Annotated in this window: 418 protein-coding genes, 4 tRNA genes, 2 pseudogenes and 1 riboswitch (1 of these 425 cut by a window edge); of the genes and pseudogenes, 231 read left to right on the top strand and 193 right to left on the bottom strand. The window is 65.2% G+C overall.

The genetic code is table 11. The features are described from left to right. The 9 genes from HZS63_RS02105 to HZS63_RS02065 all read right to left on the bottom strand — a co-directional run. Positions 1-395: the start of a ribonucleoside-diphosphate reductase subunit alpha gene (locus HZS63_RS02105; protein ID WP_246316108.1), read on the bottom strand. The gene continues 2,488 nt to the left of window position 1, outside the view; the window shows 395 of its 2,883 coding nt (coding positions 1-395); the start codon lies at positions 393-395; the stop codon falls past the left edge of the window. 484 nt (positions 396-879) lie between these two features. Next, positions 880-1,179 (bottom strand): nucleotidyltransferase family protein, encoded by a 300-nt coding sequence (locus tag HZS63_RS02100; RefSeq protein WP_219339050.1) that lies wholly within the window; start codon positions 1,177-1,179, stop codon positions 880-882. 43 nt (positions 1,180-1,222) lie between these two features. Next, positions 1,223-1,816, bottom strand: a complete 594-nt coding sequence (gene ampD, locus HZS63_RS02095; RefSeq protein WP_180682358.1) for a 1,6-anhydro-N-acetylmuramyl-L-alanine amidase AmpD — start codon at positions 1,814-1,816, stop codon at positions 1,223-1,225. Beyond that, positions 1,755-3,839 (bottom strand): type IV pilus modification PilV family protein, encoded by a 2,085-nt coding sequence (locus HZS63_RS02090; RefSeq protein WP_180682357.1) that lies wholly within the window; start codon positions 3,837-3,839, stop codon positions 1,755-1,757. The genes ampD and HZS63_RS02090 overlap by 62 nt, the downstream gene beginning before the upstream one ends. Before the next feature lie 33 nt (positions 3,840-3,872). Next, positions 3,873-5,087: a pilus assembly PilX N-terminal domain-containing protein gene (locus HZS63_RS02085; protein WP_180682356.1), complete on the bottom strand. Its 1,215-nt coding sequence runs from the start codon at positions 5,085-5,087 to the stop codon at positions 3,873-3,875. A gap of 10 nt (positions 5,088-5,097) precedes the next feature. Next, the gene (locus tag HZS63_RS02080; protein ID WP_180682355.1) at positions 5,098-5,859 is read right to left on the bottom strand and encodes a prepilin-type N-terminal cleavage/methylation domain-containing protein; all 762 of its coding nucleotides are present in this window, start codon (positions 5,857-5,859) and stop codon (positions 5,098-5,100) included. Then, on the bottom strand, positions 5,853-6,356 hold the full coding sequence (locus tag HZS63_RS02075) for a GspH/FimT family pseudopilin (protein WP_180682354.1): 504 nt from the start codon (positions 6,354-6,356) through the stop codon (positions 5,853-5,855). The genes HZS63_RS02080 and HZS63_RS02075 overlap by 7 nt, the downstream gene beginning before the upstream one ends. A 35-nt stretch (positions 6,357-6,391) precedes the next feature. Continuing rightward, positions 6,392-6,787, bottom strand: coding sequence for a type IV pilin protein (locus HZS63_RS14110; protein WP_219339049.1), 396 nt, complete (start codon positions 6,785-6,787; stop codon positions 6,392-6,394). After that, complete coding sequence (locus HZS63_RS02065) at positions 6,739-7,227, bottom strand: prepilin-type N-terminal cleavage/methylation domain-containing protein (RefSeq protein WP_246316081.1); 489 nt, start codon at positions 7,225-7,227, stop codon at positions 6,739-6,741. Before HZS63_RS02065 ends, HZS63_RS14110 begins: the two co-directional genes overlap by 49 nt. Before the next feature lie 231 nt (positions 7,228-7,458). Between HZS63_RS02065 and HZS63_RS14210 the strand changes: the two genes are divergently transcribed. Continuing rightward, on the top strand, positions 7,459-7,845 hold the full coding sequence (locus HZS63_RS14210) for a prepilin-type N-terminal cleavage/methylation domain-containing protein (protein WP_180682352.1): 387 nt from the start codon (positions 7,459-7,461) through the stop codon (positions 7,843-7,845). 373 nt (positions 7,846-8,218) lie between these two features. Here the strand turns inward: HZS63_RS14210 and HZS63_RS13950 are convergent, their stop codons facing one another. From HZS63_RS13950 to HZS63_RS02045, 3 genes are read right to left on the bottom strand one after another with little or no spacing between them, the layout of a single operon-like run. Next, positions 8,219-8,584 (bottom strand): nucleotidyltransferase family protein, encoded by a 366-nt coding sequence (locus HZS63_RS13950; RefSeq protein ID WP_180682351.1) that lies wholly within the window; start codon positions 8,582-8,584, stop codon positions 8,219-8,221. Further along, positions 8,581-8,997 carry a nucleotidyltransferase substrate binding protein gene (locus tag HZS63_RS02050; protein ID WP_180682350.1) on the bottom strand — a complete coding sequence of 139 codons (417 nt, stop codon included), beginning with the start codon at positions 8,995-8,997 and terminating at the stop codon, positions 8,581-8,583. The genes HZS63_RS13950 and HZS63_RS02050 overlap by 4 nt, the downstream gene beginning before the upstream one ends. Before the next feature lie 54 nt (positions 8,998-9,051). Next, on the bottom strand, positions 9,052-11,103 hold the full coding sequence (locus tag HZS63_RS02045; protein ID WP_180682349.1) for a PhoX family protein: 2,052 nt from the start codon (positions 11,101-11,103) through the stop codon (positions 9,052-9,054). Between the two features lie 143 nt (positions 11,104-11,246). On the opposite strand from HZS63_RS02045, the gene HZS63_RS02040 reads away from it, so the two are divergent. Both HZS63_RS02040 and HZS63_RS02035 read left to right on the top strand, forming a co-directional pair. After that, positions 11,247-11,438, top strand: a complete 192-nt coding sequence (locus tag HZS63_RS02040; protein WP_180682348.1) for a YgaP family membrane protein — start codon at positions 11,247-11,249, stop codon at positions 11,436-11,438. A gap of 31 nt (positions 11,439-11,469) precedes the next feature. Next, positions 11,470-12,639, top strand: coding sequence for a patatin-like phospholipase family protein (locus HZS63_RS02035; RefSeq protein ID WP_180682347.1), 1,170 nt, complete (start codon positions 11,470-11,472; stop codon positions 12,637-12,639). Here the strand turns inward: HZS63_RS02035 and HZS63_RS02030 are convergent. Then, the gene (locus HZS63_RS02030) at positions 12,572-13,546 is read right to left on the bottom strand and encodes a LysR family transcriptional regulator (protein ID WP_180682346.1); all 975 of its coding nucleotides are present in this window, start codon (positions 13,544-13,546) and stop codon (positions 12,572-12,574) included. The two genes, HZS63_RS02035 and HZS63_RS02030, sit on opposite strands and share 68 nt — an antisense overlap. Before the next feature lie 64 nt (positions 13,547-13,610). Here HZS63_RS02030 and HZS63_RS02025 point away from each other — a divergent pair, with 64 nt between their 5' ends. The 7 genes from HZS63_RS02025 to HZS63_RS14100 all read left to right on the top strand — a co-directional run bounded on the left by HZS63_RS02025 (position 13,611) and on the right by HZS63_RS14100 (position 18,765). Further along, positions 13,611-14,975, top strand: coding sequence for an acyclic terpene utilization AtuA family protein (locus HZS63_RS02025; RefSeq protein WP_180682345.1), 1,365 nt, complete (start codon positions 13,611-13,613; stop codon positions 14,973-14,975). Continuing rightward, positions 14,962-15,327 (top strand): AtuA-related protein, encoded by a 366-nt coding sequence (locus HZS63_RS02020; protein ID WP_180682344.1) that lies wholly within the window; start codon positions 14,962-14,964, stop codon positions 15,325-15,327. Before HZS63_RS02025 ends, HZS63_RS02020 begins: the two co-directional genes overlap by 14 nt. Positions 15,328-15,361: 34 nt before the next feature. After that, positions 15,362-16,351: a Bug family tripartite tricarboxylate transporter substrate binding protein gene (locus HZS63_RS02015; RefSeq protein ID WP_180682343.1), complete on the top strand. Its 990-nt coding sequence runs from the start codon at positions 15,362-15,364 to the stop codon at positions 16,349-16,351. A 178-nt stretch (positions 16,352-16,529) separates the two neighbouring features. Further along, positions 16,530-16,871, top strand: a complete 342-nt coding sequence (locus tag HZS63_RS02010) for a site-specific integrase (protein ID WP_180682342.1) — start codon at positions 16,530-16,532, stop codon at positions 16,869-16,871. A gap of 51 nt (positions 16,872-16,922) precedes the next feature. Then, on the top strand, positions 16,923-17,534 hold the full coding sequence (locus tag HZS63_RS02005) for a DUF6088 family protein (RefSeq protein ID WP_180682341.1): 612 nt from the start codon (positions 16,923-16,925) through the stop codon (positions 17,532-17,534). Beyond that, positions 17,527-18,552, top strand: a complete 1,026-nt coding sequence (locus HZS63_RS02000; RefSeq protein WP_180682340.1) for a nucleotidyl transferase AbiEii/AbiGii toxin family protein — start codon at positions 17,527-17,529, stop codon at positions 18,550-18,552. Before HZS63_RS02005 ends, HZS63_RS02000 begins: the two co-directional genes overlap by 8 nt. A 90-nt stretch (positions 18,553-18,642) precedes the next feature. Next, the gene (locus tag HZS63_RS14100) at positions 18,643-18,765 is read left to right on the top strand and encodes a hypothetical protein (protein ID WP_281364020.1); all 123 of its coding nucleotides are present in this window, start codon (positions 18,643-18,645) and stop codon (positions 18,763-18,765) included. Between the two features lie 305 nt (positions 18,766-19,070). Here HZS63_RS14100 and HZS63_RS01995 read toward each other — a convergent pair. Beyond that, positions 19,071-19,146, bottom strand: a tRNA-Asn gene (locus HZS63_RS01995). A 25-nt stretch (positions 19,147-19,171) separates the two neighbouring features. Here HZS63_RS01995 and HZS63_RS01990 point away from each other — a divergent pair. Continuing rightward, complete coding sequence (locus tag HZS63_RS01990) at positions 19,172-20,746, top strand: bifunctional aminoglycoside phosphotransferase/ATP-binding protein (RefSeq protein ID WP_180682339.1); 1,575 nt, start codon at positions 19,172-19,174, stop codon at positions 20,744-20,746. Positions 20,747-20,774: 28 nt separating this feature from the next. Here HZS63_RS01990 and phhA read toward each other — a convergent pair whose 3' ends face one another. The 3 genes from phhA to hppD are packed head-to-tail and all read right to left on the bottom strand — an operon-like array spanning position 20,775 to position 23,107. Then, complete coding sequence (phhA, locus tag HZS63_RS01985) at positions 20,775-21,659, bottom strand: phenylalanine 4-monooxygenase (RefSeq protein WP_180682338.1); 885 nt, start codon at positions 21,657-21,659, stop codon at positions 20,775-20,777. Position 21,660: 1 nt separating this feature from the next. Next, positions 21,661-21,960, bottom strand: a complete 300-nt coding sequence (locus HZS63_RS01980) for a 4a-hydroxytetrahydrobiopterin dehydratase (protein ID WP_133595405.1) — start codon at positions 21,958-21,960, stop codon at positions 21,661-21,663. A 46-nt stretch (positions 21,961-22,006) separates the two neighbouring features. Beyond that, complete coding sequence (gene hppD / locus HZS63_RS01975) at positions 22,007-23,107, bottom strand: 4-hydroxyphenylpyruvate dioxygenase (RefSeq protein WP_180682337.1); 1,101 nt, start codon at positions 23,105-23,107, stop codon at positions 22,007-22,009. A gap of 130 nt (positions 23,108-23,237) precedes the next feature. Between hppD and HZS63_RS01970 the strand changes: the two genes are divergently transcribed. Next, positions 23,238-23,714, top strand: a complete 477-nt coding sequence (locus HZS63_RS01970; RefSeq protein WP_425505904.1) for an Lrp/AsnC family transcriptional regulator — start codon at positions 23,238-23,240, stop codon at positions 23,712-23,714. Here the strand turns inward: HZS63_RS01970 and HZS63_RS01965 are convergent. Then, positions 23,711-24,619 carry a DMT family transporter gene (locus HZS63_RS01965; protein WP_180682335.1) on the bottom strand — a complete coding sequence of 303 codons (909 nt, stop codon included), beginning with the start codon at positions 24,617-24,619 and terminating at the stop codon, positions 23,711-23,713. The two genes, HZS63_RS01970 and HZS63_RS01965, sit on opposite strands and share 4 nt — an antisense overlap. A 134-nt stretch (positions 24,620-24,753) precedes the next feature. Here HZS63_RS01965 and aptA point away from each other — a divergent pair, with 134 nt between their 5' ends. Beyond that, a complete protein-coding gene (gene aptA, locus HZS63_RS01960) occupies positions 24,754-26,151 on the top strand; it encodes an omega-aminotransferase AptA (protein ID WP_425505903.1) in 1,398 nt (465 codons plus the stop codon). 18 nt (positions 26,152-26,169) lie between these two features. Here aptA and HZS63_RS01955 read toward each other — a convergent pair whose 3' ends face one another. The 3 genes from HZS63_RS01955 to putA are packed head-to-tail and all read right to left on the bottom strand — an operon-like array spanning position 26,170 to position 31,134. Next, positions 26,170-26,919: an SDR family oxidoreductase gene (locus HZS63_RS01955; RefSeq protein ID WP_180682334.1), complete on the bottom strand. Its 750-nt coding sequence runs from the start codon at positions 26,917-26,919 to the stop codon at positions 26,170-26,172. Beyond that, positions 26,916-27,560, bottom strand: coding sequence for a PAS domain-containing protein (locus HZS63_RS14095; protein ID WP_219339048.1), 645 nt, complete (start codon positions 27,558-27,560; stop codon positions 26,916-26,918). The genes HZS63_RS01955 and HZS63_RS14095 overlap by 4 nt, the downstream gene beginning before the upstream one ends. A 40-nt stretch (positions 27,561-27,600) precedes the next feature. Beyond that, entirely contained in the window at positions 27,601-31,134 is a 3,534-nt protein-coding gene (gene putA / locus HZS63_RS01945) for a trifunctional transcriptional regulator/proline dehydrogenase/L-glutamate gamma-semialdehyde dehydrogenase (protein ID WP_180682332.1), read from the bottom strand. 100 nt (positions 31,135-31,234) lie between these two features. Between putA and HZS63_RS01940 the strand changes: the two genes are divergently transcribed. Beyond that, the gene (locus tag HZS63_RS01940) at positions 31,235-31,699 is read left to right on the top strand and encodes an Lrp/AsnC ligand binding domain-containing protein (RefSeq protein ID WP_180682331.1); all 465 of its coding nucleotides are present in this window, start codon (positions 31,235-31,237) and stop codon (positions 31,697-31,699) included. Between the two features lie 12 nt (positions 31,700-31,711). Here the strand turns inward: HZS63_RS01940 and HZS63_RS01935 are convergent, their stop codons facing one another. Continuing rightward, positions 31,712-32,638: a delta(1)-pyrroline-2-carboxylate reductase family protein gene (locus HZS63_RS01935; protein ID WP_180682330.1), complete on the bottom strand. Its 927-nt coding sequence runs from the start codon at positions 32,636-32,638 to the stop codon at positions 31,712-31,714. An 84-nt stretch (positions 32,639-32,722) separates the two neighbouring features. On the opposite strand from HZS63_RS01935, the gene HZS63_RS01930 reads away from it, so the two are divergent. The 3 genes from HZS63_RS01930 to HZS63_RS01920 are packed head-to-tail and all read left to right on the top strand — an operon-like array spanning position 32,723 to position 33,882. Then, positions 32,723-33,025 carry a hypothetical protein gene (locus HZS63_RS01930; protein ID WP_180682329.1) on the top strand — a complete coding sequence of 101 codons (303 nt, stop codon included), beginning with the start codon at positions 32,723-32,725 and terminating at the stop codon, positions 33,023-33,025. After that, positions 33,022-33,222 (top strand): ATPase, T2SS/T4P/T4SS family, encoded by a 201-nt coding sequence (locus HZS63_RS13935; RefSeq protein WP_180682328.1) that lies wholly within the window; start codon positions 33,022-33,024, stop codon positions 33,220-33,222. Before HZS63_RS01930 ends, HZS63_RS13935 begins: the two co-directional genes overlap by 4 nt. Positions 33,223-33,240: 18 nt before the next feature. Then, complete coding sequence (locus HZS63_RS01920; RefSeq protein WP_180682327.1) at positions 33,241-33,882, top strand: MBL fold metallo-hydrolase; 642 nt, start codon at positions 33,241-33,243, stop codon at positions 33,880-33,882. A gap of 12 nt (positions 33,883-33,894) precedes the next feature. Here the strand turns inward: HZS63_RS01920 and HZS63_RS01915 are convergent, their stop codons facing one another. Then, complete coding sequence (locus tag HZS63_RS01915; protein WP_180682326.1) at positions 33,895-34,776, bottom strand: M48 family metallopeptidase; 882 nt, start codon at positions 34,774-34,776, stop codon at positions 33,895-33,897. Positions 34,777-34,802: 26 nt separating this feature from the next. On the opposite strand from HZS63_RS01915, the gene HZS63_RS01910 reads away from it, so the two are divergent. The 3 genes from HZS63_RS01910 to HZS63_RS01900 all read left to right on the top strand — a co-directional run bounded on the left by HZS63_RS01910 (position 34,803) and on the right by HZS63_RS01900 (position 38,447). Continuing rightward, positions 34,803-36,392 carry an AmpG family muropeptide MFS transporter gene (locus HZS63_RS01910; protein ID WP_180682325.1) on the top strand — a complete coding sequence of 530 codons (1,590 nt, stop codon included), beginning with the start codon at positions 34,803-34,805 and terminating at the stop codon, positions 36,390-36,392. Between the two features lie 87 nt (positions 36,393-36,479). Further along, entirely contained in the window at positions 36,480-37,199 is a 720-nt protein-coding gene (locus HZS63_RS01905; protein ID WP_180682324.1) for a response regulator, read from the top strand. Between the two features lie 12 nt (positions 37,200-37,211). Continuing rightward, positions 37,212-38,447 carry an ATP-binding protein gene (locus HZS63_RS01900; RefSeq protein ID WP_180682323.1) on the top strand — a complete coding sequence of 412 codons (1,236 nt, stop codon included), beginning with the start codon at positions 37,212-37,214 and terminating at the stop codon, positions 38,445-38,447. A 248-nt stretch (positions 38,448-38,695) separates the two neighbouring features. Here the strand turns inward: HZS63_RS01900 and HZS63_RS01895 are convergent, their stop codons facing one another. Together HZS63_RS01895 and HZS63_RS01890 are read right to left on the bottom strand one after the other, a co-directional pair. Beyond that, on the bottom strand, positions 38,696-41,404 hold the full coding sequence (locus HZS63_RS01895) for a cation-translocating P-type ATPase (protein ID WP_180682322.1): 2,709 nt from the start codon (positions 41,402-41,404) through the stop codon (positions 38,696-38,698). 257 nt (positions 41,405-41,661) lie between these two features. After that, complete coding sequence (locus HZS63_RS01890) at positions 41,662-42,279, bottom strand: glutathione S-transferase (RefSeq protein WP_180682321.1); 618 nt, start codon at positions 42,277-42,279, stop codon at positions 41,662-41,664. Positions 42,280-42,393: 114 nt separating this feature from the next. On the opposite strand from HZS63_RS01890, the gene purB reads away from it, so the two are divergent. Further along, positions 42,394-43,842 carry an adenylosuccinate lyase gene (gene purB, locus HZS63_RS01885; RefSeq protein ID WP_180682320.1) on the top strand — a complete coding sequence of 483 codons (1,449 nt, stop codon included), beginning with the start codon at positions 42,394-42,396 and terminating at the stop codon, positions 43,840-43,842. Between the two features lie 34 nt (positions 43,843-43,876). On the opposite strand, the gene HZS63_RS01880 is transcribed toward purB, so the two are convergent. After that, on the bottom strand, positions 43,877-44,329 hold the full coding sequence (locus HZS63_RS01880; RefSeq protein WP_180682319.1) for a DUF3717 domain-containing protein: 453 nt from the start codon (positions 44,327-44,329) through the stop codon (positions 43,877-43,879). 40 nt (positions 44,330-44,369) lie between these two features. After that, positions 44,370-45,947 (bottom strand): M48 family metalloprotease, encoded by a 1,578-nt coding sequence (locus HZS63_RS01875; protein WP_246316080.1) that lies wholly within the window; start codon positions 45,945-45,947, stop codon positions 44,370-44,372. Between the two features lie 59 nt (positions 45,948-46,006). Here HZS63_RS01875 and moaC point away from each other — a divergent pair, with 59 nt between their 5' ends. Beyond that, positions 46,007-46,486 carry a cyclic pyranopterin monophosphate synthase MoaC gene (gene moaC / locus HZS63_RS01870; RefSeq protein WP_180682318.1) on the top strand — a complete coding sequence of 160 codons (480 nt, stop codon included), beginning with the start codon at positions 46,007-46,009 and terminating at the stop codon, positions 46,484-46,486. Between the two features lie 20 nt (positions 46,487-46,506). Here the strand turns inward: moaC and HZS63_RS01865 are convergent, their stop codons facing one another. Both HZS63_RS01865 and HZS63_RS01860 read right to left on the bottom strand, forming a co-directional pair. Then, positions 46,507-47,358 carry a 3-hydroxybutyryl-CoA dehydrogenase gene (locus HZS63_RS01865; protein ID WP_180682317.1) on the bottom strand — a complete coding sequence of 284 codons (852 nt, stop codon included), beginning with the start codon at positions 47,356-47,358 and terminating at the stop codon, positions 46,507-46,509. Positions 47,359-47,505: 147 nt separating this feature from the next. Further along, a complete protein-coding gene (locus tag HZS63_RS01860) occupies positions 47,506-48,057 on the bottom strand; it encodes a phasin family protein (RefSeq protein WP_180682316.1) in 552 nt (183 codons plus the stop codon). A 233-nt stretch (positions 48,058-48,290) separates the two neighbouring features. On the opposite strand from HZS63_RS01860, the gene HZS63_RS01855 reads away from it, so the two are divergent. After that, positions 48,291-48,758, top strand: coding sequence for a CopD family protein (locus HZS63_RS01855; protein WP_180682315.1), 468 nt, complete (start codon positions 48,291-48,293; stop codon positions 48,756-48,758). Positions 48,759-48,776: 18 nt separating this feature from the next. On the opposite strand, the gene HZS63_RS01850 is transcribed toward HZS63_RS01855, so the two are convergent. Together HZS63_RS01850 and HZS63_RS01845 are read right to left on the bottom strand one after the other, a co-directional pair. Further along, on the bottom strand, positions 48,777-51,428 hold the full coding sequence (locus HZS63_RS01850) for a bifunctional acetate--CoA ligase family protein/GNAT family N-acetyltransferase (protein ID WP_425505908.1): 2,652 nt from the start codon (positions 51,426-51,428) through the stop codon (positions 48,777-48,779). Beyond that, positions 51,341-52,024 (bottom strand): annotated as a pseudogene (locus HZS63_RS01845) (DUF502 domain-containing protein); the annotation flags it as partial. The pseudogene HZS63_RS01845 and the gene HZS63_RS01850, both read right to left, overlap by 88 nt. Before the next feature lie 122 nt (positions 52,025-52,146). Here HZS63_RS01845 and HZS63_RS01840 point away from each other — a divergent pair. Beyond that, positions 52,147-52,524, top strand: a complete 378-nt coding sequence (locus HZS63_RS01840) for a hypothetical protein (protein WP_180682312.1) — start codon at positions 52,147-52,149, stop codon at positions 52,522-52,524. Positions 52,525-52,548: 24 nt separating this feature from the next. On the opposite strand, the gene rsmI is transcribed toward HZS63_RS01840, so the two are convergent. Continuing rightward, positions 52,549-53,478 carry a 16S rRNA (cytidine(1402)-2'-O)-methyltransferase gene (rsmI, locus tag HZS63_RS01835; protein ID WP_180682311.1) on the bottom strand — a complete coding sequence of 310 codons (930 nt, stop codon included), beginning with the start codon at positions 53,476-53,478 and terminating at the stop codon, positions 52,549-52,551. Here rsmI and HZS63_RS01830 point away from each other — a divergent pair. The 3 genes from HZS63_RS01830 (at position 53,477) to HZS63_RS01820 (ending at position 55,243) form a co-directional block, all read left to right on the top strand. Continuing rightward, positions 53,477-53,902 (top strand): YraN family protein, encoded by a 426-nt coding sequence (locus HZS63_RS01830; RefSeq protein ID WP_180682310.1) that lies wholly within the window; start codon positions 53,477-53,479, stop codon positions 53,900-53,902. The two genes, rsmI and HZS63_RS01830, sit on opposite strands and share 2 nt — an antisense overlap. A gap of 79 nt (positions 53,903-53,981) precedes the next feature. Next, positions 53,982-54,590, top strand: a complete 609-nt coding sequence (locus HZS63_RS01825) for an SIS domain-containing protein (protein ID WP_180682309.1) — start codon at positions 53,982-53,984, stop codon at positions 54,588-54,590. 5 nt (positions 54,591-54,595) lie between these two features. Beyond that, positions 54,596-55,243, top strand: coding sequence for a BON domain-containing protein (locus HZS63_RS01820; protein WP_180682308.1), 648 nt, complete (start codon positions 54,596-54,598; stop codon positions 55,241-55,243). A 1-nt stretch (position 55,244) separates the two neighbouring features. Here the strand turns inward: HZS63_RS01820 and HZS63_RS01815 are convergent, their stop codons facing one another. The 3 genes from HZS63_RS01815 to HZS63_RS01805 are packed head-to-tail and all read right to left on the bottom strand — an operon-like array spanning position 55,245 to position 58,358. Beyond that, positions 55,245-56,156: an NAD(P)-dependent oxidoreductase gene (locus tag HZS63_RS01815; RefSeq protein ID WP_180682307.1), complete on the bottom strand. Its 912-nt coding sequence runs from the start codon at positions 56,154-56,156 to the stop codon at positions 55,245-55,247. A gap of 3 nt (positions 56,157-56,159) precedes the next feature. Further along, positions 56,160-57,296, bottom strand: a complete 1,137-nt coding sequence (locus HZS63_RS01810; RefSeq protein WP_180682306.1) for a PilT/PilU family type 4a pilus ATPase — start codon at positions 57,294-57,296, stop codon at positions 56,160-56,162. Between the two features lie 18 nt (positions 57,297-57,314). After that, positions 57,315-58,358, bottom strand: a complete 1,044-nt coding sequence (locus HZS63_RS01805) for a type IV pilus twitching motility protein PilT (RefSeq protein WP_180682305.1) — start codon at positions 58,356-58,358, stop codon at positions 57,315-57,317. Positions 58,359-58,390: 32 nt separating this feature from the next. On the opposite strand from HZS63_RS01805, the gene HZS63_RS01800 reads away from it, so the two are divergent. Continuing rightward, complete coding sequence (locus tag HZS63_RS01800; RefSeq protein WP_180682304.1) at positions 58,391-59,098, top strand: YggS family pyridoxal phosphate-dependent enzyme; 708 nt, start codon at positions 58,391-58,393, stop codon at positions 59,096-59,098. Here the strand turns inward: HZS63_RS01800 and hpaR are convergent. Continuing rightward, entirely contained in the window at positions 59,080-59,547 is a 468-nt protein-coding gene (hpaR, locus tag HZS63_RS01795) for a homoprotocatechuate degradation operon regulator HpaR (protein ID WP_180682303.1), read from the bottom strand. The two genes, HZS63_RS01800 and hpaR, sit on opposite strands and share 19 nt — an antisense overlap. Positions 59,548-59,637: 90 nt before the next feature. On the opposite strand from hpaR, the gene HZS63_RS01790 reads away from it, so the two are divergent. The 9 genes from HZS63_RS01790 to HZS63_RS01750 are packed head-to-tail and all read left to right on the top strand — an operon-like array spanning position 59,638 to position 67,515. Then, positions 59,638-60,336 (top strand): fumarylacetoacetate hydrolase family protein, encoded by a 699-nt coding sequence (locus tag HZS63_RS01790; protein WP_180682302.1) that lies wholly within the window; start codon positions 59,638-59,640, stop codon positions 60,334-60,336. After that, on the top strand, positions 60,333-61,100 hold the full coding sequence (locus tag HZS63_RS01785) for a fumarylacetoacetate hydrolase family protein (protein WP_180682301.1): 768 nt from the start codon (positions 60,333-60,335) through the stop codon (positions 61,098-61,100). The genes HZS63_RS01790 and HZS63_RS01785 overlap by 4 nt, the downstream gene beginning before the upstream one ends. Before the next feature lie 21 nt (positions 61,101-61,121). Next, the gene (gene hpaE / locus HZS63_RS01780; RefSeq protein ID WP_180682300.1) at positions 61,122-62,591 is read left to right on the top strand and encodes a 5-carboxymethyl-2-hydroxymuconate semialdehyde dehydrogenase; all 1,470 of its coding nucleotides are present in this window, start codon (positions 61,122-61,124) and stop codon (positions 62,589-62,591) included. Between the two features lie 35 nt (positions 62,592-62,626). After that, complete coding sequence (gene hpaD / locus HZS63_RS01775) at positions 62,627-63,553, top strand: 3,4-dihydroxyphenylacetate 2,3-dioxygenase (RefSeq protein ID WP_180682299.1); 927 nt, start codon at positions 62,627-62,629, stop codon at positions 63,551-63,553. Positions 63,554-63,567: 14 nt separating this feature from the next. Then, the gene (locus HZS63_RS01770) at positions 63,568-64,002 is read left to right on the top strand and encodes a 5-carboxymethyl-2-hydroxymuconate isomerase (protein ID WP_180682298.1); all 435 of its coding nucleotides are present in this window, start codon (positions 63,568-63,570) and stop codon (positions 64,000-64,002) included. A gap of 5 nt (positions 64,003-64,007) precedes the next feature. Continuing rightward, positions 64,008-64,823, top strand: a complete 816-nt coding sequence (gene hpaH / locus HZS63_RS01765) for a 2-oxo-hept-4-ene-1,7-dioate hydratase (RefSeq protein ID WP_180682297.1) — start codon at positions 64,008-64,010, stop codon at positions 64,821-64,823. Positions 64,824-64,855: 32 nt separating this feature from the next. Further along, on the top strand, positions 64,856-65,617 hold the full coding sequence (locus HZS63_RS01760) for a class II aldolase/adducin family protein (protein ID WP_180682296.1): 762 nt from the start codon (positions 64,856-64,858) through the stop codon (positions 65,615-65,617). Continuing rightward, complete coding sequence (locus HZS63_RS01755) at positions 65,614-66,621, top strand: 2-dehydropantoate 2-reductase (RefSeq protein ID WP_180682295.1); 1,008 nt, start codon at positions 65,614-65,616, stop codon at positions 66,619-66,621. Before HZS63_RS01760 ends, HZS63_RS01755 begins: the two co-directional genes overlap by 4 nt. A 45-nt stretch (positions 66,622-66,666) precedes the next feature. Further along, on the top strand, positions 66,667-67,515 hold the full coding sequence (locus tag HZS63_RS01750) for an aldolase/citrate lyase family protein (RefSeq protein WP_180682294.1): 849 nt from the start codon (positions 66,667-66,669) through the stop codon (positions 67,513-67,515). On the opposite strand, the gene HZS63_RS01745 is transcribed toward HZS63_RS01750, so the two are convergent. The 3 genes from HZS63_RS01745 to HZS63_RS01735 form a co-directional block, all read right to left on the bottom strand. Next, positions 67,506-69,179: a SulP family inorganic anion transporter gene (locus tag HZS63_RS01745; protein WP_180682293.1), complete on the bottom strand. Its 1,674-nt coding sequence runs from the start codon at positions 69,177-69,179 to the stop codon at positions 67,506-67,508. The genes HZS63_RS01750 and HZS63_RS01745 overlap by 10 nt on opposite strands. 114 nt (positions 69,180-69,293) lie before the next feature. Further along, positions 69,294-70,967, bottom strand: coding sequence for a sensor histidine kinase (locus HZS63_RS01740; protein ID WP_180682292.1), 1,674 nt, complete (start codon positions 70,965-70,967; stop codon positions 69,294-69,296). A 57-nt stretch (positions 70,968-71,024) separates the two neighbouring features. Then, on the bottom strand, positions 71,025-72,527 hold the full coding sequence (locus HZS63_RS01735; RefSeq protein WP_180682291.1) for an FAD-linked oxidase C-terminal domain-containing protein: 1,503 nt from the start codon (positions 72,525-72,527) through the stop codon (positions 71,025-71,027). Positions 72,528-72,705: 178 nt separating this feature from the next. Here HZS63_RS01735 and HZS63_RS01730 point away from each other — a divergent pair, with 178 nt between their 5' ends. Then, positions 72,706-73,128 carry an Hsp20/alpha crystallin family protein gene (locus tag HZS63_RS01730; protein WP_180682290.1) on the top strand — a complete coding sequence of 141 codons (423 nt, stop codon included), beginning with the start codon at positions 72,706-72,708 and terminating at the stop codon, positions 73,126-73,128. Between the two features lie 6 nt (positions 73,129-73,134). Here the strand turns inward: HZS63_RS01730 and HZS63_RS01725 are convergent, their stop codons facing one another. The 3 genes from HZS63_RS01725 to HZS63_RS01715 are packed head-to-tail and all read right to left on the bottom strand — an operon-like array spanning position 73,135 to position 75,796. Next, positions 73,135-74,019, bottom strand: a complete 885-nt coding sequence (locus tag HZS63_RS01725; protein ID WP_180682289.1) for a LysR substrate-binding domain-containing protein — start codon at positions 74,017-74,019, stop codon at positions 73,135-73,137. A gap of 14 nt (positions 74,020-74,033) precedes the next feature. Further along, positions 74,034-74,882, bottom strand: a complete 849-nt coding sequence (purU, locus tag HZS63_RS01720; RefSeq protein WP_180682287.1) for a formyltetrahydrofolate deformylase — start codon at positions 74,880-74,882, stop codon at positions 74,034-74,036. Beyond that, positions 74,879-75,796, bottom strand: a complete 918-nt coding sequence (locus tag HZS63_RS01715; protein WP_180682286.1) for a ketopantoate reductase family protein — start codon at positions 75,794-75,796, stop codon at positions 74,879-74,881. Before HZS63_RS01715 ends, purU begins: the two co-directional genes overlap by 4 nt. A 134-nt stretch (positions 75,797-75,930) precedes the next feature. On the opposite strand from HZS63_RS01715, the gene glmU reads away from it, so the two are divergent. After that, positions 75,931-77,331 carry a bifunctional UDP-N-acetylglucosamine diphosphorylase/glucosamine-1-phosphate N-acetyltransferase GlmU gene (gene glmU, locus HZS63_RS01710; RefSeq protein ID WP_246316079.1) on the top strand — a complete coding sequence of 467 codons (1,401 nt, stop codon included), beginning with the start codon at positions 75,931-75,933 and terminating at the stop codon, positions 77,329-77,331. A 9-nt stretch (positions 77,332-77,340) separates the two neighbouring features. Here glmU and HZS63_RS01705 read toward each other — a convergent pair whose 3' ends face one another. Further along, on the bottom strand, positions 77,341-77,799 hold the full coding sequence (locus HZS63_RS01705; RefSeq protein WP_180682285.1) for an SH3 domain-containing protein: 459 nt from the start codon (positions 77,797-77,799) through the stop codon (positions 77,341-77,343). An 87-nt stretch (positions 77,800-77,886) separates the two neighbouring features. Continuing rightward, complete coding sequence (locus HZS63_RS01700) at positions 77,887-78,387, bottom strand: Lrp/AsnC family transcriptional regulator (RefSeq protein ID WP_180682283.1); 501 nt, start codon at positions 78,385-78,387, stop codon at positions 77,887-77,889. 136 nt (positions 78,388-78,523) lie between these two features. On the opposite strand from HZS63_RS01700, the gene glmS reads away from it, so the two are divergent. From glmS to HZS63_RS01680, 4 genes are all read left to right on the top strand, one after another. After that, positions 78,524-80,428, top strand: coding sequence for a glutamine--fructose-6-phosphate transaminase (isomerizing) (glmS, locus tag HZS63_RS01695; RefSeq protein ID WP_180682281.1), 1,905 nt, complete (start codon positions 78,524-78,526; stop codon positions 80,426-80,428). A 188-nt stretch (positions 80,429-80,616) separates the two neighbouring features. Further along, positions 80,617-83,595, top strand: coding sequence for a transglycosylase domain-containing protein (locus HZS63_RS01690; protein ID WP_219339046.1), 2,979 nt, complete (start codon positions 80,617-80,619; stop codon positions 83,593-83,595). Positions 83,596-83,609: 14 nt separating this feature from the next. Continuing rightward, positions 83,610-84,674, top strand: coding sequence for a patatin-like phospholipase family protein (locus HZS63_RS01685; RefSeq protein WP_180682278.1), 1,065 nt, complete (start codon positions 83,610-83,612; stop codon positions 84,672-84,674). Further along, entirely contained in the window at positions 84,671-86,083 is a 1,413-nt protein-coding gene (locus tag HZS63_RS01680) for a GntP family permease (protein WP_180682277.1), read from the top strand. Before HZS63_RS01685 ends, HZS63_RS01680 begins: the two co-directional genes overlap by 4 nt. Before the next feature lie 28 nt (positions 86,084-86,111). Here HZS63_RS01680 and metW read toward each other — a convergent pair whose 3' ends face one another. Next, positions 86,112-86,696, bottom strand: coding sequence for a methionine biosynthesis protein MetW (gene metW, locus HZS63_RS01675; RefSeq protein WP_180682276.1), 585 nt, complete (start codon positions 86,694-86,696; stop codon positions 86,112-86,114). Beyond that, positions 86,693-87,889 (bottom strand): homoserine O-succinyltransferase MetX, encoded by a 1,197-nt coding sequence (gene metX, locus HZS63_RS01670; RefSeq protein ID WP_180682274.1) that lies wholly within the window; start codon positions 87,887-87,889, stop codon positions 86,693-86,695. The genes metW and metX overlap by 4 nt, the downstream gene beginning before the upstream one ends. A gap of 426 nt (positions 87,890-88,315) precedes the next feature. On the opposite strand from metX, the gene HZS63_RS01665 reads away from it, so the two are divergent. Further along, on the top strand, positions 88,316-88,696 hold the full coding sequence (locus HZS63_RS01665) for an RNA recognition motif domain-containing protein (RefSeq protein WP_180682273.1): 381 nt from the start codon (positions 88,316-88,318) through the stop codon (positions 88,694-88,696). Positions 88,697-88,777: 81 nt separating this feature from the next. On the opposite strand, the gene lptC is transcribed toward HZS63_RS01665, so the two are convergent. From lptC to HZS63_RS01650, 3 genes are read right to left on the bottom strand one after another with little or no spacing between them, the layout of a single operon-like run. After that, positions 88,778-89,443, bottom strand: a complete 666-nt coding sequence (lptC, locus tag HZS63_RS01660) for an LPS export ABC transporter periplasmic protein LptC (RefSeq protein WP_246316078.1) — start codon at positions 89,441-89,443, stop codon at positions 88,778-88,780. Beyond that, positions 89,440-90,006: a KdsC family phosphatase gene (locus tag HZS63_RS01655; protein ID WP_180682271.1), complete on the bottom strand. Its 567-nt coding sequence runs from the start codon at positions 90,004-90,006 to the stop codon at positions 89,440-89,442. The genes lptC and HZS63_RS01655 overlap by 4 nt, the downstream gene beginning before the upstream one ends. 3 nt (positions 90,007-90,009) lie before the next feature. Continuing rightward, positions 90,010-91,002: a KpsF/GutQ family sugar-phosphate isomerase gene (locus HZS63_RS01650; RefSeq protein WP_180682270.1), complete on the bottom strand. Its 993-nt coding sequence runs from the start codon at positions 91,000-91,002 to the stop codon at positions 90,010-90,012. 51 nt (positions 91,003-91,053) lie between these two features. Between HZS63_RS01650 and HZS63_RS01645 the strand changes: the two genes are divergently transcribed. From HZS63_RS01645 to HZS63_RS01620, 6 genes are all read left to right on the top strand, one after another. Next, positions 91,054-91,599 (top strand): adenine phosphoribosyltransferase, encoded by a 546-nt coding sequence (locus tag HZS63_RS01645; protein WP_180682269.1) that lies wholly within the window; start codon positions 91,054-91,056, stop codon positions 91,597-91,599. Positions 91,600-91,827: 228 nt separating this feature from the next. Next, positions 91,828-92,343, top strand: a complete 516-nt coding sequence (locus tag HZS63_RS01640; protein WP_180682526.1) for a chemotaxis protein CheW — start codon at positions 91,828-91,830, stop codon at positions 92,341-92,343. Between the two features lie 51 nt (positions 92,344-92,394). Next, positions 92,395-94,056: a methyl-accepting chemotaxis protein gene (locus HZS63_RS14090; protein ID WP_180682267.1), complete on the top strand. Its 1,662-nt coding sequence runs from the start codon at positions 92,395-92,397 to the stop codon at positions 94,054-94,056. Between the two features lie 41 nt (positions 94,057-94,097). Beyond that, positions 94,098-96,008 (top strand): methyl-accepting chemotaxis protein, encoded by a 1,911-nt coding sequence (locus HZS63_RS14085; protein WP_219339045.1) that lies wholly within the window; start codon positions 94,098-94,100, stop codon positions 96,006-96,008. 17 nt (positions 96,009-96,025) lie between these two features. Then, on the top strand, positions 96,026-97,522 hold the full coding sequence (locus HZS63_RS01625) for a M20 family metallopeptidase (RefSeq protein WP_180682265.1): 1,497 nt from the start codon (positions 96,026-96,028) through the stop codon (positions 97,520-97,522). A 147-nt stretch (positions 97,523-97,669) separates the two neighbouring features. Continuing rightward, a complete protein-coding gene (locus HZS63_RS01620) occupies positions 97,670-99,787 on the top strand; it encodes a putative bifunctional diguanylate cyclase/phosphodiesterase (RefSeq protein WP_180682264.1) in 2,118 nt (705 codons plus the stop codon). 6 nt (positions 99,788-99,793) lie between these two features. Here the strand turns inward: HZS63_RS01620 and HZS63_RS01615 are convergent, their stop codons facing one another. Beyond that, a complete protein-coding gene (locus HZS63_RS01615; protein ID WP_180682263.1) occupies positions 99,794-100,978 on the bottom strand; it encodes an MFS transporter in 1,185 nt (394 codons plus the stop codon). A gap of 135 nt (positions 100,979-101,113) precedes the next feature. Between HZS63_RS01615 and gshA the strand changes: the two genes are divergently transcribed. From gshA to HZS63_RS01600, 3 genes are read left to right on the top strand one after another with little or no spacing between them, the layout of a single operon-like run. Next, on the top strand, positions 101,114-102,409 hold the full coding sequence (gene gshA, locus HZS63_RS01610) for a glutamate--cysteine ligase (RefSeq protein WP_180682262.1): 1,296 nt from the start codon (positions 101,114-101,116) through the stop codon (positions 102,407-102,409). Next, positions 102,406-103,368 (top strand): glutathione synthase, encoded by a 963-nt coding sequence (gshB, locus tag HZS63_RS01605; protein ID WP_180682261.1) that lies wholly within the window; start codon positions 102,406-102,408, stop codon positions 103,366-103,368. Before gshA ends, gshB begins: the two co-directional genes overlap by 4 nt. A gap of 2 nt (positions 103,369-103,370) precedes the next feature. Continuing rightward, positions 103,371-103,748, top strand: a complete 378-nt coding sequence (locus HZS63_RS01600; protein ID WP_246316077.1) for a VanZ family protein — start codon at positions 103,371-103,373, stop codon at positions 103,746-103,748. Positions 103,749-103,814: 66 nt separating this feature from the next. Here HZS63_RS01600 and HZS63_RS01595 read toward each other — a convergent pair whose 3' ends face one another. Together HZS63_RS01595 and HZS63_RS01590 are read right to left on the bottom strand one after the other, a co-directional pair. Next, positions 103,815-105,185 carry an SLC13 family permease gene (locus HZS63_RS01595; RefSeq protein WP_219339044.1) on the bottom strand — a complete coding sequence of 457 codons (1,371 nt, stop codon included), beginning with the start codon at positions 105,183-105,185 and terminating at the stop codon, positions 103,815-103,817. Continuing rightward, positions 105,182-105,958: a class II glutamine amidotransferase gene (locus HZS63_RS01590; protein ID WP_180682260.1), complete on the bottom strand. Its 777-nt coding sequence runs from the start codon at positions 105,956-105,958 to the stop codon at positions 105,182-105,184. The genes HZS63_RS01595 and HZS63_RS01590 overlap by 4 nt, the downstream gene beginning before the upstream one ends. A 41-nt stretch (positions 105,959-105,999) precedes the next feature. On the opposite strand from HZS63_RS01590, the gene pyrF reads away from it, so the two are divergent. Further along, positions 106,000-106,875, top strand: coding sequence for an orotidine-5'-phosphate decarboxylase (pyrF, locus tag HZS63_RS01585; RefSeq protein WP_180682259.1), 876 nt, complete (start codon positions 106,000-106,002; stop codon positions 106,873-106,875). Here the strand turns inward: pyrF and HZS63_RS01580 are convergent. The 4 genes from HZS63_RS01580 to sucC all read right to left on the bottom strand — a co-directional run bounded on the left by HZS63_RS01580 (position 106,835) and on the right by sucC (position 110,446). Continuing rightward, positions 106,835-107,410: an FHA domain-containing protein gene (locus HZS63_RS01580; RefSeq protein ID WP_180682258.1), complete on the bottom strand. Its 576-nt coding sequence runs from the start codon at positions 107,408-107,410 to the stop codon at positions 106,835-106,837. The genes pyrF and HZS63_RS01580 overlap by 41 nt on opposite strands. A 34-nt stretch (positions 107,411-107,444) precedes the next feature. Then, positions 107,445-108,224, bottom strand: coding sequence for a Stp1/IreP family PP2C-type Ser/Thr phosphatase (locus HZS63_RS01575; RefSeq protein WP_180682257.1), 780 nt, complete (start codon positions 108,222-108,224; stop codon positions 107,445-107,447). Between the two features lie 141 nt (positions 108,225-108,365). Next, positions 108,366-109,259 carry a succinate--CoA ligase subunit alpha gene (gene sucD, locus HZS63_RS01570; protein ID WP_180682256.1) on the bottom strand — a complete coding sequence of 298 codons (894 nt, stop codon included), beginning with the start codon at positions 109,257-109,259 and terminating at the stop codon, positions 108,366-108,368. Between the two features lie 23 nt (positions 109,260-109,282). Continuing rightward, the gene (gene sucC / locus HZS63_RS01565; RefSeq protein WP_180682255.1) at positions 109,283-110,446 is read right to left on the bottom strand and encodes an ADP-forming succinate--CoA ligase subunit beta; all 1,164 of its coding nucleotides are present in this window, start codon (positions 110,444-110,446) and stop codon (positions 109,283-109,285) included. A gap of 216 nt (positions 110,447-110,662) precedes the next feature. On the opposite strand from sucC, the gene argC reads away from it, so the two are divergent. Continuing rightward, positions 110,663-111,583 (top strand): N-acetyl-gamma-glutamyl-phosphate reductase, encoded by a 921-nt coding sequence (gene argC / locus HZS63_RS01560; RefSeq protein WP_180682254.1) that lies wholly within the window; start codon positions 110,663-110,665, stop codon positions 111,581-111,583. Between the two features lie 4 nt (positions 111,584-111,587). Here the strand turns inward: argC and HZS63_RS01555 are convergent, their stop codons facing one another. From HZS63_RS01555 to HZS63_RS01545, 3 genes are all read right to left on the bottom strand, one after another. Then, the gene (locus HZS63_RS01555; protein WP_180682253.1) at positions 111,588-112,526 is read right to left on the bottom strand and encodes an MBL fold metallo-hydrolase; all 939 of its coding nucleotides are present in this window, start codon (positions 112,524-112,526) and stop codon (positions 111,588-111,590) included. Continuing rightward, positions 112,523-113,227 (bottom strand): diguanylate cyclase domain-containing protein, encoded by a 705-nt coding sequence (locus HZS63_RS01550; protein WP_180682252.1) that lies wholly within the window; start codon positions 113,225-113,227, stop codon positions 112,523-112,525. Before HZS63_RS01550 ends, HZS63_RS01555 begins: the two co-directional genes overlap by 4 nt. Before the next feature lie 122 nt (positions 113,228-113,349). Further along, on the bottom strand, positions 113,350-115,029 hold the full coding sequence (locus HZS63_RS01545) for an AMP-binding protein (RefSeq protein ID WP_180682251.1): 1,680 nt from the start codon (positions 115,027-115,029) through the stop codon (positions 113,350-113,352). A gap of 122 nt (positions 115,030-115,151) precedes the next feature. On the opposite strand from HZS63_RS01545, the gene HZS63_RS01540 reads away from it, so the two are divergent. From HZS63_RS01540 to HZS63_RS01435, 22 genes are all read left to right on the top strand, one after another. Beyond that, positions 115,152-116,150, top strand: coding sequence for an esterase/lipase family protein (locus tag HZS63_RS01540; RefSeq protein ID WP_180682250.1), 999 nt, complete (start codon positions 115,152-115,154; stop codon positions 116,148-116,150). Between the two features lie 39 nt (positions 116,151-116,189). Next, positions 116,190-116,837 carry a GNAT family N-acetyltransferase gene (locus HZS63_RS01535; protein WP_180682249.1) on the top strand — a complete coding sequence of 216 codons (648 nt, stop codon included), beginning with the start codon at positions 116,190-116,192 and terminating at the stop codon, positions 116,835-116,837. A gap of 94 nt (positions 116,838-116,931) precedes the next feature. Further along, positions 116,932-117,798 carry a transporter associated domain-containing protein gene (locus HZS63_RS01530; RefSeq protein WP_180682248.1) on the top strand — a complete coding sequence of 289 codons (867 nt, stop codon included), beginning with the start codon at positions 116,932-116,934 and terminating at the stop codon, positions 117,796-117,798. Further along, positions 117,762-119,390, top strand: coding sequence for an apolipoprotein N-acyltransferase (lnt, locus tag HZS63_RS01525; protein ID WP_343039936.1), 1,629 nt, complete (start codon positions 117,762-117,764; stop codon positions 119,388-119,390). Before HZS63_RS01530 ends, lnt begins: the two co-directional genes overlap by 37 nt. Before the next feature lie 66 nt (positions 119,391-119,456). Further along, positions 119,457-120,374, top strand: coding sequence for a glycine--tRNA ligase subunit alpha (glyQ, locus tag HZS63_RS01520; protein ID WP_180682247.1), 918 nt, complete (start codon positions 119,457-119,459; stop codon positions 120,372-120,374). 11 nt (positions 120,375-120,385) lie between these two features. Continuing rightward, a complete protein-coding gene (glyS, locus tag HZS63_RS01515; protein WP_180682246.1) occupies positions 120,386-122,608 on the top strand; it encodes a glycine--tRNA ligase subunit beta in 2,223 nt (740 codons plus the stop codon). A gap of 4 nt (positions 122,609-122,612) precedes the next feature. Next, positions 122,613-123,203 carry a D-glycero-beta-D-manno-heptose 1,7-bisphosphate 7-phosphatase gene (gene gmhB, locus HZS63_RS01510; protein ID WP_180682245.1) on the top strand — a complete coding sequence of 197 codons (591 nt, stop codon included), beginning with the start codon at positions 122,613-122,615 and terminating at the stop codon, positions 123,201-123,203. Beyond that, positions 123,200-123,952: a lysophospholipid acyltransferase family protein gene (locus tag HZS63_RS01505; protein ID WP_180682244.1), complete on the top strand. Its 753-nt coding sequence runs from the start codon at positions 123,200-123,202 to the stop codon at positions 123,950-123,952. The genes gmhB and HZS63_RS01505 overlap by 4 nt, the downstream gene beginning before the upstream one ends. Before the next feature lie 4 nt (positions 123,953-123,956). Then, positions 123,957-124,751: a M48 family metallopeptidase gene (locus tag HZS63_RS01500; RefSeq protein WP_180682243.1), complete on the top strand. Its 795-nt coding sequence runs from the start codon at positions 123,957-123,959 to the stop codon at positions 124,749-124,751. Between the two features lie 45 nt (positions 124,752-124,796). Beyond that, complete coding sequence (locus HZS63_RS01495) at positions 124,797-125,204, top strand: MerR family transcriptional regulator (RefSeq protein ID WP_180682242.1); 408 nt, start codon at positions 124,797-124,799, stop codon at positions 125,202-125,204. Between the two features lie 88 nt (positions 125,205-125,292). Further along, positions 125,293-125,745 (top strand): PaaI family thioesterase, encoded by a 453-nt coding sequence (locus HZS63_RS01490; protein ID WP_246316076.1) that lies wholly within the window; start codon positions 125,293-125,295, stop codon positions 125,743-125,745. A gap of 52 nt (positions 125,746-125,797) precedes the next feature. Further along, positions 125,798-126,988 (top strand): isovaleryl-CoA dehydrogenase, encoded by a 1,191-nt coding sequence (locus HZS63_RS01485; RefSeq protein ID WP_180682241.1) that lies wholly within the window; start codon positions 125,798-125,800, stop codon positions 126,986-126,988. Positions 126,989-127,004: 16 nt separating this feature from the next. Then, positions 127,005-128,831 (top strand): bifunctional isocitrate dehydrogenase kinase/phosphatase, encoded by a 1,827-nt coding sequence (gene aceK, locus HZS63_RS01480; protein ID WP_180682240.1) that lies wholly within the window; start codon positions 127,005-127,007, stop codon positions 128,829-128,831. Continuing rightward, positions 128,828-130,018: an acetyl-CoA C-acyltransferase gene (locus tag HZS63_RS01475; RefSeq protein ID WP_180682239.1), complete on the top strand. Its 1,191-nt coding sequence runs from the start codon at positions 128,828-128,830 to the stop codon at positions 130,016-130,018. Before aceK ends, HZS63_RS01475 begins: the two co-directional genes overlap by 4 nt. A 47-nt stretch (positions 130,019-130,065) precedes the next feature. Further along, entirely contained in the window at positions 130,066-131,586 is a 1,521-nt protein-coding gene (locus HZS63_RS14080) for a methyl-accepting chemotaxis protein (protein ID WP_180682520.1), read from the top strand. Between the two features lie 14 nt (positions 131,587-131,600). Continuing rightward, positions 131,601-132,728 (top strand): acyl-CoA dehydrogenase family protein, encoded by a 1,128-nt coding sequence (locus HZS63_RS01465; RefSeq protein ID WP_180682238.1) that lies wholly within the window; start codon positions 131,601-131,603, stop codon positions 132,726-132,728. Positions 132,729-132,920: 192 nt separating this feature from the next. Then, complete coding sequence (gene trkA, locus HZS63_RS01460) at positions 132,921-134,312, top strand: Trk system potassium transporter TrkA (protein ID WP_180682237.1); 1,392 nt, start codon at positions 132,921-132,923, stop codon at positions 134,310-134,312. Positions 134,313-134,314: 2 nt separating this feature from the next. Further along, positions 134,315-135,775: a TrkH family potassium uptake protein gene (locus HZS63_RS01455; RefSeq protein ID WP_180682236.1), complete on the top strand. Its 1,461-nt coding sequence runs from the start codon at positions 134,315-134,317 to the stop codon at positions 135,773-135,775. A gap of 3 nt (positions 135,776-135,778) precedes the next feature. After that, the gene (locus HZS63_RS01450; protein WP_246316075.1) at positions 135,779-137,356 is read left to right on the top strand and encodes a sigma-54 interaction domain-containing protein; all 1,578 of its coding nucleotides are present in this window, start codon (positions 135,779-135,781) and stop codon (positions 137,354-137,356) included. A 210-nt stretch (positions 137,357-137,566) separates the two neighbouring features. Next, on the top strand, positions 137,567-138,130 hold the full coding sequence (locus HZS63_RS01445; RefSeq protein ID WP_180682235.1) for an OsmC family protein: 564 nt from the start codon (positions 137,567-137,569) through the stop codon (positions 138,128-138,130). 40 nt (positions 138,131-138,170) lie between these two features. Further along, positions 138,171-139,313 carry an acyl-CoA dehydrogenase family protein gene (locus HZS63_RS01440; protein ID WP_180682234.1) on the top strand — a complete coding sequence of 381 codons (1,143 nt, stop codon included), beginning with the start codon at positions 138,171-138,173 and terminating at the stop codon, positions 139,311-139,313. Continuing rightward, a complete protein-coding gene (locus HZS63_RS01435; RefSeq protein WP_180682233.1) occupies positions 139,310-140,533 on the top strand; it encodes an FAD-dependent oxidoreductase in 1,224 nt (407 codons plus the stop codon). The genes HZS63_RS01440 and HZS63_RS01435 overlap by 4 nt, the downstream gene beginning before the upstream one ends. Before the next feature lie 76 nt (positions 140,534-140,609). On the opposite strand, the gene HZS63_RS01430 is transcribed toward HZS63_RS01435, so the two are convergent. The 7 genes from HZS63_RS01430 to HZS63_RS01400 form a co-directional block, all read right to left on the bottom strand. Next, positions 140,610-142,163 (bottom strand): class I adenylate-forming enzyme family protein, encoded by a 1,554-nt coding sequence (locus tag HZS63_RS01430; RefSeq protein ID WP_180682232.1) that lies wholly within the window; start codon positions 142,161-142,163, stop codon positions 140,610-140,612. A gap of 162 nt (positions 142,164-142,325) precedes the next feature. Further along, on the bottom strand, positions 142,326-142,769 hold the full coding sequence (cynS, locus tag HZS63_RS01425) for a cyanase (RefSeq protein ID WP_180682231.1): 444 nt from the start codon (positions 142,767-142,769) through the stop codon (positions 142,326-142,328). 22 nt (positions 142,770-142,791) lie between these two features. Then, a complete protein-coding gene (locus HZS63_RS01420) occupies positions 142,792-143,673 on the bottom strand; it encodes an ABC transporter ATP-binding protein (RefSeq protein WP_180682230.1) in 882 nt (293 codons plus the stop codon). Further along, the gene (gene ntrB, locus HZS63_RS01415; protein WP_180682229.1) at positions 143,663-144,523 is read right to left on the bottom strand and encodes a nitrate ABC transporter permease; all 861 of its coding nucleotides are present in this window, start codon (positions 144,521-144,523) and stop codon (positions 143,663-143,665) included. Before ntrB ends, HZS63_RS01420 begins: the two co-directional genes overlap by 11 nt. A 4-nt stretch (positions 144,524-144,527) precedes the next feature. After that, positions 144,528-145,931: a CmpA/NrtA family ABC transporter substrate-binding protein gene (locus HZS63_RS01410; protein WP_180682228.1), complete on the bottom strand. Its 1,404-nt coding sequence runs from the start codon at positions 145,929-145,931 to the stop codon at positions 144,528-144,530. A gap of 119 nt (positions 145,932-146,050) precedes the next feature. Continuing rightward, complete coding sequence (locus HZS63_RS01405) at positions 146,051-146,725, bottom strand: response regulator (RefSeq protein WP_180682227.1); 675 nt, start codon at positions 146,723-146,725, stop codon at positions 146,051-146,053. Further along, the gene (locus tag HZS63_RS01400) at positions 146,722-147,942 is read right to left on the bottom strand and encodes a sensor histidine kinase (RefSeq protein ID WP_180682226.1); all 1,221 of its coding nucleotides are present in this window, start codon (positions 147,940-147,942) and stop codon (positions 146,722-146,724) included. The genes HZS63_RS01405 and HZS63_RS01400 overlap by 4 nt, the downstream gene beginning before the upstream one ends. A gap of 82 nt (positions 147,943-148,024) precedes the next feature. On the opposite strand from HZS63_RS01400, the gene HZS63_RS01395 reads away from it, so the two are divergent. From HZS63_RS01395 to HZS63_RS01385, 3 genes are all read left to right on the top strand, one after another. Continuing rightward, on the top strand, positions 148,025-150,076 hold the full coding sequence (locus HZS63_RS01395; protein WP_180682225.1) for a cation:proton antiporter: 2,052 nt from the start codon (positions 148,025-148,027) through the stop codon (positions 150,074-150,076). 211 nt (positions 150,077-150,287) lie between these two features. Beyond that, positions 150,288-150,602 (top strand): hypothetical protein, encoded by a 315-nt coding sequence (locus HZS63_RS01390; RefSeq protein ID WP_180682224.1) that lies wholly within the window; start codon positions 150,288-150,290, stop codon positions 150,600-150,602. A 476-nt stretch (positions 150,603-151,078) separates the two neighbouring features. Further along, a complete protein-coding gene (locus HZS63_RS01385; RefSeq protein ID WP_180682223.1) occupies positions 151,079-152,311 on the top strand; it encodes an HD-GYP domain-containing protein in 1,233 nt (410 codons plus the stop codon). Positions 152,312-152,328: 17 nt separating this feature from the next. Here HZS63_RS01385 and HZS63_RS01380 read toward each other — a convergent pair whose 3' ends face one another. Both HZS63_RS01380 and HZS63_RS01375 read right to left on the bottom strand, forming a co-directional pair. Next, positions 152,329-153,714 carry an HD-GYP domain-containing protein gene (locus tag HZS63_RS01380; RefSeq protein WP_180682222.1) on the bottom strand — a complete coding sequence of 462 codons (1,386 nt, stop codon included), beginning with the start codon at positions 153,712-153,714 and terminating at the stop codon, positions 152,329-152,331. Next, on the bottom strand, positions 153,711-154,826 hold the full coding sequence (locus tag HZS63_RS01375; protein ID WP_425505902.1) for an AraC family transcriptional regulator: 1,116 nt from the start codon (positions 154,824-154,826) through the stop codon (positions 153,711-153,713). Before HZS63_RS01375 ends, HZS63_RS01380 begins: the two co-directional genes overlap by 4 nt. A gap of 131 nt (positions 154,827-154,957) precedes the next feature. On the opposite strand from HZS63_RS01375, the gene HZS63_RS01370 reads away from it, so the two are divergent. The 8 genes from HZS63_RS01370 to HZS63_RS01335 are packed head-to-tail and all read left to right on the top strand — an operon-like array spanning position 154,958 to position 162,874. Next, positions 154,958-156,565, top strand: a complete 1,608-nt coding sequence (locus HZS63_RS01370; RefSeq protein ID WP_180682221.1) for a carboxyl transferase domain-containing protein — start codon at positions 154,958-154,960, stop codon at positions 156,563-156,565. 10 nt (positions 156,566-156,575) lie between these two features. Further along, positions 156,576-157,355, top strand: a complete 780-nt coding sequence (locus HZS63_RS01365) for an enoyl-CoA hydratase/isomerase family protein (RefSeq protein ID WP_180682220.1) — start codon at positions 156,576-156,578, stop codon at positions 157,353-157,355. An 11-nt stretch (positions 157,356-157,366) separates the two neighbouring features. Beyond that, the gene (locus HZS63_RS14205) at positions 157,367-159,442 is read left to right on the top strand and encodes an acetyl/propionyl/methylcrotonyl-CoA carboxylase subunit alpha (protein WP_180682219.1); all 2,076 of its coding nucleotides are present in this window, start codon (positions 157,367-157,369) and stop codon (positions 159,440-159,442) included. A 51-nt stretch (positions 159,443-159,493) separates the two neighbouring features. Further along, a complete protein-coding gene (locus HZS63_RS01355) occupies positions 159,494-160,423 on the top strand; it encodes a 2-hydroxyacid dehydrogenase (protein ID WP_180682218.1) in 930 nt (309 codons plus the stop codon). A gap of 18 nt (positions 160,424-160,441) precedes the next feature. After that, positions 160,442-161,359, top strand: a complete 918-nt coding sequence (locus HZS63_RS01350) for a hydroxymethylglutaryl-CoA lyase (protein ID WP_180682217.1) — start codon at positions 160,442-160,444, stop codon at positions 161,357-161,359. Positions 161,360-161,365: 6 nt separating this feature from the next. Next, the gene (locus HZS63_RS01345; protein ID WP_180682216.1) at positions 161,366-162,031 is read left to right on the top strand and encodes a LysE family transporter; all 666 of its coding nucleotides are present in this window, start codon (positions 161,366-161,368) and stop codon (positions 162,029-162,031) included. A gap of 30 nt (positions 162,032-162,061) precedes the next feature. Continuing rightward, entirely contained in the window at positions 162,062-162,568 is a 507-nt protein-coding gene (locus HZS63_RS01340) for a YbaK/EbsC family protein (protein ID WP_180682215.1), read from the top strand. A gap of 9 nt (positions 162,569-162,577) precedes the next feature. Then, positions 162,578-162,874 (top strand): DUF1289 domain-containing protein, encoded by a 297-nt coding sequence (locus tag HZS63_RS01335; protein WP_180682214.1) that lies wholly within the window; start codon positions 162,578-162,580, stop codon positions 162,872-162,874. Here the strand turns inward: HZS63_RS01335 and HZS63_RS01330 are convergent. Together HZS63_RS01330 and HZS63_RS01325 are read right to left on the bottom strand one after the other, a co-directional pair. After that, positions 162,841-163,881, bottom strand: coding sequence for an IS630 family transposase (locus HZS63_RS01330; protein ID WP_180682213.1), 1,041 nt, complete (start codon positions 163,879-163,881; stop codon positions 162,841-162,843). The genes HZS63_RS01335 and HZS63_RS01330 overlap by 34 nt on opposite strands. A 51-nt stretch (positions 163,882-163,932) precedes the next feature. Continuing rightward, positions 163,933-165,684, bottom strand: a complete 1,752-nt coding sequence (locus HZS63_RS01325; RefSeq protein ID WP_180682212.1) for a diguanylate cyclase — start codon at positions 165,682-165,684, stop codon at positions 163,933-163,935. Between the two features lie 151 nt (positions 165,685-165,835). Here HZS63_RS01325 and HZS63_RS01320 point away from each other — a divergent pair, with 151 nt between their 5' ends. The 5 genes from HZS63_RS01320 (at position 165,836) to HZS63_RS01300 (ending at position 178,411) form a co-directional block, all read left to right on the top strand. Further along, a complete protein-coding gene (locus HZS63_RS01320; RefSeq protein ID WP_180682211.1) occupies positions 165,836-167,557 on the top strand; it encodes an NAD(P)H-dependent oxidoreductase subunit E in 1,722 nt (573 codons plus the stop codon). After that, the gene (locus HZS63_RS01315) at positions 167,554-170,421 is read left to right on the top strand and encodes a molybdopterin-dependent oxidoreductase (protein WP_180682210.1); all 2,868 of its coding nucleotides are present in this window, start codon (positions 167,554-167,556) and stop codon (positions 170,419-170,421) included. Before HZS63_RS01320 ends, HZS63_RS01315 begins: the two co-directional genes overlap by 4 nt. 97 nt (positions 170,422-170,518) lie before the next feature. Then, positions 170,519-170,956 carry a universal stress protein gene (locus HZS63_RS01310; RefSeq protein WP_180682209.1) on the top strand — a complete coding sequence of 146 codons (438 nt, stop codon included), beginning with the start codon at positions 170,519-170,521 and terminating at the stop codon, positions 170,954-170,956. A gap of 110 nt (positions 170,957-171,066) precedes the next feature. Then, complete coding sequence (locus HZS63_RS01305) at positions 171,067-178,092, top strand: hypothetical protein (protein ID WP_180682208.1); 7,026 nt, start codon at positions 171,067-171,069, stop codon at positions 178,090-178,092. A 112-nt stretch (positions 178,093-178,204) separates the two neighbouring features. Beyond that, positions 178,205-178,411 carry a hypothetical protein gene (locus HZS63_RS01300; RefSeq protein WP_343039935.1) on the top strand — a complete coding sequence of 69 codons (207 nt, stop codon included), beginning with the start codon at positions 178,205-178,207 and terminating at the stop codon, positions 178,409-178,411. Here HZS63_RS01300 and HZS63_RS01295 read toward each other — a convergent pair. Continuing rightward, complete coding sequence (locus HZS63_RS01295) at positions 178,401-178,766, bottom strand: hypothetical protein (RefSeq protein ID WP_180682206.1); 366 nt, start codon at positions 178,764-178,766, stop codon at positions 178,401-178,403. The genes HZS63_RS01300 and HZS63_RS01295 overlap by 11 nt on opposite strands. Before the next feature lie 84 nt (positions 178,767-178,850). Between HZS63_RS01295 and HZS63_RS01290 the strand changes: the two genes are divergently transcribed. Continuing rightward, positions 178,851-179,273 carry a PaaI family thioesterase gene (locus HZS63_RS01290; RefSeq protein WP_180682205.1) on the top strand — a complete coding sequence of 141 codons (423 nt, stop codon included), beginning with the start codon at positions 178,851-178,853 and terminating at the stop codon, positions 179,271-179,273. Positions 179,274-179,300: 27 nt separating this feature from the next. Here HZS63_RS01290 and HZS63_RS01285 read toward each other — a convergent pair whose 3' ends face one another. Further along, on the bottom strand, positions 179,301-182,738 hold the full coding sequence (locus HZS63_RS01285; protein WP_180682204.1) for a UvrD-helicase domain-containing protein: 3,438 nt from the start codon (positions 182,736-182,738) through the stop codon (positions 179,301-179,303). Then, a complete protein-coding gene (locus tag HZS63_RS01280; protein WP_180682203.1) occupies positions 182,735-185,521 on the bottom strand; it encodes a PD-(D/E)XK nuclease family protein in 2,787 nt (928 codons plus the stop codon). The genes HZS63_RS01285 and HZS63_RS01280 overlap by 4 nt, the downstream gene beginning before the upstream one ends. A gap of 178 nt (positions 185,522-185,699) precedes the next feature. On the opposite strand from HZS63_RS01280, the gene HZS63_RS01275 reads away from it, so the two are divergent. From HZS63_RS01275 to HZS63_RS01265, 3 genes are read left to right on the top strand one after another with little or no spacing between them, the layout of a single operon-like run. Further along, positions 185,700-186,743 carry an ArsJ-associated glyceraldehyde-3-phosphate dehydrogenase gene (locus HZS63_RS01275; RefSeq protein WP_180682202.1) on the top strand — a complete coding sequence of 348 codons (1,044 nt, stop codon included), beginning with the start codon at positions 185,700-185,702 and terminating at the stop codon, positions 186,741-186,743. Positions 186,744-186,745: 2 nt separating this feature from the next. Continuing rightward, positions 186,746-188,008 carry an organoarsenical effux MFS transporter ArsJ gene (gene arsJ / locus HZS63_RS01270; protein ID WP_180682201.1) on the top strand — a complete coding sequence of 421 codons (1,263 nt, stop codon included), beginning with the start codon at positions 186,746-186,748 and terminating at the stop codon, positions 188,006-188,008. After that, positions 188,005-188,346 (top strand): ArsR/SmtB family transcription factor, encoded by a 342-nt coding sequence (locus HZS63_RS01265; protein WP_180682200.1) that lies wholly within the window; start codon positions 188,005-188,007, stop codon positions 188,344-188,346. Before arsJ ends, HZS63_RS01265 begins: the two co-directional genes overlap by 4 nt. Before the next feature lie 242 nt (positions 188,347-188,588). On the opposite strand, the gene HZS63_RS01260 is transcribed toward HZS63_RS01265, so the two are convergent. Together HZS63_RS01260 and HZS63_RS01255 are read right to left on the bottom strand one after the other, a co-directional pair. Further along, positions 188,589-188,665 (bottom strand) — tRNA-Pro (locus tag HZS63_RS01260). A gap of 13 nt (positions 188,666-188,678) precedes the next feature. After that, positions 188,679-189,608: a polyprenyl synthetase family protein gene (locus tag HZS63_RS01255; protein ID WP_180682517.1), complete on the bottom strand. Its 930-nt coding sequence runs from the start codon at positions 189,606-189,608 to the stop codon at positions 188,679-188,681. Positions 189,609-189,740: 132 nt separating this feature from the next. Further along, positions 189,741-189,846, top strand: a riboswitch (S-adenosyl-L-homocysteine riboswitch). A gap of 61 nt (positions 189,847-189,907) precedes the next feature. Here HZS63_RS01255 and ahcY point away from each other — a divergent pair. The 3 genes from ahcY to metF are packed head-to-tail and all read left to right on the top strand — an operon-like array spanning position 189,908 to position 192,933. Next, positions 189,908-191,344: an adenosylhomocysteinase gene (gene ahcY, locus HZS63_RS01250; RefSeq protein WP_180682199.1), complete on the top strand. Its 1,437-nt coding sequence runs from the start codon at positions 189,908-189,910 to the stop codon at positions 191,342-191,344. 6 nt (positions 191,345-191,350) lie between these two features. Continuing rightward, positions 191,351-192,121 (top strand): TlyA family RNA methyltransferase, encoded by a 771-nt coding sequence (locus HZS63_RS01245; protein ID WP_180682198.1) that lies wholly within the window; start codon positions 191,351-191,353, stop codon positions 192,119-192,121. Continuing rightward, positions 192,106-192,933 (top strand): methylenetetrahydrofolate reductase [NAD(P)H], encoded by an 828-nt coding sequence (gene metF, locus HZS63_RS01240; protein WP_180682197.1) that lies wholly within the window; start codon positions 192,106-192,108, stop codon positions 192,931-192,933. The genes HZS63_RS01245 and metF overlap by 16 nt, the downstream gene beginning before the upstream one ends. 19 nt (positions 192,934-192,952) lie before the next feature. Here the strand turns inward: metF and HZS63_RS01235 are convergent, their stop codons facing one another. Genes HZS63_RS01235 through HZS63_RS14200 form a run of 4 tightly spaced genes read right to left on the bottom strand, consistent with a single transcriptional unit; the run spans position 192,953 to position 196,692 of the window. Beyond that, positions 192,953-193,519: a YiiX/YebB-like N1pC/P60 family cysteine hydrolase gene (locus tag HZS63_RS01235; RefSeq protein ID WP_180682196.1), complete on the bottom strand. Its 567-nt coding sequence runs from the start codon at positions 193,517-193,519 to the stop codon at positions 192,953-192,955. A gap of 35 nt (positions 193,520-193,554) precedes the next feature. After that, a complete protein-coding gene (locus tag HZS63_RS01230) occupies positions 193,555-194,748 on the bottom strand; it encodes a DUF4878 domain-containing protein (RefSeq protein WP_180682195.1) in 1,194 nt (397 codons plus the stop codon). A gap of 9 nt (positions 194,749-194,757) precedes the next feature. Next, a complete protein-coding gene (locus HZS63_RS01225) occupies positions 194,758-195,849 on the bottom strand; it encodes a zinc ribbon domain-containing protein (protein ID WP_180682194.1) in 1,092 nt (363 codons plus the stop codon). An 18-nt stretch (positions 195,850-195,867) separates the two neighbouring features. Further along, positions 195,868-196,692, bottom strand: a complete 825-nt coding sequence (locus HZS63_RS14200; protein WP_425505907.1) for a zinc ribbon domain-containing protein — start codon at positions 196,690-196,692, stop codon at positions 195,868-195,870. Here HZS63_RS14200 and HZS63_RS13895 point away from each other — a divergent pair. Next, entirely contained in the window at positions 196,585-196,839 is a 255-nt protein-coding gene (locus HZS63_RS13895; RefSeq protein WP_246316068.1) for a hypothetical protein, read from the top strand. The genes HZS63_RS14200 and HZS63_RS13895 overlap by 108 nt on opposite strands. 602 nt (positions 196,840-197,441) lie before the next feature. Here HZS63_RS13895 and HZS63_RS01215 read toward each other — a convergent pair. The 5 genes from HZS63_RS01215 to HZS63_RS01195 form a co-directional block, all read right to left on the bottom strand. Next, positions 197,442-198,845, bottom strand: a complete 1,404-nt coding sequence (locus tag HZS63_RS01215; RefSeq protein WP_219339042.1) for an efflux transporter outer membrane subunit — start codon at positions 198,843-198,845, stop codon at positions 197,442-197,444. Positions 198,846-198,861: 16 nt separating this feature from the next. Then, complete coding sequence (locus HZS63_RS01210) at positions 198,862-202,008, bottom strand: efflux RND transporter permease subunit (protein ID WP_180682191.1); 3,147 nt, start codon at positions 202,006-202,008, stop codon at positions 198,862-198,864. Beyond that, entirely contained in the window at positions 202,008-203,189 is a 1,182-nt protein-coding gene (locus HZS63_RS01205; RefSeq protein ID WP_219339041.1) for an efflux RND transporter periplasmic adaptor subunit, read from the bottom strand. Before HZS63_RS01205 ends, HZS63_RS01210 begins: the two co-directional genes overlap by 1 nt. Before the next feature lie 109 nt (positions 203,190-203,298). Further along, positions 203,299-203,916 carry a TetR/AcrR family transcriptional regulator gene (locus tag HZS63_RS01200; protein ID WP_180682190.1) on the bottom strand — a complete coding sequence of 206 codons (618 nt, stop codon included), beginning with the start codon at positions 203,914-203,916 and terminating at the stop codon, positions 203,299-203,301. A 185-nt stretch (positions 203,917-204,101) separates the two neighbouring features. Then, on the bottom strand, positions 204,102-205,019 hold the full coding sequence (locus HZS63_RS01195; RefSeq protein WP_180682189.1) for a 23S rRNA (adenine(2030)-N(6))-methyltransferase RlmJ: 918 nt from the start codon (positions 205,017-205,019) through the stop codon (positions 204,102-204,104). A 186-nt stretch (positions 205,020-205,205) separates the two neighbouring features. Between HZS63_RS01195 and rplM the strand changes: the two genes are divergently transcribed. From rplM to erpA, 3 genes are all read left to right on the top strand, one after another. Next, positions 205,206-205,637, top strand: coding sequence for a 50S ribosomal protein L13 (rplM, locus tag HZS63_RS01190; RefSeq protein ID WP_180682188.1), 432 nt, complete (start codon positions 205,206-205,208; stop codon positions 205,635-205,637). Between the two features lie 9 nt (positions 205,638-205,646). Continuing rightward, complete coding sequence (rpsI, locus tag HZS63_RS01185) at positions 205,647-206,039, top strand: 30S ribosomal protein S9 (protein ID WP_180682187.1); 393 nt, start codon at positions 205,647-205,649, stop codon at positions 206,037-206,039. 172 nt (positions 206,040-206,211) lie between these two features. After that, a complete protein-coding gene (gene erpA / locus HZS63_RS01180) occupies positions 206,212-206,577 on the top strand; it encodes an iron-sulfur cluster insertion protein ErpA (RefSeq protein ID WP_180682186.1) in 366 nt (121 codons plus the stop codon). Positions 206,578-206,628: 51 nt separating this feature from the next. Here erpA and HZS63_RS01175 read toward each other — a convergent pair whose 3' ends face one another. Together HZS63_RS01175 and HZS63_RS01170 are read right to left on the bottom strand one after the other, a co-directional pair. Beyond that, positions 206,629-207,759, bottom strand: coding sequence for an anhydro-N-acetylmuramic acid kinase (locus HZS63_RS01175; protein WP_180682185.1), 1,131 nt, complete (start codon positions 207,757-207,759; stop codon positions 206,629-206,631). 38 nt (positions 207,760-207,797) lie between these two features. Then, complete coding sequence (locus HZS63_RS01170) at positions 207,798-209,132, bottom strand: M23 family metallopeptidase (RefSeq protein ID WP_180682184.1); 1,335 nt, start codon at positions 209,130-209,132, stop codon at positions 207,798-207,800. Positions 209,133-209,339: 207 nt separating this feature from the next. Here HZS63_RS01170 and tyrS point away from each other — a divergent pair, with 207 nt between their 5' ends. Genes tyrS through HZS63_RS01150 form a run of 4 tightly spaced genes read left to right on the top strand, consistent with a single transcriptional unit; the run spans position 209,340 to position 212,684 of the window. Further along, entirely contained in the window at positions 209,340-210,581 is a 1,242-nt protein-coding gene (tyrS, locus tag HZS63_RS01165; protein ID WP_180682183.1) for a tyrosine--tRNA ligase, read from the top strand. A gap of 23 nt (positions 210,582-210,604) precedes the next feature. Next, positions 210,605-211,534 carry a cation diffusion facilitator family transporter gene (locus HZS63_RS01160; RefSeq protein ID WP_180682182.1) on the top strand — a complete coding sequence of 310 codons (930 nt, stop codon included), beginning with the start codon at positions 210,605-210,607 and terminating at the stop codon, positions 211,532-211,534. Continuing rightward, positions 211,531-211,977: a D-aminoacyl-tRNA deacylase gene (gene dtd / locus HZS63_RS01155; RefSeq protein WP_180682181.1), complete on the top strand. Its 447-nt coding sequence runs from the start codon at positions 211,531-211,533 to the stop codon at positions 211,975-211,977. Before HZS63_RS01160 ends, dtd begins: the two co-directional genes overlap by 4 nt. Then, a complete protein-coding gene (locus HZS63_RS01150) occupies positions 211,974-212,684 on the top strand; it encodes a hypothetical protein (RefSeq protein WP_180682180.1) in 711 nt (236 codons plus the stop codon). Before dtd ends, HZS63_RS01150 begins: the two co-directional genes overlap by 4 nt. Here HZS63_RS01150 and ybeY read toward each other — a convergent pair. From ybeY to HZS63_RS01135, 3 genes are read right to left on the bottom strand one after another with little or no spacing between them, the layout of a single operon-like run. Continuing rightward, complete coding sequence (ybeY, locus tag HZS63_RS01145) at positions 212,669-213,130, bottom strand: rRNA maturation RNase YbeY (RefSeq protein WP_180682179.1); 462 nt, start codon at positions 213,128-213,130, stop codon at positions 212,669-212,671. The genes HZS63_RS01150 and ybeY overlap by 16 nt on opposite strands. Beyond that, positions 213,127-214,002 carry a metallophosphoesterase family protein gene (locus tag HZS63_RS01140; RefSeq protein ID WP_180682178.1) on the bottom strand — a complete coding sequence of 292 codons (876 nt, stop codon included), beginning with the start codon at positions 214,000-214,002 and terminating at the stop codon, positions 213,127-213,129. Before HZS63_RS01140 ends, ybeY begins: the two co-directional genes overlap by 4 nt. A 21-nt stretch (positions 214,003-214,023) precedes the next feature. Further along, complete coding sequence (locus HZS63_RS01135) at positions 214,024-214,977, bottom strand: PhoH family protein (protein ID WP_180682177.1); 954 nt, start codon at positions 214,975-214,977, stop codon at positions 214,024-214,026. Positions 214,978-215,007: 30 nt separating this feature from the next. Here HZS63_RS01135 and ruvA point away from each other — a divergent pair, with 30 nt between their 5' ends. Then, positions 215,008-215,583, top strand: coding sequence for a Holliday junction branch migration protein RuvA (ruvA, locus tag HZS63_RS01130; protein WP_180682176.1), 576 nt, complete (start codon positions 215,008-215,010; stop codon positions 215,581-215,583). 22 nt (positions 215,584-215,605) lie between these two features. Next, entirely contained in the window at positions 215,606-216,661 is a 1,056-nt protein-coding gene (ruvB, locus tag HZS63_RS01125) for a Holliday junction branch migration DNA helicase RuvB (RefSeq protein WP_180682175.1), read from the top strand. A 62-nt stretch (positions 216,662-216,723) separates the two neighbouring features. Here the strand turns inward: ruvB and HZS63_RS01120 are convergent, their stop codons facing one another. Next, a complete protein-coding gene (locus tag HZS63_RS01120; RefSeq protein ID WP_180682174.1) occupies positions 216,724-217,371 on the bottom strand; it encodes a histidine phosphatase family protein in 648 nt (215 codons plus the stop codon). Between the two features lie 92 nt (positions 217,372-217,463). Between HZS63_RS01120 and HZS63_RS01115 the strand changes: the two genes are divergently transcribed. Next, on the top strand, positions 217,464-218,444 hold the full coding sequence (locus HZS63_RS01115) for a chemotaxis protein (RefSeq protein ID WP_180682173.1): 981 nt from the start codon (positions 217,464-217,466) through the stop codon (positions 218,442-218,444). Between the two features lie 9 nt (positions 218,445-218,453). Here HZS63_RS01115 and HZS63_RS01110 read toward each other — a convergent pair whose 3' ends face one another. Genes HZS63_RS01110 through HZS63_RS01095 form a run of 4 tightly spaced genes read right to left on the bottom strand, consistent with a single transcriptional unit; the run spans position 218,454 to position 221,316 of the window. Beyond that, on the bottom strand, positions 218,454-219,104 hold the full coding sequence (locus tag HZS63_RS01110; RefSeq protein ID WP_180682172.1) for a DUF4136 domain-containing protein: 651 nt from the start codon (positions 219,102-219,104) through the stop codon (positions 218,454-218,456). A 7-nt stretch (positions 219,105-219,111) separates the two neighbouring features. Next, positions 219,112-220,080 (bottom strand): tRNA 2-thiocytidine(32) synthetase TtcA, encoded by a 969-nt coding sequence (gene ttcA / locus HZS63_RS01105; protein ID WP_180682171.1) that lies wholly within the window; start codon positions 220,078-220,080, stop codon positions 219,112-219,114. An 18-nt stretch (positions 220,081-220,098) separates the two neighbouring features. Continuing rightward, positions 220,099-220,509 carry a dihydroneopterin aldolase gene (locus tag HZS63_RS01100; RefSeq protein WP_180682170.1) on the bottom strand — a complete coding sequence of 137 codons (411 nt, stop codon included), beginning with the start codon at positions 220,507-220,509 and terminating at the stop codon, positions 220,099-220,101. A gap of 27 nt (positions 220,510-220,536) precedes the next feature. Then, positions 220,537-221,316 (bottom strand): SDR family oxidoreductase, encoded by a 780-nt coding sequence (locus tag HZS63_RS01095; RefSeq protein ID WP_180682169.1) that lies wholly within the window; start codon positions 221,314-221,316, stop codon positions 220,537-220,539. Between HZS63_RS01095 and HZS63_RS01090 the strand changes: the two genes are divergently transcribed. From HZS63_RS01090 to trxC, 3 genes are all read left to right on the top strand, one after another. Further along, positions 221,315-222,484, top strand: a complete 1,170-nt coding sequence (locus HZS63_RS01090; RefSeq protein WP_180682168.1) for a class I SAM-dependent methyltransferase — start codon at positions 221,315-221,317, stop codon at positions 222,482-222,484. The two genes, HZS63_RS01095 and HZS63_RS01090, sit on opposite strands and share 2 nt — an antisense overlap. Before the next feature lie 12 nt (positions 222,485-222,496). Further along, positions 222,497-222,691, top strand: coding sequence for a DUF2905 domain-containing protein (locus HZS63_RS01085; RefSeq protein ID WP_180682167.1), 195 nt, complete (start codon positions 222,497-222,499; stop codon positions 222,689-222,691). 66 nt (positions 222,692-222,757) lie between these two features. Continuing rightward, complete coding sequence (trxC, locus tag HZS63_RS01080; protein WP_425505901.1) at positions 222,758-223,210, top strand: thioredoxin TrxC; 453 nt, start codon at positions 222,758-222,760, stop codon at positions 223,208-223,210. 31 nt (positions 223,211-223,241) lie between these two features. Here the strand turns inward: trxC and HZS63_RS01075 are convergent, their stop codons facing one another. The 4 genes from HZS63_RS01075 to HZS63_RS01060 form a co-directional block, all read right to left on the bottom strand. Continuing rightward, positions 223,242-224,558: a multifunctional CCA addition/repair protein gene (locus tag HZS63_RS01075; RefSeq protein ID WP_180682165.1), complete on the bottom strand. Its 1,317-nt coding sequence runs from the start codon at positions 224,556-224,558 to the stop codon at positions 223,242-223,244. A gap of 25 nt (positions 224,559-224,583) precedes the next feature. Next, positions 224,584-224,889 (bottom strand): metal-sensitive transcriptional regulator, encoded by a 306-nt coding sequence (locus HZS63_RS01070; RefSeq protein ID WP_180682164.1) that lies wholly within the window; start codon positions 224,887-224,889, stop codon positions 224,584-224,586. 76 nt (positions 224,890-224,965) lie between these two features. Beyond that, complete coding sequence (locus HZS63_RS01065) at positions 224,966-225,910, bottom strand: complex I NDUFA9 subunit family protein (RefSeq protein ID WP_180682163.1); 945 nt, start codon at positions 225,908-225,910, stop codon at positions 224,966-224,968. 21 nt (positions 225,911-225,931) lie between these two features. Next, positions 225,932-227,845: a lytic transglycosylase domain-containing protein gene (locus HZS63_RS01060; protein ID WP_246316067.1), complete on the bottom strand. Its 1,914-nt coding sequence runs from the start codon at positions 227,843-227,845 to the stop codon at positions 225,932-225,934. Positions 227,846-227,941: 96 nt separating this feature from the next. Here HZS63_RS01060 and HZS63_RS01055 point away from each other — a divergent pair, with 96 nt between their 5' ends. After that, positions 227,942-228,556: a 5-formyltetrahydrofolate cyclo-ligase gene (locus tag HZS63_RS01055; protein WP_180682162.1), complete on the top strand. Its 615-nt coding sequence runs from the start codon at positions 227,942-227,944 to the stop codon at positions 228,554-228,556. Positions 228,557-228,616: 60 nt separating this feature from the next. On the opposite strand, the gene HZS63_RS01050 is transcribed toward HZS63_RS01055, so the two are convergent. Then, entirely contained in the window at positions 228,617-229,510 is an 894-nt protein-coding gene (locus tag HZS63_RS01050; RefSeq protein WP_343039934.1) for a DMT family transporter, read from the bottom strand. Continuing rightward, positions 229,507-232,800 carry a fused isobutyryl-CoA mutase/GTPase IcmF gene (icmF, locus tag HZS63_RS01045; RefSeq protein WP_180682161.1) on the bottom strand — a complete coding sequence of 1,098 codons (3,294 nt, stop codon included), beginning with the start codon at positions 232,798-232,800 and terminating at the stop codon, positions 229,507-229,509. Before icmF ends, HZS63_RS01050 begins: the two co-directional genes overlap by 4 nt. 162 nt (positions 232,801-232,962) lie before the next feature. Here icmF and HZS63_RS01040 point away from each other — a divergent pair, with 162 nt between their 5' ends. The 3 genes from HZS63_RS01040 to HZS63_RS01030 are packed head-to-tail and all read left to right on the top strand — an operon-like array spanning position 232,963 to position 235,205. Further along, a complete protein-coding gene (locus HZS63_RS01040; protein WP_180682160.1) occupies positions 232,963-233,208 on the top strand; it encodes a metal-sensitive transcriptional regulator in 246 nt (81 codons plus the stop codon). Between the two features lie 26 nt (positions 233,209-233,234). Continuing rightward, positions 233,235-234,359 (top strand): MBL fold metallo-hydrolase, encoded by a 1,125-nt coding sequence (locus HZS63_RS01035; RefSeq protein ID WP_180682159.1) that lies wholly within the window; start codon positions 233,235-233,237, stop codon positions 234,357-234,359. A gap of 48 nt (positions 234,360-234,407) precedes the next feature. Beyond that, complete coding sequence (locus tag HZS63_RS01030) at positions 234,408-235,205, top strand: type III pantothenate kinase (protein ID WP_180682158.1); 798 nt, start codon at positions 234,408-234,410, stop codon at positions 235,203-235,205. Here HZS63_RS01030 and HZS63_RS01025 read toward each other — a convergent pair. Beyond that, positions 235,157-236,374, bottom strand: a complete 1,218-nt coding sequence (locus HZS63_RS01025; protein WP_180682157.1) for a M20 aminoacylase family protein — start codon at positions 236,372-236,374, stop codon at positions 235,157-235,159. The two genes, HZS63_RS01030 and HZS63_RS01025, sit on opposite strands and share 49 nt — an antisense overlap. A gap of 88 nt (positions 236,375-236,462) precedes the next feature. Here HZS63_RS01025 and HZS63_RS01020 point away from each other — a divergent pair, with 88 nt between their 5' ends. Both HZS63_RS01020 and HZS63_RS01015 read left to right on the top strand, forming a co-directional pair. Further along, the gene (locus HZS63_RS01020; RefSeq protein WP_246316066.1) at positions 236,463-238,523 is read left to right on the top strand and encodes a molybdopterin-containing oxidoreductase family protein; all 2,061 of its coding nucleotides are present in this window, start codon (positions 236,463-236,465) and stop codon (positions 238,521-238,523) included. After that, a complete protein-coding gene (locus tag HZS63_RS01015; protein ID WP_180682155.1) occupies positions 238,520-239,689 on the top strand; it encodes an aminopeptidase in 1,170 nt (389 codons plus the stop codon). The genes HZS63_RS01020 and HZS63_RS01015 overlap by 4 nt, the downstream gene beginning before the upstream one ends. Here the strand turns inward: HZS63_RS01015 and HZS63_RS13890 are convergent. Then, on the bottom strand, positions 239,659-239,919 hold the full coding sequence (locus tag HZS63_RS13890; protein WP_343039933.1) for an acyl-CoA-binding protein: 261 nt from the start codon (positions 239,917-239,919) through the stop codon (positions 239,659-239,661). The genes HZS63_RS01015 and HZS63_RS13890 overlap by 31 nt on opposite strands. 155 nt (positions 239,920-240,074) lie before the next feature. On the opposite strand from HZS63_RS13890, the gene rfbB reads away from it, so the two are divergent. Continuing rightward, positions 240,075-241,142, top strand: coding sequence for a dTDP-glucose 4,6-dehydratase (gene rfbB, locus HZS63_RS01005; RefSeq protein WP_180682154.1), 1,068 nt, complete (start codon positions 240,075-240,077; stop codon positions 241,140-241,142). Continuing rightward, a complete protein-coding gene (gene rfbD / locus HZS63_RS01000) occupies positions 241,139-242,119 on the top strand; it encodes a dTDP-4-dehydrorhamnose reductase (protein ID WP_180682153.1) in 981 nt (326 codons plus the stop codon). Before rfbB ends, rfbD begins: the two co-directional genes overlap by 4 nt. 7 nt (positions 242,120-242,126) lie before the next feature. Here rfbD and metK read toward each other — a convergent pair whose 3' ends face one another. Next, positions 242,127-243,308 carry a methionine adenosyltransferase gene (gene metK / locus HZS63_RS00995; RefSeq protein WP_180682152.1) on the bottom strand — a complete coding sequence of 394 codons (1,182 nt, stop codon included), beginning with the start codon at positions 243,306-243,308 and terminating at the stop codon, positions 242,127-242,129. A gap of 136 nt (positions 243,309-243,444) precedes the next feature. Between metK and HZS63_RS00990 the strand changes: the two genes are divergently transcribed. Continuing rightward, positions 243,445-244,296: a lysophospholipid acyltransferase family protein gene (locus HZS63_RS00990; protein ID WP_180682151.1), complete on the top strand. Its 852-nt coding sequence runs from the start codon at positions 243,445-243,447 to the stop codon at positions 244,294-244,296. Positions 244,297-244,307: 11 nt separating this feature from the next. Here HZS63_RS00990 and HZS63_RS00985 read toward each other — a convergent pair whose 3' ends face one another. Continuing rightward, positions 244,308-245,225, bottom strand: coding sequence for an alpha/beta fold hydrolase (locus HZS63_RS00985; protein WP_180682150.1), 918 nt, complete (start codon positions 245,223-245,225; stop codon positions 244,308-244,310). A 5-nt stretch (positions 245,226-245,230) separates the two neighbouring features. Next, a complete protein-coding gene (yihA, locus tag HZS63_RS00980) occupies positions 245,231-245,926 on the bottom strand; it encodes a ribosome biogenesis GTP-binding protein YihA/YsxC (RefSeq protein WP_180682149.1) in 696 nt (231 codons plus the stop codon). Between the two features lie 105 nt (positions 245,927-246,031). On the opposite strand from yihA, the gene HZS63_RS00975 reads away from it, so the two are divergent. The 5 genes from HZS63_RS00975 (at position 246,032) to HZS63_RS00955 (ending at position 252,034) form a co-directional block, all read left to right on the top strand. Beyond that, on the top strand, positions 246,032-246,646 hold the full coding sequence (locus tag HZS63_RS00975) for a c-type cytochrome (protein WP_180682148.1): 615 nt from the start codon (positions 246,032-246,034) through the stop codon (positions 246,644-246,646). 164 nt (positions 246,647-246,810) lie between these two features. Next, positions 246,811-248,958 (top strand): cytochrome c biogenesis protein ResB, encoded by a 2,148-nt coding sequence (locus tag HZS63_RS00970; protein WP_180682147.1) that lies wholly within the window; start codon positions 246,811-246,813, stop codon positions 248,956-248,958. Then, positions 248,955-250,316 carry a c-type cytochrome biogenesis protein CcsB gene (ccsB, locus tag HZS63_RS00965; protein WP_180682146.1) on the top strand — a complete coding sequence of 454 codons (1,362 nt, stop codon included), beginning with the start codon at positions 248,955-248,957 and terminating at the stop codon, positions 250,314-250,316. Before HZS63_RS00970 ends, ccsB begins: the two co-directional genes overlap by 4 nt. 108 nt (positions 250,317-250,424) lie before the next feature. Beyond that, complete coding sequence (msrP, locus tag HZS63_RS00960; protein ID WP_180682145.1) at positions 250,425-251,432, top strand: protein-methionine-sulfoxide reductase catalytic subunit MsrP; 1,008 nt, start codon at positions 250,425-250,427, stop codon at positions 251,430-251,432. Further along, positions 251,432-252,034: a protein-methionine-sulfoxide reductase heme-binding subunit MsrQ gene (locus HZS63_RS00955; protein ID WP_180682144.1), complete on the top strand. Its 603-nt coding sequence runs from the start codon at positions 251,432-251,434 to the stop codon at positions 252,032-252,034. The genes msrP and HZS63_RS00955 overlap by 1 nt, the downstream gene beginning before the upstream one ends. A 31-nt stretch (positions 252,035-252,065) precedes the next feature. Here HZS63_RS00955 and lysA read toward each other — a convergent pair whose 3' ends face one another. Continuing rightward, entirely contained in the window at positions 252,066-253,379 is a 1,314-nt protein-coding gene (gene lysA, locus HZS63_RS00950) for a diaminopimelate decarboxylase (protein WP_180682143.1), read from the bottom strand. A 13-nt stretch (positions 253,380-253,392) separates the two neighbouring features. After that, positions 253,393-253,584 (bottom strand): LPS translocon maturation chaperone LptM, encoded by a 192-nt coding sequence (lptM, locus tag HZS63_RS14195; protein ID WP_180682142.1) that lies wholly within the window; start codon positions 253,582-253,584, stop codon positions 253,393-253,395. Positions 253,585-253,596: 12 nt separating this feature from the next. On the opposite strand from lptM, the gene cyaY reads away from it, so the two are divergent. After that, complete coding sequence (gene cyaY / locus HZS63_RS00940; RefSeq protein ID WP_180682141.1) at positions 253,597-253,926, top strand: iron donor protein CyaY; 330 nt, start codon at positions 253,597-253,599, stop codon at positions 253,924-253,926. On the opposite strand, the gene HZS63_RS00935 is transcribed toward cyaY, so the two are convergent. Then, positions 253,916-256,294, bottom strand: coding sequence for a penicillin-binding protein 1A (locus tag HZS63_RS00935; RefSeq protein WP_219339040.1), 2,379 nt, complete (start codon positions 256,292-256,294; stop codon positions 253,916-253,918). The genes cyaY and HZS63_RS00935 overlap by 11 nt on opposite strands. A 291-nt stretch (positions 256,295-256,585) precedes the next feature. Between HZS63_RS00935 and HZS63_RS00930 the strand changes: the two genes are divergently transcribed. From HZS63_RS00930 to tatC, 36 genes are all read left to right on the top strand, one after another. Continuing rightward, positions 256,586-257,665 (top strand): pilus assembly protein PilM, encoded by a 1,080-nt coding sequence (locus HZS63_RS00930; RefSeq protein WP_180682511.1) that lies wholly within the window; start codon positions 256,586-256,588, stop codon positions 257,663-257,665. Beyond that, entirely contained in the window at positions 257,662-258,252 is a 591-nt protein-coding gene (locus HZS63_RS00925) for a PilN domain-containing protein (RefSeq protein ID WP_180682140.1), read from the top strand. Before HZS63_RS00930 ends, HZS63_RS00925 begins: the two co-directional genes overlap by 4 nt. 22 nt (positions 258,253-258,274) lie before the next feature. Beyond that, complete coding sequence (locus HZS63_RS00920) at positions 258,275-258,967, top strand: type IV pilus inner membrane component PilO (protein WP_180682139.1); 693 nt, start codon at positions 258,275-258,277, stop codon at positions 258,965-258,967. After that, positions 258,964-259,515: a pilus assembly protein PilP gene (locus tag HZS63_RS00915; RefSeq protein ID WP_180682138.1), complete on the top strand. Its 552-nt coding sequence runs from the start codon at positions 258,964-258,966 to the stop codon at positions 259,513-259,515. Before HZS63_RS00920 ends, HZS63_RS00915 begins: the two co-directional genes overlap by 4 nt. Next, complete coding sequence (locus HZS63_RS00910; protein WP_425505900.1) at positions 259,512-261,632, top strand: type IV pilus secretin PilQ; 2,121 nt, start codon at positions 259,512-259,514, stop codon at positions 261,630-261,632. The genes HZS63_RS00915 and HZS63_RS00910 overlap by 4 nt, the downstream gene beginning before the upstream one ends. Positions 261,633-261,636: 4 nt before the next feature. Continuing rightward, entirely contained in the window at positions 261,637-262,167 is a 531-nt protein-coding gene (locus tag HZS63_RS00905) for a shikimate kinase (RefSeq protein WP_180682137.1), read from the top strand. A 41-nt stretch (positions 262,168-262,208) separates the two neighbouring features. Then, entirely contained in the window at positions 262,209-263,327 is a 1,119-nt protein-coding gene (gene aroB, locus HZS63_RS00900) for a 3-dehydroquinate synthase (protein ID WP_180682136.1), read from the top strand. A gap of 12 nt (positions 263,328-263,339) precedes the next feature. Beyond that, positions 263,340-264,515: a deoxyguanosinetriphosphate triphosphohydrolase gene (locus HZS63_RS00895; protein WP_180682135.1), complete on the top strand. Its 1,176-nt coding sequence runs from the start codon at positions 263,340-263,342 to the stop codon at positions 264,513-264,515. A 32-nt stretch (positions 264,516-264,547) separates the two neighbouring features. Further along, positions 264,548-265,768 (top strand): MFS transporter, encoded by a 1,221-nt coding sequence (locus HZS63_RS00890; protein WP_180682134.1) that lies wholly within the window; start codon positions 264,548-264,550, stop codon positions 265,766-265,768. 9 nt (positions 265,769-265,777) lie between these two features. Continuing rightward, on the top strand, positions 265,778-266,470 hold the full coding sequence (locus tag HZS63_RS00885) for a transposase (protein WP_180682133.1): 693 nt from the start codon (positions 265,778-265,780) through the stop codon (positions 266,468-266,470). 135 nt (positions 266,471-266,605) lie between these two features. Beyond that, positions 266,606-271,345, top strand: a complete 4,740-nt coding sequence (locus HZS63_RS00880) for a glutamate synthase-related protein (protein ID WP_180682132.1) — start codon at positions 266,606-266,608, stop codon at positions 271,343-271,345. Positions 271,346-271,375: 30 nt separating this feature from the next. After that, positions 271,376-272,851, top strand: a complete 1,476-nt coding sequence (locus HZS63_RS00875; RefSeq protein WP_180682131.1) for a glutamate synthase subunit beta — start codon at positions 271,376-271,378, stop codon at positions 272,849-272,851. A gap of 63 nt (positions 272,852-272,914) precedes the next feature. Next, positions 272,915-273,736, top strand: coding sequence for an ABC transporter ATP-binding protein (locus HZS63_RS00870; protein WP_180682130.1), 822 nt, complete (start codon positions 272,915-272,917; stop codon positions 273,734-273,736). Beyond that, positions 273,733-274,515, top strand: a complete 783-nt coding sequence (mlaE, locus tag HZS63_RS00865; protein ID WP_180682129.1) for a lipid asymmetry maintenance ABC transporter permease subunit MlaE — start codon at positions 273,733-273,735, stop codon at positions 274,513-274,515. Before HZS63_RS00870 ends, mlaE begins: the two co-directional genes overlap by 4 nt. 19 nt (positions 274,516-274,534) lie before the next feature. Further along, entirely contained in the window at positions 274,535-275,032 is a 498-nt protein-coding gene (mlaD, locus tag HZS63_RS00860) for an outer membrane lipid asymmetry maintenance protein MlaD (RefSeq protein ID WP_180682128.1), read from the top strand. A 7-nt stretch (positions 275,033-275,039) separates the two neighbouring features. Further along, on the top strand, positions 275,040-275,756 hold the full coding sequence (locus tag HZS63_RS00855) for an MlaA family lipoprotein (protein ID WP_180682127.1): 717 nt from the start codon (positions 275,040-275,042) through the stop codon (positions 275,754-275,756). 93 nt (positions 275,757-275,849) lie between these two features. Next, positions 275,850-276,494 carry an MlaC/ttg2D family ABC transporter substrate-binding protein gene (locus HZS63_RS00850; protein ID WP_180682126.1) on the top strand — a complete coding sequence of 215 codons (645 nt, stop codon included), beginning with the start codon at positions 275,850-275,852 and terminating at the stop codon, positions 276,492-276,494. Between the two features lie 9 nt (positions 276,495-276,503). Further along, the gene (locus tag HZS63_RS00845; protein WP_180682125.1) at positions 276,504-276,797 is read left to right on the top strand and encodes an STAS domain-containing protein; all 294 of its coding nucleotides are present in this window, start codon (positions 276,504-276,506) and stop codon (positions 276,795-276,797) included. Between the two features lie 12 nt (positions 276,798-276,809). Beyond that, entirely contained in the window at positions 276,810-277,751 is a 942-nt protein-coding gene (locus HZS63_RS00840; RefSeq protein ID WP_180682124.1) for an ABC transporter ATP-binding protein, read from the top strand. Further along, positions 277,748-278,503 (top strand): ABC transporter permease, encoded by a 756-nt coding sequence (locus HZS63_RS00835; RefSeq protein WP_180682123.1) that lies wholly within the window; start codon positions 277,748-277,750, stop codon positions 278,501-278,503. The genes HZS63_RS00840 and HZS63_RS00835 overlap by 4 nt, the downstream gene beginning before the upstream one ends. Positions 278,504-278,515: 12 nt before the next feature. Next, positions 278,516-278,755 (top strand): BolA family protein, encoded by a 240-nt coding sequence (locus HZS63_RS00830; protein WP_180682122.1) that lies wholly within the window; start codon positions 278,516-278,518, stop codon positions 278,753-278,755. Positions 278,756-278,762: 7 nt separating this feature from the next. After that, the gene (murA, locus tag HZS63_RS00825) at positions 278,763-280,037 is read left to right on the top strand and encodes a UDP-N-acetylglucosamine 1-carboxyvinyltransferase (protein ID WP_180682121.1); all 1,275 of its coding nucleotides are present in this window, start codon (positions 278,763-278,765) and stop codon (positions 280,035-280,037) included. Then, the gene (hisG, locus tag HZS63_RS00820; protein ID WP_180682120.1) at positions 280,034-280,720 is read left to right on the top strand and encodes an ATP phosphoribosyltransferase; all 687 of its coding nucleotides are present in this window, start codon (positions 280,034-280,036) and stop codon (positions 280,718-280,720) included. Before murA ends, hisG begins: the two co-directional genes overlap by 4 nt. Beyond that, positions 280,717-282,045, top strand: coding sequence for a histidinol dehydrogenase (gene hisD / locus HZS63_RS00815; RefSeq protein ID WP_246316065.1), 1,329 nt, complete (start codon positions 280,717-280,719; stop codon positions 282,043-282,045). Before hisG ends, hisD begins: the two co-directional genes overlap by 4 nt. Continuing rightward, the gene (hisC, locus tag HZS63_RS00810) at positions 282,042-283,157 is read left to right on the top strand and encodes a histidinol-phosphate transaminase (protein ID WP_180682119.1); all 1,116 of its coding nucleotides are present in this window, start codon (positions 282,042-282,044) and stop codon (positions 283,155-283,157) included. The genes hisD and hisC overlap by 4 nt, the downstream gene beginning before the upstream one ends. Before the next feature lie 4 nt (positions 283,158-283,161). Beyond that, positions 283,162-283,788, top strand: a complete 627-nt coding sequence (hisB, locus tag HZS63_RS00805) for an imidazoleglycerol-phosphate dehydratase HisB (protein ID WP_180682118.1) — start codon at positions 283,162-283,164, stop codon at positions 283,786-283,788. A 40-nt stretch (positions 283,789-283,828) separates the two neighbouring features. Then, on the top strand, positions 283,829-284,494 hold the full coding sequence (gene hisH / locus HZS63_RS00800; RefSeq protein ID WP_180682117.1) for an imidazole glycerol phosphate synthase subunit HisH: 666 nt from the start codon (positions 283,829-283,831) through the stop codon (positions 284,492-284,494). A 5-nt stretch (positions 284,495-284,499) separates the two neighbouring features. Continuing rightward, positions 284,500-285,240, top strand: a complete 741-nt coding sequence (gene hisA / locus HZS63_RS00795; protein ID WP_180682116.1) for a 1-(5-phosphoribosyl)-5-[(5-phosphoribosylamino)methylideneamino]imidazole-4-carboxamide isomerase — start codon at positions 284,500-284,502, stop codon at positions 285,238-285,240. A gap of 6 nt (positions 285,241-285,246) precedes the next feature. Then, the gene (hisF, locus tag HZS63_RS00790; RefSeq protein WP_180682115.1) at positions 285,247-286,047 is read left to right on the top strand and encodes an imidazole glycerol phosphate synthase subunit HisF; all 801 of its coding nucleotides are present in this window, start codon (positions 285,247-285,249) and stop codon (positions 286,045-286,047) included. 11 nt (positions 286,048-286,058) lie between these two features. Continuing rightward, the gene (gene hisI, locus HZS63_RS00785; protein WP_180682114.1) at positions 286,059-286,460 is read left to right on the top strand and encodes a phosphoribosyl-AMP cyclohydrolase; all 402 of its coding nucleotides are present in this window, start codon (positions 286,059-286,061) and stop codon (positions 286,458-286,460) included. Positions 286,461-286,465: 5 nt separating this feature from the next. Next, complete coding sequence (locus HZS63_RS00780) at positions 286,466-286,897, top strand: phosphoribosyl-ATP diphosphatase (RefSeq protein ID WP_180682113.1); 432 nt, start codon at positions 286,466-286,468, stop codon at positions 286,895-286,897. After that, on the top strand, positions 286,887-287,249 hold the full coding sequence (locus HZS63_RS00775) for a DUF4870 family protein (protein WP_180682112.1): 363 nt from the start codon (positions 286,887-286,889) through the stop codon (positions 287,247-287,249). Before HZS63_RS00780 ends, HZS63_RS00775 begins: the two co-directional genes overlap by 11 nt. Positions 287,250-287,284: 35 nt before the next feature. After that, a complete protein-coding gene (locus tag HZS63_RS00770) occupies positions 287,285-287,644 on the top strand; it encodes a histidine triad nucleotide-binding protein (protein WP_180682111.1) in 360 nt (119 codons plus the stop codon). Between the two features lie 148 nt (positions 287,645-287,792). Next, on the top strand, positions 287,793-288,035 hold the full coding sequence (gene tatA, locus HZS63_RS00765; RefSeq protein WP_180682110.1) for a Sec-independent protein translocase subunit TatA: 243 nt from the start codon (positions 287,793-287,795) through the stop codon (positions 288,033-288,035). A 65-nt stretch (positions 288,036-288,100) separates the two neighbouring features. Further along, on the top strand, positions 288,101-288,595 hold the full coding sequence (tatB, locus tag HZS63_RS00760; RefSeq protein WP_180682109.1) for a Sec-independent protein translocase protein TatB: 495 nt from the start codon (positions 288,101-288,103) through the stop codon (positions 288,593-288,595). 21 nt (positions 288,596-288,616) lie between these two features. Continuing rightward, positions 288,617-289,402, top strand: a complete 786-nt coding sequence (gene tatC / locus HZS63_RS00755; protein WP_180682108.1) for a twin-arginine translocase subunit TatC — start codon at positions 288,617-288,619, stop codon at positions 289,400-289,402. On the opposite strand, the gene HZS63_RS00750 is transcribed toward tatC, so the two are convergent. Next, on the bottom strand, positions 289,403-290,548 hold the full coding sequence (locus HZS63_RS00750) for a Do family serine endopeptidase (protein ID WP_180682508.1): 1,146 nt from the start codon (positions 290,546-290,548) through the stop codon (positions 289,403-289,405). Positions 290,549-290,653: 105 nt separating this feature from the next. Here HZS63_RS00750 and HZS63_RS00745 point away from each other — a divergent pair, with 105 nt between their 5' ends. The 9 genes from HZS63_RS00745 to HZS63_RS00705 all read left to right on the top strand — a co-directional run bounded on the left by HZS63_RS00745 (position 290,654) and on the right by HZS63_RS00705 (position 296,928). Further along, positions 290,654-290,806, top strand: a complete 153-nt coding sequence (locus HZS63_RS00745) for a DUF3149 domain-containing protein (RefSeq protein ID WP_180682107.1) — start codon at positions 290,654-290,656, stop codon at positions 290,804-290,806. A 73-nt stretch (positions 290,807-290,879) separates the two neighbouring features. Then, positions 290,880-291,662 carry a Nif3-like dinuclear metal center hexameric protein gene (locus HZS63_RS00740; RefSeq protein WP_180682106.1) on the top strand — a complete coding sequence of 261 codons (783 nt, stop codon included), beginning with the start codon at positions 290,880-290,882 and terminating at the stop codon, positions 291,660-291,662. Further along, positions 291,659-292,711 carry a 4-hydroxythreonine-4-phosphate dehydrogenase PdxA gene (gene pdxA / locus HZS63_RS00735; protein WP_180682105.1) on the top strand — a complete coding sequence of 351 codons (1,053 nt, stop codon included), beginning with the start codon at positions 291,659-291,661 and terminating at the stop codon, positions 292,709-292,711. The genes HZS63_RS00740 and pdxA overlap by 4 nt, the downstream gene beginning before the upstream one ends. A gap of 107 nt (positions 292,712-292,818) precedes the next feature. Beyond that, positions 292,819-293,415 (top strand): ubiquinol-cytochrome c reductase iron-sulfur subunit, encoded by a 597-nt coding sequence (petA, locus tag HZS63_RS00730; protein WP_180682104.1) that lies wholly within the window; start codon positions 292,819-292,821, stop codon positions 293,413-293,415. 20 nt (positions 293,416-293,435) lie between these two features. Next, positions 293,436-294,857: a cytochrome b gene (locus tag HZS63_RS00725; protein WP_180682103.1), complete on the top strand. Its 1,422-nt coding sequence runs from the start codon at positions 293,436-293,438 to the stop codon at positions 294,855-294,857. A gap of 28 nt (positions 294,858-294,885) precedes the next feature. After that, positions 294,886-295,641 carry a cytochrome c1 gene (locus HZS63_RS00720; RefSeq protein ID WP_180682102.1) on the top strand — a complete coding sequence of 252 codons (756 nt, stop codon included), beginning with the start codon at positions 294,886-294,888 and terminating at the stop codon, positions 295,639-295,641. Positions 295,642-295,747: 106 nt separating this feature from the next. After that, complete coding sequence (locus tag HZS63_RS00715; RefSeq protein WP_180682101.1) at positions 295,748-296,359, top strand: glutathione S-transferase N-terminal domain-containing protein; 612 nt, start codon at positions 295,748-295,750, stop codon at positions 296,357-296,359. Positions 296,360-296,371: 12 nt separating this feature from the next. Then, the gene (locus tag HZS63_RS00710; RefSeq protein ID WP_180682100.1) at positions 296,372-296,839 is read left to right on the top strand and encodes a ClpXP protease specificity-enhancing factor; all 468 of its coding nucleotides are present in this window, start codon (positions 296,372-296,374) and stop codon (positions 296,837-296,839) included. Between the two features lie 13 nt (positions 296,840-296,852). After that, positions 296,853-296,928 (top strand) — tRNA-Thr (locus tag HZS63_RS00705). Between the two features lie 194 nt (positions 296,929-297,122). Here HZS63_RS00705 and HZS63_RS00700 read toward each other — a convergent pair. Then, the gene (locus tag HZS63_RS00700) at positions 297,123-297,404 is read right to left on the bottom strand and encodes a hypothetical protein (RefSeq protein WP_180682099.1); all 282 of its coding nucleotides are present in this window, start codon (positions 297,402-297,404) and stop codon (positions 297,123-297,125) included. Positions 297,405-297,563: 159 nt separating this feature from the next. On the opposite strand from HZS63_RS00700, the gene secA reads away from it, so the two are divergent. From secA to HZS63_RS00680, 4 genes are read left to right on the top strand one after another with little or no spacing between them, the layout of a single operon-like run. After that, the gene (gene secA / locus HZS63_RS00695) at positions 297,564-300,320 is read left to right on the top strand and encodes a preprotein translocase subunit SecA (RefSeq protein ID WP_180682098.1); all 2,757 of its coding nucleotides are present in this window, start codon (positions 297,564-297,566) and stop codon (positions 300,318-300,320) included. 11 nt (positions 300,321-300,331) lie between these two features. Further along, positions 300,332-301,561 carry a bifunctional glutamate N-acetyltransferase/amino-acid acetyltransferase ArgJ gene (gene argJ / locus HZS63_RS00690; protein WP_180682097.1) on the top strand — a complete coding sequence of 410 codons (1,230 nt, stop codon included), beginning with the start codon at positions 300,332-300,334 and terminating at the stop codon, positions 301,559-301,561. After that, positions 301,558-302,421, top strand: a complete 864-nt coding sequence (locus HZS63_RS00685; protein ID WP_180682096.1) for an ATP-binding protein — start codon at positions 301,558-301,560, stop codon at positions 302,419-302,421. The genes argJ and HZS63_RS00685 overlap by 4 nt, the downstream gene beginning before the upstream one ends. Positions 302,422-302,429: 8 nt before the next feature. Then, a complete protein-coding gene (locus HZS63_RS00680; protein ID WP_180682095.1) occupies positions 302,430-302,888 on the top strand; it encodes an NUDIX domain-containing protein in 459 nt (152 codons plus the stop codon). A gap of 6 nt (positions 302,889-302,894) precedes the next feature. On the opposite strand, the gene HZS63_RS00675 is transcribed toward HZS63_RS00680, so the two are convergent. From HZS63_RS00675 to HZS63_RS00660, 4 genes are read right to left on the bottom strand one after another with little or no spacing between them, the layout of a single operon-like run. Then, positions 302,895-303,104: a DNA gyrase inhibitor YacG gene (locus tag HZS63_RS00675; RefSeq protein ID WP_180682094.1), complete on the bottom strand. Its 210-nt coding sequence runs from the start codon at positions 303,102-303,104 to the stop codon at positions 302,895-302,897. Further along, positions 303,101-303,859, bottom strand: a complete 759-nt coding sequence (gene zapD / locus HZS63_RS00670; protein WP_180682507.1) for a cell division protein ZapD — start codon at positions 303,857-303,859, stop codon at positions 303,101-303,103. The genes HZS63_RS00675 and zapD overlap by 4 nt, the downstream gene beginning before the upstream one ends. 7 nt (positions 303,860-303,866) lie before the next feature. Further along, complete coding sequence (gene coaE, locus HZS63_RS00665; protein WP_180682093.1) at positions 303,867-304,517, bottom strand: dephospho-CoA kinase; 651 nt, start codon at positions 304,515-304,517, stop codon at positions 303,867-303,869. After that, positions 304,502-305,347, bottom strand: coding sequence for a prepilin peptidase (locus HZS63_RS00660; protein WP_180682092.1), 846 nt, complete (start codon positions 305,345-305,347; stop codon positions 304,502-304,504). Before HZS63_RS00660 ends, coaE begins: the two co-directional genes overlap by 16 nt. A gap of 140 nt (positions 305,348-305,487) precedes the next feature. On the opposite strand from HZS63_RS00660, the gene HZS63_RS00655 reads away from it, so the two are divergent. Beyond that, positions 305,488-306,777: a glycerate kinase type-2 family protein gene (locus HZS63_RS00655; RefSeq protein WP_180682091.1), complete on the top strand. Its 1,290-nt coding sequence runs from the start codon at positions 305,488-305,490 to the stop codon at positions 306,775-306,777. Between the two features lie 21 nt (positions 306,778-306,798). Here HZS63_RS00655 and ureG read toward each other — a convergent pair whose 3' ends face one another. The 7 genes and pseudogenes from ureG to ureA all read right to left on the bottom strand — a co-directional run bounded on the left by ureG (position 306,799) and on the right by ureA (position 311,238). Beyond that, positions 306,799-307,461 carry an urease accessory protein UreG gene (gene ureG / locus HZS63_RS00650; protein WP_180682090.1) on the bottom strand — a complete coding sequence of 221 codons (663 nt, stop codon included), beginning with the start codon at positions 307,459-307,461 and terminating at the stop codon, positions 306,799-306,801. Next, a complete protein-coding gene (locus tag HZS63_RS00645) occupies positions 307,458-308,150 on the bottom strand; it encodes an urease accessory protein UreF (RefSeq protein ID WP_180682089.1) in 693 nt (230 codons plus the stop codon). The genes ureG and HZS63_RS00645 overlap by 4 nt, the downstream gene beginning before the upstream one ends. Beyond that, positions 308,143-308,631 (bottom strand): annotated as a pseudogene (ureE, locus tag HZS63_RS00640) (urease accessory protein UreE); the annotation flags it as partial. The pseudogene ureE and the gene HZS63_RS00645, both read right to left, overlap by 8 nt. Positions 308,632-308,643: 12 nt before the next feature. Continuing rightward, positions 308,644-310,389, bottom strand: coding sequence for an urease subunit alpha (gene ureC / locus HZS63_RS00635; protein WP_180682088.1), 1,746 nt, complete (start codon positions 310,387-310,389; stop codon positions 308,644-308,646). Positions 310,390-310,407: 18 nt separating this feature from the next. After that, complete coding sequence (locus HZS63_RS00630; protein ID WP_180682087.1) at positions 310,408-310,713, bottom strand: urease subunit beta; 306 nt, start codon at positions 310,711-310,713, stop codon at positions 310,408-310,410. A gap of 10 nt (positions 310,714-310,723) precedes the next feature. After that, a complete protein-coding gene (locus HZS63_RS00625) occupies positions 310,724-310,903 on the bottom strand; it encodes a hypothetical protein (protein ID WP_180682086.1) in 180 nt (59 codons plus the stop codon). A 32-nt stretch (positions 310,904-310,935) separates the two neighbouring features. Beyond that, positions 310,936-311,238 (bottom strand): urease subunit gamma, encoded by a 303-nt coding sequence (gene ureA, locus HZS63_RS00620; RefSeq protein ID WP_180682085.1) that lies wholly within the window; start codon positions 311,236-311,238, stop codon positions 310,936-310,938. 86 nt (positions 311,239-311,324) lie between these two features. On the opposite strand from ureA, the gene HZS63_RS00615 reads away from it, so the two are divergent. From HZS63_RS00615 to urtE, 7 genes are all read left to right on the top strand, one after another. Further along, complete coding sequence (locus HZS63_RS00615) at positions 311,325-314,894, top strand: hybrid sensor histidine kinase/response regulator (RefSeq protein ID WP_180682084.1); 3,570 nt, start codon at positions 311,325-311,327, stop codon at positions 314,892-314,894. Continuing rightward, positions 314,869-315,882 (top strand): response regulator transcription factor, encoded by a 1,014-nt coding sequence (locus HZS63_RS00610; protein ID WP_180682083.1) that lies wholly within the window; start codon positions 314,869-314,871, stop codon positions 315,880-315,882. Before HZS63_RS00615 ends, HZS63_RS00610 begins: the two co-directional genes overlap by 26 nt. Positions 315,883-316,016: 134 nt before the next feature. Further along, positions 316,017-317,300 carry an urea ABC transporter substrate-binding protein gene (gene urtA, locus HZS63_RS00605; RefSeq protein ID WP_180682505.1) on the top strand — a complete coding sequence of 428 codons (1,284 nt, stop codon included), beginning with the start codon at positions 316,017-316,019 and terminating at the stop codon, positions 317,298-317,300. An 86-nt stretch (positions 317,301-317,386) separates the two neighbouring features. Continuing rightward, entirely contained in the window at positions 317,387-318,946 is a 1,560-nt protein-coding gene (gene urtB / locus HZS63_RS00600) for an urea ABC transporter permease subunit UrtB (RefSeq protein ID WP_180682504.1), read from the top strand. 23 nt (positions 318,947-318,969) lie between these two features. Continuing rightward, positions 318,970-320,112: an urea ABC transporter permease subunit UrtC gene (urtC, locus tag HZS63_RS00595; protein WP_180682082.1), complete on the top strand. Its 1,143-nt coding sequence runs from the start codon at positions 318,970-318,972 to the stop codon at positions 320,110-320,112. Beyond that, complete coding sequence (gene urtD, locus HZS63_RS00590) at positions 320,109-320,984, top strand: urea ABC transporter ATP-binding protein UrtD (RefSeq protein WP_180682081.1); 876 nt, start codon at positions 320,109-320,111, stop codon at positions 320,982-320,984. Before urtC ends, urtD begins: the two co-directional genes overlap by 4 nt. Before the next feature lie 9 nt (positions 320,985-320,993). Continuing rightward, complete coding sequence (urtE, locus tag HZS63_RS00585) at positions 320,994-321,698, top strand: urea ABC transporter ATP-binding subunit UrtE (RefSeq protein WP_180682080.1); 705 nt, start codon at positions 320,994-320,996, stop codon at positions 321,696-321,698. Between the two features lie 31 nt (positions 321,699-321,729). Here urtE and HZS63_RS00580 read toward each other — a convergent pair whose 3' ends face one another. The 8 genes from HZS63_RS00580 to HZS63_RS00545 all read right to left on the bottom strand — a co-directional run bounded on the left by HZS63_RS00580 (position 321,730) and on the right by HZS63_RS00545 (position 332,800). Continuing rightward, positions 321,730-322,563: an urease accessory protein UreD gene (locus HZS63_RS00580; protein WP_180682079.1), complete on the bottom strand. Its 834-nt coding sequence runs from the start codon at positions 322,561-322,563 to the stop codon at positions 321,730-321,732. Positions 322,564-322,616: 53 nt separating this feature from the next. Next, complete coding sequence (locus HZS63_RS14075) at positions 322,617-324,611, bottom strand: methyl-accepting chemotaxis protein (RefSeq protein WP_281364016.1); 1,995 nt, start codon at positions 324,609-324,611, stop codon at positions 322,617-322,619. A gap of 228 nt (positions 324,612-324,839) precedes the next feature. Continuing rightward, positions 324,840-325,607, bottom strand: coding sequence for an ABC transporter permease (locus HZS63_RS00570; RefSeq protein WP_180682078.1), 768 nt, complete (start codon positions 325,605-325,607; stop codon positions 324,840-324,842). Between the two features lie 11 nt (positions 325,608-325,618). Continuing rightward, on the bottom strand, positions 325,619-326,461 hold the full coding sequence (locus HZS63_RS00565) for an ABC transporter ATP-binding protein (RefSeq protein WP_180682077.1): 843 nt from the start codon (positions 326,459-326,461) through the stop codon (positions 325,619-325,621). Between the two features lie 66 nt (positions 326,462-326,527). Further along, the gene (locus HZS63_RS00560) at positions 326,528-327,559 is read right to left on the bottom strand and encodes an ABC transporter substrate-binding protein (protein ID WP_180682076.1); all 1,032 of its coding nucleotides are present in this window, start codon (positions 327,557-327,559) and stop codon (positions 326,528-326,530) included. Positions 327,560-327,972: 413 nt separating this feature from the next. After that, entirely contained in the window at positions 327,973-328,962 is a 990-nt protein-coding gene (locus HZS63_RS00555; RefSeq protein WP_180682075.1) for a Bug family tripartite tricarboxylate transporter substrate binding protein, read from the bottom strand. Between the two features lie 28 nt (positions 328,963-328,990). Further along, positions 328,991-330,628 (bottom strand): indolepyruvate oxidoreductase subunit beta family protein, encoded by a 1,638-nt coding sequence (locus HZS63_RS00550; protein ID WP_180682074.1) that lies wholly within the window; start codon positions 330,626-330,628, stop codon positions 328,991-328,993. A 12-nt stretch (positions 330,629-330,640) separates the two neighbouring features. Then, the gene (locus HZS63_RS00545; RefSeq protein ID WP_180682073.1) at positions 330,641-332,800 is read right to left on the bottom strand and encodes a thiamine pyrophosphate-dependent enzyme; all 2,160 of its coding nucleotides are present in this window, start codon (positions 332,798-332,800) and stop codon (positions 330,641-330,643) included. An 87-nt stretch (positions 332,801-332,887) separates the two neighbouring features. Between HZS63_RS00545 and HZS63_RS00540 the strand changes: the two genes are divergently transcribed. Then, a complete protein-coding gene (locus HZS63_RS00540) occupies positions 332,888-333,808 on the top strand; it encodes a LysR family transcriptional regulator (protein WP_180682072.1) in 921 nt (306 codons plus the stop codon). Here HZS63_RS00540 and HZS63_RS00535 read toward each other — a convergent pair. Then, positions 333,798-336,098, bottom strand: a complete 2,301-nt coding sequence (locus tag HZS63_RS00535; RefSeq protein ID WP_180682071.1) for an NADP-dependent malic enzyme — start codon at positions 336,096-336,098, stop codon at positions 333,798-333,800. The two genes, HZS63_RS00540 and HZS63_RS00535, sit on opposite strands and share 11 nt — an antisense overlap. A gap of 128 nt (positions 336,099-336,226) precedes the next feature. Beyond that, a complete protein-coding gene (locus tag HZS63_RS00530) occupies positions 336,227-337,336 on the bottom strand; it encodes an ABC transporter ATP-binding protein (protein WP_180682070.1) in 1,110 nt (369 codons plus the stop codon). Between the two features lie 101 nt (positions 337,337-337,437). Between HZS63_RS00530 and HZS63_RS00525 the strand changes: the two genes are divergently transcribed. Then, positions 337,438-339,024 (top strand): ABC transporter permease, encoded by a 1,587-nt coding sequence (locus HZS63_RS00525; RefSeq protein WP_425505906.1) that lies wholly within the window; start codon positions 337,438-337,440, stop codon positions 339,022-339,024. A 3-nt stretch (positions 339,025-339,027) separates the two neighbouring features. On the opposite strand, the gene HZS63_RS00520 is transcribed toward HZS63_RS00525, so the two are convergent. The 9 genes from HZS63_RS00520 to HZS63_RS00480 all read right to left on the bottom strand — a co-directional run bounded on the left by HZS63_RS00520 (position 339,028) and on the right by HZS63_RS00480 (position 350,017). Then, positions 339,028-339,726, bottom strand: a complete 699-nt coding sequence (locus tag HZS63_RS00520; RefSeq protein ID WP_246316064.1) for a potassium channel family protein — start codon at positions 339,724-339,726, stop codon at positions 339,028-339,030. Continuing rightward, positions 339,716-341,044, bottom strand: a complete 1,329-nt coding sequence (locus HZS63_RS00515; RefSeq protein WP_180682068.1) for a TrkH family potassium uptake protein — start codon at positions 341,042-341,044, stop codon at positions 339,716-339,718. The genes HZS63_RS00520 and HZS63_RS00515 overlap by 11 nt, the downstream gene beginning before the upstream one ends. 8 nt (positions 341,045-341,052) lie before the next feature. After that, a tRNA-Arg gene (locus tag HZS63_RS00510) sits at positions 341,053-341,127 on the bottom strand. Further along, positions 341,118-345,200 (bottom strand): translocation/assembly module TamB domain-containing protein, encoded by a 4,083-nt coding sequence (locus tag HZS63_RS00505; protein WP_180682067.1) that lies wholly within the window; start codon positions 345,198-345,200, stop codon positions 341,118-341,120. The genes HZS63_RS00510 and HZS63_RS00505 overlap by 10 nt, the downstream gene beginning before the upstream one ends. Before the next feature lie 2 nt (positions 345,201-345,202). Then, the gene (locus HZS63_RS14165; RefSeq protein WP_180682066.1) at positions 345,203-347,026 is read right to left on the bottom strand and encodes a BamA/TamA family outer membrane protein; all 1,824 of its coding nucleotides are present in this window, start codon (positions 347,024-347,026) and stop codon (positions 345,203-345,205) included. Continuing rightward, the gene (locus HZS63_RS00495) at positions 347,023-348,210 is read right to left on the bottom strand and encodes a vWA domain-containing protein (protein ID WP_180682065.1); all 1,188 of its coding nucleotides are present in this window, start codon (positions 348,208-348,210) and stop codon (positions 347,023-347,025) included. Before HZS63_RS00495 ends, HZS63_RS14165 begins: the two co-directional genes overlap by 4 nt. A gap of 33 nt (positions 348,211-348,243) precedes the next feature. Next, positions 348,244-348,648: a PIN domain-containing protein gene (locus HZS63_RS00490; protein ID WP_180682064.1), complete on the bottom strand. Its 405-nt coding sequence runs from the start codon at positions 348,646-348,648 to the stop codon at positions 348,244-348,246. Then, positions 348,645-348,971: an antitoxin gene (locus HZS63_RS00485; RefSeq protein WP_180682063.1), complete on the bottom strand. Its 327-nt coding sequence runs from the start codon at positions 348,969-348,971 to the stop codon at positions 348,645-348,647. Before HZS63_RS00485 ends, HZS63_RS00490 begins: the two co-directional genes overlap by 4 nt. Before the next feature lie 203 nt (positions 348,972-349,174). Then, positions 349,175-350,017: an AAA family ATPase gene (locus HZS63_RS00480; RefSeq protein ID WP_180682062.1), complete on the bottom strand. Its 843-nt coding sequence runs from the start codon at positions 350,015-350,017 to the stop codon at positions 349,175-349,177. Between the two features lie 131 nt (positions 350,018-350,148). Here HZS63_RS00480 and HZS63_RS00475 point away from each other — a divergent pair, with 131 nt between their 5' ends. From HZS63_RS00475 to HZS63_RS00460, 4 genes are read left to right on the top strand one after another with little or no spacing between them, the layout of a single operon-like run. Beyond that, positions 350,149-350,814 carry a c-type cytochrome gene (locus tag HZS63_RS00475; protein WP_180682061.1) on the top strand — a complete coding sequence of 222 codons (666 nt, stop codon included), beginning with the start codon at positions 350,149-350,151 and terminating at the stop codon, positions 350,812-350,814. A 44-nt stretch (positions 350,815-350,858) separates the two neighbouring features. Continuing rightward, positions 350,859-352,838 carry a TonB-dependent receptor plug domain-containing protein gene (locus HZS63_RS00470; RefSeq protein WP_180682060.1) on the top strand — a complete coding sequence of 660 codons (1,980 nt, stop codon included), beginning with the start codon at positions 350,859-350,861 and terminating at the stop codon, positions 352,836-352,838. Then, entirely contained in the window at positions 352,825-353,778 is a 954-nt protein-coding gene (locus tag HZS63_RS00465) for an ABC transporter substrate-binding protein (RefSeq protein WP_180682059.1), read from the top strand. Before HZS63_RS00470 ends, HZS63_RS00465 begins: the two co-directional genes overlap by 14 nt. Next, positions 353,775-355,130, top strand: a complete 1,356-nt coding sequence (locus HZS63_RS00460) for a GGDEF domain-containing protein (RefSeq protein WP_180682058.1) — start codon at positions 353,775-353,777, stop codon at positions 355,128-355,130. The genes HZS63_RS00465 and HZS63_RS00460 overlap by 4 nt, the downstream gene beginning before the upstream one ends. A 27-nt stretch (positions 355,131-355,157) precedes the next feature. Here the strand turns inward: HZS63_RS00460 and argH are convergent, their stop codons facing one another. Further along, entirely contained in the window at positions 355,158-356,609 is a 1,452-nt protein-coding gene (argH, locus tag HZS63_RS00455) for an argininosuccinate lyase (protein ID WP_180682057.1), read from the bottom strand. Between the two features lie 93 nt (positions 356,610-356,702). Between argH and HZS63_RS00450 the strand changes: the two genes are divergently transcribed. Genes HZS63_RS00450 through HZS63_RS00430 form a run of 5 tightly spaced genes read left to right on the top strand, consistent with a single transcriptional unit; the run spans position 356,703 to position 361,738 of the window. Then, entirely contained in the window at positions 356,703-357,461 is a 759-nt protein-coding gene (locus tag HZS63_RS00450; RefSeq protein ID WP_343039931.1) for a LytR/AlgR family response regulator transcription factor, read from the top strand. A gap of 55 nt (positions 357,462-357,516) precedes the next feature. After that, positions 357,517-358,485, top strand: a complete 969-nt coding sequence (gene hemC, locus HZS63_RS00445) for a hydroxymethylbilane synthase (RefSeq protein WP_180682055.1) — start codon at positions 357,517-357,519, stop codon at positions 358,483-358,485. Beyond that, positions 358,482-359,237, top strand: coding sequence for a uroporphyrinogen-III synthase (locus tag HZS63_RS00440; RefSeq protein WP_180682054.1), 756 nt, complete (start codon positions 358,482-358,484; stop codon positions 359,235-359,237). Before hemC ends, HZS63_RS00440 begins: the two co-directional genes overlap by 4 nt. Positions 359,238-359,239: 2 nt before the next feature. Next, the gene (locus HZS63_RS00435; RefSeq protein WP_180682053.1) at positions 359,240-360,418 is read left to right on the top strand and encodes a uroporphyrinogen-III C-methyltransferase; all 1,179 of its coding nucleotides are present in this window, start codon (positions 359,240-359,242) and stop codon (positions 360,416-360,418) included. Between the two features lie 18 nt (positions 360,419-360,436). Further along, complete coding sequence (locus HZS63_RS00430) at positions 360,437-361,738, top strand: heme biosynthesis protein HemY (RefSeq protein ID WP_180682052.1); 1,302 nt, start codon at positions 360,437-360,439, stop codon at positions 361,736-361,738. 12 nt (positions 361,739-361,750) lie between these two features. Here HZS63_RS00430 and HZS63_RS00425 read toward each other — a convergent pair whose 3' ends face one another. Beyond that, on the bottom strand, positions 361,751-362,359 hold the full coding sequence (locus HZS63_RS00425; RefSeq protein WP_343039930.1) for a DUF2062 domain-containing protein: 609 nt from the start codon (positions 362,357-362,359) through the stop codon (positions 361,751-361,753). Between the two features lie 86 nt (positions 362,360-362,445). On the opposite strand from HZS63_RS00425, the gene HZS63_RS00420 reads away from it, so the two are divergent. After that, positions 362,446-363,177 (top strand): 16S rRNA pseudouridine(516) synthase, encoded by a 732-nt coding sequence (locus HZS63_RS00420; RefSeq protein ID WP_180682500.1) that lies wholly within the window; start codon positions 362,446-362,448, stop codon positions 363,175-363,177. Here the strand turns inward: HZS63_RS00420 and HZS63_RS00415 are convergent. After that, positions 363,161-363,961: an alpha/beta fold hydrolase gene (locus tag HZS63_RS00415; RefSeq protein ID WP_180682051.1), complete on the bottom strand. Its 801-nt coding sequence runs from the start codon at positions 363,959-363,961 to the stop codon at positions 363,161-363,163. The genes HZS63_RS00420 and HZS63_RS00415 overlap by 17 nt on opposite strands. 48 nt (positions 363,962-364,009) lie before the next feature. Here HZS63_RS00415 and HZS63_RS00410 point away from each other — a divergent pair, with 48 nt between their 5' ends. The 6 genes from HZS63_RS00410 to ntrC all read left to right on the top strand — a co-directional run bounded on the left by HZS63_RS00410 (position 364,010) and on the right by ntrC (position 370,649). Further along, positions 364,010-364,897: an EI24 domain-containing protein gene (locus HZS63_RS00410; protein ID WP_180682050.1), complete on the top strand. Its 888-nt coding sequence runs from the start codon at positions 364,010-364,012 to the stop codon at positions 364,895-364,897. Further along, a complete protein-coding gene (locus HZS63_RS00405) occupies positions 364,894-365,724 on the top strand; it encodes a competence/damage-inducible protein A (RefSeq protein WP_180682049.1) in 831 nt (276 codons plus the stop codon). Before HZS63_RS00410 ends, HZS63_RS00405 begins: the two co-directional genes overlap by 4 nt. 157 nt (positions 365,725-365,881) lie before the next feature. Then, positions 365,882-367,297 carry a type I glutamate--ammonia ligase gene (gene glnA / locus HZS63_RS00400; protein WP_180682048.1) on the top strand — a complete coding sequence of 472 codons (1,416 nt, stop codon included), beginning with the start codon at positions 365,882-365,884 and terminating at the stop codon, positions 367,295-367,297. A gap of 154 nt (positions 367,298-367,451) precedes the next feature. Then, complete coding sequence (locus tag HZS63_RS00395) at positions 367,452-368,006, top strand: hypothetical protein (RefSeq protein ID WP_246316063.1); 555 nt, start codon at positions 367,452-367,454, stop codon at positions 368,004-368,006. A gap of 14 nt (positions 368,007-368,020) precedes the next feature. Then, positions 368,021-369,097 carry a nitrogen regulation protein NR(II) gene (gene glnL, locus HZS63_RS00390; protein WP_246316060.1) on the top strand — a complete coding sequence of 359 codons (1,077 nt, stop codon included), beginning with the start codon at positions 368,021-368,023 and terminating at the stop codon, positions 369,095-369,097. Positions 369,098-369,143: 46 nt separating this feature from the next. Further along, a complete protein-coding gene (gene ntrC, locus HZS63_RS00385) occupies positions 369,144-370,649 on the top strand; it encodes a nitrogen regulation protein NR(I) (protein ID WP_180682046.1) in 1,506 nt (501 codons plus the stop codon). Positions 370,650-370,658: 9 nt separating this feature from the next. On the opposite strand, the gene xth is transcribed toward ntrC, so the two are convergent. Then, entirely contained in the window at positions 370,659-371,447 is a 789-nt protein-coding gene (gene xth, locus HZS63_RS00380; RefSeq protein WP_180682045.1) for an exodeoxyribonuclease III, read from the bottom strand. 18 nt (positions 371,448-371,465) lie between these two features. Between xth and HZS63_RS00375 the strand changes: the two genes are divergently transcribed. Beyond that, a complete protein-coding gene (locus HZS63_RS00375) occupies positions 371,466-372,467 on the top strand; it encodes a sensor histidine kinase (protein WP_180682044.1) in 1,002 nt (333 codons plus the stop codon). Between the two features lie 16 nt (positions 372,468-372,483). Here the strand turns inward: HZS63_RS00375 and miaB are convergent, their stop codons facing one another. From miaB to HZS63_RS00345, 6 genes are all read right to left on the bottom strand, one after another. Beyond that, a complete protein-coding gene (gene miaB, locus HZS63_RS00370) occupies positions 372,484-373,833 on the bottom strand; it encodes a tRNA (N6-isopentenyl adenosine(37)-C2)-methylthiotransferase MiaB (protein WP_180682043.1) in 1,350 nt (449 codons plus the stop codon). A gap of 110 nt (positions 373,834-373,943) precedes the next feature. Beyond that, complete coding sequence (hutG, locus tag HZS63_RS00365) at positions 373,944-374,879, bottom strand: formimidoylglutamase (RefSeq protein ID WP_343039929.1); 936 nt, start codon at positions 374,877-374,879, stop codon at positions 373,944-373,946. Continuing rightward, positions 374,876-376,090 carry an imidazolonepropionase gene (gene hutI / locus HZS63_RS00360; RefSeq protein ID WP_180682041.1) on the bottom strand — a complete coding sequence of 405 codons (1,215 nt, stop codon included), beginning with the start codon at positions 376,088-376,090 and terminating at the stop codon, positions 374,876-374,878. The genes hutG and hutI overlap by 4 nt, the downstream gene beginning before the upstream one ends. A 2-nt stretch (positions 376,091-376,092) precedes the next feature. Continuing rightward, positions 376,093-377,643, bottom strand: a complete 1,551-nt coding sequence (gene hutH / locus HZS63_RS00355) for a histidine ammonia-lyase (RefSeq protein WP_180682498.1) — start codon at positions 377,641-377,643, stop codon at positions 376,093-376,095. After that, entirely contained in the window at positions 377,643-379,343 is a 1,701-nt protein-coding gene (hutU, locus tag HZS63_RS00350) for a urocanate hydratase (RefSeq protein ID WP_180682040.1), read from the bottom strand. The genes hutH and hutU overlap by 1 nt, the downstream gene beginning before the upstream one ends. Positions 379,344-379,377: 34 nt before the next feature. Further along, on the bottom strand, positions 379,378-380,727 hold the full coding sequence (locus tag HZS63_RS00345) for a YjiH family protein (protein ID WP_180682039.1): 1,350 nt from the start codon (positions 380,725-380,727) through the stop codon (positions 379,378-379,380). Between the two features lie 126 nt (positions 380,728-380,853). Between HZS63_RS00345 and hutC the strand changes: the two genes are divergently transcribed. Continuing rightward, complete coding sequence (gene hutC, locus HZS63_RS00340; protein ID WP_180682038.1) at positions 380,854-381,555, top strand: histidine utilization transcriptional repressor HutC; 702 nt, start codon at positions 380,854-380,856, stop codon at positions 381,553-381,555. A 10-nt stretch (positions 381,556-381,565) separates the two neighbouring features. Here hutC and selD read toward each other — a convergent pair whose 3' ends face one another. Together selD and senB are read right to left on the bottom strand one after the other, a co-directional pair. Next, the gene (selD, locus tag HZS63_RS00335; protein ID WP_180682037.1) at positions 381,566-382,642 is read right to left on the bottom strand and encodes a selenide, water dikinase SelD; all 1,077 of its coding nucleotides are present in this window, start codon (positions 382,640-382,642) and stop codon (positions 381,566-381,568) included. 43 nt (positions 382,643-382,685) lie between these two features. Next, entirely contained in the window at positions 382,686-383,711 is a 1,026-nt protein-coding gene (gene senB / locus HZS63_RS00330; protein WP_180682036.1) for a selenoneine biosynthesis selenosugar synthase SenB, read from the bottom strand. 275 nt (positions 383,712-383,986) lie between these two features. On the opposite strand from senB, the gene HZS63_RS00325 reads away from it, so the two are divergent. From HZS63_RS00325 to phnE, 4 genes are read left to right on the top strand one after another with little or no spacing between them, the layout of a single operon-like run. After that, on the top strand, positions 383,987-384,865 hold the full coding sequence (locus HZS63_RS00325) for a putative selenate ABC transporter substrate-binding protein (protein WP_180682035.1): 879 nt from the start codon (positions 383,987-383,989) through the stop codon (positions 384,863-384,865). 18 nt (positions 384,866-384,883) lie between these two features. Continuing rightward, on the top strand, positions 384,884-385,714 hold the full coding sequence (locus HZS63_RS00320; RefSeq protein WP_180682034.1) for a phosphonate ABC transporter ATP-binding protein: 831 nt from the start codon (positions 384,884-384,886) through the stop codon (positions 385,712-385,714). Then, positions 385,711-386,562 carry a PhnE/PtxC family ABC transporter permease gene (locus HZS63_RS00315; protein ID WP_180682033.1) on the top strand — a complete coding sequence of 284 codons (852 nt, stop codon included), beginning with the start codon at positions 385,711-385,713 and terminating at the stop codon, positions 386,560-386,562. The genes HZS63_RS00320 and HZS63_RS00315 overlap by 4 nt, the downstream gene beginning before the upstream one ends. A gap of 3 nt (positions 386,563-386,565) precedes the next feature. Beyond that, on the top strand, positions 386,566-387,417 hold the full coding sequence (gene phnE / locus HZS63_RS00310; RefSeq protein ID WP_180682032.1) for a phosphonate ABC transporter, permease protein PhnE: 852 nt from the start codon (positions 386,566-386,568) through the stop codon (positions 387,415-387,417). Between the two features lie 15 nt (positions 387,418-387,432). Here phnE and HZS63_RS00305 read toward each other — a convergent pair whose 3' ends face one another. Beyond that, positions 387,433-388,971 carry a CYTH and CHAD domain-containing protein gene (locus tag HZS63_RS00305; protein WP_180682031.1) on the bottom strand — a complete coding sequence of 513 codons (1,539 nt, stop codon included), beginning with the start codon at positions 388,969-388,971 and terminating at the stop codon, positions 387,433-387,435. 106 nt (positions 388,972-389,077) lie between these two features. On the opposite strand from HZS63_RS00305, the gene argB reads away from it, so the two are divergent. The 9 genes from argB (at position 389,078) to HZS63_RS00260 (ending at position 398,673) form a co-directional block, all read left to right on the top strand. Then, a complete protein-coding gene (gene argB, locus HZS63_RS00300; protein ID WP_180682030.1) occupies positions 389,078-389,980 on the top strand; it encodes an acetylglutamate kinase in 903 nt (300 codons plus the stop codon). A gap of 7 nt (positions 389,981-389,987) precedes the next feature. Then, positions 389,988-390,560 (top strand): nucleoid occlusion factor SlmA, encoded by a 573-nt coding sequence (slmA, locus tag HZS63_RS00295; RefSeq protein ID WP_180682029.1) that lies wholly within the window; start codon positions 389,988-389,990, stop codon positions 390,558-390,560. Positions 390,561-390,646: 86 nt separating this feature from the next. Next, complete coding sequence (locus tag HZS63_RS00290) at positions 390,647-391,291, top strand: TetR/AcrR family transcriptional regulator (protein ID WP_180682028.1); 645 nt, start codon at positions 390,647-390,649, stop codon at positions 391,289-391,291. Between the two features lie 35 nt (positions 391,292-391,326). After that, positions 391,327-393,123 (top strand): acyl-CoA dehydrogenase C-terminal domain-containing protein, encoded by a 1,797-nt coding sequence (locus HZS63_RS00285; protein WP_180682027.1) that lies wholly within the window; start codon positions 391,327-391,329, stop codon positions 393,121-393,123. Positions 393,124-393,145: 22 nt separating this feature from the next. Then, complete coding sequence (locus tag HZS63_RS00280) at positions 393,146-393,595, top strand: DUF2147 domain-containing protein (RefSeq protein WP_180682026.1); 450 nt, start codon at positions 393,146-393,148, stop codon at positions 393,593-393,595. Between the two features lie 33 nt (positions 393,596-393,628). Further along, positions 393,629-396,031 carry a 3-hydroxyacyl-CoA dehydrogenase/enoyl-CoA hydratase family protein gene (locus HZS63_RS00275; RefSeq protein WP_180682025.1) on the top strand — a complete coding sequence of 801 codons (2,403 nt, stop codon included), beginning with the start codon at positions 393,629-393,631 and terminating at the stop codon, positions 396,029-396,031. 14 nt (positions 396,032-396,045) lie between these two features. Continuing rightward, entirely contained in the window at positions 396,046-397,281 is a 1,236-nt protein-coding gene (locus tag HZS63_RS00270; RefSeq protein ID WP_180682024.1) for an acetyl-CoA C-acyltransferase, read from the top strand. 88 nt (positions 397,282-397,369) lie between these two features. Further along, positions 397,370-398,128, top strand: a complete 759-nt coding sequence (locus HZS63_RS00265; RefSeq protein ID WP_180682023.1) for an enoyl-CoA hydratase — start codon at positions 397,370-397,372, stop codon at positions 398,126-398,128. 50 nt (positions 398,129-398,178) lie between these two features. Next, the gene (locus HZS63_RS00260; RefSeq protein ID WP_180682022.1) at positions 398,179-398,673 is read left to right on the top strand and encodes a thioesterase family protein; all 495 of its coding nucleotides are present in this window, start codon (positions 398,179-398,181) and stop codon (positions 398,671-398,673) included. Positions 398,674-398,689: 16 nt separating this feature from the next. Here HZS63_RS00260 and HZS63_RS00255 read toward each other — a convergent pair whose 3' ends face one another. The 7 genes from HZS63_RS00255 to HZS63_RS00230 all read right to left on the bottom strand — a co-directional run bounded on the left by HZS63_RS00255 (position 398,690) and on the right by HZS63_RS00230 (position 405,768). Next, positions 398,690-399,970 carry a TolC family outer membrane protein gene (locus HZS63_RS00255; RefSeq protein ID WP_180682021.1) on the bottom strand — a complete coding sequence of 427 codons (1,281 nt, stop codon included), beginning with the start codon at positions 399,968-399,970 and terminating at the stop codon, positions 398,690-398,692. Positions 399,971-400,106: 136 nt separating this feature from the next. Beyond that, positions 400,107-400,454: a rhodanese-like domain-containing protein gene (locus tag HZS63_RS00250; protein WP_180682020.1), complete on the bottom strand. Its 348-nt coding sequence runs from the start codon at positions 400,452-400,454 to the stop codon at positions 400,107-400,109. 11 nt (positions 400,455-400,465) lie between these two features. Beyond that, positions 400,466-401,164 (bottom strand): protein-L-isoaspartate O-methyltransferase family protein, encoded by a 699-nt coding sequence (locus tag HZS63_RS00245; RefSeq protein ID WP_180682019.1) that lies wholly within the window; start codon positions 401,162-401,164, stop codon positions 400,466-400,468. 88 nt (positions 401,165-401,252) lie between these two features. After that, the gene (gene mutS, locus HZS63_RS00240; RefSeq protein WP_180682497.1) at positions 401,253-403,883 is read right to left on the bottom strand and encodes a DNA mismatch repair protein MutS; all 2,631 of its coding nucleotides are present in this window, start codon (positions 403,881-403,883) and stop codon (positions 401,253-401,255) included. An 81-nt stretch (positions 403,884-403,964) separates the two neighbouring features. Then, positions 403,965-404,099 carry a hypothetical protein gene (locus HZS63_RS14070; protein ID WP_281364015.1) on the bottom strand — a complete coding sequence of 45 codons (135 nt, stop codon included), beginning with the start codon at positions 404,097-404,099 and terminating at the stop codon, positions 403,965-403,967. Positions 404,100-404,117: 18 nt separating this feature from the next. Beyond that, entirely contained in the window at positions 404,118-404,888 is a 771-nt protein-coding gene (locus HZS63_RS00235) for a flagellar brake protein (RefSeq protein ID WP_180682018.1), read from the bottom strand. Next, positions 404,872-405,768, bottom strand: a complete 897-nt coding sequence (locus tag HZS63_RS00230; RefSeq protein ID WP_180682017.1) for an inositol monophosphatase family protein — start codon at positions 405,766-405,768, stop codon at positions 404,872-404,874. Before HZS63_RS00230 ends, HZS63_RS00235 begins: the two co-directional genes overlap by 17 nt. Positions 405,769-405,876: 108 nt before the next feature. Here HZS63_RS00230 and HZS63_RS00225 point away from each other — a divergent pair, with 108 nt between their 5' ends. Together HZS63_RS00225 and cysE are read left to right on the top strand one after the other, a co-directional pair. Then, positions 405,877-406,626, top strand: coding sequence for an RNA methyltransferase (locus HZS63_RS00225; RefSeq protein ID WP_180682016.1), 750 nt, complete (start codon positions 405,877-405,879; stop codon positions 406,624-406,626). A 9-nt stretch (positions 406,627-406,635) separates the two neighbouring features. After that, a complete protein-coding gene (gene cysE / locus HZS63_RS00220) occupies positions 406,636-407,403 on the top strand; it encodes a serine O-acetyltransferase (RefSeq protein WP_180682015.1) in 768 nt (255 codons plus the stop codon). Positions 407,404-407,417: 14 nt separating this feature from the next. On the opposite strand, the gene mog is transcribed toward cysE, so the two are convergent. Beyond that, the gene (mog, locus tag HZS63_RS00215; protein ID WP_180682014.1) at positions 407,418-408,011 is read right to left on the bottom strand and encodes a molybdopterin adenylyltransferase; all 594 of its coding nucleotides are present in this window, start codon (positions 408,009-408,011) and stop codon (positions 407,418-407,420) included. Then, a complete protein-coding gene (gene yjgA, locus HZS63_RS00210) occupies positions 408,008-408,637 on the bottom strand; it encodes a ribosome biogenesis factor YjgA (RefSeq protein ID WP_180682013.1) in 630 nt (209 codons plus the stop codon). Before yjgA ends, mog begins: the two co-directional genes overlap by 4 nt. Positions 408,638-408,658: 21 nt before the next feature. On the opposite strand from yjgA, the gene pmbA reads away from it, so the two are divergent. Further along, complete coding sequence (gene pmbA, locus HZS63_RS00205; protein ID WP_180682012.1) at positions 408,659-410,077, top strand: metalloprotease PmbA; 1,419 nt, start codon at positions 408,659-408,661, stop codon at positions 410,075-410,077. A 39-nt stretch (positions 410,078-410,116) separates the two neighbouring features. Here pmbA and murI read toward each other — a convergent pair whose 3' ends face one another. From murI to rpsU, 3 genes are all read right to left on the bottom strand, one after another. After that, a complete protein-coding gene (gene murI, locus HZS63_RS00200; RefSeq protein ID WP_180682011.1) occupies positions 410,117-410,926 on the bottom strand; it encodes a glutamate racemase in 810 nt (269 codons plus the stop codon). Positions 410,927-410,936: 10 nt separating this feature from the next. After that, positions 410,937-411,398: a GatB/YqeY domain-containing protein gene (locus HZS63_RS00195; RefSeq protein WP_180682010.1), complete on the bottom strand. Its 462-nt coding sequence runs from the start codon at positions 411,396-411,398 to the stop codon at positions 410,937-410,939. Positions 411,399-411,491: 93 nt separating this feature from the next. Next, positions 411,492-411,704 carry a 30S ribosomal protein S21 gene (gene rpsU / locus HZS63_RS00190; protein ID WP_133598031.1) on the bottom strand — a complete coding sequence of 71 codons (213 nt, stop codon included), beginning with the start codon at positions 411,702-411,704 and terminating at the stop codon, positions 411,492-411,494. 212 nt (positions 411,705-411,916) lie between these two features. Here rpsU and pap point away from each other — a divergent pair, with 212 nt between their 5' ends. Beyond that, on the top strand, positions 411,917-413,425 hold the full coding sequence (gene pap / locus HZS63_RS00185; protein ID WP_180682009.1) for a polyphosphate:AMP phosphotransferase: 1,509 nt from the start codon (positions 411,917-411,919) through the stop codon (positions 413,423-413,425). On the opposite strand, the gene HZS63_RS00180 is transcribed toward pap, so the two are convergent. Together HZS63_RS00180 and HZS63_RS00175 are read right to left on the bottom strand one after the other, a co-directional pair. Next, positions 413,415-414,635, bottom strand: a complete 1,221-nt coding sequence (locus tag HZS63_RS00180; RefSeq protein WP_180682008.1) for a BaiN/RdsA family NAD(P)/FAD-dependent oxidoreductase — start codon at positions 414,633-414,635, stop codon at positions 413,415-413,417. The genes pap and HZS63_RS00180 overlap by 11 nt on opposite strands. Further along, positions 414,625-415,098 (bottom strand): Cd(II)/Pb(II)-responsive transcriptional regulator, encoded by a 474-nt coding sequence (locus HZS63_RS00175; protein ID WP_180682007.1) that lies wholly within the window; start codon positions 415,096-415,098, stop codon positions 414,625-414,627. The genes HZS63_RS00180 and HZS63_RS00175 overlap by 11 nt, the downstream gene beginning before the upstream one ends. A gap of 88 nt (positions 415,099-415,186) precedes the next feature. Here HZS63_RS00175 and HZS63_RS00170 point away from each other — a divergent pair, with 88 nt between their 5' ends. Then, positions 415,187-415,849, top strand: a complete 663-nt coding sequence (locus tag HZS63_RS00170) for a cation efflux transmembrane domain-containing protein (protein ID WP_180682006.1) — start codon at positions 415,187-415,189, stop codon at positions 415,847-415,849. An 11-nt stretch (positions 415,850-415,860) separates the two neighbouring features. On the opposite strand, the gene HZS63_RS00165 is transcribed toward HZS63_RS00170, so the two are convergent. Genes HZS63_RS00165 through HZS63_RS00155 form a run of 3 tightly spaced genes read right to left on the bottom strand, consistent with a single transcriptional unit; the run spans position 415,861 to position 418,401 of the window. Next, entirely contained in the window at positions 415,861-416,163 is a 303-nt protein-coding gene (locus HZS63_RS00165) for a YkgJ family cysteine cluster protein (RefSeq protein WP_180682005.1), read from the bottom strand. A gap of 39 nt (positions 416,164-416,202) precedes the next feature. Then, complete coding sequence (argF, locus tag HZS63_RS00160; RefSeq protein WP_180682004.1) at positions 416,203-417,171, bottom strand: ornithine carbamoyltransferase; 969 nt, start codon at positions 417,169-417,171, stop codon at positions 416,203-416,205. Between the two features lie 24 nt (positions 417,172-417,195). Continuing rightward, positions 417,196-418,401: an aspartate aminotransferase family protein gene (locus HZS63_RS00155; protein WP_180682003.1), complete on the bottom strand. Its 1,206-nt coding sequence runs from the start codon at positions 418,399-418,401 to the stop codon at positions 417,196-417,198. A gap of 256 nt (positions 418,402-418,657) precedes the next feature. Between HZS63_RS00155 and HZS63_RS00150 the strand changes: the two genes are divergently transcribed. Next, positions 418,658-418,978 carry a DUF3579 domain-containing protein gene (locus HZS63_RS00150; RefSeq protein ID WP_180682002.1) on the top strand — a complete coding sequence of 107 codons (321 nt, stop codon included), beginning with the start codon at positions 418,658-418,660 and terminating at the stop codon, positions 418,976-418,978. 99 nt (positions 418,979-419,077) lie between these two features. Here HZS63_RS00150 and rpsT read toward each other — a convergent pair whose 3' ends face one another. Further along, a complete protein-coding gene (gene rpsT / locus HZS63_RS00145) occupies positions 419,078-419,377 on the bottom strand; it encodes a 30S ribosomal protein S20 (RefSeq protein ID WP_180682496.1) in 300 nt (99 codons plus the stop codon). Between the two features lie 219 nt (positions 419,378-419,596). On the opposite strand from rpsT, the gene HZS63_RS00140 reads away from it, so the two are divergent. Both HZS63_RS00140 and HZS63_RS00135 read left to right on the top strand, forming a co-directional pair. Continuing rightward, positions 419,597-420,721 carry a fatty acid desaturase gene (locus HZS63_RS00140; protein WP_180682495.1) on the top strand — a complete coding sequence of 375 codons (1,125 nt, stop codon included), beginning with the start codon at positions 419,597-419,599 and terminating at the stop codon, positions 420,719-420,721. Positions 420,722-420,842: 121 nt separating this feature from the next. Continuing rightward, entirely contained in the window at positions 420,843-422,288 is a 1,446-nt protein-coding gene (locus HZS63_RS00135; RefSeq protein WP_180682001.1) for a DEAD/DEAH box helicase, read from the top strand. Between the two features lie 35 nt (positions 422,289-422,323). On the opposite strand, the gene HZS63_RS00130 is transcribed toward HZS63_RS00135, so the two are convergent. Further along, positions 422,324-423,157: a symmetrical bis(5'-nucleosyl)-tetraphosphatase gene (locus tag HZS63_RS00130; protein WP_180682000.1), complete on the bottom strand. Its 834-nt coding sequence runs from the start codon at positions 423,155-423,157 to the stop codon at positions 422,324-422,326. Positions 423,158-423,166: 9 nt separating this feature from the next. On the opposite strand from HZS63_RS00130, the gene HZS63_RS00125 reads away from it, so the two are divergent. Beyond that, positions 423,167-424,507, top strand: a complete 1,341-nt coding sequence (locus HZS63_RS00125) for a hemolysin family protein (protein WP_180681999.1) — start codon at positions 423,167-423,169, stop codon at positions 424,505-424,507. A 51-nt stretch (positions 424,508-424,558) separates the two neighbouring features. On the opposite strand, the gene HZS63_RS00120 is transcribed toward HZS63_RS00125, so the two are convergent. Genes HZS63_RS00120 through HZS63_RS00075 form a run of 10 tightly spaced genes read right to left on the bottom strand, consistent with a single transcriptional unit; the run spans position 424,559 to position 433,285 of the window. Next, entirely contained in the window at positions 424,559-424,702 is a 144-nt protein-coding gene (locus HZS63_RS00120; protein WP_343039939.1) for a DUF2256 domain-containing protein, read from the bottom strand. Between the two features lie 9 nt (positions 424,703-424,711). Further along, the gene (locus HZS63_RS00115) at positions 424,712-426,265 is read right to left on the bottom strand and encodes an FAD-binding domain-containing protein (protein WP_180681997.1); all 1,554 of its coding nucleotides are present in this window, start codon (positions 426,263-426,265) and stop codon (positions 424,712-424,714) included. Positions 426,266-426,271: 6 nt separating this feature from the next. After that, positions 426,272-426,712 carry a nuclear transport factor 2 family protein gene (locus HZS63_RS00110; RefSeq protein ID WP_180681996.1) on the bottom strand — a complete coding sequence of 147 codons (441 nt, stop codon included), beginning with the start codon at positions 426,710-426,712 and terminating at the stop codon, positions 426,272-426,274. A gap of 5 nt (positions 426,713-426,717) precedes the next feature. Further along, complete coding sequence (locus HZS63_RS00105; RefSeq protein WP_180681995.1) at positions 426,718-427,488, bottom strand: SDR family NAD(P)-dependent oxidoreductase; 771 nt, start codon at positions 427,486-427,488, stop codon at positions 426,718-426,720. Continuing rightward, a complete protein-coding gene (locus HZS63_RS00100) occupies positions 427,485-428,039 on the bottom strand; it encodes a DUF3833 domain-containing protein (protein WP_180681994.1) in 555 nt (184 codons plus the stop codon). The genes HZS63_RS00105 and HZS63_RS00100 overlap by 4 nt, the downstream gene beginning before the upstream one ends. Before the next feature lie 13 nt (positions 428,040-428,052). Continuing rightward, positions 428,053-429,381 carry an MFS transporter gene (locus HZS63_RS00095; RefSeq protein WP_180681993.1) on the bottom strand — a complete coding sequence of 443 codons (1,329 nt, stop codon included), beginning with the start codon at positions 429,379-429,381 and terminating at the stop codon, positions 428,053-428,055. Positions 429,382-429,393: 12 nt separating this feature from the next. After that, the gene (locus HZS63_RS00090) at positions 429,394-429,966 is read right to left on the bottom strand and encodes a chalcone isomerase family protein (protein WP_246316057.1); all 573 of its coding nucleotides are present in this window, start codon (positions 429,964-429,966) and stop codon (positions 429,394-429,396) included. Then, the gene (locus tag HZS63_RS00085) at positions 429,938-431,161 is read right to left on the bottom strand and encodes an SAM-dependent methyltransferase (RefSeq protein WP_180681992.1); all 1,224 of its coding nucleotides are present in this window, start codon (positions 431,159-431,161) and stop codon (positions 429,938-429,940) included. The genes HZS63_RS00090 and HZS63_RS00085 overlap by 29 nt, the downstream gene beginning before the upstream one ends. A 31-nt stretch (positions 431,162-431,192) precedes the next feature. Next, a complete protein-coding gene (locus HZS63_RS00080) occupies positions 431,193-431,978 on the bottom strand; it encodes a DUF1365 domain-containing protein (RefSeq protein WP_180681991.1) in 786 nt (261 codons plus the stop codon). Then, the gene (locus tag HZS63_RS00075) at positions 431,975-433,285 is read right to left on the bottom strand and encodes an NAD(P)/FAD-dependent oxidoreductase (RefSeq protein ID WP_180681990.1); all 1,311 of its coding nucleotides are present in this window, start codon (positions 433,283-433,285) and stop codon (positions 431,975-431,977) included. The genes HZS63_RS00080 and HZS63_RS00075 overlap by 4 nt, the downstream gene beginning before the upstream one ends. 109 nt (positions 433,286-433,394) lie before the next feature. Here HZS63_RS00075 and HZS63_RS00070 point away from each other — a divergent pair, with 109 nt between their 5' ends. Both HZS63_RS00070 and HZS63_RS00065 read left to right on the top strand, forming a co-directional pair. After that, positions 433,395-434,351 (top strand): MerR family transcriptional regulator, encoded by a 957-nt coding sequence (locus tag HZS63_RS00070; protein WP_180681989.1) that lies wholly within the window; start codon positions 433,395-433,397, stop codon positions 434,349-434,351. Positions 434,352-434,492: 141 nt separating this feature from the next. Beyond that, entirely contained in the window at positions 434,493-435,206 is a 714-nt protein-coding gene (locus HZS63_RS00065) for a Crp/Fnr family transcriptional regulator (protein ID WP_180681988.1), read from the top strand. A gap of 33 nt (positions 435,207-435,239) precedes the next feature. Here the strand turns inward: HZS63_RS00065 and HZS63_RS00060 are convergent, their stop codons facing one another. From HZS63_RS00060 to gyrA, 11 genes are all read right to left on the bottom strand, one after another. After that, positions 435,240-436,958 (bottom strand): potassium channel family protein, encoded by a 1,719-nt coding sequence (locus HZS63_RS00060; RefSeq protein ID WP_180681987.1) that lies wholly within the window; start codon positions 436,956-436,958, stop codon positions 435,240-435,242. Between the two features lie 17 nt (positions 436,959-436,975). Beyond that, a complete protein-coding gene (locus HZS63_RS00055) occupies positions 436,976-437,359 on the bottom strand; it encodes a DUF6394 family protein (RefSeq protein WP_180681986.1) in 384 nt (127 codons plus the stop codon). A gap of 19 nt (positions 437,360-437,378) precedes the next feature. Continuing rightward, the gene (gene lapB / locus HZS63_RS00050) at positions 437,379-438,527 is read right to left on the bottom strand and encodes a lipopolysaccharide assembly protein LapB (RefSeq protein ID WP_180681985.1); all 1,149 of its coding nucleotides are present in this window, start codon (positions 438,525-438,527) and stop codon (positions 437,379-437,381) included. After that, positions 438,517-438,807, bottom strand: coding sequence for a lipopolysaccharide assembly protein LapA domain-containing protein (locus tag HZS63_RS00045; RefSeq protein WP_180681984.1), 291 nt, complete (start codon positions 438,805-438,807; stop codon positions 438,517-438,519). The genes lapB and HZS63_RS00045 overlap by 11 nt, the downstream gene beginning before the upstream one ends. A 53-nt stretch (positions 438,808-438,860) precedes the next feature. Further along, the gene (locus HZS63_RS00040; protein WP_180681983.1) at positions 438,861-439,163 is read right to left on the bottom strand and encodes an integration host factor subunit beta; all 303 of its coding nucleotides are present in this window, start codon (positions 439,161-439,163) and stop codon (positions 438,861-438,863) included. A gap of 78 nt (positions 439,164-439,241) precedes the next feature. Beyond that, positions 439,242-440,921: a 30S ribosomal protein S1 gene (gene rpsA, locus HZS63_RS00035; protein ID WP_180681982.1), complete on the bottom strand. Its 1,680-nt coding sequence runs from the start codon at positions 440,919-440,921 to the stop codon at positions 439,242-439,244. Positions 440,922-441,090: 169 nt separating this feature from the next. Further along, a complete protein-coding gene (locus tag HZS63_RS00030) occupies positions 441,091-443,130 on the bottom strand; it encodes a bifunctional 3-phosphoshikimate 1-carboxyvinyltransferase/cytidylate kinase (RefSeq protein ID WP_180681981.1) in 2,040 nt (679 codons plus the stop codon). Positions 443,131-443,133: 3 nt separating this feature from the next. Continuing rightward, the gene (locus HZS63_RS00025) at positions 443,134-444,036 is read right to left on the bottom strand and encodes a prephenate dehydrogenase (protein WP_343039927.1); all 903 of its coding nucleotides are present in this window, start codon (positions 444,034-444,036) and stop codon (positions 443,134-443,136) included. A gap of 3 nt (positions 444,037-444,039) precedes the next feature. Then, positions 444,040-445,155 carry a prephenate dehydratase gene (gene pheA / locus HZS63_RS00020; protein WP_180681980.1) on the bottom strand — a complete coding sequence of 372 codons (1,116 nt, stop codon included), beginning with the start codon at positions 445,153-445,155 and terminating at the stop codon, positions 444,040-444,042. A 23-nt stretch (positions 445,156-445,178) separates the two neighbouring features. Then, complete coding sequence (serC, locus tag HZS63_RS00015) at positions 445,179-446,294, bottom strand: 3-phosphoserine/phosphohydroxythreonine transaminase (protein WP_180681979.1); 1,116 nt, start codon at positions 446,292-446,294, stop codon at positions 445,179-445,181. 4 nt (positions 446,295-446,298) lie between these two features. After that, positions 446,299-448,932 carry a DNA gyrase subunit A gene (gene gyrA, locus HZS63_RS00010; protein ID WP_180681978.1) on the bottom strand — a complete coding sequence of 878 codons (2,634 nt, stop codon included), beginning with the start codon at positions 448,930-448,932 and terminating at the stop codon, positions 446,299-446,301. Positions 448,933-449,193: 261 nt separating this feature from the next. Between gyrA and ompA the strand changes: the two genes are divergently transcribed. Beyond that, on the top strand, positions 449,194-449,856 hold the full coding sequence (gene ompA / locus HZS63_RS00005) for an outer membrane protein OmpA (RefSeq protein ID WP_180681977.1): 663 nt from the start codon (positions 449,194-449,196) through the stop codon (positions 449,854-449,856). Positions 449,857-449,917 lie beyond the last annotated feature (61 nt).

The raw sequence follows: 449,917 nt of genomic DNA, 5'->3' as shown, positions 1-449,917 counted from the left end.
GCCGGGGCGGTCTGTTCCGCCTGCTTGGCGGCACGCTCCTGGGCGCGGCGTTCGCGGTACAGCACATAGGCGCGCGCCACCTCGTGATGGCCGCCGCGCATCAGGCCCAGTTCCACCTGGTCCTGCACGTCCTCGATGTGGAAGGTGCCGCCGCCCGGGCGCGAGCGCATGAGCGCACGCACCACGTTCTGGGTCAGCAGCTCCACATCCTCGCGCACGCTGGCAGACGCTGCCCCCTGGGCGCCGCGCACTGCCAGAAAAGCCTTCATCAAGGCGACGGCGATCTTGTTCGGCTCGAACGGCACCACCGCGCCGTTGCGGCGGATGATCTGGTAGTTCTGCAAGGTGCCGGCTTGGGGAGCGCGGGCCGTGGAGGCGCTGTAAGCCGTGGCCATGTGGGCGCCTGATTCGGGGGCTAGGGTGGTGGGTTGCATGGGTCCTCTCGCGAAATGTGTGTGGTTCTGATGATGCACGGCGCCCAGGGCGTGCGCCGGTGGTGGTGCTGCCGGCCAAAGGCAGGCAGATGCAGCAGTGTGGCACTAGGGGTAGTGTGTGCCGCCGTTTCAAAACACTAGGTATAGTGTAGCGGCGGAATTCGCCGGTGTGCCACCCAGCCCACAAAAAAATCGGACAGCGGGGTGGTTGCCCAGAGGCGAGCGAGGTGAGGGTAAGGGAAAGTACGGGGGGTGGCGCCGCTGTTGATGTCTGCTTCCGATGCCGCACGGTCAGCCAGCGCCGCATCTGCCTCAAGCTCTGTGAGCGATTGCATGCAGAACTCCGGTTGGAAAAGCCGCGCTCGAGTATCCAACAGCAGTCTGGTCTCTTTCTGTGTCACTCTGCACAGAAATTGCAGACGCGCGAGCGTTCTTTCATCGAGCCTCAAAGAATCACCCCTTCCTGACGGGCAATGTCGTGAATGGGGAGATTGTTGAGCCCGGGTGCCGCGATCAGCACATCCACCTTGCGCCCATGCATGCGGCGTGAGATTTTGCCGGCCAGGGTAGCTGCCAGCCAGGCCGGGTTGTCGGGCGGCGAACTGAGTTCCAGAAAAAGATCCACATCCCCGCCACGCGCTTCATCGTTCAAGCGGGAGCCAAACAGGCGTACAGGCACATCAGAGCCCATGACTTCACGCGTCATTTGCCGAATCATCAGGATGTCTTCTGGCTGTAGGCGCATTGTCATGACTCGAGCAGGTGGAATGCCATGCCCCTATTGTGGATCAGAAAACCGCAGGCGCAAACCGCTGTGCCGGCCAGCCGGTGAGTTGTTGCAGCAGCGCCCAGTCAAAGCCGGGGCCGGGGTCGTGCTTGCGGCCGGGGGCCACGTGTTCATGGCCCACCACGTGCTCGATGGGGTAGCGGCGGGCCAGGTCCTGACACAGGGTGGCCAGGGCGTGGTACTGGGCCAGCTCGAAGGTGTCGCCTTCCAGCCCTTCCAGTTCGATGCCGATGGAGTAGTCGTTGCAGTTCGGCCGCCCCTGCCATACCGACTGGCCCGCATGCCAGGCCCGGTGTTCGCAGTCCACGAACTGGATCACCTCACCCGTGCGGCGGATGAAAAAATGCGCCGACACCTGCAACCCACGGATGGACTGGAAGTAGGGGTGGGCGTCCCAGTCCAGGGTGTTGGTGAAGAGCTGCTCCACCTCCGGCCCTCCGTACTGGCCGGGCGGCAGGCTGATGGAGTGGATGATAAGCAGGCTCGGCACCACGCCACGGGGGCGTGGGCCGAAGTTATCGGTCCAAACAGAGCTACTGATACGTATACGATCCACCGCTTCTGTGAACGCACTTAACTGGGCTGTAAGGGCCATCCGTGAGGCCAGTGGCTGTTGCCTTCACTCTTACGCAAATGGTTTCTTTATTGTCTACTGTGCCAACATTGTAACTCGTGTTCGTCGTGGTTTGAACGGGATTTGTAGGAACGCAAGATTGAATTGAGTTGCTGTTGCTGTTGGTACATCGCTCTACAACATAATTCTGAGCATTGGCAATAGGGTTCCAAGAAAGCAATTTGGGGGTCGTGTTTCCAGTCCATTGAAGATCAACCTGGCCCAATGAGCCGCAATCGACTTTCGCATCAAAGTTGATTGATATTCCGGTCACATTTGATGGGATGTCAGAAAAATAAATGGAATTCGGTATTGAATTGTTTGCCTGATCATTGACGGCATTTTTACCTCTGATCGAAAAGGCAACGTATTCTCCATTTGGAGTCACGTTGACTTCAGGGTTGTTTGGGCAGAGTGAGCCGCTAGCACTCAAGCCGAATGCAATGGAGCCATTCCAGCTGGGTGCCGTGAATCCAGACCAGTCAATCTGACAGGAGTAGGTGTATTTTCCTGCTGCAGGGGATTCAATCAGTGAAGTCGTGCAGGCGCTGTTGTTGGTATCTATTGAGTTAATCGTAATTCCATTATGTGCAGTAATGGTGCCGGTCAAGAGTGTACTGGGTGCAGGCGGTGGTGAGCCGAGGTTTTGACAGGTGATGCCGTCATTGTTCGAGATACAGTAGAAGCGTCCAGGATTAATATTTGCTGCAACAATTTTTGAATCTGCTGTTTCTGTAACAGTGGGTGGTGAGTTTCCAGCGCCAAGAGAGTTGGTTGGTGAGTAGTTATTCAGTGCAGCAAGCTCAGCCTCACAGGAAGAATTGCTGGCCTGTCCAGTGATGACGGTATGGACAAAATGGTGGTTGGTCAGATGCTGGGGTTTGTATTGATAAGTGGGTTGTCCATTCGGATTTGGGCAGTCGGAATTGACTGTATTGGTTTCGCCTATACCAACGGTTTCATATTTACCTTGAGCCAATGTTCTGTAACCTCGATATGCACGCGTGGTGCTAAGTTGAGGGTGTCTGCTGAAAAGGGTGCCGTTGTTTGATGTGCCTGGGTGACCTACGCAAACACGGTTATTGGTGTTGGCATTGTCAACCCGAACTAATCCAATGTTGCCCCACCATTCAGCCCCGAGATAGCATTGATAATATGTATAAAAGTATTTAATGGAATTTCCTGTTGCCCCACTTGGTAAAACCCAGTTGTTATTGTATGGTAACTTGCTGCAATAAGAAGCATCTGAAGATAAAACATACAGATTTTCGTTTGAAGCAATGGGGGTTCCATTTTTTGCCTCAACAAACAATTTCCCAGAAATGGTGCTGAATGCAGGTGCTTTGGTTTCACAGCTGCGCCTGTTGACAGTGAGAAGCACTTTCCCTGTTGCACTATCGATCAGCTCGAGATTTCCATCGGATGTATAGTGGGTCTTGGTTCCGTCGTTTTGATTTATGCCGTCAAGTGTGATCTTGTTGTCTGTTCCGGGGATCGAATTTGTGTATTGCTGGCCCCCCACTTGACCTCGACCCGTTGGTGTGCGAATGAAACCGGACATCATTGATGCAGCTCCATCTTGCCCAACTTGTGCAGATGTTCCAATTCCTTCGCAAGCCAGAACGCTTCTCAAAACGACCCGGTTTCCAACTGCATTGCACACGCCTCCATCCCAGGTGACGCATACATCGACCGCTTTCCAATTGGCTCCAGACTCAGGGTAAGATGTGATGATCGAAAAGGCGGCGTTGATTCCAGTAAAGCTTGAATTGTTGTTGGCTAATGAAGGATCACTGCAGCCTTTAGATAAAATAAAGTTTCTTGCGGACTCAATATGATCTTGGGCTATTTGAATGGCTTCAGCGCGTGCTTTTGAGGCGCTGGTTCCTTGGAGAAGAATAGCATTGAGTTTAGCGATTCCTATGGCCCCTACGGCCACAATGACCAATGCAACCAATGCTTCTATGAGGATGAATCCATTTGATTGGTGGGAGGAGTTGTTCATGATGGTTCCAGACCTCGCTATGATTCGAGACGTTTAACGCCAGTCGCGCCAGGAGCCTGTAATCCAGCCTGGAGTGCCTGTTTTGTAAGATGCATTTTGTGAAACAAATGGATCGAAAATGATGTCAACACTGCCTGTTGGTGAAATATTGCCGGCGACCACCATTGCGCCCATTATTTTAGGATTGCCGCCACCGGTCACATTGCCGGTTACATAAACAATGCCATGTATGGTAGGTGTTCCTTGAAAACTGACATTGCCATCCACAATCAGTACCACGGGCCGCTCTCTGGTGCCAATCGTGGCATTTGGGAAAACCGTGTCGCCTTCAATAAAAAATGTGTCTCCACGTGCTCCTGCAAGCCCGCCGGCATTGTTAGCGGAGATGATCTGCGAAGGGGCTAGACCAGACTTGAATTCTGAAAGGGATTTTCCAAAATAGTTTTTGAATAATTCACCAGAAGCGAGGTTTCCCAGTGTTGGGTCATTGTCAATAACATCAGGCCCGGTAATGTTTTTGTCTGTAACGCATACATAGTTGGCTGTTGTTGTGCAGGAATTTGGTTCCCCTGGTGGCGTTGTTCCCAATTGCGGTGGCGGAACGGTTGGATTTCGAATAAAGGTTTTTCCCGCATTTCCAATGCTGGTTAGAGGGCCGCCGGACCAAACCGTCAGGTTATTGAAATAGTTCACCACGTTTGCACTGCCACCAACATTCATTGCCCCTTTTGCCGTCAGGGGGTTCGTCGGGGCATTCAGGATCGTGCTTGTGGTGCTGATGCTCTGTGTCAAGAATTGCCGGGCAATATTGTCATCACTCCAACCGCATGCAACAACGGTTGGGGTGTTGAAGTTGTCCGGGGTTGGTGTACTGCATGTGGGTGCGCCTGGCGTGTCTGGACAAGTGGGCAGCGCAGTTCCGGGCTGACAGAAAGCAACAAAGTACTTACTTCCGTTGGGCAGTGTCTCAGAGGGCCCTGCATCAGCTACATTATCGTTGTTTTTGTCAATGCCTCGTGGTGCGGTTGTGACGAAGATCATTGCTCGGTCTAGACCCGCTTGAGCTGCTTCAAATGCTTGTCGATGGCGAACTTCGTTGGCGGACATTCGCTGCTCCAAGATGGCAGTTCTTGATACAACCATAATGAGTATAGTTGCCAAAAACAAAAGCACCACCGAGACCAGCAAGGTGGTCAGGCCACCTTGAAATCTGCGCAAGCGGGGTGTGATTGGAGGGTGGCTTTGCATGGTTGTGTTCTCAAGGTGTTCCTGCAACAACAACTCTGTGGTTGCGTACCAAAACCTGCTGACTCAAATCCATGCGCATCGAGTTGTCGCTGGCCAGCCGAGCACCTAGATTGACAGATACAGTCCTCGTCTCTAATAAATCAACTGGTTTTCCAGCGGCTGCCTGATCGAAAACAGTGCCGCCTCCTGTACAGGCTTCATTATCAGATTCTGAAGTTTGAGTGTTCATGCACTGGTACGTTACCGTGAAATATGGGTTGCCACTCGAATGCGGAATGATGATAATCTGATTGGCATCAGTCAGTGCTTCCCAGCTTCCATTGGTGCAGTTGTTCACAATGCCGGGCCCGCCATTCCGCATCGATAATATGCCATTCTGAACACGAAAGCCTGAATATTCGAAAGGTGATGAGTTGGCCAGGAGTCCGTCGGCATTCATATCGTATGAAAATTCGATACAGCTACCGTTATTGGTGACGATAAGATCAGAAAAGCTTCCGGGATTTCGATTGGTGAATGGATTGTTGACCCCGCCGGAGGCGCTGTAGCCCGCGCGTCTAATTTCATCGACGACCACATCCATTGTGGTTCTCAATGTCATGTTGAGTTTGGCTGCATTGAGCGTATCTCTGACCCTGAGGCTTGTAGTCAGATATGTAGCTGCTGCAGCAATTATGATCAACAGCCCTACTACCATGCCAACCATCAGTTCGATGAGGGAGGCTCCGCGTTGCCGGGATGGCGATGGGAAATCTATGGAAGGGTTCAACATGACGGTATGCCTCCGCCAACATCTCCGCACATTCGAACCCTGCCAAGTTTTGAGGTGATGATTTTCACCTCATAACCCCCGGCGCCAGAAACGGTCAGTGTGTTGCCCGTTCCATTCACGATGCCTCGGCGGCTGTCAAACTGAATTTCCGTGGCTGTTGCATCCAATGTGATCCCTGAAAAGTCGACCGATCTGATATTGTGTTCCATCAGGTTCCCGGCAGGGCCAAACTGGCAGGATCCGGCTGTGTTGCAGTCACAACCTGCAGCGTTGGATATACCAATGCACCAATTGACACCGGGGGCGGCTGTGACCCAGAGATCACGGCTTTGTTTAATGCTCTCGGTGCGAGCATACTGAACTTGTGCGAACACCGCTTCTGCGGCAGCTCTTGTTCGCGCTTGGTCACGCATGCTCAGGAAAGAGGGGGCCGATACACTTGCAATGATTGCAATAACTGCAATGGTGACCAACAGTTCCACCAGTGTGAATCCCATGAGCTTCGTTCGATGCATGGTCTTCCCTATCCGAATCATTTTTTCCAACAGGCGGCATTACCGCCTCGGATGCCGCTTTGGTCGATAGACATCGTTGGGCACGTGTTGTCGTTAGAGATGGTGGCGGTTACTGTGTAGGTGGTGGCCGACAAATTGGAAACGGAAAAGCTCACAAAATCCACGTCTGTCGTACCACACTGGTTATTGTCTGTGCCTGATGGGCAACCCGCATAACTGGGGCTGTTCAATCGCCAGCGTTCCAGGTCTTGTGCAATGTCAAGGATGCCGGCAGCGGCCGCCGCCCGCCTTCCCTGTCTCACATACTCTTGATAGGCAGGGATGGCAATGCTGGCAATAATGCCGATTATTGCAACTACGATCATCATTTCCAGCAGAGTGAAGCCGGATTTTCTGTGGATTTCGACTGGCATCGGTGATTCTCCAATTCAGGTGATCCTAATAGGGGAAAAGCTGTTTTGTGCGTTGGCCCCGACAGGTGTGCGCTGACAAGCGACGAAAGGTTTTTGAGGACGACGTCACCGTCAGCCACAAGGCTGAGCCGGTAGAGGGGGTAAGGGGTGTAAGCCAAGGCGTCACCGGCCCAGAGAATCAGCACTGCGGACCACTGGAGCGTCGGCAGCCAGACCGGGGCGTCCAGCAGGAGGCCGGTCTCCTCCAGCCGGTGGTTGCGGCCGGCGCTGCGCCAATGGAAGCCGAGCGGATCGATTGCCGTGAGGCCGAACAGACGGCTTGGTGGGGCAGGATGTAGGGCCGGCAGCGCGATGGCGGCCAGCATGCCGAGCAGCGCCAGCGCCACGAGGCATTCGGTGAGCGTGAGCCCATGTGGCCGTGTCGCGGTCTGACGCCGCATCGTCCCTCTCTCCCATGGTGATGCGGGCCATCATAGCAGGAGGCCGAGGGGGCGGGCGGAAACCTCAAAGTTTGAGGTGAAATGTTGATGCTGGGCCGTGGCCGCCGCCCCGCCTGGCCGCCTGCGGCAGGGCTGGGCCGCGGCCGCCACAGGCTGGCACGCTTGATGCTTATACGCAAACGGCCTCAAGCACTTTGGGGTTGTTCAACCAACTTTTCGGAGGGGAAACCCATGACACTCAAACAACGTGCCCAGCAAGGCTTTACGTTGATCGAACTGATGATTGTGGTGGCGATCATCGGCATCCTGGCCGCCATTGCCATTCCGCAATACACCGAGTATGTGAACCGTTCGCGCATCAACGCCTGTTTGGCCGAGGCGTCGGCACATGTCAAAGGACGGGCCGCTGCAATTATTTCTGGACTAGACCCGACAGATTATGAAGCAACTCGCAACGACAATGCCTGTGCCCGCGTCGTTGCAGGCAATGCAAACCCAGAAGGTATTGAGAATCTGGACGGTGAAGTAACGTTCGTTGCCCGCGATGCTGGCCCCACAAGGATCACTTGTGACTGGGAAACCACCACCTGCAGCCGAGATGGAGTGCAGACAGAATAGACGTTGACAACGGATAAGCAGCTCTATAAGCTCCTGCGCCATAGCCAAGCTTTCCGCTTCTTCATCGCACGCTGCCCAGCCCTGACGCATGGGCTGGGCTGAGCGCCCGCTGTGAGCGATTCGACGGCCCCTCCAGCCCCGTGCTGCGAGGGGCTTTCCTTTGGGGGACTTTTGCAAAGACTCCAACCCCAAAAAAAACCGCCAAGCCCGAAGGCGTTGGCGGTGTGAATGCGCGGGCTGACCCCGCGCGCTTTCCCGAACCGTGTGGGGGCCTCAGGTGCCGGTGGGCTGGCCGGCGGCACAGTCGCGGCCCAGCTTCTGGCCCACGGCGGCGTCATGGGGGCTTTTCAACGGCCTGTTGAAGCCCTGGGGTTTAAAGCCCGGGGGCATGGCGTACATAGAATGGCCGCCCCACGCGCCTGATGTGGTCAAGCAGTTCGACATGGTCGATGGTGTGTTCCAGCAGGAGGTCCACCTTCCAAGGCAGCAACAGGTCGTCAATTGCCGCATCGAGTACCCAGAGTTCGTGCGCTGCCATGCCTGGTGCCCGGACACACAGGTCTATGTCCGAGCCGGCACGGTGCTTGCCCTGGGCGCGCGAGCCAAACAGCGTCACCCTTTGCACTTGGGGGGTGTTTTCGAATACCTGTTGCAACTTGAGCCAAGCATGTTCGGGAAGCCCCGACTCGGGGAGCCACGGGGCATTGGGTGCAAGTTGGCTGGCGCAAGGCGGTTTCACGACGCTGACAGGCTTTGCATGCGTTGATGAAATGCTTTGAAGAGCGTGTGATAGCTTTCGCAAACCCGTTTGGCGATGTCATCGGCAATCGTCTGGTTGTAGGTGTGGGAAGTCTGGTTGCGGCTTTTGATGGTTTCCATCCAGCCCTCGCCATCGCTGACCAAGCCTTGTTTGAATGCCTCCCGTATGGCGTCTCGTGAGCCGGTGATGTTGTTGTTGCCCTGATAGACGAAATAGTCTTTCATCACGTTCCAGGCCAGCTCGTGGGTGAATTCGAAGGCTTGGATGAGGCCCTGTTTTTCCAGTTCTGAGAGGGGGCGCTGTTGCGCCAGTTGAACGGCTTCAGTGAGCCGCTCAAGGGCTTTGCCGTAATTGGCCAGGCGTTGTTGCCAGCGAATGTCTGGGTTGGGCATGCTCGGGCTGTTGGTGGAATACCGGGTGCCTTGATTGTGCGCCAGAACGCAGCCTCAGGTGCCGATGACGCCGCCGTCCTCCTTAGTGATGACCAGGGTGGCCGAGCGGCCATAGCGGCCCTGGTGGGGCCAGGTGCCGGTGAGCTTGCCGGCGGCAAAGTCGTCGGCGCTGGTGGTGGCGCCGGGGTGCTGCACATTGACGAACATGGTTTTGCCGTCGGGCGTGGTGACGACGCCGGTGATTTCCTGCCCCAGCGGGCCAACCAGGAAGCGGCGCAGCTCGTGGGTGCGCGGGTCGGCGCAGAGCATCTGGTTGTTGCCGAACTGGGCATAGTCGCCCTGGTTCATGGAGCTTTCGCTGATGTCGGTCTGGATCCAGAGGCGGCCGTCCTTGTCGAACCACAGGCCGTCGGGGCTGTTGTGGATCTGGTCGGCGTTGAGGGGCTTGCCGGCGAACAGGGAGTCGTTTTCGGGGCCGCTGAGCAGGAAGATGTCCCACTTGAAGGTGGTGGCGGTGGGGTTGTTGCCGGCTTCCGTCCAGCGGATGATGTGGCCCCAGCGGTTCTTTTCGCGGGGGTTGGCTTTGTCGGTGGTGGTGCGGCCGCTGTTGTTGGTGAGGGTGAAATACACCTGGCCGGTTTGGGGGTCGATGGCGCCCCATTCCGGGCGGTCCATTTTGGTGGCGCCCACGGTGTCGGCGGCAAGCCGGGTGTTGACCAGCACGTCGGCCTGGCTGTTGAAGCGGAACGGGGTCAGCGGGCCCTGACCGAAGACCAGCGGCAGCCATTGGCCGGTGCCGTCGTCGTTGAACTTGGCCACGTACAGGGTGCCTTCGTCGAGCAGGGCGCCGTTGGCCACGCCGGCGGCCTGGCGGTACACGCCTTTGGAGACGAATTTGTAGATGTATTCGTTGGCGGCGTCGTCACCGGAGTAGCAGACCACCGGCTGGCCTTCCACGGCGGGCTGGAAGATCACGCCTTCGTGGGCGAAGCGGCCCAGGGCGGTGCGCTTGACCGGGGTGCTGTTGGGGTTGAAGGGGTCGAACTCCACCATCCAGCCGAAGCCGTTGGCTTCGTTGCGGTAGTCCTGCGTGGGGCTGGCGCCTTGGGCGGTGACGTTGAAGCGGGTGTATTCGTCGGCACCGCTGTCGGCCAGTTCCCAGCCGTAGCGGGAGGTGGCGGGGCGGCTTTCGTTGTGGCGCACGCCGTAACGCGACTGTTCGCGGGTGCGGCCGCTGGCGTTGACCCGGTTGATGAAGTAGCCGGCCCAGTTTTCCTCGGCCATCATGTAGGTGTTCCAGGGCGTGACGCCGTGGGCGCAGTTGTTGAGCGTGCCGCGGGTGCGGGTGCCGTCGGGGCTGTACTTGGTTTTCACGAAGTCGGTGCCGCGCACGGGGCCGCTGATGTCCATGGGCGTCAGGCCGGTGATGCGGCGGTTCAGGCGGCTTTGCACCACGCCCCATTGGCCGTTGGCTTCTTGGCGAATATGGATGACCGAGACGCCGTGCGCATGGAGTTCTTTCAGGCATTCGTCGGCCGGGCGCTTGCCGTTGACCAGCGCGGGCACGGCGTCGCGGCCCAGCTTCTGGCCCACGGCGGAGGCGTGCATGTAGCGCGGCTCCACGTATTCGTGGTTGATGACGAGCAGGCCTTCGGTGGAGCTGCCGTTGTAGGGGTCTTTGCCTTCGATGGGGAAGAAGTGCATGCCGTCGTGGTGGCTGCCCACTTGGTGGCCCTGGTCGGCGCCGCTGTTGCGCAGCGGGTCGAAGGCCGGCAGGTGGCCGGTGAGCGGGGTGCCCCAGGGAACCAGGGTTTGCACCTTGTAGCCCGGGGGAACGACCACGGTGTCGGCGCTGCTCACGGGCACCGCCTTGAAGCCGATGAGGGAGCGGCCAGCCGCCGGTGTGCCGGCCGTGGTGGCACAGCCCGCCAGGCCAGCGCCGCCGAACAGGGCCGCGATGGAGGCGCCCAGCGTGCCCTTGAGCGCGTTGCGGCGGCTGAGGTGGACGTTGAGCACGTCGGCAAAGTGCCGGTTGGCGCTGGTGTTGCTCATGGGCTCGTCGCCGTCGCCGTTGTCGATCACGAGGTTGGAGGGGATGGGGTTCATCGCTGAAGTCCTGGGTTGAAAGGAGAGTGGGTCACTGACGCCGACAACCTTAAGGCCCATTTGTGAAAAATCAGTGAAATCCAGCCCAACAGGCATACCATATGGGGTGTGTTCAATGTGTGTCCTTCAACCAGGAGTGGCTTATGAAACCGAATGTGGGTGGATGGGATCGCGTGCTGCGTGCGGTGGTGGGCGTGTTGCTGATCGTGCTGGCGGCCACCGGGGTCATTGGGGTGTGGGGGTACATCGGCATCGTGCCGATCGTGACGGCGGCGCTGGGCTGGTGCCCGGCGTACCTGCCGTTCGGCATCAGCACCTGCAAGACCCGGGATTGAACCGGCGCCCGAGGCTGCCTATGATGGCCCCATGACGGAGACGGTGGGGCTGGTTCTGAGTGGTGGAGGTGCGCGGGCCGCGTACCAGGTGGGCGTGCTCGATGCCATCGCGCAACTGCGCCGGGAGCACGCCACCGACCGGGGCAACCCGTTCCCGGTGATTTGCGGTACCTCGGCCGGGGCGATCAACGCGGCCGCGCTGGCCTGCGGTGCCCATGCGTTCGACGAGACCCTGCGCCGCCTGGTGGCGGTGTGGGAGGGTTTTCACGTGCAGCAGGTGTACCGGGCCGAGTGGTTCGACATGCTGCGCTCCGGGGCGCGCTGGCTTTCCCTGCTGGGCTTGGGGTGGCTGTTCATGAGCGGGCGTTGGCGCCCGCGTTCCCTGCTGGACAACGAACCGCTGCGCCAGCTGCTCCTGGAGCAGTTGGAGTGGGAGCGGTTGCCCGCCAACCTGGCGCAAGGGTGGGTGCAGGCGCTGGCGGTGACGGCGTCGAACTACGCCAGCGGCGAGCATGTGACCTTCTACCAAAGCGGCCGCGAAGCCGAGCCTTGGGTGCGCAACCAGCGGCTGGCTTTGCGCGGCGAGATTTCGGTGGACCACCTGCTCGCAAGTGCGGCGATTCCGTTCGTCTTTCCCGCCGTGCCGTTGCAGGGGCCGCATGGCCTGGCCTATTTCGGCGACGGCTCCATGCGGCAGACGGCCCCGATTTCGCCTGCCATTCACCTGGGGGCGGACCGCATTCTGGTGATTGGCGCGGGCCGCATGGCCGAGCCGCCCCAGCCGCGGCAGGACCGCCCCGAATACCCTTCGCTGGCGCAGATCGCGGGGCATGCCCTGTCGAGCATTTTCCTGGACACGCTGGCGGCGGATGTGGAGCGGCTGCGGCGCATCAACCACACGTTGAGCTTGATGCCGCCGGAGCTGCAGGCCCGTACCCGGCTGCGGCCGATCGAGCTGTTGCTCATCGCCCCCTCGCAGCGGCTGGATGAGCTGGCCGCCCGGCACGCCGATGCCTTGCCCGCGACGGTGCGCCAACTGCTGCAGGTGCTCGGCCCCAAGGCGAAGCAGGGCCCCCGGCAGGACAGCGCGCTGTTGAGCTACCTGCTGTTCGAATCAGCCTACACGCGCGAGCTCACGGCACTGGGCCGCCAGGACGCCCTGGCCCAAAGGGACGAGGTGGTGCGGTTTTTTGGGTGGTAGGCCGACCGGGAATCGGCCCAGGTTTGTGCTGCATCAGCAGGTCAAGCATTCCCTGTGCAGCGGATGACAGGGCCCTGTCGGCACGGTGGATCAGGAACAAGCGGCGCTTGAGTCCGGCAGCCCGAATGGGACGGGTGCGCAAGTGAGCGTCGGCGAAGTGAAACAGTGTCAGCGACGGCACAATGGTCACGCCCAGGTTTTCCTTCACCATGGCGGCGACGGTGCTCAGCTGTTCGAGTTCAAGGAACGTTTGCAGGGTGTGTGGGTAAAGAGCCATGTCCACATATTGGCGCACGCTGCTGGAGCGCGCGAGGTGGATGTGGGGGTAGGGGGCAAGTTCGTTGAGCTTGACCGGCCCGCTGCCTTGTGCCAAGGGATGGTCCCGATGACACACGACGTGAAAAGCGTCGGTACACAAGGGCAGTGTTCGAAGCTCGGGGGCATCGCCTCGCGTTGCGGCAATGGCCAGATCGGCCTGCCCAGATCGGACGCGGGTGATGCAAACGTCGGAAAGGACATCGGCTAGATCCAGTTCGATGCCGGGATAACGGCGGTGGAACTGGGCGAGCAGGGGTGGCAACCACCCTGCTGCCAGGGAGGGCAGCACGGCCAAGGCCACGCGCCCACGTTTGCGGGCCACGTGGTCACGAACATCGGCCACGGCAGATTCGGTATCTTTGAGCAGGCGTAGGGCCGCATGCAGGAAGGTTTCACCTTCTACGGTCAGCTCCACCTGCCGCGTGGTGCGGTCGAACAGGCGTCCGCCCACATGCTCTTCAAGTCCCTTGATCAAGGCCGAGAACGCGGATTGCGACAGGTGGCACAGGGCGGCCGCCCGGGTGAAGTTGCGTTGCTGGGCCAGGACCACGAAGGCGCGCAGCTCCCGTGTTGAAAGATTGATCGACATGATAGATCAATATATCTGAAATTCAGGCTTCACAGATAAGTGATGAGCCTCTAGAGTCGAGTGCATGTCTGGCACACCCTCTTTGTTCATTGGTTCAGGCGCGGGATTTTCTGGCGATCGTGTGGACGCAGCCCTTCCGGTGGTCGAGGAGCTGGTCCGGTTGGGGGGCACTTCGGTGCTCATTTTCGAAACCCTGGCCGAACGCACGTTGGCGCTTGCCCAGCTGGCGCGGCGCCAAGACCCCAGTGGCGGGTACGAGCCCCTGCTCGATGAACTGCTACGCCCCGTCTTGCGTCCCTGTCTGGCGCATGGCATACGCATTGTGGGCAACTTTGGCGCAGCCCATCCTGTGGGGGCTGCGCGTCGTATCCTGCAACTGGCCCGGGAACTCGGGTTGCGCAGGCCCCGGGTGGCGGTGGTAGAAGGGGATGACGTGAGCGGGCCGCAGTGGGCAGGCGCTCTGCAGCAAGCCAGCGCAGGCGCCCTGAACGATCGGCAACTGGTAAGCGCCAACGCCTACATCGGCGCGGCGTCGATAGCCGATGCGTTGAAGGCCGGGGCGGACATCGTGGTGGCGGGCCGCGTGGCCGATCCGGCGCTGGTGCTGGGACCGGCATGGGCCCACTTCGGCTGGCGGTGCGACGACTGGGATCGTCTCGCTGGCGCCACCATGGCTGGGCATCTGCTGGAGTGCGGCGCCCAGGTGAGCGGTGGTTACTATGCCGATCCCGGTGTCAAGGAGGTGCCCGACTTGGCCCGATTGGGTTACCCGGTGGCACAGTTGTTCGACGACGGCAGTTGCATCATTGGCAAGCCGATGGGCAGCGGCGGGGTGATCGACCGGCACACCGTGACGGAGCAGTTGCTGTATGAGGTACACGACCCGAGTGCCTACCTCACGCCCGACGTGGTGGCCGATATCACCCAGGTGGAACTGGAGGAACTGGGTCCGGACCGAGTGCGGGTGCGCGGCGTGCGCGGTCACCCCAGACCCGAGACCCTGAAGGTCAATTTGTGCTTTGCCTCGGGATGGCTGGCCGAGGCCGAAATCTCGTACGCCGGTGTGCGGGCCGAAGAGCGGGCCCGGCTGGCAGCCAACGTGGTGCGGCAGCGGATGGGGGCGGGGGTGCGGCTGCGCGCCGACCTGATCGGGGTGTGCAGTGTGCTTGCCGACGATGAAGGTGTGCTCATGGCGGCGACCGAAGCGCAGCACGCCACCGATGTGCGTTTGCGCCTGGCCTTGCGTGACGACAACCCTGCTCTCGCGCAGAGGCTCTTGCGCGAAGTGACCGCGCTGTATACCTGTGGACCGGCCGGCGGAGGTGGGGTTCGCACCCGCCTGAGCCCGACCCTGGGTATGGTCTCTTGCTATCTACCCCGAGAATTGATTACGACCCGTCACGTCTGGATGGAGGATGAGAGTGTCTGAAGTCATGGTGGAGCTTTGGCGGTTGGCCCATGGGCGCACGGGCGACAAGGGCAACCGCTCCAACATCAGCGTGATTGCGTGGGATCAGGCGTTCTACCCGCTGATTGCCGAACAGCTTACGGCCGATCGGGTGCAAGCCCATTTTGCTTTTCGACGCCCCCGGGCCGTGGTGCGCTATGACCTGCCACGACTGGGCGCATTCAATTTCGTGTTGGACGATGTGCTCGATGGTGGGGTGAATGATTCCCTCAACCTGGACAGCCATGGCAAGGCGCTGTCGTTTCACCTGTTGATGGTGTCAATGGTTGTGCCCCGCCATTTGATACCCCTCTTGCGTGGCCCTGTCACGTAATCTTCGTTTTTTCAACCGCAAGGAGACACCAGCCATGAAATTCCCGACACCTCCCCGACTGCACCGCCGCCACGCCCTGCTGGGTGCCGTGGCCTTGATGATGGCCCCGCTGGCCTGGGCGCAGTCGGCGACGTTCCCTACGAAGCCCATCACGTTTGTGGTGCCGTTTGCCGCTGGCAGCGCGACAGACACGCTGGCCCGTGCCCTGGCTCAATCGGTGACGGAGCAAACCGGTCAGCCGGTGGTGATCGACAACAAGGCCGGGGCCAGTGGGATGATCGCCGCCCAGCAGGTGGCGCGCGCCCCGGCGGATGGCTACACCGTCATCATCGCGACCAACACCACGCACGCGGCGAACGAGCACCTGTTCAAGCGTATTGCCTACGATCCCGTGAAGGACTTCGCGCCCATCACCGGTCTGGGCAAGGGGGGCATGGTGATGGTGGTGAAATCGGACTCACCTTATCAGACCGTGGCAGACGTGCTCGCGGCAGCCCGTCAAGCACCGGGCAAGTTGTCGTTTGCCAGTGGAAGCGCGTCGAGCCGTGTGGCTGGTGAACTGTTCCAGCAGATGGCCAACCTGAAGTTGTTGCACGTGCCGTACCGCAGCAACCCGATGGGGGTGAGCGATTTGCTCGGTGGTCAGGTCACGATGATGTTCACCGATACCTCCACGGGGGTGCCGCAGGTGACGGCGGGTAACCTCCGCGCCCTGGGTGTCACCACTGCCGTGCGCATGACGGCCCTGCCGAGTGTGCCCACCATCGCAGAAGCCGGTGTCCCGGGTTACGAAATGGAATACTGGTTTGCAGCCTATGCGCCTGGCGGTACACCGGCACCTGTGGTGCAGCGCCTGAACGGCCTGTTGCACAACGCCCTGAAGAGCCCGGGTGTGCAGCAATTCTTCACCGCGACCAGTGGGGAGCCGTTCCCCACCACGCCGGAAGGCCTGGCCAAGTTTCAGGCCGAGGAAGCCGCCAAGTGGGGTCGGGTGGTCAAAGCCGCCGGTATCGAACCTGAATAAGGGGCGGCGCAGCCTGAGGATCGCGAGTCCGTGATGTTGTGGGGCCCTCTAAAGGCAAAAGAACCCAGGCGCGCGCACTTGGTGCCTTTGGAAGGGCCTGCCAAAGGCTTGATCAAGATTGCGGGGCATACGGCAAGAGCACGACACCCCCTACCTGTTCACGACCAGCGGGCGCAAGGTGCTGTCCATCAAACTCGAAATGTTGACGCGCGGTGTCATCAAAAGGGACTTCGACGTGCGAGACATTCGACGCACCTTTGAAACCTACTTGACCAGCAAAAAGGTTGACGACAAGGTCAGGGCGCACCTGTTCAGCCACGGGATTGGCGGCGTCCAGGACGAGCACTACAACCTTTACGAATACTTCGTAGAAAGGCAAGAAGCGCGCCACGCGCATGCTTACGTGCATGAAGCCATAGACAAAGCGCGCCGCGAACTGGGCCATCGACTGTCGCAGACCATCGCACTGAAAGTCAATGGGCCCTGCAAGGGATTGGTGGGGCTGGGTACTGAGGACTGAGTTGCTAATTGTCAGATATTTTGATAAATTTTCTGACATCAGCGAGCCACCATGAGCATCACCCAATCCATTCGCGAGCGCCTCGCACAGCTGCCTGCCGGGCAGCCGTTCACGCCCGCCTTATTGGCGGGCATGGGGCCGCGTGCGTCGATCGACCAGGCGCTGTCGCGTCTGACCAAGGCGGGGGTGCTGGAGCGGATCGGTCGTGGCCTTTATATGGTGCCTCAGCGCAACCGCTTTGGTTTGGTCAGCATGCCTGCGCCCGAAGCCGTGGCTCAGGCCGTGGCGGCAGCGGAGGGCGCGTCCATCGAAGTGCATGGAGCGGAAGCGGCGCGTCGCTTCGGCCTGAGCACGCAAGTACCGGCCCAGCCGGTGTTCTGCACCACGGGTTCGTCGCACAACGTGCGTCTGGGCAAGTTGCAAGTGCGGCTGCAGCATGTGGCAGCACGCAAACTGGTGCTGGCTGGACGGCCTGCTGGCCAGGCCCTGTCGGCACTGTGGTACCTCGGGCGCGGACAAGTCACGCCAGACACCTTTGCCCACATGGCTCGCAAGTTGCCCAAGGCGGAGTTCGAGGCCTTGCGGCAGGCAAAATCGGCCATGCCGGGCTGGATGGTTGATGCGTTGCTCCGTTACGAGGAAGGGGTGACCGTTCATGGCTGAGCGTCACCAAGAACACTACTTTGGCCTCGACGTTCGGGATCAGGCAGAGCTGCTGCAGAGCCTGGCGACAGTCATGGGGCGGCGAGCCGAGATCCTGGAAAAGGACATCTGGCTGTGCTTGGTGCTGGACGCCTTGTTCCGCTTGCCTTGCTGCAAACCCATGGCCTTCAAGGGGGGGACATCCCTGTCCAAGGTGTACCGGGCCATCGAGCGGTTTTCGGAAGACATTGACGTGACGGTGGACTACCGCAGCCTGCTGCCCGATGTGCCTGCACTGGAAACATTGACCAGCAACAGCCAGCGCAGCCGTTTGTCCGAAGCGCTGAAGGCGGCCTTGACGACGCATCTGGTCGAAGAGTTGGTGCCTGCGTTGCGTGCGCAACTGTCCAGAGCATTGCCCGATCAGACTGTGAAGCTGGAGATGGGAGCTGATGGCGAGCAGCTTTGGGTGTACTACCCCAGCGCCGTCGAAAACGCCGACAGCTATCTGAAGCCCAGCATCTTGATCGAGTTTGGGGGGCGGAACTCTACGCTGCCGCAAAACACGGTATCTGTCGTGCCAGACATTGCCGAGCATGTGCCAGCCTTGGGGCTGCCTGTGGCCGAGGTCAACGTCTTGTCGGCGGTGCGCACGTTCTGGGAAAAGGCTACCCTGATGCATGTCGAATGCCACCGGCCAGCCTTGAGGCCGAGTGCGCAGAGGCTGTCACGGCATTGGTACGACTTGGCCAAGTTGGCGGACCACGAGGTGGGACGCACAGCCTTGGAGGATGCGAGCCTGTTGGCCGATGTGTTGCGCATCAAGGAAACGTTTTACCGAAGCAGTTTCAGCCATTACGAGCGTTGTCTTCAGGGCGGTCTGCGGCTGGTGCCGGACAGCACCCTGCTGGAGGCCTTGCGCCGTGACTACCAAGCCATGCTGTCAGCCCAGATGTTCTATGGAGATGCCTTTGCGTTTGACTCGATCGTCGAGAAGCTGAGCATCCTTGAAGGGCAGATTCAGCAGCGGTTTGCCTGATGTGGGCTCGTTCAAAACCTCGCAATGACCGAGGTGGCGTAGCCACTTCAGCACGCGCAAATCCTGCCGCCGGGAAGGCGCCGTTGAGCGATGAGCGGTTTCAATCATTGCGGACGCCTTCCACCGCAGAAGACCAAAGACGCCTTGCTGGGCGCCGACCGCAACCTGCGCCTGGCCAACGACAAGGCCCAGGACGTGACATCAAGAAGCTGACCAAAGGCAACCCCACCATGTCTGCCAAGTTTGCGGAGTTGAAGGCATCGCCCCCCCGAGGACTCCTGACCCCGAGCAGTTCCGCTGAATCATCCAGCGGCCAGACACAGGCTCGGGATGGCCTGCGTGTGAGCTGGGTGTTTGATTCACGCCACAGTGCACAAGACCCCGGGTTCGCCGCGCGCGGACCCTCGTCTTGAGAGAAAGTGGTATTACAAAAGGCTTGAAGTGGTGGCACAAGCGCTTTTGTAGAACACCCGGAAAAGCAAAAAGCCCACAAAAGTGGACTCAGTGCTTGATTTATTTGGCTCCCCGACCTGGGCTCGAACCAGGGACCTACGGATTAACAGTCCGGCGCTCTACCGACTGAGCTATCGGGGAATAAGCTGCTATTCTAGCATGGAACATGAACCGCACTGAAGCTGCTGCCACCGGCCCCGCGGGTGAGGAGCCGCCGGCCCCTCACCGGGTGATCGAGACCCACATCTCGCGCGTGTTGCTGGCCGGGCCGTGGGCCTACAAGGTGAAGAAGCCGCTGAAGCTTTCATTCCTGGATTTTTCCACGGTGCAGCGGCGGCGGCATTTCTGCGAGGAGGAGTGGCGCATCAACCGGCGCACGGCGCCCGAACTCTATGTGGATGTGTTGCCCTTGAGTGTGCCGTGGCACGTCTTTGAGGCGGACCCGGAGGCGGCGCTGGCGCAAAGCCGAGCCGACCGGGCACTGGACTGGGTGGTGCGCATGCGCCGTTTCGACGCCGGGGCCCTGCTGGCCGAGCGCTGGGCGCGGGGAGAGCTGACGCCGGGGCTGATCGACCGCCTGGCCGCGCATGTGGCGGCTTTTCACGGAGCGCTGCCACCTGTGCCTGCCGACGCGCCACCTGCCAAGCCTACCCCGCTGTGGGTGCGAGACAGCCTAAACGCCATACGCCAGCACCCTGGGCGCCCGGCAGCGGTGAGCACCGACAGGGTGGATGCCGTTGGCGAGCGACTGCTGGGCGAATTTTCGGGCTTGCAGGACTGGATGGCGGCGCGGCATGCCCAAGGGTGGGTGCGCGAGTGCCATGGCGACTTGCACCTGGGCAATTTGATCGAATGGCAAGGGCGGGTCATGGCGTTCGACGCCATCGAGTTCGATGCGGACCTGCGCCGCATCGACGTGATCAACGATGCCGCTTTCACCTTCATGGACCTGTTCGCGCACGACGAGCCGGCGTTGGCCTGGCGTTTCGTGAGTGGCTACCTGGACGGTACCGGGGACCATGACGGGTTGCGGGGCCTGCGGCCTTACGCCGCCTACCGCGCGCTGGTGCGGGCCCATGTGGCCTTGCTGGGCAGTGGTGGGGCCGAGGCGTTCGGGCGCTACTGGCGCTGCCTGGAGACCCTGGTGGAGCCGCCGCCGGCACCCGGCCTGTGGCTGATGATGGGTGTGAGCGGATCGGGCAAGTCCACCGTGGCGGGCCTGTTGCGCGACGCGTTGGCCGCGCACGGGCGGCCGGTGGTGCGGGTGCGTTCCGACGTGGAGCGCAAGCGCCTGCTGGGGGTGGCACCGACGGCCCGCCCCACGCCGGCGCAGGCGGCCCATTGGTACAGCGCGGACCTGACGCGGCAGACCTACGATCGGCTGATGGCGGCAGCACAGTCCGCTTGGGCGGCGGGTTGCTCGGTGGTGCTGGACGCCGCCAGCCTGCGCCGGGCGGAGCGGCTGCAGATGCGGACGCTGGCGGCCACGGCCGGGGTGCCGTTTCATTTGTGGGTTTGCCATGCGCCGCAAGCCCTCATGGCCGAGCGGCTGGTCGAGCGGGAGCGGCACGGGAGCGACCCTTCGGATGCGGGCCTGGCGGTGATGGAGCGGCAGCGCGCCTGGATGGAACCCGTGACTGCCGACGAGAAGGCCGAAGCACGGTTGCTTCACAACGAGGGCGATCTGGCGGCCCTGGACGCCCAGGTGCAGGCGCTGCTGCGGCAGGACCTGGGGGGCTGAGCGTGTGAGGCGACCGTCAGGCCGTCCGTCAGGCGCGCTGGCGGGCGCGGTGGTAACTGCCGTCACCGCGGTGCAGCACCGCGTCGGTGGGGAGCACGTCGCCCGGCTCCAGTGGGGGCAGTTGAGCGGTGCGCTCGTAGAGCGGGGCAAAGTCCACCTTGGCCAGTTCCAGCAAATCGTCCAGCGAGCGCAAGACGAAATAGGTTTCCTGGAAATCGTCGATGCGGTAACGGGTGCGCATGACGCGCTCCAGCTCGAAGCGGATGCGGTTGGGTGAGGGTGAGTCCAGGCAGAACAGGCTTTCGCTGTAGGACGAGGCGATGCCTCCGCCGTACAGACGCAGGGCGCTGGCTTCTTCCACCAGACCGAATTCGACCGTGTACCAGTACACCCGGGCCAGTTGTTCCAGGTGCCCCAGCCGTTGGGCGCGCAGGCCGCCTTCGCCGTAGGCCTGGATGAAGTCGGCCATGACCGGGTGCATGAGCATGGGCACGTGGCCGAACACGTCGTGGAACACGTCGGGCTCTTCCAGGTAGTCCAGCTGGTCGGCGCGGCGGATGAACTGTCCGGCCGGGAAGCGCCGGTTGGCCAGGTGCTCGAAGAACACGTCGTCGGGCACCAGGCCGGGGACGGCCACCACTTGCCAGCCGGTGTGTTTCATGAGCACGTCGCTGAGGCGGCGGAAGTCCGGGATCTGGTCGTGCGCGATGGGCAGGGCTTTCATGCCGGCCTCGAACGCCTGGCACACCCGGCCCGGGAGCATGCGCATCTGCCGCTCGTACAGGGTGCGCCAGATGGCGTGCTCTTCGGCGCTGTAGCGCTCCCAGCCCTGGGGAATGGTCCAGTCGGGGCTGTCGGGGCGGCCCGCTTCGCCAGCGGCCAGGCCATGCTTGGTGGGGGCGTCGGCGATCATGTCAGTTCCCGGCTTCACCCGCGATGCCATCGACCCACTGCGCGAAGTCGATGTCGCGCTCGGTCAGGCCGCCGGCGTCGTGGGTGGTGAAGGTGATATCGACCCGGTTGTAGACGTTGAACCATTCCGGATGGTGGTTGCGCACCTCGGCGGCCATGGCCACGCGGGTCATGAAGGCGAAGGCTTCGTTGAAGTCTTGGAAGACGAAGCGGCGTTCGATGGACAGGGTGTCGGCGTCGAAGTGCCAGCGCGGCACTTTGGCCAGTTGCGCCTTCAGGGCGGGACCTTCGAGTTTGTTCATGGCGTGCAGTAGGCAGCGGGCCGTTGCCGGCCCGTGGAGGGAGGGGTCAGGCGCTGACGGGTTCGACCTTCAGCGCCCCACGGCGGATCTGGTCGCGCTCCAGGCTTTCGAACAGGGCCTTGAAGTTGCCTTCGCCGAAGCCCTCATCGTTCTTGCGCTGGATGAACTCGAAGAACACGGGGCCCAGCACCGGCTGGCTGAAGATCTGCAGCAGCAGGCGCTTGTCGCCGTTGGCGGTGGAGCCGTCGAGCAGGATGCCGCGGGCCTGCAGTTCCTTGACCGGCTCGCCGTGGCCGGGCAGGCGCTCTTCGAGCATCTCGTAGTAGATGTCGTTGGGGGCGGTCATGAGCGGAATGCCGGCCATTTGCAGCGCGTCCACGCTGGCGATGATGTCGTCGGTCAGCAGGGCGATGTGTTGGATGCCTTCGCCGTTGAACTGCATCAGGAATTCCTCGATCTGCCCGGTGCCTTTGCCGCTTTCTTCGTTCAGCGGGATGCGGATCATGCCGTCGGGCGCGGTCATGGCGCGGCTGGTCAGGCCGGTGTATTCGCCTTTGATGTCGAAGTAGCGGATTTCGCGGAAGTTGAAGATCCGCTCATAGAACGCGCCCCAGTAGGCCATGCGGCCACGGTAGACGTTGTGGGTGAGGTGGTCGATGACCTTGAAACCATGGCCCACGGGGTTGCGGCTGGCGGGGTCTTCGAACTCGGGGAGGAATTCGAAGTCGATGTCGTAGATGCTCTTGCCGTCTTCGAAGCGGTCGATCAGGTACAGCGGCGCGCCACCGATGCCTTTGATGGCGGGCAGGCGCAGCTCCATGGGGCCGGTGGCGATTTCGATGGGCTGGGCGCCGAGTTCCAGCGCGCGGGCATAGGCCTTGTGCGAGTCCCGAACGCGGAAGGCCAGGCCGCAGGCGCTGGGGCCGTGTTCGGCTGCGAAGTAAGCGGCTTCGCTCTTGGGTTCGCGGTTGACGATGAAGTTGATGCCGCCCTGGCGGTAGAGCACCACGTCTTTGGAGCGGTGCTTGGCCACCAGGGTGAAGCCCATTTTCTCGAACAGGGGTTCGAGCACGTTGGGGGTGGGGGAGGCGAATTCGACGAACTCGAACCCGCACAGGCCCATGGGGTTGTCAAAGAGGTCGGCCATGGTTGCAGCTCCTACAAATCAAATTGAAGCCGAAACTTTATGCGACTGTCAATGCAATGGGTTTGCATAATTGGCGTGGGTTTGCCATGATTGTCAAAATCTTTAAGCTATTTTTTGGGGCAAATACGAGATGATGTTGCGTGAGTTTGATTTGGATCAGACAGACCGGCGCATTCTGGCCCACTTGCAGGCCCATGGCCGGGTGAGCAATCTGGAGCTGGCCCAGGCCGTGCACCTGTCGCCGGCACAGTGCAACCGGCGCCACCGGCGCCTGGAAGAACGGGGCTATGTGAAGCGTTATGAAGCGCGGCTCGATGCCAGCAAGGTGGGGTTTGGGGTGCTGGCCATCGTTCACGTGACGATGGAGCGCGGCCACATTCGCGAGGTGGTGAAGTTTCGCGACGTGATCAGCAGCCTTGCGCAGGTGCAGGAGTGCTACGCCGTGACCGGCGACTTCGATTACGTGCTCAAGGTGGTGGCGCGGGACCTGAAGGCGCTGTCCGACTTTTTGCTTGGCACGCTGGCGCAGCTGCCCGGCGTGAACGGGGTGCGTTCCAGCGTGTGCCTGGACGAGGTGAAGTGCACCAGCGCCCTGCCGCTGGACTAACGTTTGCGCAATCCCAGCCACATGACCGCAGCGACCACCAGCAGGCCACCGACCACCTGAACCGCTGCCACCGTCTGGCCCAGGATGGCCCAGGCCAGGACGAGGGCAAAGATCGGTTCGATGTTCATGATCGCCGAATTGCCGACCACGCCCAACCGTGGCAGTACGGTGAACATGATGGTGAAGGCGGTGCCGTACAGAAAGGTCAGGCCCAGGAGGCCGCCCCATCCGGCCGGGGCCGTGGGTATGTGCAGGCCGCCTTGCGTGGCCGTACCGGCGAAAGCCAATACGCCGACGATGGCCATGGTGGTGAAGGTGCGGACCCGGCCGTCCAGGGTGCCGGCTTCATGCTGGGTCAGCACCAGGGCCAGGCCGAAGGTGGCGGCTGCCGCCATGGCAAACGCAACGCCCGAGCCGATGGCTCGCCAATGCCCGCCGGCACCCAGGCCTGAGGCTGCACCTAGCACATCCAGTGCCAGCGCCAGGCCGAGCATGATCACCGGCATCGCGCGCAGGACGGCCGGTTCCGGGCGCTCGCGGTACAGCAGCCGCGCCCAAAGCGCCGTCCAAAGGGGATAGGTGTTGAACGTGAGCAGCGCCAGCGCCACCGGCAGGCGTGCAACGGAAGCGTACAGGCACAGGCTCTGGACGGCGACCAGCGCCCCGATGAGGGGCAGCGTTTTGCGGTGCCGAGCCGTCAGACGCAGGGGGACCCGATAGACCAGCAGCAGCACGCCGACAACCACGGCCGTGACCCCGCTGCGGAAAGTGACGGCGGTGGCCACGTCCACCCCGTGGTCGAAGGCGATGCGGGCCGCCACGTGGTTGGCCCCCATCATGAAGGCGATCAGCAGCAGCGTGGCGAAGGCGGCGGTCGACAAGCGGGTCGATGAACGGGTGGTCATGCCCGCATTGTCACACTATACGAGGGGCAGTGGTGGTGCCTCTCTGGTGGTGCCTGTCAGGGCTTGGTGAATGGACTTGTGGTGTGGCCCGGCCGTGGCTACCATGAAGTTTTCTCAAATGCCACCCTACAGCCATGGACCTGACCGACAGCCAGCACCTCAGCAACACGTTCCGGACCTCGGCGGAGATGCCGCCCAGAACCGATGCCGCCTGGCTGGACGCGCACTGGATGCCTTACACCGGCAACCGGCAGTACAAGGCCGATCCACGCCTGATCAGCGGGGCGCGGGGAGCTTACTACACCACCTCGGATGGGCGGCAGCTGTTCGACGGTCTGTCGGGGCTGTGGTGTACCGGACTGGGCCACTGCCGCAGCGAGATCGCTCAGGCGGTGGCGCGCCAGGTGGCCACGCTGGACTACTCGCCGGCTTTCCAGTTCGGGCATCCGCTGTCGTTCGAGCTGGCCAACCGCATCGTCGAGCGCATGCCCAAGGGGCTGACCCACGTCTTCTTCACGGGGTCGGGCTCTGAGTCGGCGGACACCTCGCTGAAGATGGCGCGCGCCTACTGGCGGGCCAAAGGCCAGGCCAGCAAGACGCGCCTGATCGGTCGCATCAAGGGCTACCACGGCGTGAACTTCGGCGGCATTTCGGTGGGCGGCATCGTGGCCAACCGCAAGCTGTACGGCCAGGGGGTGGAGGCCGATCACCTGCCGCACACACAGCCGCCGAACGGGTCTTTTTTCCGGGGCATGCCGCCCGCCGAGCCTGCCGGGGCTTACCCCGGCGCGGCACTGGCCGACGAGTTGCTGAACCTGATCAACCTGCACGATGCGTCCAACATCGCGGCGGTGATCGTCGAGCCGTTCTCGGGCTCGGCGGGGGTGGTGGTTCCGCCGCAGGGTTATTTGCAGCGGTTGCGGGAGATTTGTACGCAGAACGACATCCTCCTCATTTTTGACGAGGTGATTTCCGGTTTTGGCCGCAGTGGGGCCTGGACCGGGGCCGAGGCCTTCGGCGTGACGCCCGACATCCTCAACTTCGCCAAGCAGGTGACCAACGGTGTGCAGCCGCTGGGCGGCGTGGTGGCCACGCGCGAGATATACGACACCTTCATGGCGGCCGGTGGTCCACACTACATGCTGGAATTCCCGCACGGCTACACCTATTCAGCCCACCCCGTGGCGTGTGCGGCCGGCATCGCCACGCTGGACTTGATGACACGCGAGCATTCGATCGAGAGGGTGCGTGAGTTGGCGCCCCATTTCGAGCAGGCGGTGCACGGCCTCAAAGGCGCGAAGCACGTGGGCGATATCCGCAACTTCGGCTTGGCGGCCGGCATCACGTTGTTGCCGGTGCCGGGCGAGCCGGCCAAGCGGCCATTCGAGGTCGCCATGGCCATGTACAAGAAGGGCTTTTACGTGCGCTATGGGGGCGACACCATCCAGCTCGCGCCGCCCTTCATCAGCACCGAGACCGAGATCGACCGGCTGGTCAGCGCGCTGGGCGACACGCTGCAGGAAACCGCCTGACAGGCGTGACCGGTCTGATCAGCCCCGGCCCACGAAGGGCATCTTGGTGGCCATGACGGTGGTGAACAGCACGTTGGCCGACAGCGGCAGACGCGCCATGGTCATGAAGGTCTGCACCACCGCGTCCATGTCCATGCGGGCTTCGGGGCGCACGCTGCCGTCGGCCTGCAGGATGCCGTCGGCCATTTTTTCGGTCATGTCGCTGGCCACGTTGCCGATGTCGATCTGCCCAACGGCGATGTCGAAAGCCCGGCCGTCGAGCGCGGCGGCTTTGGTCAGGCCGGTGATGGCGTGCTTGGTGGCGGTGTAGCCGATGCTGCCCGGGCGCGGGGTATGCGCCGAGATTGACCCGTTGTTGATGATACGACCCCCCTGGGGGGACTGTTCACGCATCAGCCGGAATGCGTGCGACAGGCAGTAGAACGCCCCGTTGAGGTTCACGTCCACGCTGCGCCGCCAGTCCTCGAGCGCCATCTCGTCCGGGGTTCTGGTGGGGGTGAAAATGCCCGCATTGTTGAACAGCAGGTCCAGCCGCCCGCAGCGCTCGCGGATGGCGGCAAACACATGCGCCACTTCGGTTTCGTTGCTCACATCGGCAGGCGCGATGTGGGCCATGCCTTTGAGGCCTTCACCCGACCGGGCGGTGGCCCGCAGGGCGTCCTCGCGGCGGCCCACCAGAAACACCTGCCAGCCTTCGGCCAGCAGGGCCAGCGCACAGGCTTTGCCGATCCCGCTGCCCGCGCCCGTCACCATCGCGACCGGATTCATTTTTGACCTCCACGTTCACGGGCCGTTAGTTTCTGGATACGGGCCGCGGCACTGGCGGTGGTGTCCGACAGCTCTTTCACCGCAGACGCCACCACCGAAAACCCCCGGCCTGCTTCACCGGCCCGCGCGGCTTCGATGGACGCGTTGATGGAAAGCAGGCGCAGCATCTTCAGGGTGTCGAGGATTTTCATGGTTTCGTCAACCACGGCCTTCATTTTTTCCTGATGTTCCTGAGCCAGTTGGGCGTTGCGGTCTTCCAGGGACTTCCGCTCCGAGATGTCCTGCACCAGCCCTTCGAGGTACAGCAACTCGCCACGGTCGTCATACACCCCGCCGCCTTGTTCGTTGACCCAGATCACTTTCCCGTTTTTGGCCACCAGTCGATAGTCCAGCGACCAGTTCTGGCGCTGCTCAACGCACTGGCCAATCAGGTCGTCCACCCGCTGCGTATCGTCTGGGTGGATGAGCGATACAAAAGTGATTTGGGCATTGTTCAACACCGCGCTGGCTGGGTGGCCGACCAGTTTCTCGAAATTCCCTTCCAGCACCAGCATGGTGTAATTCGTGTCGGCGGCGCAACGGTACATGAAGCCGTTGTACCGTTGGCTGATCGAGATGATGGCAGCCGTTCTGCTGTCCATGGCAGTGAGCGATTCCATGCAGCTATGGTAACCGCCCTGTTCAGCCAGCCAGCATCATCAGGCTGGCATTGCCACCAGCGGCAGCCGTGTTGATGCTGAGGCTGCGCTCGGTCCAGACGGCTTCGGCCGGTAGCGGTTGCGATGGGTCGTCTTGCACAAAGACATTCACGATCGGGCCGGGTCTTTGCGCCAGTTGTACCAGCAAGGCGGCCAGGTCCGGCTGGGAGCCGCCGAACACGACGGCGTCCATCGGCTGGCGCAGGGCGTCTTCGCTCAGGGGGGCGCCAGCACGCACGGTTCGGCGGGGGTGCAGCTTGTAGAGGTTGCGCTCGCCCGTGGGGCCGGGCAGGGTGATTTCCGCGCTGGGCACCTCGGGCTGCGAGGCACCGATGAAGCGCAGTGCTTCGGTCAACGCATCGGCCGGGCGCTGGGCCAGCAGCCGGTACAGGTACAGCGGCCCGCCGGCTTTGGGGCCGGTGCCCGAGAGGCCTTCGCCGCCAAAGGGCTGCACGCCCACCACGGCCCCGACCATGTTGCGGTTCACGTACTGGTTGCCGGCGCGAACGGCGCGGGTGATCTGGGTGATGGTTTCGTCGATGCGCGAGTGCACGCCCAGGGTCAGGCCGTAGCCAGTGGCGTTGATCTGCTCGATGATCTGGGGCAGGTCGCGGCGGGCGTAGCGCAGCACATGCAGCACCGGGCCGAATACCTCGCGTTGCAGCTCGCCCAGATGAGGAATTTCGATCAGCGTGGGAAGCACGAAATGGCCGTGGACGGTTTCATCGCCTTCGACCCGGGCGGCCTGGTACACGGTGTGGCCGCGCTGGCGCATGTGGTCGATGTGGGCTTCGATGCCGGCGCGGGCCTCGGCGTCGATCACGGGGCCGATGTCCACCGCGAGCCGCGTCGGCGGGCCCAGCCGCTGTTCGGTCATGGCGCCTTGGAGCAGGGTGAGCACCCGGTCATAGACGTCGTCCTGTATGCACAGCACGCGCAGCGCGGAGCAGCGCTGGCCCGCGCTGTCGAAGGCCGAGGCGATGGCGTCTTGCACCACCTGTTCGGGCAACGCCGAGGCGTCCACGATCATGGCGTTCTGGCCGCCGGTTTCGGCGATGAGCGGGATCGGGTGCCCGCGTGGCGACAGGCGCTGCGCGAGCGTGCGCTGGATGAGCCGTGCCACTTCGGTGGAGCCGGTGAACAGCACGCCCTGTACCCGGGCATCGGCCACGAGCGCGGCGCCCACGGTGTCGCCAGGGCCGGGCAGCAGTTGCAGCGCGGCCGGCGGAATACCGGCCTGCCACAGCAGCCGCACCGCTTCGGTGGCGATGAGCGGCGTTTGCTCGGCCGGTTTGGCCAGCACCGTGTTGCCGGCGGCCAGCGCGGCGGCCACCTGCCCGGTGAAGATGGCGAGCGGGAAATTCCAGGGGCTGATGCACACCACCGGCCCCAGCGGCTGGTGGGTGTGGTTGTCGAACGAAAATCGCACCTGGGCGGCATAGAAGCGCAGGAAGTCGATGGCTTCGCGCACCTCGGCCACGGCGTTGGCGGCGGTCTTGCCGGCCTCGCGCATCAGCAGGCCGAGCAGGCGCGGCATCGACGCTTGCAGCGCGTCGGCCGCGCGGTCGAGTGCGGCGGCGCGTTCTTCCACCGGCGTGGTGGCCCAGTGTGGTGCAAAGGCGGTGGCGGCGGCCAGGGCGTGCTCGCACTGGGCGGGCGAGGTGTCCAGCGCTGCACCGACCGGGTCGCGCTGGTCGGCCGGGTTGAGCCGTGTGGTGGGTGTGTGGTCGATCGAGCGGGGGGGCTCATGCGCCAACATCGGTGTGGCGCGCCAAGGTGTCTGCGCCGTGTGTTCCCATGTGCTCAGCAGCGAGGCCAGCACCTGTTCGTTGGCCAAGTCGATGCCGGCCGAGTTCACCCGGACAGACCCGTACAGCCGGCTCGGCAAGGGAATGGCCGGGTGTGGCAGGCCCAGACGGCCTTCCTGCCGGGCCCATTGTTCGACCCGCGCCACCGGATCCTGCACGAGTTCGGCGATGGGCGTGCGGGGGTCGGCGATCTGGTGCACGAAGGAGGTGTTGGCCCCGTTTTCCAGCAAGCGCCGCACCAGGTAGGCGAGCAGGGTGTCGTGGGTGCCGACGGGGGCGTAGATGCGGCAGGGCCGTCCGAGGCCGCTTGAACCCACCACCTGTTCGTACAAGGCCTCGCCCATGCCGTGCAGGCACTGGAATTCGTACTGGCCGCTGTGGTAGCGGGCCGGGTCGGCCATCTGCACGATGGCGGCCACGGTGTGGGCGTTGTGGGTGGCGAACTGGGGGTAGATCGCATCGGGCGCGGCCAGCAAGCGGCGTGCACAGGCGAGGTAGGCGACATCGGTGTAGGCTTTGCGGGTGTAGACGGGGTAGTCTTCGAGCCCGTCGAGCTGGGCGCGCTTGATCTCGCTGTCCCAGTAGGCGCCTTTGACGAGCCGCACCATCAGCCGGTGCCCACTGCGCCGGGCCAGGTCGATGAGGTGGTCGATCACGGCGGGGCAGCGTTTCTGGTAAGCCTGCACCACGAAGCCGATGCCGTCGAAGCCGGCCAGATCGGGCTCCTGGCACAGGCGTTCGAGCAGGTCCAGCGAGAGTTCGAGCCGATCGGCTTCCTCGGCGTCGATGTTCAGGCCGATCCGGTAATGTTGGGCCAGCCGCACCAGCGCCAGCAGCACCGGGTAGAGCTCGTCCATCACGCGCCGGTACTGGGCTCGGCTGTAGCGGGGGTGCAGGGCCGAGAGCTTGATGGAGATGCCCGGCCCTTCGATCACGCCGCGGCCTTGCGCGGCCTGACCGATGGCGTGGATGGCGCTTTCGTAAGCACGCCGGTAGCGGTCGGCATCGTCGGCCGTGAGGGCCGCTTCACCCAGCATGTCGTAAGAGTGGCGAAAGCCTTGCGTTTCCCGGTGGCGGGCGCGATCCAGGGCCTGGGCAATGGTTTCGCCCATGACGAACTGTTCGCCCATGAGCCGCATGGCCATGTCCACCCCTTTGCGGACCAGGGGTTCCCCACCTTTGCGCAGCAGCCCGCCCAGCACCCGTTGCAGACCTTGTTCGCTGTGGGTGGCCACCAGCTTGCCCGTGAGCAACAGGCCCCAGGTGGCGGCGTTGACGAACAGCGAACGGCTCTGGCCCAGGTGCGTGGCCCACTGCCCCTGCCCGACCTTGTCGCGGATGAGGGCGTCGCGGGTGGCGGCGTCGGGGATGCGCAGCAGCGCTTCGGCCAGGCACATCAGGGCCACGCCTTCCTGTGAAGACAGGGCGTATTCCTGCAGCAGACCCTGCACCAGCCCCTGCCGCCCGGTGGCAGGCGGGTGATCCCGCAAGGCCTGGGCGAGTTGCCGCGCCAGGGACTGCGTGGCCTGTTGCTGTGCCGGGGTCAGCCGTGCGCTTTCCAGCAAGGCGGGCAGCAGAGCCGGCTCCGGCAGGCGCCAGGCCGAGGTGATGGCTGCGCGCAACGGACTGCGCTTCAGTGGGCCATCGACCCCATGGGCAAAGGGGTTGGCGTTGGGTGGCAAGGCCTGGGAGGGAAAGCAAGCATTCATGACGAGCAACGGCACATGGTGGATGATGTGCGTATGTTCAACCCAATTGAGTCGAATGAATCACCAATATTCGGCGTTTTTATGGTGAATAATTCGGCTCATGGACGAGCTTGACCGGATCGATCTGCGCATCCTGGACGTGCTGCAACGCGACGGGCGCATCAGCAATCTCAAGCTGGCCGAAGCCGTGGCCCTGTCGCCCACGGCGGTGCTGGCGCGCGTGCAACGTCTGACCCGGGAGGGCTACATCCTGGGGTACGAGGCACGGCTCAACCCCATGAAGCTGGGGGCCGGCATGCTGGTGTTCGTGGAGGTGTTGCTGGACCGCACCACCCCCAACGTGTTCGACGCCTTCAAGGCCGCCGTGCAGGTGCGCCCGGAAATTCTGGAGTGCCACATGGTGGCCGGCGGGTTCGACTACCTGCTCAAGACACGCGCGGCCGACATGAACGCCTACCGCCGCTTTGCCGGCGACGTGCTCTGGCAGCTACCGGGCGTGCGGGAAACCCGCACCTATGCGGTGATGGAAGAGGTGAAGGACAGCGCCCGACTCCACCTCATCTGAGAAACGGCGGGTTCAGCCCACCACGCAGCGCGCCGCAGCCAGGTCCCAGCCGGCCCAGCCGCAGCTTTTGAAGAACACCGGGCCCTGGCGTGACTGGATGCGCTGCCAGGTGGGGGTATCGAGCACCACGTCGGCGAGCGTGGGCAGCACCGCCACGTCGATGCCGGCCTGCAGCAGGTCGCCCGCTTCGTGGTCGGCGTCGCGGGTGTCCACCACCAGTGTGCCGCGTTCGGCGAGTTGCTGGCACACGTCGGGAGCCCACTCCACCATGCTTGGGGTAAAGGCACCCACGGCGGTCACAAAGGCATCGTCGCGCGGCAGGGCACGCAGCGCCACGGCCTGGGCCGAGGTGCAGCTCACCACGAGCGGGCAGTGGGGCAGGGCGGCATCGGCATCGTCCACCCGGCGGGCCTGCAGGCCGCGTGTCCGGGCGTGGGCCACGAGGGTGTCGGCACTGCTGGCACTGCGCGAGGCCACCCACACCTCCTGGACGCCCAGCCCGTCGGCAAAGGCGTCCAGGTGGGCGCGGCCCTGGACCCCGGCGCCCACGATGAGCAGCGGGCCGTCGGTATGGGGGGCCAGCTTCTGCGCGGCCAGCAGCGACACCGCTGCCGTGCGCCGCGCGGTGACGGTGGGGCCATCGACGATGCAGCGCCGCTGGCCGGTGGTGGTGTCGAACACCACGATGTCGCCCTGGATGGTGGGGAGCTGGCGCTGGGCGTTGTCGGCCACGAAGGTGATGAGTTTGGTGATGGTCACCGTGGGGCTCACGGCGGGCATGACGAACAGGCTGCCGCCACCGGGCAAGGGCTGGATCAGCCGTGGCGGAACGTGGACGCCCGGGTCGCGCAGCACAGCCTCGATGGCCCGGGCCAGGGCGGGGTAGGGCAGTGCTTCGGCGGTGCGGGCGGGGCTGAGCAAGGCAGGGGAGTCGGTCATGCAACGGGGCGGAGGCCTGTGCCGCCGCAAGGGTCGTGGGTCAGGGCACAATGGTAATACCCCCTGTCGTTGGAACGCATCCGCATGACCGAGTCCACCTTGTCCCGTCTGGCCGCGCCGGGCACGCTGCCGCCAGCCATCGCACGGGTCTGTGAAAAGCCCGTCAGCGCGGCCGTGAGCCGTCGGGCCAAATCGGACAACCAGGCGACGTGCGATAGGGTGCTGGATCTGCAGTCCGCCACCGACGTGAGCAACGAGCCCGAAGCCGATGTCGTCAACGAATCCGACAACACGCTGGTGTGGTTCATCAACAGCCTCTTCGAGCAGGCGATCGCGCAGAAGGCGTCCGACTCCACATCGAAACCGAGCCCGCGCCCAAGCCCGTGAAAATCCGCTTCCGGCTTGACGGTGAGCTGGTGCGCTACCTGGAGGTGGAGTCGCGCTTGCGCTACGGGCTGGTGGCGCGCATCAAAATCATGGCGGGCATGGATGTTTCCAAACACCGCAAACCGCAAGACGGCATTGAAAAGGTCGTGCAGGGGCTGACGGACATCAGCGAGGTGATTGCAGCGACGAATCTGTGACGTTTCTACAATCGACCCATGCTTCAATACCTCACCATCCCCGTCACGCCTTTCCAGCAGAACTGTTCGCTCGTCTGGTGCGACGAGACGAAGGACGCCGCCGTCATCGACCCCGGGGGGGACCTGGAGGTGGTGCTGGCCGAAGCCCAGAGGCTGGGCCTGAAGCTGTCGCAGATCCTGCTCACCCATGCGCACATCGACCACGCGGGCGGCACCGCCACCCTGGCCGAACGGCTGCAACTGCCCATCGTGGGCCCGCACCGTGGCGACCAGTTCTGGATCGACGGCTTGCCGCAACAGAGCGTGATGTTCGGCTTTCCGCCCGCCGGGCACTTCACGCCCACGCGCTGGCTGGCCGACGGCGACACGGTACAGGTGGGCCGCAGCACGTTAAATGTGCGCCACTGCCCGGGGCACACGCCCGGCCATGTGGTGTTCCATTCGCCCGAGGCCAAACGCGCCTTCGTGGGGGATGTGCTCTTTGCCGGCAGCATTGGCCGCACCGATTTCCCGCAGGGCGATCACGAGCAGCTGATTCGCAGCATCCGCGAGCGTTTGTGGCCCATGGGGGACGACACGGTGTTTATTCCCGGCCACGGGCCGGAAAGCACCTTCGGGCGGGAGCGTCGCAGCAACCCCTTCGTGCGCGACGGCCTCTGACCCTGTAGGGGGTCAGCCCCTGCGTCGGGCCTGCTCGTACAGGCCCATCACCTTGGGTACGTTGGCCTGCAATTCGCGAATGCGGTTGGGGCCGCTGGGGTGGGTGGACAGGAAGCTCAACCCGCTGCCGCCGCCTTGGGCGGTCATTTTTTCCCAGAGCGTGACGCTGGCCTGCGGGTGGAAGCCCCCGCGCGCGGCCAGCTCCAGCCCCACCAGGTCGGCGTCGGTTTCATCGTCCCGGCTGTATTTGAGGCTCAACAGCTGCGTGCCCAGGTTGGCCGCCATGTTGCCCAGATCGCCCAAACCCAGCAACTGGGCTCCGAACGACAGGCCTATGCTGGTGGCCTGCGTTTTGGCCAGTTGAGCCCGGGCGTGTTCGCGCAACGCATGCGCCATTTCGTGGCCCATGATCATGGCCACCTCGTCGTCGTTGAGCTCAAGCTTGTCGAGAATACCGGTGTAAAAAGCAATCTTGCCGCCTGGCATGCAGAAAGCGTTGATCTGGGAGCTGCCGATCAGGTTGACTTCCCATTGCCAATCGCGTGCCCGGGGGTTCCAGGGTGGGGCGAGTGGGATCAGGACGCGGGCAATCCGGCGCAATCGAACCACCTGGGGATGGTCGTCGGGAGCCAGGGCGCCCTGTCGGCGGGCCTGCTCCATCATCTGGCGGTACTGTTGGGAGGCGGCGCCTTCCAGTTGCTGCGCCGGGACCAGGCGCCGCATGCCGGACGGGCTGCCGACCTGCACCTGGGCTTCGGCCTCGGCGGGCAACAGCGTGCTGGCCGCAGCCGCTCCAGAGGCCAGCAGAAAACCCCGCCGCGACGACCATCGATGCGTCGAGGCTGGAGTCGAGGAATCGTTGAGGGCGGATTTCGCGTCACAAAGCCAGCACATACCGGAATCATAGGCACAATCGTGGCATGTCAGTGTCACCAGCTGTAACCTCCACGCCCGATCCTGCCGTTGCGTCACCTCCATCCGCCCGGACCTGGCGCGACAGCCTGGCCGCGTTGTGGGACTGGCGCGTGCTCAGCATGCTCATGCTCGGGTTTTCGGCCGGCTTGCCGATCCTGCTGATTTTTTCCTCGCTCTCCTTGTGGTTGATCGAAGCCGGTGTGGAGCGCCGTGCGGTCACTTTCTTCAGTTGGGCGGCGCTGGGGTATTCGTTCAAGTTCATCTGGGCACCGCTGGTGGACCGTTTGCCCTTGCCGCTGCTCACCGCATGGTTGGGTCGGCGGCGTGCCTACATGCTGCTGGCGCAGATGGGCGTGGCGAGCGCCATCGTGGGCATGGCCATGACGGACCCCGCCAGCGGCGGGCATACCCTCACCACCATGGCGCTGTTCGCGGTGTTGCTGGGCTTCATGTCGGCGACGCAGGACATCGTCATCGACGCCTACCGCATCGAAATCGCCCGACCGGAGCAGCAGGGCCTGCTGTCGTCGGCCTACATCGCGGGTTACCGGGTGGGCATGATCGTGGCCGGTGCGGGGGCCTTGTTTCTGGCTTCGTACTGGGGTTCGGCGCGCGGCGGCTACAGCTACGAGGCCTGGCAGTGGACGTATCTGGTCATGGCGGCGGTGATGGGGGTGGGCATGCTGACCACGCTGATCACGCCCGAGCCACCGGCTTCGGCGCGTCTAACCGAGCCCGCACCTTCCGGTCAACATGCGCGGCTGCTGGCGGTGTTCATCGCCAGCGTGCTGGCGTTCGTGGGTGTGTTCTACACGGCAGGCCAGGTGGGCGCTTCGTCGGTGGCGGGTCAGGGGCCGTTGCTGAACCTGCTGTTCGAGACCAGCCGCATGGCGCTGGGCCTGGCGGCTGCCTTCGGGGTGGGCTGGCTGTTGGTGCGTGCAGGGCTTGCCAGCCGCGCACAGGCCCGCATCACCTGGGTGGAGCCGGTGCTGGACTTTTTCCAGCGCTACGGCGCGCGCACCGCCTGGCTGCTGCTGGCGCTGGTGGGGTTGTACCGCATTTCCGACATCGTGCTGGGCGTGATTTCCAACGTGTTCTACCAGGACATGGGCTTCAGCAAGCCCGAAATCGCCTACGCCGTCAAAACCTACGGCGTCATCATCAGCATCTTCGGGGGCTTCATGGGGGGCATCCTGGCCACCCGGTTCGGCGTGATGCGCTCGCTCATGTGGGGCGCCATTCTGGCCGCTGGCACCAACCTGGCTTTCATCGTGCTGGCCTATGCGGGGCACAACCTCACGCTGCTGTACCTGATCGTCTCGGCCGACAATCTGGCCGCCGGTTTTGCCAGTGCGGCTTTTGTGGCCTTCCTGTCCAGCCTGACCAATGTGTCGTTCACGGCGGTGCAGTACGCCATCTTCAGCTCGCTCATGACGCTGTTGCCCAAGACGCTCGGAGGCTATTCGGGCGGCATCGTGGACGGGCTGGGCTACCCGGGATTCTTTCTGTTCACCGCGCTCATGGGTTTGCCGGTGATAGGCCTGGTGTGGCTGGCAGGCCATCGGTTGGAGATTGCGCAGCCGCCCAGGGCCTGAGGCTGGGATGGTCTCGGGGCGGCCGGGCTTCATGCAACTTTACACGGGCTTGCACGGTGCATCACACGGCCGTGGCAACATCGGGCCATGAACATGCCGCATCTGCTCATGATCGAGGACGACACCCGGCTGGCCGCCATGGTGGGGGAGTACCTGCAGCAGTCGGGCTACTCCTTCGAGCAGGCCGCTGAGGGGGTAGAAGGTGTGCGACGGTTACAGGACCGCCTGCCCGATCTGGTCATCCTGGACCTGATGCTGCCCGACATCGATGGCCTGGAGGTGTGCCGGCGGCTGCGCGCCCTGCCTGGGGCGGCAAGCCGCGTGCCGGTGATCATGCTCACCGCCAAGGGCGATCCGATGGACCGGGTGATCGGCCTGGAGATGGGCGCGGACGACTACCTGCCCAAGCCGTTCGAGCCGCGTGAGCTGCTGGCCCGCATTCGCGCGGTGCTGCGTCGGCGGGCTGAGCCGGGCCCCGGCCCTGATGTGGCCCCGCGCCCTGCGCTGCGCTTCGGTTCGCTCGAAATCGACCGCGACGCACGCACCGTGACCGTGGCGGGTCAACCGTGCGAGATCACCTCCTATCAATTCGATTTGCTCGTGGTGCTGGCCGAGCGCGCCGGCCGGGTGCTTACGCGGGACCAGATCATGGAAGCCGTGCGGGGCCGTGAGCTGGAGGCGTTCGACCGCTCGATCGACGTCCACATCGGCCGCATCCGCCAGGCGATCGAGGCCGACCCGAAAAACCCGCGCCGCATCCTCACCGTGCGCGGGGTGGGCTATGTCTTTGCCAAACAGCAGGACTGAGGAACTCGGCCCATGCGCCTGCATCAGCACCTGTACCTGCGTATCTGGCTCGCGCTGACGGCGGTGATCGTGGTCATGACGCTGCTGTTGGGTTGGCTCTGGCGTGCCCAATGGGAGCACGAACGGGCTCAACGCCCAGGCGGCGTGGTGGTGCTGCGCGATGCCGCCGGACAGGAAATCGGGCGTGCCCAGGCCCGGCGTCAGTGGGTTCCGGGGCAGGGCGTGGAATTCGAGGTCCCGCTGGCCGACGGTCAAACGCTGACCATCCAGTTGCCGCGCCCGAGTCGCCCACCGCACGCCCGCAACACCGATCCGTTCCGGTTCATCCAGTCGTTCTGGGGGTTCACCACCCTGCTGTTGCTGATTGCCGTGGCGGTGGCTCTGGGCGCCTACCCGGTGGTCCGGCGTCTCACGCAGCGTCTGGAAGTGCTCCAGCAAGGGGTGGCGCGTTGGGGGGAGGGGCGTCTCGACACCCGTTTGCCCGTGCAGGGACAGGACGAAGTGGCCTTTCTGGCCGAACGCTTCAATGCCGCGGCCGACCGCGTGCAGGCTTTGCTGGCGTCACACAAGGCGCTGCTGGCGAATGCCTCGCACGAGCTGCGTTCGCCGCTGGCCCGTATCCGCATGGGGCTGGAGCTGCTGGCCAGCGGCACCGCCGATGCAAAGGGCCGTGAGCGCCAGCTGGCGGAAATCTCGCGCAACATTGCCGAACTCGACCAGCTGATCGATGAAATCCTGCTGGCCAGCCGGCTGGATTTGACGGATCCGAACGACCCCAGCGCCCTGGGCGCGGCGGAAGATGTCGATCTGCTCGGGCTCGCCGCCGAGGAGTGCGCCCGCGTCGGGGCGACCCTGGCGGTGGCAGACGAAGCGCCCCCGGTGCTGCTGCGCGGCTATCCGCGCCTGCTGCGCCGCCTGTTGCGCAACCTGCTGGAAAACGCCCGCCGCCATGGTGGCGGGCCAGCACCGGATGCGGTGAGCTGTACCCTGGAGACCGTACCAGACGTGGACGGGCGCCCCCTGTGGCGCATTCGTGTGGCGGATACAGGCCCCGGCGTGCCCGATGCCTACAAGGAGCGGGTGTTCGAGCCCTTTTTCCGGCTCCCGGGTCAAAGCGAGCGCGAGGGCGGAGTCGGGCTTGGGCTGGCCCTCGTGCGGGCCATCGCCCGCCGCCACCGGGGGGACGTTCGCTGTATCGACCAACCAGGCGGTGGTGCCTGTTTTGTGGTCGATTTGAAGTCATGGTGATCCGTATCCCCCAAACAGGGGATGTCCAGAATCTTGCTGCAGTTGCACAATACCCAACAACGCTGTCAGCACAACACAACACGATTACAGCCCGTACGAGGGCATTCAGGGAGTGGCTGGCACCGAAGAGGAAGCCGGCCACTTATGGAAAGGTTCCCAACGACGTCCTGATGGACTTCAAGCCGCCCTTCGGGGCGGTTTTTTTTCGTCCATCGCTACAAAAGCTCGAGTCGTCGTGGCGGTGGCGGTCATCGCCAGCGGCGCAGCAACGCCTTTTCCGCCTCGATCACCAGAAAGACCCCGAGTCCGATCGCCATCGGCAGCAGCCAGTGGCGCAGGGTCAATGGGGCTGTGCCGAACCAGGTGTTCATGATGGGCAGGTACACAAAGGCCAGCTGCAGCGCCACCAGCACGCCCACCGCCACCCAGACGGCCCGGTTGGTGAACAGGTGCGTGAGCGTGAGGCTGGACGCCACGAGAAAGCGGCTGTTGAACAAATAGAAGGCCTGGGCGATCACGAGGGTGTTGACGGCCATGGTACGGGCCACGGCCAATTCCATGCCCAGCCACAGCTCCACCTCGAACATGACCATGGTGGCGCCACCGATCAGCACCGATACCGCCGCGACGCGCCACAGCATCGCCGTGCCCATGATGGGGGTGCCGGGCTTGCGCGGGGGGCGCTCCATCACGCCGGGCTCGGCCGGTTCGAACGCCAGTGCCAGCGCCAGCGTGACGGCCACCACCATGTTGACCCACAGGATTTGCACCGGGGTGAGCGGCAGGGTGAGACCCAGCACCACCGCCACCAGCATCACCAGGCCCTGGGCGCCGTTGGTGGGCAGGATGAACAGGATCGCCTTGCGCAGGTTGTCGTAGATGGTGCGCCCTTCCTCGATTGCCCGTTCAATGGAGGAAAAGTTGTCGTCGGCCAGCACGATCTCGGCGGCTTCCTTGGTGGCCTCGGTGCCCTTGATGCCCATGGCCACGCCCACGTCGGCCCGTTTGAGGGCGGGGGCGTCGTTCACGCCGTCCCCCGTCATCGCCACCACTTCGCCGCGCGCCTGCAAGGCCTGGACCAGGCGCAGCTTGTGCTCCGGGCTGGTGCGGGCGAAGATGTCGCAGGTCTGGGCGATCTCTTGCAGCTCCGTGTCCGAGGCGGCCTCCAGCTCCGTGCCGGTGACCACCTTGAGACTCTCGGGCGTGCCCAGTCCCATCTCGATGCCGATCGCGCGCGCCGTGCCGGCGTGATCGCCGGTGATCATCTTCACACGGATGCCGGCGGTGTGGCAGGAACGGATGGCCTCGATCGCCTCGGGCCGGGGCGGATCGATGATGCCGATGAGGCCGAGAAAGACCATGTCTTCCTCCAGATCGCTCAGGGTCAGGTCCGTCTTGTGGGGATGCGTCTCGCGGGCAGCGGCTGCCAGCACGCGCAGCCCTTCGCTGCTGAGCCGTTCGATCTGGGCTTCCCAATACGCCCGATCCAAGGGTTCGATGTCGCCCTCGGTGCCCAGTTCATAGGTGCAGCGATCGAGCAACCGGTCGGGGGCTCCTTTGAGCAGGATACGGCGTTGCCCCGTGGGCGTGGTGTTGAGCGTGGCCATGAACTTGTTGGCCGACTCGAACGGGATGCTGGCGTGGCGCTCGTGGGCATCGGCCTGGAAGCCGGCCTTGAGGGCCAGTGTGCGCAGGGCGCCCTCGGTCGGCTCGCCGGTGACTTTCCACTGACCGTCCTCCTCGGCGACATGGGTGTCGTTCGCCACCGCCACCACCTCGATGAGGGCGTGCAGGTGCAGATGTTCCTGCAGGCTGACCAGTTGGCCATTGAGCGTGATGTCTCCCTTGGGCTGGTAGCCGGTGCCGCTCACATCGTAGAAGCCGCCTCGCGTGACCACGTGGCGCACGGTCATCTCGTTGCGGGTGAGGGTGCCCGTCTTGTCGGAGCAGATCACGGTGACCGAACCCAGCGTCTCGACGGCGGTGAGCTTGCGCGTGATGGCGTTGCGCCGGGCCATACGCTGCACCCCCAGCGCCAGCGTGATGGTAAGGATGGCGGGCAGCCCCTCGGGAATGGCTGCGACCGCGAAGCCGATGGCGGCCAGGAACACCTCTCCCAGCGGCAAGTCGTGCAGCCCCAGACCCACCGCCAGCATCAACAAGGCCAGGCCCACGATCACCACCGACAGCACCTTGCTGAACTGGGCCATCTGCCGGGTCAGCGGCGTCTGCAAGGTCTGGACCTCGGCAATCATCCGGTTGATGCGGCCGAGTTCGGTCTGCGCACCGGTTGCGGTGACCACGCCGACACCACGGCCCGTGACCACCAGGGTGCCGGAATAAGCCATCCCGACCCGGTCACCCACACCGGCGTCCGCCGCCACGGCCTCGGGGGATTTGTCCGCGGGGACCGATTCGCCGGTCAGCGCCGACTCCTCGATACGCAGGTTGGTGGCCTCGATGAGGCGCAGGTCGGCCGGCACGCGGTCGCCCGAACGCAGGCGCACGATGTCGCCAGGCACCAGGGCGTCGGCGTCGATCTCGCTCCACTGGCCGTCGCGCCGCACCTGGGCATGCAGCGACAGCATCTTGCGTATGCCTTCCAGCGCTTCCTCGGCCTTGCCTTCCTGAATGAAGCCGATGATGGCGTTGATCACCACCACGCCCAGGATGACACCTGTGTCGATCCAGTGGCCGAGCAGGGCGGTGATGCCCGCCGCGACGATCAGAATGTAGATGAGGATGTCGTGAAAGTGCTTGAAAAAGCGCTTGAGCAGCCCGTCCTTGGGCGGAGCCGGCAGCCGGTTCGGGCCCACGCGCTGCAGCCGGGCGTTGGCTTCGTCGCTGCGCAGCCCGCCGGCGTCGGTGGCCAGGGCGCGCAGCACCTCTTCGGCGGTCTTGGCATGAGGGGCATCTACGGTGAAAGGGTTGTCGGTGGGGCGGGACAGGTCGGTCATGCCACCTATCCTACCCCACGCAAGCCCTACACATCTTGTTGCAAATCAAGCAGGCGCGCGCGGCCGTCTCCGGGGAACTTTCCCGCGGCCGACGACACGAAACGTCAGTGTCGCAGGCCTCAAGGCCGCGCACGGGAGTTGCTGCAGCTGCGAAGCCGAGGGCGTCCTGCCCGAGACCCCTCCGGGGTGATTCTCCTCCTCCCTCCCTCCTCCTTTATCCCGGAGTGCTTCGCAGCTCTTTTTATTTGGTCCGATGATCAAGCGGGCGGCTGGCTGTCGGCAAAGCTTGGTCGTTGCAAAAGCTTGTCGTAGAGCTTCGCCAAATTGGGATGGGGGCTGCGCCAGTCGATGTCGGGGAAGCGGAAGTCCAGGTAGCCCAGCGCACAGCCCACGGCCACGTCGGCCAAGGTGAAATGGATGCCGTGACAGAAAGGTTTGTCGGCCAGACCTTGGCTCATGGCACGCAGGCCGTGCAGAATCTTGCCGCGCTGGCGGTCGATCCAGGCCTGGCAGCGCTGCCCGGGCTTGCGTTGCTCCCAGGTGGCCTCCAGCCGGGCCAGCACGGCCGCATCCAGAATGCCGTCGGCCAGCGCTTCCCAGGTCTTGACCTCCACACGTTCGCGCCCGCTGGGGGGGATCAGCTTGCCCACCGGCGACAGCGTGTCGAGGTATTCGACGATCACGCGCGAATCGTAAATGGCCTCGCCGCCTTCCATGACGAGGCACGGCACCTTGCCCAGGGGGTTGGCGTCGCTGATGGTGGTGGCGTCTGACCAGACGTTTTCTTCGACGAACTGAAACTCGAGCTTCTTCTCGGCCATGACGATGCGCACTTTGCGCACGTAGGGGCTGGTGTGGGCGCCGATGAGTTTCATGGAGTGTTCACGGTAGTCTTGGGGCAGGCCATTTTAGCGATCTGCCCTGATGTGTGTCTGGCAACGGGTCAGGGATGGCCGGTCGGGGGGAGGGCTTCTACAATCCAGCCCATCATGCAAGCAACTGTCTCCGTCGATTTCTCCCCCGTCACCGCTTTGTCGCCGTTGGATGGCCGTTACGCGGGCAAACTCGCCGCGCTGCGCCCCTTCATGAGCGAGTACGGCTACATGCACCGCCGCGTGCAGGTGGAGCTGGCCTGGTTCGAGCACCTGAGTGACGCCGGCTTTGCCGAATTTCCGCCGCTGTCCCAGGAGGCGCGCGCCCATTTGCGCGCCATCGTGGCCAACTTCACCCCGGCCGACGCCGAGGCTATCAAAGCCATCGAAAAGATCACCAACCACGACGTCAAGGCCGTGGAATACTGGATCCGTGGCAACGCCGCCCTGGGCGTCAAAGGCGCTTTCGACGGCTGGCCCGAGCTGCAGAAGGCCGGCGAGTTCGTGCACTTTGCCTGCACCAGCGAGGACATCAACAACACCAGCCACGCGCTGCAGATCAAGGCCGGGCGTGACCAGGTGCTGTTGCCGGGGCTGGACGCCATCATCGAGAAGCTGCGCGCCCTGGCCCATGCCTATGCCGCCGTGCCCATGCTCAGTCGCACCCACGGCCAGACCGCCAGCCCCACCACCGTGGGCAAAGAGCTGGGCAACGTGGCGGTGCGTCTGTCGGCCGCGCGCCAGGCCATCGCCCGCGTGAAGTTGATGGGCAAGATGAACGGTGCCGTGGGCAACTACAACGCCCACCTCAGCGCCTGGCCCGATTTCGACTGGGAGGCTTTCAGCCGTGCCGTGGTGGAAACCCCGGAAGCCACCCCCGATACCCCGGCCAATGCCCGCATCGGCTTGGGCCTGACTTTTCAGCCCTACAGCATCCAGATCGAGCCGCACGACTACATGGCCGAGCTGTTCGATGCCGTGGCGCGCAGCAACACCATCCTGATCGATCTGGCACGCGACATCTGGGGCTACATCAGCCTGGGTTATTTCAAGCAAAAGCTCAAGGCGGGCGAGATCGGCTCCAGCACCATGCCGCACAAGGTCAACCCGATCGACTTCGAGAACGCCGAAGGCAACCTGGGGCTGGCCAACGCACTGCTCAGGCACCTGAGCGAGAAGCTGCCCATCAGCCGTTGGCAGCGCGACCTGACCGATTCCACCGTGCTGCGCAACATGGGTGTGGCGCTGGGCTACGCGGTGCTGGCACACCAGTCGCTGATGACCGGCCTGAACAAGCTGGAACTGAACGAGGAAGCGCTGGCGGCCGACCTGGACGCCGCCTGGGAGGTGCTGGCCGAGCCGATCCAGACCGTGATGCGCCGCTACGGCGTGCCGGGCGCCTATGAAAAGCTCAAAGAGGTCACGCGCGGCAAGTCGGTGACCAAAGAGGCCCTGCATGCGCTGATCGTGTCGTTGGACATTCCCCAGACCGAAAAGGACCGTCTGTTGGCCATGACACCGGCCAGCTATGTCGGCAAGGCGGTGGAGCTGGCGCAACGGGTGTGAGAGGATGCCCCGGCGCGGCAGGTGGCGTGGCGCCTCAAGTCGGGGTGTTCGAGGCTTCGGTCTGAGCGTTTGGTGCCGGGCTGGTGGCCACGGCCCGCTCGGCATAGGTGTTGAAGCGCCAAGCCTTGTTTTCCAGTGTGATGCGGCGCCAGGTGCCGCGTTTTTCGGCCGGGCTCATGGCGGGCCAGCGCTGGACTTCGTCGAAGGTGCGGCCGCAGCCTTTGCAGATCTCGTCACCCTGGCTGGTCGAGCAGATGGCGATGCAGGGCGTGTCCGGGGTGGTGTGGTACCACTCGAGCCAGGCCGCATAGGCCGCACGCGGCATGGTGGCTTCGTCGGCGTAATCCTCGCGGTAGTAAACGAGCAGGGCGTACACCTCGGCCAGGGCGCGGATTTCGTCGGCCAGCACGATGCCGTCTGGCGACGGTTTGCGCTGGCGCCAGTGGTTGATCGCGGCCTCGATGTCGGAAATGTGTATGCCTGCCATGGTGCAATTCCAGGGGGCCAATGATAGCGGGGGACAGGCGTCAGCGTGCGTCCCGGGACTGTTCGCGGACCAGGGCTTCGGTCTGGCGTACACGGGCGTCGAGAATGGACAGCTCGATGTGGTCCACCTGGGGGGCACTGCGGGCCATCTGCTGGGCTGCACGCAGCCGGTCCAGGGCGCCGGGGGCGTCGAGGTGGGCCAGTCGGGCCTCTGCCTCGGCGCGAGCGGCGCGCACCGGCTGCTGCTGGACCAGGTGCAGGCCGGCAAGTGTCTGCCAGGCCATGGCGTCCCTCGGGCGCAGGCTGGTCCAGGTCTGGAGCCGTTGCGTGGCCAGGCGCTGGTCGTCCGCCCCCAGGCGCTGCGCGGCCTGGGCGCCCAGCAGCAGGCCGGGGCGGTCGGGGCCATTGAGGCCGGCACGCGCCAGTCGGGCCAGGTCGTCGCGCATCTCGGGGGTGAGGGTGTCGGCGGGTTGCAGGAGCAGGGCTTCCAGGTGCAACCAGTCCAGCGCTTGTCGGGCGGCGGCGTCGGGGGGCGGTGCGGCCTGCAGCTGGCGCAGACCTTCGAGCAGCAGCGGGGTGTCGCGCAGCCGGGCGGCGGCCAGGGTGGCGGCATAGCGCTGCCCCAGGGTGGTCGGATCCTGCTGCGGCCCTTGCGTCTGGCGCAGCGGCGCGGTCAGGGCGCGCAGCCGGTCCGCGCTCGATTCGCTGAGCACCCGGGCTCGGGCTGCCATCTGGGCATGTAGGTAGGCCGACACCGGGCCGCTGCTCGCGGCACGGCTGCCTGCCGCGCCCAGGTCGGGTACCCGGGCCGTCATGTCGGCGATGCGCTCCGTGGTCAGGGGGTGGCTGCGCAGGTAGGGGAAAGCGCCGTCGTCGTTCAGTCGCGACGCGGCTTGCAGCTTCTCGAACATGGTGACGAAGCCGACGGCGTCGAAACCGGCTTCGGTCATGATCCCGAAGCCGATGCGGTCGGCTTCGCGTTCCATGTCGCGCGAAAAGTTGAGCTGCGACTGGATGGCCACCGCTTGCCCGCCGGCGATGGCGGCGTTGGCGATATCGACATTCTTGGCCGCATTCGCGGCCAGCGCCCCGAGGATCATGGCCCCGATCACCCAAGGCGCTTGCTGGTTCTGCCGGGCGATGAGCCGGGCAATGTGCCGTTGCGAGACGTGGCTGAGTTCGTGGGCCAGCACCGAGGCGAGTTCGTCCGGCGTGGACACCACGGCGATCAGTCCCAGATAGACGCCGAGATACCCCCCAGGCAAGGCGAAGGCATTGACGCTGCGGTCGCGGCCGATCAGGATCTCCCAGGCGAAGCGCTCTGCCAGTTCGACCGGCAGGTCTCCCCGCCGCTGAGCGGCTTGCACCAGCGGCTGCCAGATGGCTTGCAAATAGGCATGCAGGACCGGGTCGTCCAGGTAGTCCGGGTCGCGGTAGAGGGTGCGGGCGATCTGGTCGCCCAGGCGCCGCTCCTCGCTCAGCGTCAGTTGGCCGCTGTCACCCAGGGCGGGGAGGCCGCGCACGGGTGGCGGCTCGGTTTGAGACCAGGCCAGTGGGGCCAGCCACAGAGGGGCGGCCACAACGAGGGGCCAGCAACGGCGCATCATCTTGAGAGACATGAGCGTATGATGCCAGCCTCGCGTCAAAATTCCGCATCCTCGCGGGTGCCCGCCTGCTCATGACTGCTCCTCTCACGCATTTCGATGCCCAAGGTCAGGCCCACATGGTCGATGTCGGGGCCAAACCGGCCACCCACCGGGTGGCGCGGGCGCAGGGCCGCATCGCCATGCAGCCCGAAACGTTCGCGTTGGTGGCTGCCGGCAGTGCGAAGAAAGGGGATGTGCTGGGGGTGGCCCGGCTGGCCGGCATCATGGCGGCCAAGAAGACCGGCGACCTCATCCCCCTGTGCCATCCGATTGCCCTCACGCGCGTGGCAGTCGAGTTCGAGCTACAGCCCGAACTGGCTGCCGTGCGCTGCCTGGCCACGGCCGAAACCGTGGGCCCCACGGGTGTGGAGATGGAGGCGCTGACTGCCGTCCAGATCGCCCTGCTCACCATTTACGACATGTGCAAGGCCGCCGACCGGGGCATGGTGATCTCCGACGTGAAGCTGCTGGAGAAGCACGGCGGCAAGTCGGGCAGCTTCGTGGCGGGGTGAGGCCCAGAGGTGGCGGTGACTCAATAACGATAGACGCCGCGCCCCGTTTTGCGGCCCAGGTAACCCGCGGCTACCATCTCTTTGAGCAAGGGGCAGGGGCGGTACTTGCTGTCGTTGAATTCGGCGAAGTACACGTTCATCACCGCCAGGCACACGTCCAGGCCGATCATGTCGGCCAGCGCCAATGGCCCGATCGGGTGGTTGCAGCCCAGCTTCATGCCCGCGTCGATGTCTTCGGCGCTGGCCAGGCCCTCGGCCAGCACGAAGAAGGCTTCGTTGATCATGGGCACCAGAATGCGGTTGACCACGAAGCCGGGCGCATTCTTGACTGTGATTGGCGTCTTGCCCAGGCGCAGGGCGAGATCGCGCACCGTGTCGTGGGTGGCGTCGCTCGTTTGCAGGCCACGAATGATCTCGACCAACGCCATCATCGGCACCGGGTTGAAGAAGTGCATGCCGATGAAGCGGTCGGGTCTTCCGGTGACGGCGGCCAGTTGCGTGATGCTGATCGAGCTGGTGTTGGTGGCGATCAGGGTTTCGGGCGCGAGCAGACCGTCGAGCTGGCGCAGGATCTTGATTTTGAGTTCGAGGTTTTCGGTCGCGGCCTCGATGACGAGTTGGGCTTTTTGGAGATCGTCGTAATGCGTGGAGCCCTGGATGCGCGCCAGCGCGGCGTCCTTGTCGGCGGCGGTGAGCTTTTCTTTCTTGATGAGGCGGTCCAAGCTGCTGGCCACGGTGGCCAGGCCTTTTTGCACGGCGGCATCGCTGATATCGACCATCACGACGTGCAGGCCGTTGACGGCGCAGACTTGCGCAATGCCGTTGCCCATGGTGCCGGCTCCAACGATGCCGACGGTGGTGATTTCGCTCATGGAGGTGCTCCTGATGGCTGGATGGGAGGAGGGAATCGTCCGTACATTATCGTGCCCAGTTGACCGGCTTGACCGACCGGTGCGGACCGGGCATGAAAAAACCCCGAGGGCCGTGGGCGCTCGGGGTTTCGCGGGTTGCGAGAGGGATCAGGCAGCGGCCTTGGTGGTCTTGGCCGGCTTGCTGGTGGTTGCGGCGGTGGCCGTGATGGCATGGAAGTTGGCCTCGGCCAGCTCGGTGGCTTGCTTGACGGCCTTCTGCACCGATTCCATGGCGGCGGTGGCGGTGGAGACGGCGTTTTTCACGGCTGCCACAGCGGCTTCGGAGCCTTGGGGCGCGTTCTTGACGGCGGTGTCCACGGCAGCGACGAACTGCTTCTGGGCGTCAGCGGTTTGCGCCTCGGCCAGCTTGGAGACTTCGGCGCCCATGCTGGTGGCGATCTCATACAGATGACGGCTGTAGGAAGCAGCCTTCTCGGCCAGCGGCTGCAGGGCGGCATTTTGCAGAGTCACCAGCTCATGCAGGTCTTTGACGCTCAGCAACGCCTGGGCGTGGCTGGCACCTTCGCTCAGCGAAGCCTTGGCGGCTTGCAGATTCAGCTCGTTGAGCTTCTCGACGCTGGCCAGGGCCTTGCTGCTCAGATCGAACAGGGCGGCGACTTGGGCTTTTTGGTGGGCAATGATTTGTTCAACGGTCAACATGGCAATACTCCTTGAAAAGTGACTGACAGCAAAAAAGACTGTAGAGCGCTGTTGCGTCAAAACCGTGTCAGCCCGGCGATGCTGCGCTGCAACATTAAGGGTAAGTATAGGGGTTATCCTGTGGATTGCAAGCGTTTTTTGTTGCGGTGCAGCAAAAACCGACGAACGGCAGGCTTCAGCGTCACCGTCGCAAAGCTGTTATGGTTCGCCCTGTCTGATTTCAGGAGCCCTTCATGCTGTACGCCTCCCTCAAGACCTTGCATGTGCTGTCGATCGTGATCTGGATCGGCGGCATGGTATTTGCCCATTTTTTTCTGCGGCCCGCCGCCGCGACGCTGGAGCCCGCGGTGCGGTTGAAGCTGTTACATGCCGTGCTCAAGCGGTTTTTCACCACTATCACCTATGTGTCGGTGCTGACCCTGTTCACCGGCTTCTGGATGATGGGGAACGTGGCCAAGACGGTGGTGCAGGCCGGTGGCGAGTTCCAGGCCCCGCTGGACTGGACCCTGATGGCGCTGCTGGGCACGCTGATGGTGTTGATCTTCGGGCACATCCGCTTTGCGCTCTATGGTCGCCTGTCGAAGACAGTGGCGGCGTCTGACTGGTCCGCCGCCGGCGTGGCCATGGACAAGATTCGCCGCTGGGTATCGGTCAATCTGGCCATCGGCGTGTTCATCGTCGTCATCACCTTGATGATGTGACGGCGTTGTCGCCGCGACTCAGCGCAGCGGCAGTTCAACGTGGCGCAGATCCGGGTCCTGCGGGTGGGTTTGCACACTGAAGCCGAGGCGCTGGGCCAGCTCCAGCATGGCGTGGTTCTCGCGCAGCACGGTGCCTACGATGCGGCGGGTGCCGTGGTCTTGCAGGTAGCGGATGAGTTTGTCCATGAGGATCCAGCCCAGCCCCAACCCCTTGAGGTCGGAGCGGACGAGCACGCCGAATTCGGCGGCGTCGTTGTCGGGGTCGCAGATGCCGCGCACCGCGCCGATGGTGACTTCACTGCCGTCGGATTCGGTCATCGTGGCGATGAAGGCCATCTCGCGGTCGTAGTCGATCTGGGTCAGGCGGGCCAGCTCGCTGTGCTCGAAGCTGCGCCGGCTGTAGAAAAAGCGCATGCGGATGTCTTGCGGATCCACCCGCTCCAGGAAGGCTCGGTGCTGGGGTTCGTCCTCGGGACGGATGGGCCGCAGGGTCACGACCCGGCCGTCCTTCAGGCGCTGGGTTTCGGTCAGTTGCTGCGGGTAGGGCCTGATGGCAAAGCGGTCGGAACCGGCGGGTCGCGCCGCACTCAGGCGCACACGTGCATCCAGGGCGATGGCGCCTGCATGGTCCACGATCAGCGGGTTGATGTCCAGCTCGGCGATCTCGGGCACGTCGGCCAGCAATTGGGAAATGGCCACCAGGGTGGAGACGATGGCCTCCTGGCGAGCCGGTGGAACGTCGCGGTAGCCTTCCAGGAGCTTGGCGATGCGGGTGCGCCCGATCAGCGAGCGCGCCAGCGTGGCGTTCAGGGGGGGCAGGGCCAGCGCCCGGTCGGCCACGATCTCCACGGCGGTGCCGCCCTGGCCGAACAGGATGACCGGGCCGAACAGCGGATCGATGCTGGCGCCCACGATGAGCTCATGTGCGTGGCGACGCTGGATCATGGGTTGCACGGTGAAGCCGTCCAGGCGGGCGCCGGGCCGGACCTCGGCGACGCGCTGCAGCATGGCCTCGGCCGCCTGCTGCACCTCGGCGGCATTGTGCAGGTTCAGGCGCACGCCGCCCACGTCCGACTTGTGGCTGATGTCGTGCGACAGGATCTTCAGCACCACTGGATAGCCCAGGGCTGCGGCCGCGGACACCGCCGCCTGCGCTTCGGCCGGCACCACGCGCGTGGGTGTGACCGGAATGCCAGCCCGCTTGAGCAGTTCCTTGGCTTCGGGTTCGGTGAGGAGCTCGCGCCCGTCGCGCAGCACGGCATCGACGATCTCGCGGATGCCCGGCAAGTCCATCGCCTGCGCATCGGGCAGGGCGGGCGGGGTTTCCATGAGTTCGATCTGGTGGCGGTGGTACTGGCGCAGGAAGGAGAAGGCGCGCACCGCTTCTTCGGGTGTGTCGTAGTCGGGAATGCCGGCGTCGCGGAAAATCTCACGGGCGCGGTTGACGGCGTTGTGCCCGAGCCAGCTGCCCAGGACGCGGGGGGGCTTTTCGCTGGCCAGCGGGGCCAGGGCTTTGGCAATCTCGGTGCTGGAGACGATGGCGGTGGGCGCCTGTACGAACAGGATGGCGGCGTCCCGGGCCTGGCGCAGCACGGTGAGCGCGTCCACATAGCGCTGGGCGGGTGCGTCGCCGATGATGTCCACCGGGTTGGCGCGCGACCAGTTGGCGGGCAGCACCTGGTCCAGCTCGGCGATGAGTTCCGGGCTCAGGGTGGCGAGTTCCACCCCGGCGTGGGCCGCGGCATCGGCGGCCATGACGCCCGCCCCCCCGCCGTTGGTGAGCACGATCAGCTGTTCGCTGCGGTTGTCGCGGAAGCGCGCCAGCAGTTCCGCCGCCAGGAACAGGTGTTGCAGGGTAAAGACGCGCAGCATGCCGGCGCGGGAGATGGCGGCGTCGAACACCTCGTCCGAGCCGGCCAGGGCGCCGGTGTGGGAGGCAGCCGCTTTCTGGCCCTGCGCCGAGCGGCCGGCCTTGACCACGATCACCGGTTTGTTGCGGGCCGCCGCGCGCGCGGCCGACATGAATTTGCGCGGCGACTCGATCGATTCGATGTAGAGCAGGATGGCGCGGGTGCGTGGATCGCTGCCCAGGAAGTCGAGCATGTCGCCGAAGTCCACGTCGGCATGTTCGCCCAGTGAGACGAAGTGGGAAAAGCCGATCTGGCGCCAATTGGCCCAGTCCAGCATGGCCGTGACCAAGGCCCCGGACTGCGAAACGAAGGCGATGGGGCCAGGGCGGGCGTTGGCATGGGCGAAACTCGCATTCAGCCCCAGGTGCGGCACCAGCATGCCGATGCAGTTGGGGCCCAGAATGCGCAGGGTGTGCGGGCGTGCCGCATCGAGCATGGCCTGTTTCTGGTCGGCGGTGAGCCCGGCCGTGACCACGACGGCGGCCTTGGTGCCGCGCGCCCCCAGGGCGGCGATCAGGTCGGGAACCGCGGCAGCGGGGGTGCAGATCACCGCCAGATCGGGCGGCTCGGGCAGTTCGGCCACCGAGGCATACACCGCGTGCTGGCCGAGCCGCCGGTGTTTGGGGTTGACCGGATAGAGCTGCCCCGCGAAGTTTTGTGCGAGGTTGCGCCAGACGGTGGCGCCAACGCTGTGGGGTCGTTCGGAGGCGCCGAAGACGGCGACGCTGCGGGGGGCGAAGAGGGCATCGAGGTGGCGTATGGTCATGGGTTCTTTCGGGTGGACATCCAGGCGATCAGGGAGGAGCGCATGGCTTCCTCGACGGTCATGTTGATGGGGGTGAGCCATTCCCGCGGCACGAACACCGTGTAGCCACCGATCATGTAGCCCATGGGCAGGTAAACCGCCACGCGGTCACCCGGCAGAAAGCCTGGGGGCAGGCCGTGCATGTGGTTGCGGGTGATCAGACCGACGATCTCCAGCGGCTGATTGGGCAAGCGCAGGATGACGACTTGCTGTGTCGCTTCACCCCGGTGCTGCGGCGAGAAGTAGTCCGCAAAGCTCTTGAGCGAGTTATACACGCTCTTGACCACCGGGATGTTGGTGAACGGCAGCTCCACCCAGTTTAGCAGCCGCGCAGTGGCATCGCGCGAGATCAGGAAGCCGGTCAGCACGATGAGACCGGCGGTGAGGATCAGGCCCAGGCCGGGAATGTAAAAATTGCCGACAATCGGACGGATGAACTGCATCGCGAAGGACTCGGACCAGGCGACCAGCGTGAACAGCAGGTACACGGTCAACCCAAGGGGCAAAATGGCGATCAACCCCCGGAGGAAGTACTGGGACAGGCGCTTCATGATCGATGAGTGGGTGCTGGGCTGCATACCGTGGGCCCGTGGCCGGATTGGACACGGGAATTGTGAAAGTTTCGATGCAGTATCGATTGTGCGCGATGGTGAAGCGCGAAACGAAAGGTGCAATGGCGGAATTCAAGAAGTGGATGTCTGGGCTGCTCGGGGCCGTGGTGCGGGTGCTGTTGTGGCTGATCATGGCGGTGGTGGCGGTGTTTCTGCTGGCGGTGGCGTTGGTGTTGCTGTTCCTGGGGGTGCTCTGGGCGCTGTTGCGGGGCCAGCGCCCAGAGACCCCGGTGTTCGTGGGGCGCTTCCAACGGTTCACCAAGACGCGCGTGTGGCCGCAGGCGGGGCAGGCCCGTGCTTCAGGTGCTTCGGCTCGTCACAGCCAAGCCGAGGTCGTGGACGTGGAGGCGCGCGAGGTGGATGAGCGTTCATCCCGCTCGTCCGCCGACGAGCGGTCCCAGCCGGAGGATCGCCCGGGTCTGGAAGATCGGCGGCCTTGAGGCTTTCGGGCCTGGCTCGAGGAATCAGGCCTTCTTCAGATCCAAGGCGGCCGCATACAGCGCATTGCGTGGTGCGCCGGTGATCTCGGCACCCAGGCGCGCCGCCGACTTGACCGGAAGCTCTTGCAGCAGCAGGGCCAGCACGCGCAAACTTTCCCCGTCCAGCCCGCCAGACCTGGACGATGCAGCCGGTATCACCGGGTGCAATACCAGGGCAAACTCGCCTCGGCAACGGTGTTCCCGCGAGGCCAGCCAAACCGGCAGATCGGCGCAGGGCAGGGTGGCAATCTCCTCGAACTGCTTGGTGAGCTCGCGCCCGAGCGTGACCACTCGCTGGCCGAGCGCGGCGAGATCCTGGGCCAGCGAGACGATGCGATGGGGTGCTTCCAGCAGCACACAGGCGTGGGCCTGCTGGGCCAGGCGGCGCAGGGCTGCCTGCCGGTTGGCGCCTTTGGGCGGCAGAAAGCCCGTGAACTCGAACGCCGGCCCTTCGCTCGCCGCCGTCGCCAGCCCGGCCACGCTGAGCAAGGCGGTGATGCTGCTTGCACCAGGCAGTGGCATGCAGCGCAGACCGGCTCGCTGCACTGCCAGGCAGAGCCGGGCTCCCGGATCGCTGACGCCGGGCGTGCCCGCGTCGCTCACATAGGCGATGCGCTCGCCCTGCCTCAAACGCCGCACGATGTCAGCCGCCGCCTCGGCCTCGTTGTGTTCATGGACCGACAGCAAAGGGCGATCGAGCCCATAGGCGCGCAGCAGCGGGGCGGTGTGGCGGGTATCCTCGCAGGCCACGGCATCGACCAAGCTCAGCACCTGCAGCGCGCGCAGGGTGATGTCGCCCAGGTTGCCGATCGGGGTTGCGACGACGTACAGCGCCCCGGCGGGATAATGCTGATCGCCCGCCACGGCTTGCGCGGCTTGCAGGACGATAGGGGCAGAAAGGTTCGGAGTGACCATGAGTGCAGGGAGCATAGCCCGTCAGGGCCAAGGGGCCGCCGAGCGGCCGGTGAGTACCAGGCAGCGCGGCGATGCGGCAGAAGACCGCGCGCTGGCGTTTTTGCAGGCGCGCGGGTTGCGGCTGCTTCGGCGCCATTTTCACACGCCGGGGCGCGGGGGTGGGGAAATCGATCTGGTCATGCAGGCGGCCGACGGCACGGTGGTGTTCGTCGAGGTGCGTCAGCGCCGCTCCCGCGTGCATGGCGGGGCGGCGGCCAGCGTCGGGGGGGTGAAGCAGCGCCGGCTGATCTTCGCGGCCCGGCACTACCTCAGCCGGCTGCCCAGCATGCCCCCGTGCCGATTCGATGTGGTGGCGATCCAAGGCGAGGGTGGCGACGAAGAGATCGAATGGATCGAGGCGGCCTTCACTGCGGACGGCTGGTGAAGGCCCGTGCCGGATGGCAGCAGCATTCTGTTACCAGTCCAGCGGGGAACCCAGACGGGGGCGCAGGTATCATCTGCCCATGCTTTTGCAACGGATACAGCAGCACTTCATCGACAGCGCCGACCTGAAGTACCAGTGTGCCCAGCTGGTCGCGCCGCAGGTCGAGGCGGCCGTGGGCGCAGTGCTGGCTGCGCTCACGGGGGGTGGCAAGGTGCTGGCCTGTGGCAGTGGCGTCTCGGCCGGTCTGGTGCAGGCCTTCGTGGCTTCGCTGGTGGGGCGTTTCGAGCGTGACCGCCCCGAACTGGCGGCGTTTGCCCTGGGCTCGAACGCGTCCGTGGTCACCGGGCTCTACAACATGTTCGAGGCCCGTGCCGTGTTCGGTCGCCAGGTCCGCGCCCTGGGGCTGCCTGGCGACGTGCTGCTCGCCGTCACGGCGCAGACCCAGTCGCCTGATATCCTCGGGGCGGTGGAAGCGGCGCATGAACGCGACATGGTTGTGGTGGCGTTGTGCGGGGCGAAACCGGGGCCCCTGGGTCCTCTGCTCAAGGACACCGACGTGCTTGTCAACGTGCCGTCGGAGCGGCTGTCGCGCATCCACGAGCTGCACCAGATGGTGCTGCATTGTGTATGTGACGGGTTGGATGTGCAGCTGCTTGGAGACTACAGCGAAACGGAGATCGACGAATGACCGCAATGAATGCAATGGCCTGGCGCCGTGTGGCTGGAAGCGTGCTGGTGGCCACGGCCTTGGTGACAAGCTTGTCGGCCTGTGCCCCCCTGGTGTTCGGAGGGGCGGTGGGCACAGGGGTGATGGTGGCCACCGACCGCCGGACCTCGGGGGCCCAACTGGAGGATCAGGGGATTGAAATGCGCGCCAGCGCCAGCTTGCGTGAGGCCTTTGGCAACCGGGCCCGGGTGGTGGTGACGAGTTACAACCGGCGTGTGTTGCTGACGGGCGAAGTACCCAGCGAAACCGATCGTGCGCTGGCCGTGCGCATCGTCTCGTCGGTGGAGAACGTGATGGAGATCGTCGATGAATTGGCGGTGATGGCGTCGCCTTCGCTGCCGGCCCGTTCGTCCGATGCACTGGTTACGGCTCGCGTGAAGGCGGCCTTGATCGATGCCCAAGACCTGTTTGCCAACGCATTCAAGGTCGTTACCGAGCGCGGCACGGTCTATTTGATGGGGCGTGTGACCCAACGGGAGGCCGATCGCGCCACCGATGTCACCCGCAGCGTTCCCGGCGTGCAGCGCGTGGTCCGGGTGTTCGAAATCATCAGTGAGGAAGAACTCGCCCGAATTCAGCCGCACCAGACACCGGACGGCGCGCCCAGCCGGTGAGTCAGCGTAGGCGGCGGATCAGGCTGGATGTATCCCACCGGCCGCCACCGATTTGCTGCAGGTCGGCATAGAACTGGTCCACCAGTGCCGTCACCGGCAGGCGTGAGCCGTTGCGCCGGGCCTCCTCCAGCACCAGGCCGAGGTCTTTGCGCATCCAGTCCACGGCGAAGCCGAAGTCGAAACGGTCTTCGACCATGGTGAGGCCGCGGTTGTCCATTTGCCAGCTTTGAGCCGCGCCTTTGCCGATCACTTCCAGCACGCGCGGCATGTCCAGCCCGGCGTTCTGGCCGAAGGCGATGGCTTCGCTGAGGCCCTGGAGCAAGCCGGCGATGCAGATCTGGTTCACCATTTTGGTGAGCTGACCGGCACCGTTCGGCCCCATGAGGGTGACGGCGCGGGCGAAGGCCATGGCCACGGGCTGGACGCGCGCGAACGTGTCGGCATCGCCCCCGCACATCACGGTGAGCAAGCCATTCTGGGCCCCCGCCTGGCCACCAGAGACCGGCGCGTCGAGAAAATGGCAGTGGCGGGCCTGGGTGATGGCGGCCAGTTCACGTGCCACGTCGGCCGAGGCCGTGGTGTGGTCCACCAGCACGGTGCCCGGTGCCATGCCGGCGAGCGCACCCCGCTCGCCGAGCACCACGGCACGCAGATCGTCGTCGTTGCCGACACAGCAAAAGACGATGTCGGCCTGTGACGCCGCCTCACGCGGGGAGGGAGCGCTGGCGGCACCCTGGGCGCCGAACTCGGCGACGAAGGCGGTGGCCTTGGCGGCGTTGCGGTTGTACACGGTGACCCGATGGCCGGCCCGGGCCAGATGACCGGCCATGGGGTAGCCCATGACACCCAGACCGATGAAAGCGACGCGGTGGGAGGGGCAGGTGGCGTAGGTCTTGGCGTTCAGGCTGGGCATGGATCAGAGGATGGTGAGGTGTTCGGTGCCGGCGGCCAGATCGGTGCTGCGCGCGCGCTGGCTGTTGAGCTTGATGTTGAGCTTCAGGTCGTTTTGCGAGTCGGCGTTGCGCAGGGCGTCTTCGTAGCTGATGATGCCGGCCTCGAAGGCGTCGAACAGGGCCTGGTCGAAGGTTTGCATGCCCATTTCCCGGCTCTTTCTCATGGTTTCCTTGATCTCGTTGATCTCGCCTTTCATGATCTGGTCCGCGATCAGCGGGCTGTGCAACAACACCTCCACGATGGCGTAGCGGCCCTTGCCGTCCTGCCGGGGCAACAAGCGCTGGGCAACCATGCCGCGCAGGTTGAGTGAGACGTCCTTCAGTATCTGGGCATGGACTTCCTCAGGGAAGAAGTTGATGATGCGCTCCATGGCCTGGTTGGCGCTGTTGGCGTGCAGCGTGGCCAGGCACAGGTGGCCGGTTTCGGAGAACGAGATGGCGTGCTGCATGGTCTCGCGGTCGCGGATCTCGCCCATGAGGATGACGTTGGGGGCCTGCCGCAACGAGTTCTTCAGCGCGATCTCCCAGCCGTCGGTGTCCAGGCCGACTTCGCGCTGGGTAATGATGCAGTTCTTGTGCTGGTGTACGAATTCGACCGGGTCCTCGATGGTGACGATGTGGTCGTGGGTGTTTTCGTTGCGCCAGTCCACCATGGCCGCCAGCGTGGTGGATTTGCCCGAACCGGTGCCGCCGACCAGGATGCAGATGCCGCGCTTGGCGAGGGCGAGATTTTTGAGCACCTGAGGCAGACCCAACTCGTCCACCGTGGGGATTTTGGCCGGGATGGTGCGCATGACAAGGCCCACCTTGCCCATCTGCACGAAGGCGTTGACCCGGAAACGCCCGATGCCGCCGGGGGCGATCGCGAAGTTGCACTCCTTGGTGCGCTCGAACTCGGCGGTCTGCTTGTCGTTCATGATGGCGCGAGCCAGCGCCTGGGTGTGCTGGCTGCTGAGCGGCTGCGGCGAGACCTTGGTGATTTTGCCATCGACCTTGATGGCCGGAGGGTAGTCGGCGGTGAGAAACAGGTCGCTGCCGTTGCGGCTGACCATGAGGCGCAGCAGATCGTGAACGAAGTTGCTGGCTTGATCGCGTTCCATGGAGCGGCTCCTTCGGCGTCAGCCGGGGAAGTTGTCGGGGATCTTGGCTTTGGCGCGGGCTTCGGCGGAAGTCACCACGTTGCGGCGTACCAGATCCATCAGGCTCTGGTCCAGCGTCTGCATGCCGTAGCTGTTGCCGGTCTGGATGGCCGAGTACATCTGCGCCACCTTGTTCTCGCGGATGAGGTTGCGCACCGCCGGTGTGCCGATCATGATTTCATGCGCAGCGACACGGCCATTGCCGTCGGCCGTTTTGAGCAGGGTTTGCGAGATGACCGCCACCAGCGATTCGGAGAGCATGGCGCGCACCATCTCCTTTTCCTCGGGCGGAAACACGTCCACGATCCGGTCGATGGTTTTGGCGGCGCTGGAGGTGTGCAGCGTGCCGAACACCAGGTGGCCGGTTTCGGCGGCAGTCAAGGCCAGGCGTATGGTTTCCAGATCCCGCATCTCGCCCACGAGGATGGCGTCCGGATCCTCGCGCAGGGCGGAGCGCAGGGCGTTGGCGAAACTCAGCGTCGTGGAGCCGACCTCGCGTTGGTTGATCAGGCACTTTTTGGATTCGTGGACGAATTCGATCGGGTCTTCGATCGTGAGGATGTGGCCGTGTTCGTGCTCGTTGAGGTGGTTGACCATGGCGGCCAGGGTGGTGGATTTGCCAGAGCCAGTGGGGCCGGTCACGAGCACCAGACCGCGCGGCTTGAGCGCGAGCTCCGCGAAGATCTTGGGGCAGTTGAGCTGCTCCAGGGTGAGGATTTTGGACGGGATGGTGCGGAACACGGCGGCCGCTCCGCGCTTCTGGTTGAAGGCGTTGACGCGGAAGCGGGCGAGCCCGTCGATCTCGAACGAGAAGTCCAGCTCCAGGAACTCCTCGTAGTGCTTGCGCTGCGCATCCGTCATGATGTCGTAGACCATGGCGTGCACCTGCTTGTGGTCCAGCGGCTCGACGTTGATGCGCCGTACATCGCCGTGGACCCGTATCATCGGCGGGAGGCCGGCGGCTAGGTGGAGGTCCGAGGCCTTGTGCTTGGTGCTGAAAGCCAGCAGCTGTGTGATGTCCATCCCGTGTTCCGATTTCGATCAATTGTCTCATTATGGCAACGATTTCAGCCAATCTCCAACAGGTGCGTGAGCGGGTGACCGCAGCCTGCCGCCGGTATGGGCGTGACCCGGGCAGCGTGTCGTTGCTGGCCGTCTCCAAAACCTTCGGGGTGGACGCCGTGGCGCAGGCGCATGCCGCCGGCCAGCGGGCCTTTGGCGAGAACTACGTGCAGGAAGGCGTGGAGAAGATCGAGGCGGCGCGCCGGCTCGGCCTGACCGGCCTGGAGTGGCATTGCATCGGGCCGCTGCAGAGCAACAAGACCCGGCCCGTGGCCGAGCACTTCGACTGGGTGCATAGCGTGGACCGGCTCAAGATCGCCCAGCGGCTGAGCGATCAGCGCCCGCCAGGGTTGGCGCCCCTGCAGGTGTGCATCCAGGTCAACATCGACGGGGGGGCGAACAAGTCCGGGGTGGCGCCTGGGGAGGCGCTGGCCCTGGCGCAGGCGGTGGTGGCCCTGCCGCGTTTGCGCCTGCGCGGGCTGATGTGCATCCCCGAACCCGCGTCCGACTTCGATTCCGCCCGAGCCGTGTTCGCCCGGGCCACCGATCTGTTCCGGGCGCTGCAGGCGGCGGGGCTGCGGGTGGATACGCTGTCCATGGGCATGAGCGACGATCTGGAGGCCGCCATCGCGGCCGGCAGCACGATGGTGCGGGTCGGCAGCGCCATTTTTGGCCGACGCAGCTATCCGGCCGGTGGCTGAGCGGGTGGTGTGACGGGAAGGTCGAGCCGTTGGATCAGTCGGTCCAGCAGGCGATAGACCTCGCCGGTGAAGGCGGGACCGAGCGTTTCTTCCAACTCGCGGTAGGTGGCCTCGATGCGCGGAGCCAGCCGCTGCGCCAGCGCCGTGCCCTGCTCCGAGGCGGACACCAGCACGCGCCGCTGGTCGTGCGGCAGCCGCTGCCGGTGGATGAGGTCCAGATCTTCCATACGTGCCAAGATGCCGGCGAGACTGGGGCTGGACAGGCAGCAGATGCCCCCGATCTGTCGGGGCTCCAGTGCGCCGTGTTCCAGCAGGGCACGCAGGATGCGCCACTGCTGTTCGGTGATGCCCGCCTCGTTGAGGATGGGGCGAAAGCGCCCGAACACGGCTTCTCGAGCCTGCAACAGCAGCAAGGGTAGATTGCGATGCGTGAACGGTGAGGCGGGCATGGGCATTCCGACGAAAGGACGGGGTGGGGCTTGACTCGCTAATATAAGTGCCCATAAAATACTAATATATTAGTAATTTGTGGAATTCTCATGCATGCTCTGCCCGCCATGCCGTTGGCACCCTACCGTCTCTCGGGGGTGGTGTACGGCGTGCTGTTCAATCACGCGCCTGCACTGGCCGCTCTGGGTGAGCAGGTGAACCAGTCACCCTATCGAGCGGCCCCCCAGGCGCCGGTGTTGTACCTGAAGCCGCGCAACACGCTGGTCGGTGATGGGGCGGCGGTGTGTGTGCCGGCCGAGGTACCGGAGCTGGAGGTGGGGGCTGCATTGGGGGTGGTCATTGGCCGCCCGTCGTGCAAACTGAGGTTGAACGATGCCCTGGAGCATGTGGCCGGCTACACCGTGGTCAACGATGTGAGCGTGCCGCATGACAGCTACTACCGGCCTTCTGTGCGTTTCAAGGCCCGTGATGGTTTCTGCCCGATCAGGCCTGATGCTGTGCCGCGCCACAGGGTGCCGAGTCCCGATGCCCTGCGCGTGCGGGTCATGGTGGATGGCGTACTGCGGCACGAGACCACGACCGGCGAGCGCATTCGCAACGTGGCCCAGCTGCTGGTCGATGTCACCGACTTCATGACCCTGCAGCCCGGCGATGTGCTGATGACCGGCGTGGCTGCCGGTGCCCCCCGCGTGAAGGCGGGGCAGGATGTGATGATCGACATCGAAAGCGTGGGATGCCTGCGCAACCGCTTTGTGGCCGAATGCGCGAACCCGGGAAACCACACATGAAGACCGCTCGCGTGGCCTATGCAGGCGCTCTCCACACGGCCACCCCGCATGGGGCAGACCTGCGGCTGACCGATGGGCGTATCGTCTCGGAAGAGGCCGTGGTCTGGTTGCCCCCGTTCGACGTCGGGACCGTCATCGCCCTGGGCCTGAACTACGCCGATCACCTCAAGGAGCTGTCCCCAGAGCTGTCGGTCACGGCCCAGGACGAGCCACTGGTGTTCCTGAAGGGGCCCGGCAGCCTCATCGGGCACCGGGGGCAGACGCGACGACCCCACGGTGTGAACTTCATGCACTATGAGTGCGAACTCGCGGTGGTGATCGGCAAGACCGCCCAGCGCGTGAAAGCCGCTGAGGCGATGCAGCACGTGGCCGGTTATACCGTGTGCAACGACTACGCCATCCGAGACTACCTGGAGAATTGGTACCGTCCCAACCTGCGCGTGAAAAACCGCGACGGCGGCACCGTGCTCGGCCCCTGGTTCGTGGATGCGGAGGATGTTCCCAACCCACACAAGCTGAGATTGCGCACCCTGGTCAACGGCAAGGTGACCCAGGAGGGCACCACCGCCAACATGGTCAACGACATCCCGGCGCTGATCGAATACCTCAGCGGCTTCATGACCTTGCAGGCCGGTGACGTGATTCTGACCGGCACGCCCGAAGGGGTGGTGAACGTGAACGTGGGCGACGAGGTCGTCACCGAAATCGAAGGCATCGGCCGCCTCGTCAACACCATCGTGGGCGACGACGTGTTCGGTCGCTGAAAGCATTCCATAGGAGCAAACATGCGCATCGATCATCTGATCAACGGACAGAGCGTAACCGGCACCCGCTATTTCGAGACCATCAACCCCGCCACGCAGGAGGTGCTCGCCGAAGTCGCCAGGGGAGGTGAAGCGGAAATCAACGCGGCCGTGGCCGCGGCGAAGGCGGCGTTTCCCGCCTGGGCCAGCCAACCGGCAGCAGAGCGTGCCAAGTTGATTCGCAACCTTGGCGATCTGATCGCCAAACACGTGCCAGAACTGGCGCAGACCGAAACCAAAGACTGCGGGCAGGTCATCAGTCAGACTGGCAAGCAACTGGTTCCTCGGGCTGCTGACAATTTCTACTACTTTGCTGAAATGTGTACCCGTGTGGATGGGCACACCTACCCCACACCCACGCACCTGAACTACACGCTCTTTCACCCGGTGGGCGTGTGCGCGCTCATCAGCCCGTGGAACGTGCCCTTCATGACTGCCACTTGGAAGGTTGCGCCCTGCCTGGCCTTTGGCAACACGGCGGTGCTGAAGATGAGCGAACTCAGCCCCCTGACTGCGGCACGCCTGGGCGAGCTGGCATTGGAGGCAGGCATACCCGCCGGGGTGCTCAACATCGTGCACGGGTATGGCCAGGAAGCCGGCGAGCCGCTCGTGGCGCACCCGGATGTGCGGGCCATCAGCTTCACCGGCTCCACCGCCACGGGCAACCGCATCGTGCGCGCGGCAGGCCTCAAGAAGTTCAGCATGGAGCTGGGCGGCAAGAGCCCCTTCGTGATCTTCGACGACGCCGACCTGGACCGCGCGCTCGACGCGGCGGTGTTCATGATCTTCAGTAACAACGGCGAGCGTTGCACAGCGGGCAGCCGGATTCTGGTGCAGCAGAGCATCTACGCCGACTTCGCAGCCAGCTTCGCCGAGCGTGCCAGACGCATCGTGGTCGGCGACCCGCTCGATGAAAAAACCATCGTCGGCCCGATGATCAGTCAGAGCCACCTGGCCAAGGTGCGCAGCTACATCGAGCTGGGCCCGAAGGAAGGCGCCACGCTGTTGTGCGGCGGGCTGGACCGTCCGTCCTACGCGCCCGAGTTGCCCGCGCATGTGGCGCAAGGCAACTACGTGTGGCCCACGGTGTTTGCCGACGTGGACAACCGCATGCGCATTGCCCAGGAAGAGATCTTCGGCCCCGTGGCCTGCCTGATTCCTTTCCGGGACGAAGCGCATGCGATCGAACTGGCCAACGACACCCAGTACGGTCTGTCGAGCTACGTGTGGACCGAGAACATCGGCCGTGCGCACCGCGTGGCGGCGGCCATCGAGGCGGGGATGTGCTTCGTCAACAGCCAGAACGTGCGCGACTTGCGCCAGCCTTTCGGTGGCACCAAGGCCAGTGGGGTGGGACGCGAAGGTGGCACCTGGAGTTACGAGGTGTTCCTGGAGCCCAAGAACGTAGCGGTGTCCATGGGACGCCACCACATCCCGCGCTGGGGCGTTTGAGGTTCACCATACATCAACCACAGGAGACACACAGCATGGGCAAAGTCGCACTGGTCGGCAAGATCACCCACGTGCCGTCGATGTACTTGAGCGAGCTGGACGGCCCGCGCAAGGGCACGCGCCAAGACGCCATCGACGGGCACAAGGAAATCGCGCACCGCTGCAAGGCACTGGGTGTGGACACCATCGTCGTGTTCGACACGCACTGGCTGGTCAACGCCAACTACCACATCAACTGCGCCCCCAGCTGGCAGGGCACCTACACCAGCAACGAGCTGCCGCACTTCATCAGCAACATGCCTTTTGCCATTCCCGGCAACCCGGAGTTGGGGCAACTGCTGGCCCAGGTGTGCAACGAGCATCAGGTCGAAACGCTGGCCCACCACGCCACCACGCTCGACCCCGAATACGGCACGCTGGTGCCCATGCGCTACATGAATGAGGACCAGCACTTCAAGGCGGTCTCCGTGTCGGCCCTGTGTACCGTGCATTACCTGAACGACAGCGCGCGCCTGGGCTGGGCCATGCGCAAGGCGGTGGAGGAGCACTACGACGGCACCGTGGCCTTCCTGGCCAGCGGCTCGTTGAGCCACCGCTTCGCGCAAAACGGCCTGGCGCCGGAATACGCCTTCAAGATCTGGAGCCCTTTCCTGGAACAGCTCGACCGCCGCGTGGTGGAGATGTGGCAGCAAGGCCAGTGGAGAGACTTTTGCGAAATGCTGCCCGAGTACGCCAGCAAGGGCCACGGCGAAGGCTTCATGCACGATACCGCCATGATGCTGGGCGTGCTGGGCTGGAGCGAGTACGAAGGCCGCGCCGATGTGATCACGCCGTACTTCGGCGCTTCGGGCACGGGGCAGATCAACGCCGTGTTCCCCGTGACGCCAGTGACCGGCCGTGCCATTCCTGCGGCTCAGGCTTCCCGGGCCGACGGTTACACCTCGGTCGCCACACGGCTTTGAAGGCACAAGTCGCCATGCCACACCTCGTCATCCTCTACACCGGCCAGCTCGACGCCGAGACTGACATAGGCGCGCTGTGCCGCACCCTGGCCAACACCATGCTCGCCGTGCGCGACGAGGACGACCGTCAGGTCTTTCCCGCTGGCGGCACGCGCGTGCTGGCCTACCCCGCTGCCCACTACGCCGTGGCCGACGGAGGCGCAGCGGGACGGGCAGTGGGCGGTGATGGTGACTACGCCTTCGTGTACCTCAACCTGCGCATGGGCCGGGGCCGCAGCGCCACCACGCACCGCAAACTGGGGGATGCCCTGCTCATGGCCACCAAGGCGCATTTCCAGCCGCTGTTCTCGCGGCGCCACATCGGCGTCACCCTGCAGATCGACGAAGGCCAGGAAGTCTTCGACGCCAAGCACAGCAACCTCCACCCTCTTTTCAATCCCAAGGCCTGACCCCCATGCTGTCCGACGCACAGATCCAGGAGCTCGCAGCCGAACTGCACCAGAGCCAGAAGACCCGCGTGCAGGTCGAGCACTTCTCCAAGCGCTTCCCCGGCATGACGCTGGAAGACGGCTACCGCATCAGCCGCGCCTGGGTGGCGCTGCAACTGGCCGAAGGCAGACATGTCATCGGCCACAAAATCGGGCTGACCTCGCGCGCCATGCAGCAGGCCAGCCAGATCGACGAGCCCGACTACGGCACCCTGCTCGACGACATGCGCTACACCTGCACCCCCGGGCAGGTGCTCGATATCCCCACCAGCCGCTTCCTCAAGCCCCGCGTGGAGGTGGAGCTGGCCTTCGTGCTCAAGGCGCCGCTGCAGGGCCCCCACGTGACCGTGGAACAGGTGCTGGATGCCACCGAATACGTCACTCCCGCCATCGAGATCATCGACGCGCGCATCGAGCAGTTCGACCGCCACACCCAGGTCATGCGCAAGGTGTTCGACACCATCAGCGACAACGCGGCCAATGCCGGCATCGTGGTGGGTGCGGGCCGTGCCGCACCGCGCGAACTCGATCTGCCCTGGTGCGGTGCTATCCTGCGCCACAATGGCGTGGTGGAAGAAACCGGGCTGGCCGCAGGTGTCCAGGGCGATCCGGCCATCGGCATAGCCTGGCTGGCCAACAAGCTGGCCCCCTGGGGCGAACGGCTGGAAGCTGGGCAGATCGTGCTGGCGGGCTCGTTCACGCGCCCCGTGGCCGCACGCGCAGGCGACCTGTTCGACGCTGACTACGGACCGCTCGGCCGCCTGCAGTTCCGCTTCGTCTGAGACCACCCCGCCACACGCCGGAGACGAACCCCATGGAATCCCCTTACATCCGCCCAGCCCGCTTCAGCCCCGAGGAGTGGGACGCCCGCGTCAAGCTCGCCGCTACTTATCGCATCTTTGCTCACCTGGGTTGGGCGGAACTGATTTACAACCACATCTCGCTGCGCGTGCCGGGCGCCGAACCGCACTTCCTCATCAACCCCTTCGGTCTGCACTACAGCGAAGTCACCGCCTCCAACCTGGTGAAAGTGGACATCGAGGGCCACATCGTCGGCCACTCTGACTGGCCCATCAACCCGGCCGGCTTCACCTTCCACGGCGCCATCCACGCAGCCATGCCCGAAGCCCACTGCGTGATGCACGTGCACACCACGCCCACGCTGGCCGTGTGCTGCACGCAAGAGGGCCTGTCCTACACCAACTTCTACGCCGCGCAACTGTGGGACCAGGTGGCCTACCACGAGTTCGAGGGCATCACCGTGCACCTGGACGAAGGTCAGCGCATTCTGGCCAGCGCTGGCGGCAAGCCCGTGCTGCTGCTGCGCAACCATGGCCCGGTGGTCATTGGCCGCACGCTGGCGCAAGCCTTCAACCTGATATGGCTGGTGCAACGCGCCTGCGAAGTGCAGGTGGCATCCCAGGCGCTGGGGCCGTTGCGTCCCATTCCTGTGCCGGTGCTGGAAAAGTGCGTGCGCGACTCCCTCAACTTCAACCCGAACTTCGGTGCTGGTGAAGACTCCTTCGCGGCGATGCAAAGGCTCATCGACCGGGTCAACCCCGGCTACGCCGTATGACCGCAACAGCCTCCACCCCCCTGCGCGTGGCCATTGTCGGCGCGGGCGCCATTGGTGGCCTGTTTGCCGCCTGGCTGAGTCAGCTGCCCCATGTGCGCGTGAGCGTGCTGGCGCGCGGCGCCACCCTGCAGTCATTGCGCAGCCAAGGCTTGCTGCTCAGTAGCGTACAGGGTACACGTGCCGTGCAGGTACACGCCAGCGACGACCCCGTCAGCCTGGGCCCGCAAGACCTGGTGGTGCTGGCCGTGAAAAGCCCTGCCGTGAAGGACGTGGTGCCCGCCGTGCGTGCGCTGCTGGCCCCCGAAGGCCGGGTGCTCGTCGCCATGAACGGTGTGCCGTGGTGGTTCTTCCACGGCCTGGGCGGCTCGTGTGATGGCCTGCATCTGCCCAGCGTCGACCCGGACGGCGCGCTCGCCGCTGCACTGCCCGCCACCCGCGTGGTCGGCTGCGTGGTGCATCTCAGCAGCAGCACGCCGGGTCCCGGACACGTGCGCCACATCCATGGCAACGGGCTCATCATCGGCGAACCGGCAGGGGGCGTCGGTCCACGTATCCAGGCATTGGCGGCCCTGCTGGAACAGGCCGGTTTTGCCGTCACCGTGTCGGAACGCATCCAGCGTGACGTCTGGTATAAGCTCTGGGGCAACATGACCATGAACCCCGTGTCGGCGCTCACCGGTGCCACCTGCGACCGCATCCTCGACGACCCGCTGGTGCGTGATTACATCAGCGCCGTCATGCGCGAGGCCCAGGCCATTGGTGCACGCATCGGCTGCGCCATCGATCAGAGCCCCGAAGACCGCCATGCCGTTACGCGCAAGCTGGGCGCGTTCAAGACCTCCATGCTGCAAGACGTGGAAGCCGGGCGCGCCATCGAACTGGACGCGCTCGTAGGCGCGGTGCGCGACATCGGCCAGCACCTGCAGCTGTCCACGCCGAACATCGACGCGCTGCTCGGCCTCACACGGCTGATGGCACAGACGCGGGGCCTGTACCCGGTTTGACGCGATCCATTCACTCGATCCATCCACTCCACTCGACGGCGGCCGATGCAAGTCCCGACCAATACCTTCCGCGACGCCCTGCGCGCCCAACAACCCCAGATCGGCCTATGGCTGGGCCTGGCCGACCGCTACAGCGCCGAGCTGCTGGCTGGTGTCGGCTACGACTGGCTGCTCATCGACGGTGAACACGCCCCCAATGATGTGCGCAGCACGCTCGGCCAACTGCAGGCTGTGGCCAGCGCCAGCACCGCGCTGCCACCCGGCCAGGCCGCGTCGCACGCCGTGGTACGTGTACCTATCGGCACGGGCGATGTGGGCACCACGCTCATCAAGCAGTACCTGGACATTGGCGTGCAGACGCTGCTCGTGCCCATGGTGGACACGCGCGAACAGGCCGCCCAGGTGGTGGCCGCCGCCAAGTACCCGCCCGAAGGGGTGCGCGGCATGGGCAGCGCCCTGGCCCGCTCCTCGCGATGGCAGGCCTACCCCAACTACGTGAAGGAAGCCAATGCCCAGGTCTGCGTGCTGCTGCAGGCCGAGACGGTCGAAGCCATGCGCAACCTCGACGCGATTGCCGCGACGCCCGGTGTGGATGGCGTGTTCATCGGCCCGGCGGACCTGAGTGCCAGCATGGGGCATGTCGGCGACCCGGGGCATCCCGAGGTGCAGGCCGCCATCCTGGACGGGATTGCACGCATCCGTGCGGCGGGAAAGGCGGCCGGCATTCTGGCCAGCGACCGTGCGCTGGCCCGGCGCTATCTGGCGGCAGGGGCTTTGTTCGTGGCGGTGGGGGTGGATACCGTGCTGTTGAGCCGGGCTGCCCGTGATCTGCTCGGGGCGTTCAAAGTGGAGTCGATGACCCAGGCTGCCGCAGCGAGCGGACCCTACGGTTGATCCGCCACCACGGACTGCACGGCTGACAATGCGGCGCGCAAGTCGTCTTCGGTGGCCAGCATCCGCAGTGCACCGGTGTCATCCAGCTCGCCAGCGGCACGCAGCACCTGCTCCACGGGCAGTTTCACGCCCACCAGCCACCATTCGCGTTGCTGCGCCGCGAGCTGGTTGCGCAGCCGTGCGAACACCTCGACCCCGGTGGCGTCGATGCGGTTGATCGGCTGCGCGAGCAGCACCACCCGTTTCGTCTCTGGGTGGGTGGCCAGGTGGTCGGTGATGGCCCGCTCCAGCGCGCTGGCCGAGCCAAAATCGAGCTCGGCATCCATGCGCAGCGCGTAGGTGTGCGGGGCGATGGGCGGTAATCGCCAGAGGTGGCGGTCGCGCAACCGCCCGTCGGCGTGTAACCCCACTTCGATGATCCGAGGATGCAGCCGCTGATACAGGAAATGGCTCAAGGCCATCAGCACCCCGGCCAGCACACCCCAGTAAATCTGCGGTGCCGTCAGCAGGGTGATCAGGAAGGTGGCCGCCGCCGTGGTGGCTTCCACTCGCGAGATGGCCCAGAGACGGCGGAACTCCATCGGCTTGAGCAGCCCCACCACCGCCACCACCACGATGGCGGCCAGCACCGCCTGTGGCACCGCGCTCAGCACGGGCAGCAGCCACAGCAGCGCCGCCGCCACGATGCCGGCGGAGAACACCGTGGCCCAGCCGGTCTGCGCGCCAGCATAGAGGTAGAGTGCCGAACGCGAGAACGAGGAGCTGGTCGGAAACGCCCCGCTCAGGCCCGAGGCGATTTTCGCCAAGCCTTGTCCGACCAGGTCTTGATCCCGATCCCAGGGCAGGCCTCGGCGCGCGTTGTCGATCTTGGCGCTGGCGGCCGTTTCCAGAAAGCTTACCAGCGAGATCACCAGCACCGGCACCGCCAGTTGTCCCAGCACCGCCCAGCCCGGCCAATCGGGCAGATACGGCATGGGCAGCCCGCCGGGCAGATGACCCACCACACGTCCGCCTCCGTCGGCAAAGCCCATCCAGTGACTCAGACCTGCTGCGCCCAGCACGATCAGCAGCACCGAGGGAAAGGCGGGTTTCCAGCGCCGCACCGCCATCAGCAGTGCCAGGCTGCCCAGACCAAACGCGAGCGATGGTCCATGCACCGCCTGCCACCACGCGCCGTCTGGTGGCGGCCCGGACCACCCGAGCAGGCCCCCCAGTTGTGAACCGATGATGAGCACGGCGGCCGCCTGCGTGAAGGCCATGAGTACCGGGGTGTTGACCAGATTGAGCAGCCAGCCGAAGCGCACCAGACCCAAGACCACCTGAAGCAGGCCGGACAGCAGAGCCAGCCACACGGCCAGCGACACCCACTGCGCCGAGCCCGGTTCGGCCAGTCCGGCGAGTGAGGCGCTGACCAGCAGGCAGGTGAGAGCGGTAGGCCCGACCGAGAGGCGCTGTGAGGCCCCGAAGAGGACCGCGATCAGCGCGGGCAGCATGGCCGCATAGATGCCGGTGACCAGCGGCATGCCGGCGAGCGCGGCGTAAGCCACCCCCTGGGGAATGACCATCAGCCCCACCGTCAGGCCGGCGAGCGCCTCGCCGCGCAGCAGGTGGGCGCTCGGACGGGGCCATTGGAGGAAGGGAAACAGACGGTGCAGGCGGCTCATGGACGGGGGAGGATTGCCCCGATGTTACGGTGCTTTTGATTGGTTGCCGCGCGCCGTGCGTCACCGTGGCCGACTGCGCGGGCCGGGGAGGTGATCCGCCCGGGGGGAGTCGGCTCAGTGCGGGCCTGTCGAGGCTGGCAGGCTGAAGTAGAACGTGCTGCCCACTTGAAGGGTGCTTTCGGCCCAGATGCGCCCGCCGTGGCGTTCGACGATGCGCCGGCACAGCGCCAGCCCGATGCCCGTGCCCTCGAATTCGCTGGCGCGGTGCAACCGCTGGAACACGCCGAAGAGGCGGTCGGCGCGCTGCGGGTTGAAGCCGACGCCGTTGTCCTGCACCCAGAACACCCATTGCGCCGGGCCGTTGGTGGGTGGGTCGAACCGGTAGCCGATGCGGATCAGGGCCGGTGTGCGTGGGCGGGTGTACTTCAGGGCATTGGCCAGCAGGTTGTCCCAGACCTGGCTGAGCAGCAAGGCGTCGCCGGCAACGGTCGGCAGTTCAGGGGGGAGTTCCCAGTGCACCTCGGGTTCGGGGCGGCGCAGGGCCGGGTCGTGCTGGACCCGGTTCAGGCTGGAGTGCAGCAGGTCGGCCATCGCCAGGTTGCGCCGCCGGATGGGCGCTCGTCCAAGCTTGGAGAAGGCCAGCAGACCTTCAATGAGCTGTCCCATGTGCTGGGCCGCCTGCGCGATCGTGTCGAGGTGGCGCTGCACCGTGGCCGAGGCGCCGGTTCCCAAGTCTTCGCGCAGCAGTTCGACGAAACTGCCGATGTGGCGCAGGGGGGCCCGCAGGTCGTGCGACACGGAGTAGGAAAAGGCCTCCAGGTCCTGATTGATGTCTTGCAACTGGCGGGTGCGCTCCTCCACCCGCGTCTCCAGCGCCGCATTGAGTTCCTGCAGCATGTCCACGAGTCGTTTGACTTCGGTCATGTCGCGCATCAGGCAGGCGTAGCCGCAGGCCTGGCCGGAGTCGGTGTCGTACAGCGCGGTCAGCAGCGTGTTGGCCCAGAATGTCGAACCGTCGGCTCGGCGCTGCCAGCCCGGGGTTTCACTCTGGCCCAGTAGGGCTGCGCGCTCCATGCCGAGCGTTATCGGATCGGTCGCATCGCGCGGGTCAGACATGGGCGCCAAGCGGCTGAGGTCTTGTCCCAGCATCTGCGCCGGGGTGTAGCCCAGCAGGCGCTGGGCACTGGGGGGCCAGTCCGAGACGCGGCCTTCGGGGTCCAGGAAAAAGATGGCGGCATCCCGCAGCCCTTCGGCCAGCAGTCGCAACTGGGCCTCGGTGTCGGGGGTGGCGAGGCCGCGGGCAGGTGGGGGTGCCGGTGTGGCAACGGGGTTCCAATCGGTGGTGTCCTGCAGGTGCAGGAACACGCCCAGCACCTGGGCGCCGTCGTGATCCGGCAGTGCCCGCACCATCCAGGACCGGCGGCCCAGGCCCGGGTGTTCAAAGCTTTCTTCCTGCGCCATCTCCATGCCCCGCAGGGCGGCGGAAAGGCAGGGCTGCAGGATCTCCATCATGGGTGGCGGGAGCAGCCGGTGCAGGGGTTGCGGCAGGGCGAGCGATGCGTCGGCTGATGCGGCGTACCAGCGCCGGGCTTCGCGGTTCGCGAGCAGGCACTGCAGTTGCGCATCCAGGCAGAACACCGCGCCCGGCCAGTGCTCGATCAGCCGCTGCAGGCGCGCGTTGCCGGCATCGGTTGCAGGCGCGAGATGTTCCTCCCCGCTGGTGCGCTCGGGGAACAGGTGGTGGAAGAACGACTCCGGCAGATGGTCGCCGATCGGCGTCAGGCTCATGCGGCAACTGTACCCGATCAAAGGGCGTCTGGAGTGCCGGAGCACGCCTGCCGGCGCTCAGAATCGCGGCAGATCGGGGTGGGAGAGTTGGCCGCCGCGCACCAGCATCTTGCCGTATTCGGCACAGCGGTGCAGCGTGGGGATGACTTTGCCGGGGTTGAGCAGTTCCTTGGGGTCGAAGGCGCGTTTGATGGCGAACATCTGCTCGTTTTCTTCGGGGCTGAACTGCACGCACATGCTGTTGAGCTTTTCCACACCCACGCCGTGCTCGCCGGTGACCGTGCCGCCCATGGCCACGCTGGTCTCCAGAATGTCGGCGCCGAACAGCTCGCAACGGCGCAGCTGGTCGGGGTCGTTGGCGTCGAACAGGATCAGCGGGTGCAGGTTGCCGTCACCGGCGTGGAACACGTTGGCGCAGCGCAACTGGTATTTCTTCTCCATCTCGGCAATGGCCAGCAGGATGTCGGCCAGGCGCTTGCGCGGGATGGTGCTGTCCATGCACATGTAGTCGGGGCTGATGCGGCCGCTGGCCGGAAAGGCGTTCTTGCGGCCGCTCCAGAACCTCAGCCGCTCGGCCTCGTCTCGGCTCACCGCGATGGCCGTGGCCCCGCATTGGCGCAACACCTCGCTCATGCGGCCGATTTCCTCTTCCACTTCCTCGGGGGTGCCGTCGCTTTCGCACAGCAGGATGGCTTCGGCCGTGAGGTCGTAGCCGGCATGCACGAAATCCTCCACGGCGGCGGTCATGGGTTTGTCCATCATTTCCAGGCCCGCGGGGATGATGCCGGCCGCGATGACGGCGGCCACGGCGTCGCCGGCTTGGCGGATGTCGTCGAAACTGGCCATGATGCAGCGCGCCAGTTGGGGCTTGGGCACGAGCTTGACGGTGACTTCCGTGACCACGGCCAGCATGCCTTCGCTGCCGATCAGCAGCGCCAGCAAATCCAGCCCCGGGCTGTCGAGGGCGGTGCCGCCGAAGGTGACGGGCTCGCCTTCGACGGTGTAGCCCCGTACCTGCAGGATGTTGTGCACGGTGAGGCCGTATTTCAGGCAATGCACGCCGCCAGAGTTCTCGGCCACGTTGCCACCGATGGTGCAGGCGATCTGGCTGCTGGGGTCGGGTGCATAGTACAGGCCATGGGGCGCAGCGGCTTCGCTGATGGCGAGGTTGCGCACGCCGGCCTGGACCACGGCCGTCTGGGCCAGTGGGTCGATGGCGAGGATGCGGTTGAACTTGGCCAGGCTCAACGTCACCCCCAAGGGGTGGGGCATGGCGCCGCCGGACAGCCCAGTGCCCGCCCCGCGTGCCACCACGGGCACCTCCAGCGCATGGCAAGCCCGCAGGACGGCCTGCACCTGTTCTTCGGTCTCGGGCAGCGCCACGGCCAGCGGGCGCTGGCGGTAGGCGGTCAGCCCGTCGCACTCGTAGGGGGTGGTTTCTTCTGCGGTGTAGAGCAGGGCGTCGGCGGGCAGCACGGCCTGCAGCGCCCGGACCACCTCGGCCTGGCGTGCGGCACGCTGCACCGCTGTGGCTTCAGTGGCGTCGGCGGGAGCGTTCATGGGGCTCCAGTGTAGGGCCTGGGCCGCTCGCGGGGGTTGAAAAATCCTGTGCCTTCTTGTGAAAGCGTCGGCTCTTGAAAAGCCCTGGGCCCGCCGTCATGTGGGGTTCAAGCACGCGGACCCGGTGAGGCGGGTATCGCGTTCCAGTCGTGTGACCTGTGATTGAAAGGAGAGTTTCATGAACAACCTCATTCCGCGTGGCAGCCTGTTCGACGAATTCTTCAAGGACATGGCGCCCGGTTATTTCATCCGTCCGCTGCATGGCGACCCGCTGCCGCAGTCGATCAAGGTCGATGTCAAGGAGAACGCCGATGCCTACATCCTCGAGGCCGAGCTGCCCGGCGTGGCGCGTGACGACATCCATGTGACCATCGACGGCAACGTCGTGACCTTGCGCGCCGAGATCCGGCAGATGGATGCCCAGACATCCGACGAGAAGGTGTTGCGCAGCGAGCGCTATTACGGCTCGGTGACGCGCAGCTTCCAGTTGCCGCAGGAGATCGACGAACAGGCTGCCAAGGCCAAGTACGACAACGGCGTGCTGCGGCTCATGCTGCCCAAGAAGCTGGGCCGCACTGGGCAGAAGCTGACCATCGAGTAAGGCGCGTCAATCCAGCGCTTTGCGCAGCCATTCGGCGAAGGCAGCGCATTCCCAGCGGTCCATGGTGCCGGTGCGCCAGCACAGGTAATGCGCATGGGGGCTGGGAATGGGGGTGCGGAAAGGCTCGGTGTCGCCGAGCCGCACCAGCGAACCGTTTTCCAGCCAGGGTGCGCCCAGGCGGTGCCGCACCAGCGCCACGCCCATGCCGGCTGCCGCGCCGTCGCACATCAGCCCGACGTCGTTGAACTGCGAGCCGTCATTGGGCTCTGGCCAGTCCAGGTGGTTGGCCGCGAACCAGGTGCGCCACGGCTCCAGCGGGCTGCGCAGCAGCGGCACGCCTTCGAGGTCTTCGGGGGTCTCGAAGGGGCCGTGCTCGCGCACGAACGAAGGCGAGGCCAAGGGCGTGACCACGTCCTTCATCAGACAGAAGTGCTCCATGTCGGCGTAGCGGCCGGTGCCGAAGCGGATGGTGAGGTCGGCATCTTCGGCCACCACGTCCAGCAGCGGAATGCTGACCTGCAGGGTCAGGTCGATTTCGGGGTAGGCCTCGGCGAACTGTTTGAGGCGCGGCATCACGATGGAGCGTGCAAACGTGGGCGTGATGGCCAGTCGCAGCTTGCGCCGCCCCGGGTTGGCCTGTCGGCTGGGGAAACGCTGCAGCGTGGAGAGCCCCTCGCGCACATGGGCCAGGTATTCGCTGCCTTCGGTGGTGAGGGAAAAGTCGGCCCGGCCGAACAGCTTGACGCCCAGGATCTGCTCCAGCTGCTTGACGCGGTGGCTCACCGCACTGGGCGTGACGCACAGCTCTTCGGCGGCCTGGGTCACGCTGCGCAGGCGTGCCAGCGCCTCGAAGGTCAGCAAGCACTGGATGGGCGGGATGCGCACAGCCATGGTTGCCTGTCCTTTCAGCGGAACACCACCGTCTTGTGGCCGTTGAGCAGCACGCGGTGCTCGCTGTGCCATTTCACGGCGCGTGCGAGTACCTGGCTTTCGGTGTCGCGGCCAATCGCGGTCAGGTCGTCCACCGTCATGCTGTGGTCCACCCGGGCCACGTCCTGCTCGATGATGGGGCCTTCGTCCAGGTCGGCGGTCACGTAGTGGGCGGTGGCCCCGATCAGCTTCACGCCCCGGTCGTGCGCCTGGTAGTAGGGCTTGGCGCCCTTGAAGCTGGGCAGGAAGCTGTGGTGGATGTTGATGGCACGGCCCTGCAGGCGTTGGCACATGCCGTCGGAGAGGATTTGCATGTAGCGCGCCAACACCACCAGCTCGGCCTGTTCCTGCTCGATGATCTCCAACTGCCGGGCCTCGACCTGGGCCTTGGTGGCTGGCGTCACGGGCAGATGGTGAAAGGGAATGTTGTAGCTGGCGGCGAGCTGGTAGAAATCCCGGTGGTTGCTGATGATGGCGCGGATGTCCAGCCGCAGCAGGCCGCTTTTCCAGCGAAACAGCAGGTCGTTGAGGCAATGGCCCTGCTGGCTGACCAGCAGCACCGTGCGCATGGGCTCATCGAGCAGATGCAGGCCCCATTGCATGGCGTGGCTCTGGGCGAAGGCTTGCACCTCCTGGCGGAGGGCTGCGGCGGGCAGACGGTCGCAGACGAACTGCACCCGCATGAAGAACAGGCCGGTGTCGTGGTCGTTGTATTGCGCGGCCTCCTCGATGTTGCCGCCGTGTTGGAGCAAAAAGCCCGACACCGCGTACACGATGCCGGGTTTGTCCTGGCAAGACAGGGTCAAAACGTATGTCGCATTCATAGACGCGCATTGTCGCAGGCTCTGCCGGAGCCGGCCTCTCGGGCGCGCACGAGGGCGTGGAGCAGGCGGTTCGCTGGCGCTTGCAACCCATGTGCCTCGGCGCGCCGGACCACATAGCCGTTGATGTGGTCGATCTCGCTCGGGTGGCCGCGCAGCAGGTCGCGCGCGGTGGAGGACAGCTGCGTGGCCATGCTCTGGGCAATGCCCTCGATCGCGGCCCAGGTGTCGCCGGGCACCGTCACGCCCTCGGCCGCTGCCACCGCCAGGCATTCGCGCTCGATGTCGCGCATCACCGCCCACATGCCTTCGAGCTGCACCAGCCGGGCGTAGGGCAGTTGCGTGAGCGCGGACAAGGCGTTGTAGGCACAGTTGATGACCAGCTTGGTCCACAGCTCACCCTGTACCCGCTCGCTCACGCTCACGCCGATGCCGGCCTGGGCGCAGGCGGCGATGAAATCGTTCGCACCGGGAAAGGGGCCGATGACCAGTTCGCCGCGCCCGTGGTGCTGCACATGCCCCGGCCCTGCCATGCCACAAGCCACGTACACCACCGTCGGAATCACCGGCCGACCCAGCACGGCAGCCAGGCGTGGCGCGTTGTCCACGCCGTTTTGCAGGCTGAACACGGTCGTGTGAGGGCTCAGGTGTGCACGCATCTGGGTGCCGGCGGTTTCGGTGTCGGTGGACTTGACACAGAACAGCACCGCGTCGGCGCCCTGCACGCCAGCGGCTTCGGTGGTGGCCCGAAGGGCGATGTGTTCGGTCCAGTCCCGCGTCTGCAGACGCAGACCATGCTGCTGGATGGCTTCGACATGGGCGGCCCGGGCCACGAGCGTGACCTCATGCCCTGCGCGGGCGAGCATGCCCCCGTAATAACAGCCGACGGCGCCGGCGCCCATGATGGCGAATCGCATATGCAGGCCCAGAGAAGTGGAAACGGTCGCAGCTTACCAAAGGGCGATTGGCAAACGGTATCGGGCGGCGCGTCGCAGAGGGAAGGCATGGATAATGCCGCCTCGGCGCATGCTGCGCCACGACAGGAGGATGCATGACGACAGTGGCGGTGGATGTGGTGGTGATGGCGGCCGGCAAGGGCACCCGGATGAAGAGTGCCCTGCCCAAGGTGCTGCACCGTCTGGGGGGGCGGGCCTTGCTGGCCCACGTCATCCAGCGGGCGGCGCAGCTCGGGGCGCGCCAGGCCGTGGTGGTCACAGGCCACCAGGCCGATCAGGTCGAGGCGGCCCTGGGTGGGATGACCGAGGCCCCGCCGGCCTTGCGCTGCGTGCGCCAGGAGCCTCAGCTCGGCACCGGGCATGCGGTGCAGCAGGCCCTGCCGGTGCTGGCCGACGATGGTGTGACGCTGGTGCTCTCCGGCGATGTGCCGCTGACCGAAGTGGCCACACTGCAGGCGTTGCTGGACCTGTGCGACGGCCAGCATCTGGCCCTGCTGACGCTGGACCTGCCCGATCCCACCGGCTATGGCCGCATCGTGCGCGGACCTGGTGACGACGTGCGCGCCATCGTGGAGCACAAGGATGCCAGCGATGAGCAGCGCCGTATCACCGAAATCTACAGCGGCATCATGGCCGTGCCCACCCGACTGCTGCGCGGCTGGTTGGCCCGGCTGGACAACCGCAACGCCCAGGGCGAGTACTACCTCACCGACGTGGTGAAGTTCGCCGTCGCCGACGGCGTGCGGGTGTTCGCGCATCGCATCCACGATGCGCTGCAGGTGGCCGGGGTGAACAGCCCGGCCCAGCTCGCCGAACTCGAGCGCGCGCATCAGCGCCGCTTGGCCGATCGGCTGATGGCCCAGGGCGTGCGGCTGGCCGACCCGGCCCGGCTGGACGTGCGCGGCACGCTGGATTGCGGACAGGATGTGGAAATCGACGTGAACTGCGTTTTCGAGGGTGAGGTGCAGCTCGGTGACGGGGTGCGGATCGGGGCGCACTGCGTGATCGCGAACGCGCGCATCGAAGCCGGCGCCGTGATCCATCCTTTCACCCACATCGACGGTGAGCGCGCGGGGGTCGGCGTCGGCCCGGGGGCGCTGGTCGGGCCGTTTGCCCGCTTGAGGCCGGGGACGCGGCTGGGGCCGGCGGTGCACATCGGCAACTTCGTGGAAGTCAAGAACTCGACTTTGGCTGCCGGGGCCAAGGCCAATCACCTGGCCTATCTGGGGGACGCCACCGTGGGCGAGCGCGTCAACTATGGCGCGGGCAGCATCACCGCCAATTACGACGGGGCCCACAAGCACCGCACCGTGATCGAGGCCGACGTGCACGTGGGCAGCAACTGCGTGTTGGTGGCACCGGTCACGCTGGGCGCCGGCGGCACCATCGCCGGTGGCTCGACCATTACCAAAGACACGCCGGCCGGCGCGCTGAGCGTCGCTCGGGCCAAGCAGCTCAGCATTGCGAACTGGAAGCGGCCCGAGAAGAAGCCCTGAAGCGGCTGGTTACCAGCCCCAGACCAGGTTGCTGGCGATCCAGGCGTGGCCGCGCCCGCTCGGATGCTGGACCTGAACCCAGTCACCCTGGCGGCGGGTGGTGCGCAGCACGTCGCCGTAGTTCACGGTGCCCACGATGGCGTGTTGGGTGCCGGGGCCGGCGCGCAGATTCACGCGCGTGCCTTTGACGATGTGGTGTGGAATGTTGGTGGTCACGCTGCGCGCGATCCAGCCTTGATCGCCTTCGAAGTCCTGCACCCGCAGCCAGTTGCCCCGGCGTTCCAGCACCTGCAGCGGATAGCCTTGTGCAAGTTTCCACAGCACTTCGGTATTGGTCCCCGGGCCTGCCCGCATGTTCACATTGGGGTTGCGCACGCTCACCAATTCCTGGGCCCAGACTGGCGTGAGGGCGGCGAGTGTCAGTGCGGCAGCGGTCATCAGGGTCCGGGCGTGGGCCAATAAGGGCATGCGTGTATCCTCCTTCTTCGAGCACGGTGGTGTAAGGGCTGAAGGAACGACCGTCCGAACCCGGCCGAGGTTCCCGAAATTATGCGCTCACTTCTGCGGCGAAGCCGTTGGCAAGGGGTGGGCCGGGGTGAATTTGGCCCGTTTCAGGCTGAAGAACGCCTTGACATTGCGCACGTTGGCGTCATCGGTGAACAGCCGTTGCGCCACGGCCAGGTAGCCGGGCATGTCGGGCACCACCAGCACGAGCATGAAATCTGGACCGGGGCTGACCCGGTAGCACTGCTGCACGGCAGGCTCGGCCACGGCCCGGGCTTCGAAGGCGTCGAGCTGTGCCGCGCCTTGTCGATCGAGGCTCACTTCCACCAGGGCCGTGAGTCCATGGCCCACGGCTCGAGCGAGCCGTTCCGGCTGCAACAGGGCCACTCGCCTCTCGATGAGGCCCAGCGCCTCGAGCCGACGGATCCGCCGCAAGCTGGTGGCAGGGGAGACGCCGCAGTGCGCAGCCAACTCGTGGTTGTGACGACCGGCATCGGTCTGGAGCGCATCCAGCAGCCGAAGATCGATTTCGTCTATGGAATATTCGTTCATATAAATAGATATTCAGATGTTTTCATTCATCTTCTGCACAGAAGGAAATAAACATCCATAAGTATCACATAAATGATCAAACATTTCTTGATTGTCCGACTACGATGTGAGCCTCACCGATTTGGAGGTCTTGTGTATGTGTGGCATCGTGGGCGCCGTCTCGGCGCGTAACATCGTTCCCGTCCTGATCCAGGGCCTGCAGCGTCTGGAATACCGGGGGTATGACTCGTGTGGAGTGGCTGTGTACCGCTCGGGCGGTGATGCGCCGGGCCTGTACCGGGCGCGCAGCACGGCCCGGGTGGCTGAGCTGCAGGCGCAGGTGGCTGCCGACGGGCTGGAGGCCGGTACGGGGATTGCCCATACCCGCTGGGCCACGCACGGGGCGCCGGCGGTGCACAACGCCCACCCCCACTTCAGCCACGGTGCCGGCGCCGATGCCTCCAGCCGCCCCGCGCGAGTGGCTGTGGTGCACAACGGCATCATCGAAAACCACGACGAGCTGCGTGCCGAGCTGCAGGCTCGGGGCTACCGTTTCGACAGCCAGACCGACACCGAAGTCATCGCCCACCTGGTGGATGCGCTGTATGACGGGGACCTGTTCCGCGCGGTGCAGGCCGCCGTGGCACGGTTGCAAGGGGCCTATGCGATCGCGGTGTTCCACAAGGACGAGCCGCAGCGCGTGGTGGGCGCCCGGGCCGGCTCACCGCTGGTGTTGGGCGTGGGCCAGGCGCGGGACGGTCTGCCCGCCGAGCATTTTCTGGCCAGCGACGCCATGGCCCTGGCCGGCGTGACGGACCAGATCGTCTACCTCGCCGAAGGCGACGTGGTGGACCTGCAGCTGGGGCGTTACTGGGTCTGCGACCGATCCGGTCGGCCCATGGGGCCGGAGGAGCGTCCGGTGCGTACTGTCCAGGCGCACAGCGGGGCGGTGGAGCTGGGCCCCTACCGGCATTACATGCAGAAGGAGATTTTCGAGCAGCCGCGCGCGCTGGCCGACACGCTGGAAGGGGTGGAGGGGGTGGTGCCCGAGCTGTTCGATGGCCAGGGCGATCAGGCCGCGGCGGCCTGGCGCGTGTTCAAGGACATCGACCGCGTGCTCATCCTGGCCTGCGGCACCAGCTACTACAGCGGCTGCGTGGCCAAGTACTGGCTGGAGGCGATGGCCGGCATTCCCACCCAGGTGGAGGTGGCCAGCGAGTACCGCTACCGGCGCAGCGTGCCCCACCCGAAGACGCTGGTGGTCACCATCAGCCAGAGTGGCGAGACCGCCGACACCCTGGCCGCCCTGCGCCATGCGCAAAGTCTGGGCATGAGGCACACGCTCACCATTTGCAACGTGGCCACCAGCGCCATGGTGCGGGAATGTGCGCTGGCCTACATCACCCGCGCGGGGGTGGAGATCGGCGTGGCCAGCACCAAGGCCTTCACCACCCAGCTCGCCGGGCTGTTTCTGCTCACGCTCGCGCTGGCGCAAAGCCAGGGCCGTCTCAGCGCCGAGGAAGAAGCCCGGCACTTGAAAGCGATGCGCCATCTGCCGGTGGCGCTGCAGTCCGTGCTGGCGCTGGAGCCGCAGATCATCCATTGGGCCGAGGCCTTTGCGCAGAAAGACCACGCCCTGTTCCTGGGCCGGGGGCTGCATTACCCGATCGCCCTGGAAGGGGCGCTCAAGCTCAAGGAAATCAGCTACATCCACGCCGAGGCCTACCCCGCCGGGGAACTCAAGCACGGCCCGCTGGCGCTGGTGACGAGCGCCATGCCGGTCGTGACCGTGGCGCCCAACGACGAGCTGCTCGAAAAGCTCAAGAGCAACATGCAGGAGGTGCGGGCGCGCGGCGGTGTGCTCTACGTGCTGGCCGACGCCGATACCCGCATCCGCAGCGAGGAGGGGCTGAACGTGATTCGCATGCCCGAGCACTACGGTGTGCTCAGCCCCATCCTGCACGTGGTGCCGCTGCAACTGCTGGCCTACCACACCGCCCTGGCCAAAGGCACGGACGTGGACAAGCCGCGCAACCTGGCGAAGTCGGTCACGGTGGAGTAGGTGGGCCATAAATACGTCGATCCCCAGCTTGCTGCAATGCAGCAATGACGATGGGGAACCGTTCATAATCCGGATGATCGACAGTTGATCCAGACGGACGGCGCAGCACAGGCATGACACCTCAGGGAGATCATCGGAGCACAGACAGACGATGGACGTGGCGCTCCGGCTGGAGGGTGCGCCTGGCCGTGCTGCTCTTGGTGGTGGTTGTCCTGGTGGGCGTGGGCTTGTGGCTGGAGGTGCGTCATTCATACGGGCAGGCCCATGTGTTGACGCGCTACGCCCGGCAGTTGACGTGGGCGCGGGTGGATGGGCCGGTGGCTGAAGAGAAACGCCGTTATCCCGCCCATGGGCCTTACAACGTGCGTCTGGGCTATGTCGATGGGCCCGTGTATCAGGACCGGCTGCTCGAGCGGGGTTACCAAGTGGTGCAGCAGGTCGAGTGGTCGGCGGCGGCTCGGGCCCATGTCGATCGGGGTTGGTCCTTGCCCTACGACGAAAAAAACCAGGCCGGGCTCACGGTTCGGGATTGCCGGCGAGCACCCATGTACAGCTTTGGCTACCCTTACCGGCAGTACGAGGCTTTCGAGGCGATCCCACCTCGGGTGGTGGAAGCGCTGCTCTTCATCGAGAACCGGGGTTTGCTCGATCCGCAGCGGCCCCGGATGAACCCCGCCGTGGACTGGGTGCGCTTCACCCGTGCCCTGCTGGGTCAGCTCGGACGGCTGGTCGATGACGACATCGACACCCCGGGCGGCAGCACCTTGGCCACACAGATCGAAAAATACCGCCATTCGCCGGACGGCCGGACGCAGGATGCCCGAGACAAGCTGCGCCAGATGATCTCGGCTTCGGTCCGGGCCTACCGCGATGGGGCCGAAACGCTGCCTTTTCGGCGTCGGCTGGTGCTGGACTACCTCAACACCGTGCCGCTGGCGGCCGCTCCGCGGCATGGGGAGGTGCATGGTCTGGGCGACGGCCTGTGGGTGTGGTTCGGTCTGGACTGGGACGAAAGCAACGCCTGGCTCCAGCGGCCCCGTGCCGATGACAGCGCAGCGTTGCAGGCCCAGGCGGGTGCCTGGCGTCATGTGGTGGCCCTCATGATCGCGCACCGTCGGCCCTCCTGGTTTTTGGGCCGGGGGCCTGGGCGCGACGCGCTGGGCCGCCTGACCGATGCCCACCTGCGGCTCATGGCCGAGGCGGGGCTGCTCGAACCCGCGCTGCGCGACGCTGCGCTGGCCCAACCCCTGGTGTTCCGGGATTTCGCCACTCAACCAGCGTGGAGTCCCCAGCTGCCCAGCAAGGGCACCGCGGCCGTGCGCAACCGCCTGGCCACCCAGTTGGGGGTCAGCCTCTACACGCTGGACCGGCTGGATCTCGAAGTCCACACGACGCTGAACCAGGGCTTGCAAGACACGGCCTCGGCGTATTTGCAGCAGCTCAACGATCCCGCTTTCGCCCGCCGCCAGCAGCTGCTCGGGGATCGCCTGCTGCGCGCCGACACCCTGGACGAGGTGCACTACAGCATCACCCTGCTGGAAGCCACCCCGCAGGGCAATGTGGTGCGCCTGCAGACCGACACCACCGGCCAGCCGCTGGACATCAACGAAGGCTCCAAGCTGGAGCTGGGCTCCACGGCCAAGCTGCGCGTCCTGGCCACCTATCTGGAGATGGTGGCCGAAACCTACGAGCGCCTGCACGCGATGCCGGCCGATGCACGCCAGGCCTTCACCCCCGATCCCGACGACACCTTGAGCCGCTGGGTTCACGGGTGGGTGCGCGAGCACCCGGATGCCGATCTGCCGCGCACCCTGGAAGCGGCGCTGGAGCGGCGTTTTTCAGCCCGCACCGACGAACGCTTCTTCACCGGCGGCGGTGTGCACACCTTCAGCAACTTTCGCCCCGAGGACGATGGCCGCAATCCCACCTTGCGCGAGGCCATGCAGGAGTCGCTCAACCTGCCGTTCGTGCGGCTGCTGCGCGAGGTGGCGCGGCACAGCATGTACCACACCCAGGGCGGCACCGCGCGGCTGCTGTCCGACCTCAACGATCCCCGCCGCGAGGCCCTGCTGGCCCGTTTTGCCGACCGTGAGGGCCAGGTGTTCCTGCGCCGCTTCTGGCGCAAACTCGAAGGACTGCCTCCCGACGCTGTCCGCGACGTCCTGCTCTCCGGCTTGCGCCCCACGGCCGACCGGCTCGCCGCGGTGTTCCGCTACCTGGAGCCCGATGCACCGATTGATGCGATGGAGGCTTTTCTGCGGGACCGTCTCGGCGACGCCACGCCGCCACCGGCCCGGCTGGAGCGTCTGTACCGGCAATACGCGCCCGATGTCCTCGACCTGCCCGACCGCGGCTTCGTGGCCCGCGTCCATCCGCTGGAGCTGTGGCTGGTGGCCTATCGCTTGCAGCACCCCGATGCCACCTGGGAGCAGGCCGTCCAGGCCAGCGCAGCCGAGCGCCAGGCGGTGTACCGCTGGCTGTTCCGCACCCAGGCCAAGTCGGCGCAGGATACGCGCATCGCCACCATGCTGGAGGTGGAAGCCTTCATGGACATTCACCGGCGTTGGGCGCGCCTGGGCTATCCCTTTGCGCAACTCGTGCCCTCGCTGGCCACTGCCCTGGGGAGTTCGGGTGATCGCCCGGCTGCGCTCGCCGAACTCATGGGCATCATCGTCAACGACGGGGTGCGCAGACCGGTCATCCGCACCCAGGCGATGGACTTCGCCCTGGACACCCCGTACGAAACCCGGCTCGAACGCCGGGTGACAGAGGAGGGTGAGCAAGTCATGTTGCCCGAAGTGGCACGGGCGTTGCGGCGTGTGCTGGCCGAGGTGGTGGACGAGGGCACGGCTCGCCGGCTGGCGGGCGGCTTTCGGCTGGCGGGCGGCGAGGAATGGCGCCTGGGCGGCAAGACCGGCACCGGCGACAACCGCGTCGTCGTCGGCGGACGCCCCGGCACCGCCATGAACCGCACCGCGACTTTCGTGTTTTCTCTGGGGCCGCGCCATTTCGGCACGGTCACCGCCTATGTCGTCGGCCCGCAGGCGGCCCGCCACCGCTTCACTTCGGCACTGCCGGTGCAGGTCTTGCGCCAACTGGGGCCGCAGTTGCTGCCTTATCTGGACCCGTCCAGTGAGCAAGCATGCCCCAGGGCGCCCCTTTCATGAACCAGGAGGAAAGCATGCAACCACCGTCACGTTCCCGCGCCCAGACCAAGACTCTGCCCTGCTTGGTGGATCTGGCCCTGCAAGGGGGTGGCTCGCAAGGTGCCTACACCTGGGGTGTGCTCGACCGCCTGCTCGAAGACGAGCGGCTGGAGTTCGCCGGCATCAGCGGCACCAGCGCCGGGGCCATGAACGCGGTGGCCTTGGCCGCCGGGCTGATGGACGGCGGACGCGAAGGTGCCCGCCGGACCTTGCGCCACTTTTGGACGCAGGTCGGCGCCCACTCCCCGTTTGCCGCTTTTCAGCCTTGGTGGAGCGGTAGCGCCCAGCCGTGGGTGGAGGCCATGCAGCGCTGGGCGCGCAGCTGGAGCCAGGCTCTCTCGCCCTACGGATTCAACCCGCTCAACCTCAATCCGCTGCGGCGCATTCTGGAAGACACGGTGGATTTCGATCGCGTACGCCACTGCCACAAGACCCAGCTCTTCATCTCTGCGACGCGGGTGAGCACGGGCGAGCTGCGCGTGTTCCGGCAAGACGAGCTGTGCGCCGACGTGGTGCTGGCCTCGGCCTGTTTGCCCATGCTGTTCCAGGCCGTCGAAATCGACGGTGAGCCCTACTGGGATGGCGGATACGCCGGCAACCCCTCGCTCATGCCGCTGATCCAGGAGAGCCCGGCCGACGATCTGCTGCTGGTGCAGATCAATCCGCGCCAGCGCCCCGAACGGCCCACCCAGGCAGCGGACATCCTGGACCGGATCAACGAAATCACCTTCAACGCCAGCCTGCTCAAGGAGCTGCGCGGGCTGCAACTGCTCAAGAACCTGATCGCCGAGGAAGGTCGGCCGGGCCATCACTACCGCAATCCGCTGTTTGCCCGGGTGGAGGCGCTGCGCGTGCACCGCATCGACGGCGACGACGCGCTGCGTGACCTCGGGGCCGAGACCAAGCTGCGCACCGATCCGGTGTTTCTCCTGCGGCTCTTCGAGAAGGGCCGGGCCGCCGCCGATGCATGGTTGCAGCAACACGCCGACGATCTGGGCCGACGCGCGACCGTGGACCTGCAGCGGGAGTGTTTGTCATGATCGGTATTCTCGGCATCGTGCTCGCTTTGGCACTGCTGATGGTGCTGGCCTACCGTGGGGTGAGCGTGCTCATCCTGGCGCCCCTGATGGCCCTCCTGGCTGTCTTGTTCAGCCCGGGCACGCCGCTTCTGGCCAGCTACACCCAGGTGTTCATGCCGGCACTGGGTGGCTTCGTGATCGCGTTTTTCCCGCTGTTCCTGCTCGGGGCGGTGTTCGGCAAGTTGATGGAAGCCTCGGGGGCCGCCTTGGCGATCGCCCATGCGATCGTGGAGCGGCTCGGTGCAGAGCGCGCCATCCTCGCCATCGTGCTGGCCTGCGCCGTGCTCACCTACGGCGGCGTGTCGCTCTTCGTGGTGGCGTTTGCCGTCTACCCCATCGCGGCGGCCTTGTTTCGCCAAGCGCAGCTGCCCAAGCGGCTCATACCCGGCGCCATCGCGCTGGGCGCCTTCACCTTCACCATGACGGCCCTGCCGGGCACACCCGCCATCCAGAACGCGATTCCCATGCCCTATTTCGGCACCACGCCCTTTGCCGCGCCCGGTCTCGGGCTGATCGCCGGGCTGATCATGCTCGTGCTGGGCGTGTGGTGGTTGACGCGCCGTGCCGCAGCGGCGGCGCGCGCTGGCGAAGGTTACGGCGCACACGACGAAGACCCGGTCACGATCCGCCCCACCAGTCCCACCAGTTCCTCCCACCCTCCGCAGCCGGGTGGCTTTGGGCGGGCCATTGCCCCGGTGGTGCTGGTCATCGCACTCAACTACCTGCTGGCGACCTGGGTATTGCCAGCGCTGGATACCGCCTACCTCGCCGAAGCCCGCTACGGCGGCACCCACATCAACGCGGTGCGCGGGATCTGGGCCGTGATCGTGGCGCTGGCGGCGTCGATCGTGCTGCTGATCGTGCTGCAGCGGCGCCAGCTGCATGAGCTAACAGGCACCCTGGAGCAAGGCGCTGCGGGGTCGGTCCTTCCGTTGCTCAACACCGCCTCGCTGGTGGGATTTGGTGCGGTCATCGCCTCGCTGGCGGGGTTTGCCCTCGTTCGCGACGCGGTGCTGGGCATCGCGCCGGGCAACCCGCTGGTGTCGCTCTCGATCGCGGTCAATATCCTGGCCGGCATCACCGGCTCGGCCTCGGGGGGCATGAGCATCGCGCTGCAGACGTTGGGCGAGACCTGGCTGGCGATGGGGCAGGCCGCTGGCATCGCGCCGGACCTGCTGCACCGCGTCACGGCCATCGCCACCGGCGGGCTCGATGCCCTGCCGCACAACGGCGCCGTGATCACCCTGCTGTCCATCTGCGGGTTGAGCCACCGCCAAGCCTATCTGGACATCTTCGTGGTGGCGGTGGCGATTCCCCTGCTCTCGCTGGTGGCGGTGGTGGTGCTGGGCACGCTGTTCGGGTCGTTCTGACGCCTGGGCTCCGGTGCCCGGGCGCGCCTCAGCCTTGCGTGAGCTTGAACACCGCCGTGCTGGCGCGCAGGTTGGGCCACAGCCGCACCTCGCGCCCCTGCTCCAGCCCGAAGCTGTCGGTGACCTGCAGCCCCAGGCGCTGGGCCAGCACCTCGAAGTCGGCGTAGGTGCCGACCCGGATGTTGGGCGTGTCGTACCACTGGTAGGGCAGGCGCTTGGTCACCGGCATGCGCCCTTGCAGCACGCTCAGCCGGTTGGGCCAGTGCGCGAAGTTGGGGAAGGCGACGATGGCCTGCCGCCCCACGCGGGCGGTCTCGCGCAGCGTGGTCTCGGCGTTGTGCAGGTGCTGCAAGGTGTCGATCTGCAGCACCATGTCGAAGCTGTTGTCGCCGAACAGGGCCAGCCCGTCTTCCAGGTTGAGTTGCAGCACGTTGATGCCGCGCTGCAGGCAGGCGTGGACCTTGGCGTCGTCGATCTCGACGCCATAGCCGGTGCAATCGAGGGTGTCGCGCAGGTAAGCCAGCAGGGCACCGTCGCCGCAGCCCAGGTCGAGCACGCGGGCGCCTCTGGGCACGAGGCGGGCGATGGATTCGTGGGTCAGGCGGTCGGTCATGCGCGGGCTCCCGCAGGCAGGTCACGGACCACCTGCTGCTCGAAATAGGCGCGCACGGCGGCGTGGTAGCGCGGGTCGTCGAGCAGGAAGGCGTCGTGGCCGTGAGGGGCGTCGATTTCGGCGTAGCTCACGTCGCGCCGGTTGTCCACCAGCGCCTTGACGATCTCGCGGCTGCGGGCCGGCGAGAAGCGCCAGTCGGTGCTGAAGCTGATCAGCAGGAACCGGGCGCGGGCCACGGCCAGCGCCGCGCTCAGGTTGCCGTCGTGGGCCCGGGCGGGGTCGAAATAATCCAGCGCGCGGGTGATGAGCAAGTAGGTGTTGGCGTCGAAGTATTCGCTGAATTTGTCGCCCTGGTGGCGCAGGTAGCTCTCGATCTGGAATTCCACGTCCTGTGTGGTGTAACGGTAGGCCAGACGAACCGCTTCGTCCACGTCACCGGCCTGGGCGGCGTCGGTCAGTGGCTTGAGCTGACGGCCGAATTTCTCGTTCATCACATCATCGCTCAGGTAGGTGATGTGCCCGATCATGCGGGCGATGCGCAGGCCCCGCCGCGGCAGGGTGCCGTGGCGCAGGTAGTGGCCACCGTGGAAGTCGGGGTCGGTGACGATGGCGCGCCGCGCCACCTCGTTGAAGGCGATGTTCTCGGCGGTGAGGTTGGGGGCGCTGGCCACCACCACGGCATGGCGCACGCGCTCGGGGTATTGGAGCGTCCAGCTCAACGTTTGCATGCCGCCCAGGCTGCCGCCCATGACGGCGGCCAGCCGCTCGATGCCCAGCGCGTCCAGCAGGCGGGCCTGAGCGTTGACCCAGTCTTCCACCGTCACCACGGGGAAGTCTGCGCCCCAGGGCTCGCCCGTCACGGGGTGGAGGTGGGTGGGGCCGGTCGAGCCAAAGCAGGAGCCCAGGTTGTTGATGCCGATCACGAACCAGCGATTCGTGTCCACCGCCTTACCTGGACCGATCATGTTGTCCCACCAGCCCTCGCTTTTGGGTAGGGGCTGGCCGCTGGCATCGGCGTAGCGCCCGGCCACGTGGTGGCTGGCGTTGAGCGCGTGGCAGATCAGCACCGCATTGGATCGGTCGGCGTTGAGGGTGCCGTAGGTTTCGTAAACGAGTTCGTAGCCGGGCAGCACCGCGCCGCATTGCAGCGGCAGTGGCTGATCGAACCGAAGGGTTTGGGGGATGACGATCACTTGAACTGGGAGGCAGCAAAGAACCGGTGCCGCAAGAGGCCGTCGCTGACAGGGTGACGGGTGCGGGGACCGGGTGTCTCCTGTTTAGCGGCATTTCTTACGCGCCCGCAATCCGGAACAACAAATCGGCGCTTCGCAAGTATAGGGCATGGGCCCGGATTGTTGTCACTTCGCAACGCCCAAGCCGTCCATGTCAGGGGAAAAGGCCCGCCAAACGTTCCGTCAAGGGCTTTGGGGACACGAAAGCAAAAAAAATACACACGGTTTCGGCCAGAGGCGCATAATGGATGGGCGTGTGCGCCAAGCACATGCCAAACAGGTGATCGGTCAGTTTCGCGTGCCACTGCAGCCAGGTAAGCGGTTTCGTCGTGCCAACGGGGCTCCATCGCTATTTCGTTTCTCTTTGTGTTTTCAGGAGTCCCATCAATGGGCAACAAACTGTATGTCGGCAACCTTCCCTATTCCGTGCGCGACGACGATCTTCAGCAGGCTTTCGGTGCTTTTGGCCAAGTCAACAGTGCCAAGGTCATGATGGAGCGCGACACCGGTCGCTCCAAGGGCTTCGGCTTCGTGGAAATGGGCAGCGATTCGCAAGCCCAGTCCGCCATCCAGGGCATGAACGGTCAAGCCCTTGGCGGCCGCAGCCTGGTGGTGAACGAGGCGCGCCCCATGGAGCCCCGTCCCCCGCGCAGCGGTGGTTTTGGCGGCGGCCGTCGCGAAGGCGGCTTCGGCGGCGGTGAAGGCCAGTTCCGCAGCCCCTACGGGGGTGGTGGTCGTCGCGAAGGCGGCGGCCGCGGCGGTTACTGATCTCTGCACAGCCCGGGTTCCGCCCGGGCGCCTAGGCATCCCACAACCTCGTCTGGTGTACGCCGGCGAGGTTGTCGTCTTTCAGGGGCGTGGGCTCAGCGTGGCCCGGACCCGGCCCTCCAGATCGGCTTGCCGTGTCTCATCGGCGTAGCGCAGCCGGTTTGCACTGATGCGATCATTGCCGCGCAGCATCACGACCGGCAGGTCGGACTCCAGCCGTTCTTCGGCCACATGGTAGGTCAATGCCTCGCCGCGGAATTCCAGGCGCGGCAGCAGTTGCCCGTCGGGCAGCCGGTGGGCCTCACGAACGATGACCACCTCCCCCGTGAGGGTGTAAAAAGTCTGGGCGTCGTTGGTCAGCAGATGCCGGGCGCGGGCGGTGGTGAGCCGTCCGGTGTCGTTGATCGCACGCAGGCGCGCATCGTCCACTTCCAGTGTGTCGGTGGCCGGGTAGTGGCGTAACTCGGTTCCCCGCAGCTCGGATTGGAGCGTGCCTTCGGGGGTGAACGTTCGCACCGAAAAGTCGCGCATGAAATAGTCGGGCTCCTGCGATATCGGGCGGGCAGGGCGCGGGGGCTCGGGCTGTGGCGCCCGGCTGACCACCCAGTAGCTGCCCAAGGCCAGCAGTCCCATCAGCAGCACGGGCAGGTAGATCGAGATCTGATTCCACCACCGTTCGAGCCGCGAAGGCGTGCGCCGAGCGTCGGGTGCCGGTGGTGCCGTCATCGGTGGTGTGGGCGTGGTCAAGCGCTGGCCTCCTGAAGCAGGTGGGCATAGTGTCCGCTGGCGACCAGCAGCAGGTCACAAAGTTCGCGCACCGCTCCGTGTCCGCCACCGGCGCGGGTGATGTAATGAGCCATTTCCCGCACTTCGACCTGGGCCGCCGGCGGTGCGACGGCCAGGGCACAGCGCCGCAGCACCGGCAGGTCGGGCCAGTCGTCGCCCATGGCCGCAGCGTGTGACCAGTCCAACCCCAACGTGTCGAGCATCGCTTCAGCGGCTGGGCGCTTGGCTTCGGTGCCAAAGCGGGCGTGGCTCACGCCCAGGGCTTGCAGGCGCAGCCGAAGGGCGGCCGAATCGCGTCCGGTGACGACGGCGGGTGTGATACCGGCGCGTTGCAGCAGCTTGATGCCATGACCATCCAGGGTGTGGAAGCGCTTGAGGGTTTCGCCGCTCTCGGTGTAGTAGAGCCCGCCGTCGGTGAGCACGCCGTCGATATCGAAAAACACGATCTTGACGGTCTGTGCACGCAGCAGCACCTCGGGGGCGAAGCCGAGCCGCGGGGTCAGGGGTGGGAGATGGTCGGGCATGGGTCAGATCACCTTGGCGCGCATCAGGTCGTGGCTGTTGAGGGCGCCGCACAGGCGGCCATGGTCGTCCACCACCAGCACGCTGGTGATGCGGTGAGTCTCCATGAGCTCGGCTGCCTCGACAGCGAGCGCATCTGGCCGGATGGTGTGGGGGCTGGGGTGCATGACCTGAGCGGCGGTGGCGGTTCGAAGGTCTGTGCCGCGTTCGATGAGGCGGCGCAGGTCGCCGTCGGTGAAGATGCCGACGGGAATGCCTTCGGAATCGACGATGGCCGTGGCTCCGAGGCCGCCGGCGCTGATGGCGCGCATCATGTCGAGCAAGCTGGCATCCAGACCGACGCGCGGGGCCTGCTCAGCCGGGCGCATCACGTCGCTGACGAGCGTCAGCAACTTGCGACCCAGAGCGCCGCCCGGATGCGAGCGGGCGAAGTCATCGGCCTTGAAGCCGCGGGCATCCAGCAGTGCCAGGGCCAGCGCGTCGCCCATGGCCATCTGCGCCGTGGTGCTGGCGGTGGGGGCGAGGTTGTGCGGACAGGCTTCTTTGTCCACCCGGGTGTCGAGGACCACGTCGGCATACCGGCCGAGCGTGGAATCGGCACGGCCGGTCATGGCCAGCAGCGGCACTCCCATGCGTTTGATGAGCGGCACGATGGCGGTCAGCTCCTCGCTTTCACCGCTGTTGCTGATCGCCAGGACCACGTCGCTGGCGGTGATCATCCCGAGGTCGCCGTGGCTGGCCTCGGCGGGGTGCACGAACAGGGCCGGCGTGCCGGTGGAGGCCAGTGTGGCGGCGATCTTGCGGCCCACGTGGCCGCTTTTGCCCATGCCGGTCACCACCACCCGCCCGGAGCAGGCGAGGATGTGCCGCACCGCTTCGGCAAACCGCTCGTCCAGGCGCTCGCCCATGGCCAGCACCGCTTGCGCTTCGATGGTCAGGGTGTCGCGGGCGATGTCCAGCAGGCGCTGGGCGGAGGGTTCGACAGCGGGAAAAGGCATGGCACGGATTATCCGATACCCGCACGGCGGGCTGGGGGTCATAATCCCGTCATGGACACTTCCGCCTACCTCAAGTCCCACATCCGCACGGTGCCCGATTGGCCTGCGCCCGGCGTGCAGTTCCGTGACATCACGCCCCTGTTGCAGAACCCCAAGGTGTTTCGCGTGCTCATCGATGCCTTCGTGCATCGCTACATGGAGCGTGCGCTGCGTCCGGACGTGGTGGCGGGTCTGGACGCCCGGGGCTTTATCATTGGATCGGTGCTGGCCTACGAGTTGGGTGTGGGTTTCGTGCCCATCCGCAAGAAAGGCAAGTTGCCGTTCACCACGGTGGAGGAAACCTACGAACTCGAATATGGCTCGGCCACCGTGGAGCTGCACACCGACGCCGTGCAGCCAGGCGACCGGGTGCTCCTGATCGACGACTTGATCGCGACCGGCGGCACCATGATGGCGGGCAAGAAGCTGCTGGAGAAACTGGGTGCCGTGGTCACCGAGGGAGCGGCCATCGTGGCCTTGCCCGAGCTGGGAGGGCTGGATCGGTTGCAGGCGGCGGGGCTGGCGCTCAATACCCTGGTGAGCTTCGAAGGGCATTGAGGCCATGGGTCGGATCGGCTCGAAATCGGGGGGCGGAGCCCGGCAGGCCGGCTGTGCGATCGGGCTTGCAAGCCGGTGCATCACTCATCGAAAACCCGCCTTTGTCATTCAAAACGGTCGATCAGACGTCACAATGGACCCAGTTGGACAAGACTTTGCCTTCAGACGGCCTGTTTTTGTTCGATACTTGACCCATTCATCCATACCAACCGAGGAGATCGCATGACGATGACCGCGCAACCGCAAATCGCCAAGGCGGGAGCGGGCGCCGCCGCAGGCGCCGCCCAAGGCAGTTCCGAGTTCCTGAGCTTTCGCCTGGGGGCGGAGGAGTACGGCATCGACATCCTGCGCGTGCAGGAGATCCGTTCTTTCGAGGAGCCGACCCGCATCGCGAATGCCCCTCCGTTCATCAAGGGGGTGGTGAACCTGCGGGGTGTGATCGTGCCGGTGGTCGATTTGCGCATCAAACTGGGCTGCGAGAAGGTCGAGTACAACGATTTCACCGTGGTGATCGTCCTCAACGTCAAGGGTCGGGTCGTCGGCGCGGTGGTGGATTCGGTGTCCGATGTGCTGGAACTGCCCCGCGACGCCATCCGCCCCGCCCCGGACATGAGCAGCGCCTCCGTGGATACCGCCTTCATCACCGGCATTGCCAGCGTGGGAGAGCGCATGCTGATCCTCATGGACATCGAAGCGCTGATGTCCAGCCCGGACATGGGGCTGTTCGACAGCGCTGCGGCCTGATGACTGCGCCGCCTTGGCTGAGTGCGCGCCGGACCTGGAGGGAGATTGGGAATGAATTTATTGTCGTTTATGAGGGCGTTCACCATACGCCTGCGCATGATCGGTGCCATCGCGGTGGTGCTCGTGCTGTTGCTGATGGTCGGCGGCGCCGGTCTGTGGGGCATGTACCGCATGCAGGCCTTCAACCACGATTTCGTGCAGCATTCCTTTACCGAGTCGGTGGCCATGGGCCAGTTGCAGGTCAAGCTGGGCGAATTGCGGCGCTACGAGCGCGACATGATCATCCACTACGAGCGGCCCGAGGCCGTGCGTGCCGCCAAGGAGCGATGGGACGGTGCCTGGAAGGACGTTCAGGCCCGCTTGGACGAAATGCTGCGCGACCAGCCCGACGCGGACGGCTCACTGGTGCAGCAGGTACGCGAACTGCTGACCCTCTATGCCCAGGCCCTGGAGCCCGTCTCGCGCCAGCTCGAAGCCGGGGCCTACGACTCCGCCACCACGGCCAACCGCTTGCTGCGCAACGCCCATGAGGCCTTCGACAAGGTGGATGTGATCATGGCCGAGCTCGACCGGCTGCTCGCGCAGGAGGTTCGCGAGGCTTACGAGCAGGCGCAAAAGACCTCGAGGCTGATCCTGATCGTGTTTGGCGTCGCCGTTGGTTTGGCGGCGTTCATCGTGGTGCCGACCACACTGGCGAACATGCACAGCATCACCCGGCCCCTCCAGCAGGCCCAGGGGCTGGCGGTGTCGATCGCCCGTGGCGACCTGACCACGCAACCCGATCTGCGCGGCTCTGACGAGCTGACCGAGCTGATGCGTTGCCTGGTGGACATGCAGTCGTCGCTCTCCCGCACGGTGGGCGAGGTGCGCGCGGCGGCCGACAGCATTCGCATGGCCAGCACCGAAATCGCGACCGGCAACCAGGATCTCAGCGCCCGTACCGAGCAGGCGGCGTCCAACCTGCAGCAGGCCGCTTCCAGCATGGACCAGATCGCCGCCACGGCCCAGCAGTCGGCGGATGCCGCTCGGTCCGCCAGCAGCATGGCCCAGGAAAATGCGACCGTGGCCCAACAGGGTGGCGAGCTGGTGGGGCAGGTGGTCCGCACCATGGAGGACATCCACCAGAGCAGCCAGAAGATCCACGACATCATTGGCGTCATCGACGGCATTGCTTTCCAGACCAACATCCTGGCCCTCAACGCCGCCGTGGAGGCCGCGCGGGCCGGTGAGGCTGGCCGCGGGTTTGCGGTCGTGGCCGGCGAGGTGCGCAGCCTGGCGCAGCGCAGCGCCGAGGCCGCGCGCGAGATCAAGGGCCTGATCAGCGCCAGTGTCGAGAAGGTGGGCCTCGGCACCCAGATCGTGCACCAGGCTGGCCGCACCATCCACGACATCGTGGACAACGCGCAAAAAGTGTCTTCCTTCATCGGTGACATCACCTCGGCCTCGGCCGAGCAGTCGCAGGGGCTGGCCGAGATCAACAGCGCCGTGGCCCAGCTCGACCAGATGACCCAGCAGAATGCGGCGCTGGTGGAGCAAAGCGCGGCGGCGGCCGACAGCCTGCGCGATCAGGCCCAGCGTCTGGCCGAGCTGGTGGCGGTGTTCAAGCTCATGAATGGTGCCGGCGGACATCCCCCGTTGATGCCTGCGGCCACCCGTGGCCATGGCACGGGGGCGACGTACCAAGGGCCTGACCGGCGCCTCGGTGTCCGCTGAGGCCGTTTCGGATGCATGGATCACGATGACAGGAGACTCGAATGCGGTTGGGAAATCTTCGTATCGGTTGGCGGCTCGGTCTGGGTTTCGGATCGGTGCTGATATTGATGGGCCTTCTGGTGGCGTTCGCACTGTACGAGTTCCGGGTGCTGGCGCAGGATGTGACCGACGTGCGGCAGCAGGAACAACGGGCCGCTGTGGCCCGGGAATGGGCCGACAGCACCCGGCTCAACATCGCCCGCGTGATGGCGATCGCGACGTCGGGCAACGCGCCGGCGGTGGACCGTTTTTTCTCGCCGCAGATCACCCAGACGACCGAACGCATCAACGTGTTGCAGAAGACGCTGGAGGAGCAGGCGCAATCGGAGGAGGAGCGTGCCTTGCTGGCACGCATCGCCCAGTTGCGCACCGACTACATCAACACCCGGCGTGAGTTCTTTGCCTTGTTGTCCTCGCAGCCTCAACGCCCGGTCGCAGCGGCAGAGGCAGAGGATGCCGAGGCGGCGCAAGCGGCAGCCGCTGCAGCGGCCTCTGCGATCGCCGCAGCGGCCGCAGAGGCCGAGCGCTTTCTGCAAGGTCGCCTGTTGCCTTCGGCCGAGGCGTACATGGCAGCCCAGCGCCAGTTCGTCGAGTTGCAAGGGCGGCTTTCCGACGTGGTGGCCCAGCACGCCGCGACAGAGGCGGATACCGCGACGCGGTATGTGCTGGCGCTGGCGGCGATCGGCTTGCTGGTGGGGGTGATCGTGGCGGTTTCCATGTCGCGCACCATCACGGCGCCCCTCAAGGAGGCGGTGGGCGTGGCCAACCGGGTCGCCGAGGGAGATCTGACGCGCCAGATCCACGTGGACCGTCGCGACGAGGTCGGCGAGCTCTTGCAGGCCCTCAACGCCATGCAAGCATCCTTGCTGCGGGTGATTGACCAGATTCGAGAGTCCAGCGACAGCATCGGCCAGGCCGCCAGCGAGATCGCCATGGGCAACCAGGATCTGAGCAGCCGCACCGAGCAGTCCGCAAGCAGTCTGGAGGAAACCGCCTCCAGCATGGAGGAGCTCACCGCCACGGTGCGTCAGAGCGCCGATGCCGCCCGGCAGGCGAACCAGCTTGCGACGAGTGCCGCCGAAGTGGCCTCGCGGGGCGGGGCCGTGGTCGGTCAGGTGGTGCAGACCATGAACGACATCAACCAGAGCAGTCAGCGCATCAGCGACATCATCAGCGTGATCGACGGGATTGCTTTCCAGACCAATATTCTGGCTTTGAACGCCGCCGTGGAGGCGGCCCGGGCGGGCGAACAGGGTCGAGGCTTCGCCGTGGTGGCGGGCGAAGTGCGCACACTGGCCCAGCGCAGCGCCCAGGCAGCCAAGGAAATCAAGGACCTGATCAACGACAGTGTGCAGCGGGTGCAGGACGGCAGCCGTCTGGTGCAGGACGCGGGCGCCACCATGAGCGAAATCGTAACCAGTGTGCAGCGCGTCACCGACATCGTGGGCGAAATTTCCGCTGCCGCCGCCGAACAGAGCGACGGGATTGCCCAGGTCAACGTGGCGGTCGCCCAACTGGACCAGATGACCCAGCAGAATGCCGCGCTGGTGGAGCAAAGTGCGGCGGCGGCCCAGAGCCTGCGCGACCAGGCCGAGCGACTGGCGCAGGTGATCGCCGCGTTCCGCACCGGGGCGGCGGCCCGCGCGGTGGTGGATGCGTCCCATCGCAGCCCGCCCGCCAAGCCGGCAGCGCAGTCTGCTGCTGGCAAGCCGATCACCAAGACCAGCGAGGCATTGCCGCCGCCCAAACCCCATCCCGCGGCAAAGGTAGCGGCGATATCCAGTGGGTCTTCCAGGTCTCCATCGGCGCCCACTGCCGCCCCCGCTGCCGCTCCGAAAGCCTTGCCGAAGAGCCCTCCCGCCACGGCGCCCAAGCCCGCCACCAACGCCGACGGTGACTGGGAAAGCTTCTGATCGGCCAAGGAATCCCCATGAACGCCCGACTCCCTGAAACCGTGCTGGACGCCCGAGCCGCCGAGGATCTGATTGCGGCCCGCTGGCAGGACAGCATCCTGCCCGAGCTCCAGCGCTACATCGAGGTGCCGGCCAAGTCCCCGGCTTTCGATCCGGACTGGGCTGCGCATGGTCATCTGGAGACGGTGCTTCGGCAAGCCGCCGACTGGGTGGCTGCGCAGAAGGTGGAAGGGCTGACGCTGGAGGTGCTGAGGCTCCGGGCGGCCGACGGCCAGCCACGCACGCCCGTGCTCTTTTTCGAGGTGCCGGCCAGTGCAGGGCGCCAGGGCGAACCGGCACCAGCCAGTGGCCAGACCGTGCTCATGTACGGCCATCTGGACAAGCAGCCCGAATTCAATGGCTGGCGCAGCGGCCTGGGCCCTTGGACCCCCAAGCTCATCGACGGCAAGCTTTATGGACGAGGCGGTGCGGACGACGGTTACGCCGTCTACGCCAGCCTAGCGGCCATCCAGGCGCTGAAGGCGCAGGGTGTGGCTCATCCCCGCATCGTGGGCCTGATCGAGACCTGTGAAGAGAGTGGGTCTCACGACCTGTTGCCTTATGTGGACGCCCTGCGCCCGCGTCTGGGGGATGTGGGGCTGGTGATCTGCCTGGACAGCGGGGCCGGCAACTACGACCAGTTGTGGCTGACCACCAGCCTGCGCGGCATGGCCAGTGGCGTGCTCAAGGTCGAGGTGCTGACCGAAGGCGTGCACTCCGGCGACGCCTCGGGTTTGGTGCCATCCAGTTTTCGCATCATGCGCCAGGTGCTGGACCGGCTCGAAGACAGCGCCACCGGCCGCCTGTTGCCGCAGCGCTTCCATTGCGAGGTGCCGGCCGAGCGCCTCGAGCAGGCGCGCGCCACCGCCGCCATTTTGGGCGACGAGGTCTATCAACGTTTTCCCTGGGCGCACCACGACTGCGGGGGCTCCACGGTGTTCGCTCTGCCGACCACCACCGATCCTGTCGAGGCGTTGATCAACCGCACCTGGCGCCCCACGCTCAGCGTCACGGGTGCCGAAGGCCTGCCGACGCTGTCCAACGCCGGCAATGTGTTGCGTCCCTACACCGCTTTCAAGCTCAGCTTGCGTCTGCCACCGCTGGTGGACGCCGCCGAAGCGGTGCAGGAGCTCAAAACCCTGCTCGAAGACAACGCACCCTACCAGGCCAAGGTCACGTTCGTTCCCGAAGGCGCGGCCACCGGCTGGAACGCGCCAGCCATGGCGCCCTGGTTCGAGGAGGCGCTGCACGCGTCCAGCCAGGCCCATTACGGCGTGCCGTGTGGCTTCATCGGTCAGGGCGGCACCATCCCGCTCATGAACATGCTCAGCCAAGGCTTCCCCCGGGCGCAGATGATGGTCTGCGGTGTGCTGGGCCCCAAGAGCAACGCCCACGGCCCGAACGAGTTCCTCCATGTCCCGTTTGCCCAACGACTCACGGCGGCCGTGGCCGAGGTGATCGCACGCATGCCCTGAGGGCCAGGCTCCTCCTGGGATGAACGCCTGCTGGGCCGTTGCAGAGCAAATACCCATCGACTTGGGTGGGTTATGCAGGTCTAGGCTGTGTCAGAATCGATAATTGAGCTCCAAGAGTTTTGTGGGGTTGGGGCTTTTCATGCAGCCATGAGCGATTTGTTGTTTTCTGCCACCTTGCCGGGCTCGTTGGCCGCCTTGGAGGCCGCCGACGAGGTGGTGCGCAGCGGTCGCTTGTCGGTGGCCGAGCTGCTCGATCAGTTGCGGCATGCCTTCATCGTGCTCGGCTCGGAAGCGCGGGTGGTGGGCTACAACGCCACGGCCCTGGCGATGCTGGGGTTGCCTGAGTCGTTGCTGGAGGCACGCCCGCTCATCGATGAGGTGGTGCGCTGGCAGCATGCCCAGGGCGATCTGCGTGGCGATCTGGCCCATCTGTTGGACCGCGTCTGGTACCACCTGCGCCGGGTGCGGCAAACGGGGACGCCCCATGTGTATTCATACACCACGGCCCAAGGTCTGACCTTGCAAGGAGCCACCATGGCGCTGCCGGGTGGGGGCTGGGTGCGCACCTATACCGACATCACCAAACACGCCCAGACGCTGTCGGCGCTTCGCGAGAGTGAAGAGCGCTTTCGCAGCCTGACCGAGCTGTCGGCCGACTGGTACTGGGAATGGGACACCGAGTGCCGTTACACCCGGTTCGACGGACGCATGGGGCGGGATGACACCTTGACCGAGCGTTTTCTGGGCTTGCGCCCCTGGGACGTGCCCAGCCTGAACCTGCCGCGCCCGGAGGACTGGGCTGCGTTGCAGGCGGCCGTGGCGCGTCGCCAACAGTTTCTGCGCTGGGAAGTCCAGCATCGCCTGCCTGATGGCCGCATCGTCTGGTTTGCGCTCAGCGGCACCCCCATGTGTGATTCGCAAGGCCGGCTGCGGGGCTATCGCGGTGTGGGTCGTGACATCACGCCCCGCAAGGAAGCCGAGGCGGCGGTGCATCGCCTGGCTTTCTATGACAGCCTCACGGGGCTTTTCAACCGCCGTGCCTTTCAGGATCGCGTGGGGCAAGCCCAGTCCGCCGCTGCCCGAAGCGGCCTTTGGGCGGCGCTGTGCTTCATCGATCTGGACAACTTCAAAGACATCAACGATGCCTATGGCCACGCAGTCGGCGACAAGGTGCTGCGTGAAACCGCTCAGCGACTGCAGGCCGTCGTGCGGCGGGAGGACAACATCGGTCGGCTGGGCGGTGACGAGTTCATCGTCCTGCTGGAAGGACTGTCCCAGGACCGTGAGCAGGCAGCCTGGCGTGCCAAAGTGGTTGGTGAGAAGATCCGGGCCGCCCTGGAGCAGCCGTTGAGCGTCGAGGGCAACGAGGTGCTCGCCACCCCCAGCATCGGGATTGCCCTGTTTGCGGGGGAAGAGGAACGCATGGAGGATATTCTGCGGCGCGCGGATCTTGCGATGTACGAATCCAAGGCCGCAGGGCGCAATGCCGTGCGTTTTTTCGATCCTGCCTTGCAGGAGCGTGCCATCCAGCGCGCTGAGTTGCAACGCGAAATGCGCCAGGGGCTGCGCGATGGCGAGTTTGTGCTGTACGGTCAACCGGTCGTGGACGCCCGGGGCCGCATCAAGGGGCAGGAGGCGTTGCTGCGCTGGATTCACCCGACGCGTGCCCAGGTGCCGCCCGCGCAATTCATTCCGCTGGCCGAGGAATCGGGTTTCATCCTGACGCTTGGACACTGGGTCTTGAAGCAGGCCTGCTCCCTGTTGGCGGCCTGGCATGCGGACCCCGTTCGCCGGGACTGGAAGCTGTCCGTCAACCTGAGTGCCCGCCAGTTGAAGCAGCCCGATTTCGTCGATTCGATTGTGGGGGTTTTGCAGCAAACCGGCGCAGACCCCGCCCGTTTGAAACTGGAGCTGACGGAGAGCCTGCTGCTGCACGATGTGGAAGACACGATCGCCAAAATGGAGGCGTTGGCCGCCAGGGGCGTGCAGTTCGCGCTGGACGATTTCGGCACCGGGTATTCCTCACTGGGGTATTTGAAGCGGCTCCCGTTGACGCATCTCAAAATCGATCGATCGTTCGTGCGTGATGTACTCGAGGATCCCAATGACGCCGCCATTGCGCGCGCCATCCTGAACCTGGCTGAGAGTCTGGACATGGTCGTGGTGGCCGAAGGGGTGGAGACGGTGGGGCAGTTCGAAGCGCTGCGCGGCATGGGCTGCCAATTGTTCCAGGGCTACCACTTCGGCAAGCCGCAGCCGTTCTAAGCCGTTCTAACCGGCAGACGCCTCCCGTGCCTGCGCCCGGCGCTTGGCCCCCAACCACAGCAATGACAAACCGAGCAGGCCAACCGGCGCGAGCGATCCCATGTTGAGCCACGTCCAGCCCTGGGTGGTGACGAGCGCTCCCGAGGCAAAGGAGGTCAGTGCCATGGTGGCAAAGACGAAGAAGTTGATGGCCGCCTGGGCCTTGTCCTTTTCATCCGGCCGATAGGCTTCCATGGCCAGCGTGGTGCTGCCGGTGAACAGGAAATTCCAGCCCACCCCCAGCAGGAACAGGGCGATCAGGAACTGGTGCAGGTCCTGACCCGAGAGGGCGATGGCGATGCAGGCGAGGTTCAGGCCCACCCCCACACCCATCACCGGCAGGACCCCGAAGCGCTTGATCAGGTGGCCGGTGAAAAAGCCCGGCGCGAACATGCCGATCACGTGCCACTCCAGCACCAGCGCGGCGTCCGAGAAGGGCATCCCGCACACCTGCATGGCCAAAGGGGTGGCCGCCATCAGCAGGTTCATGATCCCGTAGCCGAGCGCCGCCCCCAGGGTGGCCACGATGAACACCGGCTGGCGCATGATCTCGCGCAGGGGCCTGCCCCTGGTGGCCCCGGACTTCTTGGGGGGTTCCTTGGGGAAGCGAATGCCGGCCATCACCGCCATGGACAGCAGCGCGACGAGCGCCAGGGCCAGGTAGGCCCCCAGAAAGGGTTTGCCCAGCCAGTCGCGGGTGTGGTTGGCGAGGTTCGGGCCGATGATGGCGCCGATCAGCCCCCCGGCCAGCACCAGCGACACGGCCTTTTCGCGGAAAGGGGCGGCCGCCAGTTCGCCGGCGGCAAAGCGGTAGAGCTGCCCGTTGGCGCTGTAGTAGCCCGCCACCACCGTGGCCAGCACCAGCAGCCAGAAGTTGCCCACGTAGAGCGCAGCCGCACACATCAGGGCCGACAGGAAGGCCACCAGCAGCCCCAGCTGGAACGCCATCTGTCGCCCCCAGCGTCGCTGGCTGCGCGCCACCAGTCCGGTGGACAGGGCGCCTCCGACCACATAGCCCATGACGGGCAGCGTGGCCATCCACCCGAGCGGAGCCAGGCTCAGACCGACCAGCCCATTGATGGCGATGAACACCACATTGTTGGTGAGGAACAGGCCTTGTGCGCCCGCCAGCAGCCAGAGGTTTTTATTCATAACTTTGTGTTTATATATGAATGCGGGTGGTCTGTCTGCCCGTTGCGCCGGCCCGGGAGACCTTGGGAATGCCCTCCTCATGCTCACTCTCTACAATTCATCATCTGTCAACAGCCAACCCGCGGAGGGTCCTGCATGGTTCCCCATCTCGTCACGGCCCTCACCGGCCCCATCAACGAACTCGAACAGCGCATCCTCGAATCCACGCCCGTCATCGAGCGCTGGTTCCGGCTGGAGTGGATGGAGCACACACCGCCGTTCTACAGCTCGGTGGACATCCGCAACGCCGGCTTCAAGCTCGCGCCGGTGGACACCAACCTCTTCCCCGGCGGCTGGAACAACCTCACGCCCGAAATGCTCCCGTTGGCGGTGCAGGCCGCCATGGCGGCGATCGAGAAAATCTGCCCCGAGGCCAAAAACCTGCTGCTGGTGCCCGAGAATCACACGCGCAACATGTTCTACCTGATGAACGTGGCGCAATTGCAAAAGATCTTCTACCAGGCCGGGTTGAACGTGCGCCTGGGTTCGCTCAACCCCGACATCAAGGAGCCCACCACCTTCGATCTGCCCAACGGTGAGCAGGTGACGCTGGAGCCGCTGATTCGCGACAAGCGCCGCCTGGGCCTGAAGCATTTCGATCCATGCACCATCTTGCTCAACAACGACCTCAGTGCGGGCGTGCCCGGCATTCTGGAAGACCTGCACGAGCAGTACCTGCTGCCCCCGCTGCATGCCGGCTGGCACGTGCGCAAGAAGAGTCAGCATTTCAAAGCCTACGAAGAAGTGGCCAAGCGCTTCGGCAAGCTGCTCGGCATGGACCCCTGGCTCATCAACCCCATGTTCAATCACTGCGGTGAAGTGAACTTCGCCGAAGGCACCGGCATGGAGTGCTTGCAGACCAACGTCGATGCCTTGCTCACCCGCATCAAGAAGAAGTACAAGGAGTACGGCATTCAAGAAAAACCCTTCGTGGTGGTCAAGGCCGACAACGGCACCTATGGCATGGGCATCATGACCGTGCGCGACGCCAAGGAGCTGGAGGCGCTCAATCGCAAGACCAAGAACAAGATGAACGTCATCAAGGACGGCCAGCAGGTGTCCGACGTCATCATCCAGGAGGGCGTGCTGACCTACGAGCGCATCAACGACGCGGTGGCCGAGCCGGTGGTCTACATGATGGACCGTTATGTGGTGGGCGGCTTCTACCGCGTCCATGCCGACCGGGGGGTGGATGAGAACCTCAACGCCCCCGGGGCGAGCTTCGTGCCGCTGGCGTTCGAGAAAGGCGCCCAGCAGCCGCAGCCGGGCGTCAAACCGGGCGCCAGCGTGCCCAACCGTTTCTACATGTATGGCGTGATCGGGCGCCTCGCCATGCTGGCCGCCAGCTACGAACTGGAGGCCACCGACCCGAACGCCGAGGACTACGAATGACGACACGGCGCATCCTGTTCGTGGCCGATCCGCTGGCCACCTTCAAGACCTACAAAGACAGCACCTTTGCGATGATGCGCGAGCTGCAGCGGCGCGGTCATGCGGTGGCGGCCTGTGAGCCCGCGCATCTGCAGTGGCAAAGCGGCGAGCCCGTGACCGCGCTGCTGCGGCACATCGCTCTGACCGGTGACGCGCACGACTGGTACCGTGTGACCCACCAGGGCCGCGAAGCGCTGAAGGACTTCGACGCGGTGCTGATGCGCAAGGACCCGCCGTTCGACAGCGAGTACTTCTACGCCACCCATCTGCTGGAGCAGGCCGAGCGCGAAGGCGCCCGCGTGTTCAACCGCCCGCGTGCCCTGCGCGACCACCCCGAAAAACTGGCCTTGATGGAGTTTGGCGCATTCGCGCCGCCCACGCTCGTCACGCGCTCGTCCGAGGCCATCCGTCAGTTCCACGCCGAGCACCGCGACATCATCCTCAAGCCCCTCGATGGCATGGGCGGCATGGGGATCTTCCGCGTCGGGCCCGATGGCATGAACCTCGGTTCGATCGTGGAAATGCTGAACCGCGGAGGCCATACCAGCGTGATGGTGCAACGCTACCTGCCCGAGATCGTGGCCGGCGACAAGCGCCTCTTGCTCATCGGCGGGGAGGCGGCTCCATTCTGCCTGGCCCGCATTCCCCAGGGGACGGAGGTGCGCGGCAACCTGGCCGCCGGAGGCAAAGGGGTGGCCCAGCCGCTGACCGAGAGCGACTGGGCCATTGCCCGGGCCATCGCCCCCACACTGGCAGCGCGCGGTCTGCTGCTGGTGGGCCTGGACGTGATCGGCGACAAGGTCACCGAGATCAACGTCACCAGCCCCACCTGCTTTCAGGAGATCCAGCAGCAGACGGGCTTTGACGTGCCCGCCCTGTTCGTGGATGCGCTGGAGCGCGAGCTGCGGGTGAGCGCTTGACCATGGTGTGGGTCATGGGTCTGGGCGCCTGGGTGCCGCGCTGGCTGCGCGTGGCCGCGTTCTGGGCCAGCGTGCTGGTCGTGATCGTGCTGTCGCTCCTGCCCGCTCAGCACTTGCCCGAGATGGCGCTGAACCTCTGGGACAAAGCGCAGCACGCCTTCGGTTTCTCCATCCTCACCTTCCTGGGGCTGTGGGCCTACCCACGCCGCGTGCGGCGGGTGCTCGTGGGCCTGTTGTTGCTGGGCGCGCTGATCGAACTGGCCCAGGGCGCCACCGGCTGGCGCCATGGCGACTGGCTGGATCTGCTGGCCGATGCTGTGGGTGTGGCCGCAGGGGCGCTGCTCTGGCTTAATGTCCGGCGCTTGTCGAAAACAGCTTGACCACCGGCATGCCGGCCACGATGCCCAGCCCCAGGGCGAGGTAGGCCTTCATGTGCGGTACCTCTTTCAGCCGAGCACCTCCACCCAGACCGTGATCACCGCAATCGCGAGCAGGTTCAGGCCCATGCCGGCTCGCATCATGGTCTGCTGCGTGACCCCGCCCGATCCATAGACGATGGCATTGGGCGGCGTGGCCACCGGCAGCATGAAGGCGCACGAGGCAGACAGCGCCACCGCCGCGGCCAGGGTCACGGGGCTGAGCCCCCAAGCGGTGGCCATGCCCATGGCGATCGGGATGATCAGCGCCGCGCTGGCGGTGTTGCTCACCAGTTCGGTCAACAACACCACGAAGGCGACCAGGGCGAGCACCACCAGCAGCGTGGGTGCCCCGGCCACCCACTGCACCAGGCCCTGGGCCAGGAAGTCGCTGGCCCCGGTGGTGGACATGACGTGGCTCAGGGTGAGTCCGCCGCCGAACAGCAGCAGTACCCCCCACTGGGTCTGGTGTTCCACATCAGGCCAGCGCAGCACGCCGGTGATGCCGAGTGACACGATCGCAGCCAGGGCGACCAGCGTGTCGATGTCGGCTTGCACGCCCAGCATCCGCGCCAGCGGTGCGCCGAACACCCATCCGGCCACGGTGAGGCCGAAGATGCCCAGGGTCAGCACCCGCTCGCGGGTCCAGCTCCAGGGTTGGGCCGGTGCAGTTGGTTCACCGCTTGGGGTGGTGCCGTGCAGTTGGGGCCTCAGCCCCAGGAACAACAGGCCGATCATCAGTGGCAGCAGCACCGCCACCAGGGGCAGACCGATGGTCAGCCACTGGGCGAAGCCTATGCCCGTCTGGGCCGCCGCAATCGCGTTGGGCGGGCTGCCCACCAGCGTGCCCATGCCCCCGATGCTGGCGCTGTAAGCCAAACCCAGCAGGACGAAGGCGCGGGTGCGCTGGTCCACCACGGGCTCGGCTTGGTCGGGTGTCCGGTGGGGCAGCAGGCCCAGGGCGAGCGGCAGCATCATGGCGGCCGTGGCGGTGTTGCTCAGCCACATCGACAGCAGCGCCGTGAGGCCGAACAGCATCAGCACGGCCAGCACCGCCCGGCCCTGGGCCAGCCGCAGCATGGCCAGGGCCAGGGCCTGATCCAGCCCGTGTCGGGCCAGGGCCGCTGCCAGGGCAAAGCCGCCAAGGAACAAGAAGATCACCGGTTGGGCAAAAGCGGCCAGCGCCTCGCGCACCGTCAGCACGCCGGCCAGCACGGCCAGCAGGGGCACCAGCAGGGCCGTGAAGCTCAGATGTAAAGCCTGTGTCATCCACAGGCTGCCGATCAGCGCAAACAGGCCCAGGCCGGCGCGAAGCGAGCCATCTTCTGGTGCCAAGGTGGCAACGCCGGCGGCGAAGACCATGCAGCCGAGCAGCCGCCAGAGGGAGGAGGGTGTGCTCACGGTGCCTCCTGGTTCAGGGGTAGGCCATCCACGAACACCTTGAGCTCGCCGGGGGCAAATGGGGTCCAGGTTTCGTTGCGGGTCAAGGGCGTGGTCACGATCACGGCGGCGCGGTCTCCCGGTTGGTTGATTTCAGCGAAGTTCACGGTCCAGTCCTCGTCCATCAGGGTGGCCTGGGAGAAGGGGTGCTGGCGGATCAGGTAGTGCAACTGGGTGCTGCAGTGGGCCCACAGGGCTTCGCCGTTGGACAGGAGGAAGTTGAAGCTGCCATAAGCGCGGATCTGGGGCACCAGCTCTTGCAGCGTCAGCGTCAGCTCCGGCACGCTGGGCAGGCCCGCGTGGGATTTGGCCAGTTCCTGCATCAGCCAGCAAAACGCGCGCTCGCTGTCGGTGTTGCCCACCGGGCGGAAATGGCTGTGCAGGTGGGGGTGGTAGGCCTTCAGGTCGCCGTTGTGGGCGAACACCCAGTGCCGGCCCCACAGTTCGCGCGTGAACGGATGGGTGTTTTCCAGCTTGACCTCGCCTTCGGTGGCTTTGCGCACGTGAGCGATGATGTTGGTGCTCTTGAGCGGGTAGCGGCGCAAAAAGTCCGCCATCGGGGAATGCGCCGCGCTTTCGTGGTCCACGAACAGCCGCAGGCCCTTGCCTTCGAAAAAAGCGATGCCCCAGCCGTCCGCATGGTGGTCGGTGCCACCGCCACGGCGGCGCAAGCCCGTGAAACTGAAGTTGGCGTCGGTGGGGGTGGCACAGTTGAGACCGAGCAGTTGGCACATGGCCCATAGGGTATCACTACGGCCTGCCTACAATCCAGGACATGAACTTCATCGACATGCTGCATGCCGCCGAGCGCCAGAACCGCTCCCTGTTGTGTGTGGGGCTGGACCCCGATCCGGCCCGGTTCCCGCACCACATGCGCAACGATCCCGACCGGATCTACGAATTCTGTGCCGCCATCGTGGACGCCACCGCCGATCTGGCGATCGCCTTCAAGCCGCAGATCGCTTACTTTTCGGCACACCGGGCCGAAGACCAGTTGGAGCGGCTGATGGCGCACATCCGGGTGGCGGCGCCGCAGGTGCCGATCATTCTGGACGCCAAGCGCGGCGACATTGGCAGCACCGCCGAGCAGTATGCCAAGGAGGCATTCGAGCGTTATGGTGCCGATGCGGTGACGCTGTCGCCCTTCATGGGTTTCGATTCGGTGCAGCCCTATCTGCAATACCCCGGCAAGGGGGTGTTCCTGCTGTGCCGCACCAGCAACCCGGGGGGCGACGACTTCCAGAACCAACGGCTGGCCAGTGTCGAGGGCCAACCCCTGCTGTACGAGCACATCGCCCGGCTGGCGCAGGGGCCTTGGAACCTCGGGGGGCAGGTGGGGCTGGTGGTGGGCGCCACTTACCCGGCTGAAATCGCCCGTGTGCGGGAAATCGCGCCGGCCGTTCCCTTGCTGATTCCCGGCGTGGGGGCCCAGGGGGGCGACGCGCAGGCGACCGTCAAGGCGGGCTGGCGCGGCACAGGGGAGCGCACCACCGGGCTGGTGGCCATCAACTCCTCGCGGGCCATTCTGTATGCGGGTGCCGGCGCGGACTTTGCCGAGGCCGCGCGCCGGGAGGCCGAGCGCACCCGAGACGCCCTGTGGGATGCCGGGCTCAGGTCAGCAGGAATTGCATCTCGGTGCCCGCCAGGGTGATCACGTCGTTGCTGTGCAGCACCACGGGCTCCTTGCCCACCGGCTGCCCATTGACCAGGGGAGGGGTATGGCCGTCAAGGAGGCTGAGGGTGTAGCCGTCGGCACGGTGGTTGATGGCGGCGACCGCCACACCCGGCTTGCCCAGTGTGGTCACCGCCTTGGTGAGGGGCATTTCCTTGCCAGCGGCGGGGCCGTTGAGCACCCGGATGCGTGCGTTCGTGGGGGCTGTGGGGGCCGGCGGCGGCTGAGACTCCAGGGCCACGCGCATCTTGTAGCGGCCGATCTCGATCAGGTCGCCAGGGGCGAGCAGGGCCGTGACGATGGCTTTGCCATTGACATAGGTGCCGTTCGTGCTGTTGAGGTCGATCAGCTCCAGCCCTTGCGGCTTCTGGACGAAGACGGCGTGTTCGCCACTGACGGCCAGGTGGTCCACCACGATGTCGTTGTAAGGGCGGCGGCCCAGCGTGGTGCGGGTTTGGGTCAGTTCGATGCTCTTGAGGTCCACCCCGTCGAGGGAGATGGTCAGGGTCGGCATGGGGTTCTCCAGGGCCGGTGGTCGCGTCGAGTGGTCAATGGGTCAACAGGGTCGGGTCCGGGGTCTGCCGCGTGGATTCGGGCGCGCAATGCACCAGGACGAGGGAGATATTGTCGTGCCCGCCGGCGGCATTCGCGCTGTCCAGCAGGGCCCGGGCGGCGTGTTCCAGCGGTGGGTGGTGCCTCAGGATGGCGGCCATTTGGGCGTCGGTGAGCATGTCGTTGAGGCCATCGGAGCAGAACAGGTAGGTGTCTCCTGGCTGCACCACGTGTTCCTGCATGTCGATGTCCACGCTGGCCGCGACGCCGATGGCCCGCGTGACGAGGTTCTTGTGCTGTGCCAGCCGGGCCAGTTCCGGGGAGATCAGACCGGCATCCACCTGCTGCTGCAACAGCGAGTGGTCGCGCGTCAGGCGCGCCAGGTGGCCTTGGCGGAACCGGTATACCCGCGAGTCGCCGACGTGGGCGATAACGAGTCTGGCCCCCGCAAAAACGCCGGCGACCAGCGTGGTGGCCATGCCGCGGAGGTCGTATTCGCTGCGCGAGGCGTCGAACACGGCTCGGTTGGCCGCGCGGATGGCCTCCGTCAGCGCCTGTGTCAGCCGGTGGTGGCCGGTCTGCTGCCCAGGCATGGAGGTGCCTAGGCGGGCCACCACCGTTTCGGTGGCCAGGGCGCTGGCCACTTCCCCGGCGTTGTAGCCGCCCATGCCATCGGCCAGGACGACGAGGCCTGCTTCCGGCACGATCGCCAGGGCGTCTTCGTTGTTGGCGCGGACCCGGCCGGTGTCGGTCAGGCTGAAAAAGGCACATTTCATGGCGTGAGCGGTGGGGTGAGGCCCCAGTGTAGCGTGGCTGAGCAGGCTCGGACCGATCGATTTCGCCACCCGGCATGAAAAAGGCCCGCTCAGGCGGGCCTCTGTGAATGGTGGGAGGGGGTTGGCTGCCCCCGTGCCGGCTCAGAGCAGGCTCTTGAGCAGACGACCCATCTCCGACGGGTTGCGGGTCACCTTGAAGCCGCACTCCTCCATGATGGCCAGTTTGGCGTCGGCCGTGTCGGCGCCGCCGCTGATCAGCGCGCCGGCGTGGCCCATGCGCTTGCCCGGAGGGGCGGTGACGCCGGCGATGAAGCCCACGATGGGCTTCTTCATGTTCGCCTTGCACCACAGGGCGGCCTCGGCCTCGTCGGGACCGCCGATCTCGCCGATCATGATCACGGCGTCGGTGTCCGGATCGTCGTTGAAGGCCTTCATCACGTCGATGTGCTTGAGACCGTTGATCGGGTCACCGCCGATGCCGACGGCCGACGACTGGCCGATGCCCAGCTCGGTGAGCTGTGCCACGGCTTCGTAGGTCAGGGTGCCGGAGCGCGACACCACGCCCACGCGGCCCTTCTTGTGGATGTGGCCGGGCATGATGCCGATCTTGATCTCGTCGGGCGTGATCAGGCCGGGGCAGTTGGGGCCGAGCAGCAGGGTCTTTTTGCCGCCAGCGGCTTCCTTGGCTTTCATTTTGTTGCGCACGATCAACATGTCACGGATGGGGATGCCCTCTGTGATGCAGATGACCATGTCCAGGTCGGCCTCGACCGCTTCCCAGATGGCGTCGGCCGCGCCAGCGGGCGGTACGTAGATCACCGAGACGGTGGCGCCGGTTTCGGCGGCGGCCTCCTTGACGCTGGCGTAGATGGGAATGTCGAAAATCTTCTCGCCGGCCTTCTTGGGGTTCACGCCAGCCACGAAGCAGTTCTTGCCGTTGGCGTATTCCTGGCACTTCTCGGTGTGGAACTGGCCGGTCTTGCCGGTGATGCCCTGGGTGATGACCTTGGTGTCTTTGTTGATGTAGATCGACATGACGTGTTCTCGCTTTCCTGGGCTTAGGCGTTGACGGCAGCGGCCACTTTCTGGGCGGCTTCGGCCATGGTGTCGGCGCTGATGATGGGCAGGCCGGATTCGGCCAGCATTTTCTTGCCCAGTTCTTCGTTGGTGCCCTTCATGCGCACCACCAGCGGCACGTTCAGGTTCACGGCCTTGCAGGCGGTGATGACGCCGGTGGCGATGGTGTCGCAGCGCATGATGCCACCGAAGATGTTGACCAGAATGGCCTTGACCTTGGGGTTCTTGAGCATGATCTTGAAGGCTTCGGTCACCTTCTCGGGGGTGGCGCCGCCGCCCACGTCGAGGAAGTTGGCCGGCTCGGCGCCGAACAGCTTGATGGTGTCCATGGTGGCCATGGCCAGGCCGGCGCCGTTGACCAGGCAGCCGATGTTGCCGTCCAGGCTGATGTAGGCGAGGTCGAACTTGGAGGCTTCGATCTCGGCCGGGTCTTCCTCGTCCAGATCGCGCAGGGCCACGATCTCGGGGTGGCGGAACAGCGCGTTGGCGTCAAAGTTGAATTTGGCATCCAGGGCGATGATGTTGCCCTTGCTGTCACGGTTCAGGGGGTTGATCTCGACCAGGGAGGCGTCGGTCTCCATGTAGCACTTGTAGAGCTTCTGGCACACGTCCACGAACTGGGCGACGGAGTCGGCGGGCATCTGGATGCCGGCGGCGAGTTCCTGGGCCTGGGCATCGGTCAGGCCAATCAGCGGGTCCACGAACACCTTGACGATCTTCTCGGGGGTGTTGTGGGCCACTTCCTCGATGTCCATGCCGCCTTCGCTGGAGGCGATGAAGGCCACTTTCTGGGTGGCCCGGTCGGTCACCACGGACAGGTAGTATTCCTTCTGAATGTCGGCGCCGTCCTCGATGTAGAGGCGGCGGACCTTCTGGCCTTCAGGCCCCGTCTGGTGCGTGACCAGTTGCATACCCAGGATCTCGCTGGCGCGGGCCTTGACCTCGTCGATGCTCTTGGCCACTTTCACGCCGCCGCCCTTGCCACGGCCGCCGGCGTGGATCTGGGCTTTGACCACCCACACAGGGCCACCCAGCTTCTGGGCGGCTTCGACGGCTTCCTGCACCGTGAAGGCGGGAATGCCGCGCGGAACGGGCACACCGAACTGACGCAAGATTTCCTTGCCTTGGTACTCGTGAATCTTCATGAAAATCGCTCTCTGCAAGAGTCAAACACAACACGTCCGCCCTGAGGGCAAGGTAGCGTGGGCATGTACGGCCACGATTACGGTGCAACAGGCCAAAGGACACACGGAATTCGAACTGTATCATGCTGCCATGCACAAAACCTTGTGCCAGGCTGACAGCGCCGCGTCTGCATGACCCAAGGCAAGGCCTGGCCGATACCCCAAGGAGATTGTTCCATGCCCCAAGTTTTCATCGATGGCGAGGTCGGCACCACCGGTCTGCAGATTCGTGAGCGGCTCGCCGCGATGCCCGCCGTGCGGCTGATCAGCATCGACCCGGCGCGCCGCAAGGATCCGGCTGCCAAGCGCGAGCTGATGGCGCAGGCCGATCTGGTCATCCTGTGCCTGCACGACGATGCGGCTCGGGAGTCGGTTGCCATGGTCGATGGTTTGAAGGCCGAGGGCGGCAAGGCGCCGCGCATCATCGACGCATCGACTGCGCACCGCGTGGCGCCGGGCTGGGTGTATGGATTTCCCGAGCTCTGCACCGGGCAGGCCGAGGCGGTGCGCGCGGCCGAGCGGGTGGCCAACCCGGGCTGCTATGCCACCGGGGCCATTGCCCTGATTCGTCCGCTGGTCGATGCCGGCCTGATCCCGAAGGACTTCCCGCTCAGCCTGCCCAGCGTGAGCGGCTATACCGGCGGAGGGCGCGCCATGGTCGAGGCCTATGAGGCGGGCACCGCTGCGCCGTTCGAGCTCTACGCCCTGAGCCTCAGCCACAAGCACCTCCCCGAGATCATGGCCTATACCGGCCTGACCCGGCGACCGCTGTTCATGCCGTCCGTGGGCAACTTTCCACAAGGCATGCTGGTGCAGCTGCCACTGCACTTGGATGCCCTGCCGGGCCATGTGAGGGCGTCCGACCTCCATGAGGCCCTGGCTGCACATTACGCCGGCAGCCGCTACGTAACCGTGGAGCCTCCTACCGACGACGGCAAGCTCGATGCCGTGGCTTTGGCCAACACCAACCAGCTGGAGTTGCGCGTGTTTGGCAACGAGGTGCACCGCCACGCGGTGCTGGTGGCCCGGCTCGACAACCTGGGCAAGGGCGCCAGCGGGGCGGCGGTACAGAACTTGCAGTTGATGCTGGGGCTCTGACGCTTCAGGCGTCGATGATCCAGCCTGGCTCCAGACGGGCTGCCCCGGAGGCAGCCAGCTCCTGCAGCAGTCGCTCCAGCCACTGGGCCATGTCGCCTTCGCCGTGGCGTTCGTGCTGCTGCACCAAGTAGGGTGTTTGCATGGCCCAGGCCATGAAGGCGTCGCGGGGCGCGCGTTGCCATTCCAGCAGTTTGAACTTCAGCAGCACCTTCCAGGCGTAGCGCAGGTGTTTGTCGGGTGCGTCCATAAATTGACGCAACCGGCTGCGCGCGCGGCCGATGGCGGCGGTGATGGCATCTGTACCCCCGAAGGGTCGGCCGTGTCCAGGAATCACGACCCGGGGTTGCAAGGCCTCGATCAGGTCCAAGGTGGCGCCGACCTCGGCAAAGGCCGAGTCACCGTCCAGTTCCGGAAAGACCACGCCAAAACCGTTTTCCCACAGGGCGTCGCCCGAAATGAGCACGCCGTGGTCGGCCTGAAACAGCAGGATCGCGTGCGGGTCGTGCCCCGGGGCGGCGTGGATCTGCCAGTCTCGCCCGCCGATGCGCAACGTCTCGCCCGGCGTGAGCACGCCGTCGAGCCGGAAGCGCGGACAACTCTGGCCGGTGGCGTGGTAGGTGAGCACCTGTGTGTCCCAGCGGGCCACGGCGTCGGCGTGGCCGGGCGGGATCCAGGTGGTCAGGGCCGGGAAGCGGGCCTGCAGAGCCGCGTTGCCCCCGCAATGGTCGCTGTGCAGGTGGGTGTTGAGCAGGCGCGTCAATGGGCGTTCGCCCAGGGCGGTGGTGACGAGGGCCAGCGTCTGCTCCGCATGGGTACAGTAGCCCGAATCGATCAGCGTGGCGCCGTCCGGCCCGTCGATCAGGATGTTGTTGGCCGACAGCCAGCCCCGTTCCCATACCTGGATGCCGGGGGGCAGGATGGATGGGGGGGTGGCGTGCGTCATGCTGCGAGAAGCGGGGTATAGACAGCTGCGCGATCACGGCCAGCTGTCTTGGCATCGTAAAGGGCATGGTCGGCCTCGGCGATGAGGCGATCCAGCACCGTCTGGGTGGGCTGATGGCCGATCGGCCCGGCCAACGTGGCCATGCCGATGCTCACACTGCATGTCGGCAGGCCGGGTTGGGACGAGCGGCTGGCCCGGATGCCTTCTGCCACCTGCCGGCCCTGAACGGTGGCGGGCAGAACGGCGGCCATGAATCCTGCACCCCCGAAGCGGCCCAGCACATCGATCTGGCGCAGCCGCTCGAACATGAGCAGGATGCAGCCGACGGTCATCGTCATCAGTGCAAAGGCATAACCTCCGATGTAGAGGCTCTGCAGCGGTGAGGGGTCGAAGAGGTCTGCGCCGGCGGGCAGGGAGGGGGCCGTCACGGCGCGCGCCAGCATCCACACGACCATGCACGCGAGCACGACGAGCATGAGCCGGGCCGCGAAACTTTCGTGGTCATGGCGCCAGACGGTGTAGAAGTGGTGGCTTAGCATGGCAGCCATGAAGGCACTGACCCACAGCAACCCAGCACTGTACTGAGGATTCACGATGCCCCATCCATACAGGGTCAGCGCGGTGAACCCCAGGGCTATCCAGGTCCACCGAGGTAGCCGCTCGCCGTAGAAGTGGCGGGTGCCGGCCAGGAGCAGCAACATGCCGATGGCTCCGGTCAGAAAAACGATGGTCCGAAGATCCAGCGCGGGCATGTGAGATGGTGGATCGGTGGAGGTGGTGCTCCCAGTATAGGGGGTATGGAGTGCAAAGGAGGGCAGGCGGATCACTTCTGCCGCAATTCCCGGCGCAGGATCTTGCCCACGTTGGTCTTGGGCAGCTCGTCGCGGAATTCGATGTACTTGGGCCGTTTGTAGCCGGTCAGGTTGTCGTGGCAGAAGCGCATCACCTGCTCCTCCGTGAGCGTCGGGTCGCTGCGCACCACGTAGAGCTTGACCGCCTCGCCCGAGTGCTCGTCGGGCACACCCACGGCCGCGCACTCCAGCACGCCCGGGCAGGTGGAGACGACGTTGTCGATCTCGGTCGGGAACACATTGAAGCCCGAGACGATGATCATGTCCTTCTTGCGGTCCACGATGCGGATGTAGCCGCGCTCGTCCATGATGCCGATGTCGCCCGTGCGCATGTAGCCGTCGGCGGTGAAGGTCTTGGCGTTCTCTTCGGGCTTGTTGTAGTAGCCCGGCATCACGTTCGGGCCCTTGATGCAGATCTCACCGGTGCTGCCCACGGGCAGACTCAGGCCGTCGTCGTCCTTGATGGCGATGTCGATACCGGGCAGCGGCAGGCCGATGGTGCCGGTGAACTCGGTGTTGGTGACCGGGTTGTTGGTGCCGATGGCGCACGTCTCGCTCATGCCCCAGCCCTCGATCATGGTGCACTTGGTGATGGCCTGCCATTGCTTGGCCGTGCCCTCCGAGGCCGCCATGCCACCGGCCTGTGTCAGCACCAGACTGGAAAAATCGAGCTGGCGGAAACGCGCGTTGTTCAGCAGGCCGTTGAACAGGGTGTTGACGCCCGACAGCACGTTGAACGGTCGGCTCTTGAGGGTTTCGATGAATTTCGGGATGTCGCGCGGGTTGGGGATGAGGGTGGCATGGGCCCCGTGGCGCATGACCAGCAGCATGAGGGTGAGCGCGAAGATGTGGTAGAGCGGCAGCGCCACGATGTGGTTGGCGTGCCGAACGTCACCTATCTTGTCCAGCGCCGGCGTGAACCAGGCCTCGGCCTGCAGGGTGGCCGCGATCACGTTGCCGTGGGTCAGTATGGCCCCCTTGGACAACCCGGTGGTGCCGCCGGTGTATTGGAGGAAGGCGATCGAGTCGTGGTTGACGTCGGCTGGCTTGAGGGTGAGCGACTGCCCTTTGTCCAGCGCCTTTTTGAAGGGCACGATTGTGCGGCCGTCCAGCGGCAGCTTGTAGCTCGGGACCATCTTGGCCAGGTGGCGCACGGCGAAGGTGATCCAGTGCCCGTACCAGAACCCCAGCAGGTCGCCCATGCTGGCCAGCACCACGTGCTTGACCTGCGTCCGGTCGATGACTTCTTCCAGCGTATGGGCGAAGTTTTCGAGAATGACGATGGCTTGCGCTCCCGAATCCTTGAGCTGGTGTTCCAGTTCGCGCGCCGTGTACAGCGGGTTGACGTTGACGCAGGTGTAGCCGGCCCGCAGGACCCCGGCCATGGTGATCGGGAACTGCGGCAGGTTGGGCAGCATGATGGCCACCCGTGCCCCCGTGGGCAGGCCCAATGACTGCAGATACGCCCCGAGGGCCTGGCTCAGCCGGTCCAACTCGCCGTAGGTCATCCACTCGTTCATGCAGACCGTGACGGGCTCCCGGGCGTTTTGCCGGAACGAGGCTTCGAACAGCTCGTTGAGCGAGCGGTATTGGGTGGGGTCCACCTCGGCGGGCACGCCTGGGGGATAGCTCTTGAGCCAGATTCTGTCCATGGATGGGGGGTTGTTATGCAGGTTGGGCATGGGCGTGGCAGGATTGTGGCTTGGGGGTCGCGATGGCCGTCTCAGGGCAAGCCCCTAGAAACTGTCGCGCGGGGCACACTTGGAGTGGCGGGATGACGGTGGCATGGTTGCAGCGCCTCGGGGTAGGGGTGTCTCTGCTGGTGATGGCGGCCTGGGTCTGGGCTTGGTGGGACCGTCCAGTTTGGGCGGTGCTGGGTGCGGTCGCCTTGCTGGGCGGGATGGCGCTGGCTCAGGCGTTGCATTTCCTGCTGTCGGCCTGGGTTGGGCGCCGGTCGTGGCCTCGGGGTGGGCCGAAGACGTCACCCGGTGGTTGGGTGCGGGCCTGGTGGCGCGAGGTGTGGCTGGCTTGGAAGGTGTTTGTCTGGTGGCAGCCGTTTCGCTCCGAGGCTTGGCCCGACAGTCTGGACACCGGAGCCGCAGGGCGTGCAGGGCTGGTGTTGATTCATGGCTACCTGTGCAACCGCGCCCTGTGGACCGACTGGATGCGCCATGGCCAAGCCGAAGGCCGGCCTTGCGTTGCCGTGACGCTGGATCCGGTGTTCGGTGGCATCGACGACTACGCCCCGGCCATCGAGGAGGCGGTGCAAGCCATTACCCGCGTGACGGGGCGGCCGCCGGTGTTGCTGTGTCACAGCATGGGGGGATTGGCGGCTCGGGCCTGGTGGCGTGCGTGGCGGCAAACCTGCCGGCGGTCGGGTCATGCTCCTGCGGCACTCGGTGAGCGGGTGCAGGCCGTGATCACGCTGGGCACCCCGCACCAGGGTACCTGGCTGGCGCGGTTCAGCCAAACGCCCAATGGCCGGCAGATGCGCCTGGGCAGCGACTGGTTGCAGGCCCTCGAAGCCGACGAGCCGCTGCATGAACGGACGGTGTTCGAGTGCTGGTCGTCGGATTGTGACAACGTGGTGTTTCCTCCAGGGGTGGGCGAGTTGCCCGGTGCCCGCTGGCACCGATTGCAGGGCGTGGGCCACCTCGGGCTGTTGGAAGTGCCGGAACTGCGGCAAACGGTCCAGATGCACTGGCAGGAGGCAGACCGCCGATCGCCCTTGGAGGCGGGCAAGTCCTTGCCGTTTGTCGTGTTTTCCCGATGAAGATCTTGTCAACCAAGGGAAAACCCTTATATTTCACGCATGGACCGATCTTCTCCTGCTCATGCACCCGTCAGGGCCCCCATCCGCACCCTGGGGGCGGAGCATCGGCCAGCCATTCTGAAACATCTGCTGGCGCTCGATGAGCGCGACCGTTTCCTGCGTTTCGGCTACGCCGCCACCGATGAGCACATCCGCCGTTATGTGGATGGCCTGCGCTTCGACTGCGACGAGGTGTTCGGCATCTTCAACTGGCGGCTGCAACTGATCGCCATGGCCCATCTGGCCTATATGGTCCAGGGCAGAGGCCGGCACAGCGCGGAATTCGGGGTCAGCGTGTCGCGCCATGCCCGGGGACGCGGTTATGGCGAACAGCTCTTTGCCCGCGCGGTGCGCCACGCGCGCAACCATGGGGTGACCGTCATCGTCATCCATGCCCTCAGCGAAAATGCCGCCATGCTGTCGATTGCCCGCAAAGGCGGCGCCACGGTCGTGCGCGAAGGCCCGGAGAGCCAGGCTCACCTGGAATTGCCGCCGGCGGATTTCGAGTCCAGCGTGACCGAGTTGCTGGAGGAGCAGGCGGCCCGCTCGCAGTACTGGGTGAAGCTGGGCCGTCATCGCCTGCGGCAGTGGTGGCGCAGGCTCGCCGGATGGAGCGCCCGGCTGGCGCGCCGTCGCCGGGCCGCCTGAGCCGCAGCGTGCCCAAGGGGAACATGACCGGCACGGTTGTGGGTTGTCACACGCCTGTTGTATCCTCGGGTCATCGCAACTTTGCCTACCGTCAGTGGCCGAACCCTACCCCAGTCCGTCGCCGCACCGTGCGGTGCGGCACGAAGACAAACGCGGCTTTTTGCAAAAGCTGGCCGAATTCCTCCATCCGGGGCCCGACTCCAAGGATGAGCTGATCGAAGCTTTGGCCGAGGCCGAGCACAACGACATCATCGATGCGGAGTCCCGCGTCATGCTGGAAGGCGTGCTCCGCATCGCGGACATGACCGCCGGCGACGTGATGGTGGCCGCGCCCCGCATGGATGTGATCGACATCCATGCACCGTTTCAGGACATCCTCAATACCGTCATCGAGACCGCGCACTCCCGCTTTCCGGTCTACGAGGGGGGGCGCGACAACATCATCGGCATCTTGATGGCCAAGGACCTGCTGAAGCTGCAGCGGGCCCCCGAGCTGAGCCTGCGCGCCCTGCTGCGCCCGGCCGTGTTCGTGCCCGAGAGCAAGAGCCTGAACGACCTGCTGCGCGAGTTTCGGGGCAATCGCCACCATCTGGCCATCGTGATCGACGAGTTTGGCCAGGTGGCCGGGCTCATCACGATCGAGGATGTGCTCGAAGAGATCGTGGGCGAGATCGAGGACGAGTTCGACGAAGCCGAAGACGCGGGCGATATTTTCGCCCTGGCCGACGGTTCTTGGCGTGTCAGTGGCGACACGCCGATCGAGCGGGTCAACGAGTGGTTCGAGACCCAGTTGCCCGATGACGAATTCGACACCATCGGCGGGTTGATCTCTCATGAAATGGGGCACGTGCCCAAGCGGGGGGAGCGCCACGAAGTGGGGGGGCTGTGCTTTCTGGTGCAGCACACCAAGGGTGGTGCCGTGACGTGGTTCAAGGTCACGCGGGTGACCGACAGCGCGTGATCCCGCTGCGCTGGGGCCTGGCCCTGGCGGGGGCCGGGGCGGCGCATGCCGCCGCCATGGCCTGGCCGTTGCGCGGGGGCCTGGGCTGGACGGGTGAGCCACTGCCCTGGTTGCAATGGCTGGCCCTGTGTGTGCTGGCTGCCGGCGTGCGGTGGGCGCCCAGCCGGCAGGCTGCTTTCTGGCGAGCCTGGGTTTTTGCCACCGTCTGGCTGGCGGCCACATTCTGGTGGCTGTTCATTTCCATGCATGTGTACGGCGGGCTCGAGCCCGCGCTGGCGGCGCTGGCCGTGGTGGCGCTGGCGGCTTGTCTGGGGCTGTACACCGCATTCATGGCCGCCCTGGTGTGGTCATGGCGAGCCTGTGGGCCCTGGCGTTTCGGGCTGGTGTTTGCCGCTGGCTGGACGCTGGCGGAGTGGGCCCGTGGCACCTGGCTGACCGGATTCCCTTGGGGCGCGGCCGGTTATGCCTTGGTGGACGCTTATGCGGCCTGGGCTCCCTGGGTGGGCGTGTATGGTATGGGGGCGTTGAGTGCCGGCCTGGCCGCTGGGCTGGTGGCATGGCGGTGGCGTGGCGTTCCTGCCGCCGGTGTCTCGCAGGGTGGTGGGGTCTCTCGCTGGGCGGGGCGTGTGGCCGTGCTGGTCCTGCTGCCGGTGTTGTGGTGGCCTGCTGCCGGGGTGTGGTTGGCCCAGCGCTTGCCCAGCTGGACGGTGAGCACCGGCTCTCTGCCGGTGGTGCTGCTGCAGGGCAACATTCCCCAAGACGAAAAGTTCCAGCCCGGTGTCGGTGTGCCGCTGGCCCTCGCATGGTATGAGGAGCAGGTGGCTCAGGCGCTCGAGGTGCTGGATGCGCAGGGTGGGGGACTGGTCGTGGCACCCGAGACGGCGATTCCCCTGCTGCCGCAGGACATGGACCCCGCCTGGTGGGAGCGTTGGCTCGGGCGTGTGGCCGACAGCCGCTCGGCCGTGCTCCTGGGGCTGCCGCTGGGCAACTGGACCGATGGTTACACCAACTCGGTGGCGGGCTGGTCGCCGTCGCTGGAGATGTACCGCTACGACAAGCACCACCTGGTGCCGTTCGGGGAGTTCATCCCGCCCTTGTTCCGCTGGTTCACCGAGCTGATGGACATCCCCCTGGGGGACTTCAGCCGCGGCCCGCTCGGCCAACCGACGTTCGACTGGGGCGGGCAGCGCATCGCTCCCAACGTCTGTTATGAGGACCTGTTTGGCGAGGAGCTGGCGGTGTCGTTCCGCAATGGCCACCTGGCGCCCACCGTGCTGGTGAACGTGAGCAACATCGCCTGGTTCGGTGACACGGTGGCCATCGACCAGCACCGGCACATTTCGCGCCTGCGGGCGCTGGAGCTGCAACGCCCCATGCTGCGTGCCACCAACACCGGCGCCACCGCCGTCATCGACCACCTGGGGCGGGTGCAGGCCGAATTGCCGCGTCTGACCCGTGACCGCCTACAGGCGACGGTGGAGGGGCGTGACGGGATCACGCCCTATGCGTGGTGGGCCGGGCGCTGGGGGTTGTGGCCGCTGGTGGCGGTGGCCATGGTGATTCTTCTCGGGAATGCGCGACACCGGCGTTGAGGACTGCGGCAAGATGGCTGGGTGGCCCACTAAAATGAAAGGTTGCGCCTGACGGATCTCTATCCCATGCTGACCTTTCAACACATCATTCTCAAGCTCCAGGCCTACTGGGACGCCCAAGGCTGCGCCCTCTTGCAGCCCTACGACATGGAAGTGGGGGCCGGCACCAGCCACACCGCCACCTTTCTGCGCGCCATCGGCCCCGAGCCGTGGAAGGCCGCTTACGTGCAGCCCAGCCGCCGTCCCAAGGACGGCCGTTACGGTGAGAACCCCAACCGCCTGCAGCATTACTACCAGTACCAGGTGGTGCTCAAACCCGCGCCCAGCAATATTCTGGAGCTGTACCTGGGCTCGCTGGAAGCGCTCGGCTTCGACCTGAAGCAGAACGACATCCGCTTCGTGGAAGACGACTGGGAGAACCCCACGCTGGGCGCCTGGGGCCTGGGCTGGGAGGTGTGGTTGAACGGCATGGAGGTGACGCAGTTCACCTACTTCCAGCAGGTGGGCGGCATCGACTGCAAGCCCATCACGGGCGAGATCACCTACGGCCTGGAGCGGCTGGCGATGTACTTGCAGGGCGTGGACAATGTGTACCACCTGAAGTGGACCGACACGCTGAGCTACGGCGACGTGTACCACCAGAACGAGGTGGAGCAGTCCGCCTACAACTTCGAGCACTCCGACACCGATTTCCTGTTCACCGCCTTTGCCGCCCACGAGCGGCAGGCCAAGCACCTGATGGCGCATCAACTGGCCTTGCCTGCCTATGAGCAGGTGCTCAAAGCCGCACACACCTTCAATCTGCTGGACGCGCGCGGTGCCATCAGCGTGACCGAACGCGCCGCCTACATCGGCCGCATCCGCAACCTGGCGCGCAGCGTGGCGCAGGCCTATTACGAGAGCCGTGAGCGCCTGGGCTTCCCCATGGCGCCGCGCGAATGGGTCGAGCAGATCGTGGCACAGACCGACCAGCAAGCCGCCTGAGGAAAGCCGACATGACCACGAAAAATCTGCTGGTGGAACTCTTTGTCGAGGAACTGCCCCCGAAAGCCCTGAAGAAGCTGGGCGACGCGTTTGCCAGTGTGCTGTGTGAGCAGCTCCGAACGCAGGGCCTGGCCAGCGCCTCCTCGGTGGCGACCGCCTATGCCTCTCCGCGCCGCTTGGCGGCGCATGTGACCCATGTACGCTCCAAGGCCCAGGACCAGGCCGTGCTGCAAAAGCTCATGCCCGTGTCGGTGGGCCTGACGGCCGACGGTCAGGCCACGCCCGCGCTGCTGAAAAAGCTGGCTTCGCTGGGGGCCGATGTGTCCGATCCGGCTGCCGCCGTGGCCGCGCTGAAGCGCCAGGGCCAAGGCAAGGCCGAAGCCTTGTTCTACGACAGCCTGGTGAAGGGGGTCACGCTGGACGTGGGCCTGCAGAAGGCGCTGGACGAGGCCATCCGCCAGCTGCCCATCCCCAAGGTGATGACGTACCAGCTGGACACCGACTGCGGCATGCCCCACTTTTTGCCTGGCTGGACCAGTGTGCACTTCGTGCGTCCCGCCCACGGTTTGGTGGCGCTGCACGGCGACACCGTGGTGCCGGTGAAAGCGCTGGGCCTGACGGCGGGCAACGCCACGCAAGGCCACCGCTTCGAGGCAGCCAAGACGCCGGTGGTGATTGCCCACGCCGACGCCTACGCACAGACGCTGCGCGACGATGGCGCGGTGATCGCCAGTTTTGCCGAGCGCCGCGGCGAAATCGCGCGCCAGCTCGCCGCGCGTGCCGCCGAGGTGGGCGGTGGTTGCCGCCCCATCGAGGACGACGCCCTGCTGGATGAGGTGACCGCGCTGGTGGAGCGCCCCAACGTGCTGGTGTGCCAGTTCGAGCCCGAATTCCTGGAGGTGCCGCAGGAGTGCCTGATCCTGACGATGAAGGCCAACCAGAAATACTTCCCGTTGCTGGACGCGCAAGGCAAGTTGACCAACAAGTTCCTGGTGGTGAGCAACATCAGCCCGGCGGACCCCAGCGCCGTGATCGGCGGCAACGAGCGCGTGGTGCGCCCTCGCCTGGCCGATGCCAAGTTCTTCTTCGACCAGGACCGCAAGCGGCCACTGGAGTCGCGCGTGCTGGGGCTGGCCAAGGTGGTCTATCACAACAAGCTGGGTTCGCAGGGCGAGCGCGTGGAACGTGTGAGCGCCATCGCACGTGCCATCGCACAGCAACTGGGAGGGGAGGCGCTGGCACGCCAGGCCGACCAGGCCGCCCTGCTGGCCAAGGCCGACCTGCTGACCGACATGGTGGGCGAGTTCCCCGAGCTGCAGGGCATCATGGGTGGCTACTATGCCCGCCACGACGGCCTGGGCAACGACATCGCCGAAGCGATCGAAGACCACTACAAGCCGCGGTTCGCTGGCGACGAGCTGCCGCGCAACCCCGTGGGCGTGTGCGTGGCGCTGGCTGACAAACTGGAGACGCTGGTCGGCATGTTCGGTATCGGCAACCTGCCCAGCGGCGACAAGGACCCCTTCGCCCTGCGCCGCCATGCCCTGGGCGTGGTGCGCATGCTGATCGAGAAGGACCTGCCGCTGGACTTGGGGCAAATCCTGGCAACCTCAGCAGAAGTTTTTGGTGAGCGGGTCTTTACGTCAGGACCAATGCCCAGTGAAACACCAGAGGGGTCGATTGGGATCGGAAGTATCGGGGTGAAAATCGATCCGGAAACGATTCCCAAGGTCCGCGACTTCATCTACGACCGCCTCAGCGGCAGCCTGCGCGAGCAAGGCTACAGCGCCCAGGAAGTGGATGCCGTTCTGGCCCTGCGCCCGCAGCGCCTGAGCGAAGTGGCGCGCCGCCTGGCGGCCGTGCGCACCTTTGCCGCGCTGCCCGAGGCCCCGGCCCTGGCGGCGGCCAACAAGCGCGTGGGCAACATCCTGAAAAAAGCCGATGCCGAGGTGCAGCCTGTGGTGAGGCCCGAACTGCTCAAAGAGCCCGCCGAGACCGCGCTGCATGCCGCGCTCGAGCAGGTGGCGTCCGTGGCCGATGCCGCCTGGGCCGACGGAGACTACACCGCCAACCTCAAGGCATTGGCGGCTCTCAAAGGGCCGGTGGACGCTTTCTTCGACCAGGTGATGGTCAACGCCGACGACCCAGCCCTCAAGGCCAACCGCCTGGGCTTGTTGGCCACGCTGCACCAGGCCATGAACCGCGTGGCCGACCTCTCGCGTCTGGCGGCCTGACGACATGCCTTACCCCCGCGACCTCAAACTCGTCGTTCTGGACCGCGACGGCACCCTCAACGAGGACCCGGAGGACTTTCTGCACGGCCCCGACGATTGGAAGCCGTTGCCGGGGGCCATCGAGGCCGTGGCCCGCCTCAACCACGCCGGCTGGCGGGTGGTGATCGCCTCCAACCAGTCGGGGCTGGGCCGGGGGTTGTTTGACGTGGCCACCCTCAACGACATCCATGCCCGCATGCACAAGGAGCTGGCGCTGGCCGGCGCGCGCATCGAGGCCGTGTTCTTCTGCCCGCACGCCCCCGAAGATCACTGTGATTGCCGCAAGCCGGCACCGGGGTTGTTCCTTCAGATTGCACGGCGTTTCGGCGTCCCTCCGGGGCAGATGGTCGCGGTCGGTGATTCCGTGCGCGACGCGCAGGCTGCCAGTGCCGCCGGTTGCGAGCCGCATCTGGTGCTCACCGGGCAGTCGGCCCGGCATCGGGATGGGACCGTTCCTGCCGGCCTGCCCGGCGGGGTTGCCCTTCACACCGATCTGGCCGCTTTCGCCGATGCCCTCATCAACCGCGACGCGCCGTCTTCTCTCGTGCATTCATGAACACCGTCCGCTCCGTCCTGCATCTGTTGTTCATGGGCGTGACGCTGGTGCCCTGGGCCCTGTTCGTGCTGCTGGCTTCGGTGGTCGTTCGCGGCGAGCGCTTGTATTGGATGTGCGTGGGCTGGCTGCGCGTGGTGGTCTGGGCGGGGCGCTGGATCCTGGGCATACGCAATCACGTCATCGGTTACGAGAACCTGCCCATCGGCAGCAAGGCACCGGCCATATTGCTGGTCAAGCACCAGTCCACCTGGGAGACCCTCAGCCTGCCCGTGCTCATGCCGCATCCGCTGGCTTTTGTGTTCAAAAAAGAGCTGCTCTACATCCCCTTCTTTGGCTGGGCCATGAGCCGGCTGGACATGATTCACATCGATCGTTCGAAACGGGCGCAGGCGTTCGCCAAGGTGGTGCAACAGGGGCAGCGGCTGCTCGACAACGGCACCTGGGTCATCATCTTCCCCGAGGGCACCCGCATTCCGCGTGGCCAACAGGGGCAGTACAAGTTGGGTGGCGCCCGGCTGGCCGTGCAGACCGGCGTTCCCGTGATTCCGATCGCCGTCACATCGGCCAAATGCTGGCCGCGCCGGGCCATCGTGAAGCGTCCGGGCACGGTGGAGTTCTCCATTGGCCAACCCATACCGAGCGTCGGGCGCGATCCGGAAGACCTCATGCGCGAGGTGGAGGCATGGATCGAGGCCGAGATGCGACGGCTGGATCCGCAGGCTTACGCAAGCCCGTCGTCTCAGGGTTGACGCCATGGCGGCACAGCTGGGTCTGTTCGACGAGGAGGGCGGACCGCAAGCCGGTCCCATCCCCGCGCTGTGGTGGCCACACCCGCGTGCGAACCGGGAGTGCCGCTTGGGCGAGGTGCGTGTGGCCTACGAGTTCCGGCGGGCGCGGCGCAAGAGCATTGGGTTGGTCGTCGATGCCCAGGGCCTGAGCGTGAGGGCGCCCCTGTGGGTGCCCGAGAGCGAGGTCCAGCGCTTTCTGCACAGCAAGGCCGCCTGGGTACTGGACAAGCTCAAGGCCCAGCAGTCGCGCCGTCATCTGCCGAGCCCGGTATGGCGGCATGGGGCGGCTGTTGAGTTTCTGGGGCGGTCGCTGACCTTGCGGCTCGATCCGGCGCACCATTTCGAGGGTGCCGGCGCCGCCGTGCAAGGCGAGTCTCTGTGCGTGGCCCTGCCCATGGATTGCGGCGAAGCGCGGCTGCGCGACACCGTCAAGGCCTGGTTGATGGCGCAAGCCCACAACCGCTTCATCGAGCGTTTGGACCACTATGCGCCCCTGGTGGGCGTGCGCTGGCAACGGCTGCGCCTGTCCAATGCCTCCACGCGCTGGGGCAGTGCCCATGCCGACGGCTCCATCCGCCTGAACTGGCGGCTGATCCAGCTCGCCCCCGAGCTCATCGACTACGTGGTGGTTCACGAGCTGTGCCACCTGCGGGAAATGAACCACGGTCCGGCATTCTGGCGCCTGGTCGAAGGCGTCCTGCCCGACATGGCACAGCGGCGTCGCGCCCTGCGTGGGGTAACATTGTTGACGTTGACGTAAACGTCAATCGCAGGCACCCTCTGCAACCCGACCCCGCACGTACCCATGGCCCAAGCAACGCAGTACACCATCCGCGACCTCGCCAAGGAGTTCGACCTCACCACGCGGGCCATCCGCTTCTATGAGGACATGGGCCTGCTGCAGCCGCGGCGCGAAGGCCCCGGCGGGCGCAACCGGGTCTATTCGGCGCGCGACCGCACGCGGCTCAAGCTCACTTTGCGGGCAAAACGCCTGGGTCTCAGCCTCACCGAGGCCAAGGAGCTGATCGACATGTACGACAGCCCGCGCGACACCGGCCCGCAACTGCGCAAATTTCTCGCCGTTCTGGCTGAGCACCGGCGCCAGATCGAGGAGCAGATGGCCGACCTGCAGGCCAACCTCGACGAGATCAAGGCGCACGAAAAGGAGGCGCGGGCTTTGCTGGCCAAGCTCGATGCAGGCCGGGCAGCCTGAGCCGTGACCCGGACGCGCCTGCCATGTGCAGGGTGTTTTTTCACGCCATAATTGACGTTTACGTAAACGTCAATAAACCGGAGACTTCATGACCAGCACGCAGACAGAGCGCCCCGACGCCGACCTCTGGGCCAGGGTGGAGGCCAGCCTGGCCCGCCAAGGCATGATGCAACACCTGGGTGTGCGGCTGCTGGAGGTGTCGGCCGGGCGGGTGACGCTGGCGCTGCCGTATTCCGACCGCGTCACCCAGCAACAGGGTGGTTTTCATGGTGGCGCCATGGGCGCGCTGGCCGACATCGCGGGAGGTTACGCCGGGCTGACCGTGGCGCCCGCAGGCATGGAAGTCACCACCGTGGAGTACAAGATCAACTTTCTCGCGGCTTTCCAGAGCGGCGAACTGCAGGCCACCGGCCGTGTGGTGCGCGGCGGCAAGCGCATCATCGTGACCACCGCCGAGGTGATGCACGTGGACGCCGATGGCCGACGCAGCGCCTGCGCCGTGATGCAGCAGACCCTGGTGCCGGTGACCAAAACCTATTGACAAGCGACATTCCTTCCTCGACTCTGACCCCCTTGTACCAGGAGATGACCCGATGAATGCCCTGCCCAACCTGCCCGGCCTCGATTTCATGCTCGGTGACGACATCAACGCCTTGCGCGACGCCGTGCGTGATTTCGCCCAGACCGAAATCGCCCCCCGCGCCGCCGAGATCGACCGCACCGACCAGTTTCCCATGGACCTGTGGCGCAAAATGGGCGACCTGGGCGTGCTGGGCATCACCGTGCCTGAGGAGTACGGCGGCGCCAACATGGGCTACTTGGCGCACATGATTGCCATGGAGGAAATTTCGCGCGCCTCGGCCAGCGTGGGCCTGAGCTACGGTGCGCATTCCAACCTGTGCGTGAACCAGATCAAACGCAATGGCAGCGAAGCCCAGAAGCAGAAATACCTGCCCAAGCTGATCAGCGGGGAGCACGTGGGCGCGTTGGCGATGAGCGAGCCCGGTGCAGGTTCCGACGTGATCAGCATGAAGCTGCGCGCCGAAGACAAGGGTGGCTACTACCTGCTCAACGGCAGCAAGATGTGGATCACCAACGGCCCGGACGCCGATACCCTGGTGGTCTATGCCAAGACCGAGCCGGAACTGGGCGCGCGCGGCGTCACCGCCTTCCTGATCGAGAAGGGCATGAAGGGCTTCTCCATCGCCCAGAAACTCGACAAGTTGGGCATGCGCGGCAGCCACACCGGCGAGCTGGTGTTCCAGAACGTGGAGGTGCCGGCAGAGAACATTCTGGGGGGCCTGAACAACGGCGCCAAGGTGTTGATGAGCGGCCTGGACTACGAGCGCGCCGTGCTCGCGGCCGGCCCCATCGGCATCATGCAGGCGGTGATGGACAACGTGATCCCCTACATCCACGACCGCAAGCAGTTCGGCCAGAGCATCGGTGAATTCCAGCTCATCCAGGGCAAGGTGGCCGACATGTACACCGTGCTGCAGGCCGCGCGCGCCTTCTGCTACACCGTCGGCAAGAACCTGGACATGCTGGGCAGCGAGCACGTGCGCCAAGTGCGCAAGGACTGCGCCTCGGTCATCCTCTGGTGTGCCGAAAAGGCCACCTGGATGGCGGGCGAGGGCATCCAGATCTTTGGCGGCAACGGTTACATCAACGAGTACCCGCTGGGCCGGCTGTGGCGCGACGCCAAACTGTACGAGATCGGCGCCGGCACCAGCGAAATCCGCCGCATGCTCATCGGGCGCGAGCTCTTTGCCGAGACCATGTGACGCGCGCTGCGCCGACATGAGCACCTCGTTGCCCAGACGCCTGGACTCGTCGCTGGCCCACGACATCGCCCGCGCGATGATCGACGGGTTCAACCGCCACTACCGCTTGTTTCGTACCGAGTCGGCGCGAGCCAAGCACCGTTTCGAGACCCAGGATTGGCCCGCCCAGCAGCGGGCTCAGCGCGAGCGCATCGAGTTTTACGACCTGCGGGTCAAAGAGTGTGTGCTGCGGCTGGAGCGCGAGTTCAAAGCCTCGCGCCAGCCCATGGACGTGTGGCAACAGGTCAAGCTCTTCTACGTGGGCATGCTGGTGGACCATCGCCAGCCCGAATTGGCCGAGACCTTCTTCAACTCGGTCAGCACCAAGATCCTGCACCGCAGCTATTTCCAGAACGACTTCATTTTCGTGCGGCCGGCGGTCAGCACGGAGTACATCGAGCCCGAAGACCCGCAGGCCCACACCACCTACCGCAGCTACTACCCGCAGACGCTGGCCGAACTGCGCCCCGCACTGCAGCAGATGGTGGAGGACTTTGGCCTGCGCGTGCCCTTCGAGGACCTGGCCCGTGACGTGGCCGATGTGCACGATGCCCTGCTTCCGTTGTTCGATGCTCACAAGTTGCGTCCCAACTTTCAGATTCAGGTCTTGCACAGCCTGTTCTACCGCAACAAAGGCGCCTATGCCGTGGGCAAGCTCATCAACGGGTTCCAGGAGGTGCCGTTTGCGCTGCCTCTGCTGCACAACCGCGACGGTCAGCTCCGCATCGACACCCTGCTGCACGGCGAGGACGACCTGCTGATGTTGTTCAGCTTCGCGCGGGCCTATTTCATGGTGGACATGGAGGTGCCCAGCGCCTACGTGCAATTCCTGCGCAGCATGATGCCGCGCAAGCCGCGCGCCGAGTTCTACAACGCGCTCGGCCTGGCCAAGCAGGGCAAGACGCTGTTCTACCGCGACTTCCTCTTTCACATGCGGCACAGCACCGACCGCTTTCGCATCGCCCCCGGCATCAAGGGCATGGTGATGCTGGTGTTCGACCTGCCCAGTTTTCCCTTTGTGTTCAAGCTGATCAAAGATCATTACCCGCCTCAGAAAGACACCACGCGCGAGCAGATCCGCAACAAGTACCTGCTGGTCAAGCAGCACGACCGCGTCGGCCGCATGGCCGATACGCTGGAGTTTTCCGGAGTGGGCTTTCCGCGCGAGCGTTTCAGCGACGAACTGATCGAAGAAATCCAGAAGTTTGCGCCCAGCCAGATCGAAATCGGTGACCGCAACGGCGATGGCAACATCGAGGTGTTCCTCAAGCACGTCTATATCGAGCGGCGCATGATCCCGCTCAACATCTACCTGCAAGAGTGCTTCGACGCCTTGCGCAAAGACCCGCAGGACGCCAAGGCACGCGAGCAAATGGAACACGCCGTCATCGATTACGGCAACGCCATCAAGGACCTGGTGGCGGCCAACATCTTCCCCGGCGACATGCTGTGGAAGAACTTCGGCATCACCCGCCACGGCAAGGTGGTGTTCTACGACTACGACGAAATCGAATACCTGACCGATTGCCATTTCCGCCGCGTGCCTGCGCCGAGAAACGAGGAGGACGAACTGTCGGGGGAGGTGTGGTACCCGGTTGGCCCTCGCGACGTGTTTCCTGAAACCTTCGGCCCCTTCCTGCTCGGCAATCCGCTGGTGCGCGAGGTGTTCATGAAACACCACGCCGATTTGCTGGACGTGGATTTCTGGCAGAGCCACAAGGACCGCATTCTGGCGGGTCATGTGCACGACGTTTTTCCCTATGAGCGCGAACGGCGCTTTGTTCATCAAAGGAGATTGGCATGAGCCTCACCCCCGATTCCATCGTCATCACCGGCGCTGCCCGTACCCCCATGGGCAGCTTCCAGGGCGACTTTGCCTCCCTGGCCGCCCATGACCTGGGCGCTGCAGCCATCCAGGCTGCGGTGCAGCGCGCAGGGATTGCGCCCGAGCTCGTGACCGAGGTGATCTTCGGCAACTGCCTCATGGCCGGCCAGGGCCAGGCGCCTGCCCGCCAGGCGGCACTGAAGGCCGGCCTGCCACAGAGCGCTGGAGCCGTGACCTTGAGCAAGATGTGCGGCTCCGGCATGCGCGCGGCCATGTTCGCGCACGACATGCTGCTGGCCGGCAGCCACGAGGTGTTGGTGGCCGGTGGCATGGAAAGCATGACCAACGCGCCCTACCTGCTGCCCAAAGCGCGCGGCGGTTACCGCATCGGCCACGACCGCATCTTCGACCACATGATGCTCGACGGTCTGGAAGACGCCTACCAGCCCGGCCGCAGCATGGGCACCTTTGGCGAGGACTGCGCCGCTAAGTACCAGTTCACCCGCGAGCAGCAGGACGCCTTTGCCCAGGAAAGCGTGCGCCGTGCCCAGCGCGCCACGCAGGACGGCAGCTTTGCCGCCGAAATCACCCCGGTCAAGGTGCAAGAGCGTTCGGGCGAGCGCGTGGTCAGCATCGATGAAGGCCCGGGCAAGATCAAGATCGACAAGATCCCGGCGCTCAAACCCGCTTTCAAAAAGGATGGGACCATCACCGCCGCTTCCAGCTCCAGCATCAACGACGGGGCCGCCGCGCTGGTGATGATGAAGGCCGCCACCGCTGCGAAGCTGGGCAGCCGGCCTCTGGCGCGCATCGTGGCCCACACCACCCACGCCCAGGCGCCCGAGTGGTTCTCCACCGCGCCGGTGGGCGCCACCGAAAAGGTGCTGGCCAAGGCCGGCTGGAGCGTGGCCGACGTGGACCTGTGGGAAATCAACGAGGCCTTCGCCGTGGTGCCGATGGCGCTGATGCACGACCTGAAGGTGCCGCACGAGCGGGTGAACGTCAACGGCGGCGCCTGTGCGCTGGGCCACCCCATCGGGGCGAGCGGCGCCCGCATCATGGTCACGCTGATCCATGCGCTGCAGGTCCGTGGTCTGAAGCGTGGCGTCGCCACCCTGTGCATCGGTGGTGGCGAAGCCACGGCCGTGGCGCTGGAGCTTCTATGATCGGGGCCTGAAGCACTGGCGCGGTGCCAGGGCGGGAGAGATGTATGATGCGCTTTGAGACCCGTATCCTTCTGTCGGTGGTGGTGCCGACGGTCCTGTTCATATTCGGTCTGGCGGCCAGCATGGCCGGGCTGGTGTACACCAAGCAGCAGTTTGGCGGCTACGTGGAAACCGAGCAGCGCATCCGCTCCGACCTGTCCGAGATGTACGCCCAAGGCCTGCAGATGGGGCAGGCCTTGCGCAACGTGGTGCTCAACCCCGGTGACCAGCGCGCTGTGGAGAACCTGAACAACGCCCGTAGCGCCTATGAGCGCGCGTACGACAGCGTCTCGAGGGTCTCGCAGGGCACGGCATTCGAACAGCCGGTCCGGGGGCTGGCGGCATTGCGCCAGACCCATGCCCAGGCGCAGGAGGCGGTGCTGGCCAAGGTGCGTCAGCAGGCCGACGACACGGTGACCACGCTCAGCGGCGTCGAGACGCCGGCTTGGCGAGCCTTGCGTGCCGAATTGATCCAACTCATCGAACAGTCGGGAGCCGCCTCGGACGAGGTGTACGGCACGGTCAATCGCAACGTGGACCGCCTGGTGATGCTGGCGCTGGCGGCTGCGCTGGTGGCCCTGGTCGTGGCTGTTGCATCCACGCTCTACATCCTGCGCACACTCAAGCGCGAGCTGGGTGGCGACCCGGCCGATGCCCGCATCGCCATCGCTCGCATCGCCGATGGCGACCTGGCCCTTGCCTTGAATGCCAGTTCGCGCGCCGACAGCCTCATGGGCGCCCTGGTGCGCATGCAGCAGTCCCTGCGCCGGCTGGTCGGCGAGGTGCGGCAATCGACCGACAACATCACCAGCGCCAGTGACGAGATCGCCACCGGCAGCCAGGATCTGAGCCAGCGCACCGAGCGCACGGCGGCCAACCTCGAGGAGGCCGCCGCTTCTGTCGTGCAGCTGACAGGTTTGGTCCGTCAGTCGGCCGATGTCTCTCGCCAGGCCAACCAGTTGGCCACCTCGGCGGCCGATCTGGCAGCGCGCGGCGGACAGGAGGTGGGGCAGGTGGTGGCCACCATGAGCGACATCCAGTCCCGTTCCCAGAAGATCGCCGACATCATCGGCGTGATCGACAGCATTGCCTTCCAGACCAACATTCTGGCCCTCAATGCAGCGGTCGAGGCGGCGCGGGCGGGTGAACAGGGGCGGGGTTTTGCCGTGGTCGCTTCCGAGGTGCGCGCGCTTGCCGGGCGCAGCGCCGAGGCGGCCAAAGAGATCAAGGCGCTCATCGGCGCCAGCGTCGAGCGGGTCGAGACGGGTTCTTCGTTGGTGGTCCATGCCGGCCAGACCATGGAAGAGATCGTGCTTTCGGTGCGGCGCGTGGCGGATCTGATCGGCGAGGTCTCGGCCGCCATGTCCGAGCAAAGTGCCGACATTGGCAATGTGAACGGAGCGGTCGAACAACTCGACCAGATGACCCAGCAGAATGCCGCGCTGGTGGAGGAGTCCACCGCAGCGGCCATGAGTCTGCGCGAGCAGGCTCAGCATCTCAACCAGTTGGTAAGTACCTTCAAACTGTAGAAACCGGATAGCCCATGCTGCTGACTCAAGACCAGGAAATGATCCGCGACGCGGTGCGCGCCTTTGCCCAGGAGCAACTGTGGCCCCATGCCGCGCAGTGGGACAAAGAACACCATTTCCCCAAGGACGCCCACCAGGGCCTGGCGGCACTGGGGTGCTACGGCATCTGTGTGCCGGAGTCGTATGGCGGCGCCGGGCTGGACTACCTGACGCTGGCCGTGGTGCTGGAGGAGATCGCTGCGGGCGATGGCGGGGTGAGCACCACCATCAGTGTGACCAATTGCCCGGTCAACGCCATCCTCATGCGCTATGGCAACGCGGCCCAGAAGCAGCGCTGGCTGGTGCCGCTGGCCAAGGGGGAACTGCTCGGCGGCTTTTGCCTGACCGAACCGCACGTGGGCTCCGACGCCTCGGCTCTGCGCACCACCGCCACCAAAGACGGCGATCACTATGTGCTCAACGGCGTCAAGCAGTTCATCACCAGCGGCCAGCACGGCGATGTGATGATCGTGATCGCCGTGACCGACAAGGCGGCCGGAAAAAAGGGCATCAGCGCCTTCATCGTGCCCACGAACACGCCGGGTTATGTGGTCGCGCGGCTGGAAGACAAGCTGGGCCAGCACAGCAGCGACACGGCGCAAATCCAGTTCGATCAATGCCGCATCCCGGCCGAGAACCTGATCGGCGAGGAGGGCGACGGTTACAAGATCGCCCTGAGTGCGCTGGAAGGCGGGCGCATTGGCATCGCGGCGCAGAGCGTGGGCATGGCCCGCAGCGCGCTGGATTTCGCCATCGACTACGCCAAGCAGCGCGAGAGTTTTGGCCAACCCATCTTCAACCACCAGGCGGTGGGCTTCCGGTTGGCTGAATGCGCCACGCAACTGGAAGCGGCGCGCCAGCTCACCTGGCACGCGGCCAGCCTGCGCGATGCCGGCCGGCCCTGCCTGAAAGAAGCGGCCATGGCCAAGCTGTTCGCCAGCGAGGTGGCCGAAAGGGTGTGTTCCGCCGCCATCCAGACGCTGGGTGGCTACGGGGTGGTGAGCGACTTCCCGGTGGAGCGCATCTACCGCGACGTGCGTGTGTGCCAGATCTACGAGGGCACCAGCGACGTGCAGAAGATCCTGATCCAGCGCAACCTGTAACAAGGCGGTTCTGCGCGGCAGGCGTCTAATGGCGCCCAGGCGGCGCCGGGCGGGCGCATAATCCGGCCTATGTCACACAGGAACGGTTCCTGCCCCGTCACCGATGACCCGCGTCGAGGCTTCGCCTGGGCGCTACGGCCACTGACCGGCGGCCAGATTCTCCAGAAAGTCTTTGGCGCTCTCAGGTAAAGCATGAACATCATCATTCTGGGCGCAGGCCGCGTGGGTGAGAGCGTGGCGGAAAGCCTCGTGTCGGAGCAGAACGACATCACCGTCATCGACCAGGACCCGGCGCGTCTGCGGGCGCTGGAGGAACGGCTGGACCTGCGCGGCGTGGTGGGCAACGGCATCCAGCCCTCGGTGTTGCGCGAAGCCGGCGCCAAGGACGCCGACATGGTGATCGCCTGTGCCGCCGCCGACGAGTCCAACCTCGTGGTGTGCAAGGTGGCGCACGACGTTTTCAACGTGCCGACCACCATCGCGCGTCTGCGCTCGCCCGAGTTCATCGAGGGCGACGAGCTCATGTCCAAAACCGGCTTTGCGGTGGACCGCGTGATCTGCCCCGAGGAGTCGGTGATGCGCTACATCCACCAGCTCATCGACTATCCCGAGGCGCTGCAGGTGCTGGAGTTCGCCGAGGGTCGGGTGTGCCTGATCGCGGTGCGCGCGGCCGCCGGCGGCGCATTGGTGGGACACACCATCGGCGAATTCCGCGACCTTCTGCCCCACGCCGAGATGCGCGTGGTGGCGCTGTACCGGCTCGACACCGAGATGGAGGCCACCAGCAACACCCGCATCCTGCCTGGGGACGAGGTGTTCGTGCTGGCAGCGAGCGACAAAATACGCCATGTTCTGGCAGCCATCCACAACATCGACAAGCCGGTCCAGCGTGTGATGATCGCTGGGGGTGGCAAGGTGGGGCTGCGGCTGGCGCGCAGCCTGGTGGGGCAGTGCCACGTCAAGATCATCGAGCACAACCCCAAGCGTTGCGAATACCTGGCCAGCCAGTTGCCGTCCAGCGTGCTGGTGCTCAACGGCGATGGCGTGGACGAAGACCTGCTGCTGGAAGAAAACGTGGCCGAGATGGACCTGTTCGTGGCGGTGACCAACGCCGATGAAGACAACATCATGGCGGCCATGCTGGCCAAGCGGCTGGGGGCGCGGCGCGTCATGTCGCTGATCAACCGGCGCGCCTATGCCGACATGATGCAGGGCAGCACCATCGACATCGCGATTTCGCCGGCGCAGACCGTGATCGGCGAATTGCTGGCCCACATCCGCCGGGGCGACGTGGTGGCGGTGCACAGCCTGCGCCGGGGTGCCGCCGAGGCGCTGGAAGGGATCGCCCGTGGCGATGTCAAGACCTCCCGGCTGGTGGGCCGGCGGGTCGAGGAGATCAAGCTGCCCAAGGGGGCCCGTATCGGTGCCATCGTCCGCGGCGAGGGGCGGGGTGCCCAGGTGCTTATGCCCCATCACGACACACTCATCGAGGCCGACGATCACATCGTCATTTTCATTCCGAACAAACGGCTGGTGCGTGAGGTCGAGAAGCTGTTCCAGGTGAGCGCCACTTTCTTCGGATGATCATGCACCTGTTCGGCCCGGCGCTGGCGCTGCTGTCTCGCATCATGATGGCGTTTGCCTTCGCCAACCTCGTTCCGCTGGGTTGGGCCTGGTTCGAAGACGACGAGACGCTGCGTGCCGTGTGGGGCGCGTCGTTCGGTTTTACCTTCGGCTGCGGCTGGCTGTTGTGGTACGTCACCCGGGCGCACGAGCGCGAGCTGATGGCGCGCGACGGCTTCCTGCTGGTCAACCTCGTGTGGGTGGTGCTGACCGCGTTTGCAGCGGTGCCGCTCATGTTCACGGTGCCCGACATCACCTGGAGCAAGGCCTACTTCGAGGCCATGAGCGCTCTTACCGCCACCGGGGCCACCGCGCTGACCGGGCTGGATCATTTGCCGGTGTCGGTGAACATCTGGCGCTGCTTCCTTCAGCTCATCGGGGGCTTGGGCATCGTGCTGCTGGTGGTGGCCGTGCTGCCCCTGCTCGGTCTGGGCGGGGTGCAGCTCTACAAGGCCGAAACCCCGGGGCCGATGAAGGACGCCAAGTTCACGCCCCGCATTTCCGAGACGGCACGCGGCCTTTGGGGGGTGTACTTCCTGTTTTCTGCGGCCTGTCTGCTGGCGTACCGCTGGGCGGGCATGAGCTGGGCCGACGCCTTCATGCACATGTGCACCACCATGGGGCTGGGCGGCTTTTCCTCGCACGACGCCAGTTTCGGCTACTGGAACTCCCCCCAGATCGAGACCGTGGCCATCGTGTTCATGACGCTGGCCGGCATCAGTTTCCTGCGTTACTTCGTGGTGTTGCGCTCCCTCTCGCTGCGGCCCATCACGGGCGATCGGGAAATCCGCTCCTACTTCTTCGTGCTCGCCGGCTCCATCGTGCTGGTGACCGCCATGCTGACCTGGCACCACGTGGAGCAGGACTGGCTGGTGGCGTTGCGCCGCAGTGCCTTCCACGTGCTGTCGCTGGCCACCACCACCGGCTACGCGGCGGAAGATTACGCCCTGTGGCCGGTATTCGTGCCGGTGTACCTGATGTTTCTGGGCTGCTTCGTGTCGTGCGCGGGTTCGACCGGCGGTGGCATCAAGATGGTTCGCATGGTGCTGCTCGTCAAGCAGGCGCGGCGCGAGCTGGTGCGCATCATCCACCCGCGTGTGGTGAACCCGGTGACCATGGGCGGGCAAACCATCGCCCCCTCCACCATGACCACGGTGCTGGGCTTCATGCTGATCTACGGCGCGGCCACCATGGGGCTGACCTTTCTGATGCTGATGTCGGGGCTGGACATCGTGACGGCGTTTTCCTCGGTGGTGGCCACGGTCAACAACATTGGGCCGGGCCTGGGTGAGGTGGGACCCAGCAGCAATTACGGCAGCCTCAACACGTTCCAGCTCACGGTGCTGAGCTTTGCCATGCTGCTGGGGCGGCTGGAACTGCTCACCGTGCTGGTGCTGTTCACGGGCCATTTCTGGCGGCGTTGAAGCATGGCCAACAGCCTGCCGAACCGCCCCGAATGGCATGCACAGGAACTGTTGCTGCTGCGCGAAGTGATGCGGCTGGTGGGGCGTAGTCTCAGCCCCGATGTGGTGTTGCGCGAGATGCTGCACCTGATGAGCGAGTTGCTGGGCCTGAACCGCGGACGCGTGGTGCTGCGCGATGCGCACGGCAGTGGGGATGCCCGCATATGCCACGCCTATGGTCTGACCCGGGCCGAGGTGAAGCGGGGGCATTACCGCGTCGGTGAAGGCGTGACCGGGCGGGTGCTGGCCACGGGGCAGCCCCTGATCGTGCAGGATGTGGACGCGGAACCGTCTTTTCTGTTTCGCGCCGTGCGGCGTCAGGACTTGCCGGACGAGACCGTGGCCTTCATCGCATTGCCGATTGAAGTGAGCGGCATCACGATGGGGGTACTGGCGTGCCATCGCATACGCAGCCGCCAGCGCCGGCTCACCGACGATCTGGCCGTGCTCCAGATTCTGGCGACGCTGGCGGGGCAATTGCTGCAGTTGCAAGCCCTGGTGGCGGAACAGACCGGGCGACTGCAGGCGCAGAACGAACGCCTGAGCAAAGCGCTGGAGTCGCGCGCGGCGCGCTACGGCATAGTCGGGCAGTCGCCGGCGTTGTTGCAGGCGCTGGATGAGTTGGAGCGCGTCTCGGACTCGTCCGCCACGGTGCTGTTGCTGGGCGAATCGGGCACGGGCAAGGAGCTGTTTGCGCGCGCCGTTCACCTGGCCAGCGGGCGCCGGGACGGGCCGTTCATCAAGGTCAACGTGGCGGCCATTCCCGAAAGCCTGTTTGAGAGCGAGCTGTTCGGCCACGACAAAGGCGCCTTCACCGGGGCCACGCAGGCGCGGCCCGGATGGTTCGAGCAGGCGCATGGGGGCACGATTTTTCTGGACGAGATCGGGGAGTTGCCCCTGGCCATGCAGGCCAAGTTGCTGCGCACCCTGCAGGAGGGCACCTTGGTACGCCTGGGTGGGCAACGGGAATTGAAGGTGGATGTGCGGCTGGTGGCCGCGACCCACCGGGATCTGGCCGAGGAGGTGGCGGCAGGCCGCTTCCGGCAGGATTTGTACTACCGCCTGAACGTGATTCCGATCCGCCTGCCCAGCCTGCGTGAGCGGCGCGAAGACATCCGCCTGCTGGCGCTGCACTTCATCAGCCGGGCCAACCAGGTGCACCAGCGCAATGTGTACCTGTCTGTCGACGCGCTGGAGCAACTGGCCGGACTGGACTGGCCGGGCAACATCCGCGAGCTGGGCAATGCCATCGAGCGGCTGGTGTTGCTGGCAGACCAGACCCTGGTCGATGCCAAGGCTTTGCCGCGCCTCCTGCCGGAGGTGCTGGGTCGGCGTCGCGCCGTCCCTGGCTCGACGGTCAAGGCCCAGCCTCCAGCCGCCCCACCGCTGGTGAGGGACTACCGCAGTGCGGCTTCCCACGGTGTGGCCGAGCTCAAGGAGGCGCTGGAGCGGCATGGTGGCAACCAGTCGCGCGCCGCGCAAAGCCTGGGCTTGACCCTGCGCCAGTTGGGCTACCGCTTGCGCAAGGCGGGCCTGCTCTGATGCTTCAATGTGTTTCCATTGTGTAAACACATTGTCGAACATCGACAGGACCTGTTTCCCCATGGGTTTGCTGCAGGTAGGAGATTTTCCATTGAAATCAATGGCTTGAGCTGATGCCTGGGGTGCCGGTTGGCTTGGCACGTGGATTGCAATGAGCAGGGGGGCGCCGTGTCGGCGCCTGCCATCAACCCCCTCTCACAGGAAGCTGCCATGTCTGCCACCGATACCGCTGAAGCCCCCGTCTCCACCGTCAAGACCTACCTGCGCCCGATCGACGCCAAGGGCCTGGCCGAATTCGCGGCGGCAGGCAAGGCCAACCCCGCCCGCCGGGGCACCAACAAGGTCCACACCGTCATGGAGGGGCAGTACCGCTCCATCAGCCATGTAGGCGACAAGCACACCGTGGTGGTGGATGAACCTCTGCATCTGTTTGGGCAGGACACCGCCCCCGCCCCTGGCGAGATCGTGCTGTCGGGCCTGGGCGGCTGCATTGCCGTGGGTGTGACGGCCGTGGCCACCTGGAAAGGGGTCAAGCTCAGCAGGTTGGAGGTGTTCCTGGAAGGCGACATTGGCAACCCCGCTGCCTGGGGCGCGGGTGGGGCGTTGGAAATGACGCCGCCGCAGATGGGTTTTCAGGAAGTGCGCGTGAAAGTCCTGGTGGAAGGCGATGCGCCGCGCGAGGTGCTGGAAGAGATCGTTCAGCACGCCAACCACTACTCCCCCGTGGCCAACACCATTCGCAACCCCGTGCCGTTCAAGATCAGCATGGCCTGAACCCCTGAACCCCTGAACCCCTGAACCCCAGGAGCCCCGCATGAACCCCGCCGACCTGCCCCCAGAACTCGCCACCCCCTGTGTTCCCTTGCTGGAGGCCGTGCGCGCCATCGCCCAAGGGCCGTTGGCTGCCCAGGCCTACGCCATTGACCGAGGGGCCTATCCCGCCGATGTGCTGAAGCAGCTGGCTGCCGCAGGCGCCATGAGCGCGCACCTGACGCAAGCCGATGGCACGCCGGGCGACTACCGGCTCGCGATCCAGGCCATGGCCGAAGTGGCGAAGGTGTGCGGGGCCACCGGCTTCATGATGTGGTGCCAGTGCGTGGCCGGGTTGTACCTGCAGGCGTCGGGCAACCCCGCGCTGATGGGAGACCGCTTGGCGCAGCACATGCGGGGGCAAACCCTGGGGGGTACCGGTCTGTCCAACCCGATGAAGAGCTTCGCGCAGATTGAGGCGCTGCTGCTCAAGGCCACGCCGGTGGATGGGGGCTACCTGGTCAACGGAACCTTGCCGTGGGTGAGCAATCTGGCCCCCGACCACTACTTCGGCGCCATCGCGGCGGTGCAGGTGGACGGGGGATGTACCGGACGCGAACTCATGTTCATGCTGCGCTGCGATGCGCCCGGCGTCACGCTCAAGGCCTGCCCGGAGTTTTCCGGCATGGAAGGCACGGGCACCTACAGCGTGCAATGCAAAGACCTGTTCGTGGGGGCCGACGACATCGTGGCCGACCCGGCCAAGCCGCTGATCGCCCGCATCCGGGGCGGCTTCGTGCTGTTGCAGTGTGGCATCGCGGCGGGAGTCATCCAGGGTGCCATCGACAGCATGTGGGCGGTGGAGGGGCAACTGGGGCATGTGAACCGGTTTCTGGAAGACCGACCGGCCGATTTGCAGGCCGAATGCGATGGCCTGCTGGCCCGCGTGATGAAGCTGGCCGAAACCCCTTTCGACACCTCCAACGACTACTTCATCGACGTGCTCGATGCCCGCGCCCATGGGGCGGAACTGGCCCTGCGGGCCGCCCAATCGGCTCTATTGCACCAGGGCGCACGGGGCTACCTCATGCGGTCCGAGGTGCAGCGCCGGGTGCGTGAGGCGCAGTTCGTGGCGATCGTCACGCCGGCCATCAAGCATCTGCGCAAGGAAATCCATCGCCTCTCGACCGAGGAGATGCCCGCATGAGTGCCGTTCCCTACCGCCAGTACATCTGCCACGCCTGCGGCTATATCTACGACGAGGCGGTGGGCGACCCGGACAGCGGGCTGGCCGCCGGCACGCGCTACGAGGACATTCCCGACGACTGGTCTTGCCCTTGGTGTGGTGTCACCAAGGCCGATTTCTCGCTCTATGAAACGCCCAGCCTGGATGCCTTGCGCGCGCAAGCGGCAGGTGATGCGCCCGTGCAGGCCCGGCACGGCACCGCCGGTGTGGTGATCGTGGGCGGGGGGCGTGCGGGCTGGCAGATGGTTGAAGCGCTGCGCGCGCGGGATGCCCATGCGCCCATCACGCTGGTGAGCGCATGTGCGGCCGATGTGTACGACAAGCCCTTGCTCTCGGTGGCGGTGGCGCGCGGGTTGAACCCGGCAGGGATGGTGCGTGAGACGGGCGCTGATGCGGCGCGCCGTCTGGGTATCCGCCTCATGGCCCATACGTATGCGGTGCGCATCTGCACCGACACGCGCACCCTGCGCACCACGCGTGGCCCGGTGCGTTACGACCGGCTGGTGCTCGCGCATGGTGCACAGGCCGCGTTGCCACCCACCCTCCCAGCCCGGCATGTGTGGAGAGTCAACCACCTGACGGCCTACCAAAAGCTGCGCGCGGCGCTGGGTGATGCATCGAAAGCCGTGGTCGTCATCGGTGCCGGGCTGGTGGGGAGCGAACTGGCCAACGACCTGGCCTTGGGCGGGCACCGCATCACCCTGCTCGACACCCAGTCTTTTCCGTTGGCACGCTGGCCCTCTGACCAGGCGGGACAGCCCCTGCTGGATGCCTGGAGGGCCTTGCCCATCACCTTTGTGGGTGGGGTGCAGGTGGCGGGCGTGGAGAAGCTGGGCCTGCGCTACCGGGTCACCACCACCTGCGGGCAGGTGCTGGAAGCCGACCAGGTGGTGGCGGCGACCGGCCTGATCACCCCCTCACGGCTGGCCGCCAGTGCGGCGCTGGCCTGGGAACAGGGCATTGCCGTGGAGGCCGACACGCTGCGCACCAGCGACCCGCGCATCCATGCGCTGGGCGACTGCATCACCGTGAATGGGCAGGCCAGCCGCTTCATCGAACCGATTGCGCGGCAGGCCCAGACCATCGCGGCGGCCATTTGCGGAACAGAACCTGTGCCTTATGTGCCCAAGGCGGCGCCGGTGCGGGTGAAAACCTCGTCGTACCCGATGACCCTGCATTGAGGTGCTGCCAAGGCGTTGGGCTTGACCCTTTCGTGCCGGTGCTTGCTGTGGCCACACAAGGTCTGTACTGGGCCGTTCAGCCACCATCGACCGGAATGGCGGCTTCTTTCAGGCGGGCACGCAGTTCCGTCTTGAGCACCTTGCCGTAGTGGTTCTTGGGCAGTTCGCTCACGAACACATAGCGTTTCGGTCGTTTGAAGCGGGCGATCCGATCCAGACAGTGCGCATCCAGGGCGTCGGCGGTCAGTGCGGCACCGGTCTTCGCGACCACGAATGCCACCACCACCTCGCCCCATTCGGGATCCGGGGCACCCACCACCGCCACTTCCGACACGCCGGCAGCCGTCAGCAACACCTCCTCCACCTCCCGGGGGTAGATGTTGGAGCCGCCGCTGATCAGCAGGTCCTTGCTGCGGTCCTTCAGGGTCAGGAAACCGTCATCGTCCAGACAGCCCACGTCGCCGGTCCAGAGCCAACCGTTCCGCAGGGTCTGGGCGCTGGCATCCGGGTTGCGCCAGTAACCCGCCATGACCGTGTCCCCGCGTACCAGCACCTCGCCGATTTCCCCGGTGGGCAGTGCTTCACCGTGCTCGTTCGCGACGCGGATCTCCACCGGGGTCTGCGCCACCCCCACGGATGCCAGCCGTTGCAGGTGGCGTGGATGGGATTCGTCCATCAGGTGCGCCCGCGACAGTGCGGTTCCCACCATCGGGGTTTCACCCTGGCCGTAGATCTGTACGAAGCGAGGGCCCATGACGCGCAGCGCCCGCCGGATGTCCTCCAGGTACATCGGTGCGCCGCCATAGACCACGGTCTTGAACGCGGCGGCGCAGTCGTCCCGGGTGAGGCCCTGGGCCTCGGCATGATCGACCAGACGTTTGACGATGGTGGGGGCGGCGAAGGTGGACAGCGGGCCGAGCGTGCGGCCGAGCGCAAAGAGTTCGGCTGGATCGACACCCCCCGAGGCAGGCACCACATGGCGCGCCCCGGCCATCAGGTGGGGGATGGCGTACAGGCCGCAACCGTGCGACATGGGCGCGGCGTACACGATCGCATCGGCTGAGCTGACCGGGTCCACATCCACAAAGTAGGTCAGCCCCATGGTCATGAGGTTGCGATGGGTGAGCATCACGCCCTTGGGTCGTCCGGTGGTGCCGCTGGTGTAGAACAGCCAGGCGATGTCGTCCGGACGGCAGGGCCAGGGTTCATGGTCGGACAGACCCGGCAGCGGCGTGAACAGCTCCTCGGCCTCGGGCGCTTCGACGTCCACCTGCCGTTGCAGCCCCGCAAGCGGATGTGGGGCGATGTCCGCGGTGACGAAGGCCCACCGAGCCTGGGCGTTGTCGATGATCCACTCGACCTCTGCCGGGTGCAGCTTGGCGTTGACGGGCACCACCACCAGGCCGGCCCACCAGGCGGCCCAAAGCACTTCCAGATAGCGCGGATGGTTGCGCATGAACAGCAGCACCCGATCGCCGGGCCGCAGGCCGGCGGCCTGCAGGCGTTGGGCCAGGCCGGCGCTTCGCCGAGCCCACTGGGCATGCGTGGCCCAGGGCTGGGTTCCTTCGAAGATCGCGATCCGATCGCCCGCCACGCGGGCCTGTCGCCACAGCAACTGAGCAAGGTTCATGGCCACTCCAGATGTCAGGAGCGCCACGATACCCGATCGATTGGCCGTTGGCTATACGGGGCCTGCACACCGTACTCTGCGCGAATCATGAACGCAGGCCATGGGGCTGTTCGGGGCAGAGGAACAGGCAGGATGGTTGACGAGGCGCGTCTTCGAGGCGCCTCAGTACTGCTTGTACGGCAGGAACTTGCCCGACATGACGATGTTCACGCGGTCGCCGTTGGGGTCGGGCTGGCGTTGCAGGTCCATCTTGAAGTCGATGGCGCTCATGATGCCGTCGCCAAATTCTTCGTGGATGAGTTCCTTGAAGGTGGTGCCGTAGACGCTGACCAGTTCGTAGAAGCGGTAGATCAGCGGGTCGGTGGGCACGCTGGTGGGCAGCGAGCCCTTGTAAGGCACCACCTGCAGCCACTTCTGCTCTTCGGCGGTGAGGCCGAAGACCTTGCCCAGCACCTTGGCCTGTTCGGGCGTGGCGGTCATCTGGCCCAGGCACAGGGCGGTGGTCCATTCCTTGGACTGGCCCACCTTCTTGGCCACGTCGGACCATTTCAGGCCCTTGGCCACTTTGGTGGTGATGATTTTTTCGGTGACGTCGAGTCGGCTCATGTGGGCTCCTGTTGAAGAAAAATCAGTGCGCCTTGGCGCGGGAAACGAGAAAGTCGACGATGTGGTTGCGCAGGTCGTAGTAGCCGTCGAGGTGGTGCAGGCCGGCGCGGGTGCGGTCGCGCGGCAGCGGGTTGACCACCACTTCGGCAATGCCGCCGGGCACATAGCCCTTGTCGGTGTCGCTGCCGTTGCTCATCAGCAGGATGCGGTCGGCCAGCAGGATGGCTTCGTCCACGTCGTGGGTGATCATGAACACCGTCTGGTGGGTCTGGTGCACGATGGTCATCAGCTCGTCCTGGATGGTGCCGCGCGTGAGTGCGTCCAGTGCACCGAAGGGCTCGTCGAGCAGCAGCATCTTGGGCTGGATGGCGAAGGCCCGGGCAATGCCCACACGCTGCTTCATGCCACCGGAAAGCTGGCTGGGTTTCTTGTCGATGGCGGCACTCAGCCCCACCAGCGCCACGTACTTTTCCACGTGTGCGTTCACCTGGGCGGCCTTCCAACCGGGCCAGCGCGACTCCACCGCGAACGCGATGTTCTTGCGCACGGTGAGCCAGGGCATGAGGGCGTGGCTCTGAAACACCACACCGCGCTCCAGGCTGGGGCCGACCACTTCCTTGCCGTCCATGATCACGTTGCCGCTGGTGGCGGTGTCCAGCCCGGCCAGCACGTTGAGGATGGTGGTTTTGCCGCAGCCGGAGTGGCCGATCACGCACACGAACTCGCCTTTGTCGATGGTGAACGACACATCGGCGAACACGGGCTTGGCGGGCACATAGGCCTTGCTGAGCTTGTCGATCTGGAGGAAACCGGTCATGGCAGGGTCTCTGGCTGGTGCCACGGGGGCGGGGTTGCTGAGGGCAAGGGCCGGGGCGGCCTGGCGCTGGTTCACGTCACTCCACATAGGTCACCCACCTTTGCAGCACGCCAAACATCTGGTCCAGTAGCATGCCCACCAGGCCGATCATGAGGATGGCGAAGATCACGTTGCTCAGCGACAGGTTGTTCCACTCGTTCCACACGAAGTAGCCGATGCCCGTGCCGCCCACCAGCATTTCGGCCGCCACGATCACCAGCCAGGCAATGCCCATGCTGATGCGCATGCCGGTGAGGATGGTGGGAGCCGCCGCCGGCAGGATCACCTTGAACGCCTTGCGCAGGGCCGACACCTCCAGCGTCATGGCCACGTTGAGCCAGTCGCGCTTGACGGAGGCCACACCAAAGGCGGTGTTGATCAGCATCGGCCACACCGAGCAGATGAAGATCACGAAGATGCCGCTGACGTTGGAGTCCTTGAGGGTGTAGAGCGCCAGCGGCATCCAGGCCAGTGGACTGATGGGCTTGAGCACCTGAACGAAGGGGTCGAACGCTTTGCGCATGAGCGGGGACATGCCGATCAGGAAGCCCAGTGGCAGGGCCACCGCCACCGCCAGGGCAAAGCCCAGCGCCACACGGGCCAGCGAATGCATGAGCTGGATGCCGATGCCCTTGTCGTTGGGGCCACGGTCGTAGAACGGCTCCGACAGGTGTGTCCAGCTCGCGGCCGCCACCTCGCGCGGGGTGGGGAAGCCGCTGCTTTTCACGTCACCGGGGGCCTGGCCCATCATCTCCAGGTACTCCAGTTCCTCGGCGCTCAGCCCCGCCGCTGGCCCACCGATGCTGGGCCCGGTGGTGGCCAGTTGCCACAGGCCGATCAGCGACAAGAGGATGAGCAGCGAGACCAGCGCCGCCCTGGCGTTGAGGTTGCGTACCATGGCCTCACCCCCGTTTGATGGCGAAGCTGTTGAGATAGGCCTCGGGCTTGGTGGGGTCGAACTCCTTGCCCATGATCACGTGCTTTTTCATGGTGGGCCCGTCCTCGAAGGGCTGGCCCAGCTCTTTCATGTGCTTGCGGGCATCGGTGATCATGAACACGCGCTCGGCGATCTGGCGGTAGTTCACCTCGTTCTGGATGTAGCCCCAGCGCTTCATCTGCGTGAGCATCCACACGGCCATGCTCTGCCAGGGCATGGGGTCGAAATCGGCGCGGTCGGGCACGTTCTGAATGCCACCCAACCCGTCCGCATAGCGGCCGGTGAGCACCTGGCGCACCACCACTTCGGGCTGGTTGAGGTACTGGGCCGGGGCAATGGTCTGCGCGATGAGCGGACGGTTGGCCGGGTCGCGCGCCATGGCGGCGGCGGTGAGCACCGCACGGTAGAGGGCCGCAAAGGTGTTGGGGTTCTGCTGGATGAATTCGGTGGTGGTGCCGAAGGCGCAGCAGGGGTGGCCGTTCCACAGGTCCTTGGTGAGGGTGTGGATGTAGCCGACCTCGTCGAACACGGCGCGCTGGTTGAAGGGGTCCGGGCCCAGGAAGCCGTCGATGTTGCCGGCGCGCAGGTTGGCCACCATTTCGGCAGGCGGCACCACGCGGATCTGCACGTCGGTGTCGGGGTTCAGGCCATGCTCCGCCAGAAAGTAGCGCAGCAGGAAGTTGTGCATCGAATAGTCGAACGGGATGCCGAAGCGAAACCCTTTCCAGTTTTTCGGGTCGCGGTTGTCCTTGTGCCGGATCGACATGGTGATGGCCTGACCATTGATGTTCTGGATCGTGGCCACGTTGGTGGGCGTGGTGTTGGCGCCCAGCCCCAGGCTCATGGCCAAGGGCATGGGCGAGAGAAAGTGCGACGCGTCGTATTCCTTGTTGATCACCTTGTCGCGCACCAGGGCCCAGCCGGCGGTTTTGGTGACCTCCACCTTCAGGCCCTGCTTCTCGTAGAAACCCAGCGGGTGTGCCATGATCAGTGGGGTGGCGCAGGTGATGGGGATGAAGCCGATGGTGAGGTTGGTTTTCTCCAGCGAGCGCCGTTCCTGGGCCATGGCCTGCAGGCTGGCCACGGGCAGCAGGCTGGAGATGGCCGCCATGGCCGTGCCCTTGCCCACGGCGCGCAGGAAACGGCGGCGCACGGGTTCGTTGGGGAAGAGCGATTTCATCAGGGTGGCCTCGATGAACTGGTTCGAGTACGCCTCGAATTCGGCCGTTTCGCTGCGGCGCTTCAGCTCGGTTGCGGCTTGCTGGGCCGCCACTTCCTGCTGGTGCTCTGCCATGGTGTGGTCGCGTCCGCAGCTGCACTTCATCATGAGGGGGCGGTCGGCGTCGTAGGGGTCAAAGTACTGGGTCATGGGGCACCTCTGCGAGTTGATGACGCGGTGCAACATGCAAGCTTCGGGCCCGGTTCGTGCCAGGTGGGCCCGACCGATGCAAATCGTTGCAGACTCGTCGATGGTCTGTAGGGGCAGCCCTACAGACCGTGTCGATCGGCTGGGCGCTGGGCCAGTCGTTCCGCGTAGAGGGCGAGTTCCACGTCGTTGCGGGTGCCGGTTTTTTCCAGCACGCGGGCCCGGTAGGTGCTTACCGTGTTCGGAGCCAGTCCCAGTTGCGCACCAATTTCGCTCACGCTCAGACCGGTGGTGAGCAAGCGGAAGACCTGATGTTCGCGGTGAGACAACGCCTCGGGTCCCAGTCGGCCTTTCGGTGCGCCCACTGCCGTGGCCAGCGCCTCCGCAGTGGCAGGGCAGACGTACATCCCGCCGCTGGCCGCTTTGCGCACCGCCGCCAGCATGTCGTCGGGGTCGGCGCTCTTGTTCAGGTAGCCAGCCGCCCCCAAACGGATGCAGCGCACCGCATATTGCTTTTCCGGGTAGGTGCTGAGCATGAGCACGGGCAAGTCGGGGAACGCCTGCTTCAGACGCTGCAGCACCTCCAGGCCATCCATGCCGGGCATGGCGATGTCGAGCAGCACCACATCCAGCGCCTGTTGCTGCCGGAGGGCGCCGGCCTGTTCCAGCACGGCGGGTCCGTCCACCGCTTCGGCCACCACGGTCAAGTCGGTGGCCTCGGCCAGCACCTGCTTGAGGCCTTCGCGCACGATGCGGTGATCGTCGCCGATGAGCACGCGGATGGGGCCAGCATTCATGGGGGTGTCTCCGCGCAAGGGCGTTCGCCCACGGGTAGCACCAACTGGAAGCAGGAGCCCAGACCGGGCTGGCTCCAGATGCGCAGCTCGCCTCCCAGGTGCCGCGCCCGTTCGCGCATGCCCATGATGCCGTAGGCATCGGCGGCCTCGAAGGCCTTCATGTCGGCCCCTCGGCCATCGTCGCAGACCATGAGCTGCAACCGTTGCTCCAGGTACTGGATGCGGACGTCCAGGGTGCGGGCCTGCGCGTGGCGCCCCACGTTGCTGAGCATTTCCTGGAAGATGCGAAACACGGCCATGGCGTCTGCCGGCGGCAGTTCTGGCAGGTCGTTGTCGGGCATCTGCCAGAGCAGGGCTATTTCGGCCGATTGCACGAACTCCTGGGCCTGCCACTCCAGGGCGGCCCACAGGCCTTGGTGATCGAGGATGCTGGGGCGCAGGTCGGTGATGATGCGTCCCACGTTGTCCACGGCCTGCTCGATGAGCCGCCCCATGTTCTGGCATTTGCAGCGCAGCGTCTGTCGCATGCTTTCCTGCGCCTCGGGGCTGCGATGGGCCTGTTCCGAGAGGCGTTTGTCCATCCAGCCCACGTCCATCTTCAGGGCCACCAGCAGGCTGCCCAGCTCATCGTGGATTTCGCGGGCAATGCGCGTGCGTTCCTCCTCGCGCACGCTGTCGGAATGGGCCGCTAGTTCGCGCAGTTGCTTCAGTGCGGCGCGCAGTTCCTGGGTGCGATGGGCCACCCGTTCTTCGAGAGCCGCCTTGGCGTTGTGGAGGGCCGCTTCGGCGGCCTTGCGCTCGGTGATGTCCACGAAGGTGACGACTGCACCAAGAATGTGCATGCCATCCTGGATCGGGTAGCTGGAGTACTCCACCGGGAAGGCCGTGCCATCGCGCCGCCAGAACACCTCGCTGTCGATGCGGCAGGGCAGGCCCTGGCGAAAAGCGTTGAAGATGGGGCAGCGCTCCACCGGGTAGGGCATGCCGTTGGCCTCGGAATGGTGGGTGAGGTCGTGCATGTTGAGCCCCAGCAGCGTCTGGGGCTCGTCGTAACCCAGCAGGGACGCCCCGGCCCGGTTGATGAACACGCAGTGCCCGTCCAGGTCGATGCCGAAGATGCCTTCGCCGGTCGATTCCAGGAGCAGGCTCAGCCGGTCGTACCACTGACCGGGCAGGGCAGCAGCCAGGCGAGGGGAGGACGGTGTGGCCAGCATCATGGCCGGACCATGCAATGGGTGTGCCAGCGAGGGAGGGCCACTGAACGTATGATGCACCCTGCCTGAATTGATGCAATGCAGCATGCTCGACGTTTTACAGATTTCCGATCCGGTGGCGGTGTTCGCCCTGGTGGCCTTCCTGATCCTGCTGGCGCCCATCGTGATGGGGCGCTGGCAACTGCCGGGCACGATCGGCCTGTTGCTGGCGGGCGCCGTGCTCGGGCCCAATGCGCTGGGCGTGCTGGCGCGCGACCAGTCCTTCGTGCTGTTCGGCACGGTCGGGTTGCTGTACATCATGTTCACCGCCGCGCTCGAAATCGACATGGTGGTGCTCAAGCGCTCCAAGTTCCACAGCATCGTCTTTGGCCTGTTCACCTTTGCGATTCCCCAGGGGGTGGGCACCCTGGTGGGCCACTACGTGCTGGGCTTTTCCTGGCCGGCGGCGATCCTGCTGGCATCGCTCTTCGCGTCGCACACCTTGCTGGCGTATCCCATCGCCAGCCGTCTGGGCATTGCGCGCAACACCGCCGTGACGACCGCCGTGGGCGGCACCATCATCACCGACACGCTGGCGCTGCTGGTGCTGGCGGTGATCGCCGGCTCGGTGCGTGGTGAGGTGGATGACCATTTCTGGTACCGCCTGGGCGCGAGCCTGGGGCTGTACGTGTTCGCCATTCTGTACGGCCTGCCCAAGCTGGCGCGCTGGTTCTTCCGCCATGTGGGGCGGGACGGGGTCACCGAATTCGTGTTCGTGCTCGCCGTGGTGTTCGGCTGCGCCAGCCTGTCGCACGCCGCGGGATCCGAGCCCATCGTCGGTGCCTTCCTGGCCGGCCTGGCGTTGAACCGCCTCATCCCTCACAACAGCACGCTGATGAACCGCATCCAGTTCACCGGTGAGGCCATCTTCGTGCCGTTCTTCCTGTTGTCGGTGGGCATGCTGCTGGACGTGCGCGTGTTCCTGGCCGACTGGCGCGCGCTGATCATCACCGTGGCCATGGTCGCCACGGTCACGCTGACGAAATGGCTGGCCGCCCGCCTCAGCAGCCTGGTGCTGGGCTACAGCCCGGCACAGGCGCGGGTGGTGTTCGGGCTCAGCGTGGCCCAGGCCGCGGCCACGCTGGCGGCCACGGTGGTGGGTTACGACATCGGCCTGTTCGACGACGCCGTGGTCAACGGCGCCATCGTGATGATCCTCGTGACCTGTGTGATCGCTCCCTGGCAGGTGGACCGTTACGGCCGGCTGCTGATCCAGGACACGGACGAACTTGCCGTGGCCGCACCGGGGGAGCGTCAGCGTATCCTCACGGCGTTGTCGGAACGGGCGCCCTTGAGCCACCTGCTCGACCTCGCCCTGCTGCTGCGCAAGCCTGATCACGAGCAACCGATCTACCCGATGACGGTGGTGCAGGACAACGGCAACACCACGACCCAGGTGGCCGTGGCCGAGCAGGTGCTCGGCCAGGCGGTGAGTTACCTGTCTCAGGCCGAAGTGCCGGCCACGCCTTTGACCCGTATCGATTTCAACCTGGCTTCCGGGGTGCTGAAGGCCCGGCGTGAGCTCAATGCCACCGAGGTGCTGATGGGCTGGAGCGAGCAGAGCCGCGCGCCCGAGTTCTTCTTCGGTTCGTTGATGGAAAACCTGCTGCGCGACCGTGATTTTTCACTGGTGGTGTTGCGTCCGCGCGAGCCGCTCAACACCACCCGGCGCATGCTGCTGGCGATCCCGCCGGAGGCGGATCTCGAACCCGGTTTCCAGGCGGGTATCGAATTGGTCAAGCGGCTGTCGCATCAACTCAGCGCCCCCATCTTGGTGCTCACGGAGGAGGCCGGTTTCGAGCGCATGTTCAAGCGCATCCGTTCTATCAGGCCCGGCTGCGACCTGGTGCCAGGCAAGCTCGCCCGCTGGGCTGGCCTGCGCCGTGTGTTGCAAGAGCACTTCCGCGATGGCGATCTGATCGTGCTGCTCGGTGCGCGTCAAGGCGGGCTGGCGTGGAAACCGGCCATGACCCGGCTGCCGGAAGAATTGGCCGAAACCTTTCCGAAAGCCAACCTGCTGGTGGTATATGCCGGTGAACCGGATCGGGACGATACCTTGTCCATCGTGAACCCGGAGCCTGCCACTCGCATGGCATGAGGTCGGGACTGCCGTGTTGCCGTCGGTGCGCTGTTGTCCAACGCAGTGCGTAAGGCCGTGAGCGACCGGTTCATGTCGTGCCGATCAATCATGCTCATCGATGACTAATATCAATTGTCAAATCATAATTGATTGGAATATTTGATGATCTACATATTAAATAAAAATCATTCTCATTTAATATCGAGGCCTGGTCACACAGGAGATCCTCATGAATCCTTTGGTACAAGTTCAAGAAGACGACGACAGCGCTGGTTACACCATGCCGTGTGCTGAGGCAATGTTGGCTGGGACGTTGGCCCTGATGACTGGCTATGCCGAAAACCGTTGTCCGCAGCACAGGATGCTGATGGCTCAGAAGGTGGTGTCCAACCTGTTTTTTCTGGCAAGCCATCCTTCGTTGAGCGAGAACTTCCGGATGGTGGCGGGTCGCATGCATCGTCACTGGATGAACCTGGTTACGCCAACGGATCCAGCCGAACCACCGGTTCGAGCCTGGGCGCAGGCCACTGGGGCGTGGCATTAAAACGACGTACCCGAGGCCATGGCATGGACGAGCATGTTTTTCTGATTCGACGCATGGGTCGTGTCCAACAACGCATGACAGAGACTGTCCAGGCTCTGACGGCGCGCATCGAGCGCTTGGAGGGGGAGGTGATTCGCTGGCGCGTCCATGCGATCGTGGCCAGGACGGCGGCTTTGTGGGGCTTGAGCGGTCAAGCGCAGGTCGAGATAAGGTGGTCGCCTTCCCATCGACGGCAGACCCTGGGAAAGGTCCTGGAAGCAGGGGGATGGACGGTGGCGGAGGTGATCTGTCAGACGGGCTGCGCATCGCATGCGCATCATTGGCTCGAAGCAGATGGGCACTGTCGCCGGGACGGGCTGCCCTGCGAGCGCTTGGAGCGCAATGGGACCAGCCACATACCTGTAACTTGATTCAGCAACGACACCAGCGCGATGGGCATAATGGATGTTTGCCCCAATGGCCCCGTTTGTCGTGACATGCTGAAGAAGATCTCGGTTCAGGACTTGCGCCTGGGGATGTATATCCAGTCGTTTGCCGGTTCCTGGCTGGACCACCCCTTTTGGCGCTCCAGATTCCTGCTGGAGGATCCGGCCGATATACAGAAGGTGCGCGCCAGCGCTGTGCGTGAAGTGTGGATCGACGTCAGCAAAGGGGCGGATGTGGCCGACGCAACGCCGGCCGTGGCCCAGGTCGAGTCGGTGGAGCAGATGGAGGAGGCGCTGCGTGAGGACCGCTCGGTCCAACGTTCGTTGGCGGCCTGTTCCACCGAAGATGAACTGCGGCGTGCCGCGGCCATTTGCTACAGCGCAGGTGGAGCCATCACCGCCATGTTCTGCGATGCCCGTATGGGCAAGGCCATCAACAAGGAAGTGGCGCGCCAGGTGGCAGAGGACATTGCGGATTCGGTGACACGCAATGGCCACGCGCTCATCAGCCTGGCCCGACTGAAAACGGCGGACGATTACACCTACATGCATTCGGTCGCGGTTTGCGCGCTCATGGTCGCCCTCGCCTACCGACTCGGGCTGAGCGACCACGAAGCCCGGGCCGCAGGCTTCGCTGGATTGCTGCACGATTTGGGCAAGATGGACGTGCCACTGGAAGTGCTGAACAAGCCGGGTCGCCTGACGGAAGAGGAGTTCGAGAGCATTCGCCGCCATCCCGTCAGCGGCCATGAGCGGCTCGTGGCGGCGGGAGTGATGCACGAGCAGGCCCTGGATGTGTGTTTGCACCACCACGAAAAGCTCGATGGCACAGGCTACCCGCATCGCCTGCGCGGCAACGAGATCAGCCTGATGGCGCGCATGGGCGCGGTCTGCGATGTGTACGATGCCATCACATCCAACCGGCCCTACAAGGCCGGCTGGGATCCGGCGGAATCGCTGGCGCGCATGGCGCAGTGGACCAACTCGCACCTGGATCCACGGGTGTTCCAGGCCTTTGTACGCAGCCTCGGGATTTACCCCATCGGTTCGCTCGTCCTGTTGAGCAACGGCAAACTCGCGGTGGTGGTGGAGCAGTCGAAAAAGTCCATGCTCAAACCCATGGTCAAGACGGTGTTTTCCGTCAACAGTTACGAGCGCGTGGTGCCCGAGCTGATCGATTTGTCCAAGCCGAATTGTCCGCACCGCATCGTTAAGCGTGAAGACCCGGCCAAGTGGCAGATCAGCGGGTTGGACGAGCTGTGGGCAGGCTCTCTGGTGTCTTGAGCGGTATGCCGCCCGGTTCAGTGGGTGGCGCGTGTGTACACCGGCTCCTGTCCCTCGGAGGTGCCGTTGATCCGCTGGCTCAGCGCGTCCGCGCTGTCGAGCCAGGCTTGTAGTTCCCCGGGATGGCTGCTGTGCTGGTCAGCCGCCCATCGCTGGCGGGCTTGTCGGGCCAGGGCGCGGAGCTGCCAGACGGCTTCACGTGCGAGCAGCGAGAGCTCTTTCATCAGCATCGGGTCTTCGGTCGGGTTGCCGAGCTGTTCGAGCTGTGCTGGCGTCAGGCCGGCCTCGGCCAGGTTGCGCAGCAGTTCGTTGATGAGTTCCGAAACCACGGCCATGCCTTCGCGGCGTGCGGGGGTGATATCGGGAGAGTGCGCGAAGGGGGGCGGCCAATCCTGCAGCACGCGGTGCACCTGTTGCAACACGTCCACCGGGGCCGCGAGCGGGAGCACCGACTCGCTGCGCGGGTCCTGGGCCGGGTCGAGCACGCCGAGTATCCGGTTGATCAGTGGGCGGGCATAGCGGTGCATGTTCATGCGCAGCAGCACGCTCAGCCGCAGTTCGCCACCGTCGTCATGGCCGCTGATCATGGCCACGACCAGGTCGGTGAGGGCGAGTTGCTGCCCCATCGGGCTGATCTGGCGGCCGCGCAGGCCGCGTGGATACCCTGAACCGTTGAGGTATTCGTGATGCTCCATCACCGCGCGCACCACCTCCTGGGGGTAGACGTGATGGCGCTCGACGAGCAGCGTGCTCACGATCGGGTGGCTGTAGAGCTCGCGCCGCAGCTCGCGGGTGAGTTGGATCTTGTGATCCATCAGCACCGGGTTGAGGTGCAGCATGCCCAGGTCGTGCAGCAGGCCGGCGGCAGCGGCCATGCCGATATCGAACTGAGGGCGCAGCGGATCATCGCTCAGCCAGGCCATGATCCAGGCCATGATCCAGGCACTGCGCAGGGCATGATCGTAGAGGCTGGGTCGCTTGTCGCGAGCGATGGTCAGTTGCAGTGCCACCGCTTCGGGCAAGGGAATGCTTTCCAGAATGCCCAGCAGCCGATCCACCTGCTGAGGCCGGGTCGCGAGTCGCGCATAGAAGGGCTCGAAACCCATCGCCACCTCGATGCCCTTGCGGATGGCGGCTCCGTCCACCATGCCTTCGACGGTCAACGCATCCTCCAGCGGGCGGCTGAGCTGATGTGCCATCAGCCGGTCGTACAGCCCGGCGTGGATCGAGGCGCCCTGGTCCAGAATCTTGGTGCCCTGGGTGTTGTAGATCGCCTCCTTGGCGATGACGGTCCGGGTGTCCGCGTAATCGATGATCGTGCGGGTGAGGTGGGCGGTGGTGGTGGGGCTTTCCGGGGACATGGGCTTGGGGAGCCAGACGGCCTGACTCGGTTGACGACTCATTGTCGCAGATGCGTGGGGGTGTTTTTCGCTCCAGCGATGGCGTGACCGGTATGCTGGCGCCGGTATGCGGCGGGGGTGAGTCCGGTCCACAGCCGAAACGCGCGGATGAAGCTTTTTTCGTTCTGGAAACCGGCTGCTTCGGCGACCTGTTTGATGGGTTTGTGCGTGCGCAACAGCAACTCGCATGCGCGTTCGCGCCGCACCGAATCCTTGAGGTGCTGCAGGGTGACGCCCTGTTCATGGAGGTGGCGGTAGAGCGTGCGTGCCGAGATGTGGAGCAAAGCGGCCAGCCTTTCGGCGTTGTGGGTTTGCTGGGGTTGCGTGAGCAACAATTGCCGGGCCCGTTCCATGAGCAGCCGGTCTCGGCGGTAGGACTGAACCATGAGCGGTAGCGCGTGCTTGAGCATCTGGTTCAGGGCTTGTTCGTCGCGCCGCAACGGCAGATCCAGGTAACGGGCGTCGAAACGCAGCAGGGTCTGGCCTGCATCGAAGCGGGCGGGTGCGGCCGCGGGAAACAGCACCGGATAGACGTCCGCATGGGCCGGGGTTGGGAAAGGGAACTGCGCGGCCAGCAACGGGATGCGGGAGTCGATCAGCCAGCTGCCGAGCCCGTGCAGGTTGCGCAGCACCGAGACCAGGCAGAACTCGCGCACCGGCCCCAGGTCGCGCGCTTCGGTGACGATCACGCTGGCCAGCCCGTCAGCCACCTGGAGTTGCAGGCCGATGTCGTCGGTGAGCAGGCCGTGGTGGCGGCACCAGCGCTTGAGTGCCACACCCAGGGTCGGGGCGCTGATCGACGCCCGGGCCAGCATGCCGTAGCTGCCCCAGGGCAAGCGGCGTGAAAACCAGCCCAGGGCCTCGTCGTCGAGTTCGCGCATGGCATGGTCGGAGAGGCGTTCCAGTTGTGCCGCGGTGATGCGGGCCTCAGGGCGATGCAGCAGTTGCGGCGGGATCTGTGCCACGGAAAGGGCGTTCGATGGGGCCATGCCCCGGCGCTCGTAGGCCCAGACGATGGCGCGCACGAATGCCATCGGCGTCAAGGCTCTGGGGGTGGTCTTGTCGGGGTTTGAGGCCGTGGGCCGGTGCAGGGCGGCGGGCGAACGGGGCAGCATGGGTAGAGTGTGCCAAAAAACCCTCATTTCGTGGCGTGATTTGCACCCTTCTTGACGGCGCTGCGGGCTGGTCGAAAGCCGCGCGGTGTCCGACAATCCGATGGCCCTCTGGCCCACAAGGAAAGCAAGCGATGACCGTTCTGGAGACCCAGCTCAATCCCCGTTCCGCCGATTTCCAGCACAACGCGCAGGCCATGCGTGCGCTGGTGGATGATTTGCGCGCCCACATCGAGAAGGTGGCGCTGGGCGGCGGTGAGGCCGCTCGCGCCAAGCACACCGCCCGTGGCAAGCTGCTGCCGCGCGACCGGGTGCAGATGCTGCTCGACCCCGGCACGCCCTTTCTGGAGATTGCGCCGCTGGCCGCGCTGAACATGTATGGCAACGATGCGCCGAGCGCCGGCCTGATCGCGGGCATCGGCCGAGTCAGTGGGGTGGACTGCATGATCGTCTGCAACGACGCCACCGTCAAGGGTGGCACCTACTACCCCATGACGGTGAAGAAGCACCTGCGGGCGCAGGAGATCGCGCAGCAAAATGGCCTGCCGTGCATCTATCTGGTGGACTCGGGTGGCGCCAACCTGCCCAACCAGGACGAGGTGTTCCCTGACCGCGACCATTTCGGCCGTATCTTCTACAACCAGGCCAACATGAGCGCCCAGGGCATTGCGCAGATCGCGGTGGTGATGGGCTCGTGCACGGCGGGCGGCGCCTACGTGCCCGCCATGAGCGACGAGACCATCATCGTGAAGAACCAGGGCACCATCTTTTTGGGTGGACCGCCGCTGGTGAAAGCCGCCACCGGCGAGGTGGTGAGCGCCGAAGACCTCGGCGGTGGCGACGTGCACACACGCCTGAGCGGCGTGGCCGATCACCTGGCGCAGAATGATCTGCACGCACTGGCGCTGGCGCGCGAGGCGGTGCGCCACCTCAGCCGCCAAAAGCGCCCGGACACCCCTCTGCGCGAGGCGCGTCCGCCGAAGTATGCGGCCGAAGAACTGTACGGCGTCATCCCCACCGATACGCGCAAGCCATTCGACGTGCGCGAGATCATTGCCCGCATCGTGGACGGCTCCGAGCTGCACGAATTCAAGCAGCGCTATGGCACCACGCTGGTGTGCGGCTTTGCCCACATCGAAGGCATGCCGGTGGGCATCATCGCCAACAACGGCATTCTGTTCAGTGAGTCGGCCTTGAAGGGCGCGCACTTCATCGAGTTGTGCTGCCAGCGCAAGATTCCACTGGTGTTCCTGCAGAACATCACCGGCTTCATGGTGGGCCGCAAGTATGAAAACGAAGGCATTGCGCGCAACGGCGCCAAGATGGTGACCGCGGTGGCCACCGCGCAGGTCCCGAAGTTCACCATCATCATCGGCGGCAGCTTTGGGGCGGGCAACTACGGCATGTGTGGCCGGGCCTATTCGCCGCGCTTTCTGTGGATGTGGCCGAACGCGCGCATCAGCGTGATGGGCGGCGAGCAGGCCGCCAGCGTGCTGGCCACGGTCAAGCGCGACGGTATCGAGGCCAAGGGTGGCCGTTGGAGCATGGAGGAAGAAGAGGCCTTCAAGGCGCCCATCCGCCGCCAGTACGAGGAGCAGGGCCACCCCTACTACGCCACCGCCCGCCTGTGGGACGACGGCATCATCGACCCCGCCGACACGCGCCGTGTGCTCGCGCTGGGCCTGAGCGCCAGCCTCAACACCCCCACGCCCGACACCAAGTTCGGTGTCTTCCGTATGTGAGGAGTCAAGCATGAACAACCTGACCATGAAAGTCGAGGCTTACCGCGCCACCGTGACACTGACCCGTGCCGAGATGCGCAATGCCTTCAATGACGAGGTGATCGCCGAGCTGACGCAGGTGTTCACCGAATTGGGCCAGCGCGACGATGTGCGCGCCATCGTGCTCGCCGCAGAAGGACCGGCCTTCTGCGCCGGCGCCGACCTGAACTGGATGCGCCGCATGGCCGACTACAGCCGCGAAGAAAACCTGGTCGATGCCGGCAAGCTGGCCGAGATGCTGCGCGTGATCTATACCTGCCCCAAGCCCACCGTGGCCCGGGTGCAGGGCGACGTCTACGCCGGTGGCATGGGCTTGGTGGCCTGCTGCGACATGGCCGTGAGCGTGGACACGGCCGGCTATTGCCTGAGCGAGGTGAAGCTGGGCCTGATCCCGGCCACCATCGGCCCCTATGTGGCGCGGGCCATGGGCGCGCGCGCCGCGCACCGCTACTTCCTCACGGCCGAACGTTTCAGTGCCGCCGAGGCGCACCGCATCGGTTTCGTGCACGAGGTGGTGCCGGCCGAGCAGCTCGACGCCAAAGTCGATGAACTGGTCAAGGCCTTGACCAGCGCCGGCCCCGCCGCCATGCGCGCCTGCAAGCAACTGGTGCAGGACGTGGCCGAGCACACCATCGATGCGGCGCTGATCCGCCGCACGGTGCAAGGCATTGCCGACATCCGCGCCAGCGCGGAAGGCAAAGAGGGCGTGCAGTCCTTCCTGCAGAAACGCAAACCGAACTGGCTGGGCTGAGGTGATCAACGATGTTCAAGAAGATTCTGATTGCCAACCGCGGTGAGATTGCATGCCGTGTGGCCGCCACCGCCCGGCGCCTGGGGGTGAAGACCGTGGCCGTCTATTCCGACGCCGACGCCCGTGCCAAGCATGTGGCCGCCTGCGACGAGGCGGTCCACATCGGCGGCAGCGCGCCCAAAGACAGCTACCTGCGCTGGCAGGCCATTCTGGACGCCGCCAAGACCACCGGCGCCGAGGCCATCCACCCCGGCTATGGTTTTTTGAGTGAGAACGAAGACTTTGCCCGAGCCTGCGTGGCAGCGGGGCTGGTGTTCATCGGCCCGCCCGCATCGGCCATCAGCGCCATGGGTCTGAAGGCCGAATCCAAGCGCCTGATGGAGCAGGCGCAGGTGCCGCTGGTGCCCGGTTACCACGGCGCCAACCAGGACCCGGCGCTGCTCCAGGCCGAAGCCGATCGCATCGGCTACCCCGTGCTCATCAAGGCCAGCGCCGGCGGCGGCGGCAAGGGCATGCGCGCGGTCGAGAAAGCCGAAGACTTCCTGGTCGCGCTCGAATCGTGCAAGCGCGAGGCCATCAACAGCTTCGGCGACGATGCGGTGCTGATCGAGAAATACGTGCAGCGCCCGCGCCACATCGAAATCCAGGTGTTCGGCGACACGCACGGCCACTGCGTGTACCTGTTCGAGCGCGACTGCTCGGTCCAGCGCCGCCACCAGAAGGTGCTGGAAGAAGCCCCGGCCCCCGGCATGACGCCCGAGCTGCGTGCCCGCATGGGCGAGGCCGCCGTGGCCGCTGCGCGCGCCGTGAACTACGTGGGCGCCGGCACGGTGGAATTCATCGTCGAGCAGCCGGGAGGCTACGACCACCCCGAGCAGATGAAGTTCTACTTCATGGAAATGAACACCCGCCTGCAGGTGGAGCACCCCGTGACCGAGGCCATCACCGGGCTGGACCTGGTGGAGTGGCAATTGCGCGTGGCCGCCGGTGAGCCGTTGCCGCTGCGCCAGGAAGACCTGCGCATGCACGGCCACGCCATCGAGGCCCGCCTCTGCGCCGAAAACCCCGACAACCAGTTCCTGCCCGCCACCGGCACGCTCGACGTCTATCGCAAGCCGGCGCACACCAGCTTCGTTCGTGCGACCGACGAGCGCCTGACCGGCGGCGTGCGCGTGGACGATGGCGTGCGCGAAGGCGACACCATCAGCCCGTTCTACGACTCCATGGTGGCCAAACTGATCGTGCACGGTGACACCCGCGAACAGGCCCTGGCCCGGCTCGACGAGGCGCTGGCGCAGACCCACATCGTGGGCCTGGCCACCAACGTGCAGTTCCTGCGCCACGTGGTGCGCAGCCCGTCGTTTGCCCAGGCGAAACTGGACACGGCGCTCATTCAGCGCGAGCAGGCCCTGCTGTTCAACCAGCAGCCGGTGAGCCTGCCGCTGGCGGTGGCTGCCGCCGTGGCCGAAACCCTGGTGCAGGAGCGTGCCACCGAGGGTGCCGACCCCTTCAGCAAGACCGACGGCTGGCGCAGCCACGGCGTGTTCCAGCGCCGCTTCGCCTTCGAGGACGGCGACGCGCATGTGCCTGCCACCCTGGCCTACCTGCACGATGGCGCCCTGCGCCTCACCGTGGGAGAAGGCACAGGAGCCACGACCGGCCTGTTGAGCTTCGCGCCTTGCGCCGAGGCCGAGGCCGTGGCCGTGGGGCACGGTGGCGCCTGGCGGCTGGACGTGACCTTCGCTGGCGAGTCCACCCGGGCCACCGTGTACATGCAAGGCGAGCGCGCGCATGTGTTCACGCCGCGTGGCGCGCGAACGCTGGTGGAGGTCGATCTGCTGGCCCACGCCGGGGACACGGCCGCTGAGGGCGGCCGCCTCACCGCCCCCATGCCGGGCAAGGTGGTGTCTTTCGCCGTGAAGGCGGGCGATGCCGTGAAGAAAGGCCAGCCGCTGGCTGTGATGGAAGCCATGAAGATGGAACACACCATTGCCGCCCCGGCCGATGGCACCGTGACCGAACTGCTCTACGCCCCTGGCGATCAGGTGGCAGAAGGGGCCGAGCTGCTCAAGCTCAGCGTCGGCTGAACGTCGCCAGCGCGTCGGCTCAGCGCGGCTACAGCGCTTACCATGCGGCACATGAAAATCGTTTTCTGTTGCACCGATACCCGTCCCGAACCCTGGCTGGACGGGTTGCGCGCCGCCCTGCCCGAAGCCGACCTGAGTGTGTGGCAGGCAGGCGTCGCCACCGAACCGGCCGACTACGCCATCGTGTGGGCGCCGCCGCAGGCTTTCATCGACGCGCAACCGCGCCTCAAGGCCCTGTTCAACATCGGCGCCGGGGTGGACGCCTTGCTGCGCCTGAACCTCCCCGACGGCCTCAAGGTGGTGCGGCTCGACGACGCCGGCATGGCCGTGCAGATGGCCGAATACGTGTGCCACGCCGTCATCCGCCACTTCCGCGAGTTCGACCTGTACCAGCAGGCGCAGGCGCGCGGCGAATGGGCGTTTCGCAAACCCCGGCACCGCGAGGATTTCGCCGTGGGTGTGATGGGCCTGGGCGTGCTCGGCTCGCGCGTGGCGCAGGCGCTGCGGGGCTTCGACTTCCCTGTCAACGGCTGGAGCCGCAACCCCAAGGTGCTGGATGGCGTGCAGACCTTCCACGGCATGGGCGAGGGTCTGCATGCCTTCCTGTCGGCAAGCCGCGTATTGGTGAACCTGTTGCCCCTGACGCCCGAGACCCGCGACATCCTCGGCCGCGACACGCTGGGCCGTCTGCGCCCGGGTGGCTACGTCATCAACGTGGCGCGTGGCGCGCACCTGGTGGAGGAAGACCTGCTGGCGCTGCTCGACAGCGGCCATCTGGCCGGCGCCACCCTGGACGTGTTCCGCACCGAGCCCTTGCCCACCACGCACCCCTTCTGGACCCACCCCCGGGTCACCGTCACCCCTCACACCTCGGCCCGCACCCTGCGCGACGAGAGCATCGCCCAGATCGCGCGCAAGATCCGCGCGCTGGAGCGGGGCGAGCCGATTGCGGGCGTGGTGGACCGGGCGCGGGGTTATTGATCACCCAAGGATCCTGCCATGAACACTGCACACTATCCCGCGCGCGTCCGCCTCATCGACGTGGGCCCGCGCGACGGCCTGCAAAACGAGAAGCAGCCCGTGCCCGCCGCCGTGAAGATCGAACTCGTGCACCGCCTGCAAGCCGCCGGCCTGAAGGAAATCGAGGTCACCAGCTATGTGTCACCCAAGTGGGTGCCGCAGATGGCTGACAACCACGAGGTGATGGCAGGCATCCGGCGCCAGCCCGGTGTGCGCTACTCGGTGCTCACGCCCAATATGAAAGGTTTCGAAGCCGCGCTGCCAGACCAGCCTGACGAGATCGTCGTCTTCGGCGCGGCGAGCGAGGCGTTCAGCCAGAAGAACATCAATTGCAGCATCGCCGAGAGCATCGAACGCTTCGCCCCGGTGGTGGAAGCGGCGCTCGATGCTGGCATCGCGGTGCGCGGCGCCATGAGCTGCACCGTGGGCTGCCCCTACGAGGGCGACATCGCGCCCGAGCGCGTGGGCATGCTGGCCCGGCTGATGAAGGACATCGGGGTGCAGCGCGTGGACGTGGCCGACACCATCGGCGTGGGCACGCCGCTGAAGGTGCAGCGCGCCATCGAGGCGACGCTGGCGCATTACGACATCGACCACATCAGCGGCCACTTCCACGACACCTATGGCCAGGCGCTGAGCAACACGCTGGCGGCGCTGCAGATGGGGGTGTGGAACTTCCAGTCGTCGGTGGCCGGGCTGGGGGGGTGCCCCTACGCCAAGGGGGCCACCGGCAACGTGGCGACCGAGGACGTGGTCTTTCTGCTCGATGGCCTGGGCATCGAGACCGGCATCGACCTGGAGGCGCTGGTGGACGCCGGGGCCTACATCAGCGAGCAACTGGGGCGGCCCACGGGTTCGCGCGTGGGCCGCGCGCTGCTGGCCAAACGCGTACACTGACGCGCTATGGATTTGCACGTTTGGTTGGCTTATTTCGTGGCGGCCTGGGTGATCGCGATTTCACCCGGTTCCGGCGCCGTGCTTTCGATGACGCACGGCCTGGCCTACGGCGTGCGCCATGCGAGCGCGACCATCCTGGGCTTGCAGGCGGGGCTGTCCATCGTGCTGCTGATCGCCGGGGTGGGCGTGGGGGCGCTGCTGGTGGCCTCGGCCACGGCGTTCACGGTCATCAAGGTGCTCGGCGCGGTGTATCTGGTGTGGCTGGGCTGGCGGCAGTGGGTGGCGCCGGTCGTGGCCGATGCGACGCACACCCACGGTCAGTCGTCGGAGTTGGACCGTGCCGCCTTGCCGCCCGGGCTGCCTTCGGCGCGGCAGCGGTTCGTGCTCGGCCTGTTCACCAACGTCACCAACCCCAAGGGCATCGTGTTCATGGTGGCGGTGCTGCCGCAGTTCATCAGCCCGCACCGGCCACTGTGGTTGCAATTGCTCATCCTCCTGGTCACCACCGTGGCGGTGGACCTGGTGGTGATGCACGGCTACGCTTGGCTGGCCTCCCGGGCTCAGCGCTGGCTCGCGTCCGCGCGGGCGCGGAGGGCGCAGAACCGTGTGTTCGGTGGCGTGCTCATGGCCATGGGGGCCAGCCTGTTCATGGTCAAGCGTGCGGCCACCTGAGCCCGCGTCGCGCCCGGTATCATGCCGCCCATGTGTGGTTCAGAGCTCCAATCCCTTCCTGCGGGGGTGCAGCGCGTGGCCCGAGCCTTGGCCGCGCTCGGGCACCCGCATGCCCCGGTCATGCTCGACAGCGCGGCACGTACGGCACAGGAAGCCGCCGATGCGCTGGGCGTGGCGCTCGGGCAGATCGCCAAGAGCATCGTGTTTCGCCGCCTGCCCGACGAGGTGGCGGTGCTGGTCATCACCAGCGGCGACCGCCGGGTCGATGAACGCAAGGTGCAGGCGCTGGTGTGTGAAGCGGGCCAGTCGTTGGGGCGGGCATCGGCCGACTTCGTTCGGGCCCGCACCGGCTTTGCCATCGGTGGGGTGTCTCCCGTGGGCCATACCCACCCCCCGGTCACGTTGATCGACGAGGCGTTGTTCCGCTTCGACCAGATTTGGGCCGCCGCTGGGCATCCGCACGCCGTGTTCTGCCTGTCACCACGGGACCTGGGGGTATTGACGGGGGCACCGGTGCACGACGTGACGCTGCGCTAGAGTGCCCGCATGCCGGTCCGAACCATGCTCCCTGCCTTCGTTTCACTCGAGGATGCCCGCGCACGCAAGGGCGGTGCTTTTCCTTCGCCTTGCGTCAACGTGTGCCGCATGTCTGCCGTTTCAGGCTTGTGCGAAGGTTGCTGGCGCACCCTGGATGAAATCCGGCTCTGGAGCGGCCTGGACGATGCAGGGCGTCAGGCCTGCTGGGCGCGCGTCGAGGCCAGGCAGCGTGCGGCAGGGCTTCGGGGCTATTGCTCCGGCCCCAAGAAGTCTCAACCTGCGGCGTACTTGACCCGAGGGTCTTGAAAGAAGCTCATCACCCGCTCGGGTGACTTCTCCAGCATCGCCATGTGCTCGTTGGCCGCCTCCCTCAGCTTGGCCTTGGTGCGCACCGGCACCCGCTTGCCCATGGCCTGCTTGAGGTCCGCGTTCAGCCGCTCCTCGGGGTTGAGCTCCGGGCTGTAACTGGGCAGGTAGAACACCTCGATCTTGTCGGTCTTGTCTGCCAGCCACGCCTTCACCGGCTTGCTGTGGTGCACCCGCAGGTTGTCCAGGATCAGAAACACCTTGCGTCCTGCGTCCTTGATCAAGGCTTGCAGGAATTCGATCAGCCGCTCGGCGTTGAACGCCTCGTCAATGATCATCCAGCGCGCCTTGCCCCGGTTGGTGACGGTGGCGATCATGGACAGCTTCTGGCGCGAATTGCCCACCGTGTACGCCACCGGTGTCTCGCCCGCCGGCGCGTAACTCCTGCCGCGCACGTCGGTGTTGACCAGGGCGGTTTCATCGCCCCAGTGGATTTCACCGCCTTCGGCATTGGCCTTCTGCTCAATGGCTGGGTAGTGCTCATCAAGCCAGGCCTTGACCGCCTCGGGGCGTTGCTCGTAGGCGCGTTTGATAGGCTTTTGTGGGGTGAAGCCCCAGCGGGCCAGGTACTTGCCCACGGTGCGCACACCCAGCTTGAGGCCGCACTCCTGTTCGATGAGCAGCATCACGGCCGCGCGGCTCCACAGGAAGAAGTCCATCTTCAGTTGTTCAGGGCGTTTGTCACAGATGGTCTTCTGGATGTGTGCCTCCTGCTCTGGAGTGAGCAGTCGGGCATCGCCTTTGCTGCGGCCACGCTCAGCGGGTTTGATGGCTGACCAGCCACCTTGCTCAAATAGATCCAGCACCGTACGCACGGCTGGGTAGCTCAGCCCCGTCATCTGCACCAGTTGCATGACCTTGATGCCCCGCTTGTGCAGGCGGATGACTTGCTTGCGCCGTTCGTGCAACTGCTCCAGAGTTTGGGTTCTTGCGCTTTCTTTTTCCATACCACTTGGGAGCAAAAAACCGCATCAAAGTTCTGACTTTATGAGGCCGGATCAATAAGCAGGCGTCTGTTCGGCGAAGGCGTAGCGACTGCCAGTGTTTTTGGCCGCGTACATGGCCTGATCGGCGAGGCGCAGCAGCGGCTGCAATTCCCGGCCTTGTGCCGGTGCCAAGGCCACGCCCACGCTGGCGCTGACCTGATATGCCTGCCCGTCGATCTGCAGAGGGGCATCCACCGCATCGCACAGGCGCTGCACCATGGCGTCCAGCACGGGTCGGTCGGGGCAGTGCCCGAGCAACACGACGAATTCGTCCCCTCCCAGGCGGGCGGCGATGTCGCTGTCGCGGCAATGCTGGGCCAACCGGCGGCCGATCTCCGCCAGCACCTGGTCGCCGACTTCGTGTCCATGCTGGTCGTTGATGGGTTTGAAACGGTCCAGGTCGAACAGCAGCACGGCATGCTGTCCGGCCTGGGTCAGGAGTCGCTGGGCGCTTTCGGTCAGCCCTCGGCGGTTGGCCAGTCCCGTGAGGGCATCGGTCATGGCGGCCCGGGCGAGATGGGCGGCCCGCAGGCTCAGCACCGTCTTTTCCCGCTGGATCGCATGGATGCGGGCGCTCAGCGCTATGGCAAAGACCACCATTTCGGCCGCGATGCCGATTTGCAGCCCGTTGGACAACACAAATGGGGCATCCCACCAACCCCGGGCCACGAACACCACCCCGACCACGCAGACGAACAGCGTCAGCTTGGCGAGCAGGTACCAGCCGGCCGCGGCATAGCCCCGCCGCCAGATCCACAGGGCGATCGCCGTGACGACCGCGACGCCGCCCAAGGCCAGCGTTTCGTTGATGCGCTGGGCCAGGGCGATGGCTCCTGTCGCCCCAAGCAAGGCGGACAGCAGCGCCAGTGCCCCCAAGGCCATCACCGGCACGTCCGCCGATCGGCCCACCTTGGGGGTGCCCAGAAACACCCGGGCGAATGCCGCGCTGCAAGCCAGCCAGAGGGCGGGCCAGATCAGGTAGCTGTGTTCAATCCACCAGGGACTGTCGGGCCAGAGGTAATGCGCGGTGTGACCGTTGAAGGTGCCGATGGTGAGCAAGGCCGCGGCACAGGTCAGCACATAGTGCAGGTAGGTGGCGTCGCGGAAGGCCCCGGCGAGCGTGAGGTTGTAGATCAGCAGCGTGAGCAGGATGCCGTAGATAACGCCGTCAAACAGCCGTTTGTGTTGCCGGTTCTTGAGGTAGTCCGATAATTCCCACACCGAGGGTGTGATGTTCTGGGCGATCGTGTTATGCACCCGAACGTAGATCGTGTACTCGCCCGCAAATGGGACATGGAATGGGTACGTGATGCGCTCCATCCCGAGGGGGCGGCTGGCATGGGGCCGGATCAGTCCGGTGGTGGCTCCCTGACCCCAGGCCAACCCGTCGCTGGCGAAGGGGCCGTGAAACTCGATGTCACGTATGGCGGTGGTGGGAAAGGCCAGGATCCACTGGTCGGGGCGGGCATCCGCCGAGAGTCGGATCTGGAGCCACCAGGCCGACGGCCCGTGCAGGCGCAGCGGGCCGTCGGGGGTGTGCCATGATTCACCGGCTGGGTTCTGGAGCATGTCCTGCAGGGTCAGTCGACCCGTCGGGTCCTCGCGCACCCCGACCTGACCCTGCAGCGACCGCCCTTGCGCATGGGGGGTCAGTTGGACCACCTGTTGCGCCCACACGGGGCCCCCTGCGGCCACCAGCCCCAAGAGGATCAGGCTCCAGGCGGCCAGCACGGCTCGGGCGGGGAGGCCGAGCCACATGGCCATGAGGCACAGTCGGGTAATGCAGGGAAAGGGCGTTTGGCGAGGCATGATCGGTGCTTCACTGTAAACGCTCTCGAGCCTCGGAGGATGTCCATGGGGAATATGCATTAAACTGCATGTTTACTCCCTAAATGGCCCATGTTTCGCGGAACAAATGAATAACAATGCATCATCTGCCGTGGTCTGGATGCAGGCCGAGCGCCCCGTTGCCCGGGGTACGCCCAAAGGCCGCCAGGTGGGCGAAGCCGATCGCGCGTGCGTGGCCAGCGTCTGTGCAGACCTGGCCACGCGCCGCGACCTGCTGATCGAGCACCTGCACCGTTTGCAGGACGCCGAGGGCGGCTTGCGCAAGGGGCATCTGGCCGCACTGGCCGAGCGGCTGCGCCTGAGCCAGGTGGAGGTGTACGAGGTGGCCACGTTCTATCACCACTTCGAGGTGGTGGAGGACGACGCCGTGCTGCCCCGCCACACGGTGCGGGTGTGCACCAGCCTGTCTTGCGCCATGGCGGGCGGCGAGAGCCTGTTGCGGTCATTGCAGGAGCGGTTTGGCGCCGACGGTTCGGTGAAGGTGGTGGAGGCGCCCTGCATCGGGCAGTGCCACCAGGCACCGGCGGCCTGCGTGGGGCAGCGGCAGATGCCGCAGGCCTCGGCGGAGTCGGTGCAGCAGGTGCTCGCCCAAGGCCAGACGGGGCCGCGTGCATTGCCGGCCAGTGGCGCGCCCGAGGCACCCGAGGATTTTGCCCAGTTCGAGCGCCTGCTGCGCGGGGAACTGACGGCCGAGCAGGTGTTGCACGACCTCAAGGTTTCCGGTCTGCGTGGCCTGGGCGGCGCCGGTTTCCCTGCCTGGCGCAAGTGGGAGACGGTGCGTGCCCAGCCCGGCCCCAGGGCCATGGTGGTCAACATCGACGAGGGGGAGGTGGGCACCTTCAAGGACTGGCATGTGCTGGCCCATGAACCCCGCCCGTTCCTGGAGGGCATGCTGATCGCGGCGCACGTGGTGGGCGCCGAACACATCTGGATCTACCTGCGCGACGAATACCACGACGTGCGCCAGTTGCTGCAAGACGAACTGGCCCGGCTTGCCCAGCGCGTGGCCGAGTGGCGTGGCCGGTTCCCGACAGCGGAATTCCCGACGGTGGAACTGCGGCGCGGGGCGGGCGCCTACATCTGCGGCGAGGAGTCGGCGCTGATCGAGTCGGTGGAGGGCAAGCGCGGCATGCCCCGGCTCAAGCCGCCCATCGTGGCGGTGAACGGCGTGTTTGGCCGGCCCACGCTGGCGCACAACGTCGAGACGCTGTGGTGGCTGCCCACGCTGCTGGTGCGTGGGGGGCAGTGGTTGGCCGGGCAAGGCAGACACGGGCGCAGCGGCCTGCGGCGCTTCAGCGTGTCGGGCCGGGTGGCCCGGCCAGGGGTGTATCTGGCGCCGGCCGGCATCACGCTCCATGAGTTGCTGCACGAGTACGCGGGCGGCATGGCACCGGGGCACACCCTGTATGCCTACCTGCCGGGTGGGGCTTCGGGCGGCATCCTGCCTGCAGCGCTGGCCGATGTGCCGCTGGATTTCGACACCCTGGCGCCACACGGTGCCTTTGTGGGTTCGATGGCGGTGGTGGTGCTGAGCCAGCACGACCGGGCGCGCGACGCGGCGCTGAACCTGATGCGTTTCTTCGAACACGAGTCCTGCGGGCAGTGCACCCCCTGCCGGGCCGGCACCACACAGGCCACCGCGTTGATGCAGGCCCCGGTGTGGGACGCGGAGCGCCTGGGCGACCTCTCCCATGTGATGCGCGAGGCGTCCATCTGCGGGCTCGGCCAGGCCGCGCCCAACCCTTTTGACAGCGTGCTGCGGTTCTTCCCGCAGGAGGTCCGGGCATGAGCGCGTCCGATCTGCCTCTGATCGATTTCACCCTGAACGGGGCGCCGGCCCAGGCCCTGCCCGGCGAAAGCGTGTGGCAGGTGGCCCAGCGGCTGGGCGTGGCCATTCCGCACCTGTGCCACCAGCCCGGCCTGCCTCCTGCTGGCAACTGCCGCGCCTGTGTGGTGGAGATCGAGGGTGAGCGCGTGCTCGCGGCCTCCTGCTGCCGCGCGCCACAGGTCGGCATGGCCGTGCGCACCGACACCCCCCGCGTGCAACGCGCCCAGCGCACCGTGCTGGAGCTGCTGCAAGCCGATGCGCCCGATACCCGCCGCCTGAAACACGACAGCGAACTGGCGCAATGGGCCGAACGGCTGAACGCCGATGGCCAGCGCTTCCAAGTGCGTGGACCGTCGCAGGCGCGCAAGGCCGCCCAGGGGCCGGATACCACCCACCCGGCCATGACGGTCAGCCTGGACGTCTGCATCCAGTGCACCCGCTGCATCCGCGCCTGCCGCGACGTGCAGGGCAACGACGTGCTCGGCCTGTCGTTCCGGGGGGGGCAGGTGCAGGTCGTGTTCGACCAGGGCGAACCCATGGGCCAGAGCACCTGCGTGGCCTGTGGCGAGTGCGTGCAGGCCTGCCCGACCGGCGCCATCGCCCCCGCCAACGGGGCCTACACCCGCGTGGCCGAGCGGCAGGTGGATTCCGTTTGCCCGTACTGCGGCGTGGGCTGCCAGCTCACCTACCACGTGAACGGCGAGCGCATCGACCACGTCGAGGGCCGCGCCGGCCCGGCGAACGACGGGCGGCTCTGCGTCAAGGGCCGCTTCGGCTTCGATTACGCCCACCACCCGGACCGGCTCACCGTGCCGCTGGTGCGCCGCCACGATGCGCCGAAAGACCCGGCCATCCTGACCCGGGGCCCCGGTGGGCGGGCCGATGCTGCCACGCTGCGCGCACAGTTCCGAGAAGCCACCTGGGACGAAGCCCTGACGCTCGCGGCTGAGGGCCTGGCCCGGGTACGCGACGCCCAGCCCGTGAAGGGGCGCGGCGCGGCGGTGGCCGGTTTCGGCTCCGCCAAAGGCACGAACGAAGAGGCCTACCTGTTCCAGAAACTGATCCGCAGCGCCTTTCACACCCACAACGTGGACCACTGCACGCGCCTGTGCCATGCGTCTAGCGTGGCCGCGCTGATGGAAGGCATCGGGTCCGGTGCGGTCAGCAACCCGCTGCGCGATGTGGCGCACGCCGACTTCATCTTCCTCATCGGCGCCAATCCAGCGATCAACCACCCGGTGGGGGCGAGCTGGATCAAGAACGCGGTCAAGCGCGGCGCGAAGCTGGTGCTGGCCGACCCGCGCCGCACCGAACTGGCCCGCCACGCCTGGCGCACGCTGACCTTCCAGCCCGGCAGCGACGTGGCCTTGCTCAACGCCATGCTCTACGTCATCCTCAGCGAAGGGTTGACCGACGACGCCTTCATTGCCGAACGCACGCAGGATTACGAAGCCCTGCGCGACCATATCCTGAACGGCCCAGAAAAAGGCGGCGAGGACTGGCGCCCCGAAGCCATGGCCCCGATCTGCGGCATCGACGCCGAGACCATCCGCGAAGTCGCCCGCGCCTACGCCACCGCCCGCAGCAGCATGATCCTGTGGGGGATGGGCGTGAGCCAGCACTCCCACGGCACCGACAACGCGCGCTGCCTGATCGCGCTGGCCATGGTCACGGGCCAGATCGGCCGCCCTGGCACCGGCCTGCACCCCTTGCGGGGCCAGAACAACGTACAGGGCGCCAGCGACGCAGGGCTGATTCCGATGGTGTTGCCCGATTACCGCGGGGTGGCGAACGCTGAAGCCCGCCAACAGGCCGAACGCCTGTGGGGGCTGCCTGAAGGCGCGCTGGATACCCAGCCCGGCCTGACCGTGGTGGAAATCATCGACGCCGCCCACGACGGGCAGATCCGCGCCATGCTGATCCAGGGCGAAAACCCCGCCATGAGCGACCCGGACGCCACCCATGCCCGCGAAGCGCTGGCCCGGCTGGAACACCTGGTGGTGCAGGACATCTTCCTGACCGAAACCGCGGCGCTGGCCGACGTGGTGCTGCCCGCCACCGCCTGGCCCGAAAAGACCGGCACCGTCACCAACACCGACCGTACCGTGCAGCTGGGCCGAAAGGCCGTGGCCGCGCCGGGAGACGCCCGCGCCGATGCCTGGATCACCGAGCAACTGGCGCTGCGCCTGGGCCTGCCCTGGGCCTACGGCATCGCGGCAGACGGCAGCGGCGCCGAACCCGACAGCGGCATCGGCCGGGTGTACGAGGAGATGCGCGCGCTCATGCCGTCGATCGCCGGGCTGTCGTGGAGCCGGCTGCTGCACGCCGGCGCTGTTACGCACCCGGTGCGCAGCGAAGACGACCCTGGCCAGCCCATCGTGTTCATGGACCGCTTCCCCACCCCCAGCGGCAGGGCACGGCTGGTGCCCGTGGGCCTGCGTGAGCCGGCCGAACGCCCGGATGCCGACTACCCCATGGTGCTGGTCACCGGGCGCCAGCTGGAGCATTGGCACACCGGCTCCATGACCCGGCGCAGCGGGGTGCTCGACGCCATCGAGCCCGCACCCACCGTCAGCCTGCACCCCAAGGCCATCGCGCGGCTGGGTTTGATGGCTGGCGGTTGGGCCAGGGTGGTCAGCCGGCGTGGCGAGGTGCGCCTGCGCGTGCGGGCCGACGAGGGCATCCAGCCCCAGGTCGCCTTCATCCCGTTCGCCTATGTGGAAGCCGCGGCCAACCTGCTGACCATCCCGGCCCTGGACCCCGTGGGCAAGATCGCCGAGGTGAAATACTGCGCCGTGCGTGTGGAGGCGGTGATGAACACGTAACGGTATCCATGGGTCACGTGTTTTTACGCATCCCAGGGCGTTTCCGGTTGGGTAAGATGGGGGCTGTAGCAATTCCCCATCACGAAGAGGAGTCGACATGTTCAAGAAAATCCTGGTGCCGTCAGACGGTTCCAAGCTCGCCCACGGCGCTGCCGAATTCGCGGCCGATCTGGCCAAGGTGCACGGCGCGACCATCGTCGGCCTGTACGTGATCGACCCCTTCCCCTACATCGGCATCGGTGACGCCTCTGCCGCGGGTCTGCAGGCCTACATGGCCGAGGCCCAGGCCGCCGCCGACCGTTCGCTCAACGACATCCGCCAGTGCTGCGAGTCCCGCGGCGTGGCCTTTGCCGGCGACACGATCGAGCGCAACGTGACCTACGAAGGCATCCTGGAAACCGCCGAGGTCGAGGGTTGCGACCTCATCGTCATGGGTTCGCACGGCCGCAAGGGCGTGCAGGCGCTGATCCTGGGCAGCGTGGCGCAGAAAGTGCTCACCCACGCCAAGGTGCCGGTGCTCATCGTCAAGCCCTGATTCGCGCTGACGCCTCCACAGGGCTCGGCTCCACAGGGGCATTGTCCGCGTCGTGCGGGCAATGCCCTTTTGCTTTCTAGAATGTTTGCCTTCACCTGCACAGGCATGCCATGTTCGACCCCCCGGCCTCTGACTCTCCCAGCACCCCGCCTCCCGCTGCACCCGGCGCAGGGGAGGCAGGCGTGATCCGCATCCGTGGCGCGCGTCAGCACAACCTCAAGCACGTCGATCTGGACATCCGCACCGGCGAGCTGACGGTGGTCACCGGCCCCAGCGGCTCGGGCAAGTCCAGCCTGGTGTTCGACACCCTGTTCGCCGAAGGCCAGCGCCGCTACGTCGAGACCTTCAGCGCCTACGCGCGCCAGTTCCTCGACCGCATGGACAAGCCCGCCGTGGACAAGGTCGAAGGCGTGCCCCCGGCCATCGCCATCGACCAGACCAACCCGGTGCGTTCGTCGCGCTCCACCGTGGGCACGATGACCGAGCTCAACGACCACCTCAAGCTGCTCTACGCGCGTGCCGCCCAGTTGTTCGACCGGCGCACCGCGCTGCCCGTGCGGCACGACTCGCCCGACACCATCTATGAGGAACTTCGCCAGCGGGTCGAGGCGGCCATGAGCGCCGACGGGCCGTCCCAAGGGGCGAAGGCCCCCTCGGGGGGCAGCGTTGGCGTGGGGGCTGGCGTTGAGCCAAGACTGGTCATCACCTTCCCCGTGGAGCTGCCCGCCAGCGCCACGCCCGAGGACATCGAACAATGGCTGGCCGCCAGCGGTTTCACCCGCGTGCAGGCCGAGCGCGTGCAAGGACAGGTGCGTGTGCTCGACGTGGTGGCCGACCGCTTCCGGTTCAGCGGTGCCGAACGTGCCCGCGTGATCGAGGCCATCGAACTGGGCCTCAAGCGCGGCAGCGGACGGCTCACCGTCTACGCCCTGCGCCCGGCGGGCGACGATGGTGTGGAACCCGAGCCAGACGTGTGGAAATTCTCCACCGGCCTGCATTGCCCCGAAAGCGACCTGCGCTATGCCGAGCCGCTGCCTTCCCTGTTCTCGTTCAACTCCGCCGTGGGCGCGTGCGACACCTGCCGGGGCTTCGGGCGCGTCATTGGCGTGGATATGGGTCTCGTCATCCCTGATGACAAGCTCACGTTGCGCGCCGGAGCCATCAAGCCCATGCAGACGCCCGCGTGGAAGGAGTGTCAGGACGACCTGATGCGCCACGCCGAGGCCGCCGGCATTCCGCGCGACACGCCGTGGTACCAGTTGAGCGAGGCCCAGAAAACCTGGGTGATCGAAGGGTCCCCGCAATGGAAGGGCAACTGGAATCAGCAGTGGTACGGCGTGCGCCGCTTCTTCGACTACCTGGAGAGCAAAGCCTACAAGATGCACATCCGTGTGCTCTTGTCCAAGTACCGCAGCTACACCGAATGCCCGGCGTGCCGGGGGGCGCGGCTCAAGACCGACAGCCTGTTGTGGCGTCTCGGCTCCAAGGCCGATGCGGATGCGGTGCTGCCGCCTTCCCAGCGCTTCATGCCGGTGGGGGTGGAGTGGACGCGCGAGCAATTGGAGGCGTTGCCTGGGTTGTGTTTGCACGACCTGATGCAACTGCCGATCGAGCGGTTGCGCGAGTTCTTTGCGCGGCTGACGGGGGCGTTGGTGCATGCTGCCGATTCAAGGGGTGTGCCGGACGCCTCATGCCGTCCGCTGCGCGGCCACAAATCGGCGCCCGACACACCCCTTGAATCGGCGGGAGCGGGCACACGCGAGGCTTCAATTTCCTCGCTTACCGATGCCGCCACGCAGGGCGGCGAGGGTGCGGGGGGCGACAATTTCTGCTCGCAGTATGCGGAGCCCCCCGCACCCTCGTCGCCCCACCAAACACACCACGAGCCAAGCGCAACGAACACCCACCCATCAGCCGGCGAAACCCAAGCCCTCAAGCTGCTGTTCGACGAAATCACCACCCGCCTCAAGTACCTGTGCGACGTGGGCATCGGCTACCTCACGTTGGACCGGCAAAGCCGCACCCTCAGCGGCGGCGAGGTGCAGCGCATCAACCTCACCACCGCGTTGGGCACCTCGCTGGTCAACACCCTGTTCGTGCTGGACGAGCCCAGCATCGGCCTGCACCCGCGCGACATGAACCGCATCAACCAGGCCATGGCGCGCCTGCGCGACGCGGGCAACACCCTGGTCGTGGTGGAGCACGACCCCGCCGTCATGCTGGCGGCCGACCGCGTCATCGACATGGGCCCGGGCCCCGGCGAGCGCGGCGGGCGGATCGTTTTTGACGGCACGGTCGAGCAATTGCGCCATGCCGACACGCTCACCGGCGCCTACCTGGGTGGGCGCAAGCAGGTGGGCTTTGGTTTCAAGCGTATGGTCACCGATGCCACGCCCCGCTTGGTGCTGGAGGGCGCGCGCGAACACAATCTGCGCCATCTCACGGTCGAGTTTCCGCTGCAGCGGCTGGTCGTCGTCACCGGCGTCAGCGGTTCGGGCAAGTCCACCCTCATCCAGGACGTGCTGGCCCCGGCGCTGATGCGCCACTTCGGCCAGGCCACCGAAACCCCCGGTGCACACGACCGCCTGCTGGGGGCCGAACACCTCAGCGGCGTGGTGTTCGTGGACCAATCCCCCATCGGCAAGACGGCGCGTTCCAACCCGGTGAGCTACGTCGGCGCGTGGGACGCCATCCGCGACCTGTTCGCCACCGCGCCGCTGGCGCAGCAGCGCGGCTACACGGCGGCCAAGTTCAGCTTCAACAGCGGCGACGGGCGCTGCCCCACCTGTGGCGGCTCGGGCTTCGAGCACGTGGAAATGCAGTTCCTGAGTGATGTGTATTTGCGCTGCCCCGACTGCAACGGCCAGCGCTACCGCCCCGAGGTGCTGGAGGTCACCATCGAGCGTGGCAGTCGGCTGCTCAACGTCTCCGACGTGCTGGACCTGACAGTGAGCGAGGCGGCCCAGATGTTTGCCCACGACCGCGAGGTCATCTTGGCGTTGCAGCCCATCGTGGACGTGGGCCTGGAATACGTGAAGCTGGGCCAACCCGTGCCCACGCTCAGCGGTGGAGAGGCGCAGCGCCTGAAGCTGGCAGGCTTTCTGGCCGAGGCTGCCAGGGCGGGCGGACAAGGCAAGCGCGGGAAAAAGGCGGTGCGGACGGGCCGCACCGCTTCGGGCCAGCCGCTGGCCACCAAGGGCATGTTGTTCCTGTTCGACGAGCCGACCACGGGCCTGCATTTCGATGACATCGCCAAGCTCATGCGCGCGCTGCGCAAGCTGCTGGAGGCGGGGCATTCGCTCATCGTCATCGAGCACAACCTGGACGTGATCCGCGCGAGCGACTGGTTGATCGACCTGGGGCCGGACGGTGGCGACCAGGGTGGTCTGGTGGTGGCCGAGGGCACGCCCGAGGAGGTGCGGCTGCACCCGCACAGCTACACCGGCCAGGCGCTGCGCGAATATGCCGAGGCGGTGGGTGAGCTGTTCATGGCGCAGGAGGGGCGGGTGACGGATTACTTGCCGGTGCGGGGGGAGGGGTCTGTCGGCGTGTATGCAGGGGCTGACGTGTCTGTGCGCGCTGACGGGGCGAGGGGTGTGCCGGACGCCTCATACCGTCCGCTGCGCGGCCACAAATCGGCGCCCGGCACACCCCTTGCCCCGTCGGGGGCATTGGGGTTCGCTGCGCCCGCAGATACAGCGACTTCCCTCATGGTCTCCGATTTGAATGCCGCTGTCGCACAAACACCTTCACATGCTGGGGAGGGGATGCGCCCCGGTAAGGAATCGGAGCCTGCGACTGACGCGCCGGGGCGTACCCCCTCCCCAGCCGCGAGGTCTCAAAGCGGAGAAAAAACCAACGTCATCCGCATCATCAACGCGCGGGAACACAACCTCAAGGGCCTGTCGGTGGACATTCCCCGGGGCAAGTTCAACGTCATCACCGGTGTCAGCGGTTCGGGCAAATCCACGCTGGCGTTCGACATCCTGTTCAACGAAGGCCAGCGCCGCTACCTCGAAAGCCTCAACGCCTACGCGCGCAGCATCGTGCAGCCGGCCGGCCGGCCCGAGGTGGACGCGGTCTATGGCATCCCGCCCACCGTGGCCATCGAACAGCGGTTGTCGCGCGGCGGTGCCAAGTCCACGGTGGGCACCACCACCGAAGTCTGGCACTTCCTGCGCCTGCTGTACGTGAAGCTGGGTACCCAGCATTGCGTGCACGACGACACCCCCGTGCAGCCGCAAACACCCGAAAGCATCCTGGCACAGCTGATGACGGCCTTTCGTGGCCAGCACATCGGCCTGCTGGCGCCGCTGGTGGTCAACCGCAAGGGTGTCTATACCGAACTCGCCGACTGGGCGCGCCCACGTGGCTACACCCACCTGCGGGTGGACGGCGAATTCCTGCCCACGCAGGGCTTCCCGCGCATCGACCGCTTCAAGGAACACACCATCGAACTGCCCGTGGGCAGCCTCGACGTGGCCCCCGAGCACGAGGCCGAATTGCGCCAGACCTTGATGCGCGCGCTGGAACACGGCAAGGGCGTGGTGCATGTGCTGTCAGAGCTGGATGGGTTGGAAGCGGCCCTCGCCAACGGCGAATCCACGGCGGGTATGGGGCGGTTGCAGGTGTTTTCCACGTTGCGCGCCTGCCCGGTGTGCTCGACCAGCTACGCCGAACTCGACCCGCGCCTCTTTTCGTACAACAGCAAGCACGGCTGGTGCCCGGACTGCGTGGGCACGGGCGTACAGCTCACGCGCGAGCAGCGCAAGGCGTTCGACGATTCCGTGCGCGACGACGACCAGAAAGGCCGCGAGCAGAGCTTTGCCGAGCCCGAGGTGGAAGGGGTGGCCGACCAGCCCTGCACGAGTTGCGGCGGCACGCGCCTCAACGCCACGGCCCGGGCCGTCAAGTTCCACGGCCAGACCATCACGTCGCTGGCGCGGCTGAGCGTGCGCGACGTGCGCCTGTGGGTGCAAGCCTTGCGATCCCCGGGCGGGCTGACCGGGCGCGAGGCCGACATCGCCCGCGACCTGTTGCCCGAAATCCAGAGCCGTCTGGAGTTTCTGGAAGAGGTGGGGCTGGGCTACCTCACGCTGGACCGTGGCGCGCCTACCCTCAGCGGCGGCGAGGCGCAACGCATCCGCCTGGCGGCGCAGCTCGGCTCCAACCTGCAGGGCGTGTGCTACGTGCTCGACGAGCCCACCATCGGCCTGCACGCGCGTGACAACCAGATACTGCTCAACGCCCTGCACAAGCTGGGCGACAAGGGCAACACGCTGGNCGGGCGCGAGGCCGACATCGCCCGCGACCTGTTGCCCGAAATCCAGAGCCGTCTGGAGTTTCTGGAAGAGGTGGGGCTGGGCTACCTCACGCTGGACCGTGGCGCGCCTACCCTCAGCGGCGGCGAGGCGCAACGCATCCGCCTGGCGGCGCAGCTCGGCTCCAACCTGCAGGGCGTGTGCTACGTGCTCGACGAGCCCACCATCGGCCTGCACGCGCGTGACAACCAGATACTGCTCAACGCCCTGCACAAGCTGGGCGACAAGGGCAACACGCTGGTGGTGGTGGAGCACGACGAGGACACCATCCGCCGGGCCGACCACGTGATCGACATCGGGCCCGGTGCAGGGGTGCGGGGTGGTCGGGTGGTGGCCGAGGGTTCGGTGGATGATGTGATGGCTGCCGCCGATTCGCAGACGGGGCGTTATCTGCTGCATGCGATGAAACACCCGTTGCAGGCGCGGCGGTTGGTGAGAGCTGATGCGGTGGCGCTCGCTGCCGGGGACGAGGGAGTCCCGAGCGCCTCATACCGTCCGCTGCGCGGCCACAAATCGGCGCCCGGCACCCCCTCGTCCCCGGCGGGAGGTGTGGCTCGCGCTGCAGCCGCTACCGCAGAGGGTGCCGCAAGTGCCTTTACCTCTGCGCACGCGGCTGTATTCGACGGGGGGGCGCCCCATTCCGCCTCTTCAGCCGGGGAGGGCTTGTCCCCCGGTAAGGAATCGGAGCTTGCGACTGACGCACCGGGGGGCAAGCCCTCCCTGGCCGCGAGGTCTTGGAGCGAAGAAACCATCGACTGGCTCACCGTCCAAAACGCCACGCTCCACAACCTCCAAAACATCACCGCCCACGTACCCCTGAAACGCCTGGTCGCCATCACCGGCGTCAGCGGTTCGGGCAAATCCACCTTCGCACGCGACGTGCTGCTCACCAACGTCGCCGCTGCCGTGCAGATGCGGGCCACCAAGGTCGGTCGCGACGCCTGGAGCGCTGGCGAACGCCCCCAGTGGCAGGGCTGCGACGGCGTGGAGGGCAGCGAGGCCATCCAGCGCGTGCTGGAAGTGGACCAGACCCCCATCGGCAAGACGCCGCGCTCCTGCCCGGCCACCTACATCGGCTTCTGGGACACCATCCGCAAGCTCTACGCCGAAACGCTGGAGGCCAAGGCGCGCGGCTACGCGCCGGGGCGCTTCAGCTTCAACACCGGCGAAGGACGCTGCCCCACCTGTGAAGGACAGGGCCTGCGCACCATCGAGATGAGCTTCCTGCCCGACGTGAAAGTGCCCTGCGAGGCCTGCCACGGCGCGCGCTTCAACCCCGAAACGCTGGCCGTCACCTGGCGCGGCAAGAGCATTGGCGACGTGCTGCGCATGGAGGTGGACGAGGCCGTGGACTTCTTCGCGTCCATGCCCAGCATCGCCCACCCGCTGCAGCTGCTCAAGGACGTGGGGCTGGGCTACCTCACGCTGGACCGTGGCGCGCCTACCCTCAGCGGCGGCGAGGCGCAGCGCATCAAGCTCGTGACCGAACTCACCAAGGTGCGCGACGAAGTGGGCCGGCGCGGCCAGAAGGCGCCGCACACCCTGTACGTGCTGGACGAGCCCACCGTGGGCCTGCACATGGCCGACGTGGACAAGCTCATCCGCGTGCTGCATCGCCTGGTCGATGGCGGGCACAGCGTGGTGGTCATCGAGCACGATCTGGATGTGATCGCCGAGGCCGACTGGATCATCGACCTGGGCCCCGAAGGCGGCGATGGCGGGGGCCGGATCGTGGCCGCTGCGCCGCCCGAGGAACTGGTGCGGCTGGGCACGCACACGGGTCGGGCGCTGGCGCCGGTGCTGGCGAGGACCTGAGGTGAAGCACCAGGTCATCCACATCCATCCCGAAGCGCCGGTCAAACCGTCCCTGGGGGCGCCTTGCAATGGGTGTGGGGTGTGTTGTTTGGCTGAACCTTGCCCTTTGGGCATGTTGCTGTCGCGTCGGCGCCGGGGAGCCTGTCGGGCCTTGCGCTGGTCGGTCGAGGCGACGCGCTACGAATGCGGGGTGCTCAGTCATCCCGAGGAAACGCTGGGCCGTTTGGGGCGGTGGCGCTTCATGCGGTCCTGGGTGATGCGCTGGATTGCGGCGGGGCAGGGGTGCGATGCGTCGCTGGAGGTGAGCATCAGAGGTTGATGGCCAGCAAAACCGCCAGTACCACGGCCATTCCCACGGCCACTGCGCCCAGCCAGCGCGTGCGCCAGCGCAGCACCTCCACGGCCTGCACCAGCCGACTGTTCTGCTCGGCAAGGTCGGCGGTGGTCTGGGTGAGCTGGGCCAGGTCCACCTGCAATTGGCGGTGGCTGGCTTCCAGGGCCTGCAGGCGTTGGGGCAGGCTGTCGGTGGTGCCGGAGCTGTCGGGGCTGGTTGGCGTGCCTTGGGTTTTTTGCTTGTCCAGCAATTGCCGTGCACCCTTGAGCACCTTGGGGGCATGTTCGATCACGTCCCCCCAGGGAATCACCTTCAGCGCCACCATCCAGGGAAAAGCCATTGTCGGTCTCCAATGCGTCCAATCTGATGGAGCCAGTGTAGAGCGCTGGGTTCAATGTGCGTGAGTTGCCCTTACAGTGGCGGCATGGAAACGCCTGAAACCCTCCACGCTGAAACGCTCCAGCAGTTGCTGGCCGACTGGTTCGCCCCCTGGGTGCAGGAATTGGGCCTGCGGGTTGAATCGTGCGGCGACGGCGAAGTCACGCTGCGGTTGCCGTTTTCGGAGCGGCTGGCACGCATCGGCGGTATGGTGTGCGGGCAGGCCCTGATGTCTGCCGCCGACACGGCCATGGTGCTGGCCATCGTCAGCCGGCTGGGCACGAAGCAGCCCATGACCACCGTGCAGCTCAACAGCAGCTTTCTCAAACCGCTGGCCGGGCAGGACGCGCTGGTCACCGCCCGCATCGTGCGGGCGGGCAAGAGCCTGGTGTTTGGCGAGATCGACATCGTGGCGGCCGGGGACGGCAAGAGCGTCTGCCGCGCCAGTACCACCTACGCCTTGCTCTGAACGCTCGCGCGTCGGTGGTCTGGCACCTCAGTCTTCCAGGGTTTGCAGGTGGCCGCGGAAGGTGAAGAAGATGCCCAGGCGCACCGGCGGCCCTTCGCTGAACAGGCGGCGGTAACGTTCGAGCTGTTCGCGGTAGGCGGTGGCATCGGGCTCGTCGTGCCGGGTGGTCTTGTAGTCGATGATCCAGCGCACGCCCTGGTCCACGAAGGTGCGGTCGATCACGTGCAGGCGCGCCCGGCCTTCTTCCCAGGTCGTGACCGGCCATTCGGAGGCCGCTTCGGCGTGCCGCCCCAGCACCCACTGGCCCTGCGGTGAGCGCAGGGTGGTGATCAACTGGGCCAGGGTTTCCGCAGCCCCTGCTTGGGCCGCCGAGGTCGCGTGGCCTTGGGTTTGCAGCCAGTGGGTCATCGCCGGTAACAGGGCTTGTACACGATCCTCAGGCCAGTGGGCCAGACCGTCCTTGGCCATGATCTCCAGGTAGCGGTGCACCAGCCGGCCGATGTCGATGGCCAAGGCCGCGTCGCCCGTGGGTGCCGTGGACGGTGCCGGTTCTTCGGCGTCCGACGCGGCGGCCGACATGGGGACGTTGTGCAGCAAGGCGGGTGGCCAGGCGACGTGCGCGAGGCGTTCCAGCCGGTGGGCGTAATCGGCCAGGCCGGGACGGGGCGGGGTGTCGGGCGGGTTGTCCAAGTCGGATGCCGTTTCCGTGGATGCGAGGGCGATGCGTTGCACAAACCAGGGCTCTGCGTCATGCCAGAGCAGGGCCAGCAGGCTGTCTTTGGGCGGAGGTTTCACGGCCTCGGGTTGTTTGGCGTCTCGCGCGGCGGCGCCGAGCAGGTGCAGTTGGCGCCGGGCGCGGGTGACGGCCACGTACAGCAGCCGCCGCGCCTCGTGCTGGGCGCGCTCCGCTTCGAAAGCCTGCAGGAACGAGAAAATGGACGGGGTCTCTTCCGACGCCTCCCGGGCGCTGGGTTGCGCGGCCACGACCAGCCGTTCCTGCCCGGCGTCATCCAGCACCTCGTCCCACAGCAACAGGGGGCGGTCGATGGCCGGGGCCTTGCGGTGCAGCCCGGGCAGGATCACGGTGTCGAATTCCAGTCCTTTGGACTTGTGGATCGTCATGAGCTGGATGGCGCCGGGGGTGTCTGGGTCCGGGGCGGCGTAGAGTTGGCCGACTTCACGCTCCAGGCGCGACAGGTCGATCAGACCTTGCCGGTCGCACCGGTCGAGGGCATCGAAGAAGGCGAGTGCGTCGAGCCGCTCGGCAGGGTGCTTCAGGCACCAGGGCCCGCCCAGGGCTTGCCACACGCCTTCGATCCAGCGCCGGGGCCGCTGTTGCCCCTGGTGGGCGAGCGCTTCGCCGATCACGCTGCGCACATGGGCCAGGCGCTGCTGGCCGTCTTCGCTGAGGCGGGCGCATCGGTCGGGCTCCGACATGAGCGACCAGACGGGGCGGGCGTGGTCGTCGGCGGCGAGCCGGTGCAGGTCGTGCAGGGTCAGGCCGCACCAGGGCGCGCGCAGCACGGCCAGCCAGTGCGTGCGGTCGCCGAGGTGGTTGAGGGCGCGGGTCAGGCTGATGAGGTCCTGGATGAGCTGGCGTTCGGCCAGGGGTTCGATTTCCACGGCCTGGAAGGGCAGGGCCGGCTGGGTGGAGCGCAGGGCCGCGACCAGGGCCTGCAGGTGCTTGCGGGCCCGCACCAGCACGGCGATGGAGCCCGAGGGGTCTTCGGCCCGGGCCTGCTGGATGATGCCGATGATGGCCTGGGCCTCGCGCTCGGCCGTGCCGGTATCGGCCTCATCGGCGTCGTCCGTTTCTTGGGCTTCGCCATCGATCACCGGGTGCCAGCACACCTGGGCCTGTGGGTGCGGGCCGCGCGTGGCGGCGGCGCGTGTGAAGCGCACCGCGCCCCGGTGGTGGTCGTCTCGCTCGGCAAACACCCGTGGGAAGGTGCTGTTGACCCAGTCCACCACGGCGCTGTGCGAGCGGTTGTTGCGGTACAGGTGCAGCGCATGCAGCCGGAGGTGGCCCAGACCGCGCTCCCGTACCTTGAGGAAGAGTCCCACATCGGCCTTGCGGAACTTGTAGATGGACTGCATGGGGTCGCCGACCAGGAACAGGGTGCGGCCGTCGCCCGGCTGCCAGCCGGCGGTGAGCCGCTGCAGCAGCTCGACCTGGGTGGGGCTGGTGTCCTGGAATTCGTCCACCAGCAAGTGGCTGATGCGGTAGTCCAGCCGCAATTGCAGCTCGGACGGCGCGGCCTCGTCGCCCAGGGCCAGCAGCGCGTTCTGGGCCATTTCGGTGAAGTCCACCTCGCGCGCCTGCTGGAAGGCGAGCCAGAGCTGTGCGCTGGCCACTTTGAGCACCGCCAGCAGGTCGTCGATGAAGGTGCGCTCGGCGGCGGTATATGCCGGGTCCGGAAATGTGTCGATGGATTGCAGGAGCGGGCCGGCGTTCGCTTCCTTGAGCTGTTGCAGCAGCGCCTTGCAGTCGTTGCCAAGGGCTTTGCCTGCGGGTGTGCTGAAGCCCATTTTGTTGGGCGGGCCGGCGCGCAGTTCGCCCTTTTGCGTGAGCAGGAACGGGGGCAGTGCGCGCCAGCGGGGCAAGTCGTCGATGTGGGGCCGCAAAGGCTCGGTCCATTCCGCCAGGGCTTCCAGGGACGCCCAGCCGGGCAGGGGTTCACTGGCGTTGCGGGCCGTGATCACCTGACTCGCGGCAAAGCGCACGATCGGCATCAGCTTGCTTTGCACCGAGGGGGTGAGCACCTCGGCCACCCGCGCCAGCCCGTCGGCGATCAGGTCGCCCAGGGCGGCTTCGGCGGCGGCCAGGTCTATGCCTTGCCGGGAGTGGTGCAACCACTGGTCACGTTGGGCCAGCATGGCCACGAGCTGGGCCTGCAGTCGGGTGGAATCGTTGTCGAAGCGGTCGAGCACGCGCCACAGCGCGTCGGCGATCGGGTGGTCGGTTTCCAGCAGGGACAGGGTTTCGCGCGCGGCCTGTTCGTAGTGGGGGGTGGGATCCAGGGCGATGCCGGGCTGGCTGCCGAAGCGCGAGAGCAGGGGCATCTGCCGCACCAGTTGGCCGCACAGCGCGTCCAGCGTGGTGATCTGCAGCCGCGAGGCATGGTCGAGCAGGCCCCACTGGCGCCGCTGATCGTGCGCCAGCACGGCCTGGGCCAGGCGGTGGGTCATCTGTTTGTGAGGCTCGCCGGGCACTTCGCTGTTGGCAGCGCGCTGCAAGCTTTGCACGATGCGGTCGCGCATCTCGGCGGCGGCCTTGTTGGTGAAGGTCAGCGCCACCACTTCCTCGGGCTCTTCCACCCGGGCCAGCAGGGCCAGAAAGCGCTGGGTCAGCAGCTCCGTCTTTCCCGCACCGGCCGGTGCCTCGATGAGGTAGGAGGTGGTGGGGTCGATGGCCTGTTCGCGGTGGGCGGTGTCCAGGGCCAGGAGGTCGGGCGGAGGGGTCATGCGGTGTGGGAAGTGCGTGGGGTGGACCGATACAGGGCCTGCCACTGTGCGCGCCGTTCGCTCAGGCGCAGCAGCGGGCGCACCTCGCAGTGCTGGAGCTGGCGTTCGTCGGCGCAGCGCACGGCCGCTTCCCCGCGCAGGATTTCGTCGGCCACCTTGTGCAAGGCCACCCGCCAGTGCGCGAGCACGGCAGGCCAGTCGGGGAACAGTGTGGCTTCGAAGCGCTTGCGGCCCTGGGGGCTGTCGAGTGCATGCACGCGCGCCAATCCCAGATCCTGCGCCGCCAAGCCGGCCCAGCCGGTTTCTTTGAGGTGAACTTGGGCAAAGGCCACGCCCACCACGGTGTCTCCGGTGTGGTGGGTGGGGGCGGCCACAGCGGCATACAAGGGCAGTTGGGGTTCGGTCACCCGGTCGCAGGACCAGTTAGAGGTGTCCAATTGGGCGCCGGTCTTGTAGTCGATCATCAGCAGTCCGCCGCCTTCCAGCCGGTCGATGCGATCCACCTGCACGCGGATGGGCAGACCGCCCAGGTCCAGCGCCTGCCGCTCTTCTGTGGCCACGACCTCGAATGGCTGCGAGCGCAGCCGCTCGTGCTCCAGCCAGGCCGACAGCAGCCGGGTCAGCCGCGCTTGTTCCAGCCGGCGGGCGCGCGGCGGCAGCGGCACCTGGCCGGTCTCGGCATCGCGGGCATCCAGGGCCAGGGCAATGACCCGCTCCAGCACCTCATGGCAACCGGTTGCGCCCAGCGCCTGCAAGCGGTCGGCGGTGCGCACTTCGGCCCAGAAGCGCTCCAGCGCGGCGTGTACCAGGGTGCCGCGCTGGCGGGGGTCCAGCCCGTCGGAGCCATCCTCCAGCTTGCCTGCTCCGAGGCGGTAGCGGTAATAGGCCCAAGCCGGGCAGATGGCCTGGGCCTTGAGCAGCGCAGTACCACCGCGCACGGCTTCATCTGGCGTGAGCGGTGGGGCCTGATGATCGTCCATGGGGGGCGCCAGCCGGGAAGGTTCGAGCAAGGCCTGGGCCGTCCAGTGCGGGGAGTCGGGGGCCGGCAGTGCCGTGCCCTTGCCCACCGGGGCCAGCAGCGGGCTGGGGTGGCATTCGGCCGTGCCTTCGGCGCGGGGCCAGGAGAGCACCACCTCTGGCGCCGCGCACAGCAGGCGTTGATGCACCTGTTCTGCGAAGGCTTGTTGCACGCTGGCGCTGGCGTTGGGGCTGCCCGCCCGGCGCTGCGCTTCACTCGGCAGCAGCGGATTCGGACGTGGGGCCGGCGGCCACACCGAGGCGCGCAAACCCATGATCCACACCGCATCGAAACGCTGGCCGCTGGCTTCGAGCAGGCCCAACACCTGCAGGCGCGGCCGGCCCTCGGTTTCGGGCTGGAAGATGCGCTCACGGCACATCTGCCGCAGCCGTCGCAGCGCTTCACCCCAGCCCAGCGGGCCCAAAAAGGTGTCCAGCAGACCGAAGGCCTGGATGGTTTCGACGAAGGCTTGCCGAGCCTGGAATTCGTGGCTGCTCAGCTTGCGCCGGTACAGCCAGCCTGCCTGTTGGAGCCAAGGCCAGAGGTCGGCCGCCCATTGGGATGGCAGGCGCCGCGCGCCATGCGCCGCCGTGGCCAGTGACAACACGGCTTCGGCGTGGCCGATCAGGGCGGGTGCCTGGCGCTGCACGGCATCGGCACCTGTGCCGTGGGTGAGCCATCGGCAGACGGCCTGTAGGTCGGTGGCGGCGGGCAGGGTGTTGCGCGCCAGGGCTTCCGCCTGGGCCCGGGCGGCGGCTTCGGCCGGGTCGGACCAATAGGGGTGCCGCAGCAGTGCGCTCCACGTGGCCTGGTTGAGGGCGTGAGGGCGGGCCATCACCTCCAACAGCGCCAGCGCGGCTCCCACCAAAGGATGGTCGGCCAGCGGCTGGCCCAGGCTGATGTTGAAGGGGCGCGGCGCCTCGGCCTGCGAGGCGCGCAATAGAGCGGGAGCCAGCACATCCTCCAGCGTGTCCTGCAGCGTCAGCCGCAGCTCCGCAAGGTTGGGCGCCACGATCGCCAATTCCGCCTGCGGGTCGGCATCGAGGCGGGCCTGGGCCCACATGGCAGCCGCCAGGCACTCTGCCGCCGCATCGGGGTAGTTGAGCACGTCGATCCGGTCGGCCCGGGGTTCGTCGGCCAGCGTCAGCACCGCGTGGCCGCGGGTCTGGAGCGCCTGCAGCCACGCCTGCACGCCCGGGGGCAGGCGGTGAAAACCCGCCAACACCAGCCGCGCGGGCAGGCGCACGGCAGCGGGGTCTGCGATCACGGCCGCCATGGTGGCGGCGTCGAGCTCGTGCGGGGTCGTCCAGCCGTGCTGCTGGCACCAGGCCTGAAAGTCGGTACGCCATTGCTGGAACTGGCGGTGCTCCTCGGTGAGCGTGATGCGCTCCGGGCGCACCTGCCAGACTTCTTGCCATTCATGCGCTTCCTGTGCCGACTGGGCCAAGGCACCGATGTCGAACAGGGGGGCGGCATCCACACCGAGCCGCTGGCGGATGACCGTTTCCCACACGGTGCGTTCCTGAAACGACGTGAGGGGGCGGCGCAGCAAGGCCTGGGGCGCCCCGCGCAGTAGCCAGTCTTCGCGCAGCGCCGCCAGCCATTGCGCCAGCGTGCGGCAGTCCAGCGCGTCCCAGCGCGTGCGGCCTTGCTCGGCTTGCCGCCGTGCGTGGCGTTGGCGCAGCGCGGCCGCCAGGCGCGGGGTGGCGCACAGCACCAGGGTGTCGGGGCCTGGGTTCAGTTGGTCCAGGGAGAGGGGCGTCATGACGGGCGGTGGTGTGGGGAGGGTCTGGATAGTCTAGCGGGGCACTGCGTCGATGAAGCGGCTTACATCGCCAGCGTGTCGAAACGATGACAACCCGGCGTGTGGCTCGGATGTGGGGCCGACAGGGTGAATGCCGGCTAAACTTCAACAATCATTGAAATATTGAAAGGAGCCTGGTATGAAAGTCGGTATCAACGGCATGGGGCGCATCGGGCGTCTGGCATTGCGTGCAGCCATGGGGGCGGCGGAGCGACCGGCTGACGACCCTCGCGCCGGTCACCGCTTGGAGGTGGTGGCTGTGAACGAACTCAAGGGCGGTGCGGCGGCCACGGCCCATCTGCTGGCCTTCGATTCGGTGCAGGGCAAGTGGCGCGAGTCCATCCGCGCCGAGGGCGACAATGCCATCGTCATCGGCCAGCAGCGCCTCGCGTTCAGCAGCCACGCGAACCCGGCCGACATCCCCTGGGGCGACCTGGGTGTGGAAGTGGTGCTCGAATGCACCGGCAAATTCCTCACGCCCGAAACCCTTCAGGGCCACCTGGACCGGGGCGCCAAGCGCGTCATCGTGGCCGCGCCGGTCAAGACCGGCGGCGTGCTCAACATCGTGGTCGGCATCAACGAGCACTTGTACGATCCGGCCAAGGACCGCATCGTCACGGCGGCGAGCTGCACCACCAACTGCCTGGCCCCGGTGGTGAAGGTGGTGCACGAGGCGCTGGGCATCCAACACGGGCAAATCACCACCATCCACGACCCGACCAACACCAACCTGGTGGTGGACGCCCCGCACAAGGACTTGCGCCGCGCGCGCAGCGCCATGCTGAGCCTGGCCCCCACCACCACCGGCAGCGCCACCGCCATCGCCCTGATCTACCCGGAACTCAAGGGCAAGCTCAACGGCCATGCGGTGCGCGCGCCGGTGCTCAACGCCTCTCTCACCGACTGTGTGTTCGAGCTGCAGCGCGCCACCACTGCTGAGGAGGTGAACGCCTTGTTCAAGGCCGCCGCCGAAGGCCCACTCAAAGGCATTCTGGGCTACGAAGAACGCCCCTTGGTGAGCGTGGACTACGCCCGCGACACGCGCAGCTCCATCGTCGATGCCCTCTCCACCCTGGTGACCGATGGCACCTTGCTGAAGGTCTACGCCTGGTACGACAACGAGATGGGCTACGCCTGCCGCATGGTGGATCTGGCCAAGCACATGGAAGCCCAAGGCATCTGACGATGAACCACGCCTTGCGCAACTACGGCATCGTCACCGCCGCCTACTGGGGCTTCACCCTCACCGACGGCGCGCTGCGTATGCTGGTGCTGCTGCATTTCTATCAGCTCGGCTACTCGCCGTTCACCCTGGCTTTCCTGTTCCTGCTGTACGAGGCGGCGGGCATTCTGGCCAACCTCATCGGCGGCTGGCTGGCCACCCGCTTTGGCATCGCGCGCATGCTCACGGTGGGGCTGGTGACGCAGATCACCGGGTTCACGCTGCTGTCGCTGCTGGACCCGGCGTGGACGGTGGCCCTCTCGGTCGCGTGGGTGGTGGTGGCGCAGGGCATTTGCGGCGTGGCCAAGGACCTGACCAAGACGGCCAGCAAATCCGCCATCAAGATCACCCAGGCCGAGGCCAAGGCCCAAGGTGGTGAAGGAAACAGCCAACTGTTCAAGTGGGTGGCCTTCTTCACCGGCAGCAAGAACGCCATGAAGGGCTTCGGCTTTTTCCTGGGCGGCGTGCTGCTGCAGACGGTGGGCTTCCAGGGCTCGCTGTGGCTCATGGCCGGACTGCTGGGGGTGGTGCTGCTCGGGGTGGTCTTTTCGTTGCCGCCGATGATGGGCAAGAGCAAGGCCTCGAAAAACGCCAAGGAGCTGTTTGCCAAGAACCCCGGCATCAACGCGCTGGCCGCCGCCCGCGTGGCGCTGTTCGGCGCACGCGACGTGTGGTTCGTGGTGGGCGTGCCGGTGTTCCTGTACTCGGTGGGCTGGACCTTCACCATGGTGGGCACCTTTCTCGCCGCCTGGACGATCGGCTACGGCGTGGTGCAGGCGCTGGCCCCGCACATCGTGCGCCGCAGCGCCGATGGCCTGAGCCGCGAAGTGCCGGCCGCGCGCCTGTGGTCGGCCCTGCTCGCGGCGGTGCCCGTGGCGCTGGCTGCCCTGGTGTGGCTGGACGCGCCCCGCCTCGAATGGGTGGTGGTGCTTGGCCTCGGGGTGTTTGGTTTCGCGTTCGCGGTGAATTCGTCGGTGCATTCCTACTTGGTGCTGGCCTACGCCGGCTCGGAAAAAGCCGCCGAGGACGTGGGCTTCTACTACGCCGCCAACGCCCTGGGGCGCTTCATCGGCACGCTGCTGTCGGGGCTGCTGTACCAGTGGGGCGGATTGTTGTATGCCCTGCTGGGCTCGGCCGTCATGCTGTTGCTGTGCTGGGCCGGCACCCTGAACCTGCCGCTTCGGGTAGATTCCCCGGGAACTGCCACGCCAAAAACCCCGACATGACCGAAACCGAAGTCATCAAAGCCCTCAGTGCCCTGGCGCAGGAGACGCGCCTGCGCATCTTCCGGTGCCTGGTGGTGGCGGGGCGGGATGGCCTCACGCCCACCCGGCTCAGCGAGGCGCTGGACACCTCACCCGCCGCACTGTCCTTCCACCTCAAGGAGCTCAGCCACGCCGGGCTGGCGCATGCCGAGCGTGTCGGCCGCCACTTGATATACCGGGCCGACGTAGAGGCCATGAACACCCTGCTCGGCTTCCTCACCGACAACTGCTGCGGCGGGGAGCCCTGCCTGCATGTCGGCCTGCCAGGCGCTGCGCTGAGCCCATGCGAACGCTGCTGAACCGATCGACAAGGACACACCGATGAACATGGGGGTCCAGGGATCAGTGCGCCCGCAAACGGCCCAAAGGCCCCAACGGGTGCGCACATCGAACCGAGTCAGCCCGTTGAGGGCCGCTCGAAGATGTCATCTAAAATGACAACCGACAACGCCGCGTCAGCGGTGGTTGTAAGACCTTCCCTGGTCCTGAAAAGAGCCAAGGTGCGCCACGTGGCGCAGGCATTGATTTTCAATGGAAATCCTGGTCGGGGTGAGAGGATTCGAACCTCCGGCCTCTACGTCCCGAACGTAGCGCTCTACCAGGCTAAGCTACACCCCGAAGTACCCCGACCTCAGGAGCGGCGCTCCAGCAGGGCAGCCGCCAATTGTATCAAACCTTTTGACCACTCATTGGCTGGCAGCGCCCGTGCGGCGTCGATCGCCCGTTGTGCCTCGGCCTCGGCGGCGCGGCGGGCGTCTTCCAAGCCACCGCTGTCGCGCACGATGCGCAAAATCTCCTCCATCCGGTCGGTCTGGCCTTGCTCGATGGCTTGACGGATGCGCGCGGCGTCGCTGTTGCTGCAGCGGCGCAAGGTGCAAATGATGGGCAGCGTGACCTTGCCCTCGCGCAGATCGTCGCCCAGGTTTTTGCCAAGTTCGGTGGCATCACCTTCGTAGTCGAGCACGTCGTCCACCACCTGGAAGGCGGCCCCGAGGGCTTGGCCGTAGTCGGCGCAACGGGCCTCCAGTTCGATGTTGACACCCGCGAGGATGGCGGCCAGCCGCGCACTGGCTTCGAAAAGCTTGGCGGTTTTGGCCCGGATGACGCGCAGGTAGGCCGCCTCGTCCAGGGTGGCATCGTGCATGTTCATCAATTGCAGGACCTCGCCTTCGGCGATCACGTTGGTGGCGTCGGCCAGCACTTCCATGATGCGCATGTCGCCCGCCTGAACCATCATCTGGAAGGCGCGGGAATACAGGAAATCGCCGACCAGCACGCTGGCGGCGTTACCGAACACCTGGTTGGCGGTGTGGCGGCCTCGGCGCAGGGTGGACTCGTCCACCACGTCGTCGTGCAGCAGGGTGGCGGTGTGGATGAACTCGACCACGGCAGCCAGGCTATGGCGCCGATGGTCCTGGCAACCCAAGGCGCCACACGTCATCAGCAGCAACGCAGGGCGCACGCGCTTGCCACCGGCACTGATGATGTATTCGGCCACCTGCCCCACCAAGGGAACCTCGCTGGTGAGGCTGTGCTGGATCACCTCGTCCACCATCCGCATGTCGGCGGCGACAAGGCTGAGGGCGGCGGAGGGTGTGGTGGTGGCGTTCAAGGTAGGTGGCTGCTGTCGGATATCGGCCGCTGATTATAGGGAGTGGCCTCCCGCGCAAGGCTGTTTCCCTATAATGGCGGAGCTGCCGAGGAGCGTTGCAGCCCCGATTAGGGGCGAGGCTCGGCAGCAGATGCCGGATCGCACTCGTTGTCTCCGCGCATCCCCACGGCAACGACGCTCGCCCACGGGTCGTGTGGTGAGCTGTGTCTCCTCGGCCCTTGGTTTGTTTACCCGCTGTTGGAGCCACCATGAACGCACCCCTCAAACATCCCTTGCATGCCGATTGCGCCATCGCCGACATCGGCCTGGCAGAATGGGGCCGCAAAGAAATCAAGATCGCCGAAACCGAGATGCCCGGCCTCATGGCCATCCGTGAGGAGTATGCGGTCAAGCAGCCTCTGAAGGGCGCACGCATCGCCGGCTCGCTGCACATGACCATCCAAACCGCGGTGCTGATCGAGACGTTGCAGGCGCTGGGCGCGCAGGTGCGCTGGGCCTCGTGCAACATCTTCTCCACCCAGGATCATGCCGCTGCGGCCATCGCGGCCACCGGCACGCCGGTGTTTGCCATCAAGGGTGAGTCGCTCAAGGACTACTGGGACTACACCCATCGCATCTTCGACTTCGGCCCCAAGGGCACCGAAGGCGAAGGCCCCAACATGATCCTGGACGATGGCGGCGACGCCACGCTGCTGATGCACCTGGGCAAAGAGGCCGAGCGCAACCCTGCCGTGCTGGCCAACCCGGGCAGCGAGGAAGAGCGCATCCTGTTCGCTGCCATCAAGGCCAAGCTGGCCGAAGACCCCACCTGGTACAGCCGCAAGAGCGCGCAGATCATCGGCGTGACCGAAGAGACCACCACCGGCGTGCACCGCCTCAAGGACATGTCGGCCAGAGGCACGTTGATGTTCCGTGCGATCAACGTGAACGATTCCGTCACCAAGAGCAAGTTCGACAACCTGTACGGATGCCGCGAGAGCCTGGTCGACGGCATCAAGCGCGCGACCGACGTGATGATCGCCGGCAAGGTGGCCGTGGTGTGTGGTTACGGCGATGTGGGCAAAGGCTCCGCGCAGGCGCTGCGTTCGCTCTCGGCCCAGGTGTGGGTGACCGAAATCGACCCCATCAACGCCCTGCAGGCGGCCATGGAAGGCTACCGCGTGGTGACCATGGACGACGCCTGCAGCCAGGCCGACATCTTCGTCACCGCCACCGGCAACAAGAACGTCATCACCTTCGACCACATGGCGAAGATGAAGGACCAGGCCATCGTCTGCAACATCGGCCACTTCGACAACGAGATCGACGTCGCCTCGCTGGAAGCGAAATGCCGGTGGGAAGAAATCAAGCCGCAGGTGGACCACGTCATCTTCCCCGACGGCAAGCGCATCATCCTGCTGGCCAAGGGCCGCCTGGTCAACCTCGGTTGCGCGACCGGCCACCCGAGCTTCGTGATGTCGTCCAGCTTCGCCAACCAGACCATTGCCCAGATCGAGCTGTTCACGCACCCAGACGGCTACGACGTCGGCAAGGTCTATGTGCTGCCCAAGCACCTGGATGAGAAGGTGGCGCGTCTGCACCTGAAGAAGGTCGGTGCCAAACTGACCGAGCTGACGGACGAGCAGGCCGCCTACATCGGCGTACCCAAGCAAGGGCCGTACAAGCCGGATACCTACCGCTACTGACACCCCTTGCGTGCCGATCAACTGCTCGTCGAACGCGGCTTGGCCGCGTCGCGCTCGCAGGCCCAGCGCCTGATTGCGTCGGGCCTGCGGTGGCGGCTTCCTGGGGCCGGTGAGGGCGGATGGCGTCTTGTCGCCAAGAACGGCGACGAGGTACCCGCCCAGGCCGAGTTGCTGCTGGTCGATCCGGCCGAGGCACGGTTCGTGTCGCGTGGCGGATTGAAGCTGGAGGCCGCGCTGCGGCGCATCGCGCTCGAGGTGGCGGGCAGCGTCTGCCTGGACGTGGGCCAGAGCACCGGCGGGTTTACCGATTGCCTGTTGCAGCACGGAGCCTCTCGCGTGGTGGGTGTGGACGTGGGCCAAGGCCAGTTGCACGCGCGGTTGCGATCCGATTCGCGTGTGGTGACCATCGAGAAATGCAACGCCCGTGAGTTGTCGGTCGATCGGTTGCTGGCGCTGGGAGGGGTGGAGGCAACGGGGCCTTTTGATCTCATCGTCGGCGATCTGTCTTTCATCTCGCAGACGTTGATCTGGCCCGCTGTGGTGCCTTTGCTCAAGCCGGGAGGGCATCTGCTCATGCTGGTCAAACCGCAGTTCGAACTGCAGCCCGAACACATCGGCAAAGGCGGGTTGGTGAAAGATCCTGCCCACTACGAGCGGGTGCAGCAGCGCATCCGGCAAGCCTGTCAGGACAATGGCCTGACGTTGCGGGACTATTTTGAAAGCGCCATCACCGGGGGTGATGGCAATCGGGAGTTTTTCGTATGGGCCTGTCCCTGAGTTTCGAGTTTTTCCCACCTAAGACGCCTGAGGGGGCGCTCAAGCTGCGCGCGGTGCGTCAAAAGCTGTACGCCAAGCGGCCGGAGTTCTGTTCGGTGACCTATGGTGCTGGCGGTTCCACCCAGGAAGGCACGTTTGCCACCGTGGCCGAGATCCAGGCCGAGGGCGTGGCGGCGGCCTCGCACTTTTCGTGCATCGGTGCGACCAAGGTCAAGGTTCGCGAGCAGTTGAAACAGCTGCAGGCCATGGGTGTCAAACGCCTGGTGGCCTTGCGTGGCGACCTGCCCAGCGGCTACGGCCTGGGAGGGGAGTTCCATTACGCCAGCGATCTGGTGGCCTTCATCCGCGCCGAGATGGGCGACGCCTTCCACATCGAAGTGGCCGCCTATCCCGAGTTTCATCCGCAGGCCCGATCGCCGCAAGCCGACCTGCAGGCGTTTGCCACCAAGGTGAAAGCCGGGGCCGATTCGGCGATCACGCAATACTTTTTCAACAGCGATGCGTATTTCCGTTTCGTAGAGGATATCCACAAGCTGGGCGTCGATGTGCCCATCGTCCCCGGCATCATGCCCATCACCAATGCGTCACAGTTGCTGCGCTTTTCGGATGCGTGCGGCGCCGAGATACCGCGCTGGATACGCCTGCGGCTGCAAGGCTTTGGCGACGACACGGCCAGCATCCAGGCCTTTGGGCTCGAAGTGGTGGCAGACCTGTGTGACCAACTGCGCAACGCCGGCGTGCCCGGGCTGCACTTCTACACGATGAACCAGAGCGGGCCTACCTTGGACTTATGCAACCATTTGGGTCTTTGAGGCTGGCAGGGCATCCAGCCTACATCAGCCGAGTGATGGGGAGTTGTTCCAATAAATGACTGATCAATAGCACGCGCTTGGTGCCCAGAGGGGTGTGCAGTGTCCTGAGCCTTGGTTCGGCTACCCAATGCAAAGTTTGGGCGGCTTTCCATACCAATTCCGTGCAATAAAGGCTGGGATTGTCGAAATCAAATTTCCCGTCGAAAGTTGTGCCAATCCACTGGGTGGCCAAATGAGCTATGTCTGAATCTTTTTTCGGGAAAGGCAAGTTCCATTTGAAAACACAAGCTGAAAAAATGCCTGGTGTTTTCAGGAAATCATCAAGACTTTCCAGAATAACTTTGTCATAATCCGGGGTTGCGTGAATTACGTTCCATTGGTTATTTGATCCTGTCTGGTTGGCGAGGATCCCCACATGGGTAAATTCGCTTTGTTCGTCGAACCAGCGTACAACCTGTCCTTCTCTCGATCGGGTTCCCCGGAAAATCAATCTGCCGCTGGACAGCGTGTCGATGTCAATATCGGCCGGAAATTTTGAATTCGTTGTAAGGCTGGAATTTTTCAAAGAAGCGGATAGCGCAGACACCAGCCCAAGCTGGAGCCAGTGTCTGCGGCTAAGGCTTATTTGATGTAAATGTACCATTTGCCATGATGTTGACGCAGGTTGATGCGTTCAGACGAGGTGCGTCCATTGTTGTGCGTGATCTTGACAGTCACCAAGGCCGTTTCTCCTTGTTCGCTTTCCAAAATCGTTTCGATTTTATTCACTGATCGATTGCCTTGAGCCTGAGCTCCTCTCTGCATTTCTAATGCCATTTCCAATTTGGCATCGGTTGCTTCGCTGCGTTGACTTGGGTGTATGCGTTCGATGGCCTGGCTGACCTGTCCGTTGCTGAGTGCTTCGAAAAATTCACGTGCCGTTCGCTCTGGTGAAGAGCCACCAAAAGAAAATAACTGACCCAACCAATCACCAAGTCCAAAGGTCGAGCCCGCTGTTGGAGCTGGTGAGCCACTGGTTCGGCTCTCAAATTCAGCAGCAGCCCGAGCAATGTCAGCTTCGGTAGCTTCACGCCAACCCTCATCGCCTCGATACAAGGTGATTTGAGTGGTGGTATTACGCATACCTGTGGGCCACTCACTGGCAAATGTAGGAGATTGGGCGAATGCAGGAATGCCCTCCCATGCATATCGGATTTGCATCAATTCCAGCCGTTTGCCTTCTTGGGTTTTTCTCACTGCAGCCGCCCGTGCAGGATCGGTGTCTAGGGGGAGCAACTCTGTCTGTTCAAGTCGGACACCCGTGGCCAGGCACAGCGATGAGCCTTTGATGTACCGCTGCGCAGCCGGCCCATGTTCATAGATGAGATTTCCAAATCTGTCTTGACCTCGGCTAACGTAAATATCGCCAGCGACAAGTTCGTTCATCCACGCAACTGTGTCCCGATTCCATGCATAAACAGTGACTGTTCTATGCTGGTAAGGGAAATTGGTTAGGCACGTGTTGCGTAACAATCGAGCATGGTTGGCGTCAATCCATTGTTGTGCCAGCGCCAGTTGTTGTCTCGTGTCGGGCGGGTTGTTTTTCATGGCTGACCAAGCCCATGCACCCAAGCCTATCGCAGTCGTGACCACGGCCACACCCAATATGGCAAGCAAAGTCTTTCGATTCAAACTGGGCAGACTGATGGCAGGGGCTGACTGGCTTGGGGATTTTTCCGCAGCCGGGGTCTTCCTCTGCATAGGTGCACCACAGTTGTCACAAAAAGAGGCATCCTCCTCATTAGAGGTGCCACATTCTTTGCAGAATTTTGTCATGGCATGCCTTTATATCAATTTGTGACCGCAGTGCTCGCAGAAGCGATCGCCTTCTTGAACGGTTCCTTTGCATTGGGGGCAATTGATCGATGCCGGCGTAGCAGCGAGCTGTTCTTCACCGGTTTGGGTGGAGCCAGCCGTCATGGGTGCAGACTGGGTCTTTGCTTTCTCCTTGATCTCATCGGCTTTTTTCTTGGCTTCTTCGATAGCCACCGATGTCTTCTGGCGGATATTTTCTAAATCGACTTTTTGCGAAAACTCACGCCATGTCAATATGCCAACCATGAGAGGCAGTAGAAAGACGAAAGCAGAGACTGCGGCAAATGTCAGGCCGAAGCCGATCAGTGCTCCGCTGATATGTCCACCACCGCCAAAGCTGCCTGCCATCATGGATGGGATGTCTAAGCTGATGCTGCTTCCAATAATTGGGATAGCCATTCCTGCAACGATGGTGCTTGCAACAAACGTCAATCCAAATATGATTGAACCGATGATGGTGGAAATGACGAAGCCGCCAAAAATCTTGAAGAAGGCAGCAAATGGATAACGTTTTGTGATTTCCCAGGTGATTGAAATGGAGTTCAGTACTTTTTCGCCATCCCAGATCGCTGGTGCAACAATTGAGGCTGCCATGTAAGATCCAATCATGGTCATCGTCACGATCAGGATAGACATTGGAATACCGACTACCAGAAGCAGTGGGCCAATTCCAGGGATTTTGCATATCAATAGAATAATGGCAACTGCCAGTATTGCAATGATATATAGAATGAAAAGAATAATGCTGGCGCCGATCAGCTTTGGCAGGCTGATCAATCCGGCGATCAAGTAGCCTAAAACTCCGCGAAATGGACTCTTGTTGACAAAGTCTGTCAGGCAGATTCCGGCGCCATTGACGCCTGCCATAAAAACAATGATTGCCAAAAGGCTCAGTAGAAACAAAAAGAACCAAGAAATTTGCGTCAGCATTCCCCCTAGGGCGAAGAGTAGCATGGCAACCAGGCCGCTCGTTGCCATGACCATGACCGCTTGCCAGCAAGTCAACGCTTCAGGAATACGAAAGATCGAATACGGATTTTCAGAAAGTATTTGTGATTTCATGATTTGACAAGCCGTGGTTTAGTCTGTGGTTTGGGTATTGCTCAGCGGGCATTCTGGTACTTTGCCCCACATGTCACCGCAATACCGGTGTCGCGTGGTCAAAATACAAGCGCCTCTTGCGATCAGTCCGCCTCTGCTATCGCAAGCCTTGAGTTCGGCTTGCAAAATTTCAAGTGGTGTGCTAGGCGTTGTGGGGGCAGGGGGGGTGGTCGCAGGTGGCGCAGGTGGCGGCTCCGGCGCTGGCGCAGGGGTGGTCTGCACTTGCGTGGTTGGTGCCGGGGTTGTCGTCCTGGTGGGAGGGGCGGTAGGGGTTGTTGCCCTTGGTTGTGGACTGGTCGCTGTTTGAGCGGGTCTGGGTTGAGGCGTTGGAGCCTGCTTTTCGATAGGAGGTGGCGGGGGCTCAGTGGGTGTTGCTGCTGTTTCTGAAGGTGCCTCGGGGATGGTCGATTCGACGATCTCTTCAATCTCGATGGCTGATGCCTCTGTGGATGGCGCAATATCGGTCTGTGCTGCTGTGGAGGAGCCGGTGCTATCGTTCACCGATATGTCAGAGCTTTTTGCTGCCTCTGCTACAGCTGGCGAAGATGGTGCAAGATACCACCATGTTCCTGCTGCCATAGCCAGTGCAATCGCCAGCCCAGCGGCTGCTAATAGCATCAGATTTTTTCGTGCCGGAGCTGGTGCCGGAGCTGGTGCCGGAGCTGGTGCCGGAGCTGGTGCCGTAATTATGAATCGATGACCGCACGCCGAACAAAATTTGGCATCGGATTTGTTGGCTGCCCCGCATGCTGGGCAACTTTTACCGAGTTCTGCCCCGCAGGACTTGCACCTTTTGGCGCCTATTCGATTCTCGGTCTGGCAGGATTGGCAGATTATTGTCATATTTCTCCGTATCTATCAAAAACAAGTGCCTCGGATAATCGAAGTATTTCGATTTCGATTGGCTTTGTAGATGAAACCCGAGCAGCAAGGCCAATGCTCAAGGTTTGAATCGAAGTCAGATGTGCCAAGCGGTCATCGCCCGATGGATGACCTAGACCATGAGCCCTCCCTCACTCGGTTTGGTTAACTCTCTGTGGATCACTATACATTATGTTGCAAATTCTGCCTACATCATGATCTGGGGGCCGGGCGGTGGCTGCGCCACTGGCGTTCATGGCTGAACATGCAACTGGCTTCGTTGTGCAGTTGGTTGTCCCGACCCTTCGGCCTGGCGGGGCCGGTCCGCGAGAGAGGCGGGGTCCCATCACGCCCACGGGCAACCGCATGCGTTCCATCGCTGCTGGTCGCTCTTCCCGACCCCAATGGCTTGCACGGCCAGTCGGCATGGGCGATCGCCGGGATCCGGCGGACGTCTCGAGCAGGGTCTCAAACCGTGGCTGTCATACCGGTCATCGGTCGGTGTCGGAAAACCAGTCGTTTTCGATATCCACCGCGAACGAGCCCCGTCCATGGCCGAGTGGCCCAGGCGAATCGGCGCCCAGGACCGCCGAGAGGCACAGCGCCGCGATAGCAAGGCTCGTCGTGAGCCGGCAACCGGCGGGCGCCCGAGGATCAGGTCCGCCCGCCAGGCATGAGGCGAGAGCGCCGCCTCATGAGCGGTTGTCCAGGTCGGGGTCCCATCCACCCCCCATGACCTTGAACAGGGTCGCAGTGGCGGTCAGGCGATCGCGCACGGCCTCGCTCAGGGCCAGTTCCGCCTCCAGCAGGGCGCGTTCGGCATCCAGCAATTGCAGCAGGCCGATCATCCCCTCGCGGTAGCGGATCTGCGCCAGATCACGGCTGTCCTGGATGGCGCGGACCTGGCGGTTGATCGCCTCGACCCGTTCCTCCGCACTCTGATAAAGAGTCAAAGCGTCGCGAACCTCGCGAAAGGCCGTGGTCACGGTGACCGCGTAGCGGGTCTCCGCCTGGTCACGCAGGGCTTCGGCCGTTTCCACTCCCGCACGTCCGCGTCCGAAATCCAGCAGCGGACCGGCCACCGAGGCGCCCACCCCCCAGGTTTCGGCGGACGCCGTGAACAGGTCGGCGGTATCCGTGGCCGCACTGCCCAGCAAAGCCATCAGGTTCAGCCGTGGCAGGCGATTGGCCTGGGCTACGCCGATCCCGGCGGTGGCGGCGATCAGTTCCGCCTCGGCGGCGCGTATGTCGGGGCGGCGGCGCAGCATCTCCGAAGGCAGGATGCCGGGCAGGGCCGCGGGCAACTGCAGATCGGCCAATCGGCCTGGGCCGAACTCCGAGGGCGCCATCAGTTCGGCCGGGCTCATCCCCACCAGCACCGACAGGGCGCTTTCCAGTGTGCGTACCCGCTGGCGTATCGCCGGCAGCCGTGCGCGTGTGGTTTCCAGCTCGGCCAGGGACTGGCGCAGGCTCAGTGCGTCGGTCTCGCCGGCTGCATGGCGCACGCGCTCCAGCTCCACACTCCGTTCCCGGGTCTGCACGGTGCGTTCGGCGATCGCCAACTGCGCCTGAGCGTCACGCAGGTTGATGTAGGCGGCCACCACGTCGGCCACCACATTCAGGCGCACCGCCTCGTGTGTGTATTCCGACTGCCTCAAAAAGGCTTCGGCGGCCTCCCGCTGGCGTGCCAAGCGGCCCCAGAGATCCACTTCATAGGCGAGCATGCCGGTGACGGTGAACAGGTTGTCGATTGAACCCTGATCCCTCGGTACCGGCGAGAGGCCGGAGGGCTGGCGTTGACGCGCTCCCTCGGCCTGCGCCGAAAGCGTGGGCAAGCGCTCGGCTTCGGCCAGCCCAAGGCGGGCGCGGAACTCACCGATGCGCTGCAGTTGCAGCCGGATGTCGAGATTGTCGTCCAGGGCGCGGGCGACCATGGCATCGAGCACGGGATCCTCGAAGCGCGTCCACCATGCGCGCCACTCAGCGGCTTCCTCCGGGACGATCAGGGCGGTATCGGGCCAGGTCTCGGGCAGGTCCATCGCTGGACGCTGATAGTTCGGGCCGACAGCACAACCGGCCAAGACCAGGGTGCTCATGACAAGGATGGTCCACTTACGCACGCTTTTCCTCCGGCTCATCACGCTGACTTTCCCGACGCGCCTGACGCCAGGAGGCCAGGTCTTCGAGCAACTTGTAGAACAAAGGCACGAACAGCAGGGCCAGGGTGCTGGCGGCGATCATGCCGCCCACCACCACCGTGCCGATCTCCTGCCGGCTGGCAGCGCCGGCGCCACTGGCGAACACCAACGGCAGGGTGCCGATGATGAACGTCATGGCGGTCATGACGATGGCGCGGAAACGCTGTCGGGCCGCGGTGGTGGCCGCCTCGGTGGAGCTCATCCCTTCGCGGCGGTTCTGGGCGGCGAACTCGACGATGAGGATGGCGTTCTTGGCCGCCAATCCGATGAGCACCAGCAGGCCAACCTGGAAGTAGATGTCGTTGGGGAAGCCCCGCAGCAGCGAGGACAGGGCCGCACCGAAGACACCGAAGGGCACGGCCGTGGCGACCGCCAGCGGCAGGGTCAGTCGCTCGTATTGCGCCGCCAGGATCAGAAACACCATCAGCAGGCCCAAACCGAAGGCCGCCAGGCCCGTGCCAGCCGCCACGTCCAGCTGATAGGCCTCGCCGATCCAGCCCAAGGTGACATCGGCCTGCTCGGCGGTCTGCGCGATGACCTCCTCCAAGGCGAGCTTGGCCTGGCCCGTGGTATAGCCGGGCGCCGGGTCGCCCAGCAGCTTGGCGGACTGATACACGTTGAAGCGGTTGATGATGTCAGCGCCTGCGCCGCGCTCCAGTTCGACCAGCGCACTCAGCGGCACCATCTCGCCGGCGTCGGAGCGCACGAACACATGCCGCAGGTCATCGTCGCGGCCGCGGAATTCCGCCTCGGACTGCACGTTCACGCGCCACAGCCGACCCCGGTAAGTGAAGTCGTTGATGTACAGGGCGCCGAAGGTGCTCTGCATGGCATCAAAGATGCTGTTGATGGGCACGCCCAAGGCCTTGGCCTTGTCCCGATCCACGCGGGCGGTGTAGCGCGGAATGCCAGTGTCCAGGGTGGAGCGCACATTGATCAGCTCCGGGCGCGCGTTGGCAGCCGCCACCGCCCGTTGCGCCAACGCCTCCACTTCGGTCGGGCGCACATCGCCGCGCACCTGCAGATAGCCTTCCACACCGCCTGTCAGAGAAAGCCCCTGGATCGGTGGCGGCACGAAGGCGAACACATTGGCCTCAGGGATGCGGGCGCCGATCCCCATGACCCGCCCAGCGACCGCCTGGGCATGCTGGTCGGGCCGGGTGCGCTCGGACCAGTCGGTGAGGTTGAGAAACCCCACCAGGGCGTTGCTGCGCAGCGAGCCGGCAATGATGTCGAAGCCGGCGAAGGCCGTGAACTGCTCGGCTTCATCCAGTTGCACCAGCTGGCTGGAAAGCGTGTCGCGCACCGCCTCTGTGCGCCCCAAGGCCGACGCCGGAGGCAGTTGGCCCACGACCAGGGCCACGCCTTGGTCTTCCTGAGGAACGAGCCCGGTGGGCAAACGATCCAGCATCCACAGCGTGGCGCCGCAGAAAGCGACGAACAGGGTCACGCCCATCACCGGCCGGCGCAGCAGCACCTCGACCAGATAAACGAAACCCTGCGTGACGCGGTCGAAACCCCGGTTGAACAGGGCGAAGGGCGCGCTCACCGTGTGCTTTTGCTTGTCCAGCAGCAAGGCGCACATGGCGGGCGTGAGGGTCAGGGCGACCACGCCCGAGACCACCACCGACACCGCGATGGTGACCGCAAACTGGCGGTACAGCTCGCCGGTCAGGCCCTCCAGGAAGGTTACCGGGGCGAACACCGCCACCAACACCAGGGTCGAAGCAACCACCGCCCCGGCCACCTGTTGCATGGTCTCGATGGACGCCTCCCGCGCCTTCAGCCCCTGCTCGTTCATCAGGCGTTCGACGTTCTCCATCACGATGATGGCGTTATCCACCACGATGCCGATGGCCAGCACCAACCCGAACAACGTCAGCAGGTTGATGGAAAACCCGAAGGCCTGCATGCCGGCGAAGGTGCCGATCAGGGACACCGGAATCGCGGCCACCGGAATCAGCGTGGCGCGCAGATGCTGCAGGAACAGGAAGGTCACCAGCACCACCAGCACCACCGCCACCAGCAACGTGATGATCACCTCACGCACCGAGATTTCGACGAACTCGGTGGTGTCGTAGGCGACGGTGTACTCGAGCCCTTCCGGGAAGCGGCTGGCCAGGTCGTCCAGTGTCTCTCGCACCGCCCGGGCAGTGTCCAGTGCGTTGGCGCCGGGTTGCAGGTAGATGCCCAGCGGCACCGTGGGCTCGTTGTTGTAGGTGGCGGAGAAGTCGTAGCGCTGCGAGCCGAGCGTCACCCGGGCCACATCGCCCAGGCGCAAGGTGCCGCCGGTGTCGTCCGCACGCAGGATGATCCGCTCGAACTCCTCGGGCAAGGAGAACTGTCCGGGGGTGGTGATGGTGTAGGTGAAGGCCTGCCCGTCCGGGGAGGGTTCGGCGCCGATCTGCCCGGCAGCGAACTGGGCGTTCTGCTCCCGCAGGGCGGCGGCCACGTCCGAGGGCGTCAACTCGAACTGGGCCAACTTGTCCGGACGCAACCAGACGCGCATGGAATAGTCCTGGGCCCCGAACAGCGAGGCTTCGCCCACGCCCGGCACGCGCACCAGTTCATCCAGCACGTTGAGCAGGGCATAGTTGCTGATGAACAGGGAGTCATAGCGACCGCCGGGCGAGCGCAGCACCGGCACCATCAGGATGTTGGTGGAACGGGCCTGCACACGCACACCCTGGTCGCGCACGGGCTGCGGCAGGCGTGGCAACGCCGCCTGCACCCGGTTGTTGACGTTGATCGCCGCCTGGTCCGGATCGGTCCCCATGCGGAAGGACACCGCGATAGTCAGCATGCCGGCATCGGTGCTGGTGGACTCCATGTAGATCATGTCGTCCACGCCGTTGATTTCCTGCTCCAAAGGCGCGGCCACCGCCTCGGCCAGTACCTCGGCGCTGGCCCCTGGATAAGTGGCCTGAACCACGACCTGGGGAGGGACTACATCCGGATACTGCTCCACGGGCAGGACACGCAGGGTGGCCAGCCCCGCCAGCACGATGATGAACGAGATCACCGAGGAGAAAATGGGCCTGTCGATGAAGAAGCGCAACATCAGCGTGTCACTCCCGTCGGTTCGCCGGCCTGGGCCTCGGTGGCCGCAACCCGCATGCCATCACGCAGGGCCACCGTGCCGTTGACCACCACACGCTCGCCCGGCGTCAAACCCGAGACGATGACCTGGCCCTCGTCGATCATGGGCCCCAGTGTGACTGTGCGCGCGCGCGCCTGGCCTTGTTCGTCCACCACGAACACTTGCGCACCTTCCCGCCCCTGGCCAACGGCGGCCGGGTCAACAACATAGACATCGCTCAGGGTCTCCAGCACCAAGCGCACCCGCACGAACTGGCCGGGAACCAGCCGGCCCTCGGGGTTCCTCACCACGACCCGGGCAGAGACCGTGCCGGTGCGGGGATCGACGGTGCTGGCGGTGAAGTCCACTTCGCCGGGTCTTTCATACCAACTGCCGTCTGGCAGGCGTACCCGCGCCTCGCGGCGGTGTTGGCCACGGCCGCCGGCGGCCATGGCCTGCCGGGCCAACCCCTGGGCCAACGCATCGTTTTCGGGCAAGGCGAAGCGCACATGGACCGGATCATGCTGGGTGAGGGTGGTCAGCAGCGTCCCGCGCTCGATGAGGCTGCCCTCGGGGAAGCTCTCCAGCCCGGTGATCCCGCTGGCCGGGGCGCGCACCTCGGTGTAGCGCAGATTACGCTCGGCATCGGCCACCGCGGCTTGCGCCAGCTGCACGCGGGCCTCGGCCATCTCGCGATGGGACTCGGCTTGGTCCCGTTCCCGGCGGCTCACGGCATCGCTGGCATAGAGGTTCGAGATCCGCTGCCACTCCCGTTGCGCCTGCGCCAGGCCAGCCTCGGCATCGGCTTGCTCGGCCTGGGCCCGGCGCAGGGCGATCTCATAGGGCTCCGGATCGATGCGGAACAGCACCGCGCCCGCCTGCACCGGTTGCCCTTCTTGATAGAGCCGCTGTTCCAGGATGCCATCTACCCGGGCGCGGATCTCCAGCTCCCGCAGGCCGCGCACCCGGCCGGCATATTCGGCGGCCACCTCGACGCTTCGGGGTTCGACCGGGGTCACGGCCACAGGCAGGGGTGGGCGTTCCTGCTGTTGTCCGGCATCCCCAGCGCCCCCGCCGCAGGCCGCGATGAAGCCGAGCATGAGCAACGGCAGGAAGTTACGCACCGGGCGCGACACCGGGTGAGTCAGCATGGTTCGAAACATGAATGTGTTACTCCTGATCTTGGGTGGTTTCTGACAATACCCAGCCTCATGCGGGCGGCGTGGGGCATCATCTGAAGGAGTCGAGAGGCTTGCCGCATCCCGACCGGTGTCAGTGCCTATCCCCGGACAGCACGCCCCGCAGATAAAGCTCGAAAATTTCCTCGAAGGCCGCCTCGGCGTGGCGGACACCGCCAAGGCTGCTGATCGACAGCACGAAGCCGTAGAGCAGATACCCCAGCGCATCCAGAGCCGCTTCCGCACAGCCCGGTCGCAGGCATCCGCTGTCCTCCATGGACTGGAACAATGCCACCCATTCCTGGCGTTCGGCCTCTTTGTAAAGGAAATAGAGCGGCTTGCTGCGGTCACGGAATTCGGCACGTTCCTGGATGAATAGTTCCACCATCTCGGGCCGGGTCTCGAAGAACCGCACATAGGCGCGCACGGCCGCCCGCACCTTGTCCAGAGGATCGGCCCGATCCTCGACGGCCGCCTGGGTCAGGGCCCTGAGCTGATCGAGCCCATGCCGAAGGGTGGCCAGGAACAAGGCTTCCTTGCTGGGGAAAAATCGATACACCGTGCCCTTACCCACCCCCGCGCGCAGGACCACATCTTGTACCTCGCAGCCACGATAGCCATGTTTGGCGAACACCTCGGCCGCCGCAGCCAGGATTTCGGCCTGCCGAACGGCAGGGGGTTTGTGCTGACGAGTGGGTTTGCTGGCGATCATGCGCTGGAACTGATCAATATGGACTTCTCATAGAGTGGACTGTCTGGTCCGTCCGTATCTTAGTCGGGCAACGAGAAGCCGTCAACCTCATCATCAGTGCCTGACCCGATGCCAGGGGTGATTGGTACTGTCGCCTCCGCTGGCGGGTGGCTTGGGGCCGCGCACCGCTCAAGAGTGCCAACACATCAGGGGCTCGAGGGGGTGACGCTCCAACTGGCGCCCACGGGTTCGCGCAGCGCGGCCAACGCCCACGGCAGCGATTCCCTGAGCTGTGCAGCCAGGGTGAATGGGGGGTTGATGACGTGCATCCCGCTGGCCCGCATGCCACCATGGTGCTGGCCTTGGGCCACCTTGGCGGCTGTGCCTTCTTCGGGCAACAAGCCCACGTTGAGTTCGGCTTGGAGCCAGGGGCGTTGCAGCCGGGTGCCCAGTGCCTTGAGTTTGCGCGCCAGTGCATGGGCCTCGGGGCGCGCGATGATCGGATACCAGACCGCGTAGGTGCCGGTCGGAAAGCGCTTGAGGGCGTCTTCCAGGCAGTCCAGTACGGCCGGGTAGTCGGTTTTCAGTTCGTAGCTCGGGTCGATCAGCACGGCGCCACGGCGACTCGGTGGCGGCAACAGCGCTTTGAGCCCATCAAAGCCACTGCGGCGCAGCACCTCGATCTGCTTGCCTTTGCCCAGTTCCTCCACTTGCTTGGACAGCAGCTTGGCGTCGGTGGGATGGACTTCAAACAGCTTGAGCTTGTCCTGCGGCCGCAACAGGGTTTGGCTGATCCAGGGAGAACCGGGGTAAACGCGGACACGGCCATCCGCGTTGAATTGCTTGACGGTGTTCAGATAGTCGGCCACCGCGTGGGGGATGGCCTGTGCTCGAGCGGCAGCAGTCTCGGCGGCCGTCATCAGTCGCAGGATGCCGGCGTCTGATTCGGCCGAGGTGCGGGCATGGCCCTGATCCAAGCGATACTGCCCGGCCCCGGCGTGGGTGTCCACGATCTGCAAGGCGGTGTCCTTCTGGCCCAGATAGCGCAAGATGGCCAACCAGGTCAGGTGTTTGAGCACATCGGCGTGATTGCCGGCGTGAAAAGCGTGGCGGTAGGAAAACATGGGCCGATGGTACTGCACCGCCATTGATTGGCTCAGCGGTTTCGGGTTACAATGAAAGGCTTCGCAGCGATTTATGGTTCCGCGGCGAAGTGGTCTGCACAAGGCCAAACACCACCTAAGAGGCTGCCATCAGAGCGGCACCGACCGTGGAAAAGGACCTGCCAAACCAACTCTGTGAGAAATCTCATGACCAAAACCTTCAGCGCAAAACCCGCTGAGGTGGTGCACGAGTGGTTTGTGATTGACGCCACCGACAAGGTGCTCGGACGTGTCGCCAGCGAAGTGGCACGCCGTCTGCGCGGCAAGCACAAGGCCATCTACACCCCTCATGTGGACACCGGGGACTACATCGTCGTGGTCAACGCATCCAAACTCAAGGTCACGGGCACCAAAGCCCTGGACAAGGTGTACTACCGCCACTCCGGCTTCCCCGGTGGCATCTATGGCACCAACTTCCGCGACCTGCAGGCCAAGCATCCCGGCCGTGCCCTGGAAAAAGCCGTCAAAGGCATGCTGCCCAAAGGCCCTCTGGGTTACGCCATGATCAAGAAGCTCAAGGTGTATGGTGGTGCCGAGCACCCGCACACCGCCCAGCAGCCCAAAGTGTTGGACATCTAAGGAGCTCACATGATTGGTGATTGGAACAATGGTACCGGTCGTCGCAAATCCAGCGTCGCCCGCGTGTTTCTGAAAAAAGGCTCCGGCAAGATCACGGTCAACGGCAAGGACATCGAGCAGTTTTTCGGCCGTCAGACTTCGATCATGATTGCCAAACAACCCTTGGTGCTCACCGAAAACACCGAAACGTTCGACATCCAGGTCAACGTCCACGGTGGTGGTGAATCAGGCCAGGCCGGCGCTGTGCGCCATGGCATCACCCGCGCGCTCATCGACTACGATGCATCGCTCAAGCCCGTGTTGAGCGCTGCTGGTTACGTGACCCGTGACGCCCGTGAGGTGGAGCGCAAGAAGGTCGGTCTGCGTTCTGCACGCCGCCGCAAGCAGTTCTCCAAGCGCTGATCGCTGCGCAAGCGCTGTGTCAAAGCCGCTGCTGGTGTGTCTGCCAGGGGCGGCTTTTTGCCGATGGAGAGAAGAAAAACCCTCTTGCCAACACCGGGAATGGCCGCACAGACCGAATTCCCGACTGCTTTGATTTACTATTTCGATGTTTGTTGATATTGGGAATTCACACATGAGCGCTGTAGCTGAACACGTCGAAGCCGACATGCCCGCCCCGCTGGTCTTCACCGACAGCGCCGCAGCCAAGGTCGCCGAGCTCATCGCCGAAGAGGGCAACCCGGACCTGAAACTGCGCGTGTTCGTGCAGGGAGGCGGTTGCTCCGGCTTCCAATACGGCTTCACCTTCGACGAGGTGGTCAACGAAGACGACACCCAGATGTCCAAAAACGGTGTGACCCTGCTGATCGACGCCATGAGCTACCAGTATCTGGTGGGCGCCGAGATCGATTACAAGGAAGATCTGCAAGGGGCGCAATTCGTCATCAAGAACCCGAATGCCACGACGACCTGTGGCTGTGGGTCGAGTTTCAGCGTCTGAGCCATCCGCCGCTGAACGCTGGTCTGTGCGGGCTCCTCCGGGAGCCCGTTTTCATGCGGGGTAGATGGCACCCAACACGCGGGGGCCCGCTGCGCCGGTGACGCTGGGCAGGTTGCCGGGCAGTCCTAGGATCGTTTGCCGGGCAAGCCATGCAAAAGCGGCCGGCTCTACCCAGTGCGCGGGCCAGCCGGCGGCATCGCTGGCTTGCACCGGAACCTGTGGCAGCGCTTGGCTGAGCATGCGCATCAGCGTGGTGTTGCGACTGCCACCGCCGCAGACCCAGACCTGCGACAGCGGGCTGCCTTCCCAGTCCCATGCGCACAGGGTGTCCGCGATGGTGCGGGCCGTCAGGGCGGTGAGTGTGGCCTGTACGTCCGCTGGAGCCAAATGGGCATGGTCTTGCAGAAGGGTGTCCAACCAGGCGGCATGAAAGAGATCGCGTCCGGTGCTCTTGACCCCTTTCTGGTGAAAGTAGGGTGTTTGCAGCAGGTGTGCCAGCAGCGAGGCGTCCACCGTGCCGCTGGCGGCCCAGCGGCCGTCATCGTCGAACCAGGCGCCGGTGTGCCGGTGGCACCATAGGTCCATGAGCACGTTGCCGGGACCGGTATCGAGCCCGCGCACAGGGCCTGAAGCGGGCAGCGCCGTGATGTTGGCCATGCCGCCGATGTTCACCACGGCGACCGAGTGGCCTGTCCGGCCAAAGATGTGTCGGTGAAAGGCCGGCACCAGCGGTGCGCCTTGGCCGCCAGCGGCGATGTCGCGGCTGCGAAAGTCGGCCACCACGGTGATGCCGCAACGTTCGGCGAGCAGTGCGGGCTGGTTCAACTGAATGGTGTAGGGCGCGGCGCTGGCGGTGCCCGGCGGTTGATGGCGCACCGTTTGCCCATGGGCGCCGATGGCCCGCACGTCGGCAGGGCTCACGCCGGCCTGCTGCAGAAGCTCTTGCACGAGGTCGGCGTACAGGCTGGTGAGCGCATGTGCCGCCTGGGCGGCGCGGTGCAATTCGTTCTCGCCTGGCTGGTTCAATTCCAGGAAGGCGAGCCGCAATGCCGCAGGGAAGGCAAGCGAGGCTGAGGCGATGACGCGAGGAGAGGCCCGCCCATCAGGCCAAACCATCAGCACACCGTCGACGCCGTCCAGCGAGGTGCCGGACATCAGGCCGATGTAAGCGTCGTCCAGCATCGTGCGACCGGGAGCAGGCTCACCCGTGAGGGTGCGGCTCAGTCAGCGCTGGCCTGAACGATGGTGTTGGCCGAAGCCAGTTTCAGGCGCATGGCCTGGGCGGCTTCGTTGAAGGCGGGCCTTGCCTTGGCTGACACCGGTTCACCGCCGCCGCCTTCACGGGCAATGATCAGCGGGTCGCGGTGTTCGCCGCGGACACGGTATTCGAAGTGCAGGTGTGGTCCGGTACAAACCCCGGTACAACCGACCTGGCCAATCAGATCGCCCTGTTCGACACGCTGACCCCGGCGCACGTCGATGCGGTGCAAATGGGCGTACACGGTGACCTTGTCCTGGCGGTGCTGGATGAACACCACGTTGCCATAGCCACGCTGCCAGCCGGCGAATTGCACCGTGCCGTCACCGACAGTGCGCACCGGCGTACCGGTGGGGGCGGCGTAGTCCACGCCGAGGTGCGGGCGCCGTCCGCCATGTACGGGATGAAAGCGCATGCCGTAGCCGCTGCTGATGCGGGAAAACGCCAGCGGTGATGCCAGGAAGGCGCGCCGGGTGCTTTCACCGTCGAAGGTGTAGTAAGCCCCTTTCTTGCCGGGCTCCTCGAACCAGAGCACCTGATGGGTCTTGCCTTTGTTGACGAATTCGGCGCTGAGCAGCCGGCCGTAGCGCAACAGTTCGCCGTCGGCCTCCAGGGCCTCGTACACGACGCTGAAGGTGTCGCCGGCGCGCAGGTCACGCCGGAAGTCGATGTCGGCCGAGAACAGGTCCGCCAGTTGCGAGGCGATGCTGTCGGGCAGGCGCGCGGCATCGGTGGCGGCGAACAGTGAGGAGCGGATGACGCCACTGCTCAGGCGTACCGAGGAAGTGAATTCGCTTTGCTCGATCCGGGCCTCGAAGCCGTCGGCCTGGCGTTCGATCACGAGACGCTGGTAGTGGTCGGCGTTGTCATTGACGATCCAGCGGGCCGTCAGACGGATGAGTTGCTGGTTGTCGTCGGTTTCAGCTCGTACCAGCTTGCCGGCACGGCCACGCAGGAGCTCGGCGGCGGTGCTGTTGCGGCGCAGGAATTGCTGGGCTTCGGCATCGTTGACGCCCAGCCGCTGGAGCAGGCTTTGAACGGTATCTTCGCGGCGGGTGACGTCGGTGCGGAACAGGACGAAGGGCACGGGAGCTTCGAATGCCGACTGCGCCGACAGCACGCCCGGCTGGACGGTTTCGACCAGTTGACGCACCGGCATCTGGTCGATGTCGGCTTCCAGGGGGGCGATACCGAATGCCGTGACGCCGGTGCCCAGCAGTATGGCGCCCAGGCCCGTCATGAACCGTTTGGGGTGCTGGTTCAGCGTGTGTTTGATTTGTCGGGCCAATGCGTTCATGCGATTGTGGGGTCAATACCAAACTGGTGTACCGATGCGGTGCACAATGGTGGTTTGCGGTTTCGATGGGGATGTGGGCGTGCTTTCCGGCGCTGCAAGAAGAGTTGGTATCGTGAGCAGCAAGAAGCGAGCCAACATAAAATCCCTCGCCAATCCAGCCAGCGATTGTAAACCTGTACGGCCAGTCCGACATCTGTGAAAACCCTCATGACCGAACGCTCCTCGTCCGAGAAATCGCCCGTCACCGTGAGTGATGCCGTCCAACACGCCCTGGCCGTGACACGCCGCGGCTGCGAGGAACTCATTCCTGAGGCGGATTGGCTGAAAAAGTTGCAGAAAAGCGAAGCCAGTGGCCAGCCGTTGCGTATCAAGCTGGGGTTGGATCCGACCGCTCCGGACATCCACATCGGCCACACCGTGGTGCTCAACAAGATGCGCCAGTTGCAGGATCTGGGCCATACGGTCATTTTTTTGATCGGCGACTTCACCAGCCTGATCGGCGATCCGTCGGGACGCAACAGCACCCGCCCACCGTTGACGCCCGAGCAGATCCAGGTCAACGCCGAGACGTATTACAAGCAGGCCAGCCTGGTGTTGGATCCTGAGAAAACCGAAATCCGCTACAACAGCGAATGGAGCTTGCCGCTGGGATCGATGGGCATGATCCAGCTGGCTGCCAAATACACCGTGGCGCGCATGATGGAGCGCAACGATTTCCATGACCGCTTCAAGGCTGGAACGCCCATCAGCGTGCATGAGTTTCTCTACCCGCTGATGCAGGGCTATGACTCGGTGGCGCTCAAGAGCGATTTGGAGCTGGGCGGCACCGACCAGAAGTTCAATCTGCTCATGGGCCGCCACCTGCAGGCCGAGTACGGGCAGGAGCCGCAATGCATTTTGACCATGCCACTGCTCGAGGGGTTGGACGGGGTCGAGAAGATGTCCAAGTCCAAGGGCAATTACATTGGCATTACCGAAGACGCCAACACCATGTTCGCCAAGGTGATGAGCATCAGCGACGAACTGATGTGGCGCTGGTACACCCTGTTGTCGTTCAAGTCGGAGGCCGAGATCGAGGCCCTGAAAGCGGCGGTGGCGCAAGGGGCGAATCCGAAGGACGCCAAGGTGGCGCTGGCCAAGGAGATCACCGCCCGCTTTCACAGCGCGGCGGCGGCCGAGGCGGCCGTGCAGGACTTCATCAACCGCAGCAAGGGCGGCGTGCCGGACGAGATCCCCGAGGTCGCTCTGTCGGGGGCGCCGCTGGGGATCGGGGTGCTGCTCAAGCAGGCCAACCTGGCGCCGTCCACCAGCGAGGCGAATCGCCTCATCGATGGCGGCGGCGTGCGTGTCGATGGATCCACGGTCAGCGACAAGGGGTTGAAACTGCCTGCAGGCACCTATGTGGTGCAGGTGGGCAAGCGCAAATTTGCCCGGGTCACACTGGGCTGAGCCGCACAACCCGCGTACAAGGTATGAACCATACCCTGATCCAGCGCCTGACGCCCAGCCGCTTGCTGACGGTGTCGGTGGTCGTGGCTCTGCTGACCATTGTGCTCAAGACGGCGGCTTGGTGGATCACGGGGTCGATCAGCCTGCTGTCGGATGCGCTGGAGTCGCTGGTCAACCTCGCGGGCGCGACCTTTGGTCTGCTCATGGTGACGGTGGCGGCGCGTCCCGCCGATGACGACCACCCCTACGGCCATCACAAGGCGGAGTACTTTTCGTCGGGCTTCGAAGGGGTGTTGATCATCGTCGCGGCGCTGGCCATCCTGTGGGCGGCCGTGGGCCGGCTGCTGGTGCCGCAGCCGCTGGAGCAGCTGGGCTGGGGCCTGGGGCTGTCCGTGTTCAGCGCGGCGCTCAACGGCCTCCTGGCCTGGGTGATGTTGCAGGCCGCGCGCGTGCACCGCTCCATGGCGCTGGAGGGCGATGCCCGCCATCTCTTCACCGATGTGTGGACATCGGCCGGGGTGTTGCTCGGGCTGGTGCTCGTGGCGTTCACTGGCTGGCTCTGGCTGGATGCCGTGGTGGCCATCGCGGTGGCGCTCAACATCCTGCGCGAGGGGGCGAGGTTGGTGTGGAAGTCGTCCCAGGGGCTGATGGATCAGGCGGTGGATCCCGAGGTGCAGGCCATCATCCTGGAGACGCTGGCGCAGTTTGAACATCGGCGCGGCGAGGCCGTGATCGTGCGCTTCGATCACCTGCACACCCGTCGGGCAGGGCACCGTTGCTTCGTGGATGTGCACATGCACCTGCCCGCCGCCTGGTCGCTGGGGCGGGCCGCTGCCCTGCGCGCCAGCGTGGAGCAGGCCCTCATGAGCGCGGTGCCCGGTTTGCGTGCCACCATCCAACTGCTGCCGCACAACGTGGAGGCGCATTTCCAGGACGAGGACGATCTGAAATGAAAGCCGTGCTGCAGCGGGTGCGCGAGGCCCGGGTCGAGGTGGAGGGTGCCGTGATCGGCCAGATCGGTCAGGGCCTGCTGGTGCTGCTGTGCGCCGAGCAGGGCGACACCGACGCCGTAGCCGACCGCTTGCTGGCGAAGGTGCTGAAGCTGCGCATCTTCGCCGACGATGCGGGCAAGATGAACCGCAGCGTGCAGGATGTGGGTGGCGGCTTGCTGGTGGTCAGCCAGTTCACCCTGGCGGCCGATGTGTCAGGGGGAAACCGGCCCAGCTTCAGCGGCGCGGCGGCGTCCGAGGAAGGCCGGCGCTTGTACGACTACTTTGTGGCGCAGGCCCGCGCGGCGCATCCCGTGGTGCAGGCGGGCCAGTTTGCCGCCGACATGCAGGTGCATCTGGTCAACGACGGCCCGGTCACGATCCCGATGGCGATGTCTGCGGCATGAGCGACCCGTTGGCTCCTTTGACCGAGCAGGGCCTAAACCTGCATGCGGTCATGGATCTGGCTACCCTGCCGACGGACATCCGTGCCTCGCTGGGCCTGACCGCTGACGCGCCCACGCCCTACAGGCAACTGATTCTGATCGGGCACCAGGGGCGTGCCTTCTGGACGGCATTGCAGCGGCGTGGCTGGCACGGCAGCGACCCGGTCGATGCCTTCGTGACCGAATGCGTGCGCGACTGGATGAACGGCCCGCTGGCAGGCCACGTCTGGGAGCTGGTGTTTCCGGGGTCGCGGCCCGTGGGACTGCAGCGCCTGGGCGAACTCGCGGGTTGGCATCACGCGTCGCCCTTCCGGGTGGGCGTGGATGCCGAATGGGGCAGCTGGTTCGCCTATCGGGCGGTGGTGTTGGCCGACACGGCGCTGCCGGTGACGCCTCGGCGCTCTCTGGCGTCGCCTTGCCTGTCGTGCATCGATCCACCTTGCGTGACGGCGTGTCCAGCCGCAGCGCTGGACCCGGATGGGGGATTGCGGCTCGGCGCCTGTATCGACCATCGCTTGCAACCGGGCTCTGCCTGTCAGGACCGCTGCCTGGCGCGCAACGCCTGTCCGGTGGGAGCGGCGCACCGCTACACCGACGCACAAACGGCCTACCACTACCTGCAATCGCTGCCGGCGATCCGGCGCTGGCGTGATCAGCAGCGCTCGTAGGGGTTGGGCCAGCCCAGTCGGGCCAGAATATCGATTTCACGGGCCTCCATGGCCTCGGCCTCGGCTTCGCTGGTTTCGTGGTCCCAGCCCTGGGCGTGCAGCGCGCCGTGCACCAGCAGGTGGGCATAGTGCTGCTGCAGGGTTTTGCCTTGTTCGGCGGCTTCACGGGCCACCACCGGGGCGCACAGCACCAGGTCGGCCATCACCACGGGCTCGTGGGCGTAGTCGAAGGTCAACACGTTGGTGGCGTAGTCTTTCTGGCGGTAGTCGCGGTTTAGGCAGCGGCCTTCTTCTTCGCCGACGATGCGCACGGTGAATTCGCCGTCCGCGTCGAGCGCGTGGCGCAACCAGCGGGCCACTTGGTGGCGGGGCAAGGCGGCACGGTGTGGGGCTGGGTCCGGCAGTCGGGAAAACTGCAGCGACAGGGTGAGTCGGGGCAGGCTCATGATGGATGACGCGGCATGCGACCGGTGCGTAGGGCGTATGCCCAGTCGGGGCGCCCATGCCGTTCTGCGAGTCGGGCCATGGGTTCGGGGTCGTAGGGTACGGTGCGCAACGCCACTGTCCAGGGGCTGCCCGGTGTGGTCTGGCTGGCGATGGCGTAGCGGGCGTCGGGGCTGCCGTTTTCCACCCGGTGGTAGCGGGAGGCGGGATAGGGGGTGTCGTCGTCGTAGGCGGGCAGGCCCACGCTGCCGGGGTTGAGCAGTCGCAGCGCCGGGGCACCGCGGCGGGGCAGGCTCAGCGTATGGGGCAGGTGGGAATGGCCGCATGCCAGCAGGGTGATGTGGGTGGGGATGCGCTGGGCCAGCCGCTCTTCGAGCTCTTCAATCGAGGCAAGCCGCAGGTGTTCGCCCTCGGGGGTGTCGAGCAGGTATTCCGTGTCGTGGCGGGGGCTGCCGTGGCAGAGGGCCACTTCCGGTCCCAGCAGATCGGCTCGCCAGCGGCCTTCGAGCAAGTCCGGTCGGGTCGGCTGGGGCAGTGTGCGCACCCAGTTCAGCGCGGCATCGTCCATGTCGAGCGCCGCCAGGTGGTCGCTGTCAGTGGGGTCTTGAGCCTGGAGGGGTTGCGTGAGTTGCTCGACGGCGGCCAGCAATTGCCGTTCGTGGTTGCCAGCGATGTGCAGCCAGGGCGTTGCATCTGCCGAGGTGCTGCCGTGACGCATCAGCCAGTGGGCGGTGTCGCGGGCGAGCAGCGGACCGCTCAAGGCATCGCCCAGGTTGACCACCACCCGTACGCCCTGGCGGACGATGTCCTGCGCCACGGCCTGCAGGGCGGGTAGATTGCCGTGGATATCGGAGACGAAAGCGATGGAGCGCATCGGGGCGTCGTGATTGGGGGGTCAGGCCGTGCCATGGCCGGCGGGGACGCTGCGCGCTTCGTAGGCGTCCACGATCCGGGCCACCAGCGGGTGGCGCACCACGTCGGCGCTGGTCAGGCGGTTGAAGGCGATGCCCTTGACGCGCTTGAGCACGCGCTCGGCGTCGATCAGCCCGCTCAACTGGGTGCGCGGCAGGTCGATCTGGCTCACGTCACCCGTGACCACGGCCTTACTGCCGAAGCCGATGCGGGTGAGGAACATCTTCATCTGCTCGGGCGTGGTGTTCTGTGCTTCGTCGAGGATGACGAAGGCGTGGTTGAGCGTGCGGCCACGCATGAAGGCCAGCGGGGCGATCTCGATCTGCTGGCGCTCGAAGGCTTTTTGCACCTTGTCGAAGCCCATCAGGTCGTACAGCGCGTCGTACAGCGGACGCAGATAGGGGTCCACCTTTTGTGTGAGGTCGCCGGGCAAAAAGCCCAGACGCTCGCCGGCTTCCACCGCCGGGCGCGTCAGCACGATACGCTGCACAGCGCTGCGCTCCAGGGCATCCACCGCGCAGGCCACCGCCAGATACGTTTTGCCCGTGCCCGCTGGGCCGATACCGAAGGTGATGTCGTGCGTGGCCATGTTGGCCAGGTAGCGTTTTTGATTGGCGGTGCGACCCTGCACCTCGCCGCGGCGTGTCTGTACCACCACGGCGTCCACATCGCCGTCGGGCAGCGTGGTGTCACCGCTGAGCATGAGCTGCACCTGCTCGGCGGGAATGGGTGCGCGCGCCATTTCGTACAGCGCCTGGAGGACCTCCAGGGCTTGCTGGGCTTTGGCCTTGGGGCCTTCGACGCGGAACTGCTCGAAGCGGTGCGCGACCTTGACCTGAAGCGCGGCTTCGATCGTGCGGATGTGCGCGTCCATGGGGCCGCACAGGTGCGACATGCGCACATTGTCGGGTGGGGAAAAGGTGTGGCGAAGAATCAAACCGATAATCCAAGAAAAAGGAATGCTCCAATGATAGGCAAGTTGACCGGCACGCTGCTGGAAAAAAATCCCCCGCACATCCTGATCGACTGTCACGGCGTGGGCTACGAGCTGGATGTGCCCATGAGCACGTTCTACCACTTGCCGGCCAGCGGCGAGAAGGTGGCGCTGTTGACGCATTTCGTGGTGCGCGAGGATGCGCAGATCCTCTACGGCTTTGGAACGGCTGCGGAGCGTGAGGCTTTTCGGCAATTGATCAAAATCACCGGCGTGGGGCCGCGCACGGCGCTGGGCATCTTGTCGGGCATGAGCGTGCAGGACCTGGCGCAGGCGGTGACGGCCCAGGAGGTGGGGCGGCTGGTGAAGGTGCCGGGCATCGGCAAAAAGACGGCCGAACGCCTGTTGCTGGAGCTCAAAGGCAAGATCGGCGCCGACCTGGGGCCGGTGAGCGGTGCGGCCCCCAACGACGCCCTCCACGACATCCAGCAGGCGCTGCTGGCACTGGGTTACAACGACAAGGAAGCCGCTGCGGCGCTCAAAGCCCTGCCGGCCGACGTGGGGGTGAGCGATGGCATCAAGCTGGCGCTGAAGGCGCTGGCGAAGTAAGGCGCGACTGTAGAGGGCATCCATGGCCATAGAAACCGACGACTTTGCCCCCGCACCCAAGCGCATGGTGTCTGCCGTGCCTGAAAGCAGCCGCGAAGAGGCGCTGGAGCGTGCACTCCGTCCCAAAGGCCTGACCGAATACGTGGGCCAGGCCAAGGTGCGTGAGCAACTGGAAATTTTCATTGGGGCGGCCAAGAAGCGCCAGGAAGCGCTGGACCACGTGCTGTTGTTTGGTCCGCCCGGTTTGGGGAAAACCACGTTATCGCACATCATCGCACACGAACTGGGTGTCAATTTGCGCCAAACCAGCGGACCGGTGCTGGAAAAGCCCAAAGACCTGGCGGCCTTGCTGACCAACCTGGAGCCCAACGATGTGCTGTTCATCGACGAAATCCACCGGCTCAGCCCGGTGGTGGAGGAAATCCTTTACCCCGCACTGGAGGACTACCAGATCGACATCATGATCGGCGAAGGGCCTGCAGCGCGCAGCATCAAGCTGGACCTGCAGCCCTTCACGCTGGTGGGCGCCACCACCCGCGCCGGCATGCTCACCAACCCGTTGCGCGACCGGTTCGGCATCGTGGGGCGGCTGGAGTTCTATACGCCAGACGAACTCGCCAGCATCGTGCGGCGCAGTGCCGGCCTGCTCGCGGCTCCGATCGAGCCGGAAGGGGCGTTCGAGATCGCGCGCCGCTCGCGCGGGACCCCCCGCATCGCCAATCGGCTGCTGCGCCGGGTGCGCGACTACGCCGAGGTCAAGGGCACCGGAACCATCACGCTGGAGATGGCGAACAAGGCCCTGGCGATGCTGGATGTCGATCCACAGGGCTTCGACCTGATGGACCGCAAGCTGCTGGAAGCGGTGATCCACAAATTCGACGGCGGTCCGGTGGGGCTGGACAACATCGCGGCCAGCATTGGCGAGGAGCGCGACACCATCGAGGACGTGATCGAGCCTTACCTGATCCAGCAGGGCTACCTGCAGCGCACCCCGCGCGGTCGGGTGGCCACGCTGGCGGCGTTCCGCCACCTGGGGCTGCAGCCGCCCGTGTCGGAAGGCGGGCTGTTCGGCTTGTGATCGGTTCGACCCAGCCGGTGCTTTCAGCCGCAGCGCGGAGCCGCTGCCTGTCAGAAAGAAGGTCATGCCAGGCGTTCGTCCAGCACGGCGCCTGGTTCGGTTTGCAAATGGGCGGTATCCCCCCAGCCGACCAGGCTCAACCCTTCGCTGGACCACAGCACCCGGTTGATGCTCGCATTGGCCAGCGTCCAGGTCCGGGGGGCCTGCAAGTCCATGCGGGTGGCGGCGCGGTACAGCATGTCCAGTACCCCGCCGTGCGCCACCACCACGATCTGTTCACCCAGATGCCGGCGCGCCAGCTCATGGATGGTCTGTTCCACCCGATCGCGCAGCATCAGCAGCGATTCGCCACCTTGCGGGGCGAATGCCGGGATGCGCTGCCGCCAAGCCTGCGCAACGTGCGGATGCTCAACCTCGATTTCCGCCCAAGTCTTGCCCTCGAATACCCCGAAGCCACGTTCGCGCAAACCCGTGTGGTGCCGTACGGGCTGGCCGAGCGCTTCGGCGATGGCGCTGGCCGTCTGGTGCGCACGGCTGAGATCGCTGGCGTAGATGGCGGCCACGTCCTCTGCGCGCAGCGCTTCGGCGGTGCGGCGCGCCTGCCAGTGGCCGGTCTCGTTGAGCGGGATGTCCATGTGTCCCTGAATGCGGGTGTCGCGGTTCCAGGCGGTTTCGCCATGCCGGATCGCCACAATGCGAGTGCAGTGCACGCCTAGTCCTCCATGGGGGAATCGGAATCGGGTGTTCTCATCCTAGAATGGTAACGAGGCCGGCACATCGCCGCGGCCGGACAGGAGTCAACATGAGTGCATCCTCCCTCCAGAAAGACATCGACGAACGCACCAACCTCACAGGGTCCAACAAGTTCGAGATGCTGTTGTTTCGCCTGGGTGAAGCGCCCGGCAGCGATCGATCGGAGCTGTTTGGTATCAATGTGTTCAAGATCCGCGAGATTGTCGCCATGCCCGAGGTCACCGCCATGGCCGGTTCGCCCCCGCACGTGTTGGGGGTGGTGAACCTGCGGGGGCAGGTGATTCCGGTCATCGATCTGCCCGCCGTGGTGGGGTGTGTACCCAAGACCGGGCTCAACATCATGTTGGTGACCGAGTACGCCCGGACCACCCAGGCTTTTGCGGCCGAGTCTGTGGAGGATATCGTGCGGCTCGACTGGAATCAAATCCTGTCGGCCGACGATTCCATGGCCCGAGGCTACGTGACCAGCATTGCCCGCCTCGACGGGGACCAGAACACCACCCGTCTCGCTCAGATCCTGGATGTGGAGTCCATTCTCCAGCGCATCTTGCCCAGCCAGGATGTGGAGGTGAAGGCTCAAGCGGTGGGCCCGACGGTGAAGATTCGGCCGGGATCGGTCGTGGTCGCGGCCGACGATTCTTACGTGGCCCGCAGCATGATCGAACAGGAGCTCAAGGCTTTGGGGCTGCCGTTCGAAATGTACAAGACCGGCCAGGAGGCCTGGAGCCGGCTGCAGGCGATCGCGGCAGAGTGTCAGAAAGCCGGGCAGCCCCTGCACGACCGGGTGGCGGTGGTGCTGACCGACTTGGAAATGCCCGAAATGGACGGCTTCACGCTGACGCGCAACATCAAGCGCGACGTGACCATGCGAGGCGTGCCGGTGGTGATTCACTCCTCACTGACCGGCGACACCAACGAGAACCATGTGCGCAGCGCTGGCGCCGATGCCTACGTGGCCAAGTTCGCGGCCAAGGAACTGGCCGATGTGCTGCGCCAGGTGCTGGCCCGCTACGAAGCCGTGACGGCCTGAGACCCGCGGTCAGCGCGGGACTTCGATCACGACACGCCGGGGGCCCGGGGGCGGGGTCGGGAACCCGTCCAATGCGGCTTGTGCCAGGGCCTCCCAGAGGCGTGGATGGTCGGCCCAGGGACCATCGTGGGCAGCCCGACTCTCGTACACCGCCCGGCCGGTGCGCCGGTCGCGCACGATGACCGACAGCTCCCGCTGGTAGTGAGGCGGCGGCGTCCACCAACCCCAGGGCATCCACACCACCTGGCCACTGCCCGTGACCACGTAGTCCCGCCCTGCGAGGCCGGGGCCGGGCCAGGGACTGTAGGGACTTCCCCCCGGACCATAGAGAAAGCGTTGAGAGCGGGCGCTCACTTCAACCGACCACTTAGCCGTTTCGGCGGGTTCAGGCTGGTGTACCAGCCCCTTCTCGATGAGCCGTTCGGCCACCAGGGATTCGAGTTGGCGCTGCGCCTCGTCGTGCGCCTGCTGGGAGGGCAGGCGATCGAAGCGGAAACCGTCTCCGGGGGCGGGGTTCTGTCCCTCTTGCCATTGCGGATAGCTTTGCACGTCGTTGTCCAGCCGGATCACGCTGGCACAACCGCCTAGCGCCAAAGCCAAGGCCATGCCCAGCGCGATCAGCGCCGGTCGTATCGGGTCGGTTCGGCGAAGGTGTGGCATGCGGCAATCAGTGCGACGGGGTCAGGGCGATGACCTGTTCAGCGGGTAGAGTCGGGGCCGTGGGCAAGGGTTCCTCGTCAAAGGCGGTGTCCCCGTTGTCGTCGGCCACGCCGGTGGTTTGCAGGGTCTCGAACGGGAACAGTTGCCGATCCATCAAGTGGCTGGGCACCACGTTTTGCAGCGCCTTGAGCATGTTGTCGAGCCGGCCTGGGAATTTCTTGTCCCACTCGCGCAGCATGTTGCCCACCTGCACGCGCTGCAGGTTGTCCTGGCTGCCGCACAGCGTGCAGGGGATGATGGGGTATTGCTGCACCTGCGCCCAGCGGATGATGTCCTTCTCGGCCACATAGGCCAGCGGGCGGATCACCATGAACTCGCCGTTGTCGCTCACCAGCTTGGCCGGCATGCCTTTGAGCTTGGCGCCGAAGAACATGTTGAGGAACAGGGTCTGCAGCATGTCGTCGCGGTGGTGGCCCAGCGCGATCTTGTTGCAGCCCAGTTCGCGCGCCACCTTGTACAGAATCCCCCGGCGCAGCCGGCTGCACAGGCTGCACATGGTCTTGCCTTCGGGAATCACCTTCTTGACGACGCTGTAGGTGTCCTGCGTCTCGATGTGGAACGGAATGCCGAGTTGGCTCAGGTACTCGGGGAGCACGTGGGCCGGAAAGCCCGGCTGCTTCTGGTCCAGATTCACGGCCACCAGCTCGAAGTCGATCGGGGCGCGTTGGCGCAATTTCATCAGGATGTCGAGCAGGGTGTAGCTGTCCTTGCCGCCCGACAGACAGACCATCACCCGGTCGCCGGCATTGATCATGCGGTAGTCGGCGATGGCTTCGCCCACCTGACGGCAGAGGCGCTTTTCGAGCTTGTGGTCTTCGCGCTCGATCTTCAGTGCTTTTTTGGCGTCCACAGAGGCTTCGATGGTGGCAGCGACAGGGGCTTGTGAGGGGGCTTGTGCGTGGGTGTCGGTGGTCATGTTGTATTCCTTCGGGGGTCACCACTGCCCGCTTTCCATGCGGATGGCCACTTCGCAGTCGTCAAAGATTTCCAGCTTGGCGATCTTGACGCGCACGCCGATCACCCCCGGCAGCTGCATGAGCCGATGGGCCAGCTTGCCGATCAGGCTCTCCAGCAGGTTCACGTGTTCGGCGGTGCATTCGTCGATGATGATCTGACGCACCTTGCGGTAGTCGAGGACGTGGCTGATGTCGTCGTCATGCGGGATCAGCGGCTGGGTGCCCTGGTTGAGTTCGGCATCGACCTGGATCGGTTGTGGCCCGGTTTTCTCGTGGTCCAGGATGCCGAGGTTGGCATTGAAACGCAGGCCGGTGAGGGTGAGGATCTGCGTGCCGGCACCGCTGTGCAGGCCGCGCAGGGCATAAGGGTGAGACTTGGGAGGGCTCATGTTGGGCGGTATGCGATCGGAGGAGGTTTACATGAGCGAGAAATCACGCTCGAAGCGCATAAGATGCTGGCCGCCGTCGACCAGCAGCGTGGTTCCGGTGAGGGAGCGGTTGTCCAGCGCGAAGCGGACGGTGGCCGCCACATCCTGGGGGGTGGACGAGCGGCCCAAAGGCGATTGACGATGCAGTTGTTGGAATTTCTCGTCGCTGAGCATGTGGCTGGTCAGGGTCAGGCCCGGGGCCACGCCCACCACCCGCATCGCCGGTGCCAGTGCCATGGCCAGCATGGTGGTGGCGGCTTCCAGTGCCGCCTTCGAGAGGGTGTAGCTGAAGAAGTCCGGGTTCATGTTCCAGAGTTTCTGGTCCAGCAGGTTCACCACGGTGCCCACGGCCGCCTTGCCCGGGCAGCGCTGCAGCAGGTGGGTGTGCAGGCTCTGGGCCAGGACGATGGCCGCACCGGTGTTCGCACGCAGATGGGTATCCATCGCGGCGAAGGAGAAGGTTTGCGCGCTGTCGTGCTCAAAGGTGGATGCGCTGTTGATCACCGCATCCAGGCGCCCGAACCGCGCCACCACGGCCGGCACCAGGGCGCGGCAAGCGGCTTCGTCTCCCAGGTCGGCGGCAAAGGGCTCGCTGTCCACGCCCAGCGCCTGACAGTCCCGGACCGTTGCTTGGGCTTCGCGGACCGAGTGTCGGTAGTGCACGGCCACCTGCCAGCCAGCCTGGGCCAGGTTCAGGGCGATCTCTCGCCCCAGGCGCTTGCCGGCACCGGTGACGAGCACGGTGCGCTTCGGGTCGGGGGAGGACATGGAGGACAATCCGCGGGTGGACTCAAAAGCCGAAATTTTACCGGTCCCCCCCAGCGACGGGGGAGGCGAGCTGCGGTCAGTGATCGTCCAGGCCTGTCACGAGGCCGGGGGGTGGCTGCCGTTCGACCGCTTCATGGCCCTGGCCTTGTACACCCCGGGCCTGGGTTATTACGCCAACGGCCTGGTCAAGTTTGGTGCGCTGCCCCTCAGCGGTAGCGACTTCGTCACGGCGCCCGAGCTCTCGCCTTGGTTTGGCCGCACGTTGGGGCGGCAGGTCGGCCAGGCCCTGCAGGCCACTGGCACCGATGAGGTTTGGGAGTTTGGCGCGGGCAGTGGCGCGCTGGCCGAGCAGGTGCTCACCCAACTGCAGGCCGATGGCGTGCCGTGGCGGCGCTACACCATCGTCGATCTTTCGGGTGTCCTGCGTCAGCGCCAGCAGCAGCGTCTGGCGGCCTGGGGCGACCGGGTGCAATGGGCATCAGCCCTGCCGGGGCGACTGGAGGGCGTGGTGCTCGGCAACGAGGTGCTCGACGCCATGCCGGTGCAGCTCTTGAAGCGCTCCGGCGGCGTCTGGTACGAACGGGGCGTGGCGATTCGCCCTGCCACCCATGGTCGCCCAGAGGAACTGGTCTGGGCGGATAGGCCGACGCCGCTGCGACCACCGGCCGACGTGCCGGGGGCGCACGACTACCTGACCGAAATCCACCCGCAGGCCGAGGCGTTCATCCGTACGCTGGCCGACCACTGGAGGCGCGGGGCGGCCTTTTTCATCGATTACGGTTTTCCCGAAACGGAGTACTACCACCCACAGCGCCACATGGGCACACTCATGTGCCACCGTCTGCACCGCAGCGACGCCGATCCGCTGGCCGATGTCGGGCTGAAGGACATCACGGCCCATGTCAATTTCACGGGCGTGGCGCTGGCAGCCCAGGAAGCGGGGCTGCAGGTGATGGGCTATACCAGCCAGGGGCGCTTTCTGCTCAACGCCGGCTTGTTGGAATTGGCGGCCCAGGCGCCCATGGCCGAGCGTGCCGGGCTCGCGCGCCTGGTGCATGAGCATGAGATGGGCGAGTTGTTCAAGGTGCTGGCCCTGGCGCCCATGGCCAGCGCCGAGGGATGGCTGCCCATGGGCTTTGCCCGGGGCGACCGCACCCATACCTTGTGAGGGCCCGTGTCCATGATTCGCTGGATGATCGTCATTTTTCTGGCCCTGCTCCTGATCAGCTGGTTCACGCCGCTGCTGCAGAAGCTGGGCTTCGGCAAACTCCCGGGGGATTTTCGTTTCCGCGCCTTTGGGCGGGAATGGTTTTTGCCCGTGACCACCACCTTGTTGCTGAGCATGGTGGCGAGCGGCATCAGCAAGTTGATTTGATACGTATGGGGGTATCTTGAAATCCGATCCCCCCAACCGCATGTGGATGGCAGTTGCGTTTGAAAGATGTCTATGACTGCCCCCTTCCTGCACATCGTTTGCCCCCATTGCCACACCACGAACCGGGTCGCGCCAGATCATCTGGAGCGTGCCCCGGATTGCGGCCGCTGCCACCAACCGCTGTTCACCGGGCAGCCGCTGGCTCTGGACGAGCAAGCCTTCGATCGGCATGTGACACGCAGCGATGTGCCGTTGTTGGTGGACTTCTGGGCACCCTGGTGCGGCCCTTGCCGCATGATGGCTCCGGCCTTCGAGGCGGCCGCCCGCCAGCTCGAGCCTCGTTTTCGCTTGGCCAAGGTGAACACGGAAGAGGCGCAAGGTCTGGCCTTGCGTTACCAGATCCGCAGCATTCCCACATTGATGCTGTTCGTTGGGGGTCAGGCGGTTGCGCGGCAGGCGGGCGCGATGGGGCAGGGCGACATCGTGCGCTGGGCGCAGGCGCATGCACAGGCCCGTTGAACCGAAGTGGGCGGGCACGCTGTGGCGTGGCTCAGTCGGCCGCACCGCCCAGGGTATGGGCAATGGCACGCGCACGCGCCTGCGCCACGGCTTGGGCGATGGCCGGTCCCACTTGGGATGGGGCGTTTGCCTGACGTTGCAGCGCCGCGGCGATCGGCGCGGTGTCCACCGACAGTGCCGCTCGCAGGGCCGATGCCAGGCGTTGTGCCTGGGGGTAGGCGTCTTCGCTGTGCCCGAGCCGGCCGCGTGCATCGGCTTCGCAGGCTTGTAGCACCTCCTGAAAACGCTCGGGGCGGCGCAGCGCGTCGCACCGCTGTAGCAACCGCAACACCGCATCGGCGCCCAAGGTCAGGCTTTGGTGGATATGGCCGTGTTCTCGGGCCACCACCTCGGCCAGCTCACGGCAATCACGCGGCACACGCCAGCGTTCGCCAAGGCGGCGGGCGAGCCGAGCGCTGCGCTCTTCGTGGCCGATATGGCGCGGCAGCATATGCGCAGGCGTGGTTCCTTTGCCCAGGTCGTGGCACAGGCAGGCATAGCGCACCGTCAGTGGGGCCTGCAATCGCGCCGCCATGTCGAGCACCATGCCCAGGTGCACACCGGTATCCACTTCTGGATGGTAGTCGGCCCGCTGGGGCACGCCCCAGAGCCGGTCCACCTCGGGCAGCAGCACACGCAACGCCCCGCAGTCGCGCAGCACTTCCAGCATACGGGAGGGGCGGGTTTCCATGAGCCCGCGAGCGAGTTCCTGCCAGACCCGTTCTGGTACCAGGTGGTCCACCTCGCCGTGGCTCACCATCTCGCGCATCAGTGCCAGGGTTTCAGGGGCGACGGTGAAATCCGGCCAGCGTGCCGCAAAGCGGGCCATGCGCAGGATGCGCACCGGGTCTTCCACGAAGGCGTCCGTCACGTGGCGCAGCACCTTGGCGGCGAGGTCGCGCCGGCCACCGTAAGGGTCGATCAGTGCCGGACTCTGCGGATCGAAGCAGCCCTGCCCATCGAGTGCGTCGGCAGGCACTGCCATGGCGTTGATGGTGAGGTCGCGCCGGGCCAGGTCTTCTTCGAGGGTGACATCGGGGTGAGCGCTGAAGGCGAAACCGTGATAGCCGCGCGCCGTCTTGCGCTCGGTGCGAGCGAGCGCATATTCCTCCCGCGTTTCGGGGTGCAGGAAGACCGGAAAGTCGCGCCCCACTGGCAGAAAGCCGCTCGCCACCATGGCCTCGGGCGTGGCCCCCACGACCACCCAGTCCCGGTCGGCGTGTGGGCTGCCGTCGGGCAGACGGTAAGGGGTGTGGAAGTGGCCGAGCAGGCCGTCGCGCACGGCGCCACCGACCAGGTAAATGTCCATGACGCTTGAGCCGGGCAGGCTTGGATCAGGCGTACTTTTCCAGGATGCGGGTGGATCGTTCCACGTCGGCCTCGGCATCGGTGCCGCTGACGGCTTCGAGGACCGTGCAGGCCATCATGCGGTAAAAGGCCTTGTCCATGGCCTTGCGGGCGGCGGACATCTGCTGGGCCACGTCTTCGCAGGAGCGACCGCTTTCGACCATCTCCACCAAGGCCCGCACCTGCCCCTCGATGCGGCGCAGCCGGTTGACGATGTCGCGCTGGTGCTCGGAACGGTAGGCGTTCATGACCGGGCTTGCGGATGGGGAGGGAGCGGTTTTGGAGGTCGTCATGGCAGCGGGCTTTTGCGGTGGAACAAGAGAAACTGACAGTGTGCCAAAAAAACCGTGCCTGTGCGGCGCGGCTGGCTCAGCGGCGGGATGCCTGCTGACGCAGCCTCAGCAGCGGGTCCGCTTGGCCGGCCATGTCGAGGTAGCTGGCAGCGATGGGCTCCAACGCCTGGGCCGTGATGCCCAAGGCGTCCAGGCCCGGCAGTGTGCCACTGGCGATGTTGTCCACCTCCATGGAGCGCAGGTTGTCGGTGCTCATCAGGGGTTCGCCCGGCAGCCATTCCAGCAGCAGGGCCTGGAAGTAGCCCAGCGCGGTCGGCAAGGGCCACACCGGGCGTTCATGGCCGCACAGGCGGCCTGCGAGCCGCACCAGCTCGGCCAGGGTGAAGATTTCCGGGCCGGCGCATTCGTAGGTCTGACCGATGGTTTCGGGTCGCTGCAGACAGCGCACAATGGCTTGTGCCACATCCCCCACCCAGACGGGCTGAAAGCGGGTGCGGGCCCCGGCCAGAGGGATCACTGGACATGTTTTGTGCAGTCGGGCAAAAAGGTTGAGGAGGCGGTCTTCGGCACCGAAGATCACGCTCGGGCGCAACACCGTCAGTGCCAGATCGGCGCGCCGCAAGACCGCCTCACCCTGGGCCTTGGTCGACTGGTACAGCGATGGGCCTTCGTCGCTGGCGCCGAGCGCGCTCACATGAACGAGCCGGCGCACCCCCATCGTCTGCATGGCCTGGGCCAGCTTCTGCGGCAGCGCGACGTGCACCTGCTCGAAGCGGCGGCGATTGCCGTGCAGGATCGCCACCAGGTTGATCACCGCGTCGTGACCGGGCAGCAAACGCTGCAGGGCGGCCGGGTCGTGCACGTCGGCCTCGATCAGGTCCACCAGTGGCAGTGTTTGTACCGATCGGCCGTGGATCATGCGGCGGGTCGGGACGGTGGCCCGGATGCCGAGGCGGTTGAGCTGTTCACAGACGTGACGGCCCAGAAATCCGGTGCCGCCGAGAACCAGAACTTTTTTCATGTGCGAGCGCAATGGTGAACTTCAGGGGAGGTCGGTGTGTGGGGCCTGTGCCGTCGTGGATCGCGGGCCCACCACGCCCAACCGGCTGCTGAGCCGCTGCGGCTGGCCGGTGATGAGGGCCGCATAGTTCGTGGTGTTGGCGAGCACGCGCCTGACGTAGTCGCGGGTTTCATCGAACGGGATGTTCTCGATCCAGATGGCCGCTTCCAGCGTCGGGCCGTTGCGCCACTGGCGCGGGCGCCCCGGTCCGGCATTGTAGGCTGCGGCGGCCATGGGCATCGATCCTTCGAAATCGTCGAGCGCGAGCTTGAGATAGGCCGTGCCGATGGTGATGTTGACATCGCGGTCGGTGATCTGCTCGGGCCGGAAGTTGCGCAGGCCGATCTGGCGCGCGGTCCAGGTGGCGGTGGCTGGCATGATCTGCATGAGGCCAGCGGCACCGACGTGCGAGCGGGCGTCCATGATGAAGCGGCTTTCTTGTCGGATCAGGCCGTACACATAAGCTGGGTCGAGGCCGATGTCCTGGGCGCGGCGCAGCACGGCATCGCGAAAGGGCATGGGGAAACGCTGGGTTTGGTCGATTTCCGCACGGGTGCGCTTGCTGGTGTTGATGCAGCGGTCCCAGACCTCGCGGCTGCAGGCGAAATCGGCGGCGGCCAGGAGTTCGCGCTCACTCATGCCCCCCGGCGTGTGCAGGGCAATGGTGTAGTGCCATTCGCGCACGCCTTCGGAGCGCAGCCCGAGCTGGATGGCCAACAGGCCGCGTTGCAGGCCTGGATGGGTGCGCGCGGCCGCCACTTCGGCCAGGGTCAGCGGTGCGGGGGCGGGAGGTGTCGAGATGGTGTGCCCCAACGCCTCCAAGGCCAACTGTTCGTAGAAGCCCTGGGTGCCGGCGATCTGGTCGAACAAGGCGAGGGCCTGACTGCGTCCCGCAGGCGTGCCCAAAGCCAGATAGGAGCGTGCCAGCCAATAGACCCAGACCGGTTCTTCGCGTTGCGCCGGGCGCATGGCCTGGATGGCGTCACGGACTTCGGACCACATCCCGGCCCGCAGGGCGGCGCGGACCTTCCAGGCCAGGTGCTCGTCGTGCAAATGCTCGTTACGCGCCTTGACGAAGGCGTCCATGGCCTCGGGGCTGAGGCGTTGGGCCAGGCGGCGTCCGATCACCCCCCAGACCCAGCTTTGCTCCTCCTGGGTCAGTTGTGCCTTCCAGCGCAACTTGGAGGCTTCGGCCGCCGCGGCCTGTGGGTCCCGCACCGCGAGCCGGATCAAGGCCAGCGTCACCAGTTCCTTGGTGCGGCTGCGGATGGCCGTGACTTTTTCGTCCAGAAAGCGCTCCGGGTTGCTGTGCAAGGTTTGGACCAAGGGCACCCACGAGGGGTCCAACAGTTCGACCGCCTGGATGGCGATGGCCGGCTGGTTACGCTCCATGGCCAGGCGTGCGCGCCGCCAGACGACTTCCACCGGCAGGTCACCGGAAGCCAGCAACCTCTCTGCAGCCAGGGCGCAGCCATCGTCGGCACGGCGCTGGGCCAGCCAGAGTTCCGGCAATTCCGACGCCCGGATCGCCGCAGGCCGGCTGGTGTCGGCCACCAGGGCATAGCAGGCGACTTCCCGGTCGTCATTCATGCGGAACAGAGGGTACTCCTCCAGGAAGGTGGACCAGTCTCTGGCTTTGCCCAGTTCCAGCAGCCAGTCGTTGCGCAAGCGGTCCTCGTAGTAGGTTCCTTGCCAGCGCCGCATGAAGCCGCGAATTTCCTGGGGTGAGGCGTCCGGCAGGCGGGCGCTGAGCTCCCAGTAGCCGGCAAGCGGCTCCAGCGGGTGGCCGGCGACTTGGGACAGCCATGCGGTCAGCCGCTGGGTGTCGCGCGCCTGAAACGCCTGACGCATGTCCAGCAGCGCGCGGTCGGCGGCCGAGAGGGGCTGCTGCGCCATGGCTACCGATCCGACCAGACCTCCAGGCATTAAGATGGCGGCGACCATGCACAGCAGGTGTCGCTTGAGCGTGGAAAGACATCGCATACGAGGATTATGAACAACAAATCTCCCGCTGACCCAAAAGCGCTCAAGGCGCGGTGGCGCAAGCAGTTGTTGGAGGCGCGCTTGCGGCTTGAAGACCGGCTGGCGCGCAACGATGCCCTACAGCGGGTCATGCGGGTCTGGCTGGTGGAGCGACCCGACGAGGTGATTGGGGCCTACTGGCCGATCAAAGGCGAATTCGATCCCCTGCCGGCGCTGTTTCGCTGGCAGGAGGCGGGCATGGAAGCCGACGCCCTGGGCGCGAGCCGGCGGCGCAAGATCGGATTGCCCGTCATCAACAAGGTCACGAAGACGTTGACCTTCCATCGCTGGTATCCGGGTTGCCCGATGGAGGAGGACGCCTATGGCATTCCCAAGCCCAAAGACACCGAAATCATCGAGCCGACGCTGCTGTTCGTCCCTTGTCTGGGCTACGGTCCGGGTGGATACCGGCTGGGTTATGGCGGCGGGTTCTACGACCGCACCCTCAACGAGCTCAAACCCAAGCCGTTCACGGTGGGGCTGAGCTACACCTTGGGGTTTCTGCCCGATCTGGAGCCGGAGCCGCACGACGTGCCGCTGGATGCGATCCTCAACGACAACGGGGTCGTCTGGCCGTTGCCTTGAAACGGGGCGGGGGCACAGACGCAGGGGCATGGCCGCTGGCCGGCAGCCGTGCCCTGCATTTCAAGGGTGGTCTGCGCTGGGGTGGACTTCGGCCTGCCGGTGGATCCGTTCATGTCGCAGGAGATACAGGCCCGCCAATATGATGATGGCGGCGCCGCTGAGGGTGTAGCCATCGGGCAGCACCTGCCAGAGCAGGTAGTCCAGTCCGATGCCCCAGGCCAGGGCGGTGTATTCGAACGGCGCCACGGCCGAGGCCTGCCCGTGCCGGAACGCCTCGGTGATGGCGATCTGCCCGGCAAAGCCGGTCAGGGCCAGGGCGACCAGCAGTCCCAGGTGCTCACTGGACACCGGCGTCCAGCCGGGGGCGGCCAGCGCCCCGCCAAACAGCGACAACAGCATCATCGACCACAGCACCAGGCTTTCCGGCGGGTCGGTGCGGCACAGGAGCCGGCCGACGACCGCCGACGCCGCATAGCAGGCCGCGGCACCCAGCACCGCCAGCCCCGCCAAGCCGAGAAAGGCCCCCGGACTGGGACGCAGGGCCACCAGTACGCCGATCAGGCCGATGGCCACCGCCCACCAGTGCGCCCGGGGCACGCGTTCCCCCAGGAGCGGCACGGCCAGGATGGTGATGAGCAGCGGAGCGACAAAGAACAGCGTGTAGGCGTTGGCCAGCGGCAGGCCGCGCACGCCGTAGGTGAACATGCCCAGCATGCCAACCGCCAGGACGCCACGCAACAGGTGCAGCGGCCAGCGCAGACGCCAGACCTTGCCCCAGGCACCGCGCCAACTCAGGTAGGCGAACACCAGCGGCAAAGCCACCATGCCCCGCATGGTTGCCACTTGCAACGCCGCGTAGTGCCCCGACAACACCTTGAGCACGGTGTCCATGAGCGAAAAACAGCCCACCGCCACGACCATGGCGGTGATGCTGCGCAGGTTGCCTCCGCTCACATGTTGCGCCGGTACTGGCCGCCCACCTCGAACAATGCCGAGGTGATCTGCCCCAGCGAGCACACGCGAACCGCGTCCATCAGCACCTCGAAGACATTGCGGTTTTCGATCACCGCATTTTTGAGCCGTTGCAGCATCGCCGGCGCCTCGTGCGCATGGCGGGCGTGGAAATCCTGCAGACGCTTGAGCTGCGATTGCTTCTCTTCTTCCGTGGAGCGGGCCAACTCCAGTGAGTCTGGGATCGGGTCGCCGTGCGGGTTGCGGAAGGTGTTGACGCCGATGATGGGCAGCTCGCCGGTGTGCTTGAGCATCTCGTAGTGCATGCTCTCGTCCTGGATGCGGCCGCGCTGGTAGCCGGTCTCCATCGCGCCCAGCACGCCGCCGCGCTCGGCGATGCGCTCGAACTCGGCCAGCACGGCTTCTTCCACCAGTTCGGTCAGCTCGTCGATGATGAAGGCGCCCTGGTTCGGGTTCTCGTTCTTGGCCAGGCCCCATTCGCGGTTGATGATGAGCTGGATCGCCATCGCGCGGCGCACGCTTTCCTCGGTCGGCGTGGTGATGGCCTCGTCGTAGGCGTTGGTGTGCAGGCTGTTGCAGTTGTCGTAGATGGCAATGAGCGCCTGCAACGTGGTGCGGATGTCGTTGAAGGCGATTTCCTGCGCGTGCAGGCTGCGGCCACTGGTCTGGATGTGGTACTTGAGCTTCTGGCTGCGTTCGTTGGCGCCGTACTTCTCCTTCATCGCCACCGCCCAGATGCGCCGGGCCACCCGGCCCAGCACGGTGTACTCCGGGTCCATGCCGTTGCTGAAGAAGAAGCTCAGGTTGGGCGCGAAGTCGTCGATGTGCATGCCGCGCGCCAGGTACGCCTCCACGAAGGTGAAGCCGTTGGACAGCGTGAAGGCCAGCTGCGAGATCGGGTTGGCCCCGGCCTCGGCGATGTGGTAGCCGCTGATGGACACCGAGTAGAAGTTGCGCACATCGTGGTGCACGAAGTATTCCTGGATGTCGCCCATCACCTTGAGGCTGAACTCGGTGGAGAAGATGCAGGTGTTCTGGCCCTGGTCCTCCTTCAGGATGTCGGCCTGCACCGTGCCGCGCACGTTGGCCAACACCCATTCGCGGATTTTTTCGGCTTCGGTGTCGGTGGGGTCGCGGCCGTTGTCGGCACGGAATTTGTCGAGCTGCTGGTCGATGGCGGTGTTCATGAACATCGCCAGGATGGTCGGCGCCGGGCCATTGATGGTCATCGACACCGAGGTGCTGGGGTTGCACAGATCGAAACCGCTGTAGAGGACCTTCATGTCGTCCAGCGTGGCGATGCTCACCCCGGAGTTGCCGATCTTGCCGTAGATGTCGGGGCGTGGGTCGGGGTCGTGGCCGTACAGCGTGACCGAGTCGAACGCGGTGGACAGGCGCTTGGCCGGCATGCCTTCGCTGAGCAGTTTGAAGCGCCGGTTGGTGCGGAAGGCGTCGCCTTCGCCGGCGAACATCCGGGTCGGGTCCTCGCCCTCGCGCTTGAACGCGAACACGCCCGCGGTGTAGGGGAAGCTGCCCGGCACGTTCTCCAGCATCAGCCACTTGAGCAGTTCGCCGTGGTCCTCGTACTTGGGCAGGGCGACCTTGCGGATCTTGTTGCCACTCAGCGTGGTGTGGGTGAGCCGGGTGCGGACCTCCTTGTCGCGGATTTTGACCACGTACTCGTCGCCGGCGTAGGCCTGCTGCATGGCGGGCCATTGCTGCAACAGCTTGCGGGCGGCAGGGTCTTGCTCCAGTTCCCTTTGCTGGGCCAGATCGAGCACGGCCTCGGCGGCCTTGGACCGGCCCGGCTTGCCGATCTTCAGCATCTCGGCGCTGGCATGGAGCTGCTGGATTTCGCGTGCCAGCCGCGCCTGTTGCAGGGCCTTTTTCTTGTAGCCGCGCACGGTCTCGGCAATCTCGGCCAGGTAGCGCGTTCGCGCCGGCGGCACGATGGGCGTCTGGTTGCTGCTGTGGCGCACGCTCACCAGCGGCAGGCGGCCATCGGTGAGTTGCAGGCCCAACGCAGCCAGGCGCTGTTTCAGGGCCTGGTACAGCGCGGTGACGCCGTCATCGTTGAAGCGTGCGGCCATGGTGCCGAACACCGGCATCTGCTCGAGCGGGGTGCCCCAGGCTTCCTTGTTGCGCTGGACTTGTTTGCTCACGTCGCGCAGGGCGTCCAGAGCGCCTTTGCGGTCGAACTTGTTGATCGCCACGAACTCGGCAAAGTCGAGCATGTCGATTTTTTCGAGCTGGCTGGCGGCACCGAATTCGGGTGTCATCACGTACATGGGCACATCCACGTGCGGCACGATGGCGGCATCGCCCTGTCCGATGCCCGAGGTCTCCACGATGATGAGGTCGAAGCCGGCCACCTTGCAGGCCGCCACCACGTCGGGCAGGGCGGCGGAAATTTCGGAGCCGAAGTCGCGCGTGGCCAAGCTGCGCATGTAAACGCGCGGGCCTTGCTGCCACGGGCCGATGGCGTTCATGCGGATGCGGTCGCCCAGCAACGCGCCGCCGCTCTTGCGGCGTGACGGGTCGATGCTGATGACGGCGATGCGCAGCCGGTCGTCCTGGTCCAGCCGGAAGCGGCGAATCAGCTCGTCGGTGAGAGAGGATTTGCCGGCGCCGCCCGTGCCGGTGATGCCGAGCACCGGCACTTGCATTGCCTGTGCCGCCGAGCGAAGCCTGTCCACCAGCCCCGCGTCTGCCGTCTGGTTTTCCAGCACGGTGATCAATTGAGCCAAGGCACGCCAGGCCGCATCGCTGTGGCCTTGAATCGCGTCGATGGACTTGGGCGCGTAGGGCGATAGGTCCTTGTCGCAGCGCATCACCATCTCGCCGATCATGCCTTGCAGGCCCATGCGCTGGCCGTCTTCCGGGCTGTAGATGCGGCCCACGCCGTATGCCTGAAGCTCGCGAATCTCGCTGGGCACGATCACGCCGCCGCCGCCGCCGAACACCTGTACATGCTCGCCACCGCGCTGGCGCAGCAGGTCCACCATGTACTTGAAATACTCGACGTGCCCGCCCTGGTAGGAGCTGATGGCGATGCCCTGTGCGTCCTCTTGCAAGGCGGCCGTCACCACCTCGTCCACCGAGCGGTTATGCCCCAGGTGGATCACCTCCGCGCCCATGCTTTGCAGGATGCGCCGCATGATGTTGATGGCGGCATCGTGCCCGTCGAACAGGCTGGCGGCAGTGATGAAGCGCACCTTGTGCGTGGGGCGGTACTCGGCCAGAGCCTTGAATTCGGCGGACAGGTCGGTCATCGATGTCTCCGTGGAAGCGGTGCCCGAGGCGGGCGGTTGATTGACGTTTACGTAAACGTCAATGTTACTGCCATTTCTCGAGCTTGAAAACCATCGGGATGGTCGGGAACGGGGAAAGTCCGTAAAATACCCTGTGCAGTATCAAGATTCGCGAGGCTTTCCATGATTCCCGTCAGCGATCCGGAGCGCAAGAAATCCCTGTTGCTGCGATTGCGGCGCGTCGAGGGGCAGCTGCGCGGCATCCAACGGCTGATCGAGGCCGATACCGACTGTGAGAAGGTGGCCCAACAGCTCGCCGCCGCCCGCAAGGCGCTGGACAAGACCTTCTTTATGATGGTGGGCTGTCTGATTGCACAGGGCGATACCCCGCCCGATGACGTGGCCGACATGCTGGCCCGTTTTTCCTGATCACCCTCATGCCCAGGACACCGAAGATGCGACCGATCCAACTGTTCGACCCCGATTCCAGCACCTACACCTACGTGCTGTTCGACGTGGCCACGCGTGAGGCCCTCATCATCGATCCGGTGGACCTTCAGCTCGAGCGCGACCTGGCGGTTCTGCGGGAGTATGGACTCAAGCTGGTCTGGACCGTGGAGACCCATGCGCATGCCGACCACATCACCAGCGCGGGCAAGCTGGCCGAACACGCAGGAGCCCGTACCGCGGCCCCGGCAGCCTGCGGCATCACCACCGCTTCGCGCCAGCTGCAGGATGGCGACGAGCTGGTCTTTGGCCAACAGAAAATCCGCGCCCTGGCCACTCCCGGGCACACCGCAGGCAGCATGTGCTTCACCTGGGAGGTGGAGGGTCAGCGCCATGTGTTCACGGGTGACACCTTGCTCATCAATGGGTGTGGCCGAACCGATTTTCAGTCCGGCAGCCCCGAAGCGCTCTACCACAGCCTCACCGAGGTGTTGTTCAAGCTGCCGGAAGACACCATCGTGTGGCCCGGGCATGACTACCAGGGGCGCACCCACAGCACCATCGGCCAGGAGAAGGCCAGCAATGCCCGCGTGGCGGGCAAGACGCTGGAGGAGTTCGTGGCCATCATGAACAGCCTGCAGCTGCCCAAGCCCAGGCGGATGGACGAAGCCGTGCCCGCCAACCTCAGGTCCGGTTTGCGGCATGACGCCGATGGCGCTTGGCTTCGGCATCCCCGACCGGCTGTCGGTTACGCCGGCGATGTGTCGCCGCAACTGGCGTGGGACTGGGTTCAGTCCGGGGAAGCCCTGCTGGTGGACGTGCGTACCGACGCCGAACGGGAGTGGGTGGGTTTCGTGCCCGGCGCGATACCGTTGGCCTGGAAACAATGGCCGGGCATGGTGCCCAATCCCGGTTTCGATGCGGGCATACAGGAGCTGGGAGCACGTGGCAAAAAGCTGCTGATGCTGTGCCGCAGCGGGGCGCGTTCGATCGCAGCGGCCAAGCGGGCCACCGAGCTGGGATTCGAGGCCTACAACATCCTGGAAGGCTTCGAAGGCGACCCCGACAGCGCCGCGCAGCGCGGCCGCAAGGGGGGATGGCGCTTCCACGGTCTGCCCTGGCGGCAAAACTGAGTGGTCTCTGTGGTTGGATGCCGAGGCGGTGCAAGCTATCATCCGACCATGACACTGCTTGCACTGGATGTGGGGAACACGCGCCTGAAATGGGCGCTGTACGAGGAGCCCGGTGTGGGAGCGCGCATGTTGGCCCACGGCGTGCAGTTCCTGGAAAACATCGAGAAGCTTGCCGAGGGCGACTGGGCCCAGTTGCGCGTGCCGGTGCATGTGCTGGGCTGTATCGTCGCGGGCGATGCCGTCAAGCGCCGGGTCGAGGAGCAGCTCGAACTGTGGGACGTGTCACCCCAGTGGGTCGTCTCCAGCAACGAGGAGGCTGGCCTGATCAACGGCTATGACCATCCGGCCCGGCTCGGCTCGGACCGCTGGGTGGCCATGATCGGCGCGCGTCAGCGTTTGCTGGCCCGGCAGCAACGCAAGCCGTGCGTGCTCGTCATGGTGGGCACCGCCGTCACGGTGGAGGCCATCGACGGCGAAGGCCGCTTCCTGGGTGGCATCATCCTGCCGGGGCATGGGATCATGTTGCGGGCGTTGGAGTCTGGCACGGCCGGCCTGCACGTACCCACCGGGGAGGTGCGCAACTTCCCCACCAACACCAGCGACGCATTGACCAGCGGCGGCACCTTCGCCATTGCCGGCGCGGTGCAGCGCATGGTGGACAACCTGCGTCAGCACACCGGCGAAGAACCTGTTTGCGTGATGACGGGCGGTGCCGCCTGGAAGATGGCCCCCAGCATGACGGTGCCATTCGAGCTCGTGGAAAGCCTGATTTTCGATGGCCTGCTGGCCATCGCCGCTCAGCGCTTCGGTGTGCCCAGCCAGCGCGTGGCCAATTCGACCCAGTAGGTTCCACCCAGCGGGATGAGCTCGTCGTTGAAGTCGTAGCGCGGGTTGTGCAGGGTGCAGGGGCCGGCGTCATGTCCACCGCCCTCGTATCGGCCCCGGTGCGAGCCGTCGCCGTTGCCGATGAAGCCATAGGCTCCCGGCTTGGCCTGCAGCATGAAGGCGAAGTCTTCCGCACCCATGGTGGGTTCCTGATCCCAGACCTGCTCCTCGCCGACGATGGCGCGCATCACCTCGCGAGCGAACTCGGCTTCGGCCGGGGTGTTGACGGTGGGCGGGTAATTGCGCCGGAATTCGAATTCGCATTGGGCACCAAAGGCGGCGCAGGTGTGCTGGGCCAGCTCCCGCATCCGCTGCTCGATCAGGTCCAACACCTCCAGGGTGAAGGTCCGCACCGTGCCTTGCAGCACGCAATGGTCGGGCACCACATTGGTGGCTTCGCCGGCGTGGATCATGGTCACGGAGATCACGCCCGCGTCCACCGGCTTCTTGTTGCGGGTGATGATGGTCTGGAACGCCTGCACCATCTGACAGGCGATGGGCACCGGGTCGATGCCGTTGTGGGGCAGGGCGGCGTGGCTGCCCTTGCCGCGAATGGTGATCTTGAATTCGTTGCTGGAGGCCATGACCGGACCGGGACTGACGGCAAAGGTGCCTGTGGGGTAGCCGGGCCAGTTGTGCATGCCGAACACCGCTTCCATGGGGAAACGGTCGAACAGGCCGTCCTGGATCATTTCCCGCGCCCCGCCACCACCTTCCTCCGCCGGTTGGAAGATCAGGTACACGGTGCCGTCGAAGTTGCGGTGCTGCGCCAGGTATTGCGCGGCGGCCAGCAGCATGGCGGTGTGGCCGTCGTGGCCGCAGGCGTGCATCTTGCCGGGGTGCTGGCTGGCGTGGGAGAAGGTGTTGAGTTCGGTCATGGGCAGGGCGTCCATGTCGGCGCGCAGGCCCACGCCACGCCCGCTGGCGCCACCGTCACGCCCATGCACCACGCCCACCACGCCGGTCACGCCCAGGCCTCGATGCACCTCGATGCCCCATTCGGTCAGTTTGGCCGCCACGATGTCGGCAGTGCGCACCTCCTGGTAGCACAACTCGGGATGGGCGTGCAGATCACGCCGGAGCTGGGTCAGGCTCGGTGCCTGGGCCAGGATGGAATCGTTCAGTTTCATCGCCGTTGCCTCGTCGGTTCCTACAGGGTCATGGTAACCAAAAAGGCGGTGTCTGGCGGCGTTTGTGGGCATGCTTCACAATTTGTGCATGACGCCAACGACTCGACGCATTCTGGGTGCCTGCCCGCACGACTGTCCCGACACCTGTTCCTTCGTGACCCAGGTGGTCGATGGCGTGGCCGTGAAAGTGCAGGGCAATCCGGCCCACCCGCAAACGGGTGGGGTGCTGTGTACCAAGGTGTCGCGTTACACCGAACGCACCTATCACCCGCAGCGGGTGCTCACTCCGCTGCGGCGCATCGGCCCCAAGGGCCATGGGCGTTTCGAGCCAGTGGGCTGGGACGAGGCGTTGGACGACATCGCCGCGCGGCTGAAAGCCATCGCCACCCGCGATCCCCAGGCCATCCTGCCGTACAGCTACGCCGGCACCATGGGGCTGGTGCAGGGTGAGAGCATCGCCGCTCGGTTCTTCCACCGCCTTGGTGCTTCCCGGCTCGATCGCACCATCTGTGCCTCGGCCGGCGCGGCCGGTCTCGAATACACCCTGGGTGGCAAGCTGGGCATGCGGGTGGAGTTTTTTGCCGAATCGCGGCTGATCCTGATCTGGGGCAGCAACTCCATCGGCAGCAACCTGCACTTCTGGCGTTATGCGCAGGAGGCCAAGCGGCAGGGGGCGAAGCTGGTCTGCATCGACCCGCGCCGCACCGAAACGGCCGACAAGTGCCACGACCACCTCGCCATCCTGCCCGGCACGGACGCTGCCTTGGCCTATGCCCTCATGCATGAATGCATCGCGCACGGATGGCTGGATCATGGCTACATCGCCCGTCACACGGTCGGCTGGCCACCGTTGCGCGACCGCGCGCTGGAGTGGTCCCCTGAGCGAGCGGCTGCGTTGTGTGGCATCCCGGCCGAGCAGATCACCCGGCTCGCGCAGGACATGGGGCGCTGTTTCGAGCGGCAGGAGCCGATCGCCATCCGTCTGAACTACGGCATGCAGCGCACCCACGGGGGCGGCAATGCCGTTCGTGCAGTGGCCTGTCTGCCCGCCATCCTGGGGGCCTGGCGCCACCGTGCCGGCGGGTTGCTGCTCAGCAATTCCGGAGCGTTTCCGGTGCGGCGCGATGCGCTGCAGCGCCCCGACTTGCTCGCGCAGTCCGGCGTGCCCCACCCACGTCTCATCAACATGAGCACCATCGGTGATGATTTGTTGCGCCCCGCCTCGCCCGAGTTCGGCCCCCGCATCGAGGCGCTGGTGGTCTACAACAGCAACCCGGTGGCGGTGGCACCGGAATCGGGCAAGGTGGTGGCCGGCTTCGCGCGCGACGACCTCTTCACCGTGGTGCTGGAGCACTTTCTCACCGACACGGCCGATCACGCCGACTATGTGTTGCCCGCCACCACCCAGTTGGAGCACTGGGACATCCACGCCAGCTATGGGCATACCGACGTGCTGCTGAACCGGCCGGCCATCGAGCCCTTGGGGCAGGCGCGGCCCAATACCCAGATCTTTCGTGAGCTGGCCCGACGCCTGGGTTTTGACAATCCCTGCTTTGCCGACGACGACGAAACCCTGTGCCGCCAGGCATTTCCGGCCGAAGTGGATTTCGACGCCCTGCTGCGCGACGGCTTCGTCAGCCTGCCTGTGCCCGAAGCGCCGTTTGCCGAGGGCGGGTTCCCGACCCCGTCGGGCAAGTGCGAGCTGTTCAGCGAGCGCCTGCAGGCCATGGGGCGTGACGGCTTGCCCGAAGTGCTGCCGAACCACGAGGCCATCGGCAGCGATGTGCGCTATCCACTGGCCATGATCTCGCCGCCGGCGCGCCACTTCCTGAATTCCACCTTTGTCAACGTGCAGTCGCTGCGCGACGTGGAGGGCGAGCCGGTGCTGGAAATCCACCCCCACGATGCCGCTGCGCGGGGCATTGCCGATGGCGACCGGGTCACCGTGTTCAACGACCGGGGCTGTTACGAGTGCGTGGCCCGGGTCGGGCTGCGGGCGCGGCCGGGCGTGGTCAACGGGCTGGGCATCTGGTGGCGCAAGCTGGGGCTCAACGGCACCAACGTCAATGAGCTCACGCACCAGCGCCTGACCGATCTGGGGCGGGCCCCCACGTTTTACGACTGTCTGGTCGAGGTGCGCCGCGCATGAGGCTGAGCCTGGCTGGGTGGGTAGGGCTGGTTTGTGCCGCTGGGCTGGGCGGTTGTGCCAGCACCCCGCCGGGTGATGGCGTGGCCCGGTTCGAGGCGCCTGTGCGCCAGTGGGTGACGGATCCGGCCTATTACCTGCAATCGGTGAGCGGGCACCTGGCGCTGCTGCAGGCCTCGCGTCCGGTGGCACAGTGGCTCGACGATCCCGCCACGCCCGAGGCTTTGCGCCAGCGTCTGGTCCTGGCGCAATCGATCCGCACCTTCGCCTCGGACGTGTTGCATCTGCCGCGCAATGCCAGCTACACCCGGTATGCGGATCTGCAGCGCCGCGCCGTGGTGTGGAACGTGGTGGCCGCGCCCCCGTATGCGCTGGCGCTGCACACCTGGTGCTTTCCGGTGGCCGGCTGCCTCGGCTACAAGGGTTTTTACGACGAGGCGGCGGCGCGCGCCTTCGCGGCGAGCCTGCCGGCTTCATGGGATGTGGGCGTGTACCCGGTGCCCGCCTATTCCACCCTGGGCTGGACCAACTGGCTCGGAGGCGATCCGCTGCTCAACACCTTCATCCACGGGCCCGATGGGGAGCTTGCGCGGCTCATTTTCCACGAGTTGGCGCACCAGGCGGTGTATGTGGCGGGCGACACGACCTTCAACGAATCCTTTGCCACGGCGGTGGAGCGCCTGGGCGCAGACCTGTGGCTGGAACGGGAGGCGAGCGACGAAGCGCGGCAGGCCTATCGGGTGTTCGATGACCGGCGCCAGGCTTTTCGCCGCCTGACTCGGGAAACGCGATCCCGCCTGCAAGCGCTCTACGCCCAGGCGGCAGCCGAGGCATGGCCGACCGATCGGGTTGAGACGGAAAAGGCCCAGGCGCTGGAAACGTTTCGACAGCGCTATGCCGAGCTGCGGGCTTCGTGGGGCGGTTTTGCCGGCTACGACCCGTGGGTCGAGCAGGCCAACAACGCCCTGTTTGCGGCGCAGGCGGCCTACGACGAATGGGTGCCGGCGTTCGAGGCCTTGTTCATGGCCGAAGGGCGGGATTTCCAGGCGTTTTACCGTGCCGTGCGGGCACTGGCACGTTTGCCCCGGCCAGAGCGGGAACAGCGCCTGCAGGCCTTGGCCTCAGGCCTGTCTGCCGGTCATTCCAGCGACTCGACCAATTCGATGTAGCGCTGCATGGCCTCGTTCGCTGGCGTGCCCTTCAGCGCGGCCCAGGCATCCCACTTGGCCCGACCGACCAGGTCACTGAAACCGGGCTTGGGGTGGGGGTTGTCCCCTTCGGTGGCCTGCTTGTAGAGCGCATACAGCTTGAGCAAGGTGGCGTTGTCGGGCCGCTGGGTCAGGTCCTGGGTGGAGGCGACGGCAGCTTCGAATGCGGTTTTGAGGTCGGTGTCACTCACGGTGGATGCGATTCCTGAATGGTGTGGGAGTTGTTCGGAATCGGTGATTGTGCATGCAACGCCCCGTTTGCGTTGCGGGCTGGGGATCGGAGTTGTCAACTGGCCGATAATCGACCGTGCATTTCTTCCCCTTTTCATCACGGGCGGCAACACTCATGATTCTGGTCACCGGCGGCGCCGGCTTCATCGGCAGCAACTTCGTGCTGGACTGGCTGGCCCAGTCCGATGAGCCGGTCGTCAACCTCGACAAGCTCACCTACGCGGGCAACCTGGAGAATCTGGCCAGCTTGCAGGGCGATGCGCGTCACGTCTTTGTTCAGGCAGACTTGGCCGATCGCGCCGTGGTCGACCGCCTCCTGGCGCAGCACAAACCGCGCGCCGTGCTGCACTTCGCTGCCGAAAGCCATGTGGACCGCTCGATCCATGGCCCGGAGGATTTCATGCAGACCAACATCGTGGGCACCTTTCGCCTGCTCGAAGCCGTGCGTGCCTACTGGTCTGGTCTGCCCAACGCTGAACGATCCGCATTCCGCTTCCTGCACGTGAGCACCGACGAGGTCTATGGCACGCTGTCGAAGGATGCTCCCCCTTTTGCCGAAACCAACCCTTACGAACCCAACAGCCCGTATGCCGCCAGCAAGGCCGCCAGTGATCACCTGGTGCGTGCCTGGCACCATACCTACGGCCTGCCGACGCTGACCACCAACTGCTCGAACAACTACGGTCCCTACCAATTCCCGGAAAAACTCATTCCGCTGATGATCGTCAATGCCCTCGCTGACAAGCCTCTGCCGGTTTATGGCGATGGCCTGCAGGTGCGCGACTGGCTCTACGTGCAGGATCATTGCAGCGCCATCCGCCGTGTGCTGGAGGCCGGGCGTGTGGGTGAGACTTACAACGTGGGCGGCTGGAACGAAAAACCCAATATCGAAATCGTTCACCGGGTCTGCGAACTGCTGGATGGGCTGCGCCCCAGGGCGGACGGCCGCAGTTACAAGGCCCAGATCGTTCATGTGCAAGACCGTCCCGGTCACGATCGGCGCTATGCCATCGACGCGCGCAAGATCGAATGGGAACTGGGCTGGAAGCCGGCCGAAACCTTCGAGACCGGTATCCGCAAGACGGTGCAGTGGTACCTGGACCACCCCGATTGGGTGCAGCACGTGCAAAGCGGCAGCTACCGCGAGTGGGTGCAAAGGCACTACGGAGCCGTGGCCGCATGAGCGCTCTTCCTCGCATCCTGCTGTTAGGGAAAAACGGGCAGGTGGGCTGGGAGTTGCAGCGCAGCCTGGCTCCCCTGGGCCACCTGCTGGCGCTGGACCGACAGGGCCTTCCTCCCCAGTCAGCCGCGAAAGCCCATGCCGAGTGGCCCGGCCTGGCGTCGCTGGAGTCCCCCCTGTGCGGCGACCTCACCGATCTGCCGGGTCTGGCACGGACGGTGCATGTCCTGCGGCCCGACGTCATCGTCAATGCCGCTGCCTACACGGCCGTGGATCGGGCCGAAACCGACGTGGCCTTGGCTCGGCGCATCAACGCCGAGGCGCCTGCTGTGCTGGCCCAGGCCGCGCTCGAGGTGGGGGCCTGGCTGGTGCATTACAGCACCGATTACGTGTTCGATGGCAGCGGTCATGCGCCCTGGCAAGAAGGGGACGCCACCGGCCCGCTGAACGCTTACGGACTCACCAAGCTGGAAGGGGAGCAACGCATCCTGCAGGCGGGGCGCCGTCATCTGATCTTGCGCACCAGTTGGGTCTATGCCGCGCGCGGAGCCAACTTTGCCAAGACCATGCTGCGCCTCGCCCTGGAGCGCGAGCACTGGTCGGTGGTCGATGACCAGTTCGGCGCCCCGACCGGAGCCGAACTGATTGCCGATGTCACCGCTCAGGCGATCCGCCACGTCTGGCGTAGCGGTGAGGGGCAGGGGACCTATCACCTCGCCGCCGCTGGCGTGACCACCTGGCACGGTTATGCGCAACACGTCATCGAACAGGCGCGCCGGCTCCAGCCTCAGGCCGCATGGAAGGTGCAGACGATCGAGGCGGTGCCCTCCAGCGCATGGCCCACCTCCGCGCGCCGGCCACACAATTCGCGGCTGGACACGAGTCTGTTGCAGGCCACATTCGATCTGCACCTCCCCGCCTGGGAGCAGGGGGTGACACGCATGTTGCACGAGGTGCTGGGCGCTGCTTGCCCGGCCTGAGGTGCGGTTACTTCAAGCCGGCCAGGTCGCGCAGCACCTGTACCTTGTCGGTCCGTTCCCAGGTGAATTCGGGTTCGTCGCGGCCGAAGTGGCCGTAAGCGGCCGTCTTGCTGTAAATCGGGCGCAGCAGGTCCAGCATCTGAATGATGCCTTTGGGACGCAGGTCGAACACCTCGTTGACGAAGTGTGCGATCTTCTCATCCGGGATCACACCTGTGCCCTCGGTGTACACCGTGACATTGATGGGGCGCGCCACGCCGATGGCGTAGCTGACCTGGATCTGGCATTGCCGCGCCAAGCCGGCCGCGACGATATTTTTGGCGACGTAGCGGGCCGCGTAGGCGGCAGAGCGGTCCACCTTGGTCGGGTCCTTGCCGCTGAAGGCGCCTCCGCCGTGCGGGCAGGCGCCGCCGTAGGTGTCCACGATGATCTTGCGCCCGGTCAGGCCGCAGTCGCCCTGCGGGCCGCCGATGACGAAGCGCCCGGTCGGGTTGATGAGGTAGCGGGTGTCCTGCAGCCATTCCTTGGGCAGCACCGGTTTGATGATTTCCTCGATGCAGGCATCGATGAAGGCGGGCTTCATGTGCTTGCCGTCGCTCATGTCCGGGCTGTGCTGGCTGGACAGCACGATGGTGTCGATGCTGTGCGGCTTGCCGTCCACGTAGCGCATGGTCACCTGGCTCTTGGCGTCCGGGCGCAGGAAGGGCAGGCGGCCGTCCTTGCGCAGCTGCGCCTGGCGCTCGACGATGCGGTGCGCGTAGTAAATGGGCGCGGGCATCAGCTCGGGCGTCTCGTCGCAGGCGTAACCGAACATCAGGCCCTGGTCGCCGGCGCCGGTGTTGAGGTAGTCGTCGCTCGCGTGGTCCACGCCCTGGGCGATGTCGTTGCTCTGCTTGTCGTAGGCGACGAGCACGGCACAGCCCTTGTAGTCGATGCCGTAGTCGGTGTTGTCGTAGCCGATGCGCTTGATGGTGTCGCGTGCCACCTGGATGTAGTCCACGTGCGCGTTGGTGGTGATTTCGCCGGCGAGCACCACCAGCCCGGTGTTGCACAGCGTCTCGGCCGCCACGCGACTGCGTGGGTCTTGCTCGAAAATCGCATCGAGGATGGCGTCGGAGATCTGGTCGGCCACCTTGTCGGGATGACCTTCGGAGACCGATTCCGAGGTGAAAAGAAAGTCGCTCGCCATTTGAATACACTCCTTGGATGGTTGCCTGGCGGTCGCCGGGCATGAAGTGCTATGGCGAACGCTTTAGCTGAATTTGTGAATCGCCCGCAAGTTGTCCAGTAACTCGGCGATGCACCTATTGTAATCACGCGCACGCATGCTGTTGCTGTTCAGGGTTTTGGGGCGCCTGCCGCTGCCGGTGTTGCATGGGCTGGGCTGGGGCCTGGGCTGGTTGGTCTGGCTGTTCGTGCCCGCGTACCGCCGCCGCTGGCGTGAGCACACGGCGCTGGCGGGTCTGGCGTCGCGCGAGCGTTGGCGTTCCGTGGGCGAGGCCGGCAAGCAAGTGCTGGAGTTGCCCCGCCTCTGGTTTGGGCCTCCGGTGCGGGTCGGCTGGGAAGGGGCCGCTCACATCGAGGCGGCCTTGCGGCATGGCCGGGGCATGCTGTTTCTCACGCCGCACATGGGCTGTTTCGAGGTCACGGCGCAGGCTTACGCCGAGCGCTTCGGGCACGTCAAACCCATGACGGTCCTGTTCCGGCCGCCGCGCAAGGCCGGGCTGGCCGAGGTGCTGGCCGCTGCCCGCTCCCGTCCCGGCATGGCTTCGGCACCGGCTACGCTGCGCGGCGTGCGGCAGCTGATCGAGGCGTTGCGGCGCGGCGAGGCGGTCGGGCTGTTGCCTGACCAGGTGCCACCCGAAGGCATGGGGGTGTGGGCCCCGTTTTTCGGGCGCCCGGCTTACACCATGACCCTATCGGGCCGATTCGCCCAGGTGCCGGGCACCGAGGTGTTGTTGGCTTGGGGGGAGCGCTTGCCGCGGGGGCGGGGGTTCGTGGTCCATGTGCAGCCCTGGTCCGCGGTCATGGGTCAACCTTTGGCCGAGCGGGCCGACGAGATCGCTGCCCAGATGAACCGCGCCATGGAGATCTTGATCCGGCAGTGTCCGCAACAGTATCTGTGGGGTTATGCGCGCTACAAGGCGCCTCGCGGCAGCCTGCCCCCGAGGGCCTGAGCAGCTCGGCCTCAGACCGCGGACAGATAGGACGCGATGCGGTCGCGCACGGCGCCTGGCGCTTCGTGCAGCACCCAGTGCGAGGTGCCGGGCAGCGGCTCGATGCGCAGGTCGGCCACGTAGTCGTTCAGGCCGTCGAGCAGGCCGGGAAGCAGGGCCGGGTCGTCCATGCCCCAGAGCACCAGCGTGGGCACGCGCACGTCCAGCAGGGCGCGCGGCAGTTCTGCAACAGGATGGGTGGCGGAACCGCCCGGAGGCCGCAGGGGGGAGGCGCGGTAGTAGTTCAGGGGCCCATCCAAGCCACGGCCCCAGACCTCGCGATAGCGCTGCCGCACGTCTTCGGTGAGCCAGTCCGGTGCCGCTGAGCCGCCCGGAGTCGTGAAAAACGACCACAGCCGACGGTAGTCGTTTTCGGCCAGCAGGGCAGCGGCGTCCGGGCGGACCAGAAAGTTCATGTAGGCGCTGGCGGCCTGCTGGGCCGGGGAGTGCTGCAGGTCACGCCAGAAAGTGCCGGGATGAGGCGCATTGACTATCACCAACCGCTCCATCAGATCCGGGTGCAGGGCGGCCAGGTTCCAGGCCAGTGCACCGCCCCAGTCGTGGGCAACGAGGCCCGCGAGCCGGCCGGGGTGAGGCGCGTCCTGTGTTTCGATCGCGATCAGGGCCCGGAGGTCCTCGACCAGATGCTTGGCGCGGTAGGCCGATGTGTCGGCCGGCGCGCTGGAGCCGCCGTAGCCGCGCAGGTTGGGTGCGATGCAGCGATAGCCCCCGTGCTCTGGCTGGGAAAAATGTTCCAGCAATCCATCCCAGACGAAGGCCCCTTCGGGGAACCCATGCAGGAACATCAGCACCGGGCGCCCCGGTTCGCCGGATACACGGCAGTTGAGTTCGATCCGGTGCGGCAGGGCGATGGTGCGGGTCTGGATCATCGGCGTCAGGTGGGCAGGGGCTCGGCGGTTGGCTCGGTGGGCGGATCGGTCGGGTGTGCCCAGTTCCACAAGGTCAGGGCGACTTCGTCCACGCCCTGTTTCTTCAGGGCGGAAAACAGTGTCGCCTGCCCGCCAGCGGTCTGCAGTCGCGCAATCGACAGCGCTTTGGCCGCTTCGCTGCGGCTGAGCTTGTCGGCCTTGGTGAGCAGCACCAGAAAGTCCAGGCCCTGCTCGACCCGCGGCCGGATGATCTCCAGGAGCGCTGCGTCGAGTTCGGTCAGCCCGAGTCGGGGGTCGCAGAGCAGGACCACTGCGCGCAGGTTGGGCCGGCTGACCAGGTAGTTGGCCATGACCTGCTGCCAGCGCCGTTTGGCCTCCTGGGGTACGGCGGCGTAGCCGTAACCGGGCAGATCCGCGAGCACCGCATCGGTCTGGCCCTGACGGCCGAGCGCAAACAGGTTGATGCTCTGGGTGCGTCCAGGCGTTTTGGAGGCAAAGGCGAGGCGCTTTTGCTGGGTCAGGGTGTTGATGCAGGTGGACTTGCCGGCGTTGGACCGGCCCACGAAGGCGATCTCCGGGACGTCCAGGGCGGGCAGGTGGTGCAACTGCGGGGCTTCGGTCAGAAAACGGGCGGTATGCAGCCACGCGTGGGCCGCTTTGATGGAGTCGCTGGCTGGAGTGGCTGGGGTATTCGGGGTCATGTGTCGGTTCAGGATGGTCCGGCATTGTAAAATCCTGCACGTCGTATCTGGATCGTCCGGATCCAGGTGTCTATCCGCAGTCCCTTGTCGACCACCGCACACGAAATGAAATCCATTGCCACGCTCATCGGTGCTGCCGCACTCGCCACGCTGTCCTTGTCTGTGCATGCGCAGTCTGCCCAACCCGACTTGAGGCGTGGTGCCCAGCTCTACGGTCAGGTGTGCGTGGCTTGCCACGCCGCCGATGGCAACTCCACCATTGCAGCCAATCCCAAGCTGGCGCAACAGCATCCCGAATACCTCATCAAGCAGCTCAAGGAATACAAGTCGGGCAAGCGGCAGAATGCCATCATGGCCGGTTTTGCGGCCGGGCTGTCTGAAGACGACAAGCGTGACATTGCCTACTGGCTGGCCTCCCAGCCCGCCACCACCGGGTTTGCTCGCGACAAAGACAAGGTGATGCTGGGTGAACGCATTTACCGCGGCGGCATCGCCGACCGCAACATCGCTGCCTGTGCCGGTTGTCACTCGCCCAATGGGGTGGGGATTCCATCCCAGTACCCCCGCCTGGCCGGCCAGCATGCCGAGTACACGGTGGACCAGATGAAGCAATTCCGTTCCGGTGCCCGCCAGAACAGCATTCAAATGACCCAGATCGCCCAGTACATGACAGACCGGGAGATCGAGGCCGTGGCCGACTTCATCGCCGGTCTGCGCTGATGGACATTGAGCAGAGCCCCTCGGCAACGAGGGGCTTTGTTCTATATATCAGCATCTACTGATGTTTATGTAAAAATCTGTGGCTTCCAGGAACCTTGGCGTCGGAGTCACTTCCAAAGTCGGCAGGTCGTCTGGCCTGCCTTTTTCACGAGCGCGTTTCCTTCATGAGTGTATCCACCGCCGGTCTTGAAATCAGTCGCGGATCCCAGGCGATGCGCGCCGCGGTGGAGTTGCTCTCCTCGATGCGCTTTGCCATCGCCCTGCTGACGGTGATTTGCATCGCCTCGGTGGTGGGCACGGTGCTTTTGCAGAACGAGCCGGTCAACAACTACATCAACCAGTTCGGGCCGTTCTGGTACGAGGTATTCGCTGCCCTGAGCCTGTATTCGGTCTACAGCGCCTGGTGGTTTCTGCTGATCTTGGCCTTTCTCGTCATCAGCACCTCGCTGTGCATCGTGCGCAGCACGCCGAAAATCCTGACCGATCTGAAGCAGTTCAAGGAAAACATCCGCGAGCAAAGCCTCAAGGCCTTCCCGCACAAGGCGCAGGCGGAGCTCGACGAGGCGCCGGAGTCGGCCGCGCATCGGATCGGGCGCACACTGGTGGCGTCGGGCTGGAAGGTGCGCCTGCAGCGCCGGGATACGCCGCACGGCCCGGGCTGGATGGTGGCAGCCAAGGCCGGAGCGGCCAACAAGCTGGGCTACATCGCGGCGCACGGCGCCATCGTCATGATCTGCATAGGTGGCCTGCTCGACGGTGACCTGATGGTCAGGGGTCAGATGTGGCTCAAGGACAAGACCCCCTTCACCGGGGGCGGCCTGATCGCCGACGTGCCCGAGCAACACCGCTTGAGCGACCGCAACCCCACGTTCCGGGGCAATCTGCTGGTCACCGAGGGCACCCGGGCTGGCACCGCCATCCTGCCGCAACCGCAGGGAGTGATTCTGCAGGAGCTGCCCTTCGACGTGGAGCTCAAGAAGTTCATCGTCGAGTACTACGACACCGGCATGCCGCGCCTGTTTGCCAGCGAGATCGTGATTCACGACCGCTACACCGGCGAGGCGAAGGAGGCGCGTGTCGAGGTCAACCACCCCGTCAGTCACCGTGGCATCCAGATCTACCAGTCCAGCTTCGATGACGGGGGTTCCCTGGTGCGGCTGAAGGCCGTGCCCATGGGGTCTGCCGTCAACCCTTTCACTGTCGAAGGCCGTATTGGCGAGACGACCTCACTGTCCAATGGCGAACAACGGTTGCAGCTCGAGTTCACGGGACTGCGCGTGATCAACGTCGAGAACTTCGTCAAGCGCGACGACAGCGGTGTCGATGTGCGTCGCGTCGATCTGCGCCAAGCCATCGAGAGCCGTTTGGGCTCTGCACACAAGACCGTGACCGAACGTGAGCTGCGCAACGTCGGTCCCAGCGTTCTCTACAAACTTCGTGACGATGCGGGTCAAGCCCGTGAGTACCACAACTACATGCTGCCGATCGACCTCGATGGCTCGCGTGTTTTTGTGCTTGGCGTGCGTGACTCCCCGACCGAAGAATTCCGCTACCTGCGTGTGCCGGTGGATGAGAACGATGCGATCGACGGTTTTGTGCGCTTGCGTTCGGCTCTGGCCGATCCGGCGATGCGCCGCGAGGCGGTTCGACGCTACGTGACCCTGGCCGCCGGGGGGCAGCGCGAGGATCTGCAGCAGGCATTGACCGTGTCCACGCAGCGTGTCATCGATTTGTTCGCCGGACAGGATCCCGATATTGCAACCCTGCCGCGCCGAAACATGCCGGTGCTGGGGGGGCTGCAGGCGGTGTCGGCTTTCATGGAAGTCAATGTGCCCGAGGCCGAGCGCGAGCGCGCCGGCGAGGTGCTGCTGCGCATTCTCAACGGTGCACTGTTCGAGCTCTACCAGCTCAGCCGCGAACGGGCCGGGTTGGCACCGGTGGAGCGTGGAGAAGAGGTGGCCGCCTTCATGACGCAGGCGGTGTTGAGCCTGAGCGATGCATTCTTCTATCCGGCACCGCTCACCTTTCAGCTCACCGATTTCGAGCACGTCCAGGCCAGCGTGTTCCAGGTGGCCCGCGCCCCAGGCAAGACCATCGTCTATCTGGGCTGTCTGCTGCTCATCATCGGCGTGTTTGCCATGCTGTACGTCCGTGAACGCCGCCTCTGGGTGTGGCTGTCGCCGCGCGACGAAGGAACGGGCTTGCGCGCCACCATGGCTTTGTCGTCCAATCGAAAACTGCTCGACAACGATCGGGAGTTCGTCCGTTTGAAAGAGCGCTTGTTGCGCACATCTGCTGAGGTGAATCGATGAATGCTGGCACACACACCGTCGATCTGAAGAAGAGCGATGCCGCCGAGGCGATACACCCCGGCTACTTCGCACGCCGCAACGCCTGGGACTGGGTGTTTGCCTTGCTCGTGGTGGCGGGTGGGGCTTACGCCTACCACCTCTTTGCCGACTTCATGGACGTCTACGAGAAAGGCATCCTGATCGGCGCCGTCCCCAGCCTGATCGCCTTGGCCTGGTTCTGGCGTCCCCTGCGCCAGTTGACCGTGGTGGTGGCGGTGCTGGCGCTCACGGCGGTGTGGCTCTACCAGGTGGATGGTGTGGGTGTGCCCGAGCGCGCCGACGAGGCGTTCCTGCTGAAGTACTTCATCTCCAGCCAGTCGGCCATACTTTGGATGAGCGTGCTCTTCTTCATGAGCACCGCCTTCTACTGGTTCGGCATTTTCTCCCGCCGCAATGCCGATGCCTTCGAGTCCATCGGCTCCAGGCTGGCCTGGGTGGCGATCACGCTGGCGCTGGTCGGCTCGTTCGTGCGGTGGTATGAAAGCTATCTGCTCGGACCCGGCATGGGGTACATCCCGGTGAGCAACCTGTACGAGGTCTTCGTGTTGTTTGCCTGGCTCACGGCGGCCTACTACCTCTACTACGAAGACCGCTACCAGACGCGGCGCATGGGCGCCTTCGTGATGCTGATCGTCAGTGCGGCGGTGGGCTTTCTGCTCTGGTACACGGTGGTGCGCGAGGCCCATCAGATCCAGCCTCTGGTGCCCGCCCTGCAGAGCTGGTGGATGAAGGTCCATGTGCCCGCCAACTTCGTGGGCTACGGCACCTTCGCCATCGCCGCCATGATCGCCTTTGCCTACCTGATCAAGCAGAGCGCCAGCGAAACCCGTTGGTGGAAGCTGGCTCCCCTGTGGCTGCTGGGGGTGATCCTGTGTTTTGAGCCGCTGGTCTTCCGGCGCGGTGTGGCCGATGCGGGGGCGTCTTACTGGTTCATGTATTTCGGCATTTCGGCGTTGATCGTCGGCGGCATCATGACGGCGCGGCGCCGCATCGCCGAGCGTCTGCCGTCTCTGGAGGTCATGGACGACGTGATGTACAAGGCCATCGCCGTGGGCTTCGCCTTCTTTACCATCGCCACGGTGCTCGGGGCACTGTGGGCAGCCGAGGCCTGGGGCGGCTACTGGAGCTGGGATCCGAAGGAAACCTGGGCCCTGATCGTCTGGCTGAACTATGCCGCCTGGCTGCACATGCGCCTCATGAAAGGCCTGCGGGGCACGGTGGCGGCGTGGTGGGCGCTGGTGGGCCTGGTGATCACCACCTTCGCCTTCCTGGGGGTCAACATCTTTCTGAGCGGCTTGCACAGCTACGGCGAGCTCTGATCGCGGCGGGTTGATGTGCCCCACCCGGAGGTTCCTGTGCGAGCCTCCGGGTTTTCCGTTTTCTGAGACACTGCCCGCACCTCCAGTCATGCAGGAAGGCAGGCGGTCATGTGGATCCGGTCCAGAAACCAGGGCTTTGAACACCCCTATCCCAGTGAAATCACCCCTCGGTCGGTTTATCTGGCGCGCAGGCAGTGGCTGTTGCGCATGGCCCAGGGCGCAGCGGGCGCAACGCTCTCTGTCTGGGCTTCCCGTCGGGCCTGGGCTGCGACGCCCTCCGGGGTGGAGCGTCCCGGTGTGTTACCACCGCTGGACGCGGTGCGATCGGCCGTCCCGGGTGCCTGGACTGCGGAGACCGTCACCCCCTACCGGCACGCCAGCACCTACAACAATTTCTATGAATTCGGGCTGGACAAGAGCGATCCGCACCGGCTGGCCGGGCGCATGAAAACCCGGCCCTGGACCGTGGTGGTGGAAGGTCTGGTCAACAAGCCCCGGACCTTCGACCTGGATGACTTGCTCAAGCTCGCCCCGATGGAAGAGCGCATCTACCGCTTGCGTTGCGTGGAGGGGTGGTCCATGGTCATCCCCTGGATCGGCTATTCGATGAGCCACCTGATCGACCGGGTGGAGCCGCAGGGCAGTGCGCGTTATGTGGAGTTCCACACCCTGGAAGACCGTGAGTCCATGCCGGGCTTGCGCTCCAGAGTGTTGCTGTGGCCCTATGTGGAAGGGTTGCGGTTGGACGAAGCGCGCCACCCCCTGACCTTGCTTGCCTTTGGCATGTATGGCGAGGTGTTGCCGAACCAGAACGGGGCGCCGGTGCGCATGGTCGTGCCCTGGAAGTACGGCTTCAAGAGCGGCAAGTCGGTGGTGCGCATCCGTTTCGTGGAGCGCGAACCCGCCACGGCGTGGAAGGTGGCGGCGCCACAGGAGTACGGGTTTTATGCCAATGTGAACCCCGAGGTGGCCCATCCGCGCTGGAGCCAGGCCACGGAGCGGCGCATCGGCGAAGGTGGGCTGGGTGCTCGTCGCCTGCCGACCCAGCTCTTCAACGGCTATGAGCCTCAGGTGGGGCAACTGTATGCAGGCATGGACCTGCGCCGTCACTACTGATGCAGCCGCCATCCCGTCGAGGGGTGCCGGCGACCTGGTGGGTGTGGGCCCTCGCCGCCACGCCCGGCGTCTGGTTGTGGTACGCGGGCTTCACCGACCAACTGGGCGCCAACCCGGCCGAGGCGCTGATTCGCGGACTGGGCGAATGGGCGCTGCGCTTTCTGTGCCTGACGCTGGCCGTGACCCCGCTCAGGCAAGGGTTGGGCTGGTCCTGGCTGGCGCGTTACCGCCGGGGCCTGGGACTCTGGACCTGGGGCTATGCCGCCCAGCATTTCATCGCCTATCTGTGGCTGGACATGGAGGGTTCCTGGCTCCAGGTCTGGGCAGACACCCTGCAGCGCCCCTTCATTCTCATGGGCATGGTGGGGTTGCTGCTGCTCTCGGTGCTTGGGGCCACCTCGTTTGCACGGGTCGTGCGTTGGCTGGGGGCGGTGCGTTGGCGGCGCCTGCATCTGGCCGTTCACCTGGTGGCCGCAGCGGCCTTGCTGCACTTTTACTGGATGCGGTCGGGCAAGAACGATTTCGCGGACGTGTGGCTCTACGGCACGGTCATCGTCCTGCTGTGGGCGTGGCGTGTCGGCCACGCCTGGTGGCGGCGCTGATCCTCTGAGCCGCCCGACCCCCAGTGGCCGCTCAGGGTTTGAGGTCCAGCGGTCGCTCCAGGCGCCACTGGTCGTCCACGGTTTCCCGCTCGCGAATCAACTGCACACGTTCGCCAGCCACCAGAACCTCGGCAGCCCGCCCACGGGTGTTGTAATTGCTGGACATGCTCATGCAATAGGCTCCGGCCGAGCACACGGCCAGCCAGTCACCGGTGGCCACGGCGAGCGTCCGGTCCCGGCCCAGCCAGTCACCGCTTTCGCAGACGGGTCCTACCACGTCGAACACCCCCGTAGGCCGCTCCTGCAGCGTCACCGGGACGATCGCATGGTAGGCCTCGTACATGGCCGGTCGTGGGAGGTCGTTCATGGCCGCGTCCACGATCAGAAAATGCTTTTGGTCGCCATGCTTGAGGTACAGCGCTTCGGTGATGCAAAGGCCGGCATTGCCCACGAGCGAGCGTCCGGGCTCGATCATCAGCGCCTTGTCGCCGAACCCGCGTTCATCCAGGCGGCGGAGCAACTGGGCCCAGAGGTCGTCGGCCGAAGGTGGCGTTTCGCCCTGGTAGTCGATGCCAAGTCCGCCCCCGAAATCGATGTGTTTCAAAGGGATGCCAGCGGCTTCGACCGCTGTGGCCAAGTCCAGGATACGGTCCATCGCATCCAGGTAAGGAGCGGCTTCGGTGATTTGGGAGCCGATATGGCAGTCTATTCCCACCACTTCCAGGCCAGACAGGCCGGCCGCATACCGGTAGGCAGCCAGCGCCTGGTCGTGCGCGATGCCAAACTTGTTGCCCTTGAGCCCGGTGGAAATGTAGGGGTGCGTGCGAGCGTCCACATCGGGGTTGACGCGCAGGCTCACCGGTGCCCGCTTGCCCAGAGTCGAGGCCACCTCGTGCAGCACATCCAACTCCTGCCGGCTCTCCACGTTGAAGCAGCCAATGCCCACTTCGAGGGCGAACCGCATGTCCTGTCGGGTCTTGCCCACCCCGGAAAAGACGATGCGCCGCGGATCGGCTCCGGCGCGCAAAGCCCTGCTCAGTTCCCCGCCCGAGACGATGTCCAGCCCGCATCCGGCCTGCACGAAAGTCTGCAACACCGCGAGGGATGAATTGGCCTTCACCGCATAACAAATCAGCGCACGGCGGCCGGCCAGTCCCCGTTGATAGGCACGCAGCGCCGCGAGCATGGCGCCTTGCGAATAAATGAACAGCGGGGTACCGTGCGCGCGAGCCAGGGTCGAGACAGGCACATCCTCCACCCACAGCTCCTGGTTGCGGTAGTGGAAGAAGGGCTGACCGGGGAGGCGGGGCAGGTCGGTGTTGGCGGCGGCTGGTTGTGGAGTCATGGAAAGGGGCGCGTCAGCGCCGTGGGGCATCGGGGGGCTGGGCGGGCTGATCCGGGGCCGGGAGATACAGTGGCCCCTTTTGTCCGCAGGCGGTCAGACCCAAGCCGACGAACAGCAGGGCCATGCCCACGAAACCGGCGCGGGCAAGCCGTCGCCATGGGGTCGCTCGCGAGGGCGTGCCTACAATCTGGAACCGATGAAACATGGTGGAATTGTAATGACCGATCAGGAATACATGGACCGGGCCGAGGCGCTGCTGAAAGCGGTGGAACTGGCCTGTGACCGCATCAACGAATCGACCGACGCCGATATCGACAACCAGCGTGTGGGCGGGATGGTGACGCTGGCTTTTCCCAACGGCAGCCAGATCGTCATCAATCTGCAAAAACCGCTACACGAGGTCTGGATGGCGTCGCGCTCCGGCGGCTATCACTACCGTTTTGACGGGCAGCAGTGGATGGACACCAAAGGCGCTGGCGAGTTTTTTGCCCACCTCTCGCGAGAGGCTTCTGCCCAAGCGGGCCAGACGCTGGATTTCAGTTCATGAAGAGATTGAGGATGCTGCGCCGCTCGCGAGGCTCCATGGGTTGACCCACTTCGGCGTCGTAGTGGCTCGCTCCCTCATCCGCCATGCCGAGTGATGCCACCCCTTCGCCAGGGCCGTATTCCTCGTAATACCATTCGCCGTTGACCTGTATCACGCCTGCAGGCGGGATCAACTGCTGCTCGGGTACCTGCGCCAGGGCTTGGCCCATGAAGTTGATCCAGATCGGCAATGCGAGCGCGCCGCCGGTGGCCTGGCGTCCCAGGTTGCGCGGCGTGTCGTAGCCCATCCACACCGCGGCCGACAGGGTGGGGTGATACCCCACGAACCAGGCATCCACCGAGTCATTGGTGGTGCCGGTCTTGCCGTAAAGATCGGCGCGCCGCAGGGTGGCCTGGGCCCGTGCAGCCGTGCCCGTGCGGGTGATCTCCCCCAGCAGTTGACTCATCACGAAAGCGTTGCGTGCCGAGATGACCCGTTGGCTTTCGTCTGGCAGACGCGGGCGCTGTTCCATGAGTACCTTGCCGCGGTGATCGGTGATCTTGGTGATCAGTATGGGTGGCACGTAGTAGCCGCCATTGGCGAACACGCCATAGCCGCTGGCCATCTGCAGTGGGGTGACGGCTCCGGCCCCGAGCGCCATCGTGAGGTAAGGCGGGTGCTTTTCGGCTTCGAAGCCGAAGCGGGTCACCCACTCCTGGGCGCTGCTCGGCCCGACCGCCTTGAGGATGTTGATCGACACCATGTTCTTCGACTTGGCCAAGGCCGTGCGCACCGTCATCGGGCCCTCGAACTTGCCGTCGTAGTTTTTGGGCTCCCACGGTTTGCCGCCGGTCACGGTGGCGCTGAAGAAGAGCGGAGCGTCATTGACCAGCGTGGACGGGGTGATGCCCTTCTCCAGGGCCGCTGAGTAAATGAAGGGCTTGAAACTGGAGCCCGGCTGGCGCTGTGACTGGGTGACGCGGTTGAATTTGTTGCGGTTGAAGTCGAAACCACCGACCAGCGCCTTGATTTCGCCTGTGCGTGGGTCGAGCGCCACAAATGCGGCTTCCACCACCGGCATTTGCGTGAGGTACCAGCGGTTGGGGCCATCGCTGGCGATACGCACCACCGCGCCCGGGCGCAGGCGCAGGTGCGGGGGCGCGTTGTCGGCCAGGCCCGATCGGACCGGATCGAGGCCGGTACCCGTGATCTCGATGGTGCTTCCATCACCCCGGGTGACGACCACCCGGCGGTTGGTGGCTTCCAGCACCACCGCACTGAGCAGGCCGTTGTTGTCAGGGGCAGCCGCCAGCGCTTCGTCGATGGCCTGCTCCCGATCCGCCGGATCCGCTGGCAGGTCGATGAAGCGCTCGGGCCCCCGGTAGAACTGGCGGCGTTCGAAATCCATCACGCCTTGGCGAACGGCGCGGAAAGCCAGTCGTTGCGCCTGGGCATCCACCGTGGTGTGGACCTGCAGGCCTCGTGTGTAGGCCTCCTCACCGTACTGCTCGAAGACGGCCTGGCGTACCATTTCCGTCACGTAATCCGCATGGATGAGCTGGTCGGGATGCGGCCGACGCAGGCGCAGGGGTTCTTCCTTGGCGGCCTGGGCTTCTTCCGCGGTGATGAAGCCGTTTTCCAGCATCCGGTCGATGATGTGGAGTTGCCGCGCCCGGGCACGGCGCGGGTTGCTGATCGGGTTATAGGCGGAAGGGGCCTTGGGTAGGCCGGCGAGCATGGCCGCCTCAGCGATGGTGAGGTCTTTCAGCGGCTTGCCGAAATAGGTCTGGGCGGCGGCCGCGAACCCGTAGGCCCGATGACCCAGGAAAATCTGGTTCATGTAGATTTCCAGAATCTGTTCCTTGGTCAGCATGTGCTCCAGCTTGAAAGTCAGAAGCACCTCGTAAATCTTGCGCAGATAACTTTTCTCACTCGACAGATAGACGTTGCGCGCCACCTGCATGGTGATCGTGGAGGCTCCCTGGCTTTTCGCTTCGCCCAGGTTGGCCAGGGCGGCTCGGGCCAAGCCCCGATAGTCCACGCCGTTGTGCTCGAAGAACCGGGCATCCTCGATCGCCAGGACCGCGTTCACCATCACGGGGGGGATGTCTTCGAATGGCGTGAGGTTGCGACGCTCCTCACCGAACTCACCCAGCAATTCGCCACCGGCGGCGTACACCCTCAAGGGCAGCTTGGGCCGATAGTCGGCCAGGTTCGTGACATCGGGCAGGTTCGGATAGGCCATGGCCAAGCCGATCGCCAGCAGCATGGCGCCAGCCGCCACCGAAGTGCCCAGGGTGGCAGCTCCCCACAGCAGTATCTGCTGCCAAAGGGCACGCTGCGGGCGTGGCGCGCCCTCCGAGTCGTGCTTGCGAGAACCGTTCGTCATGGAGGGGCGGGGAGAAGGGGGCGACATGTCAGCCTTTGCAATGACCCGAAATTATAAAAAATGGCCTCTTGGGGGGAGGGGTGGTCGCAAAGGATTGGTTAAATTTTGTAAATTCCCTCAAAAATCGCGGATACTGCGGGCGTTGCCAAAAAAGCTGTTTTTGACATCGGATCGATGGAGGGCACCCCGGCGCAGGGAAAGTGGTCAAGGTTGGCTCATGGCTGATAGCTGATAGGATTGATAGCGACATCGCTCCGGCAACGGTGCATCAAACACATTGTGGGGGTGAATTTGATCTCACTCGGATCTCTATTCAGTCGGGAGCCTGCGCCGCTGCTCGGCATCGATATCAGTTCCACGACGCTCAAACTGGTGGAACTCGGGCGTAACCGGACGGGCGACTGGGTGCTGGAGCGCTGCGCCATGGAGCCGTTGGAGCGTGGGTGGGTCACCGAAGGCAACGTCGAGCAATTCGATGAAGTCGCCGAGGCCCTGCGCCGTCTGGTCAAAAAGGCGGGCAGCCGCACCAAAAATGTGGCCATGGCGCTTCCGGGGTCGGCGGTGATTACCAAGAAGATCAATCTGCCCGCCGGCATGTCGGACGACGAACTGGAAGTTCAGGTGGAATCCGAGGCGGCGCAGTATATCCCTTTTCCGCTGGCGGAAGTCAGCCTGGATTTCTGCGTGATCGGCCCGTCTCCCAATCTGCCGGATTACGTCGAGGTGCTGCTGGCGGCCTCCCGCAAGGAGAAGGTGTCGGACCGTCAGGGGCTGGCTGAGGCCGCTGGACTCCATCTGGTCGTGCTGGATGTCGAATCTTTTGCTTCACGCCTGGCTGCCTCGCGCGTGATCGACACGCTACCCAACCGCGGGCACAACATGCTGATCGCGCTGTTCGAAATCGGCTCCCAGAACTCCAGTCTCCAGGTCATCCGCAACGACGAAATGATCTACGAGCGGGACCAGAACTTTGGCGGGGCGCAACTGACCCAGCAGATCGCTCGCTATTACGGCATTCCTTTCGATGAGGCGGAGACCAAGAAACGCCAAGGGAATTTGCCCCCAGACTACCGCGAGGCGGTGCTGTCGCCCTTCATGGAAGACATGGGGCAGGACATTGGGCGGGCGCTGCAATTCTTCTTTACCAGCACGCCCCACAACAAGGTCGATCATGTCTTGATTTCCGGAGGGTCTGCGGCGCTGCCCGGGCTGGATGTGGCCGTGATGAACCAGACCTCCTTCCCCTGCAAGATCGTCAACCCGTTTGACGGCATGGTGCTGTCGGCGGCCGCCCAGGCGAGCCAGGCCATGGCGGTCGGAACGGCCTATCTGGTGGCGACCGGGCTGGCCATGCGGAGGTTCGCCCCATGATCACCATCAACCTGCTGCCCCACCGTGAAGCGGCCCGCAAGAAGCGCCGCGAGCAGTTTTTCCTGCATCTGGGCCTGGCGGTGGCGGCTGGCCTGGCCGTTTCTGCGGCCATTTATGGCTTCTACGAGGTGCAACTGGATGCCCAGCAACGGCGCAACCAGTTCGTGCGGGCAGAAATCGCCAAGCTCGATGCCCAAATCAAAGACATCAATACCCTCGAGCAAGAGCTCACCGCATTGAAAGCCCGGCAGGAAGCGGTGGAAAGCCTGCAGGCCGATCGGAATCTGCCGGTGCATCTTCTGGACGAAATGGTGGCGCAATTGCCTGAGGGGGTTTACCTCAGGAGTCTGCGCCAGGAAAACATGGCCATCACGATCACGGGGGTGGCGCAATCGCAGGAGCGCGTCTCGGAGTTGCTGCGCAATCTCGCAAGCCGCAGCGAGTGGTTGAAGCAGCCCCAGTTGGTCGAAATCACCGCCGGCACGATCGCCTTGAACCAGCGCGATCAGCGCCGCATCTTCAACTTCTCGGTCCGCGTGATGCTGACCAAGGGACCGACCGCTCCGGCGTCCGACGGTAAGGTTTGAGGAGGCGAACGCCTAGACTGCTATGCCTACAAACGCCCCAAAATCCTCCTTCGACTTCGCTCAGTGGCTGTCTCTGGTCCAGTCCCAGTTCCGTGGGTTGGACCCGAACGATCCTTCCCGTTGGCCCAGCATTCCGCGCAACCTGCTGCTGGTGGGGGTCGGTCTGGCGGTGGTCGTTGCCCTCTGGTTCGTGTGGCTCGGGGATCTCGGCTCCCGCCTGGAGTCCGAGCGCCAGCGTGAATCACAGCTGCGTACCGAATACACCCGCAAGCTGGGCCAGGCCGTCAATCTCGAGACTCTGCGCTCTCAACTGGAGCAAGTCAGGCAGTACGTGGCCCAGCTCGAGAAGCAATTGCCCAGCAAGGCCGAAATGGACGCGTTGCTTTCCGATATCAACCAGGCCGGTCTCGGGCGCAGCCTACAGTTCGAACTGTTTCGGCCCGGTCAGGAGGTGGTACGTGACTATTACGCGGAACTGCCCATCACGGTGCGGGTGACCGGCACCTACCACGACATCGGTCTGTTCGTCTCCGATGTCTCGCACCTGTCCCGCATCGTCACCCTCAGCAACATCTCCCTGGCACCGGCACAGGGGCGGCCAGACACGCTGACCATGGACGCGATCGCGAAGACCTTCCGCTATCTCGATCCGGACGAAGTGCTCCAGCAGCAGCGGACGCAGCAGGCGCAGCGCGCGGGAGGGCGTCGGCCATGAAGAACGTGCGTTTGCTGGGCATGACGTTCCTGGCTGCCGGTATGCTGATGCTGGGAGGATGCTTCGGGGCGGGGCAGGATGACTTGGCGGAGTGGATGGCGCAGCAGCGCGCCACGGTCAGGCCCCGGGTCGAGCCGGTGGCCGAACCCAAGGCCTATGTTCCGCAGGATTACCGAGGTGCCGCAGCCCTCTCGCCGTTCAGTGAAGAGAAGCTCACGGTGTTGCTGCGAGCGGAGTCGGGGTCTCCACGGGCCTCGAGTCTGATCGCCGCCGAAATGCAGCGGCGCAAGGAGCCGCTCGAGGCGGTTCCGCTGGATGCGATCACCATGGTCGGTCTGCTCAATCGCGACCGGGAAGTCGTGGCCTTGGTAAAGGCTGAAAACCTGCTCTACCAAGTCCGTGTGGGCAATTACCTGGGGACCAACTATGGACGCATCACCGGCATCACCGAAACCCAGATTACCTTGAGAGAAATCGTGCAGGATGCCGCCGGGGAATGGATCGAGCGGACATCGGTCCTGCAATTGCAAGAGGCCACCGGCAAATGACATTCAAAGATACCACCGGACATCATCAGGGGCGTACCATGTCTCGTATCGGAAAACTCTCTCTCCTGGCCTCGACATGGCTTCTGGCCGGTCTGGCACAAGCCCAGTTGGCCATTGAGTCGGTCACCGCCGCGATGCAAGGGGGATCGGAGGTCATACGCATCCAGACCAGCGAGCCGCTGCAACAATTGCCGGCCGGCTTCTCGATCCAGTCACCCGCACGGATCGCATTGGACTTTGCAGGCGCCCAAAACGCGACCGGGCGCAATCTGGTGGAGATCAACCAGGGCAATCTTCGCTCCGTGAACGTGGTGGAGGCCGGGGGCCGCACCCGGGTGGTGCTCAACCTCAACCAGTCGGTCAACTACGAAACCCGTCTCGAGGGCAACGCCCTGCTGGTGCTGCTCAAGCCGCCCACCGTGGCGGCGCCCACGGGCGGCGGCACCGCTTTCGCCGAGGCCGTGGCCACACGCGTGCAGCCTCTGGCCGATATCGATTTTCGCCGTGGCACCGACAATGCTGGCCGTGTGATCGTGGATCTCCCCAGCAGCCAGACCGGGGTCGACATTCGTCAGCAAGGCCGCAATCTGGTGGTTGAGTTCACACAGACCTCCCTGCCAGAGGGGCTGCGGCGCCGTATGGACGTCACCGATTTCGGGACACCGGTGCGCACCATCACCGCAACCCAAGTCGGAGACCGTGTTCGCCTCGTGGTCGAGCCCACAGGCAATTGGGAGCACAGTGCGTACCAAAGCGACAACCAGTTCGTGCTGGAGTTGCGCGAGATCAAGGCCGATCCCGACAAGCTGGCGCAGGGGCCCCGTTACACTGGGGAAAAGCTGTCCCTGAATTTCCAGAACATCGAAATCCGTTCCCTGCTGCAGGTGATTGCAGATTTCACCAACTTCAACATCATCACATCCGACAGTGTCACGGGCAGTGTCACGCTGCGCCTCAAGGATGTCCCTTGGGACCAGGCGCTCGACATCATCCTGCAGTCCAAGGGCTTGGGCATGCGGACCGCCGGCAATGTGATATGGGTGGCACCGCAGGCCGAAATTCTCGCCAGGGAGCGAGAGGAACTGGAGGCCAAGCAAGTCATCAGGGGGCTGGAGCCCGTGCGCACGCAAAGTTTTCGGCTGAATTTTTCCAGGGCTGAAGAGGTGGCCAAACAGTTGACAACGGCTGTGGGTACCGGTGACAACGAGGTTCGGCTTCTCAGTCGCCAAGGCTCCGTGTTTGCCGAGCCAAGAACCAATCAACTGTTTGTGACCGATATTGCTGCCAAACTGGAGGAAATTCAGGAACTCATCAAAAAGCTGGACATTCCGGTCCGTCAGGTGCTCATCGAGGCCCGAATCGTGGAGGCCGAGGACACCTTCGGCAAAAGCCTGGGTGTCCGTTTCGGTGGCAGATGGGTTGGCTCGAATGCCTCCGTCGTTTCGGGGACCAACAATGCGTCGACCCGCGATGCCGACGGGGAGGTCACTGGGACCAATTTCATCAACCTGGACCCTACTGGCAGGTTTGTCAACATTCCAGTTTCAACCACGGGTGTGGGAGAGTTCGCAGTCTCTCTATTCAATGCCAGCGCCACTCGGTTATTGAACCTGGAAATTGCTGCCAACGAATCTGATCGGAAGTTGAAAACGGTTTCCAGTCCGCGCGTGGTAACAGCCGATCAAAAGCAGGCCGTCATCGAAGATGGACGAAAATTCCCGTTCTTGCGCCGTGATGCCGACGGCAACACCACCATCGAGTTCATCGATGCCTCACTCAAGCTGATCGTCCTGCCCCAAATCACGCCGGACGGTGATGTGATCATGGAGCTGGAGGTGAAAAACGATTCGCCCATCATCTTCAACGGTGAAACGGCGATTCAGACCAAGAGCGTCCAGACCCAGGTTCTGGTCACCAATGGTGGTACGGTGGTCATTGGCGGGATCTACGTTCAGGAAGATCTTTCCAATGTCGATAAGGTGCCTCTGCTGGGTGATGTGCCTGTGATCGGCAATTTGTTCCGATCGCGTCAAAACGCTTCTCGCAAGTCCGAATTGCTGGTGTTCATCACGCCAAGGGTGCTGTCGGATTCAACGACCTTGTCTTCCCTCAGGTGATCGTTTGATAGTTCTGGTTGGCCTGCCTGGTTCAGGCAAGACCACGGTGGGCAGGCAGTTGGCGCGCCGGTTGCAGCTGCCGTTCGTGGACTCGGATCATGAGATCGAGCAGCGTTTGGGCTGTTCGATTCGGGCGTTTTTCGAGCGTGAAGGCGAGGAGCGCTTCCGCGATGTCGAGGCGGCTGTGATCGATGAGTTGACGGCTGCGGGGCCCATGGTTCTGTCCACCGGGGGCGGGGCTGTGCTGCGAGCGGAGAACCGTCGTTGCTTAAAGGCGCGCGGCAAGGTGTTTTACCTCCGCTCGACGCCGGAAGACGTCTTCCGGCGTCTCCGTCATGACCGCAACCGCCCGCTGCTGCAAGTGGCCGATCCTTTGCAGAGGCTGCGTGAGCTCTATGCGGTGCGGGATCCCCTGTACCGAGAAGTGGCGCATTTCGTGATCGAAACCGGTCGTCCGTCCGTGGCGACGCTGGTCAATATGATCGTGATGCAGCTCGAGCTCAATGGCGAGGATGGCGAGGCTTCAGGAGGGTGAGCCGGCGCGCTGATGGCTGCTGCGGCTACACTGCGGGGCTTATGGCAGACACTTCCATCACCCAGGGAGGTTCCGCCCAGGTCACGATCGATCTGGGCGAGCGCAGCTATCCCATCCTCATTGGCAGCGGCTTGCTGGATGTGACCAGCACGTGGCAGGACTTGCCTCGGGCAGCACAGGCCATGATCGTGACCAACGACACGGTGGCCCCTTTGTACGGCGACCGACTCGCTCGCGTGCTCGCTGGCATCTATGGGCGCGTGCATACCGTGGTGTTGCCGGACGGCGAGCAGTACAAGACGTGGCAGTCCCTGAACCGGATTTTTGACGCCTTGCTGCAACAGGGCTGTGACCGCAAGACGGTGCTGTTTGCTTTGGGTGGCGGCGTGGTGGGGGACATGACCGGGTTTGCCGCAGCATGCTACATGCGCGGTGTGCCTTTTGTTCAGGTGCCGACCACCTTGCTGGCGCAAGTGGACTCGTCGGTGGGCGGGAAAACCGCGATCAACCATCCCTTGGGCAAGAACATGATCGGGGCGTTCTATCAGCCCCGAAAGGTGGTGTGTGACTTGGATGTGCTCCGGTCATTGCCGGTGCGTGAGCTCAGCGCCGGACTCGCCGAAGTCATCAAGTACGGGCCGATTCACGACCTGGCTTTTCTCGACTGGCTGGAAGCCCACATGGAAGACTTGCGGCGCTGTGATCCCACCGCTCTGGCCCATGCGGTCCAGCGGAGTTGCGAAATCAAGGCCAGGGTGGTGGGGCTGGATGAACGCGAGTCCGGCCTGCGGGCCATTCTGAATTTTGGCCACACATTCGGGCATGCCATCGAGGCGGGTCTGGGCTATGGAGAGTGGCTGCATGGGGAGGCCGTTGGCTGCGGCATGGTCATGGCGGCCACGCTGTCGCACCGCATGGGCCTGTTGTCGGCTGCAGGGGTGGAGCGGCTGCGCACGCTGATCCAGCGGGCGGGCCTGCCCGTGTCGGGCCCCAGATTGGGAGTGAACAACGCCGCGCGTTATCTGGAATTGATGCGCGTGGACAAAAAGGCCGAAGCGGGGGAGATCCGCTTCGTGCTGGTCGACGACGCCGGCCAGGCCCATGTGCGCCCGGCTCCCGACGCATGGGTCGCCGAGGTGGTCGATGCTTGTTGTGTTTGAGGCTGGCGCGTGATGGCTTGTGCAGCGTATGCGTGCGATCCTCGGTTCAGCCGGGGGCGCCGCTATCCAGAGCCTCCTGCGCCGACGCGCAATGATTTTCAGCGCGATCGCGACCGTGTCATCCACTCCACCGCTTTCCGCCGGCTGGTGTACAAGACTCAGGTGTTCCTCAATCACGAAGGCGACCTGTTCCGCACCCGTCTGACCCATTCGCTGGAAGTGGCGCAGCTGGCACGCAGCATCGCGCGCAGCCTGAGGCTGAATGAAGACCTGGTGGAGGCGATTTCCCTGGCGCATGATCTGGGGCATACCCCCTTCGGGCATGCCGGCCAGGATGCCCTCAATGCCTGCATGCATGCCGAGGGTGACGCCGCGCATGTGCCTTCGCCACACGACCCCGTGGGGGGGTTTGAGCACAACATGCAGAGTCTGCGGGTGGTGGATGAGCTGGAAGAGCGCTATCCTGCATTCAGCGGTTTGAACCTGTGTTTCGAAACCCGCGAAGGCATTCTCAAACACTGTTCGCGGGCCAATGCCCAATGGTTGGAGAGCCGCGAGCCTGGGGGGGTTGGCCAGCGCTTTCTGATCGGTCAATCGCCCTCGCTGGAAGCCCAGCTCGCCAATCTGGCCGATGAAATCGCCTACAACGCGCACGATATCGACGACGGGGTGCGCTCTGGCCTGTTGACCCTGGAGCAATTGGAGGTGGTGTCCTTGTTCGATCGGCACAGGCGCGAGGTGTTGCGCGAGTACCCCTCGCTCAAAGGCAGGCGCGTGTTGTACGAGTCGATTCGGCGCATGCTCAGCGAACAGGTCTATGACGTGATCGAGGCCACTGGCGCGGCCATCCGTGAGTCGGGTGTCCAGCATGTGGACGATGTCCGCCGCATGGCGCCGCTGGTCCGCTTCTCTGAGCCCATGCGGGAGGCGTCCGCCGCGTTGAAGCGGTTTCTGATGCTCAACCTTTACCGGCACCCGCAGGTGGTGGAGACGACGCAACGGGCCCGGACCGTCGTGACGGATTTGTACCGGGCCTATCACCAGGCGCCCGAGGAGATGCCGCCACCGGGGCCTGCGGATCCCGGATACAGCCTGCGTCGCCGGGTGGCGGACTACATTGCCGGGATGACGGACCGCTTTGCCATCCGGGAGCATGCCCGCTTGACCGGGACCAGGCTGTTCGACTGATGGCTCGGCCTACGCACATGGCACCCGTTCCCATGTCCTCTGTCCCTGCAACGCCCCCGCATGCCGGATCGGGGGGGGCTGCATGGATCATCGGGGTGGGGGTGGCCAGCGCCATGCACATCGGCAAGCTGCCCCCTGCCATTCCTGTGCTGGGCGACAGTCTGGGCCTGACTCTGGTTCAGGCCGGATTCATGCTGGCCATCATCCAACTGGCAGGGATGTCGTTGGGGGCGATCGCTGGCATGCTGGCGGACAAACTCGGCCCGCGGCGGGTGATGCTGACCGGGCTGTGTCTGCTGGCCGTGGGCAGCCTGTTGGGGGCACTCGCGCCCACGTCTCCTTGGCTGTTGACCAGCCGAGCGGTGGAGGGCATGGGCTTTTTGCTGGCGGTCTTGCCAGCCCCCGTGTTGTTGCGGCGGCAGGTGCATGCGCCCGCCAAACTGCATCAAGCGCTGGGGTTTTGGGGAGCGTACATGCCGACGGGGACCGCGCTGGCGCTGTTGATCGGTCCGTGGGCGTATGCGTGGCTGGGTTGGCGGGCGGCGTGGATGATCCTGGCGTTGCTGGTGCTGGTCTTTGCTTACGGCGTCTGGCGTCTCGTGCCTGCCGACCCCCCCAGGGATGGCGCCTCGCAAGGGTGGATCGCCGCCATGGCCCATCGGTTGGTGCACACTTTGTCGTCGAGCGGGCCGTGGTGGGTGGCTCTGGCTTTTCTCATGTACTCCGGGCAATGGCTGGCGGTGGTGGGGTTTCTGCCGACCATCTACACCCAAGCTGGCTGGCCTGTTGCATGGATCGGTCCGCTCACCGCGTTGGCCGCCGGCGTGAATGTGTTGGGCAACATCGGGGCCGGGCGTCTGCTCTCGCGAGGCGTGCGCCCCATGGTTTTGTTGGTTGTCGGTTTTGTGGCCATGGGGGTTGGCGCTTTTCTCATGTTCAACGGCAGGGCCGGGCCACCGATCCAATACCTGGCGGTGCTGGCCTTTTCCGCGTTTGGTGGGTTGATCCCGGGCACCTTGTTCGCCCTGGCGGTGCAGTTCGCGCCCAGCGCCCAAACCGTTTCCACCACCGTAGGCTGGGTGCAGCAGTTGTCGTCGCTCGGGCAGTTTGCCTCGCCGCCGCTGGTGGCATGGTTGGCGGCGCGGGCGGGCGGCTGGCACTGGACTTGGTTGTTTAACCTGGCCTGCTGCGTGCTCGGCTTGGTGTTGGCCGTGTTGCTGCAGCGGCAATGGCGGCGCATGCATCCGGCTTAGATCTGGCACATGGCCCGCCTGCCTCGCCTGACGGTTCCCGGTTTGCCCCACCATGTGATCTGGCGGGGTAACAACGGCGAAGTCGTGTGCCGAGACGCGCAGGACAGATCCGATTTGTTGGCGTTGCTGGCCGAACAGGCCAGAAGCAACGGGGTTCGGGTGCATGCTTATGTGCTGCTGGATGCGCAGATTCACCTGCTGCTGACGCCGACCAGCGAGGGGGCGTTGTCGCGAATGATGCAGGGTGTCGGGCGGGCCTACGTCCGACGCTTCAATCTCCGCCATGGGCGTACCGGTACGCTGTGGGAGGGGCGTTTTCGCTGTACGGTTGTCGAGCCGGGAGACGCGCTGCTGGCCTGCATGGTGTTGCTGGACACCGAACCCGTACACCAAGGGCTGGCGTTGACGCCGCAGGCGTTTGCCTGGTCAAGCCTGGGGCATTACATCGGGCAGCGATCCGAAGGCTGGCTGGTGGCTCCAGCGCCTTACTGGGAGCTGGGCAATACCCCGTTTGCCCGAGAAATGGCCTATGCGGAGCTGGTGGCCAAGGGACTGGATGCGGCCGAGCGCCAGCGATTGACCGATGCGGCCCTCAAGGGCTGGGCTCTGGGCAGTGAAGGCTTCGTTCGCTCTCTGCACCAGCAAACGTCGCGCAGGGTCACCAAAGGCCGGCCCGGGCGGCCAGCACGTCGATCGGCCTGATTGATATGTCCCCAATAAATTGAACGCAATGTCTTTACGAAAATTTAATATGTTCTGACCCCAATTAATTTGCTTGGCTTTTGTGCCGCGTTGCACTATGCTCGGCACTCTTGTTCTCAGTCTCAGGAGTTCCGCGTGACCCAGTCGAATGAAATCGAGCAGTTGCAACAGTATGGCCTGTATGACGCTGCGCAGGAACACGACGCGTGTGGTGTCGGCTTTGTGGCGCACATCAAAGGCCACAAAAGCCATGCCATCGTGACCCAAGCGCTCAAGATCCTGGAAAACCTCGATCACCGGGGCGCGGTCGGAGCCGATGCGCTCATGGGCGACGGGGCAGGCATCCTGATTCAGATTCCCGATCAGCTCTACCGCGAAGAGATGGCCAAGCAGGGCGTCAACCTGCCGCCGCCGGGCGAGTACGGTGTGGGCATGATCTTTTTGCCGAAGGAGCATGCCTCACGGCTGGCCTGCGAGCAGGAAATGGAGCGCGCCATCAAGGCCGAAGGGCAGGTATTGCTGGGTTGGCGTGACGTGCCGGTCAACCGGGAGATGCCCATGTCTGCGACCGTGCGCAAAACCGAGCCCATCATGCGTCAGGTGTTCATCGGGCGGGGTGCCGACGTGATCGTCCAAGACGCGCTGGAGCGCAAGCTGTACGTGATCCGCAAGACGGCGAGCGCCGCCATCCAGCGCCTGAAGCTGACCCACAGCAAAGAGTACTACGTGCCCAGCATGAGCAGTCGCACGGTGGTCTACAAGGGTTTGCTGCTGGCCAACCAGGTGGGCGAGTACTTTCTGGACCTCCGCGATCCGCGTTGCACCTCGGCCCTCGGCCTGGTGCACCAGCGCTTCTCCACCAACACCTTCCCCGAGTGGCCCCTGGCCCACCCATACCGCTATGTGGCGCACAACGGTGAGATCAACACCGTCAAAGGCAACTACAACTGGATGAAGGCCCGCGAAGGCGTGATGTCCTCCCCGGTGCTCGGGGACGACCTCAAGAAGCTTTACCCGATCAGCTTTCCGGGTCAGTCCGACACCGCCACCTTCGACAACTGCCTCGAACTGCTGACCATGGCCGGCTATCCCATCAGCCAGGCGGTGATGATGATGATCCCCGAGCCGTGGGAGCAGCACACGCTGATGGATGAACGCCGCAAGGCCTTCTATGAGTACCATGCGGCCATGCTGGAGCCTTGGGACGGGCCAGCCTCCATCGTGTTCACCGACGGCCGCCAGATCGGTGCCACGCTGGACCGCAATGGCCTGCGCCCTTCGCGCTACTGCGTGACGGACGACGACTTCGTCATCATGGGCTCCGAATCCGGCGTGCTGCCCGTGCCCGAAAGCAAGATCGTGCGCAAATGGCGCCTGCAGCCCGGCAAGATGTTCCTGATCGACCTGGAACAGGGTCGCATGATCGATGACGAGGAACTGAAGGCCAACATCGCCAACAGCAAGCCGTACAAGCAGTGGATCGAGGGTCTGCGCATCCGCCTGGACGATGTGACCCAGCCGGTGGCCGGCGAGGCCGAAGCCGGGCAGGTGCTGACGGAGGAATCCGCCCATGCCGCGATGGAGCATGTGGATGCTTCCTTGTTGGACCTGCAACAGGCGTTCGGCATGACGCAGGAAGACATCAAATTCCTGATGGCGCCGATGGCCCAGAACGGCGAAGAGGGCATTGGCTCCATGGGCAACGACAGCCCGCTGGCCGTGCTGTCGGATAAGAACAAGCCGCTCTACAACTACTTCAAGCAACTGTTCGCCCAGGTGACCAACCCGCCGATCGACCCGATCCGCGAGGCCATCGTGATGTCGCTGGTGTCTTTCATTGGCCCCAAGCCGAACCTGCTGGACATCAACCAGGTGAACCCGCCCATGCGCCTGGAGGTGAGCCAGCCGGTGTTGAACCATGCCGACATGGCCAAGCTGCGCGAAATCGAAAAACATACGCACGGCAAGTTCAAAAGCACGACGTTGGACATCACCTACCCCGTGTCCTGGGGCAAGGAAGGCGTGGAGGCTCAACTCGCCTCGCTGTGCGCCGAAGCGGTGGACGCGATCAAGAGCGGCAGCAACATCCTGATCATCAGTGACCGCGCGGTGTGCGCCGAGCGTGTGGCGATTCCCGCCTTGTTGGCGCTGTCGGCGCTGCACCAGTATCTGGTCCGCGAGGGCCTGCGTACCACGGCGGGCTTGGTGGTGGAGACCGGTTCCGCCCGCGAGGTGCACCATTTCGCGGTGCTGGCCGGCTACGGCGCCGAGGCCGTGCATCCCTGGCTGGCCATGGACACGCTCAAGGCCATCCACAAAGATCTGCCTGGCGAGCTGTCGGCCGACAAGGCGATCTACAACTACGTCAAGGCGATCGGCAAGGGGCTGTCCAAGATCATGTCCAAGATGGGCGTGAGCACCTACATGTCTTATTGCGGGGCCCAACTGTTCGAAGCCATCGGTCTGAACAGCCAGTTGGTGGATAAATACTTCACCGGTACCCCCAGCCGCGTGGAGGGCATCGGCGTGTTCGAGATCGCCGAAGAAGCCATCCGCATGCACAAGGCCGCCTTTGGTGACGATCCGGTGCTGGCCAACATGCTGGACGCAGGCGGTGAATACGCCTGGCGCGTGCGTGGCGAAGAGCACATGTGGACGCCGGACGCGATCGCCAAGCTGCAGCACTCGACCCGTTCCAACAACTTCAACACCTACAAAGAGTACGCCCAGATCATCAACGACCAGACACGCCGGCACATGACGCTGCGTGGTCTGTTCGAGTTCAAGGTGGATCCGGCCAAGGCGATTCCGGTCGAAGAGGTGGAGCCCGCTCAGGAGATCGTCAAGCGTTTCGCCACCGGTGCCATGTCGCTCGGGTCCATTTCCACCGAAGCGCACGCCACGCTCGCGGTGGCCATGAACCGCATCGGGGGCAAGAGCAACACCGGCGAAGGCGGCGAGGACCCGGCGCGCTACCGCAACGAACTCAAAGGCATCCCGATCCAGCAGGGCGAGACGCTCGCATCCATCATCGGAGCCGACAAGGTGGAAAGCGACATCCCGCTGCTGGCCGGTGACAGCCTGCGCTCCAAGATCAAGCAGGTAGCGTCGGGCCGTTTCGGCGTGACCGCCGAGTACCTGGTCAGCGCCGACCAGATCCAGATCAAGATGGCCCAGGGCGCCAAGCCGGGCGAAGGCGGCCAGTTGCCCGGCGGCAAGGTGTCCGAGTACATTGGTTTCCTGCGCTATTCGGTGCCGGGCGTGGGTCTGATCAGCCCGCCGCCGCATCACGACATCTACTCGATCGAGGACCTGGCCCAGCTGATCCACGACCTGAAGAACGTCAATCCGCGTGCCGACATCTCGGTCAAGCTGGTGTCGGAAGTGGGTGTGGGCACCATTGCCGCCGGTGTGGCCAAAGCCAAGGCCGACCACCTGGTAATCGCCGGCCATGACGGTGGAACGGGCGCCTCGCCCTGGTCATCCATCAAGCATGCCGGCTCGCCGTGGGAAATCGGCCTGGCCGAGACCCAGCAGACCCTGGTGCTCAACCGCCTGCGTGGCCGCATCCGCGTGCAGGCCGACGGTCAGATGAAGACCGGCCGCGATGTGGTGATCGGTGCGTTGCTGGGTGCCGACGAGTTCGGCTTCGCCACGGCGCCGCTGGTGGTCGAGGGCTGCATCATGATGCGCAAATGCCATCTCAACACCTGCCCCGTGGGTGTGGCCACCCAGGACCCGGTGCTGCGCCGCAAGTTTGCGGGCAAGCCCGAGCACGTGGTGAATTACTTCTTCTTCGTTGCCGAGGAAGTGCGCCAGATCATGGCCCAACTGGGCATTCGCAAGTTCGAAGATCTGGTGGGGCGCAGCGACCTGCTCGACACCCGCGCCGGCATCGCCCACTGGAAGGCCAAGGGCCTGGATTTCAGCCGCTTGTTCTATCAGCCCGATGTGCCTGCCGACGTTGCACGCCGGCACACCGAGTCGCAAGATCACGGTCTGGACAAGGCGCTCGACGTGAAACTGATCGAGAAGTCGCGTGCGGCCATCGACAAAGGCGAAAAGGTCAGCTTCATGGAGGCGGCCCGCAACGTGAACCGCACCGTGGGTGCCATGTTGTCGGGGGAGGTGACGCGCCACCACCCCGAAGGCTTGCCGGACGACACCATCCGCATTCAGCTCGAAGGCACGGGCGGCCAGTCTTTCGGCGCCTTCCTGACCCGCGGCATCACGCTCTACCTGATCGGTGATGCCAACGACTACACCGGCAAGGGTTTGTCTGGTGGTCGGGTCGTGGTACGCCCGAGCATCGAGTTCCGGGGTGACGCGGCCAAGAACATCATCGTGGGCAACACCGTGCTCTACGGCGCAACGGGTGGTGAGGCCTTTTTCCGGGGCGTGGCCGGCGAGCGTTTTGCCGTGCGTCTGTCCGGTGCCACCGCCGTGGTGGAAGGCACGGGAGATCACGGCTGCGAATACATGACCGGCGGCACCGTGGTGGTGCTGGGTCTGACTGGCCGCAACTTTGCCGCCGGCATGAGCGGCGGTGTGGCCTATGTGTATGACGAGGATGGCCAGTTCGCCAAGCGTTGCAACACCGCGATGGTGACGCTGGAGAAGGTGGTGACGGCCGCCGAGCAGGAGGCCACGGTGGACCGTGCCACCTGGCACCGCGGCCAGACCGACGAGGCTCAACTGCGCAAACTGCTGGAAGACCACAACCGCTGGACCGGCTCCGCCAAGGCGCGCGACATTCTGGACAACTGGGCACAGACGCGCGGCAAGTTCGTGAAGGTATTCCCCACCGAATACAAGCGCGCGCTGGCCGAACTGGCCGCCAAGGCTGCTGCTCCTCAGGCCGCCGTGGCTGCCTGAACCCGCTGAACCATACCGAGGATACGAATCATGGGAAAGATCACCGGCTTCATGGAGTACGAGCGCCTGGAAGAGGGCTACAAGCCCGTGCCTGAGCGGCTGAAGCATTACAAGGAATTCGTCATTGGGCTGACCGACGAGCAGGCCCAGATCCAAGGCGCGCGCTGCATGGACTGCGGCACGCCGTTTTGCAACAACGGCTGCCCGGTCAACAACATCATTCCGGACTTCAACGACCTGGTCTATCGCCAAGACTGGGAAAACGCCCTCGCGGTCCTGCACAGCACCAACAATTTCCCGGAGTTCACCGGTCGTATCTGCCCGGCACCCTGCGAGGCAGCCTGCACCCTCAACGTGAACGACGATCCGGTGGGCATCAAGTCCATCGAGCGTGCCATCATCGACAAGGCCTGGGCCGAAGGATGGGTCAAACCCCGTCCGGCCCAGATCAAGACGGGCAAGAAAGTCGCGGTGGTCGGCTCCGGTCCCGCCGGCCTGGCGGCGGCGCAGCAGCTGGCCCGCGCCGGCCACGACGTGACCGTGTTCGAAAAAAACGACCGCATCGGGGGGCTGCTGCGCTACGGCATCCCCGACTTCAAAATGGAAAAGTGGCTGATCGACCGCCGCATCGAGCAGATGCAGGCCGAAGGCGTGACCTTCCGCACCGGCGTGCTGGTGGGGACATTGCCGACCGAAGGACCGGCGGCCAAAGTGACCAACGACGCCAAGGAAACGGTGTCGGCCGAACAGCTCAAGGCCGAGTTCGATGCCGTGCTTCTGGCCGGAGGCGCCGAGCAAAGCCGTGACCTGCCAGTGCCGGGCCGGGAGCTGGATGGCATCCACTTCGCGATGGAGTTCCTGCCGCAGCAAAACAAGGTCAATGCCGGCGACAAAATCAAGAAGCAGATCCGCGCTGATGGCAAGCATGTCATCGTGATCGGCGGCGGCGACACGGGCTCCGACTGTGTGGGGACCAGCAATCGCCACGGTGCGGCCAGCGTGACCCAGTTCGAGGTCATGCCCATGCCACCCGAGCAGGAGAACAAAGCGTTGACCTGGCCTTACTGGCCGTTCAAGCTGCGCACATCCTCCAGCCACGAGGAGGGCTGCACCCGCGAGTTCGCCATCTCCACCCAAGCCTTTGTCGGCTCCAAGGGCAAGGTCACTGGTCTCAAGACAGTCCAGGTCGAGCTCAAGGATGGCAAACTGGTCGAGATTCCCGGCACCGAAAAGGAATACCGGGCCGACCTGGTGCTGTTGGCCATGGGTTTCACAAATCCGGTGGCCACCGTACTGGATGCCTTTGGCGTGGAGAAAGACGCACGCGGCAACGCCAAGGCCAGCACCGATTTCACCGGTGGCTACGCCACCAATGTGCCCAAGGTGTTTGCGGCTGGCGACATGCGCCGTGGTCAGTCGTTGGTGGTGTGGGCCATCCGCGAAGGCCGTCAGGCCGCGCGTGCGGTGGATGAGTTCCTGATGGGCTTTTCCGACCTGCCGCGCTGATTCAGGGGTTATCCCTTATGATTCAAAAGCTGGTGTCCCCAGCTTTTGTCATTTTTACCCACCATGTCTTCTGCGCCCCTGGTCGAGTTCAAGAATGTCAGCTTCGGCTACGGTGATGGCCCGGTCGTGCTCGACCGGGTCAGCCTGCGCTTGCCCAAGGGCCGCATCACGGTGCTGCTCGGCGCATCGGGCGGTGGCAAGACGACGACCCTTCGTCTCATCGGCGGGCAAATCCGTGCGCTTTCGGGCCAGGTGCTGTTCGATGGGCAGGACGTGGGCTTGCTCGATCGCAAAGGGTTGTACGCCATCCGCCGGCGCATGGGCATGCTGTTTCAGTTCGGTGCGCTGTTCACCGACCAGTCGGTGTTCGACAACGTAGCCTTTCCACTGCGCGAGAACACCCAACTGTCGGAAGCGCTGATTCGGGACGTGGTGTTGATGAAGCTGCATGCCGTCGGACTGCGCGGCGCGCGCGATCTCATGCCGAGCGAGTTGTCGGGCGGTATGAGCCGCCGGGTCGCGCTGGCACGGGCGATCGCCCTGGACCCCGAGCTGGTCATGTACGACGAACCGTTTTCCGGCCTGGATCCGATTTCGCTGGGCACCGCGGCCCGGCTGATTCGCCAGCTCAACGACACACTGGGGCTGACCAGCATCATCGTGTCGCACGAGCTGGAGGCCACGTTCGCTGTGGCCGATCACATCATCGTGTTGGCCAACGGCCGAGTCGCGCAGGAAGGCTCGCCAGAAGAGATCCGACACAGCGACAACCCATTGATTCGCCAGTACGTGACGGCTTCTCCCGAAGGGCCGGTTCGTTTTCACTATCCGGGTCCGTCGGTGGCCGACGATTTTGGATGTCAACCGCCTGGAGGGAAGCCATGAATCGCTGGCATCCAGCCGAAGTGGGCCGCGCGACGCGCGCCAAACTCGCCGACATGGGTCTGGGAGCCCGCCTGTTCTTTCGCCTGGCCTTCGGGGCCTGGGGCAGTTTCAGGCGGTTTGGCCTGATCCGAGACCAGATCCATTTTCTGGGCAACTACTCGTTGATCATCATTGCGGTGTCCGGGCTTTTCGTCGGCTTCGTGTTCGGCTTGCAGGGCTATTACACGCTGCAGCGCTACGGTTCGTCCGAGGCGCTGGGCCTGCTGGTCACGCTCAGCCTGGTGCGCGAACTGGGCCCGGTGGTCACGGCCTTGCTGTTCGCCGGCCGGGCGGGCACCTCGCTCACCGCCGAGATTGGCCTCATGAAGTCGGGCGAGCAAATCAGCGCGATGCAGATGATGGCGGTCGATCCCATCGACCGGGTGCTTGCGCCGCGCTTCTGGGCCGGCGTCATCGTCATGCCCCTGCTCGCATCGGTGTTCAGTGTCATGGGCATCATCGGCAGCTGGGTGGTGGGCGTGCTGATGATCGGTGTCGATGGAGGGGCTTTCTGGAGCCAAATCCAGAGCGGCGTGGACGTGTGGGCGGATGTCGGCAACGGCCTCATCAAGAGCGTGGTGTTCGGTTTCACGGTCACCTTCATCGCCTTGTTGCAGGGGTTCGAATCCCGCCCGACGCCGGAAGGCGTGTCGCGGGCCACCACGCGCACCGTGGTGATGTCGTCACTGACGGTGCTGGGCTTCGATTTCATCCTGACCGCGATGATGTTCACGATCTGACGATCACAAGGAGAAGGGCGTGCAGCGTTCGAAAATTGATGTGTGGGTAGGCCTGTTCGTGCTAATCGGCGGGGCGGCCATCCTGTTCCTGGCCCTGCAGGCGGCCAACCTGTTGAGCCTGAGCTTTCAGCCCACCTACCGCGTGACCGCCATGTTCGACAACGCTGGCGGCCTCAAACCCAAGGCGGCCGTGCGCAGCGCGGGCGTGGTGGTGGGCCGGGTCGAATCGATTGATTTCGACGACCAGACCTTTCAGGCGCGGGTGGTGATCGCTCTGGAATCTCGTTATGCTTTCCCCAAGGACAGCTCGTTCAAGATTCTGACCAGCGGTTTGCTGGGTGACCAGTATGTCGGCATCGAGCCGGGGTTCATGGACGACAATCTGGCGCCGGGTGACGTCATCACCCAGACGCAATCGGCTCTGGTGCTGGAAAACCTGATCGGACAGTTCCTGTTCAATCGGGCCGCCGACGCCGCCGATGCAGGTGCGCCGCCACAATCCACGTCAAAGGAGTAAAAAAACAATGGCTATGGTACGAGTCCACCTGGGAGCTGGGCTGCTGGCGATGCTGCTGTTGACCGGCTGCGCCACAGGGCCGAACGCGCATCCGCAAGATCCTCTGGAGCCTTTCAACCGGGGAGTCATGCGCTTCAACGATGGTCTGGACGAGGCGGTGCTCAGGCCCGTGGCGGTGGCTTACCGCGACACCGTGCCTTCGCCCATCCGCACAGGGGTGAGCAACTTTTTCGGTAATTTGCGCGATCTCTGGTCGTCCGTGAACGCGTTGCTTCAGGCCCGACCCAAGGAGGCTGCCGAGAATTTCATGCGCTTCAATGTCAACACCTTTTTCGGTTTGGCGGGGGTGCTGGACATCGCCACTGAAATGGGCCTGGAGCGCACCCGGCTCGACATAGGGCAGACCCTGGGCCGCTGGGGCGTGCCGACCGGGCCGTATTTGGTGCTGCCGTTCTTCGGCCCGTCGTCCGTTCGCGATGGCCTGGGTCTGGTGGTGGACCGTCAGGGTGATTGGGTGACGCAGGGGGTGGACCACATCCCGACCCGAAACTCCCTCTACGCGCTGCGCATCACAGATACCCGCGCGACCCTGTTGCCTGCGACAGACATGCTGGAGAACATCGCTCTCGATAAATACACCTTTACCCGGGATACCTATCTCCAGCGCCGTGCTGCGCAGACCCGAGGTCCGGTGGAGGAGGAGCGCTTCGATCTGGACGACTGAGGATCTCACCATCGTGACCAAAAGTAACGTGTTGAACCGTTGATGAGGCTTTCGATCAGAATGCATACAAACCACACCTTGCCACCATACCCCATGAACACCACACACGTATGCTCCCGCCGTCAGGGTCTTGCCCGGATGGGCCTGGGTGTCCTGGCCTGGGTCTCCATGCCTGCCTGGTTGCAAGCCCAGACCTTCGAAGCCCCCGAAGCCTTGATCGAACGGGTGGCTGGGGAGGTGATCGAGCTGGTCAAGGCCGATGCCGCGCTGCGCGGAGGCGACATGGGGCGCATCATGGAGCTGGTCGATACCAAGATCATGCCCCATGTGAACTTCACCCGCATGACTGCCTCCACCGTCGGGCGCTTCTGGCGCCAGGCGTCGCCGGAGCAGCGCCAGCGGCTCCAGGAGGAATTCAAGCTCCTCCTCATACGCACCTATTCCGGGGCGCTGGGGCAGCTCACCGATCAAACCCTGGTGTTGCGCCCCATGCGTTCGCGCCCGGAGGACACCGAGGTGGTGGTCCGCTCCGAACTGCGCGGACGGGGTGAGCCGATCCAGATCGACTACCGCATGGAGAAGACCGCCGACGGCTGGAAGGTGTTCGACATCAACGTGCTGGGCATCTGGCTGGTGGAGACCTACCGAGGGCAGTTTGCCCAAGAGATCAATGCCCGAGGGATCGACGGCTTGATCGCGGCGTTGGCGGAACGCAATCGCGGGACGGGGCGTTCCTGACGGGTATCCATGGCCGCCCCAAACCTCCCCCCCTTGCCTGCCCGCCTCACCCATCTGGAGGCGGATGCCTTCGTGCGCCGATGCCAGGATGTGGTTGCGGCTGCGGCCGAGGACTCCGCAGGGACGGTGTGGTGTATCGACGCCCGCGCGCTGCAGGTGTTCGATTCTTCCGTTCTGGCGGCTCTGCTCGCCGTCGCCCGGCTGGCCCAGCGCCGTGGCGCCCGGTTGAAGGTGCAGTCCATGCCGGACCGGCTGCGTGCGCTGGCCACCCTCTACGGCGTGAGTGAATTGCTGCCCGCTTAAAATGTCGGGCCCATGCCAGCCGTTTCCTTCCAAAACGTTTCCAAAACCTACATCACGCCCCGCGGTGAATTTCAGGCCCTCAAAGGCGTGACGTTCGACATCGAGCCGGGTGAGTTTTTTGGTTTGCTCGGCCCCAACGGGGCGGGCAAGACCACACTCATCAGCATTCTGGCCGGACTCACCCGCGCCAGCGGCGGACATGTGTCGGTGTATGGTGCGGATGTGCAGACGGATTACGCTCAAGCCCGCCGCCGGCTGGGTGTGGTGCCGCAGGAACTGGTCTTCGACCCCTTTTTCACCGTGCGTGAGGCCTTGCGTTTCCAGTCAGGCTATTTCGGCATCCGGGACAACGGGCCCTGGATCGATGAGCTGCTCGATGGTTTGGGACTGGCCGACAAGGCCAATGCCAATATGCGCCAGCTATCGGGTGGCATGAAGCGCCGGGTGCTGGTGGCCCAGGCGCTGGTGCACCAGCCGCCGGTCATCGTGCTCGACGAGCCCACTGCCGGGGTGGACGTGGAGTTGCGCCAAACCTTGTGGCAGTTCGTGTCCAAGCTCAACAAGCAGGGCAGCACGGTGTTGCTGACCACCCATTACCTGGAAGAGGCCGAAGCCTTGTGCGGCCGCATCGCCATGCTCAAGCAGGGGCAGGTGATCGCACTGGAAAAAACGTCGGAACTGCTCAAACGCGCCTCGGCCAAAGTGTTGCGCTTCAAAACCGATCAACCCTTGCCTGAGCCGCTGGCCAGCCAGGCCCGGGTGACGGGGCGTTTCGTGCAGTTGCCCGTGCACGACGCCGCCGAGGTCGAGCGCATCCTGGCCGTCGTGCGGGAGGCCGGCCTGACCGTGGAGGACATCGAGATCAGCAAGGCCGATCTGGAGGATGTCTTTCTCGACCTGATGACGGCAACAGCAGCACCCATGCGCTCGCAAACCGTGGAGGCGAATGCATGAACGGCTGGCAAACCCTGTTCTACAAGGAAGTCCTGCGCTTCTGGAAGGTCGGTTTCCAAACCGTGGCCGCTCCGGTGATGACGGCCATTCTCTACCTGCTCATCTTTGGGCATGTGCTGGAAGACCACGTGAAGGTCTACGACACGGTCAGCTATACCGCCTTCTTGCTGCCCGGGCTCATCATGATGAGCGTGCTCCAGAACGCCTTTGCGAACAGCTCGTCCAGCCTGATCCAGAGCAAGGTCATGGGCAATCTGGTGTTCATCCTGCTCACCCCGCTGTCGCACTGGGCCTGGTTTGTGGCCTATGTGGGCTCGTCCATCGTGCGCGGACTGGTGGTGGGCCTGGGGGTGTTGCTGGTCACGGTCTGGTTCACCGACCTGACGTTCGTGGCGCCCGGGTGGATCGCGGTGTTCGCGTTTCTTGGAGCGGGACTGCTGGGTTCACTGGGCGTGATCGCCGGTCTCTGGGCCGAAAAATTCGACCAGATGGCGGCTTTCCAGAATTTCATCATCATGCCGGCCACATTCCTGAGCGGTGTGTTCTACTCCATCCACTCGCTGCCGGGCTTCTGGCAGCAGGTGAGTCATCTGAATCCTTTTTTCTACATGATCGATGGTTTCCGCTATGGCTTCTTCGGGCAGGGAGATGTCTCGCCCTGGTTCAGCCTGGCGATCGTCGCCACGGCCTTCCTGGCGGTGGGGGGCTTGGCCCTGCACCTGCTCAAGACGGGTTACAAGATCAGACACTGAACGTTGATCGATATGACGGCAGATGAACTGCAATCCCTCATTGCCCAAGGGCTGCCCTGTGATCACATCGAGGTGTCGGGTGACGGTCGGCACTGGTCGGCGGTGATCGTTTCTCCGGCTTTCGAGGGCAAGCGGCTGATCCAGCGCCACCAGCAGGTCTATGCCACCTTGGGCCAGCGCATCCAGACCGATGAGGTCCATGCCTTGTCCATGAAAACCTACACCCCGGCCGAATGGGCCGCCCAACGCTGATTCACCCATGGACCAATTGCGCATTCGCGGCGGACGCCGCCTCCATGGAGACATCACGATCTCGGGCGCCAAGAACGCCGCCTTGCCCGAACTCTGTGCGGCCTTGCTGACCGACCAGCCGGTGATGCTGCGCAACGTGCCGCGCCTGCGCGACGTGGCCACCATGCGCAAGCTGTTGGAAAACATGGGTGTACAGACCCAGGTGCATGGCGAGCGCGGCGGCTTGACGCTGCACGCGGCCGACCCCATCGACCCGCTGGCTCCCTACGATCTGGTCAAGACCATGCGCGCCTCGGTGCTGGTATTGGGGCCCTTGCTGGCGCGTTGGGGGCGTGCCAAAGTTTCGCTGCCCGGGGGCTGTGCCATCGGCTCGCGCCCAGTGGACCAGCACATCAAGGGCCTGCAGGCCATGGGGGCCGAAATCGTGGTGGAGCACGGCTACATGGTGGCCCAGTTGCCGGCTGGCCAGACGCGGCTCAAGGGCGCGCGCATCACCACCGACATGATCACGGTCACCGGGACCGAGAACCTCCTGATGGCTGCCGTGTTGGCCGAAGGCGAAACGGTGCTCGAGAATGCCGCCCAGGAGCCCGAGGTCACGGATTTGGCCGAAATGCTCATCAAGATGGGGGCCAAGATCGAGGGCCACGGCACCAGCCGCATTCGCATCCAGGGGGTGGAGCGCCTGGACGGCTGCGACCATACGGTGGTGGCCGACCGCATCGAGGCGGGCACCTTCTTGTGTGCGGTGGCGGCCACGGGAGGCGAGGCCCAGCTGCGCCGTGCGCGTGGCGATCATCTGGATGCCGTGATCGACAAGTTGCGCGATGCCGGGGTGCAGGTGCAAGAGATGCCCGATGGTCTGGAGGTGGTCTCGCCTGGTGCTGCATCGCTCAAGGCCCAGACCTTTCGCACCACCGAATACCCCGGTTTTCCGACCGATATGCAGGCCCAGTTCATGGCGCTCAATTGCGTGGCCCAGGGCGCCAGCAGCGTGACCGAGACCATCTTCGAAAATCGCTTCATGCACGTGCAGGAGTTGCAGCGCCTGGGCGCCAAGATCCACATCGATGGGCGCGTGGCCCTGGTCGAAGGTGTCGAGCGCCTGTCGGGGGCCACCGTCATGGCGACCGACCTGCGGGCTTCGGCCAGTTTGGTGATTGCCGGGTTGGTGGCCGAGGGTGAAACGGTGGTGGACCGCATCTATCACCTGGACCGCGGCTACGACCAGATGGAAGTGAAACTGCGCGCCCTGGGCGCAGACATCGAAAGGCTCTCATGAGCGCCAGCCCTTTGACCCTGGCCCTGTCCAAGGGCCGCATTTTTGAAGAAACCTTGCCGCTGCTGGCGGCCGCCGGCATACAGGTGCTCGAAGATCCGGAGCAGTCACGCAAGCTGATTCTGCCCACCAACCGTCCCGACGTGAAAGTGGTGCTGGTGCGCGCCTCCGATGTGCCCACTTACGTACAGTACGGCGGAGCCGACCTGGGCGTGTGCGGCAAGGACACCCTGCTGGAACACGAAGCCGAGTGGGGTGGAGCCGGCAATGTGGGGCTGTACCAGCCGCTCGATTTGGGCATTGCCAAGTGCCGCATGAGCGTGGCCGTGCGCGCCGACTTCGACTATGCCCGCGCGGTGCGTCAGGGCGCGCGTCTCAAGGTGGCGACCAAGTACGTGGCCATCGCACGCGAATTCTTTGCCAGCAAAGGCGTGCATGTGGACTTGATCAAACTCTACGGCAGCATGGAGCTGGCGCCGCTGACCGGCCTGGCCGACGCCATCGTCGATCTGGTGTCCACCGGCAACACCCTCAAGGCCAACCAACTGGTGGAGGTGGAGCGCATCATGGACATTTCCTCGCGCCTGGTGGTGAACCAGGGAGCGCTCAAGGTCAAGCGCGAAGCCCTGCGCCCCATCCTGGATGCCTTTGCCCGGGCCAGCCAACCGCAAGGGACGACCCCATGACCGATGCCATGCTGCAAGCCATTCCCCTGCGGCTCAACACCGCCGACCCCGATTTCGAGGCCCGCTTCCAGCAACGCCTGCACTGGTCGGCCGAGACCGACGCCGCCATCGAACAGCGGGTGGCCGACATCCTGGCCGACGTGAAGGCCCGTGGCGACGCCGCCGTGCTCGATTACACCCAACGCTTCGATGGCCTGAGCGCCGCTGCCTTGACCGAGCTGGAGCTGACCCAGACCGAACTGAAAGCCGCGTTCGACAGCCTACCAGCGACCCAGCGCGAGGCGCTACAACAAGCCGCCGATCGGGTGCGCCGCTACCACGAGGCGCAGAAGAAGGCCTGCGGCGAAAGCTGGGCCTACCGCGACGAGGACGGCACCCTGCTGGGCCAGAAGGTCACGCCGCTGGACAGCGTCGGCATCTACGTGCCCGGCGGCAAGGCGGCCTACCCGTCATCGGTGCTGATGAACGCCATCCCGGCGCATGTGGCGGGTGTGGGCGAGATCGTCATGGTGGTGCCCACGCCGCGAGGTGAAAAGAACGCGCTGGTGCTGGCCGCCGCCTATGTGGCAGGCGTGAGCCGCGCCTTCACCATCGGTGGGGCGCAGGCCGTGGCCGCGCTGGCCTACGGCACCCAGACGGTACCCAAGGTGGACAAGATCACCGGCCCCGGCAATGCCTATGTGGCCAGCGCCAAGAAGCGGGTGTTCGGCACCGTGGGCATCGACATGATCGCCGGCCCGAGCGAAATCCTGGTGCTGGCCGACGGCACCACCCCCGCCGACTGGGTGGCGATGGACCTGTTCTCCCAGGCCGAACACGACGAGCTCGCGCAGTCCATCCTGCTGTGTCCGGACGCGGCCTACCTCGACGCGGTGCAGGCCGCCATCGACCGTCTGCTGCCCACCATGCCGCGTGCCGACATCATCGCCAAAAGCCTCAACGGCCGCGGTGCGCTCATCCTCACCCGCAGCATGGACGAGGCTTGTGCCATCAGCAACCGCATCGCGCCCGAACACCTCGAAGTGTCGAGCCGCGAGCCGCAGCGCTGGGAGCCGCTGCTCAAGCACGCCGGAGCCATTTTTCTGGGCGCTTACACCAGCGAAAGCCTGGGCGACTACTGCGCCGGCCCCAACCACGTGCTGCCCACCAGCGGCACCGCGCGCTTTTCCAGCCCACTGGGGGTCTACGACTTCCAGAAACGCAGCAGCCTGATCGAGGTCAGTGAGACCGGCGCGCGCCAGCTGGGGCAGATCGCATCGGTGCTGGCCCATGGCGAGGGCCTGCAGGCACATGCCCGCGCAGCGGAGATGAGGTTCAAGCCATGACGACCGTCGGCCGTTCCTCTCTCATAGAAAGCGTGCTCAGTGCCCGCATCCGCCGCGATATTCAGGGCATCCACGCCTATGCGGTACAGGACGCTACCGGCATGGTCAAGCTCGACGCCATGGAAAACCCCTATGGTCTGCCGCCGGCGCTGCAGGTGGCGCTGGGCGAACGGCTGGGGCAGGTGGCCATCAACCGCTACCCCGGTGCCCGTATCGATGACCTGCGTCAGGCCCTGGCCCGTCATGTGCGGGTGCCAGCGGGGTGCGCGCTGATGCTGGGCAACGGTTCCGACGAGCTGATTTCGCTGCTGGCCATGGCCTGTGATGTGCCCGGCGCCTCGATCCTGGCGCCCGTGCCCGGTTTTGTGATGTACGGGATGAGTGCCCAGTTGCAAGGGTTGGGGTTCCACGGTGTGCCGCTCACGACCGATTTCGAGCTGGACGAAGCAGCCATGCTGGCTGCCATGCGCCAGCATCGGCCCGCGATCACCTACCTCGCCTATCCAAACAACCCCACTGCCAATCTGTGGGACGCCGCCGTGATGCGCCGCCTCATTGCCGCCGCCGCCGAATTCAGCGGGCTGGTGGTCATCGACGAGGCCTACCAGCCCTTTGCCAGCCGCACGTGGCTGGATGAGATGCATGCCGAGCCTGCGGCCAACGCCCACGTGCTGCTCATGCGCACGCTCTCCAAATTCGGTTTGGCTGGGGTGCGCTTGGGCTACCTGATCGGTGCCGAGGCGCTGGTACGCGAGATCGACAAGGTTCGGCCGCCCTACAACGTCAGTGTGCTCAATGCCGAGTGCGCCCTGTTCGCGCTCGAACATGCCGAGGTGTTCGCAGCCCAGGCGGCCGCCATCCGGGCCGAACGCGAGAAACTCCTCGTGGCTCTGTCCGACTTGCCGGGTGTGCACCCCTTCCCGAGCGAGGCCAACATGGTGCTGGTGCGGGTGCCCGATGCCGACCGTGTCTTTGCCGGCATGAAGGCCGCTGGCGTCCTGGTGAAGAATGTTTCTACAATGCATCCATTGGTGGCGCGCTGCCTGCGCCTGACCGTGGGCACACCCGCCGAAAACGCGCAGATGCTCCAAGCCCTGCGCCTAGCCCTGTAACACCGTGACCCAACAACTGCCTGCCACCCTTGCGTCCGTCGCCGCTCGCCGTGCCGACGTGCAACGCCGAACTGCCGAAACCCAGATTCGTGTCGCCATCAATCTCGACGGCACGGGACAGTCACGTCTGCACACCGGCATCGGCTTTCTGGACCACATGCTCGACCAGATCGCCCGCCACGGCCTGATCGACCTGGACGTGCAGTGCGACGGCGACTTGCACATCGACGGCCACCATACCGTGGAAGACATCGGCATCACCCTGGGGCAGGCGTTTGCGAAAGCCGTGGGCGACAAAAAAGGCATCCGCCGTTACGGCCATGCCTACGTGCCGCTGGACGAGGCGCTGAGCCGCGTGGTGGTGGATTTCTCGGGTCGTCCCGGTCTGCACATGGACGTGAGGTTCACCGCCGCCATGATCGGCCAGCTCGACACCCAGCTCGTCTTCGAGTTCTTTCAAGGCTTTGTCAACCACGCCGGTGTCACGCTGCACATCGACAACCTCAAGGGTGTGAACGCGCACCACCAGTGCGAGACGATTTTCAAGGCCTTCGCCCGCGCCCTTCGTGCCGCCCTGGAGCACGACCCGCGACTGGGTGATGTGATTCCTTCCACCAAAGGCTCCCTGTAATTCCTGACACCGTGTTCGCTCGCCTGAACCGTTTCCTACGATGAACCGACAGATCGTGGCCGTGGTCGATTACGGCATGGGCAACCTGCGCTCTGTGGCACAGGCCGTCATGCACGCCGCCACCGCGGTGGATCATGTGGACGTGGTGGTCACGTCCGACCCGAAAGTGGTGCGCGATGCGCATCGGGTGGTCTTGCCCGGCCAGGGGGCCATGCCCGACTGCATGGCCGAGCTGGCTCGCAGTGGCTTGCGCGACGCCGTGCTGGAAGCGGCCGCCCTCAAGCCGCTGTTTGGCGTGTGCGTGGGCATGCAGATGCTGTTCGATCACAGCGAGGAGGGGGATACAGCCGGTCTGGGTCTGATTCCGGGTGAGGTGGTGCGCTTTCGACTCGAAGGCCAGACCCAGCCCGACGGCAGCCGCTACAAAGTGCCCCAGATGGGGTGGAACCAGGTGTTCCACGACTTGGGCCGCGGCCCGGCGCACACCATGTGGGCGGGCATACCGGACGGCAGCTATTACTACTTCGTGCACAGTTTCTACGCCCGACCGGCCAACCCGATGCACAGCGTGGGCGAGACCGACTACGGCATCCGTTTCACCAGCGCCGTGGCGCGCGACAACCTGTTCGCCACCCAGTTTCACCCCGAAAAGAGCGCCGACCAAGGCTTGGCGCTGTACCGCAACTTCCTGCACTGGAACCCCTGACCGCCATGCTGCTGATCCCTGCCATCGACTTGAAAGACGGCCAATGCGTGCGCCTCAAACAAGGCGACATGGACCAATCCACTGTGTTCAGCGACGACCCCGCCGCCATGGCCCGCAACTGGGTCAGCAAGGGCGCGCGCCGGGTGCATCTGGTGGATCTCAACGGCGCCTTTGCCGGCAAGCCCAAGAACGAAGCCGCGATCCGCCGCGTCCTCCAGGAGGTGGGCGACGAGGTGGACGTACAGCTCGGCGGGGGGATTCGCGATCTCGACACCATCGAGCGCTACCTCGACGCCGGGCTGCGCTACGTCATCATCGGTACCGCCGCGGTGAAGAACCCCGGCTTCCTGCAGGACGCCTGCACCGCCTTTCCCGGTCACATCATCGTCGGCCTGGACGCCAAGGACGGCAAAGTGGCCACCGACGGTTGGAGCAAGCTCACCGGCCACGAGGTGGTGGACCTGGGCAGGAAGTTCGAGGACTACGGTGTCGAGTCCATCATCTACACCGACATCGGCCGCGATGGCATGCTCAGCGGCATCAACATCGAGGCCACCGTCAAGCTGGCGCAGGCGTTGACCATTCCCGTGATCGCCTCCGGTGGCCTGTCCAACCTGGAAGACATTCGCCAGCTCTGCGCGGTGGAGGACGAAGGTGTCGAAGGGGTGATCTGTGGTCGTTCCATCTACAGCGGCGACCTCGATTTCGAGGCCGCCCAGCGCCTGGCCGATGAACTCAACGGCTGAAGCCTGATGCTGGCCAAACGCATCATCCCCTGCCTCGACGTGACCGGCGGCCGCGTGGTCAAGGGTGTCAATTTCGTGGAGCTGCGCGACGCCGGTGACCCGGTGGAAATCGCCGCGCGCTACAACGAACAAGGTGCCGACGAACTCACCTTCCTCGACATCACCGCCACCAGCGATGGCCGCGACCTGATCCTGCCCATCATCGAGGCGGTGGCTTCCCAGGTGTTCATTCCGCTCACCGTGGGCGGTGGCGTGCGCACCGTCGATGACGTGCGCCGCCTGCTCAACGCGGGAGCCGACAAAACCAGCTTCAACTCGGCGGCGATTGCCAATCCGCAGGTGATTCGGGAGGCGTCCGCCAAATACGGTTCGCAGTGCATCGTCGTGGCCATCGACGCCAAGCGCCGAAGCCCTGCCGACGAACAGCGGCTGGACGCCCACGGGCGGCCCGTGGGACCTGGCTGGGACGTCTACAGCCACGGGGGCCGCAAGAATGTGGGGCTGGATGCCGTGGCCTGGGCGCGGCAGATGGCCGATCACGGCGCCGGCGAGATCCTGCTCACCAGCATGGATCGCGACGGCACCAAGGCCGGCTTCGACCTGGCGCTGACCCGTGCCGTCAGCGATGCCATCGACATCCCCGTCATCGCCTCGGGCGGCGCGGGCAACCTCGACCATCTGGCCGACGGCGTGCAGCAAGGCGGTGCCGATGCGGTGCTGGCCGCCAGCATCTTCCACTACGGCGAATACACCATTGCCCAGGCCAAGCAGCGCATGGCCGAGCGTGGCATTGCGGTGCGCCTGTGAAGGGCAAGCACATGAACTGGCTCGATGCAGTCCAATGGGATGCGCAAGGCTTGGTGCCCGTGATCGCGCAGGAACAGGCCACGGGTGACGTGCTGATGTTCGCCTGGATGAACCGCGAGGCGTTACAGAAAACGGCCGAACTGGGGCGTGCGGTGTATTACAGCCGCTCGCGTGGCAAACTCTGGTTCAAGGGTGAAGAGTCCGGCCATGTGCAGACGGTACACGAGATTCGCCTGGATTGCGACAACGACGTGGTCCTGCTCAAGGTGACCCAGTTGGGCCATGAGCCTGGCATCGCCTGCCACACCGGCCGCCATAGCTGCTTCTTCCAGCGCTACGAAGCCGATGCACAGGGCGGCCACTGGCAGGCGGTCGAACCCGTGCTCAAAGACCCCGAATCCATTTACAAATGACCGTCATGAGTGCCTCCAGTGAATCGCTCACCGCCACCGATACGCTGCAGCGCCTCGCTGCCGTTATCGACAGCCGCAAGCCTGCCAACGGCGGCGACCCCGAGACCAGCTATGTGGCCCGTCTGCTGCACAAGGGGCCAGACGCTTTTCTGAAGAAAATCGGCGAGGAAGCGGGCGAAGCCATGATGGCTGCCAAGGATCTGCAGCATGGGCAGGGCACGCCTCAGGCGCTGGTGGGTGAAGTGGCCGACCTGTGGTTCCACAGCATGATCGCGCTGGCCCATTTCGGCCTGAGCCCTGCCGACGTGGTGGCCGAGCTGGCTCGTCGGGAGGGTCTAAGCGGCCTGGAGGAAAAGGCCTTGCGCAAGGCCAAAGCGCGCGAAAGCCAGGAGTCTGGCCCATCCTTTTTGATCGGAAAGGCAACGCATGACCGATGACCGTACCTTCGACGTGATCGCCAAGACCCCGGAGCAACTGGCCAGCCTGCGCCAGATCACGCTGGTGATCTACATCCTCTATGCGCTGTCGTGGTTGATCGGGATCAGCGCCATCGTGGCCATCGTCATCAACTACGTCAAGCGCGAGGACGCCGCTGGCACCCTCTACGAAAGCCATTTCACCTGGCAGATACGCACCTTCTGGTGGGCATTGCTCTGGAGCGTCATCGGGGTGTTGTCCATGGTCATTCTGATCGGTTTCGTGATCCTGTTTGCCACCGCCGTCTGGTCGATCTACCGCATCGTCAAGGGCTGGCTCTATTGGAGCGACCGCAAGCCCATGCCCGTCTAACCCCCTGTTTTTGGACAGTTTTGACAGCTTTCGCCATGAACCACGATCCGAACTGCATTTTTTGCAAGATCATTGCCGGTCAGATCCCGAGCCGCAAGGTCTATGAGGACGACGACATCTTTGCCTTCCACGACATTCACCCCTGGGCGCCGGTTCATTTCCTCATGGTGCCCAAGCTGCACCTGCCCTCCATGGCGCAGTTGACGCCGGAGCACGAACGGCTCATGGGCAGGATCATGGTGCTGGCGCCGAAACTGGCCTTGGAACAGGGCTGCAACCCCTATCCGGAGGGCGGGTTCCGCATCGTCTGCAACACCGGGGCCGAGGGAGGGCAGGAAGTGCATCACCTGCATGTGCATGTCATGGGCGGGCCGCGGCCCTGGTTCAAGGGCTGAAGCCGCGGTTCAGGGTCTGCCCGGGTTTGAATTTCCATCAGCCGTCACGCATATCTGGGACAATAGTCGGATGCGATCGGGTTGAACCCTGCGCCCGACATAGAATCCCTTCAATCATGGGGTTTGCACCCCGACTCTGGAGTTAGACATGGGTACGTTTTCCATTTGGCATTGGCTGGTCGTTTTGCTGATCGTGGTGTTGGTGTTCGGCACCAAGAAGCTGAAGAACATCGGCTCCGACCTGGGCAGTGCCGTCAAGGGCTTCAAGGACGGCATGAAAGATGGTGGCTCGGCCGAGGCCGAGCAGACCACGACCACCGCTCAGGTGGGGCAGGACAAGCCGGCGGTCGACAAGACCACCATCGACGTCGAGGCCAAGACCAAGAGCTGAGGCCCTTGCCTTGCTCGACCGTCACCGGAGGCGGTGGCGCGAACCGCTTGATCTGAAGGCGTGGCATGATTGACTTGGGTATTTCCAAGCTGGCCCTGATCGGGGTCGTTGCACTGGTGGTGATCGGACCGGAGAAGCTGCCGAAGGTGGCCCGTACGGTCGGCACCCTGTTGGGCAAGGCACAGCGGTACGTGGCCGAGGTGAAAGCCGAAGTCAACCGCACGATGGAGCTCGAAGAGCTCAAGAAGATGAAAGAGTCGGTGGAGAGCGCAGCCCGCGACGTCGAAACCTCGATCCACCAGACCACCAGTGATTTCGAGAAAGAGTGGTCGGAAGTGACCGCCGGGCTGGAGAACGCCGCCTCCAGCACCTTCAATCCCGCCGACGCTTACGCCATCGGCTCTCCGGTGTATCCCGAATACCGGCATCCGAAAAAGAACTTCCGGCTCAAACAGAAGGCGGTTCCCCAGTGGTTCAAGGCCCGCAATGGCATCCGGACCCGCGCCCTTTCCGGAGCCGCCCGCGTGGCGCGTTTCCGGCCCAAGTCCCGATCGCTCTGACCGATACTCACTCCTTCCCTCATGGCCGACCCCAACGACAAGGCTGACGAACTCGCTGGCACCGAGCAACCCTTTGTGCAGCATCTGATCGAGCTGCGTGACCGCATCCTCTACGCGATGGCGGGAGTCGTCGTCTGCATGGTCCTGCTCGCGATCTGGCCAGGCCCCAGCGGCCTGATCGACTTCATTGCGGTGCCGATCCGCAACCACATGCCCCCGGACATGAAACTGATCGCGGTGGGCGTGTTCACGCCGTTTTTCGTGCCCCTGAAGGTGCTCATGATGGCCGGCTTGCTCATGGCATTGCCCTGGGTCATGTACCAGCTCTGGGCTTTTGTGGCGCCGGGTCTGTACAGCCATGAGAAGCGTTTTGCGATTCCGCTGATCGTCATCGGCAGCATCCTGGCCTACCTGGGGATTGCGTTCGTGCAGTTTTTCGTGTTGGACAAGATGTTCGGCTTCATCCAGAGCTTCACGCCGGAGAGCGTGAATGCCACGCCGGACATCGCTTCTTATGTCGAAGCCATCCTGTCGCTGTATCTGGCCTTCGGGCTCGCTTTCCAGGTGCCCATCGTGGTGATGCTGTTGGTGCGCTTCGAGATGGTCACCGTCGAGAAGCTCAAGGGTTTCCGTGGTTACTTCATCGTCGTGGCTTTCGTGATCGCGGCCATCGTGACGCCGCCCGATGTCATCTCTCAAATCGCCCTGGCCGTGCCGATGTGCCTGCTCTATGAGCTCGGCATCATCGGTTCCAAATGGTTTGCCAAGGCCACCCGGGCCCCGGAAGAGGCGGCAGACAAGGGCTGATCAACGCGAGCGGCCATTGGGGTTGCGCCGGCCCGGGATCACGCGCAGCGTCTGGCTCCCATCACGGCGCTCCACCGTCACTTCTGCCGGTTCGCCGGGCTTGAGCGCCGCCACGGCGGCCAGCAGGCCGGCGACGTCGCGGACGGCTTGACCGTTGACGTGGGTGATCACGTCGCCGGGCCGCATGCCCGCTGCCGCTGCAGGGCCGTTTTGCAGCACCCCGGTGATGATCACGCCTGAGGTGCGTCGGCTGCCGAAGTGCTGGGCCAGTTCCGGATTGAGTTGTCGGGGTTCCACGCCCAGCCAGCCGCGGGTCACGGAGCCGTCACGCACGATCGCCTCCAGCACGTAGCGGGCGGTGGAGGTGGGAATCGCAAAGCCGATGCCCATCGATCCACCGGAGCGTGAATAGATCGCGGTGTTGATGCCCATGAGGTGGCCGTTGACGTCCACGAGTGCGCCGCCCGAGTTGCCGGGGTTGATCGCGGCGTCGGTCTGGATGAAGTTTTCGAAGGTGTTGATGCCCAGCTGCGTGCGACCCAGCGCGCTCACGATGCCGCTGGTGACGGTTTGCCCAACCCCGAAGGGGTTGCCGATGGCGAGCACCACATCGCCAACTTCCAGGCTGTCCGAATCGCCGAGCAGAATCACGGGAAGGTCGGTCAGCTCGATCTTGAGCACCGCCAGATCGGTTTCCGGGTCGGTGCCAATGATCCGGGCCAGAGCCTGGCGGCCGTCGCTGAGCTGGACCTCGATCTCGTCCGCTTCTTCCACGACGTGGTTGTTGGTGAGGATGTAACCCATAGGGCTGACGATCACGCCCGAACCCAGGCCAGTCTGGGGCTGGCGGTCGAAGGAGTCGCCGAAGAAAAAGCGGAACCAGGGGTCGTCGGCATGCGGGGGGCGCCGCGGCGCTTTGCTGGTGCTGATGCTGACCACCGCCGGGGATGCCACCTTGGCGGCATGACTGAAACTGGTGGTCTGGACCGCTTCGGTGCGGCCGATGCCGCTGACCTCGAAGACCGGCACGATGCTCGCCAGCGTGGGGCGGCGGTGCAGCCACTGGGGTTTGAGGGTGGCAACAACGAACCAAACCGCCAGCAAAACCGTGACGGCCTGGGAAAACAACAGCCAGTAGCGTTTCATCTTGATCAAAGCCCTCATGCGCGCCGGCTTGACCTGTATCAATACATGTGCCGGTCTGCTCGTTTCAAAATGGCGTTCGCTTGAAAAAAATCAAACGGAGAAGCCATGAAAGCGATTGTCGATCTTTTTTCGACCGATTACGGGCTGTTCAGCATCACGGTGATCACGTGCGTGATCGTCATGGGGATTTGGTTCTACCGTTTCTTTGCAAAGAAGATCGAGGAGTCCGAACGGGAGGCCAAGCGTATCGAGCGCTGAGCCCTGCCTGCGGCAGGGGCTGCCCGGCGATGCGACAATCGGGAGTTACTCTTTCTTGACTTGTGGAGCCCCGATGTCGTCAGACCAGCCTGTGCAGGTGGTGGACCGCGAGACGTTGCGGTCCCGATTGGACGAGCTGTTGCAGCCCGAGCGTTTTCGTGACTATGGACCGAACGGGCTGCAGGTCGAGGGGCGTGCGCAGATTCGGCGTCTGGTCTCCGGTGTCACGGCCAGCCGGTCGCTGATCGAGCAGGCCATCGAGACCGGTGCCGATGCCCTGCTGGTCCACCATGGCCTGTTCTGGCGTGGGCAGAGTGGTTGCGTGGTCGGCTGGATGAAGCAACGGCTCGCCTTGCTGCTGCGGCACGACATCAATCTGTTTGCCTACCACCTGCCGCTGGATGCACACCCCACGCTCGGCAACAACGCCCAGCTCGGGGAGCGCCTGGGGTTCATTCCTGGGCCGCAGGGCTGGTCGTCTTTTGGCGAGCAGGGGCTGGGGTTCATCGGGCAGACCGAACTCCCCAGTGCCCAGGCATTGGCCGACCGGGTTCAGGCGGTGCTGGGCCGCCGCGTGACGCTGATCGATGCGCCGAGGCGGCCGATACGGCGCGTCGGCTGGTGCAGCGGCGCAGCACAGGGCTATTTCGAAGCGGCCATCGATGCCGGGGTGGATGCCTTCATCACCGGAGAGCTTTCGGAGCCGCAGACCCACTACGCCCGCGAGTGCGGCGTCGCTTTCCTGGCTTGCGGGCACCATGCCACCGAGCGCTATGGCGCGTCGGCGGTGGGGCATTGGCTGGCACAGCAATTCGGCATCGAGCACCGCTTCATCGACGTGGACAACCCGGCATGAGTGCCATGCGGCCTGTGGCCATCACCATGGGCGATCCTGCCGGGGTGGGCCCAGAGATCATTGCGCAGGTGTTTCGCCGTCAGCCGGCGTGGTCGTCGCGCTGCGTGGTGGTGGGCGATGTGGGTGTGCTGCGCCGCGCGGTGGCAGTCACCGGCGGCGCCCTGCCCGTGGCCGTGCTCGAGAGCTGGGACGACGTGGCTGCCGTGCCTGCGCAGACCCTGCCGGTGTTGCCTGCCGTTGCCTTGAAGGCGCTGCCGACCTGGGGTCAGGTGAGCGCAGCGGCCGGGCGCGCAGCGGTGGCGGCCATCGAGTCGGCCACCGCTGCGGCGCTGCGAGGCGACGTGGCAGCGCTGGTCACGGCGCCGGTGCACAAGGAGGCGCTGCAGCTCGCCGGTCTGCCCCATCCGGGGCACACCGAGTTCTTGCAGGTGCTCACCGCCCGTCACCTCGGGGTGGCGGTGGAGCAGGTGCCGGTGCGGATGATGCTGTCGAACGACGTGCTGCGCACCGTGTTGGTGAGTATCCACGTGTCGTTGCGCGAAGCCATCGAATCGGTCACCTTTGAGCGGGTCTTGCAGACGGTGCGCATCACCGATCGGCATTTTCGCCGGGTGCTGGGGATGGACGCGCCGCGCATCGCGGTGGCGGGGCTCAATCCGCATGCGGGGGAAAATGGGCTCTTTGGCCGTGAGGAGATCGACGTGATCGCCCCTGCCGTGGCGGCGGCCCGGGCTGAGGGCATCGATGCGCAAGGGCCTTTGGCGCCGGACACGGTGTTCATGCGCGCGCGGCAAGGCGCGTTCGACGTGGTGGTGGCCCAGTATCACGATCAAGGACTGATCCCCGTGAAGTATCTGGGACTGGAGCATGGGGTCAATACCACGCTGGGCCTGCCGTTCTTGCGCACCAGCCCCGACCATGGCACGGCATTTGACCTTGCGGGCACGGGGCGAGCGGATCCGTCGAGTCTGCAAGCAGCGATCCAGGCCGCGATGGTGTACGGAGACGTCGGAGTGGCTCAAGACACGGTGCATCCGTCAACATTCTGAAACAGCTGTTGGCGATCCTTTACAATGCGGGTTGACCCGAGTAGCGGTCCGTCCGTCTGTACTCGCCAGGTCCCGCATCTGAGTAGCCAAGTCACAGAAAGATCCCCATGAGCGAAGCAACCGTAGACAACGGCCGCCGAATCTGGCTGATCACCTCATGCGCCATGGGTGGCGTGGGGGCAGCCGCCGTCGCCGTACCATTCGTCAGTTCGTTCCAGCCTTCCGAGCGGGCCCGTGCCGCAGGCGCCTCCGTCGAAGTCGATGTGTCGGGGTTGCAGCCTGGCGAAAAAATCGTCGTGGAATGGCGCGGCAAGCCGGTCTGGATCATGCGGCGTACCGAAGAGCAGCTCGCCACCCTGGAAAAAGTGGAAGATCAGCTGGCCGACCCGAATTCGCTGCGTACCGCCTATCCCACCCCGCCTTATGCGCGGAACCGTCATCGGTCGATCAAGCCCGAGTTTTTGATCGTCGTGGGTATCTGCTCACACCTGGGCTGCTCCCCGGTCGACAAACTTCAGCCTGGCCCTCAGCCCTCGCTGCCCAGCGACTGGCTCGGTGGCTTCCTCTGCCCTTGCCACGGCTCCACCTTCGACATGGCCGGCCGCGTGTTCCGCAACAAGCCTGCCCCTGACAACCTGGAAGTCCCGCCGCACCACTACATCTCTGATACGGTGGTGCTCATCGGCGAAGAAAAGCAGGCCTGACCAGCGTTTAGAGGACCATCATGGCTGAATTCAAGGAAGTCTCTCCCAACGCCCCGGCGGGCGAAAAGCTGTTGAACTGGATCGACAACCGGTTCCCGCTCTCCAAGATGTACAAGGAGCATCTCTCCGAGTATTACGCTCCCAAGAACTTCAACTTCTGGTATTTCTTCGGCTCGCTGGCGCTGCTGGTGCTGGTCATCCAGATCGTGACCGGCATTTTCCTGGTCATGCACTACAAGCCCGATGCCTCGCTCAACGAGGCCGGCGTGCCCGTGGCCTTCGCCTCGATCGAATACATCATGCGCGATGTGCCCTGGGGCTGGCTGATCCGCTACATGCATTCCACCGGCGCTTCCATGTTCTTCGTGGTGGTGTACCTGCACATGTACCGGGGTCTGATCTACGGCTCCTACCGCAAGCCGCGTGAACTGGTGTGGATCTTCGGCTGCGCCATCTTCCTGGTGCTCATGGCCGAGGCTTTCATGGGCTACCTGCTGCCCTGGGGCCAGATGTCCTACTGGGGCGCTCAGGTGATCGTGAACCTGTTCTCGGCCGTGCCTGTCATCGGCCCCGATCTGGCCTTGTTGATCCGTGGCGACTTCGTGGTCGGTGATGCCACCCTGAACCGCTTCTTCAGCTTCCACGTGATCGCCGTGCCGCTGGTGCTGCTGGGCCTCGTGGTGGCGCACATCATTGCGCTGCACGAAGTGGGTTCCAACAACCCCGATGGCATCGAGATCAAGGCCAACAAGGACGAGAACGGCAAGCCGGTGGACGGCATCCCCTTCCATCCTTACTACACGGTGCACGACATCCTGGGCGTGGCGGTGTTTCTCATGGTGTTCTCGGCCATCGTGTTTTTCGCGCCGGAGTTCGGGGGTTTCTTCCTGGAGTACAACAACTTCATCCCGGCCGATCCGCTGAAGACCCCGCCGCACATCGCGCCGGTCTGGTATTTCACGCCGTTCTACTCCATGCTGCGCGCCGTGACGACCGAGATGATGTATGTGCTCGTGGCCTGCGTGGTGCTCGGGGCCGTGCTGGGCGTGCTCAAGTCCTCCTTCGGCACGATCGGCAAGGGGGTCATCGTCGGTGCCGCCGTCGTCGCCTCTGTGCTCATGCTGTCCATTGACGCCAAGTTCTGGGGTGTGGTGGTGATGGGCGGTGCCGTCATCATCCTGTTCTTCCTGCCCTGGCTGGATCATTCGCCGGTGAAGTCCATCCGCTATCGCCCCACTTGGAACAAGTACCTCTATGCGGCGTTCGTGGTGAACTTCCTGGTGTTGGGTTACCTGGGCGTGCTGCCGCCGTTCCCGTTGGGTGAGCGGGTGTCCCAGATCGGTACGCTGTTCTATTTCGGTTTCTTCCTGCTGATGCCTTGGTGGAGCCGTCTGGGGGAGTTCAAGCCCGTGCCTTCCCGCGTGACCTTCACCCCCCACTGAACACCACCCTTTGCAGGAGTCGATACAAATGAAAAAATGGATCGTGGGTTGTCTGATTGCATTCGGGATGGCTTCCGGGGCCATGGCGGCCAAAAGCGAATTCCCGCTGGACAAGGCGCCCAACTTGACCAATGACCTGGCCGCGTTGCAGAGCGGTGCCAAACTGTTCGTGAACTATTGTCTGAACTGTCACTCGGCCTCGTTCTTCCGTTTCAACCGGCTGACCGAGCTTGGGTTGACCGAGCGTCAGATCCGCGACAACCTGATGTTTTTCTCGGACCGCGTGGGCGACCAGATGCGCGCCAACATCGATCCCCATCAGGCCAAGGCATGGTTTGGTGCCCAGCCGCCCGATCTGACCTTGGTGGCGCGTTCGCGTTCTGGTCACACCTACCCCGGCCGTGACTACCTCTACACCCTGCTGCGTTCCTACTACCGGGACGACACCAAGATCACCGGCTGGAACAACCTGACGTTCGACTCCATCGGCATGCCCAATCCGCTATGGGAGTTGCAGGGCGAGCGCCGCCCGATCATCGAGACCGTTGCTCACGGAGGGGGAGAGGCTCGTGTGCTGCGCGGCTGGGAGCAGGTCAAGCCCGGCACGATGTCGCCCGCCGAATATGACCGCGCCGTGGCGGAGCTGGTGGCGTTCCTGGACTGGATGAGCGAGCCCAACCAGAACCAGCGCGTGCGCTTGGGCGTGTGGGTGCTGATTTTCCTGGGCGTATTCACCGTCGTGGCTTGGCGATTGAACGCGGCCTACTGGAAAGACGTCAAGTAAGTCATCGTCCGCCCGCCACGGCGGGCGGTCCGACACAGTGGTGTGCCAAGCCTTCAGGGCTGCCATGGCAAACCACTGTTTTTGTTTTGGTTGAGGAGTCATCCCCATGATGGTCTTGTACTCGGGCACCACCTGCCCCTATTCCCACCGCTGCCGTTTCGTGCTGTTCGAGAAGGGCATGGATTTCGAGATCCGCGATGTCGATCTCTACAACAAGCCAGAAGATATCGCGGTGATGAACCCTTACGGTCAGGTACCCATTCTGGTGGAGCGCGACCTGATCTTGTACGAGTCGAACATCATCAACGAGTACATCGACGAGCGCTTTCCGCACCCGCAGCTGATGCCGGGCGACCCGGTGGACCGTGCCCGCGTGCGGCTGTTCCTGCTCAACTTCGAGAAGGAACTCTTCACCCACGTGTCGGTGCTGGAATCCCGAACCCTCAAGAGCAACGACAAGTCGATCGAGAAGGCCAAGAGCCACATCCGCGACCGGCTCACGCAGTTGGCCCCCGTGTTTCTGAAGAACAAGTACATGCTGGGGGAGAATTTCTCGATGCTGGACGTGGCCATCGCCCCGTTGCTGTGGCGCCTGGACCACTATGGCATCGAGCTGAGCAAGAATGCCGCGCCTCTGTTGAAATATGCGGAGCGTATCTTCTCGCGTCCGGCCTACATCGAGGCGTTGACGCCGTCCGAGAAGGTGATGCGCAAGTGAGTTGACCGACCCATGGCCCGCGACGACACCCCATCCACGCGCCCGTACCTGATTCGTGCGCTGCACGAATGGTGTACCGATCACGGCTTTACGCCGTATGTGGCCGTGGCCGTGGACGCCACGGTGCAGGTCCCGCGCGAGTTCGTGAAGGACAACGAGATCGTCCTCAACATCAGCTACGACGCCACCAGCAACCTGCAACTGGGCAACGAATACATCGAGTTCAAAGCCCGGTTCGGAGGTGTCGCGCGCGAAGTCATCGTGCCCATCGATCATGTGGTGGCCATCTACGCCCGGGAGAACGGGCAGGGCATGGCCTTTCCTGCACCGGTGCTGCAAAGCGACGTCCCCGCATCGCCTGCGTCCGGGCCGGGCCTGCAGGTGGTGTCATCCGATCCGGGGGCAGAGCCCGACGCTCCGGACGCCCCGCCTCCCGCGAGCCCGGGAGGTGGCCGGCCAGCACTCAAGCGGGTGAAGTAGAATTCCACGATGCGCCGGTTTAGCTCAGTTGGTAGAGCAACCGCCTTGTAAGCGGTAGGTCGTCAGTTCGAATCCGACAACCGGCACCACACACCTTGCGATGGCCGCCTGGATTTGCATCCGGCGGCTATTTTCTTGGGGTTCCCTGGTTCGAAGCGGCTGGTGGGAGGCCGAGGCGTGTGTGCCCAGGCGCTGGCGCTTCAGCGAAGTGGCCGGTGCGTAGCATCGGCTTGCCTGCGATGTTCGATGTCACGCAGCCATTTCCGGGACGGCACACCCGTGCTCAGCTGCGCACCTTGAGTCGGATCTGTTCGACCCCGAGGCCGGCTTGTTGCAGGGTCTGAAGCAACGTGGGGGTGAGTTGCCGCAGCTTGCTGCCTACGGCTGGATTGCGGACGAGCAGGCACCAGGAGGTCTCGTCGACCGGGCCGGCGCTGACCTGGCTGCGCAGGTGGGCTGGCAGCAACGGGAGGATGGTCGCCAGCATTTGCTGGGACCGCTCGACGCGTTGTGCCACGGCAGCCAATACCGGATTCGCCTGGACGGCCTGGTTCAGAGGGATCATGTCGGGATTATCGGGTGTGAAGCAGCGTGCGGTCCTGCTGGCAGCAGGCGGCTAAAATGCTTGGTCATGGCGACGAGCGCCCACAACGGCCTGGCGTGTCTCCAGGCAGGCCCCGAATACCCACTCCCCCTGCGGTGAACGCGCGGGTTGAATCTTTTTATGCCCATCCAGTTCCTGACCAAGCTCTTCGGCAGCCGCAACGACCGCCTGCTCAAGACCTACCGCAAAACCGTCACGCGCATCAATGCGCTCGAATCTCAGTTCGAGAAACTCAGCGACGAGCAACTTCAGGCCAAGACCGCGGAATTCAAGCAGCGCCTGGCCCATGGCGAGACGCTCGATGCCTTGCTGCCCGAGGCGTTTGCCACCGTGCGCGAGGCGAGCAAGCGCGTGATGAAGATGCGTCACTTTGACGTCCAACTGATGGGCGGCATCGCCCTGCACAGCGGCAAGATCGCCGAGATGCGTACCGGCGAGGGCAAGACCCTGACCGCCACGCTGCCGGTGTACCTCAATGCCCTCACCGGCAAAGGCGTGCATGTGGTGACGGTGAACGACTACCTGGCCTCGCGTGACGCCCAATGGATGGGCAAGCTCTACAACTGGCTGGGCCTGACGGTCGGCATCAACCTGCCGCAGATGGGGCGGGAAGAAAAGCAGTCGGCCTATGCGGCCGATATCACCTACGGCACCAACAACGAATTCGGCTTCGACTACCTGCGCGACAACATGGTGTACGAGGCGCGCGACCGGGTGCAGCGGGGTCTGAACTACGCCATCGTGGACGAGGTGGATTCGATCCTGATCGATGAGGCACGCACGCCGCTGATCATCAGCGGTCAGGCCGAGGACCACACCGCGGTGTATGTGGCGGTGAACAAGCTGGTGCCCCAGCTCGAGCGCCAAGAAGGCGAGGAAGATCCGCGTACCGGCGAGGGCGTGATCAAGCCGGGTGATTTCACCGTGGACGAAAAGGCGCACACCATTCACATGACCGAGCGGGGCCATGAGAAGGCAGAGGCCTTGCTCACCCAGGCCGGACTGCTGGACGAAGGGGCGTCGCTGTACGACCCTGCGAACATCGCGCTGATGCATCACCTGGTCACGGCACTGAAGGCCCACCATTTGTTCCACCGAGACCAACATTACGTGGTGCAGAACGGTGAAATCGTGATCGTGGATGAGTTCACCGGCCGCCTGATGCAAGGCCGACGCTGGAGCGATGGTCTGCACCAGGCGGTGGAGGCGAAAGAGGGCGTGCGCATCCAGCCGGAGAACCAGACGCTGGCCTCCATCACCTTCCAGAATTATTTCCGTCTCTACAGCAAGCTGGCCGGCATGACCGGCACCGCCGACACCGAGGCCTACGAGTTCCAGGAGATCTACGGCTTGGAGACCGTGGTGATTCCGCCGAACCGCCCGAGTCAGCGCAAAGACGAGCTAGACCGGGTGTACAAGACCACGTCCGAGAAGTACAAGGCCGCGATCCAGGACATCCGCGAATGCCACGAGCGTGGTCAGCCGGTTCTGGTGGGCACCTCGTCGATCGAAAACTCGGAAATCATTTCCGAGCTGCTCAAGAAGGAAGGGCTGCCTCACGAGGTGCTGAACGCCAAACAGCACGCTCGCGAAGCGGACATCATCGTGCAGGCTGGGCGGCCAGGGGCCATCACCATCGCCACCAACATGGCCGGTCGCGGGACCGACATCGTGCTGGGCGGCAACCTGGAGAAGATGATCGCCGCCATCGAGGCTGACCCGGCGCTGGACGAGGCAGCCAAAGCGAAGCAGATCGAGGCGGCACGGGCCCAGTGGCAGGCTGACCACGAGAAGGTCAAGGCGTTGGGGGGCTTGCGCATCATCGCCACCGAACGGCACGAAAGCCGCCGCATCGACAACCAGCTCCGGGGCCGTGCCGGTCGCCAAGGCGACCCGGGTTCCAGCCGTTTCTACCTGAGCCTGGATGATTCCCTGATGCGCATCTTCGCGGGAGACCGCGTGCGCGCGATCATGGACCGCCTCAATATGCCTGAAGGAGAGGCGATCGAGGCTGGGATCGTGACCCGCAGCATCGAGAGCGCGCAGCGCAAGGTGGAGGCGCGCAACTTCGATATTCGCAAGCAGTTGCTCGAATACGACGACGTGTCGAACGACCAGCGTAAGGTGATCTACCAGCAGCGCAACGACATCATCGATGCCACCGACTTGTCGGCCCAGATTGCCGCCTTGCGTGAGGGCTGCATGACCGAGGTGGTGCGCCAGTTCGTGCCGGCGGACAGTGTGGAGGAACAGTGGGATCTGCCCGGGTTGGAGAAGGTGCTGGCCGAAGAGTGGAGCCTGCCGATGACGTTGGTCAAGGACGTGGAAGGCGCCAGCGAGATGTCGGATCAGGACATCGTGGACAAAGTGGTCGCCGCCGCCCATGCCGCCTACGAGGCCAAGGTGCAGCAGGTGGGCCGAGAAAACTTCAATAGCTTCGAGCGCGTGGTGTTGCTGCAGACGCTGGACAGCCACTGGCGCGACCATCTGAGCGCACTGGACTATCTGCGCCAGGGCATCCACCTGCGTGGCTACGCCCAGAAGCAGCCCAAGCAGGAATACAAACGTGAGGCGTTCCTGTTGTTCGGCATGTTGCTCGACCAGGTGCGCAACGAGGTGACGCGGGTGCTGATGAACGTGAAGGTGCAGTCGCCGGAGCAGGTGAGCACGGCCGCCCAACGACTCGAAGCTCAGGCTGAACAATTCAGCAACGTGACCTACACCGCGCCCACCGAGACCGGCGAGGCCGAGACCACCGCCGACCGCGGACTGCTGGGCGGTCCGGCCGCGGCGCAGGTGCCGCGCGTCGGTCGCAACGATCCCTGCCCTTGCGGCAGTGGCAAGAAGTACAAGCATTGCCACGGCAAACTGGTCTGAGGAGCATTGATATGGCGGTGAACTGGACGGCCCCGTCGGCCGACGCTCTGTGGCCCGTGCCGGGCGTTTCGATCGGTGTGACCGAAGCGGGGGTGCGCAAGGCCAATCGCAAGGATTTGACGGTGTTTCTGCTGGACGAGGGCGCTGCGGTGGGGGGCGTGTTCACCCAGAACCGCTATTGCGCGGCGCCGGTGCAAGTGTGTCGTGAGCACCTGGCCGGTGGCCAGCCCATTCGTGCGATGGTCGTCAACACCGGCAACGCCAACGCTGGCACCGGCCAGCCAGGGCTGGCGGCTGCTCGCGCCACTTGCGAGGCCCTGGCCCGGTACCTGAATGTGGCCCCCACACAGATCCTGCCGTTTTCCACCGGGGTGATCATGGAGCCGCTGCCGGTGGACCGGGTGGTGGCCGGGCTGCCTGCGGCGCTGGCCGATGCCTGTGCCGAGAACTGGCTCAAGGCGGCCGAAGGCATCATGACGACGGACACGGTGGCCAAGGCGGCGAGCCGTCAGGTGACCATCGGCGGGCAGACGGTGACCATCACCGGCATTGCCAAAGGCGCGGGCATGATCCGCCCCAACATGGCCACGATGCTGGGTTTTCTGGCCACCGATGCCAACGTGGTGCCGGGACTGATGCCGGCGCTGGCCAAGGCGCTGGCCGATGTCTCGTTCAACCGCGTGACGGTCGATGGAGATACATCGACCAACGACTCCTTCGTGGTGGTGGCCACCCGCCGCGCGGCCCATGCCGAGATCACCGACCTCTCCAGCCCCGAGGGCCAGGCCCTGCAGTCCGCGATGGCCGAGGTGGCGCAGACGCTGGCCCACGCCATCGTGCGCGACGGTGAGGGGGCGACCAAATTCATCACGGTGCGCGTAGAAGGTGGCCAGACCACGGAAGAATGCCTGAAAGTGGCCTATGCGATTGCGCATTCCCCGCTGGTGAAAACCGCCTTCTTCGCCAGCGATCCGAACCTGGGCCGGATTCTGGCCGCGGTGGGCTATGCCGGCATCGCCGATCTGGACCAGACGAAGATCGAATTGCACCTGGACGACGTGCATGTGGTCACCCAAGGCGGCCGACACCCCGCCTACCGCGAGGAGGACGGCGCGCGCGTGATGAAGCAGAGCGAGATCACCATCCGCGTGGGGCTGAACCGCGGAACGGTGGCCGACACCGTGTGGACCTGTGACTTCAGCCACGACTACGTGACCATCAATGCCGATTACCGCTCATGAACGAGGCTTTTGAACGGCTGCTGCAGCGGGCCGAGTCGCTGATCGCGCGCATCGAGGCGGTGCTGCCACAGCCCCTGGGCGCCCCCGATTGGAAGGCTTCGGTGGCCTTTCGTTACCGCAAGCGCGGCAGTCACGGTGTGCTGGAACCGGTGCGGCATGTGGCTTCGATCGCGCTGGACGACCTGCGCGAAATCGACGACCAGAAAGAGAAGATCCAACGCAACACGGCGCACTTCGTGCAGGGCCTGCCGGCCAACAACGTGTTGTTGACCGGTGCACGAGGCACCGGCAAGAGTTCGCTCATCAAGGCCTGTCTCAACGCTTATGCGCCGCAGGGTTTGCGCCTGATCGAGGTGGACAAGGCCGATCTGGTGGACCTGCCCGACATCGTGGACGTGGTGGCGGACCGGCCCGAGAAGTTCATCGTGTTCTGCGACGATCTGAGCTTCGAGGACGGCGAACCCGGCTACAAGGCGCTCAAGTCCATCCTGGACGGTTCGGTGGCAGCGGCCACGCCCAATGTGCTGATCTACGCGACGAGCAACCGGCGCCATCTGTTGCCCGAATACATGAAGGAAAACCTCTCCTACACCCACACCGAGGACGGCGAGGTCCACCCCGGCGAGGCGGTGGAGGAGAAGATTTCCCTGTCAGAGCGCTTTGGCCTGTGGGTGAGCTTCTACCCTTTCAGCCAGGACGAATACCTGAGCGTGGTGAACCAGTGGCTGGGGCATTACGGCGTGCCGGAGACGGAGTTCGAGCAAGCCCGGCCCCAGGCGCTGGTGTGGGCGCTGGAGCGCGGCTCGCGCAGCGGGCGGGTGGCCTACCAGTTTGCCCGGGACTACGTGGGCAACCGATGATCCCACCCATGAGCCAGGTGCTGGTGGCCGACAGGGAGCGACCGCGCGAAGGCGGTCCAGACCGCCCGATCACCGACGTGGCCGTGGGCGTGTTGATCGACCCGCAGGGTCGCTTTCTGCTCACCAGCCGACCGCCGGGCAAGGTGTACGCCGGTTACTGGGAGTTTCCCGGCGGCAAGGTCGAGGCGGGGGAATCCGTGGCCGAGGCCTTGCGCCGCGAGCTGCAGGAAGAAATCGGGGTGACCGTGGGTGCGGTGCATCCGTGGCGCGAAAAACTGGTCGATTACCCTCATGCGCTGGTGCGGTTGCACTTCTGCAAGGTGTTCGACTGGACGGGCGAGCTGCACATGCACGAAGGCCAGCAAGCCGCTTGGCAAACCCTGCCGGTGAAGCTGGAGCCGGTCCTGCCTGGCACCGTGCCGGTGCTGGAGTGGTTGGCCGAGGAACAGACACAAGACCGTGTCTGAGCGGTTTCAGTGTTTCCAGCCGTCCTCGGGGTCGGCTGGATCCTGCGGGGGTGAAGCGGGCACGCGGAACGCTTCTGCAGCCCAGGCCCCGAGGTCGATCTGTTTGCACCGTTCGCTGCAGAAGGGGCGGTAGCGGTTGCTCGGGGCGTAAAGGCTCGGGCCGCCACAACATGGGCAGGTCACGGTGGTGGGCGAAAAACCGTCGGGCTCGTTCATGCGCACAGGGTGACTTCGAACTCGGTATTCTGATCGGCCGCCAAGGCCAGGCGCCCCTCGTTGCCCCGCTGCAGCAGGCGGACCGAGAACATGAGCCGATTGCCGCTGATCTCGGGGATCAGTCCAGTTCTCGGATCCAGCCACAGGCGCAGCAACTGATACGTTTTTCCTTGGGGCAGGTTTTGCTGGAACTGCCCGTTGCAGGCCATGACTTTCTGTGGCAGGCCATTTTCCCGTAGCAGGGCCATGAGCAGATGAACGGGTTCGGCCAGGCTGGCCAGTTCGCGGGTCCAGGCGGTCAGTTCCTGCTGGCGTTGCTCGGCCGGCCGATGTTGCCAGTCGTGGTAGGCCGGCAGATCGAATTCGCAGGTGCCGCCGGGAATGGCGATGCGGCTGCGGACCGACATCAGCCACTCGTTGTCCATGAGCGCGTGGCCGACCTTGCCAGCATCTTCGTGCAGGGCGCTGAAACAGGTGTCCAAGCGGGCGATGAATTGATCCAGCGCGGCTTCGGAAATCGCCGGATTGCCGCGGTAGCTGTTGTAGAGCTGCTTGTGCTTGTCGAGGTCTTTGAGAATTTCGGTCTTGAGGTCGGAGCGGGCGCCCACGTCCATGATCTCGAACATCGTCTGGATGGCGTAGTGATGGTCGAGCGGATGGCTGCGCCCGATGAGTTCACCCAGCCGGCGAAACAGATGCTCCAGACGCAGGTAGGTCCGGATGCGTTCGTTGAACGGGTACTCGTACAAAATCACCATGGGATCATAGCCCGAATTGGTGCCGCGTCCGGGCGTAGGCGGTGCGGACCTGTGTTTCCAATTGTTCCAGCGTGGTCCGGTCGTTGTCGATCACGGTATCGGCCACCGCCAGACGCTGTTGGCGGGACGCCTGTGCCGCCAGCACGGCCTCGACCTGTTCACGCGGCCAGCCATTGCGCAGCATGACGCGACGGATCTGCGTTTCGGGCAGGCAGTCCACCACCCAGAGGGTGTGGATGCGCTCGCGCCAGGTGGCCGACTCGACCAGCAACGGGATGTCGAGCACCACGCAGTCGGAAGGCGCTGTGCGGCAACGGTGTTCGATTTCGGCGCGCACGATCGGGTGCACGATGGCCTCCAGCTTCTGGCGGGCCGAGGGGTCTTGGAACACGAGGGCCCGCATGCGGTCGCGGTCCAGCGCGCCGTCGGGGCCGATGAGGGCATCGCCAAACGCCACACGGATGGGGTCGATGGCGGCCCCGCCCGCGGCGGTGCTGGCGCGGGAGATGGCGTCGGCGTCTACCAGCGTGGCCCCCAGCCGGACCAGCGCCGCAGCGACGGTGCTTTTGCCGCTGCCGATGCCGCCGGTCAGGCCGATGCGCAGCGGTCGCGCGGGCAACTGGGGAAGTTGGGACAGGTTCACAGGCCCACCCATGCAAGCAGCTGGCTTGGCCCGACGATGAGCGCGGCCAGCCCGGCCAAGGCCAGGAAGGGGCCGAACGGGATGTAGCCGCCCTCGCGCAGGCCACTGCTGAATTTCAGGGCGATCCCGATCACCGCGCCGATGACCGACGCCATGAGGATCATGGGGACGAGGGCCTGCCAGCCGAACCAGGCGCCCAGCGCGGCGAAGAGTTTGAAGTCGCCGTATCCCATGCCTTCCTTGCCGGTGGCGAGCTTGAAGACCCAGTAGACCGACCACAGCGACAGGTAGCCCCCCACGGCGCCCCACAAGGCGTCGGACAGGGTGACGCCGCTCCAGCCCCAGGTGGCGACGATGAGGCCGGCCCAGACCAGCGGCAGGGTGATGTCGTCGGGCAGCAGGGTGGTGTCCCAGTCGATGAAGGCCAGCGCGACGATGGCCCCGACAAAACCGAACCAGGCCAGGGTGGTCCAGCCGATGCCGTGCTGAGCGAAGACCCAGGCGAACAAAGCGCCCGTGAGCAGTTCGACCAGCGGGTAGCGCAGACCGATGGCGCTGCCGCAGGCGTGGCAACGACCGCGTAGCAAGAGGTAGCTGACGACGGGGACGTTCTGGTACCACGCGATGCCGGCTCCGCACGATGGGCAGCGCGAGCGCGGATGCAGCAGGTTCAGCGGGGGGTGGTCCGGCACGGGCTGGCCGGTCATCTCGGCGCATTCGATGGCCCAGCGGCGTTCCATCATTTTGGGCAGGCGGTGGATGACCACATTCAGAAAGCTGCCCACCAGCAGCCCAAACAGGCCGGCGATGGCAATGCCCCAAGGGCTGGTGAGGAGTTCCATGCGAGGATGGGGAAATGGTCTTGCAGCCTGCAGTGTAAACAGGTCGATGGTGGTTTTGGCGTGCTGGGCGGTTACAGTGTGCGGGCGCTGGCTGCCTGGTGCGGCTATGTGCTTCTGTATGGAACGTATGGAACCCCGCCATGCCTGCATGTCCCCCACCCGCCGACCTGTTGCGTCGCCTGTTCGATGCCGCCGTGGCCTCTGCCCAGCCGGCGCTGTGTGTGCCGCCGCATCTGCCCAGCCCGCAAGAGCTGGGCGCTGGCCGGCTGGTGGTGATCGGGGCCGGCAAGGCCTCGGCGGCGATGGCGCAAGCGGTGGAGCGGCACTGGCAGGGTGACCCGATGCGCTTGAGCGGGGTGGTGGTGACGCGTGACGGATACGCGGTGCCTTGCGAGCGCATTCGGATACGAGAGGCGGCGCACCCGGTGCCCGATGAAGCGGGCCTGCAGGCCGCACAACACATCCTGCAGGCGGTTCAAGGCTTGCGGGAGGAGGACATCGTGCTGTGTCTGATCTCGGGCGGTGGCTCGGCTTTGCTGCCCTTGCCGCTGGAAGGTTTGACGCTGGCGCACAAGCAGGCGGTGAACCGCGCGCTGCTGGCCAGTGGGGCCACCATCGGCGAGATCAATACCGTGCGCCGTCACCTGTCGGCCATCAAGGGCGGGCGTCTGGCGGCGGCGTGCCATCCGGCCCGTGTGGTCACGTTGTTGATGTCGGACGTGCCAGGCGACCAGCCGAGGGACATCGCCTCGGGCCCCACCGTGGCGGACCCGACCACCTGTGCCGATGCGCTAGCGATCGTGCAGCGTTATGGCATCGAAGTGCCCGCTCCGGTGCGCGAGGTGCTGACCAGCGGCCGTGGTGAGTCGGTGAAGCCGGGGGATCCTCGCCTGGACCGGGCCGAGGTGCGGATGGTGGCCACGCCTCAACAAGCGCTGGAGGCGGCCGCGCGGGTGGCGCGTGAGGCCGGTTATGCCGTGCACATTTTGGGCGATGCGCTGGAAGGCGAGGCGCGCGAGGTGGGCAAGGTACTCGCCGGCGTGGCCTTGCAGGTGGCTGAGCGGGGGCAGCCGTTCACGGCGCCGTGTGTGCTGCTGTCAGGGGGCGAGACCACGGTGACGGTGCGTGGTCAGGGGCGTGGCGGCCGCAATGTGGAGTGTCTGCTCGCGTTTGCGAGTGCCACGGGCGGGCATGCGCGCATTCATGCGCTGATGGCCGACACCGATGGGGTGGACGGGCTGGAGGAGATCGCGGGGGCCGTGATGGGCCCAGGCACACTGGCCCAGGCCTGGGCGCGGGGGCTGCGCCCGCTGGACGAATTGGCGAACAACAATGGCCACGGCTTCTTTGAGGCCTTGGGGGCTTCGGTGGTGACGGGGCCGACGCTGACCAACGTCAACGATTTTCGAGCCATCCTGATCGAAGGCTGACCCCGCCGCGTGTCTGGGGGGTCAGGCGGTGGTGAGCATGCCCCGTTGCTCGATGAAGCGGATGACCTCTGGCAACCCTTGCTGGGTTTTCAGGTTGGTCATGACCCAGGGGCGCCGTTGCGGGTCTGGGCGCATGCGGGCGGTGTCGGCGGCCATCACATCCAGGTTCGCGCCCACGTAAGGGGCGAGGTCGATCTTGTTGATGACGAACTGGTCGCTTTTGGTGATGCCGGGGCCGCCCTTGCGGGGGATTTTCTCGCCGGCGGCCACGTCGATCACGTAGATGGTGAGGTCGCTCAGTTCGGGGCTGAAGGTGGCGGCCAGGTTGTCGCCGCCGCTTTCCACGAACACCACGTCGGCGTTGGGGAAGGCGGCCAGCATGCGGTCGATCGCTTCCAGATTGATGGAGCAGTCTTCGCGGATGGCGGTGTGCGGGCAGCCACCGGTTTCCACACCCATGATGCGCTCGGGCGGCAGCGCGCCGCTGACCGTGAGCAGGCGCTGGTCTTCCTTGGTGTAGATGTCGTTGGTGATGGCGACCAGGTCGTAGCGCTCGCGCATGGCTTTGCAGAGCATTTCGAGCAGGGTGGTTTTGCCGGAACCGACCGGGCCGCCGATGCCGACGCGCAGCGGGGGCAGGGTCTTGGTGCGGCCGGGGATGTGGTGCAGGGCGGGGGCATTCATGAGCGGAACAGGCGGGAGTACTGGGTTTCGTGGCGGGCCGAGAGGATGGCCAACATAGGGGTGAAGGCTTGGCGGTTATCGCTGCTGGTGGCCAGCGCGGTGTCCACGGCGGCGGGAATCTCGTGGCACAGCCGAGCGAGGATGCGCTGGCCCGCGCTCTGGCCCAGTGGCACGGCCTTGATGGCGGCCTGCACCATGTTTTCGACCCAGGCGAACGCCGTGGCGAGCACGGCGTCGCGCACGGGGACCTCGTCGGGCAGACGGGTGCTCAGCGCGAGGGCGTAGGCCACGGGATAGGAGGGGGTGCGCAAGGCGTCGGGCCATGCGTGCACCAGGGCATCGGGTTCTTGGAGGGATTTCAGCCATTCGATGAGGGAGCGCCCCATCTGTTCGGTCTGGAGCCGCAGCTCGGCGCTTTCGCGGGTCTGGCGGACCCAGGCATCGAGCGCTTGCAGGCACGGCCAGTCGCGTTCGCGCCAGGCGGGCAGGGCGGTGGCGACGATGGACAGGTCGGAGCGGGCCTGGGCCAGCTGCAACTGGTCGCCCAACCACCGCGCGGTGGAGGCTTCATCGTGCACCCAGCCTGCGTGGACGGCGGCCTCCAGCCCTTCCGAATAGGAGAACCCGCCAATCGGCAGGGTGGGCGAGGCCAGCCAGAGCAGGGCGAGCAACGGAGTGTCAGTGCGCATGGCCTTGAGCGTGCCCGTGGCTGCCGTGTCCTCCGTAGGCGCCGGCTTCGGGCTCGAACGGTTCGCGCACCTCGTGCACGGTCAGGTGCATCTGGCGCAGCATGTCGGCCAGCACGTGGTCGGGTTCGATCTTGAGGTGGTCGGGTTGCAGTTCGATGGGCACGTGCCGGTTGCCCAGGTGGTAGGCGGCGCGGATGAGGTCGAACGGGGTGCCATGGGCGTTGCAGTGGGTGATGCGCAGCACCGGCTGGGGCGCCGCCACGACCTTGAGCAGCGTACCGTCCTGCGTGACCAGCACGTCCCCCCCGCGCACGACGGTGCCGCGTGGCAGGAATACGCCGATGCGGCGGCCCTGGGAGTCTTCGCAGTCGAAGCGGCTTTTCTGGCGCTGGTCCCATTCCAGGGTGACGGTGGCCGACCGGTTCAGCAGCACCGAGGCCAGGCCCTGGCCTTGGGGGATGCAGCGGGTGGCGTGGAGCATGTCGGTCATGGGTCAGAACAGGCAGTAGCGCTGGGCCAGCGGCAGCACGGCAGCGGGTTCGCACACCAGCAATTGGCCATCGGCGCGCACGTGGTAGTTCTGCGGGTCGATATCCATTTGGGGTGCATAGTCGTTGAGCACCATGTCGCGCTTGCCGATGGTGCGGCAGCCCTTGACGGCCACCAGTGGCTTCTGCAGGCCCAAGCGCTGACCGATGCCGGCGGCCAGACCTGCCTGGGACACAAAGGTGAGCGACGTTTGGTGCAGCGCCCCGCCAAAACTGCCGAACATGGGCCGGTAGTGCACCGGCTGCGGCGTGGGAATGGACGCGTTTGGATCGCCCATGGCGGCCGCGGCGATCATGCCGCCCTTGAGAATGAGTGCGGGCTTGATGCCGAAGAAGGCGGGCTTCCACAGCACCAGATCGGCCCACTTGCCCACCTCGACCGAGCCGATTTCATGGCTGACGCCGTGGGTGATGGCGGGGTTGAGCGTGTACTTGGCGATGTAGCGCTTGACGCGGAAGTTGTCATTCCGGTCGCTTTGTTCCGCTTTCCCGGTACGGCCTGGGGTGGGGGCCAGCCATCCGCGCTGCACCTTCATCTTGTGGGCCGTTTGCCAGGTGCGGCAGATGACCTCACCCACCCGGCCCATGGCCTGACTGTCGCTGCTCATGATGCTGATGGCGCCCAGGTCGTGGAGGATGTCTTCGGCCGCGATGGTTTCCTTGCGGATGCGGCTTTCGGCAAAGGCCAGGTCTTCGGGGATGGACGCATCCAGGTGGTGGCACACCATGAGCATGTCCACATGCTCTTCCAGCGTGTTGACGGTGTAGGGACGCGTGGGGTTGGTGGAGCTGGGTAGCACGTTGGCTTCGCCCACCACTTTCAGGATGTCGGGCGCGTGGCCACCACCCGCACCTTCGCAGTGGAAGGTGTGGATGGTGCGGCCCTTGAAGGCGGCGATCGAGTCTTCGACGAAGCCGGATTCGTTGAGCGTGTCGGTGTGGATGGCGACCTGCGTGTCGGTGCGTTCGGCCACGTCGAGGCAGGCGTCGATGGCGGCGGGAGTGGTGCCCCAGTCCTCATGCAGCTTCATGCCGATGGCCCCGGCCTCGATCTGCTCCATCAGCCCCTGAGGCTGACTGGCGTTGCCCTTGCCCAGGAAACCCAGGTTCATGGGGAAGGCGTCAGCCGCCTGGAGCATGCGCTCCATGTACCAGGGGCCAGGGGTGCAGGTGGTGGCGTTGGTGCCCGTGGCCGGGCCGGTGCCGCCCCCCGTCATGGTGGTGATGCCCGACATGAGGGCTTCTTCGATTTGCTGCGGGCAGATGAAGTGGATGTGGCTGTCGTAGCCGCCGGCGGTGACGATCATGCCTTCACCCGCCAAAATCTCGGTGCCCGGGCCGATGACGATGTCCACACCCGGTTGCACGTCCGGGTTGCCGGCCTTGCCGATGCTGGCGATGCGGCTGTCCTTGACGCCGATGTCGGCCTTGACGATGCCCCAGTGGTCCACGATGAGGGCGTTGGTGATGACCAGATCGACCGCGCCCTGCGCGCGGCTGCGCTGGCTCTGGCCCATGCCATCGCGGATGGTCTTGCCGCCGCCAAACTTCACTTCTTCGCCATAGCCACCGGCCCGCAGGGTGCAGTCCTGCTCGACTTCTATGACCAGGGCGGTGTCGGCTAGGCGAAGGCGGTCGCCCACGGTGGGGCCGAACATATCGGCGTAGGCGCTGCGGGAAATGCTTGCCATGGTGGGGTTTCCTTCGGGTTACAGCGCGCCTTGAACCAGGCCACGAAAGCCGTACACCTCGCGGCTGCCCGCGTAGTCCACCAGCTCCACGGTGCGTTGCTGGCCGGGTTCGAAGCGCACGGCGGTGCCGCTGGCGATGTTGAGCCGCATGCCGTGGGCCGCAGCGCGGTCGAACGACAGGGCCGCGTTGGTTTCGGCAAAGTGGTAGTGCGAGCCGACCTGGATGGGCCGCTCGGCGGTGTTGACCACCACCAGGGTGACGGTACGGCGGCCGGGATTGAGCGTGTGCTCGCCGGGGTCGATGAGGAGTTCGCCGGGAATCATGGCCGGTGCCTCACTTGCGTGTGAACCAGATGGCAGCGCCGACGGCGACCGCAAGACCGATGAAGCCCAGCACATCGGTGGCGTGCCAGTGCGCACCCAGGAGTCCGTGCCCTTCGTGGGCGTGGGCAGCGGTGGCCAGCAGGGTGGGCAGAGCGGTCAGACCAAGGCGGGAAACGTGCAAGGAGGGCATGGGGCGTTCCTGAAAGAGAGGGGGCAGACGAGTCAGACGATGGGCTGGTGCACGGTGACCAGTTTGGTGCCGTCGGGGAAGGTGGCTTCGACCTGGATCTCGGTAATCATCTCGGCCACGCCGTCCATCACGTCGTCGCGGGTGAGCACGGTGCGGCCTTCGCTCATGAGTTCGGCCACGGTTTTGCCGTCGCGCGCGCCTTCCATGACGGCGGCGCTGATCAGGGCCACGGCTTCGGGGTAGTTCAGCTTGAGCCCGCGGGCCTTGCGGCGTTCGGCCAGCAACGCGGCGGTGAAGATCAGCAGCTTGTCCTTGTCGCGGGGGGAGAGTTCCATGGGGAGGGATGTGCAATAAGCGTGCCTTGGATGGGGCAGTATGCCGTGGCGTTTGGTCTTTGACCATACGGCAAACGGCGCATGGCATGAAAGCTGCACGGACCAAGGATGTGAACCCCGAGACCGTCGAGCATGCCGTGCCTGTCCAGCGCATCGTCAAGGTGCGGCGGGACTACAACAGCTGGGTGGCCAGCGAGACGCTGGAGGACTACGCCCTGCGCTACACGCCACAGCGGTTTCGCAAGTGGTCGGAGTGGCGGGTGGCGAATACCGCATTCGGGGTGGCGTCGTTCCTCATTCTGGAGGCGGTGGGAGCCACGCTGCTGGTGCAGTACGGGTTCCTGAACGCGTTCTGGGCCATTCTGGCCACCGGCTTGCTGATTTTCGTGGCCGGTTGGCCCATCAGTGTCTATGCGGCCCGGTACGGGGTGGACATGGACCTGCTCACCCGAGGCGCGGGGTTCGGCTACATCGGGTCCACGGTCACGTCGCTCATCTACGCGTCGTTCACCTTCATCTTCTTTGCGTTGGAAGCCGCGGTGATGGCGTACGCGCTGGAGCTGGCGCTGGGCATTCCCCCGGCCTGGGGCTACCTGATCTGCGCGGTGGTGGTGATTCCGCTGGTCACGCACGGGGTGTCGGTGATCAGTCGTTTCCAGGTCTGGACGCAACCCCTGTGGCTGGTGATGATGGTCATCCCTTTTGTCGCGGTGGCCATGCTCGATCCGGGGGCGTTCGCATCGGTGGTGCACTATGGTGGGGCGGACAATGAGGGCGGGGTGTTTCAGTGGCACCTGTTTGGTGCGGCGCTCACCGTGGGCATGGCCCTGATCACGCAGATGGGCGAGCAGGCCGATTACCTGCGCTTCATGCCCCGCGAAACGTCCGAACGCCGTGGACGCTGGTGGGCCGGGGTGGTGATGGGTGGGCCGGGCTGGGTTGTCATGGGGGTGGTCAAGATGCTGGGCGGGGCGTTGCTGGCGCATCTGGTGCTGAGCCACGGGGTATCGGCTGACCGCGCGGTGGACCCGAACCAGATGTACCTCATGGCCTATGAGTACCTGCTGCCCTATGGTTGGGCGGTGGCGGCCACGGCGTTGTTCGTGGTGGTGTCGCAGCTCAAGATCAACGTGACCAACGCCTACGCCGGTTCGCTGGCGTGGAGCAATTTCTTTTCGCGGCTCACGCACCACCACCCCGGCCGGGTGGTGTGGGTGGTGTTCAACACCGCCATCGCCTTCATGCTGATGCAAATGAACGTGTTCGAGGTGCTCGGCGACGTGCTGGGGCTGTACTCCAACATCGCCATCGCCTGGATCATGGCGGTGGTGGCCGATCTGGTGATCAACAAGCCCATGGGCTGGTCGCCCAAGGGCATCGAGTTCAAGCGGGCCCATCTGTACGACATCAACCCGGTGGGGGTGGGGGCCATGTGCCTGGCGTCGGCGCTGGGCATCGCGGCGCATCTGGGCCTGATGGGGCCGATGGCGCAGGCATTTTCGGCGGTGGTGGCGATGGTGACGGCGTTTGTCACCTCCCCCTTGATCGCCTGGGCCACGCAGGGCCGCTACTACCTGGCCCGCCACCCGCAGCCCGACGAGCATCCCGCGGACAGGACAGGGGATGACGGCCCCTACGTGCGCCTCAAGCGCTGTGTGATCTGTGAGTCGGCTTACGAGGCGCCGGACATGGCGCACTGCCCGGCCTACCAGGGCAGCATCTGTTCGCTCTGCTGCACCCTGGATGCCCGCTGCGCCGACCTTTGTAAACCGCACGCCAGGCTCTCGACCCAGTGGCAGGCGACGCTGCAACGCCTCCTGCCGCGCCGCTGGTGGCCGCAGCTCGATGCCGGACTCGGGCACTTCCTGTTGCTCATGCTGGTGATCGCCCCGGTGCTGGCGGCGGTGCTGGGCCTGCTGTACCGGCACGAACTGCAGGGGGCGCTGGCCCTGGACCTGCCCTGGATGGGTGGGGGGGTCGAGGCCGCGCTGCATGCGGGCTTCGTGAAGGTGTATGCGGCGCTGCTGTTGGTGTCGGCCATCGTGGCGTGGTGGCTGGTGCTGGCCCACAAAAGCCGCGAGGTGGCGCAGGAAGAGTCGAACCGCCAGACCCGCTTGTTGATGGAGGAGATTGCCTCGCACCGGCGCACCGATGCCGCCTTGCAGCAGGCCAAGCAGGTGGCCGAGCGTGCGCGCGAGCAGGCCGACCAGGCGAACCAGGCCAAGACGCGCTATGTGAGCAACATCAGCCATGAGTTGCGCACCCCGCTCAACAGCATCCTGGGCTACGCACAACTGCTGCAGGAAGACCCCAACCTGCCGCCGCACCGTTCCCATGCCATCAAGGTGATCCTGCGCGCGGGTGAGCACCTGCTCTCGCTGATCGAGGGCACCCTGGACGTGGCCCGCATCGAAGCCGGCAAGCTCACGCTCGACGTGAAGCCGCTGGACCTCAGGGCGTTGATGGACGAGGTGGCCGGCATGTTCGAGTTGCAGGCCCAGGCCAAGGGGCTGGCGTTCCGCTTCGAGCCGCCCGAGCTGTGGCCGCAGGCGGTGCGGGCCGACGACAAGCGCTTGCGGCAGATCCTCATCAACCTGCTGGGCAATGCCGTCAAGTTCACGACCCAGGGCGGCGTGACGCTGCGCCTGCAGTACGGCCGTGAGATGGCGGTGTTCGAGGTCTGCGACACCGGGCCCGGCATGACGCCGGAAGAACTGGAGCGCGTGTTCGAGCCCTTTGCCCGGGGCGCGGCCACCAGCAGCCAGGGCTCCACGGGCGCCGGGCTGGGGCTGACGATCGCGCGCATGCTCACCAACCTCATGGGCGGCGACATGACGGCCGAAAGCACCCCGGGCCAGGGCACCACCTTCCGGCTGCGCCTGTTCCTGCCCGAGGTGCATGGCGAGACCGCAGGTCAGGCGAGCCCCCGCCCGCTGGACGCCAGGGGTTACGCGGGGGCGCGGCGCACGGTGCTGGTGGTGGACAACGAGGAAGACGACCGTCAACTGCTGCAGAGCTGGCTGGCCCCGCTGGGATTCGATGTGCGGCTCGCCACCCATGGCGAAGAGGCACTGGCCCAGTTGCGCACCGGCTTGCAGCCCGATGCGGTGTTCATGGACCTGGCCATGCCGGGCATGGACGGCTGGGAGGCGCTCACGCATCTTCAGGCCCTGGTGCAGTCGGGGCGGTTGGCCAAGGTGCCGGTGGTGGCGGTGGTCTCGGCCAACGCCTTCGACAAAGGCCTGGACAACCCGGTGGGTTTGCCGCCCGAGGATTTTTTCGTCAAACCCGTGCGGCGTGATGAATTGCTGCGCTGGCTGGGTGAGCGGCTGGCTCTGACGTGGCTGCCTTCAGAGGACGGGTCAAAGGAGGATGGCCATGCGCTGGCACCAGAGGGCGCGCCGGGCGCGGCCACCCGGTGCGACATCCCCTCGTCGTTCGGGGAATGCCTGGCCCGGTGCACTGTTTCCGATTTGCGGGACCTGCAGGAACTGGCCCGGCTGGGTTACTACCGGGGCTTCATTCGCCGGCTGGATGCGCTGTGCCCCGGTGAAGAGGCGGAGCCGCTGCGGGTGCTGGCCCGTGAATTCCGCTTCGAGACCATAGAGCAAAAATTGCAGGAAACCCTCCATGCGCTGGAACCCTACAGAACTTGAAGACGATGGCCCGGTGGTGCTGATCGTGGACGATGTGCCGGAAAACCTTTCGGTGTTGCACGACGCCCTGGACGAAACCGGCCACACCGTGCTGGTGGCGCTCAATGGCGAGGCGGCGCTGGCCCGCGCGCGGCAAGCCCGACCCGACGTGGTGCTGTTGGACGCCCTCATGCCCGGCATGGACGGGTTCGAGGTGGCGCGGCGCCTCAAGGCCGACCCCGACACCGCGCACATCCCCATCATCTTCATGACCGGGCTCACCGAAACCGAGCACCTCGTCAACGCGCTGGATGCCGGTGGCGTGGACTACGTGACCAAGCCGGTCAAGCCGCAGGAGGTGATCGCGCGCATGGGGGTGCATCTGCGCAGCGCCCGTCAGGCCCGGCGCGGTGCGGTGGAGCAGCAGCAAGCCCGCAACGCACTCGATGCTTTTGGCTACGCCACCATCACCGTGCGGGAGCGAGATGGCCGGCTGATGTGGCAGACGCCGTTGGCGCGCGAGCTGTTGCGGCGCTACTGCGGCACCGAAGCACCGGACACACCCGCCGTGGTGTTGCAATGGCTGCGCCGGCACCTGCCTGATCTGCAGCACACCGACTGCGCCCCCGTGGAGCCGCCCCGCCTGACGCTGGAAAACGGCCCGCGCCGCCTGACCTTTCGACTGCATCTGGTGGTCGGCGACCCGGCTGATGCCAGTCCGAATGGCGAGGGCGGCGACTGGCTGATCGTGATGCAGGAAACGTCGGACGCCAGCGTGCTGGAAGCCCTGGTGCAGGCCTTTGGCCTGACCGCCCGCGAGGCCGAGGTGCTGTACTGGGTGGCCAAGGGCAAGATCAACCGCGACATCGCCGACATCCTAGGCACCAGCCCCGCCACGGTGAAGAAACACCTGGAACGCATCCATGCCAAGCTGGGGGTGGAGACGCGCACCGCCGCCGCGGCCATGGCCATCAACCGGGTGCCGTTGCTCCAGCCACGGGGGGCTTGAGTCGGCATACGCCACCTGGCGTACAGACGCGATCCAGGGTAGTCCCTAGCATGAAGTTGTCCGTGTCGAATCCCTGAAAGTGAGGGTTCCCAGCGGCAAGTCCGCCCCCTGTTCATGTTTGGAGCCCTGAGATGATGAAGCGTCGTACCACCCTCAAAGCCCTGTCGGCGGCCACGGCCGTCGGTACCGTTGGCGGCCTGGCCGCCTGGCCTGCCCGCGCCCAGGCCAACACCCCCATCAAGGTGGGGGTGTTGCACAGTTTGTCGGGCACCATGGCCATTTCCGAAACCGTGTTGAAAGACACGGTGCTGATGGCGATCGACGAGATCAATGCCAAGGGCGGTGTGATGGGGCGCAAGCTCGAAGCCGTGGTGGTGGACCCGGCCTCCAACTGGCCGCTGTTTGCCGAGCGTGCCCGCCAGCTGCTGACGCAGGACAAGGTGGCCGCCGTGTTCGGCTGCTGGACCTCGGTGAGCCGCAAGTCGGTGCTGCCGGTGTTCGAAGAACTCAACGGCCTGCTGTTCTACCCGGTGCAGTACGAGGGCGAGGAAATGAGCCCCAACGTGTTCTACACCGGCGCCGCACCCAACCAGCAGGCCATTCCGGCCGTGGAATACCTGATGAGCGAAGACGGTGGTTTCGCCAAGCGCTTCGTGCTGCTGGGCACCGACTATGTGTACCCCCGCACCACCAACCGCATCTTGCGGGCCTTCCTGAAGTCCAAGGGCATTGCCGATGCCGACATCATGGAGGAGTACACCCCCTTCGGCCACAGCGACTACCAGTCGATCATTGCCCGCATCAAGCAGTTCTCGGCCCAGGGCAAGAAGACGGCGGTGGTCTCCACCATCAACGGCGACTCCAACGTGCCGTTCTACCGCGAGCTGGGCAACCAGGGCCTGAAGGCGACCGACGTGCCGGTGGTGGCGTTCAGCGTGGGCGAGGAAGAGCTGCGCGGTGTGGACACCCGTCCGCTGGTGGGTCACCTGGCCGCCTGGAACTACTTCATGAGCATCAAGAGCCCGGCCAACGACGAGTTCACCAAGAAGTGGGCGGCCTACGCCAAGGCCAAGAACATCCCCGGCCACCGTGACCGCCCGCTGACCAACGATCCGATGGAAGCCACTTACCTGGGCATCAACATGTGGAAGCAGGCCGTGGAAAAGGCCAAGTCCACCGACGTGGACAAGGTGCGCGTGGCCATGCGCGGCCAGACCATGAAAGCGCCGAGCGGTTTCGATATCCAGATGGACGAGAAGAACCACCATCTGCACAAGCCGGTGTTCATCGGCGAAGTGCGCGCGGACGGCCAGTTCAACGTGGTGTGGAAGACCAAAGGCCCGGTGCGAGCACAGCCCTGGAGCCCGTTCATCGAAGGCAACGACAAGAAACCCGACACCCCGCAGAAATCCGCCTGAGCGGGAGCGCCACGATGAGTCTGCAAGCCTTGTGGGGAGTGATGCACCGCCCTGGCAGCCTGTTCGCGGGGCTGCTCGTGGGCCTGATGCTGGCCTGGTCCGGTGCGGTGCTGGCCCTCACCCCGGAAGACGCCCTGGCCTTTGCCGAGGGCGACACCTCCGATCGCATCGAGGTCATGGGCCGGTTGGCCGCCTCGGGCGATGAGCGGGCCGAGGCGCTGATTCGCGCCATGGCGCGAGAGGCGGTGAAGGTGCGCGGCGAACAGGTGCTCATCGTGGAAGGAGATGCTGCCATCGACGCCGTGACGGGGGAGGCCGTCACGGCCGATGGGGCCTCCAGTGTGATGATCAACAACCGCTTCCGGGGTGCCGTGCAGCGCACCCTGGCGGGCATGGATTTGCTGGGTGACGATGTGCGGCGCCAGCGCGAGGCGGCCCTGCGCCTGCGGGCCAATCTGTTCAACTCCCCGGACGACTCGCAACTGGCGTTGATCGACAACGCCTTGTCGCCCCCGTACGCCAGCCAGCTGGACAGCCGTGCCCGCCGCACGCTGGAGGACGCCCGTGCCGCCCTGTGGCTGACCAGCAGCGACCCGGCGCAACGGCTGGCGGCCGCCGAAGCGCTGGCCGATGTGGGTCAGACCATTGTGCGCAGCATGCTGGCGCGCCAACTGGAAGCCGAAACCGATCCCGCCGTCAAAGCGGCGATTGCCCAATCCCTGGCCACGGTGGACCGTGCGCTGATGCGCAGCAACATCGCGGGGCAGATGTTCACCGGCATCAGTTTGGGCTCCATCCTGCTGCTCGCGGCGCTGGGGCTGGCCATCACCTATGGCCTCATGGGCGTGATCAACATGGCCCACGGCGAGCTGATCATGATCGGCGCCTACGCCACCTATGTGGTGCAAGGGTTGTTTCGCCAGTACCTGCCGGGGGCCTTCGAGTGGTATCTGCTGGCTGCCTTGCCCGTGGCGTTTCTGACGTCTGCGCTGGTGGGCGCGGTGATGGAGCGGGGCGTGATTCGCTGGCTGTATGGCCGCCCGCTGGAAACCCTGCTGGCCACCTGGGGCCTCAGCCTTATCCTGATGCAGGGGGTGCGCAGCCTGTTCGGCGCCCAGAACGTGGCGGTGGAAAACCCCAGCTGGATGAGCGGGGGCGTGGTGGTGATGGGCAACCTGACCCTGCCCTGGAACCGCATCATCATCATCGGGTTTGCCATGGTGGTGTTGCTGGCGGTGGCGCTGCTCATCAGCCGCACGCGGCTGGGCTTGTTCGTGCGCGGCGTCACACAGAATCGTCCCATTGCCTCGTGCATGGGGGTGAACACGGTCCGCATCGATACCTATGCCTTTGCACTCGGCTCCGGCATTGCCGGGCTGGCCGGCGTGGCGCTGAGTCAGGTGGGCAACGTAGGACCGGACCTGGGCCAAGGCTACATCATCGACAGCTTCATGGTGGTGGTGCTGGGGGGGGTGGGCCAGCTGGCGGGCACGGTGTATGCCGCGCTGGGCCTGGGCCTGCTGAACAAGTTCATTGAAGGCTGGGCTGGTGCGGTGCTGGCCAAGATCGCGGTACTGGTGTTCATCATCGTCTTCATCCAGAAGCGGCCGCAGGGCATCTTTGCCCTCAAGGGGCGGCAGGCCTGAACCCACGCCCATCGGAAACCGACATGACTGCAATCCCCGTTTCTTCTCCCGTGGCCCTGCCCGAAAAAGGGCCGCTGCTCACCCGCTCCGGTTGGGGTTCCATCCTGATGGCCCTCTTGGTGGTGAGTGCCGTGGCCCCGGTGCTCAACCTGTGGGTGCCCACTGGCAGCCCTTTTCACCTGAGCGACTACATGGTGGGCCTGCTGGGCAAGATCATGTGCTACGCCATCTGCGCGCTGGCCATGGACCTGATCTGGGGCTACACCGGCATCCTGAGTCTGGGCCATGGTCTCTTTTTTGCGCTGGGTGGCTATGTGATGGGCATGTACCTGATGCGTCAGATCGGCACCGATGGGGTGTACGGCAGCGAGCTGCCCGATTTCATGGTGTTCCTGGACTGGAAGGAACTGCCTTGGTACTGGGCGTTGAGCGACAGTTTCTTGGCAACGCTGCTGCTGATCGTGGCGGTGCCGGGCGGGCTGGCGTTTGTGTTCGGCTATTTTGCCTTCCGCTCGCGCATCAAGGGCGTGTACTTTTCCATCATCACCCAGGCGCTGACGTTTGCGGCCATGCTGCTGTTTTTTCGCAACGAAACCGGCTTTGGCGGCAACAACGGTTTCACCGACTTCAAGCGCATCCTGGGCATGCCCTTGGCCACCGCCGAGATGCGCATGGTGCTGTTCGTGCTCACCGGGCTTACGCTGCTGGGCTTTTACCTGTGGGCGTGCTGGCTGGTGCAGTCCAAATTCGGTCGGGTGCTGCAAGCGATTCGAGACGCCGAAAGCCGCGTCATGTTCTGCGGTTACAACCCGCTGCCGTACAAGCTCACGATCTGGGTGATTTCGGCGGTGATGTGTGGCGTGGCCGGCGCGCTCTACGTGCCGCAGGTGGGCATCATCAACCCCGGCGAAATGAGCCCGGCCAACAGCATCGAGATCGCCATCTGGGCGGCCGTTGGTGGGCGAGCCACGCTGATCGGGCCCATCATTGGCGCCTTCATCGTCAATGGGGCCAAGAGTATCCTCACCGTGAGCTTCCCGGAATACTGGCTGTACTTCCTCGGTGGGCTGTTCATCGTGGTGACGCTGTTCATGCCGCAAGGTGTGGTCGGCTTGGCCACATCGCTTAAGGCACGGGTGCGTGGCCGCCAGGGAGGCCAATCATGACCGGTGACCTGAAAGCGGCCGTGTCCAGACAGTTGAACCGCTGGGGCGGCTGGAAGCCCAGTGGCCTGACCGAAGCGGCGGGGCGCAGCGTGTCGTTTTCGCGGCCGCTGAAGGCGGGGGAAGTGGACCTCACCCACGGTCGCATCCTGTACCTGGAGGACGTGAGCGTGGGTTTTGACGGTTTCAAGGCCATCAATGGGCTCAATCTCGACATTGCCCCCGGCGAGTTGCGCTGCATCATCGGCCCCAACGGCGCCGGCAAGACGACGATGATGGACATCATCACCGGCAAGACGCGGCCCGACAGCGGCACCGTGTTCTTCGGCTCCACCATCGACCTGCTGCGCCACAACGAGCCAGAGATTGCCGCTTTGGGCATAGGCCGCAAGTTCCAGAAGCCCACGGTGTTCGAGGAGTTGAGCGTATTCGAGAACCTGGAGCTGGCGCTGGCCACGCACAAAGGCGTCTGGTCCAGCATGCGCTTTGCACTCAACGGTGAGCAGAAAGACCGTCTGGCCGAAGTGCTGACCACCATCCACCTGCAAGACGCGGTGACCCGCCGTGCCGGCGACCTGAGTCACGGCCAGAAGCAGTGGCTGGAAATCGGCATGCTGCTGATGCAGGAGCCCAAGCTGTTGTTGCTGGACGAACCCGTGGCCGGCATGACCGATGAGGAAACCGCACGCACCGCCGAGCTGTTCCTGAGCCTGAAAGGCAAGCACAGCCTGGTGGTGGTCGAGCACGACATGCACTTCATCCGCGCCATCAGCGAAAAAGTGACCGTGCTGTGCGACGGCTCGGTACTGGCCGAAGGCACGCTCGACCAGGTGCAGGCCGACGAGCGCGTGATCGAGGTCTATCTCGGCCGCTGAAAGACCACCATGCTGCACATCGACCAGATACACCAGTACTACGGCGGCTCGCATATCTTGCGCGGGGTCAGCCTCACCGCCCAAGCGGGCGAGATCACCGTGGTGTTGGGGCGCAACGGCGTGGGCAAGACCACGCTGCTGAAGAGCCTGATGGGCCTGGTGCCGATTCGCACCGGACAGATCACCTTCGACGGCGAGCCCATCACCAAGGCCACCCCCTATGAACGCGCGCGTGCTGGCATTGGTTACGTGCCCCAGGGGCGCGAGGTATTCGCTCGCCTCACCGTGCACGAGAACCTGCTCATGGGCCTGGCCACCAAGAAGGCCAGCACGCCCATACCCCCCCAACTCTATGAGCTGTTCCCGGTGCTTCAGCAGATGCTGGGCCGCAGAGGAGGCGACTTGTCAGGCGGGCAGCAGCAGCAACTGGCGATAGCCCGTGCATTGGCGTCGTCGCCCAAGTTGCTGGTGCTCGACGAACCCACCGAGGGCATCCAGCCCAACATCATCAAGGACATCGGCCGTGTGCTGAAAAAGCTCGCCCAGGAAGGCCTGAACGGCGAGCCCATGGCCATTGTGCTGGTGGAGCAGTACTACGACTTTGCCGAAGAGCTGGCCGACCAATATTTGGTGATGGAGCGTGGCGAGGTGATTGCCAGCGGACCGGGGGCTGAGATGGCCGAAAAGGGCATACGCCAGCGGGTGGCGATCTGAAAGGCGATGCTCTGACGGGGGGCAGCCACTCTCAGACCTGCCAGATCCGCGGGGGGGTGCCTTGCAGTGCCCATGCCTCTTGGCGCAAGGTGGCCCAGGCGGTCTGGATCAAGGCCATCACGGGCTCGACCAGGGGGCCCAGCACGCGCAGCACCATCACCCGATCGTTGGGGCAGGTCACGCCCGCCGCCACGGGCTGCAGCGTGTCTGGCAACAAGGCCTGCATCGCTTCCAGCAGGCGCTCGCGTCGGGCCCGCTCCAGGGCGGAGCCGGTGGCCAGCCACAGCGTGCCCAGGCAGCGGTGACCCGCCAACCCCATGGGCGAGTGCATCAGTCGCTGATCGGTCGCGTCCAGTCGGCCCTGTTCCAGCCAGCAGCCCTGCACGCTGAGGCGCTGGTGCAGACAGCCGCAATCGAACGGTTGCCCAGAGCCGGGCAAACCGAGTGCGGTCACCTCCCAGCCGATCCACTCGGCGCCTTCGGCCAGTTGGGCGTCGAGGGTGTTGATGCCGTGGCAGCCGGGGTAGGCAATGGTTTCCAGCGGCAGCCATTCCAGCCGGGCCCCAGGCTTCAGTGAGATGCGCACCTGTTGCGTCGCGGGCAACCCACCCGATCGGTAAAAGCGCGTGGCGCCAGGCGTGGAAACCAGGCCATGCGCGCCACTGGCCACGTCCACCCGAATGCTCAGGGTGTCGTCTTCCACCAGTCCGCCAGGGGGGTGGATGATCACGTTGTGGCAGATGCCCGGGCCTTCCGGGTACAGGCTGTGAAACACCCGCAAGGGTCCGTCGTGCCGGTGCGCCAGCACGGTTTTGCCATTGCTGTCCAGCCGGTAGGCCAGATCCAGTGACGCTTGCCAGGCCATGTGCGGAGGGCAAGAGGTCTCAGGCTGCCGGGCTCATAGTTTGGCGGCTTCTCTCAGGCCAATGTCGGCTCGCTGCGCTGGCCAAGGCTGGGCGGCGTTGCGCCGGTGGCCTGACCCGGCACCGCCAACGCTGGAGCAGCTGTTGACACGATGCGCTCATCGCCGGTATCAAAAAAAGCCACCGCCTGCTGTAGCCGCTGCGCTTGTTCGCGCAGGCTTTGGGCTGCTGCTGTGCTTTGCTCCACCAGCGCCGCGTTTTGCTGCGTCATCTGGTCGAGCTGTCCTATCGCTGTGTTGACTTGGCCGATGCCTTCGCTCTGTTCGGTGGCCGCCGCTGTGACTTCGCCGATCATGTCTGCCACGCGCTGGATGGACTGCACGATTTCGCGCATGGTCTGTCCCACTTCGCCCACTTGTTGGCTGCCGGCGCGGATTTGCCCCACGCTTTGCTCGATCAGGGCCTTGATCTCCTTGGCCGCCTGTGCGCTGCGCTGGGCCAATTGACGCACTTCGCCAGCGACCACCGCAAAGCCGCGGCCCGTCTCACCTGCGCGCGCCGCCTCCACCGCTGCGTTGAGCGCCAGGATGTTGGTCTGAAACGCAATCCCATCGATGACCTGGGTAATGTCGGCGATTTTTTGGCTGCTGGTTTCAATGCCTCGCATCGACGAGACCGCCTGTTGCGTGACTTGGCTGCCGGCGCGCACCTGCTCGGCTGCCTGCAGCGCCAGTTGGTTGGCGGTGCGCGCCGCTTCGGCGCTGTGGCGCACCGCTTCGGTCAGCTCCTCCATGCTGGAGGCGGTCTGCTCCAGGCTGGACGCCGCACTCTCGGTGCGCGCCGACAGGTTCTGGTTGCCTTGACTGATTTCATCGGTCGCGGCCGCCACCAAGGTGCTGTCGGTGCTGATGCGACGCACGATCTCGCGCCACGCCAGTTGGAGTTTGTGGGCATGCAGCAATACGCGGCCAATCTCATCGTGATGCCGAACGGTTGGGGCGCTGGCGGTCAATTGGCCCGATTCCAAGGCGGCCAACAGGCTTTCTGCCGATGCCAAGGGCATGTTGATCCGGTTTCGGATGAAGCGGGCCAGCAGTATCGTGGCCAAAGCGATGATGAGGGCCGTGAGGACGGCCAAGATGGCCAGATCTTCTAACGATGTACGTACGGTATCGGCATTGCGCTCGGCGCTGAAGACGACCCATTGCCATTCGGGGTCCGCATGCCAGACGAAATTGACGGGGCCCGTCAAATCGCCGACACGCTCCAGGCTCCATATGCCATGTGTCTGACCGTCCTTGACGGTCTGCCGCAGCTGCGACAACAAGGGATTGTCGCCGTCGAGGGCCGGCCAATCGACCCCTCGCCAGCGACCCTGCAGGGGCCCGGTGCCAATGTCCAAGATCCCGACGGCGCGAGTATCGCTCTTGTTGACTTGAAGCAGCTTGCCGAGAAATGCAAGTTCCTGACTCAGGTCATACCCGATGAACAATACCGCTCGCACTCGATCCTGGATTTTGATCGGGACGTAACGGGTCATGTACTCCTTGCCGAACAGCACGGCGCGGCCCGTGTACGGCTCTGCTCGCATCAACCGTGCATGGGCAGGGTGTTGCTGGCCCAGCAATGTCCCGACAGCCCGCGATCCATCTTGTGTTTTCAGGCTGGTGCTGATGCGACGAAAGTCGTCCCCTTCGAGAACGAAAACGGTGGCGACTGCACCGGTTCTTTCGGTGAACATGTCGACCAGGATGAAATTGTCCTTGAGGGGGATGCCAAAGTGCTTGAGTTCCCCTTGACCCGATTCTTCGGAATATTCCAGGCCGCTGGGCGACAAAATTTGTTCGAACCTTTCGTATTGGATTTCGGCCCCTTTTTGGCCGGATTGTCTGGCATGCTCGATCATGGCGATCAACTTCATGTTGTCGTGGGCGTACGACCGAAGCGTCATCTCCCTTTCATCGTGATACATGGAATATCCAAACCACGTCAGTCCGACGATCAGGAGGATCGCTACGCCGACCAAATTGCGGGCCAGGCCCCAGCTCAAACGGGATTTTTCGGTGGAAGGCCTCATGACGGTGAATTTCAAAGGACGTGGCTGACGGGGGAATCCTAGGGAAAACGAGCGCTCTCGATGTGCGAGCAACAGGCCGCAACTCCACCGGCCCGCGCGATGATAGTGTAGGAGGATGCGTATCGTCCAGCTGATGCCCTTGCGTTTTTACCCAGAGCGACGACCCACAAACCGGCCGCAGCGGGATGGCTTGGCCTTCGCTCACGCCGCCTGGCTGCCGCGGTGCGCCCAGCCGGTGGTGTGTTTCTCGATCCAGCTGAACAGTTCGTACATGACCATGGCCATGATGCCCACCACCAGCAGGCCGCTGAAGGCCAGGCCCATCTGCATGGAGCTACCGGCGGAGATGAGCAGATAGCCGATGCCTTCGTTGGACGCCGTCATTTCCGACACCGTGGTGCCCACGAACGCCAGCGTGATGGCCACCTTGAGCGAACCGAAGAAATAGGGCAGCGAGCGCGGCAGGCCAACCTTGGTCAGCACGTCCCAGCGCTTGGCGCCGAGCACACGCAGCACGTCTTCCAGCTCGGGCTCCAGCGTGGCCAGCCCGGTGGCGATGTTCACCATGATGGGGAAGAAGCTGATCAGGAACGCCGTGAGGATGGCGGGCCCGATGCCGATGCCGAACCACACCACCAGAATGGGCACGAAGGCCGCCTTGGGCAGCGCGTTGAAGGCCGTCATGAGCGGGTAGATGGCGGCGTAGGCCAGGCGCGAGGAACCGATCAGGAAGCCCAGCAGCACCCCCACCACGATGGCAATGCCGAAGCCCGCCATGGTCACCCAGTAGGTGCGCCAGGCATGGCCGAGGATCGTGGTCTTGTGTTCCAGCGTCTGTTCCCAGATCCGGGAGGGGCTGGGGAAGATGAATTCCGAAACGCCAAACCCTTGGGTGATGGCCTCCCAGACCACGATGATGGCCAGCAGGAGGATCAGCGGAGACCAGCGTTCGATGTGTTTTCTTTTCATGCCAGGCCCCTTCACTGGTGCATGGCTGCGCCAGCCTTGCGCATGGCGCCGATGTGGCCGCGCAGCTCGTGCACGATGTCGGTGAACTCGCGGGTGTAGGTCACTTCGAGGTCGCGGGTGCGGGGAATGGGGATTTCGCGGCGCACCACGAACCGGCCCGGGCTCTTGCTCATGCAGTACACCGTGTCGGCCAGGAACACGCTCTCGCGCAGGTCGTGTGTGACCAGGATCACGTTGAAGCGTTGTGCCTCCCACAGGTCGCGCAGGGTGCACCACAGCTCTTCACGGGTGAAGGCGTCCAGCGCACCGAAGGGTTCGTCGAGCAGCAGCATTTTGGGCTCATGGATCAGCGCCCGGCAGATGCTGGCGCGTTGCTGCATGCCGCCTGAAAGCTCCCAGGGAAACTTCTTTTCCATGCCGCCCAGCCCCACGCTGGTCAGCAGCTTGCTGGCACGCTCCTCGAACTCCTTGCGGCGGTCCTTGAACTGGCTGCGGTAGGGCTCCACGATCTCCAGCGGCAGCAACACGTTGTCCAGTGTGGTGCGCCACGGCAGCAGCGACGGCGCCTGGAAGGCCATGCCGGAAATCTTCAGCGGCCCGGTCACCGGTTGGCCGTCGATGGTGATCTGGCCCTTGCTGGGCATTTTCAGGCCCGTCGCAAGTTTCATGAAGGTGGATTTGCCGCAGCCCGAAGGCCCCACGATGGCAATGAACTCCCCTTTGTTCACCTTGAGGTTGATGTCCTCCACCGCAAAAATGTTCTGGGCCAGCAGGTCCTCGTTGTAAGCCAGCCAGACCTGGTCGAAATCCACGAAGGGCTGTGAGGTGGAGGCGGTGTTGACCGTGTCGTTCATGCGTGCTCCTGCAAAAAGGGCCAGCCACCCTGCGGAGGCTGGCCCGTATTGTCGGTCTGGTGAGCGTCAGCGCCTGGCCGGCGGCAGGATGTCCAGTTCGGCGGCGGGAGGCAGCATCGAGCCATTCCAGACGGTGGCCGGGTTCACACGGGTGCGGGTGCCAAAGGCGTCTGACACCTGGCTGGCCATCAGGCTCAGGCGTCCCGGGTTGATCTGGCCGAAGCCTTCTCGGCGCGCATCGGGGCTGGCGATCACCGAGTCGATCGCCAGTTGCAGGCGGCGGGTTTCCAGGGCCACGTTGATGATGCCGTCGCGGGCTTTCACCGATTCGATGCCCATCGCCGGATTGGCCATGACTTCCTGGGCACCCTTGACAAACGCCTTCAGGAAGGCGGTGATCGCGGCCGGATTCTCCTGAATCAGCTTGGGCGAGGCGATGATCGCATTTCCATACAGCTTCACGCCATGATCCGCGAAGGGCATGATGACCACGTCTTCGGGTTTGACGCCACGGGCTTCCAGGTTCAGCAGCGAGGTGAAAGAAAAACCCGTGATGGCGTCGATGTCCCCACGGACCAGCATGGTTTCACGCAGCGGCGGGTCCATGGAGGTCCAGGTCACGCCGCTGACGTTGTTGGCCTTCTCGAAGATGGGAAAGGCCTTGCGGCCAGCGTCGAAGACCGGGGCGCCGAGCCTCTTGCCATTGAGGTCGGCGGGCGTCCTGATGCCGCTCTTCTTGAGGGCCAGTACCGCCGCGGGGGTGTTGTTGTAGACCATCATCACGGCCACCGGCTTGTTCGGGGCGTCCGGGTTGTTGGCGTGGAATTCCATGAGAGCGGCCAGGTCTGCAAGACCCATGTCGTAGGTGCCCGAGGCCACGCGCGTCACGGTGCCACTGGAGCCATTGCCAGAGTCAATGGTCACGTTCAGGCCTACATCACGGAAATAACCCTTGGCGGCAGGGTGCAGGAACAGCGCGGCTGGGCCTTCGAAGCGCCAGTCGAGCTGGAAGCGGATCGGTGTCTGGGCATGAACCGAACCCAAGGTGACGGCAACCGCCAGAGCGGCGGTGGCTTGCAGGAAATGGCGCTTGTTCATGAGGTTTCTAGGAACGGCAAAAGGTAACGGTAAGGTCAGGATGGGCTCCAATCCGTCCAGCAAGATCGGTGCCAGCTCTTACCTCTTTTCTGAGCACAGAGGTGTATACAAAATGTCATGGAAACACTGCATTTGTGGGAGCCTCAGGCTCGAGGGGTTGAGTACGGGGCTGGTGCATCCATGCACTACAAGTGTGTATGAAAAATCTGCTGGCTTGCTACTGGGTTTTGAGGTGTTGAAGCTCATGGTTAACCCTTATCGATTGTCAGGGAGATTTTTCGTGCACAAGTTTGTATACAGATTATGATTTCTTCTGGCCCAGAAAGCGCACAGGGGAAACCCTCAAACGCCCAGGCCGGGCTCCGCAACAGCGGAGCCCGGCCTGGGGGGCTGATGCCTGAGCGGGGAGGCGATCAGTCGGCGCGGATGTTGCGTTCCCGGATGATGGCGCCAAAACGCTCGGAGTCCTGAGCGCCACGCTGCCCGAACTCGGCAGGGCTCAGCGGCAGGGCTTCACCGCCCAGAGTGGTGATGCGCTCGCGTACAGGGGCGGTGTTCAGGATCTGGTTGATTTCGCGGTTGAGCCGGGTGATCACGCCGGTCGGGGTGCCCGCGGGTGCATAGAAGCCGAAAATGGTATCGGCATCGAACCCTCGCAGACCCAGTTCATCGAGGGTGGGCACGTCGGGAAACAGCGGCGAACGCTTCAGGCTGCCCACGGCCAGCAGCTTGGTGCGGCCGGCGCGCGCGTGTTGCAGGCCGATGCCGGGATCGAAGTAGAAGTCGATCTGGCCACCCATGAGGTCGTTGAGGGCGGGGGCAGCACCACGATACGGCACGTGCACCGCGAACACGCCGGCCTGGCTTTTGAACATCTCGCCGGCGATGTGAGGCGAACTGCCGTTACCGGCCGAACCGTAGGAGAGCTTGCCTGGTTGAGCCTTCATCATGGCGATCAGCTCCTGTGCCGAAGAGACTTCCAGCGTCGGACGGGCCATCAGGTACACCAGCACGCGCGCGGCCGAGGCCACGGGCACGAGGTCCTTGACGGGGTCGAACGACATTCGGCTGTAAATGTGGGGGTTGACCGACACCATGCCACCCGAGGCCATCAGCAGGGTGTAGCCGTCGGCAGGCGATTTGGCGACCGCATCGCCCGCGATGTTGCCGTTGGCACCTGGCCGGTTTTCGACCAGCACGGGCTGCCCGATGGCTTCGGCCAGTGGGGTGGCCACCAGTCGGGCGATCTGGTCGGCCACCCCGCCTGGCGGGAACCCAACCACGATCCGGACGGGTTTGGTGGGCCAGGCCTGGGCGGCGGCGCTGCCCAGCGCGCCCAGCGTGATGGCGGTGGATATGCCCAGCATCAGCAGGGTGCGGCGCAGGTATCGGGAAGTGGTCATGGTGGTCTCCTTGTTGTGTGGGAAAAAATCAGCCGGGCTGGTGAGTCGTGCGCTGGGGGCGCTTTACCCAGTGGATGGGCTGTGCCTTGAGGGGACGGGCAGGGGCACCATGCCCCACCAATACCTGGTCCAGGGCTTTGCCGGCCTCGTCGGTGAGGGCGGCGAGTCTGGCAGCCCGCACGGCTTTGGCTCGTTCGGTGGCGCTGGACGCGGGCGTCTCTGAAGGCGATGCCAGATGGTCGATGATGTGCAGCAGGTTGTCCTTGCCCCGCTCGTTGGTGCTGCCATAGCCCTTGATCAATTGACCGCACAGGGCGACCTCGTATCCTAAAGCCCAGTGTTCCCGGGTACATGCTTCTACACAGGCCAACCAGCGCTCGATCAGGGACTGCTCCAGCGCAAAACGGCTACCCCGGCGCCGCAACCGCTTCAGCGACGCCATGAAGCGCAAGGCCAGGAACCCACTGACGCTGTGGGTCGCGATTTTCAGCGGCATGGCCCAGGGCTTGAGGTCCCGCTGGACGCGACGCTGGTCCCACGCGATCAGGCGTGCGGCCAGTCCTTGGGGCAGCAGACCGGCCAGCTCGGGTATTCCCGGTTTGAAATGGTCGTACACCTTCAGCACATCGGCTGCATCTGCCTTCACTTCCTGCTGGACACGGGCCATGCGGCTGCGGCGGCTCTTGAGGTCGGCGACCCGGACCACATCGTCGAACGCCATCCACAGCGCCAGCCAGCGGGCCATTTCCTTGACGATGGCGCCCTGGTGTTCGCCCGAAGGATCAGCTTGCCGCTCGGCGGCGTGCAGGCGTTGCAGGCGTTGCAGGTACTGCGCCGCATAGGTGGCGTCCTGGTACTCGACCAGCCGTTCATGACCCAGCCGGACCATGTCCATGGCGGCCGCTGGCAGGCCCTGAGCTTGCGCAGGCAAGGTCCCTAGGCGATCGGGTTGGGGAGAGTCCTGGGCTGGCGGGCGCCACACCGTCTCCACGTACTGCGCCTGTTGGCGTTGCCGCTCGATGGTTTCATAGGCCATGGCAAAACCGCGCAGGCTGGCCTGAGCGCTTGAGCCCGAGGCGCCGATCACCGACTCGTAGTCGCGCCGGCTCATGGGCAACAGTCCGCTGGCAGCGATGCATCCCAGCATCACCGCGCTCACCACAGTGCCGGCTTGTCGCGTCATGCGAGCCATGTCCACCACATGGTGTGCGCGGCTGTGTTGCCGAACCAGGGCGAGCAGATCGGCGTCGGCTGCGCGCCCGTCGCCCATGACCATTTTTTCGGCGGTGGTGTAAGTCCGGGCCGATGAGCTGATGAGCAGGGTGTGGTCGCGCGAGACCATGCCGTTGGCGATCTGGCGCCCGGTTTCCAGCAGTTCCGAGGAGACCAGCGCATCCAGCCGGCCGGGCAGCGGGTTGAGGCCGAATACAGGCCTGCGCCCTCCACAATCCGCCAGCGGCACGGGGTAGACCTCGACGTAGTAGGTGGTAGCGCCGGTGCGCTGGGCCACGCCGGGGACGGAGGTGGCCTGGGCTGCATAGCCGGCTTGGCGAGCGGTGTCGACGAGCCAGTCGGTCAGCACACCGCCGCCTTCGCCGCCCAGGGCGCACAGCAGCAGGGAGACCGGGCGGTCTTTCGGAGCGGGAGGGGAGGATGGGGCGTTCACGGAAACGGGGTCTCAAGCGGGTTGCATCCAGCGCAGCCACAGGCCGCGCCACCGGTTCATCAGGCGTTCGTGCCAGCGCGGGTTCTGCACCACCTCGGCACGATAGAACGAGGGGCACAGCGTGGCCGCATGGGCGTTTTCGCCGCACAGGCCACAACCCACACACCCGTCGATCACCGTGGCCACCGGGTCCACCTTCAGCGGGTCGGGGTTGTCCTTGAGCGTCAACGTGGGGCAGCCCGACAGCCGTATGCAGGCGTGATCGCCGTTGCACACATCCTCGTCCACGCCGTACTTCACCCTGACCACGCGCTCGCCTTTCTTGAGCAGGCTGGCCAGCCAGGGCTTGATGCGGCGTTGCCGCTCCAGCTGGCATTCGCCCTCCGCCACGATCACCTTCAGCCCGTTGAAGTCGGTGGTGAAGGCCTCGTGGAGGGTGTCGCGCACCTTGCTCACCTCGTAGGTGTGGACGGTGCGCAGCCATTGCACGCCCAGGCCTTTCAGGGTGTTTTCGATGGTCTGGTTGGTGTGGACCAGGCTCTGGCGCTTGTCGGCAGCCCCGTTCTTGGCCGCATCGTCGGGTGTGGAGATGATGTCCTGCGTGCCGGTGGCCGATGTGTAACCGTTCTTGAAAATCAGCAGCACCGCGTCGTCGCCGTTGAACAGGGCGGATTGCACGCCCGTGAGCAGCCCGTTGTGCCAGAAACCACCGTCGCCCATGATGGACAGCACGCGCCGCTGCATCATCGGCGAGACGCCCGCCCGGCTGGCGAGGCTCATGCCGTAGCCGAGGATGGAATGGCCAAAGGAAAACGGCTCGAACGTGCCCAGCGCATGGCAGCCGATGTCGGCCGCGATGTGCACGGGCCCCACGTCCTGCTGCGCGAGCTTGAGTGCTGCAAAGACCGGCCGTTCGGGACAGCCGATGCACATGCCTGGTGGGCGGGCAGGCAAGGGGGCGGTGCGCTGCGCAGCCACCTCGGCACGGCGCTGGGCATTGCCTTGCAGCCAAGCCGTTGCTGCCTCCAGGGCGGCGGCCTGATCGGGCAGATACCGTTGAACAAACTGGGCCAGACCATGGGCCATGACCTCGGCCGTGTACTCGCCGGCACTCGGAAGCATGTCCTTGCCGTGCAGCGGGGTCTGGATGTCGGCCCGGCGCAGCAGGGTGGCCAGCTCCTGCTCGATGTACTCGGGCTGGCCCTCCTCCAGCATGAGCACCGCCTCCTTGCCCGCGCAGAACGTCTGCAGCTCCTGCGGCACCAGCGGATAGGTCACGTTGAGCACCAGTAGCGGAATCCGGCTCTGGCCGAAGGCATCGGCCAGATCGAACTGTTGCAATGTACGGATCAGGGTGTTGTAGAGCCCGCCCTGGACGATGATGCCGACGTGGGCGTAATCCCCGTCCATCAGCTCGTTGAGCCGGTGTTCCTGGATGTAGCGTCGCGCCGCCGGCAGCCGTTCGGCGGTCTTGAGCTTTTCGTGGCTGAAGGTCACGGGGGGGTGTGCCAGCCGGGCATAGTCGAAGGCGGCGGGTTCTTCCATCAGCGCCCGCTTGGAGATCGGCGGCGCCCGGTTGTCCTTGGCCTCGAAGCTGCCCCGTACATGGCAGGCCCGGATGCGCAACTCCATGATCACGGGCATGTTCGAGGCTTCCGACAGCCGGAAACCGTGCTCCACCATGTTGACCATCTGGCCCAGCTCGGGCCGCGGATCGAGCAGGCACATGCTGGATTTCAGCGCGAACGCATGGGTGCGCTCCTGGATCACGCTGGCGCCTTCGCCGTAGTCTTCCCCCACGATGATCAGGACGCCTCCCTTCACACCTGGCGAGGAGAGGTTGGACAGCGCGTCGGCCGCCACGTTGGTGCCCACGATTGACTTCCAGGTGACGGCACCCCGCAAGGGATAGTGGATGGAGGCACCCAACATGGCGGCGGCCGAAGCCTCGTTGGAGCAGGCCTCCACATGCACGCCCAATTCGTCCATGTAGGGTTTGGCCTGGACCATCACGTCCAGCAGGTGCGAAACCGGGGCACCCTGATAACCGCCCACATAGGCCACGCCCGATTGCAGCAGGCCCTTGGTGATGGCGAGGATGCCCTCACCGTGAAATGTGTGCCCGTCACCGAGCCGCAGGGACTCTATTTCCTGCGCGAATGAAACTTCCAACGGTCTGTCTCCAGCGGTATTTCCTGCAGTATCCGTTCCGATCGACCATTGATCAATAAAATGAGTGTGATAAGCCTTATAAGCTATATGCATACCAAGAACATCGACCTCAACCTGCTGCGCCTCTTCAACGAGGTCTACCGGGCAGGCAACGTGAGCCGGGCAGCGGAGCGCCTGGGCATGACGCAGCCCGCTGCCAGCCAGGCGTTGACCCGCTTGCGCCTGCTGCTGAAAGACCCGTTGTTCATGCGTGCTGCAGGGGGCGTGGAGCCCACGCCCCGCGCCCATGCCCTGGCCGAGTCGGTGCAGCAGGCGCTGCAGACCATCGACGACGCCCTGGAGGCATCGTCGGGCTTTCAGCCGCAGACCTCGCGCCGGCTGTTCCGGCTGCACATGAGCGACATCGGCGAGGGGCGCTTTTTGCCGGAACTGATGAAGGCGCTGGTCGCCGAGGCCCCGCATGTGCGCCTGGCCACGCAACCGGTGCCGCACGACGACATCGCCGCCTGGCTGGACCGGGGCACCATCGACTTTGCCTTCGGCTTCCTGCCACGGGTCAAGTCCACCCGCAGTCAGGAGCTGCTGGACGACCGCTACATCGTATTGATGCGGCGCGAGCACCCCATGCGCGAGGCGCTGCAAGCGTGCCGGCAGCGCTCGGCCGTCATCAAGTGGTTGCGGCGCATGGAGTTTGTCGCCATTCGCAGCCATGCCGATACCTTGCGCATCCTGCAGCATGAGGGGCTGGAAGAGCGACTGCGCCTGACCACCCAGCATTTCATGGTGCTGCCCTCCATCGTGCGTTCCACCGACCTGTGTGCGGTGATGCCGCGCAACATCGCCCAAGGTTTTGCTGCGGAATGGGGGTGCGCGCTGTTCGACCCACAGTTCGAACGCAGCACCTTCACGGTGTCACTCCACTGGAGCCACCGGTTTGAAAACGACCCCGGCCACCAGTGGTTTCGCCAACTGGTGGTCAGGCTGTTTGCCGAGCGCGTCAGGCGCTGACATGGCAGGCGGCGGCCAGTGCCGTCATGTTGAGCACGCGCCGCACCGTGGCCGCCGGGGTCAGGATGTAGGCCGTGCCGTTGACGCCCATCAGCATGGGGCCGACGGTCACGCCGCCGCTGGTCGTCGTCTTGAGCACGTTGTAGAGGATGTTGGCCGCGTCCAGGTTGGGGCAGATCAGCAGGTTGGCCGCGCCGCGCAGGGTGCTGTCCGCCAGGTAGCGTTCGCGGATCTCGGGCTGCAGCGCGGCGTCGCCGTGCAGCTCGCCATCGCATTCGATCTCGGGGTGCCGGGCCACGAACAGATCGCGCGCCTCGCGCATCTTGCGCGCCGGCGCGCGTTTCGACGAGCCGAAGCTGCTGTGCGACAGGAACGCCACCTTGGGCGGGATGCCGAAGCGCTGCACCTCCTGAGCGGCCATCCAGGCGATTTCGGCGAGTTGCTCGGCGCTCGGGTCCTCGTTCACATAGGTGTCGGCCACGAACAGAGGGCCCTGCGGCGTCATGAGCGCGTTGACCGCCGCGTAGTTGCCCACGCCGGGTTTTTTGCCCAGGATGCTGTCGATGCGCTCCAGGTGTGTGGTATAGGTGCCCACGAGGCCGCAAATGAGCGCGTCCGCATCGCCCAGGCTCACCATCAGCGAACCGATGATGGTGTTGGAGCGCCGCACGGCGGCCTTGGCCACCTCGGGCGTGGCGCCTTGGCGTTTCATGAGCTGGTGATAGTGCTCCCAGTACTGGCGGAAACGCGGATCGTCTTCGGGGTTGACGTTTTCCACGTCCACACCCAGCCGCATGCGCAGCCCGGCCTTTTCGATGCGCGCAGCGATCACCGCCGGGCGGCCGATCAGGATGGGCACGGCCAGGTGATCGTCGATGGCCAATTGGGCCGCGCGCAGGGCGCGTTCGTCTTCCCCGTCCGCATAGGCTACGCGTTTTTTCGTATCCGGTACGGCCTTGGCCAGGTTGAAGATCGGCCGCATCAGGATGCCGGTCTGGTAGACGAAGCGCCCGAGCGTCTCCTTGTACGCTTCCATGTCGGCGATCGGCCGGGTGGCCACGCCGGAGTCGGCCGCCGCCTGAGCCACGGCGGGGGCGATCTTGAGGATCAGGCGCGAGTCGAACGGTTTCGGGATGATGTAGTCCGGGCCGAAGGTGAGCTCCTGCCCCATGTAGGCGCTGGCCACCTCCTCGCTGATGTCGGCCTTGGCCAGTTCGGCGATCTGGCGCACGCAGGCCAGCTTCATTTCTTCGGTGATCTTGGTGGCACCGCAGTCCAGCGCGCCGCGGAAGATGTAAGGGAAGCACAGGACGTTGTTGACCTGGTTCGGGTAGTCCGAGCGCCCGGTGGCGATGATGCAGTCAGGCCGTGCGGCCTTGGCGAGTTCGGGGCGGATTTCGGGTTCCGGATTGGCCAGCGCCAGGATGATGGGCCGCTCGGCCATCGTCTTGACCATGTCCACCGTCAACACGCCGGGGGCGGAGCAGCCCAGGAACACGTCGGCCCCGTTGACCGCGTCGGCCAGCGTGCGCGCACTCGTGGTCTGGCAGTAGCGCTGTTTGGAATCGTCCAGTTTGCCGGCCCGGGCGTCTTCGCGATCGCTGTGGATCACGCCCTTGGAGTCACACACCAGAATGTGGGCCGGGTTCACGCCCAGGCCCACCATCACGTCCAGGCAGGCGATGGCGGCGGCACCGGCACCCGAAACGGCTACTTTCACTTGGCCGATGTCCTTGCCCACCAGCTCCAGGCCATTGAGCAGCGCGGCGCTGGAGATGATGGCGGTGCCGTGCTGGTCGTCATGGAACACGGGAATGTTCATGCGTTCGCGCAGCTTGCGCTCGATGTAGAAACACTCGGGCGCCTTGATGTCTTCCAGGTTGATGCCGCCCAGGGTGGGCTCCAGCGCCGCGATGATGTCCACCAGCTTGTCCGGGTCGCGCTCTGCCAGTTCGATGTCGAACACGTCGATGCCGGCGAACTTCTTGAACAGGCAGCCTTTGCCTTCCATCACCGGCTTGCCCGCCAGCGGACCGATGTCGCCCAGGCCCAGCACGGCGGTGCCGTTGGTGATCACGCCGACCAGGTTGCCGCGGCTGGTGTATTCGGCCGCCTTGGTGGGGTCGGCCTGGATTTCCAGGCAGGGATAGGCCACGCCCGGCGAATAGGCCAGGCTCAGATCACGTTGATTGGACAGTGGCTTGGTGGGCTGGACGGCGATCTTGCCGCGATGGGGAGCGCGGTGGTATTCGCAGGCGGCGTCGCGCAGGGCTTGTTCGGCGGGAGTCATGGTCGTCTTTCGGGCGGGTCAGGAAAACGCCCTGCATACACAGGGTAGTTGCCAGTGTAGCCGCGCTGGCCTGGGCGTGGTGCCGCGCGCGGCTCGATGCCATGCGCGCACAGCGCATCCGCTGGGTTTCAGTGGCCGACGCGTATGCCCGGTGCCGGTGGTGCGCTGGCGCCCGATCCGCGCTCGAAGGTCACCACATGGTCCACGGCGGCGCGAATCCCGATCCACTCGCCGATGTCGTGGTTGTGATGCGAGGGCACGTGGACCATGACGGTCTCGCCGCTGGCCAAACGCAGGGTGTAGAGGAATTCCGAACCACGGAAGGCCTTGCGCACAATGCACGCTTTCACCGGGGAGTCGTCGTCGTGCACGATGTCATCGGCCCGCAGCAGCACGTCGCACAGGCCGGCCTCGTAGGCACTGGGCAGTGGGCACTCTTCCACGTCCTGCAGCGGACCCAAGGGCGTTTGCACCACCACTTCGGACCCGTTCATCGAGATCTGCGCCGGTGTGAACACCCCGTGGCCGATGAATTCCGCCACGAAGCGGGTGGCCGGGCGGTGGTAGAGCGCATAGGCATCTTCCCACTGGTGCAAAGTCCCTTGGTGCATGACGCCGATCACGTCGCCGATGGCAAAGGCCTCCAACTGGTCGTGCGTGACGAACAGCGCGGTGGCCCCCGCCGCCTTGAGGATGCCGCGGATTTCGTGGGCCAGGCGCTCGCGCAGGTCCACGTCCAGGTTGGAAAACGGCTCGTCCAGCAGCAGCAGACGCGGGCTTGGGGCCAGCGCGCGGGCCAGTGCCACACGTTGCTGTTGCCCCCCTGACAATTCGTGCGGGAAGCGCGCCTGCATGCCGTCCAGCCCGACCAGGGCCAGCACCTCCCGCACCCGGTCGCGACGGGCCGCCGCACCCAGCTGGCGGATGCCGAAAGCCACGTTCTGCTCCACGTTCAGGTGGGGGAAGAGGGCGTAGTCCTGGAACACCATGCCGATGCGCCGCTCCTCGGCGGGCACGTGACGGCCCGGCTGACTGACCACGTCGCCACCCAGGGTGATGCTGCCGGCACTGGTTTTTTCCAGACCGGCCACGGCCCGCAACAGGGTCGTCTTGCCGCAGCCCGAGGGCCCGATCAACACCCCGATGTCGCCCGCGTTGAGGCCCAGCGACACGTCCCGGACGGCGGGTTGGGTGGCGCCCGGATAATGGACGGACAAATGGGAGACGGTCAGGAACATGTTCCGCATTGTAGATAATGACCATTCTCATTCACGTTGACATGAATCAAATTCCCTCCCGCGTGTGGTCTCGTTCCGTCGCCTGGCTGGGCCAGTTGGCCATGCTGGTGTTTGCCGGTTTGCTCGCCTTGCCGGTGCTGGCGCTGGCCGTGTCCTGGCTGCAGTTCGACGCCGAGGCCCTGGACGTGCTGCGCCAGATGGCCGAGACGGTGCTGCCCGAGTACGTCCGCACCAGTCTGTTGCTGTGTGTGGCCGTGGCGGCGGCCGTGGCCGTGGTGGGGATGGCCACCGCATGCGCGGTGACGCTGTTCGATTTTCCCGGGCGACGCGTGTTCGAATGGGCGCTGCTGCTGCCGCTGGCCATGCCGGCCTACGTGGTGGCCTATGCCTACACCGATTTCCTGCAGTTTTCCGGCCCGTTGCAGGTGTTCATCCGGGACACGTTCGGGCTGCGCGGTCGCGTTTTTCCCGAAATCCGCAACACCTGGGGAGCGGTGTGGGTGTTCACCTTCACCCTCTACCCTTACGTCTATCTGCTGGCCCGCACCGCGCTGAGCGAGCGCGCCACCCAACTCATGGAGGCGGCACGTCTGCTGGGTGCGCCGCTGCTGCGCCGCATCCGCGAGGTGGCCCTGCCGCTGGCGCGCCCGGCCGTGGCTGCGGGGGTGGCGCTCGCGCTCATGGAGACGCTGGCCGATTTCGGTGTGGCCAGTTATTTCGGTATCCAGACCTTCACCGCCGGCATCTACAAGGCCTGGCTGGTGATGGACAACCGTCTGGCCGCAGCCCAGTTGGCTACCCTGCTGCTGCTCACCGTGGCGCTGCTGCTGTGGCTGGAACACCGCGCGCAGCGGCGCATGCGTTTCGCCTCGACGCGGGGTGGGCGGGCGAACAGTGCCGAGGCGCAGCCGGTGCGCCTGCAGGGCGTCGCGCGCTGGGGTATCTGGGCCGTCTGTGGCCTGCCGGTGCTGTTCGGCTTCGTGCTGCCGGTGCTGTTCATGCTGCGCCCGCTGATCGGCGGCTGGGAGGAACTGCCCTGGCGCTCCTTCTTGCAGTGGTCCCGCAACAGCCTGTGGCTGGCCGCCCTGGCCGCCGCCCTCGCGACGCTGGCCGCGCTCGGGCTGGCCTTCGCGCAGCGCCGGCAGCCGAGCTGGCTGACCAGCGTGGTAAACCGCGTCGTGGGCCTGGGCTATGCCGTGCCTGGCGCGGTGATTGTGGTGGGCCTGTTGCTGCCGGTGGGCTGGGTGCAGTCGGTGGCACCGCAGAGCAGCGCGGCATACTGGATCACGGCCACCGCGCTGGGCATCGTCTGGGCGTATCTGGTGCGGTTCACGGCGGTGGCGCTGCAGTCGGTGCAAAGCGGCTATGCGCGCATTCCGACCAGCTTCGACGATTCGGCCCGCATGCTGGGCACGACCGGCCTCGGCCTGATGACGCGCGTGCACTGGCCGCTGCTGCGCCGCTCCACCATGGCCGCTGCCTTGTTGGTGTTCGTGGACGTGATGAAGGAGCTGCCCGCCACCCTGGTGCTGCGCCCCTTCAACAGCGACACCCTGGCCGTGGTCACCTACCAGCTCGCTCGCGACGAGCGCCTGGGCGAGGCGGCCTTGCCGGCGCTCACCCTGGTGCTGGTGGGGCTGATTCCGGTGATCCTGCTCAGCCGCACCTTGCGCAGCGAGGCGGTCTGAGGCTCATTTCTCGGCCGAGTGGGCCGCAAACTTTTCGACCTTCTTGGTCGGCCCGGAGACGATCAGCAGGTCGCCCGGCAGGATCAGGGTGTCGGGCTTGGCATGCTGGAAGTCCTCGTGTGCCCTTTTGACGCCCACGACGGTGACGCCGAAGCGCTCGCGGACCAGGCTTTGTGCCAGCGACTTGTTCAGGGTGGGCAGGGGGGCGCGGATTTTTGCGATGGCGAAACCGTCATCGAATTCGATGTAATCCATCATCCGGCCGGTGATCAGGTGGGCCACGCGCTCACCCATGTCCGCTTCGGGGTAAACCACATGGTGCGCACCGATGCGCTCGGCAATCTTTCCGTGCTCCGGTGTCGTCGCCTTGACCCAGATGTCTTGGATGCCGAGTTCGGACAGCGCCATCACCGTCATCAGGCTGCTCGAGAGATCGGTCCCGATGCCCACGATGGCGTGAGCGAAATCGGCGACGCCCAGTTGTCGCAGCACCTGAACGTTGGCGGCATCGGCCTGTACCGCGTGGGTCAGACGGTCGGCCCAGCTTTGGACCGGATCGGCTTCTCGGTCGATGCCCATCACGTCGTGCCCCAGCTGTATCAGGGAATGGGCGACGGCCCCGCCGAATCGCCCCAGACCGATGACGACCACGCTGTCGCTTTGGCTGAAGGCGTACTGCTCGGTGAACAATTTACCCAACAATTGGACGCTCCTCTGGGTAGCGGTAGGCTGCCCGGCTGTGTCCCATGGCCAATGAGGCGGCCAGGGTGATGGTTCCGACACGGCCGACGTACATCAGCAGGGTCAGCATGAGCTGACCTGAAGGCGGTAGCTCAGCGGTGATCCCGGTGGACAGGCCGACGGTGCCGAAGGCGGAAATGACTTCGAAGATGACCTGGTCGGTGGGCAGGTCGGTGCTGCGCAGAATCACCAGCGTGCCGAGCACCACCATGCTGCTGCCTAAAAAAAGCACGGTGATCGCCTGGCGCTGCGCGGAGTCGGATATTCGGCGCCAGAACGCCTCGCTGTCGTTGCGTCCTCGAATTTCGGCGTAAACCAGCATGGCCAGGATCAGGAAGGTGCCGACCTTGACGCCGCCTGCCGTGCCGGCACTGCCGCCGCCGATGAACATCAGGAAGTAGTGCACCGCCCAGCTCTCGTGGTGCAGCGCCCCGATGTCGATCGAATTGAACCCTGCCGTGCGTGCGGACACGGAAGCAAAAACGGCAGAAAGCAGCTTGTCTGGGACGCTCATCGGGCCGAGCGTGCCCGGATTGGACCATTCGAAGAAGAGCAGGGTCAGCGCACCGCCTGCCAGCAAAACCCCCGTGCCCACCAGGGTCAGTTTGGTGTGCAGGGACCAGTGATGGGGATCTCGCAGCCGGGAACGGATGTCGTGCAGGACCGGAAAGCCGATGCCGCCGACCACGATCGCGACCGCGATCGGCCCGAGAATCCAGACGTCCCCGGCGTAGCCCATCAGGTTGTCCTCGTTCAGGGCAAAGCCAGCGTTGTTGAACGCCGACACCGAATGGAAGATGCCATGCCAGAGTGCGTCCGTCCAGGGCATGCCGTGTCCCGAGGCGAATCGCAGCGTGAGCACGGCAGCGAGCACGAGTTCGGCGACCAGGGTGACGATGAACACCACCTTGGCGATGCCGTACACATCGCCCAGCCCCACCGAATGGGTCTCGACCTGGGTGATCAGTCGCGTGCGTAGCCGCAGCGAACGGTTGACCATCAGCCCCAGGAGGGTGGCCGCGGTCATCATGCCGAAACCGCCTACCTGAAACAGGAGCATGATGACGAACTGGCCAAAGAAGGACCAGTAGGTGCCTGTGTCCACCACGACCAGACCCGTGACACACACGGCCGAGACGGCGGTGAAAAAAGCGGTCAGCAGCGGTGCATGGGCGGGCTGGGTGCTGGCAGCAGGCAGCGACAGCAAAGCGGTGCCCGCCAGGATCGCCAGCAAAAAGGCCAGCGCCACGGTTCGGGTGGGATGGAGGAGTTTGCCCATGTCACGTGTGGTCCCCCCGACAGGAATCGAACCTGTATTTGCCGCTTAGGAGGCGGCCGTTCTATCCATTGAACTACGGGGAGGCGCCTGGGATTGTACGTGGCGCACCCCGGCCGTCGAAGGTGTGGGTGAAGATGAGGTCGATCGCGTTGTCGTCTCCCGCTTGTGCGCGCAGGGTCAGGTAGCGAGAAAGGTCGAGGAACACGGCCACCGTGCCGATGGCACCGACCACGCTGCGTGAGTAGCTCACGTAGAGTTGTTCGCTCAGCCGTTTGCCCAGCGTCAGGGCCGCGGCCGTGGTGGTCCCATCGGGGTTGACGGATTCGCCCTGGAAGCTCAGGTCGTCGAGGCCGAAGCGCTTCGCCAGAGGGCCGTCGTTGTTGCCCCCGCTGAGCAGGGCCAGGGCCGCCTGCTGGAGCAATGCGGCTTCGGCGCCCGCGCCGCTGGCCGGGCGTCCGAGCACCAGCCAGGCGAGTTTTTCGTTGTCGGGCAGGTCCGGGTCGGCGTACAGCCGTACGCGGGGCGATTGTGCCGTTCCACTGATCTCCACGCCCACCTTCTGGGTCGGGTGTGGGCGCAGGGCGAGGATGTCGAGGCTCGGGTTGTCGTAGGGGCCGTTGAAACGGATCAGTCCTTGCTCGATTTGCAGGCGTTGCCCATAGGCCCGGTAGTTGCCACGCACCGCACGCACCTCTCCGGTCAGGATGGGCGTGAGTTGACCGGGGCGAGCTTCGACGAGCAGGCGGCCTTGGAGCGCGGTTTGCAGGCCCAGGCCCCGCACCTCAAAGCGGTCCCCCAGGTACACTTCGCTGCGCAGGCGCAGCTGAAATGGCAAACGGGCACTCAGAGGAACCGGGATCGTGTTGCCCCGAATCACGACGTCACTTCCCAGGCTCGGTGTGGTTTCATCGGGCAGCAGGAATAGGGCCTGATCCACGTCGAGCCGGCCCGTGAGGTCGAGCAGTCCGTCGGCGAGCCGGCTGTCGATACGGCCGGACAGGGTGAGACGACGATCTGCTCGGGCCAGCAGACGCAGACGTTGCGCCTGCAGAGACAAGGTCATCTCGGGGCGCGGCGTGCCGTCCAGGGTGCGTTTCCAGGAAGCACGTCCCTCGCCGGTGAGCAGTCCCCCGTCCGTGCCGTCGGCCCCGCGCAGCTGCAGCCGCTCGATGGTCATCTGCTCGCCGTTCAGGCGAGCCAGCAACTGGCCGTCGCTGAACTCGATGCCGTCCAGTACCGAGCGCACGGCCAGCTGCCGCAGTTCGATCTGGCCCTGCCAGTCCGGCTGGGCACGGGTACCCAGGATACGGGCGTCGACCTGTCCTTCGCCCTCGATGCGCCAGCCCGGTGGTGCAAAGGCGGAGAACGGGGCCAGCTGGGTCAGACGGGCCTGGAGCTGCCCTTGCACCGGCGCATCCTCCGGCCAGCCCCAACCCTCACCCGAGGGTGCAGGAGGTGCCAGCCGGGTGGTGAGCTGGCCATGCACACGTCCGAAACGGCGTGTCTGCAACTGGGCTTGCACCAGCAGGTCGCTGCCTTGCAGGCTGGCGTCGGCCTGCAGCGATTCCATGCCCACGGGTGTGCGCTGGATGTCTGCTCCGCTGCCGGAGAGATAGGTCAGATCGCCGCCGATGTGCCGCCACCGCACCTGGGCACGGGCAGGCTCCAGGGTGGCGGCCGTCAGCGGCAGGGAAAGGTCCCAGTCGCCTTCGAAGAACAGCTCGCCCGTGAAGCCGGCCGATGCCAGGGGGCCTTCGGAGTGGGTGGCATCGGACAGCCAGGCATCGACCCAACTCAGAGCCATCGGGCCGGCGCGTCCCTGGGTTTCGATGCGGCCTCGTGCCCATTGCAGGCGGCTCCACTCGATACGCGCTGGCTGCTCGGCCATGGGCAGAGTGGGTCGGCTCGTTGGGGCCATCAGGGGGAGCAGGCTCAAAGCCCCTGTGGCAGCCATCACATGACCATCGGCCGTCACGTTGATGTCCAAGGGCTGCGCCAAAGTCAGTCGCGCGCCCAGTGGTGCTCCTTGGCGCCAGGTTTCCAGGCTCGCGCTTTCCCAGCGCAGTCGATGACTGGGCCCGGTGAGCCCCTCGCCCGACAGGCGCATGGAGGTCTTCAGCGTCCAGGCCTCAGGCGGTAAACCCAGGGTGGCAGAACCCTCCAGGGTGGCGGTCCAGCGTTGGGCTTGGCCTTCGAGGTCGAATCGGGTCTGATTCAGCGCCACGCTCGGTATGCCGGTCCCGTTGCCCGACGTTCCCTCCACGGTCAGGCGCGGCACGTTCGCGAGCAGGCGCCATTGAGCGGGCCAGGGGCTGTGGTCGGCCGCTCCGGTGGCGCTCAGATCGAGTCGAGCCTGGCCCTGCCACCGGCTTTGCCACAGTTCCTCGGTCCGGGCAGTGAGTTGCCATGTCGCAATCCATGCGTCCAGGGCCTGTACGGCTCGTTGGCTCCACTGCTGAAAACGCTGGGCGTCGCTCACATCGATATGGGCTTGGAGCGGTTGCCCCGCCCAGGGCCAGGCCCCAGACCCCTGGAGTTCCATGCCGGGTGCTTCCCATTGGCCCTGGCCCTGGGCAGACAGGCTGGGCCCCAGAAGAATGGTGGCGCGGGCCTGCAAACGGCTGTCTAGCCAGCGCGCCAGAAGGTGGTCGATCTGAACCCTCTGGCCTGACCAGACCCCTGCTGCCTGCACGGTGGGCAAGGGGGCGGCGTGGGCTTGGGTGCCCGGTTGAGGGGTGAGATTCAGGGACCAGCGGGTGCTGCCGCTGGCATGATGGGCCAGGGCTTGTGCGTGGATCCGCGCGGAGGGCAAGGTGGACCACAGGGCTTGGGGGTCCAGCCCTTGGATGGCGATTCGGCCTTGCGCTTCGCTGAGTCGTTCGGTCCAGGGCTGGCCGCTGCTTGCCGGGCGCCAGCGAGCCTGGCCCTGGCCTTCGAGGCGGCTCGCGCCCAGTGCCCAGCGCAGGGCGTGCACCTGGCCGCGGTCGGGCTGGAGTTCCAGGTCGGTTTCGAGGTGGTCCAGCGGCAGGCCGCCCTCGTTCCAGGGACGGGCCGAACGGTTGTGCAGCCGGCCCTGCAGCCGCCAGCGCCAGGCGCCGGAAGCGGCTGGTTCGAGGTGGGCGGCATGCCAGTCGCCGTCGAGGCGGGTGGACGGCCCTTGGGGCCAGAACTGGGCGATGTTGATGTCCTGCAGGTGAAGATCGGCGTGATCCAGCGGCATGTCGGCCCAGGGGCGGAGGCGGGCCTGTAGGCGCAGTACCGGGTTCCAGTCCTTGCCGCGGGTAGCGGAAGCGGGCCGCACATCGGCCTCGGCTTGAAGCAAAGCGTCCTCGCCGCCCAGGTGCCCATGGATCGCAGCGCGCACGGCCAGGGTCTGGCTAGGCACGTCGGCTGCCCCCGGGGTGTCGATGGTGGCTTCGAGATCGACTTGCAGCGTCAGCGGCTGCACGGCGAGCAGGCTTGCCTCGATGAGGTATCGCCCGTCTGCCCAGGCCAGTTCATCCACCTGCACCCGGTGGCTTGGGGCGGCGTTGTCCGTGTCGTAGCGGTAGTGGGCGACCAGGCGGCCGCTCTCCAGCGTGGTAGGGCCTGCATAGGCCAGTGCGTCCACCTGCACCGGCAGGGAAACCGTGCGGAACCAGGGCAGGGTCAGCCGTTCGGGTGGCTGCGGCGAGTCGTCCGGCGGCTGGGCCGGGCGTTCGTCCCGCACATGGATGCGCCGGGCAACCCATGGCCCGGTGGCCAGCTTGCGCTCCAGCAGCATGCCCAGCCACAGGCTGGGTTCCCAGGCGAAAGCCAGGGAGTCGATCTCGACGGTCAGGCCGTCTTGTTGCCATTGCAGCCGTTCGATGCGTCCGCCGTGGGTCAGGCTGCCCCGGGCGTCGTGGAAAGTCAGGGGAGAGATGCCGCTGTCGGCGTCGGTGAGCCATTCTTGTGCCCACTTCAAGGTTTGTGGGAGGGCCACGGGGGTGCTGGCCCACAGGACGAAGGCGAGCAGGCCCGCTGCGAGCAGGGCAAAACCCAGGCCCAGGATCCAGAGCAGACTGCCCACCAGTCCGGCGGACCAGCGAGCGAGACGGCAGGCCCATGCGGGCCCGCGGCGTGCTTGTGGAGGCGGTACCGTTTCCGGATCCGGGGGAGGCGTTCGGCGTTTCATGGTCAGAAGGTGAACCCCACGTTCAGGTGCAACCGCAGGCGCTTGCTGTCCACGCCATAGGCCAGGTCGGCCTGCAGGGGGCCGACGGGGCTGTTGTACCGTACCCCGGCTCCCACGCCCACCTTGGGCTTGAGGTCGGCCCTGCGGTCGGACACCGCGCCGGCATCCAGGAAGACCACGCTCTCCCAGGGGGTTTTCTGGCCGTCACGCCACAGGGGGCGCTGCCACTCCAGGCTGGCGACCGTCAGCAGCTTGCCGGCTTCCACGCCACCGGTTGGCAGGGGCACGCCGATTTCGCGCTGGGCATAGCCGCGCACACTCTGGTCGCCGCCGGCCAGAAACCGTTGCGTGACCGGCACGGGAGCATCCTGCTGGGCCCAGATCGCCCCGCCCTCCAGCCTCAGGGCGAGCCGGCTCGCGCGCTCGCCGGCCGCCTCGACCGGCCAGTATCCGAGCCAGCGCACCCGGCTGCGGAGGTAAGGCTTGCGGTCCTGTCTCAGCGTCACGCCGACGCCCAGCTCCACGGCCAGACCGTAACCGCGCTGGGGGGCGGTGAGGTCGTCAAAGGCCCGCCGCGTCCACGCATAGTTGGCACTCACCGACGTGGCAGCCGGCATGGTCATGCCCTGTTCCCGGATGCGAGAGCGGTCGAATTGCAAGTAGTAGCTGCGATCCAGCACTGTGCCGTCCTGCCCCTGCCCGACCCGGTACTGCTGGCTCCGCGTCACGCGGTCCCCATCATCTTCCTGCCGCTTCCACTCGCCAGCGGTCAGCCAGCGCCAACCTTTGTCGTCTACGGGGGTGCTCAGATCCAGGCCGAGGGTGGAGGTGTCGCGCTCGGCCTGGAATCGGGACAGGGCGCGCCAGCCCAGGCCGGGCAGGCGGTGGTGGGTGTGTTCGAGGGTGAAGCGCGCGCCACCGTCGGTGCTGGCGCCGACCCCGATCACCACCTTCTGCAGCGGCGCTTCCCGCACCCGGGCCACCACGGTGTTCTGCGCCGGTTCTCCGTCCGGGGCCAGGAGCACAAAAGCCGACGGATAGTAGCCGCTTTCCGTGAGCCGCTGTTGGGCGGCCTGGAGCAGGGCTTCGTCGTAGGGTTCTCCTGGGCGCACGCCCGCCAGTCGCACCAGCCGGCGGGCCATTTCTGCGTCGTAGCGCTCGGCGCCTTCCACGGTCACGTCGCCAAAGAAATGGGCTGGGCCCGAGTCCAGCACCAGATACAGGTTGGCTTCGTTGGCCTCGGGGACGATGTCGGCCAGGCTGTTGACCAGTTGGGCGCGTGGATAACGCACTTCGGTCAGGGTGCGCAGCGCACGCGATTTGGCATTGCTCCAGGCCGACTGGCTGAACGCCTGGCCCACCGGGAGCAACCATTCGCCTATCAGCCGCTCGCGCTGTGCGGCGGCCTCCGGTTGGTCTTTGGCGTCGCCTTCCAGCGTGATCTGGACCAGCGCCACGCGTGTGAGTGGGCCGGGTTCGATGCGGATGTGCACCTGGGGGACAGACCGGTCCAGGCCAGTCAGCCGCACCTCCACCGTAGGGGAGAAATAGCCCTGGGTGGCCAACAGGTCGCGCAGGTTCTGTGGCGCCTGCGCCACCAGCCGTTCGAGTTCGGCCCGGCTCAGGTCAGGCAGGCTCTTGAAGCGCTGCAACTCGGCATGCCGGGCCACAAAAGCGTCGAGCGGCTCAGGGGCGTCGATCGTGACCTCGAATGAAGCAGGCGCTTCCTGTGCCTGGACCCAGTGGGCGGGGATCCACCAAGCCCACCAGCACAGGACCCACCAAAGGCCCAGACGCCAAGGGTGCGGCCTGTGCGGTTCGTTCACTTCGACAGTGCCCGCATGGCCTCCTCCAGCCCCTTGAGCGTGAGCGGGTACATGCGCTGGCCCATGAGTTGCTGGATGATGGCGATGCTCTGGCGGTACTGCCACATGCCCTGTGGTTCGGGATTGATCCAGGCGAAGCGCGGAAAGGCATGCGTGAGGCGTTGCAGCCATTCGGCGCCGGCCTCTTCGTTGTTGTATTCGACACTGCCGCCGGGCTGCAGGATTTCGTAGGGGCTCATGGTCGCATCGCCCACGAAGATGAGCTTGTAATCCTTGTTGTACTTGCGGATCACGTCCCATGTCTCGAACTTTTCGGCATAGCGGCGGCGGTTGTTCTTCCACACGTAGTCGTACACGCAGTTGTGGAAATAGTAGAACTCCAGGTGTTTGAATTCATTTTTGGCGGCGCTGAAGAGTTCCTCCACCCGCTGGATGTGTTCGTCCATCGTACCGCCCACGTCCATCAGCAGCAGCACTTTGACGTTGTTGTGTCGCTCCGGCACCATCTTGATGTCGAGCCAGCCGGCATTGGCGGCCGTGGCGCGGATGGTGTCGGGCAGGTCCAGCTCCAGTTCGTTGCCCTCGCGGGCGAATTTGCGCAGGCGGCGCAGCGCCATCTTGATGTTGCGCGTGCCCAGTTCCTGCGTGTCGTCGTAGTCGCGGTAGGCGCGTTGTTCCCATACCTTCACGGCACTCTTGCCGCCGCCCTTGCCACCGATGCGGATGCCCTGCGGATTGTGGCCGCCGTGGCCGAAGGGGCTGGTGCCGCCGGTGCCGATCCACTTCGATCCGCCTTCGTGCCGTTCCTTCTGCTCTTCCAGGCGTTTCTTCAGCGTCTCCATCAGCTCGTCCCAGTCCATCTTGGGCGCGTTGGCCTTTTGCTGGTCACTGAGCAGCCGTTCGATCTCCTTGCGCAGCCAGTCGGCGGGGATGTCCTTCGTGAAGTCGGTCAGCATCTCCACGCCCTTGAAGTAGGCCGCGAAGGCGCGGTCGAACTTGTCGAAGTGCTTCTCGTCCTTCACCAGCGCGGTGCGGGCCAGGTAGTAGAAGTCGTCGAGCGTGCAGGCGTCCGGGTTGCGCGGGCCCACCACGTCCTGCTGCAGGCATTCCAGCAGCGTCAGGTATTCCTTGACCGAGACCGGCAGCTTGGCGGCGCGCAGGGTGTAGAAGAAATCGATCAGCATGGGGGGGTCCCTCTTCTTCTGGTGTAGCGCATGTCAATCCCAGCCTTCCACTTTCAACCCCTGCACCCGCGAAAACTCCCGTCCGTTTCGTGTGACCAGCGTCAGGCCTTTGGCTTGGGCCAGCGCTGCCTGCCACAGGTCGTTTGGGCCAATAGGTGTACCAAGGGTGCGCAGGTCGGCGCGGATGCGTCCATAGGCGATCGCAGCATCCTGGTCGAGCGGCAGCACGCCAAAGAAAACCATCAGCCGCTTGGCCCGCTGGTCCCGCAGGGCTGAGATGGGTGCGTGCATCACGCCGTAATGAAATTCCCCGGAGGTGATGACCGACAGCACCGCCTCACCTGCTTTCAGCCGGGTCAGCCGCTCCTGAATGGACGGGTCTCGGCCCTTGACCATCAATGAGAACACGTCGGAATCCAGCAGGTACTTCAGCTTCATGCGCGGCGGGTTTTCTTGCTTGCCTTCTCGGTGGCTCCCCAGACAGGTTCGTCCAACGGCGGCAGGTCATCCAATTGTTCCATGGCTCTGTCCAGAGCCGCGGCTTCGGCCTCGGTCAGTACGGGTAGGTCGTCTAGGGCTTCGGCGGCAGTCATGGGTTTGGGGCGCAGGACGATGGAGCGGCCCTCGCGAAAAATCTCGACCCGCTTGGTGTTTAGCTGGAACTCTTTGGGTATGCGAACCGCCTGACTGTTGCCGGATTGGAAAACCGATGTTTCCTGGCGCCGTACCGAAGGGTTCTTGGAGGAGAATTCAGTGGCCATATAGGATCCCCTTTGTGTATCCGTGATGTATATACACATTGTACGTTTGCTGGCGCCAGGACTGTCCTTGTTTCCACTCAAATCCTCGCTGCCTCAACAGGTACAGCAGTAGCGCCTTCGCTTCTGGCCATTTGCCGCTGAGCGGCTTGCACAGCTCGCCATCGGCGGCAATGGCCTGCAAGACGCTTCGTGCCAACACCCGCTCATCGGTTGCGCTGGTTCATGAACACCAGCTTCTCGAACAGCGTGATGTCCTGCTCGTTCTTCAGCAGCGCCCCCACCAAGGGGGGCACGCTCACCTTGTTGTCCTGGCTCTGCAGCGCCTCCAGCGGAATGTCCTCGGCCATCAGCAGCTTGAGCCAGTCCAGCAACTCGCTGGTGGAGGGTTTTTTCTTCAGGCCCGGCAGGTTGCGGATGTCGAAGAAGGTTTTCATCGCTGCCGTCAGGAGCTCGTCTTTCAGCCCGGGGTAATGCACGTCCACGATCTGCTTCATGGTCGTGGCGTCGGGGAACTTGATGTAGTGGAAAAAGCAGCGGCGCAGGAAGGCGTCGGGCAGTTCTTTTTCGTTGTTCGACGTGATGAACACCAGCGGCCGGTGTTTGGCCCGGATGAGTTCCCGGGTCTCGTAGCAGTAGAACTCCATGCGGTCGAGCTCGCGCAGCAGATCGTTGGGGAATTCGATGTCGGCCTTGTCGATCTCGTCGATCAGCAGGGCCACGGGCTGCTCGGCCGTGAAGGCCTGCCACAGCACGCCCTTGACGATGTAGTTCTGGATGTCCTTGACCCGGTCGTCGCCGAGCTGGCTGTCGCGCAGCCGGCTGACCGCGTCGTACTCGTACAGGCCCTGCTGCGCCTTGGTGGTGGACTTGATGTGCCACTGCAGCAGCGGCATGCCGAGCGCCTGGGCCACTTCCTCGGCGAGCATGGTCTTGCCGGTGCCGGGTTCGCCCTTGACGAGCAGGGGGCGCTTGAGCTGGATGGCCGCATTGACGGCGAGCATCAGGTCCTGGGTGGCGACGTAGTTGGAGGATCCGGTGAATTTCATGGGTCTTTGCGGGGACTGGGCCGCTGTCCCGCAGGATACGGCCAAGGGTTTTCAAGGGGTTGGCAGGTGGAGCGAGTCTATATAATCGCGCGTTGATTTTTGTCAAACGTCCTTCTGATTGTGCTTGCAAAATGAACAAACCGTTGTTTACCTTGTTGAAAACCGTTGTCGCAAGCGCGACCGTTGCCGTGTCTTTTGCTGCCCAGGCACAGGTGGCGGGTGACGTGAAGGCTGGCGAAGCCAAGGCCGCCATGTGCATCGGCTGCCACGGCATTCCGGGTTACCAAAACAGCTTCCCTGAAATCCACAAGGTGCCCAAGATTTCCGGGCAGACGGCGCAGTACATTGCCGCATCGCTGGTGGCCTACCAGCGCGGCGACCGCAAGCACCCCACCATGCGTGGCATCGCCGGCTCGCTCAGCGAGCAGGACATCGCCGACCTGTCGGCTTTCTATGCCGCCCACAACGGTGACGTGAAGGCACCGGAAACCCCCCGTGCGCCCAACGCCGTCGTCGCCGCCTTGCTGGAGCGGGGCGCATGTGCCTCCTGCCACGGCGCCAACTTCAGCAGCCCCATCGATCCCAGCTACCCCAAGATCGGCGGCCAGTACGCCGATTATCTTTACGTGGCACTGAAGTCCTACCAGGTTCAGGGCAACCCCATCATCGGCCGCAGCAACCCGATCATGGGTGGTATCGTCGCCCAGTATTCACTGCAGGAACTGCGCCAGATGGCGAACTACCTGGCGACTGTGCAGGGCGAGCTGGCCACCCGGCCCCAGCCCCGTTTCCGTTGAAACCCCGCCACAGATACAGGTCAGGCTGACAACCCCCTGATACCATGGCACCCATGCGTGCCTTGCCTTGCTGGACAACCCCGCGCTGTAGAGCCTTCGGGCTTCTCTCGTGGGGTTTTCTGTTGGCGGCAGGTTGGGCGCAGGCCTCGCCGGGTCTGCCGACCGAGGACGATTTCTTCGGCGACGTGCCGATGGTCCTGACCGTGAGCCGCCTCGCGCAGCCGCTGCAGGACACACCCGGGGCGGTCACCGTGATCGACCGCGATCTCATTCGCCAGTCCGGTGCACGTACCCTGGCCGAACTGATGCGGCTGGTCCCGGGCTACCTGGTGTCGGGCTACAACGGGGCCAATCCGGTGGCGGCCTATCACGCGCCGGTCGATGAGCTGGGGGTACGCAACCTCGTCCTCGTCGATGGCCGCTCGGTCTACTCCTCGACTTACCTGGGCGGAACCATCAGGGGGCTGTACATGATCTCCCTGGAGGACGTCGAGCGGCTTGAGGTGCTGCGGGGTTCGAACTCGGCTGCCTACGGTGCGAATGCCCTGTTCGGTGTGATCAACGTCATCACCCGGCACCCGCAGGACACCATTGGCAGCACCGTTGCCCTGGCGGTGGGGGAGGGGGGCATCCGCGATGCCTATGCACGCTACGGCTGGGGAGACGCGGATGCCAGTCACCGTCTGTCGGTGGCGCAGCGGCGCGACAACGGCTACCGTTTCGTCAACGACGATGCCCGGCTGGTGACGCTGCAATGGCGCGGCGACATCCGTCTCGATGCCCGGTCCGAACTCGTGCTGTCGGCCGGTTATGCGGACAACCGGGCCGGCGAGGGGGTCCCGAGCACCGCGTCCGGCCATTTCGACAACCCAGAGCGTGACGTTCGCTGGCGCAGCGCCTACTGGCAGGCGCGCTGGACCTATCAAGCGTCGGTGGACGAGTCGTTCCAGGGCACGCTCAGCTGGACCGAGGAACAGGCGGAGGATGACTTCATCTACCAGTTCCCGGGTTTGCAGGGAGTGGTCATCGACTTCGGCAACCGGGAGCGCCGGCTGCATGCGGAGTTCCAGCATCAATTCCGTGCCAGTGAAAGCCTGCGTTGGGTCTGGGGTGTGGGGCTGAAAGAGGACAGCGCCGTTTCCCGCCCCCTGTTCTTTCGCGACGGCCGCATCCGTCAGTGGGATGCCCGTTTGTTCGGCAACGTCGAGTGGTCCATCGCCGACGACTGGGTATTGAATGCGGGGCTGTTTGCCGGCGAGAATGGGGGCACGGGTGGTTATGTCTCGCCGCGGCTGATGGTGAATCACCATCTGCTGCCGGGGCACACGATCCGCTTCGGGGTATCCACCGCGCAGCGGGCTCCGACCCTGTTCGAGCAGTTTGCCGATGTGCGCTACTTCTTTCCGAATGGGACTTTCATCACCCGCACCCTGTTCTCGAGTGGGCAGGTGCAGCCCGAGCGTCTGGTCAGCCGCGAAATCAGCTATTACGGACGCTTCCCCGGAGACGGTCTGACCGTGGACGCCCGCTTGTACGATGAGCGTTTTGATCGCGAGATCAGGACCATGTTCACCGGGGGGCTGGGGCGGGATTACGTGAACACCGACGGTTTTCGGACCCAGGGCCTGGAATACCAGCTGCGCTGGCAACCCCACGCGGGCACCCAGTTCCTGTGGAACCACAACCTCAACCGGTTTCGGTGGGCCAGCCCCGCCAATGCGGACCGGAGCATCCCCCCACGTCGGTTTTCCACCTTGGGATGGATGCAGGAACTGCCCGACGACTGGTCCCTGGCCCTGTGGGTCTATGCCCGGGGGCCCATGGCCTGGCGGGCGGTGACGAGCGGTTTGCCCAAGGATCGCCGGGTGGACCTGCGGCTGGCGCGCCCGTTCCGGTGGGGAGACACCCGCGCGGAACTGGCGTTCACGGTGCATTCGCTGAACGGGTCTCGCCAGGAATTCACCCTTTCCCGGCCTGTGGTCTTTCCTCGTCGGGCATTCGCTTCCCTGCATGTGGAGTTCTGACCCGACCCCGCTCAACCGGCGTCAGTTTTGGGCCTGGCCGCTGGCCGGTGCGGCTGTGCTGGGTGTTCCGGCAGGGCTGGCGGGCCAGGCAGGCCGTGTTCAGGTTTGGGTGTCCGATACGGGTGGCGCCCAGGGCGAGGTCATCGGTCACCTGAGAAACCTCTGGGGTGCGCAGGTGCAACTGGAAGTGCAGCCCGTGCCACCCTTGCCGGCACTGCCCGGCGAGGCACGGTTACACCTTACCCTGGGCGTGCGTCCACTGGCCGAACTGGCAGCCCAGGTGCAGAGGCAGCCCGGTGCATGGACGGCGCCCGTGCTCGCGGCCCTGTTGCCCGAGGCTGCCTATGTGTTGTTGGCCCGTTCCTTGCCAGCGGGTTCCTCCGGGGTGTGGCTCGATCAACCCCCCGAACGCTATCTGTCCCTGATCCAGCAGGTCATGCCGCGCCGGCGCCGGGTCGGTGTCCTGTTCGGACCTGCCACTGCAGCGCTGGAGCCGGCTCTCGACCGCGCGGCCAGTGATCGTCAGCTGGTGCTGGTCAAGTCGCGCGTGCAGGAAGATACCCCCAACCTGTTCCCACTGTTGCGCAACTTGCTGGCGGATTCGGACGTGCTGCTGGCCTTGCCCGAGCCGTCGATTTACAACGCCGCCACGCTGCAAAATATCCTGATCGCTACCTACCGACAGCGCATTCCCGTGGTCAGCTATGCCGAATCCCATGTCCGCGCTGGTGCCACGCTGAGCTTGTTCACCACACCGCAGGTGGTGGCGCGGCAGGTGGTGGCGGCGAGCCGGACCTTGTGGCTGGCAGGAGCGCTTCCCGCTCCCATGTACGCCGCCAGCGGCACCGTGGCGGTGAACGAACAGGTGGCCAGGTCTCTGGGGTTGGATGTGCCCAATCCCGAGGCGCTACAACGGATGCTGGCAGGAGAGTTCCGATGAGACGGCTGCAACAGGCCATGGGGATCCGGGTTCGGCTGTGGCTGGCAGCCGCCCTGCCGGCGGTTCTGGTCACTCTCTCGCTGCTGTGGGTGTTCATGGATCGGCAGGAGCGTGACCTCACCGCCGCCTTGGCCGACCGGGTGCGGGCCACGGCTTTGCAGGTGGCGGGCGCGGCCGAATTTGGGCTGTTCGCTGGGGATCGGCAGGGTTTGCAGCGTCAGGTGGATGGGTTGATGGCCTCCGATCCCGAACTGCTGGGGGTGGCGGTCATTCCGGCCGATGGACGCTACCAGATCGTGGCCGGGGAGCTGCCGGCGCTGTTGCCCCCGCTGAGTCCAGAGGTATCCGTTCTCTTCGGGAAGGTGTTGGTGGTGGCGGTCCCGGTGCGCTATTCGTCCATCGAGGTGGACGATTTGTTTGCTCAGACACCGGAATTTCGGCTCGATCTCGCCCCCCAGGGTTTGGCAGGACAGGTCGTGGTGGTTTTCGATCTGAAGAAGCTGCGGGCACAGCGCCGTGACTTGCTGGTGTGGGCCGTGCTGGTGACGGTGGTGGCGCTGGGGCTGGCGGCGGTGATGTCCACGGTCATCGCCTCCAGCGTCACCCGGCCCATGGCCGGTGTGTCCAAAGTGGTCGAGCAGATCGGTTTGGGGCAGTTGCATGCCCGCGCCGACGTGCTCACCTCCGGGCCGCTGGACGGCCTGGCGCGAGGTATCAATGCCATGGCGTCGCGCATCGCCATGACGCAGGACGACCTGCGACAGCAGGTGGCCGCGGCGACCCGTGAGTTGCGGCTGCAGAAAGAGGCGGCCGAGCAGGCCGCCCGCATCGACACCCTCACCGGGGTGGCGAGCCGGCGTGCGTTCACCGAGCGGGCGGAACTGGAAATTCAGCGCGCTTTGCGCTACCGGCAACCGCTGTCGGTGGTGATGGTGGACCTGGACCGCTTCAAACGCATCAACGACACCTATGGACACGCGGTAGGCGATGCGGTGCTGGTCAGTTTTGCCCAGGTGTTGCTCAGCGATGTGCGAGAAGTGGACATGGTGGGCCGCCTCGGGGGTGAGGAATTCGCGGTGTTGCTGCCCGGTATCGAGGGGGAAGAGGCCATGCGGGTCGCCGAGCGCATGCGCGTGGCGGTCGAAGCGATCGAGTTGAAGGTGGGAGGGCAGCGCCTGAGGTTCACCGCCAGTTTCGGTGTGGCCAATTTCGATGGCATGGAAGTGAATTTGCCGGGTCTGCTGGCGAGGGCCGATGCGGCCCTGTACCAGGCCAAGCACACCGGGCGCAATCGCGTGGTCTATGCTGATCAGTCCGTTCCGTCGTTCGAGGACACGCGGCCCGCAGGTTGAGCTTGGGCAGCCTGGGCTGCCGGGCGTTCAACCCAGCCGAACCCGATGGCGTTCGATCTGCGCCAGCACCTGTGCCGGGGCGGTGCCGCCCAGCGTGCGACGGGCGTTCAGTGAGCCCCGCAAGCTCAAGGCTTCGTACACATCCTTGTCGATCAGCGGGTGAAAGCCCTGCAGCACGGCCAGCGGCAGCTCCGACAGGTCGCAGGCGTGGCTGGTGGCCGCTTTCACCGCATGAGCGACTGTTTCGTGCGCGTCGCGGAAGGGCACGCCCTTCTTCACCAGGTAGTCGGCCAGGTCGGTGGCGGTGGCGTAGCCTTTCAGGGCGGCCTGCTCCATCGCCTCGCGGTTCACGGTGATGCCGCCTTCCTTCTCGCCGGTGGCGGGGTTGATCTGGCCACCGATCATCTCGGTGAAGATGCGCAGCGTGTCCTTCAGCGTGTCCACCGTGTCGAACAGCGGTTCCTTGTCTTCCTGGTTGTCCTTGTTGTAGGCCAGGGGCTGGCCTTTCATCAAGGTGATCAGGCCCATCAGGTGGCCCACCACGCGGCCGGTCTTGCCACGCGCCAGTTCGGGCACGTCGGGGTTCTTTTTTTGCGGCATGATGGAGCTGCCGGTGGTGAAGCGGTCCGCGATGCGGATGAAGCCGAAGTTCTGGCTCATCCAGATGATGAGCTCTTCGCTCAGGCGGCTGATGTGCACCATGCACAGGCTGGCGGCGGCGGTGAACTCGATGGCGAAGTCGCGGTCGCTCACCGCGTCCAGGCTGTTCTGGCACAGTTGCGGTTCGCCGGCTTCGTTGACCATGCCGAGCGTGCGGGCCACGCGGGCGCGGTCCAGCGGGTAGGTGGTGCCGGCCAGCGCGGCACTGCCCAGAGGCAGGCGGTTGGTGCGGCGGCGCACGTCGGCGAAGCGCTCGGCGTCGCGGGCGAACATTTCCACGTAGGCCAACAGGTGGTGGCCGAAGCTCACCGGCTGGGCCACCTGGAGGTGGGTGAAGCCGGGCAGAATCACGTCCACGTGGCGGGCCGCCACCTCCACCAAGGCTTTCTGCAGGTCGTTCAGCAGGCCGCTGATCAGGTCGATCTCGCCGCGCAGCCACAGGCGCACGTCGGTGGCCACCTGGTCGTTGCGGCTGCGCCCGGTGTGCAGCCGCTTGCCCGCGTCGCCCACGAGTTGCGTCAGCCGCGCCTCGATGTTCAGGTGCACGTCCTCCAGGTCGAGCTTCCACTCGAACGCACCGGATTCGATCTCCTGGGTGATCTGGGCCATGCCCTTCTGGATGGCGCTCAGGTCGTCGGCGCCGATGATGCCTTGCGCGGCCAGCATCTCGGCGTGCGCCAAGCTGCCTGCGATGTCGGCCTGCCACAGGCGCTGGTCGAAGAACACGCTGGCGGTGTAGCGTTTCACCAACTCGCTCATGGGCTCCGAGAACAGCGCGGACCAGGCCTGGGATTTGGTGTCGAGTTGGTTGGCAGACATGAGGCAGGGGCGCGACAGCGGCGCGAAAATTTGGAAGAATGTCGGGGACGCCCATTTTACGTTGCCCACTTTCGGGGAAGGCTGGCGATGCGCATGCGGATTTTGCTGGTGGATGACGAGCCCTTGGCCCGGGCCCGCCTGCGCGCTCTGCTGGGCGAATGCACCTGGCCCGATGGGGGGGCGCCCGACATCGGCGAGGCCGCAGATGCTGTGCAAGCCATGGAGCGGCTCCAGCACGCCGATTGGGATGTGCTGCTGCTGGACATCCACATGCCGGGTGTCGATGGGTTGGCCTTTGCCCGGCTGCTGCGTGAGCGGCCCGCCGCCCCCGCCGTGGTGTTTGTGACGGCGCACGCCGAGCATGCCCTGGAGGCCTTCGACGTGGAGGCCGTGGACTACCTCACCAAGCCGGTGCGCCAAGAGCGCCTGCAGCAGGCCCTAGACAAGGTGTTCCGGCGGCGACCGCCCGCTTCGTCCGTGGTTCAGCAGGAAACCGCGGCAGCCGCTTGTCTGCTCATCCACGATCGGGGGCGAACGCAGCGCGTGTCGCTGGAGGATGTGGTCTATTGCAAGGCCGAGCTGAAGTACGTGACGGTGCGCACTGGCCAGCGCGCCTACATCTATGACGGCTCCCTGCATGAACTGGAGCAGGCGCATCCGCAGCGCTGGCTGCGCATTCACCGCAACGCGCTCGTGGCCAGGCACCGCGTGCGCGGGCTCGAAAAAGGGCGTGAGCGGACCGAAGGCTCGGATGGCTGGTGGCTCAGGCTGGACGGAGTGGATGAAGTGCTGGCCGTCTCGCGCCGCCAATTGCCGGCGGTACGGGAGGCTTTGGCTGAGGGCACGTGCTAGCATCGACAGTTTTGTTGGTCGGGCGCTGGTGGAGCCGGCGTCACTGGATATGGGCATGTCTGACTCTCCCGCGTTGAACCTCACCATTGCCACCCGCGAAAGCCGTCTGGCCCTCTGGCAGGCCGAGCACGTCCAGGCGCTGCTGCAGGCCCGTGGCCACACGGTGCAATTGTTGGGCATGACCACCCAGGGCGACCAGATCCTGGACCGCGCGCTGAGCAAGGTCGGCGGCAAGGGCTTGTTCGTCAAAGAGCTCGAAGTGGCGCTGGAACAGGGCCGCGCCGATCTGGCGGTGCACTCCCTCAAGGATGTGCCGATGGAGCTGCCCCCTGGCTTCATGCTGGCTTGTGTGATGCAGCGGGAGGACCCGCGTGACGCTTGGGTCTCCCCCCATTGCGCCGATCTGCCCGATCTGCCGCCTGGGGCCGTGGTGGGCACCTCCAGCCTGCGCCGGGTGGTTCTGCTGCGTGAAGCGCTGCAGCGCATCGGACGGCACGACGTGCGCATCGAACCCCTGCGGGGCAACCTGGACACCCGGCTGCGCAAGCTCGACGAGGGGCAATACCATGCCATTGTGCTCGCTGCCGCCGGGCTCAAGCGCCTGAAGCTGGAGGCACGCATCCGCAAAATTTTCTCGCCTGCCGAGATGTTGCCTGCCGCCGGGCAGGGCGCGCTGGGCATCGAGGTGCGCCATCACCGTGCGGAGGTGGTGCAGGCCTTGGCCCCCTTGGCGGATCGGGCCACCTGGTGGGCGGTGACGGCCGAACGGGCGGTCTCGCGCACCATGGGCGGCAGTTGTTCCATGCCGCTGGCGGCATTTTCGACCTGGGTACAGCCCCCGGACGCACGCGAGGGCGTCCTCAGGCTGGACGCAGCCTGGGGCGACCCCGAGGGACAAGGCCCGCTGCTGCGCAGCAGCGGGCAGGCACGGATTGTTTCCCGGGAGGATGCCGATGCCCTGGGGGTGGAGGTGGCGCAGGCTTTGCGACGAGCGGGTGCGCCAGGGGGCCGCAGCGCCGCATGACCACCGTCCTCGTCACCCGACCCGAGCGAGAGGCGGCCCAGTGGGTCGAGGCGCTGCGTGCGGCCGGTTGGGCTGCTCAGGTCCTGCCTCTGATCGACATAGCCCCGCCTGCCGATGCCGATGCCCTGCGTCGTCTCCAAGCCAGGGCTCCCGATTTCCATGCGTGGATGTTTGTCAGTGCGCAAGCCGTGCGCCGCTTCATCACGCCCGCGCTGAGCCAGGCCCAGCCGCGCTGCTGGGCGCCAGGCCCTGGCACGGCGCAGGCCCTGCTGGCTGCGGGCGTGCCGCAGGAGCGTATCGATCAACCCGCGGCCTCGGCCGAGCAGTTCGATTCCGAAGCCCTGTGGCAGCTCGTCGGGCGGCAGGTGCATCCAGGACACCGCTTGCTCATCGTGCGTGGTCAGTCTGCCCAGGGTCACACCGGCCGTGACTGGCTCGAGCTACAGTGCCGTGCCGCCGGGGGGAGCGTGGTCGAATGTATCGCCTACCGCCGCTTGCCACCGGTGTGGGACGCGGCCATGCGCGAGCGGGTGGCCGCATGGGCCGGGGGCGACGCCATTTGGCTGTTCAGCAGTCGCGAAGGACTCCAGCATCTGGCAGACCTGTGTCCTGGGCAGTCCTGGAGCCGTGCGCGGGCGCTCGTGACGCACCCGCGCATCCAGATGACAGCCCAGCGCATGGGATTTGGCGAAATAATCACCACACGGCCAGCCCTCGACGATGTGGTGCAGGCCTTGAAAACCCATTGTTGATCATGTCCGAACCGGAAAAAGATCCCGTCACCGTTTCCTCCTCGGCACCTGCTCAGGCCGCCCCTGGTGCGCTGTCGCCTGCCGCGGCGGGGCAGACTTCCCAAAAAAGGGGGGGGTGGTCGGTATGGATAGCCTGGCTGGCGCTGGCGCTCGCCGCTGCCACGCTGGCGTGGACCGTGACCCTGACGCAACGCCTGAGCCAGACTCAGGAAACCCTGGCTCGCCGCAGCGCCGATACGATGGCCGAGGCCGCCGCCGCCCGGACCCTGGCCCAACAGGCCGAGGCACAGGCCAAGGAACTGGCTGCCCGATTGGGGGTGGCAGAGCTGCGCTTGTCAGAGGTGTCCCTGCAGCGCAGCCAGCTGGAAGAACTCATGCTGTCGGTGTCGCGTTCGCGTGACGACAGTCTGGTCCAGGATCTGGAGGCTGCGGTTCGTCTGGCTGTGCAGCAAAGCCAGTTGACGGGCAGCGCCCAGCCGCTGATCTCTGCCCTGCAGGGGGCCGAGCAGCGCATCGAACGCGCTGCCCAGCCCCGTCTGAATCCAGTGCAGCGTGCGATTGCCCGCGACATCGAAAGGCTGCGGGCGGCGGAACTGGTCGACGTGCCGGCGCTGGTCACCCGTATCGATGAACTGCTGCGCCAAATAGACGACTGGCCCTTGCGCAATGCCCCCCTGGCGGTCGCGGACAGGGGGGGCGTGTCCACGCCGCCAGAGGCGACCTCGGATGCAGCGGATGTGCAACAGGAAGCCCCCCTCCCGGAGGAGGGTGAAAACGCACTGACGCGGGGATGGGCCCGCTTCAACGCCTGGCGCAGCCAGGCCATGGCCCGCTGGTGGGCGCACGTTCGTGCCAGCAGCGCCGATCTGGTGCGCGTCAGCCGCATCGATCAGCCGGAAGCCGCGCTGCTGGCTCCCGAGCAGTCCTTTTTCTTGCGCGAGAACCTCAAGCTCATCCTGTTGAATGCCCGGCTCGGTTTGTTGGGGCGCCAGTTCGACACGGCGCGAGCCGACATTCAGAAAGCCCATGCCCTGGTGCAGCGCTATTTCGACGACCAGGCGGTTTCCACCCGGTTGGCTTTGCAGATGCTGGCCCAGCTGGAGGTGGACATGCAGCAAGACACCCTGCCCCGGCCCGACGAAACCTTGAGCGCTCTGGCCGTGGCCGCGAGTGGCCGCTGACGGCAGGAGGGTTCATTCATGAGAGCCGTTTTCTGGTTCCTGTTTCTGGCGGCCTTGGCGGTGGCCCTGGCGCTGCTGGTAGGAGACAACACCGCCACCGTCACGGTGTTCTGGCATCCGTGGCGGCTCGACATGTCGCTCAACCTGGTGCTGTTCACCCTCGTGGCTGGGTTCGTGCTGCTGCACCTCACCTTGCGTGGCCTGTCGCTGCTGCGTGGCCTGCCACAGCAGGCGCACCGCTGGCGGGCCCACCAGCTGGAGCGCGCCGTCTATGTCTCGCTGCTGGATGCGGTCACCTACCAGTTGGCCGGGCGTTTCGTGAGGGCCCAGGCTGCAGCGCGTCATGCGCTGCAGGTGCTCGAAGGCTTGCCGGCCGACGGCGGCATGGCACGCCGGTCCCAGTGGCAGGTGCTGGCGCTTTTGTTGGAGGCGGAAAGCGCACAGGCGCTGGGCAACGCCGAACGGCGCGACCAGGCCATGGAGGCGCTGGTCCGCATCACCGATGCCGATGCCAGCACTGCCCGAGAAGGGGCCATCTTGCGCGCCGCCGCCTGGGCTTTGAAAGGCCGAGACGCCACCGCCGCCCGAGACTGGCTCCGGTTGTTGCCCCAGGGGGCGGCCCGGCGTATCCAGGCGGTGCGCCTGCGCCTGAAACTGGCCCAGCTCGAGCGCGATACCCCCGTGGCATTGGACATGGTGCGCCTGCTCACCAAACACAAGGCATTTTCCCCGGCCGTGGCCGCCAGCCTGCTCAAGGGCTTGCTCAACGACAGCTTCCGACAAGCCCATGACCTGGCCCAGTTGCTCCAGGTCTGGCAGGCGCTTGAACCGCACGAACGCCGCGACCCTGCCCTGGCCTTGCAGTTTTCGCAACGCTGGCAGCAGCTCGAGCCCTTGTCCCCGCCTTGCGCCACCGAGCCAGACGCGGAGCACCCGGCCAGCCCAGAGGGGTGGTCACACTGCGCCGAAGCCTTGGAAACGGTCTGGAGGGGGTACGCCACGCTTTCCGATCGTCAGCGCCAGGCCTGCCTGCTCTTGCTGGAGGCTTATCTGCCCCGGCTGGGGGCGCATTGGGTGTCGGAGATCGAGGCGGCGCAGCAGGCGCGGCCTGCCGATGCAGGGCTGCAATACCTGGCGGGTCAGGCCTTCATGCAGCGTCAGCTCTGGGGCAAGGCAAGCCAATTGCTCACCATGGCCAGCCACGGGCTGCAGGACCCGGAATTGCTGCGTCGCACCTGGTGCTCATTGGCCCAACTCGCCGAACAGCGTGGCGACGAAGAGGCCGCACGAGAGGCCTGGAAGCGCGCCGCGCTGAGCTGATCGGCGGCTGCCTCAGCGGGGGTTGCGCATCTTTTCCAGCCGCCGTCGCCGGGCCCAGCGTACCCGCAACATCCACAGGCCGTGGACGAGGAAATACGCCATCAGGCCGGCTACGGAGGCCACGATGGCCAGGCCCACGATGAGCGGCTTGCCCACTTTCCCCAGCTGGTGCCAGGCGTACTGGATGCGGTCCACCATGCTGAATTCGCCGGCGATTTGCTTGTCTCGTGCTTTCTTCTCGATGATGCGCTCGATCTCGTCCTCGGTGGGCTCTTCCTCGAGGAGCACGAATTTGCCGAGCTTGTAGGCCCCGTAGTAAACGGGGCCGAACGTCACCGGGTTGGTTACCAGCGTGCTGGCCACCGCCACCGGCAGGTTGGCGCGCAGGATCACCGCCATAGTGGCGGAAAACGGGATCTGCGCCACCGGAATCAGCAGGCCGAAGAACACCCCCAGCGCCAGCCCCATGGCGATGCCCTTGCGACTCATGTGCCACAGACGGGGGTGGTTCAGCCAGGGGCCGAGCCAACGCAGCCAGCGGTTGTTGTGCAGGCTGTCCTTGGTGGGCAAGAGTTTCTTCAACCGTTCGAGCATGATGTCCGTCGCAGACGCTTCGCGCACGGATGTTCATGCGCAACCTTTGATTGTCGCCGATCGGTGTGGCGCAGGCACGACGCCGTCGCACGCCAGCCGTTATGCTTGCAGGCATGGAATTGCAGGACATCTTGTTCACCCAGGGCTTCGGGACGCGACGGGTCTGCCACGGCCTGGTGCAGCAAGGATGGGTGGGCGTGGGGGAGGCTGCCGAGGTCTGCCTCGACCCGCTGGCGTCGTTCGAGCCCGAAGGGTTGGTGTTTCATGTGCAGGGACAGCGTTGGGTCTATCAGCGACTGGCCTATTTGATGCTGCACAAGCCAGCAGGTTTCGAGTGTTCCCACAAGCCCAGCGCCTGGCCCAGCGTGTACACCCTGCTGCCGCTGCCGTTGCGCCAGCGGCCGGGGGGGGCGGCCAGTGGGGTGCAGGCGGTCGGCCGCCTGGATCAGGACACCACCGGCCTGTTGCTGCTGTCCGACGACGGCCGCTTCATCCACCGCCTGTCCTCGCCCAAACACCATGTGCCCAAAGTCTATGAGGTCACATGCAAGCACCCGGTGGCTGCGCAGCAGGTCGAGCGGCTGCTGGCGGGCGTGGTGCTGGACGACGATCCCCGTCCGGTGCGGGCGCAGGCCTGCGAGGTGGTGGATGGGCACATGCTGCGCCTGACCCTGACGCAGGGCAAATACCATCAGGTCAAGCGCATGGTGGCAGCCGTTGGCAACCGGGTCGAAGCGCTGCACCGCAGCCGCATCGGCGACATCGTGCTGCCGCCGGACCTGCTGCCCGGTCAGTGGCGCTGGCTCAGCCCGGCGCAGGTCGATGCGCTCATGGCCAAGGGCTGAGGAACGCGGTCAGCGCCTCGGTCAGGGCGGTCGGCTGGTCGCGGTGCGGGCTGTGACCGCAGTCGGGCAGGGTCAGGCGCTGGGCGTGGGGCACGGCGGCCTCGATCGCGTCGAGCTGCGCCAGTGTGCCGTATTCGTCCTGCAAGCCCTGCACGAGCAGCAGTGGCGCGGTGATCGTGGCGCATTCGCGGCGGATGTCAAAGTCCCGGAAGGGAGGCGACAGCCAGACATCGTTCCATTGCCAGAACGCGTTGTCCACATCGCTGTGGTGGCGCGCCAGCCGCTCGCGCAGCGAGCCATGCAGATAGGCTTCACGGGCGCCTTCGATCGATTGGATCGATACCGGCTCCACAAACACATGCGGCGCCATGGCCACGCAGGCCGTCACCGGGTGGCGCGCGGCATGCAGCAGCGCGATGGTGGCCCCGTCGGAATGGCCGATCAGCACGGGGGCCTGCACGCCGAGGGCTCGCAGCAGGGCGGGCAGGGTGTTTTCGGCCTCGCGGTGCATGTAGTCGGGCCGGTGGCGCCCGGTGCCGCGCACATCGGGGATCGGGTCCGAGCGGCCATAGCCGCGCCGCGAATAAACCCAACCCGCGCGACCGGTGGCTGCACAGAGCTCGGCCGGCCAGTAACGGCCGCGTTGGCCCCACAGGGAGACCGAGCCCAGTCCCTCATGCAGAAACACCAGAGGGGCCCGTTCTGGACGGCTGCCCGGCAGATGCAAGACCTCCAGGGCCATGCCGTCGACCCGGACGAAGGTACTGGCTGGCGTGGTGTGCATGTCGCGATGTTACGTCCTCCATCGCCCGGAGCCTGTATCCTTCGTGTCATGCGATGGTTGGTCGATGCTCTCTGGCGTGCGGTGGCCTATTGTTTCCACCCTCGGGTCGTGGCACTCTCGGTTTTGCCGCTGGTGCTCATGGTGGCGGCCTCGTTCGCCCTGGGCTACCTGTTTTGGGATGCCGCCGTGGGAGCCGTGCTCCGCTGGTTGGATGGGTGGGAGCCGTTGACGGTCGTCATGCAAGGGCTGGCCACCTTCGGTGTGGCCGACGTCAAGCCATTTCTGGCGCCGTTGTTCGTGCTCGTGCTGGTCACGCCGGTCATCGTGGTGCTGGCGCTCTTGCTGGTGGCCCTGCTGATGACGCCGACCATGGTGGATCTGGTGGCCCAGCGCCGCTTTCCCGCGCTGGAGCGCCTGCGCGGGGGCAGTTTTCTGGGCAGTGTGGGCTGGTCCCTCTGGTCCACCCTGCTGGCGCTGCTCGCCTTGCTGGTGTCGCTGCCATTTTGGTGGATACCGCCGCTCATCCTCATCCTGCCGCCGCTGATCTGGGGCTGGCTCACCTACCGGGTGTTTGCCTTCGACGCTCTGGCCGAACATGCGAGCGCAGCGGAACGGCGTGAACTGCTGGCGCGCCATCGCTGGACGTTGCTCGCCATGGGCGTGTTGTGTGGCTACCTCGGGGCTGCGCCCAGCCTGCTCTGGGCTTCCGGGGCGGTGTTCATCGCCCTGGCGCCGTTGTTGGTGCCGCTGGCGGTGTGGATTTACGCGCTGGTTTTTGCCTTTGCGTCGCTGTGGTTCACCCATTACCTGCTGGCGGCGCTGGAGGCTTTGCGCCGCGACCGCGATCGGGTAGAAGCGATGCCTGCTGCCCCACCCCCGCCCCTGGCGTCTTCCTCCGGTGAAGTGATCGACGTGACTGCCCGCGACATCTCATGACCTCTGCTGCTCCCATACCCCGTTTCGGCCTGATCATCATCGGCGATGAAATTTTGTCCGGCAAACGCCAGGACAAGCATATGCCCAAGGTCATCGAATTGCTCACGGCGCGCGGGCTTTCGCTCGCCTGGGCCCGCTACCTGGGCGACGACCGAGCCGCCATCACAGCCGCCCTGCGCGACGCCTTCGCGAGTGGCGATACCGTCTTTTCCTGTGGCGGCATCGGGGCTACGCCCGACGACCATACCCGCCAGTGTGCAGCAGCGGCGCTCGGCGTGGAGTTGGCGCTGCACCAGCAGGCCCGGGCCTTGATCGAAGAGCGTATGCGCGACATGGCCCGGGAGCAGGGGCAACCCTACGACCCCAACCGCCCCGACAACGTGCATCGCCTCAACATGGGGGTGTTCCCGGTCGGCGCCCGCATCATTCCCAATCCCTACAACAAAATTCCGGGCTTCTCCTGCGACGGCCCAGGTGGCGGTACCGTGCATTTCGTGCCCGGCTTTCCGGTCATGGCCTGGCCCATGATCGAATGGGTGCTGGAGACCTTTCACGCCCAGGATTTCCGTCGCGTGGACTGGCGTGAACGCTCGGTGATCGTCTTCGGTGCCATGGAAGCCGCGCTCACCCCGCTGATGGAGCAGATCGAGGCGGCGCATCCCGGCGTCAAGGTCTTCAGCCTGCCGAGCGTGGACCATCCCGAATACGGTCGCCACATCGAGCTGGGCGTCAAGGGCGATGATGCCCAGACCCGTCCGGCCTTTGCGGCCCTGCTCGACGGTTTGCGTGCCTGTGGCGCCTCTTTGGGCCCTGAATTGGTGCGATGACCCGCCTATCGCCAATTTGCACCGATAATGTGCAAATATGCCCCATGTTGGGGCATGCTTGCGCATGGCGGCATGTCCGCTGTGGGGCGGCAGGCTGGCACGGTTGCTGCTACTCAGAGTCCGTTCCATTTTTTACCCCCGAAACAGGAGATTGCAGATGGCCAAAACCGTCGCCGACGTGATGAGCATGGTGAAAGAGAACGACGTCAAGTTCGTCGATTTCCGTTTCACCGATACCCGTGGCAAGGAACAGCACGTAACCGTGCCGATTTCCGCTTTTGGCGAGGACAAGTTCACCTCCGGTCACGCCTTCGACGGTTCTTCGGTGGCCGGCTGGAAAGGCATCGAGGCATCGGACATGTTGCTCATGCCCGATCCGGCGACGGCCAACATCGACCCGTTCTTCGAGGAAACCACGATCTTCATCCAGTGCGACGTGGTGGAGCCGAGCGACGGCAAGGCCTACGACCGCGACCCCCGTTCGATCGCCAAGCGTGCTGAAGCCTACCTGAAGGCCTCCGGCCTGGGCGATACCGCCTACTTCGGCCCCGAACCCGAGTTCTTCCTGTTCGACGGCGTGCGCTGGAGCACCGAGCCCGGTCGTGGTTTCTACGAAATCGAGGAATACGAGGCCCCGTGGAATTCCGGCACCAAGTTCGACAACGGCAACCGCGGCCACCGTCCGCGCACCAAGGGCGGCTATTTCCCTGTGCCGCCGGTGGACAGCACCCACGACATGCGCGCCGAGATGGTGTTGATCCTCGAATCCCTGGGCATCCCGGTCGAGGTGTTCCACCACGAGGTGGCCGGTGCCGGGCAGTGCGAGATCGGCACCAAGTTCAGCACGCTGGTGGAGCGTGCCGACTGGACGCAAACCCTCAAATACGTGATCTGGAACGTGGCCAACAGCTATGGCAAGACGGCCACTTTCATGCCCAAGCCTTACCACGGCGACAACGGTTCCGGCATGCACGTGCATCAGTCCGTCTGGAAAGACGGCAAGAACCTGTTCGCCGGCGACGGCTACGCCGGCCTGAGCGATTTCGCGCTGTACTACATCGGCGGCATCATCAAGCACGCCCGTGCCTTGAACGCCATCACCAACCCGGCCACCAACAGCTACAAGCGCCTGGTGCCGCACTTTGAAGCCCCGGTGAAGCTGGCTTATTCGGCCAAGAACCGTTCCGCGTCCATTCGCATTCCCTATGTGGCCAACCCCAAGGGTCGCCGTGTCGAGGCCCGCTTCCCCGATCCCATGGCCAACCCCTACCTGTGCTTTGCCGCGCTGCTCATGGCCGGCCTGGACGGCGTGGAAAACAAGATCCATCCGGGCGAAGCCGCCACCAAAGATCTGTACCACCTGCCGCCGGAAGAGGACAAGCTGGTGCCGACCGTGTGCCACAGCCTCGACCAGGCGCTGGATTATCTGGACCAGGACCGCGCCTTCCTCACCAAGGGCGGTGTGTTCACCGACTCCATGCTCGACGCCTACATCGACCTGAAGATGCAGGAGGTGACCCGTGCCCGCATCGAGGTCACGCCGACCGAGTTCGACATGTACTACAGCCTCTGATCGATACCCGAAACGGGCGGCCAGGGACGGGGGCGACCCCGTCCCTTTTCCGTGGGCGTGCCGCTGGGCTTCGCAGCGGTGGGTGTGACGGGTATTTTTCAGCGATACTGGGAAGCCTCGATCGGTGTTCGGCCACTCTTGCACCAAGGAAGTGATGCGTTTGCTCCCGTATTCCTCGCTCGCTCCGGTATGGACGCTGCTGGCGCTCGGCGTTGTGTCCATGTCTGCCGTTGCCCAGGGCCAGATCTGGCGTTGTGGCAACGAATACACCAACAACCCCGGCCCCCAGCCCGAAGCGCGCGGTTGCCGGGTGCTGGAAGGGGGCAATCTCACCATCGTGGAAAGCGGGCGAGCACCGCTCGGCGCGTCGTCGGCGGCATCATCGCCCGGCGCCACCCCGGCTGCGCGCAGCACTGCACCCACGGGTGCACGCGACGGCAGCGAACGTGTGAGCCGCACCGAGCAGCAGGCGCGTGACCGGGATGCGCGTTTCATCCTCGAAACCGAATGGCGCCGGGCGCAGGAGCGGCTGGCGCAACTCCAGACCGAGTACAACCAAGGTCAGCCGGAACGCCTGCCAAGTGAACAGGGGGATGAGCGGCGCTACCGAGAGCGATCTGAAGAACTCAAACGCCGACTGGAGCGCGCGCAGGCAGACGTGATCGCCATCGAGCGAGAACTCGAGCGCTTGCCGGTGACGCCGCGATGAGGCAAGGGCAGCCCATGGGTCGCCAACCCGTCGCGACGGACACGAATCGCTTCCAAGCCCTGGACATGCTGGCCACGCTGGTGTCGGTGGTGGACGCTGACGGCCACCTCCTGTTTGCCAACAACGCCCTGGAAGACGCGATCGGTCTGTCTCGGCGCAGTCTGCTGGGCGTGCCCCTGACCGACTGGTTCACCATGCCGGAGTTGCTGCAGAACGCGTTACAGGGTTCGCGCGGCAACGAGTACGCGGTGATCCGCTACGACGCCTTCCTCAAGCGGCTCAACAACGAGCCGCTGCCCGTGCACGTGGTGCTGGCCAAGAGCGATGTCCACGGCGAGGTGGTGGTCGAGATGCTGCCGCTGGAGCAGCAGACCCGCCAGGAGCGCGAGGAGCGGCTGATCGACCAGGCCCAGGCCAACAAGGAACTGATCCGCAACCTGGCCCACGAGATCAAGAACCCGCTCGGCGGCATTCGGGGCGCGGCCCAGTTGCTGCAGATGGAACTCGACTCGCGCGAGCTGGTCGAGTTCGCGCAGGTGATCATTCACGAGGCGGACCGCCTGCAGTCGTTGGTGGACCGCTTGCTGGCACCGCACCGACGCGCCCAGGTGGTCGGCGACGTGAACATCCACGAGGTCTGTGAGCGGGTACGCTCACTCATCCTGGCAGAGTTTCCCCGGGGGCTGAAGGTGGTGCGGGACTACGACACCTCCATCCCCGAGTTCCGGGGCGATCGCGAGCAGCTCATCCAGGCCGTGCTCAACATCGCCCACAACGCGGCGCAGGCGCTCGAGGAGCGCATCGCCGCCGGCGATGCCGAGATCGTTTTTCGCACCCGCGTGCTGCGCCAGGTCACGTTCGGCCGGCAGCGCTACCGGCTGGCACTGGAATTGCATGTGATCGACAACGGGCCCGGCGTGCCCGAAGAGATCAAGGACCGCATCTTCTACCCGCTGGTGTCGGGGCGCGATGGCGGCTCCGGCCTGGGGCTGACGCTGGCGCAGACGTTTGTCCAGCAGCACCATGGCTTGATCGAATGCGACAGTGAGCCGGGCCGTACGGACTTCAAACTGTTGATTCCCCTGCCGTGACCGGGGCAGCTGGTGGGGGGCAGAAAACGAAAGAGGACACGCTCGCATGAAACCCATCTGGATCGTGGACGATGACCAATCCATCCGGTTCGTCCTGGAAAAGGCCCTGCAGCGCGAGAGTTTGCCGACCCGCAGCTTCACCCACCCCCGCGAAGTGCTGGACGCGCTGGCCGATGCGACCGACGAAGGCCCGCAGGTTTTGGTGAGCGACATCCGCATGCCCGGTGGTTCCGGCCTGGATTTGCTGGACAAGGTCAAGCAGCAGATGCCGGGCTTGCCGGTGATCATCATGACGGCGTTCTCCGACCTGGACAGCGCGGTGTCGGCGTTTCAGGGCGGCGCGTTCGAGTACCTGCCCAAGCCGTTCGATCTGCCCAAGGCCGTGGAGCTCATCCGCCGGGCGGTGGAAGAGAGCCAGCGCGAGGAGGTCGAGGAGGAGCGTCTGAGCGCGGTCCCCGAAATGCTGGGGCAGGCCCCGGCCATGCAGGACGTGTTTCGCGCCATCGGCCGTTTGAGCCAGAGCAATGTGACGGTGCTCATCACCGGTGAGTCGGGCTCCGGCAAGGAACTGGTGGCCCGCGCGCTGCACAAGCATTCGCCCCGGGCCAAAGGGCCGTTCGTCGCCATCAACACCGCGGCGATCCCGAAGGACCTGTTGGAAAGCGAGCTGTTCGGGCACGAGCGTGGCGCCTTCACAGGGGCCCAGACCATGCGGCGTGGGCGTTTCGAGCAGGCCGAAGGCGGCACCCTGTTCCTGGACGAGATCGGCGACATGCCGTTCGACCTGCAGACGCGCCTGCTGCGTGTGCTCAGCGACGGGCACTTCTACCGCGTCGGTGGCCACAGCGCGGTCAAGGCCCATGTGCGGGTGATCGCGGCCACCCACCAGAACCTGGAGCAGCGGGTCAAGGAAGGGGCGTTCCGCGAAGACCTGTTCCACCGGCTCAATGTGATTCGCCTGCGCCTGCCGGCGCTGCGCGAGCGCCGCGAGGATGTGCCCTTGCTTACGCGTTTCTTCTTGCAACAGAGCGCCAAGCAGCTTGGTGTGGAGCCCAAACGGATTTCGGATGCAGCGCTCAAGGTGATGTGTGCCTTCGATTTTCCGGGCAATGTGCGCCAGCTCGAAAACATCTGTCACTGGCTCACGGTGATGGCGCCTGCCCAGTCGATCGAGGTCAAGGATCTGCCGCCGGAGCTGCTCGGGGCTTCCGGGCCCGATGCCAGCGTGGTGGCGTCCGCCCAGGCGGGGCCGGACATGCCGGTGCCGGCCGCGACCGAAGCGCCGTCGCCCCCCCTGTCCGTGGCCCAACCCGTCGTCGCACCGGTACAGGGGGCGGCGCCAGGGTGGGAGCAGGGCTTGCGGGCCGAAGCCCTGGCCTTGCTGAGCGAGGGGCGCCCCGATGTCTGGGACCTGCTCACGCGCCGTTTCGAGACCAGCCTGATCCAGACCGCATTGGCCTGCACCCGGGGGCGCCGCATCGAGGCGGCGCAAAAGCTCGGCATCGGCCGCAACACCATCACCCGCAAGATCCAGGAGTTGAACCTCGAATGAGGGGCAGCCTCACGCCAGTGTGAGCACCACCGGGGCGTGATCGCTCGGTTGCGGATTCTTGCGCGGTGCGCGATCCACTTCGCAACCGGTCGCTCGGGCCTTGAGCGCGTCGGTCACGAGGATGTGGTCGATGCGCATTCCGCGGTTCTTCTGGAAGCCCAGCATGCGGTAGTCCCACCAACTGAAGGTTTTCGGCGGGTGCGGGAACAGGCGGTGGGCGTCGTGCAGACCCAGTGCGATGAGCGCCTGCAAGTGGGCGCGTTCTTCGTTGGTGCAGTGGATGGTCTCCCGCAGCCCTTCGGGGTCCCAGACGTCGGCGTCGTCGAAGGTGATGTTGAAGTCGCCCATGAGCGCCAGCCGGGGATGCTGGCCCAATTCGCTGGCCAACCACTCGCGCAGGGCTTGCAGCCAGCGCATCTTGTACGCGAACTTGTCGGAGCCTGGGGCCTGCCCGTTGGGAAAGTAGGCGCCGATCACGCGCACCGCGTCATCGCCTGCGCCGTAGGTGGCGGCGATCACGCGGGCCTGCTCATCGGGGAAGCCGGGGATGTTGCGCACCACGTCAAACGGCGGGGTGCGGGAAACCAGGGCCACGCCGTTGTAGGTTTTCTGTCCGAACCAGGCGGCGTGGTAGCCGGCTTCCTCGAAGGCCTGGGCGGGGAATTTGTCGTCGCTGAGCTTGATTTCCTGCAGGGCCAGCACGTCCACCGGTGCGGTTTGGGCCTGTTTGGCCAGCCAGTCCAGCACCTGGGGCAGGCGCACGCTCAATGAATTGATGTTCCAAGTGGCCAGTTTCATGCGCACAATGTAAGCGATATGAAGACGCCCCAAGCCGCCTTGCCCGATTTTCGCAACCTGGGGGTGTTGCTGCGGGCGCTGGTGCTGGCCGAGGGCCTGCGCCTGGTGGTGTGGTGGGTGCGGGAGCCGGGTTGGGACACTTGGTGGAGCGGCTATGTCGAGCAAGCCCTGCTCTACGAGCCCGTCCTGCTCACGGCCGTGTTGCTGTTGTATTGGTGGCAACCCTGGCTGGCGCAGACATCGTACGCCAGGGGGTGCGCGGCCGTCATGGCCGTGGCCGCCCTGTCGGCCGTGGGCTGGCACACCGCTGTGACGTGGGGCTTGAGTCTGGCGCTGCCGGTCACGGCCTGGCACAGCGCCACCGTGGCGGCGCTGGTGGCAGGGGCGGTGTTGTTCTACTTCAATTGGCGCCACCACCGCTTGTCGCCCGCGCTGGCCGAGGCCCGCGTCACGGCGCTGCAGGCGCGCATCCGGCCCCATTTTCTGTTCAACAGCCTCAACAGCGCCATGGCACTGTTGCGCACCCAGCCGCGCCAAGCCGAGGCGGTGTTGCAGGATCTGGCGGACTTGTACCGCGCGCTGCTCTCCGATGCGCGGGTGCTGGTGCCATTGGCGCAAGAACTGCAACTCGCCAAGGCCTATGTGGACATCGAGCGCGTTCGTCTGGGGGATCGGCTGCGCATGCACTGGCTGACCCACAACGCCCCGCAAGACGCGCTGGTGCCGCCGCTGCTGCTGCAACCTTTGCTGGAGAATGCGGTGCGCTATGGGGTGGAGCCCGCACCCGGCGGCGCGGACGTGACGCTCGAAATCTACGCCGAGGACGATCGTTTGCTGATCTTTGTGCGCAACGACCTACCCCCCCAGCCGCTGGGTGCGGTGGCCGGGGGCAACCACATGGCGCTGGGCAACATCCGCGAGCGGCTGGAACTGCATTTCGACGCCGAGGCGCAACTCAAGCGCCACACCACCGAACGCGAGCACGTGGTGACGGTGCGCATTCCCCGGCGCAGGCGCTGAATTGCCGCCGTGGGGTTCAGGCCAGGGCGGTTTGCGCGATCACCACTTCACCGCGCAGCGAGTGCGGCAAGGCCTGGGTGATGCGCACGTCCAGCATCTGGCCGATCAGACGGCTGGCGTTGGGGCCCGCATCGAAGTTGACGATGCGGTTGCATTCGGTGCGGCCCATGAGTTCCTGCGGGTTCTTTTTGGAAGGCCCAGTCACCAGGATGCGCTGCACGGTGCCGACCCGGCTGGCGCTGATGCGCTGCACGTTTTCCTCGATGGTGGCCTGCAGGTGTTGCAAGCGTTGCAGCTTCACCTCGTGCGGGGTGTCGTCGGGCAGGTTGGCGGCCGGGGTGCCGGGGCGCGGGCTGAAGATGAAGCTGAAGGACGTGTCGTAGCCCACGTCGGTGATGAGCTTCATCATCTTCTGGAAGTCTTCCTCGGTTTCGCCGGGGAAGCCGACGATGAAGTCGCTGCTCAGGGACAGGTCGGGCCGGATCGCGCGCAGCTTGCGGATCGTGCTCTTGTATTCCATCGCGGTGTAGCCGCGCTTCATGGCCATGAGGATCTTGTCGCTGCCATGCTGCACCGGCAGGTGCAGGTGGCTCACCAGCTTCGGGATTTTGGCGTAGGCCTCGATGAGCCGGGGCGTGAATTCGTTGGGGTGGCTGGTGGTGTAACGGATGCGCTCGATGCCGGGGATTTCGGCCACGTATTCCAGCAGCAGCGCGAAGTCGGCGATCTCGCCGCTGTCGCCCATCGTCCCACGGTAGGCGTTCACGTTCTGGCCCAGCAGCGTGACTTCCTTCACCCCCTGGTCGGCCAGACCGGCCACTTCCACCAGCACGTCCTCGAACGGGCGGCTGAATTCCTCGCCACGGGTGTAGGGCACCACGCAGTAGCTGCAGTATTTGCTGCAGCCTTCCATGATGGACACGAAGGCACTCGCCCCCTCCACCTTGGCGGGGGGCAGGTGGTCGAACTTCTCGATTTCGGGGAAGCGGATGTCCACCTGCGGGCGGGCCTGGCGCTCGCGCTCTTCCAGCAGTTGCGGCAGGCGGTGCAGGGTTTGCGGCCCGAACACCACGTCCACGAAGGGCGCGCGCTTGATGATCTCCTCGCCTTCCTGGCTGGCCACGCAGCCGCCCACGCCGATGAGCACGCCTTTCTTCTTCAAGTGCTTGACGCGGCCCAGGTCGCTGAACACCTTTTCCTGGGCCTTTTCGCGCACCGAGCAGGTATTGAACAGGATCAGGTCGGCTTCCTCCACATTCTGGGTGGGTTCGTAGCCCTGGGCGGCGCCCAGCACGTCGGCCATCTTGTCCGAGTCGTACTCGTTCATCTGGCAGCCGAAGGTTTTGATGAAGACTTTTTTGCTCATGATGGGTCAGCGTGACTGGTGTAAATCCAGGGGCTGTGGAGAAGTGGAAAGCCCTTGATTCTACCGAGCGGGGCTAATTTCGGCGCCAACCCGGGTGTGGCATGCGTTCGTCAGGACGCAGAGCGGGCGATACGAGCGGCCAGCCGAGCGCCCACCCGGGCGGTGAGGCCGTCGCGGTCCAGAGTTGGGTTGAGTTCGGCGATGTCGGCGGCGACCACCTTGCGGCTGTCCAGCACCGTGTCGATCAGCGCCTGTACCGTAGCCAAAGGCACACCGAGCGACGATGGCGCGCTGACGCCGGGGGCCTGGCCACCGGGCAACACGTCCAGGCACACCGTGAGGTACACCGCGTCACAGGCGGCCAAGTCCCGTTCCAGCTTGGCGCGCGCGGCGGCCACGCCCGATTCGGTCTGCAGGGATTCGTCCAGCGCGTAGCGCACGCCCAGGGCGTGGGCCCGGTCGAACAGGGCCTGGGTGTTGCCGTAGGGGCTGATGCCGAGCACGTGGTAGTCGAACGACCGCCCGTTGGCTTGGCAGGCCTCGGCAATCTGGCGAAACGGCGTGCCTGAATTGCCTTGAGTGGCTTGGCGCAGGTCGAAATGGGCGTCGAAGTTGACGATCAACAGTCGTTCGCTCGAGGGCCGGGCGCGGGCGATGCCCTGGAAGGTGCCCCAGGCCACTTCATGCCCGCCGCCGAGCACCAAAGGCAAGCTGTGCCGGGCCAAGGCGTCGGCCACCCGTTCGGCCAACGCCGACTGGGCGGCTTCGAGGTCGTGGTGGTCACAGCGCACGTCGCCCGCATCCCACAGGGTGGGCTCATCGATCACCGGCAGGTTGGCCAGAGCGGCGCGCAACGCAGAGGGCCCTTCGGCGGCGCCTGGGCGGCCACCGTTGCGGCTGACGCCTTCGTCCGAAGCGAAGCCCATCAGGGCGACCCCGCCTTGAGAGGAGGGCGTCCAGGGGCGGATTTGTTGGTGCCAGCGGGTGGAGGGGCCGGTTTCCTCGGGGTCGATGCGGCCTTGCCAGATGAAGGGGGTGCCGCTCATGAGCATTCCTCGCCACCCACCACCACGCAGCGGCAGGGTGTGTGACCAAACCAGTAGGTGAGTTCGTTGGGGTGTTCCAGGTCCCACAGGGCGAGGTCGGCGCGCTGGCCGGGGGCGAGGGTGCCCCGGTCGTGCAAACCCAGTGCGCGCGCGGCATGCACCGTGATGCCGCGCACGGCTTCCAGTGGGGTGAGGCGGAAGAAGCTGCAGGCCATGTGGGCCATGAGCGGCAGCGACAACGCGGGTGAGGTGCCGGGGTTGTGGTCGGTGGACACAGCCATGGGCACGCCGGCCTCGCGCAGCGCGGCCACCGGGGGCAACTTCGTTTCGCGCAGCATGTAAAACGCCCCGGGCAACAGCACCGCCACGGTGCCGGCGGCTTTCATGGCGGCAATGCCTTCCGGGCTCAGGTGCTCCAGGTGGTCGCACGAGAGCGCGCCGAAGGAGGCGGCGAGCGCCGCGCCGCCCTGGTCTGACAACTGCTCCGCATGGAGTTTGACCGGCAGCCCCAAGGACCGTGCCGCTTCAAACACCTGGCGGGTTTGTGCGGGGGTGAAGCCGATGGTCTCGCAGAAGGCGTCGACCGCGTCCACCAGTCCCTGGGCGTGCAGGGTGGGCAGCCAGGTGCACACGGCATCGATGTAGTCGTCCGGCCGGCCCTCGAATTCGGGAGGCAGGGCATGCGCCCCCAGAAAGGTGGTGCGCACCGACAGGCCCGTTTCGTTCCCCAGGCGCCGCGCCACGCGCAGGCAGCGCGCCTCGGCCTCCAGCGACAGCCCATACCCGGATTTCACCTCCAGCGTGGTCACGCCCTGCTGTCTGAGCACCTGCGTACGGCGCACGGCCTGTGCCAGCAATTCCTCCTCACTGGCCGCGCGGGTGGCCGCCACCGTGGAGCGGATGCCACCGCCCGCCCGGGCGATCTGCTCGTAACTGACGCCATTCAGGCGCAGCTCGGCCTCGTCGGCCCGGCGCCCGCCATACACCAGGTGGGTGTGGCAATCGACCAGGCCGGGCGTGAGCAGGCCGCCGCCCAGATCGTGTTCTTCGTCCACGCTCAGATCCGACGGGAGATCGGCCACGGGGCCTACCCAGGCGATGCGCTCGTCCTCGGTGAGCAATGCGCCGTGTTCCAGCAGGCCCCAATCGGTGCCGGTGAGGGTGGCCAGTCGGGCTTGACGCCACAGCCGCCGGATCGGTTTCTGGTGCATGCTCAGCCCGTCCACAGCGTACTCAGCACATCGGCATTGCCGTGCGCGGCCTGCCCGGCCAGTACCAGGGCCTTGGCGGCTTCGATGTCGGGAGCGAAGAGGCGGTCGCGTTCGTAAAACGGCACTTGCGCACGCAAGGTGGCTTGGGCCTTTTGCAGGCGAGGCGAAGTCTGCAGAGGGCGGTGGAAGTCCACCCCTTGCGCCGCAGCCAGCCACTCGATGCCCAGGATGGTGGCGGTGTTGTCGGCCATCTCGGCCAGGCGGCGACCGGCGTAGGTTGCCATGCTCACGTGGTCCTCCTGGTTGGCGCTGGTGGGCAGGCTGTCCACACTCGCCGGGTGGGCGTGGGACTTGTTTTCCGAGGCCAACGCGGCGGCGGTGACGTGGGCGATCATGAAGCCGCTGTTCAGCCCCGGGTTGTCCACCAGGAAGGGCGGCAGGCCCGAGAGCGTGCTGTCGATCAACAGCGCGATGCGCCGCTCCGAAATCGCGCCGATTTCGCTGATGGCCAGGGCCAGCGTGTCGGCTGCAAACGCCACGGGCTCGGCGTGGAAGTTGCCGCCCGAGAGCACGTCACCGGTGTCGGTGAACACCAGCGGGTTGTCGGTCACGGCGTTGGCCTCGATCAGCAGTGTGCGTGCGGCCTGGACAATGAGGTCGCGGCAGGCACCCATGACCTGGGGTTGGCAGCGCAGGCTGTAGGGGTCCTGTACGCGCTCGTCGTTGTCCAGGTGGGATAGGCGGATCTGGCTGCCCTGCAGCAGGGCTCGAGTCACGGCTGCTTGGGCGATCTGGCCTGGTTGGCCCCGCACGGCGTGGATGCGCGGGTCGAAAGGTGCATCGCTGCCCTTGGCGGCATCGACGCACAGGGCCCCGATGACGGTGCCGGCTTCCAGCAGGCGTTCGGCCATGAACAGGCCGTGTAGGGCCAGCGCGGTCGATACCTGGGTGCCGTTGATGAGCGCCAGCCCTTCCTTGGCCGCCAGCGTCAGCGGCTCGATTCCCGCGCGGCGCAGGGCTTCGGCCGCCGGTTGCCATTGGCCCTGATACCAGGCTTCGCCTTCACCCATGAGCGCCAACGTCATGTGCGACAGGGGCGCCAGGTCGCCCGAAGCACCCACCGAACCTTTGACCGGAATGCGCGGCACGATGCCGGCATTGAGCACGGCGAGCAGCGTGTCCACCACCACCGGGCGCACGCCCGAATAGCCGCGCGCCAGGCTGGCGGCTTTCATGACCATGACCAGGCGCACCGTGGCCGCGCGCATGGGCTCGCCGACCCCCACCGAGTGCGAGAGGATGAGGTTGCGTTGCAGGGCTTCCAGTTGCTCGTCCGGGATGCGCGTCTTGGCCAGTTTGCCAAAGCCGGTGTTGATGCCGTAGGCCGCATTGCCTCGATCCACGATGGCCTCAATGGCGGCGCTGGACTCTGCCATGGTCTCACCAGCCTGGGCAGGCAGGGTGGCATGCACCGGGCCGAGCCAGACGGTGCGCAGGTCGGTCAGGGTCATCTGGCCGGGCTGGAGCAGCAAGGGTGTCGTCATGTTGGTCATCATGCACGCAACATCGGCAAGTGCAAGCCCTGTTTCTTCGCGGTTTCGATCGCGAGCTCATAGCCTGCATCCGCGTGGCGCATCACGCCCGATCCGCAGTCGTTGACCAGCACCCGCGCCAGGCGCTCGGCGGCGGCGTCGGTGCCGTCGGCCACGATGACCATGCCTGCATGCTGGGAGTAGCCCATGCCCACACCACCGCCATGGTGCAGGCTGACCCAGGTGGCGCCGCTGGCGGTGTTGAGCAGGGCGTTGAGCAGTGGCCAGTCGCTGACGGCGTCGGTGCCGTCGCGCATGCCTTCGGTTTCGCGGTTGGGGCTGGCCACCGAGCCGGTGTCGAGGTGGTCGCGGCCGATCACGATGGGCGCCTTGAGCTCGCCTTTGCGCACCATCTCGTTGAAGGCCAGGCCGGCGACATGGCGCTCGCCCAGGCCCAGCCAGCAGATGCGCGCGGGCAGGCCTTGGAAGGCTATGCGCTCGCGCGCCATGTCCAGCCAGCGGTGGGTGTGGTGGTTGTCGGGGAAGAGTTCCTTGATCTTGGCGTCGGTCTTGTAGATGTCTTGCGGATCGCCAGAAAGGGCGACCCAACGGAACGGCCCCTTGCCTTCGCAGAACAGCGGGCGGATGTAGGCCGGCACGAAGCCGGGGAAGTCGAAGGCGTTCTTGACCCCCTGGTCGAACGCCACCTGGCGGATGTTGTTGCCGTAGTCCACGGTGGGCACGCCCATGGCGTGGAAATCGAGCATGGCTTGCACGTGCACGGCGCAACTCTTGGCGGCAGCCTCCTTCAGGGCAGCGTGCTGCGACGGGTCTTGCTGCGCCGCCTTCCATTGCGCCACCGTCCAGCCGGCCGGCAGGTAGCCATGGATGAGGTCGTGGGCAGAGGTCTGGTCGGTGACGATGTCCGGGCGCATGCCGCCGGCCCGGGCACGCCTGACCAGTTCCGGCAATATCTCGGCCGCGTTGCCCAGCAACGCGATCGACACCGCCTCTTTCTGTGTGGTGTGTTTTTTGATGAGCTCCAAGGCATGGTCGATGTCGCGCGCCTGCTGATCCACGTAGCGCGTGCGCAGACGGAAATCGATCCTGCTCTGCTGGCACTCGATGTTGAGCGAACAGGCGCCGGCCAGTGTGGCGGCCAGAGGCTGCGCGCCACCCATGCCACCCAGACCGGCAGTCAGGACCCACTTGCCCGACAGGTCGCCCCCGTAATGCTGGCGGCCGGCTTCCATGAAGGTTTCGAAGGTGCCCTGCACAATGCCCTGGCTGCCGATGTAGATCCAGCTGCCGGCGGTCATCTGGCCATACATGAACAGGCCTTTGCGGTCGAGTTCGTTGAAGTGCTCCCAGGTGGCCCACTTGGGCACCAGGTTGGAGTTCGCCAGCAGCACGCGCGGGGCGTTGGGGTGGGTCTTGAACACCCCCACCGGCTTGCCCGACTGGATCAGCAGCGACTCGTCGTCGTTGAGCTCCTTCAGCGTGGCCAGGATCTGGTCGAAGCAAGCCCAGTCGCGTGCCGCGCGGCCGATCCCGCCGTACACCACCAGGGATTGCGGGTTCTCGGCGACCTCGGGGTCCAGGTTGTTTTGGATCATCCGGTAGGCGGCTTCGGTCAGCCAGTTCTTGCAATGCAGTGTGGTGCCGCGCGGGGCGCGGATCACGCGGGATGGATCGGTACGGGGATCGGTTCCGGTATTCATGGGGACTCCTGGTAGGAAGAGGGGAGAAAGACTCTCAGGCCGTGGGCAGCCAGCCGATGGACAGACCCACTGCAATGACGGCCGCTCCCAGCACGATGCTCAGCACCGTGCGCAACAGCCAGACGATCAACAGGTGGGACACGCGCAGCGGAATACCGGTCGCCAGGATGCAGGGGATGCAGCCCGACAGGAACAGCACCATGCTCACCGACACGATGGCGGCCAAGGCGCGCACCGCGAACTCGGCTTCTTTCAGCAGGATGGCGGGCAGGAACATCTCGGCCAGACCGGAGGCAAAGGCGCCGCTGGCGGCGCTCGCCCCGGTGGTGCCCAGCATCACGTCGGCCAGCATCAGGGCTGGCTTGAGCAGCAAACCGATCCATTCGAACACGGGTGTGAACTTGGCGAGGCACAGGCCGGCAAAACCCACCGCCAGAATGCTGGCCACCACGGTGGCCGACATGCGCAGCCCGTCGAGCAGGTTGCTCCACAGCATGCGGTGCAGCGGTTCGCGGTGGGTGTATCGGGCGATGCCAGCGTCCAGCGCGCGACTGAGGCGGTTGCGTTCGCTGGCGATTTCGGGGGCTACATCCTGATGAGGCAGGCGCGAAATCGGGGGCAGGTAGGCCGTGATGGAGGTGACTGCGAAGGTGACCAGCAGCGTGGCCCAGAAATAGAACGTCCAGTACTCCATCAGGCCCAGGGTGCGCGCCACCACGACCATGAAGGTGGCCGAGACGGTAGAGAAACCGGTGGCGATGACCGCGGCGTCTCGCACCGAATAGCGGCCCTGCGCGTACATCTTGCTCGTGACCAACAGGCCCACGGAGTAGCTGCCCACGAACGAGGCGACCGCATCCAGGGCCGAATACCCCGGCGTGCGGAACAGCGGGCGCATCACGCGCTGCAACAGTACACCGATGATTTCCAGCAGACCGAAGCCGAGCAAGAACGTCAGCGCCAGCGCACCGATGGGAATCAGCACGCCCACCGACAAGGCCAGCCGCTCGAACAGGAAGGGCAGCATGTCGTGCTGGTTGGCCCAGTCCGGCGTCAAGTCGGCGAGGTGCACTACGGCCAGTGCCAGCCCCGCCCATTTGATGGTGGTGAACAGCAAAGCACCGGAGCTGCGCCGCCAGGAGCCATCCTGCAGGGGTCGCACCGCACCCCACACCATGAGCGCCATGATGAACACCACCGCCAACAGGCGCTGTTCACGCACGATGTAGCTGCTGATATGGTCCACTGGAATGGTGCTGCGTCCGCCGAGTTCGATCTGGGCGAAGAACAGAAATACACCCACACCGCTGAACAGCAGGAGCTTGATGAGGTCCAGGGCACGGCTACCGCGCACGGGTGTCGATTCCGGGGACTGGTCTTTCATGAGTGGTCTCCTCGAAAATCTATACAAATCAAATTGAATATTGAAAAATTGTATATACATTATCGAGCGGATCTTTTCTGGACGTCAATACAATGAAGCGTCGAAACCCTCCGTGAAAACCCGTATATGTCCGCTTCGATACCGGCCTATCAGCAGATCAAGGAGCACGTGCTGGCGCAGATCCACGCCGGTGTCTGGAAGGAGGGCGACGCCATTCCGGGCGAGGAAGCGCTGGCGCGGGCCTTCGGTGTCTCGCGCATGACGGTGAACCGGGCCATCCGTGAGCTCAGCGACGAGCAGATCGTCGAGCGGGTGCAGGGCTCAGGGACGTACGTGGCGCAGCAGAAGTACCAGTCCACGCTGGTGGAGATCCGCAACATCGCCGACGAGATCGCCGCACGCGGGCACCGACACCGCAGCGAATTGCACCGGCTGGAGCGGGTTCGGGCGAACCATGCCCTGGCACGCCGGTTCGGCCTGTCGCCGGGTGCGCCGCTGTTCCATTCCGTGGTGGTCCACTTCGAAAACGGGCAGCCCATCCAGGTGGAAGACCGCTACGTCAATCCCGAGGTGGCGCCCGACTACCTGGCGCAGGACTTTGCCACCCAAACGCCCAACGCTTATCTGATGCGGGTGGCGCCGCTGCAAGGGGTGAGCTTCGAGATCGAGGCCTGCATTCCGGCGCGGGAGATGGCCGAGTTGCTCGGCATGAACCCGGAACACCCCTGTCTGGTGCTGCACCGCCAGACGCATTCCAGGGGCCAGGTGGCGTCTTTCGCGTCGATGTGGCACCCGGCGTCGCGCTACCGCTTCACCGGGCGTTTCTAGCGAGTGTGACTCAGCGAACCAGGAGACGGCGGCCGTCGGCGCTGGCCGCTGTGATTTCTCCGATCTCGGCCGCTGCTGCAAAGCCGTGTCGTTGGAACACCGCCAGCACCGCATCCACCGCCTCGGGGGCACAGGCCACGAGCAAGCCGCCGCTGGTCTGCGGGTCGGTCAGCAGCGCCTGATCGATGGCATCCCGGCCATGTCCCAAGCCCGCTTCGTGGCCATAGGCCGCCCAATTGCGACCCGAGGCTCCCGTTACCATGCCACGGCTGGCCAGCTCGCGCACCCCATCGATCAGGGGGATGCGGTCCATCTCGAGCTGGATGCAGGCGTTGGCCCCACGCGCCATTTCCAGCGCATGGCCCGCCAGGCCAAAGCCGGTCACATCGGTCAGGGCATGCACACCGTCCAGCGCAGCCAGTTCCGGGCCCGGGGTGTTGAGTTTCGTGGTGTGGGCGATCATTTGCGTGTAGCCCTCGGGGCTCAGCGCGTCTTTTTTGAGCGCGGCCGACAGCACCCCCACCCCCAGCGGCTTGCCCAGCACCAGGCGATCGCCCACGCGGGCGTCGGCATTGCGCTTGACCCGCTTGGGGTGCACCAGCCCAAGGGCCACCAGCCCGTAGATGGGCTCCACCGAGTCGATGGTGTGGCCGCCCGCGATCGGGATGCCCGCCTCGCGGCAGATGGCCTGGCCGCCTTCCAGAATCTGGCGGATGGTTTCGACCGGCAGCACGCTCACCGGCATGCCCACCAGCGCCAGCGCCATGATCGGCGTGCCCCCCATGGCGTAGACGTCGCTAATGGCGTTGGTGGCGGCGATGCGGCCGAAATCGAAGGGGTCATCCACGATGGGCATGAAAAAGTCGGTCGTCGCGATCAGCGCCTGCTCGTCGTTGAGCTGGTAGACGGCGGCGTCATCCGCCGTCTCGATGCCCACCAGCAACTGGGGCGGAATGGGCATCGCGGATGTGCCCTTGAGGATTTCGCTCAGCACACCCGGGGCGATCTTGCAGCCACAGCCGCCCCCGTGGGACAGGCTGGTCAGGCGGGGCGCGGCGACCTGGGCAGCGGAAGTGGGTGCATTCATGGTTTTGGGGCGTTCACAGGTGCGTTCAAGAGGGCAGTGAATTTCACACCGCCACGGGTTTCCAACACAGGGCTTCAGCCAGCACGGACTGCAGGGCCCGGGCTTCTGCCGCAGGGGCAAACAGGGGCGCTCTCGAACGACATTGTGCAAGCAAATGGCGCAGCAGGGATGGCTGTGGGGGGATGTGCTCGCCGAGGCTGTCGCGGCACTGGCGCAGCAGGGTGCAGGCCGCGGTCACGTCGCCCCAGGGGAAAAAGCCGGCGTAATCGCACCCCAGCATGCCCACATTGCCCGGCACGTTCGAGGCCAGCACGGCCGTGCCGCTGGTCACGGCCTCCATGATCACATGCGCCCCGCCTTCCATGCGGCTCGGGTGCAGCAGCACATGGGCACGCTGGATGCGCTCGCGCGCCTGGGTATGGGGCACACCGCCGAGCCAGCGGTAATGCGGGCAGGCCCGGGCCGTGGCCTGGGCCTCCTCGCCCAGCGCGGGGTCCAGGGCATGGCCCAGGTGATCGATCCGGATGCCGTCCTGCGGCCGCAGGCGGCGGGCGATGTCGAACACCGTTTGCGGCGACTTTTCTTCACGCAGGTGGCCGACCACCACCACCCGCAGATGCCTGGAGGTCTTGGGCAGCGCCTGGCGCGTGGTGCTGGACTGGAACACCACGCGGCAACGGTCGCGCAGCCCTGGCGGCAGCTGGTCGGCCCCGGCTTCCTGCAGCACGACCAGGCGGTCGGCCACGGCCAGCGAGTGCTGCGCCTGGGGGTCGTGCGCGATGTCGCGGTACAGGTCGGTGCCGGTGAGCGTCAGCACCAGCGGTCGATCGGGGTGCTTTTGCGCCCATGCCGCCACCGATGCCGCCGAGCGCCGCGCGTGCAACGCCAGCATCAGGCCGTCTTGCGAGGCCAAGCGCTCGTTGTCCGGCCACTCACGCACCAGACGTACCCGGTACACTGAACCGAGCATGCGCGCCCATCGGCGTGCCGTCTGCCAGTTGCCGTTGTTCGCGTCGGCCAACGCTGGCGTGACGATGCACACGGAGGGTGGGGGCGCTTGGAAAGCCATGACGGACATTCTGACCGAACCTGATGACCACCCTGCGGTGGCTGCGCGCGTATGCCGATGCGCTGGCGGGGTCACTGCAGGTGATGGATGTTCCCAAATTGAGTGTCCCCGAATTGAGCCTGCCCTTGTGGGGCATGTGGTCGAGGTCAAGTACTGCGATCCCCAAGCCAAGGGGCCAAGTCTTGCCCCGTCGCCGCAGGGCCCATGCGTTTTGCGTTTTAATCGCACCCGGAATTCCCTTCATCAGTTCCACCGTTTCCTTTTTCGGAGTATTCATGCTTTCTTTCATCAAGCATTCCGCAAGCCGCCGCACCCTGATCGGGGCCGGTCTGGCGCTGGCCCTGGGCGTCAGCGGGTGGGCGCAGGCGCAGACCGTTCTTCGTGTCACCACCATCCCTGAAGAGGCCGCCACCGAGCAGGTGCGCAAGTTCACGCCGCTGGCCTCGTATCTGGAGCGCCAGCTCGGCATGAAGGTGGAGTTCAACCCCGTCAACGACTACCCCGCCGCAGTCGAGGCGCTGGTCAACAAGCGGGTCGATCTCGTCTGGTTCGGGGGGTTTACCCATGTGCAGGCCAATCGCCGTTCGGGCGGCAAGATCGTGCCGTTGGCGCAGCGCGAGGAGGACACGCGTTTCCAGTCGGTGTTCATTGCCAAGACCGATTCGGGCATCAAGACCCTGGCCGACCTGAAGGGTAAGCAGGTCTCATTCGGCTCGGCCAGCAGCACCTCGGGCCATCTGATGCCGCGCAGCTTTCTGTTGCAAGCCGGTATCGAGCCCGAACGCGACTTCCGGCGCGTGGCCTTCAGCGGCGCCCACGACGCCACCATCGCCTCGGTGGTCAGCGGCCGGGTCGATGCGGCCGCGCTCGACATCACGGTCTGGCGCAAGTTCGTCCAGGAAAACAAGGTGGACACGCGTGAAGTCGATGTGTTCTACACCACGCCCCCGTTCTTCAATTACAACTGGTCGGTGCATGCCGACATGCCGGTCGAACTGCAGCAACGCATCCGCAATGCCCTGCTGGCGCTCGATCCGGCGAACCCCGAGCATGCGGAAATCCTGCGCCTGAACCGCGCCACGCGCTACGTACCGACCCAGCCCGAAAACTACAAGGGGCTGGAAGCCGCTGCCCGCAGCGCTGGTCTGCTCTGATCCCAAAGGTCTGCGCGTTTGAACATCGAACTGCAAGACCTGACGGCGGTTCACCCCGCCGCTCGCGTGGGCACCGCCCCGGCCTTGCGCCGGGTTGGTCTGCGGGTGGCATCGGGCGAGCAGGTGGCCGTGATCGGCCCCTCCGGGGCCGGCAAGACCACCCTGCTGCAGGTGCTGGCTTGTGGCTTGCCGCCCCGGCAGGGGCTTTTTCGGCTGGACGGGCAGGAACCCTGGCGCCTGCCGCGTCGCGCTCTGCAGCGCCTGCGCGGTACCTTGTTCCTGGCCCCGCAGGTGCCGCCGCTGCCGCCGCGCCAGCGGGTGGTGACGTCGGTGCTCGCCGCGCGGCTGCCGGCGATGAGCCTGTGGGCCAGCATCCGCTCGCTGTTCTATCCGAGCGATATCCCGGCCGCATTCGAGGCCCTGGACCGTTTCGACCTGGGCGACAAGCTGTTCGAACGGGTCGATCGGTTGTCGGGGGGCGAGCGTCAGCGCGTCGGGTTGGCGCGGGCGCTGCTCGCACCGGCCCGCTTCTGGCTCGTGGATGAGCCCTTGTCGGCCCTGGATCCGGCCCGTGCCCGCCAGGCGATGCAGACCCTCACCGATGAAGCCCGGACCCGAGGGGTCACGCTGGTGGCTACGTTGCACCAGGTGGACATGGCGCTCGCCCACTTTCCGCGCGTCGTCGGCATGCGTGAAGGGGCCGTGGTTTTCGACTTGCCGTCGTCGCAGGTCACGCGCGAGCGTCTGGCACGCCTGTACGAACAGTACGAGCACGAACTGCGCGGCGACGTACCCCCGCCTGTGGCCGCACCGACGGTGCCCGCCCCCGTGACCATGCATTGCCGATGAGCCTGTCCTCGCGTTCCGTTGCTGCCCTGCGTCGACCTCCCTCGCGGGATCCGGCGTGGCTGGGTCGGCTGTTCTGGATGGGCGCTGCCGCCGTGCTGATGTGGCCGTTGCTGGTGGCCACCGAATTCCGGCCCTGGGTGTTTCTGGAGCCCGACAACCTGCGTGTGACGGCCCGTTTCATCGGCAGTTTCTGGCCGCTGGCCCACGACGCCGAATTCATGGCCATGGTGGTGCGTGAAACCTGGCGCACCGTGGCCATGGCCACCGCCGGGGTCACCCTGGCGTTGTTGGTGGCCATCCCGCTGACCCTGCTCAACACCCGCGTGCTGTCCATTTCTGCCCTGTCGGGCCGCATGGCGCGTGGGCCATTCTGGTTGCGGCAGGCGGTGCGCTGGCTGCTGATCGTGCTGCGCAGCATCCCCGAGCTGGTGTGGGCGCTGGTGTTCGTTCGCGTGGTGGGGCTGGGCCCCACCGCCGGTGTGCTGGCCATCGCGCTCACCTACGGGGGCATGCTGGGCAAGGTGTACGGCGAGATTTTGGAAAGCGGCGAAACCCATGCCACCGAAACGCTGCTGCGCAATGGCAGTGGCCGCCTGCAGGCTTTCTGCTATGGCCTGTTGCCCACCAACGCCGCCGAACTCACCAGCTACACCGTCTACCGCTGGGAATGCGCCATCCGCTCATCGGTGGTGCTCGGGTTTGTGGGCGCGGGTGGGCTGGGCCAGCAACTCGACAATTCCATGAAAATGTTCAACGGCGGCGAGGTGGCGACCCTGCTGATCGTCTTCATTCTGCTGGTGGCACTGGCCGACCGGGTGAGTGGTTGGTTGAGAAAGGCCCTGAGCTGAACCATGACCCTGCCGCCGAATCCTCTACCCACCCGGCCCCAGGCCGCCAATCCACCTTACCGCCTGCCGCCGCCTCTGTTGGACGCGCGTTGCAAGGCTTGCTGGTTCACCCTGGGTGTGCTGGTGCTGGTGGTGGCCAGTTTCTGGTCACTCGACCTGCAGTGGGCCGAATTCCTGTCCCTGGATGCGTTGCGCAGCATGGGCCGTTTCGTGGGCGAGTTTTTCCCGCCCGATCTGTCGGCGCCTTTCGTGCAGAAAGTGGCGGTGGGCGCGTGGGAAACGCTGGCCATGTCCTTGCTGGGCACGGTGCTCGCTGCCGTCGGCGGGCTGGCGCTGGCCTTGCCGGGCAGCCGCCTGCACGCGGGCGATGCCGCCTGGGCGCGGGGCCTCACCCGCTGGCTGCTCAATGCGCTGCGCTCCATACCCGAACTGGTGTGGGCGGCCCTGCTGCTCATCTCAGCCGGTCTGGGGCCTTTTGCCGGTACGCTGGCGCTGGCCTTGCACACCACCGGTGTGCTGGGGCGGCTCTTTGCCGAAGCGATCGAGAACGCCCCTTCCGGCCCCGGTGACGCCCTGCGGATCCAGGGCGTGGGCAACGGGCGGGTGTTTCTCTATGCCACACTGCCCCAGGTCTTGCCTCAACTCCTGAGCTACACCTTGTACCGTTGGGAGAACAACATCCGCGCCGCCGCCATTCTCGGGGTGGTGGGCGCCGGAGGGCTGGGTCAACTGTTGGCTTTCCACATGGGGCTGTTCCAGATCGATAAAACCGCCACCGTGCTGGCCGCCATGCTGCTGATGGTGGCGTTGGTCGATGCCACCAGCCACACGACCCGGCGCTGGCTGACGCGCTGAGCCGCCGTATCCAGTCTAGGACGGGGTGCGCCGCGCCAGGGCCTGGGCATGGCGGTCCATGCAGGCTCCAATGCCCCGCAGGAAGTACACCTGTTTTTCCGAGGCTCCGACCTGCTCGAGGCAAGCCCCGGCTTGCCAGGCGTCCCGGGCTTGCCCGATGCGGGTTTGCCATTCGGTGGCTTCGGCGAGCCAGCGCGCGGTTTCACGCTGGTGTTTGCGTGCCATGGCGCTGGCCAGGGCTTCGCTGCCGTAGCGCAATCGCTTGGCCAGCAAGCGGGCCTCATGCAGGCTCGCCAGGTCGATGGCGCCACCGGATTGGTCTGTCAGCAGCCGGTGCAGCTTGCGGTGCCAGCGCGCCAGCCGTTGCCGGGCTGCGCGCCGCGTGAAGTCGGCGCTGGTGGGTGTCATGTGCCACAAGGTCTCGGCCAGCTGTAGCAGCACCAGACCGGTAGCCGGTGTGGTCAGCCACCGTCGCACGGTGCAGCGCTGCTGGCAGCGGGCCTGTTCCAGCCGCGCAGCCCCATCTGCCCAGACCGCTGCATCCCCAGGCCATGCGTCGGCCCAGCCCGGCAGGGTTTCGGTGCTGGCCACATCCAGGTTGCGCTGCTGGCCCAGAGCCTGGAGCAGGGGTTGTAACGGGGTGTGGTCGATCGGTGCGCCCAGCCAAGGGCGCAGCAGTTTTTCCATGCTGCGCCAGCGCCGCCAGCCGACGCGGGCCTGGTGCACGAGTTCGGGGACGTCGTCGTACATCAGTGCTTCCAGGTTGCGGGTGAATTGCTCCAGCATGTCGGCCATGGCACGCTGGGCCAGACCTCCAATGGGTTCACCGGGGATGGCCATCAAGCGCCTCGCCTTGGTCACGGCATGGAGGCTGCCATCGGCCAGTGCTTGCCCCTGCTCGGCCTTGCTGCGGCTTGAAGGCAGGCAGGGAACGCGGGCAGCCAATTCCCGGGCCAGGGCAAACAATGCCGCTGGTTCGCCCTGAATCAATTCCAGCTCCAACTCCAGGAAGTCCTCGCAGCGGCCAGCTGCCTCGATGGTGCCGGCGTCCAGGGCCACTTCCACCACCGTGGCGTCGCGCCGCCGCACGCGCCAGGTGGTGCGTTCACAGCGTGTCTCGAAACAGGGTTGGAGTTGGGTGAACCAGGCATCGTCAGGGTCGAGTGCATCCCAGGCGGTGCCGTGCAGGGCGGCGCGTTGCAGTTGCCCCTCCGGCACGTCCGCCTCCCACTCTCCTCGTTGGCTCAGACCACCCTGGGTGTGACCGGCGGTTTTCAGGGTCTGCTTCCAGGAGCGGCTGGTGGCATCGGTCGATGACGGGCTGTCCAGCGTCTGGCGCAGCCGCAACGCGCAGCGATGCTGGCGCAGTTGCTGGTCGGGGGTGTCGTAATAGCGGTTGACCAGCCAGCGGCGCTGAGGCTGGCGGCGGGCCAGGCTCGGACTGCGCGCCAGCCGATGCAGCGCCTCCTCGGTTTCCAGGCCCAGCACCCGCAACTTGAGTTCGATTTCCTGCGGGGCGACCAGTGGGGTGGGGGGTATGCTTTTCGGAGCCATGCCGTGTTTGTACCCGGTTTGGCTTGGGTTTTCCAGCCTCATCGGTAGCGACGGGGCAGGGCGGTTTGCGGCACAATCCGCTCCAACACATCCCACCTTGTCCGCCATGACCCATACCCCACGCGACACGTCCCACATCCAGCCTCGTGACCGCGCCGAGATCCTTGCCCAGGCGTTGCCCTACATTCGCAAGTTCCATGGCAAGACGATGGTCATCAAGTACGGCGGCAATGCCATGACCGACCCCGAGCTGCAGGCCGCCTTTGCCGAGGATGTGGTGCTGCTCAAGCTGGTGGGCATCAACCCGGTGGTGGTGCATGGGGGCGGCCCGCAGATCGAAGGCTTGCTCAAACGCCTGGGCAAGCAAGGCCAGTTCATTCAGGGCATGCGCGTCACCGATGCCGAAACCATGGAGGTGGTCGAGTGGGTGCTGGCCGGCGAGGTGCAGCAGGACATCGTCGGCCTCATCAACCGCGCCGGGGGCAAGGCCGTGGGTCTGACCGGCCGCGACGGTGCCATGATCCATGCGCGCAAGCTGCGCATGGTGGACACCGCCGATCCGAGCAAGGAGCACGACGTGGGTCAGGTGGGTGACATCGTCGGCATCGACCCCAGCGTGGTCAAGGCTTTGCAGGAAGACCAGTTCATTCCCGTGGTCAGCCCGATCGGCTTTGGGGAACAGAACGAAAGCTACAACATCAACGCCGACGTGGTCGCCGCCAAGCTCGCCACCGTGTTGCAGGCGGAAAAGCTGCTCATGCTCACCAACATCCCCGGCGTGCTGGACAAGCAGGGGGCTCTGTTGCCCACCCTCACCATGCGGCAGATCGACGAACTCATGGCCGACGGCACCATCAGCGGCGGCATGATCCCCAAGTTGGCCGGCGCCATCGACGCCGCCCGCAGCGGGGTGAACGCGGTGCACATCATCGACGGGCGCGTTCCCCACGCCATGTTGCTCGAAATCCTGAGCGACCAGGCCTTTGGCACCATGATTCGCTCGCACTGAGTGCGTCATGGGCATGTCGCGGCCCCAGCCCGGTGAGCGCCGCCTGCAAATCCTGCAGGCTTTGGCCGACATGTTGCAGACCCCGGGTGGGGAGCGGGTCACCACCGCGGCACTGGCCGCCCGGTTGGGAGTCAGCGAGGCGGCCTTGTACCGCCATTTCGCCAGCAAGGCGCAGATGTTCGATGCCCTGATCGAGTTCATCGAGACCAGTGTCTTCGGCCTGATCCAGCAGGTCACCGACCGAGAACCCCTGCCCGGGGCCCAGGTCCGGCTGATCGTGACGCTGGTGTTTCAGTTCGCTGAAAAAAACCCGGGCATGGCCCGCGTCATGGCTGGCGATGCGCTGGTGCTGGAGCACCAGCGTCTCATGGACCGCATGCAGCGGCTGTGGGACAAGTTCGAATCCGCCCTCAAGCAGCGCCTGCGCGAGGGCGCGCATCCGCAGCCGGCGGCCCTCGCTGCCGTGCTTTCGGCTTTTGTGCAGGCGCGGCTGCAGCGCTATGCACGCAGCGGCTTTCAGCGGCCGCCTTCGGAATCCTGGCCAGAGGTCTGGCCCTTGATGGCCAAAGACCTAGGGTAAACCCCAGGCGCAACCTCATCCGCTTGGGTTGACGTCTCACACGAGACCTCTAAAATAGCACGATCGTTCGTTTTATTTTTTGTGCCATGTCTGTTGCCATTCCGCGTCGCTCTCCCGCCGTTGCAACTGGCCCTGGCCGGGGTGCGCACAAAGGCCAGCAGACCAAGGCGGCCATCGTCGATGCCGCGCTGGCCCTTGCTGCCCAAGTGGGTCTGGAGGGGTTGAGCATTGGGGCCATTGCCGAAGTCATGCAGATGAGCAAGTCCGGTGTGTTCGCCCATTTCGGCTCGCGCGAGGAACTGCAGATTTCGGTGGTGCGTGAATACCATGAACGGTTCGAGCGTGAGGTTTTCTTCCCCGCCCTCCAGGAGCCTCGCGGTCTGCCGCGGCTGCGCAAGTTGTTCGACAACTGGATGCGGCAGACCTCGGCTGAAATCGACTCCGGTTGCATCTACATCAGTGGCGCGGTGGAATTCGACGATCGCCCAGGCCCCGTGCGTGATGCGCTGGTGGATACCGTCAACACCTGGCAGGCGGCCATTCATCGAGCGGTTCGGATCGCCATCGAAGAAAAGCACCTCAAGGCCGATGCCGACGCCGCCCAGATCGCCTTCGAAATCCATGGGCTGATCTTGGCCCTGCATTACGAAGCCCGTTTCCTGCGCAGCCCTTTGGGGCTGCAGCATGCGCGCCAGGGGTTTGACAACATCCTGGCGCGCAACCTTCCCTGAAACCCTTTTCATCATCCTCTTCACAGGAGACTTTCATGCCCACCTACACCCCCCCGTTGCGCGACATGCATTTCGTGTTGCACGAAGTGTTCAACGTCGTTGATGAACTCAAGGTCTGCCCGCGCCACGCCGATGTGGATGCCGAGACCATCAACGCCGTGCTGGAAGAAGGGGGCAAATTCGCCGCCGAAGTGGCTTTCCCGCTGAATATCAGTGGAGATCAGGAAGGTTGCACGCTGGACAAGACCACCCACGAGGTGAAGGCGCCCACAGGTTTCAAAGAAGCCTACCAGCAGTACGTGCAAGGCGGCTGGCCAGCCTTGAGCTGCGATCCCGAATATGGTGGTCAAGGTTTGCCCTTCGTGGTGAACGGGTGTTTTTACGAGATGCTCAACAGCGCCAACCAGGCCTGGACCATGTATCCCGGCCTCAGCCACGGGGCTTACGAATGCCTGCACGCGCACGGCTCGCCCGAGCAAAAAGCCACTTATCTGCCCAAGCTCACCAGCGGCGAGTGGACCGGTACCATGTGCCTGACCGAGCCCCACTGCGGCACCGATTTGGGCCTGCTGCGCACCAAGGCCGAGCCGCAACCCGATGGCACTTACAAGCTGACGGGGCAAAAAATCTTCATCAGTGCCGGTGAGCACGATCTGGCCGAAAACATCATCCACCTGGTGTTGGCCCGCCTGCCCGATGCACCCCAGGGCAGCAAGGGCATCAGCTTGTTCCTGGTCCCCAAGTTCCATGTCAATGCCGACGGTTCATTGGGCGAGCGCAACGCCATTTACTGCGGTGGTCTGGAGCACAAAATGGGCATCCATGGCAACGCCACGGCGCAAATGATTCTGGATGGTGCCGTGGGTACGATGGTGGGCCAGCCCAACAAGGGCTTGCAAGCCATGTTCGTGATGATGAACGCCGCCCGCCTGGGCGTGGGCAACCAGTCGGTGGGCCTGACCGAAGTGGCTTTTCAGAACGCCCTGGCCTACGCCAAGGACCGCATCCAGATGCGATCCCTCTCGGGCCCCAAAGCCAAGGACAAACCCGCCGACCCCATCATCGTGCACCCCGACGTGCGCAAGATGCTGCTCACCGCCAAGGCCTATGCCGAAGGTGGCCGTGCGCTGCTGACCTTCTGCGGCCTGTTGCTCGACAAGGAGCTGCACCATCCCGATGCGCAGGTGCGCCAAGACAGTGCAGAGCTGCTCGCGCTGCTCACCCCCATTGCCAAGGCTTTCCTCACCGACAACGGCTTCGAGGCCACGGTGCTGTGTCAGCAGGTCTTCGGTGGCCACGGCTACATCAAGGAATGGGGCATGGAGCAGTACGTCCGCGATGCCCGCATCAACATGATCTATGAGGGCACCAACACCATCCAGAGCCTGGACCTGCTCGGCCGCAAGGTGCTGGCCAACAACGGCGCCACGCTCAAGAAATTCGGCAAGCTGGTCGCCGCACTGGTCGAGGAAGAGGGCGTCAACGAGAAGATGGCCGAGTTCATCAACCCGCTGGCCTACCTGGGCGAGCAGATGACCAAGTTCACCACCGAGATTGGCTTCAAAGGTTTCCAAAACCCCGACGAGGTGGGTGCCGCCGCCGTGGATTACCTGCGGGTGGCCGGGCATCTGGTGTTCGGTTACTTCTTCGCGCGTATGGTCTCGGTGGCACTCAAGCAGATCGCCGCCGGCAGCACCGATCCGTTTTACACCGCCAAGCTGCAGACCGCGCGCTTCTACTTCGCCAAGCTCTTTCCCGAGACGGCGACGCTGATGCGCACCGCCCGCGCTGGCTGCCGCGTGTTGATGGACACCGATGCCGCACTGGCCTGATGCCCCACGCCAGGAGCGACACATGAACCCATTGCACACAAGAACGGCCCTGACCCTGCTGGCCGGCTGGGCGCTTTCTGCCGCGGCCTGGGCGCAGCTCACCCCGGTCGGTACCTGGCACACCATCGACGACAAGACCCAAGAGGTCAAGTCCGAAATCGTGATCGAAGAGCGGCAAGGCCAGCTCACCGGGCGCATCACCAAGCTGCTGCGCGCCGGCGCCGACCAGAACGCCCGCTGCACCGCATGCACCGATGACCGCAAAGACCAGCCCATGATCGGCTTGGAAATCATTCGCGGGGCCAAGCAGGTCGAAGGCAAGGCGGTGTGGGAGGGTGGCCGCATCCTCGACCCGGAAAACGGCAAAACCTACAGCCTGCGCCTCACGCCCGTGGATGGAGGCCAGAAGCTGGACGTGCGTGGCTCGATCGGCCCCTTCGGCCGAACCCAGACCTGGGTGCGCGTGCAGTAAGCCGCACGGGCATCGACAACCCAAGGAACCGCTATGAAACGTTTTACCGTGAAACAAGTCGCCGTGCTGGGCGCTGGCGTGATGGGGGCGCAAATCGCCGCGCATCTCGTCAATTGCCAAGTGCCTGTCGTGTTGTTCGACCTGCCGGATACGAAATCGGCCGACAAGAACGGCATCGTCACCCGCGCCATCGCCAACCTCAAGAAGCTCAAGCCCAGCCCGCTCGGGGTGGCCAGCGATGCCGACCTGATCCAGCCCGCCAACTACGAGGAGCATCTGGAGCGGCTGCGTGAATGCGATCTCATCATCGAAGCCATCGCCGAGCGCATGGACTGGAAGCGCGACCTGTACGCCAAGATCGCCCCTTATGTGGCCGAGGGCGCGCTGCTGGCCTCCAACACCTCGGGCCTGTCCATCGGGGCGCTGTCCGAGGCCTTGCCCGAAGCGTTGCGCCCGCGCTTCTGCGGCATCCACTTCTTCAACCCGCCGCGCTACATGCCCTTGGTGGAGTTGATCGCCACGCCAGCCACCCAGCCGCAGGTGCTGGATCAGCTCGAAGCCTTTGTGACCACCGGCCTGGGCAAGAGCGTGGTGCGCGCCAAGGACACCCCCAACTTCGTGGCCAACCGCATCGGCATCGCGGGCATGCTGTCCACCATGAAAGAGGCCGAGCGCTTTGGTCTGACCTTCGACGTGGTCGATGACCTGACCGGCAAGCGCCTGGGCCGTGCCAGCAGCGGCACCTTCCGCACCGCCGACGTGGTGGGCCTGGACACCATGGCCCACGTCATCAAGACGCTGCAGGACACCCTCAGCCCCGAGACCGACCCCTTCTACGGCAGCTTTGGCACGCCGGAGGTGCTCAAGGTGCTGCTGGAGCTGGGCCACCTGGGTCAGAAGACCAAGGCCGGTTTTTTCAAGAAGGTGGGGCGCGACATCCTGCGCTTCGATCTGCAGAGCAGGGACTATGTGCCCGCCGGCCAAAAGGCCGACGAGGTCTATGGCCGCATGCTCAAGAAGCCCGCCGCCGAGCGCCTGAAGCTGCTGCGCAACGCCGAGGGGCCGCAGGGCCAGTTCCTGTGGGCCATTCTGCGCAACGGCTTCCACTATGCCGCCGTGCACTTGGCAGCCATAGCCGACACCGCGCGTGACGTGGACCAGGCCATGCGCTGGGGCTTTGGCATGAAGCAGGGCCCCTTCGAGCTGTGGCAGGAGGCCGGTTGGCTGGAAGTGGCCCAGATGATCCAGGCCGACATCGACGCTGGCAAGGCGCTGTGCAACGCGCCCCTGCCCGAGTGGGTGTTCAAGGGCCCCGTGGCCGAGCGTGGCGGGGTGCACCAGCCCGAAGGCTCCTGGAACCCCACGACCGGGCAGTTCCAGCCCAAGCGCGATCTGCCGGTGTACCAGCGCCAGCTTTTTCGCGAACAACTGCTGGGCGAAAACGCCCCGGTGTTCCAGACCGCCGGCAAGACCATCCATGAGGACGCCGACATCCGCCTCTGGACGCTCGATGACGAGGTGTTGATCGCCAGCATCAAGAGCAAGATGCATGCGATCGGCCCCGGCGTGACCGAAGGTCTGAGCCGTGCCGTCGATCTCGCAGAAGCTGAGTATCAGGGTCTGGTGGTGTGGTCCGGGGACGAACCCTTCAGCGTGGGTGCCGATCTGCAAGCCGTCATGCCCGCCTTCATCGCGGCAGGCGTTGCGGCCATCGAGGACGTGGAGGCCGAGCTGCAGCGCGTCATGCTCAAGCTGCGCTACGCCCAAGTGCCCACCGTGGCCGCGGTGCGGGGCATGGCCTTGGGAGGCGGTTGTGAACTGGCGGTGCATTGCGCCAAGCGCGTGGCCCACATGGAGAGCTACATCGGCTTGGTCGAGGTGGGCGTGGGGCTGGTGCCGGGTGCTGGCGGCCTCACCTACATCGCCCGCCGGGCTGCCGAAAACGCCCAGGCCTCCACCGGCACCGATCTGCTGCCTTTCCTGACCGAAGGCTTCAAAGCCGCCGCCATGGCCACCGTGGGCACCAGCGCGTTGGAAAGCCGCAAGCTGGGTTACCTGCTGGACAGCGACATCATCGTGCCGCACAAGGACGAGTTGCTCTACGTGGCCATCGCCGAAGCCAAGGCGATGTTCAATGCCGGCTACCGCCCGCCGCTCAAGCGCCTGTTCCCAGTGGCCGGGCGGTCGGCCAAAGCCACTATCCTGGGCTCGTTGGTGAATATGCGCGACGGCGGCTATATCAGCCAGCACGACTTTCACATCGCCAGCCTGATCGCCCATGTGCTGACGGGAGGCGATGTCGAGGCCGGCACCCCGGTGAGCGAGGACTACCTCATGAAACTGGAGCGCCAGGCTTTCTGCAGCCTGATCGTACACCCCAAGACGCAAGCGCGCATCCTGGGCATGCTCAACACCGGCAAACCCCTGCGCAACTGAAGCGGAGCACCGACATGAAACCAGTTCAAGACGCCTACATCGTCGCGGCCACCCGCACGCCCATTGGCAAGTCGCACAAAGGCTATTTCAAGCATACCCGGCCTGACGACCTGTTGGCCCACATATTGCGCTCGGCGCTGGCCCAGGTGCCCAGTCTGGACCCGGCGGCGATCGAAGACGTGATCTGCGGCTGTGCCATCCCCGAGGCCCAACAGGGTTTGAACGTGGCTCGGGTGGGCGCCGTGCTGGCGGGCTTGCCCAAGAGTGTGGGCGGCATCACCGTCAACCGCTTCTGTGCGTCCGGCCTGAGCGCGGTCCAGATGGCCGCCGACCGCATCCGCGTGGGCGAGTCCGACGTGATGATCGCCGCTGGTGTGGAAAGCATGAGCATGGTGCCCATGATGGGCAACTCGCCCAGCCTGTCGCCCACCATCTTTGCCAACACCGACAACGTGGAAGACTACGGCATCGCCTACGGCATGGGCCTGACCGCCGAGAAGGTGGCCCAGCAGTGGAAGATCAGCCGCGAAGCGCAGGATGCCTTCGCCTTGCAGTCGCACCAGCGTGCACTCAAGGCCCAGCAAGCTGGCGAGTTCAGCGACGAAATCACGCCGGTGGAAGTCATCCAGCGCGATCTGGACCTGGCCAGCGGTGAAGTGCGCCTCAGCACCCGTGTGGTGAATCTGGACGAAGGCCCTCGCCCTGACACCTCGCTCGAAGGGCTGGCCAAGCTCAAGCCGGCGTTCGCCATTCCGCGCCGGGCGGACCTGACGCCCACCGGACTGGGATCCGTGACCGCTGGCAACAGCTCGCAGACATCGGACGGTGCCGGGGCGTTGATCCTGGCCAGCGAGGCCGCCGTCAAGCGTTTTGGACTCACGCCGCTGGCCCGTTTCGTCAGCTATGCCAGCCGTGGAGTGCCTCCGCACATCATGGGCATTGGTCCCATCGAAGCCATTCCAGCGGCGCTCAAGGCCGGTGGCCTGTCGCAGGACGATCTGGATTGGATCGAGCTCAACGAGGCGTTCGCCGCCCAGTCGCTGGCGGTGATGAATCAGCTTGGGCTGGATCCCGCCAAGGTCAACCCGATCGGGGGCGCCATCGCACTGGGCCACCCGCTGGGAGCCACGGGCGCTATCCGTTCCGCGACAGTGGTGCACGCGCTGCGCCGCCACAATAAGCGCTACGGCATGGTGACCATGTGCGTGGGCATGGGCCAGGGCGCTGCCGGTATCTTCGAGCGTGTCTGAGGCCGCCCGGTCACCAGATGTCACCCATCAGCCCGGTCCATGCCGGGCTTTTTCACGATAATCGATCGCCAACCGGAGACTTTTCCCCATGTCCGACATCCTCGTTCACACCGAAGACGGCGTCACCACGCTGACCATCAACCGTCTGGCCCGCAAGAATTCCCTCACCGCCGCCATGTACGCCAGCCTGGCCGATGCGCTGGAGCAAGCGCAAGCAGATGCGTCCGTGCGCGTGGTGGTTGTGCAAGGGGATGAAACCGTGTTCAGTGCCGGCAACGACCTGGGGGACTTTCTTCACCAGCCTCCAGCGGGCGAAGACGCGCCGGTGTTCCGTTTCCTGCGTAACATCGCCAGCTTTCCGAAACCCCTGGTGGCGGCGGTGTGCGGCCCGGCCGTGGGCATCGGCACGACCATGCTGTTCCATTTCGATCTCGTCTATGCCGGGGACAACGCGGCGTTCTCCATGCCCTTCGTGAACCTGGGCCTGTGTGCCGAAGGCGCGTCCAGCCTGCTGGCACCGCAGATGTTCGGCTACCACCGTGCCGCCGAAGCACTGCTGCTCGGCGAGCCCTTCTATGCGGAAGCGGCGCTGGAAGTGGGGTTGGTCAACAAGGTGTTGCCGCCGGCCGAGGTCAACGCCTACGCCGCACAGGTGGCCCGCAAACTCGCCGCCAAGCCCTCGAGTTCGCTGCTCGAAACCAAACGCCTCATGAAAAAAGGCCAGCAGGCCCTGGTGCTCCAGGCCATGTCGGAAGAGGGCGCCATTTTCGGTCGTATGCTGCGCGAGCCTGCAGCCAAAGAAGCATTCGCCGCTTTCATGGAAAAGCGTGCTCCGCGCTTTCAGTAACCACGTGCACCACGTTTCCATTCAAAGCGCCAACCGGATTTCACCCCAATATGAGCAAGACCATCGTCCATCCCCCGGTCCAGCCGGTGGTATTCGAGCCCGAATTCATCGAGGGCGTGCGGCAGATCTTCGAGCAAAAGGTCGTGTTCAATAGCGTGATCGGGCTCAAGATCACATCGATCACCCCAGAGCTCGTGACCGCCCGCATCGACATGCGCCACGAACTGGTGGGGCACTTTGCCTACAACCGCCTTCACGGGGGCGTGATCAGCGCTGGGCTGGACGCCATGGGTGGCCTGGCCGTGATCGCCGCCATCGGTGCCCGGCACATGGACGAAGCCCCCGAGCAGCGCCTGCACCGCTTCGCAAAGCTGGGCACCATCGATCTGCGTATCGACTACCTGCGCCCGGGCATCGGGGAGTGGTTCGAATTGCGTGCCGAAGTGCTGCGGCTGGGCTCACGCGTGGCCTCCACCCGCATGGGTTTTCACGGATCCGACGGCAAGCTGCTGGCCTGCGGGGCAGGGGCCTACATCGTGTCCTGAGTAACGTCTGGATGGCTCAGGGTTGGAGCAGGGTGTTGATGGGATCGAGGTCTTCGGCGCTGAGCACCCCGCTGGCTTGCTTCAGACGCAAGCCATTGACAAGCACGCTGTAGCGCGCATTGGCCAGATCGGCCTTGGTCTGGAACAGCTGGCTTTGGGCGTTGAGCACGTCGATGTTGATGCGCACCCCCACCTGGTAGCCGAGTTGGTTCGCCTCCAGGGCGCTTTGGCTGGACAGCTCGGCGGCCTCGAGGGCCTTCACCTGGCCCATGCCGGAGACGACGCCGAAATAAGCGGCCCGAGTCGTTTGGGCAATGGTGCGTTCGGCGGCATCGAGGTCGGCGCGCGCACGGTCTTGTAGAGCGAGCGCTTCGGCGATGCGATTCTGCACCGCCCCCCCCGTGTAGAGCGGCAGATTGAAGCGCACGCCGACGGTGGCGTTGTAGTCCCGGGCATAGGTGCCCGTCGGGTTCGGGCCTCGGGCGAACTGGTACTGCGCCACGGCGTCCAGAGTGGGCCCTTTGGCGGTTTCGGCACGGCGCACTTCAAGCTGCGCAATGTCCAATGCCCTGCGGGCCTGTCGCAGTTGAGGGTGGACGTTTTCGGCGCGACTGACCCAGGCATCGGCATCATCGGGTACGACGGCAGGCAGGGCTCTGCCCTCGGCGAGCCGCCAGGGCTGGGTATTGCTGCGGCCGACCAGTTGATCCAGCGCGAGTTTTTTGACACGCAGATCGTTCTCGGCCGCGATTTCCTGGGCTCTGACCAGATCGAAGCGCGCCTCGGCTTCGCGTGTGTCGGTGATGGTGGTGGTGCCGACCTCGAAGTTGCGTTGCGCCGCCGCCAGTTGTTCGGACACAGCGGCTTTTTGGGCCTTGACGAAGGTCAGGTTGTCCTCGGCGCCGAGGACGTCGAAATAGGCTTGAGCGGTGCGCACAATCAGGTCTTGCTCTGCGCTCTCCAGCCGGGCCTGCGCGATCTCGACCGATTTCAGCGCTTGTTCCAGGGCGATGCGGTTGCCCGGCCGGTACAGCGGGTGCGAGGCAGACACGCCGATGTTCTGGCTGTTGGTGGTGCGATCCTGGCTTGGGATGTTGCTGTCGGTGTTGGTCCAGTTGGCGCCTCCGTTCAGTTCGACGCTCGGCAGCACCCCGGCCCGAGCCTGCTCGGCCCGTGCCCGGTCGGCTTCGAACTGGGCCTGCGCAGCCAGGAACGTGGCGTCAAACCCGCGCGCCGCTTCGTACAGTTCTTTGAGACTTTGAGCGTGTGCCGGCAGGGCCAACAGTGCTGCTGCCATGGCGACTGTCGACCACACCTTTCCCTTCGGCCGGCGCCCGACGAGAAAGGCACCAGTGCGAGGCACTGACTGGATGTGAACAGGCGTGTGGGCGGTCATGGTGATTCGTCTTTCGAATGCAGGCGTATAACAGGCTTCAATAGCGCGGAACCGTCGGGTCCAGCTCGGCCGACCAGACGTCGATGCCGCCACTGATGTTGACGACAGGGTCGAAGCCCTGGTTTTTCAGAAAGTAGGCCACCTGCGCGCTGCGCCCCCCATGGTGGCACAAACAGGCAATGGGCCTGTGCCGGGGGAGTTCAGCCAGCCGGGCGGGCAGGCTGGCCATGGGCATGTGGACCAGATCGAAACCATCTGCCTTGACGCTGGCCAGTTGCACTTCCCATGGCTCGCGCACATCCAGCACCACAGGGCGTTCCTCCCCTTGTTGACGGCACTGTTCCAGCCATTGGGCAAGTTGAGCGGGACGGATGTGGTCCATCACGGGCGGCCTGTTCAGAATTGAAAGCGCGAGGGTTCCGGGAAGTGGCGCATGCGCGGGGCCACGATGTCCCAGGGCTGTTCGGTGTGGTAGGCGACTTCGCTGGAGCGGCGCACCAGGGTGGCGCGCATCATGGGCTCTTGGCCGACGATGGCAAACAGCCGCCCCCCCACCTTGAGCAGTTCCAGCAGGTCGGATGGCACCTCGGCAATGGAGCCGCTGACGATGATGGCGTCGTAGGGCGCTTCACTCACGCAAGCGGCGAAGCGGCTGGCGGCGGCATCGGCGACGCGAACCTCCACGTTGGTGATGCCTGCAGCCTTCAGGTTGGCTTGCGCCTGTTGAGCGAGCACCGGGTTGATTTCCAGGCTCAGCACATGGGCTGCCAGTTTGCCCATCAGGGCGGCCATGTAACCAGAGCCGGTGCCGATTTCGAGCACGTTGTCGGTGGGTTGCAAATTCAGGTCCTGCAGGGCACGAGCCTCCACTTTGGGGGGAAGCATACACTCACCCTCGACGGCCGGGCTGCTGAGAGGGATTTCCATGTCGGCCAGTGCCAAGGCCCGAAAGGCGGCGGGCACGAATTGTTCGCGCTTGACCTGAGCCAGCAGCCCAAGCACGCGCGCGTCCAGCACTTCCCACGGTCGAATCTGCTGTTCGATCATGTTGAAGCGGGCTTGTTCGAAGTCGAAAGCGGTGGCTGCGGTGCTCATGAATACTCCGTTGGGTATATTAGCCGATTCTTGTATATTCTACCGAAGCAAGGTTTCTGGCTCGGCTGGGAGTATGTGCGCAAATACGTCATGTCTTCGATGACTGTTTCAGCAACTGATGCAGGTGGTACAGGGTATCGAGGGCTTCTCGGGGGCTGAGGGTATCGGGGTCGATGGCGGCCAGCGCCTGCTCGACCGGGTGCGGTTCAGGCGTGGCGGCGGCTGGGGGGGGCGAGAACAGGTCCACCTGCAGTCGGGTACTGGCGCTGTGCGCCTCCAGCGCTTCCAGGGTGTGGCGCGCCTGCAGCACGACGGCAGCCGGCACGCCGGCCAGACGCGCCACTTGCACCCCGTAGCTGCGACTGGCGGGGCCGGGCTCGATCTGGTGCAGGAACACGATGTCGCGGCCTTGGCCTTCGACGGCGCTGACGTGCACATTCACGGCGGCATGGTGTTCGGCCGGGAACTCGGTCAACTCGAAGTAGTGGGTGGCAAAGAGGGTGAAGGCCTTGACCTTGTCGTGCAGGTGCGTGGCAATGGCCGACGCCAGCGCGAGGCCGTCGAAGGTCGAGGTACCGCGCCCGATTTCGTCCATCAGCACCAGGCTGTGTGGCGTGGCGTGGTGGAGGATTTGCGCGGCTTCGGTCATCTCCAGCATGAAGGTGGACTGCGCATTGGCGAGATCGTCGGCTGCGCCGATGCGGGTGTGGATGGCGTCCAGCGGGCCCAGGCGGCAGTAGGCCGCCGGTACGTAGCTGCCCATGCTGGCCAGCAGGGCGATCACGGCCACCTGCCGCATGTAGGTGGATTTACCCCCCATGTTGGGGCCGGTGATGATCTGCATCCGGGCCTTGGGGCCCATGACGGTGTCATTGGGAATGAAGGTGCCCGCACCGGTTTCCTGCAGGCGTGCCTCGACCACGGGGTGGCGCCCGGCACGGATTTCGATGCAAGGTTCGATGGCGAATTCGGGGGCAGTCCAGCCCAGGGTGAGCGAGCGCTCGGCCAGCGCGCACAGTGCATCCAGGGTGGCGATGGCCTGGGCGATGCGGCTCAGCCCGGGGATGTGCGCCTGCAACTGGTCCAGCACGCCTTCGTACAGCCATTTTTCGCGCGCCAGCGCGCGTTCCTGGGCGCTCAGGGCCTTGTCCTCGAAGGCTTTGAGTTCGGCGGTGATGAAGCGTTCGGCGTTCTTGAGGGTTTGGCGGCGACGGTAGTCGTCGGGCACCTTGTCGAGTTGGCCTTGTGTGACTTCGATGTAAAAGCCGTGAACCTTGTTGTACTGCACGCGCAGGTTGGCGATGCCGGTGCGTTCCCGCTCCCGGGCTTCGAGTGCGAGCAGGAAATCATCACAGTTGTTCTGGATGGAGCGCAACTCGTCGAGCTCGGCGTCGTAACCGTGATTGATCACGCCGCCGTCACGGATCAGGGCGGCGGGTTCGGGCAGCAGCGCGGCTTGCAGCAGCTCGGCGCAGCCGGGGGGCGGCAGCAGTTGATCGGCGAGCCGGGGCAGCAACTCGCCGCATGGGTGGGCGTCTGCCAGCAAGGCCTGCTTCAGAACATGGGCCAGCTCCTGTGTGCGCATCAGCGTTTGCGCCAGTCCTACCAGTTCGCGCGGGCGTGCCTGCCGCAGCGCGATGCGGGCGGTGATGCGTTCCACATCGCTCGCGCCTCTGAGAGCTTGACGCAGGGGGGCGTGCAGGCCATCGCGCAGGCGGCCAAGCGCTTCGAGCCGCTCGCGGGCCGGTGCGCGGTCGCGTGCAAGCTCCAGCATCCAGCGCTTGAGCTGACGGCTGCCCATGCCGGTCTGGCAGGTGTCGAGCAGCGAAAACAACGTGGGTGCATTTTCTCCCCGCAGCGTCTGGGTGAGCTCCAGGTTGCGGCGGGTGGTGTCAGGCAACTCGATCAGTTCTTGCGGGCGTGCGACCCGAAGCTGGCGCACGTGACTCAACGCGCGGCCCTGGGTGTGCTCGGCGTAGTCCAGCAGGGCGGAAGCGGCCGCGTGCGCCTCCGGCAGATCCTGTGCCCCCCAGCCCGTCAGGGTGCTGACCTGCAATTGATCGCAGAGTTTACGCGCCCCGAGCGATGCATCGAACGCCCAGGCCGGGCGCAAGGACAGCGAGAGTCGGGTGCCCGAGCCGTGACCACTGAGTGCGGACCACTGGCGCTGCATGTCCTGTAGCTCTTGTTCGAAAGCGGGCGTGACCTCGGCGCTGTGCAGCAACTCGCTCGGGCCGATGCGTGCCACCCACGAGCGCAGTTCCGTGCGCGGGCACTGGGCCAGGTGGACGATGCCTTGCGTCAGGCTGAGCCAAGCCAGTCCACAGGTGTGGCGGCTGCCCATGTGCACGGCCAGCAGCACGGATTCGCTTTTGTCGCTGAGCAGCTCGGCATCGGTCAGCGTGCCGGGCGTGACCACGCGCACCACCTTGCGTTCGACGGGCCCCTTGCTGTTGGCCGGGTCGCCGATCTGTTCGCAGATGGCCACCGACTCGCCCAACTTGATGAGCCGGGCCAGATAGGTCTCGACCGAATGGAAAGGCACGCCGGCCATGACCACAGGCGCACCGGCCGACTGGCCACGGCGCGTCAAAGTGATGTCGAGCAGGCGAGCGGCCTTTTCGGCGTCATCGTAGAACAGCTCGTAGAAATCCCCCATGCGGTAGAACAGCAGGGTGTGCGGGTGATCCGCTTTCAGGCGCAGGTACTGCTGCATCATGGGGGTGTGGTTTTCCAGCTCCCCCACCCCTGCAGGTAGAAGCCTGGGTTCACCGCCATGATCATCTCGTGTCTTTGTCATTCAGCTACTTGGGGAGACTTTGCCGGCGTCGATCACCTTGACTGCCCGCCCACGACCTTCATCTGTCAGCGCGGCCTTGACGCCACGGTCTCCCGCCACAGTGTCGGCCCGCCGGTTCGGGTAGGCGTACAGCATAGCAGTTTGCGCAGGTGATCAGCCTACGTTGCGCCGGTTCAGCTCCAGCCGGGTGATGTAGCGCTGGATGAGGTTTTCCGCGCCGGCCGACAGCCGGGTGAACCTGCATCCCACCTTGCGCCGGACGGTGCCGCTGCGGGTGTGGATGTCGGCGATATGCCGAACTTCCAGATCCACGCTGACGACACCCATGTCGTCGAGTTGGAGCCGGCATTCGGGCAGACGAAGCCCTCGCTCCCAGGTGTGGGAGGTGCCGCTGGGCAGCTCGAATGCCACGCCCCCCAGGGAAATGTCGATCAGCTTGATGGGGATGCGTTGCGCCGATCGGTCAGAGGGACGCGGGCCGGCCTGGGGTGAGCTGGGGATCTCGCCATGCACAGCGTGGCCGACCGGAATCGGCATGCGGTGACAGTCCCGCCGTTGCAGGCGATGCAACCGGGTCGGCAGGGCGGAGGCAAAAGCGGGCAGGCCCTCGTGCATGACTTCACGCAGCGGCCCCAGCGCACACTTGAGTTCGACTCCATCCATCATGCTGGTGAACAGCACATTGGGGGCTGCAAGGAGGCGCTGGTTGGTGCGGGCGTCCGGGCCCACGTCGAACACCAGGTCGCCGTTGTCCCGCACCTCCAGCACCACCGAGACGATCGAGTCCGACGGACCGTACCACAACCGCACACGCTCGCCGTGTTTGCACAGGAGCCGGAACTGCTGCCGGATGTCGAGCGGGTACTGGATCCAGTAGGGGCTGTTCTCGCCGGGCAGCCGGTTGACGTCAGTCCGCGCTTCCATGTCGGGGGTCGTCCTGGGCTTCTGGGGCGATGGCCGCTGCCTGACGCACGGCGGCCTTGTCACCGGCGCTGGCGAACTTGCTGTATTTGCCCAACAGGTTGGCCATTTGGCCGTAGATGCGTGGGTTGGCCGCCATGCATTCGCGCTGTTCCAGAAAATCGGCCTCGCCCGTGAAGTTGCCGACCAGCCCCCCGGCCTCGGTGACGAGCAGGGCGCCGGCCGCCACGTCCCAAGGGCTGAGACCGGCTTCGAAGAAACCGTCGGCAAACCCCGCAGCCACGTAGGCCAGGTCGAGTGCCGCCGCGCCGGGGCGGCGCACGCCGGCCACCTTGGGCATCACGTCCTGCAGCATCTGCATGTAGGTCTGGAAATGGTCGCCCGGGCGGAACGGAAAGCCGGTGCTGATCAGGCAGTCGCGCAACTGGGTACGCTTGGCCACGCGGATGCGCCGGTCGTTGAGGTAGGCTCCACGACCACGCGTGGCACAGAACAGGTCGTTTCGGGTCGGGTCGTACACCACGGCCTGTTCGGTTCGACCGTTGACCGCCAGCGCGATGCTGACGCAGTAAACCGGAAAGCCGTGAATGAAGTTGGTGGTGCCGTCCAGCGGGTCGATGATCCACACATGGCCTTTGTCGCGGCCTTTGCCCTCCCGTCGGCCCGACTCCTCGGCCCAGATGCCGTGGTCGGGGTAGGCGCTCAGCAGTGTGTCGATGATGGTCTGCTCGGCCGCATGGTCCACCTCGGTGACGAAATCGTTCGTTTGTTTGGCCGATACCCGTACCGATTCGATATCGAGCGAGGCCCGGTTGATGACGGTGCCGGCGGCGCGCGCAGCCTTGATGGCCACGTTGAGCATGGGGTGGAGATGGGAGGACATAAATTGTGTGAGGAGCGGGCATGGGCTGTTCGATGACAGCGACAATACCGCATTTTACCGGCCGCCTTCAGGTCGGGACAACCCGAACGGCATCTGCTTGCATTCCCCATGGCTTCAGCCACCCGCTTCATCCTGATCGAGACCAGCCACGCCGGCAACGTGGGGGCGACGGCCCGCGCGATGAAGGTGATGGGCTTCGACGATCTGGTGCTGGTGCGCCCACGCTGGCCGGGTGTGCTGCACTGCGAGGAGGCGGTCGAGCGATCGAGCGGAGCCGCCGATGTGCTGAGCAAGGCCCGGATCGTGGAAACGCTGGACGAGGCCCTGGACGGCATGACCCACCTGTGCGCCACGGCCATGACGCCGCGCGATTTCGGCCCGCCGACCCGCGCCCCCCGGGCGCATCTGGAGGCGCTCAGCCAGACGCATGCCCCGGCAGGGGTGGCCTTTTTGTTCGGCTCGGAGCGCTACGGCATGCGCAACGAGGATGTGTACCGTTGCCACGTGTGCCTGAGCATTCCCACGGCGCCCGACTACGGTTCGCTGAATCTGGCGGCGGCGGTGCAGTTGATCGCCTACGAATGGCGAATGGCGTTGGGCGGCTTCCATGTCTCTGCCGTCCCTTCGGCCCACGAGTCGGCGCAGCGCCCAGCCGACGCCCAGATGCTGGCCGCGATGTTGCGGCATTGGGAGCAGGCGCTCGTGGCCGTGGATTATCTGGATCCGGCTGCTCCGAAAAAACTCATGCCTCGGTTGCAGCAATTGTTCAATCGGGCCCAGCCGACCGAGGCAGAAGTCCATATTCTGCGCGGGGTGGCGCGCGCCATGCTGGAGACCGCGGCGCGCGCAAAGCGCTAGACTGATGCCATGTTTGCCCGCCTCAAGTCCGACATCGACTGCATCCTGGAACGCGATCCGGCAGCGCGCTCGCGCTGGGAAGTGCTGACCTGCTACCCAGGCCTGCATGCCGTGGTGTTGCATCGGCTGGCGCATGCCTGCTGGAACGCCGGGTTCAAATGGTTGGGGCGCTGGATCTCTCACTGGAATCGCTGGCTCACCGGCATCGAAATCCATCCCGGCGCCCAATTGGGCGAGCGTGTCTTCATCGATCATGGCATGGGCGTGGTGATCGGAGAGACGGCCGAAATCGGGGACGGCTGCACCATTTACCACGGCGTCACGTTGGGGGGAACCTCGCTGTACAAGGGGCAAAAGCGTCATCCCACGCTCGGGCGCAACGTCGTGGTGGGTGCAGGCGCCAAGGTATTGGGCGGCTTCACCGTGGGGGATGACGCCAAGATCGGCAGCAATGCCGTGGTGACCAAGCCCGTTCCCGCGGGTGCCACGGCCGTGGGCAATCCGGCGCGCATCATCCAGGCCGAGGCCGATGCCCGGCGCGAGGAGGCCGCTTCCAAGATGGGCTTTTCCGCTTATGGCGTGACGCAGAACGATGACCCGCTGTCACAGGCTTTGCGCGGGCTCATCGACAGCGCGGCAGGCCATGAGCATCAGATCGCGCTGCTGTGGCAGGCCATCGAGAAGCTGGCATGCGCCAAAGCGCCGGGCCTGCCGCCCGATGCCGCGCGCGAAGAGCACTTCGAGGCGAAAAAGCTCAGCGATCTGGTCGGCAAGTAAGCCGGGCGGGCGGCTCAGGCGCGCGGCGCGCGCACCGCGTTCTTGGGCCGAAACGCCTTGCAGACCTCGTCGTGGGTTTCCAGGTAGGGCCCGCCGATGAGGTCGATGCAGTAGGGCACAGCCGCAAAGATGCCGTGCACCACGGGCTGGCCTTCGGCGTCTTTGAGCCCTTCGAGCGTTTCGGCGATGCTCTTGGGCTGACCCGGCAGGTTGATGATCAGCGTCTGCTCGCGGATCACCGCCACCTGGCGCGACAGGATGGCCGTGGGCACGAAGCGCAGGCTGATCTGGCGCATCTGTTCACCGAAGCCAGGCAGTTCCTTGTGCGCCACGGCCAGCGTGGCTTCGGGGGTCACGTCACGCTGGGCCGGGCCGGTTCCTCCCGTGGTGAGCACCAAGGCACAGCCGGCATCCACCAGCTCGATCAAGGTCTGGCTGATGACGGCCTGCTCGTCGGGGATGAGGCGGGCCTCGAAGCTGAGGGGGTTTTTCAGCGCTCGGGTGAGCCAGTCCTGCAGGGCGGGCAGGCCCTTGTCCTGATAGACGCCGGAGCTGGCGCGGTCGCTGATGGAAACGATGCCGATCTTGACGGGGTCGTGGGTGCTCATGGTTGGGATGCTGCCTGGGCGTCCAGGCGTTCACGGACGATTTGAAAGATTTCTCGGTAGCTTCTGCCGTGGCGTTGGGCTTCGCCCGGCCGTTCCGCTGCACGCTGGGCCTGCGCGTCTTTGCGGGCCTGGCGGATCAGTGAGCGCAGATGTTGCAGGTCGGCATCGGGGTCCAGGGTCAGCCAATCTTGCAAGGCCTGATCGTCGGCGATGAGTCGCTCGCGCCACTGCTCGGCCTGGTGCAGGCGCAGGGTGTCGGCGGCGCTGCTCTGGTGTTGCACTTGCAGCGCGGTTTCAATGGCGGCCACGGCGTCGTCATCGAGCTGGCGCATGAGCTTGCCGATGAATTGCATCTGTCGGCGCTTGCCTTCGAAGTGGGTGATGCGCTTGGCCTCGGCAATGGCCTCGATGAGCTTGTCCGGCAGATCGAGTGTGTCCATGAGCCCGGGGCGCAGCGTGAGCAACTGCTCGCCCAGCGCCTGCAGGCGGTCGCTTCGTTTTTTCAGGTCGGTCTTGCTGACCTCGACGTCGCCCTTGAGTGCGCGTTTGAGTTCGAGGTCGAGTTCGCTGCCCTCTGCAACGAAATGGCCTTTGACGAAGTAGCCTTTGGTGGGTTTGCGTGCCATCCAAGTATCATAGCCGCCAGCATGAAAAAGACGCGCTCTCCCCGTTCCCCCAAGCCTGCCGCTTCTGCCGAACCAGGTTTTCAGTATGCCCGCAGCGAGTTCGAAGCGCTCGCCGACCTGGCCCTGACCCATGCCCGCCAATTGGGCGTCGCCGATGCGGGGGTCGAGGTTTCGGAGGGTTCGGGCCTGAGCGTCTCGGTACGCAAAGGTGCCCTGGAGAACGTGGAGCGCAACCGCGACAAGTCGCTGGGCGTGACCGTGTACCTGGGGCAACGCCGTGGCAACGCCTCCACCTCGGACTTTTCTCCCGCCGCCATCCGCCAGGCGGTGCAGGCCGCCTACGACATTGCGCGCTTCACCGCCGAAGACCCGGTGGCCGGTTTGCCCGACGAGCAGGATGTGGCCAACAGCTACCCCGACCTGGAGCTGTTTCACCCCTGGAACCTGTCGCCCGAAGAGGCGGTGCAGATCGCGCTGCGTTGCGAGGCGGCGGCCTTTGCCACCAGCCGGTTGATCACCAACAGCGAAGGAGCCGGGGTGTCGGCCCAGCAATCGCACTTCTACACCGAGCACATGCGCGGCGGCGAACGGGGACGCGAAGGCATTTTCCGGGGAGGTTATGCCAGTTCCCGGCACAGCCTGTCGGTGGCTCCCATCGCTGGCAAGGGCGCGGGCATGCAGCGCGACTATTGGTTCAGCTCCATGCGTTCACCGCTCGACTTGGCGAGCCCCGAGGCCGTGGGCGAGTACGCCGCGCGGCGCGCGTTGGCCCGGCTGAAGCCCCGCAAGATCGCCACCACCGAATGCCCGGTGCTGTTCGAAGCGCCGCTGGCGGCCGGGCTGCTCGGGGCCTTCGTGCAGGCGGTCAGTGGTGGCGCGCTCTACCGCAAGACCAGCTTCCTGGTGGACAGTCTGGGGCGGCAGGTGTTTCCCAAGCACATCGATTTGTACGAGGATCCGCTCATCATCGGCGGCAAGGGCAGTGCGCCGTTCGATGACGAAGGGGTCAAGACCGTGGCGCGTCAAGTCGTCAGCGCCGGCTGCGTCAAGGGCTATTTCCTGTCCACCTACTCGGCACGCAAGCTCGGCATGCGCACCACCGGCAATGCGGGAGGCTCGCACAACCTGTACCTGCGCAGCCGCCTCACCGATCCCGCCGATGACTTGGACGCCATGCTGCGCAAACTGGGAACCGGCCTGTTCGTGACCGAACTGATGGGGCAGGGTGTGAATTACGTGACGGGTGACTACTCCCGTGGCGCGGCTGGCTTCTGGGTGGACAACGGCCAGATCGCCTATCCGGTACAGGAAATCACCATCGCGGGCAACCTCAAGGACATGTTCCTGGGCATGGAAGCCATCGGTGCTGACGAGTACGCCTACGGCGCCAAAAACGTGGGCTCCGTGCTGATCAACCGCATGAAGGTGGCGGGCAGCTGAGTCCTGAGCCTGGGGCCTCGGCCACGCAAACAGAACCGCTCAGGGCAGTGGCTGAGGCTGCACCGGCTGGCCCCATAGCCGGGCGATCAGGCAGGCGGCTTGTGAGGTGTCGGCACTGGTCCAGAAGGTCACGTCAGCGGCCGTTTCTGCCCCGGCCGGGGCGGCCAGCCCCGCTTGCGCGAGTCGCCGACCCAGTTCTCTTGCCACGGCGGCGGCAGGGTCGATGATCTGTACGCCATCCCCTGCCAGCCGCTGGATCACCGGAGCCAGAAAGGGGTAGTGGGTACAACCCAACACCAGGGTGTCGGCCCCCTGTGCCAGCAGTGGGTTGACGTATGCGGCGACCGCCGCTTCGGTGTCGGGCCCGTCCAGCAGCCCGCGCTCCACCCGCTCCACCCAACCCGGACAGGCTTGCAGCAGGACCCGCTTGCCTTGGGCATAGGTGTCCACGAGCCGGGCCAGACCAGGGCTGGCGACGGTTTGTCGGGTGGCCAGGACGCCAATGACACCGCTGCGCGTGGACTGCGCCGCCGGCTTGACGGCCGGCTCGATGGCGACAATCGGGGTTTGCGGGTAATGCTGCCGAAGGCGTTCGATCATCAGGCCGGTGACGGTGTTGCAGGCTACCACGATGGCCTTGGCCCCGCAGCCACGCAGGTGATCGATGAGGTGACGGACGCGCGCCTCGATGAAATCGGCGGATTTTTCGCCATAGGGCGCATGACCCGAGTCGGCGACATAGACCAGAGCCTCCGTCGGCCATTGGGCATGGATTTCCCGCAGCACCGACAAGCCCCCCACGCCGGAGTCGAACACGCCGACGGGTGCCGCGGGGCCTGCGGATGTCATGGTTGGGGCGTCAGGTTGCCAGCGCGGCTTTCACGGCAGCAGATACCTGGGCCATGTCGGCCTGGCCCGCCAGCCGGGTCTTGGCCAGACCCATCAGCTTGCCTAGGTCGGCAGCCGTCGGGGCGCGCCCCAGCTCGGCCGCGACGGTCGCCACGATGTCTTGCACCGCCGCCGCAATGGCGTCGGCGTCGAGGCGCGCCGGCAGGTAGCCTTGCAGGACCGCTGCCTCGGCCTGTTCGCGAGCGGCCAGGTCGTCACGGCCGGCCTGCTGGTAGGCGCTGATCGAGTCGCGGCGCTGCTTGAGCAGTTTTTCCAGCACGGCGACGACGCCTGCATCGTCCAGCTCGATGCGCTCGTCCACCTCGCGCTGCTTGATGGCCGCCAGCAGCAGCCGCAGGGTGCCGAGGCGTTCGGCGTCCTTGGCGCGCATGGCGGCCTTCATGTCTTCGGTGATCTGGTGTTTGAGGGACATGGTGGATTGCTTTTCTAACAGGCGCCGCAGTGGCCGAAACGACACAGCCCGCCGGAGCGTCCTCGAGCGGGCTGTGCAGGAGCGATGTGGCGATCAGTACAGGCGCTTGGGCAGCTGCATGGAGCGCACACGCTTGAAGTGGCGCTTGATGGCTGCGGCCTTCTTGCGCTTGCGCTCGGCGGTGGGCTTTTCGTAGAACTCGCGGGCGCGCAGGTCGTTGAGCAGGCCCAGCTTCTCGATGGTGCGCTTGAAGCGGCGCAGGGCGACGTCAAAAGGTTCGTTGTCTTTAACGCGGATGGTGGTCATTAGCTAATGGTTTCCGTTTTGCGCCGCGCCGGTGCTCGGGGAAGATCGGGCCCCGAACCCGTGTCGCGGCAAGTTTTCCCCGTCATCAGGTGATCACGGCCGACGGGGTTTTGCCAGCAAAGTCCAACATTATAGCGATTCTTCCTGGCGTGTGCAGGATGATTTCGGGCTACAGTTGCAAGGATTACACACAAAAGAGCGGAGAGTGAGCGATGTTTGAGTCGGCCGAAATCGGACAACGGGTGAGTAAAAAGCACTGGAAGGAAGAGTCTTTGCGGCTGCGGCATGCCTTGCTCGATGCTCAGTACCGCCTCCTGCAGGATGCCCGGTCCGCCGTGGTGATTCTGGTCAATGGGGTCGATGGTGCAGGGCGCGGCGAGACGGTCAACCTGCTCAACGAATGGATGGACCCGCGCCATATCCGTACCGAGGCGTTCGGCCCGATGACGGCGCTGGAGCGCCAGCATCCGGAAATGTGGCGTTTCTGGCAGGTGTTGCCGCCCAAGGGGCGCATCGGGATTTTGTTTGGGTCCTGGTACAGCGATCCCATTCGGGCCCACGTTCGCAAGGGCCAGAAGCGTGAGCGTTTCCTGCACCGCTTGGAGCGCATTCGCCAGTTCGAACGCATGCTGGTGGCTGAAGGGGTGGTGCTGGTCAAGCTGTGGTTTCACCTGTCCAAAAAAGCCGCCAAAGACCGCATGAAGCTGCTGGAGTCGGACCCCAAAACGGCCTGGCGGGTCACGCCCCAGCAACGTGAGAACATCCAGCACTACGATCGTTTCGTGCGTGTGAGTGAGGAGGCGTTGCGCAAAACGAGCATCGGGGAGGCGCCTTGGCTGGTGATCAACGGCAGCGATCCGGCTTATCGCTCGCTCAAGGCTGGGCAATACCTGCTGGATGCGCTCAACCATGCGCTGCAGCGTCCGGACCCAGTGCCGGGAGTGCCGGAAACTTTGCCTGCGACCCATGCCGTATGGGGGATGGGCGAGCGTGGGCTGCTGGCCGCGCAGGATTACGGTCGCCGCCTCAAGCGCAAGGTGTACGAGGACGAACTGGAGCGCTTGCAAGGGTGTCTGGCTCTGCTCAGTCGCGATCCGCGCATGCTCAAGCATTCGTTGGTGCTGGTGTTCGAAGGCATGGACGCGGCGGGCAAGGGCAGCACGATTCGGCGCATCACCCAGGCACTGGACGCACGCTTTTACCGCGTGGTGCCAGTGGCCGCGCCGAACGAAAACGAGCGGGCGCAACCGTATCTGTGGCGTTTCTGGCGCTACATTCCGGCGCATGGCAAGGCGGTGATCTTCGATCGCTCCTGGTATGGGCGGGTGCTGGTGGAGCGCGTGGAGGGGTTGTGCTCGAGTCAGGACTGGATGCGCGCCTATGGCGAGATCAATGAATATGAGGAGCAGCTGGCGGAGTCAGGGGCGGTGATCGTCAAGTTCTGGTTGGCGATCACGCCCGAAGAGCAGCTCAGGCGCTTCAAAGACCGCGAGGCAACGCCGCACAAGAACTACAAGATCACCGAGGAAGATTGGCGCAACCGCGAGAAGTGGCCGCTGTACGAGCGCGCCGTCGAGCAGATGGTGGATCGCACCTCGACCCGGATAGCGCCCTGGCACATCGTGGCGTCGGACGACAAGCTGTGGTCGCGCATCGAGGTGCTGCGTCTGCTCTGCGAGCGGCTGGAGCAGGGGCTGGACAAGACGCCTGTCAAGAACTGATGGGCAGCGCCTGGGCGCAGGCGTAGGCGCTGGCCCAGGCCCACTGGAAGTTGTAGCCGCCCAGCCAGCCGGTCACGTCCACCACCTCGCCGATGAAGTACAGGCCGGGCTGCTGCGATTCCATGGTTTGCGAAGAAAGTTGCCGCGTGTCCACCCCGCCAGCCATGACCTCGGCCTTGGCATAGCCTTCGGTACCGGTGGGGGTGAGCGTCCAGCGGTGCAGGCTCTCGGCCAGTTGGGACAGGGCCTTGTCGGGTGTTTCGTTGATGGGGCGTTGCCAGTCGGCCCGGTGGGCGGTCCAGGTGTCGGCCAGCCGGTGCGGCAGGTGGTGGGCCAGTTCGTTGGGCAGCCGCTTGCGTGAGCGGGCCTTGGCTTCTTGCAGCAGGGGCTCCATTGGGGCATCGGGGTGCAGGTCGATGCTCAGCGGTGTGCCCGGCTTCCAGTAGCTGGACATCTGCAGCACGGCCGGGCCGCTCAGGCCCCGGTGGGTGAACAGCAGGTCTTCGTCAAACACCTGGCGCTGTTTTTTTTCGCCGGTGGCTATGCGCACCGGCAGCGCCAGCCCCGCCAGCTCGGCAAACGGGGCCCAGGCAGCGGGGTCGAAGGTGAGGGGCACGAGCGCGGGCCGTGGCTCCACCACGTTCAGACCAAACTGGCGCGCCAGGCGCAGGCCAAAGTCGGTGGCGCCGATCTTGGGCACGGGCAGACCCCCGGTGGCCACCACCAGCGCGGGCGCACTCACAGGCCCCCGGTCGGTCTGCACGGTGTAGCGCGTCGCGGTGTGGGCGTCGGCATAGGCCACCCCGTGCACCGCACAGGGCTGCCAGCGGGTCACGCCACCAGCGTCGCATTCCTTGAGCAGCACGTCGATCAGGTCTTGCGCGGAGCGGTCGCAAAACAGCTGGCCTTTGTGTTTTTCATGGAAGGGCACGCCGTGGCGCCGCAGCAGGTCGATGAAATCGGCCGGGGTGTAGCGCGACAGGGCAGAGCGGCAGAAGTGCGGGTTGTCGCTCAGAAAGTGCTTGTGCGGCTGGCGCGGGTCGAGGTCGCGGTTGGTGAAGTTGGCCCGCCCCCCACCCGAGATGCGGATTTTCTCGGCCACCTTGGGCGAGTGGTCGATCAGCAGCACCTTCAGCCCACGCTGACCCGCCACGCCCGCGCAGAACAGGCCTGCGGCGCCCGCGCCGATGATGATCACGTCAAATGGCATGGGCGGATGATCGGGGGTGGTGGGCTTGACCTTCTGGCGGCGCCGCGCCGTGACACGCACAGGCCTCGCCCTGTGCGGCGGCGACCAGTTCCTTCAGGATGCCGCAATGCCCGGCATTGGTTGCCTGGCAACGGGATCTCAGCAGCAGCAATTGCTTTTCCAATGCGAGCATGCTCTGCAATCGGGCGCGTACCCTGGCCAGTTGCGCATCCACCAGCTCATTGACCTCGCCACAGTGGCTGTCCGGTTCGTCCAGGAAGGACAGGAGGCGGGCCACATCCGCCAGTGGCATGTCGAGCGCCCGGCAGTGGCGGATGAACGACAACCGTTCCAGATGCAGGGACGTGTAGTCGCGGTAGCCGTTGTCGCGCCTGGCCGCTGACGGCAGCAGCCCCTGCTTTTCATAAAAGCGTATCGTCTCTGCATCCACGCCCGTGGCTCGGGCCAGCTCCTTGATCTGCATCCAATCTCCCGCTTCGGGTTGGGGGAGTTGACATTGTAGTCACTACAAGGTTTCCAATCCATGGACAGATTCATTGCCAGGTGCCGATATGCCAGCTCATTGTTGCTCACACGATGCCCCACAGGCGGCATCCATCGTTCATCTGGGCCGTTACCGTCGCATCCTGTGGATCGCGCTGTGGGTCAATGCGATCATGTTTCTGGTCGAGGTCGGCGCTGGTCTGCAAGCGGGGTCGTTGTCGCTGCTGGCCGATGCCGTGGACTTTGCTGGCGATGCCATGAACTATGGGGTCTCGCTGGCCGTGCTGGCCTCCGCACTGGCTTGGCGGGCACGTGCGGCACTGCTCAAGGCCGTCAGCATGATGGGGTTTGGGCTGTACGTGCTGGGCTCGGCGCTGTGGTCGGTCTGGCATGGGGACGTTCCCCAAGCCATGACCATGGGTATCGTGGCGATCATGGCGCTGCTGGCCAACCTGGGAGTGGCTGGGTTGCTGTACGCCTTCAGGGAAGGCGATGCCAACATGCGCAGCGTCTGGCTGTGTTCACGCAACGACGCGATCGGTAACGTGGCGGTGCTGGTCGCGGCGCTGGGGGTGTTCGGCACCGGGACGGCGTGGCCCGACCTGATGGTCGCCAGCCTGATGGCAGGGCTCGCTTTGCATGGGGGGTGGACCGTGCTCAGGCAGGCGCTCATGGAGCTTCGTGAGGATGCGCTGTCTCCAGAGGACCAGGACCAGGGCCATGGCGTTTGACAGGGCTGGCATCAGACGGGCGGCAGACCATGGCGCGCGCGGGCGCGAGCACACGCGTCGCTGCCTTCGGCGAATTCCCGGCACGGCGAAGGCCGCCATTCGTAAATGGCGCAGCCCACTTTTTCACCCACCTTCCCGGTGAGGGCCGTGCAACGGATGGGCACGTGGTCGGTGCCGCGCATGCGGCAGGTGTTGCCGTTCACTTCCACCGTCAGGCCCGAGGGCACCTGCCCGCCTTCGGTGTCGAGCTCGTAGAGGGAAAAGTCCACGCGGAAGTGGGCGCAGCAGGCGCCGCAGCTTTGGCAGGCACTCATGGGGCAGCAGGGACACCAAGGCTGAAAGAAGGAGGGGGTTTACAGCCGGCCCAGCAGCAAATACTCCATCAATGCCTTCTGCACGTGCATGCGGTTCTCGGCTTCGTCCCACACCACGCTTTGTGGGCCGTCGATCACGTCGGCCGTCACTTCCTCGCCCCGGTGGGCGGGCAGGCAGTGCATGAACAGGGCATCGGGCTTGGCCACGGCCATCATCTCGGGGGTCACGCACCAGGCGGCGAAGGCCTTCATGCGGGCTTCGTTTTCGGCTTCGTAGCCCATGCTGGTCCACACGTCGGTGGTGACCAGGTCCGCACCACGGCAGGCTTCCATCGGGTCTTTGAACACCCTCCAGCAGCCGCCCCGGCTGACTCCGGCCACTTCGGGGTTGATTTCGTAGCCGCTGGGCGTGCTCACGTGTACCTGGAAGCCCAGGATGTCGGCGGCCTGCAGCCAGGTATTGGCCATGTTGTTGCCGTCACCCACCCAGGCCACGGTGATGCCCTTGAGCGCGTCCACGTCCAGCGAGCCATCGGCGCGCTTGCCCCGGTATTCCAGCCAGGTGAACAGGTCGGCCAGGATTTGGCAGGGGTGGAACTCGTTGGTCAGGCCGTTGATGACCGGCACACGCGAATGGGCCGCGAAGCGTTCGATCTTGTCCTGCCCGAAGGTGCGGATCATGACGATGTCGGTCATGCGGCTGATGACGCGCGCGCTGTCCTCGATCGGTTCGGCCCGGCCCAACTGGCTGTCGCCGGTGGTCAGGTGCACCACGCTGCCGCCCAGCTGGTACATGCCGGCTTCGAAGCTCACGCGGGTGCGGGTGCTGGCCTTCTCGAAAATCATGGCCAGGGTGCGGTCGGTCAGGGTATGGTGCTTCTGGTAGGTCTTGAACTTCTGCTTGATCAGCCAGGCGCGTGCCAGCAGATACGCGTAATCCTCGGCGCTGAAGTCCTTGAACTGCAGGTAGTGCCGGACCGGCACGGGGGGGGTGATGGAGGCGGACATGCGGGTGGCGTGACGAAGGGGGCTTCAGGTCTGGGCGGTTTCGGCCAGGAAGGCCTTGATCTCGGGCACGAGGATGGCGATGATCTCGTCGGCTTCGGCGCCGGAGAGGATCAGCGGCGGCACCATGCGGATCACGCTGTCGGCGGTGACGCTCAGGAGCAGGCCGGCTTCGGCGCAGCGCTGCACCAGGGCGCCGCAAGGGCGGTCCAGCTCGATGCCGATCATCAGGCCCTTGCCGCGTACATCCTTGACGCCGGGCACGTGCATGAGCTGAGCGGCCAGGGTGGACAGGAGGTGGAAACCCATTTTGGCGGCGTTTTCCAGCAGGCCTTCTTCTTCGATGATGCGGATGGTCTCCAGCCCGGCGCGGATGGCCAGCGGGTTGCCGCCGAAGGTGGTGCCGTGATTGCCGGGCTGGAAGATGTGGGCCGCTTTCGGGCCTGCCACCACGGCGCCGATGGGCACGCCTGAGCCCAGACCTTTGGCCAGGGGCATGACGTCGGGCTGGATGCCCGCCCACTGGTGGGCGAACCACTTGCCGGTGCGGCCCATGCCGCACTGCACCTCGTCGATCATCAGCAGCCAGTCGTTGGCGTCGCACAGGGCGCGCACCTGCTGCATGTAGTCGGTCGTCATGAGGTTGACACCGCCTTCACCCTGGATGGCTTCAAAGAACACCGCCACCACGTTGCGGTTGCCGGCGGTGGCTCGGCGGATGGCCTCGATGTCATTCAGGGGCACGCGAATGAAGCCTTCCACCAGTGGTCCGAAACCAGCCTGCACCTTGGGGTTGCCGGTGGCACTGAGCGTGGCGAGGGAGCGGCCGTGGAAGGCTTTTTCGTAGACGACGATCTGCGGGTGGGTGATGCCTTTGTCGTGTCCGTACTTGCGCGCCAGCTTCAGAGCGGCTTCGTTGGCTTCCAGCCCGGTGGAGCAGAAGAACACGTTGCTCAGGCCCGAGCGCTCGACCAGCATGCGTGCGAGCTCTTCGGTCGCCGGGTAGTAGTAGTAATTGCTGATGTGGATGAGCTTGCCGATCTGGTCCTGCAGGGCACGGACCAGCTTGGGATGCGCATGCCCGAGGGTGTTGACGGCAATGCCACCCAGCGCGTCCAGATAGACCTTGCCATCCACGTCCCACACGCGGCAGCCTTTGCCATGGGACAAGGCAATCGGCACGCGGCTGTAGGTGTTCATGACATGGGGTTCGGCCGGAACGGTATGAGGCATGGTGGCGTCCTGTGTGGCGGGGCGGGCCCGTGGGTTCTTACAAAGCGAGGCCCGGTGGAGTGGGCCGCTGGATGGACATTTTAGGTCCACCGCATGGCCTTGGATGACGGGTTGGGGTCGATCGCCGTCGGGTGGAATGATCGGGTTAACCCCTACGGAAAGTCTTATATAAGATAGAATTTTGAAACCGTTCGAGGCGGTCCCAGGCGATCCTTGGGTTTCGCCCGTTTCCATTTTCGCCACAGGCCTCCACCCGATGGTCTCCTCCAGCGCCAAAGAAGTCTTCATCCAGGGGATTACCCACAGCGGCAAGACCTTTCGCCCCAGCGATTGGGCGGAACGCCTCTGCGGGGTGATGAGCCAGTTTCACCCGGCTGGCAAGTCTCCGGGCGCGCATTTGGGGTATTCCCCATGGTGCATTCCGCAAGTGATCAATGGGGTGAAGTGCGTCGTGGTGAACCGTGCCCTGCGGGATTACGACGTGATGGCCTGGGACTTCGTGATGAATTTTGCCCGCGACAACGATTTGCAGATCGTGGAGGCCTGTTTGTTGCCCGAGGAGCCGAAGCAACCATGAAAATGCCGCCTCGAAGGCGGCATGTCGGGGTTGGGATTTTGCTGGCAGCGCACCCGGACCAAACGGCGGGCTCCTGGGGAGCCCGGGCGAGCGGCTGGTTTAAGCCGCAGCGGCCAGGGCCTTGACCTTGGCGGAGAGACGGCTCTTGTCGCGAGCGGCCTTGTTCTTGTGGAAGATGCCCTTGTCGGCGATGGTGTCCACCACGGCCTGCATCTTGGCGAACAGTTCGGTGGCCTTGGCCTTGTCGCCAGCCACCACGGCTTTTTCGACGTTCTTGACGGCGGTGCGGTACTTGGAACGCAGCGAAGAATTCGCTGCGTTCAGCTTGATGTTCTGACGGGCGCGCTTGCGGCCGGAAGCCAGGCGCGGGTTCTTTTTCTTCGGCTTGGTTGCCATGATGGTTTCCTTCTGTGTTTGTGGATGATGCCAGCAAAACCCCGTATTATAGATAGATACAAAGACGGTGCCTAGACTGACTCTGGGCCGCAGATTTGACGTGGGTCAAAACGCCGCGCCCATCGGCCCGTTACCATCCCGGCAGCCCGGCTCGGCTCAGCCGTGTTTACCCTTACTGCCTGAGTTCCCATGTATACGCCTGAAGAACAACGCAGCGGTCCCATGCCGCAGTCTTCCATGCCTGCCGAGTCCCTGCAGTCACCCGCCGTGACCGAGGGGCCGGTGTCCCTCGATGCACCCATGCCGCACCGCAAGGTGATCCGGAGCTGGCTCACCCCGCTGAGTGAGCGGCGTACCGCCATGGCGGTCGGACTGCTGGTGCTGGACTGGGTGATCTTTGCGGTGCTCATCGCTGGCACCATCGTTTTCCCTGCCTGGTGGGCCAAGCTGCTGTGCGGCCTGGCAGCCGGCTTCATGATCGGACGCCTGTTCATCATCGGGCACGACGCCTGCCACCAGAGCTACACCCCGCATCGGGGACTCAACCGCATCCTGGGGCGTATCGCCATGGTGCCCTCTCTCACCCCTTACAGTTTGTGGGAGGTGGGGCACAACGTGGTGCACCACGGCTACACCAACCTCAAGGGTGTGGATTTCGTGTGGGCGCCGCTGACCAAGGAGGAGTTCGACGCCCTGTCTCCCGGCCGCCGTGTCTTGGAGCGCATCTACCGCAGCGGTTGGGGTCCGGCCCTGTACTACCTGATCGAAATGTGGTGGTTGCGTATGTTCTTCCCGCGCAAAACCTATATGGGTACCCGTCGGCCCGAGTTCGTGTGGGACGGGGTGTTCGTGTCCGCCGTGGCCGCGCTGTGGGTGGCCGGCCTGGTGTGGGCTGCCGTGGCCACCGGCCAGTCGGTCTGGATGCTGGTGGGCATGGGCTTTGTGGTGCCCTTTCTGTTCTGGAACGCGATGATCGGCTTTGTGGTGTACGTGCACCACACCCACACCAGCGTGCAGTGGCATGACGACAAGCAGGCCTGGGCCAAGGCTGCGCCCTTCGTGTCCACCACCGTGCACCTGCAGTTTCCATGGAAGGTGGGCGGGCTGTTGCACCACATCATGGAGCACACGGCCCACCATGTGGACATGAGCGTGCCGCTGTACAAGCTCAAGGCTGCACAAAAGAAGCTGGAGGACATGCTGCCTGGGCGCATCATCATCCAGCGATTCAGTTGGCGTTGGTACTTTGAGACAGCCCGCAAGTGCAAGCTGTACGATTTCACACGCCGCTGCTGGACCGATTTCCAAGGCCGTCCAACCAGCGCACAGGCACCTTCCTACGCCTGATTGCCCCTCCTTTTGGGGGTGGGCAGGCGGGCGAGGCATGGCCTGAGAACCACGCCAAGGCACAGCGTTCAAGCGGTTTGTCACACGCTGAACATGCCTTGGTGCGACAATACAGGGTTAGATGACTCAAGCTTTTACCGAACTTTCCCTGGCCGAACCTCTGGCCCGTGCCGTTGCCGAATTGGGGTTCACGACCCTGACGCCGATTCAGGCGCAGGCCATTCCGGTCGTCTTAGAAGGCCGCGACGTGATGGGCGCTGCCCAGACCGGCACCGGCAAGACCGCCGCTTTTTCGCTGCCCTTGCTGCAGCGCATGCTCAAGTACGAGAATGCATCCACCTCGCCGGCGCGGCACCCGGTGCGTGCCCTGGTGCTGCTGCCTACCCGTGAACTGGCCGATCAGGTGGCCGAGCAGATCAAGCTCTACGCCAAATACACCCAGCTGCGTTGTGCGGTGGTGTTTGGTGGCATGGACATGAAACCCCAGACCGCCGAGCTGAAAAAGGGCGTGGAGGTGCTGGTGGCAACACCGGGTCGCCTGCTCGACCACATCGAGGCCCGTAACTGTATGCTCAACCAGGTGGAGTACGTGGTCCTGGATGAAGCCGATCGCATGCTCGACATCGGTTTTCTGCCCGATCTGCAGCGCATCCTCAGCCATCTGCCCAAGCAGCGCACCACCTTGCTGTTCAGCGCCACCTTCTCGCCTGAGATCAAGCGGCTGGCGGCCAGCTACCTCCAGAATCCCGTGACCATCGAGGTGGCGCGCTCCAATGCCACGGCCTCCACGATCGAGCAGTTGTTCTACCGCGTCGAGGAGGAGGACAAGCGCCAGGCCCTCAAGCAACTGCTGCGCGAAAAAGGGATCAAGCAGGCATTCGTGTTTCTCAACAGCAAATTGGGCTGCGCCCGCATGGCGCGCGCTCTGGAGCGCGATGGGTTGAGCGCCACCGCTCTGCACGGCGACAAGAGCCAGGACGAACGGCTCAAGGCGCTGGATGCCTTCAAGAAAGGCGAAGTCGATCTGCTCGTCTGCACCGACGTGGCGGCGCGCGGCCTCGACATCAAGGATGTGCCCGCGGTGTTCAACCTCGACATCCCGTTCAACGCCGAGGATTACGTGCACCGCATCGGTCGCACCGGCCGGGCCGGGGCTTGCGGGCTGGCCATCTCTTTTGTCAGTGGCAAGGACGCGCGCAACCTGGCCGACATCGAAAAGCTGATCGGCAAGAAGGTGGAGGTCGAGTCGCTCGAACTCGAGAGCGACCGCAAGCGTTTCGGTGGCCCGGCCGGACGTATCAACGATGGCCAGCGGCTGTGGCATGACGAGCGATCCAGCAGCGGCGAAGTGCGACGCGAGCGTAGCCAGCGGCCCGCGCGTGTGCCCGCCGACCCGCTGTTCGAACGCCCCTACGAGCCGGCTCTTGGCCCCGAGGCCAAGCCGAGCTGGGAGACTCAGCCCAAGGCTGCCGCGGGCAAGGGTCTGTCGGCCTACATCAAGCCGCGCCGCAAGGTGCCTGCCTTGTTCAAAGCCCCGGTCACTGCAGAGGCGGCGTCCGATTCCTGAGCATGCGGACCAGCCCCGGGCGGCGCCGCCACCGGTCAGCGGCCCGGTCGTTGTGCCTGAGGGCAACGCACCTGAATGATGTCTTCCAGCGTTCCGTCGTCTGAGAGGCGGGCCGCGCTGAGGCTGCCGCCCCAGATGCAGCCGGTGTCCAGCCCCAGCAGATGCGGGCGATTCAGCAAGCCCAGGGTGGACCAGTGGCCGAAGGCGATGGGTGTGTCGGACGATCGGCGGCCCGGCACCTCGAACCAGGGCATGAATCCTTCGGGGGCCTGTGCGGCGCCGTCCTTGGTGGCGAACTCCATCACCCCTTGGGCATTGCAGAACCGCAGCCGGGTCAGGGCGTTGACCACCACGCGCCAGCGGTCGGTGTCGGGCCAGTCGTCGCGCCAGTGGTCGGGTTGGTTGCCATACATCTGGCGCAGCCATTCGGCGCCGTCGGTGCTGCGCAGCATTTGGCTCACTTCCTCGGCGAGGGTCAGGGTCTGCTCGGCACTCCATTGGGGCAGCACACCCGCATGCACCAGCAGCCAACCGTTCAAGCGCAGGGCCAGCGGGCGCTGCCGTACCCAGTCCAGCAGGTGCTCGCGGTCCTTGGCCAGCAAAATGGCGTCGAGGGTGTCGGTGCGGTGGGCCTTGCGCACCCCATGCGCCACGGCCAGCAGGTGCAGGTCGTGGTTGCCGAGCAGGCAGTGGGCGCTGCCTTGCAGCGCCATCATCCGGCGCAGCACGCCCAGCGAGTCGGGGCCGCGGTTGACCAGGTCGCCGAGCAGGACGAGCGTGTCGCGGCTGGGGGAAAAAGCCAGGGTGTCGAGCAGGCGCTGCAAGGAGGCGTCGCAACCCTGCACGTCGCCAATCAGGTACAGTGACATGCGCGCATTATGGACATCCTGCTGATCTTTTTGCTGGCCCTGCTCAGTGGGCTGTTTTCGATGACCGAGATCGCGGTGGTGTCCAGCCGCCGCGTTCGTCTGGAGGCTCAGGCCAGCGCGGGGGACAAGGGGGCGCAGGCCGCCTTGAGCCTGCTGGACAATCCGACCCAGTTCTTTTCGACCATCCAGCTTGGCAACACCACGATTGCGCTGCTCAATGGCATCGTGGGCGAGGGGGCGTTCGGTGCCGACCTGGCCACCGTTTTCGAGTCGGTGGGCATACCGCATCTGTGGGCCAACGCATTGGCCACGGCCCTGGTGGTGGTGGGGGTGACGTACATCACCATCGTGTTCGGGGAACTGGTGGCCAAGCGCATCGGCCAGAGCGCGCCCGAGCCGATTGCGCGCTGGATGGCGCGCCCCTTGCTGGGTCTGGCCAAGGTGGCGCATCCATTCGTGAGCTTGCTGGCCTTGTCCACCAACCTGGTGCTCAAGCTGCTGCGCATCCCGTCGGAAGTGCCGCAGGACGTGACCGAAGCCGAGATCCAGGCCCATCTGGCCCAGGGAGTGGGTGCTGGCGTGATTGAGGCCGAAGAACACCGCATGGTGCGAAACGTGTTCCTGCTGGATGACCGACCGCTGACGAGCATCATGTTGCCGCGCCCGGACATCGAGTGGCTGGACGCGGGGCAAACGCTGGATGAGGTGGTGCGCAAGGCGCATCGCAGCGGGCACTCGTGGTACCCGGTGTGCCGGGGCAGCTTGGACGAGGTGATCGGTGTCATCCACATGGCTCGGCTGCTGGAGCTGCAGTCCGAGGGCAATGCCGACGCTTGGTATCGTGAAGCGGTGGCCCCTGTGTTCGTTCCCGAGACGCTCAGCGGCATGGAACTGCTGGAACAGTTTCGCGTCCGTGCGTTACGGATGGTGTTCGTGGTGGACGAGTACGGCGTGGTGCAGGGCTTGCTCACCCCGCTGGACCTGCTGGAGGCGATCACCGGTGAGCTGTCCCCGGTGCAGCCCGCCGATGCCTGGGCCACCTTGCAGGAGGACGGTTCGTGGCGCGTGGATGGCGCCATGCCGGCGCATGAACTCAAGGCCCGGCTGGAGATCGATGCCCTGCCTGATGAGGACAAGGACCGTTACAACACCGTGGCCGGCCTGATGCAGACGGTCAGCGGCACGCTGATGGAGGTCGGCGACGTGGTGGATATCTGTGGCTGGCGTTTCGAGGTGCTCAAGCTGGATGGCCGCCGCATCGATGAGGTGCGCATCAGCCGGCTGACTGAGTCTGCCAGCGCAGCGCAGGATCTGCCTGACCCAGCTTCGACACAAGAGGACGCGCGCTAGCGCGTTCCCATCCGCTCGAGTGTGGTGAGCGGGTTTGCCAGGGGTGCCGCTTCATGGCTTGCGGATGCCCGTGCGGCGGCAGCGCTCCGAACAATAGAGAACCTGTTCCCAGTCACGTGCCCATTTCCGTCGCCAGGTGAACGGCCTGGCGCAGACCGGGCAGGTTTTTTGCGGGAGTTGTGATTTGGAGCGCATGTTCATGAGTCAGAAATCCAAGGTGAGCTGCTGGCCAGTGGACGGGGGTGGCGCGCGGTGCGGGGCGGCGGCCTCATTGCCGGCCGCCGTGCGGGCAGCAGCCTTCTGGAGGCCACGGCGTGAACCGTGCCGTTCCACGATCGATGCGCGCGCCTGGCGCACCGCTGGCTGGGTGCGCAAGGCGTGGATGCGGCGCTTGGCATCGCGTGTGGCCACCTCCAGATCCACCAGTGGCTGCGGCCAGTCCACGCCCAGGCGACTTTTCAGATCGGGCGGCATGCGCCAGGGCTCGAACAGCCAACCGTCCGGGACGCGCTGCATGGCCGGCAGCCATTGACGGACGAACTGGCCGTGGGGGTCATGATCCCGCGCCTGCTTGATCGGGTTGTATACCCGGGTGGTGTTGATGCCGGTGGTACCGCTTTGCATCTGCATCTGCGACCAGTGGATGCCGGGTTCGTAGTCCAGGAACTGCCGGGCCAGCCAATGCCCCACTTCCCGCCAATGCAACCACAGCGGATAAGCCGCCACCGACACCAGCATGGCCCGCATGCGGAAGTTGAGCCAGCCGGTTTCGCGCAGCATGGCGACGCAAGCGTCCACCATGGGCCAACCGGTACGGCCGGCTTGCAGCGCTTCGAAGCGCTCGGCCCGCCATTCGTGCTCGCGCAGCCCGTCGTAGCCCCGATGCACATTGCGCCACTCCAGTTCAGGCTCGCTCTCCAGTTTTTGGATGAAGTGGCAGTGCCAATACAGCCGACTGTGAAACGCCTGCAGACCCTGCCGGGAACGGCGGGCCTGCGGTGGCAGCGCAGCCAGCGTGGCGCGGGTGGCCTGCACGACCTCCCGCAGGCTCAGGCAACCATAAGCCAAGTAGGCCGACAAGCGCGAGCAGGTCGAGGGAGCGGTGAGGGGAGAGGAAATGCCGCCGCGGTAATCGGCGCAGCGCAGTTCCAAAAAGTCTTGCAGGGTGTCCATGGCACGCGAGCGGCCACCGCGCTGGCGTCGAGGGGGATCCCATGGATCCAGGCCCAGTGCCTCCGGTGTCGGGAGCGGCTCGGCCGGCCAGGGTGGAGGAAAGAACCGCAGTGGGGGGCATTCGGCCTGGGGGGCCGTCATCCGTGCTTCCCAGAGCTTGTGCCAACCATCCCGCTGCCGAAGCCGCCTCACCACACCAGAGCAGGGGGTCTCGTGCCAGGCGACACCTTGTTGGCGGCACCATCGACCCACCGCCAGGTCTCGGGCGTAGGTGTGGGCGTTGCCGGTTTCCTCGTGCGAGTGCAGGGCATCGAATGGGGCTTGGCGGTGCAGCCGCTCCAGGATGTCCACCACTTCGCCCACCACGGTCCACAATTGTCCGCCGAGGCGCCGCAGCGCCCGTTGCAGGTCTGCCAGGCTTTCCCGAATGAAGTGATAGTGCTGCGTGGCGGCGTCGGGCTGGGCCCAGAGCGACGGCTCGACGACATACAGGCACAGCACCGGTCCATGCCGAGCAGCCGATGCCAGGGCCTCATGGTCGGCCAGGCGCAGATCGCGTTTGAACCAGACGACCCGGTAGCCCATGGCGATTCACTGGCGGGCCCGCCGCTTCAGCCAGCGCATGAGCGCCCCGATGCCGGGCAGCTTTTCGTACAGTTCTTCGGCCGCGTCCCAGTAGTCGCGATGCAGAACGATCTGGCCCTGGTGGTCGAACATCAGATGGGTGGCGCCCCGAATGGTCTGTACGGTCGAGGTGTCGAAGCGCTGGAAGCGGAAGTGGAAATCCCAGGTCAGAAAGGCCTGCTCGCCCTGCTGCACACGGCCGGTGACGACGAAGCGCGGCTCCTGCAATGACTGGAACATGTGCACGAAAATGGCGCGTATGGCCTGCGTACCTTCGACTTCGTTGAACGGATCTTTGAAACGGGCCTGTGGAGCGTACAGCTGGTTCAGCGAGCCGAGACTTTCCGGGCTGAGGTGTTCGAAGAACGCGATCACGCGGTCGAGAGCCGGGGCGTGTGAGGTGTTCATGAGGTTCACAGCCCCGTGATGCGGCGCACCGCCGCGAAGTACAGGGGGTAGGGCAGGCAGCGCAGCAGCTTGAGGAGTCGGGTGAAGCGCTTGGGAAAGTGGATGTCGAACTGGCCTTTGGCCCAGCCTTGCAGGATGGCCTCGGCCGCTTGTTCAGGCTGGATCAGGGCCGGCATGTGGAAATCGTTCTGGGCGGTGAGGGGGGTGGCCACGAAGCCGGGGTTGATGACGCTCACGCCCAGACCGTGTGGCGCCAGGTCCAGGTACAGCGTCTCGGCGAGGTTGATCAGGGCGGCCTTGGTGGGGCCATAGGCCAGGCTTTTCGGCAAGCCCCGGTAGCCCGCCACGCTGCTGATGAAGCTCAGGTGGCCGTGGCCCTGCATCAGCAGGGCCTGTACCATGGGAGTGAGCAGGTGCAGCGCCCCGGTGACGTTCACCGCTTGGTGTTGCAACAGGGAGTGGGTGTCGATGTGGGTGGCTCGCATGGCCTGGTAATGGCCCGCGCAGTAACACAGCAGATCGACGGCGCCACCCGCCAGGATCTCCGCGCAGGCCCGCCTGATCGCCGCGGCGTCGGTCACGTCCAGGGGCAGGGCCAGGCTGCCGGGGTGAGCCGACACGAAGGCCTGCAAGGCCGCGGCATGGCGGGCCGACACGATCACCTGGGCGCCGCGCGCATGCAAGGCCTGCGCGAGCGCCAGACCGATGCCGCTGGAGGCGCCGATCAGCCAGACTCGCTTGCCGTGCCAGTCGGTGATCCGGGGGTTGAGGCTCATGGATCGACCTTGGTGAACGCCAGCGTGACCTCGCCCAGCCGGATGCCGAACTTGCTCATGGTGGCGCGGTTGAGCATGACCTTGTCGTCCACGAGGTACATCCAGTCGTCGAACTTGACTTCGTAGACCTTGCCATCCACAGGCAGGCGCAAGACATAGCTCCAGAAAAAAGCATTGCCCACGGTCTGCCCCTGGGCTTCGCCCACCACGTCGTCGGCGGTGCCGCTGTAGCGGCCATCGGCGTGCCGGGTCAGGCGCCAGATGCGCCGCTCCCGGGTGCCGTCCGAATAGGTGAACCATTCGTCGAGCACGCCCTGGTTGCCGTTCCACTGGCCGTCCATCTCGACCACGAAGCGGCGCACCACCTGCCCACTGCGGTCCTGGAAGATGCCGTGGGCCATGATCTTGCCGTTGAAGTACTGCGCCAGATCGAGCGCGGGTTTTTCGTCGGCGTACTGCCGGATGTCCTGGCTGGCGCAACCGGCCAGGGCCAGCGTGAGGCCAAGGGTCAGCAGCGCCAGCAGGCGGCGCGAGCGGTGGAGCAGGTTCATGGGTTCTCCTTGCTTATGAGCGGGGCGCATGAGGGCTTGCCGATGGGGGTTGGTGGCGAACAAAGAGCAGATACAGCAGTCCGGCTGCGGTGAGCTTGATGACGCAAGGCACGACGGCGTAGGCCCAGGTGAGCGCGCGCAGTCCTTCTGCGGCGGTGTGGCCCGGTACATAGCCCAGTGCGCCGAGCAGCGGCAAGGACAAACCAGCCGCCAGCGCCAAATTGAGTTTCGTGGCCAGGTTCCACCAGCCGAAGTAGGCGCCTTCGCGCCGGCCTTGATCGCCCTGGTGGGCGATGAGTCCGGCCAGCAGGGCGCTGGGCAGCGCCAGATCGGTGCCCAGGGCCAAACCCGACAGAGCGCAGACCGCCCAGAAGCCCCAGACGTCGCCCGTGCCCAGCGTGGCGGCCCAGATGAAGGTGGCGCAGGCCAGCAGCATGCCCGCCAGCCAGGTGCGGGCCAGACCCCAGTGGCGTACGCGGCGCAACCACAGCGGCATGGAAGCCGCCGCCGCCACGAAGTAGGTGGCCAGGAAGACCGGCTGCCAGTCGGCGGCGGCGAGCCGGTCCTGAATGAAGAAAAGCACCAGGGTGGCTGGCATGGCGCTGGCCAGGCCGTTGAGCACGAACACGCCGAGCAGGCGCCGAAATGGCGGCTGTCTCCAAGGGTGAATCAGGCCTGTGGCCCAATGTGATGCCGCCGCAGCCAGTGCCAGGGGCTGGCTGGGGGTTGGGGCCCACCACCAGCACAGCCACGCCACCCCCAGCAGCAGTGCGAATACCGTCACCCAGGCGGGCCAGCCGAGCCAGGTTGGCAGCACCGAAGCCAGCACCACGCCGATCAAGGCTGCGCCCTCGCGCCACGCCACGATTTCGGCTCTCCAGACGGGCTGCCCTCCCAGCCGCGCAGCCCAGGACTGATGAGCGATCGCCAGCTGGCTGAACGCGGTGTAGGTGATGAGCAGACCAATCAATACCCAGGTGTCCAGATATGGCCGGACGCTGGCCGGCGGGAAAAACAGCGCCGCCATGCCAAGCACCAGCACCGCTGCCGATGCCGCACCTGTCCACAGCACCCAACGGGGTGAGCGCGCGAACAGCCCGTCGCTCAAACGGCCGAGCAACGGGTCGGTGAGGGCATCGAAGAGGCGAGCGAGCAGCAGCAGGGCACCCAGCGTGGCCAGTGGCATGCCGTAGGTGTTGGCGTAGTGGTGTGGCAGGTGCACATACAAGGGCAAGGCCACGAAAGCCAGGGGCAAACCGAGCAGACCATAAGCAAGGCCGGCGCGCATGCGCACCGTCGGCTCTGGAGGCGAAACAGGCGCAGGCGTGGGGCATGCCGTCATGGTGGAGGGGCGTCAGCGCGGTGTATCCAGCCAGCGAGCAAGCAATTGGCGCCGCAAGGCGGGCTCGGACGTGTTGGGGCCTAGCCAGATGCTGAAGAACAGGCGGGCGAATTCGGCGTCGTCGATACGGCCGGCTGGGCGGTCGTTGTAGAAGAATTCCGCACCCTTGCCGGGGTGGAGGAGGCCGGTGATCCGGTCTCCGGGGCGCACGTCCGGGAACAGGTTCTGCATCGCCGCTTGCCATGTGGTGGCTTGTTCATCGGTGAACCGGCCGGCACGCCGCATTTCGACGATGGAGCGCTCGGCGATCGCGGCTCCTTTGAAGGCGCGCAGGTACTCCAGCTCCAGCGCCAGGGCCTGCTCGCCCAGCCGGCTCGGGTCGAAGGTGGGTGGTGTCCAGAGGCGGGCACGGTAGACCTGCAGCCCCAGGAAGCGCAGGGTGGCTTCGCCGGAGAGCGCCCCCTCGGGTAGGGGCGTATTCGATGCGTGCCCGCTCGTGGGTGGCAGGACCAGCGCCAAGGCCGCCATCAGGCCGAGCAGCGCCGAGCGGGCGTGATCAACGCACGAGCGTGAACTGGACCACATCGATGTCTCCTGCTTCAAAACCGGCTTCGCAATAGGCCAGATAGAACTCCCAGATGCGCAGGAAGCGCTCGTCGAAGCCCAGCGCGAGCACCTCGTCGCGGCGGGCCAGGAAGTCGCGCCGCCAGCGGCGACAGGTTTCCGCGTAGTCCTTGCCGAAGGCGAGTTCGTCCGCGACCTGCAGACCGGCGCTCTGTGCCTGCGCCCGGAAGGCGCTAGGCGAGGGCAGGCAGCCACCGGGGAAGATGTACTGCTGGATGAAATCGGTGGATTTGAGGTAGCGCTCGAAATGGGCGTCCTGGATGACGATGCTCTGGATGCAGGCACGTCCGCCGGGTTTGAGCAGCCGGGCCACGGTCTGGAAGTAAGTCGGCCAGTAAGCTTGCCCGACGGCCTCGACCATCTCGATCGAGCAGATGGCGTCGAATGGCGGGTCCTGGATGTCGCGGTAGTCCTGCAAGCGCAAATCACTGAGGCTGCTCAGGCCAGCGTCGGCCATGCGTTGCCGGGCGTAGGCGAGCTGTTCGCTGGAGAGCGTGACGCCGGTGACGTGCGCTCCGAATTCGGCGGCGGCCTTCTCGGCCAACGCTCCCCAGCCGCAGCCGATTTCCAGTACCCGATCTCCCGGGCGGACCCCGGCCATGCGCAGGGCCCGCCGCACCTTGGCGTGCTGGGCCTCTTGCATGGGTTGGTCGTGCCCCGACTCGAACAGGGCGGACGAATAGTTCATGGTCTCGTCCAGCCAGAGCCGGTAGAAGGCGTTGCCCAGATCGTAATGGGCGTGGATGTTTTTGCGGCTGTTGGCCTTGGTGTTGCGGTTGAGCAGGTGCTTGATGCGGTAAAGCAATCGTCCGGCCCAGGTGCCATGAATGACCGCATCCAGTGACTGGCGGTTGGCCACGAACAGGCGCAGCAGGCCGGGCAGGTCGTTGGTGCTCCAGTCGCCAGCGATGTAGCTTTCGGCAAAGCCGATGTCGCCAGACTTCAGGGCCTGGGTACAGGCATTCCAGTTGCGCAGATGGAGCGAGACGTGATCGCCCTGGCCGTCGCCCGCCACGAGGGTGTGGCCATCGGGCAGGTGGATGGTCAAGGTCCCGTGGCGCAGGTGGCGCAGCAGCTTGAACACCGTGCGGGCGGCTGCGGGAACGTGGCGTGGCAGGGTGAGCGCGGCGGGTGAGTGGGCGGTGAGGCTGTTCATCAGCGGGACTCCTCTGTCGGAACGGTCGGTTTCAGCGGGTCACGAACCGGGCCGGTGCGGGGGGTTTGTGGTACCAGCCCACCCGTTTCAGCCACAGTTGCAGTGCCTGCCAGTGAATGCGGGCCATGACCATGGCGGTCATGGCCGGGTAGCGCCACAACGCGCGGCGCAGGGTTAGGGGGGATACGGGTTCCAGCACACCGCTCACGCTGGTCTGCAGCAGCGGGCCACTGGCGTCGTCGTAATCGACCCGCACGACCGTGCGGGGATGGCCTTCTCGCTCGGCGTGCAGGAAACGGAAGCGGTAGTGGCCTTCCAGTGAACAGAACGGCGAGACGTGGAAGCACTTGTCGGCTTGCAGCTCCTGCCCCGGGCGCGGAGCGTCCAGCAGGTAGCAGTGGCGTTCGCCGAAGGTGTTATTCACTTCGGCCACGATGGCCCGTAGCGAACCGTCTGCGCGGTGGGCATACCAGAAGCTCACCGGCTTGAAGGTGTAACCGAGCACCCGCGGATAGGTGTGGAGCCACAGCGGGCCTGTGGCGTCGTGGATGTCATGCGCCTGCAGCAGCTCGTCCATCCAGGCGCAGGCGCCGCCGTCTTTCGGTCCCCGGCCGTCGCCATGGTCATGGTCGTGGAAGGCGATGGCCGCCCCGCGGTTCACGGCCAGGCCCTGCTGCTCGCACTGTTGCAGCGCCCGCATGGGCAGCAGCAAAAACCAGGTCGGGTAACTGAAGGCGTGGTGTACCGGCCGCAGGCGGGTGTGGCGCACTTGTCCAAAGCCGATCAGCGCCAGGTCGGCGGATACGCCGGTGTTCATGCCGCCGCGACCTCGGTCGATCCGGCCAGCGCCACCAAGCGCCGGGCCACATGCAAGCCCGATTTCAGGCCGTCTTCGTGGAAACCGTATCCCGTCCAGGCTCCACAGTACCAGGTGCGTTGCCGGCCTTGTAATTGCTCCACCAGGCCCTGCGCTTCGATGGCGCGCAGATCGAACACCGGGTGGCTGTATTCGAAAGTGGCCAGCACGTGGCGCGGGTCGATCGGACGCACCGGGTTCAGCGTCTCGATCAGCGGTTGGGCAAAGGGCAGCGGCTGGAGCTTGTTGAGCAGGTAATGCAGGCATACCCGCGCCGATTCTCGGTCGTCGTCAGCGGCGCGTTCGTAGTTCCAGGCGGCCCAGGCGGCCCGGCGGCGCGGCAGCACGGACACGTCGGTGTGGAGCACGGCGAGGTTGGGCTGGTAGCCAATGCTTCCCAGGACCGCCTGCTCCAGACTGGAGGGCTGATCGAGCAGGGAGAGGGCTTGGTCGGAGTGCGTGGCCAGTACCACGTGGTCGAAGCGCTGGCTGTGGCCATGTCCGGTGTGTACCGTCACCCCGTCGTTGCGGCGGTCGATCCGCACCACGGGGGTGCGCAGCCGCGCGTCCGCCAGACCCTCGATGATCTTGCGTACATAGTTTCGCGCCCCGCCGACGACCGTGTACCACTGCGGTCGCTGGTTCACCTGCAGCAGGCCATGGTTGTGGCAGAAACGGATCATGGTGGCCACCGGAAACTGCAACATCTGATCGGTCGGGCAGCTCCAAATCGATCCCAGCATGGGCAGGAAATACCAGTCCCGAAATGGCTGGCCGAAACGGTGTTCGTCGAGAAACTGGCTCAGCGGCTGGTGGAGTGCGCTTTCACGTTGTTCGTTGGCGATCTGGGTACACAGACTGTTGAAACGCAACAGATCCGACAGCATGCCGAGAAAGCGCGGGTTGAGCAGATTGCGCTTTTGCGAGAACACCGTGGCCAGATTGCTGCCGCTCCACTCCAGTCCCGACGAACCGCTGCGCGCCGGTACCTGAACGGAAAAAGACATGTCCGAAGGGGCCGTTGGCACACCGAGCTCAGCGAACAGGGCGATCAGTTGTGGGTAGGTGCGTTCGTTGAACACCAAAAAGCCCGTGTCCACGCCATGGGTGATCGGCTCGCCTTGGTGGTCGGGCAGCGTGATGTCCACGGTGTGGGTGTGGCCGCCGAAGTAATCGGCGGCTTCGAAAAGGGTGACCTCCGCCCAGTCGCCGAGCCGGTGGGCGGCGGCCAGTCCGGCAATTCCGGAGCCGATGACGGCGACTTTCATGGAGACCTCCTTTGAATAAAAATGTCCTAGACAAAGTAATTGTATGCTACATTTCGCATGAGTGTGCAAGTTTTTTGTCGAACCTGATGCATGAACGATGGGAATTGCCGTGGATGCCAAACCTGACTCCAAGGATGTCCTCTGGTCGATAGCCGAGGTCGAGCGTGACACGGGGCTGGGCAAGGACACCCTGCGCGTGTGGGAGCGCCGCTACGGTTTTCCCACGCCGACGAGGGACGCGTTTGGCGAACGTCAGTACGACCCGGCGCAACTGTTGCGGCTGCGCCTGATCAAACGTCTGATGGATGCCGGCCACCGGCCTGGCAAGGTGGTGGGGCTGCCACTGGAGGCGCTCGAAGCCTTGTGTGATGAGGCCGCTGAAAGCCCCCGGGTGGCGCCGTCCCCGGAGGATGGGGCGGTGGCGCTCGATGCCCAGTGGGTCGATTGGTTGCGCCGCAACCAGATCGATCACCTGCGTCATGCGCTGCAACGGGAAATCATGAAGCAGGGCTTGGGGTCGGCGGTGGATAATCTGGTGGCGCCGCTGTGCGTGGCCGTGGGGGACGCTTGGCTGCGTGGTGACGTTTCCGTATTCCAGGAGCATTTGTTTTCCGAGACGGTTCGCGTGGTGTTGCGGGATGCCATCGCAGCCGTCGAATCGAGCAGCCGGGAACTGTTGAGGCGCCCCAAAGTGCTGCTCACCACCACCCCTTCCGAGGCCCATACCCTGGGCTTGCTGATGGCGGAAAGCTTTTTCGCACTGGAGTCGTGCCAACGGGTCTCGCTTGGTGCGAGCACACCCATCCCCGACATCGTGCTCGCCAGTGGCCAGTTGGAGGTCGATGTGGTGGCTCTGAGCTTCAGTGCCCATGCCTCCCGGCGCGAGGTGCTCGACGCTTTGCGCCAGCTCGTGGAGCAGCTCCCCTGGCAGGTGGAGGTGTGGGCCGGTGGTTCGGCGGCGGTTCTGCACAGCAAGGCTGTGCCGGATAGCGTGCGCGTGCTGCGGCGGGCCAGCGAGGTGAGCGCGCAGGTTTCCGCTTGGCGTGCGCGCCACCGCGTGGGCTGAGCTCCACCATCGCTGCAGCCGGGTCGTCGTGGACACCTGGCATCGGCCCCATGGCGCTGTCCATGACGAAGGTCCTGGACTCCACCGATCCAAGGTGCTCAATACACTGCAGGGGGTATGAAATCGCGGCACAATGTGCATATGATCCCGATCAAGACCGAATCCGCGTGGCGCGGGACTTCGGACTGCAAATCCTGCGGCATACGCGACATGGTGCTGTTCTCCGACCTGAACGAGCAGGATTTCAGCCTGATCCATGCGCCCATTGACGACATGACCTATCGTGCAGGTCAATCTCTGTACCTGGAAGGGGGGATTGCGACCGGCATCTTGACGTTGCGCAGCGGCTTGCTCAAGTTGGTGAGGGTCACACCCGATGGCCGCCAGCGGATCGTGCGCATCTTGCGACCTGGCGACGTGGCCGGCCTGGAGGCTTTGGCCACCAGCCGCTATGACAGCGAAGCCATTGCTTTGACCGAGGTGTCGGTGTGCCGGATCCCGTCCGATGTGATCCATCGATTGAGCCAAAATTCTCCACGGTTGCACTGGCGGCTGTTACAGAAATGGCAGCAGGCACTTAAAGAGGCGGACGATTGGCTGGCCGCCATCAACTTCGGGACCGCCCGGCAGCGGGTGGCCAATTTCGTCTTGAAGATGCGGCACGCCACCGACCCCGGCGTTACCACCCTGTTTTCCCGCGAAGACATGGGTGCCATGATGGACCTCAAGCTCGAAACCGTCAGCCGCGAGATCAGCGCGCTGGTGCGGCAGGGGGCGATCGAGCCGCTGGACAAGCAGGGGCGTCTGTATCGGATCGTCGATGAGCGGCTGCTGCAACCTGCTGCCACTTCTTGAGTGTTTGGCAGCCTTGTGTCGCCTGCCGCAGGCTCAGGCCTGCCTGAACCAACGCCAGATCCAGCTTCCCGGTAATTCCCGACCGGTCAGCACATAGTGGAGGGTGTGGTCGTTGTTGACTGTCAGTGACAGCGCCGACCGCGCTGTCCTGTGTCCGACGAACAGCAGTTCGTCGCCGGGGGCCAGCACCACCTCTGCGGCAGGCATCATCAGGCGTTCGCCTTGGCGCTGATCGATTTGCAGTACCTCGCAGCGCAGGCTCGCCTCACGGCGACCAGGGTCGCGCAGCACGTCACCCACACGCACGATCTCGCCCGCCTGGAGCCTGAGCATCAGGGCGGGCGCCTCTGCCTCGCACACCCGCAAGCTCCAAACATGGGGGGCCTGCCAGCCCAAGCGATCGGTCAGGCGTTGCAGCACCTGCTCGCACCATGGTTCACCTTCGCTCTGCAGCCGTTGCAGGAAGGGCGCCAACATCGGGGTATTGAGTATGGCCAGGCATTCCTGCGCGATGATTTCTCTCGGCACCATCGTGATGTCGGCCCGCAAGCTTTTGAACAGCGGTTGATTGGCATGATGGTTCTGCCGCACGATGACAAACGCATTCGGGTTGAGCTGGCGCGCCGTGACCGCCGCCGAGAGGTTGTTGACGTCATTGGCCGTGGCCGCGATGATACCCACCGCTTCTTCCATGCCCGCGCGGCGCAGCGCATGGGCCCCCGTTCCGTCCCCCTGCACCCATTGCACGCCGTCAGCCGCAGGCTCTTGAGGTGCGGCGTTGAGATCGATCACCGTGACTGGCAAGCCTGCCTGCGCAATGCGCTGTGCCAGGCTGCGTCCGAAGGTGCCATAGCCGAGCAACACCCAGTGCCCGCGGGGTGGATCCCGATGGCGAGAGACCGTGGTTCCCGACAAGCCGGTGAGCCAGATCAGCAAGTGGTAGGCCGCAGGTGCGTGCATGGCCAAGGCCAGGTAGCCGCTGAACTTCTCGAACGGGTTGATGATGTGCCGCGTGTCGAACGAAGCCATGTTATCTACCGTGGATGGTTTTTCGGCCCGAGCCAACACCGGCAGGCGCGGGGCCAGCAGGCGGCCGGTCATGGCGACCGCGAGGTTGCAGGCGTCGTCATTGGTCAGTGCGATCAACCCCTTGCAATGGCGCTGGGTCAGACCGGCCATGCGCAGCACCTGCGGGTTTCCTGCATCGGTGGCCAGGTGGGGCATGTCCATGCTGTAACTCTGCAGCTCGATGTCGCTCAACCGGTCGTGGCGCAACTCCAGCACCACCACCCGAAAGCCCATCCGGTCGAGCGCGGCGCACAGCAGCCGCCCGGTTTCTCCATAGCCGCAGACGATGTAGAACGGCTCATGCAGCTTGCGCACATCCAGGGCGAAGCGGCGTACCCGGATCGCATTCTGCAGGTTGGTGTCCTGCAGCAACTGCAGCAGCGAGCCGATGAACAGCGCCCAGCCGATCACCGAGAGGTAGATGCATACCAGCACCCACAATCGTTGCTGCTCGGAAAAATCGTTGGGGATTTCACCGAATCCGATCGTCGTGGCGGTGTAGCTGATGAAGTAGAACGCGTGGAAAAAGCTCAGCCGGGTGGGGTGGCCATCTTCACCTGGCAGACCCGGCGCCAGCGTCAGGCCCAGTACCGCCACCGCGTAAATCACGATCAGCGTGATGAGCGTTTTGCGAACGCGCCGCAGCACCAGGAAAAAGGTGCTGATCTCCTCATGGCGGTTCATGGCGGTGGGGCGAAGGTTTAGCGGCGTTGCATGATGGTTTCGGCAATCAGGATGATGACGGACACCACGTTGGCAAACAACGCCCCGCCCGACAGGGAGACGATGCTGGCCATGTACTTCGGGGTCACCCCGTCAGGAGCGATGTGGGCCGCATAGCCCCATACCATGGCTGCCGCCAGCAACTGCAGGTCTGCCACCAGACTGGTCGAGAGGTGGACCGCGCCAATCTGGGTCCGGTCGCCAAGCTTCAGCACGGTGGCGATCAGGCTCACCACCAGCGCGGCAAACAGTTCGTAGATGTCATGGTGGGCAGGGTTGTCTATTTCCCCGATGAAGAAACCGAAATTCAAGGTCGCGGCCAGCAAGATGAAGAAACCGAAGATCACTTTTTCGAGGTTCATTGCAGGCTCCCGAGGGGGTTCAGAGTTCTTCGACGCGCAGCGGGGGGTAGCTGTCCCAGCTCTGACAGCCTGGGCATTGCCAAAAATATTGGCGGGCTTCGAATCCGCATGCCGCGCAACGGTAGCGTTTCATCGGGTCGCAGGCCCGTTCCAGGGACTGTTTGACCAGGGTTTCCTCTTCGCCCTCACCCCAATGCTCGCCTGCGAGCCAGAGAGTGGCAGCCACCAGAGAAGGTTCGCGGCGCAGGTGTTCGATGTAGAGCCGCCGCCCGCTTGCTGGATCCGGCTCCAGGCTGGCGAGGGCCTGGGTCACATCCAATGAAGGGGCACGGCGTGCCGCCCAGCCCTGCAACAAGGCGCGGGCATCGGCGGATCGTTGCAGCAGTTTGGCCCAGACCGCCAGGTTGTGTGCGATGAGAGGCACGTGTGAGGGAACGCGATGGCACAGCTCGCGCAGCGCCTCCCAGGCCCCTTGGGTGTTGGACAAGCCGTGACGCAGCTCGGCCAGGGTGATCCAGGCCCGTGCCGAACCTGGGATTTCGTCCACCAGTGACTCCAGCAGCGTGAGGGCCTCGGTCATGCGGTTCTGCTGGCGCAGGCCCAACGCCTGTTCGCAGCGGTAGTGCGCCAGCCGCAGCTGGAAGGTGCCGCGCTCGGCATCCTCCAGTTGGGTGGCCACTTCTGCGGCCCGCTCCCAGTCGCGCGTGCGTTCGTAGATGGCCAGGCGCGCCAGGCGGGCTTCGGCTTCGAAGGGCGTGCCTTCCAGTCGCCAGAGGGCGCTTTCCGCCCGGTCCAGCAGGCCCGCTTTGAGAAAGTCCAGGGCCAGGGCATGCTGGGCTCGCTGGCGGTCTTTGAGGGAGAGATCGGCACGCGACAGCAGGTGTTCATGCACGCGCACGGCGCGGTCGTAGTCACCCCGGCGGCGGAACAGGTTGCCGAGCGCAAAGTGGAGTTCGGTGGTGTCGGGGTCGTGCTGGACGGCCTCGATGAAGGCATCGATGGCCTGATCCTGCTGCTCGTTGAGCAGATGGTTCAGCCCCCTGAAATACGCCTTGGGGGCCTGCCGGCTCTCAAAGCGCCATTGCCTCAGATCGAATCGAGAAGCCAGCCAGCCCAGGGCGAAGGCGAGGGGCAGACCCCAGAGCAGCCAGGTGAAGTCAAATTCCATGAGGGGGCGGTTCGCCTGGTGAGGTGGCTTGAGCGGAGGTGGCGGGCGTTTCGGTTCTGGGCAATCGGGCGGCCTTTCGCGCTCGCAACCAGGGCGGCACCATCACCGCAATGCCCAGAAACACACCGATGGCCAGCGCCACCAGTACCACCAGGACGAGTGGTGCATCCCAGTAGGCGCCGAAGAAAAGATGCAATCGCACATCGCCCTGGTTGTTCAGGGCAAAGGCAAACACGGTCAAAAAAATGGCTGCTTTGAGCAGCCACGAGAGGTACTTCACGCGATCCCCCAGTGGTCTGAGGGATTGTAGCGGTCTCGGCGCGCAGGGACCGTTCAGCGCACGGCCGCCGTTGCCGTGGCCCGGTCCACTTCTTGACGCAGGGCCTTGCCCGGTTTGAAGTGGGGTACGCGCTTGGCCGGAATGGCCACGCTCTCACCACTTCGGGGGTTGCGCCCGACACGGGCAGGCCGTTGATTGACGGAAAAGCTCCCGAAACCCCGAATCTCGATGCGCTGTCCGGCCACCAGCGCGTCACCGATGGCCTCCAGGATCGCCTTGACCGCCAGTTCCGCATCACGCTGGCCGAGTTGTCCAAAGCGTTCGGCCAAGGCATCCACTAGATCGCTACGGGTCATGTGTTGAACCAGGTTGGAGACGTGAAGTGAAAAAGGGCCCGACGCCGTCGGCACCGGGCCCACAGACACACCAGCGGTTTAGCCGTTGTTGTTGTCCAGCTTGGCCCGCAGCAGCGCGCCCAGGCTGGTGGTGCCGGCGTTGCCCGCGTTCTGGCTCAGGCTGGCCATGGCTTCCTGCTGTTCGGCCATGTCCTTGGCCTTGATGGAGAGCTGGATGTTGCGGGTCTTGCGGTCGATGTTGATCACCACCGCAGTGACTTCGTCCCCTTCTTTCAGCACGTTGCGCGCATCTTCCACGCGATCGCGGGAGATTTCGGAAGCACGCAGATAGCCGATCACATCGCTGCCCAGGTCGATTTCAGCGCCTTTGGCATCCACGCTCTTGACCTTGCCGGTCACTGTGGCGCCCTTGTCGTTGATCGACACGAATGTGGTGAATGGGTCGCTGTCCAGTTGCTTGATGCCCAGGCTGATGCGCTCGCGCTCGACGTCCACGCCCAACACCACGGCTTCGACTTCCTGCCCCTTCTTGAAGTTGCGCACGGCGACCTCGCCAGGCTCGTTCCAGGACAGGTCGGACAGGTGCACCAGGCCGTCGATGCCGGCGGCCAGACCCACGAACACACCGAAGTCGGTGATGGACTTGATGGGGCCCTTGACCTTGTCGCCGCGCTTGGTGGTCTCGGCGAACTCGTGCCAGGGGTTGGGCTTGCACTGTTTCATGCCGAGGCTGATGCGGCGCTTGTCCTCGTCGATCTCCAAGACCATGACTTCCACTTCGTCACCCAGGGAGACGACCTTGCTCGGAGCCACGTTCTTGTTGGTCCAGTCCATTTCGGAGACGTGCACCAGGCCTTCGATGCCGGGCTCCAGCTCGACGAAGGCGCCGTAGTCGGCGATGTTGGTGACCTTGCCGAACATGCGGGTGCCGGCCGGGTAGCGGCGAGCCACGCCCATCCAGGGATCGTCACCCATCTGCTTGAGGCCCAGGCTGACACGCTGCTTCTCGGCGTCGAACTTGAGGACCTTGGCCGTGACTTCCTGGCCGGCCTGCACCACCTCGGAGGGGTGGCGCACACGGCGCCAGGCCATGTCGGTGATGTGCAGCAGGCCATCGATGCCGCCCAGGTCCACGAAGGCGCCGTATTCGGTGATGTTCTTGACCACGCCCGTGACGATGGCGCCTTCGCGCAGGTTTTCCAGCAGCTTGGCGCGCTCCTCGCCCATGGAGGCTTCGACCACGGCGCGGCGGCTCAACACCACGTTGTTGCGCTTGCGGTCGAGCTTGATGACCTTGAACTCCATGGTCTTGTTTTCGTAGGGAGTGAGGTCTTTGGTCGGACGGCTGTCCACCAGCGATCCGGGCAAGAAGGCGCTGATGCCGTTGACCATCACCTTGAGACCGCCCTTGACCTTCATGCCGGTGGTCCCGGTCACGAACTCGCCGGACTCCAGGGCTTTTTCCAGCGCCATCCAGGAAGCCAGGCGTTTGGCCTTGTCGCGCGACAGAATCGTGTCGCCATAGCCGTTTTCCACGGCCTCGACGGCCACGGACACGAAGTCACCGACTTGGACTTCGAGTTCGCCCTGATCGTTTTTGAATTCGCTGATGGGCACATAGGCTTCGGACTTCAGGCCGGCGTTGACGACCACGTGGTTGTGCTCGATGCGAACGACTTCGGCGGTGATGACCTCGCCCGGGCGCATATCGGCGCGCTTCAGCGATTCTTCAAACAGGGCGGCAAAAGATTCAGACATGTGGTTTCCTAGACCACGCACCCGGTGAACGGGTTGAAGGTGCGTGGCGTGTACAAAAACGCATCACCTGGCGGTGAGACGGGTTGCGGGTTGAGAACCCTGGGGCCTGCGGGTGACAGAACATCCGGCGGGGCCTTCGGGGCCATGACCCCCTTGGCGAGGGGGCCGATCATCCGCCCTCGAAAGGGCGAGTCGCCTGCCACCAAGCCAACACCTGCTGCACCGATTGCTCGATGGTTTGCGCGGAGTTGTCCAGGCGGTAGGCGTCTTCGGCGGGCTTCAAGGGCGCGTCCTGGCGCGATGTGTCGCGCTCGTCCCGAGCCTTGATGTCAGCCAAAAGGTCTTCTATTCTAGCAGGTATTCCTTTGGAAATCAACTGCTTATGGCGCCGCTGCGCACGCTGTTCGGCGTCGGCGGTCAGGAATACTTTGAGCGGGGCGTCCGGGAAGATCACGGTGCCCATGTCGCGCCCGTCGGCCACCAGACCCGGCAAGGTGCGGAAGCGGCGCTGCAGATCGAGCAAGGCGCGCCGAACCTGAGGCAAGGCAGATACCCGGGACGCGGCCATGCCGGCGGACTCGGTGCGTACCGCATCGGTCACGTCTTCGCCGGCAAGCAGGACGCGCCCCGCTTCGAAGCGCACCGGCAGGGTGGCGGCCAGAGCGCCGAGCTGTGCGGCCACATCCGGGCGGCTGATGGCGTCGGTGTCGGTGGGCAGGCCGTGGCGCTCGGCAGCCAGCCCGACCAGTCGGTACAGCACACCCGAATCCAACACGTGATAGCCGAGTGCGGCAGCCACCGCCGTGGCCAGCGTGCCTTTGCCCGATGCGGTGGGGCCGTCGATACAGATCACCGGGATATCGCTTGGCCGCGCTTCACAGACGCTGAAGAGCGTTTCGAAGAAATCGGGGAAGGTCTTGGCCACGCACTTCGGGTCTTCGATGCGCAGCGGCAGTCGTGCCGGATTGAAGGCGGCAAGCGAGAAGCACATCGCCACACGGTGGTCGTCATAGGTGTGGATGCGCGCGGCTCGCCAGGTCCGTGGCGGGGTGATGCGAATGGCATCTTCCTGTTCTTCCACCGTGGCACCGAGTTTGCGCAGCTCGCAGGCCATGGCCGCGATGCGGTCCGTCTCCTTGACCCGCCAGCTCGCGATGTTGCGCAGCGTGGAGGAGCCTTCGGCGTAGAGCGCCATCACCGCGAGGGTCATGGCCGCGTCGGGGATGTGGTTGCAGTCGAGGTCGATGGCCTTCAGGGGCCAGGCGCCGCGGCGGATGTGGAGCTGGTTGGCGCTTCCGGTCACGTCGGCGCCCATGGCGCGGGCCGCTTCCACGAAGCGGATGTCGCCCTGGATGGACGACAGCCCCACCCCCTGGATGGTGATGCCGTCGTGCCCGGCCGTGGCGGGTGCGATCGCCCCGAGCGCGATGAAGTAGCTGGCCGAGGAGGCGTCGCCCTCCACATGCACATCGCCGGGTGAGCGGTAGCGGCTGCCGGCGGGAATGGTGAAGCGTTGCCAGCCTTCGCGCTGGACGTTCACCCCAAAGCGCTGCAGCAGCGAGAGCGTGATGTCGATATAGGGTTTGGATATCAGTTCGCCCACGACCTCGATCGCCACATCCCGGGTGGCGACCAGGGGCAGGGCCAACAGCAGGGCGGTCAGGAACTGGCTGGACACGTCACCCCGCACGCGGATCGGCGCCTGTAGGTGCAGCGGTACTGGGACACCCGTGCCCACCCGTAAGGGCGGGTAGCCTTCGTGGCCCAGGTAGGCGATGGGGCAACCCAGCTGACGCAGCGCATCCACCAGATCGCCGATCGGGCGCTCGTGCATGCGCGGTATGCCGCTGAGCTCGAACGTTGCACCATGGGTGGAGGCCAGCAGGGCGAGCGCGGCCGTCAGGGGACGCATGGCGGTGCCTGCGTTGCCCAGAAAGAGCCTGGCCTCCCGCACCGGCAGCGTGCCGCCGAGCCCGCGCACTTTCACGCACTGGTCGTCCAGGCGGCTCACGGTGCAGCCCAGCGTTTCCAAGGCGGTGAGCATCACGCGGGTGTCGTCGGAGTCCAGCAGGTCGTGCAGGGTGGTGTCCCCGTCGCTGAGGGCGGCCAGCAGCAACACGCGGTTGGAAATGCTCTTGGAGCCGGGCAGGTTGACGGTGCCGCCGGCACTGTGCAGGGGGGGGAGGTCCAGAAACGGGGTGGCGTACATGGGTCAGGGGGATTCGGTCGGGGCCGGTTTGTCGATGTGCCCTCCCAGCCGCCATTGGGAGCGGGCGTCACTGGCCTGTTGAATCAGGGCCTGCAGGGTCAGGGCGTCCTGTCGCCGCATCGCATCTTCCAGCGCGTCCAGTGCCGCGCGAAAGTGGGATGCCTGGGCCAGCACCTCGGCCTGGTTGGCCAGCAGAATGTCGCGCCACACGCTGGGGTCGCTGGCGGCGATGCGGGTGAAATCCCGAAAGCCCGGCCCTGCCAGTTCGAGAAATTCCTGCGCCCGATCTTGCTGGCCGATGGCGTTCATGGCCGCAAAAGCCAGCAGGTGCGGCAGGTGGCTGACCGTGGCATAGGCGGAATCGTGGGCTTCGGGGCTCATGTCCCGCACCTGGGCGCCGAGCGCGGTCCAGATCGCACGGGCCGTACTGGTGTGTCGGGGAGCGGACTCGGGCGTGGGGGTCAGGATGACCTGACAGCCCTGGTACAGGTCCGCGTCCGCGTGTTCGACACCCGCCGACTCCTTGCCGGCGATCGGGTGCGCGGGTACGAAATGGGCCAGGTGCTCCTTGAATGAGCGGTGGGCGGCGGCCACCACATCGGCTTTGGTGGAGCCCACGTCCATGACCAGCGTGTCAGGGCCGATCAGGTGCCGGATGGCTTTGAAGGTGTCCTCTGTGGCCGACACCGGCACGGCGATGAGCACCAGGTCGGCACCGGAGACGGCCAGCAGTGCCGAGGGGGCTTCCACGTCGATCACCCCCAGCGCGCGGGCCCGCTCCAGGGTGCTGGGCGACTTGCTGTAGCCGACCACCCGCTGTACCAGACCAGCCCGTTTGAGCGCGAGCGCAAAAGAGCCGCCCATGAGGCCGCAGCCGATCAGTCCGAGCTGTTCGAAGTTGACCACGGCTCAGTCCGACACCGGGTAGGCCCCCAGGACCTTGTAGTATGCGCACAGTCCCTGCAATTCCTGCAAAGCGGCCGCCACATGGGGCTGCGTCGGGTGGCCCGCGATGTCGATGTAGAAGTAATACTCCCACTGGCCGGATTTGGCGGGCCGGGACTCGAAGCGCGTCATCGACACACCGTTGTTCTTCAGCGGCACCAGCAGATCATGCACGGCGCCAGGTCGGTTGGGGACCGACACCACCAGGCTGGTGCAATCCTTGCCGCTGGCCGGTGGCATGGCCATCGTCTGTGGCAGGCAGATGATGGCAAACCGCGTGCGGTTGTAGGCCTCGTCCTGAATGGCGTGCGAGACGATGTGCAGCCCGAACTGGGCAGCGGCGCGTTCGCTGGCAATCGCTGCCCAGGCGGGGTTTTCGGTTGCCAGCCGCGCGCCTTCGGCGTTGCTGGAGACGGCGCGACGCTCGGCATTCGGCAGATGGGTGGACAGCCAACCCTGGCACTGGGCCAGCGCCTGAGGGTGAGCCAGCACCACTTCGATGCCGTCGAGCGCGTTTTCTTGTCGCAGCAGGTTGTGACGCACCAGCAGGCTGACTTCTCCCACCACATGCACCGGTGAGCGCAGGAACAGGTCCAGTGTGCGCGCCACGGCGCCTTCGGTGGAGTTCTCGATGCCGACCACGCCAAACTGGGCGGTGCCTGCCGCCGTGGCGTGGAACACCTCGTCGAAGCTGCTGCAATAAATGAGGTTGGCCGCGCTGCCAAAGTACTCGATGGCAGCCTGCTCGGTGAAGGTGCCCTCCGGTCCGAGCACCGCCACGCGTTGCGGCGCTTCCAGCGCCAGGCAGGCCGACATGATCTCGCGCCAGATGGCCGCCACATGCTGGTTCAGCAGCGGCCCCTGGTTGGCATTCTGGATTTTTTCGATGACCTGGGCCACGCGGTCCGGCCGGAAAAAAGGCGAACCTTCGGCCCGCTTGATCTCGCCGACCTGTTCGGCCACGCGGGCGCGTTGGTTCAGCAGGCGCAGCAGTTGTTGGTCGATGGTGTCGATCTGCACACGCAAGGCGGCCAGCGCTTCGCTCTGCACCGGTCCTGGAGCCGATTGGGGGGCGGTCATTTCGAGAAAGTCTCCGCTGGTGGTCAAGCCCGGGTTTGTTCGAAGTCGCGCATGAAGTCCACCAGGGCCTGCACCCCCTCGATGGGCATGGCGTTGTAGAGGCTGGCGCGCATGCCGCCGACGGATTTGTGACCTTTGAGCTGCAGGAGGCCGCGGGCCCGGGCTTCGGCGAGGAAGGCGTCGTTGCGAGAGGCATCGCGCAGGTGGAACGGGATGTTCATGCGCGAGCGGCAGGCAGGGTCCACCGGATTGACGTAGAGCTGCGAACGGTCGATGAAGTCATACAGCAGCCGGGCTTTGGCGATGTTGCGGACTTCCATGGCCGCCACACCGGTGAGCTCGCCCTCCCGCTGGGCCTTGAGCCATTGAAACGTCAAGCCCGCCATGTAGATGCCATAGGTGGGAGGGGTGTTGTACATGGAGCGGTTGTCCGCCACCGTCTGGTAATTGAATGCGCTGGGGCAGATCGGCAGGGCATGGCCCAGCAGGTCCTCACGCACCACGACCAGGGTCACACCCGCCGGCCCAATGTTCTTTTGGGCGCCGCCGAAAGCCAACCCGACCCGCGACCAGTCCACCGGGCGCGACAGCACATGCGACGAAAAGTCGATCACCAGTGGCGCGTCGCACCCCAGGGCCTGAAGGTTGGGCAGTTCATGGAATTCCACACCATGGATGGTTTCGTTGCTGCAGAGGTGGATGTAGCTGGCATCGTCGCGCAGCTGCCAACTGGAGGCAGGGGGGATGGTGGTGAAGCCGCCTTCTGCCCCAGTGGCCGCCACATGGGCATCTCCGTATTTGCGGGCTTCCTGGGCGGATTTCTGACTCCAGCCGCCGGTCACGATGAAGTCCATCATCCTGCCCGGCTTCAGGCTGGCCAGGTTCATCGGCACGATGGCGTTTTCGGCCAGGCCGCCGCCCTGCATGAACAGCACCTTGAAATGGGAGGGCACAGCCAGCAATTCACGCAGGTCGGCTTCGGCCTGCTCACAGATGGCGATGAACTCCTGGCCGCGGTGGCTCATTTCCATCACGCTCATGCCGCTGCCATGCCAGTCCAGCATTTCGGCGGCGGCTTGTCGCAACACGGCTTCGGGCATGACCGCCGGGCCGGCGGAGAAGTTGTAGGGGCGGCTCATCGGGTCATTCGGTGTCGGTTTTTTCAGAGCCGGCCTCGGTCTCGGTCTCGGCGTTGGCATCGTTTTCCACGATGCGCTGCAGGCCGCTGAGCTTGGCGCCTTCGTCGAGGCTGATCAGTGTCACACCTTGCGTGGCTCGGCCGAGTTCACGGATTTCGCTCACCCGGGTGCGCACCAGCACGCCGGTGTCAGTGATGAGCATGATCTCGTCGTCGGCGTGCACAAGCGTGGCGGCCACCACCTTGCCGTTGCGCTCGCTCTGCTGGATGGCGATCATGCCCTTGGTGCCGCGGCCGTGGCGGGTGTATTCCACGATGGGGGTGCGCTTGCCATAACCGTTCTCGGTGGCGGTGAGCACGCTTTGGGTTTCATCTTCGGCCACCAGCATAGCGATCACGCTTTGGCCTTCTTCCAGTGTCATGCCCTTGACGCCGCGTGCGTTGCGGCCCATGGGGCGCACGTCATTCTCGTCGAAGCGCACGGCCTTGCCGCCGTCGCTGAACAACATCACGTCGTGCTGGCCGTCGGTGAGTGCGGCGCCGATGAGGTAGTCACCCTCGTCCAGGTCCACGGCAATGATGCCGGCCTTGCGCGGGTTGCTGAACTGGTCCAGCGGGGTCTTCTTGACCGTGCCCATGCTGGTGGCCATGAAGACGTAATGGTCTGCGGGGAAGCTGCGGAATTGGCCAGTGAGCGGCAACACCACGTTGATCTTCTCGCCTTCTTGCAGCGGGAACATGTTGACGATGGGGCGCCCACGTGAACCGCGCGAGCCGGACGGCACCTCCCACACCTTGAGCCAGTACAGGCGGCCCCGGTTGCTGAAACACAGGATCCAGTCGTGCGTGTTGGCGATGAAAAGCTGGTCGATCCAGTCGTCTTCCTTGGTGGCGGTGGCTTGCTTGCCGCGTCCGCCGCGCTTTTGCGCACGGTATTCGCTCAAAGGCTGGCTCTTGATGTAGCCGCTGTGGCTCAGCGTCACCACCATGTCGGTGGGGGTGATCAGGTCTTCGGTGGACAGGTCCTGTGCGCTGTGCTCGATCAGGCTGCGGCGCGCGCCCAGCTTGGTCTGGCCGAATTCGGTCTTGATGGCGACCAGCTCGTCGCCAATGATGGTGGACACGCGCTCCGGTTTGGCCAGGATGTCGAGCAGATCGTCGATCTCGGCCATCACCTCTTTGTACTCGGCCACGATCTTGTCCTGCTCCAGGCCGGTCAGGCGCTGCAGGCGCATTTGCAGGATTTCCTGGGCCTGGGTGTCGCTCAGGCGGTACAGGCCATCGCCCTGCATGCCGAACTCGCGCTCCAGACCTTCGGGGCGGTAGTCGTCGGCATTCACGACGCTGCCGTCGGCCTTGGCGCGGGTCAGCATCTCACGCACCAGCTGGCTGTCCCAACTGCGCGTCATCAGTTCGGCCTTGGCCACCGGCGGGGTGGGGGATTCGCGGATGATGCGGATGAACTCGTCGATGTTGGCCAGCGCCACGGCCAGACCTTCCAGCACATGACCACGGTCGCGCGCCTTGCGCAGCTGGAACACCGTGCGGCGGGTCACCACCTCGCGGCGGTGCTGCAGGAAGATGTCGATCAGGTCCTTCAGATTGCACAGCTTGGGCTGGCCATCCACCAACGCCACCATGTTGATGCCGAAGGTGTCCTGAAGCTGCGTCTGCTTGTAGAGGTTGTTCAGCACCACCTCGGGCACTTCGCCGCGCTTGAGCTCGATCACCACGCGCATGCCGGACTTGTCGCTCTCGTCCTGGATGTGGCTGATGCCTTCGAGCTTCTTCTCGTGCACCAGCTCGGCAATGCGCTCCAGCAGGGACTTCTTGTTGACCTGGTAGGGGATCTCGTCCACGATGATGGCCTGACGCTGGCCTTTGTCGATGTCCTCGAAGTGGCACTTGGCGCGCATGACCACGCGGCCACGGCCGGTGCGATAGCCGTCCTTGACGCCGTTGATGCCGTAGATGATGCCTGCCGTGGGGAAGTCAGGCGCGGGGATGATCTCCATCAGGTCGTCGATGGAGGCATCCGGGTGCTTGAGCAGGTGCAGACAGGCATCCACCACCTCGTTGAGGTTGTGCGGCGGGATGTTGGTGGCCATGCCCACCGCAATACCGGCCGAGCCGTTGACCAGCAGGTTGGGTAGGCGCGTGGGCAGGACCAGCGGTTCCTTTTCGCTGCCGTCGTAGTTGGGCCCGAAGTCCACCGTTTCCTTGTCGATGTCGGCCAGCATCTCGTGGGCGATCTTGGACAGGCGGATTTCGGTGTAACGCATGGCCGCGGCGTTGTCACCGTCCACCGAGCCAAAATTGCCCTGGCCGTCCACCAGCATGTGGCGCAGGGAAAAGTCCTGTGCCATGCGCACGATGGTGTCGTAGACCGCCGAATCGCCGTGCGGATGGTATTTACCGATCACGTCACCGACGATACGCGCCGACTTTTTGTAAGGCCGGTTCCAGTCGTTGTTGAGCTCGTGCATCGCATACAGCACGCGGCGGTGCACAGGCTTGAGGCCGTCACGCGCGTCGGGCAGGGCCCGGCCCACGATCACGCTCATGGCGTAATCGAGGTAGCTGCGGCGCATCTCCTCTTCGAGGCTGATGGGCAGGGTTTCCTTGGCAAATGAAGTCATACGGGCGACGGCGTGATTCGGGAACAATCCGCCATTTTATGTGTCTGTGTAGCGCTGGAATGTGGGGCGCATGTATGGGGTGGAGGCCGCGCCGCCTGTTGCTACATTGCAACAAATACAGGTGCGCGTTGCTAGCCGTTACATGCCTGAAAGGTTCAGGGTGCCTTGTGTAAACAAATATGGCACAATGAAACCATTCGGGAGAGGCGACCACGCTTCGGTTGATTCTCTGTTATTTCAACCCAATCAATGAGGATTCCGATGAAAAACATGAACAAGATTGCGGCTCTGTTTGCCACGGCTGCTCTGGCCTCCGCTGCAGGTGCCCAGACCATCGATAACTGGCGTGCCGCCGACGGTACCGTGTGGAAAAACGGTACCAATGAACTGTGCTGGCGCAGTGCCAGCTGGACGCCGGCCACCGCTGCCCAAGGCTGTGACGGCGCCATCGTGCCCCAGCCGGCTCCGGCACCTGCTCCCGCACCGGCACCTGCTCCGGCCCCCGCACCTGCTCCCGCACCGGCACCGGCACCTGCTCCGGCCCCCGCACCGGAGCCCGTCGCCGCCGCTGCCAAGGTGACTTACGCCGCCGATACCTTCTTCGATTTTGACCGCGCCGTCCTCAGGCCTGATGGCCGTGCCCGCCTGGACGACCTGGTCGAGAAGATCCAGGGCATCAATTTGGAAGTGATCATTGCCGTTGGCCACACCGATTCGACCGGTCCCGAGGCCTATAACCAGCGCCTGTCCGAGCGCCGTGCTGAAGCCGTCAAGGCTTATCTGGTGAGCAAGGGCATCGACGCCAACCGCATTTACACCGAAGGCAAGGGTGAGTCTCAGCCGGTGGCTGACAACAGCACCCGTGAAGGCCGCGCCAAAAACCGTCGGGTGGAAATCGAAGTGGTCGGCACACGCCCCAACTGATTTCCTTTCTCAGGGTCAGAAAACCGCGTTTCGGCGCGGTTTTTTTGTTGTGCGCCCAGCA

Origin of the sequence: Tepidicella baoligensis, assembly GCF_013432195.1 — a bacterium.
In the GTDB taxonomy this organism is placed as follows: Bacteria; Pseudomonadota; Gammaproteobacteria; order Burkholderiales; family Burkholderiaceae_C; genus Tepidicella; species Tepidicella baoligensis.
The sequence above is the reverse complement of the archived record's forward strand: the minus strand, read 5'-3'. Positions and strand labels throughout refer to the sequence as shown.

Excerpts from the sequence above, each read along its gene's own strand:
- HZS63_RS01370 (WP_180682221.1), top strand. The coding sequence starts at position 154,958 with ATGACCGTTCTGGAGACCCAGCTCAATCCCCGTTCCGCCGATTTCCAG.
- HZS63_RS01740 (WP_180682292.1), bottom strand. The coding sequence starts at position 70,967 with ATGAGCCTGACGCCGATCGGCGACCATCTGCCGGAGTCGTTCTTCCAC.
- HZS63_RS01095 (WP_180682169.1), bottom strand. The coding sequence starts at position 221,316 with ATGTCCTCCCCCGACCCGAAGCGCACCGTGCTCGTCACCGGTGCCGGC.
- HZS63_RS01345 (WP_180682216.1), top strand. The coding sequence starts at position 161,366 with ATGGATTTGCACGTTTGGTTGGCTTATTTCGTGGCGGCCTGGGTGATC.
- HZS63_RS01640 (WP_180682526.1), top strand. The coding sequence starts at position 91,828 with ATGACCGCGCAACCGCAAATCGCCAAGGCGGGAGCGGGCGCCGCCGCA.
- HZS63_RS00115 (WP_180681997.1), bottom strand. The coding sequence starts at position 426,265 with ATGGGCTACCGGGTCGTCTGGTTCAAACGCGATCTGCGCCTGGCCGAC.
- HZS63_RS01030 (WP_180682158.1), top strand. The coding sequence starts at position 234,408 with ATGACACTGCTTGCACTGGATGTGGGGAACACGCGCCTGAAATGGGCG.
- HZS63_RS01395 (WP_180682225.1), top strand. The coding sequence starts at position 148,025 with ATGCTCGACGTTTTACAGATTTCCGATCCGGTGGCGGTGTTCGCCCTG.
- HZS63_RS00955 (WP_180682144.1), top strand. The coding sequence starts at position 251,432 with ATGCAGCCGCCATCCCGTCGAGGGGTGCCGGCGACCTGGTGGGTGTGG.
- tatA (WP_180682110.1), top strand. The coding sequence starts at position 287,793 with ATGGGTACGTTTTCCATTTGGCATTGGCTGGTCGTTTTGCTGATCGTG.
- glyQ (WP_180682247.1), top strand. The coding sequence starts at position 119,457 with ATGCTGACCTTTCAACACATCATTCTCAAGCTCCAGGCCTACTGGGAC.
- HZS63_RS01955 (WP_180682334.1), bottom strand. The coding sequence starts at position 26,919 with ATGAATCCGGTCGCGATGGTGACGGGCGCGGGCAGCGGGATCGGCAAA.
- hemC (WP_180682055.1), top strand. The coding sequence starts at position 357,517 with ATGTCTGACTCTCCCGCGTTGAACCTCACCATTGCCACCCGCGAAAGC.
- HZS63_RS00475 (WP_180682061.1), top strand. The coding sequence starts at position 350,149 with ATGAACAAACCGTTGTTTACCTTGTTGAAAACCGTTGTCGCAAGCGCG.
- HZS63_RS01310 (WP_180682209.1), top strand. The coding sequence starts at position 170,519 with ATGTTCAAGAAAATCCTGGTGCCGTCAGACGGTTCCAAGCTCGCCCAC.
- HZS63_RS00195 (WP_180682010.1), bottom strand. The coding sequence starts at position 411,398 with ATGTCCCTCAAACACCAGATCACCGAAGACATGAAGGCCGCCATGCGC.
- HZS63_RS00060 (WP_180681987.1), bottom strand. The coding sequence starts at position 436,958 with ATGAACCGCCATGAGGAGATCAGCACCTTTTTCCTGGTGCTGCGGCGC.
- hisF (WP_180682115.1), top strand. The coding sequence starts at position 285,247 with ATGCTGGCCAAACGCATCATCCCCTGCCTCGACGTGACCGGCGGCCGC.
- hutU (WP_180682040.1), bottom strand. The coding sequence starts at position 379,343 with ATGAATACCGGAACCGATCCCCGTACCGATCCATCCCGCGTGATCCGC.
- HZS63_RS01970 (WP_425505904.1), top strand. The coding sequence starts at position 23,238 with ATGATGTTGCGTGAGTTTGATTTGGATCAGACAGACCGGCGCATTCTG.
- pmbA (WP_180682012.1), top strand. The coding sequence starts at position 408,659 with ATGAAAAAGACGCGCTCTCCCCGTTCCCCCAAGCCTGCCGCTTCTGCC.
- HZS63_RS01860 (WP_180682316.1), bottom strand. The coding sequence starts at position 48,057 with ATGTTGACCGTTGAACAAATCATTGCCCACCAAAAAGCCCAAGTCGCC.
- HZS63_RS01545 (WP_180682251.1), bottom strand. The coding sequence starts at position 115,029 with ATGGACAGAATCTGGCTCAAGAGCTATCCCCCAGGCGTGCCCGCCGAG.
- ntrB (WP_180682229.1), bottom strand. The coding sequence starts at position 144,523 with ATGGTACGCAACCTCAACGCCAGGGCGGCGCTGGTCTCGCTGCTCATC.
- HZS63_RS00165 (WP_180682005.1), bottom strand. The coding sequence starts at position 416,163 with ATGAGTGCCTGCCAAAGCTGCGGCGCCTGCTGCGCCCACTTCCGCGTG.
- HZS63_RS00775 (WP_180682112.1), top strand. The coding sequence starts at position 286,887 with ATGACCGATGACCGTACCTTCGACGTGATCGCCAAGACCCCGGAGCAA.
- HZS63_RS01540 (WP_180682250.1), top strand. The coding sequence starts at position 115,152 with ATGACGGTGGCATGGTTGCAGCGCCTCGGGGTAGGGGTGTCTCTGCTG.
- hpaH (WP_180682297.1), top strand. The coding sequence starts at position 64,008 with ATGCTGTCCGACGCACAGATCCAGGAGCTCGCAGCCGAACTGCACCAG.
- HZS63_RS01055 (WP_180682162.1), top strand. The coding sequence starts at position 227,942 with ATGAACAACAAATCTCCCGCTGACCCAAAAGCGCTCAAGGCGCGGTGG.
- HZS63_RS01625 (WP_180682265.1), top strand. The coding sequence starts at position 96,026 with ATGAACGCCCGACTCCCTGAAACCGTGCTGGACGCCCGAGCCGCCGAG.
- icmF (WP_180682161.1), bottom strand. The coding sequence starts at position 232,800 with ATGACCGACCTGTCCGCCGAATTCAAGGCTCTGGCCGAGTACCGCCCC.
- pheA (WP_180681980.1), bottom strand. The coding sequence starts at position 445,155 with ATGACCGCCCCCCAATCGGCTCCAGGACCGGTGCAGAGCGAAGCGCTG.
- HZS63_RS00530 (WP_180682070.1), bottom strand. The coding sequence starts at position 337,336 with ATGTTCCTGACCGTCTCCCATTTGTCCGTCCATTATCCGGGCGCCACC.
- aceK (WP_180682240.1), top strand. The coding sequence starts at position 127,005 with ATGAGCACCTCGTTGCCCAGACGCCTGGACTCGTCGCTGGCCCACGAC.
- tatB (WP_180682109.1), top strand. The coding sequence starts at position 288,101 with ATGATTGACTTGGGTATTTCCAAGCTGGCCCTGATCGGGGTCGTTGCA.
- urtD (WP_180682081.1), top strand. The coding sequence starts at position 320,109 with ATGACCGGTGACCTGAAAGCGGCCGTGTCCAGACAGTTGAACCGCTGG.
- hisH (WP_180682117.1), top strand. The coding sequence starts at position 283,829 with ATGAACCGACAGATCGTGGCCGTGGTCGATTACGGCATGGGCAACCTG.
- HZS63_RS00745 (WP_180682107.1), top strand. The coding sequence starts at position 290,654 with ATGAAAGCGATTGTCGATCTTTTTTCGACCGATTACGGGCTGTTCAGC.
- HZS63_RS00685 (WP_180682096.1), top strand. The coding sequence starts at position 301,558 with ATGAACGAGGCTTTTGAACGGCTGCTGCAGCGGGCCGAGTCGCTGATC.
- HZS63_RS01915 (WP_180682326.1), bottom strand. The coding sequence starts at position 34,776 with ATGTGCTGGCTTTGTGACGCGAAATCCGCCCTCAACGATTCCTCGACT.
- hisD (WP_246316065.1), top strand. The coding sequence starts at position 280,717 with ATGACCGATGCCATGCTGCAAGCCATTCCCCTGCGGCTCAACACCGCC.
- HZS63_RS00715 (WP_180682101.1), top strand. The coding sequence starts at position 295,748 with ATGATGGTCTTGTACTCGGGCACCACCTGCCCCTATTCCCACCGCTGC.
- HZS63_RS01015 (WP_180682155.1), top strand. The coding sequence starts at position 238,520 with ATGAGGCTGAGCCTGGCTGGGTGGGTAGGGCTGGTTTGTGCCGCTGGG.
- HZS63_RS01680 (WP_180682277.1), top strand. The coding sequence starts at position 84,671 with ATGATCGGTATTCTCGGCATCGTGCTCGCTTTGGCACTGCTGATGGTG.
- HZS63_RS01880 (WP_180682319.1), bottom strand. The coding sequence starts at position 44,329 with ATGGCAGGCATACACATTTCCGACATCGAGGCCGCGATCAACCACTGG.
- HZS63_RS00895 (WP_180682135.1), top strand. The coding sequence starts at position 263,340 with ATGGCTTGTGCAGCGTATGCGTGCGATCCTCGGTTCAGCCGGGGGCGC.
- gshB (WP_180682261.1), top strand. The coding sequence starts at position 102,406 with ATGACGACACGGCGCATCCTGTTCGTGGCCGATCCGCTGGCCACCTTC.
- HZS63_RS01110 (WP_180682172.1), bottom strand. The coding sequence starts at position 219,104 with ATGCCACACCTTCGCCGAACCGACCCGATACGACCGGCGCTGATCGCG.
- HZS63_RS00125 (WP_180681999.1), top strand. The coding sequence starts at position 423,167 with ATGGACATCCTGCTGATCTTTTTGCTGGCCCTGCTCAGTGGGCTGTTT.
- argC (WP_180682254.1), top strand. The coding sequence starts at position 110,663 with ATGCCCCAAGTTTTCATCGATGGCGAGGTCGGCACCACCGGTCTGCAG.
- miaB (WP_180682043.1), bottom strand. The coding sequence starts at position 373,833 with ATGAGCAAAAAAGTCTTCATCAAAACCTTCGGCTGCCAGATGAACGAG.
- HZS63_RS00975 (WP_180682148.1), top strand. The coding sequence starts at position 246,032 with ATGAAATCCATTGCCACGCTCATCGGTGCTGCCGCACTCGCCACGCTG.
- HZS63_RS01965 (WP_180682335.1), bottom strand. The coding sequence starts at position 24,619 with ATGACCACCCGTTCATCGACCCGCTTGTCGACCGCCGCCTTCGCCACG.
- HZS63_RS00525 (WP_425505906.1), top strand. The coding sequence starts at position 337,438 with ATGCTGGTGTTTGCCGGTTTGCTCGCCTTGCCGGTGCTGGCGCTGGCC.
- HZS63_RS00140 (WP_180682495.1), top strand. The coding sequence starts at position 419,597 with ATGCCGCAGTCTTCCATGCCTGCCGAGTCCCTGCAGTCACCCGCCGTG.
- HZS63_RS00830 (WP_180682122.1), top strand. The coding sequence starts at position 278,516 with ATGACGGCAGATGAACTGCAATCCCTCATTGCCCAAGGGCTGCCCTGT.
- HZS63_RS14085 (WP_219339045.1), top strand. The coding sequence starts at position 94,098 with ATGCGGTTGGGAAATCTTCGTATCGGTTGGCGGCTCGGTCTGGGTTTC.
- HZS63_RS01620 (WP_180682264.1), top strand. The coding sequence starts at position 97,670 with ATGAGCGATTTGTTGTTTTCTGCCACCTTGCCGGGCTCGTTGGCCGCC.
- HZS63_RS00150 (WP_180682002.1), top strand. The coding sequence starts at position 418,658 with ATGGTCTCCTCCAGCGCCAAAGAAGTCTTCATCCAGGGGATTACCCAC.
- msrP (WP_180682145.1), top strand. The coding sequence starts at position 250,425 with ATGTGGATCCGGTCCAGAAACCAGGGCTTTGAACACCCCTATCCCAGT.
- HZS63_RS01060 (WP_246316067.1), bottom strand. The coding sequence starts at position 227,845 with ATGGCGCAGCAGCCCCTCTCGGCCGCCGACCGCGCGCTGCTGGACATG.
- HZS63_RS00260 (WP_180682022.1), top strand. The coding sequence starts at position 398,179 with ATGAGCAAGACCATCGTCCATCCCCCGGTCCAGCCGGTGGTATTCGAG.
- HZS63_RS00135 (WP_180682001.1), top strand. The coding sequence starts at position 420,843 with ATGACTCAAGCTTTTACCGAACTTTCCCTGGCCGAACCTCTGGCCCGT.
- HZS63_RS00990 (WP_180682151.1), top strand. The coding sequence starts at position 243,445 with ATGCTGTTGCTGTTCAGGGTTTTGGGGCGCCTGCCGCTGCCGGTGTTG.
- rfbB (WP_180682154.1), top strand. The coding sequence starts at position 240,075 with ATGATTCTGGTCACCGGCGGCGCCGGCTTCATCGGCAGCAACTTCGTG.
- cyaY (WP_180682141.1), top strand. The coding sequence starts at position 253,597 with ATGACCGATCAGGAATACATGGACCGGGCCGAGGCGCTGCTGAAAGCG.
- yihA (WP_180682149.1), bottom strand. The coding sequence starts at position 245,926 with ATGACCCCGAATACCCCAGCCACTCCAGCCAGCGACTCCATCAAAGCG.
- HZS63_RS01655 (WP_180682271.1), bottom strand. The coding sequence starts at position 90,006 with ATGCCCGACCATCTCCCACCCCTGACCCCGCGGCTCGGCTTCGCCCCC.
- HZS63_RS01450 (WP_246316075.1), top strand. The coding sequence starts at position 135,779 with ATGGCCAACAGCCTGCCGAACCGCCCCGAATGGCATGCACAGGAACTG.
- HZS63_RS00780 (WP_180682113.1), top strand. The coding sequence starts at position 286,466 with ATGAGTGCCTCCAGTGAATCGCTCACCGCCACCGATACGCTGCAGCGC.
- HZS63_RS00610 (WP_180682083.1), top strand. The coding sequence starts at position 314,869 with ATGCGCTGGAACCCTACAGAACTTGAAGACGATGGCCCGGTGGTGCTG.
- HZS63_RS00415 (WP_180682051.1), bottom strand. The coding sequence starts at position 363,961 with ATGCACACCACGCCAGCCAGTACCTTCGTCCGGGTCGACGGCATGGCC.
- HZS63_RS00645 (WP_180682089.1), bottom strand. The coding sequence starts at position 308,150 with ATGCGCACTGACACTCCGTTGCTCGCCCTGCTCTGGCTGGCCTCGCCC.
- HZS63_RS01555 (WP_180682253.1), bottom strand. The coding sequence starts at position 112,526 with ATGACGCACGCCACCCCCCCATCCATCCTGCCCCCCGGCATCCAGGTA.
- HZS63_RS01200 (WP_180682190.1), bottom strand. The coding sequence starts at position 203,916 with ATGATCGCCAGCAAACCCACTCGTCAGCACAAACCCCCTGCCGTTCGG.
- HZS63_RS01230 (WP_180682195.1), bottom strand. The coding sequence starts at position 194,748 with ATGACAAAATTCTGCAAAGAATGTGGCACCTCTAATGAGGAGGATGCC.
- HZS63_RS00490 (WP_180682064.1), bottom strand. The coding sequence starts at position 348,648 with ATGAAGCTGAAGTACCTGCTGGATTCCGACGTGTTCTCATTGATGGTC.
- aroB (WP_180682136.1), top strand. The coding sequence starts at position 262,209 with ATGGCAGACACTTCCATCACCCAGGGAGGTTCCGCCCAGGTCACGATC.
- HZS63_RS02005 (WP_180682341.1), top strand. The coding sequence starts at position 16,923 with ATGAGCATCACCCAATCCATTCGCGAGCGCCTCGCACAGCTGCCTGCC.
- HZS63_RS01825 (WP_180682309.1), top strand. The coding sequence starts at position 53,982 with ATGCTTTTGCAACGGATACAGCAGCACTTCATCGACAGCGCCGACCTG.
- HZS63_RS00280 (WP_180682026.1), top strand. The coding sequence starts at position 393,146 with ATGAACCCATTGCACACAAGAACGGCCCTGACCCTGCTGGCCGGCTGG.
- HZS63_RS01770 (WP_180682298.1), top strand. The coding sequence starts at position 63,568 with ATGCCACACCTCGTCATCCTCTACACCGGCCAGCTCGACGCCGAGACT.
- HZS63_RS01140 (WP_180682178.1), bottom strand. The coding sequence starts at position 214,002 with ATGCGCTCCATCGCTTTCGTCTCCGATATCCACGGCAATCTACCCGCC.
- HZS63_RS14095 (WP_219339048.1), bottom strand. The coding sequence starts at position 27,560 with ATGGACAGCAGAACGGCTGCCATCATCTCGATCAGCCAACGGTACAAC.
- HZS63_RS00875 (WP_180682131.1), top strand. The coding sequence starts at position 271,376 with ATGGGAAAGATCACCGGCTTCATGGAGTACGAGCGCCTGGAAGAGGGC.
- HZS63_RS01535 (WP_180682249.1), top strand. The coding sequence starts at position 116,190 with ATGGACCGATCTTCTCCTGCTCATGCACCCGTCAGGGCCCCCATCCGC.
- HZS63_RS00855 (WP_180682127.1), top strand. The coding sequence starts at position 275,040 with ATGGCTATGGTACGAGTCCACCTGGGAGCTGGGCTGCTGGCGATGCTG.
- HZS63_RS01170 (WP_180682184.1), bottom strand. The coding sequence starts at position 209,132 with ATGAACGCATTGGCCCGACAAATCAAACACACGCTGAACCAGCACCCC.
- HZS63_RS00710 (WP_180682100.1), top strand. The coding sequence starts at position 296,372 with ATGGCCCGCGACGACACCCCATCCACGCGCCCGTACCTGATTCGTGCG.
- HZS63_RS00770 (WP_180682111.1), top strand. The coding sequence starts at position 287,285 with ATGAACCACGATCCGAACTGCATTTTTTGCAAGATCATTGCCGGTCAG.
- HZS63_RS01210 (WP_180682191.1), bottom strand. The coding sequence starts at position 202,008 with ATGTTGCGCTTCTTCATCGACAGGCCCATTTTCTCCTCGGTGATCTCG.
- HZS63_RS01175 (WP_180682185.1), bottom strand. The coding sequence starts at position 207,759 with ATGCTGGACGACGCTTACATCGGCCTGATGTCCGGCACCTCGCTGGAC.
- HZS63_RS01820 (WP_180682308.1), top strand. The coding sequence starts at position 54,596 with ATGAATGCAATGGCCTGGCGCCGTGTGGCTGGAAGCGTGCTGGTGGCC.
- HZS63_RS00110 (WP_180681996.1), bottom strand. The coding sequence starts at position 426,712 with ATGAACACCTCACACGCCCCGGCTCTCGACCGCGTGATCGCGTTCTTC.
- HZS63_RS02020 (WP_180682344.1), top strand. The coding sequence starts at position 14,962 with ATGAGAGTGTCTGAAGTCATGGTGGAGCTTTGGCGGTTGGCCCATGGG.
- hpaD (WP_180682299.1), top strand. The coding sequence starts at position 62,627 with ATGGGCAAAGTCGCACTGGTCGGCAAGATCACCCACGTGCCGTCGATG.
- ahcY (WP_180682199.1), top strand. The coding sequence starts at position 189,908 with ATGAACGCACCCCTCAAACATCCCTTGCATGCCGATTGCGCCATCGCC.
- HZS63_RS01215 (WP_219339042.1), bottom strand. The coding sequence starts at position 198,845 with ATGAGCACCCTGGTCTTGGCCGGTTGTGCTGTCGGCCCGAACTATCAG.
- HZS63_RS02075 (WP_180682354.1), bottom strand. The coding sequence starts at position 6,356 with ATGGGATTCACACTGGTGGAACTGTTGGTCACCATTGCAGTTATTGCA.
- HZS63_RS01755 (WP_180682295.1), top strand. The coding sequence starts at position 65,614 with ATGACCGCAACAGCCTCCACCCCCCTGCGCGTGGCCATTGTCGGCGCG.
- pdxA (WP_180682105.1), top strand. The coding sequence starts at position 291,659 with ATGAGTGCCATGCGGCCTGTGGCCATCACCATGGGCGATCCTGCCGGG.
- HZS63_RS01725 (WP_180682289.1), bottom strand. The coding sequence starts at position 74,019 with ATGGCTGTGCGCATCCCGCCCATCCAGTGCTTGCTGACCTTCGAGGCG.
- HZS63_RS01265 (WP_180682200.1), top strand. The coding sequence starts at position 188,005 with ATGACCGAAACCGAAGTCATCAAAGCCCTCAGTGCCCTGGCGCAGGAG.
- HZS63_RS02090 (WP_180682357.1), bottom strand. The coding sequence starts at position 3,839 with ATGAACAACTCCTCCCACCAATCAAATGGATTCATCCTCATAGAAGCA.
- cynS (WP_180682231.1), bottom strand. The coding sequence starts at position 142,769 with ATGAGCCGACTCGACGTCACCGAAAAAATCATCACCACCAAAGTGGCC.
- HZS63_RS00675 (WP_180682094.1), bottom strand. The coding sequence starts at position 303,104 with ATGAACGAGCCCGACGGTTTTTCGCCCACCACCGTGACCTGCCCATGT.
- HZS63_RS00075 (WP_180681990.1), bottom strand. The coding sequence starts at position 433,285 with ATGAAAGTCGCCGTCATCGGCTCCGGAATTGCCGGACTGGCCGCCGCC.
- mutS (WP_180682497.1), bottom strand. The coding sequence starts at position 403,883 with ATGATGCAGCAGTACCTGCGCCTGAAAGCGGATCACCCGCACACCCTG.
- HZS63_RS00095 (WP_180681993.1), bottom strand. The coding sequence starts at position 429,381 with ATGACGGCATGCCCCACGCCTGCGCCTGTTTCGCCTCCAGAGCCGACG.
- HZS63_RS00105 (WP_180681995.1), bottom strand. The coding sequence starts at position 427,488 with ATGAGCCTCAACCCCCGGATCACCGACTGGCACGGCAAGCGAGTCTGG.
- metK (WP_180682152.1), bottom strand. The coding sequence starts at position 243,308 with ATGGCGAGCGACTTTCTTTTCACCTCGGAATCGGTCTCCGAAGGTCAT.
- HZS63_RS01920 (WP_180682327.1), top strand. The coding sequence starts at position 33,241 with ATGCTTCAATACCTCACCATCCCCGTCACGCCTTTCCAGCAGAACTGT.
- metF (WP_180682197.1), top strand. The coding sequence starts at position 192,106 with ATGGGCCTGTCCCTGAGTTTCGAGTTTTTCCCACCTAAGACGCCTGAG.
- hutC (WP_180682038.1), top strand. The coding sequence starts at position 380,854 with ATGTCCGCTTCGATACCGGCCTATCAGCAGATCAAGGAGCACGTGCTG.
- rsmI (WP_180682311.1), bottom strand. The coding sequence starts at position 53,478 with ATGGTCACTCCGAACCTTTCTGCCCCTATCGTCCTGCAAGCCGCGCAA.
- HZS63_RS01590 (WP_180682260.1), bottom strand. The coding sequence starts at position 105,958 with ATGTGCCAACTGCTCGGTCTCAACTGTGCCACCCCCACCGACGCCAAC.
- HZS63_RS01785 (WP_180682301.1), top strand. The coding sequence starts at position 60,333 with ATGAAGACCGCTCGCGTGGCCTATGCAGGCGCTCTCCACACGGCCACC.
- erpA (WP_180682186.1), top strand. The coding sequence starts at position 206,212 with ATGAGCGCTGTAGCTGAACACGTCGAAGCCGACATGCCCGCCCCGCTG.
- argF (WP_180682004.1), bottom strand. The coding sequence starts at position 417,171 with ATGTCCGCCTCCATCACCCCCCCCGTGCCGGTCCGGCACTACCTGCAG.
- HZS63_RS01090 (WP_180682168.1), top strand. The coding sequence starts at position 221,315 with ATGGAGGACAATCCGCGGGTGGACTCAAAAGCCGAAATTTTACCGGTC.
- HZS63_RS00740 (WP_180682106.1), top strand. The coding sequence starts at position 290,880 with ATGTCGTCAGACCAGCCTGTGCAGGTGGTGGACCGCGAGACGTTGCGG.
- hisI (WP_180682114.1), top strand. The coding sequence starts at position 286,059 with ATGAACTGGCTCGATGCAGTCCAATGGGATGCGCAAGGCTTGGTGCCC.
- hutH (WP_180682498.1), bottom strand. The coding sequence starts at position 377,643 with ATGACCAACATGACGACACCCTTGCTGCTCCAGCCCGGCCAGATGACC.
- glmU (WP_246316079.1), top strand. The coding sequence starts at position 75,931 with ATGACGACAGTGGCGGTGGATGTGGTGGTGATGGCGGCCGGCAAGGGC.
- ureG (WP_180682090.1), bottom strand. The coding sequence starts at position 307,461 with ATGAATGCCCCCGCCCTGCACCACATCCCCGGCCGCACCAAGACCCTG.
- HZS63_RS00750 (WP_180682508.1), bottom strand. The coding sequence starts at position 290,548 with ATGAAACGCTACTGGCTGTTGTTTTCCCAGGCCGTCACGGTTTTGCTG.
- HZS63_RS01315 (WP_180682210.1), top strand. The coding sequence starts at position 167,554 with ATGAGCGCGTCCGATCTGCCTCTGATCGATTTCACCCTGAACGGGGCG.
- HZS63_RS14090 (WP_180682267.1), top strand. The coding sequence starts at position 92,395 with ATGAATTTATTGTCGTTTATGAGGGCGTTCACCATACGCCTGCGCATG.
- HZS63_RS01365 (WP_180682220.1), top strand. The coding sequence starts at position 156,576 with ATGAACAACCTGACCATGAAAGTCGAGGCTTACCGCGCCACCGTGACA.
- HZS63_RS01255 (WP_180682517.1), bottom strand. The coding sequence starts at position 189,608 with ATGCGGATGGTGGACGAGGTGATCCAGCACAGCCTCACCAGCGAGGTT.
- HZS63_RS01160 (WP_180682182.1), top strand. The coding sequence starts at position 210,605 with ATGAACCATACCCTGATCCAGCGCCTGACGCCCAGCCGCTTGCTGACG.
- HZS63_RS01280 (WP_180682203.1), bottom strand. The coding sequence starts at position 185,521 with ATGACGCCCCTCTCCCTGGACCAACTGAACCCAGGCCCCGACACCCTG.
- HZS63_RS00460 (WP_180682058.1), top strand. The coding sequence starts at position 353,775 with ATGAGACGGCTGCAACAGGCCATGGGGATCCGGGTTCGGCTGTGGCTG.
- HZS63_RS14110 (WP_219339049.1), bottom strand. The coding sequence starts at position 6,787 with ATGCCAGTCGAAATCCACAGAAAATCCGGCTTCACTCTGCTGGAAATG.
- slmA (WP_180682029.1), top strand. The coding sequence starts at position 389,988 with ATGGGCATGTCGCGGCCCCAGCCCGGTGAGCGCCGCCTGCAAATCCTG.
- cysE (WP_180682015.1), top strand. The coding sequence starts at position 406,636 with ATGTTTGCCCGCCTCAAGTCCGACATCGACTGCATCCTGGAACGCGAT.
- argJ (WP_180682097.1), top strand. The coding sequence starts at position 300,332 with ATGGCGGTGAACTGGACGGCCCCGTCGGCCGACGCTCTGTGGCCCGTG.
- HZS63_RS01350 (WP_180682217.1), top strand. The coding sequence starts at position 160,442 with ATGAACACTGCACACTATCCCGCGCGCGTCCGCCTCATCGACGTGGGC.
- HZS63_RS01385 (WP_180682223.1), top strand. The coding sequence starts at position 151,079 with ATGCTGAAGAAGATCTCGGTTCAGGACTTGCGCCTGGGGATGTATATC.
- HZS63_RS00660 (WP_180682092.1), bottom strand. The coding sequence starts at position 305,347 with ATGGAACTCCTCACCAGCCCTTGGGGCATTGCCATCGCCGGCCTGTTT.
- HZS63_RS02040 (WP_180682348.1), top strand. The coding sequence starts at position 11,247 with ATGAAACCGAATGTGGGTGGATGGGATCGCGTGCTGCGTGCGGTGGTG.
- HZS63_RS00255 (WP_180682021.1), bottom strand. The coding sequence starts at position 399,970 with ATGGCAGCAGCACTGTTGGCCCTGCCGGCACACGCTCAAAGTCTCAAA.
- ybeY (WP_180682179.1), bottom strand. The coding sequence starts at position 213,130 with ATGAGCCTGCCCCGACTCACCCTGTCGCTGCAGTTTTCCCGACTGCCG.
- HZS63_RS01495 (WP_180682242.1), top strand. The coding sequence starts at position 124,797 with ATGGCCCAAGCAACGCAGTACACCATCCGCGACCTCGCCAAGGAGTTC.
- HZS63_RS01600 (WP_246316077.1), top strand. The coding sequence starts at position 103,371 with ATGGTGTGGGTCATGGGTCTGGGCGCCTGGGTGCCGCGCTGGCTGCGC.
- HZS63_RS01735 (WP_180682291.1), bottom strand. The coding sequence starts at position 72,527 with ATGAACGCTCCCGCCGACGCCACTGAAGCCACAGCGGTGCAGCGTGCC.
- HZS63_RS00485 (WP_180682063.1), bottom strand. The coding sequence starts at position 348,971 with ATGGCCACTGAATTCTCCTCCAAGAACCCTTCGGTACGGCGCCAGGAA.
- HZS63_RS01485 (WP_180682241.1), top strand. The coding sequence starts at position 125,798 with ATGAATGCCCTGCCCAACCTGCCCGGCCTCGATTTCATGCTCGGTGAC.
- serC (WP_180681979.1), bottom strand. The coding sequence starts at position 446,294 with ATGAGCCGCCCCTACAACTTCTCCGCCGGCCCGGCGGTCATGCCCGAA.
- HZS63_RS01475 (WP_180682239.1), top strand. The coding sequence starts at position 128,828 with ATGAGCCTCACCCCCGATTCCATCGTCATCACCGGCGCTGCCCGTACC.
- HZS63_RS01325 (WP_180682212.1), bottom strand. The coding sequence starts at position 165,684 with ATGGCCATGTGGCTCGGCCTCCCCGCCCGAGCCGTGCTGGCCGCCTGG.
- HZS63_RS01150 (WP_180682180.1), top strand. The coding sequence starts at position 211,974 with ATGAGCGACCCGTTGGCTCCTTTGACCGAGCAGGGCCTAAACCTGCAT.
- HZS63_RS01355 (WP_180682218.1), top strand. The coding sequence starts at position 159,494 with ATGAAAATCGTTTTCTGTTGCACCGATACCCGTCCCGAACCCTGGCTG.
- HZS63_RS00535 (WP_180682071.1), bottom strand. The coding sequence starts at position 336,098 with ATGACTCCCGCCGAACAAGCCCTGCGCGACGCCGCCTGCGAATACCAC.
- HZS63_RS02065 (WP_246316081.1), bottom strand. The coding sequence starts at position 7,227 with ATGCGGCGTCAGACCGCGACACGGCCACATGGGCTCACGCTCACCGAA.
- HZS63_RS02045 (WP_180682349.1), bottom strand. The coding sequence starts at position 11,103 with ATGAACCCCATCCCCTCCAACCTCGTGATCGACAACGGCGACGGCGAC.
- sucD (WP_180682256.1), bottom strand. The coding sequence starts at position 109,259 with ATGTCGATCTACATCAACAAAGACACCAAGGTCATCACCCAGGGCATC.
- HZS63_RS01760 (WP_180682296.1), top strand. The coding sequence starts at position 64,856 with ATGGAATCCCCTTACATCCGCCCAGCCCGCTTCAGCCCCGAGGAGTGG.
- HZS63_RS01225 (WP_180682194.1), bottom strand. The coding sequence starts at position 195,849 with ATGAAATCACAAATACTTTCTGAAAATCCGTATTCGATCTTTCGTATT.
- HZS63_RS01205 (WP_219339041.1), bottom strand. The coding sequence starts at position 203,189 with ATGTTTCGAACCATGCTGACTCACCCGGTGTCGCGCCCGGTGCGTAAC.
- HZS63_RS01875 (WP_246316080.1), bottom strand. The coding sequence starts at position 45,947 with ATGTCTCTCAAGATGATGCGCCGTTGCTGGCCCCTCGTTGTGGCCGCC.
- HZS63_RS00505 (WP_180682067.1), bottom strand. The coding sequence starts at position 345,200 with ATGAAACGCCGAACGCCTCCCCCGGATCCGGAAACGGTACCGCCTCCA.
- HZS63_RS01290 (WP_180682205.1), top strand. The coding sequence starts at position 178,851 with ATGGAAACGCCTGAAACCCTCCACGCTGAAACGCTCCAGCAGTTGCTG.
- HZS63_RS01075 (WP_180682165.1), bottom strand. The coding sequence starts at position 224,558 with ATGGACATTTACCTGGTCGGTGGCGCCGTGCGCGACGGCCTGCTCGGC.
- HZS63_RS01715 (WP_180682286.1), bottom strand. The coding sequence starts at position 75,796 with ATGCGATTCGCCATCATGGGCGCCGGCGCCGTCGGCTGTTATTACGGG.
- HZS63_RS14080 (WP_180682520.1), top strand. The coding sequence starts at position 130,066 with ATGCGCTTTGAGACCCGTATCCTTCTGTCGGTGGTGGTGCCGACGGTC.
- HZS63_RS01065 (WP_180682163.1), bottom strand. The coding sequence starts at position 225,910 with ATGAAAAAAGTTCTGGTTCTCGGCGGCACCGGATTTCTGGGCCGTCAC.
- HZS63_RS00615 (WP_180682084.1), top strand. The coding sequence starts at position 311,325 with ATGAAAGCTGCACGGACCAAGGATGTGAACCCCGAGACCGTCGAGCAT.
- HZS63_RS00890 (WP_180682134.1), top strand. The coding sequence starts at position 264,548 with ATGTCCTCTGTCCCTGCAACGCCCCCGCATGCCGGATCGGGGGGGGCT.
- HZS63_RS00580 (WP_180682079.1), bottom strand. The coding sequence starts at position 322,563 with ATGGCCTGGCAAGCGTCACTGGATCTGGCCTACCGGCTGGACAGCAAT.
- HZS63_RS14070 (WP_281364015.1), bottom strand. The coding sequence starts at position 404,099 with ATGCTGTACGCCTACCCGAACCGGCGGGCCGACACTGTGGCGGGAGAC.
- HZS63_RS01895 (WP_180682322.1), bottom strand. The coding sequence starts at position 41,404 with ATGACCGACCTGTCCCGCCCCACCGACAACCCTTTCACCGTAGATGCC.
- HZS63_RS00410 (WP_180682050.1), top strand. The coding sequence starts at position 364,010 with ATGCGATGGTTGGTCGATGCTCTCTGGCGTGCGGTGGCCTATTGTTTC.
- HZS63_RS00055 (WP_180681986.1), bottom strand. The coding sequence starts at position 437,359 with ATGAACCTCGAAAAAGTGATCTTCGGTTTCTTCATCTTGCTGGCCGCG.
- senB (WP_180682036.1), bottom strand. The coding sequence starts at position 383,711 with ATGGCTTTCCAAGCGCCCCCACCCTCCGTGTGCATCGTCACGCCAGCG.
- HZS63_RS00540 (WP_180682072.1), top strand. The coding sequence starts at position 332,888 with ATGCATACCAAGAACATCGACCTCAACCTGCTGCGCCTCTTCAACGAG.
- HZS63_RS00090 (WP_246316057.1), bottom strand. The coding sequence starts at position 429,966 with ATGTGGTCCAGTTCACGCTCGTGCGTTGATCACGCCCGCTCGGCGCTG.
- HZS63_RS01815 (WP_180682307.1), bottom strand. The coding sequence starts at position 56,156 with ATGCCCAGCCTGAACGCCAAGACCTACGCCACCTGCCCCTCCCACCGC.
- HZS63_RS02080 (WP_180682355.1), bottom strand. The coding sequence starts at position 5,859 with ATGTTGAACCCTTCCATAGATTTCCCATCGCCATCCCGGCAACGCGGA.
- HZS63_RS00680 (WP_180682095.1), top strand. The coding sequence starts at position 302,430 with ATGAGCCAGGTGCTGGTGGCCGACAGGGAGCGACCGCGCGAAGGCGGT.
- glnA (WP_180682048.1), top strand. The coding sequence starts at position 365,882 with ATGGCCAAAACCGTCGCCGACGTGATGAGCATGGTGAAAGAGAACGAC.
- argH (WP_180682057.1), bottom strand. The coding sequence starts at position 356,609 with ATGTCTGCCAACCAACTCGACACCAAATCCCAGGCCTGGTCCGCGCTG.
- secA (WP_180682098.1), top strand. The coding sequence starts at position 297,564 with ATGCCCATCCAGTTCCTGACCAAGCTCTTCGGCAGCCGCAACGACCGC.
- HZS63_RS01025 (WP_180682157.1), bottom strand. The coding sequence starts at position 236,374 with ATGAAACTGAACGATTCCATCCTGGCCCAGGCACCGAGCCTGACCCAG.
- HZS63_RS02015 (WP_180682343.1), top strand. The coding sequence starts at position 15,362 with ATGAAATTCCCGACACCTCCCCGACTGCACCGCCGCCACGCCCTGCTG.
- tatC (WP_180682108.1), top strand. The coding sequence starts at position 288,617 with ATGGCCGACCCCAACGACAAGGCTGACGAACTCGCTGGCACCGAGCAA.
- HZS63_RS01020 (WP_246316066.1), top strand. The coding sequence starts at position 236,463 with ATGACGCCAACGACTCGACGCATTCTGGGTGCCTGCCCGCACGACTGT.
- phhA (WP_180682338.1), bottom strand. The coding sequence starts at position 21,659 with ATGATCGCCGACGCCCCCACCAAGCATGGCCTGGCCGCTGGCGAAGCG.
- rpsA (WP_180681982.1), bottom strand. The coding sequence starts at position 440,921 with ATGTCTGAATCTTTTGCCGCCCTGTTTGAAGAATCGCTGAAGCGCGCC.
- HZS63_RS00625 (WP_180682086.1), bottom strand. The coding sequence starts at position 310,903 with ATGCCCTCCTTGCACGTTTCCCGCCTTGGTCTGACCGCTCTGCCCACC.
- HZS63_RS01805 (WP_180682305.1), bottom strand. The coding sequence starts at position 58,358 with ATGGACATCACACAGCTGCTGGCTTTCAGCACCAAGCACAAGGCCTCG.
- ruvB (WP_180682175.1), top strand. The coding sequence starts at position 215,606 with ATGGCCATAGAAACCGACGACTTTGCCCCCGCACCCAAGCGCATGGTG.
- HZS63_RS00495 (WP_180682065.1), bottom strand. The coding sequence starts at position 348,210 with ATGCTGATCGATTTCTTCTACACCCTGCGCGCCGCCAAGCTGCCGGTC.
- HZS63_RS01790 (WP_180682302.1), top strand. The coding sequence starts at position 59,638 with ATGCATGCTCTGCCCGCCATGCCGTTGGCACCCTACCGTCTCTCGGGG.
- HZS63_RS01430 (WP_180682232.1), bottom strand. The coding sequence starts at position 142,163 with ATGAACCTTGCTCAGTTGCTGTGGCGACAGGCCCGCGTGGCGGGCGAT.
- HZS63_RS00450 (WP_343039931.1), top strand. The coding sequence starts at position 356,703 with ATGCGGATTTTGCTGGTGGATGACGAGCCCTTGGCCCGGGCCCGCCTG.
- tyrS (WP_180682183.1), top strand. The coding sequence starts at position 209,340 with ATGACCGAACGCTCCTCGTCCGAGAAATCGCCCGTCACCGTGAGTGAT.
- HZS63_RS01730 (WP_180682290.1), top strand. The coding sequence starts at position 72,706 with ATGAACAACCTCATTCCGCGTGGCAGCCTGTTCGACGAATTCTTCAAG.
- HZS63_RS00065 (WP_180681988.1), top strand. The coding sequence starts at position 434,493 with ATGATCCCGATCAAGACCGAATCCGCGTGGCGCGGGACTTCGGACTGC.
- HZS63_RS01930 (WP_180682329.1), top strand. The coding sequence starts at position 32,723 with ATGACCGAGTCCACCTTGTCCCGTCTGGCCGCGCCGGGCACGCTGCCG.
- HZS63_RS00935 (WP_219339040.1), bottom strand. The coding sequence starts at position 256,294 with ATGACGAACGGTTCTCGCAAGCACGACTCGGAGGGCGCGCCACGCCCG.
- HZS63_RS01750 (WP_180682294.1), top strand. The coding sequence starts at position 66,667 with ATGCAAGTCCCGACCAATACCTTCCGCGACGCCCTGCGCGCCCAACAA.
- HZS63_RS01855 (WP_180682315.1), top strand. The coding sequence starts at position 48,291 with ATGCTGTACGCCTCCCTCAAGACCTTGCATGTGCTGTCGATCGTGATC.
- ureA (WP_180682085.1), bottom strand. The coding sequence starts at position 311,238 with ATGGAACTCTCCCCCCGCGACAAGGACAAGCTGCTGATCTTCACCGCC.
- HZS63_RS01935 (WP_180682330.1), bottom strand. The coding sequence starts at position 32,638 with ATGACCGACTCCCCTGCCTTGCTCAGCCCCGCCCGCACCGCCGAAGCA.
- urtB (WP_180682504.1), top strand. The coding sequence starts at position 317,387 with ATGCTGGCCTGGTCCGGTGCGGTGCTGGCCCTCACCCCGGAAGACGCC.
- HZS63_RS00440 (WP_180682054.1), top strand. The coding sequence starts at position 358,482 with ATGACCACCGTCCTCGTCACCCGACCCGAGCGAGAGGCGGCCCAGTGG.
- HZS63_RS02000 (WP_180682340.1), top strand. The coding sequence starts at position 17,527 with ATGGCTGAGCGTCACCAAGAACACTACTTTGGCCTCGACGTTCGGGAT.
- petA (WP_180682104.1), top strand. The coding sequence starts at position 292,819 with ATGAGCGAAGCAACCGTAGACAACGGCCGCCGAATCTGGCTGATCACC.
- HZS63_RS01575 (WP_180682257.1), bottom strand. The coding sequence starts at position 108,224 with ATGAAATGTGCCTTTTTCAGCCTGACCGACACCGGCCGGGTCCGCGCC.
- urtE (WP_180682080.1), top strand. The coding sequence starts at position 320,994 with ATGCTGCACATCGACCAGATACACCAGTACTACGGCGGCTCGCATATC.
- HZS63_RS00655 (WP_180682091.1), top strand. The coding sequence starts at position 305,488 with ATGCCTGCATGTCCCCCACCCGCCGACCTGTTGCGTCGCCTGTTCGAT.
- HZS63_RS00030 (WP_180681981.1), bottom strand. The coding sequence starts at position 443,130 with ATGTACGCCACCCCGTTTCTGGACCTCCCCCCCCTGCACAGTGCCGGC.
- HZS63_RS00395 (WP_246316063.1), top strand. The coding sequence starts at position 367,452 with ATGCGTTTGCTCCCGTATTCCTCGCTCGCTCCGGTATGGACGCTGCTG.
- HZS63_RS01890 (WP_180682321.1), bottom strand. The coding sequence starts at position 42,279 with ATGAAACTCATCGGCGCCCACACCAGCCCCTACGTGCGCAAAGTGCGC.
- HZS63_RS14205 (WP_180682219.1), top strand. The coding sequence starts at position 157,367 with ATGTTCAAGAAGATTCTGATTGCCAACCGCGGTGAGATTGCATGCCGT.
- sucC (WP_180682255.1), bottom strand. The coding sequence starts at position 110,446 with ATGAAGATTCACGAGTACCAAGGCAAGGAAATCTTGCGTCAGTTCGGT.
- HZS63_RS02030 (WP_180682346.1), bottom strand. The coding sequence starts at position 13,546 with ATGTCGATCAATCTTTCAACACGGGAGCTGCGCGCCTTCGTGGTCCTG.
- HZS63_RS01455 (WP_180682236.1), top strand. The coding sequence starts at position 134,315 with ATGCACCTGTTCGGCCCGGCGCTGGCGCTGCTGTCTCGCATCATGATG.
- HZS63_RS01650 (WP_180682270.1), bottom strand. The coding sequence starts at position 91,002 with ATGCCTTTTCCCGCTGTCGAACCCTCCGCCCAGCGCCTGCTGGACATC.
- HZS63_RS01100 (WP_180682170.1), bottom strand. The coding sequence starts at position 220,509 with ATGAGCCCTCCCAAGTCTCACCCTTATGCCCTGCGCGGCCTGCACAGC.
- HZS63_RS00570 (WP_180682078.1), bottom strand. The coding sequence starts at position 325,607 with ATGAAAAGAAAACACATCGAACGCTGGTCTCCGCTGATCCTCCTGCTG.
- ompA (WP_180681977.1), top strand. The coding sequence starts at position 449,194 with ATGAAAAACATGAACAAGATTGCGGCTCTGTTTGCCACGGCTGCTCTG.
- HZS63_RS02035 (WP_180682347.1), top strand. The coding sequence starts at position 11,470 with ATGACGGAGACGGTGGGGCTGGTTCTGAGTGGTGGAGGTGCGCGGGCC.
- murA (WP_180682121.1), top strand. The coding sequence starts at position 278,763 with ATGGACCAATTGCGCATTCGCGGCGGACGCCGCCTCCATGGAGACATC.
- HZS63_RS01810 (WP_180682306.1), bottom strand. The coding sequence starts at position 57,296 with ATGGAACGCGATCAAGCCAGCAACTTCGTTCACGATCTGCTGCGCCTC.
- HZS63_RS00565 (WP_180682077.1), bottom strand. The coding sequence starts at position 326,461 with ATGAACGACACGGTCAACACCGCCTCCACCTCACAGCCCTTCGTGGAT.
- purB (WP_180682320.1), top strand. The coding sequence starts at position 42,394 with ATGCAAGCAACTGTCTCCGTCGATTTCTCCCCCGTCACCGCTTTGTCG.
- HZS63_RS00840 (WP_180682124.1), top strand. The coding sequence starts at position 276,810 with ATGCCAGCCGTTTCCTTCCAAAACGTTTCCAAAACCTACATCACGCCC.
- pap (WP_180682009.1), top strand. The coding sequence starts at position 411,917 with ATGTTTGAGTCGGCCGAAATCGGACAACGGGTGAGTAAAAAGCACTGG.
- HZS63_RS01500 (WP_180682243.1), top strand. The coding sequence starts at position 123,957 with ATGGCGGCACAGCTGGGTCTGTTCGACGAGGAGGGCGGACCGCAAGCC.
- HZS63_RS00560 (WP_180682076.1), bottom strand. The coding sequence starts at position 327,559 with ATGAACAAGCGCCATTTCCTGCAAGCCACCGCCGCTCTGGCGGTTGCC.
- glmS (WP_180682281.1), top strand. The coding sequence starts at position 78,524 with ATGTGTGGCATCGTGGGCGCCGTCTCGGCGCGTAACATCGTTCCCGTC.
- HZS63_RS01910 (WP_180682325.1), top strand. The coding sequence starts at position 34,803 with ATGTCAGTGTCACCAGCTGTAACCTCCACGCCCGATCCTGCCGTTGCG.
- HZS63_RS01410 (WP_180682228.1), bottom strand. The coding sequence starts at position 145,931 with ATGACCCAGTACTTTGACCCCTACGACGCCGACCGCCCCCTCATGATG.
- HZS63_RS00265 (WP_180682023.1), top strand. The coding sequence starts at position 397,370 with ATGTCCGACATCCTCGTTCACACCGAAGACGGCGTCACCACGCTGACC.
- HZS63_RS02050 (WP_180682350.1), bottom strand. The coding sequence starts at position 8,997 with ATGCCCAACCCAGACATTCGCTGGCAACAACGCCTGGCCAATTACGGC.
- HZS63_RS00515 (WP_180682068.1), bottom strand. The coding sequence starts at position 341,044 with ATGGGCAAACTCCTCCATCCCACCCGAACCGTGGCGCTGGCCTTTTTG.
- HZS63_RS00235 (WP_180682018.1), bottom strand. The coding sequence starts at position 404,888 with ATGGAAGCGCGGACTGACGTCAACCGGCTGCCCGGCGAGAACAGCCCC.
- HZS63_RS01700 (WP_180682283.1), bottom strand. The coding sequence starts at position 78,387 with ATGAACGAATATTCCATAGACGAAATCGATCTTCGGCTGCTGGATGCG.
- HZS63_RS01070 (WP_180682164.1), bottom strand. The coding sequence starts at position 224,889 with ATGACGACCTCCAAAACCGCTCCCTCCCCATCCGCAAGCCCGGTCATG.
- HZS63_RS00700 (WP_180682099.1), bottom strand. The coding sequence starts at position 297,404 with ATGATCCCTCTGAACCAGGCCGTCCAGGCGAATCCGGTATTGGCTGCC.
- HZS63_RS00405 (WP_180682049.1), top strand. The coding sequence starts at position 364,894 with ATGACCTCTGCTGCTCCCATACCCCGTTTCGGCCTGATCATCATCGGC.
- HZS63_RS00080 (WP_180681991.1), bottom strand. The coding sequence starts at position 431,978 with ATGAACACCGGCGTATCCGCCGACCTGGCGCTGATCGGCTTTGGACAA.
- HZS63_RS00435 (WP_180682053.1), top strand. The coding sequence starts at position 359,240 with ATGTCCGAACCGGAAAAAGATCCCGTCACCGTTTCCTCCTCGGCACCT.
- ttcA (WP_180682171.1), bottom strand. The coding sequence starts at position 220,080 with ATGACCACCGACACCCACGCACAAGCCCCCTCACAAGCCCCTGTCGCT.
- HZS63_RS00835 (WP_180682123.1), top strand. The coding sequence starts at position 277,748 with ATGAACGGCTGGCAAACCCTGTTCTACAAGGAAGTCCTGCGCTTCTGG.
- lysA (WP_180682143.1), bottom strand. The coding sequence starts at position 253,379 with ATGACTCCACAACCAGCCGCCGCCAACACCGACCTGCCCCGCCTCCCC.
- urtC (WP_180682082.1), top strand. The coding sequence starts at position 318,970 with ATGACTGCAATCCCCGTTTCTTCTCCCGTGGCCCTGCCCGAAAAAGGG.
- HZS63_RS01580 (WP_180682258.1), bottom strand. The coding sequence starts at position 107,410 with ATGCCGACCCTGACCATCTCCCTCGACGGGGTGGACCTCAAGAGCATC.
- hpaE (WP_180682300.1), top strand. The coding sequence starts at position 61,122 with ATGCGCATCGATCATCTGATCAACGGACAGAGCGTAACCGGCACCCGC.
- HZS63_RS01040 (WP_180682160.1), top strand. The coding sequence starts at position 232,963 with ATGATTCCCGTCAGCGATCCGGAGCGCAAGAAATCCCTGTTGCTGCGA.
- HZS63_RS02025 (WP_180682345.1), top strand. The coding sequence starts at position 13,611 with ATGTCTGGCACACCCTCTTTGTTCATTGGTTCAGGCGCGGGATTTTCT.
- gyrA (WP_180681978.1), bottom strand. The coding sequence starts at position 448,932 with ATGACTTCATTTGCCAAGGAAACCCTGCCCATCAGCCTCGAAGAGGAG.
- selD (WP_180682037.1), bottom strand. The coding sequence starts at position 382,642 with ATGAATGCACCCACTTCCGCTGCCCAGGTCGCCGCGCCCCGCCTGACC.
- HZS63_RS00720 (WP_180682102.1), top strand. The coding sequence starts at position 294,886 with ATGAAAAAATGGATCGTGGGTTGTCTGATTGCATTCGGGATGGCTTCC.
- ntrC (WP_180682046.1), top strand. The coding sequence starts at position 369,144 with ATGAAACCCATCTGGATCGTGGACGATGACCAATCCATCCGGTTCGTC.
- ccsB (WP_180682146.1), top strand. The coding sequence starts at position 248,955 with ATGAATGCTGGCACACACACCGTCGATCTGAAGAAGAGCGATGCCGCC.
- HZS63_RS01940 (WP_180682331.1), top strand. The coding sequence starts at position 31,235 with ATGGACGAGCTTGACCGGATCGATCTGCGCATCCTGGACGTGCTGCAA.
- HZS63_RS00465 (WP_180682059.1), top strand. The coding sequence starts at position 352,825 with ATGTGGAGTTCTGACCCGACCCCGCTCAACCGGCGTCAGTTTTGGGCC.
- HZS63_RS01550 (WP_180682252.1), bottom strand. The coding sequence starts at position 113,227 with ATGTTGCTGCTCCTGGCCGGCACCCGCCACTTCTACGGCGAGCGGCTA.
- hpaR (WP_180682303.1), bottom strand. The coding sequence starts at position 59,547 with ATGCCCGCCTCACCGTTCACGCATCGCAATCTACCCTTGCTGCTGTTG.
- HZS63_RS01440 (WP_180682234.1), top strand. The coding sequence starts at position 138,171 with ATGAACCCCGCCGACCTGCCCCCAGAACTCGCCACCCCCTGTGTTCCC.
- ruvA (WP_180682176.1), top strand. The coding sequence starts at position 215,008 with ATGATAGGCAAGTTGACCGGCACGCTGCTGGAAAAAAATCCCCCGCAC.
- HZS63_RS00915 (WP_180682138.1), top strand. The coding sequence starts at position 258,964 with ATGAAGAACGTGCGTTTGCTGGGCATGACGTTCCTGGCTGCCGGTATG.
- HZS63_RS00170 (WP_180682006.1), top strand. The coding sequence starts at position 415,187 with ATGCCAGCTCATTGTTGCTCACACGATGCCCCACAGGCGGCATCCATC.
- HZS63_RS00630 (WP_180682087.1), bottom strand. The coding sequence starts at position 310,713 with ATGATTCCCGGCGAACTCCTCATCGACCCCGGCGAGCACACGCTCAAT.
- HZS63_RS01195 (WP_180682189.1), bottom strand. The coding sequence starts at position 205,019 with ATGTTTTCCTACCGCCACGCTTTTCACGCCGGCAATCACGCCGATGTG.
- HZS63_RS01400 (WP_180682226.1), bottom strand. The coding sequence starts at position 147,942 with ATGATGCTGGCCACACCGTCCTCCCCTCGCCTGGCTGCTGCCCTGCCC.
- hutI (WP_180682041.1), bottom strand. The coding sequence starts at position 376,090 with ATGCACCAGAAACCGATCCGGCGGCTGTGGCGTCAAGCCCGACTGGCC.
- HZS63_RS01490 (WP_246316076.1), top strand. The coding sequence starts at position 125,293 with ATGACCAGCACGCAGACAGAGCGCCCCGACGCCGACCTCTGGGCCAGG.
- lptM (WP_180682142.1), bottom strand. The coding sequence starts at position 253,584 with ATGTTTCATCGGTTCCAGATTGTAGGCACGCCCTCGCGAGCGACCCCA.
- HZS63_RS01085 (WP_180682167.1), top strand. The coding sequence starts at position 222,497 with ATGATTCGCTGGATGATCGTCATTTTTCTGGCCCTGCTCCTGATCAGC.
- HZS63_RS01900 (WP_180682323.1), top strand. The coding sequence starts at position 37,212 with ATGCGCCTGCATCAGCACCTGTACCTGCGTATCTGGCTCGCGCTGACG.
- phnE (WP_180682032.1), top strand. The coding sequence starts at position 386,566 with ATGACCCTGCCGCCGAATCCTCTACCCACCCGGCCCCAGGCCGCCAAT.
- HZS63_RS01330 (WP_180682213.1), bottom strand. The coding sequence starts at position 163,881 with ATGGAAAAAGAAAGCGCAAGAACCCAAACTCTGGAGCAGTTGCACGAA.
- HZS63_RS00225 (WP_180682016.1), top strand. The coding sequence starts at position 405,877 with ATGGCTTCAGCCACCCGCTTCATCCTGATCGAGACCAGCCACGCCGGC.
- HZS63_RS00290 (WP_180682028.1), top strand. The coding sequence starts at position 390,647 with ATGTCTGTTGCCATTCCGCGTCGCTCTCCCGCCGTTGCAACTGGCCCT.
- rpsU (WP_133598031.1), bottom strand. The coding sequence starts at position 411,704 with ATGACCACCATCCGCGTTAAAGACAACGAACCTTTTGACGTCGCCCTG.
- HZS63_RS01300 (WP_343039935.1), top strand. The coding sequence starts at position 178,205 with ATGTTGCTGTCGCGTCGGCGCCGGGGAGCCTGTCGGGCCTTGCGCTGG.
- HZS63_RS00315 (WP_180682033.1), top strand. The coding sequence starts at position 385,711 with ATGAGCCTGTCCTCGCGTTCCGTTGCTGCCCTGCGTCGACCTCCCTCG.
- HZS63_RS01980 (WP_133595405.1), bottom strand. The coding sequence starts at position 21,960 with ATGAACAAACTCGAAGGTCCCGCCCTGAAGGCGCAACTGGCCAAAGTG.
- HZS63_RS01375 (WP_425505902.1), bottom strand. The coding sequence starts at position 154,826 with ATGCTGCCCCGTTCGCCCGCCGCCCTGCACCGGCCCACGGCCTCAAAC.
- hisG (WP_180682120.1), top strand. The coding sequence starts at position 280,034 with ATGAGCGCCAGCCCTTTGACCCTGGCCCTGTCCAAGGGCCGCATTTTT.
- HZS63_RS00920 (WP_180682139.1), top strand. The coding sequence starts at position 258,275 with ATGCCTACAAACGCCCCAAAATCCTCCTTCGACTTCGCTCAGTGGCTG.
- HZS63_RS01990 (WP_180682339.1), top strand. The coding sequence starts at position 19,172 with ATGAACCGCACTGAAGCTGCTGCCACCGGCCCCGCGGGTGAGGAGCCG.
- dtd (WP_180682181.1), top strand. The coding sequence starts at position 211,531 with ATGAAAGCCGTGCTGCAGCGGGTGCGCGAGGCCCGGGTCGAGGTGGAG.
- rpsI (WP_180682187.1), top strand. The coding sequence starts at position 205,647 with ATGATTGGTGATTGGAACAATGGTACCGGTCGTCGCAAATCCAGCGTC.
- HZS63_RS01685 (WP_180682278.1), top strand. The coding sequence starts at position 83,610 with ATGCAACCACCGTCACGTTCCCGCGCCCAGACCAAGACTCTGCCCTGC.
- HZS63_RS01445 (WP_180682235.1), top strand. The coding sequence starts at position 137,567 with ATGTCTGCCACCGATACCGCTGAAGCCCCCGTCTCCACCGTCAAGACC.
- HZS63_RS00285 (WP_180682027.1), top strand. The coding sequence starts at position 391,327 with ATGCCCACCTACACCCCCCCGTTGCGCGACATGCATTTCGTGTTGCAC.
- HZS63_RS00985 (WP_180682150.1), bottom strand. The coding sequence starts at position 245,225 with ATGATCCAGACCCGCACCATCGCCCTGCCGCACCGGATCGAACTCAAC.
- xth (WP_180682045.1), bottom strand. The coding sequence starts at position 371,447 with ATGAAACTGGCCACTTGGAACATCAATTCATTGAGCGTGCGCCTGCCC.
- HZS63_RS00910 (WP_425505900.1), top strand. The coding sequence starts at position 259,512 with ATGACATTCAAAGATACCACCGGACATCATCAGGGGCGTACCATGTCT.
- ureC (WP_180682088.1), bottom strand. The coding sequence starts at position 310,389 with ATGGCAAGCATTTCCCGCAGCGCCTACGCCGATATGTTCGGCCCCACC.
- murI (WP_180682011.1), bottom strand. The coding sequence starts at position 410,926 with ATGACATCCGCAGGCCCCGCGGCACCCGTCGGCGTGTTCGACTCCGGC.
- HZS63_RS01615 (WP_180682263.1), bottom strand. The coding sequence starts at position 100,978 with ATGAATAAAAACCTCTGGCTGCTGGCGGGCGCACAAGGCCTGTTCCTC.
- HZS63_RS00480 (WP_180682062.1), bottom strand. The coding sequence starts at position 350,017 with ATGAAATTCACCGGATCCTCCAACTACGTCGCCACCCAGGACCTGATG.
- trxC (WP_425505901.1), top strand. The coding sequence starts at position 222,758 with ATGTCTATGACTGCCCCCTTCCTGCACATCGTTTGCCCCCATTGCCAC.
- urtA (WP_180682505.1), top strand. The coding sequence starts at position 316,017 with ATGAAGCGTCGTACCACCCTCAAAGCCCTGTCGGCGGCCACGGCCGTC.
- HZS63_RS00275 (WP_180682025.1), top strand. The coding sequence starts at position 393,629 with ATGAAACGTTTTACCGTGAAACAAGTCGCCGTGCTGGGCGCTGGCGTG.
- HZS63_RS00155 (WP_180682003.1), bottom strand. The coding sequence starts at position 418,401 with ATGCCTCATACCGTTCCGGCCGAACCCCATGTCATGAACACCTACAGC.
- HZS63_RS00870 (WP_180682130.1), top strand. The coding sequence starts at position 272,915 with ATGTCTTCTGCGCCCCTGGTCGAGTTCAAGAATGTCAGCTTCGGCTAC.
- HZS63_RS01320 (WP_180682211.1), top strand. The coding sequence starts at position 165,836 with ATGAATAACAATGCATCATCTGCCGTGGTCTGGATGCAGGCCGAGCGC.
- HZS63_RS00130 (WP_180682000.1), bottom strand. The coding sequence starts at position 423,157 with ATGTCACTGTACCTGATTGGCGACGTGCAGGGTTGCGACGCCTCCTTG.
- coaE (WP_180682093.1), bottom strand. The coding sequence starts at position 304,517 with ATGGGTGGGCCTGTGAACCTGTCCCAACTTCCCCAGTTGCCCGCGCGA.
- hisA (WP_180682116.1), top strand. The coding sequence starts at position 284,500 with ATGCTGCTGATCCCTGCCATCGACTTGAAAGACGGCCAATGCGTGCGC.
- HZS63_RS00430 (WP_180682052.1), top strand. The coding sequence starts at position 360,437 with ATGAGAGCCGTTTTCTGGTTCCTGTTTCTGGCGGCCTTGGCGGTGGCC.
- HZS63_RS01285 (WP_180682204.1), bottom strand. The coding sequence starts at position 182,738 with ATGACCCCTCCGCCCGACCTCCTGGCCCTGGACACCGCCCACCGCGAA.
- HZS63_RS01705 (WP_180682285.1), bottom strand. The coding sequence starts at position 77,799 with ATGCCCTTATTGGCCCACGCCCGGACCCTGATGACCGCTGCCGCACTG.
- mog (WP_180682014.1), bottom strand. The coding sequence starts at position 408,011 with ATGAGCACCCACGACCCCGTCAAGATCGGCATCGTTTCCATCAGCGAC.
- hppD (WP_180682337.1), bottom strand. The coding sequence starts at position 23,107 with ATGGCCGACCTCTTTGACAACCCCATGGGCCTGTGCGGGTTCGAGTTC.
- HZS63_RS00175 (WP_180682007.1), bottom strand. The coding sequence starts at position 415,098 with ATGCAGATCAAGGAGCTGGCCCGAGCCACGGGCGTGGATGCAGAGACG.
- HZS63_RS00120 (WP_343039939.1), bottom strand. The coding sequence starts at position 424,702 with ATGCGCTCCAAATCACAACTCCCGCAAAAAACCTGCCCGGTCTGCGCC.
- HZS63_RS00850 (WP_180682126.1), top strand. The coding sequence starts at position 275,850 with ATGAACACCACACACGTATGCTCCCGCCGTCAGGGTCTTGCCCGGATG.
- HZS63_RS01390 (WP_180682224.1), top strand. The coding sequence starts at position 150,288 with ATGAATCCTTTGGTACAAGTTCAAGAAGACGACGACAGCGCTGGTTAC.
- ampD (WP_180682358.1), bottom strand. The coding sequence starts at position 1,816 with ATGGCCCTTACAGCCCAGTTAAGTGCGTTCACAGAAGCGGTGGATCGT.
- HZS63_RS13895 (WP_246316068.1), top strand. The coding sequence starts at position 196,585 with ATGACCGCACGCCGAACAAAATTTGGCATCGGATTTGTTGGCTGCCCC.
- HZS63_RS00925 (WP_180682140.1), top strand. The coding sequence starts at position 257,662 with ATGATCACCATCAACCTGCTGCCCCACCGTGAAGCGGCCCGCAAGAAG.
- HZS63_RS00725 (WP_180682103.1), top strand. The coding sequence starts at position 293,436 with ATGGCTGAATTCAAGGAAGTCTCTCCCAACGCCCCGGCGGGCGAAAAG.
- purU (WP_180682287.1), bottom strand. The coding sequence starts at position 74,882 with ATGAATGCGACATACGTTTTGACCCTGTCTTGCCAGGACAAACCCGGC.
- argB (WP_180682030.1), top strand. The coding sequence starts at position 389,078 with ATGACCCATACCCCACGCGACACGTCCCACATCCAGCCTCGTGACCGC.
- trkA (WP_180682237.1), top strand. The coding sequence starts at position 132,921 with ATGAACATCATCATTCTGGGCGCAGGCCGCGTGGGTGAGAGCGTGGCG.
- HZS63_RS01830 (WP_180682310.1), top strand. The coding sequence starts at position 53,477 with ATGAGTGCAGGGAGCATAGCCCGTCAGGGCCAAGGGGCCGCCGAGCGG.
- HZS63_RS00470 (WP_180682060.1), top strand. The coding sequence starts at position 350,859 with ATGGCACCCATGCGTGCCTTGCCTTGCTGGACAACCCCGCGCTGTAGA.
- HZS63_RS00420 (WP_180682500.1), top strand. The coding sequence starts at position 362,446 with ATGGAATTGCAGGACATCTTGTTCACCCAGGGCTTCGGGACGCGACGG.
- lapB (WP_180681985.1), bottom strand. The coding sequence starts at position 438,527 with ATGGAATTTGACTTCACCTGGCTGCTCTGGGGTCTGCCCCTCGCCTTC.
- HZS63_RS01645 (WP_180682269.1), top strand. The coding sequence starts at position 91,054 with ATGGACACTTCCGCCTACCTCAAGTCCCACATCCGCACGGTGCCCGAT.
- HZS63_RS00845 (WP_180682125.1), top strand. The coding sequence starts at position 276,504 with ATGGCCGCCCCAAACCTCCCCCCCTTGCCTGCCCGCCTCACCCATCTG.
- HZS63_RS00345 (WP_180682039.1), bottom strand. The coding sequence starts at position 380,727 with ATGAAAGACCAGTCCCCGGAATCGACACCCGTGCGCGGTAGCCGTGCC.
- HZS63_RS00100 (WP_180681994.1), bottom strand. The coding sequence starts at position 428,039 with ATGAACCTGCTCCACCGCTCGCGCCGCCTGCTGGCGCTGCTGACCCTT.
- hutG (WP_343039929.1), bottom strand. The coding sequence starts at position 374,879 with ATGAGCGGCACCCCCTTCATCTGGCAAGGCCGCATCGACCCCGAGGAA.
- HZS63_RS01665 (WP_180682273.1), top strand. The coding sequence starts at position 88,316 with ATGGGCAACAAACTGTATGTCGGCAACCTTCCCTATTCCGTGCGCGAC.
- HZS63_RS00230 (WP_180682017.1), bottom strand. The coding sequence starts at position 405,768 with ATGTCCTCCCATCTCCACCCCATGCTCAACGTGGCCATCAAGGCTGCG.
- glyS (WP_180682246.1), top strand. The coding sequence starts at position 120,386 with ATGACCACGAAAAATCTGCTGGTGGAACTCTTTGTCGAGGAACTGCCC.
- HZS63_RS01115 (WP_180682173.1), top strand. The coding sequence starts at position 217,464 with ATGAGTGCATCCTCCCTCCAGAAAGACATCGACGAACGCACCAACCTC.
- HZS63_RS00180 (WP_180682008.1), bottom strand. The coding sequence starts at position 414,635 with ATGCCATTTGACGTGATCATCATCGGCGCGGGCGCCGCAGGCCTGTTC.
- HZS63_RS01435 (WP_180682233.1), top strand. The coding sequence starts at position 139,310 with ATGAGTGCCGTTCCCTACCGCCAGTACATCTGCCACGCCTGCGGCTAT.
- yjgA (WP_180682013.1), bottom strand. The coding sequence starts at position 408,637 with ATGGCACGCAAACCCACCAAAGGCTACTTCGTCAAAGGCCATTTCGTT.
- metW (WP_180682276.1), bottom strand. The coding sequence starts at position 86,696 with ATGACCGACCGCCTGACCCACGAATCCATCGCCCGCCTCGTGCCCAGA.
- HZS63_RS02100 (WP_219339050.1), bottom strand. The coding sequence starts at position 1,179 with ATGCGCCTACAGCCAGAAGACATCCTGATGATTCGGCAAATGACGCGT.
- HZS63_RS01380 (WP_180682222.1), bottom strand. The coding sequence starts at position 153,714 with ATGAGTCGTCAACCGAGTCAGGCCGTCTGGCTCCCCAAGCCCATGTCC.
- HZS63_RS00375 (WP_180682044.1), top strand. The coding sequence starts at position 371,466 with ATGAAGACGCCCCAAGCCGCCTTGCCCGATTTTCGCAACCTGGGGGTG.
- HZS63_RS01035 (WP_180682159.1), top strand. The coding sequence starts at position 233,235 with ATGCGACCGATCCAACTGTTCGACCCCGATTCCAGCACCTACACCTAC.
- HZS63_RS00325 (WP_180682035.1), top strand. The coding sequence starts at position 383,987 with ATGCTTTCTTTCATCAAGCATTCCGCAAGCCGCCGCACCCTGATCGGG.
- HZS63_RS00885 (WP_180682133.1), top strand. The coding sequence starts at position 265,778 with ATGGCCCGCCTGCCTCGCCTGACGGTTCCCGGTTTGCCCCACCATGTG.
- HZS63_RS01335 (WP_180682214.1), top strand. The coding sequence starts at position 162,578 with ATGCCGGTCCGAACCATGCTCCCTGCCTTCGTTTCACTCGAGGATGCC.
- HZS63_RS01405 (WP_180682227.1), bottom strand. The coding sequence starts at position 146,725 with ATGAATGCTGGCCCCATCCGCGTGCTCATCGGCGACGATCACCGCATC.
- HZS63_RS00555 (WP_180682075.1), bottom strand. The coding sequence starts at position 328,962 with ATGACCACTTCCCGATACCTGCGCCGCACCCTGCTGATGCTGGGCATA.
- HZS63_RS01800 (WP_180682304.1), top strand. The coding sequence starts at position 58,391 with ATGGCAACGATTTCAGCCAATCTCCAACAGGTGCGTGAGCGGGTGACC.
- gmhB (WP_180682245.1), top strand. The coding sequence starts at position 122,613 with ATGCCTTACCCCCGCGACCTCAAACTCGTCGTTCTGGACCGCGACGGC.
- HZS63_RS00040 (WP_180681983.1), bottom strand. The coding sequence starts at position 439,163 with ATGACCCGTAGCGATCTAGTGGATGCCTTGGCCGAACGCTTTGGACAA.
- HZS63_RS01865 (WP_180682317.1), bottom strand. The coding sequence starts at position 47,358 with ATGAGCGAAATCACCACCGTCGGCATCGTTGGAGCCGGCACCATGGGC.
- HZS63_RS02085 (WP_180682356.1), bottom strand. The coding sequence starts at position 5,087 with ATGCAAAGCCACCCTCCAATCACACCCCGCTTGCGCAGATTTCAAGGT.
- pyrF (WP_180682259.1), top strand. The coding sequence starts at position 106,000 with ATGAACTTCATCGACATGCTGCATGCCGCCGAGCGCCAGAACCGCTCC.
- arsJ (WP_180682201.1), top strand. The coding sequence starts at position 186,746 with ATGAACCACGCCTTGCGCAACTACGGCATCGTCACCGCCGCCTACTGG.
- HZS63_RS00270 (WP_180682024.1), top strand. The coding sequence starts at position 396,046 with ATGAAACCAGTTCAAGACGCCTACATCGTCGCGGCCACCCGCACGCCC.
- putA (WP_180682332.1), bottom strand. The coding sequence starts at position 31,134 with ATGAATGCTTGCTTTCCCTCCCAGGCCTTGCCACCCAACGCCAACCCC.
- HZS63_RS00245 (WP_180682019.1), bottom strand. The coding sequence starts at position 401,164 with ATGAGCACCGCAGCCACCGCTTTCGACTTCGAACAAGCCCGCTTCAAC.
- HZS63_RS00970 (WP_180682147.1), top strand. The coding sequence starts at position 246,811 with ATGAGTGTATCCACCGCCGGTCTTGAAATCAGTCGCGGATCCCAGGCG.
- HZS63_RS01275 (WP_180682202.1), top strand. The coding sequence starts at position 185,700 with ATGAAAGTCGGTATCAACGGCATGGGGCGCATCGGGCGTCTGGCATTG.
- mlaE (WP_180682129.1), top strand. The coding sequence starts at position 273,733 with ATGAATCGCTGGCATCCAGCCGAAGTGGGCCGCGCGACGCGCGCCAAA.
- rfbD (WP_180682153.1), top strand. The coding sequence starts at position 241,139 with ATGAGCGCTCTTCCTCGCATCCTGCTGTTAGGGAAAAACGGGCAGGTG.
- hisC (WP_180682119.1), top strand. The coding sequence starts at position 282,042 with ATGACGACCGTCGGCCGTTCCTCTCTCATAGAAAGCGTGCTCAGTGCC.
- HZS63_RS01295 (WP_180682206.1), bottom strand. The coding sequence starts at position 178,766 with ATGGCTTTTCCCTGGATGGTGGCGCTGAAGGTGATTCCCTGGGGGGAC.
- HZS63_RS01745 (WP_180682293.1), bottom strand. The coding sequence starts at position 69,179 with ATGAGCCGCCTGCACCGTCTGTTTCCCTTCCTCCAATGGCCCCGTCCG.
- aptA (WP_425505903.1), top strand. The coding sequence starts at position 24,754 with ATGGACCTGACCGACAGCCAGCACCTCAGCAACACGTTCCGGACCTCG.
- HZS63_RS00085 (WP_180681992.1), bottom strand. The coding sequence starts at position 431,161 with ATGAACAGCCTCACCGCCCACTCACCCGCCGCGCTCACCCTGCCACGC.
- HZS63_RS14210 (WP_180682352.1), top strand. The coding sequence starts at position 7,459 with ATGACACTCAAACAACGTGCCCAGCAAGGCTTTACGTTGATCGAACTG.
- HZS63_RS00305 (WP_180682031.1), bottom strand. The coding sequence starts at position 388,971 with ATGGCTCCGAAAAGCATACCCCCCACCCCACTGGTCGCCCCGCAGGAA.
- HZS63_RS01840 (WP_180682312.1), top strand. The coding sequence starts at position 52,147 with ATGGCGGAATTCAAGAAGTGGATGTCTGGGCTGCTCGGGGCCGTGGTG.
- rplM (WP_180682188.1), top strand. The coding sequence starts at position 205,206 with ATGACCAAAACCTTCAGCGCAAAACCCGCTGAGGTGGTGCACGAGTGG.
- HZS63_RS01905 (WP_180682324.1), top strand. The coding sequence starts at position 36,480 with ATGAACATGCCGCATCTGCTCATGATCGAGGACGACACCCGGCTGGCC.
- HZS63_RS01465 (WP_180682238.1), top strand. The coding sequence starts at position 131,601 with ATGCTGCTGACTCAAGACCAGGAAATGATCCGCGACGCGGTGCGCGCC.
- HZS63_RS01420 (WP_180682230.1), bottom strand. The coding sequence starts at position 143,673 with ATGTGGAGTGACGTGAACCAGCGCCAGGCCGCCCCGGCCCTTGCCCTC.
- HZS63_RS14100 (WP_281364020.1), top strand. The coding sequence starts at position 18,643 with ATGAGCGGTTTCAATCATTGCGGACGCCTTCCACCGCAGAAGACCAAA.
- HZS63_RS01340 (WP_180682215.1), top strand. The coding sequence starts at position 162,062 with ATGTGTGGTTCAGAGCTCCAATCCCTTCCTGCGGGGGTGCAGCGCGTG.
- moaC (WP_180682318.1), top strand. The coding sequence starts at position 46,007 with ATGACTGCTCCTCTCACGCATTTCGATGCCCAAGGTCAGGCCCACATG.
- HZS63_RS01505 (WP_180682244.1), top strand. The coding sequence starts at position 123,200 with ATGAACACCGTCCGCTCCGTCCTGCATCTGTTGTTCATGGGCGTGACG.
- glnL (WP_246316060.1), top strand. The coding sequence starts at position 368,021 with ATGGGTCGCCAACCCGTCGCGACGGACACGAATCGCTTCCAAGCCCTG.
- gshA (WP_180682262.1), top strand. The coding sequence starts at position 101,114 with ATGGTTCCCCATCTCGTCACGGCCCTCACCGGCCCCATCAACGAACTC.